Origin of the sequence: Pseudomonas orientalis (assembly GCF_001439815.1) — a bacterium.
In the GTDB taxonomy this organism is placed as follows: Bacteria; Pseudomonadota; Gammaproteobacteria; order Pseudomonadales; family Pseudomonadaceae; genus Aquipseudomonas; species Aquipseudomonas orientalis.
Window position 1 is genome coordinate 1 of record NZ_JYLM01000006.1, and the last position, 388,303, is coordinate 388,303.

Genomic DNA, 388,303 nt, shown 5'->3' on the forward strand with positions numbered 1-388,303 from the left:
CCGAGCCTGGGCGAGGTGCCGAGTGGTGGGGCAAGAGCGTTTTGCTTACTTTTGCGCTTTTCAAAAGTGAGCCGCTGTAAAAGCGGAACCCATAGCAGCCGTTACCGCAGAAACGGATATGTACTCGATCTGATCCAGAATCCTGGTCGGCCCTGAGGCCGCCATCGGGGGCAAGCCCCCTCCCACATTTGGACCGGGATCGACACAAAATCCTGGTCGGCTCTGAGGCCGCTATCGGGGGCAAGCCCCCTCCCACATTTGGACCGGGATCGACACAAAATCCTGGTCGGTTCTGAGGCCGCTATCGGGGGCAAGCCCCCTCCCACATTTGGACCGGGATCGACACAAAATCCTGGTCGGCCCTGAGGCCGCCATCGGGGGCAAGCCCCCTCCACATTGGATCTGCGGAGGGGTTAATGGACGGTTACAATGGCGCTCCACCAAGGAGCCTTCATGACCGCCCTGCTCACAGACTGGCGCCACCGCCCCACCCATCGCCGTGTCTGGGCCCTCGCCGCGCCGATGATCCTGTCGAATATCTCCGTGCCGCTGGTAGCCCTGGTCGACAGCATGGTCATCGGCCATCTGCCCCACGCCCACCAGTTGGGCGCCGTGGCCGTCGGCGCCAGCCTGTATACCTTCCTCGCCTGGGCCATGGGTTTTCTGCGCATGGGCTCCACCGGCTTTGCCGCCCAGGCTGCCGGGCGCAATGACGGCGCGGCGCTGCGCCAGATCCTGCTGCAAGGCCTGCTGCTGGCGCTGGGGCTGGCGATGCTGCTCGGCACCGTGGGCATTCCGCTCAGCCATCTGGCGCTTGGGTGGATGCAACCGTCCGCCGAACTGAACCAACTGACCCGCGAATTCTTCCACACCCGCCTGTTCGGCCTGCCCGCCGCCCTTGCCGGCTATGCGCTGGTCGGCTGGTTCCTCGGCACCCAGAACGCCCGTGCGCCGTTGGCGATCCTGCTGACCACCAACCTGATCAATATCGCGCTGAACCTGTGGTTCGTCCTCGGTCTGGACTGGGGCGTGGTCGGCTCGGCCCGCGCCTCGGTGATGGCCGAGTGGACCGGCGCCCTGCTCGGCCTGGCCCTCACGCAAAAAGCCCTGCGCGCCTACCCAGGGCAAATCGCCTGGGCCGCGCTGAAACGGTGGCAAAGCTGGCGCCCTTTGCTGGCGGTGAACCGCGATATCTTTATCCGCAGCCTGGCGTTGCAGTCGGTGTTTTTCATGATCACCGTACAGGGCGCGCGGCTGGGGGATGCAACCGTGGCGGCCAATGCGCTGTTGCTCAACGGCCTGCTGCTGACGGCACATGCCCTGGACGGCCTCGCTCACGCTGTCGAGGCCCTGTGCGGCCACGCCATCGGCGCACATGACCGCCAGGCGTTAAGGCGATCATTGGTGGTTGCCTGTGGTTGGTCGCTGATCGCCAGCGTCGGTTTCGCCCTGCTGTTCACGTTTGGCGGCCACCTGTTTATCGCCATGCAGACCGACATCCCAAGCGTGCGCGAAACCGCCGACCGCTACCTGCCCTACCTCGCGGTATTGCCGTTGATTGCGGTGTGGAGTTATTTGCTCGATGGGCTGTTTATCGGCGCCACGCGGGCGCGTGAGATGCGCAATGGGATGTTGCTGACGGTGCTGCTGGTACTGCCGGTCGCCTGGGCGTTGCAGGGGTTGGGGAACCACGGGTTGTGGATCACCTTCCTGTTGTTCATGGCCGTACGCAGCCTGACCCTGTGGGCCATTGCCTGGCGCCTGAATCGGCAAGGACTGTGGCTCGGAGCCAACTGAAAAAATGCAATCCAAATGTGGGAGGGGGCTTGCCCCCGATAGCGGAGTGTCAGGCAACTAATTTGTTGCTGATGTACCGCTATCGGGGGCAAGCCCCCTCCCACATTTTTAGATCTGTATCAGCCCCTATTACGAGGACAGGTAGGAAGATCGCGTCAAGCCCAGACGCAGTGCGTCGAGAAACTGGGTGCGTTCCGACGCACTGATCTTCGCGCTCGCACACTTGTCACGGTAATGCGTCATCAACTCCTCCGGCGACAAGTGCACATAGCGCAGCATGTCTTCGATGGTGTCGTGGGTCTCGATCCCCGCGCTGTACACCGAGCCGTCTTCGCGCTGGTAGATGTTCACCGAGTCAGTGTCGCCAAACAGGTTATGCATGTCGCCGAGGATTTCCTGATAGGCGCCGACCAGGAAGATGCCCAGCAGGTAGTCTTCACCCTCGTTCAGGGCATGCACCGGCAGGCTGGTCTCGATGCTCTGCTCGTCGACGTACTGCTTGATCTTGCCGTCGGAGTCGCAGGTCAGGTCCTGCAGCACGGCGCGGCGCAGCGGTTCTTCGTCGAGGCGATGCAGCGGCAGAATAGGCAGTACCTGGCCGATGGCCCAGGTGTCCGGCAGGCTCTGGAACACCGAGAAATTGCAGATGTACTTGTCGGCCAGCTTGTCGTTGAGCTCGTCCAGCACTTGACGGTGCGAGCGCTGGCGCGCCTTGAGCGAGTTGTGCAGGCGGCGGCACACCGCGAAGTAGCACTGCTCGGCCAGGGCTTTTTCGGCCAGGGTCAGTTTGCCGTCGGCATACTGAGTGGCCACGTCGCTCATGTAGTGAGTGGCGCGCCAGTAGGTTTCGGTGACCATCTCGATATCGGTCGGACCGAGCAGGTCTACCAGCCATTGCACGGTTTCCGGCAGGCTTTCCTTGTTTTCGATGGTCGGGATTTCGTCGTTGTGTTTCTCGACGTCGGTCACCTGCACCACCAGCATGGCGTGGTGAGCGGTCAGCGAACGGCCACTTTCGGAGAAAATGTGCGGGTGCGGCAGGCTCTGCGCGTCGCAGAACTCCTTGAGCATGCCCACCACTACACCGGCGTAGTCGTCCATGTCGTAGTTGATCGAGCTGGCGTTGCGCGAATGGGTACCGTCGTAGTCCACGCCGAGGCCGCCGCCCACGTCAATGTGGTCGACCGGCAGGCCGAGGTTGCGCAGTTCGCCGTAGTAACGAATGGCTTCCTTGAAGCCGTGCTGGTAGTCGGCCAGGTTGGCGATCTGCGAGCCCATGTGGAAGTGCAGCAGGCGGATGCCCTGGTCCAGGCCCGCCGCGCGGAAACGCTCGACCACCGACAGCAACTGCGCCGCCGACAAACCGAACTTGGACTTCTCGCCGCCAGTGTCCGCCCACTTGCTCGAAGCCAGCGACGACAGGCGCACACGCAAGCCCACCTGCGGCTTGACCTTGAGGCTGGCAGCCTCTTCGATCACCAGCCCGACTTCGGATTCTTTCTCGATCACGATAAACACGTTGTGGCCGAGCTTCTGGCCCATCAGCGCCAGGCGGATGAATTCACGGTCCTTGTAACCGTTGCAGACGATGGTGCCGCCCTTCGGCGCCAGGGCCAGCACGGCCAGCAGCTCAGGCTTGGAACCGGCTTCCAGGCCGATGGAAACGTTCTGGGTGGCAATGATGTTCTCGATCACCGCTTCCTGCTGGTTCACCTTGATCGGGTACAGCGCGGTGTATTTACTCTGGTATTCGAGGCGTTCGATATTCGAATCGAAGGCACCGGTGAGCTGGCGTACACGGTCTTGCAGGATATCGGGGAAGCGCACCAGCAGCGGCAACGACAGGCCGCTTTTGCGCAGCGCGTCGACTTGCTCGTACAGATCGACGGGTGTGCTGTTCGGACCGTTCGGACGGACTTCTACGCGACCGGCTTCATTGATCGCGAAATAACCGGCCCCCCAATGGCGAATCCCGTAAACACTGCGGCTGTCCGCAACTGTCCATTGGCTGCCATCGTCTTTGCGTGTGCGTCGTACGGACATCGAAGTCCCCTATAAATGAAGGCGAAGGCGCCACCTCAAGCGGAGGCTGGCGCAGTCTAAAGAATGAAAATGACGATTTGCCTGTAAGGGAGGTAGACCTCGCTCGCAGGACAGAGTTTAGCCACAGGTTGGGAAGAGGCTGTCAGCCGCCGGACTTCTTGGCCTTGTAACCGAGCTTGATCAGCTCGGCCAACAGCAGTTCGACATGCTCGCCCTGGATCTCGATGACCCCGTCTTTCAACGCGCCACCGGTGCCACAGCGCTTTTTCAGCGTGGTGGCCAGTTCCTTGAGCGCCTCTTCAGCCAGGGGCACGCCGGTGATGGTGGTCACCGTCTTGCCGCCACGGCCTTTGCTCTCGCGGCGCACGCGGGCAATGCCGTCGCCTTCGGGGATCAGGGTCTGTTTGCAGGTGCACGAATCCACGGGCTGACGGCAGTCCGGGCAGTGTCGACCTGCATCGGTGGAAAATACCAGGCCACCCAGGGCGGCGAAGGATGCGGCTTTCTTGGCCACCGGCAATCCTCTAGAGGATGAAAAGTGGCGCAGTGTAACGGCAAAAAGCCAAGTTGCTAAGGGCCAAATGGCGCCATTTCATGCAGCTTTAGCGACGCAACGCCAGATAGCGCCGCAGGCCCTCTTGAGCGTCCGGGCAGTAAGGCTTTTGTTGCGCCTCGCTCAGGACCGTTTCGATCGGCAGGAAGCGCGCTTCCATGACTTCTTCGGGCTGCAGGCACAATGGGCCGTCCCATACTGCCGAGTAGGACGTACACCAGAGCCTGCTGTCGCCATCTTCGAAATAGAAATGGTCATGTTCGGTCAACTCCACGCCGCTGACGCCAAGCTCTTCCGCCAGCTCACGGGCCGCCGACTCGGCATAGGTTTCCCCTGCCGCGACCATCCCGCCCGCTGCCGTGTCCCAGAAACCGGGATACAGCGCTTTGCTCAAGGTGCGCCGATGCACACACAGCTCACCTTTTGAATTGAACAGGAAGATAAAGGTGCAACGACCAATAAGCCCGCGGTTGCGCAGGTCGGCCCTTACGAGGGTGCCGAGCAGGTTGTCGTGTTCGTCAACCCACTGGATCAGTTCAGCATCGGAGGCTACCCGGTGGGCGGCCTCCTTTTGAGTAGCGTCCATCATCAACCCTGGTTGAGGAGCTGACGCAAGTCGATCACTGCAGCGTTGGCCCGGGAAATGTAGTTGGCCATCACCAGCGAATGGTTCGCCAGTACACCGAAGCCACTGCCGTTGAGAATCATGGGGCTCCACACCGGTTCCTGCGAGGCTTCCAGCTCACGGATGATCTGGCGCACGCTGACCGTGGCGTTTTTCTTGGCCAATACGTCGGCAAAGTCGACTTCGATGGCGCGCAGCAGATGGGACAAGGCCCACGCCTGGCCACGGGCTTCGTAGAACACGTTGTCGATCTGCATCCATGGGGTTTCCACCACTTCTTCATCGACCTGCGGCACTTCACCCGGCGCCAGCGCTTCGGTTTTCAACGCGGTGTTCAGCTTCACGCGGCCCACACTGGCCGACAGACGCTGCGACAGCGAACCCAGACGGGTGGCGACATCGCCCAGCCAGTTATTCAGGTTGTCGGCACGGGCGTAAAACAGCGCGCCCTTCTGATTCGGGTCGGACAGGCGCGCTTCGTAGCGGCTCAGGGAATTGATGCCTTCCTGGTATTCCGACTCGCTGGACGGCAGCACCCAGCTCTTGTTGTCAAAGTTGAAACGCGGCTCGGCCTTGGCCAGATCGGCGTCTTCAGCCGACTGCGACTGGGAACGGGCGAAATCCTTGCGCAGGGCGCGGGTCAGGTCACGCACCTGCACCAGCACGCCGTATTCCCAGCTCGGCATGTTGTCCATCCACAGGCCCGGCGGGAAACGGTCGTTGGAAATGTAGCCACCGGGCTTGTTCAGCAAAGTGCCGACCACGGTTTTCACGGTTTCGACGGTGGTGTAGCCGATCACCATCTGCTTGCCTTCCTTCTCGGCGGCAAGCTGGGCGTTTTGCTGGACCGGGAACAACGCCGGCTCCTGGCTCCAATACCAACCCAGGCCACCGGTGACCAGCAGGTACAAGCAGATCACGCTGAGCAAGGCGCGGCTCATCAGCAGGTTGCGAACGTAGCTGCGGTTGGATGACTTGGGCTCAGGGGCGGGGCCTTTGGCACTGCCTTCACGGTTTTTCCAGTCCAGCATGGCGATATCCTTTCAATCACTTGAGTTCATGCACATCAATTGTCCGGGTGCGGTCAAACACTCCGACCACAACCCTACCCCATCGTGCCCATCGGCGCGGCGCTTTTAAAGCAAACTGGCGCATACCCCAGGTTGGACTATAAAGGATGCACGCTTTTTACACAGCGCGACCATGAGGTCAAAAAATGAATACCAAAGACACCTACTTAATTGACGTATGACACTCATACAATAGAAAAGAGGTGCTAGCATAGGGCCACTAGTCGACCTCAGCATGCACCCTCACAGTAGTCAGGATATGACCGAGTCAGAAGACCCCAGCCGCGAGCGTCTCAAGCAGCATTTTGCCCAGCGGGTAATTCATCAGGCACGTCAAATTCTTGAGATCTGGCAGCGCCTGCAGCGAAGCGAATGGTCGAACGCCGATTTTTCCGAGCTCAGCGAAGCCAATGTGCGCCTGCTGCGCTTTGCCGAGCGTTTTGAACAGCCCGAACACCGCCAACTGGCCCAGCACATTGGCGAGTCCCTCAAAGCCGTGGACGAAAACCGCGGCCGCCTGAGCAGCCAACTGATCACCGAGCTCAACCGCTTGATGCAGCGCCTGTCGCGCACCGGGCTGCGCCAGGGTGATCAGTTTGAGCAAACCCAGCTGCCGCCGATGCGCAAGCCGATCTATGTGATGCTGGCCGACCACGACCGTGCCGAACGCCTGGCCAGGCAGTTGGAATTCTTTGGCATGAGCGCCCAATCCCTGGACAGCGTCGCGGCGTTTCGCGCCACGATGGCCGAGCGCCTGCCGTCGGCCATCGTGATGGACGTGGATTTCTGCGGCACAGGACTTGGGCTGAAACTGGCCGCCGAGGCCCAGCAAGGCCTGGAGCAAAAGCTGCCGCTGCTGTTTTTCAGCCTGAATGAAACCGACACGCCGACACGCCTGGCCGCCGTGCGCGCCGGCGGCGAAGAATTCCTCACCGGTACGCTGGAGGCCTCAAGCCTGCTGGAAAAGATCGAAGTGCTGACCTGCGTCGCCCAATATGAGCCGTATAAAGTGCTGATCATTGACGACTCCCGGGCCCAGGCGTTGCACACCGAGCGCCTGCTCAACAGCGCCGGCATCGTCACCCGCACCTTGATCGAGCCGATCCAGGCCATGGCTGAACTCGCGGACTTCCAGCCCGACCTGATCATCCTCGACATGTACATGCCCGCCTGCACCGGCACCGAGCTGGCCAAGGTGATCCGCCACAACGACCGCTATGTCAGCGTGCCGATCATCTACCTGTCAGCCGAGGACGACCTGGACAAACAGCTCGATGCGATGAGCGAAGGCGGCGACGACTTCCTGACCAAACCGATCAAGCCGCGCCACCTGATCACCACCGTGCGCAACCGCGCGGCGCGTGCGCGCAACTTGAAGGCGCGGATGGTGCGCGACAGCCTGACCGGGCTGTACAACCACACGCATATCCTGCAATTGCTCGAAGACTGCAGCTTCCGCGCACGCCGCGAAAACAAGCCGCTGAGCTTTGCCATGCTGGATATCGATCACTTCAAGCGGGTCAATGACAGCCACGGTCACCCCATGGGCGATCGCGTCATCAAGAGCCTGGCGTTGTTTCTCAAGCAGCGTCTGCGCAAGACCGACTACATCGGCCGCTATGGCGGCGAAGAATTCGCCATCGTGATGCCCGACACCGACCTTGAATCGGCCTGCAAAGTGCTGGACGACATTCGTGGGCGCTTTGCGGAAATCCACTACCCGGCCCAGCCTCAGGATTTATGGTGCACCTTCAGCGCCGGGCTGGTGGAACTGTGCGACGACTCCGACAGCCTGATGATGGCCGCCCAGGCCGACGAGGCGCTGTACCGTGCCAAGCATGCGGGACGCAACCGCGTACAGGCGGCCCGCCCGTCAAAGCAAAGTGCCATCTTTTCACCGGAATTCGCTAAGTCGGTCATAACTTTGTAATGGAAACGCAATAACTTCAGGCACTTATCTTTTGCTGTCGGTTGAAACCACGCATGCGCCTGAAGCTGCTGACCAATCTCAATACCCTTCTGCTGGTTGCCGTGTGCCTGGCGCTTGGGGCGACGCTGTGGTGGTCGCAACGGGCGCTGGAACGCCCGTATCTGTTGATGGAGCGCTATCTGGGGCTGTCCCAGGCCTTCGAGAACCAGGCCGCTCGCAATATCGACGACTACCTGGCCAGCGGCGATGCCCTGCGCTTGAGCAGCGCAGCTCAAAGCCTGGAAAGCCTGTTGCAGCAGCTCGACTCACTGCCGCCCGAGTTGGCGCAAAGCCTGCGCCCCAGCCTCGCGGACCTGGATGCCTTCAGCAAGACCGACCTGCTTGCCGCCGGTAAACTGGCCGGCGACCCGCAAGCGCTGCTGCTGCAAGCCGAACGCGAACTGGGGGCGAACCTGGAGCAACTGAGCCAGTACGCCGGCGCCGTCACTTCCGCGGACGCGGCGCGCTACCTGCCGCCGCTGCTGGCCGCCTCGCAACACCTGGGCAAGCTGTCCCTGGCCCGCGACAAACTGGTCAGCAGCGGGCGTGCCGAGCTGGCCGATGATGTCGAGCGTGAAATCGCCAGCATCCGTGGCCAGGCCGACCTGTTGGCACAGCTGCCGTTACTCGGCGTAAAGGCCAGCGCCGAATCCAGCACCGACGACTTTTCCGCCTTGATGGGCCTGGAAAACACTGAAAAAACCGAAGCCCAGGACACCGGCGTTGACCTCAAGCGTGAACTCAACGGTCTGCTGACCCGCTACCCCGCCGAACTCAAGCGCACCCGCGAACAGATCCAGCAACGCGCCGACCTCGCCGCCGCCACGCACACCAGGATCACCGGCGTGCGCCAGGCCATCGCCGGCCTGGAGCCGGTGGTGCGCGCGCAACATGCACAGATCCAGGGCGAAGTGCGCCTGATACAAGGGCTGATGATCGGCCTGATCCTGCTGATCGCCCTGTTGATTGACACCCTGCAGCGTCGCCTGGCGCGGGTCCTGACCGCCCTCGCCCCGGCGCTGTCCACCTGGGCCGAAGGCAACTTCAGCCAGCCGATCGCCTTGGGCAGGACCAACCGCGAACTGCGCGATATCGAAGCTTCGCTTAACCGCCTGCGCGCTTATCTGGTGGACCTCGTCGGCACGATTCGCGGCAATGCCGAAGAAGTTGCCGGCACCAGCCGCGCCCTTGCCGAACTGAGCAGCGGCCTGCACGACGGCGCTGAACGCCAGGCCGGGGATACCGCGCAGATCCGTGATTCCCTGGGCGAACTGGAAGCGACCATCCAGCAAGTGGCGGGCGATGCCAGCCAGGCCGCCGGCGCCAGTCGCAGCGCAGGCACAGCCGTGGAACAAGGCCAGCGGGTGATCGGCCTGAGCCTGACCGGCTTGCACGCTCTGGTGGGTGAAGTGCAGCAAAACGCGCAGATGATCGAGAAACTGGCCGAAGAATCCGCCACCATCGGCGGCGTGCTCACGGTGATCCGCTCGATCGCCGAGCAGACCAACCTGCTGGCGCTCAATGCGGCCATCGAGGCTGCCCGCGCCGGTGAAGCCGGGCGGGGGTTTGCCGTGGTCGCCGATGAGGTGCGTACCCTGGCCCAACGCACCGCAGGCGCCACCGCTGAAATCCAGGGCTTGATCAGCAGCCTGCAGACCGCCGCCCACCAATCGGTGCAAGGCATGCGTGCACAGGTCGAACACGCCGAAGCCACCGCCGAGCAAGCCCAGGCCGCCGATGGCGCGCTGGACGAAATCGTCGGGGCGATCCAGACCATTTCCGAGACCGCCGTGCGCATCGCTGATGTGACGGCGCAGCAAAGCGGGGCCGTGAGTGAGATTCGCGATAACAGCGAACGCATTCACCAGTTGGGCGAGGATAACCTGCTGCGTATCGGCCAGGGGCGCAGCCAGGGCGAACACCTGCTGGTGCTGGGTGGGCAGCTCAACACGGCGGTCCAGGCCTTCCGCGTCTGACCCGATCTCCCAGCCTGCGCAGATCAAAATGTGGGAGGGGGCTTGCCCCCGATTGCAGTGTGCCAGTCTCAGTATCTGTAACTGATAGATCGCTATCGGGGGCAAGCCCCCTCCCACATTTGATCTCCATGGTCTTCAAGGATGTATTACCCATGACCAGATCTCAGGCCACAGTCACAAATTTCGCGCTATCCTCGCTAATCGTGCTGGCTACTGCATAGAACTGGACAGTCACAAAGGCTTTGCGGCATAGTCGCCGGGTTCTGCGCTACCCCAATCAATAACAAGGAACAGCCGATGGCGACCTTACTGGTTCTTCACGGACCCAACCTGAACCTGCTCGGCACCCGTGAACCGGGCGTCTACGGGGCGGTGACGCTGGAGCAGATCAACCTTGATCTGGAACAGCGGGCCCGTGTTGCCGGCCACCATTTGCTCTACCTGCAAAGCAATGCCGAGTATGAATTGATTGATCGCATCCACGCCGCGCGCGGCGAAGGCGTGGACTTTATTCTGATCAATCCCGCCGCTTTCACGCATACAAGCGTTGCATTACGTGACGCGCTGCTGGCGGTGAGCATCCCATTCATCGAAGTGCATTTATCGAACGTGCACAAACGCGAAGCTTTCCGCCATCACTCTTACTTCTCCGACGTAGCGGTAGGAGTGATCTGCGGCCTTGGCGCCAGCGGTTACCGACTGGCCCTGGAGGCCGCCCTGGAACACGTTGAAGAACAGGCTAAACGCCCCTGACCGACCCTTGGGAGTTGATGATTCATGGATATCCGTAAAGTTAAGAAACTGATCGAACTGCTGGAAGAATCCGGTATCGACGAGCTGGAAATCAAGGAAGGCGAAGAGTCCGTACGGATCAGCCGTCACAGCAAGACCCCGGCTCAACAGTTCTACGCGCCACAGATGCAGGCACCGGCGCCAGCCGCTGCCGCACCAGCCGCCGCTCCAGCCGCAGCGCCCGCTGCCCCAGCCGCACCAGCGCTGAACGGTTTCGTGGTCAAGTCGCCAATGGTCGGTACCTTCTACCGCACCCCGGCACCGACCTCGCCGGCCTTCGTTGAAGTGGGCAAGACCGTGAAAGTGGGCGACACCATCTGCATCGTTGAAGCGATGAAGATGATGAACCACATCACCGCTGAAAAAGCCGGCGTCATTGAATCCATCCTGGTAGAAAACGGTCAGCCGGTTGAGTACGACCAGCCGCTGTTCACCATCGTTTGAACCGCGGAGCGCCTTCGATGTTGAAACCTGCGAAGAAACTGCAAAAAGTCCTGATCGCCAACCGCGGCGAGATCGCGCTGCGTATCCTGCGCGCCTGTAAGGAAGAGGGCATCAAGACCGTCGCTGTTTACTCGACGGCCGATACCGAACTGATGCACGTGAAACTGGCGGACGAAAGCATCTGCATCGGCCCGCCACTGGCCACGAACTCGTACCTGAAAGTCTCGAACATCATCGCCGCCGCTGAAGTGACCGGCGCTGATGGCATCCACCCGGGCTACGGCTTCCTCGCGGAAAACGCCGATTTCGCCGAACAGGTGGAAAAATCCGGGTTTGCCTTCATCGGCCCGAAAGCTGAAACCATTCGCCTGATGGGCGACAAGGTCTCGGCCAAGGACGCCATGATCGCAGCCGGCGTGCCAACCGTTCCAGGTTCCGACGGCCCGCTGCCTGAAGACGAGGAAACCGCGCTGCGCATTGGTCGCGAAGTCGGCTACCCGGTGATCATCAAGGCCGCCGGTGGCGGTGGTGGTCGCGGCATGCGCGTGGTGCACAAGGAAGAAGACCTGATCGAAGCCGCCAAGCAGACCCGTTCCGAAGCGGGCGCCTGGTTCGGCAACCCGATGGTCTACCTGGAGAAGTACCTGACCAACCCGCGTCACGTGGAAGTGCAGGTACTGTCCGACGGCCAGGGCCACGCCATCCACCTGGGCGACCGCGATTGCTCGCTGCAACGCCGTCACCAGAAAGTATTGGAAGAAGCCCCGGCACCGGGCCTGGACGAGAAGGCCCGCGAGGAAGTCCTCGCGCGCTGCGTCAAGGCGTGCATCGACATCAATTACCGTGGCGCCGGGACCTTCGAGTTCCTCTACGAGAACGGTCGTTTCTACTTCATCGAGATGAACACTCGCGTGCAGGTAGAGCACCCAGTATCGGAGATGGTCACCGGTATCGACATCGTCAAGGAGATGCTCAGCATTGCCGCCGGCAACAAGCTGTCCTTCACCCAGGACGACGTGAAGATCCACGGCCACTCGCTGGAATGCCGGATCAACGCCGAAGACCCGCAAACCTTTATGCCGAGCCCAGGCCTGGTCAAGCATTTCCACGCGCCCGGCGGCAACGGCGTACGTGTGGACTCGCACCTGTACAGCGGCTACAAGGTTCCGTCCAACTACGACTCGCTGATCGGCAAGCTGATCACCTGGGGCGCCACCCGCGACGAGGCCATGGCCCGCATGCGCAACGCCCTGGACGAAATCGTGGTCGACGGCATCAAGACCAACATCCCGCTGCATCGGGACCTGGTTCGCGATGAAGGCTTCTGCGAAGGCGGTGTGAACATTCACTACCTGGAACACAAGCTGGCCAACCAGTAAGTGCTCCACCAACAAAGCCGCCTTCGGGCGGCTTTGTTGTTTGTGGGCCCAACTTTCAGGCCATGCACAGTACAAATGTGGGAGGGGGCTTGCCCCCGATAGCGGTGGATCAGTTACAGATATTGAGACTGACACACTGCAATCGGGGGCAAGCCCCCTCCCACATTTGGTCCGCATTCATTCAGTAATGTCGTCTTCTGCCGTGCGCTCGCGTAAACTTGCGCCCTTTCGCAGCCCCTCCCCGCTGCACACTCATTCTTTCAAAGGTGCCCGCCATGCCTTGGCTGCAAGTCCGTCTCGCCATCAGCCCGGAACAAGCCGAAACCTACGAAGACGCTTTCCTCGAAGTCGGCGCCGTGTCGGTGACTTTCATGGACGCCGAAGACCAGCCGATCTTCGAACCGGAACTCAACACCACCCCACTGTGGTCCCACACCCATCTGCTGGCCCTGTTCGAAGACGGCACCGATGCCGCCAGCGTCCTGGCCCATATGGAATTGCTGACCGGCGCCCCGCTGCCCGAGCATCACAGCGAAGTGATCGAAGACCAGGACTGGGAACGCAGCTGGATGGATAACTTCCAGCCCATGCGCTTCGGTCAGCGCCTATGGATCGTACCGAGCTGGCACGCCGCACCCGAGCCGGAGGCCGTCAACCTGCTGCTGGACCCGGGGCTGGCGTTCGGCACCGGCACCCACCCCACCACCGCGCTGTGCCTGGAATGGCTGGACGGCCAGGACCTGACCGACTGCAACGTGCTCGACTTCGGCTGCGGTTCGGGGATCCTGGCCATCGCCGCCCTGCTGCTGGGCGCCAAAGAGGCCGTAGGCACGGATATCGACGTGCAAGCGCTGGAAGCGTCCCGCGATAACGCCGGGCGCAATCACATTCCTGAAGGCAAATTCCCACTCTATCTGCCTGAGGACCTGCCCCAGGTACAGGCCGATGTATTGGTCGCCAATATCCTCGCCGGGCCGCTGGTGTCGCTGGCACCGCAACTGTCGAGCCTGGTCAGGCCGGGCGGGCGCCTGGCGCTGTCGGGCATCCTCGCCGAGCAGGGAGAAGAGGTCGCTGCCGCCTACGCCAGGGATTTCGAACTGGACCCCATCGCCAACCGTGACGGTTGGGTACGCATCAGTGGGCGTCGGCGCTAGAATGAGCGCTTGTCTGAATCGGATGGCCGCATGACCGACAGTTTCGTCACCCAGTGCCCGCATTGCCAGTCGCGCTTTCGCGTCAACCACGCTCAGTTGAACGTGGCCCGCGGCGTGGTGCGCTGCGGCTCGTGCCTGCAAGTGTTCAACGCCGCTCGCCAGTTGCTGGAGCAACGGGCGCAAATGCAACCTGAACAGACACCTGCGCTTGAGCCTGCGCCCGAGGCCCCACGCGCCATGAGCCAGAAGCAGTGGACGGCCGAAGAACTGGACCTGGACAACCTGGACCTGGACGAAGAACTGGCCAAGCTCGAGCGTCGCGAGATTCAGCACACCCAGCCCGTCGGCGCCGAACGCCGCCAGCCGGGGGCCGACCGTCGGCACAAGGACGACGCCCTCAGCGCCAGCCGCGATACGGTCAAGGCCGAGGAAGAAAAATGGGCCGCCAGTCTGTTCAGCGAGCCGCCGCAGGAGCGCGACCTGCCCGCCGAAGCGGAACCTGCGTTGAGCGCACGCACTGAACCGTCCATGTCCTTTCACACCGACGATATCGACGACGAGCCGCCACTGCGCGAGGCCCCGCACGACGACGACGACGATGATCCGGACCCACCGTTCACGCCCTTGACCCCGGCGGCGAACGCAGTCGACGAGCGTGCGCAATCGCGGCGCAAGCGAGTGCGCGCCGACTCCAGCGCCCACGACGACCTTTTCCAGGAACTGGAAGACGATCCGCTGCACCTGTATGCGCACAAGCGCCCGGCAGGCTGGGGTCGCCGCCTGACCTGGATAGTGCTGGTACTGCTCGCCACCGCCGGCCTGGCAGGCCAGTACATCGCTTACCAATTCGACGAACTGGCCCGCCAGGACGCCTACCGCCCGTGGTTCCAGCAACTGTGCCCGACACTGGGCTGCACCGTGCCATCGCGGGTCGACATCGCTCATATCAAGAGCAGCAACCTGGTGGTGCGCAGCCACCCGGAGTTCGCCGGCGCCCTGGTGGTGGATGCGATCATCTACAACCGCGCCACCTTCTCCCAGCCCTTCCCGCTGCTGGAGCTGCGTTTTGCCGACCTGAACGGCGGCCTGATCGCCAGTCGACGCTTCAAGCCCGCCGAATACCTCAGTGGCGAATTGGCCGGGGTCAGCGAAATGCCGTCGCAGGTACCGATCCACATCTCCCTGGACATCCTTGACCCAGGCAACAAAGCCGTGAATTACAGCCTGAGCTTCCATTCGCCCGAATGAGGCCACGCCGCAACCCTGGTTTGACGGCGGATTATTGACTGCGCAGGCGTCAACCAAACCGATGGCGATAAAAAAATAACTGTTCAGATTTTATCCAATTCAGCCTTTAACCAGTCATCGAGAGCGGGTATCATGCCAACCCTTTTTCGAACTCTAATGATCCGGCCCCACAACAGGGAAGTCCTATGTCGGCGGTACGCATCGGTCCATATACAGTGCACAACGGCTTGATCCTCGCCCCGATGGCGGGCGTCACCGACCAGCCCTTTCGTCAGCTGTGCAAACGTTTGGGCGCGGGTCTAGTAGTCTCTGAAATGGTCACCAGCGACATGAGCTTGTGGAACACCCGCAAATCGCGGATGCGCATGATCCACCAGGGTGATCCCGAGCCGCGCTCGGTACAGATCGCCGGGGGTGATGCGCAGATGCTGGCGGATGCGGCCAGGGCCAATGTGGAGCTGGGCGCGCAGATCATTGATATCAACATGGGTTGTCCGGCCAAGAAGGTCTGCAACAAGGCCGCCGGTTCCGCCCTGTTGAAAGATGAACAGTTGGTTGCCGAGATCCTGCAGGCCGTTGTCGCCGCAGTCGATGTGCCGGTGACCCTGAAGATTCGTACCGGTTGGGACCGGGACAACAAGAATGGCCTGACGGTGGCGAAGATCGCCGAACAGGCGGGTATTGCAGCGCTGGCGGTGCATGGCCGCACCCGCGCCGATCTTTATACCGGGGAAGCCGAGTACGACACCATTGCCGCGATCAAGCAGGCGGTGTCGATGCCGGTGTTTGCCAATGGCGATATCGATTCAGCCGAGAAAGCCCGGCGCGTGCTGCACGCCACCGGTGCCGACGGTTTGTTGATCGGTCGGGCCGCCCAGGGGCGGCCATGGATTTTCCGTGAAATCGAGCATTTCCTGCGTACCGGCGAACTGTTGCCGGCACCGGAACTGACCGAGGTGGAACGTATTCTGCTGGAGCATCTGGCCGCCCTGCATGCCTTCTATGGGGATGTGATGGGCGTACGCATTGCTCGCAAGCATGTCGGCTGGTACCTCGCCACCTTGCCGGGCGCCAAGGAATTTCGCGCTCAGTTCAACCGTTTGGATGAAACGCAGGCACAGGTCGCCACCGTTCGTGAATTCTTCGCCGAACGTGACAAGAGCCTGGGAACAGGGGATGGAGAGGGGGTGGCCGCATGACGATGATGACCGAGACTTTAGTGAGTGGAACAGCACCCGTGAGCGACAACGTCAATTTGAAACAGCACCTCAACACGCCGAGCGAAGAAGGCCAGACCCTTCGCGGGAGTGTCGAGAAGGCGCTGCACAATTATTTCGCCCACCTCGAGGGTGCTTCCGTCACGGACGTGTACAACCTGGTGCTCTCCGAAGTCGAGGCGCCCTTGCTCGAAAGCGTGATGAACTACGTCAAGGGCAACCAGACCAAAGCCAGTGAGCTGCTGGGCCTCAATCGTGGCACCTTGCGCAAAAAGCTCAAGCAGTACGATTTGCTGTAAGCATTCAATCAAACCAGAAAGGCGCCCGCGTAAAACCGGTCGCCTTTTTTGCTGACTCCTTTGCTTTTGATGGAAATTGAGATGACCGACCAGACTACCCGCCTGCCGATCCGCCGCGCCTTGATCAGTGTTTCCGACAAGACCGGGATCCTCGAATTTGCCCGGGAGCTGGAAGCCCTGGGCGTGGAAATCCTCTCCACGGGCGGGACCTTCAAACTGCTGCAGGACAATGGCGTGGCCGCAGTGGAAGTCGCGGACTACACCGGTTTCGCGGAAATGATGGACGGTCGGGTCAAGACCCTGCACCCGAAAATTCACGGCGGCATCCTCGGCCGTCGCGGCATTGATGACGCCATCATGAACGAGCACGGCATCAAGCCGATCGACCTGGTGGCCGTCAACCTTTACCCGTTCGAAGCCACCATCAACAAGCCGGGCTGCGACCTGCCGACCGCCATCGAAAACATCGATATCGGCGGCCCGACCATGGTGCGCTCGGCGGCCAAGAACCACAAAGACGTGGCCATCGTGGTCAATGCCGGCGACTACGCCCAAGTGCTGGAAAGCCTGAAAGCCGGTGGCCTGACCTACGCCCAGCGTTTCGACCTGATGCTCAAGGCGTTCGAACATACCGCCGCCTACGACGGCATGATCGCCAACTACATGGGCACCGTTAACCAGGCGGCCGAGACCTTGAGCACAGAAGGCCGCAGCCAGTTCCCGCGCACCTTCAACAGCCAGTTCATCAAGGCCCAGGAAATGCGCTACGGCGAGAACCCGCACCAGAGCGCGGCGTTCTACGTGGAGGCAAACCCGGCCGAAGTCGGCATCGCTACCGCGACCCAACTGCAAGGCAAGGAGCTGTCCTACAACAACGTGGCCGACACCGACGCCGCGCTGGAATGCGTGAAGAGCTTCGTCAAGCCGGCCTGCGTGATCGTCAAGCACGCCAACCCGTGCGGCGTGGCCGTGAGCCCGGACGCTGAAGGCGGGATCCGCCAGGCCTACGAACTGGCCTACGCCACCGATACCGAGTCGGCGTTCGGCGGCATCATTGCCTTCAACCGTGAACTGGATGCCGAGACCGCCAAGGCCATCGTCGAGCGTCAGTTCGTCGAAGTGATCATCGCACCAGGCGTCAGCGAGGAGGCCCGCGCCATCGTCGCGGCCAAGGCCAATGTGCGTCTGCTGGCCTGCGGTGAATGGTCGGCTGACCGCGCCGCTGCCTGGGACTACAAGCGCGTCAATGGCGGCCTGCTGGTACAGAGCCGCGACATCGGCATGATCGGCAGCGACGACCTTACAGTTGTGACCAAACGCGCGCCGACCGAGCAAGAGATCAACGACCTGATCTTCGCCTGGAAAGTGGCCAAGTACGTCAAATCCAACGCCATCGTCTACGCCAAGAACCGCCAGACCATCGGTGTCGGCGCCGGCCAGATGAGCCGCGTGAACTCGGCGCGGATCGCCGCGATCAAGGCTGAACACGCCGGCTTGCAGGTGGTGGGTTCGGTGATGGCCTCCGATGCATTCTTCCCGTTCCGCGATGGCCTGGACAACGCCGCGAAAGCCGGCGTAACCGCCGTGATCCAGCCGGGTGGTTCGATGCGTGATGCTGAAGTCATCGCCGCCGCTGATGAAGCCGGCATTGCGATGGTCTTCACCGGCATGCGCCATTTCCGCCACTGATCCAAATGTGGGAGGGGGCTTGCCCCCGATGACAGTGTGTCAGTCAACTGATCCCTGTCTGACGCACCGCAATCGGGGGCAAGCCCCCTCCCACATAAAGCGTTCTTGCGACGCCTACAGAATTTGAGGTTTTTGAAATGAATGTTTTGATCATTGGCAGCGGTGGCCGTGAACACGCCCTGGCCTGGAAAGTTGCCCAGGATCCACGTGTCCAGAAAGTCTTCGTTGCGCCCGGCAACGCCGGTACCGCCACAGAAGCCAAGTGCGAAAACGTCGCCATCGACGTACTGGCGCTCGAGCAGTTGGCCGATTTCGCCGAAAAGAATGTCTCCCTGACCATCGTCGGCCCGGAAGTGCCGCTGGTGGCTGGCGTTGTCGACCTGTTCCGCAGCCGTGGCCTGGACTGCTTCGGCCCGACCGCTGGCGCCGCCCAGCTGGAAGGCTCCAAGGCGTTCACCAAGGACTTCCTGGCGCGCCACAAGATTCCGACCGCCGATTACCAGAACTTCACCGAGATCGAACCGGCCCTGGCCTACCTGCGGGAAAAAGGCGCGCCGATCGTGATCAAGGCCGACGGCCTGGCCGCCGGCAAAGGTGTGATCGTCGCCATGACCCTGCAGGAAGCCGAGGATGCCGTGCGCGACATGCTCGCCGGCAATGCCTTTGGTGACGCCGGTTCGCGCGTGGTGATCGAGGAGTTCCTCGACGGCGAAGAAGCCAGCTTCATCGTAATGGTCGACGGCAAGAACGTACTGCCGATGGCCACCAGCCAGGACCACAAGCGCGTCGGCAACGGCGACAGCGGCCCGAACACCGGCGGCATGGGCGCCTATTCCCCGGCGCCGGTGGTTACCGCCCAGGTGCACCAGCGCGTAATGGACCTGGTGATCTGGCCGACCGTGCGCGGCATGGCCGACGAAGGCAACGTCTACACCGGTTTCCTCTATGCCGGCCTGATGATCGACAAAGCCGGCAACCCGAAAGTCATCGAGTTCAACTGCCGCTTTGGCGACCCGGAAACCCAACCGGTGATGCTGCGCCTGCAGTCGAGCCTGGTGCTGCTGGTGGAAGCCGCGCTGGCCCAGGCCCTGGACAAGGTCGAAGCGCAGTGGGACCCACGCCCGAGCGTCGGTATCGTGCTCGCGGCCGGCGGTTACCCTGCCGATTACGCCAAGGGCGATGTGATTGAAGGCCTGGATGCGGCGGCTGCGCTGGAAGGCAAGGTGTTTCATGCCGGCACTGCGCTGAAGGACGGCAAGGTCGTCACCGCCGGTGGCCGCGTGCTGTGCGCCACCGCGATGGGCGCCAGTGTCGACGCCGCGCAGCAACAGGCGTACAAGCTGGCCGCGAAAATCGACTGGAAAGGCTGCTTTTACCGCACCGACATCGGTTACCGGGCCATTGCCCGTGAACGCGGCGAGAGCAACTGAGTAGCTATCCGTTCGGGTAGGTAAGGGCCTCTGGCCCTTGCCGTACTCATGCCGCCCCGCGCATAGTTAACCCGTGCATTCACCTACGAAGGGATTTCGCCGTGCGCTGGCTCAGGATCGCCTTAGGTTTTACCGTCAGTCTGCTGACCCTGCTCTGCCTGGTCCCGGCTCAAGCCGCGGCACAAGGCAGTGGTTGGGCAGTCTTGCTCGATGATCAGGCCGACCTGCAACTGAGCGACATTCGATCCTCGCGCTACACCAATCAATTCAGCCCCATCGAACTGGACCGGATTACCGCCGCGCCGCCGGACGGTGCGTTGTGGGTACGCTTCAAGCTGCAACCCGGCAAACATGAACAAGTGCTGCGCGTGTTCGCCCCGGACCTGTCGAACCTGAGCCTGTATGTGCTGGACGGCGATACGCTGGTGGAACAGCAAAGCACCGGCACGCGCCAGCCCCAGGCCGAACGCCCGCTGCCCAGCAGTGACTTCATGCTGCCGATGCCCCAGAGCCAGCGCCCGCTCGAGGTTTACCTGCGCCTGGTGTCGGAACACGAGCTACGCCCTTTTATCACCCTGGAGCCCGCCGTACTGGCCGCCGCCAACCAGAACCAGACACTGGTCTACGGCTTGCTGTTCGGCGTGCTGCTGATGCTGATCCTGCATAACCTCACGCGCTTCGCTTATCACCGCTCGCGCAGCAGCCTGTGGCTGGCCGCGTGTGAATGCCTGCTGATGCTCAGCCTGGCGCTGTTGCTCAACGTGGTGGGGCCGTGGCTGCCCAACTGGCACGCGATCCAGACCCCCGGCGCGTACCTCGCGCTGCTGCTGACCGCGCCGTGCGGGCTGATGTTTGCCTATCGCTTCTTCATGCCCCTGGGCCCGCACGCGCTGAACAAACTGTTGATGGCCGACATATTGTTGATCGTGCTGTGCGGTCTGCTGCTGTTATTCGTCAACACCCTGCCGCTGAACATCATCACCTATGCCCTGGTGGCGCTGGCCGGCCTGAGCATGCTGTTTGTCTCGGCCTATCACTGGCAGCAGGGCTATCGCCCGGCGCGCCTGTTCGTGGCGGGGATGGTGGTGTTCAACATCGGCACGCTGATCATTCTTCCCGCCCTGCTCGGCCTCACGCTGGTGGCGCCCCAAGGCCTGATCGTCACCCTGCTGAGTTTTATCTGCATCAGCGGCCTGTTGATGAGCCTGGCCCTGGGCGAGCGCCAGCGCGCCATTGTTGAAACGCGCTTCAGCCTCAGCCGCGACCTGGCCGCCAGCAACGCCGAAATCGCGGCCAAGGCCGAGTTCCTGGCAAAGATCAGCCACGAAATCCGCACCCCCATGAACGGCGTGCTGGGCATGACCGAATTGCTGCTGGGCACGCCGTTGTCGGTGAAGCAACGCGACTATGTGCAGACCATCCATAGCGCCGGTAACGAGTTGCTCACGCTGATCAATGAAATCCTCGACATCTCCAAGCTCGAATCGGGACAGATCGAACTCGATGATGTGCAGTTCGACCTCAACGCGCTGATCGATGACTGCCTGAGCATCTTCCGCGCCAAGGCCGAGCAGCAGAATGTCGAGCTGATCAGCTTCATCCAGCCCCAGGTGCCGCGCGTGATCAGCGGTGACCCGACACGCCTGCGCCAGGCGTTGCTGAGCCTGCTGGAAAACGCCCTGCAAAAAACCGACGAGGGCGAAGTGCTGATCGTCGTTGCCCTCGACGAGCGCAGCCCCAAGCCGCGCCTGCGCATTGCGGTGCAAGACAGCGGCGTGCCGATGGAAGCCGCCGAGCGCGACGCCCTGTTGCACAGCGAACTGCACAGCAAGAACTTCCTCTCCGCGACACGCTTGAGCGGCCACCTGGGCCTGGTGATCGCACGCCAGTTGATCCTGTTGATGAACGGCGAATTCGGCGTCAAGAGCGGCAGCCACCAAGGCAGCACCCTGTGGCTGACCCTGCCGCTGGACCCGGAACGCCTGGAGCACCCGACCTCCGATCTCGACGGCCCGCTCAAGGACGCACGCGTGCTGGTGGTGGACGACAACGACACCTGCCGCAAGGTGCTGCTGCAGCAATGCTCTGCCTGGGGCCTGAACGTCAGCGCCGTGGCTTCCGGCAAAGAAGCCCTGGCCCTGCTGCGCACCAAGGCGCACCTGCGCGATTACTTCGATGTGGTGCTGCTGGACCAGAACATGCCCGGCATGACCGGCATGCAACTGGCGGCCAAGATCAAGGAAGACCCGAGCCTGAACCACGATATCCTGCTGATCATGCTCACCGGCATCAGCAACGCGCCGAGCAAGATCATTGCGCGCAACTGCGGGATCAAACGCATCCTCGCCAAACCGGTGGCCGGCTACACGCTCAAGACCACCCTGGCCGACGAACTGACCCAGCGCAGCAAAGGCGCGGCCCTGCCTCGCCCCGCTCCCGCCACGCCGGCAGCCATTACCGTGCCCAGCGACTTCCGCATCCTCGTGGCCGAGGACAACAGCATTTCCACCAAAGTGATACGCGGCATGCTTGGCAAGCTCAACCTCAACCCGGACACCGCCAGCAACGGCGAAGAAGCGCTGGAAGCGATGAAAGCCCAGCGCTATGACCTGGTGTTGATGGACTGTGAAATGCCGGTCCTCGATGGTTTCTCCGCCACCCAGCAACTACGCGCGTGGGAAGTCAGCCACCAGCGTGTACGCACGCCGGTGGTGGCGCTCACGGCGCACATTCTCTCGGAACATAAAGAGCGCGCGCGCCAGGCCGGGATGGACGGGCATATGGCCAAGCCGGTGGAGCTGTCGCAGTTGCGCGAGCTGGTGGATTATTGGGTTGTGCAGCGCCAGCAACGCCCGGAGCACGCGCCCTCATAACTTAAATGCCATCAAGTGGTATGGGCAATCAAATGTGGGAGGGGGCTTGCCCCCGATTGCGGAGTGTCAGCAGATACATCTGTGGCTGACCCACCGCTATCGGGGGCAAGCCCCCTCCCACATTTGATCTCTTGCGCCTGATAGACTCCTCCACACTTCCACCGCCCGCGAGCCGCCCCCATGCTCCACGTGTTATTCAGCGTTTACCTGAAGATGCTGGTGCTCTACAGCCCGTTCTTCGTGCTGTCCTGCTTCATCAGCCTGACCCGCGGCTATTCCAGCAGGGAGCGGCGGCGCCTGGCCTGGAAAGTGGCGTTGGCGACGCTGGTGTCGAGCGTGCTGCTGTACCTGTTCGGCCGGGTGATTTTCAGTGTGTTCGGCATCACCGTGGACGCGTTCCGCATCGGCGCCGGCAGCGTGCTGTTTATCTCCGCGCTGGGCATGGCCCAGGGCAAATCGGCGGTGCAGACCGATAACGTGCAGCAGGACGTGACCATCGTACCGTTGACCATCCCGCTCACGGTCGGCCCCGGCACCATCGGTGCGTTGCTGGTAATGGGGGTGAGCCAGCCTCACTGGGATGACAAACTCACCGCCATCCTCAGCATCGCCCTGGCCAGTCTCACCGTGGGCGTGGTGCTGTACCTGTCCAATCGGATCGAACGCATTCTTGGCGACCAGGGCTTGCAGATTGTCAGCCGGTTGATGGGCCTGTTCGTGTGCGCCCTGGCCGCGCAGATTATCTTTACCGGGGTCCGTGGCTATCTGGTGACCTAGATCCGGTATTTGGCAATGGCCGACTGCACTTTGTCGCCCGCACTGTCGCGCATCAGTTGAACAGTCTTTTCGTTGACCACCGAGGTATTGAGCACCAGGCAGGTCTGCCCGCTGAAGGCCTCGAACGATGAGCTGTCCCATTCAAGGAACGGCAAACCCACCTGCTTGCTCACGCCGTGGCTGCTGTAGGTCACCAATACCATCATCACTTCGCCATTGGTTTCAGCGCAGGAGGCCACGCCGAAGTCACCGCCCTCGTGCACGCTGCTGTTGCGCTTGAACAAATCGAAAGATGCCGGCAGTTGCTTCAACGCCTCCAGCGCATCGGCGGCCAGTTTCGGCAGCAGGCTGAGCAGCGGCCCCGACAACGACATCGAGGCGAGCAGCGCGCCGATGATGTTCAGCGCCGCCAGTTGCACCGTCAGCCCCTTGCCGGCGCGTGAGACGCGCTCGAAGCTGCTGCGCACCGGCAGCCAGCCGAGACTGACCATCACCTTGATAAATTCGTCGTACCAGACCTCGGTGCCCCGATGCACCTTCAATACATCGCTCACGTAACTGCTGGCCAGCAGGTAGCTTTTACGGATGTACTCGCGGTTAAGCCCGGACAGCCCCTCGGCAAAAGAAATCACACCGTTGTTGACCACTGCCGCGTTGCAGTCATCTTCGGTGTCCAGCGCTAACGTCGCGGGCGCGCCAGGCGCACCCGGTAACTTGTAAGCGGCAATCAGCTTGCGCCGTTTTGTACTGTTGATCCTTCTATGATGTCGCTCCATTTTCAATTCTCCACGTACACCCCGACTCGGGGCTTGTAACCACACTAGTCCAGTCACCGACAGGCTTTCCAGGCGACAAACATCCCTTGGCGCGGCTCGGCAAAACGCGCCGGCCAGCAATAACGCGGCATGAAGGATGGGCCTCGTTGTTTCGTCGTGAAAAAAAGAAAAAGCCCCGAACGACAACAGGAAAATCCTTGCGTCATTCGGAGCTTTCGGACGGCCGCCGAGCTGTTTTCAGGAGGCGGGTTTATCGCCGTACCAACGCGGGGTGTACACCCACTCGCCACCACCGGCACGTGCAAAGGTGCAGGTGGTGGACGAGCCGATCAGCACCATGGTGCGCATGTCCACCTGGTCGGGAGTGAGTTGCCCCAGCGTGGTGACGCGCAGCGTCTGGCCGGGGCGACCGATATCACGGCCCAGCACCACCGGCGTTTCAGCGGTGCGGTGCTGCGCGACGATCTCCAGCGCACGCCCCAGTTGCCATGGCCGCGCACGGGATATCGGGTTGTAGAACGCCAGGGCCAGGTCGGCCTGGGACGCAAGGTCCAGACGCTTTTCGATGATCGACCACGGCTTGAGGTTATCCGACAGCGACATCACACAGAAGTCATGCCCCAGCGGCGCACCCGCCTGGGCAGCGGTGGCCAGGGAAGCCGAGACGCCGGGCAGGATTTGCAGGTCGACCTGATGCCAGGCCGCGTCCGTGGACTCATGCAGCGCCTCGATCACCGCAGCGGCCATGGCGAACACACCTGGATCGCCCGACGACACCACCACCACCGAGCGCCCCTGGGCGGCCAGCTCGAAGGCATGACGGGCGCGTTGCATTTCTTCGCGGTTGTCCGTGCAGTGCTGCACCTGATCATCCCGGAACGGTCCGGCCATGCGCACGTAGGTTTCGTAGCCGAGCACATCGGTACACCGCGCCAACTCGGCCTTGACCGCCGGCACCATCAATTCGGCGGCGCCAGGGCCCAGCCCGATCACGGCAAGGCGACCGCGTGGGCGACCGACCTGTGACACGTCCAAAGGCTGTTCGGCGACGCTGAGGGTGATGTCCGCCTGCGGCTCGACCTTGGCAAACCGCAGCGGTACGCCCAGTTCCAGCGCGGCCTCATGCAACGACGCGTCGGCCATCTGCAGGTCGCTGGCGAGCAGGCACGCCAGCGATTGCACGGCAACGCCCGCCTCATGCAAGGCGCTGCGCACACGTGCGGCCAAGTGCGCACCTGGCTTGCAGGTGACGCACACCGTTTTCGGATAAATCAGCAATTCATCGGCGGCGGGCTCACGCTCGGTACTGCCCACGTGAATCGCCAGGCGCGCGTGCGGATCCTCCGGCAGATTGGCCTGCGCAAGCCACGGTGCCGCGCCTTCAATGCGCACGCTTTCACCGGCCAGCAGGTCCGAGACAAAGCGTTTGCCCACCTCCAGGTCCGCCAACTCATAGCCCTTGGGCGGGTTGAGCAGGCAGGTTCCAAAGCGCAACTCGCCGCTGGTGGTGATCGCCGCCGCCACGCCCAACGCGGCGGCAATCTCACGCGCCATCACATTCACACCGCCCAGCCCCCCCAGCAGCGGCACCACGGCGCTGCCGTCTTCGGCTACGGCCAGCACCGCCGGCTCCTCACCTTTTTCGAGCAACAGCGGCGCGAGGGTGCGGATCACGATGCCGGCGGCGCACAGCGCAATCAGCGGCGTGCCCTGCTGGTAGAGCTGGCGCAGCGTGGCGCCGAATTCACTGTAGCCCTGGTCCGCGCCGTCGACCCGACCGGTCAGGCCGTGGATCAGCGCCATCGGGTAACGCTGCTGGATCTTGCGCGCCGTCGCCAGGCTGCCCTGGCCCAGAATGACAATCGCCGGGCTCATCAACCTTGCCACCGTTCACCGGGCACGATGATCAACGAGAAATACGGCGATGACATCGGCTCCACCTCGTCCAACGGCACGATTTTCTGATTGGCCATGGTGGCGCGCTCCACGTACAGCGCGCGCCCGGCCAGACCGAGTTCTTCCAGTACCTGGCGCACCTTGGGGAAGTTGCGCCCCAACTTCATGATCACCGCCGCGTCGGCGTCCGCCAGCCGGCGCTTGAGGTCATCGTGCGGCAACACGCCCGACAGCACCGACAGGCTCTGGTTGCGATACACCAGCGGCGCGCCCAATACCGAAGCACCGCCCAGCATCGAACACACGCCGGGAATGACCTGTGCTTCGTAGCGCTCGGCAAGGCGGTCATGCAGGTACATGTAGGAGCCGTAGAAGAACGGGTCGCCTTCACAGATCACCGCCACATCGCGGCCCGCATCCAGGTGCGCGGCCACGTCGACGCTGGCGGTGTCGTAGAAGTCGCTGATCACTTGCTCATAGGACAGCGGCGCCGGCAGCGCCTCGGTGGTCACCGGGTACACCAGTGGCATCAGGGTCTGTTGCGGCACCAGGTGATCCTCGATGATGCCGAACGCATTGCCCTTCTTGCCCTTGGCCACGAAGTACGCCACCACCGGCGACTCGCGCAGCAGGCGCAGGGCTTTGACGGTTATCAGCTCAGGGTCGCCGGGGCCCACGCCCAGGCCGATCAGACGTCCGCGTGCGTGCATCATTCGACCTCCGTGGCGAGCGCATTGACGGCGGCGGCGGCCATGGCGCTGCCGCCCAGACGGCCCTGCATGATCACGAACGGTACGCCACGGCTGTCGGCGGCGAGCATCGCCTTGGATTCGGCCGCGCCGACGAAACCGACCGGGAAACCCAGGATCAACGCAGGTTTCGGCGCGCCGGCGTCGAGCATTTCCAGCAGGTAGAACAAAGCCGTCGGCGCGTTGCCGATCACCACCACGCTGCCTGCCAGGTGCGGGCGCCACAATTCCAGGGCAGCGGCGGAACGGGTATTGCCCAACGCCCGCGCCAGCTCGGGCACGTTTTCATCACGCAGGGTGCAGATCACCTGGTTATTGGCCGGCAGGCGCGTACGGGTCACGCCTTCGGAGACCATCCGCGCATCACACAGAATCGGCGCGCCAGCAGCCAGCGCATCACGCCCGGCCTTGCCTGCGCCTTCGGAAAATTGCAGGCCATCGACCGCCTCGACCATGCCGCAGGCATGAATCACCCGCACCGCGAGTTTTTCCAGATCGGCCGGGATGCGCTCCAGGTTGGCTTCCGCGCGAATAATGGCGAAGGAGTTGCGATAGATCTCCTGACCGTCGCGGATGTAATCAATCATCGGTGTTGCTCCGTAGGCGAGCGCGTAACAGGGCGCCCGCCGCTTCAATGGAAAGAGTGCGCGCATGCAGCCGGCCAAAACCTGGATGGGCGGCGTCGCGAAAATAGAGGTCGTAGTGGCCGGGGCTCACCGCCAGCAGGGTGACCGGTGCGGTGTGCGCGGCGGCGCAGGAGCGCGGACAGCCGGACAGGTGCGCCTCGACGCCGGGCTGCAGGGCGGCCAGTTGCACCGCGTCGGCCTTGGTATCGGCCAGGCCCTTGCCGCAACCGCTGGAACCGGTACAGGCGATCATGCATGCCAAGGGTTGGTCGATTGAACACAGAAAGCCCAGTTGCCCCAAGCGTTCAGTCACGGCGCCAACGCGTTCAATGTGGGGCAGCAGCACGCCCTGCCAGGGCGTGAAGCGCAACGTGCCATCGCCATACTCGCTGGCCAGTTGCGCGGCGCCCTGGAGCATCAGCGGATCCAGGCGGCCCAGGGGTGCGACTGCCGCGACATAGAACTGATTCTTCTGGGGCTGGGGATAACTTCCGATGTGCAGCAACGCACCACTGGCCGGGCGTTTGAAGCCCTGCGCCGACAGCAGCGGCACGCTGAGGCGGCTCACCAAGTTATCCACAGGCAGATGGCGCATACGCGTCTGCTCGGGCGTCGCCAGGTCGAGAAAGGCTTCCAGCACCGCCACTACCAGCGCATGGCCCTGGTCCAGCGGCACTGCCGCCACGGGCTCATCCAGCCCCGGGCAGCCGGCCAGGCCGAACGCCAGCAGCGTCTGACCCTCATGCACAAACGCCGACAGCCACAGGTCATGGTGATGCTCGAGCATCGCCAGGGCTTCACCGCCATCCAGTTGCACGGCGAATTTGGCCGACAACTGATGAAAACGCGGATGACTTTCCAAGGTGGCAAGAATCTGCGCGGCCAGCGGGCGGGTGTCGAACAGCATCTGCGGATCGATGCCGGCGCTGGGGCTGAGCATCAGGTTGCGCACGTCATCACCGGCCGCATTGCTCGGGCCGAGCCCGGCCGCCAGCAGCATCGCGATCAAGGCGTCCTGTTCGGCGCCGATCCCGCGAATCTGCAGGTTGGCGCGGTTGGTCGCCTCGATCACCCCGCTCGCGTACGCCTGGGCCGCATCCGCCACGGCATTGGCCTGGGCTGCGGTAATCGAACCACCGGCCAGTTTGACCCGACAGATACCGCCGTCCAACGCCTGGACAATACGCAGCAACCCCGGACAGGCCGAGGGGCGCAAGGTATTTACAGCGGGCGTTGGGTTCACGGGGCTACCGGTTGACGGGTAAAGGCGCGGTATTATGCCTGCTTTGTCCGGCGGCATGAAAAGCCTGCCCGTCGGATGTCGTTCAAGGAATTGCTATGTCGCCCTGGCTGACGGTTGTAGGCATCGGTGAAGACGGTTTCAAGGGCCTGGGCAGGAATGCCCGGCACGCCCTGTTGCGCGCCACGCGGATTATAGGCGGCCAACGCCAGTTGGACCTGTTGCCTGTGTGTATTCGTGGCGAGCGCCAGCTATGGCCAAGCCCGTTTTCCCTGGAGCCGGTGCTGGCAAAGCGCGGCGAACCGGTGTGCGTGCTGGCCAGCGGAGATCCGATGTTTTTTGGCGTGGGCGCCAGTCTGGCGCGCCAGGTTGCCGCTGATGAGCTGCTGATTCTACCGGCGCCGTCGTCGGTGTCCCTGGCAGCGGCGCGGTTGGGCTGGCCGTTGCAGGACGTGGTGACGGTATCCGTGGTGGCCCGGCCTTTCGCGGGAATCAACGCGCACCTGGCCAGCGGCGTGCGCTTGATAGTGCTGAGCAATGATGGCGGCAGCCCTGCATTGATTGCCGCGCTATTGACGGAAGCGGGGTTTGGGCCCAGCCAGCTGACGGTGTTTGAACACTTGGGCGGCGCGAACGAGCGGCGCTTGGACGGCCTGGCCGCAGACTGGCAACACCTCGGCACTGCCGATCTGAACCTGGTCGCCATCGATTGCCTGGCCTCCAGCGACACGCCGCCCTTGTCGCGCCTGGCAGGCCTGCCGGACTCGGCGTTCCAGCACGACGGCCAACTGACCAAACGCGATGTGCGCGCCATGACCCTCGCCCGCCTCGCACCGATGCCCGGCGAACTGCTGTGGGACGTGGGTGCGGGCAGCGGTTCCATCGGCATCGAATGGATGCGCACGCATCCCAGCTGCCGTGCGCTGGCGATTGAGGCCGATGAAGGCCGCCAAGGCCTGATCGAACACAATCGCGACGCCCTCGGCGTGCCCGGCCTGCACCTGATTCGCGGCAAAGCCCCGGACGCGTTGCACGGCCTGCCGACACCCGACGCCATCTTCATCGGCGGCGGCGTCACCCGCGACGGCGTACTCGATACCTGCTGGCAACAATTGCGGCCCGGTGGACGGTTGGTGGCCAATGCAGTGACCCTGCAAAGCGAAATGACCTTGATGAACTGGCGCGCCCAACATGGCGGCGAACTGACCCGCATCCATGTGGCCCAGGCGCAGCCATTGGGCGAGTTCGATACCTGGCGCCAGGCGTTGCCGATCACGCTGCTGGAAGTGACCAAGCCGCTATGAAAAGGATTCTGCTGCTGGGCGGCGTGACGGAAGCGCTGGCCATTGCCCGCACCCTGGGGCCGGAGCATATCTACAGCCTGGCTGGCGTGGGCCGTGTGCCGACCGACCTGACCTGCCAGGTTCGCGTCGGGGGCTATGGAGGCGCTGAGGGGTTGGCGCAGTTTGTTCGTGATGAACGCATCAGCCTGGTCTTCGATGCCACCCATCCCTATGCGGCGCAAATCAGCCACAACGCGGCCCGGGCCGCACGCTTATGCGATGTGCCTTGCTGGGCATTGCGACGTCCGGCGTGGCGGCCGCAGGCGGGGGATGATTGGCGGGAAGTAGCCGGCTGGGCCGAGTTGGTCGAGGCGTTGAAGCCCTTCAAGCGCCCGCTGTTCACCTTGGGTCGCGAACCGTTGCAGCATCTCGATGAAATCCCCGTCGACCAGCTCTGGACGTTGCGGGCGCTGGATGTATATCCAGGCAATGAGCGCTATGAAGTAATCGGCGCGCGGGGGCCGTTTCTGATCGAAGACGAGCGGGCGTTATTCGAACGGCGCAGGATTGATGTGCTGATCAGCAAGAACAGCGGCAGTACCGCCACCGAGCCAAAGCTGGAAGTGGCGCGGGAGCGAGGGGTGCCGGTGCTGGTGTTGAAGCGGCCGGTGTTGGCTGCCGTAGATCGAGAATTCACCACCGTAGCTGCGGTGCTACAGGCAATACACCCCCGCTAGGCAACGCCGACCTAATGTGGGAGGGGGCTTGCCCCCGATAGCAGTGTATCAGCCGGCATTTCAGTAGCTGACACACTGCTATAGGGAGCAAGCCCCACACATTTGGGCTTCACCACCGAAAGCCGAATCCCCCTACAAATACCTCCGAACCAGCTGGCTGGCTCAGCCAAAAGCCCCCGCCCTAACCTCTCATCTCGCGGTTTTGCTCCGGCGCCCGCAATGGGGGTGCACTGCTTTTGCAGCGCCTCGCAACTTGCCAACATGTATCCCAAGGAATACGATCCGAGATGATTCATTTCAAGATATCTGATGAGTTTCAGGAATGGCTTTATTCGCTACGCAGTAAACCCGCCCATGGACGCGTGCTGACAAGATTGGATAACGCAAGAATGGGCAATTTTGGAGACTGCGAAAACGTCGGAAATGGCGTATCCGAAATGCGCATCCACTATGGCCCTGGATACCGTGTGTACTTCAAGCGTACAGGTGAAGTGGTTTACCTACTGTTGATAGGTGGCGATAAATCAACGCAAAAACGCGACATCGAACGCGCCAAAGAAATTGCCGATGAATTTGAGAAAAAGGAGTGACCCCATGACTCAATTTAAAGATTTCGATATAGCCGAGCATCTGACGACCCCTGAGGACATGGCAGAGTATCTCGAAGCTTCTTTCGAGGAGGACGCCGGTGACGGATTGCTGATTCGCTCAGCGCTCAACAATATAGCCCGCGCCCAAGGCATGACCCAAATAGCCCGCGACGCAGGCCTTGGACGTGAAAGCTTGTATAAAGCCCTCTCCAGCACTGGCAATCCCGAATTCGCGACTATCATGAAAGTCATGAAAGCTCTGGGCCTCAAGCTTCATGCCACAGCGATCTGATAGCACTGCGACACCAAACCACACCACGCATTTTTACTTATCCCCCCCGATCAGGCTAAATACCCGCCTGATCATTTAACCCTACGGATTATCCGCCATGGCCCGTCAACGCTTTGCAATTGCCTGGATCGCCTGCCTTGCAGTGCTGTTCAATGCGTTTGCCATGCCGTTGGCCAGTGCGATGCAGCAAGCCGATGACCCGGTCAAGCGCCTGATGTGGGGCGGGTTCTGTTCGTCCAATGGCGCCAGCCTGAAAGCCATTGCCCTGGGCCAGCTGGAAATTCCGGCAGCGCCGGACGATCATTCCGCTATGCAGCATTGCTGGTGTTGCTCGGGCTCGGCGCCGCTGGTGGCGTTGCCGGGGCATGTGCCGCAGTTGTATGTGATGCGCCTGGAAGCGGTACAGAGCCTGCCGCCGCCCTTATTGCGCAATCCCACCCCACGCCGGCAATGGCCGAGCCTTAACCCCCGCGCCTCTCCAACGGTCTGATGGTCTTCGCAAGTGAACTGCGTTCAGAACCGTTCCGGAGAACTGCCATGCTTAAATCTTCCCTGCTTCTGGCGGCGTTGCTGCTGCCGGTATTCAGTGCTGCCAATGCCGAGGACTACGAGGCCGGCGACTTGCGGGTGAGCGATCCCTGGTCCCAGGAGTTGCCGCCGAATGCGCCGACTGTCGCCGCCTACTTTGTGATTCATAACACCGGGGCTACCCCGGATCGCCTGCTGGGCGTTGAAACCAGCGTCGCCGAAAAAGCCGAGCTGCACGAGCATGTAATGCAAGGCGACCTGATGAAGATGCAACAGGTGCCCAGCGTTGCCGTACCGGCCAAGGGCGAGTTGACCTTCGCGCCCATGGCCTACCACGTGATGTTGCTGGGCATCAAAGACCGCAGCCTCTTGGCCGACGGCAAGCAATTCCCGCTGACCCTGACCTTTGAAAAGGCCGGCAAGGTCGAGGTGGAGGTGTCGGTGCAAAAAGTGCCGCCGATGGCCAGCCACGCGCATAAACACGCCCAGTAGGCAGACACTCGATGGGCGTCCCTCGCGCCAGGCTCTCTCCACACCACCGCGTGAAGCGCGGCGGTTGGATCAGCCTGTTCGCCATGCTGATGATCTTTATCGGTCCGCTGATTTCCCAAGCGATGCCGATGGATCATCACGCCGGTATGTCGATGCCGATGAGCATGTCCATGGACATGCCGAGCGACCATGGCGAAGGTCATCACCCTAAAAAGCCCGACGAACACCACGCACTCTGGGCCAAGTGCGGTTATTGCGACCTGCTGTTCAGTTGCCCCGCCCTGCCCGGCAGCGTGTCATTCGTGGCCCTTGGCACCCCGCCGCCGGCCAACGCTCTCACCCCCGCCCCGCGCCTGGGCCATGCCCGGCAGAGCATCTTCCCCGGCGCGCGCAGTCGTGCGCCGCCTATCGAGCCGTAAGCCTTCACTGCGCTACTTCACCCCGGCCGACTTCAACCAGACAGCCGCAGGCTGCTGGCCGTGTTGTTTACGATTGATTGATGGAATTTGTCATGTCCAGGATTTCTGCTGACCCCCGTTTGGGATGTACTCCCCTGCTCGCCGCCCTGTGCGGTGCATTGCTGGCTCCGCACGTCTACGCGGACGAACATGAACTGAGCCCCACGGTCATCACCGCGATCGCCCCCAGCTCGCCCCTCACCGTTGTCACCCACCCCAAGGATCCGCGCCAACCGGTGCCCGCCAGCGATGGCGGCGACTACCTCAAGACCATCCCCGGCTTTGCTCTGGTGCGCAACGGCGGCACCAACGGCGACCCGGTGCTGCGCGGCATGTTCGGCTCGCGCCTGAATATCCTCACCAACGGCGGCATGATGCTCGGCGCCTGCCCGGGCCGCATGGATGCGCCGACGTCGTATATTTCGCCGGAAACCTACGACAAGCTCACCGTGATCAAGGGCCCGCAAACTGTGCTCTGGGGCCCCGGCGCATCGGCCGGTACGATCCTGTTCGAGCGTGAACCCGAGCAGTTCGGCGAACTGGGCACGCGGGTCAATGCCAGTGTGCTGGCCGCCTCCAACGGGCGGTTCGACAAGGTCATCGATGCCGCTGCCGGAGGCCCGTTGGGCTACGTGCGGGTGATCGGCAACCAGGCCCACGCCGACGACTACAAGGACGGCAACAACGACACCGTCGCCTCGCGCTATGACAAGTGGAATGGCGATGTGGCAGTGGGTTTCACCCCCGACGCCGATACCCTGCTGGAACTCACCGCCGGCCGTGGCGACGGTGAAGCGCGCTATGCCGGACGCGGTATGGACGGTTCGCAATTCCTGCGCGAAAGCCTGGGGCTGCGCTTCGAAAAGTCCAACCTCGGCGAGGTGCTGGATAAGGTCGAGGCCCAGGTCTACTACAACTACGCCGACCACGTCATGGACAACTACAGCCTGCGCGTCCCCTCGGGCACCGGCATGATGGCCGGGCCCATGGCCTCCAACGTCAACCGTCGCACCCTGGGCGGGCGGATCAAGGCGACCTGGCGCTGGGCCGATGTGCAACTGATCGGCGGCCTGGATGCGCAGACCAACGAACACCGCGCACGCAGCAGCATGGGCATCGACACTTATAAGGACCTGCCGCGCGACAAGGACGCCAACTTCCACAATTACGGCGTATTTGGCGAGCTGACCTGGTACGCCGCCGACAATGACCGCCTGATCACCGGCGCCCGCCTGGACCGCGCCTCGGCCAAGGATTTTCGTCAACGCACCGGCTCGGGAATGGTGTCGGCTCCCAACCCGACCGCCGGTGACACCCGCGCCGACACCCTGCCATCGGGCTTTGTACGCTATGAACACGACCTGGCGGCTACGCCCACCACCGTCTATGCGGGCCTGGGCCACGCTGAACGCTTCCCGGATTACTGGGAACTGTTCTCTCCCAACACCGGCGCGGCCGGCTCGGTGAACGCGTTCGACGGCGTGAAGCCCGAGAAGACCACCCAGCTGGATTTCGGCGCGCAGTACAAAACCGCCGACCTCGAAGCCTGGGCCTCGGGTTATATCGGCAAGGTGAGCGACTTCATCCTGTTCGACTACCGGCCCGGCATGATGGGCACCACCTCCCAGGCACGCAATGTCGACGCGCGCATCATGGGCGGCGAACTGGGCGCGGCGTACAAGCTGAGCCGCAGCTGGAAAGCCGACGCCAGCCTCGCCTATGCCTGGGGCAAGAACAGCAGCGATGGCAAGGCCCTGCCGCAGATGCCGCCGCTGGACGCACGCCTGGGCCTGACCTACAGCCAAGATGACTGGAGTGCCGGCGCATTGTGGCGTGTGGTCGCGGCGCAAAACCGCATCGACCCGAACAAGGGCAACGTGGTGGGCAAGGACTATGACAAGAGCGCCGGTTTTGGCGTGTTCTCACTCAACGCCGCGTACCGCATCAATAAGAACTTCAAGGTCAGTACCGGGGTCGACAATCTGTTCGGCAAGGCTTATGCCGAGCATTTGAACCTGGCGGGGAATGCCGGCTTCGGCTACCCGGCGAACGACCCGCAGGCCATCAAGGAGCCGGGGCGTACGCTCTGGACCAAGGTGGACATGAGCTTCTAAGAGCATCGGGGGCAAGCCCCCTCCCACACTTGAAACGCATTCCAAATGTGGGAGGGGCGGTGCGACGATTCGGCTTGCCCCCGATGGCGGTGTAACTGACACAAGAAAATCAAAAGCCTTGCGGAGCCCCTGATGACCACACAAAAGATTTCCTTCTACAACCTGGCCTGGCGCTGGCACTTCTACGCCGGCCTCTTCGTCGCCCCCTTCATGGTGCTGCTGGCCCTGACCGGCATCATCTACCTGTTCAAACCCCAGCTCGACCCGCTGATGTACGGTCACCTGCTCAGCGTGCCCGCCGCCGAACGTGCGCTGAGCGCCGACGAGCTGCTGCAGCGCGCCAAAGCCGCCTACCCTGAGGGCGCGATCAGCAAATACCTGCCACCTGCCGACGCCACCAGCAGCGCACAGTTCGTGATGCACAACGAAGGCCGCGAAGTGACGGTATTCGTCGACCCGTATCGCGGTACCGTGCTCGGGGAACAGGACGCCAAGTACAACCTGCAAGCCATCGCCCGCGCCCTGCATGGCGAGTTGATGATCGGCACCACCGGCGACCGCCTGATAGAACTCGCCGCCGGCTGGGGCGTGATGCTGGTAGTGTCCGGCCTGTACCTGTGGTGGCCGCGAGGCAAGTCATCGGCCGGCGTGTTGTGGCCGCGGCTCAACAGCCGTAGCCGCGTGTTCTGGCGTGACCTGCACGCTGTCGCCGGCTTTTGGGGCGCAGCGTTTTTGCTGGTGATGCTGCTCAGCGGCATGACCTGGACCGGTTTCTGGGGCAAGCAATACGCCGACCTGTGGAACACCTTCCCGGCGGCGATGTGGAACAACGTCCCGCAGTCCGACCAGCAGGCACGCGTGCTCAACACAGCCACCCAACAGACCGTGCCCTGGGCCATGGAAAACACGCCGATGCCGATGTCCGGCGATCATGCCGAACACATGAACCACGGCGCCATGCACACAGGTCCCGCCGCGCCCGGCATCAGCCTGCAAAAGGTGGTCGAACTGGCCAACGCACGCGGTGTGGAGCCCGGCTACAGCATCACCTTCCCCACCACCGCCACGGGGGTATTCACGGTCGCAGTGTTTGCCAACGACCCACGCAATGACGCCACTCTGCATGTGGACCAGTACACCGGCAAGGTCCTGGCCGATGTGCGTTGGGAGCACTACAACCTGGTCGCCCGCGCCACCGAGACCGGCGTGATGCTGCATGAAGGCAAGATGTTCGGCTGGGTCAACCAACTGATCGTGCTGGTGATCTGCCTGATGATCCTGCTCAGCGCGGTGAGTGGCGTGGTGATCTGGTGGAAGCGTCGGCCACAGGGTGGGCTGGGCGTTCCACCGCTACGCCATGACCTGCCCACGTGGAAAACCGCAATGGTCATCATGCTCGGGCTGGCTATCCTGTTCCCGCTGGTGGGCGCTTCGTTGATCGTGGTGTGGGTGCTGGACCGGCTGCTACTGTCGCGGTTCATTGGTCCACGTGAACCCGCCACCCACAGCTGACGGGTGTGGGTGACGGTTTGTCAGTGAATGGATGCGCAAGCGTCGGGTTCAGAGTTCATCGTGGCCGTACCAGGATTCTTCCGGCTCGGCCCTGGCACCCATCCACCCTTCGCCCAGCACACCTCGACGCGCCCAGAACGCGTCGGGGTACAACACCGTGAGCGTACCGTGAGACCTCAACTGATCGACCAGCACGCTCGGATCCGGCGCAGCCCCCGGGCCGAGCAGCCTGGTTTGCGCCGGCGTAAAAGCCGGCACATACTTGAGCAATGCGCCGCCGCGGCAGGCCAGGTAACAACTTTGGGCGTGAGGCGCATTGTCTTTGATCACCTCCAGATAGCTGCGCAAATCATCCTTGGCGACGAAGTTGCTCAGCAGCTGCTTATCCAGCGGTGCGAAGCTGGACGTTGAATCGATAGCCTTGAAGAACGCCTGCACCGCCGCGATTCTGTAAGTGCTCAGCACATTGCCGGAAGGGACATCGAACCCGGCCCGGCCCTTCCAGAACAACAGCTCCAGGGTGTTGTTGCCTGGCGTGCCCGCGCGATCCTCGACCGGATCAAGCGCCACATAACCTTGCGAGTCCTGCGGCATCAGCACCGCGCCCAGGTACTGCTTATCCTCAAAGCGCGGCACCAGGCCCTGGGCATAGCGGGCGGCATCGTCGGGGTACAGATACAGTGGCCCGCAGAACGAATGGAAGTGCGGATTTTCGGAAAAGGAATGCGGTGTCTTTTTCGGCTGCCACTGTGTCCTGACCAGCTCGTTACGGCTCCACACCTCGCTGGTCACCCTGATATACAGCGAGCCTTCGACGGCCAGACGACGTACATAATCGAGCACCGTGAGCGAGCCTTCGAGCAGATGCGGGAGGTCCAGGTGCGCATGGCTCGTCCATGAGTAGAGCGAGGCGTCTCTGGACAGCGTATACGTCAGCAACGCCCCGTCAGCACACAGCAGATACAAGGGCAGGACACGCCTGTTGCGAGCATGGCTGACAAAGTTCAGCGCCTTGGCGAGGTACTGGGGCGGGAAAAAACTCAGCGCCATTTCATCGGTAGCCGGGGCGATGGCAACGTTGGAGCCGACCAGGTACAGGCCGTCGATGACATATCCCTGAGGCAACTGCCCCTCGACGAACACCTGCTCGAAGTCAGTGAAGTCTGCCCTGACCAACGCCAGGGTCGTCATGTACAACGGTTTGTTGACCGCCTTGAGCAAATAGCCGAACGCCACGTCCGCTTGCGGCCTGCTGTGGCGTTGGGCGTAACGCACCGCATCGAGCGCGCGGGTGAACACTGGGCCGCACGGTGAATCGAACAGCACCGCACGAATCTCCTGGTCCGGGACGCGGGGGACATTCGCGATAAACTTCACCGTGATTCGCCGGGCCGCCCCCCACAACGCGTCGCCCTGCACCACGCAGAACTCGCCGGCCCCGGCCACCTGGTTGACGAAGTCCTGGGGTGACAGTACGCCGTCGCGCAGTTGTTGCTCAACCGTGTTGTCGGCGTAGTCGCCCTGGGCACGGTTCAGCGGCGCCAGGCGTTGCTTGAGCAACTGTTCCTCGGTAGAGCCTGACGCCTGATAGCTCAGGATCGAGCCGGCCAACCCGAACACATACTCGCGCTTGATCTGAGTCTCGACGTGCAACAGCGTGGCAAGGGCCGCGCTGGGAATCATGCTTTTATAGATACTTTTCTGGGTGGCGGACAGCAGCAGTGGTACCTCATGGTCGACCACCGAGCGGTAACGGGCAACCATTGTGCTGCCTCCCGGATACAGGCCCGCCGCCATGACCGGATCGGGGTAGATCCACTGCGTTGTGAGCCCTTGAGGCGGCAGCGCCAACGGTTCGGTGGCGGCGAACAACCCATTGGGCAGACGCAGGATCACCCCGCCATACGCGCGACGCAGCCCGCTGCCTATTCGAGTCGCAACGTAGCGAGCCGCGTCATCGGCGCTGGCAAAGGCCGGCCCCATGCGTCGTGGCATCATCGTTGCGTAGCCGCGCCACATCGTGTCGACCAGCCCGGTTCTATCCCAGCACTGACTGGTCCTTATCACGCGCAGCGCACCGCGCAACGCCCAGTCCTGGACAAACGTGCGGGGGCGCATCAGACCACTGCTCAATTGCGCACTGGCACGGATCAACAGGTTGTCGGCCTCGCCGCCGCCCTTTACATCAATCGGGAAGGGCGCATAACTCAATAGCGCGCCATCCAGGGTCGAGAAATACAGCGGCAGGCTTTTGGCTCGTCCCCGCTGCGCCTCGAAAAGCGCGCTGTACAACACCTGCGGGGTAACGAAAAACGATGTGAGCCAGGCGTTGAAGCGATCCAGGCCGCGTCGCGCCCACTGTTGCGAGCGAAACAATCCATGCAGGACAAAACCCTCGGAAAACTCAAACCCGCCCGCCTCGCGGGACTTGAACAGGCTGTTGAGGTTGAACAGCACATTGTTTGCGCCAACCCCGACTACCTCGCTGGCAATGTACTGTTCCTCATCCTGATGCTTGAGGATGAAGGCAAAGCAGGCGGCCTGCGCCAGGTTGCGGCCATGCACACGTCCATGGAGATTGCGCGCCGCTTCATCAGCACTGTCGAACAGCGCCCCATAAGTAGCGAAATCCGGCGGGGCAAAGCGCGGTGCATAACCGAAGTTGAAGGTCCAATCATTGAACACTGAGCCGCGAGGACCCCAGAATGAGTTGCCCTGGATGATCTTGAGGTCGCCTGCCTCAGCCACTCGCCATACCCATTGGACCGGCTTGACCTCACCACGGTCCAGGCGGTTCTGCAGACTGTTGAACCCGGCCTGTGGCGCAATATTGTCCAGCAGCAACTGCTCGTGAGAGGAGTTGCCGGGTGTGTATTCCAACAGACAGCTCGCCGACGCAGAGAGCCAGGCCACGCGTTTGGCGCGAATGATCGAGTACATCTCATCGCAGGAAAACATCTGCTGATGGACCAGCGCATCGTTGCGCGTCCAGCCACGGCGCACTATCGGTGCCGGGTCGACCGTCGACAGTTCCGCGTGGGAACCGTAGCGCCCCTGTAACACGTAGGGCTCCGGCGGGATCAGCGGCCCCAGATTACCGACCGGAAAAAACAGCGAGAAAGCAAAAGGCTCGGCCAGGCTCTCCATTGGCTCGGTGACGACAAAACGACCGTCGATGCCCTTGAGCACATAACCACCGTAGGCGCGGTCACGCCGATTGCCGATCTGTTCGTGGGCATACGTGACGGCATCCCGTGCCGAGAGAAACGAGCGGCTCAACGACACTTGATAACGCGACGCCAACAGGTCGGCGCGGGCATCCACCGGCCCCTCCGTACGCCACAGGCCGCCGCCCTGAACCACCGAAAGGACGGATGCGTCAATGATCCTGCGCGCATAATCGCGGGGCGTCAGCGTACCGTCCAAGAGTGCTGCCTGCGCGCCATTGTCGTGCAGCTCGCCGGTAGCGGACTCCTGCACCAGCTCGCTGGTGCGTGTGGCCTCGGGAATCTTGAAGGTGAGCAATGCGGAATCGGTGGCAAGCATGTACAGGGACAAACCACGGGCAGGGTCCTGGAGGTTGCGGGTTCGCCGCGCCTGCCGAGTGGCGGCCACCACCTGTGCAGGCGTGAAAAACGTATTGGCCAGCCAGGTTTCCCGGGCGGCAACTTCATGGGTCTCGTACCAACTGGTGAAATAAATCGCTTCCAGCCGGTAGTTCGAAGGCAACCGCAGTTTGCCGCCGCGTGTTGGAAAAACCGCATCGGGTGAGAACAGCGAAACACCCTTGGAGGCTGCGAACGTGGCCACGTAGGCATCGTCACGGGTGTGCTTGAGCACAAACCCGTACGCGCCGGGCTGGCCCGCAGCACCGGAAAGCGCCAGTGCACGCTTGACCGCTAATTCGGGACGCGGCAGCACTTCGCTGCAAAAAGGCTGCTGCTCAATAGTGTCTGGCGTCGTCACTGGTGCGCCAAGCCGCCACGCCTGAGTGACACGCCCGCGAACACCGCCCCACACGCGGTTGGCAATCAGCACCCACAATTCGCCCGCCCGGGCCAGCCTGCGCACGGGGAACTCGAAGTCGCTGCTGACTTCACCCGGCCCACCTCGCAGCTGTTGTTCGACTTTTTTTTCTTCTGCCGACCCACTGCTGACATATTTGAGCAACACGTCGTCAGGCCCGGAAAAATAATGGGCCTTGGTAAACGCCCGGTTCGCGATGCTGAAGAGCTGGTCGGCCTCAGAGTAAAAGTTATTGAACAGCATTACCTGGTCCGCCGTGAATCCAGGGAAGTTCGCACGAATCTGTACCGCATCCGCAGGATGGGAGTGATAGAACCCCTCGGCGCTATAGTCATCAGGGGCAATGAACCGGCCGTCACCGTTCTTGGCCAGCAGCAGCTTGTGATCGAACGTATGGCGACGGTCCGGGATCGGGTGAGTCGCGTAGTAGCGGTTACCCCGCTTGAGAATCACCCCGCCATACTCGACATCCCGGCGCTGTCCGATCATCACATGGGCCCAGCGGGCCGCGTCGTCGGCGCTGACAAAAGGCGGGCTGTACATCGGCGGTGGGATCTCGGCAAAGGGGCGCCAGTCGGCACTGACCGATCCGGTCTTGCTCCACACCTTGTTGCCTTTGCCGACATTGCTGGTCTTGAGTACATCCAACTGGCCGGCCGCGACCAGGCGCAGCACGAACTCGCTCGGTTTGAGGCGGCCGGCAACCAACGCCGCATCGATGTCGTTATCCACGACCGTGCCATCGGGCTCCACCCGATAAAGCTGCGCCTCGGTTGCCGAGAATGAGCAGGTATAGCGCAGCAACGCCCCGTCTTCGGCACCCAGGAATATCGAATACACACCTTGCTTAAGCAGCTCAGGTACCAGGCGCCCTTGATAGAGATGCCGGGCCAGTTCCGGCGGCCAAAAGAAATTTCGGTACAGCCACGGCTGTTTGGTGGTGACCACTGCCCCATTGCCACCTCTGCCCAGGTACACGGCGTTGAGATGGAAATGCGCAGGCAGTTGGTGCTTGCCATCCGGGCCGGTGGGGAAAATTTCCTGAGCGGACTGCTGCCCGCCGGCTGAACCCGAGGGCTCGGTCACCGCATAGAGGTGCTTGTCATCATGCTTGAGCACATACACCTGCCGGATCGCCTCCGGCCTTGCGGCCAGCCGCGCCTGGGCATGGCTGATGGCGTCGCTGAGACTGGCCTGCACCGGCCCGCAAGGCGGCAGTTCACGGTGTTTGGGCACAAAGGGTGAGTAGGGTTTCCAGTTTTCAGGCACCTCGCCGGTAGACCCTCCCCACAGGGCGTTGGAAACCACAATCGAAAGTTGGCTGACGCTGGCAACCTTCCTGAAAAGATTTTCCACCACACCGTCATAGCCATCGGGCCTGCCGAACGGTTGCCTGGTCTCCAACCACACACCGAAACGTCGCTCGACATCCGAGCGGGTGCAGACATGTTTAAACAACGAGCCTTCGGGACCCGACAAATAAGAGGCCTCGAAGAACGCAGGTTCGAGGATGTTGGCGACCAGGTCTTCCTCTGAATAGAAGCTGTTCAAGGCCTTGATACGGCGGTCTGAAAAGTCCGGGTGATTGGCCTTGTACCGGTCGAATAAAACCGGGTGCGAATGGTAGTCCGCCACACAGCGATAACCTTCGGGATGGACATACTGCTTGCTGCTGTCGCGGTTCAATACCGTGGTCATGTCGAAATAGTTTTCGCCGCCCTCGACCGGGTCTGTCGCATAAAAAAGCTCATCGGCCAGGCGCTGCAAAATCACCCCGCCATATTCCACGTCACGCTGGCCGCCAATCTGTTCATGGGCATAGCGAGCCGCATCATCCATGCTGACGAAACCCGGGCCTACCGGTGGCAACTCCACGTCGGGCTTGGGGTCTGCCCCAAACCAGCCTCGTCTGATTCGCTCCATGTCATCGTCTCCCTGTTCAATTGCACGGCGCCGGAATTGGCGGCCGCAGCCTCATAGTCGGCAGCGAACGTGGGTCGATGGCGTTAAATACACACCCCGGATGATCAGCCTTCGCCGTACAACGCACCGTTTTGAGGCCGGTGGCGCACGCGGCGTCTTTTACGGCGCCAAGCTGGTGCGCGGGGCGAGCCCCTCCCACCGCAGAACATCGCTGCAACCGGTGCACCGCGTCGCAGGCACAGCCTTTGCAATGCCCTGCATATCTGCCCATAAAAACTATCGGTTTACGGAGATCGCACCATGCAGCGTCGCAGCTTGATCAAGGCTTTCACACTGTCGGCATCCATCGTCGCCATGGGCTTGACCTGGACCGTCCAGGCCGCCGAGACCATCAAGGTCGGCATCCTGCACTCGTTGTCCGGGACCATGGCCATCTCCGAAACCTCGCTCAAAGACATGGCGCTGATGACCATCGACGAGATCAACGCCAAGGGCGGTGTGAACGGCAAGATGCTCGAGCCGGTGGTGGTCGACCCTGCGTCCAACTGGCCGCTGTTCGCGGAAAAAGGCCGGCAGTTGCTGACCCAGGACAAGGTCGCCGTGGTGTTCGGCTGCTGGACCTCGGTGTCGCGTAAATCGGTACTGCCGGTGTTCGAAGAACTCAATGGCTTGCTGTTCTACCCGGTGCAGTACGAAGGCCAAGAGATGTCGCCGAACGTGTTCTATACCGGTGCGGCGCCGAACCAGCAGGCGATCCCGGCGGTGGAATACCTGATGAGCGAAGAAGGCGGCAGCGCCAAGCGCTTCTTCCTGCTCGGCACCGACTACGTGTACCCGCGCACCACCAACAAGATCCTGCGCTCGTTCCTGCACTCAAAAGGCGTGGCGGATAAAGATATCGAAGAGGTGTATACCCCGTTCGGCCACAGCGATTACCAGACCATCGTCGCCAACATCAAGAAGTTTTCCGCCGGCGGCAAGACCGCAGTGATTTCCACGGTCAATGGCGACTCCAACGTGCCGTTCTACAAGGAATTGGCCAACCAGGGCCTGAAGGCGACCGATGTACCGGTGGTGGCGTTTTCCGTGGGCGAAGAAGAACTGCGCGGCATCGACACCAAGCCACTGGTAGGCAACCTCGCGGCGTGGAACTACTTCCAGTCGGTAGAGAATCCGGTTAACCAGAAATTCGTCGCCGATTGGAAAGCCTACGCCAAGAAACACAACCTGCCGGGCGCGGACAAAGCCGTAACCAACGACCCGATGGAAGCCACCTACGTGGGCATTCATATGTGGGCCCAGGCGGCGGAGAAAGCCAAGTCCACCGACGTCGACAAAGTGCGTGAAGCGCTGGCCGGCCAGACCTTCGCCGCACCGTCGGGCTTTACCCTGACCATGGACAAGACCAACCACCACCTGCACAAGCCGGTGATGATCGGCGAGATCCAGGCGGATGGGCAGTTCTCGGTGGTGTGGCAGACCCAGGAGCCGATTCGGGCGCAGCCGTGGAGCCCGTACATTCCTGGCAATGACAAGAAGCCGGATTACGCGGTGAAGAGCAACTAAAGCCCCACCACAGGCTAAAAATGTGGGAGGGGGCTTGCCCCCGATAGCGGAGTGTCAGACCTATATTCATCAACTGACACACTGCCATCGGGGGCAAGCCCCCTCCCACACTGTCCCCGCATGATCAGGACATTGTGTTATGCCCACTGCCCTCTATCGTTTCATCCTCGCCGTGCTGCTGTTGCTGCCTTTGGCCGCACACGCCAGCGACGCCGAAGACTTCCTTGCCGCCAACCCGGTGCAGCAAGCCAAACTCCTCCAGGACTGGGCCGCCAACCCCGACCCTGCGCGTATCGAACTGGTGGACGCCCTCGAGCAAGGCCAGCTCACGCTCAACGGCGAAACCAGAACCCTGCGCCTGAACAACCGCCTGCGCGGCCTGATCGACAACGTTCAAGCCAGCCAGCAATTGCTCGCCGCCGATCCCAAGGTGCGCCTCGATGCCGCCCGCACCCTGCAAAAAAGCGCAGTGCCTGCGCAACTGAAATTCCTTGACCAGCAGGTCGCCGCCGAGACCGACGAGGATGTCCACAGCGCCCTCAGCCTGGCCCTGGCCAACCTGCAACTGGTCGACACCGACCCGGTGGTGCGCCTGGCCGCCGTGCGCTTGCTCGGCAGCACCGGCGACCCGCTGGCGCGCACGCGCCTGGAAGCCTTGCTTGCGCCCGGCGTGGAAAGCGATGCCACCGTGCATACCGCCGCCGAAACCAGCCTGGCCCAGGTCAAACGCAAGTTGATGTTCGGTGAGATTCTCGGCCAGGCTTTCAGCGGTATGTCGCTGGGCTCGATTCTGTTGCTCGCGGCCCTGGGCCTGGCGATCACCTTTGGCCTGCTCGGCGTGATCAATATGGCCCACGGCGAGATGCTGATGCTCGGCGCCTATTCCACCTACGTGGTGCAGTTGCTGATGCAGCGCTACGTGCCGCAGGCCATCGAGTTCTACCCGCTGATCGCGCTGCCGGTGGCGTTTTTCGTCACCGCCGCCATCGGCATGGCGCTGGAGCGCACGGTGATTCGTCACCTGTATGGCCGGCCCCTGGAAACCCTGCTCGCCACCTGGGGCATCAGCCTGATGCTGATCCAGTTGGTGCGCCTGGTGTTCGGTGCCCAGAACGTCGAGGTGTCCAACCCGCAATGGCTGTCCGGCGGCATTCAAGTGCTGCCCAACCTGGTGCTGCCGTACAACCGCCTGGTGATCATTGCGTTCGCGCTGTTCGTGGTGGTGTTGACCTGGCTGCTGCTGAACAAGACGCGCCTGGGTCTCAACGTGCGCGCCGTCACCCAGAACCGCAACATGGCCGCCTGCTGCGGCGTGCCCACCGGGCGCGTGGACATGCTTGCCTTCGGCCTCGGCTCCGGCATCGCGGGCCTGGGCGGCGTGGCGCTGAGTCAGGTCGGCAACGTCGGCCCGGACCTGGGCCAGAGTTATATCATCGACTCGTTCCTGGTGGTGGTGCTCGGCGGTGTCGGCCAGTTGGCCGGCAGCGTGACGGCGGCCTTCGGCCTGGGCATCGCCAACAAGATCCTGGAACCGCAGATCGGCGCCGTGCTCGGCAAGATCCTCATCCTCGCGCTGATCATTCTGTTTATCCAGAAACGCCCGCAAGGACTCTTCGCACTGAAAGGACGGGTGATCGACTGATGAATCAGCCATTGATGCTTACGGCCACGCAAAAGGCCGGCCCCAAGGTGACGATTGCAGTGGGCGCGGTGATCCTGTTCCTGCTGCTGGCACTGCCCTTGTGTTCGCTGCTGTCGGCGGACAACCCGCTGCATGTGTCGGCCTATACGCTGACCCTGGTCGGCAAGATCCTCTGCTATGCCATCGTCGCACTGGCGCTGGACCTGGTGTGGGGTTACGCCGGCATGTTGTCCCTCGGCCATGGCCTGTTCTTCGCCCTCGGTGGTTATGCCATGGGCATGTACCTGATGCGCCAGGCATCGGGCGATGAGTTGCCGGCGTTCATGACCTTTTTGTCGTGGACCGAATTGCCGTGGTACTGGGTGGGCACCCAACACTTCTGGTGGGCGCTGTGCCTGGTGGTGCTGGCTCCGGGATTGCTCGCGCTGGTGTTCGGTTTCTTTGCCTTCCGCTCGCGGATCAAGGGCGTGTATTTCTCGATCATGACCCAGGCCCTGACCTTTGCCGGCATGCTGTTGTTCTTTCGCAACGAGACGGGGTTTGGCGGCAATAACGGCTTTACCAATTTTCGCAGCATCCTCGGCTTCGGCATCACCGAGCCCGGCACGCGGGCGGTGTTGTTCGTCGCGACGGTACTGCTGCTGGTGGCCAGTCTGTACATCGGCTGGCGCCTGGCGCAAAGCAAGTTCGGCCGCGTGCTGACCGCCCTGCGCGATGCCGAGAATCGCCTGATGTTCTGTGGCTATGACCCGCGCGGCTTCAAGCTGTTCGTGTGGGTGTTGAGCGCGGTGCTGTGCGGTCTGGCGGGGGCGCTGTATGTGCCGCAGGTGGGCATCATCAACCCCAGCGAGATGTCGCCGACCAATTCCATCGAAGCCGCCGTATGGGTCGCCTTGGGCGGGCGCGGCACCCTGATCGGCCCACTGCTTGGCGCCGGGGTAGTGAACGGCATGAAGAGCTGGTTCACCGTGGCCTTTCCCGAGTACTGGCTGTTCTTCCTCGGGGCACTGTTCATCATCGTCACCCTGTACCTGCCCAAGGGCGTTATCGGGCTGCTGAAGAAATGAGGAACGTCATGCTTGAACCTATTTTCGATGCAGGCAGCGGCCGCGATGCGATCGGCATCGGGCAGGCGGCCGGCAAGGGCCTGAACACCCGCCACGGCACCATCCTGACCCTGGAAGATATCAGCGTCAGCTTCGACGGTTTCAAGGCGCTCAACGACCTCAACCTCTACATCGGCGTCGGCGAATTGCGCTGCATCATCGGCCCCAACGGCGCGGGCAAGACCACGCTGATGGACGTGATCACCGGCAAGACCCGGCCCAGCCACGGCAACGCCTGGTTCGGCGAAACCCTGGACTTGACCAGCCTGAGTGAAGTGCAGATCGCCCAGGCCGGCATCGGCCGCAAGTTCCAGAAACCCACGGTGTTCGAAGCCCTCAGCGTGTTCGAAAACCTCGAATTGGCGCAGAAGACTGACAAGTCCGTCTGGGCCAGCCTGCGCGCACGCCTGAGTGGTGAGCAGAAAGACCGTATCGATGAGGTGCTCGACACCATTCGCCTCACCGCCTCGGTGCATCGGCCCGCCGGCTTGCTGTCCCACGGCCAGAAGCAGTTCCTGGAAATCGGCATGCTGCTGATGCAGGACCCCCAACTGTTGCTGCTGGATGAACCGGTGGCGGGTATGACCGACGCCGAAACCGAATTCACCGCCGAACTGTTCAAGCGCCTGGCCGGCAAGCATTCGTTGATGGTGGTGGAGCACGACATGGGTTTTGTCGGCTCGATCGCCGACCATGTGACCGTGTTGCACCAGGGCAGCGTGCTGGCAGAAGGGTCGCTGGAACAGGTGCAGGAAAACGAGCGGGTGATCGAGGTTTACCTCGGCCGCTAAGGTAATTTTCCTGTAGGAGCGAGCTTGCTCGCGAAGATCGTCAACGATAACGCGGGCATTCTGAATGCACGCGGTGCCCTCAGGTTTTTCGCGAGCAAGCTCGCTCCTACAGGGGATTGAGGAGGTTTTTGGAATGCTGCAAGTCGACAAGCTGCACCAGTTCTACGGCGGTAGCCACATCCTGCGCGGACTGTCCTTCGATGTGAAGATTGGCGAAGTCACCTGCCTGCTCGGCCGCAACGGCGTGGGCAAGACCACCCTGCTCAAGTGCCTGATGGGCCTGCTGCCGGCCAAGGAAGGCGCCGTGAATTGGGAGGGCAAGACCATCACCGGCTTCAAGCCGCACCAGCGTGTGCATGCCGGGATTGCTTATGTGCCTCAGGGCCGGGAGATTTTTGGCCGGCTCACGGTGGAAGAAAACCTGCTGATGGGCCTGTCGCGCTTCCCCGGCTCCGAAGCCCGCGAGGTGCCTGCATTCATCTATGACCTGTTCCCGGTGTTGCTGCAAATGAAGCATCGACGCGGCGGCGATTTGTCCGGTGGCCAGCAACAGCAGCTGGCGATTGGCCGCGCCCTGGCCAGCCGTCCGCGCCTGCTGATCCTTGATGAACCCACCGAAGGCATCCAGCCGTCGGTGATCAAGGAAATCGGCGCTGTCATCAAGAAACTCGCCGCTCGTGGCGATATGGCGATCCTGCTGGTGGAGCAGTTCTATGATTTTGCCGCCGAACTAGCCGACCAATACCTGGTGATGTCCCGTGGCGAAATCGTCCAGCAGGGCCGTGGTGAAAATATGGAAAGCGAGGGTGTGCGCGGTCTCGTAACCATCTAATCTGTGGCGTCACGACACTAAGCCGAAAAACCATGAACCTGCCCGTTTCCCCCGCCCTGTTCACCCCCAGCTGGCACGCCGAGCTGGAACTGGGCTACGCGCGTTTCGGCGACGCCACACGCCCGGTAATGCGCCGTCACCTGGGCCCGCTGCGCGTGCAAAAGCACCTGTACGCCGAAGGCCCCGAAGTGTGCCAGCACATCATCGTGCACCCGCCCGGTGGAATTGCCGGTGGCGATCGCCTGGACATCAGCGCCCACGTCGGCACCGGTGCCTGGGCGCAGTTGACCAGCCCCGGCGCGGCCAAGTGGTACCGCGCCAGCGGCCCGGCCTCCCAGCACGTCGAGTTGAGCGTCGAAGCCGGCGCGACGCTGGAGTGGCTGCCCCAGGAAACCATCGTCTTCAGCGCCGCCCGGGCCGAGCTCACCACGCGCATCGACCTGCAAGGCGATGCCCGGCTGTTCTACTGGGATGTCGTTGCCCTCGGCCGCCCCGCCAGTGACGAGCGCTTCGACCTCGGGTACTTTCAATCGCACCTGGATATCCGCCGCGACGGCCAACTGCTCTGGCACGAACGCCAGCGCATTGTGGGCGGCGATGGCTTGCTGGATTCGCCCATCGGGCTGGATGGGCAACCGGTGTTTGCCACGTTGCTGGTGACGGGTGAAATCGAACCTGAACTGCTTGAACACTGCCGCTCACTGCCACATGCGGTGCGCGGCGACTTGACCCAATTGCCCGGGTTGCTGGTGGCGCGCTGTTTGTCCAGTGAAGCGCTGCTGGCGCGGGGTTGGTTGATTGATTTATGGCGGCTGTTGCGCCCGGCCGTATTGGGACGAGAAGCGATATCACCGAGAATCTGGAGCACATGAAGATCAAAATGTGGGAGGGGGCTTGCCCCCGATGGCGGAGTGTCAGACCTATATTCATCTACTGACCCACTGCTATCGGGGGCAAGCCCCCTCCCACATTTGACCTTCATTGTATTTAAGAATGTATTTAAAGGATCTTGACCATGGACCTGACCCCACGGGAAAAAGACAAACTGCTGATCTTCACCGCAGGCCTCGTCGCCGAGCGGCGCCTGGCACGCGGTGTGAGGCTCAACTACCCGGAAACCATCGCCTATATTTCCGCCGCCCTGATGGAAGGCGCCCGCGATGGCCGCACCGTGGCCGACCTGATGCACTACGGCACCACCCTGCTCAGCCGCGAACAAGTGATGGAAGGCATCCCGGAAATGATCCCGGATATCCAGGTGGAAGCCACCTTCCCCGACGGCACCAAGCTGGTCACCGTCCACCAACCCATTGCATGAGGCGTGGCGATGATTCGTGATGCAACCGAGCAGGACCTGCCGGCAATCCGCGCTATCTACAACGACGCCGTATTGAACACCACGGCAATCTGGAACGAACAGCCGGTGGACCTGGCGAACCGCCAGGCCTGGTTCAGCGCACGCCAGGCGCAGCAGTACCCGATCCTGGTGACGGTGGAAAACGATGAAGTCACCGGCTACGCCTCCTTCGGCGACTGGCGCCCCTTCGAAGGCTTTCGCTACAGCGTCGAGCACTCGGTGTACGTACGCAATGACCAACGCGGCCAAGGCCTCGGCCCGCGCCTGATGCTGGCCCTGATCGAACGCGCCCGCCGCTGCGGCAAGCACGTCATGGTCGCCGCCATCGAAAGCGGCAACCTGGCCTCGATCCGCCTGCATGAGCGCCTGGGCTTCACCACTACCGGGCAGATGCCCCAAGTGGGCATCAAGTTCGGCCGCTGGCTGGACCTGACCTTTATGCAACTGACGTTGAATCCGGGCTGTGAGCCGCCCAAGGAGTGAGATCGATGAGCGCTGCCCAACTGCGTCGCGTCAATGCGGAAAGTTTCGCCCATTACCGCCTGGGCTTGGTTGAGCTGTTGCTGGACGCGGTGCAGCATGGCGCGTCGGTGGGCTTTATGGCTGATTTCGATGAGGCCCAGGCTCGCGACTACCTTAAAGGCGTACAAGCCAGCGTTGAAGACGCCAGCCTGTTGCTGTGGGTGGTGGTGCGCGAAGAACAAGTGATCGCCAGCGTGCAATTGGCGCTGTGCCAAAAGGCCAATGGCCTGAACCGCGCCGAGGTGCAAAAGTTGCTGGTGCACAGCAGTGCCCGCCGCCACGGCCTGGGCCAGCAATTGATGAACACCCTGGAACTTGCGGCACGCCAGCACAAGCGCGGCCTGCTGTACCTGGACACCGAGGCCGGCTCCGGCGCCGAAGCCTTCTACCAGTCGCTGCACTACATCAAAATCGGTGAACTGCCCGACTACTGCCAAAGCCCGGACGGGCGCTACAGCCCGACCGCCATCTACTACAAGACCCTGGGGCAACCTGCATGATTCCTGGTGAATATCAGATCCAGCCTGGCGAGATCGAACTGAACGTCGATCGTCGCACCGTCACCCTGAGCGTGGCCAACAGTGGCGACCGGCCGATCCAGGTGGGTTCGCATTATCATTTTTTCGAAACCAATGACGCGCTGGAGTTTGACCGTGCCGCCAGTCGTGGCATGCGCCTGAATATTCCGGCGGGCACGGCGGTGCGGTTCGAGCCGGGGCAGCGTCGGGAGGTGGAGTTGGTGGATTTGAGTGGTGGCAGGCGGGTGTTCGGGTTTGCCGGGCGGATCATGGGTGACCTCTAGGGCCTCATCGGGGGCAAGCCCCCTCCCACATTTGGAAGTATTCGCAAATCAAAGGTGGGAGGGGGCTTGCCCCCGATAGCAATTTCACATTCAACACACATCTTCAGGGCACACACATGAAAATCACCCGCCAAGCCTACGCCGACATGTACGGCCCCACCGTCGGTGACAAAGTCCGCCTGGCCGACACCGAGCTGTTCGTCGAAGTGGAACAGGACTTCACCGTGTACGGCGAAGAAGTCAAATTCGGCGGCGGCAAAGTGATCCGTGACGGCCAGGGCCAGAGCCAGTTGCTCGCCCATGAAGTGGTCGACACCCTGATCACCAACGCGTTGATCATCGACCACTGGGGCATCGTCAAGGCTGACGTTGGCTTGAAGAACGGCCGCATCCACGCGATCGGCAAGGCCGGCAACCCGGATATCCAGCCCGGCGTGACCATGGCCATCGGCGCCAGCACCGAAGTGATCGCGGGCGAAGGCATGATTCTTACCGCCGGCGGCATCGACTCCCATGTGCATTTCATCTGCCCGCAGCAGATCGAGGAAGCGCTGACCAGCGGCGTCACCACCATGATCGGCGGCGGTACGGGGCCGGCTACCGGCACCAATGCCACCACCTGCACCTCCGGCCCGTGGCACCTGGCGCGGATGCTGCAGGCCAGTGATTCGTTCCCGATGAACATCGGCTTTACCGGCAAGGGCAACGCCAGCTTGCCCGAGCCGTTGATCGAACAGGTCAAGGCCGGCGCCATTGGCTTGAAGCTGCACGAAGACTGGGGCACCACACCCGCGAGCATCGACAACTGCCTGAACGTCGCCGACCAATACGATGTGCAGGTGGCGATCCACAGCGACACCCTCAACGAATCCGGCTTTGTCGAAACAACGCTGGCCGCACTCAAGGGCCGCACCATTCACACTTACCACACCGAAGGTGCCGGTGGCGGCCACGCGCCGGACATCATCAAGGCCTGCGGTTTCCCCAACGTGCTGCCCAGTTCCACCAACCCGACGCGGCCGTTCACGCGCAACACCATCGACGAACACCTGGATATGTTGATGGTGTGCCATCACCTCGATCCGAGCATCGCCGAAGACGTGGCCTTCGCCGAAAGCCGCATCCGCCGCGAGACCATCGCCGCCGAAGACATCCTGCATGACCTGGGCGCGTTCTCGATGATCAGCTCCGACAGCCAGGCCATGGGCCGCGTCGGCGAAGTAATCACGCGCACCTGGCAGACCGCCGACAAAATGAAAAAACAGCGCGGCCCGTTGCCCGGTGACGGCCCTGGCAACGACAACTTCCGCGCCAAGCGCTACATCGCCAAATACACCATCAACCCGGCGATTACCCATGGCGTGAGCCATATCGTCGGCTCCGTCGAAGTCGGCAAGTGGGCCGATCTGGTGTTGTGGCGCCCGGCGTTTTTCGGCATCAAGCCGACGCTGATCCTCAAGGGTGGCGCGATTGCATCGAGCTTGATGGGCGATGCCAATGCGTCGATCCCGACACCGCAACCGGTGCACTACCGTCCGATGTTTGCCAGCTTCGGCAGCTCACTGCACGCCACCAGCCTGACGTTTATCAGCCAGGCGGCGCAGGACGCCGGATTACCCGAGGCCCTGGGCTTGAAGAAGCAGATTGCGGTGGTCAAGGGATGCCGCGACGTGCAGAAAACCGACCTGATTCACAACGATTACCTGCCGGATATCGAGGTGGACCCGCAGACGTATCAGGTCAAGGCCGATGGGGTATTGCTGTGGTGTGAACCGGCTGACGTACTGCCGATGGCGCAGCGATATTTTCTGTTCTGAAAACCGCTGGCCTGTGTGGGAGCTGGTTTGCCCGCTCCCACACAGGTCGGCTTAGAAGTTTTCGCGCGGATTGAAGTTGGCTTTTTTCGCCAGTTGCTGCCACAGCGCAATGGTCTCGTCGTCAGCCTGCTTTGGCATCACCGCTTTAAGCTGAACGAACAGGTAACCGCGCTCACCGGCCTTGTTCAGCAAGCCATGGCCCTTGGCGCGCATGCGCTGGCCGTTCTGGCTGCCGGCGGGCACCTTGAGGTTGATTTTGCCGGTCAGGGTCGGCACCGCGACCTCCGTACCCAGTGCCAATTCCCACGGCGCCAGCGGCAGGTTGATGATCAGGTTCTCGCCATCCACCTCAAACCTTGGGTGCGGCGCGAACTTGATGATCAGGTACAGGTCACCGTTGGCGCCGCCGCCGATGCCGGGCGCGCCCTGAGCCTTGAGACGGATGCGCTCGCCGTCGGCCACACCGGCCGGGATCTTCACGTTCAGGCTCTTGACGCTATTGCTGACGTGTCGGCCGGAGGCGTCGTATTGCGGCACCTGGAAGCTGATCTGCTTGGACTCGGTGGACAGGGTTTCCTCAAGGGAGACCGACAATTGCATCTCCACATCCTGGCCTTTGCGCCCGGTTGGACGGCGCTGGCCGCCGCCGAACGCATCACCGCGCCCGCCAAAGATCGAGCTGAAAAAGTCCGAGAAGTCTTCTGTGCCCGCACCACCGCCAAAGCCGCCACGGCTCTGCCAACCCGGCGGTCCCTGGAACGGCTGGCCGTGCTGGCCGTATTTGCGCAACTCGTCGTACTCGGCGCGCTTGTCGGCGCTTTTCAGCGCTTCATAGGCTTCGGACGCGTCCTTGAACTTGGCTTCGGCATCCTTTTCCTTGCTGACGTCCGGGTGATATTTGCGGGCGAGCTTACGATAGGCGGCCTTGATTTCCTTGTCATCGGCGCTCGGCTCGACCCCCAGAATCTTGTAGTAATCTTTGAAATCCATCGGCGGTTCACCATCCTTAAATCGAGATCGCACAGCCCGGACACAAGGTGCGCTGGTTTGCACATGTTGAGTCTTGCGGCCTGGGGTGCGTCGCAGTGTTATCGGCACATGCCGTATGCACCAGATGTGGGGGCGAATGCCGCGCTTTCAAGCAGCATTTAACAGATGGTCGGCCTACGCATACGGCGTCGACTGGCATACACTGCGCGGCCGTTTTGCAACCGGAACCCGATCGACATGAAAAACCCATCCCCAGCCCGTGCCTGCGGCATCGACTTCGGCACATCCAACTCCACCGTCGGCTGGATCCGCCCCGGCGAGGAGACGCTGATCGCGCTGGAGGACGACAAGATCACCCTGCCGTCGGTGGTGTTCTTCAACTTCGAGGAGCGCCGCCCGGTGTACGGTCGCCTGGCGCTGCACGAATACCTGGAAAACTACGAAGGCCGCTTGATGCGCTCGCTCAAGAGCCTGCTGGGTTCCAAGCTGATCAAGCACGACACCAGCGTGCTCGGCACCGCGATGCCGTTCACCGACCTGCTGGCGCTGTTTATCGGCCAGCTCAAGAGCCGCGCCGAAGCCAATGCCGGCCGTGAGTTCGAAGAAGTGGTGCTGGGCCGCCCGGTGTTCTTCGTCGATGACGACCCGATGGCCGACCAGGAGGCGGAAAACACCCTGGTGGATGTGGCGCGCAAGATCGGCTTCAAGGACATCTCGTTCCAGTATGAACCGATTGCGGCGGCGTTCGACTACGAGTCGACCATCGAAAAAGAAGAGCTGGTGCTGATCGTCGACATCGGCGGCGGTACTTCCGACTTCTCGCTGGTGCGCCTGTCACCGGACCGCCGCCACAACGACAACCGCCAGAGCGACATCCTTGCCACCGGCGGCGTGCACATCGGCGGCACCGACTTCGACAAACAGCTTTCGCTGGCCGGCATGATGCCGCTGTTCGGCTACGGCAGCCGCATGAAGAGCGGCGCCTACATGCCCACCAGCCACCATATGAACCTGGCCACCTGGCACACCATCAACTCGGTGTACTCGCAAAAGTCCCAACTGGCCCTGGGCAGCATGCGCTACGACATCGAAGACACCGGCGGCATCGACCGCCTGTTCAAGTTGATCGAACAGCGCGCCGGGCACTGGCTGGCCATGGAAGTGGAAGAAACCAAGATCCAGCTGACCCAGGCAGACAGCCGCCATGTGCCGCTGGACCGTATCGAAGCGGGCCTGAGCGTGGACCTGAGCCGGGCGCTGTTCGAGTCATCCATCGACAACCTGCTCGAACGCGTGCGCGGCAGTGTCACGCAGTTGCTCAACGACGCCTCGGTGAGCGTGGCCCAAGTGGACACGGTGTTCTTCACCGGCGGCTCCAGCGGCATTCCGGCGCTGCGCCACAGCATCGCGGCGATGCTGCCGAATGCGCGGCATGTGGAAGGCAATATCTTTGGCAGCATTGGCAGCGGGTTGGCGATTGAGGCGAGCAAGCGCTACGGCAGCTGATTTCTGGCTTGACACCGCGCCGCGCCCATCGGGGGCAAGCCCCCTCCCACCTTTGAAAGTATTCACATATCAAACTGTGGGAGGGGGCTTGCCCCCGATAGCGTCAGCCCAGGCAACACAAGGCTTAAACCATCCCGCCGAGCTTCAACTCACTCTTGAGATACGCATAATAAATCGGCCCCGCCACCACCCCCGGCAAGCCGAATGCGGCTTCGAACACCAGCATCGCCAACAGCAATTCCCACGACTTGGCACTGATCTGCCCCCCCACGATGCGCGCGTTGAGAAAGTACTCGACCTTGTGGATCACGATCAGATACCCCAGCGCCGCCACCGCCACCCAGATCGACAACGATAGCGCGACAATCGTGATCAGGGTGTTGGACATCAGGTTGCCAATCACCGGCAGCAGGCCAAGCAGGAAGGTCAGCACGATCAGGGTCTTGGTCAGCGGCAGATGAATACCGCACAGTGGCAGCACCACGGCGAGGAAGATCGCAGTGAACGCGGTGTTGAGCGCGGCGATCTTTATCTGGGCGAAGACGATATTGCGAAACGCCTGCACCAGCAGGTGCAGACGGTCGAACAGCGCGGCGGCCAGGGGTTTGCGCTTGGTCAGGTCGGGCACGCGCTGCAGGGCGATGATCGCGCCGAGCACCATGCCGATCAGCAAGGTGACGAACATGTGCGCGGCATCCTTGCCGACCAGTTGCAGTTCGCTCAGGTGCTTGCTCAGCCATTGGCCGATGGCCACGCGAAACTCGGCGGCGCTGGCGGGCAGGTAGGCGTCGAGGAACGGCGGCAGCTGGCCGCGTGCGCGGTCGACCACGCCCATGAATTTGTCGAGCGAAGCGCCGGGGTTTTCCGCTTCGTGGAGCAGAAAGCTGATGGCACCGGCGAAGATCAGCGCGAGCACACTGACGATCAGAGTGCCGAGCAGGGCCACCGCCAGCCAGCGCGCACGCCGCCCTTCGATCAGCCGTTGCAGTTGGGGAGTGAGCATGTTGACCAGTTCATAGACCAACAGGCCGGCCAGCAGGCTGGGCAGCAATTTGAGCGGCAGCACCAGCAGCAACCCGCCGAAAATGATGATGTAGCTGGCCAGCAACAACACATGACGCTGAGAAAACGTTGGCATACAGCCTCAAAACGAACGGCGTTAAAGGATGTTGTAGGAGCGAGCTTGCTCGCGAAAAACGAAAGGGCACCGCGTTTAGTCAGGGTGCCCGTGTGATCGTTCACGTTTTTCGCGAGCAAGCTCGCGCCTACAAAGGGACTGTGTGCGAGTGTCGCAGCCTTCTATGGCCTGGGGCTATCACTTCTTCAGGCAGGTGCTCATGAATGTTTTACGCGCATCACCGGCCAGGGCCTGGGTTTTCGCCGACGCATTGCAGTCCTTCATTTTCTGCTGCTGCGGCGTCAGGGTCTTGGCATCGTTGGCGGCAGGCGCCGACAGGCAGGTCTTCATGTAGGCCTTGCGCTCATCGCCCTTGAGGGTCTTGGTGGTGGCCTCGGCGTTACAGGTGGTCATCTTGTTTTGCTGGGCGGTGGCGGCAAAACCCTGGGAACACAGCAGCAGGCCCATCATCAACAGCGGAATACGCAGCATCTTCATGGAGTTTTCTCCCTGTTACCGTACCGAAGGGCACGGCCTACAACGCAGTGTAGTCAAAACCTGTTACAACTTCACCGGCCACGAATAGTCGCCCGACGGTACTGCTCCGGCGTGCAGCCGGCATGGCGCTGGAACATCGCGATAAAGGCCGAGGCGCTGCTGTAGCCCAGGTCAAATGCCACATGCTGCACGCTGCGCTTGCTGTCGAGGGCTTCGATGGCCGCCAGGTAGCGCAGGCGCTGGCGCCACTCGCCAAAGCTCATGCCCAACTCACGCACAAACTGACGCGCCAGGGTGCGTTCGCTGACATGCACCTGCTCGGCCCACTGCGCCAGCGCACGGTTGTCGCCCGGTTGCGCCTGCATGCCTTCCAGTACGCCCAGCAGGCCGGGATGACGGGCGTAAGGCAGGAAGCAATCGTGGATCGGCGCCTGTTTGAGTTGGTCGACCAGCACCTGGGCGAGGCGGATATCGGCGTCGGTCTGCGGCCGATTGACGTCGCGCAGGGCGAAATCCTTGAGAATCGCCTTGAGGATGTCACTGATCGCCAGGGTGCAAGGCTGCCGGGGCAGTTGCTCGCACAGCCCCGGCGCCAGGCCCACCGAGTGGTAGACGATCGCCTCGGCATTGTAGGAACTGTGCTCGGTATGCGGCGGCACCCACACCGCGTACTGCGGCGGCGACATGAAACGGCTGCCGGCCACTTCCATGCGCATCACCCCGCTGGCCGAGTAGTCCAGCGAACCCCAGGCGTGCTGGTGCGGGGTGCATTCGGTGTCTGGGGCAAAGTCGCAATAGCGGAAGTACACCGGGCTCGGCAAGCTGACGAAATCGGGCAGGCGTACGGTGTGTCTGGACATATTGTCTGGATTCAAAGGCCGGTTGTCTGGATCGCAGTATAGGCTTCGATCCAGACAAGGGATAATCCGACCTCTTCAACACACTGGGTCTGCTTTCGATGCAATACGCGTATCCCCTGCTGGCCATTCTTATCTGGGCCGGCAACACCGTGATCAACAAACTGGCGGTGGGTTCGATTTTCCCAGCTGAAATCGGTTTTTATCGCTGGCTGTTCGCCGCGCTGCTGTTTACCCCGTTCATGCTCAAGCCGGTGATCGCCAACTGGGCGCTGATCCGCCCGAACCTGGGCAAAATTTTCATTCTCGGCGTGCTGGGCATGGCCGTGTATCAAAGCCTGGCCTATTACGCGGCCACGCTGACCACTGCCACCAACATGGGCATCATCCTCTCGCTGATGCCGCTGATGGCTTTGACTGCCGCCATCATCAGCCTCGGCCAACGCTTGACGTACGGCGCGCTGACCGGCGCGGTGCTGTCGTTCGCCGGCGTGGTGGTGGTGGTGTCATCCGGCAGCCTGGCAGCCCTACTGCAACACGGGGTCAACCTCGGTGACGGGATGATGCTGGTAGCCACCCTGGCCTACGCGATCTACAGCACCCTGCTGAAAAAATGGCAACTGCGCCTGCCGCCGTTGGTGCTGCTGTATCTGCAGGTGCTGGTGGCGGTGGTGGTGCTGTTGCCGCTGTTCCTGTTCTCGGCCAAGGCTGGCCTGGGCTGGGCGAATATCCCGCTGGTACTGTACGCATGCCTGCTGGCTTCGATGCTGGCGCCGCTGGCGTGGATGCACTCGGTAAAAACCCTGGGGCCGAGCCGTACCACGTTGTTTTTCAACTTGCTGCCGCTGATTACCGCGCTGATTGCAGCAGTGGTATTGAAGGAAGAATTGGCGCCGTATCATTTGGTGGGCGGGTTGCTGACTCTGGGCGGGGTGATCCTGTCGGAGCGTTGGATCACGCCGGTCAGACGTGCTTGAGACACATCTTGTTAAATCCGATAAAACTTTTCGCCCCTCCCGCAACTCACAACCCTGAGCGACCACACCGGCAGAGCGTGGCGCAAAACCGGATTAGCCCCAGGAGAATGAGATGACTGAAGCACACTTGACTGACGTTGCGACCCTGCGCATGCGCGCCCGCCAGAACGTCGAAAACGGTGCCGTGACCGAAGGCTATAACGCCGACCGCGAAGAAATTATCCGCCTGCTCAACGAAGCCCTGGCCACCGAACTGGTCTGCGTGTTGCGCTACAAGCGTCACTACTTCATGGCCAGCGGCCTGAAAGCCAGCGTCGCGGCCGACGAGTTCCTGGAGCACGCCACCCAGGAAGCCGAACACGCCGACAAACTGGCCGAACGCATCGTACAGTTGGGCGGCGAGCCGGAATTCAACCCCGACCTGTTGTCGAAGAACTCCCACGCACAATACGTGGCGGGCAACTCGCTGAAAGAAATGGTCTACGAAGACCTGGTGGCCGAGCGGATCGCGGTGGACAGCTATCGTGAAATCATTCAGTACATCGGCGATAAGGACCCGACGACCCGTCGCATCTTCGAAGACATCCTGGCTCAGGAAGAAGAACACGCCGATGACATGGCGGATATTCTCGAAGGCCTGTAATCAGCCGCACAGCAATACCCATGTGGGAGGGGGCTTGCCCCCGATAGCAGTGGTTCAGTCACAGATGTTTTGGCTGATACACCGCTATCGGGGGCAAGCCCCCTCCCACATTTGGTTTCATCTGTAGTCAGTTACTTCACAGTTTTTGGCGCCTTGCCTTCTTTCATTTGTTGCAGCAACGGTGCGCACTCATTCGGCTCACCGCCGCTTGGGGCGACCAGTGCGAGCAGCCCCGCAGCAGGGCCGGCAATCACACCCAGTGCGACCATGCCCGCGCCGCGCAATGCCAGGGGGATGGCTTTGACGCCGGCATTGGGCTTGATGAACGGCCCGTTCACATACAACGGTGAGCGCAGGGAGAACAGGCGGAACCCCTTGGACTCCGGCGTGATGGTCAGGTCCAACTGCTCGGTCGCCATGTTCGCCGTACCATCGACGTAGATGATCGCGTTCTCGGTATCGAACACAAACAACCGGGTGGTCGCCAGGCCGGTCTTGATGCCGAAGTCCGCCGCGGCGCAGTTGATCTTCACTTCCTTGTCGCCAAACAGGCGCCCCACCACGTAATTACCCACGTTGAGGCCGGCGATTTCCATCAGGCCACGGCTGATCGCGCCGTCGTTGATCAGCATCTTCAGGTCACCCGTGGAGGTGCCCAGCAGTGCTGCCACGGAGTTGCCGCGCCCGGAAATATCGGCGTCGCCGTTGAGTTCGCCAAAACTGGTTTTCATCGGCTCAAAGCTTGGGAACAACTGTTTGAGCTTGAAATTACGCGCTGTAAGTTTCGCGCGACCTTCCATTGGCGTGGTGCGGCCGTTCAAGCGGATCTGCGCATCGAGCTTGCCGCCGGCCACGCCGAAGCGCAGGGGCTCGAGGCTCAGCTCACCGTCGTTGAGCACCAGGTGCGTATAGAGGTCGGTGAACGGCAGCTCGGCGCTGTGCACGATGCGTTTGCCGGTGAATTCCACGTCGGCATCCATCTCGCGCCAGCGCTCGGTGCGAAACTCTTCGACCGGCAGCACCTTGGTCGCCGGTTGCTTGCTTTCACCGCCACGGGCTTTCTGCTTGGCGTTGGAATCGGCGCCGATCAGTGGGGCCAGGTCATCCATCAGCAATTGGTTGGACACCAGCGCGCCGCTGAGCTTGGGCCGTGGCTGGCTGGCGACGTAACCCAGGTCGCCGTGGATATCGCTGTTGCCGATCTTGCCGTTGAAGTTTTCATAGCGGAAGGACGCGCCGCTGGCTTCATGCAGTTTGGCGATCAGATGACCATCGGTTGAATACGCCGGCGAGTCGGGCAACGTCACGCCGGTCAGCGGGTAGAGGTTGCCCAGGCTGGCACCGGCGAGTTTGAGGCGCAGGTCCAGGGCGCCGAGGTTGAGCGGGTCGGTCAGGGTGCCGGCCAGGGCGATGCTGGTGTCGGCGATCTTGACCTGGGCCTGCAGCGGGAACGGTTTGGCCGCGTCCTGCAGGGCGAGCAGGCCGCCGATCTTGCCGGTGCCGGCGAGCGCCTGGCCGTGATACTGGCCTTTGACCTTGAGGCCGAACGCATAGTCCTGCGGTGCCGAGCCTTTTTCCAGGGCCTTTTTGGCATCCGCGTCACCGACGATTTCACCGAAGGGAATCGGTTGGCCCAGCGGGTCGATGATCACATCGAGCCGGGTCTTGAGGGTCTGGTCGTCGAGGGTGACGTGGCCCTTGTCGAAGCCGATGGCGCCGATATCCACCACCCAGCGCGAAGGCTCGGCGTCGGGGTCCTTGGGGTCGAATTTGAAAGTCCAGTTGGCGCGGCCGTCAGCCAGGCGCTGCAGGTCGGCGCTCGGCTCGGTGAGGTCGATACGCGGGATCACCACGCGCTGTGCCAGCAATGCCAAGGGCGAAATACGCAACTCGACCTTCTTGAGCGTGACCATCTGCGGTTGCTTGGACCAGTCGGGGTTACCCAGGCTCAGGTCTTCGGCAATCACATGGGGCCAGGGCACCCAGGCCCGCCAGCCGCCTTCGTCAGGCTCACGCTGCCACACCACCGCCAGGTTGCCATTGATGGCGAATGGGCGGTGCAACTCTTCGGAGACCTTGGCATTGAGGGGTGGCTTGATGCGGTTCCAGTCGAAAAACACCAGGACCAATACCGCGATGGCAATTAACAGAACGAAGCTGGCGCAGCTCCAGGCGACGATCTTTCGAGTGCGCGTCATTGCACAAAACTCCTGAATACGACTGGCTGGGCAACAGCCTTTGACACAGCTTATAGGACTACGACTGGCAAAGTGCCCGGGGGTTTAACGCAACGGCGGAATTAGCCGAAAAAAGCGATTTTCCTGATCGAACAGACAGATCCGATCATCAACGGCGCACCATTGTTACCCAGGTTCGTGTCGAAAATACCCACCTCGGTGCAAAACCGCGTGCTTGAGAGGCGCGATCTAGAGCCTCCCGTGGGAACAATCAATTCTGTTGATTATTACCATTGTGTTTATGAACTTTTATATCGACTTATCAAGAGTAGCATTAGCCCTGTACCCACTTTATCGCCCTCTCAAGGAGCAACCCTCATGAAACGCCAACTACTCGCTACCGTCCTGTTATCCGTCCTGGCTTCCAGTGCCTTCGCCCTGCCAGCCGCCGAACAGGCCACCCCACAGAACAAAGCCCAAGCCGTGCAATCCAGCCAGACCGTGGCTCGCAGCGGTTCGCAAGAAGACGAAAACCGTGACTACGCCAAAGGCGCTGTCGCTGAAAACGGTTCGGAGCAGGCCAACAAACGCGCCTACACCGAAGGACTGACTGAAGGTGGCAACGACCGCCTGCAGGAAAAAGGTCTGGTAGAAGGCGGTGCCGAACAAGCCAATGACCGTGCCTACACCCAAGGTATCGCTGAAGGTGGTGCTGATCGTCTGGAAGAACTGCATCAAGCACAGAGCTAAGCCCGTGGTGGCCCAGAAAAAAGCCCGATCTGTCGATCGGGCTTTCGCTTTTATATAGACCCCGTCACGCAATGCCCCCGCCAAGTTCGACGCCGGCAAAGCGGTTTTGCTAGAGTGCGTCGCTGTACTCGCCGACAAAGCCCATCCGCTCATGCTGCCCCGCGCCGAACAGAAGCAACAGACCCGCCTCGCCTTGATGGACGCTGCCCGCCATCTGATGGAGTGTGGCCGTGGGTTTGGCAGCCTGAGCCTGCGCGAAGTGGCCAAGACAGCGGGTATCGTGCCCACCGGCTTCTATCGCCATTTTGCCGACATGGACCAGCTTGGGCTGGTGTTGGTCAGTGAAGTCGGCCAGACGTTCCGCGCCACGATTCGCCTGGTGCGCCACAACGAATTCGTCATGGGCGGGATCATCGATGCGTCCGTGCGGATTTTTCTCGACGTGGTCTCGGCCAACCGTTCCCAATTCCTGTTCCTGGCCCGCGAACAATACGGTGGCTGCCTGGCCGTGCGCCAAGCCATCGGCGCCCTGCGCGAAGACATCACCCGCGACCTGGCGGCCGACCTCACGCTGATGCCCAAGCTGCAGCACCTGGATGCCGATGGTTTGCACGTGATGGCCGACCTGATCGTCAAAAGTGTGTTCGCCACCCTGCCCGATATCATCGACCCGCCCGCCGAGGCCTTGCCTGCCCACCTCACGCCCCAGGCGAAAATCACCCAGCAATTGCGCTTTATCTTTATCGGCCTCAAGCATTGGCAGGGCCTGGGCAGCACCGAGTAATACGATCAGCCAGCCTTGTGAAAGCGCTTGGCGGTGGTGTAGTTCCTGTTCCAGTAGCTATTGCTCAGCGAATCGATACGCACGTTCTTGCCGGTACGCGGGGAATGGATGAACTTGCCGTCGCCGATATACAGCCCGACGTGACTCACCCGCCCCTGCCCGTTGCCTTTGAAAAAGACCGCGTCGCCCGGCTTCAACGCCGCGCGCTTGATGGTCGCGGCCGTTGAACGGTGCATCGCAGCCGTGGTGCGCGGCAGCTGAATATTGGCTTGGGTCTTGAACAGATAGACCAGGAAGCTGCTGCAATCGAATCCTTGTTCGGTAGACGCACCGCCCCACTTGTAGGGTGTGCCGAGCAGTTGATGGGCGCGGTCGATCACATCGTCGACCGGAGACGATGCCTGCGTGGAAACAAAGGTCGCCGGCTGTTGAAGAGTGGCCGAGGCTGACGAGATGAGGCAAGACAGGCTGACGATAACGGAACAGACAAGTAACTTGAACATGATGAACATCGCGGCGGAATAAACACGGCGCGAATCTTAAAGAACCCCCACGTAAACTCACGAAGGCCGATTCTCGGGGTCTTGTAGGATAATTCCTTAAAATTCAATGAAGAATTGGATGAAAGAAATTTCATGCAATACGTAGGCGTACTCCACGCAAAATGCCCCTTCCCGGTGCTTGAACCCGCTCAAGCGCACCAAATTGCAACATGCTCGCCCTCGGCGAGTGCCCTGCCCTGTGGCGCTCGCGCCCTGCTGACAGGAAATTCCTACGCGCCGGGCGGGTTGGCAAGCCCCTTGCTCTAGCACCTTTATAGCCCCCTTTATCGTTCATAGCTGGAAACCCTCCGATGCTGGTGATCCACCGCCGAATCGCCCCGCAAGCCCTCTGGGCCGCCGAGCTGCTGCTGAACTTCGAAGCCCGCAGCAAAAGCCGTCTGCGCTGTTTCAGTGCCGACGGTGAAGACGTCGGCCTGTTTTTGGAGCGTGGGCAACCGCCGCTGCATGATGGCGAATTCCTGCAAGCCGAGGACGGACGCGTCGTACGCGTGTGCGCACGCCCTGAACAACTGCTGCACGTCACCTGCCGCAACGCCTTCGAACTGACCCGCGCGGCCTATCACCTGGGCAATCGCCATGTGGCCCTGCAGGTCGGCGATGGCTGGCTGCGCCTGCTTGATGACTATGTGCTCAAGGCGATGCTGGAACAGCTGGGCGCCGATGCGCAAAGTATCGAGGCGCCGTTCCAGCCCGAACACGGGGCCTATGGCGGCGGTCATCATCACTCGCGCCATGGCGACGAAGACTTCAATTACGCGCCCAAACTGCATCAATTCGGCGTGCGTCCATGAACCCGGCCTGGGCGCTGTTGCGCCTGGCCAGTCCGCAGTTGCCGATTGGCGGCTACAGCTACTCCCAGGGCCTGGAAATGGCCGTGGAGAACGGCCGCGTCAGCGATGCCGCCAGCGCGCGGCGCTGGATCAGCGACCAACTGCTGCTCAACATCGCGCGTTTCGAAGCGCCCCTGCTGCTCGCCCATTGCCGCGCCGCCGCCGAACAGGCCTGGCCACGCCTGGCGCAGTTGTGTGAAGAACACCGCGCCAGCCGCGAAACCCGCGAGCTGTATCAGGAGAGCCGGCAGATGGGCTACTCCCTGCAACAATTGCTCAGTGGCTTGCCGGAGTTGGACACTTGCGCTCGCAACTTCCTCGACCAACAGCCCGAACCCCATCTGGCCCTTGGCTGGGCGCTGGCCGCGCGCGCCTGGGCCATCCGTCCCGACGACGCACTCGCGGCCTGGCTCTGGAGCTGGCTGGAGAACCAATTGGCCGTGCTGATGAAAACCCTGCCCCTGGGCCAGCAAGCCGCGCAGCGCCTGACCAGCGAATTGCTGCCGCTGTTACAGCAGGCCCAGCAGGAGGCTGGCCGCGTCGAACCCGATCACCTTGGCAGCGCCGCCTTTGGCCTGTCTTTGGCGTGCATGGCCCATGAGCGCCAGTACAGCCGCCTGTTCCGTTCCTGAGGCTTTTTTGGAGAACTCACCATGAACACACAACCCCTGCGCGTCGGCATCGGCGGCCCGGTAGGCTCCGGCAAGACCGCCCTGACCCTGGCCCTGTGCCTGGCGCTGCGCGAGCGCTACAACCTGGCGGTGGTCACCAACGATATCTACACCCGCGAAGACGCCGATTTCCTGGTGCGCAACCAGGCCCTGGCGCCGGAGCGCATCATCGGCGTGGAAACCGGCGGCTGCCCGCACACGGCGATCCGCGAAGATGCCTCGATCAACCTGGAGGCCGTCGACCAGCTCAACCGTCGTTTTCCCGGCCTGGACCTGATCCTGGTGGAGTCCGGTGGCGACAACCTGTCGGCCACCTTCAGCCCGGAACTGTCCGACCTGACCATCTACGTGATCGATGTGTCCGCCGGCGACAAGCTGCCGCGCAAGGGCGGGCCCGGTATTTGCAAATCCGACCTGCTGGTGATCAACAAGATCGACCTCGCGCCGCTGGTGGGTGCCTCGCTGGAATTGATGAACAGCGATACCCAACGCATGCGCAATGGCAAACCCTTTGTGTTCAGCAACCAGAAAACCGGCGTCGGCCTGGATGAAATCGTCGCCTTTATAGAACGTCAAGGCCTGCTGACTGCTGCCTGATCCCCCTACGGAGCCTGTTTATGAATTTCAAGAACCTGTTCGCCGCTGCCGCGCTGCTGCTGGCGCCCGCCCTCGCCTTCGCTCACCCGGGCCACGGCGACAATGGCCTGGTCGCCGGTATCAGCCACCCACTGGGCGGCCTTGACCACCTGCTGGCCATGGTTGCGGTCGGCCTGTGGGCGGCGCAGCAAAAAGGCAACGCACGCTGGGCGCTGCCCTGTGCCTTCGTCGGCACTATGTTGATCGGCGGCCTGCTCGGTTTTGAAGGCCTGCAATTGCCGGCGCTGGAAAGCGGGATTGCCGCATCGGTACTGGCGCTGGGCCTGGCGGTGGCGCTGGCGGTGCGGCCGCCGTTGTTCGTGGCGGTGGGGGCAACGGCGTTGTTTGCGTTGTTTCATGGCGTGGCCCATGGCCTGGAGCTGCCGGACATGTCCAGCCCCTGGGCGTATGCGGCGGGGTTTGTCGGCGCGACGGCTGCGTTGCACGCGGCGGGTTATGCGCTGGTGCGTTTCCTGCCTGCGGCGGCAGCGCCGTTGGTGCGGGTGGCGGGGGCGGCTTCGGCGGCGACTGGGGTGTGGTTGTTGGCGGGCTGATCTTCAGCGCTGCTGAAGGCCTCATCGGGGGCAAGCCCCCTCCCACCTTTGATTTGTGAATACAGTCAAAATGTGGGAGGGGGCTTGCCCCCGATAGCGGCGCCACAGACACCACAGTTCCCAAGCCTGCTACCATGCGCGCCACACCCCTGCCGTGACGACGCCAGCCAATGCCCATCGCTTCTTTGCCCGCTTTGAATTCCGTGCTCACGCACTTCCATGACCTGATCGTGCCGCTCTGGCAGGGCCCGGGCTGGAATGCCGAGTTGGCGCTGCCCTTCGAGGCACTGGATGCCGATCACCAGCCCCTGCCCCCACAACGCTATCGCGCCATGGCCTGCGCCCGGCAGTTGTACCTGTTCGCCAGCCTGATCGGCGAGCCCGGCACGGCCTTCGCGCAAGAGCACGCGGCGCAGTTGTTCCGCTCCCTGCAACGGCACTTCCACGACGCCGAACACGGCGGCTGGTTCTACAGCATCGACCCGGCCGGGCAACCGCTGGACAAGCGTAAAGACCTCTATACCCACGCGTTCATCATCTTTGCCTGCGCCCATTACTGGGCCAAGGTGCGTGAACCCTTGGTGGAGTCGGTGCTCAATGCCGCGCTCGAAGTGGTCGCCCAACGTTTCGCCACCGGTGACGGCCTGTACGAAGCGGTGCTGGACCGCAACTGGGCCTCGCTCAAGTCCGGCCCGTTGCAAAACCCGTTGATGCACCTGGCCGAAGGCTTCCTCGCCACCCTCGCGGTGCGTGAGGACGCCGAGGTGCAAGCGGCCCTGCTGGCACTGGCGACGGCCATGCAGCAACGCTTCATCGACCGCGAGCATGGGGTGATGCTGGAGAAACCGCTGGGTGCTGTGGATAATTGGTTTGAGCCAGGGCATCAGTTCGAGTGGTTCTTTTTGCTGGAATCCTCAGAGGTATTGCGCGGCACACCGCTGCATGGGTCGCTGACGCGGGCATTTGCCTATGCCGAACAAACGGGTGTGGATAAGTTGAGCGGTGCGGTCAGTGGCATGCTGTCTGTGGATGGCACGGTGCGCGACGGCACCCAGCGTATCTGGGCCCAGGCGGAATACCTGCGGGCATTGACCTTGCGGCCTGGTAGCGAGGCAGTGCTGCAGCGTCAATTGCTGGCGCTGCAAGAGCATTTCCTGCATGCAAAAGGGTGGCATGAATGCCTGGATGCCAAGGGTCAGGTGAGCCGGCGGGATATGCCTTCCACCACGCCTTATCATTTGGCGACTTGCTATCAGGGTTTGATCCAGTATTTAGGCTGACCTTCAGGGCCTCATCGGGGGCAAGTCGAATCGTCGCACCGCCCCTCCCACATTTGACTGTATTCACAAATCAAAGGTGGGAGGGGGCTTGCCCCCGATGGCCTCACCTCGGTCTAACTGACCTCACGCAATCCACTTGCGATCCCCAGTAAAACTGATGGTCAACCAACGCGCCGCATCCGGCGTGCCCAGCCCTGTGGATATCTCTTCACGCAACCTGTCGAGGGTAGCGACCTTACCCACCGGGTAATCCGCCGGCAATACCACATGTATCTCGATAAACCGTGCGCGCCCGTGCTTCTGCACGTAGGACACGTAATCGTCGAAGCCATGCCTGGCCTGGGCCGCGTCCATCACTTCGCGCACGGTGTCGTCCAAATGATCCGGGGCAATCCCCAGCACCTCACGCAAGGCCGGGCGCAGGATCTTGAAGGCCGGAGCCAGCATGCTCAGGGCCAGCAGAATCAGGATCAGCGGGTCGACGTACACCGCCCATTCGCCATACCCCTGGGACTTGAGCAACAGTGCCGCCAGGAAGCTGATCAGCAAGCCCACCGACAGCATGGCGTCCACCAGCCAGCTGATGTTGTCGAACTGGATCAGCGAGGATTTCAACGTGCGATTGCGGTAGCGCACATAGAAGAAGTAGGCGAATTCCACAACGGTAAACACCGCCGCGTACACGATCACCAGCCCCAACTCGATCTCGCGCCCGCCATTGATCATGCCGAACAAACCGTTGAGAAATGCGTAGATGGCGATCAGCAGCAGGAAGCTGCCTTCGATCAGCAGCACCATCGGCTCCAGGTGCCAGTAGCCGAACTGGAAACGCTCGTTGCTTTTCTTGGCGATCAGCTTGGCCGTGATCAGCATCAGCACCTTGATGGCGGTGGCGATCAACGAGAAAAAGCCGTCGAACAGAATGGATTGGGCGCCGGATATCACACCCGTGGCAATCCCGGCGATCGCGACGGCGAACATCAGGATGGTCGATTGTTTGAGCAGTGCCTGCTCACCTCGGTTACTCACATTTCCTCCCGTCAAAACCTTTAAACCGCAGGGTGCGGTGGGGTTTTCAGGGGCGGAGTGTACCTTATGGCCTGTTGTTGGCCGATTTGACGCCATCTATTGTAGGAGCGAGCTTGCTCGCGAAAAACCCGAGCGCGCCGCGTGCATTCAGGATGCCCGCGTCATCGTTAACGTTTTTCGCGAGCAAGCTCGCTCCTACAGTGCATCGCGCAGGTGCTTAGCCCTTGGCCCCACGCTCAATCGCAAACCCAGCCCAGGTCTGGCTCACCGGCATCAGCTCCAACCGGTTGATATTCACGTGCGCCGGCGTGTTCAACACCCAAAAAATCGTATCGGCAATATCTTGCGGCTGGATCGGCTCGGCACCGGCATAGGTGGCGTCATAGCGCGCCTGGTCCCCGCCGAAACGCACCAGGGAAAACTCGCTCTCGCACAGGCCCGGCTCGATGTTGGTCACCCGCACGCCAGTGCCTTGCAGGTCGCAGCGCAGGTTCAGCGAGAATTGCTTCACGAACGCCTTGGAGCCGCCATAAACATGGCTGCCCGGATAGGGGTAGCTACCGGCGATGGAACCCAGGTTGATGATCCCGGCGCCACGGCCATGGGCGATCAGGCGCGGCAGCAGCAGGTGGGTGGTGGTCAGCAGGCCCTTGATATTGGTGTCGACCATGGTTTCCCAATCGTCGAGGTTGCACTTGGGCGCAGGGTCGGTGCCCACGGCCAGGCCGGCGTTGTTGATCAGCCCGCGCAGGGTGGCGAACGATGGCGGCAGGTTGGCGATGGCTTCTTCCATGGCGTTGCGATCACGCACGTCCACCACCAGGCCATGCACTTCGGTCTGACTGGAGAGTTCTTCGACCAGCGCATCCAAGCGCTCGGCACGCCGGCCGGTCAGCACCAGTTTCCAGCCGGCTTCGGCAAAACGGCGGGCACAGGCTTCACCGAAACCTGAAGTGGCGCCAGTAATAAACAGCGTGTCGGACATGGTGTTCTCCTTGCGGGCAACGGGAAAAAGTTGCCAGCAGAATGCCCTTACGCTGCCTTCGCGGCAACCGCTATGCGCGCGCCGCCCTGTTTAACTGATCATTTTTTAACCATGCCTGGCAGAGCTATATGAATCGTGGCCTGCAGCCATGTACGCGCAGGTTATCCACAGCTGGGCCCACAGTCTTTGGGGGCAAGTACAAATCGCCCTGAACCACGGTATACAAGGCCTGCAGGAGGTTTTAGAAAGTTTTTTGCTTGACCTGAACGGAGCGCGTATGCAGGCGATTTATCTCGACGGGATCGGGACGATGGCTACAGGCCAGTCATTCCGGCCTCTACGGCGGTCTTTCCAGAGTTTAGTCACAGACTTATCCACAGGCTGTACCGACACATTCCGGTCATATACCTGTGTCTTTAAACAGGTTGACAAAACCCTTGATTGATCAGAAAAAAACCATTGATCAAAAAACAGCCATCGCCTTACAGGCCACGTTTTTAAAGGCTTTCAGCGAGGTACTCCCACGTTACCCACAGCCGGTTCCACAGTGGATGGGGACAAGTCAAAACTGTGACAAAACAGGGATTTGCGGCGGCTATATGTCGCGCTTTGGAGGGTGGCTGGATTTGTTTTCCACAATTTCGAAAGCCACTCAAAATCAAATGTGGGAGGGGGCTTGCTCCCGATAGCGGCGTGTCAGTTTCAGATGGACTGACTGACAAATCGCTATCGGGGGCAAGCCCCCTCCCACAGGGTTTTTGTATCAGGCTTTAGGTCAGTGACCGCCCAGATAGGCGTTGCGCACTTCCTCGTTCACCAGCAATTCCTTGCCGGTCCCTGTCAGGCGAATCTCGCCGTTGACCATCACGTACGCCCGGTCCGACAAGCGCAGGGCGTGGTTGGCGTTCTGCTCCACCAGGAAGATAGTCATCCCGGTGGACGCCAGCTCGCGCAGGGTGGAAAAGATCTGCTTCACCACAATCGGTGCCAGGCCCAGGCTCGGTTCATCGAGCAGCAACAGCTTGGGCCGACTCATCAGCGCGCGGGCGATGGCGAGCATTTGCTGCTCGCCGCCGGACATGGTCATGGCCCGCTGGTTGCGCCGCTCCTTGAGCCGTGGAAACAGCTCGAACATGCGCTGCATGTCCTCACCGGCAAACTTGTCGCCAATGGGGATGGTGCCCATCAGCAGGTTTTCCTCGACGGTCATGTCGGGGAATACCCGCCGCCCTTCCGGCGACTGCGCGATGCCGTTGGAGGCGATGTAATGGGATGACTTGTGGGTAATGTCCACGCCGTTATAGAGAATCTGCCCCGACTCGGCCCGTGGCTGGCCGAAGATCGACATCAGCAGCGTGGATTTGCCCGCGCCGTTGGAGCCGATCAGGCTGACGGTTTCGCCTTCGTTGATGTGCAGCGAGACTTTCTTCAGCGCCTGGATCGGGCCATAGAACACATCCAGGTCCTTCATTTCGAGGATAGGTCCGCTCATACCAGCTCCTCTTCGTCCGCGCCCAGGTAGGCGGCGATTACTTTCGGGTCGTTGCGGATCGCGTCCGGCCCGCCTTCGGCGATCACGTTGCCGTGGTCGAGCACCACAATGTGGTCGGAAATACTCATTACCATGCCCATGTCGTGTTCGATCAGCACCACCGTGAGGTCGTGTTCGTCGCGCAGCAGGCGAATCATCGCGCTGAGGGCTTCGGTTTCCTGGGGGTTGAGGCCCGCTGCCGGTTCGTCCAGGCAGATGATCTGCGGCCGCGTGCACATGGCGCGGGCGATTTCCAGGCGGCGTTGCTGGCCGTAGGAGAGTTCGCCGGCCAGACGGTTGGCACAGTCCACCAGGTCGACCACTTCCAGCCAGTAGAACGCGTGGTCGAGCGCATCGCTTTCGGCCTTGCGGTAGCCCTTGGTGTTGAGGATGCCCGCGAGCATGTTGCGGTTGACCCACATGTGCTGGGCCACCAGCAGGTTTTCCAGCACCGACATTTCCTTGAACAGACGAATGTTCTGGAAGGTCCGCGCCAGGCCCGCGCGATTGACCAGGTGGGTGCCGCCGAACATCTTGTAGTACACGCGGCTGAGGAAGCTTTTCGGCGACACGAAGTCGCTGGCCTTGAAGCGCTCGCCCAGCAGTTGAATCACGTTGGTCTGCTTGCCGCGCACGTTGAGTTCGATCTTGCCGCCACTGGCCTTGTAGAAGCCGGTGAGGCAGTTGAACACGGTGGTCTTGCCGGCGCCGTTGGGGCCGATCAGGGCGAAGATCGAGTTGCGTTCAACCTTGAGGCTCACATCACTCAAGGCCTTGATGCCACCGAAGTGCATCATCAGGTGTTCCACGGACAGCACGACTTCCTTGCTCATGGCGCCACCCCCTTACGTGGCGTCACACCCGTACGGCTGATGCGAATCAAGCCACGCGGTCTCCAGATCATCATCACCACCATCAACACGCCAAACAGCAGCACGCGGTATTCGGAGAAGCTGCGCAGCAGCTCCGGCGCGACGGTCAGCACGAACGCCGCGATGACTACGCCGACCGTCGAGCCCATGCCGCCCAACACCACGATGGCGAGGATCAGCGCCGACTCGAAGAAGGTAAACGACGACGGGTTGACGAAGCCCTGGTAACTGGCAAAGAACACCCCCGCCAAACCTGCGGTAGATGCCCCAATGGTGAATGCCGAGAGTTTGACCAGCACGTGATTCAGGCCCATGGAACGGCAGGCGATTTCATCTTCGCGCAGGGCTTCCCAGGCGCGACCGACAGGCATGCGCGTCAGGCGGTGCTTGATGTACAGCACGGCCAGCACGACGAGAAACAGCACGATGTAGATGAACATGAACTTGATGTTGGGGTTGTAATCGATGCCGAAGAACTCGTGAAACGGAATGCCGCCATCCTTCGCGCGCTTGCCGAACTCGAGGCCCAGGAAGGTCGGCGAAGGTACCGGCATCCCGTTGGGGCCACCGGTGAAAGACAGCCAGTTATTGAGTACCAGGCGAATGATTTCACCAAAGCCCAGGGTCACGATAGCCAGGTAGTCCCCGTGCATTCGCAGCACCGGGAAGCCGAGTATGCACCCCGCCAAAGCCGCCGCGATCGCCGCCAGCGGCAGCACCGTCCAGAAGCCCAGGCCGAGGTACTGGTAACCCAGTGCCAGGCCGTAGGCGCCGATGGCGTAGAACGCCACGTAACCCAGGTCGAGCAGACCGGCCAGGCCCACCACGATGTTCAGGCCCAGGCCGAGCAGGACGTAGATCAAGCCGAGGATCACCACGGTCAGCAGGTACTTGTTGGCAAAGATCGGGAACACGATGGCGATCACGATCAGCGCCGGAATGATCCAGCGCAGCCGCGACTTGTATTCCGGTGGCAGCACATGCACGCCCGAGCCGCTGCTTTCAAAGCCCTGCAGGATCTTCACGCCCCTGGGGGTTTGCAGGAACAGGCTCAGGGCAAAGCGCCCGGCCATCACAATGGCGACCAGCGTGGCAACGCGCGCAGGTTCCAGGTTGAAGCTGTAGCCGTCGAGCACCACGCCGACAATCGGGCCGAACACGACCAGCGAAATCAGCCCGGCGAGAATCGTATCGACCACACTTTTCTTGATATCAATCGATTTGGCAGCAGACATGTTTACACCTTCGCCACAAGCGGGCGACCAAGCAGGCCCTGGGGACGGAAAATCAGAATCACCACCAGCAGGGAGAAACTGAACACGTCTTTGTAGTCAGAGTTGATCAACCCCGCGAACAACGACTCGGAGATACCGAGGATGATCCCGCCCAGCATCGCCCCAGGCAGGGAGCCGATGCCGCCGAGCACCGCTGCGGTAAACGCCTTGATGCCGATAATGAAGCCGGCATAGAAGTCGAAGGTGCCGTAATTGAGGGTGATCAGCACGCCGGCCAGGGCGGCCATGGCGGCGCCGATGACAAACACGTAGGAAATCACGCGATCGGTGTTGATGCCCAGGATCGAGGCCATCTTGCGGTCTTGCTGGGTGGCCCGGCACATGCGGCCAAGCTTGGTGTATTTGATGATGTAGGTGAGCAACGCCATGCCGGCGAAGGCCGCCACGAGGATGAACACTTTGGTATAGGTCAGTTGCACGAAGCCGGTGCCGATATCGACGCGCCAGGCGCCGGCCAGCAACGTCGGGATGCCTTGTTGCTTGGCGCCCTGGGCGATCTGCGCGTAGTTCTGCAGGATCAGGGAGATGCCGATGGCGCTGATCAGCGGTGCCAGTCGGGTGGAGTTGCGCAGCGGTTTGTAGGCGACACGCTCGATGACCCAGCCGTACACGCCGGTGACGACCACGGTGAAGATCAGGGTGCCGAGAATGAGCAGCGGGAAGGATTCGATGCCGAAGTAAGCCAGCAGTGCCAGACTGATCGCCGCGAGGTAAGCGGAAATCATATAAACCTCGCCGTGGGCGAAGTTGATCATGCCAATGATGCCATAGACCATTGTGTAGCCGATGGCGATCAGGCCATAGACCGACCCGAGGGTCAGGCCGTTGACCAGTTGCTGCAGGAAAATACCATCCATAACGCAATCTCACGCGGTGAGCACCTGCACACCACAGGGGTGTGCGGCGCTTCTGGAGGAAAAAACAGATCTCAATCACCACACTGTTCCAGTGTGGGAGGGGGCTTGCCCCCGATGCGGTGTATCAGTCAACAAATGTGCAGCTGACCCACCGCAATCGGGGGCAAGCCCCCTCCCACATGGATTACTTCTGTTTTTCCAGCTGGTGGTACTTGCCGTCTTTATCCCACTGGTAAACCACGTAGTCGGAGATTTTCAGGTCGCCCTTGCCGTCCCATTCCTTCTTGCCCATCACGGTCTGGACCGGGTGAGCCTTGAGCCACTTGGAGGCGTCTTCACCCTTGTTGGACTTGGCACCGTTGAAGGCGGCAGCCAGGGTCTGGACCGAAGCGTAGGCGTACAGGGTGTAGCCTTCCGGCTCGTAGCCCGCTTTGCGGAACTCGTCCACCACGGCTTTGCTGTCCGGCAGCAGACGCGGGTCGGCGCCGAAGGTCATGTACACGCCGTCGACGTATTGCTTGCCACCGGCAGTCGCCACGAGTTCGTCGGTCACGATGCCGTCATCGGACATGAATTTCACGTCCTTGAGACCGGCTTCACGGATCTGGCGAACCAGGGGACCGGCTTCCGGGTGCAGACCGCCGAAGTACACCACGTCAGCGCCGGTGGAGCGGATCTTGGTGACCAGGGCGCTGAAGTCTTTCTCGCCTCGGGTAAGGCCTTCTTCCAGCACTGGCTTGACGCCACGCTTGGTCAACTGAGCAGCGGTGGCGTCGGCCAGGCCTTTGCCGTAGGTGTCCTTGTCGTTGATGACCGCGACTTTTTTGCCCTTGAGCACGTCGACGATGTAGTCGCCGGCCACGATGCCTTGCTGGTCGTCACGGCCGCACATGCGGAACATGCCGCTCAGGCCACGCTCGGTCACTTGTGGGTTGGTGGAGCCCGGGGTGATCGCGATGATGCCCGCTTCGTCATACACCTCGGACGCCGGGATGGTGTTGGACGAGCAGAAGTGCCCGACCACGCCGATCACTTTGTCCTGGTCGGCGAGGCGGTTGGCCACGGCCACGGCCTGCTTGGGTTCGCAGGCGTCGTCGCCGGCCACCAGCACGATTTTCTCGCCATTGATGCCGCCGGCCTTGTTGATCGAGTCGGCCGCCGCTTGGGCACCCTTCATGTACTGCTCACCGAACGAGGCGTTGGCGCCGGTCATCGGCCCCGCTACGCCAATCTTCACATCAGCTTGAACAAACGTAGAAACACCCAGCGCCGCTGCCACAGCGAGGGCCAGAAAACCTTTCTTGTAAAACGTCTGGGACATGAGTGGTGCTCCGATATTTTTGATTTTTGGCACGACAACTTGCATTCAAACCTTTCACCGAAAGCTCAGAGCAAGCCGCGTGCCATTACTTTTTTATTCTTCAAAAAGACACGGTGTCATTGTTATTGCAGGCGTTCCGCCTCCTCCCGCCAAGACGTGCAACCGTCTAGCCTCGCAAGGTGCAACCAGCAAGCCAAAAGAGTACAACCTTGAACGGTGGCACCTGCAACCGAGGGGATAAACCACAGCTCCATCCGCTGTAACCCCGTGCGTAACGGAACTGCACATTTACAGTGCGCGATTGCTACAACTTGCACCAATACAGATGGGTAGCGGGCTAAGAAAAGCCGGCTACCGAGTGGGGTTTCGCGGCTCAGACCACGATCCGCAGGCACTGCCCCGCGTGGTACAGCGAGAAGCCCGCTTCATACAGGCAACTGCGCAGGCCCACCCCCGTCAGTGGTTGCATCGGCGCAAAGGGAATCGGCAACGCCTGGGGATTGTGGTGACACAAATAGTCGGCAAACGCCTTGCCGACCACGCTGCCGGTGGTCACGCCGCGCCCGTTGTATCCGGTGACCGCCACCAGCCCGGGCGCCGGCTCGAACAAACGCATCAGGTGATCGGGCGTAAACGCGATACAGCCGGTCCAGGTGTGTTCCCACTGCACCGATTTGAGATAGGGGAAGTAGTGCTGCTGCACCCGATCGGCCCACGCCTTGAGGAACCAGGCCGGCTTCTGGTTACCATTGCCCAGGCTACCGAGCAACAGACGACCATCGGCGTCGCGGCGAATGCTGCTCAGCACCTGGCGCGTGTCCCATGAACCCTGGCCGCCAGGCAGGATGCGCCCGGCAGCGTCATCGCTGAGCGGCGCCGATGCCACCTGGTAGTAATAACCTGGGAAGAAGTTACGCCGCAGCTCGGTCCATTCGCCTTCGGTATAGGCATTGGAGGCGATCACCACCTGGGCGGCCTGCACCGCGCCCTGAGCGGTCTGCACCGACCAGTCCGCGCCCTGGCGTTCAAGCCGGTTAACCGGGGAATGATCGAATAGCTGCCCGCCCAACCCGACGGCGGCATTCGCCAGACCGCAGGTGTAGGCCATGGGATTCAAGGTGCCGGCGCGTCGATCCAGCAACGCGGCGGCGATTTTCGTGGTGCCGGTGGCTTGCTCGCAGGCCTGCCCGGTCAGCAACTCGACCGGCGCGCCACGGCGCTTCCATTGTTCCTCACGACTGCGCAGATCCGCCTCGCCGCGGGCGTTATGCGCCATGTGCAGGGTGCCTTCGCGCCGCAACTGGCAGTCGATGTCATATTTGTCGATCAGACTGAACACCAGGGCCGGCGCTGCGCCCAGCATGCGGTTGAGCTGGCTGCCCACCGCGGTGCCGAAACCGGCTTCGATCTCGTCCGGCGGGATCCACATACCGGCATTGACCAGCCCGACGTTGCGCCCCGAACCGCCGTGGCCGGTGCGGTGGGCCTCCAGCACCGCAACGCTTTTACCCTGTTCCAGCAAATGAATGGCGGCTGACAAACCGGTGATGCCGGCGCCGATCACGCACACATCCACCTTGACCTCGCCTTTGAGCGCGGCACGATCCGGTCGGCCGGGGGTGAGGTGTTCCCATAAACATGTATCGCGTAAAGGCATTGCCAGACTCCGTAGAGGACCTAACAAACAGCTATTTTCAGTTGTGAACCCAATCAAATGTGGGAGGGGGCTTGCCCCCGATAGCAGTGTGTCAGTCAACATATATGCAGCTGATCCACCGCCATCGGGGGCAAGCCCCTCTCCCACATGGACTCAATCGAACGTGATGCCCTGCGCCAACGGCAACTCCAGCGAATAGTTCACGGTATTGGTTTGGCGACGCATATACCCGCGCCACGCATCCGAGCCCGACTCACGCCCGCCACCGGTCTCTTTCTCACCGCCAAACGCACCGCCGATCTCCGCACCGCTCGGGCCGATATTGACGTTGGCAATGCCGCAGTCGCTGCCCACCGCCGACATGAACTGCTCGGCTTCGCGCACATCGGTGGTGAAGATGCACGACGACAAGCCTTGTGGCACCGCGTTGTTCAGGCGCAGCGCCTCGGCGAAGTCGCTGTAGCCGATCACATATAGAATCGGCGCAAAGGTTTCGGTGCACACCACGTCGCTCTGCTCAGGCATTTCCACAATCGCCGGCGACACGTAGTACGCGTTGGGGAACTGGTCCTGCAGTTGGCGCTTGCCGCCGAACACCTTGCCGCCCTCGCTCAGGGCTTGCTCCAGGGCGTCCTGCATGGTGTCGAAGCCATGCTTGTCGATCAGCGGGCCGATCAGGTTGCCTTCCAGCGGGTGGCCAATGCGCACCTTGGCGTAGGCGGCCTTGAGGCGGGTGACGATTTCTGCCTTGACCGATTCATGGGCGATCAGGCGGCGCAGGGTGGTGCAACGCTGGCCGGCGGTGCCGACGGCGCTGAACAGAATGGCACGCACGGCCATGTCCAGATCGGCGCTCGGGCCGAGGATCATCGCATTGTTGCCGCCCAGCTCAAGGATGCTGCGGGCAAAGCGCGCGGCGACTTTGGGCGCCACTTCGCGGCCCATGCGCGTGCTGCCGGTGGCGCTGATCAGCGCCACACGCGGGTCATCCACCAACGCGGCGCCGGCATCGCGGCCGCCGATGATCACCTGGCTGAGGTAGGGCGGCGCGTCCTTGAAGTTCTTCAACACGCGCTCGAACAGGGCCTGGCAAGCCAGCGCGGTGAGCGGGGTCTTTTCCGACGGTTTCCAGATCACCGCATTGCCGCACACCAGCGCCAGGGTGGTATTCCACGCCCACACCGCGACCGGGAAGTTGAACGCGCTGATCACGCCGACCACGCCCAGCGGGTGCCAGGTTTCACGCATATGGTGACCGGGACGCTCGGAGGCGATGGTCAAGCCGTACAACTGGCGCGACAAACCGACGGCGAAGTCACAGATGTCGATCATTTCCTGGACTTCGCCCAAGCCTTCCTGGGTGATCTTGCCGGCTTCCCAGGAGACCAGCTCGCCCAGGTCGGCCTTGTACTCGCGCAACACGTCGCCGAACTGGCGCACCAGCTCGCCGCGACGCGGGGCCGGCACTTTGCGCCAGACGTCGAATGCATGCTCGGCGCGACTGACCTGCTGCTCCACCTCGGCGGCACCTTCCCAGTTCACGGCGCCGATGCGGCTGCCATCAATCGGCGAATGCACAGGCTGTGTACCCGCCTGGTACAGCGCCGGGTTTACGCCTAGACGGTCAAGCAATGCAGCAACCATGGGGTACTCCTTCAAATCTGCAAACACAAAATTGCGCCGCCGCAGACACGGCGATCCAGGGCTTATTTGTAGCGGGCCCAAGACTTGCCAACAAACGACCTTTAGGCGAGATATCATTCCGTTTATTCATGCAAAGAATAAAAAGAGGCATGCCGTGTTGAACAAAAGACATTTGCCCTCGATCACCGCCCTGCAGTGTTTCGAAGCCGCCACCCGCCACCTGAGCTTTACCCGCGCCGCCGAGGAGCTGAACCTCACGCAAAGCGCGGTGAGCAAACAGGTGGCGCAGTTGGAAGAGTTGCTGCAACACCTGCTGTTTCGACGCGTGCGGCGCCGCTTGCAGATGACCCCGGCGGGCGATTTGTACCTGGTGGAAGTGCGCAAGATCCTCTCCCAGGTGGAGATGTCCACCCACTACCTGCGCTCCTACGGCGGCGAAACCGAAGTGCTGCGCGTATCCACGCCCTACACCTTCGGCGCGCGCTGGCTGGTGCCGCGCTTGAAGGGCTGGCGCCTGCGCCATCCGCAGATCCATCTGGACCTGTGCAACGAACAGGAACCGGATGAGCTGCTGCAAGGCAAGGCCGACATGGCGTTCTATTTCGGCCAGGGTTCGCGCCCCGGCACCGAGAGTTTGAAGTTGTTCAGCGAAGAGCTGGTACCCGTGTGTTCGCCCGAGAGCCTGCCGGAGCAGCCGTTCACCGACCCCACCCAACTGAGCGAACTGGTGCTGCTGCAAAACGCCTCGCGGCCCCAGGGCTGGCATGATTGGTTCGCCAGTCAGGGTTTGCACACCGAGCACAGTTATCACGGGCCGCGCTTTGACACCTTTTATATGTGCATTCGCGCGGCGCAGGTCGGCTGCGGCGTGGCGCTGCTGCCGCGTTTTCTGGTGGAAGAGGAACTGGCCGAGGGCAAGCTGGTGATTGCCTGGCCGCATGGAATGCCGAGCCAGGATGCGTATTACCTGGCTTATCCGGAGCATTCGGCGGAGGTGCCCAAAGTAAGAGAGTTTGTAAAGTGGATGCTTGAGCAGGTTATTTAATGCCTGGACTACCGCCATCGGGGGCAAGCCCCTCCCACACTTGGAATGCATTCCAAAAGGTGGGAGGGGGCTTGCCCCCGATGAGGCCAGTGGCCTCACTGAAAAAAATCACTGGCAATACCCCACAGGTCTATGCGCCACTAGCCCCCTTCCTCAATTGTGCGTAAAGGCCGGCGCCCATCGCCGACCCGTCTGGAGATTCCCGTTATGAGCGAGAGTGTGTTTGCCGATCGCATCGTGCAGAACCTGCTCGACACCGACTTCTACAAGCTGACCATGATGCAGGCGGTGCTGCACAACTACCCGAACGTGGAAGTTGAATGGGAGTTCCGTTGCCGCAACAGCGAAGACCTGCGCCCGTACCTGGCGGAGATTCGCTACCAGATCGAGCGTCTCGCCGAGTTGAGCCTGAGCCCGGACCAATTGGGTTTCCTGGAACGCATCAGTTTTATGAAGCCGGACTTTTTGCGCTTCCTCGGGCTGTTCCGCTTCAACCTGCGCTACGTGCAGACCGGCATCGACAACGGCGAGCTGTTTATCCGCCTGCGCGGGCCGTGGCTGCATGTGATCCTGTTTGAAGTGCCGATGCTGGCCATCGTCAGCGAAGTGCGCAACCGCTACCGCTACCAGACCGTGATCCTGGAACAGGCCCGCGAGCAGCTGTACCGCAAGTTCGACTGGCTGACGGCGAATGCCGCCAGCGATGAGCTGTCGGAGCTGCAAGTGGCCGACTTCGGCACGCGTCGGCGCTTCTCGTACCGGGTGCAGGAAGAAGTGGTCAGCGTACTCAAGCACGACTTCCCCGGGCGGTTCGTCGGCACCAGCAATGTGCACCTGGCCCGCGAATTCGATATGAAGCCGTTGGGCACCATGGCCCATGAATGGATCATGGCGCACCAGCAACTCGGCCCACGCCTGATCGACAGCCAGATCGCCGCCCTCGATTGCTGGGTCCGCGAATACCGTGGCCTGCTGGGCATCGCCCTGACCGACTGCATCACCACCGATGCGTTCCTCGGCGACTTCGACCTGTACTTCGCCAAGCTGTTCGATGGCCTGCGCCACGACTCCGGCGACCCGGTGCAGTGGGCGGAAAAAGCCATCGCCCACTACCATAAGCTGGGTATCGAGCCGATGAGCAAGACCCTGGTGTTCTCCGACAGCCTGACGTTGCCCAAGGCCCTGGAGATTTTCCGTGCCCTGCGCGGTCGCATCAATGTGAGCTTTGGCATCGGCACCAACCTGACCTGTGACATTCCAGGGGTGGAGCCGATGAGCATCGTGCTTAAAATGACCGCCTGCAATGGCCAGCCCGTCGCCAAGATTTCCGATGAAGCGGGCAAGACCCACTGCACCGACCCCAATTTTGTCGCCTATTTGCGTCACGTGTTCAAAGTACCTGCCCTATCCAGCAAGGAGTGAAGCATGCAAGCCGTACAGCGTGAAATTGCGCAGCAGCTCAAGGTGCAAGCGCCGTTCAAAGACCAGGCCGCCCTTGAGGCAGAAATCGCCAGACGCGTGGCCTTTATCCAGGACTGCCTGCGCAATTCCGGGCTCAAGTCGCTGGTGCTGGGCATCAGTGGCGGTGTCGATTCCCTGACCGCAGGCCTGTTGGCCCAACGTGCGGTGCACGAACTGCGCGCCAGCAGCGGCGACGCGGCCTACCGTTTTATCGCCGTGCGCCTGCCCTACGAAACCCAGTTCGACGAACACGAAGCCCAGGCTTCGGTGGATTTCATCGAGCCGGACGAGCGCCATACCGTCAACATCGGCCCGGCGGTCAAGGCCCTGGCCAATGAAGTCGCGGCGTTCGACGACAAACCGGCAGCCTCCCGCGATTTCGTGCTGGGCAACACCAAGGCACGCATGCGCATGGTCGCGCAGTACACCATCGCCGGCGCAGCCGGTGGGCTGGTGATCGGTACCGACCATGCGGCGGAAGCGGTGATGGGCTTTTTCACCAAGTTCGGGGATGGCGCCTGCGACCTGGCGCCGCTGAGCGGGCTGGTGAAGAACCAGGTGCGTGCGATTGCGCGGCATTTCGGCGCGCCGGAGTCACTGGTGGAGAAAGTCCCGACCGCCGACCTGGAAGACCTGTCGCCGGGCAAACCGGACGAAGCGTCACATGGCGTGACCTATGCCGAAATTGATGCGTTCCTGCACGGTGAGCCGGTGCGCGAGGAAGCGTTCAGGATTATCTGTGAGACGTACCGCAAGACGGAGCACAAGCGGGTGATGCCGTTTGCGCCTTGAAACAGGTAGGAGCGAGCTTGCTCGCGAAGATCGTCAACGGTAACGCGCCCATTCTGAATGGACGTGGTGTCATTACGTTTTTCGCGAGCAAGCTCGCTCCTACAGGAAGAGCGAACGCTTGATTACTTGACGGTCACAGTGCCTTTCATCATCGAGATATGGCCTGGGAACGAGCAAAAGAACATGTAGTCCGTGCCCGCCGTCAGCTTCGCCACATCGAACGTCACCGAATCTTTCTCGCCGGCACCAATGAGCTTGGTGTGAGCGATGATGCGGTCGTCGCCTTCCTTGAGGTAGTTTTTGTCAACCCCGGCGGCCATGCCGTCGCTGGCAACTGGCTGCATGTTGGCCGCGCTGGTCAGCACCCAGTTATGGCCCATGACGTTTTTCGGCAAGTTGCCGGAGTGAGTCAGCTCGACGGTGAACTGCTTGCAGCTCTTGTCGATTTCAATCGCTTTGGTGTTGAACGACATCTGGTCGGTGGAGTCGACAGTGACCTTGCACTCTGCAGCAAGCAACTGGCCGCTGGCCAGAGTCAGCAGGGAAACAGCAACGAGTTTGGCAAACATGTGAATCTCCAAGGCAGGGTTGATAACGCATATTGAGACAAGGGTGCCTCAATCAGGCTTGAGTTCTTATGATCTGCATCAACAGATTGTATACAACTTTAGGCTATCAGGCTGATCAACACAATCTAACATCGGCCTGCGCGGCAACCGGATATGCTCGTCCCATCACCCATTGGAGCCTGCGCCATGCATCTCAATCAACTGTTCAACGGCCTGTTCGCCGCATACGCCAGCGGTAAGTGAAGGCCAAGGGCGCTGCGAAGCTGCTACCATAGCGACCCAAGGCAGCCGCGCGCCGCCCACCCTCACCTTCGACCCTAGAGGATCGCCCATGGCCAAACCTAATTACTCCTTCGCCAAACGTCAGAGAGACTTGGCCAAGGAACAGAAGAAAGAGGAAAAGCTGCAACGCAAGAAAGCCGCTGCAGATGAAGAAGCTGGAGCACTGAACCCGGATGCGGAAGGTGAAGTGGCAGCAGACGAGACTGAAACCCCGAAAGACCCGGCTGAATAATTATTTACTGTAGGAGCGAGCTTGCTCGCGAAGAACGTCAACGATAACGCGGGAAGCCAGGATCAACGCGGCGCCCTCAGGTTCTTCGCGAGCGAGCTCGCTCCTACATCAGCGGCATCACCGTCACCCGCACCTCCGGGTCATGGCTCCCACCTCCCAATATCACCCCCCGCAACGGCGACACATCGGAAAAGTCCCGGCCCCACGCCAGGGTTATGTGCTCCAGCGCCGGCTGCACGTTGTTCGTCGGATCGAAATCCACCCAACCCGACACAGGGCAATACACCGACACCCACGCATGCGACGCATCGGCACCGATCAGCCGTGGCTGGCCGGGCGGCGGCTGGGTGAGCAGATAGCCGCTGATATAACGCGCCGCCAGACCCCGCGAGCGCAGGCAGGCGAGCATCAGGTGGGCGAAGTCCTGGCACACGCCGCGACGGCGCTCCAGCACTTCCACCAGCGGCGTGGCGACCTGAGTGGCTTCGGCATCGAAGGTGAATTCGCTGAAGATCTTTTGCATCAGCGCCTGCACGCCTATCAACAGGGGCTCGCCAGGTGGGAAGCAGCTTTCCGAGAACTCGACGAAGGTCTGTTTCAAATGCACGTAAGGCGATTCGAAGCGATAGCGGCAGGCTTCGATGATCTGCGGTGACAGCGGTTGGCTGCTGTAGGTAAAGCTGTCACGGGTGCGGTCCCACGCCGGCGACTGGTGCAAGTCCAATGTGGGTCGCGCCAGCACTTCCACGGTCAACCCGGCATTGACCAGCAGTTCATCATGGGGACGCTCGAACGCCAGCCGCGTGATCGGGTTGCCGAACACGTCCAGCTCGTCGCGGCGCGAAGACGGCTGCGGGCTGATGTCCAGGGTCTGCCAGGTGCACCGTTGCCACGCACAGGGGCGCGGCCATAAATGCGCCAGTTGCTGGGCCAGGGACACCGGGCTGTCGTAGTGATAATGGGTGTCATGGAAAATCTGATAGCGCGCACTCATCACACCGACACCGTTTGCTGGCTGACATCATCCACATGGGCAAAGTGTCGCAACGCCAGGCGATCCGACACTTGCCCGCTCTCATCGGCGACCGCTTGCAGCAGGTCGGCCAGGCCATCCAGCGCGGCACGCACGCTGGATTGGCCGAACAGCGGGTTCTCCAGGCAACCGAGGTCGAAGCGCGCCAACTGCTCCACCAACGCTCCCAGGCCGGTTTCCCGCGGCACGCCGAAATCATCGTTCAAGCGACGCAAGGTGCGGCGTACCAGCTTGAGCTGGAACAGCACCGCGTGGGGGTTCTGCTCGTCGAGCAGCAACAGGTCGAGCACCGGGATCAGTTGCGGCACCGCCAGGTACCGCGCACGGTAGGTGATGCTGCTGTTGCCCAGTTCCAGCAACCATTCCAGCCCGGCCTGATCGAATACCGCCACACCGCGCAGGAACGCGGCAAGGCTGCTGCTCAGAAACTGCAGGCGCTCGATACGTCGGCCCATCATCAAGAAGCGCCAGCCCTCATCGCGGGTCATATCGTCCAGGGCAAACCCCGACAGCGCCGCCAGGGACATCACCAGGCGGTTGAGGAAATCCAGCAACTCGCCGAAGTCCGGGGCCTCGCATTCCAGGTCCATGGCTTCGCGTTGCAGCTCCACCAGGGCCTGCCAGTTTTCCCGGGACAGCTTGCCGCGCACCTGGGACGCCGCCCACTGCAAGCGCTGCAAATTGGCGCGCAGGCTTGAAGGCCAGTCATCACCGAGCAAGGCCGCGAGCAAGCGTTCGGGCAACTCGCCCTCTTCCGGCAACAGCCGCAGGCTTTCGCCCAGTTCGACCGCCGCCTGCAAGGCCAACGGATCGTCGCCGTCGACATAGCGCGCCAGCACGACACGCAGCCAGCGCGCACTGTCATCGCAGCGCTCGCAATAACGGCCAAACCAGAACAGGTTCTCCACCACCCGTGACGGCAGATACGGATCGCGGCGCACCAGGTCGTGCGCACCAATCACGCGCTGGGCGCGCCATTGCTCGCCACCGGGCGCACGTTCGCCGAGTACCCAGGTGTCCTTGCTCGCACCGCCGCGCTGCATCGACACCACTTCGGCATCGGCTTCAGCGGCTACGCGGGTCAGGCCGCCGGGCAGTACACGGTAGCCGTCGTCACTGGCCACGGCGTACACGCGCATGCCGATGGCGCGGTGCTGCAAATGGTCTTCCACGGTGTGCCACACCGGCGCCTGGGACAATTGCGCCAGCTCCTGGGCAACATAGGCGTAAGGCCGCGCACGCATGCGCCGGGCCAGAGCTTCGCGTTGCTCGGCATTCAAGTCGCGACCAAATACCGGGGCGAAACTCTGCGAGGGGAACGCCGGTTTGATCAATAACTGCGCCAGCTTCTCCAACGCCTCGGCCAGCACCGGCGCTTCACCGCACCACCAGGTGGCGATGGACGGCAGGATCAGTGCTTCGCCAAATAAAAACTCATTGATCTTCGGCAGGAAGCCAAGCAGGCCCGGCGACTCCAGCACGCCGCTGCCCAGGGCATTGGCCACCAGTACATTGCCCTGGCGCACGGCATCGAGCAGTCCGGGGACGCCGAGGGCCGAATCGGTGCGCAGCTCCAGGGGGTCGCAGAAGTCGTCGTCCAGGCGCCGCATGATTGCGTGAACGCGGCGCAGGCCGCTGAGGGTCTTGAGGAACACGGTGCTGTCGCGCACGGTGAGGTCGCCGCCTTCCACCAGTGGGTAGCCGAGCTGACGCGCGAGGTAGAGGTGTTCGAAATAGCTTTCGTTGAAGCGTCCCGGCGTCAGCAGCACGATCAGCGGTGGCTGGTCATCGCCGGGCGCCTGGCGGGCCAGGGTTTCCTGGAGTGTGCGAAAGAAACCGGTAAGGTGTTGCACCTGCAAGTCACGGTAAAGATCCGGGAAGGCGCGGGACACGATGGTGCGGTTTTCCAGGGCATAGCCGGCGCCCGACGGGGCCTGGGTACGGTCGGCGGTCACCCACCAGCGTCCATCCGGCGTGCGTGCCAGGTCCACGGCATACAGGTGCAGGAAAGCGCCGTCCGGCGGCTGGATACCCTGGCACGGCCACAGGAAGTTGTTGTGGCCAAATACCAGCTCGGCGGGCAGCAGGCCTTCCTTGATCAGGCGCTGCGGGCCATAGAGGTCGGCGAGCACGGCATTGAGCAGGCGCGCCCGCTGGGCAATGCCGGCCGACAGGTGCTGCCACTCATCAGCGGCCAGCACATGGGGCAACAGGTCCAGTTCCCACGGACGATCGGCGCCCTTGGGGTCGGCGTAGACGTTGTAGGTCACGCCGTTTTCCTGGATCTGCCGGGTCAGCAATGCCTGGCGCTGGGCCAGTTGGGCCGGCGTGCTGCGTTGCAGGTGATCGAGCAGGCGCTGCCAGTGGGCACGCACTGCGCCGCTGTCATCCAGCAGTTCATGATAGGTGCCCGGAGTCAGCGGGTAACGGTCGAGCAAATCGGACATGGAACGCTCGGCAGAGGCAAGGGGGCTCAGGTTAACTCAACAAACACTGCAAATCCCCTGTGGGAGGGGGCTTGCTCCCGATTGCGGTGCATCAGTTACAGATATCCTGACTGACAGACTGCTATCGGGGGCAAGTCGAATCGTCGCACCGCCCCTCCCACATTTGATCGCATTCAGTCATTTTTATTGGGGAAGCGGCGCAGATCCAGAGTCATTGGCAATTCATCGTTCACCACCACAGCCGGCACAGGGAGCTTGCCCGGACTATGCCCCAAACGGAAAAACCGCGCCATCCGCCGGCTCTCGGCTTCATTGGCATTCACCGGCAAGCTGTCGTAATTGCGCCCGCCCGGATGGGCCACATGGTACTGGCAGCCGCCCAGCGAGCGCGACATCCAGGTGTCCAGCAGGTCGAACACCAGCGGCGCGTGCACTGCGATGGTCGGCTGCAGGCAGTTGGCCGGTTGCCAGGCGCGGTAACGCACCCCGGCGACAAATTCGCCGACGCGGCCGGTCGGCTGCAGCGGCACCGGGATGCCGTTGCAGGTCAGCACGTAACGTTGCGGCGCCAGGCCCCTCAACTTCACTTGCAGGCGCTCCAGGGAAGAGTCCACATAGCGCACCGTACCGCCCACCGCGCCCTCCTCGCCCAGCACATGCCAGGGTTCCAGGGCTTGGCGCAGTTCCAACTCGATACCACTGACGGCATAGTCGCCGACCTTGGGGAAACGAAACTCCAGGTGCGCGGCAAACCATTCGGCGCGCAGCGGATAACCGGCGGCGTTGAGTTCGGCGATCACGTCGGCGAAGTCCTGCTCGATAAAGTGCGGCAACAGGAAGCGATCATGCAGTTCGGTGCCCCAGCGCGCCAACTTCGCCGGCGCGTAAGGTTCACGCCAGAACCGCGCGACCAGCGCCCGCAACAGCAACTGCTGGGTGAGGCTCATGCGCGCATGGGGCGGCATTTCAAAGGCACGCAGCTCCAGCAGGCCCAGACGGCCGGTGGCACCATCGGGGGAATAGAGCTTGTCGATGCAGAACTCGGCGCGATGCGTGTTGCCCGTCACATCGATCAGCAGGTTGCGCAGCAGACGGTCGACCAACCAGGGCGGGCATTCTTCGCCCGGCGCGGGCATTTGCGCAAAGGCGATTTCCAGCTCGTACAGCGCATCGTTGCGCGCTTCATCCACCCGTGGTGCTTGAGAAGTCGGGCCGATAAACAGGCCGGAAAACAGGTAAGACAGCGATGGATGGTTATGCCAGTAGCTGATCAGGCTGCGCAGCAGGTCGGGCCGGCGCAGGAACGGTGAGTCCTTGGGTGTGGCGCCGCCCAGCACGAAATGGTTGCCGCCACCGGTGCCGGTGTGGCGACCGTCGATCATGAACTTTTCGGTGGTCAGGCGGGTTTGCCGCGCCTCTTCGTAGAGGAACTCGGTGCGCTCCACCAACTCGTCCCAGGTGGCGGACGGCTGCACGTTGACCTCAATTACACCGGGGTCCGGCGTCACCCGGAAATTGCTCAGGCGCGTATCCGAAGGAGGCTCGTAGCCTTCCAGCAGCACCGGGCAATGCAGTTCTTCGGCGGTGGCCTCGATGGCCGTCACCAGCTCCAGATAGTCTTCGACGCGCTCCAGCGGCGGCATGAACAGGTACAGGCGCCCTTCCCGCGCTTCGGCGCACAGCGCGGTGCGGGTCAGCCAGTCGGCGGATTCATCGACCTGCGGCACGCGCTCATCGCTCGGAGCAGGCTCGTCATGACTGTGCAGTTGGGCGGGGGTCGGCAGCGCCGCTTGGTCCTGATTCGGGTCGGTGGGGTGCACAAACGGATATTGCGCGGCCGTCACCCACGGCTGTGAGGCCAGCGGCAGTCGATAACCCAACGGAGAGTCGCCCGGCACCAGGCGGCAATGGTTGTCGCGCAGGTACCAGCGCCCGCTCTGCCAGCGATCATTGGCGGCGGTGCGCGCCAGCGGCAGCACCTGGCCGATGACTTTATCCAGGCCCTGGTTGAAGACTTTGCGCAGGCGCTCGCGCTCCAGGTCATCACTCAGGCGCGGGTCCTGAGCGGTGACGTTCTGGGGCAGTGCACCTTCGCGCCACAGGTAGTAGAAGTTGTCTTCAAACGCCGGAAACACGAAACGTGCCGGCAGCTTGAGACTCTCGGCGACACTGGCCAGGAAGCGCCCGGCCATTACGCCATCCGCGCCATAGTCGGTTTGCTCATCGGCGATCAACGCGCTGTTGTGCCAGATCGGCACTCCGTCGCGACGCCAGTAGCAGTTCAGGGACCAACGCGGCAACTGCTCGCCGGGATACCACTTGCCCTGGCCGAAATGCACCAGGCCCTGCGGCGCGTAGTGCCTGCGCAGGCGCTGGAACAGTTCAGCGGACAGGCGGCGCTTGTCCGGGCCCAGGGCGGCGGTATTCCATTCGGCGCCGTCGGGGTCGTCGATCGATACGAACGTCGGTTCGCCGCCCATGGTCAGGCGTACATCGTCCCTGAGCAGGTCGGCATCGATCTGCCGGCCCAGGGCCTGGATCGCCAGCCATTGCTCTTCGGTGTAGGGCCTGGTCACCCGTGGTGCTTCCCAAATGCGCTGCACCGACATCTCGTGGGTGAACTCGCATTCGCACGGCTCAACCAAGCCACTGATCGGCGCAGCTGAAGACGGATCCGGACTGCAGGCCAACGGGATATGGCCTTCACCGGCGAACAAGCCTGAGGTTGCGTCCAGGCCGATCCAGCCGGCGCCGGGCAGATACACTTCGCACCAGGCGTGCAGGTCGGTGAAGTCCACGTCGGTGCCGGAGGGACCATCGAGTGCCTTGACATCGGCGGTGAGCTGGATCAGATAGCCGGAGACAAACCGCGCCGCCAGCCCGAGGTTGCGCAGCAACTGCACCAACAACCAGGCCGAGTCGCGGCAGGAGCCGGAAACGTTTTCCAAAGTGAGTTCCGGGGTTTGCACGCCCGGCTCCATGCGGATCAGGTAACCGATATCGGCGGCCAGGCGCTGATTGAGCCCGACCAGAAAATCCACGGCCGGCAACGGCGTACGGTCGATACCGGCCAGGTAGGCGGCAAACTTCGGCGTCAGCGGCAAGGTTTCAAGGTAAGGCGCCAGCTCGCGCTGCTCATCGGCGGCATAGCTGAACGGGATGTTCTCGGCGTAGGGCTCGAGGAAAAAATCGAACGGGTTGAATACCGCCATCTCGGCGACCAGATCGACCTCAACGCGCAGCTCGTCAGTCTTTTGCGGGAAGACCAGACGCGCCAGGTAATTGCCCTGGGGGTCCTGCTGCCAGTTGATGAAATGCTGCTCGGGCAGCACCTTCAGCGCGTAGGACAATATCCGCGTGCGGCTATGGGGCGTCGGGCGCAAACGCACAATTTGCGGGCCCAGTTCGACAGCACGGTCGTAGCGGTAATGCGTAACGTGGTGCAACGCGACATGAATCGACACGGCGGCCTCCTGCGAGCCAGGGCATGGGCACAACGCGCGCAAGACTTATGCCAGAGCAACAGTCATTGCGCTTTATCGTGGGAACCGCCGCAGTACAGCACTAAAACAGCGCCAACGGTGGCGTCATGGTGCGAGGGCTGCACACATTTGTGGCGAACGCCTGGAGGGAGGTGGTGAATCTACCCAATCAACGGGCTCTACGCTGGGCAACGACGGCCTGTCGCAGGCGCCGTATTTCAAGTAGCCGCTGACGCATTTCGCGGTGGCGCTTGCTGTTGAGCAACAGCAAGCCCAGCAGTGGGAACAACACCGCCGAGCCGTACACCAGGCGATTGAGGTCGTATTGAATCATCGGCAAAACGAACAACAGGCATGCGCCGAGGTATACCGCCACCAGCCTGGCCGCCCAGGGATAGCCACGCGCGATCATCACGTTGCCAAACACCAGCACCACCACCAACAGCAGGATCGCAGCCCCCGAATAGCTGGACTTGAGCGCTGGCTCTACCCCACGCAAATAGGTCACGCCCGCCGTGGAAACTGCGACTGAGCCGGAGAAGATCGCCATGAAAATAGTGCCCATGAACACCGGAAAATAACGGGCGAGAAAACTGCGCATATCGGGGAAGCCGCTCATTCGGTCAAATCCTCGTACAAGCCGATCGCAATGGTGCTGGCCGTACCGACATGCCCGGTTCGATAGCTACCGGCGATGCCCAATAGGCCGCCCAGCGCATCTTTCAACTGGGTCAGCGTGGCGTGGCGGATTTCGGTGGAGCTGTAGCTCTTGGTCAGCTTGCCGGCGCGCTGCTGCAGCTTGAGCAACTTGGGCGTCAGGCTCGGATCGCGCAGGCTGAGCAACTCCTTGGTCAACTTCTTGCGCTCCTGACGGCTCAGGCCCTTGAGCAGCTCATACCAACTCTTACCCAACGCGGCGGCCTTGTTGGCCTTGAGCAGCTTGACCGTGGTCAAGGCCCCCGTGCCGATCCCCACCAGCGAGGCCGCATCGAGGATGGGGGAAACCGCGCCATACCATTCGGCGTCGTCCATGCGGTCGTTCGCATCGGGATCAAGTATTTCGTTATAGGTACGCGCCACGCCAAATCCGCATTGGGCGCTGCTCGCCAGTGCTGCAGTGATGCCGATACCCACCACAAAAGCACTGGCACCGGCTGTGAACGGAACGGCAACGCTGCCGCTGAACACCACGATCCAACCGATCACCGCTGCGCCGCAGGAAAGCCCCATATCAAATGCCTCCTTCTGGAGACGTCCTTCACGGGGATCTGTCTTCACCTGTTCCACAAACTGGGCAGGCGAGATGTACTTCTGCGCCTCGCGCAAAATGATGCGCTTGGGCTTGATACTGCAAATCGGCTTGAATTCGCGCAGGGTGACCACGTTAAGGTCGGCGTCGATATAGACGACGCCAGCGCCGACGATCCCGGGGTCGCCATCGATGGCCGCGAACAGCCGTGGCAGGTTGATCTGACTTTCAATGCGCTGGCGCGCCATGAACTGGGAGCGATTGAAGTCCATGCCGATGCCGGCCAGGGGGTTGCCCATGGGGTGTTCTTCCTTGAAAGGGTGGAGACTGGACTGACGCTATCGGGGGCAAGCCCCCTCCCACATTCGACCGCATTCTCATGCTGGAACTCAGTCAAGTGTGGGAGGGGGCTTGCCCCCGATAGCAATCCGATAGGCGCCACCTTACCAAACAGGCCCGCTACCGACCAGAAAGCAAAACGCCAGCACTGAGGCTGGCGTTTTACATGTCAGGCTGCGATCAACGCGGCACCACCGGCTTGCGCGCAGGCTTGCCGCCCTTGCCCTTGGCCGCATCGGTACGTTCCTTCGCCGCCTGCTTGTTACGCGCCTGAGCCGCCGCCTTGGCTTGCTCACGCTTGTCCCACGGATTGCTGCCGTCACTGCCACGCGGCGGAAGGCCGGTGTGCTGGGTGAGGATTTTGGTGGTGGTTTCCTTGGCGACCTTGTGGCTGCCCACCGGCGTCGAGTTCTTGCGACGCGCGCTCTGGTAGCTGTCGGTGCTCGGCTGGTGCAGCGGGATCAGTTGGTCCTTGCCCGGCCCGATCAGGTCGGCGCGGCCCATGCGGGTCAGCGCTTCACGCAGCATCGGCCAGCCTTTCGGATCGTGGTAGCGCAGGAACGCCTTGTGCAGACGGCGCTGCTCTTCGCTCTTGACGATGGTCACCGCGTCGCTCTTGTAGGTGACTTTGCGCAGCGGGTTCTTGCCCGAGTGGTACATCGCGGTGGCGGTGGCCATCGGCGAGGGATAGAACGCCTGCACCTGGTCGGCACGGAAACCGTTGCCCTTGAGCCACAGGGCCAGGTTCATCATGTCTTCATCGGTGGTGCCGGGGTGGGCGGCGATGAAGTACGGGATCAGGTACTGCTCCTTGCCCGCTTCCTTGGTGTACTTCTCGAACATGCGCTTGAACTTGTCATAGCTGCCGATGCCCGGTTTCATCATCTGGTTGAGCGGACCTTCCTCGGTGTGTTCCGGGGCGATCTTGAGGTAGCCACCGACGTGGTGGGTGACCAGTTCCTTGACGTATTCCGGCGACTCGACGGCGAGGTCGTAGCGCAGGCCGGAGGCGATCAGGATCTTCTTCACGCCCGGCAACGCACGGGCGCTGCGGTACAGCTGGATCAGCGACGAGTGGTCGGTGTTCAGGTTCGGGCAGATGCCAGGGAACACGCACGACGGCTTGCGGCACGCGGATTCGATTTCCGGGCTCTTGCAGGCAATGCGGTACATGTTCGCGGTCGGCCCGCCGAGGTCGGAGATCACCCCGGTAAAGCCCGGCACCTTGTCGCGGATCTCTTCGATCTCGCGAATGATCGATTCTTCGGAACGGTTCTGAATGATGCGGCCTTCGTGCTCGGTGATCGAGCAGAAGGTACAGCCGCCGAAGCAGCCACGCATGATGTTCACCGAGAAACGGATCATGTCGTAGGCCGGGATTTTCTCCTTGCCGTACGCCGGGTGCGGCACGCGGGCGTAAGGCATGCCGAACACATAGTCCATTTCTTCGGTGGTCATCGGAATGGGCGGCGGGTTGAACCACACGTCCACTTCACCGTGCTTCTGCACCAGGGCGCGGGCGTTGCCCGGGTTGGTTTCCAGGTGCAGCACGCGGTTGGCGTGGGCATACAGCACCGCGTCACCGCGAACTTTTTCCACCGAAGGCAGGCGGATCACGGTCTTGTCGCGGGTCATGCGCGGGCTGGCCAAAATCTGTACGACCTTGGCTTCATCCGGGTCATCCACCGGACCTTTCTCTTGCTCGATGGCGCAGGCCTGGGTGTCCTGGGTGTTGACGTACGGGTTGATGATCTTGTCGACCTTGCCCGGACGGTCGATGCGCGTGGAGTCCACTTCGTACCAGCCAGCAGGCGTATCGCGACGAATGAACGCGGTACCGCGCACATCGGTGATGTCTTCGATCTTGTGGCCCCACGACAGGCGCTGGGCGACTTCGACGATGGCCCGCTCGGCGTTGCCGTACAGCAGGATATCGGCGGTGGCGTCGATCAGGATCGAGTTGCGCACGCGGTCCTGCCAGTAGTCGTAGTGAGCAATACGGCGCAGGGAAGCTTCGATACCGCCGAGTACGATCGGCACGTTCTTGTAGGCTTCCTTGCAACGCTGGCTGTACACCAGGCTCGCGCGGTCCGGGCGTTTGCCGGCCATGCCGCCTGGGGTATAGGCGTCATCGGAGCGGATTTTCTTGTCGGCGGTGTAGCGGTTGATCATCGAGTCCATGTTGCCGGCCGCGACGCCGAAGAACAGGTTCGGCTCGCCGAGCTTCATGAAGTCGTCTTTGGACTGCCAGTTTGGCTGCGCAATGATCCCGACGCGAAAGCCCTGGGACTCCAGCAGCCGGCCGATGATCGCCATGCCGAACGACGGATGGTCCACGTAGGCATCACCGGTAACGATGATGATGTCGCACGAATCCCAGCCAAGCTGATCCATCTCCTCCCTGCTCATCGGCAGGAATGGCGCAGGACCGAAACATTCGGCCCAGTACTTGGGATAGTCAAATAACGGCTTGGCTGTTTGCATGACGGTGACCGGTGTTGAGATGAAAAATCGCGGGCGCGGAATATAGCACAAAAAATAACCAATTCCGACGACTGTGGTCGGAAATATGCGTGACGATGCCACTGCCCGTGCTTTTCACCCCGCAGACATATGTACCCCTCCTGGTGAAGCCCCCCGCCCTACCGTTGCCCGATCTTTGACCAGCGCCCGACAGGCCTCAATGCCAGGCGCTCACACCGCGAGCACGGACCATGACCACCTCCTCCATCACGGCCGCCGAGGCTGAACCCTCCCTGTTGCTGACCAGCGAACACTGGTCCGAACAGCAGATCCTCAAGGCCATGCAAGCAAACGTGACCACATTCATGGGCAAACTTCCCCCTGACGAGCAACGGGAATACCTGCGCTTATGCAACGAGCATATCGAGCGCGAGCAGTTCTTGAGCACCGCCCTGAATGATTTCTACAACGAATTGAACCAGCAACTGGTCGATGCGCTGCAAAGCACACTGAAAAGCAAGACAGGCAAACTGATCGACCCGCGCACCACCTACCTCAAAACTCGCGTGCGCCAATTGCCGATTGCCCACGACGACTTGCCGGCCAATGATCGCTTGAGCAACCAGGTGCGCATCTTCAAGGAAGACCTCAGCGTGCGCGAGTACGAACGCTCGATGACTTTGCTGGAGGCCGCGCACCGCAACTTCGGGTTCACCGCGTATTTTTCCACCGAAGAGCAGCGCGCCAGCTTTATCAGCGGCAACGCCCTGAGCGTAAAAGAATTCGTCGCGGTCGTGCGCAGTGTCGATTTCGGCAAGCGGATCGGCGATTACATTGAGAAAGCGTTCAAGAAGCGCCTGTCCAACGCGCTGTTCGGCCTGCAAGGCACCAAGCTGGTGATTGCCTTGCGTGATGCCTATCGCACCCGCGAGCCGTGGAGCATCAATGAGTGGGAGTTCAACAACCTCAAGAACGCGCTGTTCGATGCAAACATCCATTGGGACATGTACCAGCTGGACGCCGGTGGCGACAAAATAGCCATGCCGTTTTTCACCCGGCATTTTGACACCCCGGACGGCGCCTGCGTCTACAGCTACTTCCCGGACCGTCCGGACGGTGCGCTGCGTCGCCACGCCTCCCGTCAAGAGGCGGTGGACGACTTGCAGAAGCAGATTCGCAACGACGTGGGCCTTCAGCGTTTCGGCTGGTTCATGAAGGCGATTTCCTTGAACAACCAGGAAAAGCTCAGGACCTTCATCAAGCCGCTCAAGGTCAACCGCGATGAACTGTACTGGCATGCGCGCATTTTATACGACCTGTTCGCCAGCAAGACGCCCAATCGAGAAAAACTCTCCGTTGAAAAAATCGGCCCGGATACCCGTGCTCTGGCCCACACCCTGCCTGTCCGCCAGTCATGGCCCATTCAAGAAGACCTGATTCGACTGGCGCGCACCAATCAACTTGCAGACCGCGAGGCGGCAGTGGCCTTGCTCACCTACCTGGTCAGCGAAACCTTGTCGATGCTGCTGATCCCCGTGCCTGGTGGGGTAACTGGCATGAGCAAGGTCATGCTGATAGCGATGATGGGCACTCTCGCGTATCAGACCGGCTCGGCCATCTCGGCGTTGCGGCGCGGGCAGCAGGCCGAGCTGGTGCAAGCAGTCGGGGACATTCTGGATCTGCTGGTGGGCCTGCGCTTGCAGGGCGTAGCCAGCAAATTATCGGCCCGACGCACGCGCAAACTGATGGATGCACTGGGTAACCCTCGGTACGGAGTCGCGGCCAACGGCAAGCCCGGTTTGTGGTTCGTCGATGCCGAGCGCCCCATCGACCCGAACTTCCTTGACGGGGTGAAGCAGAATAGCCAGGGCGTGTTTGAGAAAAACACTTACAGCTACGCCAAGCTGGAGATAGACGGTAAAAGCAGGATCGTCGAAGTCAAACTGGACACCGGTTCCGGGCGCTATCGACTGACGGGTGACGCTTCAAGCGTGCTGCCCTATATCACTTTTTTGCCAGCCCGCAACCACTGGGTGCTGGACCCTGTCGATACCCGCACCCTGAGCGACGCCCAGCTGCTGCAGCAGATGGTTTCGCCCAGCCAGTTGTCGCTGACCCCCGCAGCCTGCCAACGTGCACTGGACGTTGCAGGTGTGAATCGTCAAGGCTTGCAGGATATATGGTTCGGGCATCAGCCCGCTCCCGTGTCACTGATCCAGGCCATCGAGCACCAAGGCCGGTATGAATTGCAAACGACACTCAAATCGACTGACGACCCGACCATCAGCCTCCTGCGCCGGCGCTTCCCGGACCTTTCACACGCCAGGGCCGCCGACCTGCTGCAACAGCATCCATCACTGCGCGAGGCCAGCGAATACTCTGCATTGGCCGCGCCCGTTCGCGAAGCCATCCACAAGGGCCTTGAACAAAGCCTGATCACCGAAGCCTTGAGCGCGCTGTCAGCGCCCAACGATCGCGAGCTCACCTCCCAAAGCGAGGCGCTGTTCAGCAACCTGTTGACGCTGCTGCCGGGCTGGCCCGACGACGTTGGCGTGCAGGTCTACCAAGGCGTGACCGATCAGGCAGGCCATATCGTGCGTCGTGGTGAACTGCTGGACACCTATGGCAATGACGACGCCGACAGCTTTGTGATGCTGGTCAAGTCCGGCAACCGCTACGCCGGCTACCGGCCGGACAGTGGGGATCTGCAAATGGCCCCCTCCGCAGAAAACAGCCTGCTCGGCGCCACCTTGCGCACCCTCACTGACGCTCAACGCGCTGATCTGGGCCGCGAAATCCACGACACTCAAGGCTTGGCCAAGGATGTGCTCAAACAGGCTCACGTGCACCGGGAGTACCTGCATGAATTCCTGATTCCCTCGCGGGAATTGCCGCTGTCGAGCCAAAGTCTCAGTGCATTTCGGATAGCGCACAAGCAGTTGCCGAATAATGCCGATGCAGACGGCATCCATGAGATGAGCCAGCGTAAATACGTGAACATTGATGACGGCACCTACCAAGTCATGCTGGATCGTGACGCCTCTTGCGCCACCCGCAAAGTCTGGCGCATCGTCAAGCCGGACGATGCGGTCGCCATGGATGAAGGCAACGTCTATAACGGCAGTCGCGCCGGAGAAAGCCACGCCATCACGCGCAACGCTGCAAATGTGTGGGTAACCGCAGTGGTTGGCGCGCCTGGTGGAATGCGCCAGTCCGGGCATGCCTGGTCGTTCCACCGGCAATTGGCCAACCAGTTATCCGCCGCCGCCCATCGGGTGCTCAGCCCGACCCGCCGTGTGCGCAAGCTATTTCCTTCCTTTACTGCGGAGCAGGTCAGTGCGTTTATTCAGGCGCTGGGGGACGATGTCACGGGCCAGTTGGCGCAGCGGGAAAGCGAATATAGAACCCTCAAAAAAACATTGAAGGCCTGGGCACAGGCGGACGTATCCCAGCCGGCCGGCTGGGCGGATGTGCTTATCGATGAGATCAAGCGTTGCTGGCGGCGCGAGACGGGGACAACCTTTAAAATGCCCCCGGGAAGCTTTGCGCTCCCAGCACTGAAAGCAGATTTCAGCCATGTTCAGGAGCTCGATCTTGTATCGGTCAACTGGTCGGAAGCGGCCGACGCTTTCATCAGCAACTTCCCTAACCTGGAACGGCTGCGCATCACCCGTTCCACGCTCGACAGACTGCCCGCGGCTGTCGGTGAGTTGCACAACCTGACCTCACTGAACTTAAGTTCGAACAAAATCAGGCTGGATGCAAAAAGCGCGGAAACCTTTGCGACCCTCACCCGTCTCGAGCATGTCGACCTGTCGGAAAACCCGCTGGCAATCACCCCTGACTTCAGCGCCATGACCAGGCTGAAAACCCTGGACCTCAGTAACACACAGATCGATCAATGGCCTGCCGGCCTCCAGAGCCAGCCCGCCTTGAGCCATCTCAACCTGCGCAGCAACGAGATACGGGAGATACCCCAGACGCATCTCAAACCGTCGGCCGAGCAGCTTGAAACCATCGCGCGGATCAACAACGTCACACAACTGCAGGGCAACCCGTTCCCCACCCACTACTGGCGCGAATTCGACAGTTACTGGCGGCGCCTGGACAAGGATCGCCCCGACCTGATGGACGAAGCGATTGAAGGCGCGTTCGACAGTGGCAACCCTGGGGTGGACAGGTATCGCCAGCTGTATCCCAGCAAGAACACCAAGCAGGCCCGACAGTTTCTCTGGGGCTTGCCCGAAGGCGCCGTACCGGCGCAATTGGACCGGCTGGAACTGGAGTACAACCAACTGCAATCTCAACTCGACGCCTGGACATTCTCGGGCGGTGGTCGACGCCAGGGCTACATCCGCGCAGGCCAGTTGGCAACCAATGCGCAAACCCGAAACGATCGAGACATAGCCCGGGAACGTATCTTGAGTTGCTGGCGACGGGAAACACCGCAGAAGCTGGCCAATGACGGCACTCCAATCGGCCTGGAGCTTGACCTCAGTGGGCTGAGGCTGCCGAGCCTGCCGGATCTGGACGCAGATTTCAGCCATGTCGGCTCGCTCAAACTGAACAACATGAACCTGAGCGCGTCGCCGGAGGGCTTCCTCACTCGCTACCGGCACCTACGCTGGCTGAACCTGGCAAACAACCAACTGCGCGAGTTGCCCCCGGCGCTGGGTGAAATGCACGGGCTTACTCGTCTTTTTCTACAAAATAACCAAATTCGCTTGAACGCCGACACTGCTCGCATCCTGTCCGAACGAACCACGCTCAGGGCACTATGGATGCAAGGCAATCCACAACTGGGCCTGTCACCCGACTTCAGCCAGATGACCGGTATCCGTTCGATTGATCTGTCCAGTACAGGCATCGATACTTGGCCTGCGGGCTTGCTGGAGCAACCGTTGCTGGACACGGTGAACCTTGACGCCAATCGGATCACCGAAATTCCCGACGCCGTCATTGCCCCCAGCGACGCGCGCCTGGCGCAGTCGGCACAACTGAACGATGTGACCTCCGTCACCGGCAACCCCTTGTCCGACGATACGCTGGAACAGGTCATGAGTTACGCAGAGCGATTGGTTGACGCCGGCGTAACCGTAATCGGACGGCCTAACCGCCTGGTGGTCACGGCTACCAGCAACCGGCGCCCGGCAGCATTCAGAAATCGGGGTGACGAATCCTTCCGGCGGCTGACCCATGACCTGGCCTCAGACCAGGTACGCGCCAGACGAACCCAATGGAATACGTTACGCGAACAGGAAGGCGCCGAACCGTTTTTCGACCTGCTCCGGCGCCTGGACCAACTGGGCACCGGCCAGGCGGATCATCAGCGAAGGGTGTGGGAGGTAATTGACGCCATCACCGAAAACAACGCGGAATCCGAAGCGCTGCGCAAAGAAGTTTTTGAGCGAGCGGGAGAACCTGCGTGCTGTGATCGCGCAGCGTTTTCCTTCGGCAACCTGGAAACCATCGTGCTGGTATACCGGGCGCGCACTCAGGCGCTGGATCAGTCTCAGGGCGCACACTTATCGGCACTGTCGCGTGGCTTGTTCCGACTGCACGAAGTGGACAAGATCGCCGCCGCCGACATCCAGCGCAGCGAAGCGATAGTCAATGACCCTGCCATTGAGCAGGCGCAAAAGCTTCCCCACCGCAGACGCCTTGCCGAAGAGGTCGAAATCAGGCTGGCTTATCGCTACGGCCTCAAAGACCGCCTCCAATTGCCGGGGCAACCTCAACGCACCGCCTTCACCCACATGGCCGAGGTCACACCGGCAATGCTGGATGCCGCCTATGAAAGCGTCGTGGCGCTGGACAATTCGCCCGAAGAATTCCAAGCCCTGGTGTCCCGCGAATTCTGGCAGGTGTACGTGACCAACAAGTACCAGACGCAGTTCGAAGCGCAACGCCAGCCTTTTCAGGAGCGCATTGACGCCCTGCGTGACAGCTTCAACGCTCACCTGCTGTCTGAAGCGGCTTATAAGGAGCAAACCGACAACCAGCAGGCGCTGCTTGCGATTGAGGAGGCCGAGCTTGTTCAAACACTGACAAGGCAAGAGCTGGCCGAATGATCTTGGCCAGCCATTATTCGTCGTCGTCGAAGTTATAACTGCCCGGCGCAAGGTTTTCAAAGCGTGTGTACTTGCCGATGAACGCCAGGCGGATAAACCCGATAGGGCCGTTCCGCTGCTTGCCGATAATGATCTCGGCGATGCCTTTGTGTTCCGTTTCGGGGTGATACACCTCGTCGCGGTACACGAACATGATCACGTCGGCATCCTGCTCGATCGCTCCGGATTCACGCAAGTCGGAGTTCACCGGGCGCTTGTTGGGGCGTTGTTCCAGGGAACGGTTGAGCTGGGACAGCGCCACCACCGGGCAGTTGAATTCCTTGGCCAGGGCCTTGAGGGAGCGGGAGATTTCGGAAATTTCGTTGGTGCGGTTGTCGCCGCTCGAACCCGGGATCTGCATCAACTGCAGGTAGTCGATCATGATCAGCGCAATGTCGCCGTGCTCACGCACCAGACGGCGCGTACGCGCACGCATTTCGGACGGGCTGATACCGGCGGTGTCATCGATGAACAGCTTGCGGTCGTTGAGCAGGTTGACCGCCGAGGTCAGGCGTGGCCAGTCGTCGTCTTCCAATTGGCCGGAACGCACCTTGGTCTGGTCGATACGTCCCAGGGACGAGAGCATACGCATGATCAGCGATTCGCCAGGCATCTCGAGGGAGTACACCAGTACCGCCTTGTCGCTGCGCAGTACGGCGTTTTCCACCAGGTTCATCGCGAAAGTAGTCTTGCCCATCGACGGACGGCCGGCGACGATGATCAGGTCGGACGGCTGCAGGCCGCTGGTCTTCTCGTCAAGGTCGGTATAGCCGGTAGAGATACCGGTAATCGCCGCATCGGTGTTGAACAAGGTGTCGATGCGGTCGATGGCCTTGGTCAGCAGGTCGTTGACGCTGACCGGGCCGCCGGTCTTGGGCCGTGCTTCGGCGATCTGGAAGATCTGGCGCTCGGCTTCGTCGAGGATCTCGGCGGCGGTACGGCCTTCCGGGTTGAAGGCGCTGTCGGCGATTTCAGTGCTGATGCCGATCAACTGGCGCAGGGTGGCGCGCTCGCGGACGATCTGCGCATACGCCTTGATGTTGGCGACGGACGGCGTGTTCTTCGCCAGTTCACCGAGGTAGCCCAGACCGCCGACCTGGGAGGTCTGGCCTTCCTTGTCCAGTTGTTCGGCCAGGGTCACCACGTCGATTGGTGAGTTCTGGTCGGCCAGCTTGGCGATGGCGCGGAAGATCAGGCGGTGGTCATGGCGATAGAAGTCACCGTCCGAGACTTGATCCAGCACGCGTTCCCAGGCGTTGTTGTCCAGCATCAAACCACCGAGCACAGCCTGTTCGGCCTCGATGGAATGCGGCGGCACCTTCAGGGCAGCGGTTTGCAGATCGTATTGCTCAGGAGCGGAGATTTCGTTCATGGCCACTTGAAATTCGGGGTGTGTAAAAAAACAAAAGGCACGACCTGTAAACAGGATCGTGCCCGATGTTAACCGGCTGGCACACGAGGTGCCAGTCAGTTAGGTGCGACTTAAGCTGCTACCACGACAACGCGTACGGTGGCTTCAACTTCGGCGTGCAGGTGCACGGCTACGTCGAATTCGCCTACGTTGCGGATGGTGCCGTTCGGCAGACGAACTTCGCTCTTCTGCACTTCAACGCCGGAGGCGGTCAGTGCATCAGCGATGTCGTGGGTGCCGATCGAACCGAACAGCTTGCCTTCGTCACCGGCGGTGGCAGTGATAGTCACTTCCAGCTCAGCCAGTTGGGCAGCGCGAGTTTCGGCCGACGCTTTTTTGTCTGCTGCGGCTTTTTCCAGCTCAGCGCGACGCTCTTCAAACGCAGCCAGGTTGGCAGCGGTTGCAGCGGTGGCTTTGCCGTATGGCAGCAGGTAGTTACGACCGTAGCCGGCCTTAACGTTCACTTTGTCGCCCAGGTTGCCCAGGTTGGCGACTTTTTCCAGAAGGATCAGTTGCATGTGAAAATCCTCTAACTTTTAACCTTCACCGTTCGCGCTATCGGCATCTTTCGACGCCAGACGTCCGCGAAAATCAATCAGGCCGTCGACAATGGCCAAGACCACGAGTAACGGATAGATCAGCTGCATGAACAGCAACAGCGTGACGTACAACCCCACCAGCCAGAACCTGGCCAGGCGCTTTCGCGCCACCAGCCCATGAATCAGGGCCAGCCCGGCAAACACCAGCGGTACGCTGCAAATCGGCGCCAGCAAGGCCATCTGTGGACCGAAGTTCGGTCCGACAACCATGCACGCCAGCAGCAACATCGCCGGCCCCGCTGGGATTCTGATACTGCGAAACTCGCGACCAAAACCACCCGGGTTGTACAACAACGCCTGCCAATAACGCCCAAGAATCAGGCTCAGCACGCTGACAACCTGCAGCAAAGCCGCAATCAGGCCGGTCAGGACCGGAGCAATCAGTGACGCAAACCGCGCTCGCTCATCTACCGACAACTGCTGGTAGAGATCCCCGAGGGCCAGCGGCAGGATCTTGACGATCTCCTGCGCCAGCGCCTCGATCTGCGGGCGGAAAGCCGCGCCAAGCATCACTGAGTACACCAACCCCACTGCCACGCTGACCAGCAGCGTACGGACCCAGGACTCGCTTGCGCGCAAAACCAACGCAAGGCTCGATGACCCCAGCAGTACCAGAAGTACCCGTGGATCACCCATTTGCAGCCACCAGATCAAGGCCGGCAACAAACCCAGGGCAAGAACGCCAAGGGCGTCCTTCAAACCGCGCCGCAGGAGCACAAGGCAACCTGCGGCAGCACCCAACCAATAAAGCAACGGCAATGCCGCACAGCCAGCCACTACCAGAGTGGCCTGCATACGACCGCGCATGATGAACTCAGCTAAGGCGCGCATGCATTCAATCCCTTACTACTTGTCGACTGCCCGGTCTCAGCGGCCGTGGCTGTCGGTGTAGGCCAGCAGGGCCAGGAAGCGGGCGCGCTTGATAGCGGTGGCCAGCTGACGCTGATAACGTGCTTTGGTACCGGTGATACGGCTTGGAACGATTTTGCCGGTCTCGGATACGTAGGCTTTCAGAGTGTTGAGATCTTTGTAATCGATCTCTTTCACGTCTTCAGCGGTGAAGCGGCAGAATTTACGACGACGGAAGAAACGTGCCATTTGATAGGCTCCTTAAAAGGTCCGTGGATTACTCGTCAGCGTTATCGCTGTTGTCGCTGTCATCACTATCAGCGCTATCAGCGCCTTCGTGCTCAGGACGGTCGCGACGCTCACGGCGCTCACTGCGGTTTTCTTCAGCCTTGAGCATCTCGGATTGGCCGGTAACGGCTTCTTCGCGACGGATGACCAGGTTACGGATCACTGCATCGTTGTAGCGGAAGTTGTCTTCCAGCTCGGCCAGGGCCTTGCCGGTGCATTCAACGTTCAGCATCACGTAGTGAGCCTTGTGAACATTGTTGATTGCGTAGGCCAGTTGACGACGGCCCCAATCTTCCAGACGGTGGATTTTGCCGCCGTCTTCTTCGATCAGCTTGGTGTAACGCTCAACCATGCCGCCGACTTGCTCGCTTTGATCCGGGTGGACCAAAAAGATGATTTCGTAATGACGCATGAATGCTCCTTACGGGTTGTAGCCTGCCGCTCAAAAACGGTCAGACAAGGAGTGAATGACACTTATGGATCTTGCCGCAGGGGAGGCACATGCGTGCCTGCCAGGTGGGCAAGGGGCGCAATTGTAGAGAAGGGGGAGAACGGGCGCAAGGTGATTGGTGATTATTTGAACAATCTCCCAAACACCACAAAAGCAAATGTGTGGCTTGCCTACTGTAGGAGCGAGCTTGCTCGCGAAAAACGCCAATATAATACGCGCATCCTGAATGAACGCGGCGCCTGTGAGTTTTTCGCGAGCAAGCTCGCTCCTACTAGGATTGGGGCAAAACCCACATTTTAATCACTTCTTGGCCTTGGCCTTGGCACCACGCTGACGCCGGGCTTCGAACAGGCATACGCCCGTCGCCACCGATACGTTCAGGCTGCTGACACTGCCGGCCATCGGCAGGTGCACCAGGTAATCGCAATGCTCGCGGGTCAAGCGACGCATGCCCTTGCCTTCGGCGCCCATGATCAGAATGGTCGGGCCGGTGAGGTCCTGGTCGTAGATGCTGACTTCGGCCTCGCCTGCCGTGCCGACAATCCACAGGCCACGCTGCTGAAGCTTCTCCAGGGTGCGCGCCAGGTTGGTCACGGCCACCAGCGGAATCACTTCCGCCGCGCCGCAGGCCACTTTACGCACGACCGGCGTGAGCGTGGCCGACTTGTCTTTGGGCACGATCACCGCCAGCGCGCCGGCCGCATCCGCCGAACGCAGGCAGGCGCCGAGGTTGTGTGGATCGGTCACGCCGTCCAGCACCAGCAGCAACGGCGCGCCTTCGGTGCGGTCGAGCAGCTCGTCGAGCATGGCTTCGCCCCACACCTGGCTCGGGCTGACGTCGGCAACCACGCCCTGGTGAACGCCTTCTACCCACACGTCCATTTCACGGCGCTCGGCCTGGCCGATGGCAACCTTGTTCTGGGTGGCGAGTTCGACCAGCGCCTGCACGCGTGGCTCGCTGCGACCTTCCGCCAGCCACACCTGCTTGACGCGCTTGGGGTGGTGACGCAGCAGTGCTTCTACGGCATGCACGCCGTAGATTTTTTCCAGACTCATGACTTGGCCTTAGGTTTGCGCGACCCGCCGCTTTTCGCAGGGGCCGAACCCGCTTTAGGCGGGCCTTTACGGTGTTTACTCGGTTTGCTCGACGGTTTTTCCGCCCCTTGGGACTTTCCCCCAGACGCCGCTTTACCACCGCTTTTGGCTTCGCTGAGCAACTGCTGCTTCAACTCGCGACTCTTGCGCAGCTCGGCGTTTTTTGCCGCGGCATCGCTTGGGCGGTAGGCCTCAGGGGCCTTGTCCTTGGCCGAAGAACGACGACCGGCCTTGGCAGGTGCTGGCTCGGCAGCCGTCTTCGTGCCGGAAGCCTTGCCTTTGGAAGCCGGCGCTGCGGTTTCGCTGCCACGCTTTTTGCGGCCGGCCGGCTCTGCGGGTTTGTCAGGCATGCCGAAGTCGATCTTGCGCTCGTCCAGGTCGACACGCATGACCTGCACTTCCACGGTATCGCCCAGGCGGAAGCTGCGACCGCTGCGCTCGCCCGCCAGGCGGTGGTGCACAGGATCGAAGTGGTAGTAGTCACCCGGCAAGGCGGTGACGTGCACCAGACCCTCGACGTAAATATCGGTCAGTTCCACGAACAGCCCGAAACCGGTCACGGCGGTGATCACACCCGGGAACGACTCGCCCACGCGATCCTTCATGAACTCGCACTTGAGCCAGTTCACCACGTCGCGGGTGGCTTCGTCGGCGCGGCGCTCGCTCATGGAGCACTGCTCGCCCAATTGCTCAAGGGCCGCTTCGTCGTACGGATAGATCCGCGCCTTCGGAATGGTCATGGCACCGGCGCGCTTGACGTGCGGGGTGTCCTGCCTGGAGTGGATCACGCTGCGGATCGCGCGGTGCGTGAGCAAATCCGGGTAACGACGGATCGGCGAGGTGAAGTGGGTGTACGCCTCGTAATTCAGGCCGAAGTGGCCCTGATTATCGGCGCTGTACACCGCCTGGCTCAACGAGCGCAGCATCACGGTCTGGATCACGTGGTAATCCGGACGGTCCTTGATGCTGGCCAGCAGGGCCTGGTAATCCTTCGGCGACGGGCCATCCTTGCCTTTGTGCAGGGACAGGCCGAGTTCGCCGAGGAACGCACGCAATTTTTCCAGACGCTCCGGCGGCGGACCGTCGTGGACGCGGTACAGCGCAGGAATCTCATGCTTCTTCAGGAATTCAGCAGTGGCCACGTTGGCCGCCAGCATGCATTCCTCGATCAGCTTGTGCGCGTCGTTACGGGTGGTCGGGGTGATGGCGGCAATCTTGCGCTCGGAACCGAAGACAATCCGGGTTTCCTGAGTTTCAAAATCGATCGCTCCACGGGTATGACGGGCACCCAGCAGCACCTTGTACAGCGAGTACAGCTGCTTGAGGTGCGGCACCACGTCGGCGTATTCGCTGCGCAGGGCCTTGGCTTCGCTGGTCTTCGGCGTTTCCAGAATGGTGCTGACCTTGTTGTAGGTCAGGCGCGCCTGGGAGTGGATCACCGCTTCATAGAACTGGTAATCGGTCATTTCGCCGGTTTTCGAGATAGTCATCTCGCACACCATGGCCAAACGGTCGACTTTCGGGTTCAGCGAGCACAGTCCGTTGGACAGTTGCTCGGGCAGCATCGGAATCACGCGCTCAGGGAAGTACACGGAGTTGCCGCGCACCTGGGCTTCGTTATCCAGGGCCGAACCGATCTTCACGTAGCTGGACACGTCGGCAATCGCGACATACAGCTTCCAACCGCCGGAGAACAGGCGCAGCTTGCCCGGCTTGGCTTCACAGTAGACCGCATCGTCGAAGTCGCGGGCATCTTCGCCGTCGATGGTGACGAACGGCAGATGGCGCAGGTCGATGCGTTTTTCTTTGTCTTTGTCTTCGACTTCCGGCTTGAGCTTGGCGGCTTCCTTGAGCACGGCATCCGGCCAGACGTGAGGAATATCGTAGGTGCGTAGCGCCACGTCGATTTCCATGCCCGGCGCCATGTAGTTGCCGACCACTTCAACGATATCGCCCTGGGGCTGGAAGCGCGCAGTCGGCCAGTGGGTGATTTTCACCTCGACGAACTGGCCGACCTTGGCGGCGCCATTGCGGCCCGGGGTGATCAGCACTTCCTGCTGGACCTTCGGGTTATCCGGCACGACAAAGCCGATGCCGCCCTCTTCGAAGTAACGACCGACGATGGACTCGTGGGCACGGGACACCACTTCGACGATCACGCCTTCGCGACGACCACGACGGTCCAGGCCGCAAACACGCGCCAGGGCACGGTCGCCATCGAACACCAGGCGCATCTGCGCGGGGCTCATGAACAGGTCGTCACTGCCGTCATCCGGGATCAGGAAGCCGAAGCCGTCCCGATGGCCGGCGATGCGGCCCAGGATCAGGTCGAGCTTGTCGACCGGCGCGTAAGTGCCGCGGCGGGTATAGATCAACTGAGCATCGCGCTCCATCGCACGCAAACGGCGGCGCAGGGCTTCGAGCTGGTCTTCGGTGGTCAGACCGAACTCTTCAACCAGCTGCTCGCGGCTAGCAGGCGAACCACGATCGGCGAGGTGCGCCAGGATCAGTTCACGGCTAGGAATAGGGTTTTCATATTTTTCCGCTTCACGAGCGGCCTCGGGATCGAGGGACTGCCAATCGGCCATTAGAGAGTTTTCACCTTGTCTATATGCGGGTTAGTTTGGCATACGCGTATTGAAACGGGAAATTTCAGACGTCATCAAGCCTTTTAAAGCCCTTTGCAGCCCCCGGCGCGCACCTTGCCCGACCATTGGCGAAATTTTCCAGGCTTTTTTCATGGCAGGGGTTTACAGCACAAATATCGCTCCGTATAGTGCGCGCCATCGACGACGGCAACGTTGTCAGATAATGCCTAGGTGGTGAAATTGGTAGACACGCCAGCTTCAGGTGCTGGTGATCGCAAGGTCGTGGAAGTTCGAGTCTTCTCCTGGGCACCAAATTCAGATCAAACCCGCGAAAGCGGGTTTTTTCGTTTCAGACCTTTGATTTTTAACGGAAAATTTGATTTATATTTTTCGAATCAGGGGTTTACAGATCAAAACGCCCGCCGTATAGTTCGCCCCATCAACAGCGGCAACGTTGCTTGATAATGCCCAGGTGGTGAAATTGGTAGACACGCCAGCTTCAGGTGCTGGTGATCGCAAGGTCGTGGAAGTTCGAGTCTTCTCCTGGGCACCAAATTCAGATCAAACCCGCGAAAGCGGGTTTTTTCGTTTCCGGGGTTTGAACATTCAGTTCGAAAACTTCACCCGCGATCACCCCTCTGGTCCGCACTTGAGAAGCTTTATCGTTTATCCTTGTAGTGATTTGTTGCACATAAGCGAGGAACACTTCGGATGATGATCCGCGATAACCGACTCAAGACATCCCTTCTGCGTGGCCTGACCCTTACCCTGCTCGGCCTGACTCTGCTCTCCCCCAACGCCTATTGCGCCGACAAGATCTCCCTGACCCTCTACAACGGCCAGCACAAAGAAGTCGGCGATGAACTCGCCAAAGCCTTTGAAGCCAAGACCGGCATTCACGTCAATGTACGCAAAGGCAGCAGCAACCAACTGGCCAGCCAGGTCGTCGAGGAAGGTGACCGCTCCCCCGCCGACGTGATCTATACCGAAGAATCGCCGCCGCTGAACAAACTCGGCGAGCAAGGCTTGCTGGCGAAGATCGATGCCAGCACCCTCGACGTGCTGCCCAAGGATTACGTCGGCAGCAATGGCGACTGGATGGGCGTGACCGCACGCACCCGCGTCGTCGCCTTCAATCCCAAGCTGATCGCCGAAAAGGACCTGCCCAAATCGGTGCTGGATTTCGCCGGCCCCGAATGGCAAGGCAAGGTTGGCTTCGTGCCCACCAGCGGCGCATTCCAGGAACAGGCGGTAGCGATCATCAAGCTGCACGGGCGTGAAGCCGCTGAAGAATGGCTGACCGGCCTGCGCGCCTTCGGCAAGGTGTACAGCAATAATATGGTTGCGCTCAAAGCCGTGGAAAACGGTGAAGTGGCCACCGTGCTGGTGAACAACTATTACTGGTTTGCCTTGAAGAAAGAAAAAACCAACCTCGACTCCCAATTGCACTATTTCACCGACGGCGATGCCGGCGGCCTGATTACAGTGTCTTCGGCGGCCGCGCTGAAAACCAGCAAACACCCCAAGGAAGCCCAGCAACTGCTGGCATTCATGGCCAGTGAAGAAGGCCAGCGCGTGATCACCAACACCTCGGCCGAATACCCGTTGCGCAAGGGCATGGAGTCCAACCGCGGCCTCAAGCCTTTCAGCGAACTGCAACCGCCGAAAGTCACCCCGGCCGACCTGGGCAATGCCGAAGAAGCCCTGGAACTGGAACGTGACGTTGGCCTGAACTGATGAACCCAACGCCCAGCGCCGCAGGTTTTCGCCCCCGGCGCAAACGCCCCTCAATCTGGCTGCTGTTGCCGGTGCTGCTCCTGGTTGGCCTGAGCCTGTTGCCACTGGTGTATGTGGGGCTCAAGGCCTGGCAGGCCGGCTGGGCACAGGCGGTGCATCTGCTGTGGCGGCCTTATGTCTTCGGGCTGCTGCGCAATACCCTGTCGCTGATGGTCGGGGTGACGGTCGTGTGCGGCGTGGTCGGCCTGTCCCTGGCCTGGTTGCTGGAACGCAGCAACCTGCCGGGGCGACGCATCTGGGGCGTGATCCTGTGCCTGCCGTTTGCGGTGCCGGCGTTTGTCAGCAGTTTCACCTGGGTGTCGCTGAGCGCACAGTTCGAAGGCCTCGGCGGCGCGATCCTGGTAATGAGCCTGTCCAAGTATCCGCTGGTATTTCTGCCGGTGGCTGCCACGTTGCGCAACCTTGATCCCGCCCTGGAAGAATCGGCGCGTACCCTGGGGCTGAATCGCTGGGGCGTGTTCCGGCGCGTCACCCTGCCGCTGCTGTGGCCGTCACTGGTGGCGGGAGCACTGCTGATTGCATTGCACATGCTGGTGGAGTTCGGCGCCTTGTCGATCATCGGCCTGCAGACCTTCACCACGGCGATCTACCAGCAATTCGAACTGGAGTTCAGCAACGCCAACGCCGCGATGCTCTCGGCGGTGCTGCTGGCGATGTGCCTGAGCTTGTTGTGGCTGGAGCTGCGCGTGCGCGGCAAGGGCCGCCATGTGCGGATCGGCCAGGGCGCGGCGCGACATGCCGAACAGGTGAAGCTGGGCAAATGGGCGCCGCTGGGGCAACTGTATTGCCTGGCGCTGGCGATCATTGGCAGCGGCATTCCCCTGGGGATGCTTGGCTATTGGCTGGCCGTGGGTTCATCGGCGGCGTTTCCGGTCGCCGCGATCAGTGAAGCGTTGTTATCGTCCCTGGCGCTTTCCCTGGGTGGCGCAGCGTTGTGCCTGGCCCTGGCGGTGCCGGTCGGCTTGCTGGTGGTGCGCTACAAAGGTCAACTGGCGATCTGGGCTGAACGCCTGCCGTACCTGCTGCACGCCCTGCCGGGCCTGGTGATTGCACTGACCCTGGTGTATTTCGCACTGCATTACGTGCCGGCGCTGTATCAGACGTTGGCCCTGTTGCTGATCGCCTATGCGCTGTTGTTCTTGCCCCTGGCCCAGGCACCGATTCGCACCGCCCTGAACAAGGCCGCGCCGCAGCTGGAAGAGGCGGCGCGCACACTCGGCGCATCGTCGTTCAGTGCGTTTTGCCGGGTGACGCTGCCGATTATTTTCCCGGCATTGGGGGCGGCGTTTGCACTGGTGTTTCTGGATGCGATGAAGGAGCTGACGGCCACCTTGCTGTTGAGCCCTACGGGGTTGAATACCTTGGCGACGGCTGTGTGGGCACATACCTCGAATGTGGAGTTTGCGGCGGCGGCGCCGTATGCGGCGTTGTTGATTCTGGTGTCGGGGTTGCCGGTGTATTTGCTTACGACGCGGATGTATCTGAGTCGCTGAGATCGCTATCGGGGGCAAGCCCCCTCCCACATTTGAAGTGTTCACAATTCAAGTGTGGGAGGGGGCTTGCCCCCGATGAGGCCGGACCAGACAACCCTAAGCCCGAAACTGCCCCAGACTCGCCTTCAACTGCGCCGCCAACCCATCCAGCACCTTGCCACTGGCCGTCGTCTCCACCACCGCCTGCGCCGCACGCTCAGCCTGGGCATGAATCACCTCGACCCGGCCACGCACCGCATGCGCACCCTGAGCCTGATGCTCGGCCGCGCGCGTCGCCAGGCCGATCGCCGCATGCACCTGCTCCACCGAAGCCTGCACCGTCTGCTGCAAGCGCACGCTGTCGCGCAGCACCCGTAACCCTTCGTCAGCCTGGCGCCCGGCCTTGCCGATGGTTTCAACCGCCTCACGGGCGCCTTGCTGCAACGCCACGATATGCGCCTGAATGTCTCCGGTGGAGCTTTGGGTCTTGCTCGCCAGCGCACGCACCTCGTCCGCGACCACTGCAAAGCCACGCCCGGTTTCGCCGGCACGGGCCGCCTCGATGGCCGCATTGAGCGCCAGCAGGTTGGTTTGCTCGGCGATGCCGTGAATCACCGTCAGTACCACTTCAATCTGCTCGCTTTGCTGCGCCAACCGCTCGATAACCTGGGAGCCGGCCTGCACTTGGCCCGCCAACGCCTCGATCAGGCCGCCCACTTCGGTGGAAGTGCGCGAGTTCTCATCCGTGGCCTGGCGAATATCCACCACCTGCTGCAAAGCCGCCTGCATCGCGTGGCTTTCGGCCTGGGCCTCGTCGGCCATTTGCTCAAGCGCACGCAAGCTCTCGGCCACTTCATCGCGCTGCAAGCCTGCCGCGGCATCGGCTCCGGCATTGCGCAGGGTCATCGCGCCGATCTCTACGCCGGTACGCTGGGCCACGTCACCTGCTTCACGCACGATGGGCTGCAACTTATCCACAAAGCGATTGACCGCCGAAGCCATGTCGCCAATTTCGTCCTTGCTGCTGATCTGCACGCGCTTGGTGAGGTCGCCCTCGCCCGCCGCCAGGTCATCCATGGCGGCAATCAACAGCTTCAAGCGGTTGACTACGCGGCGGCCGAGCACGATGGCGATCAGCAGCAATACGCCAAGACCGACCAGCGCCAGACCCATGCCGATGCGCCAACGCAAGGTGCCGGCAGCCTCCTGAACCGCACTGGTGGTGTTGGCGGTCATCTGGGTGGCCGTGGCTTGCGCCGATTGCAGGCGCGCGCCCATGGCGGCAGCGCTGTCGGCCGCTGCGCCTTTGAGGCTGTCGCCGACCAGTTGATCACCGCTGGCGATCAGTGCGGCGAAGCGGGTGTCCAGTGCTTGCAGATCGGCCTCGACCGACGCGGTCGATACGCCCATGCGGACTTTGCCGATCTCAACGCCGTTGGGGCTGATCGAGGCTTCGACGTAATACACCGAAGGATCAGTCTTGGCCGCGTCCAGTACTTTATCCAGGGCACGCTCCCCTGCGCCCTTGGCCAGCAAGGCCTGGTTGATCGGGTTTTCACGGTTCAGGTAACGGGTCAAATGCTCACCTGCCGCGTCGTCATACACCACGAACAACACGTTGGGATTGCGCTGCGCGCGCCGGGCAAACTCCGATAACGTCGGCACATCACTGTCCCACATGGCACGCGGCGCCACCGAAGCCAGCAACTGCGCCATGTCATTGGCGGAGTCCTGCAGGTCTTTTTCCAGGGTCGCGCGCAATTGCTTCTGCTCTTGCTGAAGACGCGTGGAAAGCCCTGCGGTCAGACGCTGGCGAGTGCTGGTGGATAGACTGTCCAGACTGGAGGTGACTTCCTTGCCGGCCTGGGCCAATTCGCCGGACAGCTTCTGACTATCGATGCCCAGGCGTCTACCCAAATCGGCCTCCAGGGCGGTGACCGTGCTCCGCGTCAGCGCGACGGCCACCAACACTTGCACCAAAAGAGCGATACCTAGGGTAACGAACACCGGCCGCAGGAGTCGGCTTTGTAACAACGAGAGAACGGCAGACACTGGGAATCCCTCCACCACGGGTGCCATTAATTTGATAGCACCTCGAAAGAGGGAAATACAGCAAGGGTCGTGCCGCTTGCCAGGCGGAAACGACAAAGGGCTCCCGAAGGAGCCCTTTGCTTTTTACATCAACAGCTTATTAAGCGAACGGGTGACGCAGAACGATGGTTTCGTTGCGGTCCGGGCCCGTCGAAATAATGTCGATCGGTGCGCCGATCAGCTCTTCCACGCGCTTGATGTAGGCGCGGGCGTTGGCTGGCAGCTCTTCGAGGGTCTTGGCGCCCACGGTCGATTCGGTCCAACCCGGCACTTCTTCGTACACAGGCTGCAGGCCTACGTAGCTGTCAGCGTCAGTCGGTGCAACGTCCTTACCCTCGGCATCTTTGTAACCGATGCAGATGTTGATGGCTTCCAGGCCGTCGAGCACGTCCAGCTTGGTCAGGCAGATGCCCGAAATGCTGTTCACGTCGATAGCGCGACGCAGGATAACAGCGTCGAACCAGCCACAACGACGAGCACGGCCGGTGGTCGCGCCGAACTCGTGACCTTGCTTGGCCAGGTGCGCGCCGACTGCGTCGAACAGCTCAGTCGGGAACGGGCCCGAACCTACGCGCGTGGTGTAGGCCTTGGTGATGCCCAGGATGTAATCCAGGAACATCGGGCCAACGCCCGAACCGGTGGCAACGCCGCCGGCGGTGGTGTTGGAGCTGGTCACATACGGGTAGGTACCGTGGTCGATGTCCAGCAACGAACCCTGGGCGCCTTCGAACATGATGTCCTTGCCGGCGCGACGCAGGTCGTGCAGCTCGGCCGTCACGTCCAGCATCAGCGGCTTGAGCAGCTCGGCGTATTCCTTGCACTCGGCCAGGGTCTTTTCAAACTCGATGGCCGGCTCTTTGTAGTAACCGACCAGCATGAAGTTGTGGTAATCCACCAGTTCACGCAGCTTGTCTTCAAAGCGCGGCATGTTGAGCAGATCGCCCACACGCAGGCCACGGCGCGCCACCTTGTCTTCGTAGGCCGGGCCGATGCCGCGACCGGTGGTGCCGATCTTCAGCTCGCCACGCGCCTTTTCACGGGCCTGGTCCAGCGCCACGTGGAAGGACAGGATCAGCGGGCAGGACGGGCTGATACGCAGACGCTCGCGCACCGGTACGCCTTTCTCTTCCAGCTTGACGATCTCGCGCAACAGGGCGTCCGGTGCAACCACCACGCCGTTGCCGATCAGGCACTGCACGCCTTCGCGCAGCACGCCCGACGGGATCAGGTGCAAGACGGTTTTTTCGCCATCGATGACCAGGGTGTGGCCAGCGTTGTGGCCACCTTGGTAGCGCACTACGGCGGCAGCATGTTCGGTCAGCAGATCAACGATCTTGCCTTTGCCCTCATCACCCCATTGGGTGCCCAGGACTACGACATTCTTACCCATAACACTTGTCCTCATTCGCGCAAACTTGGTGCCGGCGATGGCCGGCAGGAAAACTCAAGAAGCCAGTGGCGATACTTGCCAAAGCCCGTTCTGCAGAATCAATTGCCGGTCGCAGTCCGCTTCACGGGCGGCGGCCAATGGTTGCCCAGGCAAGGCCTGGACGACACGCTGACCCTCACTGCGCAACTGGCAAACCTGCTGCCAGAGTGCTGCGTCCGTACTGTCGGGCATCCAGATGCCACCAGACGGCAGCTCGACCTCAGCACGCCCCAGGGTCACCAGGGTTTTCAAATCGGTGGAAAAGCCGGTGGCCGGACGGGCGCGACCGAAGTCGGCGCCGATGTCGTCGTAGCGACCACCCTGGGCGATGGCCTGGCCAACACCCGGTACAAATACCGCGAACACCACACCGGTGTGGTAGTGGTAGCCGCGCAACTCGCCCAGATCAAAGTACAGCGGCAACTGCGGGAAGCGCGCCGACAACTGCTCGGCAATCGCCAGCACATCGTTCAGAGCCGCCAACACCGGCGCTGGCGCATTGGCCAGGCGCTCACGTGCAGCCGCCAGCACTTCACGGCCACCGCACAGGTTGACCAGCGCACGCAGCATGTCGGCCAGTTCAGCCGGCACGCCGGCGGTCAGGGCGATGACTTCATCGATGGCCTTGCGTTGCAGGGCATCGAACAACTGTTGCTCAACCTCACCGGACAAGCCGGCCGCACGGGCCAGGCCGCGGTAGATGCCGACATGGCCCAGGTCCATGTGCACATCCGGTACATCTGCCAGTTGCAGCATGGCCAGCATCAGGCTGATCACTTCAACGTCGCTGCTCGGGCTCGCATCGCCATACAACTCGGCGCCCAACTGGATCGGGCTGCGTGAAGACGACAACGCACGCGGCTGGGCATGCAGCACGCTGCCGGCATAGCACAGGCGGCTGGGGCCTTCGCGGCGCAGGGTATGCGCATCGATACGCGCCACTTGCGGCGTGATGTCGGCACGAAAGCCCATTTGCCGGCCCGATTGCGGGTCGATGACCTTGAAGGTGCGCAGATCCAGGTCCTGGCCCGCGCCGGTCAGCAGGGATTCCAGGTACTCGATATGGGGGGTCACGACAAACTCGTAGCCCCAGCTCTGGAACAGATCCAACACCTGGCGACGCGCTACTTCAATGCGCGCAGCTTCTGGTGGCAGTACTTCTTCGATGCCATCTGGCAGCAGCCAGCGGTCTACCGTTGCCATTACGCCATTCCCCTTTGATCCGGGCGGCCAGCCCTCGGCCGAGCCTTGAGTAGAGCAGAAAATACCCGCCGCCTGCATAAACCACGCGCAAGAGCGACGTGACGAACGACCTGTAACCGGCCTCGTCGGGCACTTTCCTCGAAAAACCTGTCACGCCTGCCGAATCGAACACGCAGACGCAAAAAAGCCGGGAATTTCCCGGCTGCCGCATCATACACCCGTTTTCTCAAAGGATCACCCCGCCAGGCATTTTAGCCGCCCGACGGAGTCGTCCCTACAGAATCACAGGCCTGTTACTTGGACTTTTCCAGGTAGCGGAAGAAGTCGCTGCTTGGGTCCAGCACCAGCACGTCGGTCTTGTTCGCAAAGCTTTCACGGTAGGCACGCAGGCTACGGTAGAACGCGTAGAACTCCTGGTCCTGGCCGTAGGCCTTGGCGTAGATCGCCGCGGCTTGAGCATCACCATCACCCCGAGCCTCTTCAGACTCGCGATAGGCCTCTGCCAGCAGTACACGGCGCTGACGGTCGGCATCCGCACGGATCCCTTCGGCCAGCTCGTTACCCTTGGCACGGTGCTCACGGGCTTCACGCTCACGCTCGGTGCTCATGCGCTCGAACACGCTGCGGTTCACTTCCTTGGGCAGGTCGATGGCCTTGACGCGAACGTCGACCACTTCGATACCCAGCTCTTTCTCCGCCATGGTGTTCAGCGAGCGGGTGATGTCAGCCATCAGCGCGTCACGTTCACCGGATACCACCTCGTGCAGGGTGCGCTTACCAAACTGGTCGCGCAGGCCCGATTCCAGACGGCGCGACAAACGCTCATCGGCAATCTGCTTGAGGCCGGAGGTCGCCGTGTAGAAGCGCTCGGCATCCTTGACGCGCCACTTGGCGTAGGCGTCAACCATCACGGCTTTCTTCTCCAGGGTCAGGAAGCGCTGCGTCGGTGCATCCAGGGTCATCAGGCGCGCGTCGAACTTGCGCACCTGGTTGACGTAGGGGACTTTCACATGCAGGCCCGGCTGGACATCCGCCTGGACCACGCGACCGAATTGCAGCAGCACCGCACGCTCGGTCTGAGCGACGATGTAGAAGCAGTTCCAGGCAGCGATGACCACGACGACGCCCACAATCAGGGCGGTCAGCGATTTATTGCTCATCAACGGCTCTCCCTGGTACGTGTTTGCTGTTGCAGCAAGTCAGCGGCCGCACGGGCGCTCGCTTCGTTGGCAGCGGCATTCGAACCGGTGGACGGTGCGCCGGTGCCGCTACGACCACTTTCGATCATCTTGTCCAGCGGCAGGTACAGCAGGTTGTTCTGCCCACCCTTGCTGCCGGTCACGAGAACCTTGCTGGTGTTGCTGAAGACTTCCTGCATGGTGTCCAGGTACAGACGCTCCCGGGTAACCTCAGGCGCCTTGCGGTACTCGGCGACCAGCTTGGTGAAGCGATCCGCCTCACCCTTGGCGCGGGAGACCACTTCGTCGCGGTAACCGTTGGCATCCTCGAGGATACGCTGAGCCTGACCACGGGCTTCCGGCACCACGCCGTTGGCGTAGGTTTCAGCCTGGTTGCGCGAACGCTGCTCGTCTTCACGGGCACGGATCACGTCGTCGAAGGCTTCCTGCACTTCACGCGGTGCGGCTGCGCTCTGTACGTTGACCTGGGTGACGGTGATACCGGTGCGATAGGTATCGAGGAACCGCTGCAGGCGCTCCTTGATCTCGCTGGCCATCAATTCACGCCCTTCGGTCAGCACCTGGTCCATCGCGGTAGAACCGACGACGTGGCGCAGGGCACTTTCGGTGGCATGTTGCAGGCTGATTTCCGGCTGGTCGACGTTCAGCACGAAGTCCTGCAGGTTGCTGATCTTGTACTGCACGGTCAGCGGGACTTCGACGATGTTCTCGTCTTCGGTCAGCATCTGGCCCTGCTTGGTGTAGGCACGCTCACGCGTGACGTTCTCCATGTACTTCTTGTCGATCGGCGGGAAGTAGATGTTCAGGCCTGGCCCGACAGTCTCGTAATACTTGCCGAAGCGCAGCACAACGGCTTGCTCCTGCTCGTCCACCACGTAGACCGCGCTGTACAGCCAGACGGCCGCGAGCACGACAAGACCCAGGCCCAGCAGGCCATAGCCGCCGCCCTTGCTTGTACGACCGCCCTCGTCACCACCGCGTTTTTTTCCACCACCGAACAACCCATTCAGGCTTTCCTGCAGCTTTCGGAAGGCCTCGTCGAGATCCGGTGGCCCCTTGCGGTCGCCATTATTGCGGCGCTTACCACCCCAAGGATCCTGATTATTCGAGTTGCCACCCGGCTCATTCCAAGCCATAGCGCTCTCCATCTGATAAAGCAAAGACGCACCCACGGCGCGCCGACCAATGCTACAGAATGCCTGCTACTGCGGCACAACCGCTTTCTCAGGCTTTTATTGCAAAGTGTGTTGTTCGAGGAACTCCGCCGGTACAACACCCTCGCGACTGACCAGTCGATTGAGCTCCGCGCGTGGCAATCGAACGGCCAGCAAGCTGACACCTTCTTCGTCGTGTTCTTCTTTCTGTACCGCGCCCAGCTCGAAAAACTGTGCACGCAGTCGAGCAAAACGCTGCGGCAAGCGCAAGGTGCCCACGAACAAATCGCCGCCGAGCAACTCGGCGATGGCTTGTTCAAGCAACTCAAGACCACTGCCATCACGCGCCGACAGCCAGACCCGCTGGGGCCTGCCATTCTCATCGCGCTGGATTTGCGGCTCGACGCCTTCAAGCAAATCGAGTTTGTTATAGACCTCGAGGATCGGCAAGTCCTGGGCACCAATCTCACCCAGCACCAGCATCACCTGCTCGATCTGCAGCATGCGATCCGGCTCGGCCGCATCGATCACGTGCAGCAGCAGGTCGGAATTGCTCGACTCTTCGAGCGTAGACCGAAATGCCTCGACCAGCTTGTGCGGCAAGTGCCGGATGAAGCCCACGGTATCGGCCAGCACAATGGGCCCCAGGTCGTCCAAATCCAGGCGGCGCAGGGTCGGGTCGAGCGTCGCGAACAGTTGGTCCGCCGCGTACACATCCGACTTGGTAACGTTATTGAACAGCGTGGACTTGCCGGCGTTGGTATAGCCCACCAGGGACACGGTGGGGATATCCGCACGGGAACGGCCACGGCGCGATTGCTCGCGCTGGCTGCGCACCTTCTCGAGGCGGCCCTTGATCTGGCGCAGGCGAACCCGCAACAGACGCCGGTCGGTTTCCAACTGGGTTTCACCCGGACCCCGCATGCCGATGCCGCCACCCTGGCGCTCAAGGTGCGTCCAGCCGCGGACCAGCCGCGTGCTCATGTGGTCAAGCTGGGCCAGTTCGACCTGGAGCTTGCCTTCATGGGTACGCGCGCGTTGGGCGAAAATATCGAGAATCAGACCGGTGCGGTCGATCACGCGACACTCGAAGACACGTTCGAGGTTGCGTTCCTGACTGGGCGTGAGAACGTGATTGAAGATGACCAGATCGGCTTCTTCGGCATGGACCAGGTCGCGCAATTCTTCGACCTTGCCGCTGCCAATCAGGTATTTGGCGGTTGGCCGATGACGCGGCACGTTAAAAAACGCAACGGTCTCGGCGCCGGCCGAATTTGCCAACTCCTGAAACTCCTGCGGATCTTCGCGCGCCTCAGGGTCCTGTCCATCCAAGTGAACGAGGATCACTCGCTCACCACCACCGTGGCGCTCAAAGAACAAAGGAGACTCCTATCAGGCGTTACCTGGCTCAGCGTCAGCTGCTTCGTCACCTGCTGCGCTAGGCAGACGGATTGGACGAACAGGGACGACGGTCGAGATAGCGTGTTTGTAAACCATCTGGCTGACGGTGTTTTTCAGCAGGATCACGAACTGGTCGAACGACTCGATCGTACCTTGCAACTTGATACCGTTGACCAGATAAATGGAAACCCCCACTTTCTCTTTACGTAAGGTATTCAAGTAAGGGTCTTGTAGCGAATGCCCTTTTGACATGTGCCGCACTCCTTTAAGGATCAATAATAAAAAATCGGAAAAATAAATAGCTCATGGCCGTCACACCCCCAAGGATAGACGGCAATTGCAAGGACTCAGCTCAATATGGAGACCGTTCCCAGGTATTTCAAGGCGCGTGACAGATTGTCGCTGTCCAGGCTGTCCAGCCAGTGCAAATCGCTCCAGCTGCGCAGCCAGGTGAACTGGCGCTTCGCCAATTGGCGCGTGGCAATGATGCCGCGCTCCTGCATTTCGGCTGACGTCAGCTTGCCGTCCAGATGATCCCAGACTTGGCGGTAGCCTACAGCACGTATCGAAGGCAATCCTGGATGCAGATTACCTCTGGAACGCAGTGCTACGACCTCCTCCACAAACCCCTGTTCCAACATATTTGTGAATCTTTGTGCAATTCGTTCATGCAGCACCTGGCGGTTTGCCGGAGCAATGGCCAGGTTCGCCACAGTATAGGGCAATTGTGACCGGCCAGATGCGCCTGCATCAGCACTTTGCGCAGTTTGTTTCAGCCGATGTTCAGTCATGGTCTGGCCACTGACGCGCCAGACTTCCAGGGCGCGGGTGAGACGCTGGGGATCATTGGGGTGGATGCGTGCCGCGGACACCGGATCTATCGCCGCCAGCTGGTCGTGCAGGGCTTGCCAGCCGAGGCGTGCAGCCTCGTCTTCAAGCTCGGCGCGCACCTGGGCGTCAGCGGGCGGCATATCCGCCAGGCCTTCCTGCAAAGCCTTGTAGTAGAGCATCGTGCCGCCGACCAGCAACGGGATGTTGCCCCGCGCGGTGATCTCGGCCATGGCGGCCAGCGCGTCGGTACGAAAATCCGCAGCCGAATAACTCTCGGCCGGGTCGATAATGTCGATCAAACGATGCGGATGCCGGGCCAGCACCTCTTTCGAAGGTTTGGCCGTGCCGATGTCCATGTCCCGGTAAACCAGGGCAGAGTCCACGCTGATCAGCTCGCACGGCAAGACCTTGCTCAGTTCGATGGCCAGGTCGGTCTTGCCGGCGGCCGTCGGGCCCATCAGGAAAATTGCGGGGGGCAAGGCACTCATCAGCGACCGCGCAGGAACAGTTTGTCCAGATCATCCAGGCCCATCTGGGTCCAGGTCGGTCGGCCATGGTTGCATTGGCCACTGCGCTCGGTGTTTTCCATGTCGCGCAGCAGGCCGTTCATTTCCGGCAGGGCCAGGCGACGGTTGGCGCGGATGGCACCGTGGCAGGCCATGGTGCCGAGCAGTTCATTGATATGCGCCTGGATACGGTCGCTGGTGCCGTACTCCATCAGGTCCGCCAGTACGTCGGCTACCAGACGGTTGGCCTCGGCTTGCTTGAGCAGCGCCGGAATCTGACGGATCGCCAGGGTTTCCGGACCCAGGCGTTGCAGTTCGAAGCCCAGCTTCTGGAACACACCATGGTGCTCTTCGGCGCAATCGGCTTCACGCTGGCTGACCGCCAGGGATTCGGGCACCAGCAGTGGCTGGCCACTGAGCCCTTCACTGGCCATGGCGATCTTCAGGCGCTCGTACATGATCCGCTCGTGAGCCGCATGCATGTCCACCAGCACCAGGCCATGGGCATTTTCCGCAAGGATGTAGATGCCCTTCAGCTGTGCCAGCGCGTAGCCCAACGGCGGAATATCCCCGCCGCCCTCGGGCAGCGCAACTGTGCCCGGCTCGGCCCCGGGCAGCGGCGCGAAGAACTCACGGTAGGCCGCCTGGGCCTCGGCCACGGGCACGGTCGATTGCGGGCGCGGTGTGTATTGATACTGATAACCGGCGCCGGCTCCCGCATTGGGTGCCGTGTAATTGGGCTGCGGCTGCGGTGATTGCAGCAGGTTGGCGGCCAGGCTCATTTCACCCTGGGGGCCGAACTCACCGGCCTCTGGACCGCTTGGGCGGACCACCGCCGTGACGATGGGCGCCGACAACTGATCATCCGGACGCACGTCGCCCAAGGCACGGTGCAAGGTGCCATACAGGAAGTCATGCACCATGCGCCCATCACGAAAGCGCACTTCGTGCTTGGTCGGGTGCACATTGACGTCGACCACCGAGGGGTCGACCTCAAAAAACAGTACAAAGGTCGGATGCCGCCCGTTGAACAGCACGTCGCGATAGGCCTGGCGTACCGCGTGAGCCACCAGCTTGTCGCGCACCGCCCGGCCATTCACGAAGAAATACTGCAAATCCGCCTGGCTGCGGGAGAAGGTGGGCAAACCGACCCAACCCCACAGGCGCAAGCCATTGCGTTCAATCTCTATCGGCAGCGCCTGCTCCAGAAAGCCACTTCCGCAGACTGCAGCCACGCGCCGTGCGCGAGCAGCGTCGTCATTGGCTTCGTGCAGGCTGAGGATGGTCTTGCCGTTGTGGCGCAGATGAAAGGCCACATCGAAACGCGCCAGGGCCAGGCGCTTGATCACTTCTTGCAGGTGATCGAATTCGGTCTTCTCGGCCTTGAGGAATTTGCGCCGCGCCGGGGTGTTGAAGAACAGGTCGCGCACTTCCACCGAGGTGCCCACCGGGTGGGCCGCCGGTTGAACCCGGGGCGCCATGTCGCGGCCTTCGGTTTCCACTTGCCAGGCCTGCTCGGCGCCGCGTGTACGCGAGGTCAGGGTCAGGCGGGCCACGGAGCTGATGGAGGCCAGGGCCTCACCGCGAAAGCCCAGGCTCATGACCCGCTCAAGGTCTTCCAGATCGCGGATCTTGCTGGTGGCGTGACGGGCCAGGGCCAGCGGCAGGTCATCCGATGAGATGCCGCTGCCATCGTCCCGCACCCGCAGCAGCTTGACACCGCCCTGCTCCACATCCACATCGATGCGCCTGGCGCCGGAGTCGATGCTGTTTTCCAGCAGCTCCTTGATCACCGAGGCCGGGCGTTCGACCACCTCGCCCGCGGCGATCTGGTTAGCCAGGCGCGGGCTGAGCAGTTCAATGCGCGAGCCACTGTTCAAGATCGATTCGCTCATTACTGTGCCGCCAAATCGGTGCCTGGGATAGTCAACACCTGGCCGATCTTCAGCTCGTCGGTTTTCAGGTCGTTGGCGCTGCGCAAGGCTGCAGGCGTGACCTGGAAACGCACGGCCAGCATGGCCACGGTATCGCCAGGCTGCACGCGGTGATCGCGCGGGCCCTGGGCAATTTTTCCGGAATCACGTAACCAGGCGATATAAGTGCCCGGTGGCGGGTTCTGTTGGAAGAACTGGCGCACACCGGCGCTGATCGAGCGCGCCAAGGCTTGCTGATGGCTGGCACTGGCCAGCTTGGATGCCTCGTTGGCGTTGGAAATGAAACCGGTCTCGACCAGGATCGACGGGATATCCGGCGACTTCAACACCATGAACCCGGCTTGCTCCACCCGCTGTTTATGCAGCGACGTCACGCGGCCGATGTTGCTCAGGACTTTCTGGCCGACGTTCAGGCTGGAGGTCAGCGAGGCGGTCATCGACAGGTCGAGCAGTACGCCGGCAAGCATTTTGTCCTTGTCATCGAGAGACACGTTGCCGGCCCCACCAATCAGGTCGGAACGGTTTTCGCTGTCGGCCAGCCAACGGGCAGTCTCGGAGGTGGCGCCACGATCCGACAGGGCAAACACCGACGCACCGAAAGCGGCACTGGAAGGTGCGGCGTCGGCATGGATCGAGACGAACAGGTCCGCGCCCTTCTTGCGGGCAATTTCAGTACGCCCGCGCAACGGAATGAAGTAGTCGCCGGTGCGGGTCAGTTCGGCGCGATAGCCTTTCATGCCGTTGACCTGGCGTTGCAGTTCGCGGGCGATGGCCAGCACCACGTCTTTTTCATGCTGGCCGCGCGAACCGGACGCGCCCGGGTCTTCGCCACCGTGGCCGGCGTCGATCACTACGATAATGTCGCGCTTGCCTGCCGGAGCGGGCGGCGGAGGCGGCAGCTTGACCTGCGGTTGCGAAGGGTTGACCGGCACCGCAGGCACTGTCGCCACGCTCGGCGTCGGCACAGGCGGCGGCGCGGCATCGGCGGGGTTGTCGAACAGGTCGACCACCAGCCGGTTGCCATATTGGGCGTTGGGCGCCAGGGAAAAGCTTTTGGGAGTCACGGCCTTTTTCAGGTCAATGACCACGCGCAGGTCGGTCGGCGTGCGCTGGGCCGAACGCATGGCGGTAATGGGGGTATTGGCAGTGGAGACCTTCAGCGGCGCAGCCAGGCTTGCACCGTTGATGTCGATCACCAGGCGATCAGGCGCTGTGAGGGTAAAGACGCTGTGCTGGACCGGGCCAGACAGGTCGAACACCAGTCGCGTGTTATCCGGCGCGCGCCACAGGCGAACACTTTTCACCTGTGAAGCAGCCAGAGCATTGACAGTCATTGCCGCAAGCAACACCCCCACGACAGCAACCAACGCGCGAAAGCGCATACCTAACCCCACCAATTATTTGAATTCCAATGCCAAAGCGGCGCACCACGACTGGCCGCGCGCGCTCTGGGGCAACAACTTCAGCTGACGTCCATGCTCATGCGGCGTAATGGTAATGGTCATGTCCGGCTTTGGCAAAAAGCCTGTGCCTTTATTTGGCCACTCGATCAGGCATAACGCGTCTTCGTCGAAGTAATCACGGATGCCCATGAATTCCAGCTCTTCAGGGTCCACCAGCCGATAGAGGTCGAAGTGGAAGGCGCGCACCTGACCAATCTCGTAGGGTTCGACCAGTGTGAACGTCGGACTTTTTACCGCACCGGCATGACCCAAACCACGAATGATGCCCCGGGACAGCGTGGTCTTGCCCGCCCCGAGGTCGCCCTCAAGGAAGATCAGTCCAGCCCCGGCCGTGACCTGGGCAATGCGCTGGCCGAGACTGACCATGGCCTCTTCATCCGCCAGGAAAAAAATCACTTCAGACACGGCGACTGTTCCTCCAACAATTGACGAATGGCCGGTATCAGGTCACTGGCGACCAGGCCGCGACCAAAGGTGCCCTGGCGATCCCCCGCCGTGGCGTGCAACCACACGGCCAGACAGCTTGCTTCATAAGCGGGCATGCCCTGGGCCAGCAGTGCGCCTACCAGCCCGGCCAACACATCGCCCAGCCCTGCCGTCGCCATCGCCGGGTGGCCCTGGTCACAGCGTGAAACACGTCCGTCCGGGCTGGCGATCAAACTGCCAGCACCCTTGAGGACAGTCACCGCGTTGAATGTCTGGCTCAACGCGCGCGCCACCTTGAGGCGATCGGCCTGCACCTCGGCTGTCGAAATGCCCAACAGGCGTGCGGCTTCGCCTGGATGCGGAGTGATCACGCAGTTGGCCGGCAGACTGACGCTGCCAGTTGCCAGTTGATTCAAGGCGTCGGCATCCCAGACTTGCGGCTGGGTCGCGTTGGCGGCGACGGACAGCAGGCTTTTACCCCAGGATGCGTCACCCAGACCCGGCCCGATCACAATCACTGAGATCTTTTCCAGCAGGCCCATCAGTTGATTGGCCGAACTCACGCCCATCGTCATTACTTCCGGCAGACGCGCCAGCGCGGCGGGAACATGTTCAACCCGTGTCGCCAGCGACACCATTCCGGCACCGCTACGCAATGCACTTTCGGTACTGAGCAACGCTGCGCCGCCAAAGCCGCGGTCGCCGCCAATCACCAGCAGATGGCCGAACTGGCCTTTATGAGCGTCCAGCGAACGCGCAGCCAGTTGCGGCAAGTGGCCCGGCAACAACAGCTGAACGTCGGTTATTTCGTGTTTTGTCTGAGGCATGCGTCTTCAAGCTCCGATGTCTGGCAGAATTATACGCATCTAACCTGTGGTTTCCCGTGTCTCATGCCCGCTATTACCTCCGATCTGCCCGCTCTCGCCCAATCGATCAAAGACTGGGGCCGCGAGCTGGGCTTCCAGCAAGTCGGCATCAGCGGCCTGGACCTGGCCGAGCATGAACAGCACCTGCAACGCTGGCTCGACGCGGGCTATCACGGCGAGATGGACTACATGGGCGCCCACGGCAGCAAACGTTCCCACCCCGATGAACTGGTGCCGGGCACCCTGCGCGTGGTGTCGCTGCGCATGGACTACCTGCCCGGCGACACCCAGATGGCGCAGCTGCTGGCCCAGCCGGAAAAAGCCTACATCTCGCGCTACGCCCTGGGCCGGGACTATCACAAGCTGATCCGCAAGCGCGTGCAGCAACTGGCCGACCGCATCCAGGCGCAGATCGGGCCGTTCGGCTTTCGCGCCTTCGTCGACAGCGCGCCGGTCCTGGAAAAAGCCATCGCCAAACAAGCCGGACTGGGTTGGATCGGTAAAAACACCCTTGTGCTCAACCGCAAGGCCGGCAGTTATTTCTTCTTGAGCGAACTGTTTGTCGATTTACCGTTGCCGGTGGACCCACCCCACACTACCGAGCACTGCGGCCGTTGCACGGCGTGCCTGGACATCTGCCCCACCAACGCCTTCGTCGGCCCTTACATGCTGGATGCCCGGCGCTGCATTTCCTATCTGACCATCGAGCTAAAGAGCGCCATTCCCGAGGACCTGCGCCCACTGATCGGCAACCGCGTATTCGGCTGCGATGACTGTCAGATCGTTTGTCCATGGAATCGTTTCGCTCGACCCACCACCGAAAGCGATTTCAAGCCCAGGCACAACCTGGATAACGCCGAGTTAGCCGAACTATTTATGTGGGACGAGGACAAATTCCTCAGCAGCACCGAAGGCTCACCCTTGCGCCGTGCCGGCTACGAGCGTTGGTTGCGCAACCTGGCGGTGGGTCTGGGCAATGCACCCTCCAGCATTCCGGTAGTGGAAGCCTTGAAGGCGCGGCGCGATTACCCATCGGAACTGGTGCGTGAACATGTGGAATGGGCGCTCAAGCAACACGCGGCACGCTAGTGCACGTCGTCGTTGTAGACGAACTTGGGCATTTCCCAGTGAAAACGGATCGCCAGCAGGCGCAATAGAAAGCCGCTGAACAGGGTCAGCAGAATCGCCTGTTCGCTAGGCAATTGTAGATACAGGCACAGCAAGTAGAACCAGGCGGCCAGGAACGACACGCTGGCGTACAGCTCACGGCGAAAGATCAGCGGGATGTCGTTGCAGAAAATGTCTCGCAGGATGCCGCCAAATACGCCGGTGATCACACCGCTGACCGACGCCACCAACATGCCGTGCCCCATTTCCAGGGCGGTCATGCAGCCGATCAGGGTGAATGCCACCAACCCCAAGGCGTCCAGCGCCAGAAACAGCGAGCGCAGGCGGCGCATCAGCGGTGCGATAAAGATGGTCACCAGTGCGGCCACCGAGGTCAGCACCAGGTATTCAGGGTGCTTGACCCAGGTCAGCGGGTAATGCCCCAGCAACATATCGCGCACCGACCCGCCACCCAACGCCGTCACGCAGGCGATCAGCACCACGCCGAACCAGTCCATGCCGCGCCGACCGGCGGACAAGGCGCCGGTCATGGCTTCGGCGGTGATGGCGATGAGGTAGAGCATCAGCAGCATGATGGCGATCCTTGCAGGGAGGCCGGCAGTCTAATCATTTGCTGATGGCACCAAAAGGGGGCGCTCCGAGATAAACCCGGTCGCCCTTCCACACTTGGATTTGCAAATCCATTTCAATGTGGGAGGGGGCTTGCCCCCGATAAGCATAGGTATCTACTCAACTCTGCAGCGCCCAACCGTAACCATGATGCGCAGCGAGTCGCTCTTGATCTTGCTTTTGATCTTAGGCGCCCCGTTAAACCACGCTGGCCGAACGCAGGCTTGAATCCGTGGGCAACCCGGCAGGACGCCGGGTTAGCCGCACTGGGCCATGGATGGCCCATTGCGGCGGTCCACGGATTCAAGCCTGCGTTCGGGCACACCGAGCCTAAGCGAGGTGCCGAGTGGTGGGGCAAGAGCGTTTTGCTTACTTTTGCGCTTTTCAAAAGTGAGCCGCTGTAAGAGCGGAACCCTAAGCAGCCGTTACCGCAGAAACGGATATGTACTCGGGCTGATCCAGCATTCAGGTCGGCCCAGAGGCCGCCATCGGGGGCAAGCCCCCTCCCACATTTGGACCGAGGTGTATCAGATGGGTAACTGTCGTTGACGGGCCGCCACGGGAGCTAGACCCCTCGCCACATGTCCAGCGCTCGCGCCGATTTCAAGCCTTGATGAAATGCTTGCGGTAATGCTGCAGTTCGGCAATCGACTCACGGATATCGTCCAGCGCCAGGTGCGTGCTGCCTTTATGGAAGCTGTCTTTGACCTCCGGCGCCCAGCGTGCAGCCAGCTCCTTCAAGGTCGATACGTCCAGGTTGCGATAATGGAAGTAGCTTTCCAGCCCTTTCATATGCGTATAAAGGAAGCGACGGTCCTGGCAGATGCTGTTGCCGCAGATCGGCGACTTGCCCCTGGGCACCCAGTTTTCCAGGAAGGCAATGGTTTCGGCTTCGGCTTCGGCCATGCTGATGCGGCTGTCGCGTACCCGCTGGGTCAGGCCCGAGTTGCCATGGGTGCGGGTATTCCACTCGTCCATGGTGGCGAGCACGGCATCGCTGTGGTGAATGGCGATCACCGGACCTTCGGCCAAGGTGTTGAGGTTGCTGTCAGTGACAATCGTCGCCATCTCGATGATGACGTCGGTGTCAGGGTTCAGACCGGTCATTTCCAGATCGATCCAAATCAGGTTCTGTGGGTTTTGCATGGCTTGATTCTCTTGGCACCTTGGCGTAGCTGCGCAGTTTAGCAGGCGGCGCCGTGCTAGACTCGCGACCGTTTTACCCAACTTTTGCATTATCGACACGGAACACCAATGGCCAAACGCCAGCTCAATCGTCGCCAAAACTGGCGCATCGAAAAGATTCAAGGTGAACGCGCAGCGCGCGCCGCCAAACGTGAATCCTCCGCCGTGGAAGCGCTCGAGGGCGGCGACCTGGGGCCCGAACAAACCGGCCTGGTGATCGCGCACTTCGGCGTACAGGTCGAAGTCGAGGCGCTGGAAGGCGACCTCGCAGGCTCTGTGTCCCGCTGCCACCTGCGCGCCAACCTGCCCGCGCTGGTCACCGGCGACAAAGTCGTATGGCGTGCCGGCAACCAGGGCATCGGCGTGATCGTCGCCCAGTTGCCACGCAGTACCGAACTGCGCCGCCCCGACAGCCGTGGCCAGCTCAAGCCGGTAGCAGCCAACGTCGACATGATCGTGATCGTATTCGCGCCGCTGCCCGAGCCCCACGCCAACCTGATCGACCGCTACCTGGTCGCGGCCGAACATGCCGGTATCCGCCCGCTGTTGCTGCTGAACAAATTCGACCTGATCGACGAGCAGAACGCCCCGGCGCTCAATGCGTTGCTGGCGGTCTACCGCACCCTGGGCTATCCGGTGCTGGAAGTGTCGGCCCATCACGGCAACGGCATGGAACAACTGCAACAGCAGTTGGACGGGCGCATCAGCGTGTTCGTCGGCCAGTCGGGTGTGGGCAAGTCGTCGCTGGTCAACAGCCTGCTGCCGGAAGTCGACACCCGCGTCGGCCCGCTGTCGGAACTGTCCGGCCAGGGCACGCACACCACCACCACCGCACGGCTGTTCCACTTCCCCGGTGGCGGTGAGCTGATCGACTCCCCCGGTATTCGTGAATTCGGCCTCGGCCATGTCAGCCGCAGCGATGTGGAAGCCGGCTTCATCGAGTTCAACGACCTGATCGGCACCTGCCGCTTCCGCGACTGCAAACACGACCGCGAGCCGGGCTGTGCATTGCTCAAGGCACTGGAGGATGGGCGTGTGCAGCAGCAGCGGATGAACAGCTATCGGTCGATTATTGCGAGCTTGCCTGAGAGCAGTTACTGACGATCAATTTCTTGATACACATAAACCAGGGTGCTGAACGCCCCGGCCCATTGATTTAACAGGAGCAGGCATCAAGAATCCGGATCAACTGGGTGGCTGATAAACACAAGCCAGCTTGTATTCGGATTTCCTGATGCCCATAATTGCTCCGTCACCAGCGAAAGCTGGCAGGAGTCTGGATCCTTTTCGGAGTTGATCCAGCGGCGCAGAAGGGGCGAAGCAAGCTCCGCTGCGTGTCGAATAAAGCCGCCTTCGGGCGGCTTTGCTTTTTGTGGGGAATTACCACTTGGCTCTCTACTATCACCCCAAACAAGGCGATGTACTGCTGTGCGACTTCACGCGAGGCTTTGTAGCGCCGGAGATGCTGAAGATCCGTAAGGTCGTCGTGATATCCCCAACCTCTACGCATAATCGCAAGCTGTGCACCGTGGTGCCGATTTCCTCCACGGCGCCAGAGATCCAACACGACTGGCACCATCTGCTACGCGCCAACCCACTTCAATCCGACGGTTATAAAGAGCTGTGGGTGAAATGCGACATGATTTACACCGTCAGCTTCGAACGCCTCGACAAACTGCACAGAAAGACCCGCGCCAAAGGTCGAGAGTACTTCGTACCGCGTCTGTGCGCTGATGATATGCGGGGCGTAATCGGTGGCGTCAAAGCGTACCTGCCACTCTGACCTACAAATAAAAACGCCCCGAATGATCGGGGCGTTTTCATGTATGACTTATAAACCGCTTAGGCCCCAGGCACAGGCACCGTCGGGTCCTTCACGCCGCCGTCATCAAACAGGTTCAGCTTCTGGCGCAGCTCATGGGGCGGCAGCGGCTCCTGACCTGGCGGGAGCGCATTCGGGTCCGCAGGTACTTCACCGGGGGCGCCATCGCCCTGAGCAGGCGGCGGTGGCGGCTGATCACCTTCAATCGCACGCTGGGCTTTTTTGGTCAGCACGACGATATCGATCCGTCGGTTGATCGGATTGAACGGGTCTTTTGGATCAAACAGCTGCGATGAAGCAAAGCCCACCACCCGTGCCACTTGCGGGTCCGGATAGCTGCCGGCCACCAGCGCGCGGCGGGCGGCGTTGGCGCGGTTGGCCGAGAGTTCCCAGTTGCCGAAGTCGCCCTGCCCCGCATAGGGCTTGGCATCGGTGTGCCCGCTGATACTGATCTTGTTCGGCACAGCCTTGATGGTGTCGGCCATGGCCAACAGAATATCTTCGAAATACGGCTTCAAGCGCGCGCTGCCGGAATCGAACATCGGCCGGTTGGCGGCGTCGGTGATCTGGATGCGCAAGCCTTCCGGGGTGATCTCGAAGGAAATCTGATCCTTGAATTTCAGCAGTTGCGGGTTTTCCTCAACCTTGTTCTGCAGCTCTTGCAGCAACAGCTCCAGGCGTTCCTTCTCGACCTGTTCGGCCATGCTTTCGACCTTATCGCGCTCGATCGGGATTTTTTCCTGGGGCGATTCGGTTTGCACTTCCGGATTGATGGTGCGCTCCGGCGCCAGCTGCGGCGAGCCGCCCAGGTCGATCACGAAGGGTGTGCCACTTTCCGAAAAACCAATCGGGTCCTTGAAGTAACCCGCAATGGCGATCTTCTGTTCAGGGGTGGCGGTGGACATCAGCCACAGCACCAGGAAGAACGCCATCATCGCCGTCGCGAAGTCGGCGAAAGCGATTTTCCAGGCGCCGCCATGGTGCCCCGCGGCGAAGCGCTTGACGCGCTTGATGATGATCGGCTGGTTGTTTTCCATGGCTTAGCGACCGCGAACCGCTTGTTCCAGCTCGGCGAAACTCGGGCGATGTTTCGGGTACAGCACCTTGCGCCCGAACTCCACTGCCAGCGACGGCGGCATGCCCGAGGCCGAGGCGACCAGGGACGCCTTGATCGCTTCGTAGAGGTTGATTTCTTCCTTGGCGTCATGCGCCAGGGAGGTGGCGAGCGGGCCGAAGAAGCCGTAGGCCGCCAGGATACCGAAGAAGGTACCCACCAGTGCCGCACCGACGTGCATGCCGATGGCCGCCTGATCGCCCTCACCCAGCGAAGCCATGGTCACCACGATCCCCAGTACCGCCGCGACAATACCGAAACCGGGCATGCCGTCAGCGATACCGGTCACGGCGTGGGAAGGGTGTTCCAGCTCTTCCTTGAGGCTGAACAACTCCATGTCGAACAGGCCTTCGAGTTCATGGGGCGCCATGTTGCCGGAGGACATGATGCGCAGGTAATCGCAGATATACGCAGTCATGCGCTCGTCCTTGAGCACGGCCGGGTATTTGGCGAAGATCGGGCTGGCGGCGGCGTCTTCGATATCCCCTTCAATGGCCATCATGCCTTCGCGGCGGCTCTTGTTGAGGATCTCGTAGACCAGCCCCAGCACTTCCAGATAGAAGGTGTGGGAGAAGCGCGAGCTGAACATGCCCAGCGACTTCTTGATCACGTGCATGGTCATGTAGCCGGGGTTGGCCTGCAAGAAAGCGCCAAAGGCGGCGCCGCCAATAATCAACACTTCGAAAGGCTGAATCAGCGCGGCAATTTTACCGTGGGACAGGACGTACCCACCGAGCACACTTGCGATGACGACAATGATGCCGATAATTTTAGCCATAGGGGATCTGTACTTGCGCCGTCGGGTTCATGGACATAGTGGGTGCAGCTGAAAAACTCTTGTTCTACTTATCGGCAAAACTGCGCCAGACTATAGCCCGTTAAGGCGAAAAGCCAATTCAGCCCGTTACGGGTGTGTTGAACACATATGATGATCGCGCCCCAACCATGGCTAATGAAACGACAGTCCCCACTGCAAAACCCGCCACCCTCGCCGCCTGGATCAAATGCCTGGACGACGTGCTGCTGCCCGTTCCCCAGGCCAGCCACGAACGCGTGTGCAAAGCCATCCGCGACAGTCGCAGCTCATTAAGGGACATTGCCGAGCTGATGCAAGACAGCCCGGCCCTGGTGCTCAGCGTGATGCGCGAGGCCAACAGCCACACCCATGGCAGCCTGGCGGAACCGGCGGAAAACCTCGAAGTGGCGCTCAATCGCCTCGGCCTTAAACGCGCCGAAGAACTGCTGGCGCGCCTGCCGTCGGTGCCTGCCCGCGAGATTCCCGTGGCGCTGCGCCAACTGCTGCTGGTCAGCCAGCACGCTTCCCAGCAAGCCAACGGTCTGTTCGGCAGCCGCCTGGCGCGCCTGTGGCAGGACATCCATTGGGGCAGCCTGCTGTTTTTGTCACCGTTGTGGCCGATGGCTGTTGCCTACCCCAAGCTGCTTGAGGAGTGGGAGCTGCGGGTGATCCACAAGGGCGAGTCGGCGCGCAAGGTCGAACAGCAATTATTCGGCGTGCGCCTGCTGGACCTGTGCCTTGGTTTGACCGCGGCCTGGCACTTGCCGATCTGGGTGTCCCAGGGCTATAACCTGCTGTCGGGCGAGCAGCGCCTGCTGGTCAAGGCATTGCGCATCGCCCGCGAAGACGACCCGCTGCGCCACCAGCAGTTACTCGACGCCGAGCCCAACCTGCGCCGCTGGCTGAATCAGCCGGCCAATACCGTACTGTTGGCCAACGGCCTGGCGATGTCGGCGCAGGAATCCTGGACCTGCCCGCACACCGAGCGCTGGCAATACCTCACTGCGCTGTACCTGCAGGAGCCACTGAGCGAGGTGCAGCAGCAGGTTCACCAGCAAGCGGTCACCAGCGCCCGCAGCACCTTGATGCCTGACCTCTGGCACCCGGCCCTGTCGCTGATCTGGCCGTGGGACGTGCAAAAAGTCCATCGTGGCTTGCTGCCCGCACCGCCGCCGACGGCCGAAGCACTGGCGCTGTGGCGCAACCGTTGCACGGAGCTGCTGGTCGAACCGAGCCGCTTTGCCAATGCGATGCACCTGACCACGTGCGCCAAGGAAGCCCTGGTCGCCAGCGGCATGCAGCGCGTATTACTGTTCATGGCGGATCGCGCCTTGAGCACCTTGCGTGTGCATCAGGCCGATGGCTTGCCAAAGGACGCTGCCAACCTGAGTCTGGATGTGGTCAACAGTACGTTGCTGCAACGCCTGCTGGAAAAGTCCGCCCAGGTGCGTCTCGGTCCTGACAACCACGCGCAGTTCTCCGCCCTGCTGCCACCGATCCTGCGCCGCCTGTTTACCGGCGAGCACCTGCTGTTGCGCTCGCTGAGCTGCAATGGCCGCGTGGTCATGCTGATGGTGGCTGATCAGGGCGGCGGGCCGTTCTCGGAAACCACCGTGCAAGCCTTCGGCAAAACCGCGCAATGCGTCGAAAAAGCCCTGCACAGCTTTACCAACCGCAGTGCCTGATGCTTGCGCTACAATCGCCCTCCTTTATCGCCAACATTTGTGCCCAGGAGACCTCAAATGCCTGACTTCTCTGGCTTGCCGCTGGTGATCGAATCCAGCGACCTGCAAGGTCGCCTTGATGCCGAACACCTGATTCTGGTGGACCTCACCAGTGCCGCCCGCTACGCCCAAGGGCATATCCCCGGCGCGCATTTCGTTGACCCCAAGCGCACCCAGTTGGGCCAAGCGCCCGCGCCGGGCCTGCTGCCGCACAAGGCCGACCTGGAAACGCTGTTCGGCGAGCTGGGCCACACACCCGACGCCACGTATGTGGTATATGACGACGAAGGCGGCGGCTGGGCCGGACGCTTTATCTGGATGCTCGACGTGATCGGTCACCAGAAATACCACTACCTCGACGGCGGCCTGTTGGCGTGGCTGGACGAGAAGCACCCCGTATCTACCGAAGCACCCGCCCCCGCCGACGGCCCGGTCAGCCTCACCTTGCACGACGGCCCCACCGCCACCCGCGAATACCTGCAAAGCCGGCTCGGCGCGGCCGACCTGGGTATCTGGGACGCCCGCGGCCCGCTGGAGTACTCCGGCGAAAAAGTCCTCGCGGCCAAGGCCGGGCACATCCCCGGCGCCGTGAACTTCGAATGGACCGCCGGCATGGACAAGGCGCGCAGCCTGCGTATCCGCCGCGACATGCCGCAGATCCTCGAGGACCTCGGGCTGACCCGCGATAAAGAAATCATCACCCACTGCCAGACCCACCACCGCTCTGGCTTCACCTACCTGGTGGCCAAGGCGCTCGGTTATCCGCGAGTCAAAGGTTATGCCGGTTCCTGGGGCGAATGGGGCAACCACCCCGATACCCCTGTCGAGATTTAAAGGTTAAGGACACTTAATGAAAAAGCAGTTGTTTATCCTCAGTCAGTACCTGCTGCCGCACCACTTGCTGTCGCGCCTGGCCGGCTGCATTGCCGAGTGCCGCGTGCGCTGGTTCAAGAATGCCTTCACCCGTTGGTTCGCCAAGCGTTACCAGGTGGACATGTCCCAGGCACTCGTTGAAGACGTGACCGCCTACGAGCACTTCAATGCCTTCTTCACCCGCGCGCTGAAAGACGGTGCGCGCCCACTCGATCAAACCCCGGGCGCCGTACTGAGCCCGGCCGACGGTGCCGTCAGCCAGCTCGGCCCGATCGAGCATGGCCGTGTGTTCCAGGCCAAGGGCCACAGCTTCAGCGTGCTGGAATTGCTGGGCGGCGACGCTGCGCTGGCTGCGCCGTTCATGGGCGGCGACTTCGCCACCATCTACTTGTCGCCGAAGGACTACCACCGCGTGCATATGCCGCTGGCCGGCACCTTGCGCGAAATGGTCTATGTGCCGGGGCGGATTTTCTCGGTGAACCAGACCACCGCCGAAAACGTACCGGAACTGTTTGCGCGTAACGAGCGGGTTGTCTGCCTGTTCGACACCGAACGCGGCCCGATGGCCGTGGTGTTGGTGGGCGCGATGATCGTGGCTTCGATTGAGACGGCGTGGGCCGGACTGGTAACGCCGCCCAAGCGCGAACTGAAAACTTTCCGCTACGACGAAGCGGCCCGTGCGCCGATTCATCTGGAGAAAGGTGCGGAGCTGGGTCGTTTCAAGCTGGGCTCGACCGCCATCGTGCTGTTTGGACCGGATCAGGTGAAGTGGACCGAAGCGTTGTTGGCGGGCTCGCCCGTGCAGATGGGCCAGGGTATCGCAACACCCAAGGCCTGACGCAGAACTAAGTGTGGGAGGGGGCTTGCCCCCGATGGCGGGGTGTCAGTCAGTAAATGAGTGGCTGACCCACCGCTATCGGGGGCAAGCCCCCTCCCACATTTCTGACCGTATTCTTTCGTCAGTTACAGCTGCCCGTCACGGTCACGCAAGCCCAGCAGATACAGCACCCCATCCAGCCCCAGGGTCGAAATCGCCTGCTTGGCCGACTGCTTGACCAACGGCTTGGCACGGAACGCCACGCCCAGCCCGGCAATCGCCAGCATCGGCAAGTCGTTCGCGCCATCGCCGACCGCAATGGTCTGCTCCAGACGCAAGCCTTCCTTGTGCGCCAGTTCCCTGAGCAGGTCCGCCTTGCGTTGCGCATCGACGATTGGCTCCACCGCCACGCCGGTCACTTTGCCATCCACCACTTCCAGCTCGTTGGCGAACACATAGTCAATGCCCAGCCTGGCCTGCAGCTGCTTGGCAAAATAGGTGAAGCCGCCGGACAGGATCGCCGTCTTGTAGCCCAGGCGCTTGAGTTCGGCGAACAGGGTTTCGGCGCCTTCGGTCAGGCGCAGGGAAGCGCCGATTGAATCGAGCACACTCACATCCAGGCCCTTGAGCAGCGCCAGGCGTTCCTTGAAGCTGGCACGGAAATCCAGCTCGCCGGCCATCGCCCGCTCGGTAATCTCGCTGACCTGCTCGCCCACACCCGCCGCCTTGGCCAACTCGTCGATGACTTCGGCTTCGATCAGGGTCGAGTCCATGTCGAACACCGCCAGACGACGATTGCGTCGGAACAGCGAATCCTCCTGGAAGGCGATGTCGACATTCAGCTCCTGGGCCACGCTCAGGAATTCGGCGCGCAGCGCTTGCGCATCGGCCGGCTCGCCGCGCACCGAGAACTCGATGCAGCCCTTGCCTTTGTCAGCCGGCGTGTCCAGCGGCATACGCCCCGACAGACGGTCGATATGGTCGATGTTCAAACCGTAATGCGCCGTGATCGAGCTGACCCGCTGCAGTTGTTCGGCCGTTACCTTGCGGGTGAGCAGCGTCACGATATGGCGTTTTTTGCCCTGGCCTTCGACCCAATGCTGGTAATCGGCTTCGGACACCGGGGTGAAGCGCACCTGCTGATCCAGCTTGTAGGCGGTAAACAGGATGTCCTTGAGGACCGAGGATGCCTGCTCAGTGCTGGGGATTTCCACCAGGATGCCGAACGACAGGGTGTCGTGGATCACCGCCTGACCGATGTCGAGAATGTTCACACCACCCTGGGCCAGGACGCCGGTAATGGCCGCGGTGAGACCCGGTCGGTCAAGACCTGTGATGTTGATCAGGACAATTTCGCGCAAAGCGCACCCCCAGGCTGGAAAAAAACCGCATTCTACCCACTTTCAGTGACCATCGGGCACAGCCAGCGCTTTGCCGGTCATGGGCCTGTCGCTATACTGCGCGTCAACTTCACGGACCAAGAGCCGAGCGCAAGTGAACCGGCCCACGCCAGTAAAAACCGATAACTTCTTCCTGCTGATCTTCCGGGCACTGCGCCACCGCCGTGTACCGATTGCATTACGCATCGCCAGCCATAACGTGATCCTGGTCGCCCTGGCCCTGGTGATCTACGCCTGTGTGATGGGTTTGCAGTTCAAACAGGCCATGCACGAGCAAGCCGACGCCCTGGGCGAGAGCCTGACCACCCAGACCGCCACCTCGGCGACTGAGTTGCTGGTGTCCAACGACATCCTCAGCCTCAACGTACTGCTCAACAACCTGACCAAGAACCCCCTGGTGGCCCACGCTGCTATTTATAGCGTGGACAACCGGATCATGGCCGAAGCCGGGCAACGCCCGAAAAACGGCCTGTTGGGCGAAGCCGAGGGCCTGTACCAGAGCAATATCACGTTTCAGGATGTGAAAGCTGGCCAATTGCGCATCAGCCTGGACATGCAACAGTTCCAGCAGCCGATGACCATCAGCCTGCAAAGCATGGGCATCCTCAGCGCGATCCTGCTGGCCCTCGCCCTGGCCTTGAGCCTGCGCCTGGGGCGGCATATCTCCACGCCCTTGATGCAATTGCGCATCTGGCTGCGCGATATCGACGAACATACCCCGGCCACCGACCGCCAGGACGAAATCGGCGACCTGGCGCGCCAGCTGCATGCCAGCTTCGCCCCGGAGCCGACTGTGCCTGAGGTTGAGCCCGAGCCTGAGTACGACGACGCCGACTACAGCGACGACGAGCCTGAGTTTGAAGCGCGCGACCTGCGTGACCCAGGCTTCGACGAAAGCGCTCCGGTGGCGGGTTTGAAGCCTGCGCCACGGCATGTGGTCAAGGCCGAGGAAGACGAACTGGACGACGAAGACCCGTTCGCTGACCTGCGCGACACCGCAGATACCGCTCCCGCCGCAGCACCGAAAGCACTCGCGGCCAGGAGCAGCGAGCCCCAGTACAGCGCCGTACTCGCCGTGCAACTGGGTGCCCAGGACCAACTGCGCCGCCTGCCCCGCGCCCGTCTGACGGAACTGCTGGAACGCTACCGCGACTGTCTCGACCAGGCCGCCTCGCTCTACCAGAGCGAACTGCACACCCTGAACGACGGCAGCACATTGATGTTGTTCCACAGCGAAGACAGCGGCGAAGACTACCTGACCAATGCCATCTGCTGCGGCGAGTTGCTGCGCGCCCTGGGCCATGCCTTGCAGATCGAAGTGGCCGACAGCGGCATTACGTTGCAATTGCAGTTGGGCCTGACGGTGGGTGATGACCTGTTCGGCATCAGCCAGATCGACCTGCTGCTGACCGAGATCGCTCAGGATGCCCTGGCCTTGTCGCAGCACAGCCGTAATTTGCTGCTGGTGGAGCGCAAGATCAGTGAAGACCCGCTGATCCGCCAACGCGCCCGCATCCGCCCGATTGCCAGCCCTGAGGGCGCCAGCTGTGTGGAGCGCCTGATGGAGCCTTATCCATCGATGCTGGAGCGCCAGCTTGCGCGGATGCATGAGACCCGTAACAAGAATTGAAGAACACCGCTAAACCCAATGTGGGAGGGGGCTTGCCCCCGATAGCGCCAGTCCAGTCAGAGATGCATTAACTGACCCACCGCCATCGGGGGCAAGCCCCCTCCCACAGTTAATTGTGGTGCAGCTTAAATTGCAGCCCAAACAAAAGGCCCGCTTACTCAGCGGGCCTCTTTGTTTGTCTGCCATTCAGATCAGAACCGGAACACTTCCAGATCCGTACGAATCGGTGCTGCCATCGGCATCTTCGGCTTTCCCGGTGTGGCGGGCTTGGCCTGCGCCGGCGCCTGCTTGCGCGGTGCCTCGGCAATCGGCGGCTGGTTGGCCAGCGGCTTGAGCGCCACCGACAACTGCTGCGCCAGGTGCTGCAACAATACGCCCTGGGCCTGGACCTGGGACGCCGTGGTGCCGGCATGTTCTTCCTGCAGGTGCACGATACGGTTGTCCCGTACCTGCCCGCGACGGTCGATCAAGCGCCACTGTGCATCCAGGATCGCCGGTTGCGACTTGCCGGAGTCAAGCCGCGTGATGGTCAGCAGCACCTGCACATCCGGCGTGAACCCGGAAGGGCCTGGGGCCAAAACTACGCGCTGGCTGTCCAGCTGGCCGGCCACCTGACGCAACATCAATTGATTGATATCGGAGGACAGGCTGCCCGCCCAACGACCATCCGTGGAACCTTGCAGGCTTCCGTCGTTCTGACGTTGGAGCAGGGTTTCGCGCTGCAGGTAATCGGCAACGATGACCGGACCCAACAGGACCGCCATACCCGCGGTTTGTGCGGGCTGAGCCGGACTTCCGCTGTCCAGCTGGTACAGCGACACCGGCTGGTGCGTGCTGCAACCCGCCAGCCCCAACAGGCCGGCGAGCATCAAAAATAGAGGAAGGCGTGGAGCAGTCATCATCCCATCCAGGTGGCTGCCGCACGGCGAACCACAATGTAATACTAAAAATAACCTAAATACGCTCGGCCACGCCGGCGCTGGAAAGGCCATATCATCCGTGAATATGCGCCATGACTCCAGCGCCAAAGCGTCGATCTACGCGTTAAATCGTAGATCGAGGCCTCTAGTACGCCTTAAGCAGGCGTTTCTACCAACAAAGCATCCACTCGCTGGAAGCCTCGAGGCAGTTTGTTGCCGCGTCGGCCACGCTCGCCCTTGTAGTGCTCAAGGTCGTCAGGGCGCAGCGACAGCGTGCGCTTGCCGGCCTGAAGCACCAGCGTAGCGCCTTCGGGGATGACGGCGATGTCAGTCACGTACTCCTCGCGACTGGCCACCCGCTCTCCCGGGATACCAATGATCTTGTTGCCCTTGCCCTTGCCCAGCTGCGGCAGGTCGCTGATCTTGAACACCAGCAAGCGCCCTTCGGTGGTCACGGAGGCCAGCCAGTTGTGTTCACGATCCTCCACCGGTCGCGGCAGGATCACCTTGGCATTGTTCGGCAGGCTCAGCAGTGCCTTGCCCGCCTTGTTCTTGGCCTGCAGGTCTTCACCCTTGACCACGAATCCGTAACCGGCGTCGGAAGCGATGACATACAACGAATCATCGTCCGGCAGCAGCACGCACTCGAAATTCGCCCCCGGTGGCGGTGTAAGGCGCCCGGTCAGCGGCTCGCCCTGCCCTCGTGCGGAAGGCAGTGTATGGGCCGGCACCGAATAACTGCGCCCGGTCGAGTCGATAAACACCGCAAACTGATTGGAACGCCCGGCGGCGGCGGTCTTGAAGCCATCACCGGCCTTGTACGAAAGACCGGTGGCGTCAATATCATGCCCTTTGGCGGAGCGAACCCAACCCTTTTCCGACAGAACGACGGTAATTTTCTCGTTTGGCAACAGCTCGGTTTCTGTCAGAGCTTTCGCTTCGGCACGCTCGACAATCGGCGAGCGACGGTCATCGCCGTAGGTTTCGGCGTCCTTGATCAGTTCGCTGCGCACCAGCTTCTTGAGTTTGGCTTCGCTGCCCAGCAGCGCTTGCAGCTTGGCTTGTTCCTTGAGCAATGCGTCCTGCTCGTCGCGCAGCTTCATTTCTTCCAGTCGCGCCAACTGGCGCAGGCGGGTGTCGAGGATATAGTCGGCCTGGATTTCGCTCAGCTCGAAACGCGCGATCAGCTCGGCCTTCGGGTGCTCGGCGGTGCGGATGATATGGATCACTTCATCCAGGTTGAGGTAGGCAATCAACAAGCCGTCCAACAGGTGCAGGCGGCGCTCGACCTTATCCAGGCGGAATTGCAGGCGGCGGCGCACGGTATTGACCCGGAACTCCAGCCACTCCACCAGCAGGTTACGCAGGTTTTTCAGCTGCGGCTTGCCGTCCAGGCCGATGATGTTGACGTTGACCCGGTAGCTGGACTCAAGGTCGGTGCTGGCAAACAGATGCTGCATCAGCACTTCATGATCCACCCGGCTGTTGGTCGGGATGATCACGATGCGGCAGGGGTTCTCGTGGTCGGACTCATCACGCAGGTCGGCGACTTGCGGCAGTTTCGACGGTTTGGCCTGCATCAACGCGGCGATCTGCTCCAGCACCTTGGCGCCGGACACCTGATGCGGCAGCGCGGTCACAATAATGTCGCCGTCTTCAATGTGATACACCGCGCGCATGCGCACCGAGCCCTTGCCGGTTTCGTACATCTTCAGCAGGTCGGCGCGCGGCGTGATGATTTCCGCTTCGGTCGGGTAGTCCGGGCCCTGGATATGCTCGCAAAGCTGCTCGACCGTGGCTTTTGGCTCGTCAAGCAGACGCACGCAGGCGCTGGCGACTTCGCGCAGGTTGTGCGGCGGCACATCGGTGGCCATGCCGACCGCGATGCCGGTGGTGCCATTGAGCAAGATATTCGGCAAACGTGCCGGTAATACCAGGGGTTCGTCGAGGGTGCCGTCGAAGTTTGGCCCCCAATTCGCGGTGCCCTGGCCCAGCTCACTGAGCAGTACTTCCGAGTAGCGCGACAGGCGCGCCTCGGTGTAACGCATGGCGGCGAAGGATTTGGGATCATCCGGCGCACCCCAGTTACCCTGGCCGTCGACCAGGGTGTAGCGGTAGCTGAACGGCTGGGCCATCAGCACCATGGCTTCGTAGCACGCCGAATCGCCGTGGGGGTGGAACTTGCCGAGCACGTCACCGACGGTACGCGCCGATTTCTTGTGCTTGGAGTCGGCGTCCAGGCCCAGCTCACTCATGGCGTAGATAATGCGCCGCTGTACGGGCTTCAGGCCGTCGCCGATATGCGGCAGGGCACGGTCCATGATCACGTACATGGAGTAGTTGAGGTAGGCATTTTCGGTGAAGTCAGCCAGCGATCGGCGTTCTACGCCATCTAAGCTGTCTGCGAGGATGTCACTCATGCGGGCCTCATCGTTGGGTAAGGCGCAGCGGAACTGCCGCTGCGCTGATTCAATTCAAAAACGTTTCGGCTCATGGCTGGGCACTCCAGCCGCCGGCCGGGGCGGCAAAACGATAGACCACCGGGCGCTTTTCACCATCGGCACGCGCGCCGAAATTATTGTCGATGCCAATCCAGGCGCCGTCGGCATCCACCACCAGGGCTTCGGCCAGGCCATAGGGTTGGGGATAACGTCGTTCGGGCGTCAGGGTTTCGTCGGCAAACGACCAGCACAGCTCGACCTTGGCCGTGAGCGGGTCGCGCCGGCAGATCTGGAACGCATTGCGCTCCAGGGTAAACAGCTTGCCGTTGAACAGTGCAAGGTCGGCAAAATCCTTGGACACGGCCTTGGCGTTGGTGAACTGCGCCGGTTGCACTTCCAGCCCGGCCTCGCTCAGCAATACGCAAGCACCCTCGCAATCCCACACGCTCTGCCCGCGCTTGATCGAAATCAGGCCACGGCGCTCACGTTCGGCGGCCAGCCAGATCTGATTACCTTCCGGGCTCACCGCCAGGCCCTCGAACAACGCGTTGAAGTGCAGCAACATGCCGCTGGCCCGCGCTTCGCGGACCATGCCTGGGGCGATCTTCAGCCACTCGGGCGCACCGGCCACCGGCACCTGCAACACCGCCGCATGGGCTTCGCTGACAATGTAGCGGTTGCCTGCGGCATCACAACTGATGCCTTCGAAATCCAGATCTCCACCGCGAATGAACGAAGCCGCCTTGGTGCGCGAACGTAGCCCCCACGGCAGGCCGGATTCGGGCACGGGGGGCATGTCGATCTTCAACGCCTCGGCGTTCCAGGTCGGCTCGCGGGTGTCCAGTCGATAAATCCGGTCATCATCACGGTCCGAAACGGTCCACAATTCCTTGCCACACAGCGCCAGGCCCGACAGGTTCCCGCCGCGCATGCCGTCTACCGGATGCTCCGACACCCGCTTGAGCTCAGCCACGGGCGCGGCAACCCCATCGGTGGCCGCCAACCCGCACAGCATCAGGATCGCCAGGGCGACGCCTGTGCGCATCAGCCCAGAACCTCGGCCAGGTTGCCTTTGGATTCGAGCCAGGCCTTGCGATCCGGCGCACGCTTTTTCGCCAGCAGCATGTCCATCATTTCCGAGGTGCCGGCGAAGTCTTCCAGGGTCAACTGCACCAGGCGCCGGGTGTTCGGGTCCATGGTGGTTTCACGCAATTGCGGCGGGTTCATCTCACCCAGGCCCTTGAATCGGGTGACCTGTGGCTTGCCGCGTTTCTTCTCGGCCACCAGGCGGTCGAGGATGCCATCGCGCTCGGCTTCGTCCAGGGCGTAGAAAATCTCCTTGCCCAGGTCGATACGGTACAGCGGCGGCATCGCAACGTAGACGTGACCGGCATCCACCAACGGGCGGAAATGCTGCACGAACAACGCGCACAGCAAGGTAGCAATGTGCAGGCCGTCGGAGTCGGCGTCGGCGAGGATGCAGATCTTGCCGTAGCGCAACTGGCTCATGTCCGCCGCGCCAGGGTCGACGCCGATGGCCACGGCGATGTTGTGCACTTCCTGGCTGGCCAGGACTTCGCTGCCGTCGACTTCCCAGGTGTTGAGGATCTTGCCGCGCAACGGCAGGATTGCCTGGAATTCCTTGTCCCGCGCCTGCTTGGCGGAACCGCCGGCGGAATCACCTTCCACCAGGAACAACTCTGAGCGCATCGGGTCCTGCCCGGCGCAATCGGCCAGCTTGCCGGGCAATGCCGGGCCCTGGGTGATGCGCTTGCGCTCGACCTTCTTGCTGGCCTTGAGGCGACGGCCGGCGTTGTTGATCGCAAGCTCGGCCAGGGCCAGGCCCAGTTCAGGATGCTCGTTGAGCCACAGACTGAAGGCGTCCTTGACCACACCGGAGACAAACGCCGCCGCCTCGCGGGACGACAGGCGTTCCTTGGTCTGGCCGGAGAACTGCGGCTCCTGCATTTTCATCGACAGCACGAACGCGATGCGCTCCCACACGTCTTCCGGTGCCAGCTTCACGCCACGCGGCAGCAGGCTGCGGTATTCGCAGAATTCGCGCATGGCATCCAGCAAGCCCTGGCGCAAACCATTGACGTGGGTGCCGCCCTGGGCGGTGGGGATCAGGTTGACGTAGCTTTCCTGCACGCTGTCGCCGCCTTCGGGCAACCACAGCAGCGCCCAGTCGACGGCTTCCTTGTTACCGGCCAGGCTGCCGCAGAACGGCGCGTTGGGCAGGCGCTCAAAGTCGCTGACCGAATCTTCCAGGTAGGAGCGCAGGCCGTCTTCGTAATGCCACTCGACCTTTTCGCCGGTGCCTTTGTCTTCAAAGCTCACCAACAGGCCCGGGCACAGCACGGCCTTGGCCTTGAGCACGTGCTTGAGACGGCTGATGGAGAATTTCGGCGAATCGAAGTATTTCGGGTCCGGCGCGAAGTACACGCTGGTACCGGTGTTGCGCTTGCCAACAGTGCCGATCACTTCGAGGTCGGTGGCCTTGTAGCCGTCGGCGAAGGTCATCTGGTATTCGTTGCCGTCGCGCTTGACCTTGACCCTGACCTGCGTGGACAAGGCGTTGACCACGGAAATACCCACGCCGTGCAAGCCGCCGGAGAACTGGTAGTTCTTGTTGGAGAACTTGCCGCCCGCGTGCAGCTTGGTCAGGATCAGCTCGACCCCCGACACACCCTCTTCAGGGTGGATATCCACCGGCATGCCGCGGCCGTCGTCGGACACTTCCAGGGAGTGGTCGGCGTGGAGAATGACCTGCACCGACTTGGCGTGCCCGGCCAAGGCTTCGTCGACGCTGTTGTCGATGACTTCCTGGGCAAGGTGGTTCGGCCGACTGGTGTCGGTGTACATGCCGGGGCGTTTGCGCACCGGGTCGAGGCCCGAGAGGACTTCGATGGCGTCGGCGTTATAAGAGCTAGCGCTGGGAGTGGCCATGGGGTCTCGTCGTGAGTCGTTCGATTAAAAAGTGACCTGCGATTTTACAGTGACGAAAAATCAAAGGATTGATACTGATCTGCGCCAATGCCGGCAAAGCACAGCAATGCCGGCAATTGCCGGGCGAACCCTTGGTAACCATGGTCGCCACCGGCCTGGATGCGCAAGGCACAGGCCCGGTAATACTGCTGGGCCAGGCGATAATCCAGGGTTTCGTCCCCGGTCTGCAACCACACCTGATAACGCGCGGCGTCCTGAGGGGCCGCTACTTCCAGCTCGGCCAATGCCGTGACGTGGTCGTGGGTCAATTCCCAGGTTTCGTCGGTGTAGAGGTTCTTCTGGGTGCCCAGGTAACCGTCGAACATCCGATGCGGGCTCACCGCCGGGTTGACCAGCAGCGCCTTGAGGCCATGGCGTTCGGCAAGATGGGTTGCATAGTAGCCGCCCAATGAACTGCCGACCAGCAGCGGCCTGCCCAGTTCTGCGATGGCCTCCTCCAATTGAGGAATCGCCTGACGCGGGTGGTGATGCAACGCCGGAACACGCAGCCGCTCGGACAGGCCAAGCTTGCCCATTACGGTGATCAACTGGCTGGCCTTGTTGGAGGCCGGCGCACTGTTGAAACCGTGGATATAGAGGATCGAAGCGGACATGCCGGGCTCTCCGTGACTCAGCCAAAGAGGCGCAGTTTACAGGGATCGAGGGCCTGTGTGAGAACCCATGTGGGAGGGGGCTTGCCCCCGATGGCGGAGTGTCAGTCAGCACATATGGCAGCTGACACACCGCTATCGGGGGCAAGCCCCCTCCCACACTTTTGATCAGTGTTTACAGCTATTAATAGCCGTTGCTGCCGTAGTCGACGGTAAAAGCGAAATCCTTGACCCGCTCCACCCCGGTCTCCAACCGCCCGTCGGCATGCAACCGCAGCCAGCGATAGCCTGGGGCATGGTCGCTGACCTGAAAGTCGTCACTTCCCGGCGTGAACTGGATGCAGGTGGAGGGCGACGCCAGCAGGCGCACGCCGTTGCGTTCGCGGTCGATCTCTTGGTGCACATGCCCCCAGAGCACCGCCCGCACCTGTGGGAAACGGTCGAGCACGGCAAACAACGCATCGGGGTTGCGCAGGCCGATGGGCTCCATCCAGGCACAACCGATGGGTACCGGATGGTGGTGAAAACACACCAGGTGGTGACGGTTCGGCGCCTCACTCAAGGCCTGGGCGAGCAACTGCAGTTGCTGGTCTTGCAGGTAACCCGGCACGGAACCGGGAACGGCGGAGTCCAGCAGGGTGACGCGCCAGTGGCCGATATCGACCACCGGCTCCAGCAGATCACTGTGTGCGGCGGCCCGGGCCATGATCGGCGGCTCGTCATGATTACCCGGAATCCAGCGCGTCGGAGCCCCCAGGGGCGTAGTCATGTCGCGAAATTGCCGGTACGACTCAAGCGTGCCGTCCTGCGATAGATCACCCGTGGCCAGTACCAGGTCGATCCATGGCTGCTGCGCGCGCACCAACTCGATCACCCGCTGCAGGCTTTCACGGGTATTCATGCCCAGCAGCGCGCCATCGGCCTCGGCAAACAAATGGCTGTCGGACAGTTGCACCAGCAATACCGGTGCATCGGGGCTCACGGTGGATACGCTCGGCAAGGCGCTCTCCCAAGGCAATCACAGGAATGGACGTTTGGCGTGATTATGCTGGGGCAGGACACAAAGAGGAAACCCAGGAACCCGACGCAGTTCACATCTACCGAACAGCTTCGAACTCGTGACCCAGGGCCAGGCAGTGGCTCAACCATTCGCCGAGGAACACATTGAGCTGGGCTTTCTCATCGGGCTGGTGCATGAACACATTCGGGTAAGGATAGATGCTGCGAAAGCGTCGCGCATGTTCGGCGCTGATCACTTCGGCCATTCGCGCGTCGTGGTACACCTGCACTTCCAGCTGCGGCACCGGCAGCCACGGCAGGCTGTGCTCCTGACGCACACGCAAGGTGGTGGTGTACGGGCAGTTGACGATGACTTCCAGTGCCAGCACGCCGAGCATCTGGTCGCCATGGGTCACACCGATGCGCCGCGCCTCGGGGGCGTGACGCATGTCGGGCAGCAGGCGCATCAGCCGCGCATAGTTGGCCTCGCAGGCCGCTTGCAGCCCGATCAAGTCGACTCGATAACGTTCCCGTGCCTTTACTGCCATAGCCCCCTCACTTCCGCGCGATTAAGCGCAAGCCATTGCAGGGCAATGATGCTGGCTGCATTGGAAATCCTGCCGTCGCGCACCGCTTGAAAGGCATCTTCGAATGCCCAGACGGTGACGCGGATATCTTCAGCCTCTACTTCCAATCCATGGATACCACCGGCCTGTGAGCTGTCGCAACGCCCCAGGTACAGGTGGACGAATTCGGTACTGCCGCCGGGCGACGGGAAATACTTGGTGATCGGCCACAGCGCGCAGAACGTCAGCCCAGCTTCCTCCTCGGCTTCGCGGTGTGCAACCTCCTCGGGTTGCTCGTCCTTGTCGATCAGGCCGGCGACCATTTCCACCAGCCACGGGTTGTCGGTACGGCCCATGGCGCCCACGCGGAACTGCTCGATCAGCACCACTTCATCGCGCTGCGGATCGTAGGGCAATACGCACACCGCATCATGGCGCACAAAGACTTCACGATTGATCACGCGGCTCATGCCGCCGTCGAACTTCTCGTGGCGCAGTTGCACGCGATCGAGCTGATAAAAGCCCTTGTAGGCAGCGTCGCGCTGGACAATTTCGATGTTCTTCGGCGTCGACTTCGTTAAGTCCGTCATCTTCTTCCTCGTCATGGGCCGTGCAATGGGCGCCATCCTAACGCGCCCAAGCGGGTCGGCGCAGCCCCTTTCCGGTTGCCGGGATAGACGGCGGGCGTCAAACTCACGCTAATCAGTCTAGTGGCGAACTGGCGGCCCTGTTGGCAGTCCAAGCGCTACTCTTTTCGCTTTCCATCGATTTACGAAGGACACACATGTCGCTTTTAAAAATCGCCTCCATGGCTTGTATTGCCTTGACCCTGGGTGCCTGCCAGAGCCTGTTCCAGCCCGGCCAGCTCAAACCGCTGGACGTCACCACCGACAAATCGGAGCAGATCAAGCCCGGCTGCGGCAGCCCGGATTGCCCGCTGGTGAACATCGATACCGTGCATTTCCCCGCCGACCCGCAACTGGACAAACTGGTCGAGCAGCGCCTGTTGCAGATGACCCGCACTACGCCCGGCGCCAGCGTCCCTGCGACCCTGAATGCCTACCGGGACACATTCCTGCGCGAATCTCCCGACCGCCACAGCATGTATTTGCAGGCCAAGGTACGTGAGCAGCATGACGGACTGGTGATCGTTGAAGTGTCCAGCTACCTGGACACCGGCGTGGCTCACGGTGAGCCTGGCCGCGGTTTCATCAACTATTCGCGGGTGCTGCACAAGGAATTGGGCTTGGCCGACATGCTGGTGCCCGGCCAGGAGCAGGCCTTCTGGAATACGGCAAAAGTTGCCCATAACAGCTGGCTGATCAACACCAAGATGGACCGCGACCCGGAGTTCGTGAAGAACTGGCCGTTCCAGAAAACCCCGAACGTGGCCTTGACCAGCGGCGGCGTAGTGCTCAAGTACAACGTCACCACCATCGCTCCCTACGCCCAGGGGCTGATCGAAATCACCATCCCCTATGCGCGCCTGACCGGTGTGATCAAGCCTGAGCTGATGCCCGCGCGCCGCTGACCGCCCGTCCCAGGATCAATTGCAACAACCCTGCCAGCAGCAATGCCGGCAGGGTCGCGCCGATGTCCGGATAGAGGTGCGCCAACAGGTGGTAAGTGCCGATGCCGCCCAGCCACGCCGCCAGCGCGGGCCAATGCAGCAGGGTCACCGCGCCCTGGCGCCGACGGCGCAGGAGAAAGTGATCCACCAGTACCACGCCGAACAGCGGCGCAAACACCGAACCGATCAGCAACAGGAAGTTCTGGTATTGCGCCAGGGGCGCCAGGCAGGCAATCACGGTGCAGATCACACCGATGGCCAATGCCAGGTGCTCGACTTTCAAACCCAGCAGCATCCCGCTCGACACCGCCGCCGAGTGAATATCGGCAAAGGCGTTTTCCGACTCGTCCAACAGGATCAGCAGCAGCGGAATACCCAGGCCGGCGCCGGCCAGGGCCAGCAGCAGCGCGTTCACCTCCCCGCTGGGCGCAAACGCCAAGGTGTAGGCCACGCCCAGGCTCATCAGCCAGACATTACCGATAAAGAACCCCAGCGCAGTGCCGCCGAACACGCTTTTCGCGCGCTTGCCAAAGCGTGAGTAGTCGGCGATCAGCGGCAGCCACGACAGCGGCATCGCGATGGCAATGTCGAAGCCCACCGCAAACGGCATCGAGCCGTCACCGGGCTGGGCCCACAATGCGGCAAGGTCGGCCTTGGCGAACAGGTTCCAGGTCAGCCACAGACAGGCCGCGAGCAGCAACCAGATACCCCATCTGCGCAGGATTTGCCGCACGAAGGTCAACGGGCCGCTCACCGCCAGCAAGGTGGCAAGGCCACCGAAAAATACGGTCCATAACAAGGGACTGGCCAACAGGCTGCCCTCACTGAACGCGCGCGTGCCCAACAAGCTGGCGGCATCGCGCATTACGATGATTTCGAACGAACCCCAGCCAATCAACTGCAGCAGGTTCAACAGCGCCGGCAGGCTCGCGCCCCGCGTACCGAGGCTGAGCTTGAGCGCGGCCATGGCCGACAGCCCGGTGTCGCTGCCGAACACGCCGACGGCGGCCAGCAACAGCACGCCCACCAGGGTGCCGAGGAAGATGGCCAGCAATGAGCCGGACAAGCCCAGGCCCGGCGCCAGTAAGGCGCCGGTTTGCAGGACCATCAGGCCGATGCCGAGGGAGAACCACAGGGAGAACAGGTCGCGGGTGCCGAAGACGCGTTTGTCAGGAGGCACCGCGATGTCGGGTGAGTAAGTGCTGGGTTGAATGCTCAAGGGTGAAGTCTCTGAGGGGCTTTGTTGTCAGGGAAATTGCCATCGGGGGCAAGCCCCCTCCCACACTGGATCCGCGGTGAACACAAACGCTGTGTCAACCTCAGTCAAAATGTGGGAGGGGGCTTGCCCCCGATGGCGGCGGTACAGTCACCGCCACCTTCGGATCAGACCTTCTTGTAGAGCTGACTGCCTTCCTGCCTGAACCGCTCCGCCTGCTCGGCCAGGCCCTTTGCCACGTCCACATCCACCGCCTCAATACGCTGGTTGGCCGCGTATTCACGCACTTCATGGGTGACTTTCATCGAACAGAATTTCGGCCCGCACATCGAGCAGAAATGCGCCACCTTGGCGGACTCTTTCGGCAGGGTCTCGTCGTGAAACGCCCGCGCGGTGTCCGGGTCCAGGCCCAGGTTGAACTGGTCTTCCCAGCGGAATTCGAAGCGCGCCTTGCTCAACGCGTTGTCGCGAATCTGCGCGCCCGGATGGCCCTTGGCAAGGTCGGCGGCGTGCGCGGCGATCTTGTAGGTGATGATGCCGGTCTTCACGTCATCCTTGTTCGGCAAGCCCAGGTGTTCCTTGGGTGTGACGTAGCAGAGCATGGCGCAGCCGAACCAGCCGATCATTGCCGCGCCGATGCCGGAGGTGATGTGGTCGTAGCCCGGCGCGATGTCGGTGGTCAGCGGACCGAGGGTGTAGAACGGCGCCTCGTCGCAGCATTCGAGCTGCTTGTCCATGTTCTCCTTGATCAACTGCATTGGCACGTGGCCAGGGCCTTCGATCATGGTTTGCACGTCGTGCTTCCAGGCGATCTTGGTCAGCTCGCCCAGGGTTTCCAGCTCACCGAATTGCGCGGCGTCGTTGGCGTCGGCGATCGAGCCCGGACGCAGGCCATCGCCCAGCGAAAAGCTGACGTCATAGGCTTTCATGATTTCGCAGATTTCTTCGAAATGCGTGTAGGCGAAGTTTTCCTTGTGGTGCGCCAGGCACCATTTGGCCATGATCGCCCCGCCACGACTGACGATACCGGTGACGCGGCTGGCGGTCAGCGGCACATAGCGCAGCAATACGCCGGCATGGATCGTGAAGTAGTCGACGCCCTGTTCGGCTTGCTCGATCAGGGTGTCGCGGAACAGTTCCCAAGTCAGGTCTTCTGCCACACCGTCGACTTTCTCCAGTGCCTGGTAGATGGGTACGGTGCCGATCGGCACCGGCGAGTTGCGGATAATCCACTCGCGGGTTTCGTGGATGTGCTTGCCGGTGGACAGATCCATGATGTTGTCGGAGCCCCAGCGAATACCCCAGGTCATCTTCGCCACTTCTTCTTCGATGGACGAGCCCAGCGCACTGTTACCGATATTGCCGTTGATCTTCACCAGGAAGTTACGGCCGATAATCATCGGTTCCAGTTCAGTGTGATTGATGTTGGCCGGGATGATGGCGCGGCCACGGGCGATTTCTTCACGGACAAATTCGGGCGTGATGATCTTTGGAATGCTGGCGCCAAAGCTGTGTCCCGCATGCTGTTGCTTGAGCAGGCCGGCGGCGCGGGCTTCCTCAAGCTTCATGTTTTCGCGGATGGCCACATATTCCATTTCGGGCGTAATGATGCCTTTGCGCGCGTAGTGCATCTGGCTGACGTTGGCGCCGGCCTTGGCCCGTCGTGGATTTTGCAGATGGGCAAAGCGCAGGTAAGCCAGGTCCGGGTTATCCAGGCGTTCCTGGCCGTAGCGTGAGCTCAGGCAGGCCAGTCGCTCGGTATCGCCGCGCTCTTCGATCCAGGGCGAGCGCACGTCGGCCAGGCCTTTGCGCACGTCGATGATCACGTTGGGATCGGTATACGGACCCGATGTGTCATAGACCACCACCGGTGCATTGATTTCACCGCCGAATTCGGTGGGCGTCATATCCAGGCTGACTTCGCGCATGGGCACGCGAATATCGGGACGCGAGCCCTGTACGTAGATCTTCTGCGAGCGGGTAAACGGCTGCACGGAGCCGGAGTCGACCTTTGCCGATTCACTCAGGTGCACGGTGTTCTTTGATTTTTGGCTTTTTAGTTCGGTGCTCATCACGGGCTCTCCAACTTATCCAGGCGGTGGATTTTTGTCGGAGCGAACCTGTGACGGACGGATGCACTGGAATCAGTGCTGTGCTTGGCGCACGAGGGTTGTTCGATTGTCGAACAACATCCCGGACGAAGCACAAGAGGACTCGCCGGGTGACGAGAAATCTTGTTCCCTACGCAGGCGCTAACCTGATCAGGTTCAACGGGATCCGGTATTTACCGATCTCAGCCTTCCAACAAGGCACCCCGACAAGAACCTGGCCAGTCTAGACCATGGCGTGGGCAAATTGCCAATGGCGCTGTAGTCAGGATGATAAATGGCGTAATTACAGGATTGTTGTGCCGAAGCCCGGCCACTACACTCCTGAGCTGCCTCAAGGCTTGACGCTCCCGTTTCGTCACCGTAGCCTTGGACGATAAATTATCATCGTAATATTTATTCAGGGATCGCCTCATGCTGCGCAAACTTTCACTGGCAATTGCCGTGTCTTGTGCGACCAATGGAATGGTCTGGGCAGCTGAAGCGCCCTTGTCCGCCAACACCGACCTGGTCAGCGTCTATCAGGAAGCGGCGAGCAACAACGCCGACCTGGCCGCTGCCCGCGCGCAATATGGCGCGCAGAAAGAAGTGGTGCCCCAGGCGCGCGCAGGCTTGCTGCCGAACCTCTCGGCCGGTGCCGACAGTAACAACGTGCGCACCCAGATCGACCAGCCCGCCGCCACGGCCAACCGCGACGCCCACTCCTGGCGCGCCACCCTGAGCCAGCCGCTGTTCCGCGCTGATCGCTGGTTCCAGCTGCAAGCCGCCGAAGCCGTCAACGAGCAAGCCTCGCTGCAACTGTCGGCCAGTGAACAGAACCTGATTTTGCAAAGTGCCGAGAGCTACTTCGCCGTGCTGCGCGCCCAGGACAACCTGGCTTCGACCAAAGCCGAAGAAAATGCCTTCAAACGCCAGCTCGACCAGTCCAATGAGCGCTTCGATGTGGGCCTGTCGGACAAGACCGATGTGCTGCAATCCCAGGCCAGCTACGACACCGCGCGGGCCAACCGCATCGTGGCCCAGCGCCAGGTGGACGACGCCTTCGAGGCGCTGATCACCCTGACCAACCGCCAATACAACTCGATCCAGGGCATCGTCCATACGCTGCCGGTGCTGCCGCCGGCGCCGAACGACGCCAAGGCCTGGGTCGAAACCGCCGGGCGCCAGAACCTCAACCTGCTGGCCAGCAATTACGCAGTGACCGCCGCCGAGGAAACCCTCAGGCAGCGCAAGGCCGGCCACTTGCCGACACTCGATGCGGTGGCGCAATACGAAAAAGGCGACAACGACGCCCTGGGGTTCAGCAACCCGAATCAGTTGCCTATCCCGTACGGTGGCGATGTGTCGCAACGCACCATCGGCTTGCGGTTGAACATCCCTATCTACAGCGGCGGCCTCACCAGTTCGCAAGTGCGCGAATCCTATTCGCGCCTCGACCAGTCCGAGCAGCAACGCGAGGGCCTGCGCCGCCAGGTGGTGGAAAATACCCGCAACCTGCACCGCGCCGTGAACACCGATGTGGAACAGGTGCAAGCGCGCCGCCAGTCGATCATCTCCAACCAGAGCGCGGTGGAAGCCACGGAAATCGGCTATCAGGTGGGCACGCGCAATATTGTCGACGTGCTGGACGCACAGCGTCAGCTCTACTCGTCGGTGCGCAACTACAACAACAGCCGCTACGACTACATTCTCGACAACCTGCGCTTGAAGCAGGCTGCGGGCACCTTGAACCCGGGGGACCTACAGGACTTGACGCGCTATTTGAAAGCCGACTACAACCCGGATAAAGACTTCCTGCCACCGGACCTGGCCAAGGCCGCCGCCGAGCAGCTCAAGGCCCGCCCGGGTTCTTGAAAACACCACAAACCCATGTGGGAGGGGGCTTGCCCCCGATAGCGGTGTATCAGTCACCCAACAGGTTGGCTGACACACCGCCATCGGGGGCAAGCCCCCTCCCACATTCGGATAGGTGTTGGGTCAGAGAGCGATCAATCGTTCCAAACCCGCCAACAAACGCTTAAGCGCGCCCTGATTGGCCTGCATCACTTTCAGTCCCGCCTCTGCCATCCTGCGCGCGTCCCGTGGCAGTTCGAACAACTGCCGCACCGCTTCAGCCAAACCTTCTGCGTCATCCACTTCGCGCAACGCCCCGGCCTCGCGCATCATCGCGCTGATGTCCAGGAAGTTGAACAGGTGCGGCCCCATGATCACCGGCTTGCCCAGCGCCGCCGGTTCCAGCGGGTTATGCCCACCGGTCGGTACCAGACTGCCGCCGACAAAGGCGCTGTCGGCCAAGGCGTAGAGAAACAGCAACTCGCCCATGGTGTCGCCAAGCAGCACTGAGGTATCGGCATTGACCGCTTCGCCAGTGGAGCGCCGCACCGTGGCAAAGCCTTGCTGCACGCACCGCTCGAAGGTCGGGCCGAAGCGTTCCTGATGACGCGGCACCAGAATCAGCAGCGCATTGGGATAGCTGTCCAGCAATTGACGATGAGCCGCGAGCACGACTGCGTCTTCACCTTCGTGAGTGCTGGCGGCGATCCATACCGGGCGTTCGCTGGCGCCCCATTGTTCGCGCAAGGCGGCGGCGCGTTCCGGCAGTAGGGGGTCGATGGTCAGGTCAAACTTGATCGAGCCGGTGACTTCAACGGTTTCAGGTCGCGCGCCCAGGCTGCGGAAACGCTCGGCCTCGGTTTCGGTCTGCACGGCGAACCAGCTCATTTCGGCCAGCATCGGCGCGGTCAGTCTGGCGAAACGCGCATAGCCCTTGGCCGAGCGCGCCGACAATCGCGCGTTGGCCAGGGTCACCGGAATCCCGCGTTGGGCGCAGGCGTGGATATGGTTAGGCCACAGCTCGGTTTCCATGATCACCGCCAGCTTGGGTTGGACGCGATCAAGGAAACGCCTGGCGGCGCAGGGCAAGTCGTACGGCAGATAACAATGCTGGACGCGCGGCTCATCGGCAAACAGCGCCTGGATTCGCTCGGAACCGGTGGGCGTCATGCAGGTGACGGTCATCGGCAACTGCGGGTAGCGCGCAAGGAGGGCCCGGATCATCGGCGCGGCGGCAATGCTTTCGCCCACCGACACCGCATGCACCCAGATGCCGCCGGGCCGCATCACGGGCAAGCCACAGGAAAACCGCTCGCCCACGCGCCTGGCATAGGCCGGCGCCTTGCGCGCGCGCAACCACAGACGTAAGGCCACCAACGGCAGCGCCAGGTAAAACAGACAGGTGTAAAGAGTTCTATTCATGGCGGCGGAGTTTATCGGCTTTTTCAGTCGATCGCCTGCAAGCACTCGGTAAAACGTTCAGCCAGAAAGCGCGCGACAGGCGCATGACTGAACCTATCTTCAATTCGGATAGGTAATGACTTTACCGCCTCTGTTGAACCTCTAGAATGCCGACCTTATCAAACCCGCTTCACCTTGAGGATTGCACCATGAACGCCGCCTACTGTTACCTGGCCATCGCCATCTGCTCGGAAGTGATCGCGACCGTTTCCATGAAAGCCATCAAGGGTTGGAGCACACCTATCCCGCTGCTGCTGGTGATCGTCGGTTATGGCATCGCGTTCTGGATGCTGACCCTGGTCGTGCGCACCGTGCCGGTTGGCGTGGCTTATGCCGTATGGGCCGGGATGGGCATCGTGATGGTCAGCATTGCCGCGCTGTTCATCTACGGGCAGAAGCTGGATATCCCGGCCATGCTGGGGATGGGCCTGATTGTGCTGGGCGTGGTGGTGATTCAGCTGTTCTCGAAAACCGCGGGTCACTGACCGCCCCTCAACAGCCTGTATACTGCGGCCCTTGTCTTGAACATTGAGGTCGCCGATGCCATCCGTTATTTCCACCGACGTTCTGATTGTCGGCGCCGGGGTTGCCGGCCTCTGGCTCAATGCGCGCCTGCGCCGCCAGGGGTTTTCCACGGTGCTGGTGGAAAGCGCGACCCTGGGGGGCGGGCAAAGCGTGAAGTCCCAGGGGATCATCCACGGCGGTGCGAAATACGCCCTGCACGGCGCCCTCACCGGCGCCTCCGAAGCGATTGCCGACATGCCGCGCCGCTGGCGTGAAGCCCTGGCCGGCAATGGCGAACTGGACCTGTCCGGCGTGCGCCTGCTCTCTGAAGCCCACTACCTGTGGTCCCCCGGCACCCTCGCCGGCAATCTCACCAGCTTTTTCGCCAGCAAGGCCGTGCGCGGCCGTGTCGATCAGGTCAAGGGCGACGAACTGCCTGCTGCGCTGCAGGATCGTCGCTTCAAGGGCAAGGTCTACCGCCTGGCGGAATTGGTCGTGGATGTGCCCAGCCTGATCGAACGCCTGGCGGCGCTGGCCGGTGACGGTTTGCTCGCAGGCGAACATATCGAACCGCTGCGCGACGGCGATACCTTGGTGGGCTTGAAGGTCGACGGTCGCGACATCCGCGCCCAGCGCATCGTATTGAGTGCCGGCGCAGGCACCGCCGATCTGCTTGCGGCCCTGGGTTTGAGCCAGCCGGCGATGCAAACCCGCCCGCTGCACATGATCCTCGCCAAAGGCCCGGGCCTGAAGCCGCTGTATGCCCACTGCCTGGGCGGCGGCACCAAGCCGCGCCTGACCATCACCACCCACCCGGCCGCAGACGGCGACTGGGTGTGGTACATCGGCGGCGATATCGCCGAGGCCGACGGCGTGGCCCGCACGCCTCAGGAACAAATCGCTACCGCGCAGAAAGAACTGGCCCAGTTGCTGCCATGGATCGACATGAGCCAGACCCAGTGGGCCACCCTGCGCGTCAACCGCGCCGAGCCACTGCAATCGGGCCTGAGCCGCCCCGACAACGCCTTCCTGGCCGAACAGGGTCGCCTGCTCGTGGGCTGGCCGACCAAGCTGGCCCTGGCGCCGGATTTCGCCGACCGGGTGATCGACAGCCTGCAACGCGATGGCATCCGCCCAGCCGCCAGCGCCCCCCTGCCCGACCTGCCCAAGCCTGCGATCGGCCAACCCGCTTGGGAGCACCTGTTGCCATGAGCCTGCCCACCCTGCACGACCTGCATCGCCCCCTGGGCAGCACCGGCCTGCTGGTGTCGCCCCTGGGCCTGGGCACCGTCAAGCTGGGCCGCGACCAAGGGGTCAAATACCCCAGTGGCTTCCAGATTCCAGATGACGACGAGGCGCGGATGCTGCTGCGCCAGGCGCGTCAGCTGGGCATCAACCTGATCGATACCGCACCCGCCTACGGGCGCAGCGAAGAGCGTCTGGGGCCACTGCTGCGTGATCAGCGCAAGGACTGGGTGATCGTCAGCAAGGTCGGCGAAGAATTCGAGGACGGTGTGTCCTGCCACGATTTCAGCGCCGCCCATACGCGCATGTCGATCGAGCGCAGCCTGAAACGACTTGAAACGGATTTTATCGACCTGGTGCTGGTGCACTCCGATGGCAACGACCTGCATATCCTCAACGAGTGCGAGGTTTACCAGACCCTGGCAGCGCTGAAAAAAGAGGGCAAGATCCGCGGTTTCGGCTTCTCCGGCAAAACCGTCGACGGCGGTATAAAGGCGCTGGAACAGGGTGATTGCGCCATGGTGACTTACAATCTGAACGAACAGGCCGAAAAAGCCGTCATTGATTACGCGGCGGCCCATGGCAAGGGCATCCTGGTAAAAAAAGCCCTGGCCAGCGGCCACGTGTGCCTGACGCCTGGAATGGATCCAATTCAGGCCAGTTTCACGTTGTTGTTTGCGCAAACGGGCGTCGCCAGTGCTATTGTCGGGACCATCAATCCGCTGCACCTGGCCCATAACGTGGCAACCGCTGCCCGGGTCATTCGTCAACTCTGATGCCGCCCACGCGGCCGACCCCGTCGCACAAAGGAGCCGACATGCCGCGTACGCTCATAAGAAAGAATCCCAGCAACTTCAAGACACTGCCGCTGCACGTGGAAGCCACTCCCGAAGGCCTGAGCTACCAGAGCGTCGGCATGCCGCTCAACTTCGCCCAGACCCTGCAACGACGCAAGCCGGTGGAGGTGCCGGACGCCGAGCGCTTCGCACTGGAACTGGCCAACCTCGGCGTCTCGGTGCGCCTGACACTGCACTGGCAAAACAAGGATTACTGGGTGCTGGTGCGCCAGCGTCGCCAGGATCGCGGCGATGTGGTGCTCAAGCTGATCTCCGGCTACGTCCCGGCCCATGAACTGAACCTGCCGCTGCATACCGCCATTCAGGAAATTGCCGAAGAATGCCTGCTGGAAACCCCTGAGGGCTGGCTCGGCGGGCGCTTCAACGATACCTGGCTGCCGGCGCCCTACTCCGCCGCGCTGCACTACCGTGAAGCCCTGCCGTTTCGCCTGAGCCCGCTGTCCGGCGCCGCGCGTCCGGTACGCTGTGCGACTACCCAGTTGATCGAGCGCCCACGGGCCTATGTGCACCTGCCCACGGCGTCACTGCAGCTGATTTACGACTTGCGCCTGGAAGTGCCAAAGGAAGCCAAGTCCCTCAGCCTGTTCCATGTGGATGAACGCCTGGAAGGCGACCAACTGGTGGCGCGCCTGGATCGCAAGCGTCCGGATCTGTACCTGATGCCACTCAAGGACGGCGAGCCGCTCGCCGAGCTGTACACCGTCAGGAAGGACCAGTTGTATCCGGCGAGCACACGGGGTTTGTACCTGGCCGAAAGCTTCGCCCGGCAGGACGGCTGGCTGGTGCGTGATGAGCGCATTCGCTGGAAGGACTGGCTCAGGCAGCAAGGCCTGGCAGAACCGGAAAAAGAGTCGAAGCTCAAGCGCTTGACCGGCAAGGCGCAGCAGATGCTGCGCAAGATCGTACCGAAGAAAAAAGTCAGGGGCTGACGCAAACCTGATATCACTATAGGGGTGCAACTCAGCCCTTGAGCAAGCGCTCCAGACCGACCTTCAACGGAGTCGGTTCAGGCAGGGTGAAGCTTGCCAGCAGGCGCCGATTGTCGGCCCGCGAATGGCGGATGTCGCCCAGCCGAGCCGGCCCGTAACTGATGACCGGCAACGTGCCTACCACTTGCTCGAGTGCCTGCAGCACCTGCTTGAGCGTGGTGGCGTGGTTCCAACCGACGTTGATTGCCCCGACCGCAACGGTCGGCAGTTCGATGGCCTGCACCAGGACATCCACCAGATCCTCCACATACATGAAGTCACGGGTTTGCTCGCCATCGCCAAACACGGCAATGGGCAGGCCCTGCTGTACACGCTCGCTGAAAATGCTGATCACACCGGAATACGGCGATGACGGATCCTGGCGCGGACCGAAGATATTGAAGAAGCGGAAAATGACCGGCTCCAGGCCATGCTGGCGACGGTAGAAGTCAAAGTAGTGCTCACTGGCCAATTTGTCCGAGGCATAGGGTGTCAGCGGCGCCTTGGTCGTCTCTTCATCAATGGAAGCACCCTCGCCATTGTTGCCGTAGACCGCTGCGCTGGAAGCGTAGACCACACGCTTCACGCCGGCCTTGCGCATGGCTTCGCAGAGATTCAAGGTGCCGATGAAATTGCTCTGGTGCGTGCCGACCGGATCGTCCACGGACGCCTGCACCGATGCCATCGCTGCCAGGTGAACCACCGCCGACGCGCCGCCGACGACTTGCGCCAAAAGCGCTGCGTCGGCTACATCGCCCTGCACCAGTTGCAAGCGCGGGTTATCCAACGGCAGGTTGCTGCGCTTGCCGGTAGACAGGTTATCCAGCACCCGCACCGAATAGCCCTTGGCGAGCAACGCGTCAACCAAATGCGAACCGATGAAGCCTGCGCCTCCGGTGATCAACACCTCTTTATCAGCGTTATTCATTGTTACGAATTTTCTCGACGATGGCCGTGGTCGAACTGTTTTCCACCAACCCCAGCACTTTGACGGTGCCGCCGTAGGCGCTGACGATGTCCGCACCGACCACCTGATCGACGGAATAGTCACCGCCCTTGACCAGCACGTCCGGCTTGACCTGGGCCAACAGGTTTTCCGGGGTGCCTTCAGAGAAGCTGATCACCCAGTCCACCGCGCCCAACCCGGCGAGTACCGCCATGCGCCGGTCGACGCTGTTGATCGGTCGGCCCGGGCCTTTCAGGCGGCTGACGGAGGCGTCATCGTTGACCGCGACGATCAGGCGATCGCCCTGGGCGCTCGCTTGCTCAAGGTAGGTCACGTGGCCGGCGTGCAGGATGTCGAAGCAGCCGTTGGTGAACACAATGCTTTCGTTGTGGGCGCGAGCGTCGTCAATTGCCAGCAGCAATTGCTCGAGCCCCAGCACGCCGCGCTCCGAACCTTCGGAGCGCTGGATGGCGCGGCGCAGCTCGGGGGCACTGATGGCCGCGGTACCCAACTTGCCGACCACAATGCCCGCCGCCAGGTTGGCCAGGGCCACGGCATGGGGCAGTTCCTCGCCGGCGGCGATGGACGCGGCCAGGGTGGAAATCACCGTATCACCGGCGCCGGTAACGTCGAACACTTCACGCGCACGCGCCGGCAGGTGCATTGCCGGGTGGCCGGGACGCAGCAGGGTCATGCCATGTTCGCCACGGGTCACCAGCAGGGCGCCGAGTTCAAGGTCGGCCATCAGTGCCGCGCCCTTGCTCACCAGTTCGTGCTCATCGGCGCAACCACCGACGACCGCTTCGAACTCGCTGAGGTTTGGCGTGATCAGGCTGGCGCCCCGATAAATCGAGAAGTCCTTGCCCTTGGGATCGGCCAGTACCGGAATGTTGCGGGCCTTGGCGGCCTGGATCAGCACCTGATGATTCTTCAGGGCGCCTTTGCCGTAGTCGGACAACACCAGCACCTTGATGCCTTCGAGCAATTCGTTGACCTGGTCACCGAGGGCCAGGGCGTCGGTGGCGAAGGGTTCTTCAAAATCGATACGCAGCAATTGCTGGTGACGGCTCATGACCCGCAGCTTGACGATGGTCGGCTGATGCGCGATGCGCTGGAACAACGCGCGCACGCCTGCACCGCGCAGGCTGTTGGCCAGGCTGTCGGCCGCTTCGTCGTCACCGGTCACACCCACCAGGGAAGCCGGGGCGCCGAGCGCGGCAATATTGAGGGCAACGTTGGCAGCGCCACCCGGGCGGTCTTCGATTTGCTCGACTTTGACCACCGGTACCGGCGCCTCAGGGGAAATCCGTGAGGTACCACCATGCCAGTAACGGTCGAGCATGACATCGCCGACCACCAAGACAGGGGCTTGATTGAATCGCGGCATGGACAACTTCATGGAGCAACCCACATACAAAATGAACAGGGGCGCGATATTAGCACAGGGTTTGCGATGGCTTGCGCCCACCGCAGGGCAAATGTGGGAGGGCGCTTGCCCCGATCGCCACAGGCATCTCACGACGCTGTAACGCCCAACGCTAACCACGATGCGCAGCGAGCCGCTCTTTATCTGCTTTTGATCTTAGGCGCCCCGTTAAACCACGCTGGCCGAACGCAGGCTTGAATTCGTGGGTAACCTGGCAGGACGCCGGGTTAGCCGCACGGGGAAAGCCCTAATGCCAGTCTGTAGGAGCGAGCTTGCTCGCGAAAAACTCACAGGCACCGCGCTCACGCGTTATCGTTGACGTTTTTCGCGAGCAAGCTCGCTCCTACAGAGGGCACTAGGGCAAGCCCCCTCCCGCATTTGAGGTTGGATCAGGTGATGTCGGCCGCCACCGGTGCATCCAGGCCCATGGCATGCAGACGGGCGTAATAGCCGTTCTGCGCCAGCAGTTCGCCGTGGGTACCGCGCTCGACGATACGCCCGTCGTCCATCACCAGGATCAGGTCGGCCTTCTCGATGGTAGACAGGCGGTGTGCGATCACCAGGGTGGTGCGGCCCTGCATGACCTTGTCCAGCGCGGCCTGGATATGCCGTTCGGACTCGGTGTCGAGGGCCGAGGTGGCCTCGTCGAGAATCAACACCGGCGCATTCTTGAGCAGGGCGCGGGCAATCGCCAGGCGCTGGCGTTGTCCACCGGACAACAGCACGCCGTTCTCGCCGACCTGGGTATCGAAGCCCTTGGGCAACTGATCAATGAAGTCCCTGGCGTTGGCATCCGCCGCCGCCGCTTCAACGTCCTCGCGTGGCGCGCCGGCCAGGTCGCCATAGGCGATATTGTTGGTCACCGTGTCGCTGAACAGGGTCACATGCTGGGTGACCTGGGCAATGTGCTTGCGCAGGTTGAGCAGCTTGTAGTCTTCGATCTCGATGCCATCAAGCAGGATTTCACCGCTTTCATGGTGATAGAACCGCGGGATCAGGCTGGCCAGGGTCGACTTGCCACTGCCCGAACGCCCCACCAGGGCGATCATCTGCCCAGGCTCGGCGATAAAACTGATGTCCTTGAGCACATGGCGCTCGGTGCCGGGGTAGGTGAAGTTCAGGTTGCGCACTTCCAGGCGACCGCTGACTTTGTCGCGTTCGAGGGTGCCGTGGTCGACCTCCACCTCTTCGTCCAACTGTTCGAAAATGCTTTCGGCACCGGCCACGCCTTTCTGGATGGTCGAACTGACTTCCGACAGCTGGCGGATCGGCTTGGGCAACAGACCGGCCAGGGTGATGTAGGCCACCATGTCACCGGCCGACGCATCGCCGCGCAGGTACAAGACCAGGAACATCAGCACCGCCATCGCGGAGTAGATCACCAGCTGCAGCGCCGGGGTGTAGATCGCCCCGGTACGGGTCATGCGCAGTTGCTTGTCGGTGTTGCTCTGGCTGGCCTTGAGGAAACGCTTCTCTTCATAGACTTCGCCACCGAAACTGCGCACCACGCGGTAGCCCTGGATGGTTTCCGAGGCAACGTGGGTCACGTCACCCATGGCCACCTGGATCTTCTTGCTCTGCTTGCGGAATTTCTTGCTGGCCGTGCTGACCATGATGGCAATCAGCGGCAGGATGGCGATCATGACCAGCGTCAGGCGCCAGTTCATGAACAGCAGCGAGGCGAACAGGAAGATCACCGTCATGCCTTCGCGGATCACCACCTTGATCGCATCGGTCGCCGCCCCCGTGACCATGGTCACGTTGAAGGTGATGCGGGAAATCAGGTGCCCGGAATTGTGGTTGTCGAAGTAGCGGTTAGGCAGCGTCAGCAGGTTGTTGAACAACTGCACCCGCAGATCGTGGACCAACCCCAGGGAGACCTTGGCCAGCAGGTAGTTGCCCAGGAATGAGCCCAGGCCCTGCCAGGCCGCGATCAGGATGATCAGCAGCGGCACCGCCTGCAGCAATTGCAGGTCGCGCAGGAACGGCACGGTCGGAAACAGCACGGCTTCCGGGTTGGAGAGGCCATCGACGAAGTATTTGAGGATGTAACCCAGCATCGGTTGAGTCGACGCGAAAATCAGAAATCCAAGGATACTCAGCGCGAACAAGCCCATGTAAGGCTTAACGTAACTGAGCAGGCGGAAGTATATTTTCAAGCTCGAAGGGCTTGCGCTCGGACTGGAGTCGGTCATATCACGCGGCGTTTTGAAAAAGGAGGCTGACTTTAGCACAGCTTCTCTGTTGTACTTGCACCCGGCGTACGCTGCGGCCCGGTAGGATCAGGCGGGCGACATTACATGGCCACCTCCTTGGGAGGGTCGGCTTTCTCTTTCTGGAATGGCTCTATCGTATGCACTCCAAGCGCCTTATCTATGGCTCGAATCGCGTTTTTGACTTCCTGGTCCTGTGGATTTTGCCCGTTGGCTTGCTGTTGCTCTTGAGTGCACTGTTCTTCGTCGGCAACCGCAATGTACTGCACCGAATTGTCTACCTCCTGTTCAGCGTGCCCACCCTGTTCCTGTTATGCATGCGTCCCAGGGAACTCAGGGACCTGTTGCGCGAACCTATCGCGCTGGCGTTCCTGGCCTTCTGCGCCTGGGCGTTGACCAGTCTGCTCTGGAGCCCCGCGCCCAGCGCCGACACCGATCTGTTCAAGCGTCCGCTGAACACCTTCATGCTGTTTGGCGGTTGTGGGCTGCTGTTGCACTACCGCAATGAGTTGTTCAAGCCGATCTTCTTCGGTGCCGCAGTGATTGCGCTGGTGGTGTGCCTGGGCAACCTGGTGGCGTTCGCGAAGGCTTACGAACCTGGCATGCGCATGATCGGCGGCCTGGGCGCCCTCGACAATCCGTTGCTCAGCTCCCACTTGTTCGGATTTTTCACCGTGTACTGGCTGTTTATATGCCTGACCACCCAACGCCTGAAAGTGTTGTGGTTCAGCATACCGGCACTGGCGATCATGGGCATCACGGTGCTGGCGACCGGCTCTCGCACGCCGTTGGTGGCGCTGATGATGGTCGTGGTGTGGATGGCCCTGGTCAGCCGCAACCGCCGCTCGGCGCTGCTGCTCGGTGCGATGGTATTGGCCGGTGCCGGACTGCTGCTTTTTTATCCGGAATTGATCACGGACCGTGGCAACTCGTTGCGTGTCGAGCTGTGGAAAATGTCGTTGAAACTCATCGCCGACCACCCCTGGATCGGCCATAGCTACGACTCCGAACTGTACCTGACATTCGACAATGGCTACGAGCTGCGCGAAACCCACAGCTTTGCCCTTGGCGTGCTTTATTACGTCGGCATCATCGGCTTCATCCCGTGGATCTTCATGCTCGGCTATGCCCTGTACAAGAGCATGCGGCAACGCGCACAACCCCTGTTCATCCTGGCATCGTCCCTGCTGGTCTACGGCATCGGTGCGGGCCTGACCGAAGGCGGCGGCATCCTGTCGCGCCCCAAGGAGCATTGGTTCCTGCTGTGGATCCCATTGGCGATCATTACGGGCCTGAGCATCGCCCAGCGCCACCGCAGCCTGCTGCGCATGCCGGTGCAATCGATCAAGCGCCCAGTGCTCGACCGGCTGAGCAGCAATGCCCAGGTGATTGAAGCCGATGGCCTGGGGCCAAAAGTCCTGCGCCTGGAGGACGGCAGCTTCCTCAAGCTGTTCCGCCCGCGCCGTTGGTACACCTCCGGCAGCTTCAACCCGTATTCCGAGCGCTTTGCCAGCAACAGCGAACAGTTGCGCAGCCTGGGTGTTCCCACCCCGCACATCCTTGGCCTCTACCACCTGCCAGACGCCAGCGGTGCCGTGGCCTATACCCCGCTGCCCGGCCTGACCCTGCGCCAGGCCCTGCAAAGCCTGGACAGCAGCCTGCGCGAATCGCTGGTCGAGCGCTTTGGCCGGTTCATGGCGCAATTGCATGAGCGTGGCGTGTACTTCCGCTCGCTGCACCTGGGCAACGTGTTGCTGATGGACGACGGTGAGTTCGGTCTGATTGACGTCGCCGACCTGCGTATCTATCCGTCATCCCTGCGCTACGCCTTGCGCCAGCGTAATTTGCGTCATATGCAACGCTATCCGCAGGACCGCAACTGGCTGTTCGAAACGCACTTCGAACACTTGGTAAAAGGCTACGCGACGGTTGCCAGCCCAACGGCCACCGCGAAAATCCGCGAGCAGGTACACAGCCTGGCCCGTCCGGCCAGCTGATAAAAAAGGCGACTGTCACTGCCGTGATAGTCGCCTTTTTTACATCCGTCGCCTTCAGTTCCTCAGTGGCGTCAGGTACAGCCGCACCAACCCACGCAAGGTCTTGCGCCCCCAGAACCTCAACGGGATCTGCTTGAGAATCTCCCGCGCCAGCGGCCGGTCACGGTCGGCGGTCTTGAGGAACATTGAGTTCAGGAAGTTGTAGCGCACCGCGTCATAGGCCGGGTGGTCGCTGAACTTGGCGTAAGTCTTGAGGATGTTCTGGATCATGTAGCGGTGGTTTTTATAGGTATTGCTCGCGTGCTGCCGGTACTGCGCCATTACGACGTCAAGCGCATCGATGGTGTAGCCTGCGGCCGTTATCTTCAATTGAATCAGCAGGTCTTCCAGGGGAATCAGCGGATCGAAACCACCGACTGCCTCCAGCGCCTCGCGGCGGATCAACATGGTGGGCGCAGGTGGAAACGGCTTGCGGTCCATGAACATGTCGTCGAAGTCGAGACTGCGAAACGGCACATCGCGGCGTTGTTTTTTCTCCGGATGCAGGTTGCCATCGCCGTCGATCAGTTCGATGTTGCCGGCACAGATACCCACCTTGGGCTTGCCTTCCATATAAGCCACTTGGGTGGCGATGCGATCGGGCAGCATGATGTCGTCTGACCCGAATGGAGCGATCAAACTGCCTTTGGCGCGGGCAAGCGCGTTGTTCAGTGTGGCGGTCAGCCCCTGGTTCTGTTGCACCTGGAAATCAAACCCGTGCTCAGCCTGCAGCCGCCGGATGCATTCGACGCTGTCATCCTTGGAGCCATCGTCGATCACCAGCAATTCGATATTCGGATACGTCTGGCCGAGCACACTGAGGATGCTCTGCTCGATGTACCGAGCGTGGTTGTAGGACGCGATAATCACCGAGACCAACGGTTGTTGCGCTGTCATGCTCTACCTGCTTCTTTCAAACCGGTTTCGATCAAATCCAGGTACTTGCCCTGGAACTCAGCCAAGGCATGGTTTGCCTCCAGGTAACGGAAGACCTGCTCACCCTTGGCACGTAACTGTTCATCACTCATCGCAAGGTAAGTGTCGAGCGCCGCAGCCAACTGGTCCACATTGCCGGGCTCATGGGACAAGCCGCCCGCCCCTTCAACCAGCGGCAACATGGCCGGCCCGTTGGAGGCGATCACCGGCAGGCGCCCGCTCATGCCTTCCAGCAGCGCCAGGCCCAGGCCTTCAAGCAGGGACGGCATGGTCCAGATATCGAAAGCGCGTACGTACTGCAGACCGTCTTCACGAAAGCCCAGCAAGTGCGCACGGCCAGTGAGGCCAAGACGCTCGATGTCCGCGCGCAAGTCAGCTTCGGCACGGCCGGAGCCGATGATGCCCACCTGAGCCTCCGGGTATTTGTCCTTGAGCCGTGCAAACGCCTGCAACAGATGCGTGTGCCCCTTGATCGGGACCAGACGCCCCAGGGCACCAATCATCCGTGCCTCCAGAGGCAGGCCAAGGGCCTGCCGCGCCTGCTCGCGCGGCAACTGCAAGGCCTCGGCCTGGGGGATGTCGATAGCGTTGGTGACAAACGTGGTGTTCTCGTGGGTAAAGCCACAGTTCAAGCCCACCAGGTAATCCCTCACCGCCGCCGAAACCCCGACAAACCGCCAGGCCGGACTGACCATGCGGCGCATCTGGCGCCGACGATAGGCCCGCTCATACTCGCCGAAACCGTGGGAGATGCCGATGCACAGAGGGATCTTCAACCAGCGGTTGAGCGCCAGCATCATGTTCACCGACTTGAAGCGGTTACAGATGACCACGTCGAACTTCTGCTCGCGGCAGTATTTGTAGATTTCCCACATTGCCCGCAGACGAACGCCCTTCAAGGCCTTCTCGGGAAATTCGAAGTATTTGGAATGGTCGGCCACACTCAGCGGTTGGCCCGGTTGCGGGCGTCCACTGAGGAAGGCCGATGTGACCTCGAACCGTTCAACCGGCAACGACTTGACGATCTGCTCACCGAGGTCAGCGAAATCATGGAGTTTGACGTTGTAATCGGGCTGTAACTGCAAAACCTTGAAACGAGGCTTCATACTGCTCCATGAGGCAATCAGGCTGCCGCGCAGCCCGACGTAATAGTCAACTTCAGTCCTGCTTGAGCACCCAAAGCAGTTCGTGACGGCGCACGGCCTTGCGAAAAAACTCATTCTCGCCGTAAGGCGATGGACCGCGGCCGGCCAGCAATTGTTGCAACAGCCGGCGCATTCGACGCTTGAAGGGCGGCCTGGGCTGCAGATCATGCATCATGCCCAGCGCCATGGCCTTGTCCTGCTGCTGGCTCACGCTCAGCACGCGGCAATACGGTTCAAACAGCTGGCCTGCATCGAAATGCGGTGGCAACGCAACGCCAGCGCCCGAATTGCCCATGGGCCAGCGGTCGTTATCATGCAGATGGTTGGCGTACCCGAGCAATGTGCCGGGTTGCCACTCCAGCCCTTGCAACGCTTCAACAACGGCGTTGTAGGCGCAGATATGATCCGGGTGAGGGTCAAGGAGCGGTGTCGGCAACACGATCGCCTCGGGCCGCGCCTTGAGCAGCACCGCACGTAGATCGGCAATCAGATTGACCCACGTCGGTGCGCCGTCCCGATCACCGGGCAGCGTCAGGCTGTTGAACCGGCGAAACAGCCGCGTATCGTCCAACTGCGCTTCGCGGGACGCCTGGGGCTGGTCCGGCGCGGCCTGCATAGCCGGCAGTTGCAGGCAGAAGTAGCCCAGTTGCAGGCACTGCGCCTCGGGAACACCGGCCCAGCGCGGGACGCACAGGCTGTCCCAGGCACGCAGGCGCCCTTTGAGTCGAGCGGCATCGGCTTTCGCCAGGCCCATCTGCTGATAGTGCTCGGCCTCGATTTCACCGGCGGTCAGGGTCACGATCCAGCTCTCATCCGCCTGGGCGTACAGCCCAAAGGCGGCCAGTTCGGCGTCGTCGGCGTGAGGGGCGATCACCATCACCCTCTGGCGGGCGTGATCCGGCTGACGGAATATCCACAGGTTCGGCCGGCCGACCACGCGGCAGAATCGTCCGCGCATCGTCAACTCGCCGGCAGCCAGCGTTGCGGCAGAACCGGTCAGATTGAGGTATCGCTTACCCGCCACGCCGCGCTCGAACGCCTGACAATCCTCCGCCAGTTCGACCGCCGGATCCAGGAAACGCCCGAGCCAACCGCTCTTGAGCTGCACTTCAAGAATAAGCGTCTCGTCACCCGCCAGTTCCAGCGGCGTATCCGGCACCCATCGCCCGTTATCCAGGCGCAGGCCAACGCACTGACTGCCCGGAGCGAAGCGGTACTGGTAGTCGTCCTTGGGCGAATAAAACAGATGATCGGCAAACCAGGCTTCGTGCGCCATCCACAGCAGCACCGCCAGGATCAGCGGCAGCCACCAGGCCACCAGCGCGCCCGTCACGATCAGTGCCAGCAAGCCGATCAACAACGCCACGCGTTTGTTGCGCCGATGACGCTTGAGCAATTGCTGTTTGCGGCTCATACGCTGAACACCGGCACCGGATTGCACCAGCGCTCTTTATATTCACGGTCGGCGCGCCCGAAAGAGAAGCGCAGCGGCAAATCCAGCGCGCGCGCATGCTCCCAGGCACTTTGTGTATTGAGGAAACTCAGCACGCTACCCGGGCTGAACGCCCGGGTCTCGGGGTCGACGCCACCGTTGACGTACTCAACGCTGATCCATTCGGGCGCTTGAACGCGGTACACCACCTGCACGGCAATCGGCGCGTCATTGAGAAACAGCACCGAACCGATCAGGAACGCCTTGAGCAATTCCAGCACCTCGGCCAGGCGCTCGGCACCGGTGGCGGGAAAGCCCCAGCGACGCTGGAACAGATCGCAATAAATCACCGCCAGCTCTGCGCCGGAAAACTCGCTGACCGGCCGCACCACGCCACCCGCCTCTTCCAGCAAGCGCAATTCACGCCGCTGGTTGTAGCGAAACTTCTTCGACAGGTCTTCGGGAGTACGTGCCATGGCCAACTGCTCGGCCTGGGGCTTGAGGGTGCTCACGCGCCCTTCGTTCAGCGCCGACAAGTAACGCGCACGGTGACGCAGCGGCACCTGCGCATCGGCGGCGATCGGCAGGATGATCTCGGCGTTGCCCAGGTCAAACAGGCCCTTCTTGCCGGTGCGTTTGAGCACGTCCTTGGACAAGGCCAGGTCGCGTCCCCAGGTGGCGATCGCCCCCTTGAGTTCACCCCCTTGCTCCCAGCCCAGGTAACGCACCGGGATCTGCGCCAACCCCGCCAAGCGTTCGATCACCTGCGGGTGCGTCGCCACGCTGCCGCCGTAACGCTGCCAGGCCTGGGCGTAAACCTCGGCCTCGACAGGCGTCCAGCCACGTTCACGCCAGCCCTGGAAGCGGTTCAGCATTTAAACCACAGCGTCATAAGGGTCCACGCCGTCCTTGACTACCAGGATGTCTTCCATGATCAGGTACTGCAGGTCGGAGCCGAAGAACATGTTCAGCGCATCGGTCGGCGAGCAGATCATCGCTTCGCCACGACGGTTGAGCGAGGTGTTCAGGGACACGCCGTTGCCGGTCAGTACTTCCAGCTCTTTCATCATGTCGTAGTAGCGCGGGTTGTATTCGCGCTTGAGCACCTGGGCACGGGAGGTACCGTCTTCATGCACCACTTCCGGCACGCGGGTCTTCCATTCTTCCGACACTTCAAAGGTGAAGGTCATGAACGGCGCCGGATGGTCGACCTTGATCATCTGCGGGGCAACGGTGTCGAGCATCGACGGGCAGAAAGGCCTCCAGCGCTCGCGGAACTTGATCTGGTGGTTGATACGGTCGGCCACGCCGGTGGCGCTCGGGCAACCGATGATCGAACGACCGCCCAAGGCACGCGGGCCAAACTCCATGCGGCCCTGGAACCAGGCCACCGGGTTGCCGTCGACCATGATTTTGGCGATGCGCTGGGGCATGTTTTCGATCTTGCGCCAGTTCGGCTTGCTTTCATGTTTGGCGCAGGCGGCGATCACGTCTTCGTTGCTGTAGGACGGGCCGAGGTAGACATGCTCCATCTTCTCCACCGGTACACCACGGGCATGGGACACATACGCGGCCGCGCCCACGGCGGTGCCGGCGTCACCGGACGCCGGCTGGACGAACAGCTCCTTGACGTCATCGCGGGCAATGATTTTCTGGTTCAGCTTGACGTTCAGCGCACAGCCGCCGGCAAAGGCCAGCTTGCCGGTGTCCTTGAGGATGTCGCCCAGGTAATGGTCGATCATCTGCAAGGCCAGTTTCTCGAACAGCGCCTGCATGCTGGCCGCGTAGTGGATGTATGGCTCGTCGGCGATATCGCCTTCGCGCTTGGGCCCCAGCCACTCGATCAGTTTTGGCGAGAAGTAGAACCCCTTGCCCTTCTCCTTGTAGCGGCGCAGGCCGATGACGTTGGCGTAGTCGGTGTTGATCACCAGTTCGCCGTTTTCAAAAGAGGCCAGGCGCGAAAAATCGTATTTGCTGGCATCGCCGTAAGGCGCCATGCCCATGACCTTGAACTCACCGTCGAGCATCTCGAAACCGAGGAACTCGGTGATCGCACCGTACAGGCCGCCCAGGGAGTCCGGGTCGTAGAATTCCTTGATCTTGTGGATCTTGCCGTTCTCGCCGTAGCCGAAGAACGTGGTGGCGTACTCACCCTTGCCGTCGATGCCCAGGATCGCGGTTTTTTCCTGAAAGCCCGAGCAGTGGTAGGCGCTGGAAGCATGGGCCAAATGGTGTTCCACCGGTTCGATCTTGATTTTCTTCGGATCGAAGCCCAGTTGCTCCAGGCACCAGACAATCTTGTTGCGATAGCGCTTGTAGCGACGATTGCCCATCAGGATCGCGTCGAGCGCGCGGTCCGGGGCGTACCAGTAGCGTTTGGCATAGTGCCAGCGTGCCTCGCCGAACAGGCTGATCGGCGCGAACGGAATCGCCACCACGTCAACGTCCGAAGGCTTGATGCCGGCCTGCTCCAGGCAGAACTTCGCCGACTCATAGGGCATGCGGTTCTTTGCATGTTTGTCGCGTACGAAGCGCTCTTCTTCGGCGGCCGCAATCAGCTTGCCGTCGATATACAGGGCCGCGGAAGGATCATGGCTAAGGGCGCCGGACAGGCCAAGAATCGTCAATGCCACTGGGGTCTAGCCTCTTTTAGTCTGCATGCAGGCGCATCGCGCCTGAAAAAAGTGTGCCTCCCGCCCGGGCGGGAAACAGCTAAAGGGCGGGATTATAACTTAAAAGCAGCAGGAAGCTGTTAGCAGCAAGGCGCTAGCGCAGATCGATGCTGCCGTCGGCGCTTTGCCGGTAGACCGTGTAGGGCAGCAAGAGCGTGTCCATGACACCGGAGAGCGGCACATCGATGAAGGTCCAGGGGACGCTGTTCACCGCCAGCCCGCCCCCGGTATTCGGCGGCGCGTGCAGGACACACAGGTTATACGTCACACCACTGTAGATACGCGGCACGGACTGGCAATAGGTTTTATCCGCCTTGAGTGCTCTCACAGTGACGGCATCTTCTCGCATCACCGTAGTGACGGTCCCGCAGCCAAGCATGAATGACGCCATCCACACCACCGCCAGCAACTTCATGTTCTTTATGCGCATGTCTGGTTCTTCTTTTATGAATAAGGCCGGAAATCTAGCACCGGCTATCCGACGGCTCAGGCGTCCGATGCCGTCTCGTCGCGTGGGAAACGTCCTGTTCCGCCCAACGGCCATGGAGTTCGGCAAAACCAAGGAGAATCGTTAAACTTGCGACATTTGCGCCTACGCCACTCACCTGCGTTGCGCCACGGACTCGGCTTCTTCATGACTTTACCCGCCCCCACCCGCCTTACCCTGCTCCTGCTGGGGCTGTGCAGCAGCGTCCAGGCCGAAGAAACGCCTTTGATGCTTGACCCCAGCGTGGTCACCGGCTCGCGCAGCGCCAGCCCGACCTTTGACTTGCCGTACTCGGTGGACGCTATCAACCGCGAACAGATCAGCGACGGCCAACTCGGCATCAACGCTTCCGAAGCGCTGTCCCGGGTGCCCGGCCTGGTGGTGCAGAACCGCCAGAACTACGCTCAGGACCTGCAGATTTCCTCCCGTGGCTTCGGCGCCCGCTCGGCGTTCGGCGTGCGCGGCATCAAGCTGATTGCCGACGGCATCCCCGCCAGCACCCCGGATGGACAAGGCCAGGCCGCGACCTTCAACCTCGACACCGCCGAGCGCATCGAAGTCCTGCGAGGCCCGGCGGCCACCCTGTATGGCAGCAACGCCGGCGGAGTGATCCAGATGTTCTCCCGCGACGGCGAAGGCCCGCCGCGTATCGGCGCCGAAACCCTGGTGGGCAGCGACGGCTTGAACAAAAACCATCTCACCGCCGAAGGTGCGGCCGGGGGCGCAGGCTTCGTGCTCGACGCCTCGCGCATGGACACCAATGGTTACCGCGACCACAGCAGCGCGCGCCGTGACCAGACGTTCGCCAAGCTCAACTTCCAGCCCGATGACGACAGCAAGCTGGCGTTGATCTACAGCAGCCTGGAACAGAACGGTACGCAGGACCCGCTGGGGCAGAACTGGGCGGCGTACAAGGCTGACCCGCGCTCGGTGAGCACCAATGCGCTGACCTACAACACGCGTAAAAGCATCGACCATCAGCAACTGGGCATGAACTACGAGCGCTACATCGGCGATGCGACGCTGCAGGTGAATGCGTATACGGGGCGGCGCAGTGTGATTCAGTACCTGTCGATCCCCAGGGGCACACCCGCCAACGAGCGCGGCGGTGGCGTCGTGCAATTCGAGCGCAAATTCTATGGCGGCAGCCTGCGCTGGATGCAGCCCATCGAGAGCGCTCCCGGGGAATTGATGATCATCACGGGCCTGGACTTCGACCAGAGCGAAGACAGCCGCCATGGCTACCAGAACTACAGCGGCGCCGCCCTGGGCGTGAAAGGCCAGCTACGCCGCGATGAAATAGACACCGCGCGCAGCCTCGATCCTTACCTCCAGGCCAACTGGGCCCTGGACCGCTGGACCCTGCAAGCCGGCGTTCGCCACAGCACCATGGAGCTGGATGTGCACGATCAGTTCCTCAGCAATGGCGATGCCAGCGGCAACAAGACCTACCAGAAGAACACGCCATCGATGAGCGTGATGTACGCCTTCACGCCCGATCTGCACGGCTACGTCAGCGCAGGCAAAGGCTTCGAAACGCCCACCCAGGCCGAGCTGGCCTATGCGCCGGGCAACGTCGAGGGTTTCAACTTTGGCTTGAAGCCGTCTGAAAGCACGCAATATGAACTGGGTTTGAAGGCACAACTGAACAACACCCGCATCAACGCTGCGCTTTTTCAGATCACCACCGAAGACGAACTGGTCGTGCAGCAATCCATCGGCGGGCGCACCAGCTATCAAAATGCCGGTCGTACGTTGCGCCGCGGATTCGAACTTGGGGTCGAGAGCCAACTCAGCGAGCAGTGGAGCGCCAACCTCGCCTACACCCGCCTGCAAGCGACCTACGACAGCGACTTTGCCAGCGGTGCCAATACCATCGACAAAGGCAATTACCTGCCCGGCGTGCCGCAAACCACGCTGTTCACCGAGCTGAACTGGAAACCGCGAGACTGGGTCAGCACTGCCATCGAAGGCATGTACCGCAGCAAAGTCTACGTCGAAGACACCAACCGCCAGCACGCCGCACCGGGCTACAGCGTATTCAACTGGCGCGCGCGGTTTGAGCAGAAAGTGGAGCACTGGACGTTTCACCAGACCTTGCGCCTGGATAACCTGCTGGACCGTCAGTATGTCGGGTCAGTGATAGTGGGGGACGGCAATGGCCGCTATTACGAAGCGGCGCCGGGGCGGTCGTGGTATGCAGGCGCTGGGGCTGAATACCAATTCTAATGTGGGAGGGGGCTTGCTCCCGACAGCGGTGGGTCAGTTACACAGGCATTCGCTGACACACCGCATCGGGGGCAAGCCCCCTCCCACATTTGACTGTATTTACACATCTGAAGGTGTGAACGCAGTCAGTGTGGCAGGGGCTGGCTCCCGACAGCGGTGGGTCAGTTACACAGGCATTCGCTGACACACCGCATCGGGCAAGCCCCCTCCCACATTTGACTGTATTTACACATCTGAAGGTGTGAACGCAGTCAGTGTGGGAGGGGGCTTGCCCCCGATAGGGCCGAAGGCCCGCTTCAACCGGCGACGCCGACCTCTTTGGGCAACCGCTGATCGATCACCCGATACAACGCACTGTCCTGCGGCCAGTTGCGCATGAACCGCGCGCGATCCCTGGCATACGCCGCAGCAAAGCTGGCAACCGAGCCGTGTTGGCACATGGCGTCCAGGTCGATCATCGCCCAGCGCCCTTCGCTCCAGAACAGGTTGTGGCCCTTGAAATCACCATGACTGATGCGCGCCTCAATCAGCTCGGCGAACAACTGGTCCAGCGCCAGCAGTTCATCTTCCGGCGCATCGCCGCGTTCAACATAGGGCGCAAAGCGCTCGATAATGTCCGGCCCCGGCAGGTATTCAGTGACCAGATAGGCACGGCTGCGCAACCAGAAAAAGCGCTTCTCCATCACCGCCAGCGGCTCGGGCGTGGCAAAGCCGAGGAACGCCAGGCGGTTGCCTTCGCGCCAGGAATGCCAGGCGCGGCTCGGGCGCCAGAAGCGTTTGAGCCAGTGGGCAAAACCCTTGATGTTGTAGCGTTTGATCACCAGAGGCCGGCCGGCCACTTCGACCCTGGCCACACTTGCGGCGCCGCCGGTCTTGTACAGATGGCCCTGTTCAAGCAGCGCATCGGCCTGCTCCAGCACAGGCAGCATGGCCGCCTCTTCTTCACGCCGAATCGCGCGCAGGCCAAAGGCGCCACGCACCACGCTGAACAGCGTGCACTCGCGGCCGACCTTGTTCAGATAATCGCGCAAACGCCAGGCACTGACTTTGCGCACCTGCTTTTCGAGGGCTTCCAGCGGCAAGGCATGTTCACCGTTGGCCAGCAGGTAATACACCAGCAACTCTTCGGTAAACGGCGCGAGGTTTTTGGGCAACTGGGCAAAGAACACCCCGAGGTTTTCCAGCACGCGAGTGCGCGACAGCGGCTTGCCCGCCTCTTCGACACGAATCCCCGCGCCATCAATCAGATACAGCTTGCCGCCCTGGCGCAGCAGGTTGTCCAGGTGCAGATCTTCCTGCCATAACCCCTTGCCGTGCATCTGTGCAATCGCACCCAGCGCTTCGGCAAGCACGGCGGTTTGCTCGTCGGCCAAGGGCGGCAAGCCTTCGACAGCGAGCCAGGCGTCGGCCAGGCTTTGGGCGCCTTCGAGAAATTCGAACAGCAGCCAGCCCCCCTCGCCTTCCTGCAAGCCGTCGGCCAGCAACAATGGCGTGGTCAGGCCTTGTTCGGCCAACAAGCGCACACCGCTGCGCTCACGCTGGAAATGCCGCGCGGCCTTGCTGCCGACCAGCAGCTTGGCCAGCACCGGGCGACCGCGCCATATTGCGGCGCCGACGTAGCGCTGCCCCGGCAATACCCGCAGCAGGCTGAGCAGTTGCAATTGCCCCGGGCCTGCCGCATCGGCCAGGTCGAGGGTCAGCGGCAGACTGGGGCTACGGCCGGCATTTTTCAGCTCGGATAAACGCATCAGCGGTTCTCCTTGTGGCTGCGGCGCGCGGTAAGCCGTTGGTACCAGGTGGCGACCAGCGCACTGTCTTCAGGCTGTTCAAGATACGCCGCCAGGAGTTGTCGCACCTGCCCATCCGACCATTGCGGCGCGCGGCGCAACAGGGGTTCGAGGTCCTTGACCCGGTCACGCCAGCCGAACAACAGCGGGCGGGTTTTCTCGAGGTCGATCAACTGCGCGGCGTAACCGTCAGCAGTGGCCTGCAGGAAAATATGCTTTGGATAAAAACAGCCATGCACCTGCCCCACGCTGTGCAAATGTCGCGCAAGCTTGCCGCAGGCCAGAAGGATGGCGCGTTGCTGGGCATCGCTCGACTGCGGCCAGTGCTCCAGCAACGAGTCCAGGTCATTCCAACCGTCGAGGGCGCGGGTGAGCAACATCGCGCGGCGCTCGCCCTTGACCTTGCGCTCGCCGAAGAACGCCGCCTGCAAGGCAGGAATGCCAAGCTTGCGGTACAGGCTGATATTACGAAACTCGCGGGCAAAACTAGGCTCGCCGAACGGCCGGTGCAAGGTACGTGTCAGGTAGTTGCTCTGGCGCTTGAGGTAGTAACCCTGACCTTCAAGTTCCAGGCGATACACGCTGCTCCATCCGTCGCCACTGGTGTTCGGCTCATCCACCGCATCCAGTTGCTTGGCCCACAACGTGTCGAAGGTCGCCAGGCCGTTGCGCTCAAGCAAAGCGCGGTCTTCGGCCGCCAGGAAGTCACTCATTCACGCCCCTCGAAAAACTTCACCACATGGCGAATCCGTTGTTTGTCTGACGTCGTCAGGTGCGTGCGTTGGCGGTATTGCAGGTAGAAACGCAGGCGCTGGGTGGCCGACAGATGATACTTGGCGACCTTGTCCAGGCAGGCCAGGTCTTTGGTAATGCGGTATTTGAGCCAGAAGCCGCGCCAGAAATCGCCGTTGGGACAGTCGATCATGTACAGGGTGCGCTGGTCATCCACCAGCAGGTTGCGCCACTTCAAGTCGTTATGGGTGAAGCGATGGTCGTGCATGGTCCGCGTGTACTCGGCGAGCTGACGGCTGATACCGTCAACCCAGCGAGGGTCTTTCAGGCGCGGGTCATTACGCTCGGCCAACAGCGACAAGTCCTCGGTCCTGGGCAATTCCCGGGTGATCATTGCACCCCGGTCATAGGCCAGGCCCTTGCGATCCAGGCCCCACGCCACCACATCGGCGGTGGGAATGCCCCATTTGGCGAAGCGCTTGAGGTTCTGCCATTCGGATTTCACCCGAGGCCTGCCCAGGTAGCGGCGCAGGCCTTTGCCGGCGCCGACGTAGCGCTTGACGTAATAATTGATCCCGCCCCGCTCCACCCGGATGACTTCCGACAACGGGTCGCGGGTCAGGCGCTCGCCTTGCAGGGCGAACACCGCTTCCAGGCTGCCAAAGTCGTCCGCGAGCGCAGCGTAGGCAGGTTCCAGATTCCAACCCGCCATCAGAGCGCATCCCCGTAACGCTGCTTGCGCGCATAGAGCTTGTCGGCCTTGGCTTGCAGCCACAGCAACAGGGCGCTTTCCTCGGCGAGGATCTGGCGCAACGGCTGCTGGAAATAGCCCTTGAGAAAGCGCAGCTTGTCGCGACGGGTCAGACCGATGTCCAGCGCCGAGAAGTACAGCGCCGCCAAGTCCTTGTCGCGCCAGCGCCGGCTGATCCTGTCGCGCGTCTGGGCGCGGTGCAGGTCGATGATAGAGAGCTTGAAATTATCGGCCGTCACCGCTGCATCGGTGTGCAGCAGGAAGTGGCAGATGTAGCAGTCACGGTGGTTGACGCCGCCGCGATGCATCATGCCGGTCATGCGCGCCACTTCGGCGATCAGCGCGCGCTTGAGACGCGGCTGCGGCGGCTGCTTGAGCCAGTCGATGCTGAAATCTTCCAGGCTGACCGTCGGCGCCAATTCTTCGGTAATGATGAAAGAGTGCTGATCGGCCGGGTTGCTGCCGCGCTCGCCATAGGCCACGGCGGTCATGGTCGGCACGCCCAGTGCCTGCAGGCGCTGGATCGCCAGCCATTCCTGACCGGCGCCCAGCACCGGCAGCTTGGCGGTCACCAGGTTCTTGACGATCTCGCCCCAGCCAATCCCACGGTGGATCTTCACGAAATAGCCGCGGCCATCCACCTCGGTACGCAATGTGCGACGCGCCTCCAGTTCACGGTACACCTCGCCTTCCAGGCGCTCGACAGCGGCGAACGCATCGTGCCCGGCCCAGAGGGTTTTGAACGGTTCGGCAAGCATCAATTTCATGGTTTTGGCTCCGCCAGAATCACATCCGCAGCGTGCTGCGGCATGCTGTAGAGGTCAGCCGTCTCAGCGAAGGCCAACCCATTGCGGCCCCAGGCCGCGCGCTGTGCAGAATCGGACAACATCCGCGCCAGGTACCCGTTGAGCTGTGTCTGTTCGAACGGCTCATCCAGCACCAGGCCACTGTCGGCTTCGCCGATGTAATGGGCATAACCACAGACCGCCGAGACCAGCACCGGTAACCCGGCCACCAGGGCTTCGAGCAAGACAGTACCGGTGTTTTCGTTGTACGCCGGGTGGATCAACAGGTCGGCGCCCAGCAGGAAACGCGGGATATCGCTGCGCCCCTTGAGGAACTGCACGTTATCGCCCAGGCCCAAGGTGGCGCTCTGCAATTGGAATACTTTGGGGTCGTCCTGGCCAATTACAAACAGGCGGGTGCGTTTCTTCAATTCGGACGGCAACGCCGCCAGCGCCTTGAGGCTGCGGTCGACGCCCTTGGTCTTGAAGCCGGAACCGATCTGCACCAGCAGCAAGTCGTCGTCGCCCAGGCCGAATTCCTTGCGGAACCCTTCGCGAATCTGCGCCGCATCCGGCGGCGCGCGGCGATCCTGGGCAATGCCCGGCGGCAGCAGGTGGAAGCGCTCCAGCGGCGTGTCGTAATGCTTGATGAACAGCGGCTGCTGCACCTCGGAAATCATCAGGATTTCAGTCTTGGCGTCCCTGGCAAACACGGCCCGCTCGTAGTCGGCAAAGTGCTTGTAACGACCAAAATAACGGTACAGCGAATGACGCAGGTTTTGCGCCTTGTCTTCAAAGCAGCCGTCGGCGGCGTAGTACACGTCCAGGTCGGGCATCTTGTTGAAGCCGATCAGGCGATCCACCGGGCGTTTGGCAAGGTCGGCCTTCATCCAGGCGCTGAGTTTCTCGTTGCGCCGATGGTTGAAGAATGCCTTGACCGGCGCCACCAGCACTTCGAAGCCCGGCGGGATATCGCCCTCCCAGATCAAGGTGTACACCCGGATTTTATGTCCGCGTTGCTGGCACTCCAGGGCGATGCGCATGAAGTCGCGCTGCAGGCCACCGAAGGGAAAGTATTTGTACAGTACGAAAGCCAGTTGCATCAGTGCAGCTCCTCAGCCAGTAACAACGTGCTCAGCCGGCTCGCTACACGCTCAGGATTCAGACGCGTGAAGCACAGGGGCGACTCGCGCTTGATGTCGAACCGCCGCAGGTCATCGGCGGTGGGTTGATAGGTGCATTGTTTTTGCAGGCACGGCGCGCACGGCCAGTCGCTGGCCAGGTGAATCTGGCCCTTGCCGTAGGCGCCGGTGAGCCCGGGATTGGTGGGCCCGAACAGCGAAATAGTCGGCACGTCCAGCGCAGCCGCCAGATGGCCCAGACCGGTATCCACCGCCACACAGGCGCGCGCACCGGCCAATACACGGGCCACGCCCGCCAGGTTGAGTTTTGGCAGCACTTCGGCATTGGCCAGGCCTTGGGCCAGGCGCTCGGCGCGGGCCTTTTCGTCGGCGTTGCCCCACGGCAATTTCACGTCCACGCCCAGGCGCCCCATGCGTTCGGCCAGTTCACGCCAGTAGGCCTCGGGCCAATGCTTGGTGTCCCAGGTCGTACCATGCAGCAGCAGCACGAAAGGTTTTTTCGGCGGCAGGCCCAGCAGTTTCTCGACGCTCAGGCCATAGTCGCCCAGGCCCTTGGGCAGGTCGTACCCCAGTGCCACGGCAAACAGTTGGCGCAAACGCTCCACCGCATGTTGCCCACGGGCCACGGCCAGGCGCCGGGAATAAAAACGCGCCGCCAAGGGTTCGCGTGCCGAGGCTTTATCGAAGCCGGCCACCGGTGCCCGAACGTAGCGGGTCAGCCAGGCACTTTTGAGCAGGCCCTGGGCATCGATGACCAAGTCATATCTGGTCGACTGCACGGCCTGTTTGAACCGCCGCCATTCGCCGCTCTTGAGGGTTTGCCAGAGGTTCTTGCGCCAGCGACGAATCGCCACCGGGATCACCTTGTCCACCGCCGGGTGCCAGGTGGGGATTTCGGCAAAGCCTTCTTCCACCACCCAGTCGAAACGGATACCGGGGATCGCCCGCGCCGCGTCGGTCAGTGCCGGCAAGGCGTGGATCACGTCGCCCAGGGATGAGGTCTTGATTACCAGTACCCGCAACTCAATGAACCTCGACCACGTCGCCGTGCAACCGCTGCAAGGCGTCGGTTACCGGCTGCGGCAGCAATTGGCGCAGGCAGTTGTAGTGGCCGAAACGGCAGGTCCGCTCAAAACAGGGGCTGCAATCCAGACCCAGGCGCACCACTTCAACCTTGTCCGCCAACGGCGGGGTGAAGCCGGGTGACGTCGAGCCGTACACCGCCACCAACGGACGATTCAGCGCGGCGGCGACGTGCATCAGGCCGGAGTCATTGGACACCACGGCGTCGGCGCAGGACAGCAAGTCGATGGCCTCGGCCAGGGACGTTTCGCCGCTGAGGTTGACCGCCTCTTCACGCAGGCCCGGAATCAGGCGCTGGCGAATATCCTCACCCACCGAATGATCGTTCTTCGAGCCAAACAGCCACACCTGCCAGCCTTCGCGAATCCTGCTCTCGGCGACTTTGGCGTAATGCTCCGACGGCCAGCGCTTGGACTCGCCGAACTCGGCGCCCGGGCACAATGCCAATACCGGGCGATCCAGCGTCAGGCCAAACTTGGCCTGCGCCGCAGCGCGGGTCACCGGATCAATCTGCAAGCTGGGGCGCGGGTACGGCGTGGGCAATGGCGCGCCCGGCTCGTAGGCCAGGGCCATGAAACGTTCGATCATCAGCGGGTAGCGGGCTTTATCCAGGGTGCGTACGTCATTGAGCAGCACGTAGCGAAACTCGCCGCGCCAGCCGGTACGCTTGGGGATGCCGGCAAAAAACGGCACCAGCGCCGACTTCAACGAGTTGGGCAACAGGATGGCCTGGTCGTACTGGCCGGCCATGGCTTTGCCGATGCGACGACGGGTCGCCAATTCCAGCGCGCCATGGCCGAGCGGAAAGCTCAAGGCCTTGCGTACCTCGGGCATGCGCTCGAGGATCGGTCGGCTCCACTCAGGGGCGAGCACGTCGATCTGGCAGTCCGGATAGCGCAGCCGCAGGCACTGGAACAGTGTCTGCGCCATCACCATGTCTCCGACCCAGCTGGGCCCAACGATCAGAATATTCATGTCATTTCCACAAACAATGCGGGGAGGCTTATGCCTCCCCGCCCTAATAGTGTTTCAGCTCAAGCCCAGCGTCTGCCAGATTCGCATCACCTGTCGCCGTTCGTCGGCGAACTGGTCCCCGGCCACCGTGCCGGCCTCGTTCTGCAAGGCCTGGCGGTGCGCGGCGGAGCGGTAGGCCTTATACACCTCACGCAGCAAATGAGCATCGGCGGCGGGCATCAACCCGACCTGCTCCAGGCCTTCCAGAATGCGGATATTGTCGGTGTAGCGCAGCAACGAGGGATGTTGCGCAGACCACGCCAAAGCCGCGTATTGCACCATAAATTCAATATCGACGATACCTCCGGCGTCCTGCTTGAGATCGAACAGCGCCGTGGCTTCGAAGGCATTGGCGCCCCTGCCGGCCGCCGTGGCCTTGGTACCCAGGTTATCGCGCATCTTGGCGCGCATCTCGCTGACCTCCTGGCGCAGCTTGGCCAGATCCCGTTCACGTCCCAATACTTTAGCGCGCACCTGCTCGAATGCATGGCCCACATCCTGGCTGCCCACCAACACGCGTGCGCGAATCAGCGCCTGATGCTCCCAGGTCCAGGCTTCATTTTGTTGATAGCGGTCGAATGCGCCCAGTGAACTGACCAACAAGCCGGACGCCCCGGAAGGGCGCAGACGCATATCCACTTCGTACAACTGGCCGGAGTTGGTCTGGGTGGTCAGCAGGTGAATGATGCGCTGGCCCAGGCGCGTGAAGAACTGCGCGCCGTCGATCGGCTTGGCGCCGTCGGTCTCGGCCTGCGGGTCGCCGTCATGGATAAACACCAGGTCCAGGTCCGAACCATGCCCCAGCTCGATACCGCCGACTTTCCCATAACCGACAATGATGAACCCGGGATTGCACAGGCTGCCGTCCAGTCGTTGCGGTGAACCATGGCGGGCCACGGTCTGGCGCCAGGCCAGGGCCAGCACTTGTTCGAGAATGGCTTCGGCCAGCCAGGTGAGGTAGTCGCTGACTTTCATCAACGGCAGGCTACCGGCAATTTCCGACGCCGCCACGCGCAGACGGTGCGCCAGCTTGAAATGGCGCAGGGCCTCCATCTGCTGCTCAAGGTCGTCCTCGGGAATACGCGTAAGGCGTTCGCGCAACTCGGCGGCCAACTCCGGCGCCAGCGGTGGCTTGAACAGGCGCCCTTCGTTGAGCAATTCATCCAGCAACAGCGGAAAGCGCGTGATCTGCTCGGCGATCCACGGGCTCGCGGCGCACAGGGTCAGCAGGCGGCGCAGGGCGTCGGGATTTTCGGTAAGCAGCACCAGGTAAGCGGAACGCCGGGCGACGGCCTCCACCAGCGGCAATACGCGCTCCAACACCAGGTCCGGGTTGGCGTGTTCGACCGCCTGGGCCAGCAGGCGCGGGATAAACGCATCCAGCCGCTCGCGACCGAGGCGCTGCATGGCGCGCAGTTGCGGGCTACCGCGCAGGCCTGCCAGGGCTTTGAGGGCCTTGGGCGCATCGGTAAAGCCGCCTTCGCTCAATTGGCGGCAGGCAGCATCGTCATCCTGGGACTCTTCCCACAACGGCAACCACTCCCCGCCGACCACAAGCTCGCTTTCTTCACCCTCTTCTTCATCAGGGTCGGCAATCACCTGGCGGAAATGCCAATCCACGCGTCCGCGCCAATACATCAGGCGCTCGTGGAACGCGGCCCAATCGGCAAAGCCCAGCATGAAAGCAATGCGCGCCTGGTCTTCGGGGCTGTCGGGGAGCATCTGGGTCTGACGATCGGCAATCGCCTGGATCGCGTGTTCGGTGTAACGCAGGAATTCATAGCCATTGCGCAGCTCACTGATCACCGCAGACGGCAGGTAGCCCTGGCCTTCCAGCGTCCCGAGCACATTCAACAGCGGCCGTTGCTGCAGGCTGAGATCGCGGCCGCCGTGGATCAGTTGAAACGCCTGGGCGATGAATTCCACCTCGCGAATACCGCCCGAACCCAGCTTGATATTGTCGGCCATGCCCTTGCGCCGCACTTCCTGCTGGATCAGCTGCTTCATGGTGCGCAGCGCTTCGATGGCCGAGAAGTCCAGGTAACGGCGATAGACGAACGGGCGCAGCATGTCGAGCAGCTGCGCACCGGCGACCTGGTCACCGGCGACCACGCGGGCCTTGATCATGGCGTAGCGTTCCCAGTCGCGGCCCTGGTCCTGGTAGTACTGCTCCAGCGCGTTGAAGCTGAGCACCAGCGCGCCCGCCGAACCGTAGGGGCGCAGGCGCATGTCGACGCGAAACACGAAACCGTCGACCGTCATCGGGTCGAGCGCCTTGATCAGTTTTTGACCAAGGCGAATGAAAAATTCCTGGTTATCCAGGGCGCGCTTGACCCCCACGGTCTCGCCGCCTTCGGGGTAGGCGAAGATCAGGTCGATATCCGACGACAGGTTCAGCTCCACCGCCCCAAGCTTGCCCATGCCGAGGATGACCATGTGCTGCGCCTCACCGCTGCGCCGCCCGGTGGGCGTGCCGAACTGCACGCAGTGGCGCTGGTACAGCCATTGATAGGCCTGGTCGATGCACGCGTCGGCCATGTCGGACAGGTCGCGACAGGTCTGCACCAGATCAGCCTGGCGGGTCAGGTCGCGCCAGATGATGCGCACCTGCTGGCGCGTACGCTGGCGGCGCAGCACACGGCCCAGCTCATCTTCCGTTTCAGCCTGTTGCACGGCACCGGCAATCTGCCCGCACAGTTCACCCGGCGCAAAACCTCGGTCCAGCTCGCCCCAGGCCACCAGTTCGAGCAACATCAAAGGGTCACGAACACTCTGTTCAATGACGAAATCGCTGGCGGCGCAGACCCGCGCGAAGTCGGCCCAGCGTTGCGGCGTCCACGCAGAAAGTCCATGATCGTCTTCCAGCGCGGCCACGGCGTCACGAAATGACTGCTCGGCCCGCTGGGCTTTTGGCAAGAGAATGGCTGGCAATTCGGCCAATGTTGGCAGGCTCATGGTCTATCCTTGATCGGCGCGTGAATGGCGTGTTGCCGTGGACGTGATACTGGCGCTACATGCAGGACTGTCGAACAAAGGTTATAAATAGCTGAAAAATCACAGTTGTTGGCAGGGAACATTAAACATCTACCTTTTCTTGTTCGCAAAAGATCAACAATAACGATTATGCTCACCAGCCAGACCGAGCCATACGCTCAGTCTTGTGTAGTTTTACTACTCGTATATACATTCGAAAGGCTGAAATGGCCGACGATTTGTAGTAAAACTACAGGACGCCGAAGCAACCTTCGGCCATCCAAGAATTTATGTCGTCTGCCCACAAGGCCAGTCGCAAACTTCAGGCAACCGATTCTGGTAGCCTTTCCGCCCTGGAGCAAGCCATGCAAGACCTCGATCCCGTCGAAACCCAGGAATGGCTGGACGCCCTGGAATCGGTTCTCGACAAAGAAGGCGAAGACCGTGCTCATTACCTGATGACCCGTATGGGCGAACTCGCGACCCGCAGCGGCTCGCAGTTGCCTTACGCCATCACCACGCCATACCGCAACACCATCCCCGTTACCCACGAAGCACGCATGCCTGGCGACCTGTTCATGGAACGCCGCATTCGCTCGCTGGTACGCTGGAACGCCATGGCGATGGTAATGCGCACGAACTTGAAAGATTCGGACCTGGGCGGTCACATCTCCAGCTTCGCTTCCAGCGCAACCCTGTATGACATCGGCTTCAACTACTTCTTCCAGGCCCCGACCGACGAACACGGCGGCGACCTGATCTACTTCCAGGGCCACACCTCGCCAGGCGTCTACGCCCGTGCGTTCATGGAAGGCCGCATCACCGAAGAACAAATGAACAACTTCCGCCAGGAAGTCGACGGTCAGGGCCTGTCGTCCTACCCGCACCCTTGGCTGATGCCTGATTTCTGGCAGTTCCCGACCGTTTCCATGGGCCTGGGCCCGATCCAGGCGATCTACCAGGCACGCTTCATGAAGTACCTGGAAGCCCGCGGCTTCATCCCTGAAGGCAAGCAGAAAGTCTGGTGTTTCCTGGGCGACGGCGAGTGTGACGAGCCGGAATCCCTGGGCGCCATCTCCCTGGCCGGCCGCGAAAAGCTGGACAACCTGATCTTCGTCATCAACTGCAACCTGCAGCGCCTCGACGGCCCGGTTCGCGGCAACGGCAAGATCATCCAGGAACTCGAAGGCGTGTTCCGTGGCGCTCACTGGAACGTGACCAAAGTCATCTGGGGCCGTTTCTGGGACCCACTGCTGGCCAAGGACGTCGACGGTATCCTGCAACGTCGCATGGACGAAGTCATCGACGGCGAGTACCAGAACTACAAAGCCAAAGACGGTGCGTTCGTGCGCGAGCACTTCTTCAACACGCCTGAACTCAAGGCGATGGTTGCCGACCTGTCCGACGACGAAATCTGGAAGCTCAACCGTGGCGGCCACGACCCATACAAGGTCTACGCGGCGTACCACGAAGCGGTCAACCACAAGGAACAGCCGACCGTCATCCTGGCCAAGACCATCAAGGGTTATGGCACCGGTGCCGGCGAAGCGAAGAACACCGCGCACAACACCAAGAAAGTCGACGTCGACAGCCTGAAGCTGTTCCGCGACCGCTTCGACATCCCGGTCAAGGACGAAGAGCTGGAGAACCTGCCGTTCTTCAAGCCGGAGCCGAACAGCGCCGAAGCCCGCTACCTCAGTGAGCGCCGCAGCGCCCTGGGCGGTTTCGTGCCGCAACGCCGCGCCAAGAGCATGAGCATCCCGACGCCGCCACTCGATACCCTCAAGGCTATCCTGGACGGCTCGGGCGACCGTGAAATCTCCACCACCATGGCTTTCGTGCGCATCCTTGCGCAGCTGGTCAAGGACAAGGAAATCGGTTCACGCATCGTCCCGATCATCCCGGACGAAGCCCGTACCTTCGGTATGGAAGGCATGTTCCGTCAGTTGGGCATCTACTCCTCCGTCGGCCAGCTCTACGAGCCAGTCGATAAAGACCAGGTGATGTTCTACAAGGAAGACAAGAAGGGCCAGATCCTCGAAGAAGGCATCAACGAAGCGGGCGCCATGAGCTCCTTCATCGCTGCCGGTACCTCGTACTCCAGCCACAACCAGCCGATGCTGCCGTTCTACATCTTCTACTCGATGTTCGGCTTCCAGCGCATTGGCGACCTGGCCTGGGCAGCCGGCGACAGCCGTACCCGTGGCTTCCTGATCGGCGGCACCGCCGGGCGCACCACGCTCAACGGCGAAGGCCTGCAACACGAAGACGGTCACAGCCACATCCTGGCTGCCACCATCCCGAACTGCCGCACCTTTGATCCAACCTACGGCTACGAGCTGGCGGTGATCATCCAGGACGGCATGAAGAAGATGACCGAGGAGCAGCAGGACGTTTTCTACTACATCACCGTGATGAACGAGTCCTACCAGCAGCCAGCCATGCCGGCCGGCGTGGAAGAAGGCATCATCAAGGGCATGTACCTGCTCGAAGAAGACACCAAGGAAGCGGCGCACCACGTACAGCTGATGGGCTCCGGCACCATCCTGCGCGAAGTGCGTGAAGCGGCTAAGATCCTGCGTGACGAATTCAACGTCGGCGCCGATGTGTGGAGCGTCACCAGCTTCAACGAACTGCGTCGCGACGGCCTGGCCGTGGAGCGCAGCAACCGTCTGCACCCTGGCCAGAAGCCACAACTGAGCTATGTCGAAGAGTGCCTGAACGGCCGTAAAGGTCCGGTCATTGCCTCCACCGACTACATGAAACTGTTTGCTGAACAAATTCGCCAGTGGGTCCCGTCCAAGGAATTCAAAGTCCTGGGCACCGACGGTTTCGGTCGCAGTGACAGCCGCAAGAAGCTGCGTCACTTCTTCGAAGTCGACCGTCACTTCGTGGTGTTGGCAGCCCTGGAAGCCTTGGCTGACCGTGGTGAGATCGAACCCAAGGTGGTGGCTGACGCCATCGTCAAGTTCGGGATCAACCCGGAAAAACGCAACCCACTGGACTGCTGAGGAGATTTTTTGTGAGCGAACTCATTCGCGTACCTGACATCGGCAGCGGTGAAGGTGAAGTAATCGAGCTGTTTGTGAAGGTCGGCGACACCGTCGAAGCCGACCAGAGCATCCTGACCCTGGAGTCGGACAAGGCGAGCATGGAAATCCCTGCTCCCAAGGCCGGCGTGGTCAAAAGCCTGAAAGTGAAGCTGGGCGACCGCCTGAAAGAGGGCGACGAACTGCTGGAGCTGGAAATCGAAGGGGCTGCCGATGCAGCGCCTGCGGCTGCCGCTCCGGCCGCCGCTGCACCTGCACCTGCTGCTGAACAGCCTGCCGCTGCCGCCGAGGCTCCGGCTGCCGCACCTGCCGCCGCCAGCGTCCAGGACATTCACGTCCCGGACATCGGCTCGTCGGGCAAGGCCAAGATCATCGAGTTGCTGGTCAAGGTTGGCGACACCGTTGAAGCCGACCAGTCGCTGATCACCCTGGAGTCCGACAAGGCCTCCATGGAGATTCCATCGCCGGCTGCCGGCGTGGTGGAAAGCATTGCGGTCAAGCTGGAAGACGAAGTCGGCACCGGTGACTTCATCCTCAAGCTGAAAGTACAAGGCGCTGCGCCTGCGGCCGCTCCAGCACCGGCCGCCGCTCCGGCTGCCAAGGCTGAAGCTGCTCCGGCTGCTGCCGCCCCTGCACCTGCTGCAAAAGCTGAGGCCGCTCCGGCCCCTGCTGCTGCCGCACCTGCGCCAAGCGGTGCCAAGGTTCACGCCGGCCCGGCTGTACGCCAACTGGCCCGTGAATTCGGCGTCGAGCTGAGCGCCGTCTCGGCCAGTGGTCCTCACGGTCGCGTGCTGAAGGAAGACGTGCAGGCTTACGTCAAGGCCATGATGCAAAAGGCCAAGGAAGCGCCGGCTGCCGGCGGCGCTACCGGTGGCTCGGGCATTCCACCGATCCGTACCGTGGACTTCAGCCGCTTCGGCGAAATCGAAGAAGTGCCGATGACCCGCCTGATGCAAATCGGCGCGGCAGGCCTGCACGCGAGCTGGCTGAACATCCCGCACGTGACTCAGTTCGACCAGGCCGATATCACCGACCTGGAAGCCTTCCGCGTTGCGCAGAAAGCCGTGGCCGAGAAGGCCGGCGTGAAGCTGACCGTGCTGCCCCTGCTGCTCAAGGCCTGTGCGCACCTGCTCAAGGAACTGCCGGACTTCAACAGCTCGCTGGCGCCAAGCGGCAAAGCGATCATTCGCAAGAAGTACGTGCACATCGGCTTTGCGGTCGACACCCCTGACGGCCTGCTGGTACCGGTCATCAAGAACGTCGACCAGAAGAGCCTGCTGCAACTGGCTGGCGAAGCGGCTGCGTTGGCCGCCAAGGCCCGCGACAAGAAGCTCACCCCGGACGACATGCAGGGCGCGTGCTTCACCATCTCCAGCCTCGGGCACATTGGCGGTACGGGCTTCACGCCAATCGTCAACGCGCCGGAAGTGGCGATCCTGGGCGTGTCCAAGGCAACTATCCAGCCGGTCTGGGACGGTAAAGCGTTCCAGCCCAAGCTGATGCTGCCACTGTCGCTGTCCTACGATCACCGCGTGATCAACGGCGCCGCAGCGGCACGCTTCACCCAGCGCCTGAGCCAGCTGCTGAACGACATCCGCACCATCCTGCTGTAAGCCGCAGCGGCCTCCCCTTGCGGGAGGCCATTGCCGCACCGATTTCCGAGCGCCACGCTCGTACCTCAACCCCGCCACTTGGCGGGGCTTTTTTTGGGTTTTTTATACACACAGGACAGGCTTGTACACCTTCCGTCACCCCGATTGCAGAAATCCTCCCCATGGCCGATAACAGGCTTATAGCACTTAGCCTTCATCCTCTCTTGTCAGTGCGTGCCGCATGATGCAACCTTGCGGCAAGCAACAGCAAAGAGGGGCGTGAGCCCGGCGCCGTGCGCATTTTCCCAAGCGAGTTTCCTCCATGAAAAGCCAACCCGATGTTGCCCGAATGGCGACCGAGGTAGTGACGCAATTACCGGTGCCTTCGCGCCTCGGTATGCTGCGTTTCGAGCGGCTTAATGAGGCAAGCTGGGCGCTGCTCTACCTCGACCCGAACTGCGAACGCCAATTCGGCCTGCCGGCGGTCGAACTCTGCGCCCTGCTCGGCACGCCGTACGCCAGCCTGATGGAGCCCCAGGCGCGCTATCAACTGCACGACGCGATCCAGCAGCAACTGACCCACAGCGCCCACTACCTGGTGCGCTACACCCTGCACACCCACGATGGCCCGCTGAGCCTGCTGGAAATGGGTGAGGCCTATAAACAACACAACCGTCATCTGCTGCGCGGCTACCTGATGGTGGTGGATGGCCTGTTCAGCGAACTTCCCGTCACGGTGCCGACCGCCGACCTGGAAAACCAGAACAGCCGCCTGCAAATCGCCCTGGAACTCAACCAGCGCGCGCAGCAGGAACAGCTGCAGCATCTGGAGCGGGTACGCGCTCAGCAAGAGTTGATCCTGCTGCTGGCCCGCCAGCGCTACACCACACCCAATTCGCTGCAGGAAGCCGCCGAGCTGATCACCCGCAGCGCCTGCGACATCTATCAGATCGATTGCGCCAGCATCTGGAACCTGGAAGGCCAGCGCCTGGTGCCGATTTCGGCCTATCACCGCGCCGATCAACGCCACCATCTGCCTGAAGCGATCGACGCCAGTTGCTTCCCCGATTACCTCGAGGCCCTGCACAGCAGCCGCGCCATCGATGCCACCCATGCCATGCGTGACCCGCGCACCCGGGAAATGGCCGAAAGCCTGATCGCCAAGGATGTCCATGCGATGCTCGACGCAAGCATCCGCGTGGATGGCCAGGTGGTCGGCGTACTGTGTCTGGAGCAAAGCGGCAGTTCGCGGGCGTGGCAGTCCGATGAGATCGCCTTTGCCGGCGAGCTGGCGGACCAGTTCGCCCAAGTCATCAACAACCACAACCGACGCACCGCCACCAGCGCCCTGCATCTGTTCCAGCGTGCGGTGGAACAGAGCGCCAACGCGTTTCTGCTGGTCAATTGCGATGGGGTGGTGGAGTACGTCAACCCAAGCTTCACCGCCATTACTCAATACAGCGCCGAAGAGGTGCACGGCCACCGCCTGGCGCAGTTGCCGGCCCTGGAGAACCTCAGCGAGTTGCTGTTCGACGCGCCGTCGGCCCTGGCCAAGAGCAACAGCTGGCAAGGTGAATTCAAAAGCCGGCGCAAAAACCTGGAACCCTACTGGGGCCAGCTGTCGATTTCCAAGGTATATGGCGACAACCGCGAGTTGACCCATTACATCGGCATCTACGAAGACATCACCCAGACCAAGCTGGCGCAACAGCGCATCGAACGCCTGGCCTACACCGACAACCTGACCAACCTGGGCAACCGCCCGGCGTTCATCCGCAACCTCGACGAGCGCTTTGCCCGCGACAGCGACAGCCCGATCAGCCTGCTGCTGGTGGACATCGACAACTTCAAGCGGATCAACGACAGCCTCGGACACCAGACCGGTGACAAACTGCTGATCAGCCTGGCCCGTCGACTGCGCAATAGCTTGAGCAGTAGCGGCAGCCTGGCGCGCTTTGCCAGTAACGAGTTTGCGGTGCTGCTCGACGATGCCGACATGGAGACCGGCCAGCAGGTCGCCAGCCAACTGCTGGCCACCCTCGACAAGCCGATGTTCGTCGACAACCAATTGATCAGCGTGACCGGCTCCGTGGGCCTGGCCTGCGCGCCGCTGCACGGGCGCGACCCGCAGACCCTGATGCGCAACGCCGGCCTGGCCCTGCACAAGGCCAAGGCCAACGGCAAACACCAGGTGCAGGTGTTTACCGAAGCGCTGAATGCCGAGGCCAGTTACAAGTTGTTTGTGGAAAACAACCTGCGCCGCGCCCTGACCCAGAACGAGCTGGACGTGTTCTACCAGCCCAAGCTGTGCCTGCGCAGTGGTCGCCTGCTGGGCATGGAAGCGCTGTTGCGCTGGAACCACCCGGAAAAGGGCATGATCCGCCCCGACCAATTCATCAGCGTGGCCGAAGAGACCGGCTTGATCATCCCCATCGGCAAATGGGTCGCCCGTCAGGCATGCCGCATGAGCCGTCAGTTGACGGCTGCGGGGCTGGGTAACTTGCAGGTGGCGATCAACCTGTCACCCAAGCAGTTTTCCGACCCGGACCTGGTGGCCTCGATTGCCACGATCCTCAAGGAAGAACAGTTGCCGGCCGACCTGCTGGAGCTGGAGCTGACCGAAGGCCTGCTGCTGGAAGCCACCGAAGACACGCGCCTGCAACTGGACCAACTGAAGAGTTTTGGCCTGACCCTGGCCATGGACGACTTCGGCACCGGTTACTCGTCGCTGAGCTACTTGAAAAAATTCCCCATCGACATCATTAAGATCGATCGAAGCTTCATCCACGAAATCCCGGATAACCAGGACGACATGGAGATCACCTCGGCGGTCATCGCCATGGCCCACAACCTCAAGCTCAAGGTGGTGGCCGAAGGCATCGAGACCGCCGAGCAACTGACGTTCCTGCGCCGGCATCGTTGCGATGTGGGCCAGGGCTATCTGTTCGACCGGCCAATCCCCGGCGCAGAACTGCTGGAGAAGCTTAAACGCTATCCACGCGGGCCAATCGCCTGACAGCGCGGTAACTCTCGGGCACACTGGCTGTCTGAAAATTTACTGTTACTCAACCTGACGAGAGGACTGATCATGGTCTTGCGCTCGGAAATTCTGGTGAACAAAAACGTGCTGCCTACTCAAGAACAAGCCTTGCCCGGCCGTGAAACTCCGATGGCGTTGCCGGAAACTCACTTCGTCAACGGCAACCCGTTGCTGGGCCCTTTCACCGACGACGTGGGTTTCGCGATCTTCGGCCTCGGTTGCTTCTGGGGCGCCGAGCGCAAATTCTGGCAGCGCGACGGGGTGGTCAGCACCGTGGTCGGCTACGCCGGCGGCTTCACGCCGAACCCGACCTACGAAGAAGTCTGCTCTGGCCTGACCGGCCACAGCGAAGTGGTGCTGGTGGTGTATGACCAGGCCAGAGTGAAATACGAAGACCTGCTGAAGATGTTCTGGGAACTGCACAACCCGACCCAGGGCATGCGCCAGGGCAACGACATCGGCAGCCAATACCGCTCGGTGATCTACGCCACCACGCCGGAGCAACTGGCGGCAGCCAAGGCCAGTGCCGAGGCGTACCAGCAAGAGCTGACCAAGGCCGGCCTGGGTGAGATCACCACCGAAATCGACGAAGCACCGACCGTGTACTTCGCCGAGGCGTACCACCAGCAGTACCTGGCGAAGAACCCGCAGGGCTATTGCGGGATCGGCGGCACCGGCGTGACCTGCCCGATCTAAAGAACAACATAAATCAAAACTGTGGGAGGGGACTTGCCCCCGATAGCGGAGTGTCAGTTACAGATGTAATGACTGATACCAGCAATCGGGGGCAAGCCCCCTCCCACATTGGGTCCGTGCCTGGCTTCAGAACCGGTTACTCAGCAAGAAGCCAATCCATGGATCGGCGGCGCCGGCGTGACCTCCCCGGTCTAAAGCACACAGACTAAAAAATGTGGGAGGGGGCTTGCCCTCGATAGCGGAGTGTCAGTTACAGATGTAATGACTGATACCCAGCAATCGGGGGCAAGCCCCCTCCCACATTGGGTCCGTGCCTGGCTTCAGAACCGGTTACTCAGCAAGAAGCCAATCCATGGATCGGCGGCGCCGGCGTGACCTGCCCGGTCTAAAGCACACAGACTAAAAAATGTGGGAGGGGGCTTGCCCCCGATAGCGGAGTGTCAGTTACAGACGTAATGACTGACACCCAGCAATCGGGGGCAAGCCCCCTCCCACATTGGGTCCGTGCCTGGCTTCAGAACCGGTTACTCAGCAAGAAGCCAATCCATGGATCGGCGGCGCCGGCGTGACCTCCCCGGCCTAAAGCACACAGACTAAAAAATCTGGGAGGAGGCTTGCCCCCGATAGCGGAGTGTCAGTTACAGGTGTAATGACTGATACCCAGCAATCGGGGGCAAGCCCCCTCCCACATTGGGTCCGTGCCTGGCTTCAGAACCGGTTACTCAGCAAGAAGCCAATCCATGGATCGGCGGCGCCGGCGTGACCTGCCCGGTCTAAAGCACACAGACTAAAAAATGTGGGAGGGGGCTTGCCCCCGATAGCGGAGTGTCAGTTGCAGGTGTAATGACTGATACCCAGCAATCGGGGGCAAGCCCCCTCCCACATTTGGTTCTGCGTCTGTATCGAGATCAGTTACTCGGCGATAAGCCAATCCATCTGCCATCCACCCTGGGTCTGGCCAAGTTGCTTGGACAGCCACGGCAGCAATTCACGCAACTCCTCCTCCAAGCCCCACGGCGGGTTGGCAATCGCGAGGCCCGAGCCGGTCAGGGTGTTGGGCGTGTCCAGCGGATGCACCAGCAATTCCACGCGCAGCAACTTCGGTGCGCCGGTGCCGGCCAAGTCCTGGTAAAAGCGGCGCAGCATGCGCGGGTCTTTCACCGGGTACCAGATCGCCGCGACGGTCTGGCGCATGCGGCTGACGGCTTCCTTGAGGGACGCAGCGCAGCGCTGCATTTCATCGAGTTTTTCGAACGGCGGGTCGATCAGCATCAATGCGCGCTTTTCCGGCACCGGCAACAAGGCGCGCGGCACATGCCAGCCTTCGCCCAGGTGCACCTTGACCCGGCGATCACCCTTCATGTTGTCCTTGAGCAGTACGCCGTCTTCCGGGTGTTTTTCGTTGAGCAGCACCCGGTCCTGGGGGCGCGTCAGGCGCCGTGCCAGCTCCGGCGAGCCCGGGTAGTAGCGCAATTGGCCGTCCGGGTTCATCTCGTGCAGCACGCGCATGTAATCGGCGGTGAGCGGCGGCAGGTCGCTTGCGCCCCACAGGCGGGCGATGCCTTCCAGGTATTCACCGGTGCGGTTGGCCTGGTCACCCTGCAGGTCATACAGGCCAATGCCGGCGTGGGTATCCAGGTAGGCGAACGGCTGCTCCTTGCGCGACATCAGGGCGATGAGGCGGGTCAAGGTCAGGTGTTTGAAGACATCGGCGTGGTTGCCGGCGTGAAAGGCGTGACGATAATTCATGGTTGCTCCTGCGCAGGGGGCGAAGTTTACCTTCTACCGGCGCAAAGGTGCAGGGCCGCATGGCGGCTGACATCCCTGTCTAACTCAACTGCGACGCGAGGTAATCGACCAGCGCGGCAGGGCTGGCCCCCGGCCTGCGCGTGAACCAGCCGAGCTTGTGCTGCAGGGTGGCTGGCGTGTAGGCGGCATACAGATCAGGACGCTGCTCTTGCAGCCATTGCAGCAGGTTGTCGATCAGCACACGCGGCGACTGCTCCTCCATATGCCTGAGCAACGATGCAGGTACTCGCCACCACGGGCACACTTGAGCTGGCGTGACCGGGCCAGTCGCCACGGTAAGCGGCTGACCATTGATCAGGTAACGCCCAAACACTGGCAAGACCTTGCCCGCCTCGTCACCCAATTGCTGCCACATCGGCTGAAACCAGGCGCCGTCCCAGAAGCGGAAAAATACCGCCTGGTCATCGGGCATCACTACCTTGCTCAAGCTTTGCAGGTGAGCGACCACGCTTTCCAATGCGCTGGAGGATACCGCCAGCCACCCCCAATCCGTGGCTTGCGCGGCGGCGACCCAATCGAAAAACGCACTGTCCGGCTCGACGATGCCCACGTAAGGCATCACCTCCTGCCATTGAGCGTAGGCCGTGCCTGCCCAGATCGCTTGCGGCAGCGGTCCCGCCGCCGCGGCTTGCCAGGCGGCGAGCGGCTTGGCGTCGCTGACATTGCCCAGTACGGCATAGATTCGCTCATCGGCACGCAGGGGGAACTGTGCCAGCCAGGTGCGCGGGTCCATGGGTCTATGCATCAGGAAACACTCCACGCATGCCCGACGATATCGCACTGCCCGGCCCGGCAACGCTCGCACTCTTCGCAAAAAGGCGCGCTGCGTTTCAGGCTGGCCACTTGCACAGGGCTCAGGGGGAACGGGATAACCGCCTGCACCGCCTCCTTCAAACCCGGCGTCAACGGCGCTGTGGTAGCCGCCGGCGCCCCGCCGGGCTGGATCGGCACGCTGCTGAAAATGCCGCCCGCCGACAGCGTGATCGACTGCCCTCCCGCCTGAATCGTAACGCTGGCCCCCGCATCGATGACAATGCTTTGCCCAGCCCCCAGTTGAAGGGTGCAACCGGCACGCAGGTGCTGCGAACCGCCGATCACCAGGTGGTCATCCTGTTTGAGTTCAGTCAGGCGATTGCCATGGGTGATGCGCTGCTCTTCGCCCTGCAATTCATGGTGGGACTCGCCGCCCACCGTGACCCGGCGCTGGTTATCCACCTGCACCTGCTGGTCATGCAACACGTGCTGGGTCCAGTCGCGCTGAGCGCGCAGGTAGATTTCCTCGGCGCCCTTGCGGTCCTCGATGCGCAGTTCGTTGTAGCCACCGCCACCGGGGCTGCTCTGGCTGCGAAAGATACTGCGGGTGTTATCCGCCGGCAGATCCAGGGGCAAACGATTCGCCGCGTTGGGCAAGCAGCCCATTACCAGCGGCATGTCCACGTCGCCATCAACGAAACCCACCAGCACTTCCATGCCGACTCGTGGGGTCAGCACCGCCCCATAACGGTCATGGGCCCAGCCGCTCGCTACGCGCAGCCAACAACTGGAATGTTCGTTGTGTTCCCCGTCGCGATCCCAGGCCATCTGCACTTTGACCCGACCGTATTCGTCGCAATGCACCTCGCTGCCGACAGGCCCGGTGACCACCGCGTTCTGATAGCCCGACAGGTGTGGGCGGGGCACGATCAAAGGTGTTCGAAACGGCACATCCCAAGGCGTCACGACAAATTCGTTGCTGTAGCCTGCGGGTATGTCATCCCCATAGGTCTCAGGCGCAGACTCCTCCAGGACCTGCGGCTGCTGTCCGGTATGGTGCAGCTGGGTGACCAGCCACAGATCATTCCACTCCTGACGCGGGTGGCCGGCCATCTTCAGAAACTGCCCGGTGACCAGGGCCGGCTGGTCGCTGGTACCGCTGGCCTGGCGAAAGTCGCTGCGGTGACGCTCCAACACACGCTGCGCCAGGTACTTGCCGTGCGCTCGGTCCGTGAAGTAACCCGGGTAGCGGTGCTCGTCGAGGGACGGGCGTTGCCCGCTGGACGCCGTGCTTTCCAATACCAGGCTGGGCTTCCTGAAATCGTAGGCCCGCAGGTTCACACCGGCGCAGCGGGTTTCGAGGCGCAGGATAAAGCGCTTGATCGCAGGAGCCTCGGCCACCATCCCGGAGCCGGCCAGGTAGGGCGTGTCCTGGTCCGGCCGGCTGAACACACTCTGGTCATCGCCAAACACCAGCAGATGACGCTCGGGACTGTGCTGGAAGTGATAGTGAATGCCCGACTCGACGCACAAGCGCTGGATGAACTGCAAATCGGTTTCGTCGAACTGAACACAGTACTCACGCTCGGGATACTGACCGCTCAGGCGAAACACGAAGGTATTGCCTGGAATACCCTGAGCCTGCAGCACCAGCGCAATGATCTGCGGCACGGTTTTGTGCTGAAAGATCCGCTGGTGGCTGCTGTGTTCCAGATACGCCAACTGCGGCACCAGGGTGATCTGATAACGGGTCAGGCGCTTGCCCGAATCGCCTTGCGCGACGCGATAAACCTGGCCATGAATACCGTGACCCTGGGCGTCGAACCCCAGAAATGCCTGACGGTGCAGAAGGCTGTCGAGGTCAAGGTCGGGTTGTTGGCTGACCAACTCAAGGTCAAAGCGAAAGGGCAGGCTGATAAATTCATCGCCCATGAATCCATGAACCTTGAGATCACAAGGCTCCCCTTCCAGGGTCAGGTTAAAGGCACTTTGATTGGCAGGAGCGAACATCCGGTGTTTCTCTGCGAAGGGTGAGTGAGCGATTCTGCAACAGCCATTTACCGAGTCGGGCACTGCTGCGGAAAATAAGTAAGGTCCTACATCGACGGCGCCGGATTCCTCAGAACTGACTTCTCCTGATCGTTCCCACGCTCTGCGTGGGAATGCCGCCCGGGACGCTCCGCGTCCTGCTTTCAGCGAAACACTGGCATTTGCGCAATGGTGACGCGGAGCGTCACCGGATGCATTCCCACGCGGAGCGTGGGAACGATCAGGCAAAAAAAAGGCCCTCATCCATAGGATGCGGGCCTTCTTTCGATCACCAGGCGATCAACGCCCGGCAGTGTTACTTGTTGAGGTTGTAGTCTTTTTCCGCTGCATCAAAGCGCTCGACCATACCCACCGTCGGTGCGCCCATCTTGCTGACGAAGTAGATCGCCAGACTGGCGAAGATGAAGCCTGGGATGATTTCGTACAGGCCCAGCAACTCGAAGTGCTTCCACACGATCACGGTCAACGCGCCAACCAGGATGCCGGCCAGTGCGCCGTTGCGGGTCATGTTTTTCCAGATCACCGAGATCAGCACCACAGGGCCGAAGGCGGCGCCGAAACCGGCCCAGGCGTAGCTGACCAGGCCCAGTACGCGGTTTTCCGGGTTGGCGGCCATGGCGATGGCAATCAAGGCCACCACCAGCACCATGATCCGACCGACCCACACCAGCTCAAGCTGGGAAGCGCCCTTGCGTAGGAACGCCTTGTAGAAGTCTTCGGTCAGGGCGCTGGAGCACACCAGCAACTGGCAGCTCAGGGTGCTCATCACGGCCGCGAGGATGGCCGACAGCAGGACACCGGCAACCCATGGGTTGAACAGGATCTTGGCCAGTTCGATAAACACGCGCTCAGGGTTTTCGGTCACGGGACCGGCCACCTCAGGATGCGCCGAGAAGTAAGCGATGCCGAAGAAGCCCACCGCCACGGTGCCGCCCAGGCACAGGATCATCCAGGTCATGGAGATGCGACGCGCCTTGGCGATCGACTTCACCGAATCAGCCGCCATGAACCGCGCAAGGATGTGCGGCTGGCCGAAGTAACCCAGGCCCCAGCCCATCAGCGAGATGATGCCGATGAAAGTGGTGTTTTTCAGCATGTCGAAGTTGGTCGGATCCTGGGCTTCGATGGCCAGGAAGGTGGTATCCACGCCGCCGGTGGCCAGCAGCACGATGATCGGCGTCAGGATCAACGCGAAAATCATCAGCGTGGCTTGTACGGTGTCGGTCCAGCTGACCGCCAGGAAACCGCCGATAAAGGTGTAGGCGATGGTCGCCGCGGCACCGGCCCACAGCGCCGTCTCGTAGGACATGCCGAAGGTGCTTTCGAACAGGCGGGCACCGGCCACAATGCCGGAGGCGCAGTAAATGGTGAAGAACACCAGGATCACTACGGCGGAGATGATCCGCAGCAGCCCGCTTTTATCTTCGAAACGGCTGGAGAAGTAATCCGGCAGCGTCAGGGCGTCGCCATTGTGTTCGGTCTGCACCCGCAGGCGACCGGCCACGAACAGCCAGTTGAGGTAGGCACCGACGATCAGGCCGATGGCAATCCAGCTTTCCGACAAGCCAGACATGTAGATCGCACCCGGCAAGCCCATCAACAACCAGCCGCTCATGTCCGAAGCACCGGCCGACAATGCGGTCACCACGCTGCCGAGGCTGCGACCGCCAAGGATGTAATCGGAAAGGTTGTTGGTGGAGCGATAGGCCATCAAGCCGATCAGCACCATTACTGCGATATAGATCACGAACGTGATCAGGGTTGGATTACTAACGCTCATATGAGTGACGCCCTGGCTTTGTTTTTATGTAGCGACGGTCTGTCGGCCCGCTACCGGTAGTAACCGATAAACGAGGCTGAATGCCGCGCATTTATGACTGGCGTTTCCCCAGGAAAGCCGCCAGCCGATGAACCAAACCGTAGAGGTGGTTGCACCTTGGTGCGCGAATGCTATTCAACAATGTAAATAAGGTGCAACCAGTTTCTTGCGAATAAGTTGCACCTGGGCGCATTTCAGCACAAACGCTGTGTTTTTGCTCCTTTTCGGAGCAAGGACACCCAATCTCAGAAGCAAATGCACCGACAAGAGGCCGATTCATTAGAAGGCCGGATTTTTCCGATCAAGCGTCGAAAATTTCATCAACAAAAAGGGTTGCACCCGGTTGCACCTCGCCATGGGCAAAGCTAATCTTGCCGCCAGCAGATGCCACTCGGTAGTGGCACCCATGAGGATAAGAAAATGGCTACGACCACCCTTGGGGTCAAACTCGACGACCCGACCCGCGAACGCCTCAAGGCTGCCGCGTCCTCCATTGATCGCACGCCGCACTGGCTGATCAAACAGGCAATTTTCAATTACCTGGAGAAACTCGAGGGTGGTGCAACCCTGAACGAGCTCAATGGCTTGAGTGCCAAGGAAGCCGACGAGGCGGGCGAGGTCCAGGCCGACCACGCGCACCAGTGCTTCCTTGAGTTCGCCGAGAGCATCCTGCCGCAGTCCGTATTGCGCGCCTCGATCACCGCTGCTTACCGTCGCCCTGAGCCGGAAGTGGTGCCGATGCTGATCGAGCAGGCCCGCCTGCCGGCAGACATGGCCGAAGCCACCAACAAGCTGGCCGCCACGATTGCCGAGAAACTGCGTAACCAGAAAAGCGCCGGCGGCCGTGCCGGTATTGTTCAGGGTCTGCTGCAGGAATTCTCCCTGTCGTCCCAGGAAGGCGTGGCGCTGATGTGCCTGGCCGAAGCGCTGCTGCGCATCCCGGACAAAGGCACTCGCGATGCGCTGATCCGCGACAAGATCAGCACCGGCAACTGGCACCCGCACCTGGGCAACAGCCCGTCGCTGTTCGTCAACGCCGCCACCTGGGGCCTGCTGTTGACCGGCAAACTGGTCGCCACCCATAACGAAGCCGGTTTGACCTCGTCCCTGAGCCGCATCATCGGCAAAAGCGGCGAGCCGATGATCCGCAAGGGCGTCGACATGGCCATGCGCCTGATGGGCGAGCAGTTCGTCACCGGCGAAACCATCGCCGAAGCCCTGGCCAATGCGAGCAAGTTCGAAGCCAAGGGCTTCCGCTACTCCTACGACATGCTCGGTGAAGCCGCCCTCACCGAACACGATGCCCAGAAGTACCTGGCTTCGTATGAACAAGCCATTCATTCCATCGGCAAGGCATCCCACGGCCGTGGGATCTATGAAGGCCCGGGCATCTCCATCAAGCTCTCCGCCCTGCACCCGCGCTACAGCCGTGCGCAGTACGAGCGGGTAATGGACGAGCTGTACCCGCGCCTGTTGTCGCTGACCCTGCTGGCCAAGCAATACGACATCGGCCTGAACATCGACGCCGAAGAAGCCGACCGCCTCGAGTTGTCCCTGGACCTGCTCGAGCGTCTGTGCTTCGAACCGCAACTGACCGGCTGGAATGGTATCGGTTTCGTGATCCAGGCCTACCAGAAGCGTTGCCCGTACGTGATCGATTACGTGATCGACCTGGCGCGCCGCAGCCGCCATCGCCTGATGATCCGCCTGGTAAAAGGCGCGTACTGGGACAGCGAAATCAAGCGCGCCCAGGTCGAAGGCCTGGAAGGCTACCCCGTGTACACCCGCAAGGTGTACACCGACGTTTCCTACATTGCCTGTGCACGCAAACTGCTGTCGGTGCCGGAAGCCATCTACCCGCAGTTCGCCACGCACAACGCCCACACGCTGGCAGCCATCTATCATATTGCCGGTCAGAACTATTACCCCGGCCAGTACGAATTCCAATGCCTGCACGGCATGGGTGAACCGCTGTATGAACAGGTTGTCGGCAAGGTTTCCGAAGGCAAGCTGAACCGTCCGTGCCGCGTGTACGCACCGGTCGGTACTCACGAAACACTGCTGGCGTACCTGGTGCGTCGATTGCTGGAAAACGGTGCGAACACCTCGTTCGTCAACCGCATCGCCGACCACACCATCTCGATTCAGGAGCTGGTGGCCGATCCAGTGGCGAACATCGAGCAGATGGCGACCGTGGAAGGCGGCTTCGGTCTGCCGCACCCGCGTATCCCGCTGCCGCGTGACCTGTATGGCCGCGACCGCGCCAACTCGTCCGGTATCGACCTGGCCAACGAGCATCGCCTGGCATCGCTGTCCTGCGCCCTGCTGGCCACCGCTCACAACAACTGGAAAGCCGCGCCGATGCTCGGTTGCGCCTCCAGCGAACAACCGGCTGCGCCGGTGCTGAACCCGTCCGACCTGCGCGATGTGGTCGGTCATGTTCAGGAAGCCACGGTCGAAGACGTCGACAATGCGATCCAGTGCGCCATCAGTGCCGCGCCGATCTGGCAGGCCACCCCGCCTGCCGAACGCGCCGCGATCCTGGAACGCGCCGCCGACCTGATGGAAGGCGAGATCCAGCCACTGATGGGCCTGCTGGCCCGTGAAGCCGGCAAGACCTTCGCCAATGCCATCGCCGAAGTGCGCGAAGCCGTGGATTTTCTGCGCTACTACGCGGTGCAGGCACGCAATGATTTCACCAACGACGCCCACCGCCCACTGGGCCCGGTGGTGTGTATCAGCCCGTGGAACTTCCCGCTGGCGATCTTCAGCGGTCAAGTGGCCGCTGCGCTGGCCGCCGGTAACCCGGTACTGGCCAAGCCTGCCGAACAAACCCCGCTGGTCGCCGCCCAGGCCGTGCGCATCCTGCTCGAAGCCGGTATTCCGCAAGGCGTGCTGCAATTGCTGCCGGGCCAGGGCGAAAGCGTCGGTGCGCGACTGGTCGGCGATGAGCGCGTCAAAGGCGTGATGTTTACCGGTTCCACCGAGGTTGCACGCTTGCTGCAACGCAGCGTGGCCGGTCGCCTGGATGCCCAGGGGCGTCCGATTCCGCTGATCGCCGAAACCGGTGGCCAGAACGCGATGATCGTCGACTCGTCGGCGCTCACCGAACAAGTGGTCATCGACGTGGTGTCGTCGGCCTTCGACAGCGCCGGCCAACGCTGCTCGGCCCTGCGCGTCCTGTGTTTGCAGGAAGATTCGGCAGACCGCGTCATCGAAATGCTCAAGGGCGCCATGGCCGAATGCCGCCTGGGCAACCCGGAGCGCCTGTCGGTGGATATCGGCCCGGTGATTGACGCCGAAGCCAAGGCCGGCATCGAGAAACACATCCAGGCCATGCGCGACAAAGGCCGCAATGTGTATCAGGTGGCGATTGCCGATGGCGACGAGATCAAGCGTGGCACCTTCGTGATGCCCACCCTGATCGAGCTGGAAAGCTTCGACGAGCTGCAACGGGAAATCTTCGGCCCGGTGCTGCACGTGGTGCGCTACAAGCGTAAAGAGATCGACCAGCTCATCGGCCAGATCAACGCATCCGGCTACGGCCTGACCCTGGGCGTGCACACCCGCATCGACGAGACCATCGCCAAGGTGATCGACAACGTCAATGCCGGTAACGTCTACGTCAACCGCAACATTGTGGGTGCCGTGGTCGGTGTGCAGCCGTTCGGCGGCGAAGGCCTGTCGGGTACCGGCCCGAAAGCCGGTGGCCCGCTGTATCTGTACCGCCTGCTGTCGACCCGTCCTACCGATGCGATCGAGCAATCCTTCGTACGTGGCGACGCATTGACGGCACCGGACCTGCGCCTGCGCGACGCCATGAGCCAACCGCTGACCGCCCTGAAAACCTGGGCCGACAGCCACACGTTCAGCGAACTGAGCGCCCTGTGCACGCAATTTGCCGCACAGTCGCAAAGCGGTATCACCCGCCAACTGGCCGGCCCGACCGGCGAACGCAACAGCTATGCGATCCTGCCGCGCGAACACGTACTGTGCCTGGCGGAAGTGGAAGGTGACCTGCTGACCCAACTGGCTGCGGTATTGGCGGTAGGCGGTTCGGCGGTATGGCCGGAAACCGAGCTGACCAAAGCCTTGTTCATACGCCTGCCGAAAGATATTCAGGCGAAGATCAAGCGCGTGGCCGACTGGACCAAGGACGATGTGGTGTTCGACGCGGTCCTGCATCACGGTGATTCCGACCAACTGCGCGCGGTGTGCCAGCAAGTGGCGCAGCGTGGCGGGGCGATTGTTGGGGTGCATGGTTTGTCCCAGGGCGAGACGGCGATTGCGCTGGAGCGCCTGGTCATCGAGCGCGCATTGAGCGTCAACACCGCTGCGGCAGGCGGCAACGCCAGCCTGATGACCATCGGTTAAACGCGGTAAAAATGTGGGAGGGGGCTTGCCCCCGATTGCGGTGGATCAGCCAGCTTATGTTTGGCTGACACACTGCTATCGGGGGCAAGCCCCCTCCCACATTTGGCCTCATTGCAAATCGCGGCCTGCGTTTTGCCCCTCCATCACCCAGATCAATCTTGCTATCCAGCCTCTATTCGCGCACTTAGACTCAGGGCAATTCCTTAAAGGTAAGCCGCCATGTCCGAGACGCTGCTCAGTTCCCGCAATCTGGCTTTCGAGCTGTACGAAGTCCTCGATGCCGAGGGCCTGACCCAGCGCGAGCGGTTTGCCGAGCACACTCGCGAAACCTTCGATGCCGCCATCGGCACGGCGCGCAGCATCGCCGAAAAGTACTTCGCGCCCCACAACCGCAAGAACGACGAAAACGAACCGCGCTACGAAGACGGCAAGGCGATCCTGATTCCGGAAGTAAAGCCGGCCGTGGACGCGTTTCTCGAGGCGGGTTTCCTCAATGCCGCGCGCAGTTTCGAAGCCGGTGGCATGCAGTTGCCTACGTTGCTGTCCCAGGCCTGCTTTGCGCACTTCCAGTCGGCCAACGCCGCGTCCACGTCCTACCCGTTCCTGACCATGGGCGCCGCCAACCTGATTGAAAGTTTCGGCACCGAGGAGCAGAAACAGCGCTTCCTGCAGCCAATGATCGACGGACGTTTCTTCGGCACCATGGCGCTCACCGAACCGCATGCCGGGTCGTCTTTGTCGGATATTCGTACACGCGCAGAGCCTGCGGCTGACGGTACCTATCGCCTGAAGGGCAACAAGATCTTCATTTCCGGCGGCGACCACCCGCTGTCGGAAAACATCGTGCATATGGTGCTGGCCAAACTGCCCGACGCACCGGCTGGCGTGAAGGGCATTTCGCTGTTTATCGTGCCCAAATTCTTGGTCAACGATGACGGCAGCCTGGGTGAGCGCAACGACGTGCTGCTGGCCGGACTGTTTCACAAGATGGGCTGGCGCGGCACCACGTCCACCGCACTTAACTTCGGCGATAACGGCAACTGTGTCGGCTACCTGGTGGGCAAACCGCACCAGGGCCTGAGCTGCATGTTCCAGATGATGAACGAAGCCCGCATCGGTGTGGGCATGGGCGCGGTGATGCTCGGTTACGCGGGCTACCTCTACTCGCTGGAGTACGCGCGCGAACGTCCGCAAGGCCGCCTGCCGGACAGTAAAGACCCGAGCACCGCGCCGGTATCGATCATCCAGCACGCCGACATCAAGCGCATGCTGCTGACACAAAAAGCCTATGTGGAAGGCGCCTTCGACCTGGGCCTGTACGCCGCTCGCCTGTTCGACGACACCACCACCCTGCCGACCGACGACGAACGCAAGCAGGCCCACGAGCTGCTGGACCTGCTGACCCCCATCGTCAAATCCTGGCCGTCGGAGTTCTGCCTCAAGGCCAACGAACTGGCGATCCAGATCCTGGGCGGCCACGGCTATACCCGTGAATACCCAGTGGAACAGTACTACCGCGACAACCGCCTGAACCCGATCCACGAAGGCACCCATGGCATCCAGTCCCTGGATTTGCTCGGGCGCAAACTGGCGCAGAACGGTGGTGCCGGTCTCAAGCAATTGATTCGCCTGATCGCCGAGACAGGCGCCCGGGCACAGCAATACCCGTCGCTCACCGCCCTAAGGGAACCGCTGGAGCAACTGGTCAATCGCCTGCAAAGCGTCACCCTCGGCCTGCTGACCGATCTTGCCCAAGGCAAGGTCAACAGCAGCCTGGCGAACTCGGCGCTGTACCTGAAGGTGTTCGGGCACACGGTGATTGGCTGGCGCTGGCTGGAACAGGCGATTCGCGCCGAAGCAGGGCTGGCCGGGGGCAATGCCGCCGACGTGGCCTTCTATAAAGGCAAGCTCCAGGCCGCCCGGTACTTCCTGACCTGGGAAGTACCAGGCTGCCATCATGAACTGGCGATTCTGGAGGCACGTGACGATACGTGCCTGGGGATGCAGGATGCGTGGTTTTAAGGCTGGATCGCCTTGGAAATCACTTCGACCGTGGCGCTGACTTGCTCTTGGTAACGGTCGAGTTCCTGTTGGTGAGCCTGCTGCATTTCGATCTGCTCGGCGCACAGGTTCAGCGCGGCCAGTACCAATAATTTGTCGCCGATCAGGGTCGGGTACTTTTTCTTGGTGGTGGCCAGGGAGGCCTTGAGCATGGTCACGGCGTGCATCAGGGTCTGGTCTTCCCCGGCCGGCGCCTTGATCGAGTAATCCTCTCCGAGAATCGAAACGACCTTTATCCCTTCGTTCATGCGCTGACAGGCCCTGCGCTCACACGCTCAACCAGTGCCTGGATGCGCGCGGCGGTGGCGCCGTGTTTTTCTTCCTGCTCCATCAGGTTCAGTTGCAGGCTGTCGTTTTCGTCCCGTGCGCGGGCAAGTTCGGCCTTGAGGGATTCGTTGCTGCCCAGCAGGTCCTGATTCTGCTGTACGAGGTCGCTGACCAGTTGTTCCAGTTGGCTGAGGGATGCTTCTAACATTTTGATTTCTCGAGCTTTTAAAAGGGCGGTGACGATAAAGAAAATTCACCTCGGATGCCAGGGTTATCCCCCGGCGCGCAGCCCGATTTCTAAGGCCCGGGCCGCACTTTCGAGCCTTAGTGACTGCAATTACCCGATCTGGTTCCTGAATCGCTGCAACCCCCGGTCAGATGCGACAAAAACGCACAGCCCCTTAAGACTTTAGTCGTAGGGCCGATACGCAGTGCACACCCCGTCTCATGGCCGCACGGATCGCGCTTCCTCCAGGACTCCAGCATGTCTCTTCGTAATATGAATATCGCACCGAGGGCCTTCCTCGGCTTCGCGTTTATCGGCGCCTTGATGTTGTTGCTCGGCGTGTTCGCGCTGAACCAGATGAGCAAGATCCGAGCGGCCACCGAAGACATCACCCTGTCCAGCGTGCCCAGCATCCGCGCCCTCGACGAATTCACCCAGCTGACGTTGCGCCTGCGTGTGTTGTCGTACCGCTTGCTCACCAACCGCGAGCCGGATGTGCAGCAAAAGACCCTGGAAGCGTTCGATGTGCGCAACCAGCAGATCCGCACCGCCCAGGGCGTGTATGAAAAGCTGATCGAGAGCAGCGAAGAGCGTTCCACCTACAATGAATACGTGCGACTGCTGGCTCAGTATCATCAGATCGAAGAGCGCATGAAGAGCCTGTCCCGGGCCAATCAGGTAGAGGAGTTGCGCACCCTGCTCAACACCGAACTGCTGACCAACTCCGAGCAGGTCAACGCGGTACTCAACCGCCTGCTGGAAATCAATAACGCCATGGCCCTGGACACCAACCAGCAGGCCGAAGACCAGTACAACCTGGCCTTCAACATGGTGGTAGGTCTGCTGGTGATCGCCACCGCGCTGACGCTGTTGTTCGCGTGGCTGCTGACCCGCAGCATCACCGTGCCGATCTCCCAGGCCCTGGAAGCGGCGGAAGAAGTGGCCGAAGGCAACCTCACGCGTCCAATCAAGGTCGACGGCAACGACGAAGCCGGCCGCCTGCTCGCCGCCATGGCCAAGATGCAGGACAAATTGCGCGACACCTTGCAACGCATCGCCGGCTCGGCCACGCAACTGGCGTCGGCCGCCGAAGAGCTCAACGCCGTCACCGACGAAAGCGCGCGCGGCCTGACCCAGCAAAACAACGAAATCGAACAAGCCGCCACCGCCGTCAATGAGATGACCAGCGCGGTCGAGGAAGTCGCACGCAACGCCGTGAGCACCTCAGAAGCCTCGCGCAACGCCACCACCTCTGCCGGCGACGGGCGTGACCTGGTGCAGGAAACCGTCAGCGCCATCGAACGCATGAGCGGCGATGTGCAAGCCACCGCAACCTTGATCGGTGAGCTGGCCAATGAATCGCGCGATATCGGCAAGGTACTGGACGTGATCCGTGGCCTGGCCGACCAGACCAACCTGCTGGCCCTCAACGCAGCGATCGAAGCGGCGCGGGCCGGTGAGGCCGGGCGTGGTTTTGCCGTGGTGGCGGATGAAGTGCGCGCATTGGCCCATCGCACCCAGCAGTCCACCAGCGAGATCGAACGCATGATCGGCAGCATCCAGGCCGGCACCGAGCATGCGGTGGATTCGATGCGCAACAGCACCGAGCGCGCCGAATCGACGCTGAATATCGCCAAGGGCGCGGGGCTGTCGCTGGACACCATCAATACCGCGATTGTCGAGATCAACGAGCGCAACCTGGTGATCGCCAGCGCGGCGGAAGAACAGGCGCAGGTCGCACGGGAAGTCGACCGTAACCTGGTGAACATCCGTGACCTGTCGGTGCAATCGGCGACCGGCGCCAGCCAGACCAGCGCGGCGAGCAGCGAGCTGTCGCGCCTGGCGGTGGACTTGAATGGCATGGTCGGCCGCTTCCGCCTCTGACTGACCACACTGGCTTAAAAAATGTGGGAGGGGGCCTGCCCTGATGCCAGTCTGTAGGAGCGAGCTTGCTCGTGAAAAACGTCAACGATAACGCGTGCTTCCTGACTGAACGCGGCGCCTGTGAGTTTTTCGCGAGCAAGCTCGCTCCTACAAAAAGCCTTGCCCCCTCTCACATTTGGTTTTGCAAGAATCAGAAAAAGCTTTTTGACAGCACGGCAATTCAACAGGTTAGAATCCCTGGCACGCAGACTGCATGGTCAGTTTGCGCCCTGTCTTTCATGCTCTGGAGTACTGCCTTTGAATGCGACGACCATCAACAGCCTGTTCTTGATCGGCGCGTTGCTGGTGAGTGCGAGCATTCTGGTGAGTTCTCTTTCGTCGCGCTTAGGGATTCCGATCCTGGTGATCATCCTGGCCGTGGGCATGCTCGCCGGCGTCGATGGCGGCGGCATCATCTTCGATAACTACCCGACCGCCTACCTGGTGGGCAACCTGGCGCTGGCCGTGATCCTGCTCGACGGCGGCTTGCGCACACGGGTGGCGAGTTTCCGCGTGGCGCTCTGGCCGGCCTTGTCCCTGGCCACGGTGGGGGTGCTGATCACCACCGGCCTCACCGGCATGGCGGCGGCCTGGCTGTTCGATCTCAATATCATCCAGGGCTTGCTGATCGGCGCCATTGTCGGCTCCACGGACGCCGCGGCGGTGTTCTCGCTGCTGGGCGGCAAGGGCCTGAACGAACGGGTCAGCGCCAGCCTGGAAATCGAATCGGGCAGCAACGACCCGATGGCGGTGTTCCTTACCGTGACCCTGATCGACATGCTCGCCAGCGGCCAGACCGGCCTGCATTGGAGCCTGCTGACCCACCTGATCCGCGAATTCGGCATCGGCGGCCTGGTCGGCCTGGGCGGCGGCTGGCTGATGCTGCAAATGGTCAACCGCATCAACCTGGCCAACGGCCTGTACCCGATCCTGGTGATCGCCGGCGGCCTGTTTGTGTTCGCCCTGACCAACGCCCTGCACGGCAGCGGCTTTCTCGCCGTGTACCTGTGCGGCCTGGTAATCGGCAACCGCCCGGTGCGCAGCCGCCACGGCATCCTGCATATGCTCGACGGCATGGCCTGGCTGGCGCAGATCGGCATGTTCCTGGTGCTGGGCCTGCTGGTCACGCCCCATGACCTGCTGCCCATCGCCCTGCCCGCCCTGGGCCTGGCGCTGTGGATGATCCTGTTTGCGCGGCCTCTTTCGGTGATGGTTGGCCTGCTGCCGTTCAAGGCCTTCCACGGCCGCGAAAAAGCCTTTATCGCGTGGGTCGGCCTGCGCGGCGCGGTGCCGATCATTCTTGCGGTGTTCCCACTGATGGCCGGCCTGCCCCATGCGCAGCTGTACTTCAACCTGGCGTTCTTTATCGTACTGGTCTCGCTATTGGTGCAGGGCACCAGCCTGCCGTGGGTGGCCAAGTTGCTCAAGGTCACCGTACCGCCGGACCCGGCGCCGATTTCCCGCGCCGCCCTGGAAGTGCACGTCACCAGTGAATGGGAGCTGTTCGTCTACCGCCTGGGCGCGGAAAAATGGTGCATCGGCGCCGCCCTGCGCGAGCTGAAAATGCCCGAGGGCACGCGGATCGCCGCACTGTTCCGTGGTCAGCAACTGCTCCATCCGTCGGGTAGTACGGTGCTGGAAGTCGATGATCTGCTCTGCGTCATCGGCCATGAACACAACCTGCCGGCCCTCGGCAAACTGTTCAGCCAGGCACCGCAACGCGGCCTCGACCTGCGCTTCTTCGGCGACTTCGTACTGGAAGGCGACGCCCAGCTGGGCGCGGTGTCGGCGTTGTACGGGCTCAAGCTCGAGGGTATCGACCCGGACATGCCGTTGAGCCGCTTCATCACCCAGAAAGTCGGCGGCGCGCCGGTGGTGGGCGACCAGGTGGAGTGGAACAACACCATCTGGACCGTCGCGGTCATGGACGGGAACAAGATCGGCAAAGTCGGCGTCAGATTCCCCGAAGGAAGTCGCCCGGGCCCCGGGCTCTTCCTCTAAACTGCGGGGCGACAACGCCCCGATTCTTCACCTTGCTCGACCGGTCTCTATGCCAACCCTGCGCACTTTTCTCGTTACTGCCCTGCTGGGCCTGACCCTTTGTGTCGGCACCGTCCACGCCGCCGACCCGCCCAGCGCCGACGCTGTCCAGCAAAGCCTGGACAAACTGCCCGACCGCAAGCTGCCCGACGCCGACATGAAGGCGTTGCAGGGCATCCTGCAACAGACCCTGACGTACCTGGCCAACAAGCAGGATTACGAGCAGCGCCTGGCCGATCTCAAACGCCAGCTTGAGGACGCGCCGCGCCAGACTGTCGAAAACCAGCGCGAGCTGACCCGGCTCAAGGCCACCAAAATCGTCCCGGTGGCCCAACGCTACGCCAGTCTGCCCGTGCCGCAGCTTGAGCAATTGCTGGTGCAGCGCAGCACCCAGCAAGGCGACCTGCAAAAAGAGCTGGCCGATGCCAACAGCCTGACCATCGCCGCCCAGACCCGGCCCGAGCGCGCCCAGACCGAAATCAGCAGCAGCCAGACGCGCATCCAGCAAATCAATGCGACCCTCAAGACCGGCAAAGACAACGGCAAAGCCCTCAACGCCGACCAGCGCAACCAGCTCAACGCCGAACTCGCCGCCCTGAATGCGCTGATCCCCCTGCGCCGCCAGGAACTGGCCGGCAACAGCCAACTGCAAGACCTGGGCAACAGCCAGCACGACCTGATCCAGGAAAAAACCGCGCGCCTGGAGCAGGAAATCCAGGATCTGCAAACCCTGATCAACCAGAAACGCCTGGCCCAGTCCCAACAGACGGTGACCCAACAGTCCATCGAAGCGCAGAAAGCCGGCGGCAGCAGCCTGCTGGCCACGGAAAGCGCGGCCAACCTGAAGCTCTCCGACTACCTGCTCAAAAGCACAGACCGCCTCAACGACCTGACCCAGAAAAACCTGCAGACCAAGCAGCAACTGGACACCGTCACCCAGAGTGATTCGGCGCTGGACGAGCAGATCAACGTGCTCAAGGGCAGCCTGCTGCTGTCCAAGATCCTCTACAAACAGAAACAGGCGCTGCCGCGTCTGACCGTCGACCGAGATCTTGCCGACGACATCGCCAACATTCGCCTGTACCAGTTCGAGGTCAACCAGCAGCGCGAGCTGATCAGCTCCCCCAGCGCTTATGTGGATAACCTGCTGGCCAACCAGCCGCCGGACGACGTCACCCCGCAGTTGCGCCGCACCCTGCTGGAGCTGGCGATTACCCGCAGCGACCTGCTGGAGCGCCTGAGCCGTGAATTGAGCGCGCTGCTCAACGAATCCATCACCCTGCAACTGAACCAGAAACAACTGCTCAGCACCGCGACCACCCTGCGCGCCACGCTCGATGAGCAGATGTTCTGGATTCCGAGCAACAAACCGCTGGACACCGAGTGGCTGGAAACCGTACCGGCGCACCTGAGCAAGCAAATCACCACCCTGCCCTGGGCCTCCAGCGTCAGCGAACTGTATGACGGCCTGACCCAGCGCCCGCTGCTGTTCCTGCCGCTGCTGCTGTTGATCGGCGCGCTGCTGTGGCGGCGCAAGGCGCTGTATCAGCGCCTCAATAAAGTCCATCTGGACATCGGCCACTTCAAGCGCGACAGCCAGTGGCACACGCCGCAGGCGATCCTGATCAATATCCTGCTGGCGATGCCGGTGTCCCTGGGCCTGGCGCTGTGCGGCTATGCACTGCAGATCGACGCCCGTGGGCAAAACGCCAACCTGGGTTCGGCCCTGCTGCAGATCGCCCAGGCCTGGCTGGTGTTCTACACCGCCTACCGCATCCTGGCGCCCGGCGGCGTGGCCGAGCTGCACTTTCGCTGGGAAAAACCCCAGGTCGAGTTCCTGCAGGGCTGGGTGCGCAAGCTCGGGCTGGTGGTACTGGCCTTGGTGGCCGTGGTTGCCATTGCCGAGCACCAACCGGCGGCACTCGCCGAAGACGTGCTGGGCATCGCCGTGGTCCTTACCTGCTACGCCCTGATGGCGTGGTTGCTCAGTCGCCTGCTGCTCAACAGCCCCACCCATGAAAAAGCCTCGCTGTTTCGCAAGACGATCGGGCTGGTCTTCACCGCCCTGCCCGTCGCACTGTTTATTGCCGTGTGCTTTGGCTACTACTACACCGCCCTGAAACTCAGCGACCGCTTGATCAACACCCTGTACCTGCTGATGTTCTGGCTGGTGATCGAAGCCACCTTCGTGCGCTGGCTGAGCGTCGCCGCACGGCGCCTGGCCTATGCTCGCGCCCTGGCCAAACGCCAGGCCGCCAAGGACGCTGGTGAAGGCGAAGCCGTGGTGGAAGAGCCGACACTGGACATCGAAAAGGTCAACGAACAATCCTTGCGCCTGATCCGCCTGGCCCTGCTCGGCGGGTTTATTGCGGCCCTGTACTGGGTATGGTCGGACCTGATCTCGGTATTTTCCTACCTGGATAACGTCACGCTGTACGAATACACCAGCGGCACGGGTGCGAATATCAGCATGGTGCCCATCAGCATCGGCGACCTGCTCGGCGCATCGATCATCATCGGCATCACCTTCGCCCTGGCGCGCAACCTGCCCGGCCTGCTGGAAGTCCTGGTGCTGTCCAAGCTGGACCTGGCCCAGGGCAGCGCCTACGCCACCACCACCTTGCTGTCCTATATCATCGCCGGCGTAGGGTTCGTCACCACGCTGTCCACCCTGGGCGTGAGCTGGGACAAGCTGCAATGGCTGGTCGCGGCGCTGTCGGTGGGCCTGGGCTTCGGCATGCAGGAGATCTTTGCCAACTTCATCTCCGGCATCATGATCCTGTTCGAGCGCCCGGTGCGTATCGGCGACACCATCACCATCGGCAACCTGTCCGGCACGGTGAGCAAGATCCGCATTCGCGCCACCACCATCACCGACTTTGACAACAAAGACATCATCGTCCCGAACAAGACCTTCATCACCGGACAGCTGATCAACTGGTCGCTGACCGACACCATCACTCGCGTCACCCTGAAGCTGGGCGTGGACTACGGCTCCGACCTGGACCTGGTGAAGGAATTGTTACTGAAGGCTGCGCGGGAAAACCCACGGGTACTGAAAGAACCGGAACCTCATGTGTACTTCCTCAACTTCGGTGAAAGCACCCTGGACCACGAACTGCGCATGCATGTGCGCGACCTGGGCGACCGCAACCCGGTGCTGGACGAGGTCAACCGTTTTATCAACCGTGAGTTCAAGAAGCAGCACATCAACATCTCGTTCAGGCAGATGGAGATCTACCTGAAAAACCTCCACGGCCAGGAATACAAATTGGTGCCGGCCGAGGATGAGCGCAAGACCATCGTCGCGCCCGAGCAGGATGCCCCCGAGCCGCCCGCCGGAAAGGTCGAGGATGCGCCTGAACCACCGCCGAGCAAACTCGACTAACGAACTGAGCCCCAGCCAAATGCTGGGGCATCCTGCTGGAGATGCCCGGTGAAAGCCCTCGACGAACTGACCTTCGACAACCGCTTCGCACGCCTGGGCGATGCGTTCTCAACCCACGTGCTGCCCGAGCCCCTCGACGAGCCGCGTCTGGTGGTGGCGAGCGCCGCCGCCATGGCCCTGCTCGACCTCGACCCGGCCATAGCCGAAACACCCGTGTTTGCCGAACTGTTCGGCGGCCATAAGCTGTGGGCCGAAGCCGAACCGCGGGCGATGGTCTATTCCGGGCACCAGTTCGGCGGCTACACCCCACAACTGGGCGATGGCCGTGGGTTGTTGCTGGGCGAGGTGTATAACCAGGCCGGCGAGCATTGGGACCTGCACCTCAAGGGCGCCGGCATGACGCCCTACTCACGCATGGGCGACGGGCGCGCGGTATTGCGCTCCTCGATCCGTGAATTCCTCGCCTCCGAAGCCCTCCATGCACTGGGCATCCCCACCAGCCGCGCCTTGTGCGTGATCGGCTCCAGCACGCCGGTGTGGCGTGAGAAGCAGGAGCGCGGGGCCATGGTGTTACGCCTGGCGCCCAGCCATATCCGCTTCGGGCATTTCGAATACTTCTACTACACCCAAAAGTCCGAGCAGTTGGCCGAACTGGCCGAACACGTATTGAACCTGCATTACCCCGCGTGCCGCGAACAGCCTGAGCCGTATCTCGCGATGTTCCGCGAAATCGTCGAGCGCAACGCCGAGATGATCGCCAAATGGCAGGCGTATGGTTTCTGCCACGGCGTGATGAACACCGACAACATGTCGATCCTGGGCATCACGTTCGACTTCGGGCCGTTTGCGTTCCTTGACGACTTTGATGCGCACTTCATCTGCAACCATTCCGATCACGAAGGGCGTTACTCCTTCAGCAATCAGGTACCGATCGGGCAGTGGAACCTCAGCGCGCTGGCCCAGGCGCTCACACCGTTTATCAGCGTTGACGCACTCAAGGAAGCGCTCGGCCTGTACCTGCCGCTGTACCAGGCGCACTACCTGGACCTGATGCGCCGTCGATTGGGCCTGACCACCGCCGAAGAGGATGATCAGAAGCTGGTGGAGCACTTACTCAAACTGATGCAGAACAGCGGCGTGGATTACACGCTGTTCTTCCGGCGCCTGGGCGATGAATCGGCGGCGCTGGCCGTGGCGCGTTTGCGCGACGACTTTGTCGACCTCGCCGGTTTCGATGCCTGGGCCGAACTGTACAAGGCCCGTGTTGCAAGGGACGGGAACGACAACGAGGCGCAGCGCCGTGAGCGGATGCATGCCGTGAACCCGCTGTACCTCCTGCGCAACTACCTCGCCCAAAACGCCATCGCCGCCGCCGAGTCTGGCGACTACAGCGAAGTGCGGCGATTGCATGAAGTGCTGACCAGGCCGTTCGAGGAGCAAGCGGGGATGGAGCAGTACGCACAGCGCCCGCCGGATTGGGGCAAGCATCTGGAGATCAGTTGTTCGTCTTGACCGCTTAGATAAAGGTCTCCACAGACACCCCGAAACGCTCGGCCAGCCAACGAATCTGACGCACGTTGAGCTGGCGCTTTCCGCTCAATATTTCAGAGACGACTGATTGTGCCCCAACCCCCGGAAGGTCGCTCTGGGTGAGATTGTGCTCGCGCATCATGTAGCGCAGCACATCGACCCCGCTGGCGACGGGCATTGGGCGGTGTTCACGGTCATAAGCTTCGATCCAGTCACTGAGAATGTCGACCAGGCTCATCAGCGGGCTGTCCTCGTCTTCACCCACCAGGCTCAACAACTCATCCAGACCGCATACCAGTGCGTCGTAGTCTGCCTCGTTTTCCGGCTTGCGCAGCACAGGAGAAACGAATTGCCAGTGTTCTGCCGCTACTTGCATAAGCGCGCTCATCTGTTTTTTTCCTTCCATTTGTCCTTCTCATAGTCGCGGTGGTCCAGCAGGTGCTTGATGTAAACGCGCTGCATTCGATACTGCACCGACGCAATCAACCTCAGCTTGTTACCGCCAATATCAAACACATGAAATTTACCTACCTTGTCCGTGGCGGGAAACATGGTTTTCATTGCGGCGAAGTCTTTGGGGGCGTTGCGCTTGATCACGCGATACCACTGATCCAGAGCCGTTGCCGAGCGCGGCCATGTTTCCTTTGCTTCCCAGATCCTCTTTTCACTGATGACTCGCATGCAACGTCCTTATCGCATCTTGCTATGGAGGTTAAACCTGATTTCCGACTATCGCAATTTGCTATAGCCGTAAACAGACCAATGGTGCACAACAGCAAGCCTAGACAGACGACTCATTCGGCGCGGGAGAAACTGTGAGCGAATGAGTCTCTGCACCCAGCCTTGATAAATCTCAGCCCCGGCACCAGATACAACCTATTGGCCAGTCCCCAGGAGCCTCCGATGTCTGAACCTCTCGTAATCCCCTGCCCTCATTGCAACGGTCTCAACCGCATCCCCGGCGCACGCCTGGGTGATGCGCCCAAATGCGGGCGTTGCAAGCAGCCAGTGCTGTTGAACAAGCCGTTTGAATTGAAACAAGGCGACTATGCCAGCCAGATCAAGGGCGACCTGCCGTTGCTGGTGGATGTGTGGGCCGACTGGTGCGGGCCGTGCAAGTCGTTTGCGCCGGTATTCGAGCAGGCCGCCGGGCAGCTTGAAGGCAAATGCCGGTTGGCCAAGCTGGACAGCGAGGCTAACCAGCAGCTGTCGGCGCAGTTGGGGATTCGCTCGATTCCGAGTTTGATTCTGTTCAAGAATGGCCGGGAAGTGGCGCGCCAGAGTGGGGCCTTTCCGTTGCCGCAGTTGATGAGTTGGTTGCGTAGTCAGGGGGTGTAACCCGATCAGGAAAGCACCACAGGACAGTGTGGGAGGGGGCTTGCCCCCGATAGCAGTGGGTCAGTTGCCAAGTGCATGACTGACACACCGCCATCGGGGGCAAGCCCCCTCCCACATTTTGTCCGCGTTTCAGCCTTGGGGCAGCGGGGCTTGGCGGTCCATCATCTGGCTGACCAGCATGACGCCTAGCTCGCTCAGTTGATGGATAGCCAGAGCCACATCGCGGTGTTCACCGGTAAGGTCGTTGGATAGATTGAGCAATAAGGTGCGGACCGAAGAGAAGGTTTCGTAGCTGTTGATGACCAGCGCTTCGGTGGGGAGGTTGGGTGTAACGGTGAATAAATTCATATTTCGTTCTCTGCCAGGGCCATCGCCTGCTTGCTACTAAACAAGGGGCGGCAGCTGTACGCAGGTTAGTAGACCGGTAGAACGAAAGCAAAACCCGGCGCACCCGAAGGTGCCCTGCGCACAGCTACCATCGACAGGCAAAAAAGCCATGCTTTTGGAACGGTGCACATGCTTTCGTCTGAGCGGGCTACTAAACCCGATCACTGAACATTCAGCGACCGGCAAACCTTAGAGACGCCCATCCAGACGCACAAGCCGGCGGATTCTGGCGTAGCTGTAGGCAAGGTTACAAGGCCAATCCCCTGCTGCCAGACGCTTCCTACAGACCCTGTGGGAAAAATCCAAATCCCTCTGCCGGAACGCTAGCCAAATGTGGGAGGGGGCTTGCCCCCGATAGCGGTGGGTCAGCTACAAATAAGCTGGCTGACATACCGCCATCGGGGGCAAGCCCCCTCCCACATTGAAACTGTGTACCGCTTGAGGTCAGGCATTTTCCAGCAGGTTATGCAGTTCCACAAACTGCTGGGTCAGCTTGTGCCGTGGGTCCAGATGAATCAGCGGCTTGTTCTCCTGATGCGACTCACGCATGCGCACGGAACTGGCCAGGTACACCGGCAGCACCGGCAGCCCTTCGGCAATCATTTCATCGAGTATCTGCTGCGGCAGGCTCGCCCGGGCCTGGAACTGATTGACCACGATGCCTTCGACTTCCAGGCCTTCGTTATGGTCCTCCTTCAATTCTTCGATTTCAGCCAACAGGCCATACAGGGCCTGGCGCGAGAAGCTATCGCAATCGAACGGAATCAGCACGCGATCAGCGGCTATCAGCGCCGAAACCGCATAGAAATTTAACGCCGGCGGAGTGTCCAGGTAGATACGGTCGTAATCCTCGCTCAACTCATCCAGCAGCTTTCGCAGCTTGTTGATCTTGTGCTTGGCCTCGAGCTTGGGTTGCAGGTCCGCCAGTTCCGGCGTGGCGGTGATGACATGCAGGTTGTCGAAGGGCGTCTCGTAGATATCCACCTTGTTCTTCTTGGAAAACGGCCCGGAAGACAGGGTCTGCTTGAAAAAGTCGGCGATCCCCATGGGAATGTCGTCACCGGTCAGCCCGGTGAGGTACTGGGTGGAGTTGCCCTGTGCATCGAGGTCCACCAACAGGGTTCGATAACCTTCGCTGGCGCTGACCGCCGCCAGGTTGCAGGCGATGCTGGACTTGCCCACGCCGCCTTTCTGATTGAACACCACGCGCCGCATGGAAAAGCCTCCGTGTCTCAATGAATAACCCGAGTGTAGAGCGCAAAAGCGCCGGTTAGCTACCTCGTTCATCCCTGCGCTGTGCCTGGCTCACAAATGAATGGGAGCGCTCTCACAATCCGGTTCGACCCTCTGTGGCACACAGCGGGTAAATTTCAACGACTTATTTGTAATCAATAGCGAACAAATTTTAACCAATATTTGCTAGAACCCCACGGCACCGGGATAATGCGCGCCATTCGGCCATTGCCCTCTGTCCCGGAATCCGGGGCCATTGGCCGCACATGGAAGCCCGCAGGGGCGGGATAACTTCTCAGTGATCAACTTCAACATCGCCCAATGGCGCGCCTGGGCCCCAAGCCTTGAGAGTGCGGACGACTGGCACGCCTGGTGCCGGAACCCGGTGTTGCTGCCTGTCAGCGACGCGTCCCCCGATGTGTCATTTTTGCCAGCCATGCAGCGCCGGCGCCTGAGCCGCCTGGCACGCATGGCGTTCAGCGTCGGCTGGCCGCTGGCCGAAGGCCTTGAAGACCTGCCGCTGGTGTTCATTTCCCGCCACGGCGAAACCCCGCGCACCCTCGACATTCTCACCGATCTGGCCAATGAGCAGCCGCTGTCGCCCACCCAGTTCAGCCTGTCGGTGCATAACGCAGTGATTGGCCTGTGGTCGATCCTGCGCAATGAAACCAGCGAGATGACCGCCCTCGCCGCCGCCGGTGATGGCCTCGAACACGGCCTGCTCGAAGCCGCCGCGTTGCTCAACGAAGGCGCCCCGGCCGTATTGCTGGTGATTACCGAAGAACAACCGCCCGATGCGTATGCCAGCTGGATCACCGACGTGCCCTTCCCCTATGCCCTGGGCCTGTTGCTGACGCCGGGCGACGAGTGGCAACTGGAACTAAACAGCAGCGCTGTCCAACTCACTCAAACCCAGTGGCCCCACGCCCTGAACCTGCTGCGCACCCTGCTGACCGAACAGGGCGCCTGCCAACATGCCTGGAAGAACCGAGTATGGAACTGGCGACGCAAGTCCTGAACGACAAACCACGGCAGGCCTATTACTGGCGCCTGTTCGCCACGGCCGCCAGCTTCTTTGTGTTCGGCATCGGCGGGCTGTGCCTGCGCTTGCTGGTGTTCCCGCTGCTCAGTTGCCTGCCGGGCGACGCCAGGCAGCATCAACGACGCGCGCGCCACACCATCAGTTGCCTGTTCTGGTTCTTCATTCGCCTGATGAAAGGTTTGGGCATCCTCACCTACAGCGTCGAGGGCGCGGAAAAACTCGGTCGCCCGGGCCAGATGATCGTCGCCAACCACCCGTCGCTGATCGATGTCGTGTTCCTGATCGGCCTGATGCGCCAGACCAATTGCGTGGTCAAGCAGAGCCTGTTCCAGAACCCGTTCACCCGCGGTCCGGTGCGCGACGCCGGTTACATCAGCAACGATGGCAGCGCCGACATGCTCGATGCCGCCGCCGATGCTCTGCGCGCGGGGCAGACCCTGATTATCTTTCCCGAAGGCACCCGCACCACGCCAGGCAGCGCACCGGCCTTTCATCGCGGCGGCGCGGCCATTGCGCTGCGCGGTGCGACCCTCATTACCCCGGTGGTGATCAAGGTCAGCCCCACCACTTTGACCAAGGCCGAGCCCTGGTATCGCATTCCCAAATGCCGATTCCACTTCAGTTTGCGCGTGGGGGCCGATATAGAACCACACGCGTTTGCCGCACTGGGCCCCGCGCCCCAGGCGTCACGCAAGCTCAACGATTACCTGCATCACTATTTCATTAAGGAGCTCGCCGAAGATGAGCGACCAACACCGCCTTGAGCACGATATAAAGCTGCTGATCATCGAGGCTTTGGGCCTGGAAGACATAAGCGTCGACGACATCGGCAGCGACCTGACCCTGTTCGGCGAAGGCCTGGGCCTGGACTCGGTCGACGCCCTCGAACTGGGTCTGGCCATCCAGAAAACGTACGGCATCAAGATCGACGCCGACGCCAAGGACACGCGCAATCATTTCACCAACGTGGCCAGCCTTGCGGCATTCGTCACGGCCAGACAGGCAGCTTGAGACCGGACCATGCAAACTCGTGACGATATTTTCAACACCCTGCGCGACGCCCTGGTGGAACTGTTTGAACTGGAACCCGAGCGCGTCACCCTGGACGCCAACCTGTACCAGGACCTGGAAATCGACAGCATCGACGCCGTGGACCTGATCGACCACATCAAGCGCCAGACCGGCAAGAAGATCGCCGCCGAGGAATTCAAGGCGGTGCGTACCGTCAATGACGTGGTTGAGGCGGTGTACCGTCTGGTCCAGCCCGCCGCATGAGCCGGCTGATCGGCCTTGGCCTGTTGCTGGCGGGGCTGCTGTACCCCTTTGCGGTGTATTACGGCACCGAGCATTTTGCGCCCTGGCAATTCGGCCTGCTGCTGGGCAGCCTGTGGCTGCTGCGCGCGTTCACCGCCGCACGACGCCCCGGCAGTCGCTGGATGGCGCTGGTGGTGATTGTGTTTTGCCTGGCGCTGGCCTGGTTCGATAACCCGCAGTGGCTGCGCTGGTACCCCAGCCTGGTCAGCGGGTTCATGCTGGCACTGTTCGGCCTGAGCCTGAAATACGGACCGCCAATGGTCGAGCGCCTGGCGCGTATGACTGAGCCGGACCTGCCCTCGAACGCGGTACTGTATACGCGCCAGGTCACCGTGGTGTGGAGTGTGTTTTTTCTGTGTAATGGCTTGCTCGCCGCCGCGCTCACCTTATGGGCACCGCTGAGCTGGTGGACGTTGTACAACGGCTTGATCGCCTATGGGCTGATGGGGCTGTTGTTTGCCGTGGAATGGCTGGTACGACAAAGGGTTCGAGGCCGCGTATGAAAGGTTTGAAACTTGAGCATCTGCTGCTCGAGCCGCAGGAACAGCGCCGGGTCACCACTGAGCCGGCGCTCAATCATGCGCAACTGATGGAGCTGGCCCTGCGCCTGGCGGCCGGCCTGCAAGCGCGCGGCATCCAGCGCCTGGCGGTGCACCTGGAAGACGCCGGCGTGCTGGCGATTGCCCTGCTTGGTGCCTGGCGTGCCGGGGTCAGCGTGCTGCTCCCCGCCGACCTGCAGCCGCAGACCCGTCAGCGCTGGGACGCCGTCGTCGATGCCTGGCTGACGCAAACTGCGGACCTGGAAGCGCTGTACCAGGCACCACTGAGCCCGGCCGCCCTCGACCTCGATAGCTGCCAACTGAGCCTGTGCACCTCCGGCTCCAGCGGTGAACCCAAGCGTATCGACAAGTCCCTGCGCCAGCTGGCCAATGAGGTCCAGGCGCTGGAGGCATTGTGGGGCGCGGATCTGAACGATGCCTGCATCATCGGCAGTGTCGCCACCCAACATATCTACGGGTTGCTGTTCCGCGTACTGTGGCCGCTGTGCGCCGGTCGCACTTTCTTGCGCAGGCAACTGGCATTCCCCGAGGACATGCAGCGCGCCAGCCGCGAACACGCGCAATTCGCCTGGGTCGCCAGCCCGGCGCTGCTCAAGCGCATGGGCGATAACCTCGACTGGCCGGCGCTGAGCCAGGTCTCACGGGTATTTTCCTCAGGGGGAGCCTTGCCCGTCGAAGCCGCCGGCAGCCTCTATGACCGCTTGCACCAATGGCCGACGGAAATCCTCGGCAGCTCGGAAACCGGCGGCATCGCCTGGCGCCAGGGCGCACAACCCTGGCAGCCGTTTGCCGACGTGCACCTGAGCCAGGATGCCGACGGTGCCCTGCGCATTGCCTCGCCCTACCTGCCCGCCGGGCATATCGAACAGACCGCCGACGCCGCACGCATCCATGCCGATGGCCGTTTTGAGTTGCTGGGCCGCCTGGACCGTATCGTCAAGCTGGAAGAAAAACGCATCGCCTTGCCGATGCTCGAACAAGCGTTGATGACCCATCCGTGGGTCGCTGAAACCCGCCTGGGTGTGGTGCAGGAAAACCGCGCGTCACTCGGTGCCCTGGTGGTGCTGAGCGCCGAGGGCCTGCAGGCTCTGCGCAACCAGGGCCGGCGCACGCTGACCCAAGCCCTGCGCCAGCACCTGAGCCAGCATTGCGAAGCCCTGGCCCTGCCCCGCCGCTGGCGTTTGCTGCGTCAACTGCCGCTCAACAGCCAGGGCAAGCTGCCCCAGGCCGATATCGAGGCCCTGTTGCTGGCGCCCCGCCCCAAGTCGCCGGACGTGCTGGAACAGGTCGAAACCGATGGCGAATGGACCTTGCAGCTCAGCGTCCCGCCGGACCTGGCCTATTTCAGCGGGCACTTCCCGGTCACACCGGTATTGCCCGGCGTGGTGCAAGTGGAATGGGCCTTCAACTTCGGCCAGCGACTGCTCGACTTGCCGAGTACCTTTGCCGGTATGGAAGTGCTCAAGTTCCAGCAACTGGTGCGCCCCGGCGATCACATTCAACTGCACCTGCGCTTTGACCGGGAGCGCGGCAAGTTGTACTTCGCTTATCGCAATGGGGATGCGGCCTGCTCAAGCGGCCGGATAGTCCTGGAGGCGGCGCATGCATAAACCCTGCGCCCTGATTCCGGTCTACAACCACGAAGCCGCCGTGCCCGCCGTGGTGCGCAGTCTGCTGGACAGTGGCCTGCCCTGCCTGTTGGTGGACGACGGCAGCAGCCTGGCCTGCGCGGCGGTATTGGCGCAACTGGCCACCCTGGATAACGTCACCCTGCTGACGCTGCCCCGCAACCAGGGCAAGGGCGCGGCCGTCATGGCGGGCTTTCGCGAAGCCGCACGCCTGGGCTACAGCCACGCCCTGCAAGTGGACGCCGACGGCCAGCATGACCTGCGCGAAGTCGAGACCTTTATCGACACGTCCCGCAGGCACCCCGACGCGGTCATCTGCGGCTATCCCGAATACGACGAAAGCGTGCCCAAGGGCCGCCTCTACGCACGCTACCTGACCCACGTGTGGGTATGGATCAATACCCTGTCGCTGCAGATCCGCGACTCGATGTGCGGCTTTCGCGTGTACCCGCTGGCCCCCACCCTGGCGCTGATGAACTCGGCCTACATCGGCACGCGCATGGATTTCGACTCGGACATCCTCGTGCGCCTGGCCTGGCGCAACCAGCCGATGCGCTGGCTGCCGACCCAGGTGCATTACCCCGCCGACGGCCTGTCGCACTTTCGCCTGTTGCGCGACAACGTGCGCATCAGCGCCATGCATACGCGGCTGTTCTTTGGCATGCTGGTGCGCGCGCCCGCCATCCTGTGGCGCCGGTGGCAGGCATGAGCGACCGCAGCAAACACTGGGCCGACCGCGAGGAACGCGGCAGCTTCTGGCTGATGAAACTCACGGCGTTCGCGGCAAAAGTCCTAGGCCGGCGCCTGTTAAGCCCGCTGCTCTACAGCATCGTGTTTTACTTCTTCGTGTTCGGCCGCACTGCGCGCCGGAGCGCCTGGCAATACCAGCAACGCCTGGCGCAGTGGAGCGGACGTGACGAGCTGCTGCCGACCCACGCCAAGGTGTTCGGCCAGTTCATGGCCTTCGCTGACTCCCTGCTCGACAAGCTCGACGTGTGGAACGGCAAGCTGCGCCTGGAGCAGATCGACATCAACGACCCCGCGCAATTGCGCGGCCAGTTGCGTGGCGAGCGCGGGCAGATGCTGGTGGGCGCGCACCTGGGCAACCTGGAAGTGTGTCGCGCGTTGGCGGAGATCGGCGAACAGGTCACCATGAACGTGCTGGTGCACACCAAGCATGCCGAGCGTTTCAATCGCTTGCTGGGCGAAGCCGGCGCGACCCATTTGCGCCTGATCCAGGTCAGCGAACTGGACCCGGCCACCATGCTGCTGCTCAGCCAGCGCCTGGACGACGGCGAATGGCTGGCGATTGCCGGCGACCGCATTCCGCTGCACGGCGGGCGCACAGTGCGCGTGGATTTCCTCGGGCATCAGGCCGCGTTCCCCCAGGGCCCGTGGCTGCTGGCCGGCCTGCTCAAATGCCCGGTCAACCTGCTGATGTGCCTCAAGCACCAGGGCCGCTATCGCCTGACCATCGAGCCCTTCGCGCCGTTGGTCGAATGGAAGCGCAGCACCCGCGAGCAGGTCATCGCCCTGTGGGCCGCCCGCTACGCCGCCCGCCTGGGCCAGTTCTGCCTGCAAGCGCCGCAACAATGGTTCAACTTTTACCCTTTCTGGAAGACCGATGACCACGTCTCTTGAGCCGATCACCTTTGGCGAACGCCCCCTGCGCATCGAAGACGTCCTGGCCCTGGCCAATCGTCAGGCGCCCACTCGCTTGCAGGACGATGCCGCGTATCGCCGGCGCATCGCCAAGGGCGCGCAGTTTCTTGACTCGCTGCTGGACAAGGAAGGCGTGATCTACGGCGTGACCACCGGTTACGGCGACTCCTGCGTGGTGGCGGTGCCGCTCGAACACGTCGAGGCGTTGCCGCGTCATCTGTACACCTTCCATGGTTGCGGCCTGGGCAAGTTGCTCGACGCCCAAGCCACCCGCGCCGTGCTGGCGGCGCGCTTGCAGTCGCTGTGCCATGGCGTGTCCGGGGTGCGCGTGGAACTGCTGGAGCGCCTGCACGAATTCCTCGAACAGGATGTGCTGCCGCTGATCCCGGAAGAAGGCTCGGTGGGCGCCAGCGGCGACCTGACGCCGCTGTCGTATGTGGCGGCAACCTTGTCCGGCGAACGAGAAGTGCTGTTCCGTGGCGAACGCCGCCAGGCCGCCGACGTGCACCGCGAACTGGGCTGGGAACCGCTGGTGCTGCGCCCCAAGGAAGCCCTGGCATTGATGAACGGCACGGCGGTAATGACCGGCATTGCCTGCCTGGCCTTCGCCCGCGCCGACTACCTGCTGCAACTGGCCACGCGTATCACCGCGCTGAATGTGGTGGCGTTGCAAGGCAACCCTGAACACTTCGACGAACGCCTGTTCGCCGCCAAGCCCCATCCCGGGCAGATGCAAGTCGCCGCCTGGCTGCGCCAGGACCTGGCCATCGACGCACCGACGGCCCCGCTGCACCGCCTGCAGGATCGCTATTCGCTGCGTTGCGCGCCCCACGTGCTCGGCGTGCTGGCCGACAGCCTGAACTGGCTGCGCGCGTTTATCGAAATCGAACTGAACAGCGCCAACGACAACCCGATCATCGACGCCGAGGAAGAGCGCGTGCTGCACGGCGGGCACTTCTACGGCGGGCACATTGCCTTTGCCATGGACAGCCTCAAGACCCTGGTGGCCAACGTCGCCGACCTGCTCGACCGCCAGCTGGCGCTGCTGGTGGACGTGCGTTACAACCACGGCCTGCCGAGCAACCTGTCGGGGGCCCCCGCCGACCGCGCAATGATCAACCATGGCTTCAAGGCCGTGCAGATCGGCACCAGCGCCTGGACCGCCGAAGCGCTGAAAAACACCATGCCGGCCAGCGTGTTCTCGCGCTCGACCGAGTGCCATAACCAGGACAAGGTCAGCATGGGCACCATCGCCGCCCGCGATGCGATCCGCGTGCTCGAGCTGACCGAACAGGTCGCCGCCGCCACCCTGCTCGCCGCCAACCAGGGCGTGTGGCTGCGTGCCCAGGCTGACGATGCACGCCCGTTGCCACCGACACTGGCAGCGATGCACGAAGAACTGGCCCGGGACTTCCCGCCGGTCATCGAAGACCGCGCCCTGGAAGGCGAACTGCGCCTGTGCCTGCAACGCATCGCCGAGCAACACTGGAGGCTGCATGCGTAACCCCGGCGTGTTGCACAGCGACACTCACATCCTCGTGCCGTTTTTCGACATCGACACCATGCACGTGGTATGGCACGGGCATTACGTGAAGTACCTGGAAGTGGCGCGCTGCGCGCTGCTGGACAAGATCGGCCATAACTACACCGCGATGCTCGACGCCGGCTACGCCTGGCCGGTGATCGACATGCAGCTGCGCTATGTGCGCGGCGCCACCTTCGGCCAAACCCTCAACGTGCGCGCCAGCCTGGTGGAGTGGGAGAACCGTTTGAAGATCAACTACCTGATTACCGATCTGGCCAGCGGCGAACGCTTGACCCGCGCCAGCACCGTGCAAGTGGCAGTGGAAATCGCCAGTCGCGAAATGCAGCTGGCCTCCCCGACAATATTCACCAACGCCGTCGAAAGGGCCCTGAAATGAGATCCCCTGTGGGAGGGGGCTTGCCCCCGATGGACGTCAACGATAACGCGGGTCGCCTGACACTGCGCTGTGCCCTCAGGTTTTTCGCGAGCAAGCTCGCGCCTACAGTGGCCGCCGCATTGCTGAGCTTCAACGCCCACGCTTTCGACCTGCAACAGCTCAGCGATCAACTGGCCAAACCCAGCGTGATCCACGGCAACTTCACCCAGGAAAAACACCTGCGCGCCCTGCCCCAGCCGCTGGTCAGCCAAGGCACCTTCGTGCTCGCCAAGGACCACGGCCTGTTGTGGCTGCTCAAAACCCCGCTGCAGCAGGATTACCGCATCAGCGCCCAGGGCATCGCCCGCCGCGACGCCAATGGCTGGCACCTGCTGCCGAACAAGAGCGCCGGCGCCGAGCAGAACCGTCTGTTCCTTGCCGTGCTTCAGGGCGACAGCAGCGGCTTGCAACGTGACTTCGATCTGCAACTGCAAGGCCAGGCCCAGCAGTGGAAGCTCACCCTGATCCCGCGCTCACTGCTGCTCAAGCAAGTATTCACCCAAATCAATATCGACGGCGGCGCGCTAGTGAAGACCATCGAGCTGCTGGAAACCCAGGGCGACAGCACCGTCCTGCGCATGCAGGACAGCAGCGCGGACCAACCGTTGAGCGATGCGGAGCAACACGACTTTGCCCAGTGAGCGCCTGCTGCCGCGCCTGTTCCTGATCCTGCTGGTGGCCGTGCTGGCACTGGCCGGCTGGCAGTGGCGCCAGGGTGCGCCGCTGTCGGCCAATCTGATGGAGCTGGTGCCCGGCAGCACGCCGGACGCCCTGGAGCTGCAAGCCGAGCAGCGCATGCAGGAACCGCTGAACCGCGAGATGCTGGTACTGGTGGGGCACGCCGACCGCCAGCTGGCACTGACCGTGGCGCAGCAACTGGCCGAGCGCTGGCAGGCCAGCGGTCTGTTTGAAAAGGTGCAATGGAATCTGCAGGCCGACTTGCCGGCGCTGCGCGAACAACTGCTGCGCGGCCGGCTGGCGATGCTGTCGGCCAAGGACCGCGAGCAACTGATCGAACAGCCTGACGCCTTCATCCAGCAGCGGGTGCAGTCGCTGTTCGACCCCTTCACCGGCTTCAGCCTGGTGCCGAGCCAGGACGACTGGCTGGGCCTGACCGGGCGCATCCAGAACAGCCAGCCGCAGCACGGCGCGGTACAGCTGGATATCGGCAGCGGCGCGTTGATCGCCGATGCCGACGGCAAAAGCTGGGTGCTCCTGCGGGCGCGCACCACCGGCAATGCATTCGATATGAAACTGCCGCTGCAAGTGGCGGATCTGCTCCAGGCCAGCCGCGCCCAGGCCGGCGAGCAAGGCGTGCAGCTGCTCGCCGCCAGCGGCTTGCTCTATGCGGCCAACGGGCAGCAGCAAGCCACGCGGGAGATCACCTGGGTCGGCGGCGGCGCAACCCTGGGCATCCTGCTGTTGCTGTTGCTGGCGTTCCGGCGCTGGCGGGTGCTGCTGGCGTTCGTGCCGGTGGTGGTCGGCATGCTGTTTGGCGCAGTGGCCTGTGTGGCGCTGTTCGGCCATATGCATGTGATGACCCTGGTGCTGGGCTCGAGCCTGATCGGTGTAGCGGTGGATTACCCGCTGCACTACCTGTCCAAAAGCTGGAGCCTGCAGCCATGGCGCAGTTGGCCGGCATTGCGCCTGACCCTGCCGGGACTGAGCCTGAGCCTGGCCACCAGTTGCATCGGCTACCTGGCCCTGGCCTGGACGCCGTTCCCGGCGCTGACGCAAATCGCGGTGTTCTCGGCGGCCGGTCTGGTCGGCGCGTATCTGTGCGCCGTGTGCCTGCTGCCTGCGCTGCTCAGCGGTGTCGAACTGCGCCCGGCGCAATGGCCGCTGCGTATTGCCGAACGCTTGTGGCAGTGGCGCGCGGCATTGATCAAGCGCGTGCCCGGCGCGGTGTTGCTGGTGTGGGTGCTGTTGTTCTGCACAGGTGGCCTGTGGCAATTGAACAGTAAAAACGATATCCGCCAGTGGATCGGCGCGCCGCCGCAATTGCTCCAGGAAGCCCAGGCGGTGGCGCGCATTACCGGGTTCCAGCCCACCAGTCAGTTCTTCCTGGTGCGCGCCGACAGTCAGCAGCAGTTGCTGGAGCGCCAGGCCGCGCTGGGCCAGCGCCTGGATCAACTGGTGAACATGGACAAGCTGCAGGGTTACCTGGCGCTTAATCAACTGGTCAACCTGCCCGCCGAGCAGCAGCAACTGCGCGATGCGCTCAATAAGCTTGCGCAGCATTGGCAACCGTTGCTGGACCTCGGCGTTCCCACCGACGCGCTGCAAGCCGAAGTCGCGCAGTTGCAGGCGCTGCCCACCGAAGACATCGACGCCGCGCTCAAGGGTCCCCTGGCCGAGCCCTGGCGCACGCTGTGGCTCGGCCCGGTAGACGGCGGCGTGGCGGCGATGGTCAGTCTGCAGGGCCTGAACAACCCGGCGTTGCTGCGAGTGCAGGCGGTGGATTTGCCCGGCGTTCAGCTGGTGGATCGCCTGGGTGATTTGAACCGCGTGTTTGCCGACACTCAAATCAGCGCGGCCGAATTGAAATTGCTGTCCTGTGGGCTGATCGTGCTGCTGTTGATGCTGCCCTTCGGCATCACCGGCGCCTTGCGCGTCGTCGCGCTGCCGTTGCTGGCGGCGCTGTGCAGCCTGGCCAGCCTCGGTTGGCTGGGCCAGCCGCTGACCCTGTTCAGCCTGTTCGGCCTGCTGCTGGTCACGGCCATCAGCGTCGACTATGCGATCCTGATGCGCGAGCAGATCGGCGGGGCCGCCGTCAGCCTGCTGGGAACCTTGCTGGCCGCGCTGACCACGTGGTTATCGTTCGGCCTGCTGGCGGTCTCCAGTACCCCGGCGGTGAGCAATTTCGGCCTGTCGGTCAGCCTCGGCCTGGCCTTCAGCTTTATGCTGGCGCCCTGGGCCGGGCAACAGAAACACGCCTTATGAATGTGAATATCGCCAAAGTGGCAAGGAGCCTTCGTGCCCACAGTTGAAATGGAACGTCGCCAGGTGGTGGTGATCGGTGCCGGGCCATCCGGGGCCATCGCGGCCGCGCTGCTCAAGCGCAAAGGGCATGACGTATTGATTATCGAGCGCCAGTATTTTCCGCGCTTCTCGATTGGCGAAAGCCTGCTGTCGCACTGCATCGACTTTATCGAAGAAGCCGGCATGCTCGACGCCGTGCAGGCTGCCGGCTTTCAACTGAAGACCGGCGCCGCGTTCGCCTGGGGCGAGCGCTACAGTGCGTTCGATTTCGGTGACACCTTCAGCGACGGCAAACCGACCACCTTCCAGGTGCAGCGTGCCGAGTTCGACAAGCTGCTGGCTGATCAGGCGGCATTGCAGGGTGTGGAAATCCGCTACGGCGAAAGCATCGTCGGCGTGGACTTTTCCGGCGAGAATCGCTACCTGCACGTACGCCGCGAGAATGGCAGCGAGTATCACCTCAAGAGCGCATTCGTGCTCGATGCCAGTGGCTACGGCCGCGTGCTGCCGCGCCTGCTGGACCTCGACGCGCCGTCAGGTTTCCCGCTGCGCCAGGCCGTGTTCACCCACGTGGAAGACCGCATCGAACACCCAGGCTTCGACCGCACCAAGATTCTGGTCACCACCCATCCCGAGAAGCGCGATATCTGGTTCTGGACCATCCCGTTCAGCAATGGCCGCTGCTCGGTCGGCGTGGTTGCGGCCAAGGAACATTTCGACGGCCGTGACCACGATCTGGATGCCTGCCTGCGCAGCTTTATCGAGCAAACCCCAAGCCTGTCCGGCGTACTGCAGAACGCCGTGTGGGACACCCCGGCGCGCAGCATCGGCGGCTATTCGGCCAACGTCAAAACCCTGCATGGCCCGGGCTTTGCGCTGCTGGGCAACGCGGCGGAATTTCTCGATCCGGTGTTCTCCTCCGGCGTCACCATCGCCATGCGCTCGGCAAGCATGGCCGCCGGCGTGCTGCACCGCCAACTGCAAGGCGAAGCGGTGGACTGGCAAACCGAGTTTGCCGAACCCTTGAAGCGCGGCGTCGACACCTTCCGCTGCTACGTCGAGGGCTGGTACGCCGGCACGTTCCAGGATGTGATTTTCCATGCCGGCAGTTCGCCGCAGATTCGTCGCATGATCAGTTCGATCCTCGCCGGCTACGCCTGGGATGAACGCAACCCATTTGTCAGCGAGCCCAAGCGGCGCCTGCGGATGTTGTCGCAAATCTGTGCGAGTGAGCCGGTATGAGCAGCCCTGCGGTTGAAAAGAACTACCTGAGTAAAAACTATGTCGAAGAAACCCGCTTCGGCTTCTGGTTCCTGCGCAGTCACACCTGGCAGCATCATGTGTTGCGCGTGGCAATCAATGACCTGCGCAGCCTGTTCAGCGAACCGCTGCCGGTGGCGCCGGTCTTGCTCGACGCCGGCTGCGGCCAGGGTAAATCGTTCAAGTTGCTGCAGCAGGCATTTGCGCCCGCGCGCCTGATCGGCCTGGATGCCGACCCTCACAGCCTGGCGCTGAGCCGCGAAGAAGCCGCGCGCCAGGACCTGGCCGTGGAGTTGATCGGCAGCGACTGCGCCACCCTCCAAGTGCCCGACGCCAGCGTCGATATTGTGTTTTGCCACCAGACCTTCCACCACTTGGTCGAGCAGCATCGCGCCCTTGAGGAGTTCTATCGGGTTCTCAAGCCGGGCGGCTATTTGCTGTTTGCCGAGTCCACCCAAGCCTATATCGACACCTGGGTGATTCGCTGGTTGTTCCGCCACCCGATGCATGTGCAGAAAAGCGCCGAGCAATACCTGGACATGCTGCGCGAGCAGGGCTTTGACTTCGGCGCGCAGAACGTCTCGTACCCCTATCTGTGGTGGAGCCGCTCCAGCGATTTCGGCCTGCTGGAACGCTGGGGCCTGCGCAAGGCGCCGCCGGTGGGCCAGCGTGAGGAAACCCTGGTCAACTGCGTGGCGCGCAAGCCTATGGAGACCCTGAGTTCATGATCCGCCTGCTGTTGATGGGTTGCCTGCTGCTGCTCGGCGCGTGTGCCAGCCAGGCGCCGTTGCCGCAAACACTCCCGGCCCTGAACTTGCCGATGCAACTGCATGTGCAACGCGTGGAGGGCGAACTCAGCCAGGATTGGCTGCTGGTGATCCAGCGTGAAGGCACGGCGATTCGCTGGTCGATGATGGACCCGCTGGGCATTCCCCAGGCCCGGCAGAAGTTGATCGACGGCCAGTGGCAGGCCGATGGCTTGCTGCCGCCCAATCCCCAGGCCCGAACGTTGTTCGCCGCGCTATTGTTTGCCCTGGCCTCGGCGGATGACCTGCGTGCGCTGTATCCTGCGGCCCAGGCCATGGACCTTACGCGAACGCTGCCGGGCCATTGGCAAATCGTCTATCAGTCTTCAGAGGTGTTCAGCGTGAACATGGCGGGCCAACCGTTGCGCTATCGCATTACCCCGCTGGGCGCGGGCAAATGAGCGCCTACCTCAATGCCCTGGGCGTGATCTGTGCCCTGGGTCGCGGCCAGGCCGAGGTCAGCCGCAGCCTGTTTGCCGGCGACTGTGGCGGCATGCGCCCCGAGAGCGGCTGGGTGCCGGAGCGCGTGGTGCCGGTCGCGGCCGTGCGCGGCGCGCTGGCGCCCCTTCCGGCACAGTTGGGCCAGCAGAGCAGCCGCAATAACCAGCTGCTGCTGGAAGCGGCGTTGCAGATCGAAGACCCGATTCGCCAGGCGATCCACACCTACGGCGCCTCACGGGTTGGCGTTGTGCTGGGCACCAGCACGTCGGGCATCGACGAGGCCAGTCGCGGCATTGCCCACTACCTGCGCGATAACGCCTTTCCTGGCGACTACGACTACCTGCAGCAGGAACTCAGCGCCCCGGCGAACTTCCTCGCCGACTGGCTGCAATTGAGCGGCCCGGCCTATGTGATTTCCACCGCCTGCACCTCCAGCGCCCGCGCGTTGATGAGTGCCCGGCGCCTGCTCGACCTGGGTCTGTGCGATGCGGTGATCTGCGGTGGCGTCGACAGCCTGTGCAGGCTGACGCTGAACGGCTTTAGCGCACTGGAAGCGGTGTCTGCCGAACGCTGCAATCCGTTCTCGGTGAACCGCAACGGTATCAATATCGGCGAAGCGGCGGTGGTGTTCGTGATGAGCCGCGAGGCGGCACCGGTCGCCTTGCTGGGCAGCGGCGCCAGCAGCGACGCGCACCATATCTCCGCGCCCGAGCCCACCGGCAAAGGCGCGTTGCAGGCGATGCGCAAGGCCCTGGCCCAGGCGAAACTTGCGCCCGGACAGATCGGCTACCTGAACCTGCACGGCACCGCCACCCAGCACAACGACGCCATGGAAAGCCTGGCGGTCGCCAGCCTGTTTCCGGGCGGTGTGGCCTGTTCGTCGACCAAACCCATGAGCGGCCACACCCTCGGCGCGGCGGGTGCCCTGGAAGCGGCGTTCTGCTGGTTGAGCCTGATGCACGGCCGCATCCCGCCCCACGTGTGGGACGGCCACGTCGACCCGGCGCTGCCCGCCTTGCAGTGGGCGCATGCGGGCGACACCCTGGAAAAACCCTACCTGATGAGCAACTCGTTTGCCTTTGGCGGCAACAACGTCAGCCTGATTATTGGAGAGGCCCCATGATCGCTTGGCCACTCGCCGAACTGCTGCCCCATGCGGGCGACATGATTCTGATCGACCAGGTGCTGTCGTTCGATGAAGAGCAGGTGCATACCCGTCTCACCGTCAAGCCCGGCGGCCTGTTCAGCCAGGCTGACGGCAGCCTGCCGGCCTGGGTCGGTATCGAGCTGATGGCGCAAAGCGTCGCCGCCTATGCAGGGTGCCGCGCGCGCCAGCAAGGCCAGGCGGTGGAGCTGGGCTTCCTGTTGGGTACGCGTAAATTCGAATGCAACGTGGCGCACTTTCCCGCCGGCGCCGAGCTGACTATCCACGGCCTGCGCTCCCTGGAGGATGACAATGGCATGGGCGTGTTCGAATGCCACCTCACCGGCGACGGTATCCAGGCCAGCGCACGCTTGAACGTATTTCGACCGCCCCAGGCGGCCCACTATTTAGATGAATCGAAGGACCCAACGCCATGACTGAATCCGTACTGGTCACCGGCTCCAGCCGTGGCATCGGCCGCGCCATTGCCCTGCGCCTGGCCCAGGCCGGGCATGACCTCGTGCTGCATTGCCGCAGCGGCCGTGCCGAAGCCGACGCGGTACAGGTCGAGATCCAGGCCCTGGGCCGCCAGGCGCGGGTGCTGCAATTCGATGTAGCGGATCGCGCGGTGTGCAAGCAGATCCTGGAGGCCGACGTCGAGCAACATGGCGCCTATTACGGGGTGGTGCTCAATGCCGGCCTGACCCGCGACGGCGCATTCCCGGCGCTCTCGGAAGACGATTGGGACGTGGTGATGCGCACCAACCTCGACGGGTTCTACAACGTGCTGCACCCGGTGATGATGCCGATGATTCGTCGTCGCGCCGCCGGGCGCATCGTGTGCATCACTTCGGTATCCGGGCTGATCGGCAACCGTGGCCAGGTCAACTACAGCGCCTCCAAGGCGGGCCTGATCGGCGCGGCCAAGGCGCTGGCCATCGAGCTGGGCAAGCGCAAGATCACCGTCAACTGTGTGGCACCCGGCTTGATCGACACCGCCATGCTGGACGAAAACGTGCCGGTCGAAGAGCTGATGAAAATGATCCCGGCGCAACGCATGGGCACGCCCGAAGAAGTGGCCGGCGCGGTGAATTTCCTGATGTCGGCCGAAGCCGGCTATATCACACGCCAGGTGTTGGCCGTGAATGGGGGCCTGTGCTGATGAAACGCGTTGTCGTCACCGGCATGGCCGGCATGACCTCCCTGGGCAGCGACTGGGACACCATCGCCGCCAACTTTCGCGCCAACCGCAGCGGCATCCGGCGCATGGATGAGTGGGACCGTTTCACCGAATTGAACACGCGCCTGGCCGGGCCGATTGATGATTTCGTGGTACCCGCGCACTGGACGCGCAAGCAACTGCGCAGCATGGGCCGCGTTTCGCGCCTGGCGGTGTGGGCGGCGGAGCAGGCGCTGCAGGACGCCGGCTTGCTTGGCGACGCGTCGATCAAGGACGGGCGCATGGGCGTGGCCTGTGGCTCGTCCACCGGCAGCACCGATGAGATCAAGGCGTTCGGCAATATGCTGCTGAACTCGGTGGCCGAGGGGCTGAATGCCAACTCCTATGTGCGCATGATGCCGCACACCACGGCGGCGAATATCAGCATCTTCTTCGGCCTGACCGGGCGCCTGATCCCCACCTCCAGCGCCTGCACCAGCGGCAGCCAGGGCATCGGTTATGCCTATGAGGCCATCAAGTTCGGCCGCCTGCCGTTGATGCTCGCCGGCGGCGCTGAAGAGCTGTGCCCCACCGAGGCCATGGTGTTCGACGCGCTTTACGCCACCAGCCTGAAAAACGACGCACCGCAAACCAGCCCACGCCCCTACGACAGCGGCCGCGATGGGCTGGTGATCGGCGAAGGCGGCGGCATGCTGGTGCTCGAAGAGCTGGAACACGCGCTGGCGCGGGGTGCGCGTATCCATGCCGAGATCGTCGGTTTCGGCAGCAATGCCGACGGCCAGCACACCACCCGCCCGGAACAGAAAACCATGCGCCGCGCCATGGAGCTGGCGCTGGAAGACGCCGGGTTGGAGCCGTCCGCCATCGGCTACGTGAATGGCCACGGCACCGCCACCGACCAGGGCGACATCGCCGAGACCCTGGCCACCAGCAGCCTGTTCGGCAGCCGCATGCCCATCAGTTCGCAGAAGAGTTTCCTGGGCCACACCCTGGGCGCGTGCGGGGCGCTGGAGTCGTGGTTCAGCATCGAGATGATGAACCGCGACCAGTACGTGCACACCTTCAACCTGGACGCGGTCGACCCGCACTGCGGTGAACTGGACTACCTGCAAAGTGGCTTTCGCCAGATGCACAACGACTACGTGATGAACAACAACTTTGCCTTCGGCGGCGTCAACACCTCGCTGATCTTCCGCCGCTGGTCCTGACTTTTTAATCGATTGGAGAAAACGGAATGTCTTCCCTGCTACGCGCCACCCTGATCACCCTGGCCCTGTTGACCACCGCCGGTTGCACCAGTAAACCGGTGCTCAACACCCAGCACGAGCTGCCGGCCACAACCCAGCGCAGCGAAGAAACCATGAAACAGGTAATCGTCGCCGCCCTGCAAAAACGCGAGTGGACGGTGCAACGCCTGAGCCCGCAACTGGTGCAGGCCGACATCACCGTGCGCGGCCAGTTCTATGCGGCCATCGACATCCGCTACACCCGCAACAGCTACGCCATCACCTACCGCGACAGCCGCGAACTGGGCTACAAGGACGGCAAGATCCATCGCAACTACAACCGTTGGGTGAGCATGCTGGATCGGGATATTCTGGCGGGGTTGCGCTCGGCGGGGATGCAGTAAAGCCCCCTCCCACATGGATCGTTCCCACGCTCCGCGTGGTAACGCCGCCTGGGACGCTCTGCGTCCCGCTGCGAGTGCACGGTCCCAGTCTTCACCTGGGTGACGCGGAGCGTCACGGGATGCATTACCACGCGGAGCGTGGGAACGATCGGGCCACGATTTACTGCGCCACCGACCTACGCGTCAACAACTCCACAAACGCCCCCGCCATCGGCGTCTGCGCGCCCTTGCGCTGCACCAGCCATACCGCCGTCACCGCTTCCGGGTCCAGCAACGTGCGATACACCACGCCATCGATCCGTATCCGTTGATACGACGCCGGCAGCACCGAGACGCCCAATCCAGCCGCCACCAGACCGATGATGGTCATCGCCTCCCCCGCCTCCTGGGCGACATGCGGGCTGAAGCCGGCGTCACGGCACAGGCTGAGCAGTTGCGCATAGAGACCGCTGCCGTAGGTACGCGGGAAAAACACGAAGGGTTCTTGCGCCAATTGCGCCAGGTGCAAGCCGCGCTCGCTGCCCTGCGCCAAAGGATGCCCGGCGTTCAGTACCGCCACCAGGGGCTCGCGCATCAGCTCGACCACACACAGTGATTCGGGCAACGGCAAAGGCCGCATCAGCCCCACCTGGATCGATTCATCCACCAGTGACTCGGCCACCTCGGTGCTGCTCATTTCCTGCAGGCTCAAGTGCACGGCTGGAAAGGCTTGGCGAAACGCAAAGATCGCCTGGGGAATGCTGGCGTTGAAGGGCGCCGACGAGGTGAAGCCGATTTTCAGCTCTCCCAGCTCTCCCATCTGCGCCCGCCGTGCGACGTCCGCCGCTTTATCCACTTGCGCCAGCACCAGGCGCGCCTCGTGCAGAAACAGGCGCCCCGCTTCGCTCAATTCGACCCGACGATTGGTACGCTCAAACAGGCGCGCCCCCACGTGGTGTTCCAGCGCTTGAATCTGCTGGCTCAACGGCGGTTGCGAAATGCCCAGCGCTTGCGCGGCGCGGCCAAAATGCAGCTCCTCGGCGACGGCGATGAAGTACCGCAGATGACGTAATTCCATGCCAGCCTCATTAGGTCGCTAAAGCTATCAAACAGGTCGAACAATATATTGGAAAGAATCATTAGCCAGCTATATTCTTTTTCGTATTGTCAGTCTTGGCAGCCTTTCCTCCCCGAGGTCCCCGTGAATCCTGCTGTTGCTCCACTTGCCCAACACACCCCGCCCTCAGCCCTTGATGACGTGGTGGCGCAGCTTAATGACGCCTACATCGAAAAAGGCACGCCGATGTTCATGCGTACGGTGCTGGCGCTGTTCTCCGGCGGGTTTGCCACCTTCGCCCTGTTGTATTGCGTACAGCCGATGATGCCGGCGCTGTCCCACGAATTTTCCATCAATGCCGCACAGAGCAGCCTGATCCTGTCGGTCGCCACGGCGATGCTTGCCTTTGGCCTGCTGATCACCGGACCGATTTCCGACCGGCTGGGGCGCAAGCCGGTGATGGTCGCCGCGCTGTTCTGTGCAGCGCTGGCCACCATCGCCAGTGGCTTGATGCCAAGCTGGGAGGGCATCCTGTTGATGCGCGCGCTGGTGGGTCTGTCCTTGAGTGGCCTGGCCGCCGTGGCCATGACCTACCTGAGCGAAGAGATCCACCCGCAGCACATCGGCCTGGCCATGGGCCTGTACATCGGCGGCAACGCGATTGGCGGCATGAGCGGACGGTTGATCATCGGTGTATTGATCGACTTCGTCAGTTGGCACACCGCGATGCTGATCATCGGCGCCCTGGCGCTGATCGCTGCGACGGTGTTCTGGAAAATCCTTCCCGAATCGCGCAACTTCCGCGCCAGCAGCCTCAAGCCGCGCAACCTGCTCGATGGCTTCGTGATGCACTTCAAGGACGCGGGCCTGCCGTGGTTATTCCTTGAAGCCTTCCTGCTGATGGGCGCGTTTGTGACCCTGTTCAACTACATCGGCTATCGCCTGCTGGCCGATCCGTATGACCTCAGCCAGGCCGTGGTTGGCCTGCTGTCGCTGGTGTATCTGTCAGGCATCTACAGCTCGGCGAAAATCGGCTCGCTCGCCGACCGCCTGGGCCGCCGTCGCGTGCTGTGGGGCACCATTGTGCTGATGCTCGCCGGCATGAGCCTGACCCTGTTCACCCCACTCTGGCTGGTGGTGCCAGGCATGCTGATCTTTACCTTCGGCTTCTTCGGCGCCCATTCGGTAGCCAGCAGCTGGATCGGGCGGCGTGCGGTAAGGGCCAAGGGACAGGCATCGTCGCTGTATCTGTTTTGCTATTACGCGGGGTCGAGCATTGCCGGGACGGCGGGCGGGTTCTTCTGGCACTTCGGTGGGTGGAGCGGGATTGGCGGGTTTATCGTCGCGTTGCTGATTGGCGCGTTGCTGGTGGCGTTGAAGCTGGCGAAGTTGCCGCCGCTGGGGCAGGTCTGAAGCTTTCTGGCATTTAATGTGGGAGGGGGGCTTGCCCCCGATTGCGGTGTATCAGTCTGAGTATCTTTAACTGAAACACCGCGATCGGGGGCAAGCCCCCTCCCACATTTTTGCTACGTGTTTTATTCGTGATACTGGGCGGACAGTTCATGCACCGCACGCAGGAAAGCACCCGCGTGCTCCGGGTTCACTTCCGGGGTGATGCCATGGCCGAGGTTGAACACGTGCCCGCTGCCCTTGCCATAGCTGGCGAGGATACGCCCGACTTCGGTGCGGATCGCTTCCGGCTTGGCGTACAGCACGGTCGGGTCCATGTTGCCTTGCAGCGCGACCTGGCTACCGACGCGACGGCGTGCTTCGCCGATATCGCAGGTCCAGTCCAGGCCTAGCGCATCCGCGCCCGCATCGGCGATGCTTTCCAGCCACAGGCCGCCGCCCTTGGTGAACAGGATCACCGGGACCTTGCGGCCTTCGTGCTCACGGATCAGGCCGCTGACGATCTTGCGCATGTAGGCCAGGGAAAATTCCTGGTAGGCCGCCGCCGAGAGGTTGCCGCCCCAGGTGTCGAAGATCTGCACCGCTTGCGCGCCGGCCATGATCTGACCGTTGAGGTACGAAGTGACCGACTGCGCCAGCTTGTCGAGCAGCAGGTGCATGGCTTGCGGATTGTCGTAGAGCATGGCCTTGGTCTTGCGGAAGTCTTTGGACGAACCGCCTTCAACCATGTAGGTGGCCAGGGTCCAGGGGCTGCCGGAGAAGCCGATCAGCGGCACGCGGCCATTGAGTTCGCGGCGGATGGTGCTCACGGCGTCCATCACATAACCGAGGTCTTTGTGCGGATCAGGGATCGGCAAGGCTTCGATATCGGCCAGGGTGCTGACGACCTTCCTGAAACGCGGGCCTTCGCCGGTCTCGAAGTACAGGCCTTGGCCCATGGCGTCGGGGATGGTGAGGATGTCGGAAAAGAGAATGGCCGCGTCCAACTGAGGGTAGCGGTCAAGCGGCTGCATCGTGACTTCGCAGGCGAACGCAGGATTCATGCACAGGCTCATGAAGTCGCCGGCGTGGGCGCGACTGGCGCGGTATTCCGGCAGGTAGCGACCGGCCTGGCGCATCATCCACACAGGGGTGACGTCCACGGGTTGCTTGAGCAGGGCACGCAGGAAACGGTCGTTCTTGAGGGCAGTCATGTCGGCATCCGCAAAAAAAGTGCGGGCATTTTCTCAGAGCGCGACGCAAAAGGCACGGAATGCGCCGTGCCTTTTGTCTATCGGGTCAATTTGTCGCGGGCATGAAAGCGCTGCAAAACAACTGTGGGAGGGGGCTTGCCCCCGATTGCGGTGCGTCAGTCAATGAATCTGGTGACTGATACACCGCTATCGGGGGCAAGCCCCCTCCCACAGTTTGATCCCGTTTCAGGCTGGGATCGGGGTCAGACCTGCAGGTAATCCAGGATGCCTTCGGCGGCGTTGCGGCCTTCGAAGATCGCCGTTACCACCAGGTCAGAGCCGCGCACCATGTCGCCACCAGCGAAGATCTTCGGGTTGCTGGTCTGGTGCTTGTACTGGCCTTGTTCCGGGGCGACGACGCGGCCCTGGCTGTCGGTCTGGATCTGGAACTGCTCGAACCACGGCGCCGGGCTTGGGCGGAAACCAAAAGCGATGACCACGGCGTCGGCCGGGATGATCTCTTCGGAACCCGGGATCGGCTCGGGGCTGCGACGGCCACGGGCGTCCGGCTCGCCGAGACGGGTCTCGACCACCTTCACGCCTTCGACACGGTCTTCACCGACAATGGCGATCGGCTGGCGGTTGTAGAGGAATTTCACGCCTTCTTCCTTGGCGTTCTTCACCTCTTTGCGCGAGCCGGGCATGTTGGCTTCGTCACGACGGTACGCACAGGTCACCGACTTGGCGCCTTGGCGGATCGACGTGCGGTTGCAGTCCATCGCGGTGTCGCCACCGCCGAGCACCACGACCTTCTTGCCTTTCATGTCGACGAAATCTTCCGGCGACTTTTCAAAGCCCAGGTTGCGGTTGACATTGGCGATCAGGAAATCCAGAGCGTCGTATACGCCCGGCAGGTCCTCACCGGCAAAGCCGCCCTTCATATACGTGTAGGTACCCATGCCCATGAACACAGCGTCGTATTCGGCGAGCAGTTGTTCCATGGTGATGTCTTTGCCGATTTCGGTATTGAGGCGGAACTCGATACCCATGCCGGTAAACACTTCGCGACGGTTGCTCAGTACGGTTTTTTCCAGCTTGAACTCAGGAATGCCGAAGGTCAGCAGGCCACCGATTTCCGGGTTCTTGTCGAACACCACCGGGGTCACGCCGCCGCGCACCAGTACATCGGCACAGCCCAGGCCGGCAGGGCCCGCACCGATGATGGCGACGCGCTTGCCGGTCGGCTTGACCTTGGACATGTCCGGACGCCAGCCCATGGCGAACGCGGTGTCGGTGATGTACTTCTCCACCGAACCGATGGTCACCGCGCCGAAGCCGTCGTTGAGGGTGCACGCACCCTCGCACAGACGGTCCTGCGGGCACACCCGGCCGCAGACTTCCGGCAGGGTGTTGGTCTGGTGCGACAGCTCGGCGGCGGCGAGGATGTTGCCCTCGGCCACCAATTTCAGCCAGTTGGGAATGAAGTTGTGCACCGGGCACTTCCATTCGCAATACGGGTTACCGCACCCCAGGCAGCGGTGGGCCTGGTCGGCCGAGTGCTGGGGTTTGAAGGGTTCGTAGATTTCCACGAACTCTTTCTTGCGTTGACGCAACAGTTTCTTCTTCGGATCTTTGCGCCCGACATCGATGAACTGGAAGTCGTTATTCAGACGTTCAGCCATGTTAAAACCTCATCAAACTCTTCAGGCGCATATCACTGCGGGTTGGCACGGATGCTGGAAAGCAACGATTTCAGGTTGGCCGCCTTGGGCTTGACCAGCCAGAAACGACGCAGGTAATCATCCAGGTTCTCGGCGAGGTTACGCCCCCATTCGCTGCCGGTTTCCTCGACGTACTCGTCCAGCACATGCTGCAAGTGGTTGCGGTAGGATTCCATGGCTTCGCCGCTGATCCGCTGGATCTCGACCAACTCGTGGTTGACCTTGTCGACGAAGGTGTTGTCCTGATCGAGCACGTAGGCGAAACCGCCGGTCATGCCCGAACCGAAGTTGTAACCGGTCTTGCCCAGTACCGCGACAAAACCACCGGTCATGTACTCGCAGCAGTGATCGCCAGTGCCTTCAACCACGGTGTGGGCACCGGAGTTACGCACGGCGAAACGCTCACCGGCGGTACCGGCGGCGAACAGCTTGCCGCCAGTGGCGCCGTACAGGCAGGTGTTGCCGATGATGGCGCTGTCCTGGCTCTTGTAGACGCTTCCGGCAGGCGGAACGATGACCAGCTTGCCACCGGTCATGCCTTTGCCCACGTAGTCGTTGGCGTCGCCTTCCAGATACATGTGCAGGCCACCAGCGTTCCACACGCCGAAGCTCTGGCCCGCAGTACCCTTGAAGCGGAAGGTGATCGGTGCTTTCGCCATGCCCTGGTTGCCGTGCTTGCGCGCGATTTCGCCGGAGACGCGCGCGCCGATGGAACGGTCGCAGTTGCAGATATCCAGGGCGAATTCGCCACCGCTGGCATCGTTGATCGAGGAACCGGCCATCTCGACCATCTTCTCGGCCAACAGGCCTTTGTCGAACGGTGGGTTGCGGTCCACCTGGCAGAATTGTGGCTTGTCTGCCGGGATGTGGTCGCTGCCCAACAGAGGCGTCAGGTCCAGATGTTGCTGCTTGGCGGTTTGGCCTTCGAGGATTTCCAGCAGATCGGTGCGCCCGATCAGCTCTTCCAACGAACGCACACCCAACTTGGCCAACCACTCACGGGTCTCTTCGGCGACGTAGGTGAAGAAATTCACCACCATGTCGACGGTGCCGATGTAGTGATCCTTGCGCAGCTTCTCGTTCTGAGTCGCCACGCCGGTGGCGCAGTTGTTCAGGTGACAGATGCGCAGGTATTTGCAGCCCAGGGCAATCATCGGCGCAGTGCCGAAGCCGAAGCTCTCGGCGCCGAGGATCGCAGCCTTGATCACATCGAGGCCGGTTTTCAGGCCGCCGTCGGTCTGTACCCGCACTTTGCCGCGCAGGTCGTTGCCGCGCAGGGTCTGGTGGGTTTCGGCCAGGCCGAGTTCCCACGGCGCACCCGCGTACTTGATCGAAGTCAGCGGCGAAGCGCCGGTGCCGCCGTCGTAGCCGGAGATGGTGATCAGGTCAGCATAGGCCTTGGCCACACCGGCGGCGATGGTGCCCACGCCGGCTTCCGCCACTAGTTTCACCGAGACCAGCGCCTGCGGGTTGACTTGCTTGAGGTCGAAAATCAGCTGCGACAAGTCTTCGATCGAATAAATGTCGTGGTGCGGCGGTGGCGAAATCAGGGTCACGCCCGGCACTGCATAACGCAGCTTGGCGATCAGGCCGTTGACCTTGCCGCCTGGCAATTGTCCACCCTCACCCGGCTTGGCGCCCTGGGCCACCTTGATCTGCAGCACTTCGGCATTGACCAGATATTCCGGGGTCACACCGAAACGGCCGGTGGCCACCTGCTTGATTTTCGAGCTCTTGAGCGTGCCGTAGCGCGCCGGGTCTTCACCGCCTTCGCCGGAGTTGGAACGCGCGCCCAGGCGGTTCATGGCTTCGGCCAGAGCTTCGTGAGCCTCGGGCGACAAGGCGCCCAGGGAAATACCGGCGGAGTCGAAGCGCTTGAGGATGGATTCCAGCGGCTCGATTTCGCTGATGGCCAATGGCGTGTCCAGGGTTTTCACCTTGAACAGGTCACGGATCATCGACACCGGGCGGTTATCTACCAGCGCGGTATAGAGCTTGAACTTGGCGTAGTCGCCCTGCTGCACGGCGGCTTGCAGAGTGCTGACCACGTCCGGGTTGTACGCATGGTATTCGCCACCGTGCACGAACTTGAGCAGGCCGCCTTGCTGGATCGGCTTGCGCGCGCTCCAGGCTTCGGCCGCCAGGGCTTTCTGTTCGGCTTCGATATCGACGAAACGCGCGCCCTTGATGCGGCTCGGCACGCCACGAAAGCTCAGCTCGCAGACTTCTTCGGACAGGCCGATGGCTTCGAACAATTGCGCGCCGCGATACGAGGTGACGGTGGAGATGCCCATCTTCGACAGGATCTTCAGCAAGCCCTTGGTGATGCCCTTGCGGTAGTTCTTGAACACCTCGTAGAGGTCGCCCAGCACTTCACCGGTGCGGATCAGGTCACCCAGCACTTCGTACGCGAGGAACGGATAGACCGCCGACGCGCCGAAACCGATCAACACCGCGAAGTGGTGCGGGTCGCGGGCCGTGGCGGTTTCCACGAGGATGTTGGAGTCGCAGCGCAGGCCTTTCTCGGTCAGGCGATGGTGCACCGCGCCGGTGGCCAGCGAGGCGTGGATCGGCAACTTGCCTGGCGCAATGTGGCGGTCGGTCAGCACGATCTGGGTACGACCGGCGCGCACGGCTTCTTCGGCCTGGTCGGCGACATTGCGCACAGCGGCTTCAAGGCCCAGGCTCTCGTCGTAGTTCAGGTCGATGATCTGGCGTTCGAAGCCCGGCCGCTCCAGGGTCATCAGCGAGCGCCACTTGGCCGGGGAAACGACCGGCGAGCTGAGGATCACGCGGGAGGCATGCTCAGGCGATTCCTGGAAGATATTGCGCTCGGCACCGAGGCACACTTCCAGCGACATCACGATGGCTTCGCGCAGCGGGTCGATCGGTGGGTTGGTCACCTGGGCGAATTGCTGGCGGAAATAGTCGTACGGCGTACGCACGCGCTGGGACAGCACGGCCATCGGCGTGTCGTCGCCCATGGAGCCGACGGCCTCGTAGCCTTGCTCGCCAAGCGGGCGCAGCACCTGGTCGCGCTCTTCGAACGTGACCTGGTACATCTTCATGTACTGCTTGAGCTGGTCGACGTCGTAGAAAGCCGAACCGTGGTCATTGTCTTCCATGGTCGCCTGGATGCGCAGGGCGTTCTTGCGCAGCCATTGCTTGTACGGGTGACGGGACTTCAAACGGTTGTCGATGGCGTCAGTGTCGAGGATCTGCCCGGTTTCGGTGTCCACGGCGAGAATCTGGCCAGGGCCCACGCGGCCTTTGGCAATGACGTCTTCCGGCTTGTAGTCCCACACACCGATTTCCGACGCCAGGGTGATGAAACCGTTGGTGGTGGTAACCCAGCGCGCCGGGCGCAGCCCGTTACGGTCGAGCAGGCAGACGGCGTAGCGACCGTCGGTCATGACCACGCCGGCCGGGCCGTCCCACGGTTCCATGTGCATCGAGTTGTATTCGTAGAACGCCCGCAGGTCCGGGTCCATGGTCTCGACGTTCTGCCACGCAGGCGGAATGATCATGCGCACGCCACGGAACAGGTCGATGCCGCCAGTGACCATCAGTTCGAGCATGTTGTCCATGCTCGAGGAGTCGGAGCCGACGCGGTTGACCAGCGGGCCGAGCTCTTCGAGGTCCATCAGGTCGTTGGCGAACTTGGTGCGACGGGCCACGGCCCAGTTGCGGTTGCCGGTGATGGTGTTGATCTCGCCGTTATGGGCGAGGAAGCGGAACGGCTGGGCCAGCGGCCATTTCGGCAGGGTGTTGGTGGAGAAGCGCTGGTGGAACACGCAGATGGCGGTTTGCAGGCGCTCATCGCTCAGGTCCGGATAGAAGGCGGTGAGGTCCGCCGGCATCATCAGGCCTTTGTAAATGATGGTCTTGTGGGAAAAGCTGCAGATGTAGTGGTCGGTGTCGGCGGCGTTGAGCACCGACGAACGACGACGCGAGGTGAACAGCTTGATCGCCATGTCCTGGTCGCTCAGGCCGTCGCCGGCGATGAACACTTGTTCGATCTGCGGCAAGCGCTCGTTGGCCAGGCGGCCGAGCACGCTGGTGTCGATCGGCACTTTGCGCCAGCCGATCAGTTGCAGGCCGGCAGCGGTGATTTCGCGGTTCATGTTCTCGCGAGCGGCTTGGGCTTTGACCGGGTCCTGGTTGAAGAACACCATGCCCACCGCGTACTGCTTGGGCAGGTCAACCGCAAAATGCTCTTTGGCGACGGCGCGCAGGAACTGGTCGGGCTTTTGAATCAGCAAGCCGCAACCGTCACCGGTCTTGCCGTCGGCGTTGATCCCACCGCGGTGGGTCATGCAGGTCAGGGCCTCGATGGCCGTTTGCAAAAGGGTATGACTGGGCTCGCCCTGCATGTGGGCTATCAGGCCGAAACCACAGTTATCCTTGAATTCATCGGGTTGGTACAGACCTGCTTTCATAGACACTTTCTCACCAGGCTGCCTCTTTTCTCGAGGCAAATTTCTTTTCAATTCAACCGGTTACCTTCCACGCCGAACGTACGCCGGCTTAGCGGGGGCAAAAGGGAGGTCATTGTACACACCGACACAGACGCTCACAAATTTAGCGACGAAATGTCGCAAATCTATGTCGCATTTATGAAAGGTTTAAAGCGATATGCTGTGCTAGTCAAAACTTTTTTAATTCTGACCGCTACGACTCAAAAGCTACCGTGACGCAGACACCACAAAGCGCGCGGCCTTCAGGGCTGCACGCTGTTGTAGTTTTTTGAGGTGCTGGGAGGGCGGCCTGGGTAAGGCCGCCGGATCTTCAGCGAGTTGTCGCGAGTTCTTGTTGAACGCTGGCGACAGTGCGAGGCCAAGGTTTACCAGCCTGAACCTTCGCTGGCAAGGCTTTGATGGCAGAATCGGCTGCGGCGCGGCTTGGGAAGCTGCCGTAGGTGATCACGTAGAGAGGCTTGCCGTTGAGCACTTTCTTGAAGTAACGGTACTGGCCGCCCTGCTCTTTGACGAATGCTTGAGCGTTGGCCTCGGAGCTGGTGCCGAGGATCTGCACCACAAAGTTGCCGGTAGGCTGGCTGCTGTACCAACTGCTGCCGGCCGCGCCGGCCTTGGCGACGGTGGCGGCAGGTTTTTCAGCAGGCTTGGCCGCTGGTACTGGCGCTGGAGCGGGCTTGGCAACCGGCGCAGGCTTGGCGGTGGCAACCGTCGGCGCGGGGGTCGGCTTGGCAACTGGAGCAACCGGTGCAGCCGGGGCGGCTGGCGTGCCGGCAGGGACGCCAGCAGGTGGCGCGGTGGTGGTCACGGTTGGCGGTGTGGCGCTGGAGCCTTCCACCGGCACGCCGTCGTCGCCTTCGGAGATGCCACCGGCTTCTTCGGCCAGCGGGCCGCGCATGACAGGTTGGCCGACCATCGGCAGGTTGGTCGGCTGGCCGGAATTGGCGAATTCGACATTTGGCGTGGGCTTGCCCAGTGGCAACTGCGCCTGTTCGGTTGGCGCGCCGGCGGTGGTCGGCGCCTTGCTGCGGCCTGGAATCAACCAGGCGGCGGCTACAGCGACCACGACAACGGCGGAAATAGCCAATACGTGCTTCTTAGGCATAGTAAACCCCATCTTTGGACGCTTGACCGCGGAGCGGCTGGCAATCATGGCTTCGATCATTGCATCGCGGGCAACCTGATTGATGTTGCCAGGCCAGCCATCGGAGCTTTCGTGAATATCAGAGATCTGCGCAGCGGAGAAAAGTTCGATACCGGCCCCCGCACCTTCAAGGCGCTGAGCCAGGTATTCGCGGGTTTCTTCTTCTTCGTACGGCTGCAACTCGATGACGTGGAACAGCTCCTGATCGCCGCTGATCTGTTCCAGATCGGCGATCAGCGACGACTCGCCGAACAGAAACACATGGGGACGCCCTTCCGGCGTACCCGCCGCCAGTGCCAGCAACGCTTCCAGGGCGGACTCGTCGAGTTGCTCGGCGTCATCCACCAGCAGATAGACTTCCTGGCCGGTCAGGCCCAGTTGCACCACCTGCTTGAGGATCGCGTTCGGCTCAGCGTTGGCGACGTCCAGCGCCTGCGCCACCTGGCGCAGCACGCCGGCCGCATCACCGGCGCCACGGGCCGAGACCACGACACTCTGCACCGATTGCTTGTTGGTGCTGGCGACCAGCGCCTGGCGCAGCAAGGTCTTGCCGCTGCCGAGCGGCCCGGTGACCACCAGCAGCAACTGGCTGTAGCGCGCGAGATGGTGCAATTGCCCCAGTACCGGCTTGCGCTGGGCAGGGAAGAATTTGAAACCAGGCACCCGTGGAGCGAAAGGGTCATGGCTCAGGTGATAATGGCCGAGGAACGCCTCGTCGGCATGCAAACTAGTCATCGGGATCTTATTAACCTTTAAGCTGGGCCAGGGCGCGGTAATCCGCTCCCAGCGTGGCCTGTAAAATCTCTTTCGGATAATCGTCGGTCACCACCGCTTCGCCCATGTGGCGCAACAGCACCAGCCGCAGCCGACCGTCGATCACTTTCTTGTCTATTGCCATGTGCTCCAGGAAATCCGCCTCGGTCATTTCAGACGGCGGAATCACCGGCAAACCGGCGCGCTGGAACAGACGGATACCGCGATCACGCTCCTGGGCGCTGATCCAGCCCAGGCGCTGCGACATGTCCAATGCCATCACGGTGCCAGCCGCCACGGCTTCCCCATGCAGCCACACACCATAGCCCATGTGGGTTTCGATCGCATGGCCGAAGGTATGGCCCAGGTTCAGGGTAGCCCGTACCCCGGACTCCCGTTCGTCGGCATTCACCACCAGTGCCTTGGCCGCGCAGGAGCGGGAAATGGCTTCGGTGAGCGCCACCTGGTCGAGGGCGCGCAGGGCGTCCATGTGTTCTTCCAGCCAGGTCAGGAAGGGCTCGTCGCAGATCAGCCCGTACTTGATGACTTCCGCCAGACCCGCCGACAGCTCGCGCGGTGGCAGGGTGTTGAGGGTCGCGGTGTCGATCAGCACGGCCTGGGGCTGATAGAACGCGCCGACCATGTTCTTGCCCAGCGGATGGTTGATGCCGGTCTTGCCGCCCACCGACGAATCGACCTGGGACAGCAGTGTGGTCGGCACCTGGATGAAATCCACCCCACGCTGGTAGCAGGCGGCCGCAAAGCCGGCCATGTCGCCGATCACTCCGCCGCCCAGGGCGACCACGGTGGTGCGGCGGTCATGCCGTGCGCGCAGCAGGCCATCGAAGATCAGCTGCAGGGTTTCCCAGTTCTTGTGGGCTTCGCCGTCGGGCAGGATCACGGAGATCACCGAGTACGCCGACAGGCTGCGGCTCAGACGCTCAAGATACAGCGGCGCCACCGTTTCGTTGGAAATGATCGCCACTTGCCGACCGGCAATATGCGGCGCGAGCAGCTCGGGCAGGTCCAGCAGACCTTCGCCAATATGGATCGGGTAGCTGCGCTCGCCTAGATCGACCTTAAGTGTCTGCATGTGTCCCCGCGTTGAAGATATTTTGACGACCGATAACGCCTTGATCAGACGCTACCTGATGGCTCTACGCCACACCCCGCAAGGTCATGGCGCGCCGCCGAGAATAGCGCATTTGCGGCCAGGCTTTAACGGGGTGCCAGCCGTTGCAGGCGCTCAAGAATATCGAGTACCACCATTCGGGGCGGCCGTTCATCGGTTTCCACCACCAGATCGGCGATCTCCCGATACAGCGGATCGCGCAGCGAAAGCAGGTCCCGCAGGGTTTTCTCCGGGTTGGCCGTGCGCAGCAATGGGCGATTGCGATCACGGGCGGTGCGACCCACTTGCTGTTCGACCGAGGCATGCAGATACACCACCCGACCGCCGGCATGCAGGGCGCGGCGATTCTCATCACGCATCACCGCGCCTCCGCCGGTGGCCAATACCACGCCATCGCAGCCGCACAGCTCGGCGATCATTGCCTGCTCGCGGTCGCGAAAGCCCAGTTCGCCTTCCTTATCGAAGATCCATGGGATATTGGCGCCCGTGCGCAATTCAATTTCCTTATCGGAATCTTTGAACGGCAGGCGCAGCTCTTTGGCCAGCAAACGGCCGATGGTGCTTTTTCCAGCCCCCATCGGCCCTACAAGAATCAAATTTCGCACAGAATCAACGACTCGCAGCAATCGCCTGGTTATTCATGATACGCGGAGTCAGGAATACCAGCAGCTCGGATTTTTTCTCCGCCCGCACATCGCGCCGGAAAAGGCGGCCAAGATACGGCACATCGCCCAAAAATGGCACTTTATCTACCACTTTGCTCTGGGTATTGGAAAAAACCCCGCCGATGACAATGGTCTCGCCATCCTTGACCAGGACCTTGGCATTGACCTCGTTTTTCTTGATCGGCGGCACGTCGTTGAGCTTGTTCAGGTAGTCGGGCTCATCCTTGGTGACTTTCACCACCATGATCACATGATCGTCGGGGGTGATCTGCGGCGTGACCTCCAGCGACAGCGAAGCTTCCTTGAACGACACCGAAGTGGCGCCCTGGGACGTGGATTCCTGATAGGGAATCTCGGTGCCCTTGAGAATGCGCGCGGTTTCCTTGTCCGAGGTGACCACCTTGGGCTGCGAGACGATTTCGCCGTTGCCGGACTTCTCCATGGCGGTCAGCTCAAGGTCCAGCAGCAGGTTGTCGGTGATAAAGGCCAGCCCCAGGCCGGAGGTGCCGGTCAGCGAACCCAGGTCGACAAAGGGTGCACTGGGTGGGTTCAGGGGTGGCTGCGCGCCATCCGCCACGGACCTGGAAATACCGCCGGCGCCCCAATTGCCGCGATTGAGCCGCCCGCCCCAGCGCACCCCCAGGCTTTTGTCGTAATCGACATTGGCCTCGACAATGCGCGCCTCGATCATCACCTGGCGCACCGGGATGTCCAACTGCGCCACGATCCGCCGCAGTTCGTCCAGCCGCTCCGTGGTCTGGTAGGCGATGATATTGTTGGTGCGATCGTCCACCGCCACCGAGCCGCGCTCGTCGGTCGCGCCTTCCAGGCCGGTCACGGACTGGAACAGCTTGGCCAGGTCCGCCGCCTTGGCATAATTGACCTGCAGCAACTCCCGGCGTAACGGCGCCAGCTCAGCCATCTGCTTGCGCGCCTCCAGCGTCAGCAGTTCGCGTGCGGCCAACTCATCGGCGGGGGCCACCAGCAAAACGCCGGCCTTCACCCGCTTATCCAACCCCTTGGCCTGCAATACCAGGTCCAGCGCCTGGTCCCAAGGCACATCCTTGAGCCGCAGGGTGATCGACCCCTGTACGTCGTCACCGGCCACCATGTTCAGGCCGGCGACATCGGCAATTTGCTGCAATGCCGCGCGCAAATCGATGTTCTGGAAATTGAGGTTCATTCTGTCGCCCGTGTAGCCGGCCGACGATGCGCTTTCGGGCGGCGGCAGATGGATTAGGTCGACGCGATTGGGTACAGCAGCAGCCATCGGCGCCGTGAACGCTATCCATAGCGCCACACCGAAGGACGAGAAAATCCTTTTCATTTGTTTGATTCCGTTATGAGTTGACGTTCAACACCAGGATTCGCGGGCGTTCCAGCCACAGGCCCTGTTCATCGGGAAAACGCTCGACCAGTTCCACATACCTGTCTTGAATGGACGTGACCTGACCATGATCCGGCCCGAGGTAGTCGCCGACCGCCAGCCGATGCACCGTTGATCCGGCGCGCAACAGCGCGAAGCTGCGCCCACCGCCCGACAGCGTACCGACCATGTCGAACTGGTCGATTGCGATACCCTCCAGCAGCCCGCGTGGTCGCGTGAGGTCCGGAGCAAGGGCGGGCCGCCCAGGCCTGTGCTGCGGTTGCAAGGCAGTGAGTTGAAACGGGTCGCGCAAAGAGGCCGAGTTATAGACAAAGCGCGGGGCCGGGATGACCGCCTGCGACACCCCGGCCTCCTGGGACGCACGTCGATAGGTCTTGGCAAGCAGGTCAAGACGCAACAACGTCCCCTCGGGCCGCAACGCCAGGTCATGCACCGTGACGATGCGCTGCAACCCACCCAGGGCACTGACGAACGCCGCCAGGTCGTGATAGGGCCCTGTCACGTCAATCTTCAAGGGCTGTTCGACATGGAACGGCTGCGGGGCCTCATCCAACACTGCAATGCCTTCGACCCATACGCCCTTGGCGACCGCCAGCCGCGCGATGTCTTCAAGCAAGGCCGGCACTGCGGCGTCACCGGGCAACTGCCCTTGAAGATCCGCGACGGCGTCTTCCATCACCCTGACGCGCTCGGTGTACGCCTCAAGGTCTGCGGCCACGCCGGCTTTCTCTTCAATCTGCTCGCGCAGCGCCTGCTCCCGCGCCTCTAAACCGTGCAATCGCTCCCGTGAAGCCCCCAGGTACGACACCTCCCCTACCAACAGCACCAGGCCGCCCAGCGCGCAGCCAAGCAGGACCCTTGCAGGCCAGGGCCATTTTGCAGCGTTGTAGGAGAGTGCGGAAAAGTCGAGCCCGGACAGGCTCATGGTTGCGCCTCGATGGTTTCCCCCTGGCGCACCATCAACTGAAACTGATGAGTGCCATGCTCACCCTCTGCCTGAACACGCTCGAGTCGCGCGGAATGGCCGCCTTGCGACGCCTCCAGCCGACGCATCAACTGGGCGATATCCTGGTTGCTGTCCGCACTGCCGCGGATGCTGAGCGTATCGCCGTTCGCGACCACCTCATGCAAATGAACGCCATCGGGCATCGTGCGCGCCAACTGATCGAACAGCCGAGCACCGGAAGAGCGAGCCTCGTGCAGGTCCTGCATCACCTTCATGCGCTGCGCCAATTGCTGGCTGCGCTCCTGCAGGTCGTCGATGGTCTTGATCCGCGAGTCATGCACGGCGACATCCCCGTCCAGGCGGACATTGCGGGTTACCTGGCGGTCTATCGCCTGGTCGATCACCTGGTCGGCCAACCATACCGCCGCGAGCGCGAGGCACGCAAAGGCCAGCAAAAGTACCAGGAAATACTTGCGGCGCCGTTCCGCCAGCATCTGGCGCCAGGGCAAAAGATTGATTCGTGTCATCCAGCGAAACTCCTCAGGGCCAACCCGCAAGCCACTCCCATCCCGTGGGCATCGACGGCCCATTGTGCGCCATCGACTCGATGACCCGGCGTGAAGCTGGCAAAATCCTGACGGCAAGCGCGCTCCAATGCAAATGCTTCGACATCCACCACCTGTGTGACCAGCCCGGCCAGGCCCAAGACGGCTTCGCGCGCCTCGACCTGCTCGCGCGGGCAAGCGGCCAGCAACACCTCGACCCGCCGCGCTCCCTGGGATGATGGACCGCGTACCTGAAAATCGAGGGCGACTTCATCCATAGGATAAGGAATGTACTGGTCGGCCTCCATGTGTATCAGCCAGGTCATTTCTTCGTCGCTGAGGCCCGCGTCCATTTCAATCAATCGGGTAATGACCGAAGGGCCCGACACCGCCACTGCGGCATGCGTGGCGCAACTGCGCAGTTGCGACACCGCCTGATGCAGCGCCCGCCCTATCCCTTCAAGGTCAAGCAGCGTGCCGTCGACCACCGCATTCGCCGGCAATCCCTGCATGCCATACCCCTGAATACTGAAACCCTGCGCCGAACGGCCCAGCTCGATCAGCTTGATACCCTGGTCGTTGATGTCAACGCCGAGGACGACGTCGCGTTTTCGCCTGAAAAATCCCTTTCCCATAAAACTCCCTGAAACTTTGCCTGTCTTACCGCCTGATTGCCGCCGGGGAGCGCGCATTCGGTCGGCTTGTTTGAGCCGTGCGAATGACGCCCGAAGGCGAAAAATGCTTTAATGCCCAGCGTTTTTTCCCGCTTTTATCTGCTGCCCGGGTCGATCCATCGTTTGCCATGCATGCCCCGACGCGTAACTCTTTCTTTTCTCTGGAAATCCAAAAGCCTTGATTCGTCTGCTGAAGTTTTTCGGGTACTCCATTGTCGCGATCGTCTGCGGGCTGCTGCTCGTACTCAGCGGGGCCTATCTCTACCTTAGTCCGGGTTTGCCGTCGGTAGAGGCCCTCAGAAGTATCCAGTTGCAGATTCCTTTGCGGGTCTACAGCAGCGATGAAAAACTGATCGCGGAGTTCGGCGAAATGCGCCGCACACCGATCCGTTTCGCCGACATTCCGCCCAATTTCATCAACGCATTGCTGTCGGCTGAAGACGATAATTTCGCCAATCACTACGGCGTCGACCCCGGCAGCCTGGTGCGCGCAGCCTCGCAGCTGGTAAAAAGCGGACACATTCAATCCGGCGGCAGCACCATCACCATGCAGGTGGCGAAGAACTTCTTCCTCACCAGCGAGCGCAGTTTTTCGCGCAAAGCCACCGAGATCCTGCTGGCGCTGCAGATCGAACGCCAGCTGACCAAGGACGAAATCCTCGAGCTGTACGTCAACAAGATTTATCTGGGCAACCGCGCCTATGGCATCGAGGCGGCGTCCCAGGTGTACTACGGCAAGTCGATTCGCGATGCCAGCCTGGCGCAGATGGCGATGATTGCCGGCTTGCCCAAGGCGCCGTCGCGCTTCAACCCGCTGGCCAACCCGGCGCGCAGCAAGGAACGTCGCGACTGGATTCTGGGGCGCATGTACAAGCTCGGCAAGATCGACCAGACCGCCTACGAGAGCGCCGTGGCCGAACCGTTGAACGCCAGCTATCACGTGCCGACGCCGGAAGTGAATGCGCCCTATATCGCCGAAATGGCCCGCGCTGAAATGGTTGGCCGGTATGGCAGCGAGGCCTACACCGAAGGTTTCCGCGTGACCACTACCGTTCCAAGCAACTTGCAGGAAATTGCCAATCATTCGCTGCACGACGGCCTGATCACCTATGACCAGCGCCACGGTTATCGCGGCCCTGAGTCGCGCCTGCCGGGCAAGACCCTGAGCGCCTGGACCACCGAGCTGGGCAAACAACGCTCGATCAGTGGCCTGGAGCCGGCCATCGTCACCCAGGTCAAGAAAGATGGCGTGCAAGTACTGACCCGCACCGGCGAAGCGCACGTGGCGTGGGACAGCATGAAATGGGCACGTCCGTTCCTGAATACCAACAGCATGGGCCCGATGCCCAAGCAACCGTCCGATGTGGCACAGGTGGGCGATCTGATCCGTGTGCAACGCCAGGCGGATGACAGTCTGAAATTCAGCCAGGTACCGGTCGCCCAGGGCGCCCTGGTGTCCCTCGACCCGCAAAATGGTGCGATCCGCGCCCTGGTCGGCGGCTTCGCCTTCGAGCAGAGCAACTACAACCGCGCCACCCAGGCCAAGCGTCAGCCGGGCTCGAGCTTCAAGCCGTTCGTCTACAGCGCCGCACTGGATAACGGCTATACCGCCGCCAGCCTGGTCAACGATGCACCGATCGTGTTCGTCGATGAGTACCTGGACAAGGTCTGGCGTCCGAAGAACGACACCAACACCTTCCTTGGCCCGATCCGCATTCGCGAGGCGCTGTACAAGTCGCGCAACCTGGTATCGATCCGCCTGCTGCAGGCGATGGGCGTGGGCAAGACCATCGACTACATGACCCGCTTCGGCTTCGCCAAGTCTGACCTGCCGCCGAATCTGTCCCTGGCCCTGGGTACCGCGACCCTCACGCCGATGGAAATTGCCACCGGCTGGAGCACCTTTGCCAACGGCGGCTACAAGATCTCCCCATACCTGATCGACAAGATTGAAAGCCGCAACGGCGACACACTGTTCACCGCCAACCCGCCACGGGTACCTGGCGATGTGGTCAATGGCGTGGCGGCAACCGATGGTCTCGCCGCGCCGAGTAACGGCGGCATCACCATCGAGCCGACGCCAGGCGCAACGCCTGCCGCAAACGCTCCAGCTCCGGGCGAGCCACAGGCACCGGCGGTGGCCGAGCGCATCGTGGATGGGCGCACCACCTATATCCTCAACAGCATCCTGCAGGACGTGATCAAGAAGGGCACCGGCCGGCGTGCATTGGCCCTGGGCCGTGCGGACATCGCGGGCAAGACCGGTACCACCAACGAATCCAAGGATGCCTGGTTCTCCGGTTACAACGGCGACTACGTGACCACCGTATGGACCGGCTACGACCAGCCGGAAAGCCTGGGTCGTCGAGAGTTCGGCGGTACCGTGGCGCTGCCGATATGGATGAGCTACATGGGCGCAGCCTTGAAGGACAAGCCGCTGCACACCCAGCCGGAACCGGAAGGCATCCTGAGTCTGCGCATCGACCCGGTCAGTGGCCGCGCGGCCTCGCCAAGCACGCCGAACGCGTACTTCGAGCTGTTCAAGAGCGAAGACACGCCGCCATCGGTCAACGAGCTGGGCAACGGAGCTATACCGGGCAGCCCGCTGCCGGCGGACGAAGGCGCGCCGATCGATCTCTTCTAACCCAATCGATGCGCTGACATAGAACCCATGTGGGAGGGGGCTTGCCCCCGATTGCAGGCTGTCAGCCAATGAATCCGGTGACTGATACACCGCTATCGGGGGCAAGCCCCCTCCCACATTTAGATGCCCACAAGGCTCAATTAAACCGCCAGGCACCACGCTTTTGAGCGGGTAGCTCTTCGGAAGATGAAGACGCGCCGATCAATCTCTTCTGACCCAATCAGTGGACTGACATAGAACCCATGTGGGAGGGGCTTGCTCCCGATTGCGAACTGTCAGCCAATGAATCCGGTGACTGACACACCGCTATCGGGGGCAAGCCCCCTCCCACATTTGGGCCTGCGCCAACCTCGAGATAATTGCCATCCAACAAAAAGCCCCGACTCGCAAGAGCCGGGGCTTTTTTGTGGGTGCGCTACGCAGGCTTAGCCGTTGAACACATCATCCACGCTTTGCAGCGGGTAGTTCTTCGGATATGGCAGGGTCGCCACGCCCGTCTCGATGGCGGCTTTGGCCACGGCATCGGAGATCAGGGTGATCAGGCGCTTGTCCATTGGCTTGGGAATGATGTACTCACGACCGAACTCCAGCTTGGCGCCACCGTAGGCGTCGCACACGTCCTGAGGCACCGGCAGCTTGGCCAGTTCACGCAGGGCGTTGGCGGCCGCGACTTTCATCTCTTCGTTGATGCGCTTGGCGCGAACGTCCAGGGCGCCACGGAAGATGAACGGGAAACCCAGCACGTTGTTGACCTGGTTCGGGTAGTCCGAACGGCCGGTGGCCATGATCACGTCGTTGCGGGTGGCGTGCGCCAGCTCAGGCGAGATTTCCGGGTCCGGGTTGGAGCAGGCGAACACGATCGGGTTCGGCGCCATCGACTTCAGGCCTTCGGCGCTCAGCAGGTTCGGACCGGAAAGACCGACGAACACGTCGGCGCCGTCGAGGGCGTCAGCCAGGGTGCGCTTGGAGGACGGGTGGGCGAACATCGCCTTGTACTGGTTCAGGTCGGTACGCTCGGACTGGATCACGCCCTTGCTGTCGACCATGTAGATGTTTTCCAGCTTGGCGCCCATGCTGATGATCAGCTTCATGCAAGAAATAGCTGCGGCACCGGCGCCCAGGCAGACGATCTTCGCCTCGCCCAGGGTTTTGCCGGCGATTTCCAGGGCGTTGATCATGCCGGCCGCGGTAACGATTGCGGTGCCGTGCTGGTCATCGTGGAATACCGGGATGTCGCACTGTTCGATCAGGGCCTTTTCGATCTCGAAGCACTCAGGTGCCTTGATGTCTTCCAGGTTGATGCCACCGAAGGTGATGGAAATGCGTTTGACGGTGTCGATGAAAGCCTGCGGGCTCTCGGAGTCGACTTCGATGTCGAAAACGTCGATGCCAGCAAAGCGCTTGAACAGCACGCCCTTGCCTTCCATGACCGGCTTGGACGCCAATGGACCGAGGTTACCCAGGCCCAGGATCGCGGTGCCATCAGAAATCACTGCAACCAGGTTGCCCTTGCCGGTGTACTTGTACGCCAGCTCGGGGTCGCGGGCGATTTCACGTACGGGCTCGGCAACGCCAGGGCTGTAGGCCAGCGACAGGTCACGGGCGGTGGCAGTGGCTTTGGTGAGCTCTACACTCAGCTTTCCTGGACGAGGATTGGCATGATATTCGAGAGCGGCAGTTTTCAAATCAGACATATCGGCATTCCGCTTTTACTGTTGGTCGACGGACCGCCGAGGATACGCGTGTCGTAAAGCCCCTACAAGACTGGTCAGTCACAGGTGTCAAGGCCCTGCGGCGGCGTACTTTAGTCTAAAGCCACGGGATACAAGGGCTGGACTGTTCACAATCGCATTAAAAAATGTCTACAATTTTTTATTATTGCATTGATCGAAGCATGCTTGGATCGGTGAGCGGCAACAGCCAGCGTGCCTGAGGTTTCTTCAGCCCGCCGCGCCTGGCGCGGTCCTGCACCCAGCCACGCGCCTCGATTGTCTTGCCCAGCAGACCATTGAGCATGGCGGCATCGAATAGACGCACCCGATCGGGCGCAATGCGTAATACCAGTGAGCCCTGCAACTCGATCCAGACCCCACCGCGATTGCGTTCGATCTTGCTGACTCGTCCGCTGACCAGGGCGAACCCGGACCGCTTGAGTTGCGCCACGCCGTGTACCGGCGATTGCCGCCAAAGCCCCAACCGCGCGTTACGCGCACTGTTTTCGGCAGCCTGCTGACAGGTGACCAGCTCGACATTGGGCGCGACGCCCACCTGAAACCCCAGGCCATCAGCCAGCAATTGCGCCTCAAGGTTGTTGCCGTCGGCGCCATACAGGTGGGCCAGGGTTCTGCCGTAGAGATCTTTACCTTCCCGTCCCGGCACCAGCCCGAGGCGCCCGTCACTGGCAGTGACCAAGGCCTGCAAACGCTGGCGCGCGGCAACCGCGAACGGCTCGTCGGGGCGACCCTTCCTACCGGCCTCCGGCGCGTTGATACCGATCATCCGCACGCTGCGGCCGTCCTTGAGGCGCACGGTGTCGCCATCCACCACGCGCTGCACGTGCACAGGCGTCACCGACGCTGGCGCGGGGCAGAACAGCTGGGCCTGGGCGCTGGAAAGCCAAATCGCAGGCACAAAAAAGGCGCCCGCAAGGGACGCCTTTTTCAACAGCTGGCAAAAGCCCATAAGGCTTTTGAGCCTTACTCTGCTGGAGTAGCAGCAGGCTTCTTGCCGAAAGCACCAAAGCGATCTGCGAAGCGCTGTACACGGCCGCCGGTGTCCAGAGTTTTCTGCTTACCGGTGTAGAACGGGTGGCACTCGTTGCATACGTCAGTACCCAGTGGCTTGCACAGGTTCGAACGGGTTTCGAACTTGTTACCGCAGCTGCAGGTGACTTCGATGGTTTCGTACGCTGGATGGATATCGGCTTTCATGGCACTTCCTCGGGCTAGCGTGCCGCCACTCGACACTATTGTCGAATACCGCACGTAATTAGGCCGCGAATTCTAACAGACCTTTTCAATCACGCAAGCCGCACGTCCGACTGGAAACCGCCTTTCATCAGAAAACCATGGCATACCCAAGCCCTCCCCTGTCTGCTAGGCTCGCGCCCCTGCGCCACCACCTGCCTAAATGAGACCCCCGCGTGCCCGACGCCATTTTGCGCCTAGCCCTGCCCTCGCCCCTGCGCCGTCTGTTCGATTACCGGGCGCCGGCCGGTGTGCCGCGTGCGCAGCTGGAGCCAGGCATGCGCGTGCGCGTGCCGTTCGGGCGCAGGGAAATGATCGGCATCCTGGTGGAAGTCACCGACCACAGTGAAGTGCCCGCCGAAAAGCTCAAGCCGGCCATCGCCATCCTCGATGCCACCGCGCCGCTGCCGCCTGCGCTGTTCAAGCTGTGCCTGTGGACCGCGCAGTATTACCAGCACAGCCTGGGCGACACCTTGAGCTGGGCACTGCCGGTGCTGCTGCGTCAGGGCGAGCTGGCCGAAGCGCGCCAGGAGCGCTTCTGGTCGATGGCGCCCGGCGCGCGCCTGGACGACCCGCGCATCGCCCGCGCCCCGCGCCAGCGTGAAGCCCTGGCCACCCTGGCGCAGCATCCCCATGGCGTGGCCCATCAGCTGTTGAGCAAGCTGATGCTGAGCAAGGACAGCCTCGACCTGCTGCTCGCCAAAGGCCTGGTGCAGGTGGAAATCCGCAAGCACGCCCCCGATCCGCGCCATGAACACTGGCTGGCCCAGCCGGAGCTGCCGCTGAACCCCGAACAACGCGCCGCCTATGAAGCGATCCGCGCCGGGTTCGACAGCTTTCACGCGTTCCTGCTGGCCGGCGTCACCGGCAGCGGCAAGACCGAAGTCTATTTGCAGTTGATCCGCGAAACCTTGCAGGCCGGCAAACAGGCGCTGGTGCTGATCCCCGAGATCAACCTAGGCCCGCAGACCCTGGCGCGTTTCGAACAGCGTTTCAATGCCCGCATCGCCCTGGTGCACTCGGCGGTCAACGACCGTGAGCGCCTGGAGTCGTGGCTGGCGGCGCGGGACGGCGAAGCCGACATTATTATCGGCACGCGCTCGGCGCTATTCACCCCGATGAAAAATCCGGGGCTGATCATCATCGACGAAGAGCACGACGGCTCGTACAAACAGCAGGAAGGCTTGCGTTACCATGCCCGCGACCTGGCCCTGGTGCGCGCGCGCCAGGAAGACATCCCGATTGTGCTGGGTTCGGCCACGCCGTCCCTGGAAAGCCTGCATAACGCCTACACCGGCCGTTATGGCCTGCTACGCCTGAATGAGCGCGCAGGTGGCGCCAAGCAACCACGCTTCCTGCGCCTGGATGTAAAAAGCCGACCGCTGGACAGCGGTATTTCCGGCCCGATGCAGCAAGCCATCGGCCAGACCCTCGCCGCCGGCCAGCAAGTCCTGGTGTTCCTCAACCGTCGCGGTTTTGCGCCGACGCTGTTGTGTCATGACTGTGGCTGGATGTCCGAATGCGAGCGCTGCGATGCGCGCATGACCGTGCATCAGCGCTATGGCGAACTGCGCTGCCATCACTGCGGCCATGTAGAGCCTGTACCGCGCCACTGCCCGCAGTGCGGCAAGGTCGACCTGCGCCCGGTCGGCGCGGGGACCGAGCGCGCCGAAGAGCGCCTGGGCATTCTGTTTCCTGATTATCCGGTGCTGCGGGTGGACCGCGACAGCACGTCGCGCAAAGACGCGATGAACCAATTGTTCGCCACCATCCAGAAAGGCCAGCCGTGCATTCTGGTCGGCACGCAGATGCTTGCCAAAGGGCATCACTTCCCACGGGTGACGCTGGTGTCGATCCTGGACGCCGACGGCGGCTTATTCTCCGGCGACTTCCGCGCCAGCGAGCGCATGGCGCAGCTGATCGTGCAAGTCGCCGGCCGCGCAGGGCGCGCTGAAGAGCCGGGCCGAGTGATTATCCAGACGCACCTGGCCGACCACCCGCTGCTGATTCAACTGACCGAACAAGGTTACTTTGCCTTCGCCGAACAGGCGTTGAGCGAGCGCCGCGCCGCCGGGCTGCCGCCGTTTGCGCACCTGGCGCTGCTGCGCGCCGAGGCGCATAAACCGGGCCAGGCCGAAGGCTTTCTGGACGAAGCGTGCAGCGCCGCTGAACGTTTGCTGGTAGAGCTGGGTCTGAGCGGCATCGAACTGCTCGGCCCGGTGCCCGCGCCCATGGAACGCCGCGCCGGGCGGTATCGGGCCCAACTACTGTTGCAGGCAACGTCCCGCGCACCGCTGCATCGGCTATTAAGCAGCTGGTTGCTTGCCCTGGAGCAAATGCCTGGCGGCCGGCAGGTGCGATGGTCACTGGATGTGGACCCGGTCGATTTGTATTAAGCCGTCCCCTGTAGGAGCGAGCTTGCTCGCGAAGAACTCAAGAACACCGCGTTAAATCAGGAAGCCCGAGTTATCGTTGACGATTTTCGCGAGCAAGCTCGCTCCTACAAAATGCTCCACAGGTCCGGAACGGTTGGCAAGCCCGCCCTCGCCACGGATAATGCCCAGTTTTTCCACCTGCGCATCGCGCGCCGCCGCTTGCGGTCGAAAGAGAACACCATGAAAGACACCATTCGCCAGCTGATCCAACAAGCCCTCACCCAACTCGTCAACGAAGGTGTGTTGCCTGAAGGCCTGTCGCCGGCGATCCAGGTGGAGAACACCCGCGACAAGACCCACGGCGACTTCGCCAGCAACATCGCGATGATGCTGTCCAAGCCGGCCGGCATGAAGCCCCGCGACCTGGCGGAAAAAATCATCGCCGCGCTGCCGGCCGCCGCCAGTGTCACCAAGGCCGAAATCGCCGGCCCGGGCTTTATCAACTTCTTCCAGAACACCCAGGCCCTGGCCGCGCGCCTGGATGCCGCCCTGGCCGATGCCCACATCGGCGCACGCAAGGCCGGCGACAGCCAGCGCGTGGTCATCGACCTGTCGGCACCCAACCTGGCCAAGGAGATGCACGTCGGCCACCTGCGCTCGACCATCATCGGCGACGGCGTGGCGCGGGTCCTGGAATTTCTCGGCGACACCGTCATTCGTCAGAACCACGTGGGCGACTGGGGCACCCAGTTCGGCATGCTGATGGCCTACCTGCAGGAAAACCCGATCACCAGCAACGAGCTGGCCGACCTGGAAAACTTCTACCGCGCCGCCAAGAAGCGCTTCGACGAATCCGAAGAATTCGCTGACCGTGCTCGCAGCCTGGTGGTCAAACTGCAGGCGGGCGATAAGGAATGCCTGGAGCTGTGGGGTCGTTTCCGCGATATCTCCCTGTCCCACTGCCAGGAAATCTACGAGCTGCTCAACGTCAAGCTGACCATGGCCGACGTGATGGGCGAAAGCGCCTATAACGACGACCTGATCAATGTGGTCAACGACCTCAAGGCTGCGGGCCTGCTGGTCGAGAGCAACGGTGCGCAATGCGTGTTCCTTGAAGAATTCAAGACCGCCGATGGCGAGCCGCTGCCGGTGATCATCGTCAAGGCCGATGGCGGCTATCTCTACGCCACCACCGACCTGGCCGCCGTGCGCTACCGCAGCGGCGTGCTCAAGGCCGATCGCGCGCTGTATTTCGTCGATCAGCGCCAGGCCCTGCACTTCCAGCAAGTGTTCGAAGTGGCGCGCCGCGCCGGCTTCGTCACCCATCCGATGCACATGGAGCACATGGGTTTTGGCACCATGAACGGCGCCGATGGCCGCCCGTTCAAGACCCGCGATGGCGGCACCGTGAAGCTGGTCGACCTGCTGACCGAAGCCCAGGAGCGCGCCTACAGCCTGGTCAAGGAAAAGAACCCGGAACTGGCCGAGGCCGACCTGCGCACTATCGCCCGCGTGGTCGGCATTGGCGCGGTGAAATACGCCGACCTGTCCAAGCACCGCACCAGCGACTACAGCTTCAACTTCGACCTGATGCTCAACTTCGAAGGCAACACCGCCCCGTACCTGCTGTACGCCTACACCCGTGTGGCCGGTGTATTCCGCAAACTGGGCAAGGACTTCAGCGAGGTCGAAGGCCAAATCGTGCTGGACGCCCCCCACGAACAGGAACTGGCCGCCAAGCTCGCGCAGTTCGGCGAAGTACTCAACAGCGTCGGCGAGAAAGGCACACCGCATATCCTCTGCACCTACCTGTACGAAGTGGCCGGCCTGTTTTCCAGCTTCTACGAGAACTGCCCGATCCTCAGCGCCGACGATGAAGCCCAGAAGCAGAGTCGCCTGCGCCTTGCCGCATTGGCTGGACGGACCCTAAAGCAAGGCCTGGAGCTGTTGGGCCTGGAAACTCTGGAGCGCATGTAAGTTGGCCGCCAAGAAAAAACCTGCACCCAAGCGCGGCGCCAGCCGCTACCAGGCCCCGGCCAAGCAGCCGATCCCGGGTTGGTTGTGGATGGCGATCGGCCTCACGGTCGGCGCATTCGTTGTCTTTTTGATGAAGCTGGAGCCCGGCCAGGGCGATGACGTCAAGCGCGTCAAACAGGAGCAGCAGAAAGCCACGAAAATCGCCGAGGCCAACAAGACCGCGCCGAGCCCGACGGCGCCGGTGAAACCGAAGTACGACTTCTACACGCTGCTGCCGGAATCGGAAGTGATCGTGCCGCCCGACGCCGTGCCGGAGAAAACCCTGCCGACGCCGCAAGTGCCGACCACCCCGGTCACGCCAGCGGAAGCGGCGAAGATCGACACCGCGCGCGCCCAGGCGGCATTGGCGGGCATTACCCCGCCGCCGGCACCTCCAGTGGCAGAGACCAAGGCGGCGCCGGTGACCAAGTTCTTCCTGCAGGCGGGCTCGTTCCCCAAACAGGCGGACGCGGACCGGGTACGCGCGCAGATCATTCTGCTGGGCCAGTCGGTGACGGTAGAGTCCGGTACCGTGAAGGAAGCAACTTGGTATCGCGTGCTGGTGGGTCCGTTCAGCAACCGTGAACAGCTGACGGTGGCGCAGAAACAATTGGCTGGCGCAGGGTTTAGCAACCTGCTGTTACAACAACGCCAGAGCCGCTGACCTCGAAGAGATAGCAGGACTAATGTGGGAGGGGGCTTGCCCCCGATGGCGGTGTATCAGTCAACATATTCATTGGCTGACAGCCCGCAATCGGGGGCAAGCCCCCTCCCACATTTGATTTTCATCGGTCTGAAGATCATGCCTGGCCTATAACTGCCACTCGTCCGCCCTGCCGTCCTACGGTTGAAATCCCCCCCGCCACCCCCATATGAGTTCCATCAGGGCATTTTCGCCCCGCTGCGTGGAGACTCTCCCCTTGACCACCATCGTTTCAGTACGTCGCCACGGCAAAGTCGTCATGGGCGGCGACGGCCAGGTTTCCCTGGGTAATACCGTGATGAAAGGCAACGCCAAGAAAGTGCGTCGCCTGTACCACGGCCAGGTGCTCGCCGGTTTCGCCGGCGCTACCGCCGATGCCTTCACCCTGTTCGAGCGTTTCGAAGGCCAGCTCGAAAAGCACCAGGGCCATCTGGTGCGTGCCGCCGTCGAACTCGCCAAGGAATGGCGCACAGACCGCTCGCTCAGCCGCCTCGAAGCCATGCTGGCGGTCGCCAACAAAGACGCGTCCCTGATCATCACCGGCAACGGCGATGTGGTTGAACCTGAACATGGCCTGATCGCCATGGGTTCCGGTGGCGGCTATGCGCAAGCCGCGGCCAGCGCGCTGCTGAAGAAAACCGACCTGTCGGCGCGTGAAATCGTCGAGACCGCCCTGGGTATCGCCGGCGATATCTGCGTGTTCACCAACCACAACCAGACCATTGAGGAGCAGGACCTCGCCGAGTAAGCCGCTGGCTTATTTGCGCTTGAGGCCGCCAAACACTATGTCCATGACTCCCCGCGAAATCGTCCATGAACTCAATCGCCATATCATCGGCCAGGACGATGCCAAGCGCGCCGTTGCCATTGCGCTGCGTAACCGCTGGCGCCGGATGCAACTGCCCGAAGAACTGCGCGTTGAAGTAACGCCCAAGAACATACTGATGATCGGCCCGACCGGCGTCGGTAAAACCGAAATCGCCCGTCGCCTGGCCAAGCTGGCCAATGCCCCGTTCATCAAGGTTGAAGCCACCAAGTTCACCGAAGTCGGCTATGTGGGTCGCGACGTGGAGTCGATCATCCGTGACCTGGCCGACGCTGCGCTGAAAATGCTGCGCGAGCAGGAAGTGACCAAGGTCAGCCACCGTGCCGAAGATGCCGCCGAAGAACGCATCCTCGACGCACTGCTGCCACCGGCCCGCATGGGCTTCAACGAAGACGCCGCACCGTCGTCGGATTCCAACACCCGTCAGCTGTTCCGCAAGCGCCTGCGTGAAGGCCAGCTTGACGACAAGGAAATCGAGATCGAAGTGGCCGAAGTGTCGGGCGTCGATATTTCCGCGCCGCCGGGCATGGAAGAAATGACCAGCCAACTGCAGAACCTGTTCGCCAACATGGGCAAGGGCAAGAAGAAAAGCCGCAAGCTCAAGGTGAAGGAAGCACTGAAACTGGTGCGCGACGAAGAAGCCGGACGCCTGGTCAATGAGGAAGAGCTCAAGGCCAAGGCCCTGGAAGCGGTCGAGCAGCACGGCATCGTGTTTATCGATGAGATCGACAAGGTGGCCAAGCGCGGCAACTCCGGCGGCGTCGATGTGTCCCGTGAGGGTGTGCAGCGCGACCTGCTGCCGCTGATCGAAGGCTGCACCGTGAACACCAAGCTGGGTATGGTCAAGACCGACCATATCCTGTTTATTGCCTCCGGTGCTTTCCACCTGAGCAAGCCAAGCGACCTGGTACCGGAGCTGCAAGGCCGCCTGCCGATCCGCGTGGAACTCAAGGCGCTGACCCCGGGCGACTTCGAGCGCATTCTCAGCGAGCCGCATGCCTCGCTTACCGAGCAGTACCGTGAACTGCTGAAAACCGAAGGCCTGGGCATCGAGTTCCAGCCGGACGGGATCAAGCGCCTGGCGGAGATTGCCTGGCAGGTCAACGAGAAGACCGAGAACATCGGTGCGCGTCGTCTGCATACCTTGCTGGAGCGCTTGCTGGAAGAAGTGTCCTTCAGTGCCGGCGACATGGCCGGTGCGCAGAATGGCGAAGCGATCAAGATCGACGCGGATTACGTCAACAGCCACCTGGGCGAATTGGCGCAGAACGAAGACTTGTCGCGCTATATTCTGTAGACCTCATACAGCGCTGCTTCGCTTCAATGTGGGAGGGGGCTTGCCCCCGATGGCGGTCTGTCAGACAGATATAGGCTGACTGACACACTGCTATCGGGGGCAAGCCCCCTCACACATTTTGAGCCGGTTCCTTCAGGGTTATCTCCAATGTCGAAATTTCCTACTGCCGTAAACCTGCATAAAACCTCCAATACCCTCGGCCTCACCTACGGGCCGGACGAAACCTACCAACTGCCCGCCGAATTCCTGCGCGTGCATTCGCCTTCCGCCGAGGTCCAGGGCCACGGCAAACCCATCCTGCAATTCGGCAAGCTCAACGTTAAATTGATCAAGCTGGAACCGGCGGGCCAGTACGCACTGAAATTGACCTTCGACGACGGCCATGACAGCGGACTGTTCACCTGGGACTACCTTTATCAGCTGGCCGTGCGTCAGGACGCGCTGTGGGTCGATTACCTGGCCGAACTCAAAGCGGCCGGAAAAACCCGCGACCCGAGCCAGTCGGTCGTGCGGCTGATGCTCTAGTCCAGGCGTCTTGCTCTTTAGAGCGCATTTTCTAATTTCATCTGTTTGAATGCCCTGTCTCGTGGTCAACGATTGGCCTGCTTGCGAAAAAAATTAAACTCGGGTAACCAATGGAGCTGGCAAGTTCCCTGCATTTGACGATGCGGTATCAACGGTCACCCGAGCGCAGTACCAGGCTGGTGTCGTGTATCGAAATGGGTGCGCAGCAATCGCCGGTACTCGTCTTTCGGACAATGGAGCGTCGTAGATGAGTAACAAGAATAACGATGACTTGAAACGCCAGGCCTCGGAAAACACCCTGGGGCTGAACCCGATCATCGCGTTACGCAAAAAGGATTTATTGGCCTCCGCGAAGATGGTGCTGACCCAAGCCATCAAGCAACCGTTGCACAGCGTCAAACACGTCGCCCATTTCGGGGTGGAGCTCAAGAACGTCATGTTCGGCAAGTCGGTGCTGGTGCCGGAGAGCGATGACCGGCGCTTCCATGACCCGGCCTGGAGCCAGAACCCGCTCTACAAGCGCTACCTGCAAACCTACCTGGCGTGGCGCAAGGAACTGCACGACTGGATCGGCGACAGCAATCTGTCGGAACAGGACATCAGTCGCGGCCACTTCGTGATCAACCTGATGACTGAAGCCATGGCGCCCACCAACAGCGCCGCCAACCCGGCGGCGGTCAAACGCTTCTTTGAAACCGGCGGCAAAAGCCTGCTCGATGGCCTGTCCCACCTGGCCAAGGACATGGTGCACAACGGCGGTATGCCAAGCCAGGTCAACATGGGTGCCTTTGAAGTGGGCAAGAGCCTGGGTATCACCGAAGGCGCGGTGGTATTTCGCAACGATGTGCTGGAGCTGATCCAGTACAGGCCCATCACCGAGCAGGTGCACGAACGCCCGCTGCTGGTGGTGCCGCCGCAGATCAACAAATTCTATGTCTTCGACCTGAGCCCGGATAAGAGCCTGGCGCGCTTCTGCCTGCGCAATGGGCAGCAGACCTTTATCGTCAGCTGGCGCAACCCGACCAAGGCCCAGCGCGAGTGGGGCCTGTCGACCTATATCGAGGCGCTCAAGGAAGCGGTCGATGTGATCACGGCGATTACCGGCAGCAAGGACGTGAACATGCTGGGCGCCTGCTCCGGCGGCATCACCTGCACCGCCCTGCTGGGCCATTACGCCGCGCTGGGGGAGAAAAAGGTCAACGCCCTGACGCTGCTGGTGAGTGTGCTGGACACCACGCTGGACACCCAGGTGGCATTGTTCGTCGATGAACAGACCCTCGAAGCGGCGAAGCGCCATTCCTATCAGGCCGGCGTACTGGAAGGCCGTGACATGGCCAAGGTGTTTGCGTGGATGCGGCCCAACGACCTGATCTGGAATTACTGGGTCAACAACTACCTGCTGGGCAATGAGCCGCCGGTGTTCGACATCCTGTTCTGGAACAACGACACCACGCGCCTGCCGGCCGCCTTCCATGGCGACCTGATCGAACTGTTCAAGAACAACCCGCTGGTGCGCGCCAACGCCCTGGAAGTGTGCGGCACGCCCATCGACCTCAAACAGGTCACCGCCGATATCTATGCACTGGCCGGCACCAACGACCACATCACACCCTGGCAGTCCTGCTACAAGTCGGCGCAATTATTTGGCGGCAAGGTGGAGTTCGTGCTGTCCAGCAGCGGGCATATCCAGAGCATCCTCAACCCGCCGGGCAACCCCAAGTCGCGTTACCAGACCAGTGACGGCCTGGCGGGCACCGCGCTGCAATGGCAGGAAAACGCGACCAAGCACACCGACTCGTGGTGGCTGCACTGGCAGGCATGGCAGGCGGAGCGGGCGGGTAAGTTGAAAAAAGCCCCTACAAGCCTGGGTAACAAGACGTACGCAGCGGCGGAAGCTGCACCAGGCACCTATGTACACGAACGCTAAATTGAAATGCAGTCAATGTGGGAGGGGGCTTGCCCCCGATAGCGGTGTGTCAGTTAAAGATGTAATGACTGAAACACCGCCATCGGGGGCAAGCCCCCTCCCACATTTTGACCGCATTTCTCCTGTAACACTTCACAGGGCTTGAGCATGCCGCAACCGTTCATCTTCCGCACCATCGACCTGGATGGCCAGGCCATCCGCACGGCGGTACGACCGGGCAAGCCGCACTTGACCCCGCTGCTGATCTTCAACGGCATCGGCGCCAACCTGGAGCTGGTGTTTCCGTTCGTCCACGCCCTGGACCCGGACCTGGAAGTGATCGCCTTCGATGTGCCAGGCGTGGGCGGTTCCTCCACGCCCAACCGGCCCTATCGCTTCCCCGGCCTGGCCAAGCTGACGGCGCGCATGCTCGACTACCTGGACTATGGCCAGGTGAACGCGGTGGGGGTGTCCTGGGGTGGCGCGCTGGCGCAGCAGTTCGCCTATGACTACCCGGAACGCTGCAAGAAGCTGATTCTGGCGGCCACGGCTGCCGGAGCCTTTATGGTGCCGGGCAAGCCCAAGGTGTTGTGGCTGATGGCCAGCCCCCGGCGCTATATCCAGCCCTCCCATGTGGTGCGCATTGCGCCGATGATTTACGGCGGTTCGTTCCGCCGCGACCCCAAGCTGGCCGCCGAACATGCCAGCAAAGTGCGCTCGGCCGGCAAGCTGGGTTATTACTGGCAACTGTTCGCGGGGCTGGGCTGGACCAGCATCCACTGGCTGCACAAGATCCGCCAGCCGACCCTGGTATTGGCCGGGGACGACGACCCGCTGATTCCGCTGATCAACATGCGCATGCTCGCCTGGCGCATCCCCAATGCGCAGTTGCATATCATCGACGATGGCCATTTATTCCTGATCACCCGGGCCGAAGCCGTGGCGCCCATCATCATGAAGTTTCTTGAAGAGGAGCGTCTGCGCGCCGTGATACATCCGCGACCGGCGGTGTGAAGGACCACACCGCCGCGCAACTTGCCAGGAACCGACTATGGTTCTGAATTGGCGTGCCTCTTGATGGCTTGACGAAGGAGTGTTGGCTCATGCGAGACAGACCCGTGAAGAACCCGGCGCCCACCCCCGCTGCGTTCATCAACGCGCAAAACGCGATCACCGGCCTGCGCGGCCGAGACCTGCTGTCGACCCTGCGTACCGTCGCGGCCCATGGCCTGCGCAACCCGATGCACACCGCCCGCCACGCCCTGGCCCTGGGCGGCCAACTGGGCCGCGTGTTGCTGGGGGACACGGTGCATGAGCCCAACCCCAACGACAGCCGCTTCAAAGACCCCACCTGGACGCTCAACCCGCTGTACCGGCGCAGTCTGCAAGCCTATTTGAGCTGGCAAAGACACACGCGCAACTGGATCGATGACAGCACCCTCAGCGCAGATGACCGTGCTCGCGCACAGTTCGCGTTCGCCCTGCTCAACGACGCCGTCTCGCCGTCCAACACCCTGCTCAATCCGCTGGCGATCAAGGAGCTGCTCAATTCCGGCGGCAACAGTGTGGTGCGTGGCGTGAGCCATTTGTTCGAAGACCTGCTGCACAACAATGGCCTGCCGCGCCAGGTCAGCAAGCATGCCTTCGAAGTGGGCAAGACCGTTGCCACCACGCCGGGCTCGGTGGTGTTTCGCAACGAGCTGCTGGAGCTGATCCAGTACAGGCCCATGAGCGAAAAACAATACGCCAAGCCCTTGCTGGTGGTGCCGCCGCAAATCAACAAGTACTACATCTTCGATCTCAGCCCGGCCAACAGCTTTGTGCAGTACGCCCTGAAAAACGGCCTGCAGACCTTCATGGTCAGTTGGCGCAACCCGGATGTGCGGCATCGCGAATGGGGACTGTCCACCTACGTGGCGGCGCTGGAGGAAGCCCTCAACGCCTGCCGGGCGATCACCGGCGCGCGCGAGGTCAATCTGATGGGCGCCTGCGCCGGCGGCCTGACCATCGCCGCGCTGCAAGGCCATCTGCAAGCCAAGCGCCAGTTGCGGCGCATCGCCAGTGCCAGTTATCTGGTGAGCTTGCTCGACAGCCAGATCGACGGCCCGGCCATGTTGTTCGCCGATGAACAAACCCTTGAAGCCGCCAAGCGCCGTTCTTACCAGCAAGGTGTGCTGGACGGTCGCGACATGGCCAAGGTGTTCGCCTGGATGCGCCCCAATGACCTGATCTGGAACTACTGGGTCAACAACTACCTGCTGGGCAAGGAACCACCCGCCTTCGACATCCTGTACTGGAACAACGACAACACGCGCCTGCCCGCCGCGCTGCACGGCGACCTGCTGGATTTTTTCAAGCACAACCCGCTGAGCCATCCGGGGGGCCTGGAGGTGTGCGGTACGCCCATCGACTTGCAGAAGGTCACGATAGACAGCTTCAGCGTGGCCGGCATCAACGACCACATCACGCCGTGGGACGCGGTGTACCGTTCCACCCAACTGCTGGGCGGCGAGCGGCGCTTCGTGCTATCCAACAGCGGGCATATCCAGAGCATCCTCAACCCGCCGGGCAACCCCAAGGCCAATTACGTCGAGAATCCCAGGCTGAGCAGCGACCCGCGCGCCTGGTATTACGACGCCAGTCACGTCGAAGGCAGCTGGTGGCCGCAGTGGCTGGAGTGGGTCCAGCAACGTTCGGGCGCGCAGCGCGAAACCCTCACCGCCCTGGGCAACCAGAACTACCCACCGATGGAAGCGGCGCCAGGCACCTACGTGCGCGTGCGCTGAGCTCAACGATCAGACTAAGAAGGCTGGATGAAGACCCGCGACCGTATCCTTGAATGTGCCCTGCAGTTGTTCAACCACAAGGGCGAACCGAATGTGTCGACCATGGAGGTGGCCAATGAAATGGGGATCAGCCCCGGCAACCTCTACTACCACTTCCATGGCAAGGAGCCGTTGGTGCTGGGGCTGTTCGAACGTTTTCAAGGCGAGTTGGCGCCGCTGCTCGACCCTCCTGCCGATGCGCAGCTGGAGGCCGAGGACTACTGGCTGTTCCTGCATTTGATTGTCGAGCGCATGGCCCACTACCGGTTCCTGTTCCAGGATCTGTCGAACCTGGCCGGGCGTCTGCCGAAGCTGGCCAAGGGGATTCGTAACCTGCTCACGGCGCTCAAGCGAACACTGGCTTCTTTGCTCGCGCGATTGAAGGCGGCGGGGCAACTGGTCAGTGATACCCAGGCGTTGGGGCAACTGGTGGAGCAGATCACCATGACCCTGCTGTTTTCCCTGGATTACCAGCGAATCCTGGATCGCAAGGGTGAGGTGCGGGTGGTGGTGTACCAGGTCATGATGTTGGTGGCGCCGCATCTGCTGCTGCCGGCACGGCACGCGACCGAGAAGTTCGCACTCAAATACCTGGATGACCTGGATTGAAGCCCACTGATCGTTCCCACGCGGGAGCGTGGGAACGATCTGTGATAAAAAACGCCCGACCTTCACAGGCCGGGCGTTTTTGTGCCCTGTAAAAATCAGGACTGACTGGATGGCGTCGGCGTTACCGGCGTTGCAGTCGGGGTAGCAGCCGTGTGCGACGGTGCGGACACCGAATTGGCTGTCGAAGCGGCCGGTGCTGCCGCTGTTGCCGGCTTGGCCGACGCAGCAGTCTTTGGCGCTGCCGGCTTTTTCGCTACCGCGGGCTTTTTAGCCGCTGCAGGTTTTGCCGCAGGCTTGGCTGCTGACTTCGCAGCGGCGGGTTTGGCAGCCGATTTAGCCGCAGGTTTTGCGGCGGCTTTAGCGGCCACTGGCTTAGCGGCAGGCTTGGTGGCCGGTTTGGCCGCAGCGGTTTTGGCTGCGGGCTTGGCGGCGGGTTTTGCAGCAGCTTTGGCGGGCGCCTTGGCCGCAGATTTTGCAGCCGGTTTGGCAGCCGCTTTAACCAGAGGCTTGGCGGCAGCTTTCGCGGCCGGTTTTGCCGCTGCGGTTTTAGCCGCAGGTTTGGCGGCCGGTTTTGCTGCAGGCTTGGCCGCAGCAGTCTTGGCTGGCGCCACTTTGGCGCCTGTGAGCTTTTCGATTTGCTTGGTCAGCGTATCGACCTTGCTGTGCAGCGTTTTCAGCTCAGCCTTGCTCGGCACGCCCAGTCGCGAAATAGCACTGTTGAGGCGCTTGTCGAAAGTTTCTTCCAACTTGTTCCAGGTGTCGGAAATGCTCGACTTGGCCGAACCTGCGCTCGCCTTGGCCGCGTCCACTTTTTTACCCACAGTGCTCTTGGTCAACTTCTCGGCCTTCTCACCGTCCTTGACCAGCGTCTCGAAGTATTTGCCGCCGTCACTGCTCACTTTCGAGTAAACGCCTAAACCAGCAAGCCAGATCTTTCGGGAATATTTTTCAACTTCCCCGACCCACGAGCTGCTTTCTTTCTGAGTAGTTTTTTTAACAGCCATCCCGATGTCTCCTTAGTGTTTACGCGCGACACGTTCGAGCAATGCCGTCAGCTCTTCGAGCTTAGCAGAGAGTGTCTCCACGTCATGTTTAGACGCAATGCCGATTCGATTCAAGGCACTTGCAACACGTGAGTCAAAAGCTTTTTCAACTTTATCCAGTTGAACTTCAACTCGGTGGCCGATGCTGGAGACGTTACTCCTTACTTGGTCAATCTGACTGTTGGCGGCATCAAGTTGTTCAATGGCAACTTTTTTGCTTTTACTTTCAATATGTTGACCGCTCTTAACCAGCTCTTTGAAGTATTCGCCACCCTCGCTGCCGACCTTGGCATAGGCACCAAGACCCGCCAGCCAGATCTTGCGGGCATAGCGTTTAACCTCATGCAGAGCGGTGGCCTGACTGTCGATTTTTTTCTGCAAAATAACGTTGGCCATGGTGCACCTCACATAGAAACGGGTGGAGGAACCGCCCGCCGGAGTTGGGGGCTTGGGCACAACGTAGGGTGAAAAATTAGAATCGGCACCCTAAGAACGTCGAATCAGGCCAGCGCCTTATCCAGGGCTTTTTCGATTTCGGACTTGAGGGTGCCGCTCATGGCCGACATCAACAGGCCCAGCTTCACATCAATACGCAATGAATCATCAAAGACCTGAACCGTGCCTTCAACACCCGACCGCTTGAGATTCAAGGTATCGCCGGACCACGACGACTCCACGCCATACTTATCCTTGAGTTTCTGCGCCAGCGTGTCGGCTTTCGCCCGTGCGCCTGCTTTACCCAGGGAATGCTCACGCTCAACGGTGATGCGGGCCATTGCAATGACTCCTTTCTATAGAGGCTTGGAAACCTTCCATGGGGCAAAAGGTCTCGATAAGCACCTATCTTACCTTCAGCCTTGCCAAGACAAAGCAGGCCCCGGGGATTATCATGTCCCGCATTCTCTTTTGGTGACAGCGATATGACTGATCAGCGCAAAGGCAGCGATGCCGAACCCACCACTCACTTCGGCTTCAAGAACGTCCCGGAAAGCCAGAAAGCGGAAAAAGTCGCTGAGGTGTTCCACTCCGTAGCCGCCAAGTACGACTTGATGAACGACGTGTTGTCCGGTGGCATGCACCGCCTGTGGAAGCGTTTTACCATCGAACTGTCGGGCGTACGCACCGGCAACCGCGTGCTGGACATCGCCGGTGGCACGGGCGACCTGGCGGCCAAGTTTTCCAAGCTGGTGGGGCCGACCGGCCAGGTGGTACTGGCCGATATCAACGGCTCGATGCTCAAGGTTGGTCGCGACCGCCTGCTCGACAAGGGCGTGGCCGGCAATATCGAATTCGTTCAGGCCGATGCGGAAAAACTGCCGTTCCCGGACAACCACTTCGATTGCGTGACCATCGCCTTCGGCCTGCGCAACGTCACCCACAAGGAGGACGCGATCCGCTCGATGCTGCGCGTGCTCAAGCCGGGTGGCCGCCTGCTGGTGCTGGAATTCTCCAAGCCGACCAACGCGCTGATGTCCAAGGTGTACGACACCTATTCGTTTGCCTTCATGCCGTTGATGGGCAAGCTGATCACCAATGATGCCGAGAGCTATCGCTACCTGGCCGAATCGATCCGCATGCACCCCGACCAGGAAACCCTGAAGTCCATGATGGTGGAGGCCGGTTTCGACCGCGTGACCTACCACAACATGACCTCGGGCATCGTTGCCCTGCACCGCGGCATCAAGCCCTGATGCTGCTCGCAGGCCTTGTCGCCAGCGTCGAACACGGACTCAACCGTGTTTTGCGCCTGGACAGCACCGCCCTGGCGCGGCTTGCGCACCTGACCGGCAAAGTCATCGCCGTCGATTGCCGCAGCCCCGCCTTGCAGCTGTTTATCCTGCCCAGCGATGAAGGCCTGTTGCTCGCCACGCAATGGGCCGCCGAGGCCGACTGCACCTTGCGTGCGCCGGCCTACAACCTGTTGCACCTGGCGTTGAGCCGCAACAAGACCGCTATCCTGCACAGCCCCGAAGTGGCGCTGGAAGGCGACAGCGCGGTGCTGATGGACCTGGCCGCCGTGTTGCAGGACCTGGACCTGGACTGGGAATTCGAACTCTCGCGCTGGATCGGCCCCGTCGCCACCCAGCTGCTCAGTGGGCACCTGCGCAGCCGTTCGCGCTGGTACCAGCAAGGGTTCGCCAGCCTCAACCAGAACCTCGCCGAATACCTGAGCGAAGAATCGCGCACCCTGGTCGGGCAACGAGAAGCGCAAGCGCGCTTTCGTGAGCTCGACGAGGCCAAAATCGACCTGGAACGCCTCGAGGCCCGCTTCGAGCGCCTGAGCCGTTCCCTTGATCCAAGCGATAACGCATGAAGCTGCTCGCCGTCCGCCGTTTGTTTCGTATCCAGCGCGTCGTAATCCGCTACCGCCTCGATGACCTGCTGTTTGCCCTGCCCCTGCCCTGGTTCCTGCTGGCAGTGCGTTATGTGCTGCCGTGGCGCTGGTTGCCGCGCAGAAAACTGGAGCTGAGCCGAGGGGCCTGCCTGCGCCTGGCGTTACAGGACCTGGGGCCGATCTTTATCAAGTTCGGGCAGATCTTGTCGACGCGCCGCGACTTGTTGCCCGAAGACATCGCCGATGAGCTGATGCTGCTGCAGGACCGCGTGCCGCCGTTCGATTCGCAGTTGTCGATGAAACTCATCGAAGAGCAGTTGGGCAGGAAAATCAGCGAGGTGTTCAGCCGCTTCGATGTCGAGCCGCTGGCTTCGGCCTCGGTCGCGCAAGTGCATGCCGCGCAGCTCAAGAGCGGCGAAGAAGTGGTGGTGAAAGTCATCCGCCCGGGCCTCAAGCCGATCATCGGCCAGGACCTGGCGTGGCTGTTCATCCTGGCCCGCGCCGCCGAGCGTTTCTCTGCCGACGCGCGCCTGCTGCATCCGGTGGATGTAGTGGCCGACTACGAAAAAACCATCTACGACGAACTCGACCTGCTGCGCGAAGCGGCCAACGCCAGCCAGCTGCGCCGCAACTTCGAAGGCTCGCAACTGCTGTACGTGCCACAAGTGTACTGGGACTGGTGCCGCCCCAAAGTGCTGGTAATGGAGCGCATCTACGGCGTGCAGGTCACCGACCTCGCCACACTGGCCGACCAGCGTACCGACATGAAGATGCTCGCCGAACGCGGCGTGGAGATTTTCTTCACCCAGGTGTTCCGCGACAGTTTCTTCCACGCCGACATGCACCCGGGCAATATCTTCGTCAGCACCGTCAACCCGTGGAGCCCGCAGTACATTGCGATCGACTGCGGCATCGTCGGCAGCCTCACGCCGGAAGACCAGGATTACCTGGCGCGTAACCTGTTCGCCTTTTTCAAGCGTGACTATCGCCGCGTGGCGCAGTTGCACATTGACTCGGGTTGGGTACCGGCGGAAACCAAGCTGAATGAATTCGAAGCGGCGATCCGCACCGTGTGCGAGCCGATCTTTGAAAAACCGTTAAAAGATATTTCCTTCGGTCAGGTGCTGATGCGCCTGTTCCAGACGGCACGGCGCTTCAATATGGAAGTGCAGCCGCAGTTGGTGCTGCTGCAAAAAACCCTGCTCAACATCGAAGGCCTGGGTCGCCAGCTGTACCCGGACCTCGATCTGTGGAACACCGCGCAGCCGTTCCTGGAACGCTGGATGCGTGAGCGGATGAGCCCGAAGACCATGCTCGGCAACCTGCACAGTCAGATGGAGCAGCTGCCGCACCTGGCCAATATGACCCGCGACCTGCTCGAGCGCATGTCCCAGCCCCACGCCAAGGACCCTGAGCCGCCATGGCGCAAGCGCAAGGACGACTGGTTCCTGCGCCTGCTCGGCGCCGCACACCTGGTGGGCGGGGTCATGCTGGCGATTGGCGGACCGTTGAATCAACTGAGCTACTGGCCGGCCGCGATCATGGTCGCCGTGGGCGTTTATCTGATCGTGCGTCGATAACCCATCCGGTTATACACTGTCGCAAATTGCCGGAGCCGAACATGAAAGACTGGCTGGACGAGATCAAGTGGGACAGTGACGGCCTGGTGCCGGCCATTGCCCAGGACTACAAGACCGGGCGCGTGCTGATGATGGCCTGGATGAACCGCGAGGCTCTGAGCCTGACCGCCGCCGAGCGGCGCGCCATCTACTGGTCACGTTCGCGTGGCAAACTGTGGCGCAAGGGCGAGGAGTCCGGGCATGTGCAGACGCTGCATGAGCTGCGCCTGGACTGCGATGGCGACGTGGTGATCCTCAAGGTCGAGCAGATCGGCGGCATCGCCTGCCACACCGGCCGTCACAGTTGCTTCTATCGCGTGTTCGAGAACGGCGAATGGAAGGTGGTGGAACCGGTGCTCAAAGACCCGCACGCCATTTATTCGGCAGGACACTGACCATGAGCGATACCCTCAACCGCGTGGCCCAGGTGCTGGAAGAGCGCAAGGGCGCGGACGCCGACAGCTCCTATGTCGCCAGCCTGTATCACAAGGGTCTGAACAAGATCCTGGAAAAACTCGGCGAAGAATCCGTCGAGACGATCATTGCCGCCAAGGATGCGCAGATCAGCGGCGATTGCAGCGATGTCATCTATGAGACCGCCGACCTGTGGTTCCATAGCCTGGTCATGCTCGCCCAGCTGGGGCAGCATCCACAGGCCGTGCTGGATGAACTGGACCGCCGCTTCGGCCTGTCCGGGCACGCCGAGAAGGCCGCACGCCCATCCACCTGAACAACTTTTATCGAGGATTTGCAGCATGGGTATTTTTGACTGGAAACACTGGATCGTCATTCTGGTGGTGGTGGTACTGGTGTTCGGCACCAAGAAACTCAAGAACCTGGGTACCGATGTCGGCGAATCGATCAAGGGTTTTCGTAAAGCCATGAACGACGATGAAAAGCCGGCCGAACCCAGTGCAAACCCGGTTCCACCGGCCCAGCCGGTGCATCCGCAGGCCGCCCAGCCGATCACCGAGCGTCGCACCTTCGACGTGCAGGCTGAAAAAGTCGAAGAGCCGACCCGCAAAGACTCGTGAGCACTGACTAATGTTTGGTATCAGCTTCTCTGAACTGCTGCTCGTCGGCCTCGTGGCCCTGCTGGTATTGGGGCCCGAACGCCTGCCCGGTGCAGCACGCACGGCCGGCCTGTGGATCGGGCGCCTGAAGCGCAGTTTCAACGCGATCAAACAGGAAGTTGAACGGGAAATCGGTGCCGACGAGATCCGCCGGCAATTGCACAACGAGCACATCCTGTCGTTGGAGCAGGAGACGCGCAAGATTCTGTCGCCCGTGCAGGAGCCCGCCAAACCGGTGGAACCTGTGGCCCAGAACAGTATCGCGCCTGCGACTGAAGCCGCGCCCCCGGCACCGACCACGCCGACCGAGCCTGCGCCGACGCCCGTCGCGTCGCCCGCGTCCCATGACCCTACATTGCCGCCGCGAGCCCCATGAGCGCTGATAAACCGGAAAACGACCAGCACATGCCGCTGGTCTCGCACCTCACCGAGCTGCGTACCCGCCTGCTGCGTTGCGTAGCGGCCATCTTCATCATCTTTGCCGGGCTGTTTGCCTTCACCCAGCAGATCTATACCTTCGTCTCCACGCCGCTGCGCCAGTACTTGCCGGCCGGCGCGACGATGATCGCCACCGACGTGTCGTCGCCGTTCCTGACGCCGTTGAAGCTGACCATGATGGTCTCGCTGTTCCTGGCGATCCCGGTGATCCTGCATCAGATCTGGGGCTTCATCGCGCCGGGGTTGTACAAGCATGAGAAGCGCATCGCCGTGCCGTTGCTGGTGTCGAGCATCCTGCTGTTCTATACCGGCATGGCCTTCGCCTACTTCCTTGTGTTTCCGCTGATCTTCAAGTTCTTCGCCGCCGCCACCCCGGCCGGCGTGGAAATGATGACCGACATCACCAGCTACCTCGACTTTGTGATGACGCTGTTCTTCGCCTTTGGCGTGGCCTTCGAAATTCCGGTGGCGGTGGTGTTGCTGGTGTGGATCGGCGTGGTCAATGTGGCTTACCTGAAGAAGATCCGCCCGTACGTGATCATCGGCTGCTTCGTGGTCGGCATGATCCTTACCCCGCCGGACATCTTCTCCCAGACCTTGCTGGCCGTGCCGATGTGGATGCTGTTCGAGATCGGCATCCTGTTCAGCGGCCTTATCAGCAAGCGTGGCGAACACCCGGACGACCAGCCAGCCGACGACGACCAGCCGCCAGCGACCCAGCCGTGAACCTGCTGCTGCTGGAAGACGCCGACTTTATTGCGGCCGACCGGGTGGTGCTGCGTGATCGGCGCCTGGTGCATATGCAGGAGGTGCACCGCGCCGTGGTGGGGGACAACCTGCGTGTCGGCTGCATTGGCGGGCTGATGGGTAATGCCCAACTGCTGCGCCTGGAAGCTGGGGAAGCCGAGCTGCACGTCAGCTTCGACCAGCCGCCGCCAGGCAAACTGCCGCTGACCCTGCTGCTGGCCCTGCCACGCCCGAAGATGCTGCGCCGGGTGCTGCAAACGGTGGCGGCCATGGGCGTGCCGAAGGTGGTGCTGGTCAACAGCTACCGCGTGGAAAAAAGCTTCTGGCAGACCCCGTTCCTGGAGCCGGAAGCGATTCGCGAGCAACTGATCCTCGGCCTGGAACAGGCGCGGGACACGGTATTGCCCGAGATCGTTATCGAGAAACGCTTCAAGCCATTCGTTGAAGATCGCTTGCCGGCCATGGCCGCAGGCACCCTTGGCCTGATCGGCCACCCCGGCGATTACCCGCCCTGCCCCCGTGGCCTGGATGAACCGGTGACCCTGGCGATCGGGCCGGAAGGTGGCTGGATACCCTATGAAGTCGAACTGCTGAGCAAGGCCGGACTGCAGCCGGTGCAACTGGGCGCGCGCATCCTGCGGGTTGAAACCGCCGTCACCGCCCTGCTCGCCCGCTTGTTCTGACAATGATCCAGTGTGGGAGGGCGCTTGCCCCAATGCTTTTGTAGGAGCGAGCTTGCTCGCGAAAAACTCACATGCACCGCGTTCACTCAGAAAGCACTCGTTATCGTTGACGTTTTTCGCGAGCAAGCTCGCTCCTACAGACGGTGGTGTACGCTTAATGACTGTTATTAGGGCAAGCCCCCTCCCACATTGGATCTGCGTCGCTACAGAATCCTGTGCACATGCCGATAACCCCGGAATAAGTCCAAGCCTTGTTCCACGGGAGTTCGCAGCATGTATCGTTGGTTAGCCGAAAAGCTGGGAAATGTCAGCGTCAAAACCAAGCTGGGCGTGGGCTTCGGCCTGGTGTTGCTGCTTACATTGATCATCACACTCACCGGCTGGGCCGGGCTTTCGGGCGTGATCAGCCGTGGCGACAAACTGGGCTACATCGCCAGTCTCAACGATTTGAGCAAGGACCTGCGCATCGCGCGCCTGGACTTTGAAATGCGCCGTGGCGAACAGGGCCCGGGGGCAGTCAATGGTTTTCTGGGCCAGCTGGAAAGCGGCCTGAAAACGGCGCGAGCGCTGATTGAACAGCCCGCCGATATCGCGCTGGTCGATGACCAGCTCGCCGCCGTTGACCAGTACAAGCGCGCCTTCGACGCCATGGTCCAGGCGGGTGCCAATCGCGAGAATGCGCGCAGCAAGCTCGGCGATACTGCCGACAATGCGGTGCTCAAAGTCGGCGAGGTGGAAAAGACCTTGTTACAGGGCGACAGCGTCAGCCAGTTCAACAGCATCGTCGACCTGAGCAAGCTGATCCAGCAGGCGCGCTTCCAAGTGCGCGGCTACACCTACAGCGGCAAAGTCGAGGCCGAGCAGCCCGCGCTGGATGCCATCGATAACGCCCTGAAGAAAATCGCTGCGCTCAATGGTCAGCTACCTGATCAATTTTCGACCAACCTGCAACAGGCCGGCGTTTCACTGCAAGCCTACCGCGCCGCTGTCAGCCAGTACCGCGACTCGCAGGTGGCCAGCGCCGCCGCGCTGAAAATCATGAGCGCCCAGGGCGACATCTTGCTGGACCGCAGTAACAAACTCACCGCCTCGCAAACCGTGGTTCGCGACAGCGACGCCGCCCAAGCCAAACAGCTGTTGCTGCTGTCTACCCTGCTGGCGCTGCTGTTTGGCCTAGTCGCCGCCTGGGCCATCACCCGCCAGATCATCATCCCGCTCACTCAGACCCTCAAGGTCGCCGAGCGCGTGGCCTCGGGCGACCTGAGCCACAACCTGGAATCCGCTCGCCAGGATGAACTGGGCCAACTGCAACGCGCCATGCAGAGCATGACCCTGGGCCTGCGCGAATTGATTGGGGGCATCAGCGATGGCGTGACCCAGATCGCCAGCGCCGCCGAGCAGCTGTCGGCGGTCACCGAACAGACCAGCGCCGGGGTCAACAGCCAGAAGATCGAAACCGACCAAGTAGCCACGGCCATGAATGAAATGGCCGCCACTGTGCAAGAAGTTGCGCGCAATGCCGAAGAAGCGTCGGAAGCCGCCGTGGCCGCCGACCTGCAGGCCCGTGAAGGCGACAAGGTGGTCGGCGAAGCCATCGCCCAGATCGAGCGCCTGGCCACCGAAGTCGGCAATTCGACGCTCGCCATGGGCGATCTGAAGCGCGAAAGCGACAAGATCGGCAGCGTGCTCGACGTGATCAAGTCCGTGGCCCAGCAAACCAACCTGCTGGCGCTTAACGCGGCCATTGAAGCGGCGCGTGCCGGTGAAGCCGGGCGTGGCTTTGCCGTGGTGGCCGACGAGGTGCGCAGCCTGGCCCAGCGCACACAGAAGTCCACCGAAGAGATCGAGGAGCTGATCCTCGGCTTGCAAAACGGCACCCAGCAGGTGGCGACCATCATGGACAACAGCCGCGGCCTGACCGACAGCAGTGTCGAACTGACCCGCCGCGCCGGCAGCGCGTTGGCGAGCATCACGCGCACCGTGTCGACCATCCAGGCGATGAACTCGCAGATCGCCACGGCCGCCGAGCAGCAGAGTGCAGTCGCCGAGGAGATCAACCGCAGCGTGCTGAATGTGCGCGATGTTTCCGAGCAGACCTCTTCGGCCAGCGAAGAAACGGCGGCGTCCAGTGCCGAGCTGGCCCGCCTGGGCATCTACTTGCAAACCCTGGTCGGGCGCTTCCGCATCTGACCTAACCTGTGCGGCGGCCGATTGCGGCTGCCGCATCTTGTGAAATTTCCTACACAGTTATCGGCCCGCCCTCACCCCGAATCGGATTAGCGTTTGCTCTGTTGCGAAACGCTTTTTTCTGATTGGGAGGTGCGCCATGTTCTCTCGTCTGACCCGCCTGCTGGCGAACGCCAGCGTACGCCTCAAGCTCGCACTGGGTTTCGGCCTGGTGCTGATGCTCAGTTTCATCATCGCTGCAACGGGCTGGCAGGCCCTGAACGCCGTGCTTTATCGCTCCGACAGCTTGACGAGCCTGGGCCAGCTGGCCGTATATGCCGAGGCCATGCGCGCCGATCGCATCGTGTACCGCACCCTGGCGGACAAAGCCAGCCTTGGCCAGATGGCGCAGAAGATCGAAAAAATCGACCAGCATCTGGCAGAGCTTTCACATCGTCTGATAGACCCGGTGGACGTGCAACGTAATGAAGAGGCGGTACGCCTAGTCGCCGATTTCAAGACCGCGCTGGCGCAGCTACCCGCCTTGATCGAACAGCGCGAGAATATACGCCCGGCGCTGAGGACATCCGCCCTGCAAGCCAGTGACACCCTGGCCCAATTCGCCAGCGACCTGCCCGACCAGAATGACGAAAAGGCGCTCGACACCATCGAGCAACTGCGCCAAGCCATGGAGCAGGCTGAGGATCGCGTCCAGAACCCGGCCTGGGCGGCCGAATCGTTACAGGCCTATGCCGAGGCCGCCAGCCAGACGCTGGACGCCTTGGATATCGCACAGGCCGCCGTGACCACACTGCCGGTGGATTCGGCGCTGCTCAAAGCCGACCTGGCCAATTATCGGGCACAACTGGTCAAGCTCAAGGAAGCCCAGCTCAGCGTCGAGACCGTGCAAAACCGCTTCGAGCAGCAGCTCAACGCGTTGCGTGAGAAAAGTAACCTGTTGAGCCAGAGCCAGAACACCAAGCGCAATGAAGAGGCCAACCAGACGCGCACGTTGATGATCGGCGTCACGCTGGCTGCGCTCGTGCTGGGCGCCCTGGCCGCGTGGTGGATTGCCCGGCAGATCGCTTCGCCGCTGCGTGAAATCCTTATCGCCGCCAACCGTGTTGCCCAGGGCGACTTGAGCCACGATACCCAGGTGGAGCGCCGCGACGAACTGGGCCAGTTGCAACAGAGCATCGGTCAAATGACCCGCAATTTGCGCAGCCTGATCAGCAGCATCGGTGACAGCGCCCGCCAGATCGCCGGTGCGGCGACGCAGTTGTCCACCGTGACTGAACAGACGCGCAACGGGCTCAACGACCAGAAAGATGAAACCGACCAGGTGGCCACGGCGATGAATGAAATGCTCGCTACCGCCCAGGAAGTCGCGCGCCATGCCGAACGCGCGTCCGTTGCCGCCAACGAAGCCGACCAGCAGGCCGGCGCCGGTGAGCAGGTGGTCACCCAGGCGGTTGAGCAGATCGGCAACCTGGCCAGTGAAATGGCCTTGTCCGGTCGCGCCATGCTGACCCTGCAACAGGAAAGCCAGAAGATCGCCAGCGTGCTGGACGTGATCAAGTCGGTGTCCCAGCAGACCAATCTGCTGGCCCTGAATGCCGCCATCGAAGCGGCGCGCGCGGGCAGTGCCGGCCAAGGGTTCGCCGTGGTCGCCGATGAGGTGCGCAGCCTGGCCCAGCGCACGCAGGAATCGGCTGAAGAGATTGAAGGACTGATCCTCGGCCTGCATAACGGTACCCAGCAGGTAGCCGACATCATGGACAGCAGCCGCAACCTGACCGACAACAGCGTTGCCCTGACCCGCGACGCCGGCGAGGCCCTGGCGGCGATTGCCCGCACGGTGTCGGTGATCCAGGAAATGAACCCGCAGATTGCCGCCGCCGCCGAGCAGCAGAGCGCTGTGGCCGAGGAAATCAATCGCAGTGTGTTGAAGGTACGCGACGTGTCCGAACAGACTGCCGCCGCCAGCGAGGAAACGGCGGCGGCGAGTGTTCAATTGACGAGGCTGAGCGTGGATCTGCAGACACTGGTCGGCAAATTCAAGCTCTGAAGAACCACCACTGTAGGAGCGAGCTTGCTCGCGAAAAGCCCAAGGCCGCCGCGTTCATTTAAGGTGCGCTGCGTTATCGTTGACGATCTTCGCGAGCAAGCTCGCTCCTACAGTCATAGCACCTGACGCAGGAAAGCCTGGGCCCGCGGGTCCTTGGGCGCATCGAAGAACTCGGCCGGCGCCGCGTCCTCGAGCAATTTGCCGTGATCGAAGAACAGCACCCGGTCCGCCACCTCGCGGGCAAAGCCCATCTCATGGGTGACACAGACCATGGTCATGCCTTCCAGGGCCAGGGTCTTCATGACGTCGAGCACTTCGCCGACCATTTCCGGGTCCAGCGCCGAGGTCGGTTCGTCAAACAGCATCACTTTGGGCTCCATCGCCAGGGCGCGGGCAATTGCTACCCGCTGCTGCTGGCCTCCGGAGAGGCGTGACGGAAACTCGTTGGCTTTCTGGGCAATACCCACCTTCTCCAGCAACGCCAGGGCTTTGGCTTCACGTTCTTGCTTGCCGCGTTTGCGCACAACCTTTTGCGCCAGGCACAGGTTTTCCAGCACGGTCATGTGGGGGAACAGGTTGAAATGCTGGAACACCATGCCGACTTCACGGCGGTAGGCGTTCACATCGGTCTTCGGATCGGCCAGTTGCAAACCGTCGATGCTGACCGAGCCTGAATCGAATTCCTCCAGCCCGTTAAGACAGCGCAGAAAGGTGGACTTGCCGGAACCGGACGGGCCGATCACCACCAGCACTTCGCCCTTGGCCACCTGGGTGGTGACATGATCCACGGCGCGCACTACGTGGCCACGGGTGTCGAAGACTTTTACCAGATCGCGGACTTCAATCACTTTGCGCGAGCCTCCGCTCAAGCCGGCTGGCCATTTTCGACAGCGGCAGGTTGATCAGCAGGTACAGGCCTGCCACACAGAACAGAATCTCAAAGGGTGAAAACGAGGTGGTGATCACTTCGCGCCCGCTCTTGAGCAGCTCGGTGATCGCGATCACCGAGACCAGCGAGGTGTCTTTCACCAGGCTGATGAATTGGCCGGCCAGTGGCGGCAGGACGCGCTTGAAGGCCTGCGGCAGCACCACATGCCGCATCGACTGGCTGGCGCTCAAGCCCAGGGAGCGCGCGGCCTCGTTCTGGCCACGGGTGATCGACTGCACACCGGCACGCACGATTTCCGCCACGTACGCGCCGGTGAACAGTGACAGCGCCGCGACCCCGGCAAACTCCCGGGACAGGTTGAGCACCGTGCCGATAAAGAAATAGAAAATGAAGATCTGCACCAGCAGCGGCGTACCGCGCACCAATTCGACGTAGATCGTCGACAGATCGCGCAAGGTCGGGTTGCTGGACAGCCGGCACAAGCCGGTGGCCAGGCCAATCGCCAGGCCCAGGATGCCGGACACCACCGACAACCACAGCGTGGTCCACAAACCCCACATCAGCGGGCCCAGTGCCCAATGACGGTTGACGCCGATGACATCGCCTTCGGCCACGTCATCGCCGCGCACCACTTGCAGGCTGTTGTCCGCGACCGTCACCTTCTGCTCGGCGCCCGCATCATTGCGCAGGGTCACCTCGGCCACATCGCCCTTGCGTACCAGCTCGATGACGGTGGAAATATCGGCTGCACGTTGCGCTTCCTCGGCCTGATAGGCGAAGTACTGCGGCACGCGATTCCAGCGCCATTCGTAGGACATCAGAGAGGTGGCGTAGTACAAGGCGCCGGCCAGGCCGACCAGCACGACCAGGGTCAGCAGGTGCCAGGGCCATTGGGCTTTTTTCTGTTTCATTTCACTGTCCGCATAGGTGTTGCCTGGTAGGCCGCCATCGGGGGCAAGCCCCCTCCCACATTTGGAATGCGTTTCCCTGTGGGAGGGGGCTTGCCCCCGATACAGGCAACTCGGTCTTAAGCCTTATTCCATGTCCTTGAGCCACTCGGAGCTCTTGAACCACTTGTCATGGATGCGATCGTAGGTGCCGTCGTTCTTGATCTGGTGCAGGAAGTTGTTGATGAAGTTGACGCTGTCGTAATCGCCTTTCTTCAAGCCGAAGGCCAGGGGCTCAAAGGTGAAGGGTTCCTCGAGGAACACCAGCTTGCCATTACCGACTTTCTTCTCGGCCACCACGTTGTACGGCGCGTCGTAGACAAAGGCGTCCGCCTTGCCGTTGACCACGTCCAGCACGCCTTCCTGTTCATTGTCATAGCCGTGGTACTTGGCTTTGGCGATCAGCTTTTTGGCAACCATCTCACCGGTGGTGCCGAGCTTGGAGGTCAGGCGGTATTTTTCGTCGTTCAGGTCTTTGTAGGACTTGATGGTGCCTTCCAGCTCCTTGCGAATCAGCAGGGTCTGGCCGACCACGATGAAGGGTTCGCTGAAGTTCAGGCGCAGGTTGCGCTCCTGGGTCAGTGTCATGCCGCTGCCGATCATGTCGAACTTGCCGGTCAGGAAGGCCGGGATGATACCGTCGTAGCCGGTGGACACCAGCTCCAGCTTGACGCCCATGGACTTGGCCATGGCCTTGAGGATGTCGACTTCGAAGCCGATGATTTCACCGCGCTTGTCGGTCATTTCGAACGGCATGTAGGTCGGGTCCATGCCGACTTTCAGCGTGCCGCGCTTGACCGCATCATCGATGGCGCCGGCCTGGGCCGCAGTGGCCGCCACCAGCGCGGTGACGCCGAGCATCAGCATCGAAAGATACTTTTTCATCATCAAGTCCCCTGAACGGTTTTTATAAGGTTGGCGCGCTATGGGCTGCGCTATTTCGGGGTGCGATCCTAACCCACTCGTTGCTCGTCACAAAGGTTTCACGACTAAATGTTATCGAGGCCGGCAAGAGAGACCCTACGGCGCGGCGCCTGACTAAAGATCTAGACAGGTCGCTGCACGGACTCGCTAATGAGTTGATGTGTAAGTAGTTATGACGATCATTCAATCTCCGCGAGCCAGGCAGTGCCCCTGAACCACTTGTCGTGCAATTGATCGTAGGTGCCGTCCTGGGCCACTTGATTGAGGAAGTGATTGATCCAGTTGACGCTGTCGTAATCACCCTTTTTCAGGCCGAACGCCAGGGGTTCGAAGGTAAAAGGTTGCTCAAGCGTCAGTAATGCGCTGTTCTCGGGCCGGGTCATGGCGATCAGGTTGTAGGGCGCATCGTAAATGAAGGCATCGGCCTTGCCCTCCACCACGTGGCGCACGCCTTCCTCCGGCGTGGTGAAACGCTTGATCCGGGCCGCGCCCAGAAAGCGCTGCGCCGCTGCCTCACCGGTGGTGCCTTCGGTGACCGCAATCCGATAGCCCGCCTCGTCCAGGTCTTCGATGCTCGCTACCTTGCCGGCCAGGCGCGGGTGCAGCAGGACCGTCTGACCCACCACGATAAAGGAATCACTGAAGTTGAGGTACAGGTTGCGCTCCTGGGTGACCGTCATGCCGCTGCCGATCAGGTCGAACTGCTTCGCCATCAACCCAGGCAGCAACTCCGTGTAGGGCACCGCGACCAGTTCGAGTTCAACCCCCAGCGCGCGACTCATCGCCTGGAGCAGGTCGATCTCGAAGCCGACGATGCGCCCCTGCCGGTCCGTCATTTCGAACGGCACGTAAGTCGGCGTGGTGCCCACTTTCAGCACGCCGCGGCGCACAGCGTCGTCAATCGCCCCGGCGTACAGCACACCTGTGTGAGCCAGTGCGACAACGCCCATCACCAGTGCCGAACAATACCTTTTGAACATGTGTGCCCCCATGGCGCGTCAAATTTGGGGGGCGATGCTACCCCAGCCACAGCCACGGCAATACGCTTCTAACGAAGGACTTTTGTTTCGAAATAACAAGGAGTTAGGGAGGAAAGGAAGTGACGCTAAACGCTGTAGGACCAGCGCTTGAAACGCCCCCGAGGTGGGCCCTCGGGGGCGTCTGAATCAGGCCGGTTGAGCCTGGGACGACAGCGGTTGCAGCGGCAGCAATGGCGCGTGCGGATCAGCCTTGATCGATGCACGCCACGCGTCCAGCCACTCGGCGTGGCCTTCGGTCCAGACCTGTTCATGCAAGCGAGCCAGGGCTACCGGGTCGCTGAGCAAGGCCAGGCGTTCGCTGTTGTTGAGGCCGGCCGGGCCGACTTTCAACGCGTGGCGAACACGCTCCACACGCAGGTACTCAATCGGCTCCGCCTCGCGGTGACGCGAGGTCGCCAGGGCGCAGGCCAGGGCGTTCTGCTGCGGGTCGACCACCGAACGCACAAACCCGTCGTTGAGCGCGTGCCAACGGTTTTCGTGGGTGTACTTCTCGGTCGACAGCAGTGCCTGCGGCGGATTGTATTCCTCAGGGATCAGGAACAGGCTCTCATCGCGGGACTTGAGGCCCAGCTTGACCCGGCTGGATATCACCGACACCGGGATCGACAGCATCAGCGAACCGACGATCGGGATCAGCCACCACAAAAAGCTCGGGTTGAGCCACACCACCAGCAGCGCCCACAAAAAGCCCAGCAAGGTCTGCGGACCGTGACGCTTGACCGCTTCGCTCCAGGGTGTGGAGTCGTCGTCGCGCTGCGGCGAGTTCCAGGTCGCGGCCCAGCCGAGGAACGCGGCCAGTACGAAGCGGGTGTGGAAGATCATGCGCACCGGCGCCAGCAGCATGGAGAACAGCATCTCCAGCAGCATCGACAGGGTCACCTTGAACTTGCCGCCGAACTCTTTTGCGCCCTTGGCCCAGATCAGGATGATGCTGAGCAGCTTAGGCAGGAACAGCAGCACGATGGTGGTGGAGAACAGTGCCACCGCCTTGTCCGGATGCCATTGCGGCCACAGCGGGTACAACTGGCGCGGCGCCATGAAGTACTGCGGCTCCATCAGGGTGTTCACCGCCAGCAAGGCCGTGGACAGCACCAGGAAGAAAAACCACAACGGCGCCGACAGGTAGGACATCACGCCGGTCAGGAACACCGCACGGTGCACCGGGTGCATGCCCTTGACCAGGAACAGGCGGAAGTTCATCAGGTTACCGTGGCACCAGCGACGGTCACGCTTGAGTTCGTCGAGCAGGTTGGGCGGCAGCTCTTCGTAGCTGCCCGGCAGGTCGTAGGCAATCCACACGCCCCAGCCGGCACGGCGCATCAGCGCTGCTTCAACGAAGTCGTGGGAAAGGATCGCACCGGCAAACGCGCCTTTACCCGGCAACGGCGCCAGGGCGCAGTGCTCGATAAACGGCTTCATGCGGATGATCGCGTTGTGGCCCCAGTAGTGGGATTCACCCAACTGCCAGAAGTGCAGGCCGGCGGTAAACAGCGGGCCGTAGACGCGGGTGGCGAACTGCTGCATGCGCGCATACAGGGTGTCCATGCCCGACGCACGCGGCGCGGTCTGGATAATCCCGGCATCCGGCGTGGCTTCCATCAGGCGTACCAGGCTGGTCAGGCATTCGCCGCTCATCACGCTGTCAGCGTCGAGCACCACCATGTACTTGTAGTCACCGCCCCAGCGACGGCAGAAGTCGTCGAGGTTGCCACTCTTGCGCTTGACGCGACGGCGACGGCGGCGATAGAAAATCTTGCCGAAACCACCGGCTTCGCGGCACACGTCGAGCCAGGCTTGTTGTTCGGCAATGCAGATATCCGCTTCGTTACTGTCGCTGAGCACGAAGAAGTCGAAACGGTCCAGGTCACCGGTCGCGGCGACCGATTCGAACGTGGCGCGCAAACCGGCGAATACTCGCGGCACGTCTTCGTTACAGATCGGCATCACCAGCGCGGTGCGCGCATCCTTGGGAATCGGCTCATTGCCGGCACTTTTACCGGAGATACGGTATTTATCGTGCCCCGTCAGCAGCTCAAGGAAGCCCATCAGCGCGGTCCAGAAACCGGCCGAGACCCAGCAGAACAGAATCCCGAACATGATCAGGATGCTGGTCTGCAGCGCGTAAGGCAGTACCTGGGTAGCGGTTTGCAGCAGGGTCTGGTTGCGGATCTCGTCGAAGTCGACCAGCGACCAGCCCTGGTACGGCATGATGCCTTTCATGTACCAGCCGGCCACGATGGTCTGGCCCAGCATCAGCACCAACAGGATGTAGCGGCGGATCGAACCCACGGTACGCCAGCGCGCGGCGGGCAATACCCGTTCGTCTTTCGGCGGCTTCGGCGGGTTGGTGCGCCCGGTCATACGGCGCCAGCCGCGTACCAGGATGTTGGTGCGCCAAGGCTCGGGCACCACTTTGGTGCGACGGATCGGCGGGGTGGCCTTCAGGCAGACGCGGCCACTGGCGTCGAGCGCGAGCATCTCGGCGTCCTGCAGCTCTTCAGCGGTGCTCAGGGTCAGCCGGCGACCCACCGACGCCTGGGCGGCATCGGTGGGTGCGTCGAAGGTGGCGGACGACAGGCGTTCGTGCAGCTCGCTGAAGGAGCTGCAGCCCGCCAGCTCGGCGCGCTGCTCAGCCGTCATGGGGAGATGCGCCAGGTACTCGGTCAGAGTTTCTGGCTTGACGTGTGAATTACTCATCGGCAGGCAACTGGTAGCTCCAGGTTTCGGTCAGGACTTGTTCGGTCTTGGCCGGCTCCGGCGTGACAGGGGCCGGGGCAGCTTCGGGCTGCTTGGCGTCCTTGTCCTTCGCCTCTTTGGCGTCTTTCTTGGCCTGTTTCTCGTGTTGCTTGGCCAGGACCTTGTCAGCCTTGAGCACGTGAGTCGACACCTGCTCGGGCTCAGCCTGTGCGATCTCTTGCACCAGCGCCGCACGCATTTCAGTCGGCTTGCTCGCGTCCTTGATCTTCATGCGCAGGGTCAGGCGCCAGCCTTTGGTGTGTTCGTTGTAGCGCACGCTGTTTTCAACCAGCTCGGCGTTGTCGCCAACACTTACCTGGCTGCGCACAGGAGCGTCCGGCAGCAGCTTCTTCAGGGCCGGGCCTTCGAAGTCCACCAGATAAGCGACGGTGCCGTCCGGCTGACGGATCAGGTTGGATTGCTTCACGTCACCGGTGGAACGCAGGGTCTGCTTGACCCAGGCGCTGTCCGGCGAATGGAAGGCGGCATCGTCCAGTGTCCAGTGCAGGCGGTAGGACACATCCAGCGGCTTGCCGACTTCCGGCAGCTCGGCCGGGCTCCAGAAGGCAACGATGTTGTCGTTGGTTTCGTCAGCGGTCGGAATTTCTACCAGGTCGACGGTGCCTTTGCCCCAGTCGCCCTCAGGTTCGATCCAGGCGCTTGGGCGCTTGTCGTAGTTGTCGTCCAGGTCTTCGTAGTGGCTGAAGTTGCGGCCGCGTTGCAGCAGGCCGAACCCACGCGGGTTTTCCACGCTGAAGTTGCTGACCGACAGGTGTTTGGGGTTGTTCAGCGGGCGCCAGATCCACTCGCCATTGCCGGCATGGATCGACAGGCCGCTGGAATCGTGCAGCTCACGACGGTAGTTGAGGACCTTGGACGGCTGGTTGGCGCCGAACAGGAACATCGAGGTCAGCGGGGCCACGCCCAGCTTGCTCACCTTGTCGCGCAGGTACATCTGGGATTTGACGTCGACCACGGTGTCGGTGCCCGGACGCAGAATCAGACGGTAGGCGCCGGTCGCACGCGGCGAATCCAGCAGGGCGAAGATCACCAGGTGCTTGTCGCCCGGCTTCGGACGCTCGATCCAGAACTCGGTGAAACGCGGGAATTCTTCGCCGGACGGCAGCGCCGTGTCGATCGCCAGGCCACGGGCGGACAGGCCATACACCTGGTCCTTGCCGACGACGCGGAAATAGCTGGCGCCAAGCATGGTCATGATTTCGTCTTGCTTGTCGGCCTTGTTGATCGGGAACAGCACCCGGAAGCCGGCATAACCCAACTGTTCGGTGGCTTTCGGATCAAATTTCACGTCGCCGAAATCGAAGCGATTGGGGTCGTACTTGATTTCCTGGACGCTGTCAGCGGTGACTTCATTGATTTTCACCGGTGTATCGAAGTGCATACCCTGGTGATAGAAGGACAGCTTGAACGGGGTGTTCTGATCGGCCCACTCGGCTTTTTCATTGCGGAAACGAATCTTCTGGTAATCAGCGAATTTCATTTCGCGGAATTCGTTCGGCAGATTGCTGCGCGGAGCTTCGTATTTCTGCCCAGCCAGCTCTTTTGCCTTGGCCGACACATCGTCCAGGCTGAATGCCCACAGTTGACCCGCGCCGAACAGGCAAAACAGGGCAGAGCCCGTCACCAGTGCGTTTCGTAACCGTTTGGCAGACAATTTTGGTGCATTACAGGGACTAACAATCACGAGCAACCCTCGCCGAAAACAGATCAAAAAACCAACGGCCAGCTATCTATATGCCAGGTTGGCGAGCATTGTTCCGACTCCTCAGGGGCAAAATGATTCCCCACTGGTTTGTCGGACAAGTCTCTACCTAAGTCAAAAATGGACCAAACAACGCTGATCCCCGTAGCGCGCGATTATCTAGCAGCCCGCGAGACAACGCATCAGGGACAACGAAGTATTTGTAGCGAAACCCTGCGTTTTTAGGCATTAAAGTCGTTTTTCATACATTCAGGTCTGTAAGAGAAAGGTCACAGGGCCATCATTGACCAAATGCACCTGCATATCCGCGCCAAAACGCCCTGATGCCACCTTGCCATGCAATTGTTGCGCTTGTAACAACAAGTGATCAAAAAGCGCCGCTCCCAGGGCCGGCGGAGCCGCTGTGGAGAAGCTCGGCCGCAGCCCGCTTTTGGTGTCCGCCGCCAGGGTGAACTGCGACACCAGCAGCAAACCGCCGCCGATGTCCTTCAACGACAGGTTCATCTTGCCCTCGTCATCACTGAACACCCGATAGTTAAGCAGCTTGTGCAGCAGTTTATCGGCGCTCTCGGGCGTATCTGAAGGTTCGACGGCCACCAGCACCAGCAAACCCTGGTCAATCGCCCCGACTATTTCGCCAGCCACCTCGACCCGGGCGCCTCGCACCCGTTGCAACAAGCCCTTCATGCTTCTTCTGGCGGTAAATCAAGCAGGCGCCGTGCCATTTCGCCGGTTGCGCGTACCAGCGCATCGGTAATGCCAGGCTCGGACGCGGCATGCCCCGCCTCGCGGATCACCTGCAACTCACTGTTCGGCCAGGCCTGATGCAGCTCCCAGGCGTTATCCAAGGTGCAAATCATATCGTAGCGACCGTGGATGATGACCCCGGGCAGGTGGGCGATCTTGTGCATGTCGCGAATCAGCTGGTTCGGTTCCAGGAACGAGTTATTGGTGAAGTAATGGCATTCGATGCGGGCAATGGACAAGGCACGCTGCGGCTCGGAGAAGCGCTCGACATGCTGCGGGCTCGGGCACAGCCCCAGCATGCGCCCTTCCCAGCCGGACCAGGCCTTGGCCGCGTGCATCTGGGCGATCTGGTCGTTGCCGGTCAGACGCTTGTGATACGCCGCGATCATGTCGTGACGCTCTTCCACCGGGATCGGTGCCAGGTAATCCTGCCAATAATCCGGGAACAGCCGGCTCGCGCCCTCCTGGTAGAACCATTCAATGTCCTGAGGACGGGCCAGGAAAATGCCGCGCACGATCAAGCCATGCACGCGCTCGGGGTGGGTTTGTGCGTAGGCCAGGGACAGCGTCGAACCCCAGGAGCCGCCGAACAGCACCCATTTGTCGATGCCCAGGTGCTCGCGGATGCGCTCAAGGTCGGCGACCAGATCCCAGGTGGTGTTGTTCTCAAGGCTGGCGCGGGGTGTGGAGCGTCCGCAACCGCGCTGGTCGAAGGTGACGATGCGGTACAGGTTCGGATCGAAGTAGCAACGGCTCTGCGCGTCGCAACCGGAGCCGGGGCCGCCATGGATGAACACCACAGGCAGGCCCTCGGGGGAGCCGCTTTCATCGACGTACAGCGTGTGAACATCATCGACTGCCAGATCGTGCCGGGCATAGGGTTTGATCTGCGGGTACCAAGTCTGCATTGCGCGCTCCGTGGGGTGTCGGGTTCATCCCTGGGGGGACGTCTATTATTCTGCCGTCAGGCATCATAAACCCGAATTGTGCAATGAGCATGCCCTTGAGCGCCCGGACCCGCGTCAGCCTTTATCGATAGTGCGCTTTCCCCCACGCCAGCAAGGCTTGCAGCAATTGCTTCAACACCACTTGGGTCGGCTCGGCCAGGTCGGGGCGATAGCGGAACGGCTCGACCTCTTCCATATACGTGCTCTGGCACAGTTCCAACTGCACCGCATGAATATCCTGCGCCGGATTACCGTAGTGGCGGGTAATGTGACCGCCCTTGAAACGCCCGTTCAGCACGTGGGTGTACTGAGGATGCTGAGCACAGATGGCTTCCAGCTGGCCGGCCAGTTCGGGATCGCAGGCGGCGCCGTTGAAAGTGCCGAGGTTGAAGTCCGGCAATTTGCCTTCGAACAGGTGCGGGATCACCGAGCGGATCGAATGCGCGTCGAACAGCAACGCGTAGCCGAATTCGGCCTTGAGGCGCGCCAGTTCTTCCTGCAGCGTGCGGTGATACGGGCCCCAGATTTTCTGCAGATAGGACGCGCGCTCGGCCTCGGACGGCGTTTGCCCTTCACGAAATAACGGCACACCATCGAACAGCGTCTCCGGGTACAGGCCGGTGGTGGCGCCCGCGTAGAGCGGCGTGTTATCGGACGGCCGGTTCAAGTCGATGACAAACCGCGAGTACTCCGCCGCCAGGGTGCTGGCGCCCAGCTCTTCGGCAAAGTCGTACAACAAGGGGATATGCCAGTCGGTGTCCGGCAGGCTTTGCGCCTCGGCGATCAGCCCGGCCTCGACCGCAAGTGTCAGACGCAGGCCGGCGTGGGGCATGCTGATCAGCAGCGGTACGCGGCCTTGTTTGAATGTCAGAACCTTATCCACAACGATGCTCCTTATTCAAAAAAGCAGTTAAACAGTGACATCGACGCCATGGCGCACCACGCGTTTATCCAGGTCGCCGCCCAGCCAATAGGCCAGGTCGGCGGGGCGATCGATCTGCCAGGCGACAAAATCCGCGACCTTGCCCACTTCCAGGGAACCATGGGTGTCGCCCATGCCCAAGGCGGTAGCCGCATGTTGCGTGGCGCCGGCGAGGGCTTCTTCCGGGGTCATGCGCAACAGCGTGCAGGCCATATTCAGCATCAGGCGCACCGACAGGGCCGGCGAGGTGCCGGGGTTGAGGTCGCTGGCGATGGCCATCTTCACGCCGTGTTTGCGCAGGGCGTCCATCGGCGGCAATTGGGTTTCGCGCAGGAAATAGAAAGCGCCTGGCAGCAACACGGCAACGGTGCCGGCAGCGGCCATGGCGATGGCGTCTTCTTCGGTCATGAATTCCAGGTGATCCGCCGACAACGCCTGATAACGCGCGGCCAGGCTGGAGCCGTGCAGCGATGAGAGTTGCTCGGCGTGCAACTTCACCGGCAAGCCCAGTTGCCGGGCAACCTTGAACACGCGCTCGACCTGCTCGGTGGAGAACGCCAGGTATTCACAGAAGGCATCCACCGCGTCCACCAGGCCTTCTGCCGCCAGGGCCGGCAGCATCTCGCTGCAGATGTGCTCGATGTAGTCATCGGCACGGTCTTTGTACTCAGGCGGCAGCGCGTGGGCCGCCAAACAGGTAGCGCGCACGCTCACCGGAAGCGATTCGCCAAGGCGCCTCGCCACGCGCAGCATCTTGCGTTCGTTGGCCAGATCCAGGCCGTAGCCGGACTTGATTTCTACCGTGGTCACACCATCGCGCAAAAGACTGCGCAGGCGCTTTTCAGCACTGGCAAACAATTCATCTTCCGTCGCTGCACGGGTGGCCCGCACGGTGCTGGCAATGCCACCGCCCTGGGCCGCGATTTCAGCGTAGCTGACGCCTTCTAGGCGCTGCTCGAACTCGCCGCTGCGGTTGCCGCCGAACACGGTGTGGGTGTGGCAGTCGACCAGGCCGGGGGTGACCCACGCGCCTTGCAGGTCATGCACCTGGGCGTAATCCGCCGTTGGCGCCTGGCTGCGCGGGCCGATCCACTCGATCAGCGAACCCGCAGTCACCATGGCAGCATCCTCGATGATCGAGTATTTGCCCTGGGCCATCGTTGCTACGTGGCAGTGTTGCCAAAGGGTTTTCATCAACGCCTCCCTAAGTTATCGATGAGACAAAGCCTGTTCGTAATGAACCTTGGCCGCTTGCCCGGCAGCGGGCCTGACCCACAGCAGATAGGCAACGATCAGCAACACGATCCATACCGCTCCGACCATCAAGGCCGCCTGAGTGTCGGGGAAGTAACCGAGCACGCCAAACACAAACAGCATGAACACAATGGCTGCTGCCGGCGCATACGGCCAGAATGGCACCGGGAATTTCAGCTCTGCCACCTGCTCCTTGCTCATCGAGCGGCGCATGGCGACCTGGGTAAACAGGATCATCAGCCACACCCACACGGTGGCAAAGGTGGCAATCGAGGCGATCAGCAGGAACACGTTTTCCGGGATCAGGTAGTTGAGCACCACGCCGCCCAGCAGCGCCGCCCCCATCACCACCACGGTCATCCACGGTACGCCCTGTTTGGACAATTGCGCGAAGCCCTTGGGCGCCTGCCCTTGCTGGGCCAGGCCGTACATCATGCGGCCGGCGCCGAAGATGTCACTGTTGATGGCCGATACCGCTGCCGAGATCACTACGATATTGAGGATGGTCGCCGCCGAGCCGATTCCCAGGTTGCTGAAAATCTGCACGAACGGGCTGCCCTGGCTGCCGATCTGCGGCCACGGGTAGATCGCCATCAGCACAAACAGGGTCAGCACGTAGAACAGCAGGATGCGCAGCGGTACGGCGTTGATCGCCTTGGGGATCACGCGCTGCGGGTCCTTGGCTTCCCCGGCGGTGATGCCGATGATTTCGATACCGCCGAAGGCAAACATCACCACGGCGAAGGAAGCGATCAGGCCGCCGATGCCGTTGGGCATGAAGCCGCCGTGGGCCCACAGGTTGCTCAGGCCGGCAGCCTGGGTTTGACCGGCCGAATGAATACCGAACAGCATGATGCCGAAGCCGCCGAGGATCATCGCGACAATGGCGCCGACCTTGAGCAGCGACAGCCAGAACTCCATTTCGCCAAACACTTTGACGTTGCACAGGTTCAGGCCGCCGATCAGAAACACAATGCCCAGCACCCAGACCCAACGGGCCACCTCGGGAAACCAGAAGCCCATGTAGATGCCGAAGGCGGTGACGTCGGCCAGGCAGACGATGATCATTTCAAAAGCATAGGTCCAGCCGAGGATAAACCCGGCCATGGGTCCCAGGTAGGTGCTGGCGTAGTGGCCGAACGAGCCGGACACCGGGTTGTGCACGGCCATTTCGCCGAGGGCGCGCATCACCATGAACACGGCGGCGCCGCCGATCAGGTAGGCCAGCAGCACGGCGGGGCCGGCCATCTGGATGGCGGAGGCCGAACCGTAGAACAGCCCGGTACCGATCGCGGAACCGAGTGCCATGAAGCGAATGTGTCGGGCGTTGAGCCCGCGTTTCAAAGTTTTTTCTGGCGGGTGCATTTCTCGTCCCTATTATTCTTATCCTGAGAAAAACGCGACCTCACCTGTAGGAGCGAGCTTGCTCGCGAAAAACCTGAGAGCGCTGAGGGGTGTCAGGTTTACCGCGTAATCGTTGGCGATTTTCGCGAGCAAGCTCGCTCCTACAGTGGGTCGGTGGTGGGTTACAGGCTTGGCAGCAACTTGGCCGGCACCAGCTCGTTCAGGCAACGGCTGGCAAGCAGTTCGCTGGCGGCGATGATGTCCGGGGCGAAGAAGCGGTCCTTGTCGTAGAACGCCACTTTGTCGCGCAGCAGGCCACGGGCCTTTTCAAGGGCAGGCGAGGTTTTCAAGCCGTCGCGCAGGTCCAGGCCCTGGCAGGCGGCGAGCCATTCCACCGCAAGAATGCCACGGGTGTTCTCGGCCATTTCCCACAGGCGCTTGCCCGCAGCCGGGGCCATGGACACGTGGTCTTCCTGGTTGGCCGAGGTCGGCAGGCTGTCGACGCTATGGGGATGGGCCAGCGCCTTGTTCTCGCTGGCGAGCGCAGCAGCGGTGACCTGAGCGATCATGAAGCCGGAGTTGACCCCGCCATTGCCCACCAGGAACGGCGGCAGCTGCGACATGTGCTTGTCCATCATCAACGAGATACGCCGCTCACTGAGCGAGCCAATCTCGGCAATCGCCAACGCCATGTTGTCGGCGGCCATGGCCACAGGTTCCGCGTGAAAGTTACCGCCGGAAATCACATCGCCTTCAGCGGCGAACACCAGCGGGTTGTCCGACACCGCGTTGGCCTCGACCACCAGCACCTCGGCGGCCTGGCGGAACTGGGTCAGGCAGGCGCCCATGACCTGCGGCTGGCAGCGCAGGGAATAAGGGTCTTGCACCTTGTCGCAGTTCTGGTGCGACTGGGACACCTGGCTGCTTTCACCGAGCAGGTCGCGATAGGCCGCAGCGGCGTCGATCTGTCCACGTTGGCCGCGTGCGGCATGGATACGCGCGTCGAACGGCGAGCGCGAGCCAAGCACCGCTTCCACGGTAAGGCCACCGCAAGCCAGGGCGCCGGCGAACAGGTCTTCGCCTTCAAACAGGCCGCGCAAGGCATAGGCGGTGGACACCTGGGTGCCATTGAGCAGGGCCAGGCCTTCTTTGGCGGCGAGGGTCAGCGGCGTCAGGCCGGCGACTTTCAGCGCGTCGGTCGCCTCCAGCCATTCGCCCTTATAGCGCGCCTTGCCTTCGCCGAGCAGCACCAGGGACATATGGGCCAGGGGCGCCAAGTCACCGGATGCACCGACCGAACCTTTAAGCGGAATGTGCGGGTAAACCTCGGCGTTGATCAGCGCGATCAGCGCGTCGATCACCTGCCGACGAATCCCGGAGAACCCACGGCTCAGGCTGTTGACCTTGAGCACCATGACCAGCCGGACCAGCGCATCGCTGATCGGCTCACCCACACCGGCGGCATGGGACAACACCAGCGAACGCTGGAGGTTTTCCAGGTCTTCGCTGGCGATGCGGGTCGAGGCCAGCAGGCCGAAACCGGTGTTGATGCCATAGGCGGTGCGGTTCTCGGCGAGAATCTGCTCCACACAGGCCACACTGGCTTCGATCTGCGCCGTGGCGCTGTCATCCAGGCTGAGGGTTACCGGCTGCTGGTAGATGGCCCGCAGTTGGGCGAGGCTCAGTTGGCCTGGGATCAGGTTTAGCGCAGTCACATTCGTTCTCCTTGTGAATTGTTCTTTTCGAATAAGTCTTCAGTGCACATTCGGTAATGCGGCGTCTTTGATCAGGTTGGCGGCCGCTGCAATGTCCGGCGCCAGCCAGCGGTCCTGCTCGTAAGCGGGGACCACTTCGCGCAGCAGGCGCCAGGCGCGGTCGGTACCTGCGCCAAAGCGCTGCTCCTTGAGGAACTCGAACGCCTGGGCCGCCAGCAGGTATTCGATGGCGAGGATCTGAGTCACGTTGGCCAGCACCTGATGCAGCTTGAGCGCGGCATTGGTGCCCATGCTCAAGTGGTCTTCCTGCAGGCCCGAGGTGACGAAGTTGTCGAGTACCGCCGGTTGCGCCAACTGGCGGTTTTGCCCGCACAGGGACGCGGCGACGTACTGCACGATCATCATTCCGGAGTTGACCCCGGGGTTGCTCACCAGGAACGCCGGCAGGCCGCTGACATGCGGGTTGATCAAGCGATCCAGGCGGCGTTCGGCCACCGAGCCGATTTCGGCCATGGCGATGGCGAGCATGTCGGCCGCCAGCGCCACGGACTGGCCGTGGGGGTTGGCCTGGGACACCACGCGGTAGTTGTCCGGCGTGCCGAGCACCAGCGGGTTGTCCGTGACGCTGTTGAGTTCGGTCTCGATCTGGCGGGTCGCGTGCTCCACCTGATCGCGGGCCGCACCGTGGATCTGCGGGATCGAGCGGATGCTCAGGGCGTCCTGGGTGCGGATGCCTTTGCTGCTGGCGATCACTTCACTGCCGTCGAGCAGGGCGCGCAGGTTACGACCGACTTGCTGCATGCCAGGGTGCGGCTTGAGGGCGATGATTTCTTCGTCAAAGGCGTCGATCTGGCCGCGCTGGGCCTCGAAACTCATCGCGCCGATCACGTCGGCCCATTGCAGCAGGTGGTTTGCATCGGCCAGGGCCAGGCAGCTCAGGCCGGTCATGCACGGCGTACCGTTGACCAGGCACAGGCCGTCCTTGGCGCCCAGAACGACGGGCTGCAAACCTTCAGCGGCCAAGGCTCGCTGCGCGGTCACCACCTGGCCGCGATAGCTGACGTTGCCGACGCCGAGCAGCGCCACGCCGACATGGGCCATATGGGTCAAATACCCCACCGAGCCCTGGGACGGCACCTGCGGCGTGATGCCGTGATTGAGCAACGCCAGCAGCGCCTGCACCACTTGCGGGTGCAGGCCGGATTTGCCGTGACTGTAATTGATGATGGCGGCGCAGATGATCGCGCGGGTATGCTCATCGCTCAAGACAGGGCCGACGCCGCAGGCGTGGCTGAGCAAGGTGTTGCGCGACAACTGGCTCAGTTGCTCGCCCTCCAGCGACACGTTGCACAGCGCGCCCAGGCCGGTGTTGACGCCATACGCGCGTTCGCCGCTGGCGACGATACGCCGCACGATGGCCTGGGCATTGTCGATGCGCGCCCAGGCCTGGCTTGAGAGTTCGAGCGCTGCGCCGTGGCGGGCGACGGCGGTGACGTCCTGCCAGCGCATAGGGGCGTCGGCGATGGTGATGAGTGTTGCCTGGGGCATCTTTGTACCTTCTCTAATTTTTGTGCAGCCTTACCGGCCCTATCGGGGGCAAGCCCCCTCCCACATTTTGATCTGTGAATACTTTCAAGTGTGGGAGGGGGCTTGCCCCCGATGAGGCCAGTAGCCTCACCACCAAACCAGGATCAGACCACCGCCGCCCGCCGCTGAACAAACCGGTCCACATACTCATCCGCCGGGGAATGCAGGATCTCCCTGGGCGTGCCGACCTGGATCAGCTTGCCGTCCTTGAGAATCGCAATGCGGTTACCAATACGCACGGCCTCGTCGAGGTCATGGGTGATAAACACGATGGTCTTGTGCAGGGTCTTTTGCAGCTCGAGCAACTGGTCCTGCATTTCGGCGCGGATCAGCGGGTCGAGGGCGCTGAAGGCTTCGTCCATCAGGATGATGTCGGTGTCTGCAGCCAAGGCGCGGGCCAGGCCGACACGTTGACGCATGCCGCCGGAGAGCTGGTGCGGGTATTTGTTTTCGTAGCCCTTCAGGCCCACGGTTTCGATCCAGTGCAAGGCGCGTTCGGCGCAGACCTGCTTGGTTTCACCACGCACTTTCAGGCCATAGGCGACATTGTCGAGCACGCTCTTGTGGGGCAGCAGGCCGAAGCTCTGGAACACCATGCTGATCTTGTGGCGACGGAATTGACGCAGGGCCTCCATGTCCAGTTGCAGGATGTCTTCGCCATCCACCAGGATCGCACCGCTGGTGGGATCGATCAGGCGGTTGAAGTGACGCACCAGGGTGGATTTGCCGGAGCCCGACAAGCCCATGATCACAAAGATTTCACCGGTGGCGATGCTCAGGGACAGATCGTTCACGCCGACCACGCAACCGGTCTCGGCCAGCACCTGATCCTTGGTCTTGCCCTGGCCAATCAGCGCCAGCGCTTCCCTGGAGCGGTTGCCGAAGATCTTGAAGACGTTTTTGACTTCGATTTTGCTGACACTGGTCATTTGCTCGCCTCATGCCGTGGACGACCATAGGCCTGGGTAATGCGGTCGATGACCACTGCAAGAATCACAATCGCCAGCCCGGCTTCCAGGCCTCGCCCAACGTTGAGGGTCTGGATGCCGACGAGCACGTCTTCACCCAGGCCACGGGCACCGATCATCGAGGCGATCACCACCATCGACAAGGCCATCATGGTGGTCTGGTTGATACCCGCCATGATGCTTGGCAGCGCCAGCGGCAGTTGCACGCCGAACAATTGTTGCCAGCGGTTGGCGCCAAAGGCGTTGATGGCCTCCATGACCTCGCCATCGACCTGGCGGATACCCAGGTCGGTCAGGCGGATCAGCGGCGGCGCGGCGTAAATGACCGTGGCGAAAATCGCCGGCACCTTGCCCAGGCCAAACAGCATCAGCACCGGGATCAGGTACACGAAGCTGGGCATGGTTTGCATGATGTCCAGCAGCGGCATCAGTACCGAGCGCAGGCGATTGCTGCGCGCGGAAAGGATACCCAGGGGAATGCCGATCAGCACCGAGATCACCGTGGCGACCATCATCAGCGCCAGGGTCTGCATCAGTTTGTCCCACAGGCCAACCGCGCCGACGAGGAACAACAAGCCGACGATCACCACCGTGGTCACCACCTTGCGCGTGGCATGCCAGGCGATGACGCCAACGATGGCCAGCATCAGCCACCAGGGCGCCGCGCGCAGCAGCCCTTCCAGATTGACGATGGCCCACAGCAGGGTGTCGGAGATGTGCCGGAACACATCGCCGTAGTTGGTGACCAGCGAGTCCACCCAACCGTTGACCCAGTCGGCGATGGAAAACGTAAAACTCTCAGGAAACATAGCGTGCTCTCGATCCAGTGGGTTGAGGCCAGGCGCCCGGCTGCCCCTCAGGGTAGCCGGACACGCTTTACCTACAAGGCCGCGTCGATTTTCCTGGCGGCGTCTTCGCTCACCCAGGCGTGCCAGACTTCAGGATGTTCCTTGAGGAAAATTTTCGCCAGCTTCGGCGACTCGATCCGTTCCTTGGCCATGCGGCCAAGGTTCTGATTCAGCAGGTCGATGGGCAGGTTGACCTTCTCCAGCACGGCCACCAGCTCAGGCGCTTGCTCGTGGAAGGTCTTGGAAAGGCCGACCTTGATACTCACGCGCTTATCCACGCCCGGTTTTTCTTCCAGCTTGACCAGGTCCACCTGGCCCATCAGCGGCGTCGGCGACCAGTAGTAGAACAGGATCGGCTCGCCACGCTTGTAGCTCGACAGTACCGCCGCGTCCAGCGCCGGGCCGGTGCCGGGGCGGAAGTTGGTGTAGGTGCTTTCCAGGCCGTAGCTCTTGAGCATTTCGCTGTTGTCCAGTTCACAGGTCCAGCCGGCCGGGCAGTTGTAGAAACGCCCCTTGGACGGTTCTTCCTGGTCCTTGAACACCGAGGCGTATTTGGCCAGGTCAGCGATGTTCTTGAGGTCCGGGGCCTTCGCTTCCAGCTTGCGCTTGGCGTCGCCTTCGATCACATAGCGCGGCACGTACCAGCCTTCAACAGCGCCAACCACCGGCGCGCCGACGCCGACGACCTTGCCGGCCTTCTCGGCCTTGTTCCAGACTTCGCTGCGGCCCACCCACTCTTCGGCAAACACCTGGATGTCGTTACTGCTAAGGGCGTTCTCCATGGTGATCGAGTTGCCCGGCAGGCTGTCGGTTTTGCAGTCGTAGCCTTTCTCCAGCACGGTTTGCAGGATGTCGGTGAGCAACATGCCGCTTTCCCAGTTCAGCCCGGCGAATTTCACCGGCTTGCCGGATTCACACCAGCCGGCCGCCTGGGCGCCGGCGCTTGCCAGCAAGCCCGCAGACAGCAACGTGGTCAGCAGGGTCTTATGCATTTTCATTGTTGTGACGCTCCCAATCATGAAATGGATTACGGCAGTCAAAAGGCGTCCTGCCTTGTCCACGTCCCATCAAGCTTGTGCAGCCAGCCCGTCTGTTGTGGGTAAAGCGCCCTGCTCTTTTGGCAGGATCAGATGATCGGGTACCGTGCCGTGCCATTTTTTCGCACACACGTAATACAGGGCCGCAGGCAGTACCAGGCCGATGATCCAGGAAATATCCACGTCACCCAGCGCGGCCACCAGGGGACCGGTGTAGAACTTGGTCGAGATGAACGGCAACTGCACCAGCACGCCGAACACATAGACGCTGATCCCCAAGAGGTTCCAGCGACCGTAGCGACCGTTCGGGTCGGCAAGCGCCGGCACGTCATAGCGCTCGCGGGTGATGCAGTAGTAATCCACCAGGTTGATCGCGCTCCAGGGCGTGAAGAACGCCAGCAGGAACAGGATGAACGACTTGAACGCGCCGAGGAACGAGTGCTGGCCGAGCAGCGCGATCAGGGTTGCCGTACCGACAATGACCAGCACGAACACCAGGCGCTGCAGACGCGTGACCTCCAGGCGGCCACGGAAACCGCTGATGATGGTCGCGATGCACATGAAGCTGCCGTAGGAATTGAGCGTGGAGATGGTGACCTTGCCGAATGCGATGCTGAAATACAGCAACGCAGCGGTGGCCCCCGTACCGCTCAAGCCAACGATATAGGCCACTTCGTGCCCGGCGAACTGGCCGTTGGACATGGCTGCGGCAAACACGCCGAGCACCATTGCCACCTGCGCGCCAATGACCGAGCCTGCGCCCGCAGCGAAGAAGGTTTTCATCGAAGACGTCTGGCTCGGCAGGTAACGCGAATAGTCCGCCACGTAGGGCCCGAAAGCGATCTGCCAGGAGGCCGCGAGCGACACGGCCAGCAGAAAGCTGCTCCAGCTGAAGTGACGGATCTGCAGGAGCGCGCCAACATCGGTCTGGCTCATCAGGCGGCTGAACAGGTAGACAAAGGCAATCACGCCGATGACGCTGGCCACACGCCCGATGAAATGGATCACCCGGTAACCCAGCACCGTGGCCAGCACGATGACACTGGCAAAAATCAGGATGCCGACGCTGTCGCTGACCCCGAACAACTGGCCCAGCGCCTGCCCCGACAGCACCGTGCCGGTGGCGGTGAAACCCAGGTACATCAGGCACACCAGCACGATCGGAATAGCCGCGCCATACACACCGAACTGCACCCGGCTGGAGATCATCTGCGGCAGGCCAAGCTTGGGCCCTTGCGCGGCATGCAACGCCATGACGCCGCCGCCGATCAGTTGACCGATCAACAGACCGATCAACGACCAGAACACATCACCGCCCAGCACCACGGCCAGGGCCCCGGTAACGATCGCGGTGATTTGCAGGTTGGCACCCATCCACAGGGTGAACTGGCTCAATAGACGACCATGTCTTTCCGCTTCCGGGATGTAGTCGATCGAACGCCTTTCGATCAACGGGGTGGTGTCGTTCGCAGCCATGTTGTTCAACCTCTGATGGATTGTTCGATGCTTTTCTGTAGGAGCGAGCTTGCTCGCGAAAAACGTACATTCAACGCAGCGATGCGCCTGGAATACCTTCGCGAGCAAGCTCGCTCCTACAGTGGTTGCGTCAGCCGTTGATCATCGGCAGATTCAGGCCCTGTTCCTTGGCGCAATCGATGGCAATCTGGTAACCCGCATCCGCATGGCGCATCACCCCGGTCGCCGGGTCGTTATGCAGCACCCGCGCAATCCGCTCGGCCGCTTCATCGGTACCGTCACACACGATCACCATGCCCGAATGCTGGGAGAAGCCCATGCCGACGCCGCCGCCGTGGTGCAACGACACCCAGGTCGCGCCGCTGGCGGTGTTGAGCAAGGCGTTGAGCAGCGGCCAGTCGGACACGGCGTCGGAACCGTCCTGCATGGATTCGGTTTCGCGGTTCGGGCTCGCAACCGAGCCGGAGTCGAGATGGTCACGACCGATCACGACCGGTGCCGACAACTCACCGCTGCGCACCATCTCGTTGAACGCCAGGCCGAGCTTGGCGCGCTGCCCCAGGCCGACCCAGCAGATACGCGCCGGCAAACCCTGGAAGCTGATGCGCTCGCGGGCCATGTCCAACCAGTTGTGCAGATGGGCGTCGTCGGGGATCAGTTCTTTGACTTTGGCGTCGGTCTTGTAGATGTCCTGCGGGTCACCGGACAGCGCCGCCCAGCGGAACGGGCCAATGCCACGGCAGAACAGCGGACGGATGTAGGCCGGTACGAAACCCGGGAAATCGAAGGCGTTTTCCACGCCTTCTTCCTGGGCCATCTGGCGGATGTTGTTGCCGTAGTCGAACGTCGGGATGCCCTGTTTCTGGAACTCGAGCATGGCTTTGACGTGCACGGCCATCGACTGCTTGGCGGCCTTGATCACGGCGGCGGGCTCGGTCTTGGCGCGGGCGCGGTATTCGTCCCAGGTCCAGCCGGCCGGCAGGTAGCCGTTGAGCGGGTCGTGGGCGCTGGTCTGGTCGGTGACCATGTCCGGACGCACGCCACGCTTGACCAGTTCCGGCAGGATTTCGGCGGCGTTGCCCAGCAGGGCGATGGAGATGGCTTTGCCTTCCCCGGTGTACTTGGCAATGCGCGCCAGGGCATCGTCCAGGTCCGTGGCTTGCTCGTCGACATAGCGGCTGGCCAGGCGGAAGTCGATGCTGACCTGCTGGCATTCGATATTCAGCGAACAGGCGCCGGCCAGGGTCGCGGCCAACGGTTGTGCGCCGCCCATGCCGCCGAGGCCGGCGGTGAGGACCCAACGGCCGGTGAGGTCACTGTTGTAATGCTGGCGACCGGCTTCAACGAAGGTTTCGTAGGTGCCCTGGACGATGCCCTGGCTGCCGATATAGATCCAGCTGCCGGCGGTCATCTGGCCGTACATGGCCAGGCCCTTGGCATCCAGCTCGTTGAAGTGTTCCCAACTGGCCCAGTGCGGCACCAGGTTGGAGTTGGCGATCAACACGCGCGGGGCGTTGCTGTGGGTCTTGAACACGCCGACCGGCTTGCCGGATTGCACCAGCAGGGTTTCGTCGTCATTCAGGTGGGTGAGGCTCTCGACGATCTGGTCGTAGCATTCCCAGTTACGCGCCGCACGGCCAATACCGCCGTACACCACCAGTTCCTTGGGATTCTCGGCCACTTGCGGGTCGAGGTTGTTCATCAACATGCGCAGAGGCGCTTCGGTCAGCCAGCTTTTGGCGGTGAGCGTGTTACCGCGGGCGGCACGGATTTCGACGTCACGGTATTTTGTAGGCTTGTTCACAACTCAGACTCCTCGGCGATCAATGCGCGGGCTGGGACGGTGCGAAGCAGAGTCTTACGCACACATCTTTACTTGTATGTACAAGCATATGCAATCGAGCGGCCAACTTTGCGTGGCAGTGGTTTGGATTTTTTTGCACAGCGCGTGAGAGCCTTGGAAATTGAGGCTTCCAGGCTTGATGAAATTTTTTACGAAGGAATTTACGACGGAGAAATATAGTCACGGCAGCACGACTTTGCGTCACGCTGGGGCATTCGGTAACAAATTGGTGCGCGATCTGGAAACAGATCTTTTAAACAACACCGAACCAAATGTGGGAGGGGGCTTGCCCCCGATTGCAGAGTGTCAGCCACCCAATCTTTGGCTGATACACCGCTATCGGGGGCAAGCCCCCTCCCACATTTTTTAACCGCGTGCGGTCAGTTCGATCAGGCAGCAGCGGCCAGTGACTGAGATATCCAGCAAGCCATTGTTACCGTCCACTTGCAGACAGTCGTGATGGCCGAGTTTCTGGTCCAACACCTTCACCTCATCGGCCACGCTGAACACCAGCACCGTCTGCGCCGTACTGAAAAACCGCTGCACACCATCCACCCACTGCAACCGCGCGTGGTAACGCTCAGGCGAATAGATCAGGTTGAAATCGCGGATCGGCCCGGTGATCAAGCGGCACGACACCTGGCTGTCACCGGCGAAGGCGAACGGTTGCAGCGGTAACAGACCGCGCTGCTCTTCACCATCCACGGTCAACACCATGCCCGCGCCCTTGATCACGGTGATCACGCGCTGATAACCGGCAAAGGTGGAAAACCCGCCCGACTCGGCGATATCGGCAATCGACAGGCGCCAGCCGAAGCCATCCAGGCCGGTGCCCGCGTCGCGAGTGATTTCTTCGGTACTGCCGCCGCCGTTTTTCCACGGCATGCGCACGTAGTCGGCGGCGCGCCAGACGTTGACTGAACTCATTTACTGAAGCGTCCTTCGAGGCTGTGGCGGGAACCGGGGTGAATCAGGCGCGCGGCCGTGACCGGCTGGCGGCCGGACCAGGTGCGTCGGCGAATCAACAGGCAGGGCTCGCCCGGCTCGATCTGCAGCAGCTTGCATTCGGCGGCATCGGCGAGGATCGCTTCAACCACGTGCTCGCCTTCGGTCAGCGGTGCGACCTGATTGAGATAGGCGTAGGGCGTTTGCTGGGTGAAATCCTGTTGCAGGTATTCCGGCGCCACCAGTGCGTTGACGAAACGGTCTTCGATCTGCACCGGAATGTCGTTTTCGAAATGCACGATCAGCGAGTGAAACACCCGCCCGCCTTCACGCATTTCCAGGGCGACGGCACGTTCGGAACCTGCCGCTTCCTCGCCCAGGGTAATGACCTGGCACGTATGGCGATGGCCGCGTGAGGCGATCTCATCGGCAATGTTGTGCACTTCAAACAGCGCCGACTGGCTCTTGGGCTCGGCGACGAATGTCCCCACACCTTGCATGCGCACCAGCAACCCTTCGGCCGTCAGCTCGCGCAACGCGCGGTTGATGGTCATGCGGCTGAAGCCCAACTGGCTGACCAGCTCGCTCTCCGACGGCACGCGGTAATGGGGCGGCCAGTTGCCGTTGAGGATCTGCTGGCTGATCATCTGTTTGACGCGGGCATACAAGGGCGCCGGACTTTCGTCCATGTGGGCAGCCAGCGAAGACTTGGCGGGCGGAGTCGGCACAGGGAATCCTTGCAGGGGAAAAAGATGCATAGATTGCCGGAGTTTACCGAGCAGGCAAACGTCTGTATATGTATATACAAATAAACACACGACCGGGGTGCCTTGATCATGTCCGCTTTCTTTGCCGAACGCGCGCTGCTGCCTGATGGATGGGCCAATGATGTACGTCTTGAAGTCAGCGCCGATGGTCGGCTGACGAAGGTAGAGGCCAATGCCACGGCAGACGGCGCCGAGCGGCTCAGGGGGCCGGTACTGGCCGGCATGCCGAACCTGCATTCCCACGCCTTCCAGCGCGCCATGGCGGGCCTGGCCGAAGTGGCAGGCAATCCGAACGACAGTTTCTGGACCTGGCGCGACCTGATGTACCGCATGGTCGGCAAGATCAACCCGGACCAACTGCAGGTCATCGCCCGTCAGCTGTACATTGAAATGCTCAAGGCCGGCTACACCTCGGTCGCCGAGTTTCACTATGTGCACCACGACGTCAGCGGCCAGCCCTATGCCGACCGTACCGAGCTGTCGCGCCAGATCAGCCAGGCAGCCGCCAGCAGCGGGATCGGCCTGACGCTGCTGCCGGTGCTTTATACGCATTCGGGCTTCGGTGGCCAGGCACCCAACGACGGGCAGCGCCGGTTTATCAACAGTACCGAACATTATCTCGACCTGCAGGCGCGCCTGCAGCCGATACTCGCCGCGCAACCTGCGCAGTACCTGGGCCTGTGTTTCCACTCCCTGCGGGCAGTCACGCCCGAACAGATCGAGCAAGTGCTGGCCGCCAGCGACAAGGCTTGCCCGGTGCACATCCACATTGCCGAACAGCAAAAGGAAGTCGACGACTGCCTGGCCTGGAGCGGCAAGCGCCCATTGCAGTGGCTGTATGACAATGTCGACGTGAATGAACGCTGGTGCCTGGTGCATGCCACCCATGCCGATCCCGAGGAAGTGACGCGCATGGCCAGGAGCCGGGCAATTGCCGGTTTGTGCCTGACCACGGAAGCCAACCTGGGCGATGGCATTTTTCCGGCAGTGGATTTTCTGGCCCAGGGTGGCCGCCTGGGTATCGGCTCCGACAGCCATGTGTCACTGAGCGTGGTGGAAGAACTGCGTTGGCTGGAATATGGCCAGCGCCTGCGCGATCAGCGGCGCAATCGCCTGTATCGCAACGACCAGCCGATGGTGGGCCGCACGCTGTTCGATGCGGCGCTGGACGGTGGCGCACAAGCGCTGGGCCAGCCGATTGGCCGCCTGGAAATGGGCAAGCGTGCGGACTGGATCGTGCTGGACGGTAACGATCCGTACCTGGCCACGGCCAGTGAGGATGGGATTCTCAATCGCTGGCTGTTTGCCGGTGGTGATCGGCAGGTGCGCGATGTACTGGTGAACGGCAAGTGGGTGGTGCGCGGTGGGCGGCATGCCGGCGAGGAAGAAAGCAACCGGGCGTTCACGCAGGTATTGAAGGATTTACTCGGTTAAAAAATGTGGGAGGGGGCTTGCCCCCGATTGCTGTGTGTCAGTCAGCTCATCTGATACTGACACACCGCTATCGGGGGCGAGCCCCCTCCCACATTTTGATTTGTGTGATCCTGGGTTACTGCGACGTCTTCGCCATCTGCTTATCTGAAGTACGCCAGATCAACCGCGTCGTGTCATACCCCTGCTGCCGCGCCCTGCTCAGCAGGTCTTCACGGGTTTCGGCGCTCACCGTCGGCGTACGCGACAGGATCCACATGTAACGCCGGCTAGGGCTGCCGACGATGGCCGTCTTGTAATCATCGCTGACATACAGCACCCAGTAATCGCCTTTGGCGACGCCAGGCAGTAACGACGTAAACCAGTTGTCGAATTCCACCCAGAGCTTGTCGGTCTTGCCCGGCACTTGCGGCGTAGCCGTCCCTTTGGCTTCCTGCCATTTCCATTCAGGTGTCAGGCAGCGGTTGAACACCGACATGTCGCCATCGGGCAGCAGGGTGTAGCGCGCTTCGGACTGCGCGCAGTTGCGCTGGAAGTACATCGGCAAGCGAGCCAACTCGTACCAGGTACCCTGGTAACGCTTGAGGTTGACGTGATTCGCGGTCTTGGGTTGCAGATCATCGCCAGAATGGCTGGCGCAGCCCGCCAAAAACAGGCTGGCGCAAAGGAACACAACAAAACGCATCATTCTTCTTCTCCCGCAGGCTCGCGCCCCGGTTTACTTCAGGCCTTGCCCGGAAAACATCAGAACCTTGTCACCGGCATACTGCACGCTGATAAAGCTGTTTTTATCGCCCCAGGTGCAGCTGGACATGCCCAGTGCGCCGGAACAATCAGTCGGCTTGCCCAGCAACGACTCCACCTCGGCCTTGGCCATGCCGGCCGACAACTTCTGGTAATTTTCTTGGTTGACCTTGCTGCAAGCGGCTAACAGCACGCAAAAAGCCAGCAGGGCGAGACGGCGTAAAGACATGGAAAAGCTCCTGGAGAGACAAAGCAGCTGGGGTATCTGCCAGAAGCTTAGAAGGGAAAAGAGGTGTCTGGTTCCCGACGAGGGGTGGTATTTATTTTTTCTGCGCAAGGACTGCGCTGTCCTGCAAAAATAGCAATGTTCGCACTTGGATGAGGACCCAAGCTTATGAGTGAAAAAAACAAATCCGAGCTTTACGCTCCGGAAACCAAAGCGATGTTGGAACTACTTGCTTCAGGGGGTCGGGAAATCGAGTTGGGGCGTTATCAGGACCTTGACGAGGTATTCAAAGAACTTGACCAGAGCCAAACCGCCTATACCCGCAAAAATAAAGAAGCCCCGAAACGCTGAAACGTTTCGGGGCTTCTTGTGGTTCAAACCTTCAGGTCTGAACGCTTATGTGGCGAGGGAGCTTGCTCCCGCCGGGCTGCGAAGCAGCCCCAAAAGCTTGCGGGCGCTGCGCACCCGAGCGGGAGCAAGCTCCCTCGCCACAAAGTTTTACTTCTTGTGGTAAGCCGTCACACGCTCAACTTCTTCCTTGGACCCCAGGAACACCGCCACACGCTGGTGCAGGCCTTCGGGCTGGATGTCGAGGATGCGCTGGTGGCCGTCGGTGGACGCGCCGCCGGCCTGCTCAACCAGGAACGACATCGGGTTGGCTTCGTACATCAGGCGCAGCTTGCCCGGCTTGGACGGTTCGCGGCTGTCGCGTGGGTACATGAACAAGCCACCACGGGTCAGGATACGGTGCACGTCGGCCACCATCGCGGCGACCCAGCGCATGTTGAAGTTTTTCTTCAACGGGCCTTCTTCGCCGGCCATCAGCTCGCCCACGTAGCGGGTGACGGGTTCTTCCCAGTGGCGCTGGTTGGACATGTTGATCGCGAATTCCTGGGTGGACGCAGGAATGGTGATGTCTTCGTGGGTCAATACGAAGCTGCCCATTTCACGGTCCAGGGTGAAGCCCTTGACGCCGTCGCCCAGGGTCAGCACCAGCATGGTCTGCGGGCCGTAGATCGCGTAGCCGGCAGCGACCTGCTCGGTACCTGGCTGCAAAAAGGCCTTTTCGTTGAGGGCCTCGTTCTGGCTCAGGTATTCGTTCGGGCAACGCAGTACCGAGAAAATGGTGCCGACCGGGGCGTTGATGTCAATGTTGGACGAGCCGTCCAGTGGGTCGAACACCAGCAGGTAGGCGCCTTTGGGGTATTTGCCCGGGATCTGGTAGGCATTGTCCATTTCTTCGGACGCCATGCCGGCCAGGTGACCGCCCCATTCGTTGGCTTCGAGCAGGATCTCGTTGGAGATCACGTCGAGCTTCTTCTGCACTTCGCCCTGCACGTTTTCAGTGCCCATGCTGCCCAGGACACCACCCAGTGCGCCTTTGGATACGGCGTGGCTGATTTCCTTGCAGGCACGCGCCACCACTTCGATAAGGAAGCGCAGATCGGCAGGCGTGTTGTTGCTGCGGGTCTGCTCGATCAAATAGCGACTCAAGGTAACGCGGGACATGTAAGGCTCCGGACAATGGGGGGCTTGAAAACCCGCGCAGTTTAGCGCGAGTCTGGGCGTATTTCCTCCTATCAGAGGATTTAAACCCAATAGAGTTCATGGACTTTATTTAACCTGCCGCCGGCGGCTTGCGCAGCAAACTGTAGGCCATGGCGCCCAGCGCGGCCACGCCCAGCAATAATACGGCCCACAGGCCGAGTTTTTTCCAGTTCGGCCCGCTCTCGACAGCCGCCACAACCGCAGGCGATGTGACGGCGACCGCCCCCGCAATGCTGGCCTGCCCCAGCGCCTTGAGGCGCTCGGCGCTGTAGTCCGGGATCAGCGTCGACAGCGGCAGGTTGGCGGCCTTCACCGAGGCATTTCCCAATGCCAGGCTGAACGGCGGCTCTCCCCGCGCCAGGAACACCAACTGGGTTGTGCGTACCGCGAAACGCAAGGCCGGCGCTTGCGCGCCCAGGCCACCGCCGCGCTCGTCCACCTGCACCCTGAGTTGGCTGACGGCCTGGCCCGGCAACTGCAACTCATCCTGCACCCGGTCCTGGCCGTTCTGGGACAGGCGGAACAACAACCCATTGCTCAAGGGCTGCCACGCTTGCTTGACATCACTGCGTCCCGACAGCGTCACCGGCGCCAGCGTGTTGGGTTGCTTCAGTTCGATACGCACGCGCTCCATATCCAGCCCCATGGGCAACTGCCAGCTGTATTCGCCGGCCTTGAGTCGCGTGCCAGCCAATGGCTGCGACCACACCAGCGGCGCCGGCAGGCTGCTGCTGGTGGCGCTTGCCAGTTTGGCGGAGGTCAGCAGCGGCGCGGCCTGGCCTTGCCACACCAGACGCAGGTACCGCGCCGATTGCCCCGGCAGGCTGACGTCATGCTGCTCGACCCGCTCGTCGGCAAACGACAAGCGCGCCACTTGCCCATCGCCCCAGGACTGCCAGTGCTGCAAGTCGTCGCTGGCTTCAATGCTGAAACGCTGAAAGCCATCTTGCTCGCCGCTCCAGTCCAGGCTCAGTTGCTGCAAGGGCGCCTTGATCGCGCTGGCGTCCAGCACCCAACCGCGCAGGACCTGCTTGCCGGTTTTCGCCGCCGTGCCCGGCTTGATTTCCACCAGGGTGCCTTCGCGGGTGGTTTTCATCACCACGCCGGGCAAGGCCTGCCGGGTGTCGGCGGCGTACAGCGGGAACCACTTCACGTCCGTGACATTGCGGCTTTCGGTGCGCTGGGACGACTGGCGCGACAACGCATACGCCTGGGGTTCCCCGGCCGCGTTGAAAACACGCACATCGCTCAGGTCGGCCTGACGCGCATTCAATTGCACGTCCAACGGCAATTCCAGGCGATACCACGGGCCGTTGCCGCTGATGCTCAGTGGCACCTGGCTGGCGAAATCCGCCGGGCGTTCCTGGGCCCACGCCGACCACGCCGCACAAAAGCCCAACAGGGCCACGCTCAACTTACCGATCAAGAGGCTGCTCCTTCAGTTTCCAGCACAGGTTCGGCACGCTTGGGCGGCAGCGGCGCGAAATAACCCACCACCAACAACAAGCCGCCGACGCCAATAAACGACACGATCCGCGCCAGGCCGCCACGATTGCTCAGTTCGACAAAGAACAACTTGGCCACCACCACCGCAATCAGCGCCGCGCCGATCAACCACACCTCGCGACGATGGCGCAGGTGGCCGCCGATCATCAGGCCCAGGGCGATCAAGGTCCATATGATCGATAGGCCGGCCTGCACCAGCATCGATTCGAGCAACGCGTCCAGCGCAAACGGCACGCCGCCCCAATGGTGCGCGGTGCGCATTACCAGTGCGGTGAAGAACGCAAACAGTGAAAGCCCCGCCACGCCTTGAGCAAGCAACTCGGCCCGCGGCCCGCGTTGCGGCGCCACGCTGCGCGACCACACGTACACTCCCAGCAACGCGAACAACAGGCCCAGGTCCAGCGGGTTTAACAACGGCACATAGGGCAACGGGTCGGCCGTGCCGTCGCTGAAGCTGTTCGCCAGCCAGAACCAACCGAGCATCAGCACGGCCAATGGCAGTGCCGCGACCACTCGATACTCGCGCGGATAGGCCGACACCGGCCACGGCCAGTTGCGCGGCGCGGCGGCCAGTACCAGGTAGAGACTTGGCAGGATTGCCCAGCCCAACCAGCGCCAGGCGTTGTATTCGGCCGAAAAACGCAGCAGCCCGTAGCGCAATTCCAGCGCCAGCAAGCCGATCAGCAGCCAACAGCCCAGCACATGGGCGATGCCAAGCACCCTGCCCGGCACCACCGTTGCCAAGCGCCGCAGCGAAACAAAATGCACCACGAACACGGCCGGCCACGCCAGCCAGCCGTACTGCGCCGCCGGGTGGTAATAGGTGTGCGCCGAGACCAGCAGTACCAAGCCCGCCGCCGGCATCAGCATGGTGCAAAGCATGCCCAGCGACGCCCAACGCAGGCGTGCCGCCAACAGCGTCCAGATCGCCACACTGGCGGCGGCGATGCCGAGCAGGAATGCGCCGTGCAGTTCGCCGGGAACGAAGCGCAGCACTTCGCCGGCCAACGCCATCGTCCACCAGGCCGCGCCCCACACCAGCAGCAGGTCGGACAGGCGTTGCAGCTTCGACACGGCAAACACGGGCGCATGGGGTTCACGCTGCAAGCGCCAGGCACCGACCAATGCGGCCAGGCCCAGCACCATCGGCGTCCAGAAACCACTGTGGGCCAACGGGCGCAATCCTTCACCGGTCAACGGCCCGAACAACTCCGGCATCGCCAGCAGGAACGAGCAGCCGCCAATCAGTTGCAGCAGCAAGCCGAACACAAAGCTGACGCGCTGCTGCAGGTACAGGCTCAGCCAGATGATCAACAAACCGCTGGCCGCCCACACACCGCTGGCGCTTTGCCAAGGCAGCACGAACAGCACGGCGAGATTGATCAGGACGAGGCCCGCAAGCAGCACCACCGACAAGCCGCGCAACAGGCGCACATCGCCGCGCACCTGGTCATCGCGCGCCGCCATCAGCATGCCGCCGATCAAGGCCAGCCCGATCATCGAGGCCGTGAGCAAGCCACTCCAGCCCGCATTGAACACCGCCGTCCCGTCGCCGCCTTGCAGGCGCAGCAGGAACAACGCACCGCCGAGCAACTGCACGCCAAACGCCGTGAACAGGAACGTACGCGAACCGATGCGCAGGCCAACGAACAGCGTCGCCAGGCCCGCGAGCGCCCAACTGACCGCCGTGCCCTGGGTATCGAGCAGCATGGGGGCAAGCAGGTATAAAAAGCTCAAGCCAAGGCTCGCCAATACCGGCAGGCCTTTGCGTTCCGACGCCGTCGCCTGTTCAGGGGACGCTTTGCGCAACTGATCAAAGCTGAACAGCAACGCCGCGCCCAGCATCAGCGCACCCAATGGGGCGCCATCGAGCAAGGTGTGCTCGCCGAGGCGTAGCTCGCTGAGGAACGCCAGCGCCGAGCCCACTTGCAGCAACAAGCCGAAGGCCCGCGCCAGTGGCCGCTGTTGACGCAGGCCCAGCCAGAAGATCCCGGCGCCTTCCACCGCCCACGCCGCAGCGGTCCAGCGCGCATCGAGGCCCAGGGGAATCGCCAGGCTGGCAAAGATCACGCCCAGGGCCAGGCAGGTTTCCGCCAGCAGCAAGGCACGCCCGCCGCTCAGCAACCGCGCCAGGCCCATGTAGATAATGCCCAGGCCCAGCGCACTGAACGCGGCGGCGAACTCCAGGTGCTGCACCAGCGCAAACTGCAAGCCAAAGCCCACCAGCGGCGGGCCAAACAACATACTGCCGTCGACGTAATCACCTTTGGCTGCCGACCAACGCAGCAACGCATCACGCCCTTCGGGGGCATCGCCCATTTCCAGCAGCTTGCGCCGGGCGAACAACAGGCCGATCGCCAGGTACATCAGGAAGAACAGGATCAGGAACGGCTCGGTACTCCACAGCAGTTCCGGCGTGTAGGAACGCATGCCCCACGCGAAGCCGATGCCGAACGTGCCGACAAAACCGATCAGGTTGAGCAAACGCCAGGCCTTGAACCAGGCGATGGCGAGGATACCGGTGTTGAGCAGGGCGAAATAACTGAACAGCGCCACATGGTTGCCGGCGCCGGTGGACGTAAGTATCGGCGCGGCAAAACCGCCCAACGCCGCCGCGCAAGCCAACCCCAGCGCGTCCTGGGTAACCGCCAGGATTGCCGAAAACACCGTGACCGCCACCAGCAGGCCCAGGGCCGCGCTCGGATCGATCAGCGGATGCAAGCGCATCGCGGCGAACACCGTCAGGTACAACACCGCAATGCCGGTGCCTTGCAGCATCAAACCGTAGTTGCTGTTGCGCAGCCGCAGCCACCAGCCCAGGCCCAGCAGGCCGAGGGCGGCTGCGGCTACGCCGGCGTAACGCACCTCGATCGGCACCACCATGCCTTCGGTGGCGTAGCGCAGCAGGAAGGCCAGGCCGAGGAACAACAGCACCACACCGACGCGCAGCACCGTGTTGCCGCCGAACAGCCAATTGCGCGCGCCGCTGATGGCACGTTCGATCAGGTTGGGGCCGCGAGGGATGGCAGGTTCTTGCGGTGGGCGGGGGGTTGGAGCAGGCGTCCAGACGTCGTCCGGTAACGGCTGGCTCGGTTCGGCGACCATCACGACGGGCGCCAATGCGGCGGGCAGCTCCCAGACGAGTTCAGGCGTCTCGGTGAAAGGTGCGGGTTCAGGGGTAAGTTCAGGGGTGGGTGTTTCGACAACGACACTGCTCGATGGCGCAGGTACTTCCAGCTGTCGCAGACGCTCGCCCAGCGCGATCAGGGCCTTCTGGGTGGTTTCCAACGCAAGCGCTTGCTGATCCGCCTGGGCCGACAGCTTGGCCAGGCGGATTGCCTGGCCGATGCCGAGCCCCAACAGCGCACCGATACCCGCATCGCTGAACGACTCGTCGAGCGTCCAACCGAGCACCAGGCCCAGCAGCATGAAAATCCATTGCATGGTCGATATTCCCTGAGCAGCCCGGGCTGTAGGAGCGAGCTTGCTCGCGAAGAACGCAAAGATACCGCGTTAAACCAGAAAGCACGCGTTATCGTTGGCGCTTTTCGCGAGCAAGCTCGCTCCTACAGTAGGTCTAGTCGAGGGCTTTCCAGATCTCGGTGGCGTATTCGCGGATGGTACGGTCCGAGCTGAACCAGCCCATCCGTGCCGTATTCAACACCGCCGAGCGCCACCAGGCCTTGGAATCATGCCAATGCGCTTCGACCTTGGCCTGGGCGTCCCAGTACGAATCGAAGTCGGCACACACCAGGAAGCGGTCGTAGTCGATCAGCCCGTCGACCAAGCCTACATAGCGACCCGGATCATCCGGCGAGAACACCCCGCCACGGATCGCTTGCAGCACATCGTTCAACCGATGGGACGCCGCAATATCCGGCCCGGCATTGAACTCGCCGGCATGCTTGCGGGCTTCCACCTGCTGGGCACTGAGGCCGAAGATGAACATGTGCTCGGCACCCACGCGCTCGTGCATTTCCACGTTGGCGCCGTCCATGGTGCCGATGGTCAGCGCGCCGTTGAGGCCGAACTTCATGTTGCTGGTACCCGACGCTTCGAAACCGGCAGTGGAAATCTGCTCCGACAAGTCCGCCGCCGGAATGATGCTTTCGGCCAGGCTGACGTTGTAGTTGGGCAGGAACACCACCTTGAGCAAACCGCGCACGGTCGGGTCGTTGTTGACGGTACGGGCGATGTCGTTGGTCAGCTTGATGATCAGCTTGGCCTGGTGATAACTCGCCGCCGCCTTGCCGGCGAAAATCTTCACCCGCGGCACCCAATCGACTTCCGGCTCGGCGCGGATCGCCTGATACAGCGCCACGGTGTGCAGCAGGTTGAGCAACTGGCGCTTGTACTCGTGGATACGCTTGACCTGCACGTCGAACATGGCCGCCGGGTTCACCGAAATGCCCAGGCGCTCATGGATGATCTCGGCCAGCGCGCGCTTGCTGTGCAGGCGCTGATCGGCGAAGGCTTTGCGGAAGGTCTGTTTCTCGGCGAAGGTTTCCAGCTCGCCCAGGCGGGTTTCCATGGTGTCGAGAATGTCCGGGCCCAGCGCGTCCACCAACATATTGGTGAGCTGGGGGTTGGCCTGGTACAGCCAGCGGCGGAAGGTGATGCCGTTGGTTTTGTTGTTGATGCGTTCCGGGTAGAGCTTGTGCAGTTCGGAAAACACCGTGCTGCGCATCAGTTGGGTATGCAGGCCGGACACGCCGTTGACACTGTGGGAACCGAGGAACGCCAGGTTGCCCATGCGCACGCGGCGGCCGTTGTCTTCTTCGATCAATGACACCGCGCGCAGCACGTCGAAGTCATGCACGCCCTTGGCGCGCAGCGAGTCGATGTGCTGGGCGTTGATCAGGTAGATGATCTGCATGTGCCGGGGCAGCATGCGTTCCATCAGGCCGACAGGCCAGGTTTCCAACGCCTCAGGCAGCAAGGTGTGGTTGGTGTAGGAAAGCGTTTCGACGGTAACGTCCCACGCGGCTTCCCAGGGGATGTCGTGCAGGTCGACCAACTGGCGCATCAATTCGGCCACGGCGATGGACGGGTGGGTGTCGTTGAGCTGGATCGCCGCGTGTTCGCCCAGGCTCAGCACCGAGCCGTGCATGTTCTTGTGGCGGCGCAGCAAGTCCTGCAACGAGGCGGAGACGAAGAAGTATTCCTGGCGCAGGCGCAGCTCCTGCCCCGCTTCGGTGCTGTCTGCGGGGTAAAGCACGCGGGAGATACTTTCGGCGCGGGCCACCTCGGCCACGGCGCCCAAGTGGTCACCGGCGTTGAAGCGCTCCAGGTGCAGGTCTTCCACCGCGCGGGCACGCCACAGGCGCAACGTGTTGACGCTGGCGCCGCGCCAGCCGACCACCGGGGTGTCGTAGGCCACCGCGCGTACGGTTTCGCTGGGCGACCACACTTGAATCATCTTGCCGGACGCGTCCGCCAGGGTTTCCACGCTGCCGCCGAAACCGATCGGGTAGATCACTTCGGCGCGCTCGAACTCCCAGGGGTTGCCGAAATCCAGCCAGCGCTCGGTCTGTTCCTGCTGCCAGCCATCGACAATCGCCTGGCGGAACAAGCCGTGCTCGTAACGAATGCCATACCCGTGACCGGCAATGCCCAGGGTCGACATACTCTCCATGAAGCACGCCGCCAGGCGGCCCAGGCCACCGTTGCCAAGCGCCGCGTCGGGTTCGAGCAGGCGGATGCGCTCAAGGTCCACGCCCAACTCGGACAGGGCTTCGCGAGCGATCTCCAGCACGCCGAGGTTGCTCAGGCTGTCGTAGAGCAAGCGGCCGATCAGAAATTCCAGCGAGAGGTAATAGACCCGCTTCTGGCCTTTGCGGTAGATGCGCCGCGTATGGTCCATCCAGTGGTCGACCATCTGGTCGCGGGCGGCCAGGGCAATGGCTTCGAACCAGTCATGGTCGAAGGCGTGATCCGGGTCCTTGCCCACCGCATAGGTGAGTTTGGTCAAGACGGCATCGCGGAACGCGGCTACCTCTGCTTCTCGTGCAAGTGGTTCCTGAGACATCAAATGCGACCTCGGGCGAGATAGAAGGAGTTGCTAGAGCCTAGACGCTCTGACACACGGCGTAGGCGCTGGTTCGTCAGTTTTTTAACTCATTCACTGTTGGAAGGATTAGATGCAGGGGTCGTGCCCGATCTCCAGCAAAGATGAAATCTTGAAAATATTGTTCAAAAAATCACCAATCCCGGTATGATCGCGCGCCCGGATACAGCCCCACCTTTTGGAACCCTGATGAAGCCTCAATTGATCGCCGCCGCGGAACTCGACCGTCTCGAGACCTGGCAGAAATATTCCGCCCACATGTGCGGCGGCTGCGTGTCCAGCTGCTGCACGCTGCCGGTCGAAGTGAAGATCAAGGACCTGATCCGCATTGGCATCGTTGACGAGTTCGAGCGCGGCGACCCGCCGAAGAACATCGCCAAGCGCTTGCAGAAGGAAGGCATCGTCGAGCGCTACAACAACAAATCCGAGATTTTTACCCTGCAGCGCATGAGCAACAATGATTGCCTGTACCTGGATCGTAAGACGCGCTTTTGCACTATTTATGACAAGCGCCCGGACACCTGCCGCAATCACCCCAAGATCGGGCCACGGCCGGGGTATTGCGCGTACAAGCCCAAGGAAGTGGTGCGCGAGACCAGCTTCAAGACCCTGGATAAATTCTGACCTGGGCTTTGTGGCGCTCTTGAGGGCCTCATCGGGGGCAAGCCCCCTCCCACATTTTGATCTGTGAACACATTCAAGTGTGGGAGGGGGCTTGCCCCCGATAGGGCCGGCACAGCCACCACACAAACAGCAGGCATAAAAAAACGCCCCCGGCCTTTCGACCGGGGGCGTTTTTCATTCAGCCTGAGTTAACTCAGTTCTTGGCTTTCTTGGCAGCGCGGGTACGCTCGCCTTCGTCCAGGATCTTCTTACGCAGGCGGATCGACTTAGGCGTGACTTCGCACAGTTCGTCGTCCTGGATGAATTCCAGGGCCTGTTCCAGGGTGAAGCGAACAGGTGGAACCAGAGCGATGGTTTCGTCTTTGCCCGAAGCACGCATGTTGTCGAGCTTCTTGCCTTTGGTTGGGTTGACGCCCATGTCGTTGTCACGGCTGTTCAGACCAACGATCTGACCGTTGTAGATCTCTTGACCGTGTTCAACGAACAGCTTGCCACGCGCCTGGAGGGTTTCCAGGGAGTAGGTCAGCGCCTTGCCGGTTTCTACCGATACCAGAACACCGTTCTGACGACCGGACATGTCGCCGGACTTCATGGTGTCGTAGCGATCGAAGATCGAGGTCAGGATGCCAGCACCGTTGGTCAGGGTCAGGAACTGGTTACGGAAACCGATCAGACCACGCGCAGGGATGTTGTATTCCAGACGTACACGGCCTTTGCCATCCGGCACCATGTTGGTCAGGTCGCCCTTACGCAGGCCCATCTCTTCCATGACCTTGCCCTGGGATTCTTCAGGGGTGTCGATAGTGACGTTTTCGAACGGTTCCTGCTTCACGCCGTCAACCTGACGGATGATCACTTCCGGACGACCAACACCCATTTCGAAGCCTTCGCGACGCATGGTTTCGATCAGTACCGAGAGGTGCAGCTCACCACGGCCGGAGACCTTGAACTTGTCGGCCGAGTCGCCTTCTTCAACGCGCAGAGCAACGTTGTACAGCAGCTCTTTGTCCAGACGCTCCTTGATGTTACGGGAGGTCACGAACTTGCCTTCCTTACCGCAGAACGGCGAGTCGTTCACCTGGAAGGTCATGGAAACGGTTGGCTCGTCAACGGTCAGAGGCTTCATCGCCTCGACGGTGTCCGGCTGGCACAGGGTGTCGGAGATGAACAGCGAGTCCATACCGCTCACGCACACGATGTCGCCGGCGAAGGCTTCTTCAACGTCGATGCGGTGCAGGCCGTGGTGACCCATCAGCTTCAGGATACGACCGTTGCGCTTCTTGCCGTCGGCGCCGATGGCGACAACCGGGGTGTTCGGCTTGACGCTGCCACGGGCAATACGGCCAACACCGATCACACCCAGGAAGCTGTTGTAGTCCAGTGCCGAGATTTGCATCTGGAACGGGCCTTCACGGTCAACCTTCGGAGGTGGAACGTGGTCAACGATCGCCTGGTACAGCGGGGTCATGTCTTCGGCCATGGCGGTGTGTTCCAGACCGGCAATGCCGTTCAGGGCCGAGGCGTAGATCACCTGGAAATCAAGCTGCTCTTCGGTAGCGCCGAGGTTGTCGAACAGGTCGAAGATCTGGTCCAGAACCCAGTCCGGACGCGCGCCTGGACGGTCAACCTTGTTGATGCACACGATCGGACGCAGGCCGGCTTCGAAAGCCTTCTTGGTCACGAAACGGGTTTGCGGCATAGGGCCGTCTTGAGCGTCAACCAGCAGCAGAACGGAGTCAACCATCGACATTACGCGTTCTACTTCGCCGCCGAAGTCGGCGTGGCCCGGGGTGTCCACGATGTTGATGTGGTAGCCGTTCCAGTTGATAGCGGTGTTTTTTGCCAGGATGGTAATACCGCGCTCTTTTTCCTGGTCGTTGGAGTCCATCACGCGCTCATCGTTGAGCTCGTTGCGCTCCAGGGTGCCGGATTGACGCAGGAGTTTGTCTACCAGGGTGGTTTTACCATGGTCAACGTGAGCAATGATGGCGATGTTACGTAGATTTTCGATCACTTGTGTATCTCGATCAGAGGATTCGGTGTGCTGACAGGTCGTGGCAGCGATTTACAGTAGAGTCAGGCCTTGCCGTTACAGCTTGACGGCAGAGTCGGGGGGCCGGTGACGCAGGCCACAGGCAAACAGCCCCGGGCTCTTAGCTCGGTCGATAAACGCGCACATTGGCATGTCCCTCACTGAGCAAATGGTGGGCATGCAGGCGACTCATCACGCCTTTGTCGCAATACAGCAGGTACTGACGGCTGTCATCCAGTTCCTTGAAACGCGCGTTCAATGCATAGAACGGCAGCGTTTGTACGTCGATGCCAGCAATCTCCAGCGGCTCGTCTTCAGCGGCATCCGGATGACGGATGTCGATGATGATCTGGCCGGCCAGGGCTTCACTGACTTCTTCGATCTGCACATCCTGGCCCAGCTCGTCGATGACGCGATCGATCGGGACCAGTTTGGCGTTCTCGAGCGCACGCTCCAGAATCGCCATGTCGAACTGTTGTTCTTCGTACTCCACGCGGTTGCGCTTGGCGTGGGTCTTGGGGTTCACCGAGATGACCCCGCAATATTCAGGCATGTGCTTGGCAAAGTCGGCGGTGCCGATTTCTTCTGCCAGGTCGATGATGTCCTGTTTGTGGCTGGCGATCAGTGGGCGCAGCACCAGTTTTTCGGTCACGCAGTCGATCAGCGACAGGTTCGGCAGCGTCTGGCTGGACACCTGGGAGATCGCTTCACCGGTTACCAGCGCATCGATCTGCAACTGATCGGCGATCCGGGACGCGGCGCGCAACATCATACGCTTCAAAACCACACCCATATGACTGTTATCGACTTTGCCGAGAATTTCGCCCAATACTTCTTCGAACGGCACGCTTACAAATAGCACGCGTTGGGAGCTGCCGTACTTCTTCCAGATAAAGTGCGCCACTTCCATCACGCCCAGTTCGTGTGCACGCCCGCCCAGGTTAAAGAAGCAGAAGTGGCTCATCAGGCCGCGCCGCATGATCTGGTAGGCCGCGACCGTGGAATCGAAACCGCCGGACATCAACACCAGGGTCTGTTCCAGGGCGCCCAGCGGGTAGCCGCCGATGCTGTCGTGCTGGCTGTGGATCACAAACAACCGTTGGTCGCGAATTTCCATGCGCACTTCAATTTGCGGTGCTTTCAGGGAAATTCCGGCGGCGCCGCATTCGCGACGCAGCTTGCTGCCGACGTATTTCTCCACATCCATGGAGCTGAACGGATGCTTGCCGGCGCGCTTGCAACGCACCGAAAAAATCTTGCCTTCCAGGCTGTCGCCGAAGTGCAATTTGCATTTTTCGGTGATGTCGTCGAAGTCGCCCAGCGCGTACTCATCTACCTGCAGGAAATGCGCGATGCCCGGCATGCAGCTCAGGCGCTCGGTCATGTCCTTCAAGGCTTTGGCGTCGGTCAGGCGGGTTTCCAGCTCGAGATTGTCCCACACGCCATTCACCACCACAGCCGGGTCCAGATCGCGGAGCACGGCACGGATGTTCTTGGCCAACTGACGGATGAAACGCATCCGTACCGGTCGGCTCTTGATGGTGATTTCGGGGAAGACTTTAACGATTAATTTCATGGAAACAGCGCGCGCCGGGCCTGCTGAAAAAGGGGGGCGCGGATTATAGCGGAAATCGCTCAAGGTTTAACCAGTTAATATGCATCACATGTGCTGCGCACCAAAACGGGTCATTTTCACCAAATAGCGCTACATTGCGGTGCGCTATTTGTCGCCCATCGGCCGTTTGCACCGTTATAGGGGCCATTTTGAAGCAGAAAGGCCATGTTGGCGCACTGGCATGCAATTTGCTCTCTTGTGAGGCAGGTTGCCTTGGCGGAGTATCCGCGCCGGCATCACCCAAATTCTAAGGGCTAACTCCACTACCAAGCCCGAAGCCACCCGGAGGACACCATGTCGAAGTCGGTTCAACTCATCAAAGATCATGACGTTAAATGGATTGATCTGCGCTTCACGGACACCAAAGGTACTCAGCACCACGTGACCATGCCGGCTCGCGACGCGCTGGATGATGCTTTCTTCGAAGAAGGCAAGATGTTCGACGGTTCCTCCATCGCCGGCTGGAAAGGCATCGAAGCCTCCGACATGATCCTGATGCCGGACGACAGCACTGCCGTCCTCGACCCGTTCACCGAAGACCCAACCCTGATCATCGTCTGCGACGTGATCGAGCCTTCGACCATGCAAGGCTACGACCGCGACCCACGTGCGATCGCCAAGCGTGCCGAGGAATACCTGAAGTCGACCGGTATCGGCGACACCGTATTCGTAGGCCCGGAGCCGGAATTCTTCATCTTTGACTCGGTCAAGTTCAAATCCGACATCTCCGGCTCCATGTTCAAGATCTTCTCCGAACAGGGTTCGTGGATGTCCGACCAGGACATCGAAGGCGGCAACAAAGGCCACCGCCCAGGCATCAAGGGTGGCTACTTCCCGGTTCCGCCGTTCGACCACGACCACGAAATCCGTACCTCCATGTGCAACGCCATGGAAGAGATGGGCCTGGTCATCGAAGTTCACCACCACGAAGTGGCCACTGCCGGCCAGAACGAAATCGGTGTGAAGTTCAACACCCTGGTTGCCAAGGCTGACGAAGTCCAGACCCTGAAGTACTGCGTACACAACGTGGCGGATGCCTACGGCCGTACCGCTACCTTCATGCCCAAGCCGCTGTACGGCGATAACGGTTCGGGGATGCACGTTCACCTGTCCATCGCCAAAGAAGGCAAGAACACCTTCGCCGGCGAAGGTTATGCCGGCCTGTCCGACACCGCCCTGTACTTCATCGGAGGTATCATCAAACACGGCAAGGCCCTGAACGGCTTTACCAACCCGTCGACCAACTCCTACAAGCGTCTGGTCCCAGGCTTCGAAGCGCCGGTGATGCTGGCCTACTCGGCCCGCAACCGTTCCGCCTCGATCCGTATTCCGTACGTGTCCAGCCCACGCGCCCGCCGTATCGAAGCGCGCTTCCCGGACCCGGCAGCCAACCCGTACCTGGCCTTCGCTGCCCTGGTCATGGCTGGCCTGGACGGTATCCAGAACAAGATCCACCCTGGCGACGCCGCCGACAAAAACTTGTACGACCTGCCGCCTGAAGAGGCCAAAGAGATCCCACAAGTGTGCGGCAGCCTGAAAGAAGCCCTGGAAGAACTGGACAAGGGCCGTGCGTTCCTGACCAAGGGCGGCGTATTCAGCGACGACTTCATCGATGCCTACATCGAGCTCAAAAGCGAAGAAGAAATCAAGGTCCGCACCTTCGTACACCCACTGGAATACGAGCTGTACTACAGCTGCTGATCCGGTAGCGCTGCTTAAGGTGGCGTGATGCGAAAAGACCTCCACAAGGTACATACAGCGAATCGCTATACTAATTCACTGTGAGTATCTGAGTACGTAGCCTCTGGCTGCGTCTTGGTTATGGTACATCTACTATTAGCAATACTGCTCCCAGCCGGCACCAGCCGCTGGGAGTTTTCATTTTTCGATATCAGTAGTTCTTAAATCCTCAATGTGCTCAGAAGGGATCCGGCCCTTCTTCCACGCCCTTGAAGGTTATCTCCCTGGGCACCTTCGTTCTGCCATCCGAACAGATACAGCGGCCATTGCTGCTCGCCTTCATGTCTATCAACCACAAGCAGCAAGGTCCACCCAGCAGTCAGCAACAGATTGGCGCTCACTTCGCTGCTGTGTAATTGCATGGACTTGACCATTCGTTTGCATCGAATTTGACCAGCAAACTGGGTGGCCTTGATCGGTAAAAACGGCCAAATGCAGTCACTCAGCGATATGTTGATTAGTGGATTCGAGATTGCGCGAAACCGCCTAGCTCCCTAAGGTGCCAGCGCAGATATGCGGCTACGCGCTAGGTTCATAGGCAATCATGAGCTGGTATAACTGTTTGTTATACAGGCGACGAAAGTAGGGAAGCTATGGCTCTCATTGATGACGTTGAAGGCTTGCAATCGATCTACATCAATCGTGCCACCGGAAAAGGAAACGACGATGATGAGCGGGATTACCCTCTTTACCGGCAGAGCGTTCTTGATGACCCTCATGTGGCCTCGCTGGTCCCCGCGTGGGTGCGTCGTTACAGGAACTTGGATCAGTTTTGGGGGTTCATCCAACCGAAATTCCCAAGCTACGCCGAGCGTAGGAAATTCATCTGGGATGATTTTAGGGCGCTCGTTGACTTCGCTGAATCGGGTGGGGAGCCCCTTCAGATATCGTTGTCTCTGAGGCACTGGACCGCATTGACGCTGAGCACGTTCGGATCGCTTGGGCAAAGGCGCTTGAAAGGCGCTCCACTGATCCCGAGGGAGCTATCACCATGGCTCGTACGCTCCTGGAATCGGTATGCAAACACATTCTTGACGAAGCCGGAACGAGCGACCATGAGACGACTCCTGACCTGAACAAGCTCTACAAGCAAACAGCTACGCTTTTAAATCTGACGAAGGCACAACATGAAGAAGTTGTATTCAAGCAAATCCTTGGAGGATGTACAGCAGTTATAGAGGGTTTAGGCGCGCTTCGGAATCGTCTTAGCGACGCTCACGGAAAAGGAAAAGGCGGGGTGAAGGCCGCCCCACGGCACGCAGAGCTGGCTGTGAATCTGGCGGGCTCAACTGCGCTTTTCCTGCTTGCCACATGGGAGGCAAAGAGCGGGAACGAGTGTGGTATCACTCAATAAGGGGCGGATAAAATTCGGTAAAACCTAGCACCGATAATTCAAAAACGTCAGCTCTTGGCCGAGGCTGTGTAAAAACGTTTTCGAGCGCGACCGGGATTCAAAACCGGATTGGAAATCGCGCATTTGCGTGAAGTCTACATCTACTGATGTGCCGATAAATTTCAGATTTAACGTAGACGCGCGAACCTCATTTTTGACGAAGCGTTTTTACACACTCTGGGCCATAAGTGGGCGGTGTGAAACATCTGAGTCGGCGTATTAGTTTATGCCGCTGAGTTAGTTTTTGACAAAAGTAAGGAGTACATAATGGCTCAACTGCCATTGGCCGAGCTTGAATAAATACCATTTATCGATGTTGGTTCACTTGAGGTGCGAGTCATTACAAGCTTAACTTTTCATGATGATGGCAAGTGGCGTTTTTGGCTAGGTGTAGGCCCAAGTGTCCGCTTAAAAGTACGCAGACCCCATCGTCCTTAATGCCGGGGTTCGGTAGGTGACTTGGCCAGACGCTTACGATCCAAGCTAATCCTGAATCGGTAGATTGACCCATGATACTGCTTTCTCAATAGATATTCGCGCTTTAATAAAAAATAGTCATGGGTAGTTATATAAATTGAACTTTCAGATCGTATAGCTTGGGCGTAATAGGGCAGGAAGCGCTTCGCTGGCCTTACCAATCAACATCAGCTCTTTATCTGCGCCCAGTGAAACATCAGCGATGTTTACGTGTACTACTATTGCACCGGAAGACAGTGCTATTTCTGGAATGTCGGCTGCTGGCGTGATAACGCCAGATGTTCCTACGGAAATGAGCACGTCGCAGTTACGAACCTTTGCCATTGCAGTCTTCCATATCCCGACGGGAAGATCCTCCCCGAACCACACAACACCCGGTCGAAGTCTACCGTTGCAGCGCACACATCGAGGAGGTTCTTTCTCCATGGAGTGTTCAGCAAGCTCAAATAGCCTCGGGTCTAGTTCAGCTGGCCGAGCGCACGCAAAACATTTCGGTGTTCTTAGGCTTCCATGTAAATGTATGACATCTGTCGACCCGGCACGCTCATGAAGGTCGTCGATGTTTTGCGTGACTATCGTGACATTACGCGCCGAGGTCGCCAGGCTAGCTATAGCGACATGGGCAGCATTAGGTTTGGCCAGACTTGCTTGGTTACGGCGCCAGAGGTAGAACCCCCACACTATCGCAGGACTTGCGCGAAACGCACTCGCAGTCTCTAACCGCTGCGAATCTTGTTTGGGCCAGAGCCCCGTGAGCTCATCTCGATAGGTCGGGATGCCGCTCTCAGCGGAAATTCCAGCTCCGGTAAAAAAAACTATATTGCGCGCAGCCTTTATGCAAGCTGCTGCCCGTTCCATGTCCGACATATAGTCTGCCCCGGTTGGGTTTAAAGGAGACTTGGGTTCAGGTGAGCCACTCAAGCGTAAATTCCATGGCGAATCTGAGCTAAGTAACGTTCTACGACCGCAAAGCCAATGGAGTTCTCGATGAGTTGAAGGGGGGCGTTGCCTGAAAAGTACCTTGAAGGCCGGCACAGCCAGTCTTCTGCAAGCGCCTGTGCACCGAAGACTTCAGTAGCAAATTCCAACGCCTTAGCAAATTGGAAGGCGAGGGCGCTTTGGTGAGCATCGAGCCGAACACTGGCCTGTTGCCGTCTAATCATGCCCTTGGTCTTACCTACAATCTGCTCGATTACACTTAAGGACGTGTAGAGCTTGGAGCTCGACAGCATTGACTGTACTTCCCGCAACAAAAAACCGTTTAGGACCAGCATGGCAACGTCCACGTCGCACAGATTTTCGAGCTTGTGCTTAGTCAAATACTCTGTCGGCTTCCGGTCCGATGGAGGGGCGGCCGAGGCCGTAGCCTTTAGATCGCACATTGAACACCTCACTAGAGACTTACTGATTTCGAGTTATAGCAAATAAAGAAAAGTGTAGAGTTTCTCTTCTCTGCCCGTGGCTGATCTCACTCCATCGCGTTCAGTCCTGGTGGTGCGAGCTGTTTTTCAAGTCGATCTCTGCATCGAATATCACTTGGAGTAAGGAAGCGTTTTTCAGCACCGCTGAACCGGCAACTGTGTAGCAGTTGCCGCTACTGACATGAAAGCACTCGCACAAAGCTCCGAGTTTGGGCGACTCATGAATGGTAATTTTATCGAGAGGCTCCATCAACCATCGGCCAGTTCCATTCATGTGTGCCGGGGTGACGATCTGTACTTGCTCAAGCCGCCAACTTGGTGCTTTGCATTTTACCATTTCGGCTAGGTCTTTTGAGTGCTGGAGCATGAGCATAGAGATTTCCATCCCGGTTGCACCCTGCTGCGCCAGTTGGACGTAGAACCAGGGGTAAATAAGCTCTTGCTCAACGTATCGCCAAATCTGCGTGCCCGCATGTCGCTGATCGCCGAGGTGGGAAAACTGGACCTCAGCGCTTCGATAGGTAGTAAACATAGCCCCCTCCAAAATGAACACTATAGATTGTAGCTCTATAGGGATCAAAAAGGCTTTATGGTTCCTTTTGGGAACACATAAATTGGAACTCAATGCGTCATTTGGCCTTGCTCTGAAGCGCCTACGCTCTCATAAGAAGCTGACTCAGGAGGATTTTTCTTCAATCAGTAGCCGTACGTACCTAAGCACGTTGGAACGAGGCCTCAAAAGCCCCACGCTTGAGAAGATTGATCAGCTAGCCGAAATCCTCGGCGTCCATCCTATAACGATGCTCGCAGAGGCGTATCTCATCAAGGACATGGCGGCGGATTGCGAGAGCCTTTTAGAACGATTGAGATCCGAGCTTGATAGCCTGCCGACACGATGAAGGCTAAAACCGAAGAGGCTGCTCTCGGTATTGTCCGTAGAGCTGGGGGGGTATTCAATTATGCGTATTCCACGGGTATGCCCTCTCTCATTCTCCGTGAACACCAGGTGGGGCCTGCTGATACCCTTGTCAGGAGGCCTCGGCCCACTCTCTCCAGATCCTGCGCGTTTCCCGTGCGATCCTAACAGAGAGCTCCTTTGACCATCCGCCGTGCCACTTCGCTTTGCCCTGATCGGTCCCTTGCAAAGGTTAGATTCCCACTATATTAGAAACAGACCCTTACGAACTCATAGCCTGAGATTGCGTTTGAGGGTCGATCTAATGGCCCTAAATCTGCCAGAGCAGACAAAGGGACTGGGTATCTGTGAATCGCCCCGGGTTTTCTAGACACCTTGCAAGCTCATTGCGTAACGCTTTTCAAACTCCACCGGCGGCAGCTGATTGTAAAACCATGCCGGCGTTTTGCGTTGTAGAACATTTCGATGTAATCGAACACATCACTACGAGCATCTTCCCGCGTGTTGTAGATTTTCCGCTTGGTCCGTTCCCGTTTCAAAAGTTGGAAAAAGCTTTCGGCCACGGCGTTGTCATGACAGTTGCCTCGGCGACTCATGCCGGCAACGAAATTGTTTGCCTTCAAAAAACTGCGCCAATCGGAGCTGCTGTACTGGCTGCCTTGGTCGGAGTGAAACATCCCCTCCTGTTTTGGTTTTCGTCTCCAAACCGCCATCAATAATGCGTCAATGGCCAAATCACTGGTCATCTGCGACTTCATTGACCAGCCAACGAGCTGACGAGAAAACAGATCCAGCACCACAGCCAAATACAGCCAGCCTTCATACGTACGAATGTAGGTGATGTCGGTGACCGTAATGTGGTTGACCTGGCTTCAAGGAAGCCACATGGTTAGGTCGATTTGCCTGTAGAAAAACTGGGTGACCACTACAATCGTCTGCTATCAACTCAAGGATGAATTATGTCCACGATCAAGCTTCCCCCAGAATCCGAAGTAGTGTCCTGGCTGCAACAGCTTATTGAGAAGGAGGAACTGCTTGAGTCGATCCAGGGGCAAGAGGCGATCACCTCCTTAACGGACGCGGTAGACCAGGAGTATTTCCTTCCATCCTTTGGTATCGATTACATCTCTCGACGTGCTTCAGCGGAGGCGGCAGACCATGTACTGAATCGTTTGGGCTTGCTGGAGATCATCTCGATCAACACCAGCATCTCACTGACCACAGGGGAGGTGCTGCGCCCAGACATCCTTTGTTTCAACCCTGAGACGAAGACGCTCGTGGTGTTTGAGGTAAAAAGGGCCAGCGAAACCGAGCGACAGACTGTCACAGAGCTTGCCGGCTACGAGCAGGAGCTTCGGAATATGCTCCCTTTTTTGGGCAACTTCGACGTTTGCTTCGTGGTAGTCGCGGCTGATTGGTCGACGCTTCTCGTGCATGCCGTTGGCAGCATGAACGCATGGTCGGGTAAGCAGTATTTGGCACTCAAGTTGACCAACGACGTGTCTGGGTTTGGTCTGCTAGCACACCTCCCAGAGGCTTGGCATCTGACCGGCAGTACCAATCTACCCGTCGAAGCGCTTCCGTCAATCGATCTTTACCTTGCCTACAAAGGGATTGACGATCTCGAAAGCGAGCGAGGAGATATCGATTCCGTTGAGGGAAATGAAGACGATGAGCGCTTGCCTCCGAGGATAGTGCTTACCGCAATGGACGTAATTGCTCGAGAAGGGGATAGGGCAGGCTCGCATGGCTTTATGATGCTCTGGCGTGATGTCAATGGTTTTGGCCGTGGTCGATGGTGCATTACCCTTACTGCCATTGATCCGTATGCAATGCATTCATGGTGCCGTGATCATGGACTGCCGCAGAGGGAGTCAGAGGCGGCGACCTTCCTGCACAATCGAAGGGATGACCTTCTAGGCCAGACACCGCAGACGGTGTACGACATTGCTAAGGCTGCATTTCCTCTGCTTAAAGAGCATTTCGATCCTGAATTTGGCGGAGACTTCCATTGGCAGTTGAAGACTCGTCAATACCGAAATCGAGTCGTGCCGACTAGGTTCGATTTCTGGGGGGCTCTCGGGCAACATGCTCGGGAATTTGTTTCTAACCCGGCCGTTCGAAATAATTACATGCCATTCGTTGGTCTCAATCAGCTAGATTGGACTGATCCTGCAGTTGCGATGACGTTAGTAGCGAACCTCTCGCTAGGAGCACCATTCCCTAGAGGTGTGATCAAGTGCAGCGATGCGTTTTTAACTGGCCGTGTGCTTGGGGATCTGGCCGTCGCCGCCTTCAACGCCGTTCCGGACAAAGTGCATGCTGCGAGGATTGAGCCCATGGTCGAGTGGGCTCAGTTGGAGGCGCTGCGCTTTGCGATTGAAATGAAGCAAATGTACGTCATCGCTGAAGAAGTCGTTACGCCAATGCCGATGCTGTCCAACGATCCGGCTAAGCGATTGGAGTCCACAGAAATGCTTGCCCAATGGGTCAGAGCGGATCTAATCAGTAAACAGCATCCATTTCATCAGGCGTGCTTCGACCTTGGCTACCGTCATGCATTGCTCTTCAACTTACTGAGTGAGCAAGCCATTGATCGCCTCAGTCCAGATGAGCCTAGGGCAGCTGTTTGTATCGTGCGTAGCATTCTCAAAGGGGTGCTATTACGGGCGGTGGGTAGCCAGGGGCAGGTGTTTAAATCCTCAGGCTTCCTCCAGTTAATAGCATTCCTAGAGCCGCATTTAGGCCTTAACATTGACCTAAAAGATGAAAGTGCAGTCAGTGCAGCAATTGATGCCATCGGTGATGAAGAACTCTTGGCAGACTTCTCTGGCACCATAGTGAAAGGTGTGGATTCAATCATCCCGGTTGTTCTTCACACAACCCGTCCTCCGTTCCCGGCGAGGGTAGATTGGGAGTGGCTCAAAGGCGGGGTAAAGGCACTGTTTGAAAGTGGAGACCATTGCCCAGCTGTGATTTTCAGTCAGGATGGAATGGTGGGCAGTGGCCGTTTAGAAGAGCCCTTCCGGTGCGTGTCTTCTATAAGTGATCCTGAGGTGGAGGTCTACGTCCTCGATGAGTCCTCTGCGCGAAACATCGCCCTCAAGTTGACATGGAATGAGCTGAAAGAATTTCACGCCAAGCGGAGTCAAGGATATTAATCTGGCTCCAGTGTGGTTAACCGACGCTATCCGGCATCACGGAAACAGAACGTGATCAACCAGTAACCTATCGCAAATTTGCTTGAGCTTCTGTCCGTGCTCAGCCCCCCACCGCGGTTCGATGCTGATGCCGTAGGCGATCTTGCCGCTGACATGGTTGATCAGCCCCTGAAGCGAGTTGAACCCTTTGCGCGCTGCATGGGCCTCGGCGCTGATCTTCGGATGTGACAGGTAATAGAGGTGGTCACTGACATACTTCTTGTAGGCTTTCGTGAGTCTCGGTACAGGGCCATCCACCAGCAAACCCAGCACTACCTTTCTTGTCCCAGGGGTGACGACTTTGGTTTTGGCACGGTTTAGCCAGTACCCAGCGGCAAGCAGCACCTGATTGACGGTCTGAATATGGGTGGAGGCTAAGGCTCGATCGAAAGGCTGCCTTGAAGAGAAAATCAGGTCGTCCGCGTACCGAGTGTAGATGAGCTCATTTCTTGAGGCGAAGTCGTAGAGCTGTTCGTCGAGCGATCGCATGACTAGGTTGGCAATCTTGGGCGAGGTTGCAGCACCTTGAGGTAGATGGCCGATCCTGGAATCTTTATATGGTAAGTTCGCCGAGAGCTCCCCGCGCCAGAACTTGGTGTCTGGATTACCGCTGACGCGGGTGCGAGTGCAGAGTCTCGACAACTCAAAAGCCACAAGCGGCTGGTACCCAATTGACCTGAAAAGCTTAAAAACCTGTGGTTCCAGGATGGACTCGAAGAAATTGGTGAGGTCGAGTTTAATCATCCAGGTTGCCTGGCAGTGCACGCTAGCCGCTTCCAAAACGCCGTTGCGCTCATCATAGGCATAGCTCGCATGGTGAGGCGTGAGGTTCGACAGGATGTGCTTGTTGATCCATCGCTGAGCTCGGAGCAGCTCAGGACTTGGGGCGCAGATGTATCGGAAGCGATCAGGGCTGTGGCCCGCGTTGGCCTTTTGTAGCCTGAACACGGTGTATGCTTCTGTCTGGTACGTTCTGCCAATGGTTCTGTGCAGAAAGGGGTAAGGAACGCCTGTCAGGTTGGCCAGGTGCTTGAGCGAGAAGACAGGGGGACAATCATCATGCATTTCAGCGGCGATCTTCACCGCGTTCTGTAGAACGTCCTCAGGAATGCCTGCGGCACGTCCTGCTTTTAAATAGGGCTGAGGGCTCCAGCGTTTCATCTACCTTTAGATTCCGCCTGGCGGATGAGAGCCTTAAAATAGCCAGACATCGATAGCGTCATTTTAAGGCTCTTAACCTCCTGTCAGCGTGAGATCGTTCCAACGGAAAGCAGAGTTTGCTCCCTAAACGTCCCGCACAGCGTGCGGGATACTAGATTCCGCTACTGCGGAGCCCTCAGTTGCTCCGGATGATACGGAGCGAAGGGGTCGGGGGCTACAAAAAATTTGGCTCCTTGCCGTCGCAACATTCTTATCTGTTTTCGGCCCGCTAGCGTGAGGGCTCCCTCTACCGTAATCCAGTCCCGTTTGACGGCTCGATCTTTCGCAAGCAGCAACGTGTCCAGTGATAGCGGGAGCAGCCTCCGTAGATCCGCTGCTCGTCTTTTCTTCTGCGAGAACGCGAGGAGAGTTATCACGGCTAATTTGAGCGTGTTGCTTGCACGCCGAAAACTCGGTGCGCCTTGGATTTCGGGCAGTCTCAGTGCTTCGAGTGCATTGGTAATGACGGGAGCCACGTCGACGTCGGTGGATCGCCAGTAGTACTCGGTTACTCGCTTGGGGAACAGAGGTGCCCAGCGTTTGGCACCACGGTTCTTCTCAGACACGAAGATTGCCGGCATGTTGTTCGGCGCACCATGCTCGAAAGCCAGGAGTGCTGCTGCGCCTTGATATCCCAGCGGATTATCGCTATGAGCGCCGTACACCTTACACAGGGTGATTATGTCGTCCTTGTCTTCATCAAAGCTGTTGAAGATGGTGGGGCAGTCAGTGACCACATGCACTTGAGGCGCAAATCTGTGGCTGCGGACATTGATTATGCCTTGCTCCGTCCCGCTGTAACCCAATACCCAGAACTTGACGAAGTTACCCGAATACCAGCTCCTGATGGAGGCCACGCCCCACATCGCATCCAAGATTTTCCGGGCCCGATCACCGCTGCCGATGAAGTCTGTGAGCACGACGAAGTTTCTGACTTTCGAGTTTCTAATGTTGTCAGCGGTGGGCTGCAAGAGAAAGCGCACATCGTTCTGACGGCACAGGGTATTTGCTATCCAGGCAGTCAGCGCTTCACTGCCAATATCCTGAGTTTTGTACTTGATTGACTTGACCGCTTGGATGGCAGCTCCGTAAGCCCTGATGTGCTTTTTCTTCGATCGCTTACTGTAGGTTTTCTTTTGCTTGTACAGCGGGGGCGGGAGCTTGGCTTTGGTGGGTTGGAGCTCACGCTCGATGAACAGCGCGGAAGGTTGTTTGAGTGGCAATACCTTGCGCGTGAGTTTGACCATGCTGTCCTTGAACTCATTCAACGGGCAGTAGTTCACTGAGTTGAGCAGCTTCTCGGCGAGCGCGCGGTCATTCGGGCCCTGGTCGAACTGTGAGAGCCAGAGCTTGGCTTTTTCCTTCTGACTAACCTGCTGCATAGCCTGTTTCCCTAAACGTTCAGACCACCTCATTTTTTTTCCGATGTGGTGCCTTTGGTCAGCATTTCCAAGTTCGTACTTATCTTGGGGGATGAAGGATAGGAGTTTGAGAGCAAATGAGAAGCTTCTTTGCCCCACGGGTCATCGCCACGTAGAGGTTCGTAGCGTTCATCTCATCTGGTTGCAGGATAACTGCAATTTCAGCTTCTAAGCCTTTGAGCAACAATGTGCTGCCTACCGCACGACGTGACAGTGGTCGGCCGAGCATACGATTTCTTTCGCGAATTTGAGCTGCAGCGGCGTACAGGGACTGCCCTCCTATCGTCGCAACTCTCAACGCTGCGAGGCAACAGCGCAGTAACTCGGGTCGGTATACATGCGCCCCCTGTTGTCTAGATAGGCATTGCAGAAGCTCGGCCGCGCTACCGTGTGTCAGCGTGTCGAGGAATGTAATCGCGCAGTGCTCAGCCGGAGTCGGAGCAGTGCGATTTCGGCCATTGCGAATGATCTCAATCCTAGGTAAAAACGCGGCCGCGCCAACGCCCGTCATCACACTCGCTGCAAAATTAACAAGCTGATTCAGCGACTGCTCTACGGTGGGAACGAAAGTTCTGGCGAAAGATATGAGGTCTGGAAGATCGACGCTCTCGACGGTAGTGGCTCCAGCAGTTTGGCTCGTGAGTCGCTGGCGGCCAGCAGCGTTTCTGGAATCCCCAATTATCAAGGCCGATTCGCCATCCTGAAGTCGCACCAGGGCAGCTGTGCGTCGTTGAGCATCAGCTGTAGCTGCCTGTATTCGCACCCACTCAACTTCATCGGGCGCCGTACCCAAGTCAATAGGCTGTCCCGCTTCCAACAGCCCTCTTGCCTGAAGTAGCCACCTGCCTAACTCTTCTGCTCCCGCTCGGCGCCATCTCCAAGGGGTGCTTAATGCCCCAATAGGTGGGAAATGAACGACCACCTCGGCAGCCCAATCGACAAGCCTGTTTCCTCCAAAATTGAAGATCGCTTGCATCGGGTCGCCCAAGACGTAAGTGCAGAGTGCTTGCGCCAACCAGGTAACGATCACATGCTGGGCCTCGTTGCAATCCTGATATTCATCGACCAGCAAATACGCATAGCTGGCCTTCAGTACGCTATCAAGATGGCGTCCACTCAAAAGCGCTATCGCGGAGGCTCTAATAGCGGGATAGTCACTTCTGGGACTTTCCAAAAGCATAATCGCCGGGTCATGCCCGCTTCTCGCCGGAAACCGACTGATGAGCTTCATGGTGAAGCCATCTAAGGTTGCAATTACATATGATGCATTCGGAATGTTCGCTCGTGACATTCTGGCGCGTAATGCTGCCACGCCTGCGTTCGTGTGGGTCAAAATCAACGCAGGTTTGGAGCCTGTATGCAGCGCTAAGGTATCGGAAATGAGCTGCGTTTTTCCACATCCCGCAGGCGCAGTGACTGAGCCCCGTTGGAACGCCCGAATATTGATTTCAGGCGGCATGAACCCAGTCCCTAACCCTGTTGATGATCGCTTGGAAGCCTGGATTCGCGTTAGGTAAGTCGGGACCGATGATGTTCTTGGCAATGTATTCGTAAGTGGTGACAGATTTGTACCAGCCGTTCTTTCGGATACGTGAGGCAATTCCGAGAACGCTTCGGGCCAATGGCGAATAGGGCAATCCCGGTCGTGAAGCTTGAATCATGTCTAGCAAGAGTGCATTTTCCGACTTCTCACGGATATGCGCTGCCACGATATCATGCCCCCTGACTTCGAGCGCTTTGGCCAACAAGGCGTCGATCGCCAAATCGGACAGACTAAGGAATAGCTCGTCCTCCAAGGCACGACCTTGCCCCCATGTTGCTGATTGCCCACCTGCAAAGTGGAAGGCATCTCGCACAGCTGGAGTTGGCGGTTTGTCAGCGTCAACGATCACGAAAACTTGGTAACCCAGGCTCAACAATGCACTGCCTCGCAGATAACAGTTGTCGGTGCTTCCTCCGCTCACGTTTACGTATGCGCCTCCAGTGGCCAGGAACGAAGGCAGCCTCTGTGAGCCCCAGAACTGATCGAGACCTCGCATAAGACCGACTTCGCTTGCCCCCTCACATACGATGATCCGCTTGGCCAAAAACGCCTCAGGGTCAGCTCGAAGGGTGCTCTGGACATCATCGGTAATGCCTGCCTGACGAACCTCGTGGAATCCAAATTGAGCTCGGACAACGAAAAGTTGGTTACCCGAAAGTTCTCGCAGCGCCACGGGCGAATGGGTAGTAAGGAACACCTGAAGTGGTGGTTGCGGCTCCTTACCTCCTAGAGAATCCATAAAGCGAACCAGGCGGTGCGGTTCAAGACCGAATTCCACCTCATCAACTAAGGCAATCGAGGCAGCTTCAGCGGCTCGGCGTTGAAGTCCGGCCACAAGCAAACGAGATGAGCCTGTGCCTAAGGAGCGTAACGGTATCCCTTGCTCGTTGTGCAGTGCAATTGCACCATCCCCGATGGACACGGAGTGGGCATCCAGGAGCGCTTGTGCGAATAAACCCACCGGGACACCAAGGTTTCTGGCTGTTTCCGTGACGATCTGAAGCGGCTGTTGAAGCTGCTCAGCCGCTTGAGCACCGAAGTTGTTTCGCGCCTCCCTGGCAGCATTTGCGAGCGCCGCCCCTAATGCCGGGCGCTCATCAGTGAGCCGATTGAGGATCGAGTTGCGACTCCACGACAAATTTGTGTTCGCGAAGCTACCAATACGCGCAGGTGCAACGCGGGAGCGATCTTTCCAAGAAAGGTTGCGCTCCAGCCCTTGCTGCTCGGCCCGACTGGAGAAGAGTCCCCATAATGGCTCAAGGTCGCTATGCACGATCAAACGTTGAGTCAGAACGGTTTCGATGCCAAACCGTGGCTCGTCTTCGATGGCTCCAGATACAGCATCGAAACCACGCAAAAAGTCGCCGTAGCTATCAAGATTGATCAGGTCGTCGGGCAGATCGCCCAATGTGATCGAGATAGTGATCGGCGCATTGACGTTGAGGTTGTAGAAGTCGTTGTCCCCAAAGGGGGCACTGCGCCTGGTGCCGAGGCAAAGCTCAATTGCATCCAGAATGGTAGACTTTCCGCTGTCACCCGGCCCAATCAAGCAATTGAATCCAGAGGAAGGTGACCAGCTCAGTTGTTGGATCGAACGGAAGTTCTGTATTTCTAGCTTGCGAATCCGTGCCATTGACGCGCCTCCATGCCTTGAGAACGATACTCGGTCGATACCTCACAGGAGCATATCCTTCTGCTACCTAGCAAGCCACTGCGGATGCTGGAGTCGAGCTACTCATGCGAAATTGCATTTCACAGCCACCCGCCTACGTTCGACCTAATCAGCAATTGCATCGGATTTGACCTGTTCGCTTTGTCACCCTAATCGGCAAAAATCTGCCCATTTCTGACGGTGGCGACAGGTAACAATAGGTCAATAGCAGATACGCACGGTGGGATACCCCAGTGAGGTTAGGTTAACCGGCGGAACTAAGTTTCTTGGGTTGGCTCTTTGCGCTATCTCTGGTTTGAGCTTTAACAAACCACTGTGGTACCCAAGTCACCGTATCGTCGTTAATCTGGTGTGGTATGGATTTCCAGAACTCGACGATCGTATCTGAAAGCTCATCTAGCTGTTGGTCCGTTGCAGTGAGGTCGGTGTGATCCATCCACGTGAATTCTGGAAGAATTCCGTCGATGGGGGACTTCCTCAAAAACTCTGGATGGTTGGTTTTCAGCGTTTCGAAAGAGCTGCCATCACCATGCTTATAGACATTGATCACATAGCGATACGTACTGAGTTTTCGCATGTAGTCTGCGTTCTGTTTGGCTAGGCCCGTTGCATCCAGAAGCTCGGCAATTTCGTCGAAGTTGGCTGACCATGCCTTCTTGAGGGCTTCCTCCCCATCGTGCCAACGCCTAATCTCCTTCACCAGCCAGCTACGTAGCTTCTTATCCCACTCATGGAACATTCCGGCGATTATGCTCAGCCGAGTTTGATCGCGCATCTCACTCAACAGCCGATAAAACTCGATGCTATGGTCGTAGGCGTTCTCATAGACGCTTCCCGGATCGTCTCTGTCTGGATCGAAATGAGGGGCTTGATCTTCAAGCCACCGCTCTCCCGCTGCGTCAGCCTCTTTGTCTATGTCGTTGAACTGGGAGAGCAACTTGCCCTTCGCTTGCTCAAGATAGAAGCGGTTCTCTTCTATAACTGACTGTCTAAAGGGCTCCCACACCTGAAAAAGAACTGTGGCTCTTTTCTTGCTTTGTGAGACTTGCTCAGTCATAGCTAACTCCTTTTAGGGGATATGAAGTGGCTGAGGCGAGAAAGGCTTGCACAGCATAGACCGTCTGGAGTGTTTCTTCAGCGGCCGCGCTTATCATGGGATGATCCGGCTGCCAGTGCCAGTGCCAGTGCCAGTGCCAGTGCCATTGGCTTGGAGGCATACCCCCAAACCGAAGCGGGTCATTATGGCCAACGCTGGTTCTGTCGAGCGCTCGAAATAGGGGACTATCATGGAATGGAAATGGTGCTGATCGCCCTTATCCTATTCACCCAGCCCATAAAAAAACCAAAAAAGTTAGATTAGGTAAGTATCTGATTTATGGATAATAAAGCCAATATAACAACTAGTAAGGCCCCGGAGCTCCTGGACAACTCAAACACCTGATCCGCGTTGCATCCGTCACTGGCCGTCTGCCAGAACGCGATGTGGCGTTGTTGTGGCTCACGCATACCACAGGTATTCGCGTCACCGAGCTGGCCTTGCTGGAGGTCGCAGGCGTGCTGTGCCCAAGCGCTGCCATCAAGCCGCCAAGGGTTGCAGATCAAGAAATATCTATGTGACAGCTCGTTATCCGCAGAGCATTTGAGCTTGCCCTATAGACGACTGTCGCACAGCAGATATGATGGCACATTGGTTATTGGGTCGAGTATTAGATTGGTGCGTGTTCCTACGCCAAGGAGAAGGCTTGTGACGATTATTCAGGCGGTACATGGGTGGTCTAGGGGATTTGAGTCTTGGCAGCAAGCTGCGTTTTTTCGACTTTACCAAGCCAATAGACTTAGTGCCGATGAGATGGACGAGCTTTATGCATTGGTTATACGAGCTCCGCGTTGTACCGAATTTTTCCCGTGTGTCGCAGCAGATCGAGGAGATGTAAGTTGACTGAAAACACTCCGACGATCGAAAGCTATGAGGATTTGTTAGCCCGCAAAGACTTTCGCCCCAGGCTAGAGTTTCACCCGCAAGGGGAGCGAAACATGAAAGATGTGCTTTGGCCCTACAGGTTTTCGGAAAAGGTCAACTGCGGCATCTCAGCGTGTAGACAGCTCCATTTCCAAGGCTACCTTATTACCACGAGCGATGGTTTTGAGACCGGTATCGGTGCCGATTGCGGTCGCAAGTATTTCGGCCTTAAATTTACCCGCCAGCGTCAGCTTGTCGACAAAGAAGTAGCGCGGCGTCAGCGGGTTAAATCGATCAAGGACATGATTGACCAGCTTCCAGTAATGGTCACTACGCTGGCCCAGATAAAAGCTGATTACCTCGACCTGCAAGAGATGAAGCAGCGCCTAATGGGGGCAATCGGTCCTAGCATCTACGCCGCGTTGAAACAGCGTGCCGAAAAGGACGGTGCCAGAATTATGCGCAGTGTGCGCTTGACCGGCAGGGACTTGGAGGCGCACTACGCCACGACGAACAAACGATCAAGTAGACAGGACGATGCCCCCTACCGCGAAGAGGTGATTGCCACCCTGGAAGGTCTACCCTTCATTAGAGCGCGCTTCAAGGACATGCTTGTCACTAACCTACTGGAGCCCCTGCAGCTACTCAGCGCCTGCAAAACCGCCGAGGTGGAGGACTGGAAGGTGCGTGAGCTGCAAAAGACGGCCAAGTGGGTAGGGGAGGTGCCGCAAAGCCTGATCAAGGCCCAAGAGTTGATTGCTGCTGGACGGCTTTTTTTCAAGAGCGAGAACATCGCTAACCTTGTCCACATCGGCGCACCTGAGGGTCCTTTGACTCAAATCATCGCCGATTTGAAGGCGTCTGAGCAGACCAAATAGGAAAGAGTCGCTCAGGTTCACCACAAGCCCGGCAAAGCGTGGGGCTAGGTGCGAAGAAGGACGCGTCAAAAAACTGAGTGCGTAAAAGCAACTGAGCGCTTACGTGTCGGCTGGCGATCACTCAATGGCCGAGTACAAGGCTACGAAAATGATTGAACTGCAGCGCAACATACGTGACTGCACCACCAAGATGGCCTAATCAGGGGGGCACGGAACCGGTGCACCCCAAGCTCTGGCACAACCGGGGCCGAGTACGTAGAAATACGCCAATTTCGGCACTCAGATCCAACAGGAAAGCGTATGAGACATACTGCAAACGTTCCTCGAACACCCCGTGACGATGATTGGGAAGCCGAGTTCGATCCTACATATCCCGATAAAACATCGGAAGGTGGCGTCTGGTACGGCAAGACAGATGACGAAATTGCTGCCATACAACTCGAAGAGCACAAGTGGGCTGAGCATGAGGAATACCATCGAAGATTAGATGACCTCGAAGGCGACGACGACTGATCGACTTGGCTTGCTGGGCGGTGAACCAGCAACCAGACATGAAGCTGACCGGCCTCGGCAAACACAACTGAATCCACGGAAAATCCATATGCCTCAACCTCAACACGCAGCACACCTCGGAGATTGCACATTTCTTGGCACTCTGGCGCGATTCGACCTTTATTTTGACCCTCAAGCGCTCCCAGCCCCAATAGTGATCGCACGCTGGGGAAGTGGTGCCAATTTTTACCAGTGGCCGCTAGATCGTCAGCCGCGGTCGACGGTGCAGCTTGAGGCTTTCAAGCATGCCGTCAGTCTTGCGCGCAAGAAGGGCTATTTGGACTGAAATAGGACAAGCGGCTACCGCGCTCATGGGCTTGCTGGCTGCTGCCATCCAGTGCGACAAGTCACCCTGTCCATCACCAGCTCCACGAACAACGGAAAGTAACGTGGACTTTCGGTGCTGTCCGGCATGACCGAGTAGATAATCAGCCCGTCTAAATTTCGCCATACAGGAGTTATACCGATGACACACGAAACGCCACCTGCGAAAGTTGGCTCATTGACTGTTCACCTTGATGGGGACCTGCTGGATGCTCTAAACAGCTACCGTAAGGCGGATTTTGAATTGAGAACCACTGAACACAAGCTTGGCAGCAAGGGCCGCAATGCCTTGATCGAAAGATCTGAAACTGAAGCTGATCGGCTGGCTACCAAGCTCAATATTGAAGTTCGGAATCAGCTCGGCGAGGTGTAAGACGAATAAATGAACGAAGGGATCGAGCGTTTATGTATATGTCCAGGAGTTAGAAGCGTTGCACAACGTTACTGGCTACCTCTACGCGACTACCGCGCCCATGGGCTTGCTGGCTGATGCCATCCGGGGTGACAAGTCACCCCGGCCACCACCAGCTTCACTAACAGCAGAAAAGATAGCCATGCAAGGAAATTGGTTGAAGTACGAAGTTAACGGGAGCGTCCCGAACGCGGCTGTGGCAGCGACTTCACCTGACAACTGATTTGGCTAAGGAACACCTATGAATGATTTGGGCTTCGCCGATGACAAGCCGATCTATTCACATGATCAAGACCTGCTTGGGCGATCTGCATTTGCGAATAATCTGGCAGCGGCTATTGCCAGCTGGAAGAACAAAGAAAGTCTGGTGATCGCCTTGATGGGGCCGTGGGGCAGTGGCAAGAGCTCGATCAAGAATCTGGCACTCCAGCATTTCAGCGCAACGCCTGAGCATCAAGTCATTGAGTTCAACCCTTGGGAATGGGGTGGTCAGGAGAAGCTGAGCGCGTCCTTTTTTGATGAGGTTTCTCTCGCCATCAAGCGCAAGGACAAGAGCAAAGAAGGTAAAAAGCTGGCCAAGGTGCTGCGCCAATATGGACAGAAGCTCAACGCAGGCGCGGCCCTTATGGAAGGATTCGCCAAGTACCTGCCCCTTTTTCTTGGTTCAGCGTTTGTGACGTCGACTCTCAGTGCATGGCTTGAGGAGCCAACGGTTAAGACGGCAATGGCTGTACTGACTACGTTGTCCGTACTCGCAGCCGGTGCGCCTACGCTGAAGAAGGTCGGTGAGTTCTTGTTGGATCGTGCCGAAGGTATGGACAAGTCGGCGAAGGAAGCTGAGCTACCTTTAAGCGAAATCCGCCATGAGGTACGCACCTTGCTGGCGAGGCGCGACCATCCGTTGCTGATCGTGATGGACGACATCGACCGGTTGTCTGCGGAGCAGATGAAGGCTTTGTTTCAACTGGTGAAAGGCAATATGGACTTCCCAAACGTGGTGTTCCTGCTGCTGTTTCAGCGAGACATCGTCGAACAAGGTCTTGAGCGTGCCGGCTTCAAGGGGGCTGAATACCTCGAAAAGATCATCCAAGTACCCTTTAGCGTACCGGTATTGTCCTCTGAGCGACTGGAGTCGGTGCTGTTCGAGCGACTCAACGCGATCCTGGCCAGCGAGCCACAACTGGCGGCCCAATTCGATGCTGGTTACTGGGGAAGCGTATACCGGAAGGGACTTAATCAGTTTTTCCATAACCTTCGCGATGTCTACCGTTACACCTCCACCCTCGCCTTCCACTGTCGGTTGTTGCGCGGTGTCGACGTAGCCGAGATCAACGGAGTGGACCTGTTCGCCCTGGAGTGCCTGAGAACCTTCGCCCCGTCCAGCTACGAAGCATTGTCTCGGCACAAGCTGATTTTGACCGGCAGGGGGCGAGGAACAGTACACGGTGAAAAAGACCGCATCAGAACGAAGGTCGAAGGTATCTGGGCGCTCGCACCTCAGGGCTATCTCGAGGGAGTAGAACAGGTCATTCAAAAGCTGTTCCCGACCCTAGATTGGGTCTTCAGGAACACGACCTACGATGGAGCCACGCATGCTCAATGGCTGCGTGAATCCAGAGTGTGCAGCACTGAGGCCTTTGATCGCTACTTCGAGCTGGCACTTCCGCTTGGTGGTGTGTCTAATTCGCAGCTCCAGTCGCTGAAGTCGCTGCTCACGGACAGTGAGAAATTTTGCGACATATTGCGCCATAAGGACGAGGCTCAGCAGCGAGCGATATTGGGCAGATTGGAAGCTCACATAGACGACTTTCCTATCGAGCATTCGGACTCGGTGATAGAGACTCTTTTAAACGCCGGAGAGTTCGCAGTCAGTAGCGAATCGACCTTCACCTCACTGTCCCCGGATACGCATTTGTGGCGCTTATTGAAGTTATTTTTAGACCGCCACCAAGAACCGGCAATACGCAGCGAACTACTCTTGCGCGCGTTCGAACGAGCCAAGGGGTTCACCATTCTCATGCATCTATTGAGCAGGGAATCCTCGCTTCGACTCAAGTCGGAGCCCTGCGAGCTGGATGATGCGGGCTTCGAGCAGCTCAGGCAGCTGTTTGTTTCAGAGCTGCTGAAGAAGGCCGACATAAATCCTGAAGCCTTCCTTCAGCATGGGAACTTCATGTTGTTCGCCTATCGGCTGAACGCCATGGCGGAAGGGGCGGGAAGCCAATGGACTAAGCGCCAGGTCACTACCCTTGAGCGTTTTATTCTCTTTGCCCGGTCCGTTGTGGTTAAAACCACGCAGTATGCGGGGGATGTCGTTTCTGAGCATTACTCCATTCGGAGCTCTACGCTAGACGAACTGCTCGGGATCGAGGCTTGTCGAGGCTGGATAAGCCAGGTACAGCAAGACACCCTGCATGGGCCGGCCAAACAGGCTGTAGAGCTGGTAGGCCATGCACTGGAAAAGCATCAACGAGGGGATACGTCCGATTGGGACTGACTCGACAGGTTGAAATGATTTGCAGGGGCCCCCGCGCCGTCAAGCGTACTGAAGCAGATTGATCGAGGAAAAGGGAGCAAAGGATATGGATCTGTACACAAAGAATGGCAAGCCGCTCCAGGTTTCGGGGACGACTGTGTATAGCCGGTCAGGGAAGGTAGTGGGTCGAATCAAGGGGGACATAGTATTCGGTACTGATGGGCGATACGTCGGCTCGATCGTTGGTGATCGCGTGGTGTACCGCTCTACACAAAGTGCAGCCATTAGCTCACCATTTGCAGCCGCCAATCGGGCCGGATCTGCGAGGGCACAGCGAGCGGCTTCCGCAATGTGGGGCAATGAACCGGACATACCGGAATAGACTATGAATGCAATCAGGACAGAGCTTGAGAAGGTGACCGCCTTTGACCGACCTCTGCCAGTCAGGGCCACCTAGCAGGCTGGTCAAATCCGATGCAAGCGACTGATTAAGTCGAATGCAAATGAGTGGTCAGTTGGAGTGCAATTACCCAGATGCGGGTACTGGTCAACCTCGTTGTCTTTTCGATGCCCACTCGCTTCATCCTCGGGCTGTGAAATTCCATCAGGCGTCATGAAGGATCTTCTTGATGGCATTTACGTACCCATGTTTGTAGATCTCGCGCCTATTTACATCCTTGACTTGGCCCACAGCGCTCACGGCCCATTCTTGGTGTTGGAAGAATTCATCCGATATGGCGGCCTTCAGTGCGTCGATCTCCATGTCATTGAGATCCAATCCCTGCACTAGCTGCGCCCCACCGTTCTCAGAGGCCTGTTCGAATCGCCGAATAGGTCGCCGATCAATAACCAGCTCGCTGTGTGCTTTGAGGGTATTAAGTTCATTGCGATAGCGGTTGCGCTCGGCAATGATCTGACCAAACAGGGCGCGGAGGGCCGGGTCTGGGAGCCGTTCCAGCAACTCGTAATCCTTTGGAACCCGGTTGGCTTTCGCCAGAGGGTTAATAGGAGCTTTCATTGACGCGCCGGCCAGCGCAGCCCAAGCCTCTATGAGTTGCCGGAATACCAAGCCCGTTTTATTGCGAATGGTTTGGGCGCTTGGGCCTCCTCGATCGGCTGATAGACGGGCAATCTCTGCAATCGAAAAATTTCGATTGCCAGCTGCGTGTTGTGATTTCAGCACGTCATTGAGAACCGTCAGCGACTTCGCCTGTCGTGTTGACGCTAGCGACTTGAGGTCTTCATAAATCGTCTGAGGGTCAATCATGACTTGAACCCCTGAATTCTCTTCGCTGGAATGGTGATCAACTCGGACAGCTTAACAACGGGTCCTTGGTAGATATCTTCCAAGGCCTCGATGCCATCAGGAAGTAGGTTCAGATGCTGCCCGGTCTCCAACACTCCAGTGATGTAGCTAAAGCCTTCCAGTTGGTCGGTGGGTGATGCCTGGACTGCCATGGCCCGCATCATGGCGTTGCCGGCGATAAGTTGCATACGCTCATCCATCTGCATAAAAAGCGGGGCATAGCCATTGCTCATAAGCAGATTGTTGAGTGCCCGCGACCGCTTTTCGATGGCAGGGGTTTTGCGCAGCTCATCGGCCAGATCAGGGTAGAGTTCGGCGTCTTCACAGATTTGGGCCAGTTGCAGCAACTCCGAACGGGCTTCGATGAGGCTGATGGGCTGAAGAATGTCCTGCATGCTGCCTACAGCCACCAGCTTTGTTGCGTTGTCATCTTGCGCACGGCCTTCCTCAATGGCGACTACGCGAGCAATTAACTGAAAGGTGGCGATCATGTCTTTGGCATACTGATCGGCGAGGACAATCTGTTTCTCGTAGCGACGCTCTGCCTCCTGCAACTCGTGCTGCTGAAGGAAGGGGCGCGCTTGCTCCGTAGCCAAGTAGCGATCATCGAGTAAGAGATCTCGTACCTGCTCATGTTCTACAGCTAGGTTGGCAGCCAAGGATGCTTTGTAGCTCTGGTTATTGAACTGCGCCCGCAAAGCATCTAGGTAGCGCGCGTCGGTGGCGAGCCAACGACAGCGAGTGCAATTTTCTGGGCCATTAGGGACGGGACCATATGCATCTCCAGCATTTCCCCTCGCATACATTAATTCGCCACCATTCCAGCACCCGCCAACGCTTCCCAATTCGTCGGACTTCGCGCTGTTGCCTCCTACCAAACAAATGCCAACATGGCGGTGTTCCCATCCGACTGGATTGCGGTTTGCCAATGCTGCTTGCAGGGATGCCTCGTCCCGGTAGGCTATCCTGCCCTTGATATGACGCATGTCCGCATCGCGAAGAAAAACTTTCAAGCTATCGGTCTGTGCGGCTTCTACTTTCATAGTTGCCGCGTGCAGTGCCTGGGTCATCATGGCCGGCGTCGGTTTAGTATAGTAGAGCGTCATCAGCAGTCGTGAATGCCCAGCGATGAGCTTGGACAGCGCTGGCATTGGCACTTGGCCTTCCATTGCGAAACAAGTTAGAAGGGATACTCGTAGGCTATGCAGGGAGAATTCGGTGGCTGTCTTTTTATAAACATAGTCCCCTCCATAATCCTTCACGAACCGCAACCGGGAGCCGTCGCTGAGTTTCTGTCCGCGTGCCGCCACCCGATTTTCCAAAGTATTAAGCAACTGATACCAAACAAAGTCTAGATTAACTGCCGGAATAGGTCTGAGGCGATCTTGACCTTTGGCTTTAGCATCACGGAATAGAAAGCAAACGGCGCCCATGTCACGCTTTTGCTGTTCTGATTTGATACTTCCGAAATGCTTGGGCTCCAGCGCCGTGCAAGGCATTGGCTGGCTAATCGAATTGTATTTTTCCTGCCAATTCCGAAGTTTTTCCAGCCAGTGAAGTACTTCTGAATGCTGCCAGGGAATGGTATAGCCCCGTTCGCGCTCGGCCTTATTTTGGTCAGCCGTTTTGTTAGTGTTGATATACAACCCTGTCATGATCTCACCAATATCGGGGCTGTAGATGCGGCAGAATGCTCCACGATTCCACGGGTTCTTCTCATTACCATTCTTGAATGAGTGCCGCTGATTAATCACCCAATTGCCTTTTTCGTAGCGCCAAGTATCTGCTTCGCCTGAATCGAGAAAGCGAACTTGATAGGTTCGTAACGGAAGATGCAGTTTCACTAACAGCGCCATTGCACGGACAGGTGACCAGAGCTCGTATCTCTTTGCCTCTTTGTGGTCTTTAGTAATGGCTGTTCTGATTCGCCAAACGCAGTCGGGATCGTCAGAATCGATCATGGAGGGATCGACTTCAAACCAATCTCCCGATCTTCCAGTTGTTCGCCTATTAGGAAACTGCTGAGCCTTAACCTGTCTCGCCCACGTCCAGTCGCTGAAATTGCCAAAGGGGCGAGGACAGAGTATTTCGCGCAACTCCTTTATATAAGCGTAAGGCAGCGGGTTATGCACCGACTCTGTGGTGATTGAGCCTTTCTTGCTAACTTTTTCGAAGGGGTTGTCCACCAAAGGCATCATTCGTCCTTGGTCATTCGGTTCAGAGAATTGATGAGCTATTACCCAATCAATGAAGTGAGCAATGTAATTCTGCATACGGACGACTTCGGTAGGGCGATTAGAAAGCAAGCCTGCAAGATCGGGTAGCGCCCCATGCTTTGCGGCATGAAATAAAAAAGTAGGCTGGTGGCCATTAGGCAATTTGGGTAGGTAATGCATTGCGAGGAAAGTCATCGAGCCCAATTTGAGTGCCGTGCCTTGATTCTGAATAGCTATCCAACCGGCCATCAGTACGCGCCATTCTTCCCATTGCTGGCCATGATCCCGCGTTAGCCAGGCAAGGGTCAGATCACGGCTGCGACCATTGGATTTGGGTCTTTTTTCACCCATTTTCAATTCTTCCTGAGTTTGGCGTATGGCCCTGAAAGCAGGCCGCCTGAGTCGATGTCTTCAAACCCGGTCATCGTTAGCTCGTCCCAGTGACTGAAACGCGAATCACGGCGACCATTTTCTGTATGCTCCTCCAAGCGCTTGCTCGCCCGTGCCAGTGCTTGGCTGACATCCGCTATACCAAGGGCCGTATAAACGGCTTGGGACTCAAGCGAGGAATGATGCAGCGCTTTCTTTCGCAACACCGGATCAATACCTGCTCGGGTAAGTCGGCGGCCATAGGCGTGGCGGTGGCCGTGAGGAGAACGGCCGTCGGTCTTGGCAGTGCTCAGCCCAATCCGGGCCATCGCAGCGGCGTAGTTTTTATTGAAAGCATTTAAGGTATACGGCTGGCCCAGAGAGTTTTTCTCATAGGAAACGAATGCGTAGGGGTGATGACGCTCGATGCTGGCGAGGTAATGCAGATGTTCTCCCCACAGCTTCAGGAACAGGTGGCCAAAGTCAGTTGGAAACCAGTGCAACTGGATGTAGCCGTCACGGTGATCATGCAGTCGCACTTTCCAGCCCACATTTTTGGTGCCTCTGAGCTTATTGCGCGGTGCAAGAGCATAGGTTTCTCGAAGGTAGGCAGAGCGATTGGTTTTTCCCGTCCTACTTTTCCAGGCATCTGGTGCTTTGCCCTCTTCGGGGTGGTAGAGACGGACGAGGGCTCTGTCCGGTTCATGCGGGTCGATCAGCACGTCATGTATCCACAAATGCAAAGGCTCGCTTTCGCGTAAGCCTGCGCCGTGCATCATGAGAGTAATAAGCTGATCACGAACGGCACAACGCCTATCCTTTGCGCTGCCCACTCCCTCTAGAAAGAATCGTTCAAGTAATCTCTCGGGAAAGGCAATCGCGTCATCTTCGGTCCTGCTCAACGCCCGCCGTCCCTTAATATTGCGCGCCTGTCGGACGGTTTCGTTGACCGTCTTGTCCTTGATGTGACCAAGAAAATCGTTCTGATTACGTCGAAACCAAGCGGCATAGTTCAGGCACTGGTCATAGCTGCTGGCTGATACTAAGGGGTTCATATGCTGAACGCCCTGGTGATCGGCAAGGTAGTCGGTCAGTACCTTGAGTGCATTGAGATGCCTATTGGCCATCTTGATGCTGGCAGGTAGCCAGTAAAGGTTGGATGGATCTTGGCCGTCATCACCAACGGTGCCAGTAAATAGACGGGCTGCGAATGACTGAAACAGCGTGGCGGGATCTGAAAAGGCAAGCTGGTTGGCTTCAATGTACTGAAGCAAAAGCTTCGCCGCACTGACCACATTACGCTGCCACGACACGCTGTGATCGGTCTGCTTGTTCAGCAAACAATCGAGCAGGGGAAGGACCACCCCTTTATCGGTTAGAAGGACAGGAATTTCGCTATGAAGTCCTGAGTCATCGACCACGACCTTTGCATACGCATCCACTACCGGCATGTGACGATCCTCAACGCATCGTTCATTTGGTATAAATAGTAGATTTAAAGCTGTCAAGAATCCTGCTTTAAGAGCAAAAAAATAGCCCTCTGAGCGAGGGCTATAGTAGATCTAGTACGACATTACGAGCTGCAAAGAACTTCGGGAGGTCTTTTTTTGCCTGGGTATTGTCAGGTGGCTGCTTGGCGATCGAGCATGCGGCTGACCATCAGCGTGCCCATGGCGCTCAATTGGTGAATGGCCAGCGCGACATCGCGGTGCTTGCCGTCCAGGTCTTCGGACAGGTCCAGCAACAAGGTGCTGACCGAAGAGAAGGTTTCGAAGCTGTTGATCATCAGGGCTTCGTCGTCGATATCGGCGGCGATGGTGAAGACGCAGGGCGGTGGATTTGGGGTTGGCTTGAACATGTCTTAACTTCCTCGAATGAGGCTGCCATCGACTCGCTACTAAACGATTAGGTGGCAGCTGTGCGCAGGTTAGTAGACCGGGGAAGTTAAGCAAAAACCGGCGCATCCGAAGATGCCCTGCACACAGCCGCCATAAAGAACGGCACGGTACGCGCTTAACTTGACCCTCAGGCTACTAAACCTGATCGCTGATGAGCAGCGACCGAGCAACCTTAGAGACGACAAGCCAGCCGTACAAGCCGGCGGATTCTGGCGCAACTGTAGGCAACCGCGCAAGGTAAGGTAGCCTGCGCCTGACGCCCTACGCAGCCACTGTAGGAGCGAGCTTGCTCGCGAAAAACGCCAGGACACCACATTTCTTCAACATTTACGCGTTATCGTTAGCGACCTTCGCGAGCAAGCTCGCTCCTACAAGGATATCTCCATTGAAACGTCGATTTGTGTTCGCTCTGTTATTTGTCAGCGCCAGTGCCAGCGCCGCGCCGCCCACGCTTGAGCCGTTGCTTAACAGCATCGCCGAACGCCTGGAGATTGCCGACCAGGTCGCCCTGAGCAAATGGGACAGCAAAAAGCCCGTAGAAGACAAAAAACGCGAGCAGGAAGTGATCGCCAGCGTTGTCGCCCAAGCCCAGAGCTACAAGCTGGACCCCTCCGCCGCCGAGCAGTTTTTTTCGGCGCAGATCGAGGCGAACAAACTGGTGCAATACACCCACTTGTCCGACTGGCAGTTCCAGGGCAAGGCACCGGACGACCCACGCCCGGATCTGGTCAAGCAGATTCGCCCGCAGCTGGATGAACTGCAAAAGCGCCTGTTGCAGCAGCTGGCCGACTTCACCCCACAGCGCACCGACCCGCAGTGTCCGCAGTGGCTCGCCGAGGCGGTGCATGAGCCACTCAATGACCCGCTGCGCCAACTGGCGATGATCCGCGCCACTGCCGAGCTGTGCATTCGGCCTACATGATTTAAGGCCCCGTCCGGCATCCTCTCCCACAGGGGTAGCCATAGCCTGATCGCTCACTGACCGAACAGGATTGAACTATGGATACCCTCAGGTGCTTGCTTGCAACAGCCGTGGGCTTGTCGTTGCTCGGCTGCGGCACTCAGCCGATGAACGCAACACACATCGAAAAAGAAGTTTTGCTTGAAAGCAGCGAGTCGTGGGATGGCACCCCCTACAAAGCCTACCCCTCCGGCCCGCCGCAACTGACGCTGATACGGCTCAAGATTCCTGCGCATACGCAGTTGCCGTGGCACACCCACCCAATGCCGAACGCTGCCTACATCGTTTCGGGAGAGCTGACCGTTGAAACACGCAAGGGCGGCATGACGCGCACCCTGCGGCAAGGGCAGACCCTGGCGGAGATGGTTGGCATCCCACATCGCGGTACCACCGGGGACAAGCCAGTCGAACTCCTGGTTTTTTATGCGGGGCGTCCGGACATGCCGCTTTCCGAACAACACTGATACATCTCCTGCACCGGATCGTCTTCCCCTCGCACTGGAAACGATCCGCCACACTTCCTGAACAACCTTCATAAAACTGCACTATATTGGTGCGCAAGACTGCACCCTCGCCAGCTGCCCAGCCCATTTTGGTTCGATTTTTGCCAAACAAGCTGGCAGAACGCCACAGTTTCGCGCCTAAACCCCTTATTTCAGGGCTTTAACGCTTCTTTTCGGAGCCTTGGTTTGGTTTTTGCATTTTCCTTGTATCAGCGTGTGCCTCAAGCCTGCGCCTTGCTCCAAAAGAGGTCCCGATGACCATCAGCGATGCACTGCACCGTTTGTTACTCGACAACCTGACCACCGCGACCATCCTGCTCAATGCCGACCTGCGCCTTGAGTACATGAACCCGGCGGCGGAGATGCTCCTGGCCATCAGCGGCCAGCGCAGCCATGGGCAGTTCATCAGCGAGCTGTTCACCGAGTCGGCCGAAGCCTTGAGCTCATTGCGCCAGGCCGTGGAGCAGGCGCACCCGTTCACCAAGCGCGAAGCGATGCTCACCGCCCTGACCGGCCAGACGCTGACCGTCGACTACGCGGTGACGCCGATCCTGAGCAATGGCGCCACCCTGCTGCTGCTCGAAGTGCACCCGCGCGACCGCCTGCTGCGCATCACCAAGGAAGAAGCGCAGCTGTCCAAGCAGGAAACCAGCAAGATGCTGGTGCGCGGGCTGGCCCATGAGATCAAGAACCCCCTGGGCGGCATACGTGGCGCAGCGCAGTTGCTCGCCCGCGAGCTGCCAGAGGAGCATCTCAAGGACTACACCAACGTCATCATCGAAGAAGCCGACCGCCTGCGTAACCTGGTGGACCGCATGCTCGGCTCCAACAAGCTGCCGTCCCTGGCCATGACCAACGTTCACGAAGTGCTGGAGCGCGTCTGCCAACTGGTCGACGCCGAAAGCCAGGGCTGCATCACCCTGGTGCGCGACTACGACCCGAGCATTCCCGACGTGTTGATCGACCGCGAGCAGATGATCCAGGCGGTGCTCAATATCGTGCGCAACGCCATGCAGGCCATCAGCAGCCAGAACGAGTTGCGCCTGGGCCGCATCAGCCTGCGTACCCGCGCCCTGCGCCAGTTCACCATCGGCCATGTACGCCATCGCCTGGTGACCAAGGTCGAGATCATCGACAACGGCCCGGGCATCCCGGCCGAACTGCAGGAAACCATCTTCTTCCCCATGGTCAGCGGTCGCCCGGACGGTACCGGGCTGGGCCTGGCCATTACCCAGAACATCATCAGCCAGCACCAGGGCCTGATCGAATGTGAGAGCCATCCCGGCCACACCACGTTCTCGATCTTCCTGCCATTGGAACAAGGAGCCCCCACGACATGAGCCGTAGTGAAACTGTCTGGATCGTCGATGACGACCGTTCTATCCGCTGGGTCCTGGAGAAAGCCTTGCAACAGGAAGGCATGACCACCCAGAGCTTCGACAGCGCCGACGGCGTGATGAGCCGCCTGGCGCGCCAGCAGCCGGACGTGATCATCTCCGATATCCGCATGCCCGGCGCCAGCGGCCTGGACCTGCTGGCGCGCATTCGCGAACAGCACCCGCGCCTGCCAGTGATCATCATGACGGCGCACTCGGACCTGGACAGCGCTGTCGCGTCCTACCAGGGCGGCGCCTTTGAGTACCTGCCCAAGCCGTTCGACGTGGATGAGGCCGTGGCGCTGGTCAAGCGCGCCAACCAGCACGCCCAGGAGCAACAGAACCAGGAAGCGCCGCCGGCCCTGACCCGCACCCCGGAAATCATCGGTGAAGCGCCGGCGATGCAGGAAGTGTTTCGCGCCATCGGACGCTTGAGCCACTCCAACATTACCGTGCTGATCAACGGCGAGTCAGGGACCGGTAAAGAGCTGGTGGCCCACGCCCTGCACCGTCACAGCCCTCGGGCGGCCTCGCCGTTCATTGCGCTGAACATGGCGGCTATTCCCAAGGACTTGATGGAGTCCGAGCTGTTCGGTCATGAAAAAGGCGCGTTCACCGGCGCGGCCAACCTGCGTCGCGGGCGCTTTGAACAGGCCGACGGCGGCACCCTGTTCCTCGATGAAATCGGCGACATGCCGGCCGATACCCAGACCCGCTTACTGCGGGTGCTGGCTGACGGCGAGTTCTATCGGGTGGGCGGGCACACGCCGGTCAAGGTTGACGTACGCATCATCGCGGCCACGCACCAGAACCTGGAAACCCTGGTGCACGCCGGTAAATTCCGTGAGGACTTGTTCCACCGCCTCAACGTGATCCGCATCCACATCCCGCGCATGTCGGACCGCCGCGAAGACATCCCCACCCTCGCCCGCCACTTCCTCAGCCGCGCCGCTTTGGAACTGGCCGTGGAGCCCAAGCTGCTCAAGAGCGAGACCGAGGAATACCTGAAGAACCTGCCATGGCCGGGCAACGTGCGTCAGCTGGAGAACACCTGCCGCTGGATCACGGTGATGGCGTCCGGGCGCGAAGTGCATATCAGCGACCTGCCGCCGGAGCTGCTGAGCCTGCCGCAGGACTCGGCGCCGGTGACCAACTGGGAACAGGCGCTGCGCCAATGGGCTGACCAGGCCCTGGCACGTGGCCAGTCGAACCTGCTCGACAGCGCCGTGCCGGCGTTCGAGCGAATCATGATCGAGACCGCGCTCAAGCACACCGCCGGCCGCCGTCGCGATGCCGCCGTGCTGCTGGGTTGGGGCCGCAATACCCTGACGCGCAAGATCAAGGAGCTGGGGATGAAGGTGGATGGCGGGGATGACGACGACAATGACGACGCCTGATCACCGCTTTCTGATTCACTGAAGAACCAATGTGGGAGGGGGCTTGCCCCCGATTGCGGTGGGTCAGCTACAGATAGGCTGGCTGATACACCGCTATCGGGGGCAAGCCCCCTCCCACATTTGGATCTTCACAAGGTTTGGGGGTTGTGCACTGCTTCAATGCACCATGAACCGGCATTGGGCACGGGGTCGGTACTTGAAAGATCGTTTTCGCTGAAGAATTTTCAAAAGTTGAAACCACCGAAGCCCCAAATTCCGGGGCTTTGCGCTTTCTTGCAAGTTTTTACGAAGCAATTTGCAAACTCTGGCACGCGCCCTGCAACAACCCTGGTACTACCCAGTTTCGGGGACCTTGGTACAGGCAGGCCGAGAATCCCCTCTTTAACACCGAAGCCCTTGGCTTCACCCCGTTTTGGGAGCCCTGGTACAGGCAGGCCGGGAACTCCCTCTTTTATTGCTCATGGAGATGGATCTCCAGCCGCCAGCGGTCATCGACCTCCTGGCCCTTCCACTCCCCACGCAATGGCCGAGCCGCCACCAGGTTGAGCAGCAAACCAACGTCGGTCTTGCGCACGCGCCAGTTCACATCCTTGTCATTGACCTTGATCTGCCCACCGGCGGCCTTGCCCTGCGCGTCGAACAGCAGCGCCACGGTGCCGTCGACATGCTCGCCGTGCAGCTTGGGCTCGCGGTTGAACCACACCACCACACCGTCCACTGCAGGCTCTACCTGTTGCAGCTCGACCGGCTCCGCAGTGGTCAGGCGACCGATCATCAAGCCCACCATCAAGCCGACGATCGCCAACGAGCCCAATACCCTCGGCAATAGCTTCGGCCTCGGGTCGTCTTCGGGGGTAGAATGCAGCGCATCTTTGCCTTCGGAGCCGTGCATGTTTCACGTCATCCTTTTTCAACCAGAAATTCCGCCGAATACCGGCAACGTTATCAGGCTGTGCGCCAACAGTGGCTGCCACCTGCATTTGATCGAGCCGCTGGGCTTTGACATGGACGATAAACGCCTGCGCCGCGCCGGGCTGGATTACCACGAGTACGCCACCCTCCAGCGCCATGCCGACCTGGCCAGCTGCCTGGAAAGCCTGGGCCAGCCACGCCTGTTCGCGTTCACCACCAAGGGCTCGCGACCGTTTCATGATGCCAGCTTTGCCGAGGGCGACGCGTTTCTGTTCGGCCCGGAGAGCCGTGGCCTGCCGGCCGACGTGCTCGACGCCCTGCCTGATGGCCATCGCCTGCGTTTGCCGATGCGCGAGGGCTGCCGCAGCCTGAACCTGTCCAACACCGTAGCCGTCGCCGTCTACGAAGGCTGGCGCCAACTCGGTTTCAAATAACACCGCACAGCAAATGTGGGAGGGGGCTTGCCCCCGATAGCGGTGTATCAGCCAGCATATCTGTAGCTGACCCACCGCCATCGGGGGCAAGCCCCCTCCCACATTTTTTTACCGCGCCGACTTATTGAACCGTCGACGAACCTTCCTGTTGCATGCGCTGCAGCTCTTGAGCGTACAGGGCATCGAAGTTCACCGGTGCCAGCATCAGTGCCGGGAACGAGCCACGGGTGACCAGACTGTCCAGGGTCTCACGAGCGTACGGGAACAGGATGTTCGGGCAGAACGCGCCCAGGGTGTGGCTCATGGACGCTTCGTCCAGGCCCTGGATCAGGAAGATACCGGCCTGCTGCACTTCAGCGATGAAGGCCACTTCTTCGCCATTCTTGACGGTGACCGACAGGGTCAGCACCACTTCGTGGAAGTCGCCTTCCAAGGCTTTCTGGCGGGTGTTCAGGTCGAGCGCGACGCTTGGGGTCCATTCCTGGCGAAAGATCGCCGGGCTTTTCGGCGCTTCGAACGACAGGTCACGCACGTAGATGCGCTGCAGCGAAAACTGTGGGCCTTGGTCTTGCGCTGCTTCGGTGTTCGGTTGATCAGTCATCGCAGATCCTTCTTTATCTTGGGGTCTTAAGGGGTTAGGCGGACAGCAGCCCATCGAGTTTACCGGCGCGCTCCAGCGCGAACAGGTCGTCGCAGCCACCGATATGCCTGGCGCCGATCCAGATCTGCGGGACCGATGTGCGGCCGGCTTTCTGGGCCATTTCGGCGCGCACTTGAGGCTTGCCGTCGACCTTGATCTCTTCGAAGGCGACCTTCTTGCTCTGGAGCAACTGCTTGGCTCGAATGCAATAAGGGCAATAATCGCTGGAATAAACGACAACCTGGCTCATATCACTTCACCAACGGCAGGTTATCGCCACGCCAGCTGCTGATACCACCGGACAGCTTGGCGGCGGTGAAGCCGGACTTGAGCATCTCGCGGGCGTGAGTGCCGGAGTGCTGGCCTTGGGCGTCGACCAGGATGATGGTCTTGGCCTTGTATTTCTCCAGTTCGGCCAAGCGTGCGATCAGCTTGTCCTGGGGAATGTTCAGGGCGCCGACGATATGGCCGGCGGCGAAATCCTTGGCCGGGCGAATATCCACGACAACGGCCTCATCCTTGTTGACCAGCGCGGTCAGCTCCGATGTGCTCAGGCTGCGGCCACCACGGCTCAATTCGTGAGCGATCAGCAGCGCCAGCAGGATGACGAAGGCACCCACGAGCAGATAGTGGGCAGTGGCAAATGCAATCAGGTGATCAACCATCAAGGAGGTTCCAGGGCGTTAAAATGGCGGTAAGTATACACAGCCGCCGGGGGCGGCCAACCCCCGTAAAGCGGTGACGCGGTTGGAACTTCGCTTTAAACTGCCACTCACTTTTCCATTGCCTTCCTTTATTACCGCCGCGAGAGGATCTATGACTACCACGCCTAAACCTTTGGTCCTGATAATTCTCGATGGCTTCGGACACAGTGAAAGCCACCACGACAACGCGGTGTACGCTGCTCGCAAGCCTGTGCTGGACCGCCTGACCGCCACCGTGCCCAACGGTTTGATTTCCGGTTCCGGTATGGACGTGGGCCTGCCGGACGGCCAGATGGGTAACTCGGAAGTCGGCCACATGAATCTCGGCGCCGGACGAGTGGTCTATCAGGACTTCACCCGCGTGACCAAAGCGATCCGCGATGGCGAGTTTTTCGAAAACCCGACCATCTGCGCAGCGGTAGATAAAGCCGTCGCCGCCGGCAAGGCCGTGCACTTCATGGGCCTGCTGTCCGATGGCGGCGTACACAGCCATCAGGACCACCTGATCGCCATGGCCGAACTGGCCTTCAAGCGCGGCGCCGACAAGATTTACCTGCACGCCTTCCTCGACGGTCGCGACACCCCGCCCAAAAGCGCGCAGTCGTCCATCGAACTGCTCGACGCGACCTTCGCCGCCCTGGGCAAAGGCCGCATCGCCAGCCTGGTAGGCCGTTACTTCGCGATGGACCGCGACAACCGCTGGGACCGCGTGGCCCAGGCCTACAACCTGATCGTCGACGGCCAGGCCGAATTCAACGCCCCGACCGCCCAGCAAGGCCTGGAAGCCGCCTATGCCCGTGGCGAGAGCGATGAATTCGTCAAGGCCACCACCATCGGTGAACCGGTGAAAGTCGAAGACGGCGACGCCATGGTGTTCATGAACTTTCGCGCCGACCGTGCCCGTGAGCTGAGCCATGTATTTGTCGACGCCGGCTTCAAGGACTTCGAGCGCGCGCGCCAGCCGAAAGTCGAGTTCGTCATGCTCACCCAATATGCCGCCAACATCCCGGCCCCGTCGGCCTTCGCACCGGGCAGCCTGGAAAACGTGCTGGGCGATTACCTGGCGAAAAACGGCAAGACGCAACTGCGCATCGCCGAAACCGAAAAATATGCCCACGTGACCTTCTTTTTCTCCGGCGGACGTGAAGAACCGTTCCCCGGCGAAGAGCGCATCCTGATCCCGTCGCCAAAAGTCGCCACCTACGACCTGCAACCGGAAATGAGCGCACCGGAAGTCACCGACAAGATCGTCGACGCCATCGAGCACCAGCGTTATGACGTGATCGTGGTCAACTACGCCAACGGCGACATGGTCGGCCACAGCGGCAACCTGGAAGCGGCCACCCAGGCCGTGGAATGCCTGGACCTGTGCGTGGGCCGCATTGTCGAGGCCCTGGACAAAGTCGGTGGCGAAGCGCTGATCACCGCCGACCACGGCAACTGCGAGCAGATGTCCGACGAATCCACCGGCCAGGCCCACACGGCCCACACCACCGAACCGGTGCCGTTCATCTACGTCGGCAAGCGCGATTTCAAAGTGCGCAACGGCGGCGTATTGGCGGATGTGGCGCCGACCATGCTGATGTTGATGGGGCTGGAAAAGCCGAAGGAAATGACCGGGACCTCAATCCTGGTCTAACTCCAAGCCACACCACGAAACAGTGTGGGAGGGGGCAAGCCCCCTCCCACACTGGCCCTTCAGTGTTTCGAAGATATCTTTTTGCCATACCACCGCCACTCGGCACCTATCTTGCCCACCAGCGCCAATTGGACGTTTTTTTTGCAGCGCTTGGCGGGCATACTAGGCCGTCCCTTTCCCCTGGTGTCGCCCGCCTCTATGCTTCGCGCCTTGATTACCCTCGCTCTTGTCTGCCTGCTCCAACCGGCATTTGCCGATGAGCGCGCACAAACCCAACAACAGTTGGACGCTACGCGTCAGGACATTACCGAGCTGAAAAAACTGCTCGGCAAGCTCCAGGAAGAAAAATCCGGCGTGCAGAAAGACCTGCGCGGCACGGAAACCGAAATGGGCAAGCTGGAGAAGCAGGTCCAGGAGCTGCAAAAAGAATTAAAGAAGAGCGAGTCGGAACTGGAGCGACTCGACGCTGAGAAAAAAAAACTCCAGAGCGCACGCGTTGAGCAGCAACGCCTGATCGCGATCCAGGCCCGCGCCGCCTACCAGAGCGGCCGCCAGGAATATCTCAAGCTGCTGCTCAACCAGCAGAACCCGGAAAAATTCGCCCGCACCCTCACCTATTACGATTACCTGAGCCAGGCGCGCCTGGCGCAGTTGAAGGGCTTTAACGAAACGCTGCGCCAGTTGGCCAATGTCGAGCAGGAAATCAATGATCAGCAGGCACAGCTGCTCGACCAGAAAACCGCGCTCGACACGCAGCGCAACGAACTCGACAAGGTCCGCAAGGAGCGCCAGCAAGCCCTGGCCAAGCTCAACGACGACGTAAAAGCCCGCGACGCCAAGCTGCAAGCCCGCGAGCAGGACCAGGCCGACCTGGCCAAAGTGCTCAAGACCATCGAAGAAACCCTGGCGCGCCAGGCCCGCGAGGCCGAAGAAGCGCGGCAAAAAGCGCTGATCGCCCAGCAGGAAGCCGAAAAAAAGCGCCAGCGTGAGGCCGAAATGGCTGCCACCAGCGATGCGCCGGCCCCGCGCAAACCGGCGCATGCAGCGCCTGGCCCGCTGGTTTCCAGCAGCGGCGAGTCGTTCGGCGGGCCTTTTGCTGCAGCTCGCGGCAAACTTCCATGGCCGGTTGATGGTCGATTACTTGCACGCTTTGGAGAAGCCCGTGGCGATGACACCCGCGCCAAGTGGGACGGTGTGATGATCAGCGCCTCTGCGGGCAGCCAGGTCCACGCCGTCCACGGCGGACGCGTGGTGTTTGCCGATTGGCTGCGCGGGGCCGGTCTGCTGGTGATTCTTGACCACGGCAATGGCTATTTGAGCCTTTACGGCCACAATCAGACGTTACTCAAGTCGGCAGGTGATGTGGTAAAAGCCGGTGAATCCATCTCCACTGTCGGTAACAGTGGTGGCCAGGACACGCCGGCGCTGTACTTCGCTATTCGTCAGCAGGGTCGCCCGAGCGATCCTGCACAATGGTGCCGATCCCAAGGATAGGATTGCATCTACATTAGGAGTTCGTTCGACATGCTGCATTTGTCCCGCCTCACTTCGCTGGCCCTGACGATCGCCCTGGTGATCGGCGCGCCTCTGGCTTTTGCCGACCAGGCTGCTCCCGCCGCGACCGCTGCGACCGCTGCGACCACCAAGGCACCGTTGCCGCTGGACGAGCTGCGCACCTTTGCCGAGGTCATGGACCGGATCAAGGCAGCCTATGTCGAACCCGTGGACGACAAGACCCTGCTGGAAAATGCCATCAAGGGCATGCTCAGCAACCTCGACCCGCACTCTGCCTACCTGGGCCCGGAAGACTTCGCCGAACTGCAGGAAAGCACCAGCGGTGAATTCGGTGGCCTGGGCATCGAAGTGGGCTCCGAAGACGGCCAGATCAAGGTGGTCTCGCCCATTGACGATACCCCGGCGTCCAAGGCCGGCATCCAGGCCGGTGACCTGATCGTCAAGATCAACGGCCAGCCGACCCGCGGCCAGTCCATGACCGAAGCCGTCGACAAGATGCGCGGCAAGCTCGGCCAGAAAATCACCCTGACCCTGGTACGCGACGGCGGCAACCCGTTTGACGTGACCCTGGCCCGCGCGACCATCGTGGTCAAGAGCGTGAAGAGCCAGTTGCTGGAGTCGGGCTACGGCTACATCCGCATCACCCAGTTCCAGGTCAAGACCGGCGACGAAGTGGCCAAGGCCCTGGCCAAGCTGCGCAAGGACAACGGCAAGAAGCTCAACGGCATCGTGCTCGACCTGCGTAACAACCCGGGCGGCGTGTTGCAGTCGGCGGTGGAGGTGGTCGACCACTTCATCACCAAGGGTCTGATCGTCTACACCAAGGGCCGCATCGCCAATTCCGAGCTGCGCTTCTCGGCCACCGGCAACGATCTGAGCGAGAATGTGCCGCTGGCCGTGCTGATCAACGGCGGCAGCGCCTCGGCCTCGGAGATCGTCGCCGGCGCCCTGCAGGACCAGAAGCGCGGCGTGCTGATGGGCACCACCAGCTTCGGTAAAGGCTCGGTGCAGACCGTATTGCCGCTCAATAACGAGCGTGCATTGAAGATCACCACGGCGCTGTACTACACGCCTAACGGTCGCTCGATCCAGGCCCAGGGCATCGTGCCGGACATCGAAGTGCGCAAGGCCAAGATCACCAACGAGATCGACAGCGAGTACTACAAGGAAGCCGACCTGCAAGGCCACCTGGGCAATGGCAACGGCGGCGCCGACCAGCCGACCGGCAGCGGCGCCAAAGCCAAACCGATGCCGCAGGACGACGATTACCAGCTGGCCCAGGCGCTGAGCCTGCTCAAGGGCCTGAGCATCACGCGCAGTCGTTGATATGCGTGTTGCGCTGATTATCGCTGTGCTGTGCAGCCTGGCCGGATTCGCGCACGCGACACCGGCCGGCGAGCCGCACAAGGCCTATCTCACCCTGATCATCGACGACCTGGGGCAAAACCTGCCCAGGGATCGTCGCGTGCTGGCCCTGCCCGGGCCGGTTACCACCGCGATCATGCCTGACACCCCTCACGCCGCCGAATTCGCCCGCGAGGCCCACAAGGCCGGCAAGATCGTGATCCTGCACATGCCCATGGACCCGGCCACCGGTCCGTTCGCCTGGCACCCCGAGCTGTCCATCGAAGAACTGGGCAAGCGCCTGGATGCCGCATTCGCGGCCGTGCCCTACACCGCCGGTATCAACAACCATATGGGCAGCCGCATGACGGCGCAGCCGCAGGCGATGGCGTGGTTGATGGGCGAGTTGCAGCGGCGCCACAAGTTCTTTGTGGACAGCCGTACCAGCGCGCAGACCGTTGCCGCGGCCGAGGCGCAGAAGATTGGCCTGGCGCATGTTTCGCGGGATGTGTTCCTCGATGACGAACGCACCGAGGCAGCGATTACCACGCAGCTGGAAACCGCCATCAAGCTGGCGCATAAGCAGGGTTCAGCAGTGATGATCGGGCACCCTTACCCCCAGACCCTGGCGGTGCTGGAGCGCGAATTGCCCAAGCTCAAGGCGCAGGGTGTGGAGTGGATCGATATCAAGTTGATGATCAGTGTGCGCAGCAATCAGGCCATGAGTGCCCACGGCAAAAACGGCATCTATCGCTGACGATATCCCCATCCTGTAGGAGCGAGCTCGCTCGCGAAAAACCTGAGAACGCCGCGCGTACCCAGGATGCTCGCGTTATCGTTGACGTCTTTCGCGAGCAAGCTCGCTCCTACAAATAGTTGGCCATGATCTGGTCGATACGGCCTTCTTTGCGCAACTCATCAAGCGCGGCCTGGAGCTTGGCAACTACGTCATCCGGCACTTCTTTGTTCAACGCCAGGTAAAGCTGCGCACTGTTGAACCGCAATACCGTCTTGAGCCCGTCCACCCCCACCTGCCGCGCCAGATAACGGCCAGCAGGATCGCCGGTGGCCCACAGGTCGATCTGGCCCTCCATGAGCTTTTGCGCATTGTCCTGGTCACGCAAGGCCACAACCGGATTGAGCCCCTGCTTGTCCAGGCTCTCGGCAATCGCATCGCCTTTGTAGGCGCCAATCCTGTAGCGGCGTGCCTGCTCCAGGCCCTCCAGTTGGATCTTGCTGTCGGCCTTGGCCAACAGCACCCAATCGTCCGGACCGATGGGGCCGACCCATTTGAACAGCGCTTCACGGTCAGGCAAACGCGCCATGACGAACACGCCATAGCCAGGCTTTTCCAGGGCGAGCTTGTAGATTCGTTCCCAAGGGAAACGCAAGGTGAGGTTGTAGGAAATGCCGGCGCGCTTGAAGGTTTCACGCACGATATCCACGGCGATGCCTTCGATGTTCTCGTCCTTGGCGAAGTTTTTGCCGTTTTTCGCCATGTTGTAGGGCGGGAAATTTTCCGTCAGCAGCACCAGAGAGGTGTCAGACGAATCTTCGGCGTGTGCCGTAGCCACCATGAGCATGGAGGAACTGGCGAGGGCGAGCAGCAGGTGTTTGAACATGAAGGCTACCGGAATCCATGGCAAGCGCAGAGAGTGCCGCGCGCCTGCCATGCTGTCCAGCGGCGTTTAGCGCACGACGATACCGCGCGCCGCCATGTAGGCCTTTGCCTCAGGCACGGTGTATTCGCCGAAGTGGAAAATACTCGCCGCCAGTACCGCGCTGGCATGGCCTTCGATGACGCCATCGGCCAAGTGCTGCAGGTTGCCGACACCGCCGGAGGCGATGACCGGGATGCCCAGGGCATCGCTGATGGCGCGGGTCACGCCCAGGTCGAAGCCGTTTTTCATGCCGTCCTGGTCCATGCTGGTCAGCAGGATTTCACCGGCGCCCAGGCCTTCCATCTTCATCGCCCACTCCACCGCGTCCAGCCCGGTCGGCTTGCGCCCGCCGTGGGTGAAAATCTCCCAGCGCGGGGTTTCGCCCGGGCCGGAGACTTTCTTGGCATCGATAGCGACCACGATGCATTGCGAGCCGAAGTGCTGCGCGGCTTCGCCGACGAACTCGGGGTTGAACACCGCAGCGGTGTTGATCGAGACCTTGTCCGCGCCGGCATTGAGCAGGTTGCGGATGTCCTGCACGGTGCGCACGCCGCCGCCCACGGTCAGCGGGATAAACACCTGGCTGGCCATGCGCTCGACGGTGTGCAAGGTGGTGTCGCGGCCGTCGACGCTGGCAGTGATGTCGAGAAAGGTAATTTCGTCGGCACCCTGTTCATCGTAGCGACGGGCGATTTCCACCGGGTCGCCGGCATCACGGATGTTCTCGAACTTGACGCCCTTGACCACGCGACCGTTGTCGACGTCCAGGCAAGGGATGATGCGTTTGGCCAGCGCCATGGTCAGTCCTCAGCCGTTATAGGCATCGCAGTAAGCCTGGGCTTCGGCGACGTCCAGGGTACCTTCATAGATTGCGCGGCCGGTGATCGCGCCGATGATACCGGGGGCCTTGGCGTCCAACAGTGACTTGATGTCACCCAGGTTATGAATGCCGCCGGAAGCGATCACCGGAATCTTCGTGGCCGCAGCCAGCGCGGCGGTGAACGGCACGTTGCAGCCCTGCATCATGCCGTCTTTGGCGATGTCGGTATAAACGATGGCGGACACGCCGTCGGCTTCGAATTGCCTGGCCAGGTCGATCACCTGCACGGTGCTGATCTCGGCCCAGCCGTCGGTGGCGACGAAGCCGTCCTTGGCGTCCAGGCCGACGATCACTTTGCCAGGGAAGGCGCGGCAGGCTTCGGCGACAAAGGCCGGGTCTTTCACGGCCTTGGTGCCGATGATCACGTAGCTCACACCCGCCTTGACGTAGTGCTCGATGGTTTCCAGGGAGCGGATACCGCCACCGATCTGGATCGGCAGGTTCGGGTAGCGCCTGGCAATCGCGGTGACCACCTCGCCGTTGACCGGCTGGCCTTCGAACGCGCCGTTCAAGTCCACCAGATGCAGACGACGGCAGCCCCCTTCCACCCATTTGGCGGCCATGCTCACCGGGTCATCGGAGAACACCGTGGAGTCTTCCATGCGGCCCTGGCGCAGACGGACGCAGGCGCCGTCCTTGAGATCGATAGCGGGGATAATCAGCATCTGGCAAACCTTATTCGATATTCAGCAATGCTTGGGAAATCAGGGTTTCTCAAGCGACCACAAGTCGCTTTCGATGCTTTCGAACCTTTCTTTAAGGAGCGTCTGCGTGTCGAAAATCGCCCTGTTGTAATAATGCGGCGCCACTTCGGTGGTGAACAGTTCAAGAATCTCGGCGACCTCGAACGAGCCCAGCTTGAGCTCGAAGCGGTCCTCCATGAAACGCTTGATCTTGTCGGTGGCCTCACGCTCCTGCTCGGGCGCAAGGTTCAAGATCGGCGGCTTCGGCTTCCTGGCCATTTACCAGCGACCATCCCACGCGGCGAAGTTCTGCAGCAACTGCAGGCCATGGGTATGGCTCTTCTCCGGGTGAAACTGCACGGCAAAACGCGAGCCGTCGGCCAGCGCGGCGGCGAAGTCGACGCCGTAATGCCCGCCACCCACCACCTGGCGCGGGTTACCGGCGGCGATGTAATAGCTGTGCACGAAGTAGAAACGCGCCATGTCCGGAATCTCGTGCCACAGCGGGTGATCCACCGCGCGGCGCACTTCGTTCCAGCCCATGTGCGGCACCTTGAGGTGCTCGCCATCTTCATGCAGGTCTTTGCCGAAGAACTTCACTTGACCGGGAAACAGGCCGATGCAGTCGACACCGCCGTTCTCTTCACTGCTGTCGAGCAAGGCTTGCATGCCCACGCAGATGCCGAGGAACGGACGGTCCTGGCTGACTTCGCGCACCAGGCTGTCAAAACCCAGGCGGCGGATCTCGGCCATGCAATCGCGAATCGCGCCAACCCCTGGAAACACCACGCGGTCGGCTTCGCGAATCACATTGGCATCGCTGGTGATCAGCACCTTGCCGGCACCTACGTGTTCGAGCGCCTTGGCCACCGAGTGCAGGTTGCCCATGCCGTAATCGATAACCGCGACCGTCTGCATTACAGGACGCCCTTGGTCGAAGGCATTTGCCCGGCCATGCGGTCATCCAGCTCGACGGCCATGCGCAGCGCGCGGCCGAATGCCTTGAACACGGTTTCGATCTGGTGGTGGGTGTTGGTGCCGCGCAGGTTGTCGATGTGCAGGCTGACCAGGGCGTGGTTGACGAAACCCTGGAAGAATTCCTGGAACAGGTCGACGTCAAAGCCACCCACGGTGGCGCGGGTATAGGGCACGTGCATCTGCAGGCCTGGGCGGCCGGAGAAGTCGATGACGACGCGCGACAGCGCTTCGTCCAGCGGGACATAGGCGTGGCCGTAGCGACGGATGCCTTTTTTGTCGCCAATGGCCTTGGCAAAGGCCTGGCCGAGGGTGATGCCCACGTCTTCCACCGTGTGGTGGTCGTCGATATGCAGGTCGCCCTTGCTGACGATATCCAGGTCGATCAGCCCATGACGGGCGATCTGGTCCAGCATGTGCTCAAGAAAAGGTACACCGATATCGAATCGGGCCTTTCCGGTGCCATCCAGGTTGATCGAGGCTTTGATCTGGGTTTCCAGAGTGTCGCGCTCGACGGACGCCATACGTTCGACCATCACCAGCTCCGCAAATCATTGGGCGAAAAAGGCAGCCATTATAGGGGCGCGGGCGCTAAACAGAAACATCGGAGGGGATAAGACTGACGAGTTGAAGCGGGGAATGTCGGGGATAGACATGTGCGTACATGTGGGAGGGGGCTTGCCCCCGATAGCAGTGGGTCAGTCAATAATGCATTAACTGATGCGCCGCCATCGGGGGCAAGCCCCCTCCCACAAGGGTTTTGCAGTGTTAGTGGAACAGTACTGCGGTCTTCTGCAGAGTCACCCACACACCCCACGCCAACGGAATGCCCACCACCAGCCAGGCGGCGACCGCCAACGGCTTGCTGCCGGCGGAGGCCTTCCACTCAAGTACGGTGCTCGCATCAGCACCTTTGTCATGCCCCAGCGCCTGCTCGGCGGCCAGTTCGGCGTCGGTCATGAAGTATTTGTCGGCTACCGGACGCACCAGCAGGTTGCAGATAAAGCCCAGCACCAGCAGGCCAGCGAGGATGTACAAGGTGATGTCGTAGGCCGCAGCGCGTTCAACGCCGATGCTCAACTGGTATTCACGCAGGTAGTTCACCAGCACGGGGCCCAGCACGCCGGCCGCAGCCCAGGCGGTCAACAGACGACCATGGATCGCGCCAACCATTTGCGTACCGAACAGGTCGGCCAGGTAGGCCGGGACCGTGGCAAAACCACCGCCGTACATCGACAGGATGATGCAGAACGCCGCCACGAACAGCGCCACGTTGCCCAGGTGCCCCAGGTTCGGGATCAGCGCGTACAGGGCAAAGCCCAGGGCGAAGAACACGAAGTAGGTATTTTTACGCCCCAGGTAGTCGGAGAACGACGCCCAGAAGAACCGCCCACCGATGTTGAACAGGCTCAACAGGCCGGTGAAGCCTGCCGCAATGGCGGCGATCGATGCGAGTTGCCCGGCATCCAGCTGACCAAACGGTATGTCCAACCCCAGCAGTTTGCCGCCGAACACTTCCTGCAGCAGCGGCGAAGCCATGCCGAGGATGCCGATACCGGCCGACACGTTCAGGCACAGCACCAGCCATACCAGACGGAATTGCGGGGTTTTCCACGCCACGTTCACATGCACATGACGGTGAGTGATCATCGCGTTGCTGGCTTTTTTCGCCGGCGCGGTCCAGCCCTCAGGCTTCCAGCCGGTCGGCGGAACGCGATAGGACAAGGCGCCGCCGATCATGAACACGAAGTAGATCGCAGCCATCACCAGGAAGCTCTGCCATACGCCCACGCTGGTCGGCGAGGCGAAGTGGCCCATCAGTGCTGCCGCCAGCGGTGCACCGACCATCGCGCCGCCGCCGAAGCCCATGATCGCCATGCCGGTCGCCATGCCGCGCTTGTCCGGGAACCACTTGATCAGGGTCGATACGGGCGAGATATAGCCCAGGCCCAAGCCGATACCGCCGATCACACCGGAGCCTATCCACATCAGCCAGATCTGGTGGGTATAGATGCCCAATGCCGAGATCAGCAGGCCACCACACCAGCACAACGCCGAGACAACACCGGCCTTGCGCGGCCCGGCATGTTCCAGCCAGCCGCCCCAGATCGCTGCCGAGCAGCCCAGGAAGATGAAGAACAGGGTGTAGATCCAGCCCAGCATGGAGATGGGCCAGTCGCATTGGGACGAGAAGACCTGGGCGATGAAGCTCATGTCCGGCGCACAGGCCACCGGCGCGGTGATGCCCAGCGCCTTGGACAGCGGCAGCCAGAACACCGAGAAGCCGTAGGCCATGCCGATGCACAGGTGGATGGCCAGGGCGGCCGGCGGAACCAGCCAGCGGTTGAAGCCGGGCTTGGCGATAATGCGCTCCTTGGACAGGAACGCAGGCGGTGCGGCATTAATACCGGCCGCGGTGCTAGTGCTCATTGGTGTTTCCCCCAGTTATTGGTATGCGTCCGTCAGGCGCGCTTCCCCCTCGACCTTGCACGCAATGCGTGGCCGTTTTTTTGAGTGAAACTCCATTTTGGCGCGACGATACGTCGCAGAAGGCGGACGAACGCGCAGAGATTAGCACTTGCGGATGCGAGAAAAACCAAAGTGACATCACTTTTTTCAGCAAATCGGTTTTTTTTGACGCCAGAATCTTGTTTCGGCGGTCGTAGATACAATGTAACGATCCGCGAACTGATGCAGGCCGTCGGGCGTTATACTCTGCGGCTAAATTTTGAAATCGACATACAAGGACTCGCCCATGAAAGCGTTCGGCAAAATCCTGGGTCTGGTATTTCTCGGGCTGTTGCTGATCATTGTGGCTCTCGGCTTTGCCCTGACCCATCTCTTCGATCCCAACGACTACAAAGAAGAAATTCGCCAGATTGCCCGCGACAAGGCCCACATCGAGCTGACGCTCAATGGCGACATCGGCTGGAGCCTGTTCCCCTGGCTGGGCCTGGAGCTGCACGAAGCCGGTGTGGCGACGTTGACCAACCCGACCCAACCGTTCGCCGACCTGCAGATGCTCGGCCTCTCGGTACGCGTGCTGCCGCTGTTGCGCCGCGAAGTACAGATGAGCGATGTGCGGGTCGAAGGCCTGAACCTGCGCCTGACCCGCGACAAGAACGGCCACGGCAACTGGGAAGACATTGGCAAGAACCTGCCCGACGAAACCCCGGATGCCGCCGCCCCCGCGCCGGCCGAACCGGTGGCGCAAGCCAAGCCGGAGAAACCGCCGCAGCCGATCCGCCTGGACATCGACAGCCTGACCATCAACAACGCCCGCGTTGAATACAACGATGAACAGACCGGCAAGCAATTGAGCGCCGAAAGCATCCAGCTCAGTGCCGGCGCCATCCACGAAGGCGCCAACATTCCGCTGAAACTCACCGCTTTCCTGGGCAGCAACCAGCCGGTGATGCGCCTCAAGACCGAGCTGAACGGCAACTTGCGCATCCAGCGCGCCCTCAAGCGCTACCAGTTCGAAGACATGCGCCTGAGCGGCGAAGCCACTGGCGAACCCTTGCAAGGCAAGACCCTGACCTTCTCCACACAAGGCCAATTGCTGGTCGATCTTGCCGCCAACATCGCCGAATGGACCAACTTGAAACTCTCGGCGAACCAGCTGCGCGCACTGGGCGAACTCAGAGTCACCGACCTGACCAACACCCCGCAGCTCAGCGGCGCGCTGTCGGTCGCCCAGTTTGATCTGGCCAAGTTTCTCGAGAGCGTCGGCCACCCTCTCCCGCCCATGGCACCGGGCAGCCTGAGCAAAGTCGAACTGGTCAGCCGCCTTAAAGGCACGCCGACCAATGTCGCGCTGGAGGACCTGAACCTGAAACTCGATGGCAGCACCTTCACCGGTCGTGTTGCCGTGGATGATTTCGCCAAACAGTCACTGCGCGTGCAGCTCAAGGGCGATACCTTCAATGCCGACAATTACCTGCCGGGCAAATCCGACGCAGCCAAAGGCACGGCGGCCGCACGCCAGGCCGAAGTGCAGAGCAGCGAGGCCGGTGCGATGGCCGCCGGCGGTAACAGCCCGCTGCCGGAAGCACCGACCAAAGCCGCCTGGAGCAGCGACAAACTGCTGCCGCTGACCCGCCTGCGCAGCCTGGATATCAACGCGGACCTTGCGTTCGGCCAACTTACCTTGAGCCAGCTGCCGATCCAGAATGCGGTACTGAAAGCCTCGGGCATCGATGGCCAGCTCAAGCTCGACGCGCTGAGCGGTGGCCTCTACAACGGCACCTTCCAGGCCAATGGCAGCCTCGATGTGCGCCAGGACATCCCGCTCCTGGCGCTGCAAACCCATATCAGGCAGGTACCGGTAGAAAAAATCCTGCAGGCCCAGGGTAAAACCCCACCAGTCAAAGGCCTGGTCACCCTGGACAGCAACCTGACCGGGCGTGGCAACAGCCAGAAGGCGTTGATCGACAGCCTCAACGGCAGCGCCAGCATCGTCATCAACAACGGTGTGCTGCTCAACGCCAACATCGAGCAACAACTGTGCACCGGTATCGCCCTGCTCAACCGCAAAACCCTGAGCACCACGCCACAAGGCAAGGACACGCCCTTCCAGGAACTGCGCGGCAACCTGACGTTGCGCAACGGCGTGGCCAGCAACCCTGACCTGAAAGTGCGCATTCCGGGGCTGACCCTCAACGGCGATGGCGATGTCGACCTGCGCGTGCTGGGCATGGACTACCGGGTGGGCATCATTGTCGAAGGCGACCAGCGCGATGTGCCGGACCCGGCCTGCCAGGTCGGCGCCAACTTCCAGGGTATCGAAGTGCCGCTGCGTTGCCGTGGCCCGCTGGAGCTGGGCGCCAAGGCCTGCCGCCTGGACAAGGACGGCCTTGGCCAGGTCGCCATCAAAGCGGCGGGCAATCGCCTCAACGAGAAGCTCGAAGAGAAGCTCGACAAGGTCAACCCCAAGCTCAAAGACGCATTGAAAGGCCTGTTCAACCGATGAGAAACGAGCAGTTTTCACAGGCGGTGCTGGACTGGTACGACCGCCACGGCCGCCACGACCTGCCCTGGCAACAGGGCATCACGCCGTATCGGGTGTGGGTCTCGGAGATCATGCTGCAACAGACTCAGGTCAGCACCGTGCTCAATTACTTCGACCGGTTCATGGCGTCCTTGCCGACGGTCCAGGCACTGGCCGCCGCGCCGGAAGACGAAGTGCTGCACCTGTGGACCGGCCTGGGTTACTACACCCGGGCGCGTAACCTGCAAAAGACTGCAAAGATCGTGGTCGCCGAATACGGCGGCGAGTTTCCCCGGGATGTCGAAAAGCTCACCGAGCTGCCCGGCATCGGCCTGTCCACCGCCGGCGCAATTGCCAGCCTGAGCATGGGCCTGCGCGCGCCGATCCTCGACGGCAACGTCAAGCGCGTGCTGGCACGCTTTACCGCGCAAGAGGGCTACCCGGGCGAACCCAAGGTCGCCAAGCAGCTGTGGGCGACCGCAGAGCGCTTTACGCCACACGACCGCGTCAACGCCTACACCCAGGCGATGATGGACATGGGCGCCACGCTGTGTACCCGCAGCAAACCCAGCTGCCTGCTGTGCCCGCTGGAAAAAGGCTGCGAAGCCCACATGCTCGGCATGGAAACGCGCTACCCGATCCCCAAGCCACGCAAGACCATCCCCCAGAAGCGCACGCTGATGCCAATGCTCGCCAATGCCGAGGGCGCGATCCTGCTTTACCGTCGCCCCTCCACCGGCCTGTGGGGCGGCTTATGGAGCCTGCCCGAGCTGGACGACCTGGAAGACCTGGATCATCTGGCCAACCAGCACGCACTGGCCTTGGGCAAGCATCAGGAATTGCCTGGGCTGATCCACACCTTCAGCCACTTCCAGCTGGCCATCGAACCCTGGCTGGTCCAGGTCGAGGAAAGCGCCCATCACGTGGCCGAGGCCGACTGGCTCTGGTATAACCTCGCCACCCCACCGCGCCTGGGCCTTGCCGCCCCGGTAAAGAAACTGCTGAAGCGCGCGGCTGAAGTATTGAACGCAGGAGAGTCGTCATGACCCGCACCATCATGTGCCGCAAGTACCACGAAGAACTGCCCGCCCTAGAACGCGCCCCTTTTCCGGGCGCCAAAGGCCAGGACATCTACGATAACGTCTCCGCCCAGGCCTGGGCCGACTGGCAAAAACACCAGACCCTGCTCATCAACGAAAAACGCTTGAACATGATGAACGCCGAAGACCGCAAATACCTGCAGGGCGAAATGGACAAGTTCTTTTCCGGCGAGGATTACGCCAAGGCCGACGGCTACGTACCACCTGCTCAATAATTGATCAAAAACCGGGGTCGGCACGTAAGCGACGGTAATAATTAAATATTTTTTGAAAACTTGCTTGACGACCCCCTGAAAAACCCGTTTAATGCGCCCCGTTGCCCAGATAGCTCAGTCGGTAGAGCAGGGGATTGAAAATCCCCGTGTCGGCGGTTCGATTCCGTCTCTGGGCACCAAAATACCGAGAAACCCCAAGGAACAATGTGTTCCTTGGGGTTTTTTATTGCCTGCGATTTTATGGGTTCTGGACCATTTCTGGACCAAGGCGCTTTGGCAGTGGGGTTGAAAGGTGTCCAAGGGATTTATGGAACCGAAAGCAAAACTGAATAGTTTTAACCTGATTTAAATTGTCAGGTTGAGAGCCTCCCTCAGGCAAGCTGAGGCGCCGACAATACAGTCCGCCCCAGCGCAGCGCTTTCGTTACCCCCGGCACACCACAGAGCCTCTGAGCACCCTGTATCATTTCGCACTCTGGTCACTTACAAGTCACGCGGTATGCGCGGTGCGTAACCGGCTTGTAAAGTAAGCGAGCATTCGACCTCGGAAAATCACTCCTGAATTCGGGGTCAATTATTAACAACACGGATGTTATGTCTTTGATTAACAAGATACCCAATAGCTTTTTTCTATTCTTTTTGATGACCTCTGCTGTTGCTAGTGCTGACGATTTCGATAAGCGAGCAGACCTTATGGGAGTTTATCAGCAAGCAGTTATCAACGATGCCAAGCTTTCAGCTGCTCGTCATGAGTATCAGGCTCTTCGCGAAGCTGTTCCGCAGGCCCGGGCCGGTTTATTGCCGACTCTCAGTGCCGGTGGATCCGTTGAGTCTGTTCGTTTACAGCGTGATGAGCCGAGCTTGACACGAACGCGAAGCCAGTCTGTTTTTCAAGCGAATTTGAACCAGCCGTTGTTTCGCCTTGATCGTTGGTTTCAGCTGGAAGCGGCACAAGCCAGTACGGAACAAGCTGCGCTGGAGCTATCCGCGAAGGAACAATCGCTGATTCTCAGTGCTGCACAAGCCTATTTCGAAACACTGCGTGCATTGGACTTGTTGGCGGCCTCTAAGGCAGAGGAAGCAGCATTAAAGCGCCAACAGCAGCAAGCTCAGGGACGCCTTGAAAATGGTGCATCCAGTATAACGGATGTGCTGGATGCTCAGGCGGCTTACGATAATGCTAATGCCAACCGCAAGCTGGCTGAGCGCAAAGTTGACGATGCTTATGAAACCCTTGCTCGCCTCACCAAACAGGACTATTCATCGATCGAGGGCATTCAACATCAACTACCAGTCGAAGCACCAGTACCCAATGATGCAAAAGCTTGGGTAAGCCAGGCGGTACAACAAAACCTCTCGTTGCTCGCCAGCAATTTCGCGGTGACAGCCGCCGAGAAAACTAATCATCAACGCAAGGCTGGTTTTGCTCCAACCTTGGATGCAGTTGCATCCTATCGTAAGGGGGACAACGACAACTTTGGATATAGCAACCCCACCGATTTTGGCCGCTCTGGATATCAGGGAGATGTTGAGCAGCGAAGCATTGGACTGGAACTCAATATTCCACTGTATTCGGGAGGTATGACGCGCTCGCAAGTGCGTGAGACCACAGAGCGCCTCGCTCAGAGTGAAGATGAGCGAGATGATCGGCGTCGAGAAGTCGTACAAAACACTCGAAACTTTCATCGGGCTGTTAATTCTGATGTTGAGCAAGTGAGTGCTCGACGGCAAACGATCCTATCGAGCCAAGCATCGGTCAAAGCAAACACGGTGGGTCGAGAGCTGGGGTCTCGAAACACCGCCGATGTACTCAACGCTCAGCGACAACTCTACAACGCTGTTCGGGAGTACAACAATGCTCGTTACGATTACATCATCGACACGCTCAAGCTAAAAGAAGCAGCAGGCTCATTGAGTCCTGCTGATTTGATAGATCTGGCCATGTACCTAATCAAAAATTACGACCCAGATCGCGATTTTCTTCCCCCAGATGCTCGTAGGCCAATCTGAGTTCCACTCAAGCTTTGATTGCGCCGCTTTGCTGATGGAGTTGCACCTCTTTTTGACGTAGTATGCGCACGATTTTTCCTACAGTCGGTGCGTTTTTGTGCGTTCAAACCTTGAAGGGGATAAAGTAATGCACATTACAAGCATTTTATAAAGTATCAATACTGACGTATTAATTTCCCCTTAACAAAGGGGAGCAAGGACGCAATGGCAATATGAGTACACAAGCTCCGGGCGTCGAGACGCCTGCACCACCCTTTACTGCTCCAATCATGGATACTGGCTTAGCCTGTTTGATCATGCTGGCTCGGTTTCATAATCTCGCTGCGTCTGCTGAACAGCTTTCCCATGAGTTTTCAGCAGACAAACAAGTCTTTTCTCAGGCTGAGTTGCTGCTCGGCGCTAGAAAACTTGGCCTGAAAGCAAAAGCGGTGAAGACCTCGATTGCCCGTCTTGGAAGCACCCCTCTACCTGCAATAGCGATTGATCGCGAAGGACGTTTTTTCATTATCGCCAGGCTGGATCAGGGCAAGGCTCTTATCCAAGATCCGCGTGCTGAACGAGCGGAAATTATTAGCAACGAAGTACTGCAAGAGCGATGGAATGGCCAATTGATTTTGGTTCGTTCTGAAACCGGAAGTCCTGGTGAAACCTCTCGATTCGACTTCACCTGGTTTATTCCTGCCATCGTGAAGTACAGAAAGCTGCTGGGTGAAGTGCTGCTGGTTTCCTTTGTACTGCAAATATTTGCACTGCTGACACCACTATTCTTTCAAGTGGTGATGGATAAAGTGCTCGTACACCACGGTCTGACCACTCTGGATGTTGTAGCCATAGGCCTTTTGGGGATCATGCTGTTCGAGTCGGCACTGAGCGGCTTGCGCACCTATGTTTTCGCCCACACTGCCAGTCGTATTGATGTGGAGTTGGGTTCGCGGCTCTTTCGGCACCTGGTCAATTTACCCTTGGCTTACTTCCAGGCTCGTAGGGTTGGCGATTCGGTCGCCCGCGTCCGAGAGCTGGAAAACATACGAAGCTTCTTGACCGGCAATGCAATCACTCTCGTGCTGGACGTCATGTTCTCCGTCGTCTTTATCGCTGTGATGTTTTACTACAGCGCTTGGTTGACCCTGATTGTGTTGCTGTCATTACCGCTCTATGTATTGGTCTCCGCGCTTATCACGCCCCTGCTGCGAGCCCGGCTACAAGACAGTTTTTCCCGTGGCGCTGAGAACCAGGCATTCCTTGTCGAAACGGTGAACGGCATTGATACGGTCAAGTCCATGGCCGTTGAGCCGCAAGCCATTCGTAAGTGGGACAACCAAATAGCCGCTTACGTCGCTGCTGGCTTCAAAACACAAAACCTCTCGACGATCGCTAACGAAAGTGTCGGCCTTATCGGTAAGTTGGTGACGGTCGCGACACTGTGGATGGGCGCCCGACTGGTGATCGACGGCAGTCTTACGGTAGGTCAGTTGATTGCCTTTAACATGCTGGCCGGAAGAGTCTCACAGCCCATCATGCGTCTGGCTCAACTCTGGACCAGCTTTCAGCAAACGGGTGTGTCTGTTCAACGCTTAGGCGACATCCTCAATACTCGTACTGAGCTGTCCCAAGCCAACAGAAGCGCCTTGCCGCCACTGAAAGGGCATATCGAATTTGACCAGGTACACTTTCGCTATCGAACTGACGGTTCTGAAGTGCTCCGTGGTATCAGCGTGCAAATGGCGGCAGGCGAAGTCATCGGCGTGGTAGGCCGCTCCGGTTCCGGAAAAAGCACACTCACTAGGCTGCTTCAGCGCCTGTATATCCCGGAGCGAGGACGTGTTTTGGTGGATGGCATGGATTTGGCGCTGGCTGACGTTTCATCACTGCGCCGCCAGATTGGTGTAGTGCTCCAGGACAACATGTTGTTCAACCGCAGTATCCGCGAAAACATTGCGCTGGCCGATCCCGGTACTCCCCTTGATGCAGTTATGCACGCGGCGCAAATGGCTGGAGCCCATGAGTTCATTCTGGAATTGCCGGAGGGTTACGACACCATGGTCGGCGAGCATGGTGCTTCACTTTCAGGCGGCCAGCGTCAACGTGTAGCGATCGCTCGTGCCTTGATTGGGAACCCACGGATTCTTATTTTTGATGAAGCGACCAGTGCCTTGGACTATGAGTCTGAACGGATCATTCAGCAGAACATGCAAAGCATTTGCAAAGGTCGCACGGTGATTATTATTGCTCACCGGTTGTCGGCAGTAAGGGATGCCAACCGTATTCTGGTCATTGATCGCGGACAAATAGTCGAGCAAGGCACACATTCAGAGTTATTAGCCCACCAAGCGGGGCACTACTCGCGATTACATCGAATGCAGCAAGGTTGAACCGTTTAGTTGCGTGATGTGTGTTCCGACTTCGCTTCATTTTTTAGATGCGACACGGATGTGTATTGTTTTTTTCATAGGACGATAATCGTATGAGCGCCCGCTCCGATTTGTTTCAACGCTACCGTCATGCCTGGCGTGAGTCATGGCGTCGCCGAAAAACCATGGATGCCCCCAAGCGCCTTCCCCATGAGGTTCAATTCTTACCTGCCGCATTAGAGTTGCAGGATAAACCTGTACACCCGGCACCCCGTATTTTCATGTGGAGCATTATCGCCTTCGCAACGTTAGCTTTGCTCTGGGCTTTCCTCGGAAAAATCGAAGTGGTCGCCGTAGCTCCGGGGAAAATTGTTCCCAGCGGTAAAACCAAGTTGATTCAACCCAGCGAAACAGCCGTTGTTACGGCGATTCATGTCACTGATGGTCAGGTGGTCAAAGCAGGGGAAGTCCTGGTCGAATTAGACCCAACCTCGGCAGATGCCGAGGTTCGGCGTATTCAGAGCGACCTTTTAGCGGCTCGGATTGACAGTGTTCGTGGTGGCGCAATGCTGGATGCGATCAATCATCAGAAAGAACCTCAACCTCTAATTGGGTTGATTCAGGGAGCTACTCCCGACCAGGTGCTGACTGCGCAGCGCTGGTTACAGGGGCAATATCAGGAGTATCGGAGCAGTCTTGATCTTGTCGAGGCCGAAATTCTCCAACGGGACGCGGATATACAAGCCGCCAAAGCCCAAGTTTCCAGTTTGCTGAAAACGTTACCGATCGCCAGCCAGTTAGCCGAAGACTATCAGCGGTTACTGGCTCAACAGTACGTTGCCCGGCACGAATACCTGGAAAAAGAGCAGGCTCGTCTAGACCTTAAACGCCAACTCAGCATCCAGCAAGCGAGCGTGTTGCAAGCAACTGCTGCTCAAAGTGAAGCCAAACGCCGGCGCGAGGGTGTGGTGGCCCAAACCCGCCGGACAATGCTTGATTTGCAGCAAGAAGCTAATCAGAAAGAAGCCAGCTTGGTTCAAGAACTGTCTAAAGCCCAGTACCAAGAGACCTTGACCCTTCTTCGCGCCTCCGTTGATGGCACGGTTCAACAGCTAGCTATCCATACCGTCGGCGGGGTTGTGACGCCAGCGCAACAGCTCATGGTCATAGTGCCTAGAGATCAGCCCGTAGAGGTTGAGGCGATGTTTGAAAACAAGGACGTGGGATTTGTTCGAACCGGCCAATCGGTCACGGTCAAAGTGGAAACCTTCACGTTTACCAAATACGGCACGGTTGAAGGTGAGGTTGTCAGCATTTCAAATGATGCCATTGAGGATGAGAAGCGAGGGCCTATTTACAGCGGCCGTATCCGTCTTAAATCCGACAGCCTAATGATCAAAGGGCAACGTGTTGCGCTAACACCGGGAATGTCTGTCACGGCTGAAGTTAAAACAGATCAGCGCCGAGTTATTGATTACTTCCTAAGCCCGCTGCAGCAGCATATTGATGAGAGTTTGCGAGAGCGATGAGGCTAGGTTTTAGATTTGCGGGCTGTTAAATTTTGGCTCTTGGGTACCCCTGTACGATTCGGCATCTTCCAGATCGATATAAATAGAGTTGGACGCTATATGAACGAGAAGCGCAAGGGGTGGAGAATCGTGGCTAGACTCTATGTAGCTGTATGGCAACTATTGAGAGGTGGGGCGGCAATTCTTTTGTTAGTGCTTTTTGCTCCTCTATTGATAGCTGGTTATTATGGGATTTTTAACACGAAAAACACACCAGATACCGATAAGGTGCGACAAACAGTGGATCCTAGGGTGGTGTGCGGGACATTATCAAATACCACAATAGAAATCCCAAGAGAATACGTTGTTTTCTGGCCTGAGTACGAGGGAAAAAGCTCTTGGGAGAAAGGGTTCACCTCCAACATAAAAGGGTGTGACGCCAAGCTGCTATCATTATATATGTCGGTTTCTTGGCCTGACTTTCAACCATTGTCGATCAATAAGCATCTTGTAAATAATTCTAAATTTTCAGGCCTAGAGATTACGATATCTCCAGTGATTCGAAAGACTGATAATATGCAGTTTTTTCTTGATAATCTCCTGAAACCTGGAAAGACGACTTCAGATAGTTATCATTATAAAGATTACGATGAATCGCTTGGGCTGTTTTACATAGACAGCAACGACGCTATCGTGCCAGAAGTAATGAATCGATACTATTGGGCTGAGAACAACGGTTCGGTATCGGTTGTGTTCGAATGTTACCGCACTCGCCAAAGCACTGATATATATAGTTGCGCAGGATATTTCCTTATGAGGGACTTTGATTATCTTGTAAAGCTGAGATTTCCATCTGACGAGCTTAGACATTGGCGAGAAATAGTTGAAAAAACTCGCGCTTTTATTTCATCTAAAGTTAACAAATAGGGAGTTTCTATATGCCTCAACAATTAACCGCCGTTGACTTGGAACAGGCCAAACGGATTTTAGACTCGTCCGGCCCATCGGCTGCTTATGATTTTTTATCAGGGAAAGGTTATAAGTACGCTACTCTTGCGAATGGAGTGGCAAAGGGTAATTCTTTGTCAGGCGAAGCTGCAATTAACTTCATGAAAGTAACTGCGGACGCGTCGGGGCATCCGCTTTCGGATGTTGATGTGAATCGTATACGCAAGGATATGGCTAACGGATACATAGAAGCATTAAGGGCAAAATTGAATAATGCCTCTGGAGTTTTGAATTCCGATATAAACTATGACGAGGCGTGGAATTTTCACAGAAACGTCTTTAATACAAACGGTCTCAGTGTGGATGCCTGGACGCTAAATTCAGTATTTTCGGTTATTACCGAAAGTACGAGAGAAGCCTATTGGCAAACTGTTTTAGAATCGGCAGGCGACGTTTCTAAGGAACTCATTTTAGCGGCCAATACGGATAAAATGATGTCGCTGGCCACGACTATAAGTACTGATGATAATAAAAAACTCGCCAAGGGCTGGATTGATAGGGTTGACTCTCCCTCAGGAGCATATACGGTTACGAAAAGCTTATTCAGTCAAATGTATAATATGATTACAGGAGGCTTTGCTGAAGAGTCAAATATACCTCCTTCTGCATCGACCTCTGGTCTTATTGATATTAATATCACGCCAGATCCACAACCTCAGCAGAATATTCAAGGCGAAAACAAAGCTCGGCAAGATGTAAGCAATGGATATGTTGTCAACTCGCCCACCCACAGCATTGTATTTAAAGATGACACCCTAAATAAAACAGATTTTACTTCAACGCAAATTGGTAGTTTGACAACAGGCGGAATACGCCCAGGGGAAATTCAACTCGACCCTAACGCTCGCCCCAATACTTATCTTTCACAATTCTACCAGACCCCAGACAGCACTAGGCCGGATTTCAGTTTACGCAATGCCGTAACCCTGAATGGCCTTTCGGCGATGACAACGGTCAATACCTATGTCGACCCCTTGCTGCTGGACTTGGGCGGCAATGGCGTTCGCATGACCGATATCCGGGATGGCGTATTGTTTGACACCGATCATAGTGGCACGCTCAAGCGCACGGGGTGGGCTGACCGCAATACCGGTATGTTGGTGATCGACGACGGCAGTGGCCAGATCAAAGACGTCAGTCAGATGTTCTCAGAATACTATGCTGGCAAGGCTGGGGTTGGCGGTGCCGCTGGTGAGGTACGATTCAAAGACGGCTTCGCTGCGCTCGCCAGTGAAGATGCCAATGCTGATGGTGTGATTGACCAGAACGACCCGATCTGGAGCAAGCTACGTGTATGGGTTGATGCCTCTCATGATGCTCAATCCGATGCCGGAGAGCTCAAGTCCCTGGCCGAACTGGGTATCACCCAAATCAATGTACGATCCACGACGGCCAGTAGTGAAGTCCGTGATGGGAATAGAGTGCTTGCCCAAGGCACTTTTACAATTAACGGTAAAACCCAAGAAGCTCTCGCGGTTGATTTTTTGGGGGATCCTGTAAGTAGCACACTGCTTGATCAGGGCGCTGGAACTAAGGTGACTTCCACCTCTGAAGGAGTGACAACGACCGCTTATGCAAGTAAGAGCACTACCGGTGAAACATTGGATGCTGCTCAGTTAGGCGTTAGCAATCTATATGGTGGTATCGGTAACGATACCCTCATTGCCGCGCCAACAGGTAGTTGGCTCGTGGGTGGAGGGGGAAGCAATACCTACACAGGCTCTGCCGGTAACGATGTCTTTGTGATCAGTGCATCAGACCGCATGGAAAATATCCACGGTAACGGCGGACGCGATACGGCCATTATCGTCGGCGATGAGGGTGTCGCTTTAAACATGGCGCGAGCTGGACTGACAATTGCTCAGGGCGGCCGTGGTAACGATGTTATTGCCAGTGGTGGTACCTCTAGCGCATTCATCAAAGGAGGTTCCGGAGATTCGACGCTGATCGGTGGTGCGGGCAATGACGTCTTGGTCGGAGGAACAGGCCGCAACACCATATTGGGAGGCAGTGGTAAGGCTGTTATTTATGCGGGTCCGAAAGGCGACACAATCTACGCGTCAGAAGCCGGCAGCATCATTCACGCGGGTGGTGGTGCAGACATTATCTACGGAAGTGTGGGTAATGATGTCGTTGAGGTCGGAGGTGGCAATGCCATTATTGACGGTGACGGCGGAATCAACATCGTTACCCTGCATGGCAACCATGGGGACTATAAGATCACACGCACTGCCACGGGCTACGAAGTGGCCGATACGGTTGCCGGGCGAGATGGTACCGTCACACTGAAAAACATCCAGAAGCTGAGTTTTTCTGATATTTCAGCTGTGGATCTGGACTTGCCCAACGCAATGCCGGTGGGAGATGTTTTAACTGTCGATCAGGCTGGCAAGGCGTTTGACCGGACACAAGCCCATTTGATCTCAGCAGCCAGCCTGCTCGCCAATGATCAGCACCTCAATAGTACAGGCACTCTGCGCATCTCAAGTGTGGACGAAGCCGTTGGTGGCACTGTCAGCCTCACCCAACAGGGGGACGTACTGTTTACCCCAGATCCACGCTTCACTGGATTGCTCAGCTTTAAATATGGTGTGGTTAATGAAGCGGGCAACCCTTCTGCTACGGTAGTCAACCTGGGGACGGGGCAAACGGCTCCGATGCGAGCCAACGTTACACTGCTGACTCCAGAGGTACCGCTGGACCCGCTGACGGCACAAGAGTGGTATCTCAGCGACATCAACGTCCTTCCTGTATGGAAGGATTACACCGGTAAAGGTGTACGGATAGGTCAGTTTGAGCCCGGCGGCGAGTTTGCCACCCACCCTGAAATTTTCGACATCAAGCATCCAGATCTTGCACCCAATGTTGATAAAGCTTGGCTGCAGACTCAGCAGACCAATGGAACATTGCCAGACGTGGTGTCTAATCACGCGACAATGGTTGCCGGTGTAATGGTCGGTGCGAAGAATGGTATCGGAGGTGTCGGGGTTGCATATGATGCAACGCTTGGAGGCTATTACCTAGCTAACAAAGGTGATGATCTGACTGGGCTTGGCCACATGGTCAGTTATGACATTGCCAACAATAGCTGGGGGTTTCAGAATGACTTTGCCATCAGCAATATGCAGCAAGGTCAAATCAATACCGCCAGTTCGTTAACCTCGAATGCCCAATATGCTGCAAATAATGGCCGAGGCGGGTTAGGGACAATTATTGTTGCTGCCGGAGGCAACAGTCGTGCTACTGGCGGCAATGCCCAAGGATCGCTGACCAATAACAATCGATACTCGATTGAGGTTGGAGCCATCAATGCGCAGGGTGATCTGTCGACTTTACAAATAGGCTCAGCACCGTTCTCTAATCCAGGCGCAAGCCTATTGGTCTCGGCGCCAGGCAGCAATGTCGTGTCCACCAGTCATATGCTGGAAACTGATCGAGGCTCGACTTTCGGCAATAGCTACAGCGCCATGCAAGGCACCAGTTTTGCCGCGCCTATTGTTTCAGGTGTTGTTGCGCTGATGCTTCAAGCCAACCCTAATTTGGGTTACCGAGATGTCCAGCAAATCCTGGCGCTATCGGCACGCAAGATTAACGATCCGTCTACAGTATGGAGCGACAACGGCGCCCGCAACTGGAACGGGGGCGGTATGCACACCAGTAATGACTACGGTTTCGGTGAAGTCGATGCCCGTGCTGCTGTGCGGCTGTCTGAAGCCTGGATGACTCAGAGCACTGGCGCCAACGAGTCAGTGTTCAGTGCTTCCAGTGGTGTTGTTGGTAAAACGTTGACTGCGGGTGAAACCTTCTCATCAAGTTTGGCAATGAATGCTGTCTCGTACGTGGAGCATGCCGAAATCGACTTTGATGCTCAGGTCGGCCGTTTGGGAGATGTGACCCTCAAGCTTATTTCTCCAGATGGTACACAAAGCGTATTGCTTAACCGACAGGGAAAGGTGCCAGTTGGTACGGCAGGGGCAAGCGATGCTGACGTGGGCAGCACACAGTCAGGTGCTTTCAAGTATACCTTCATGAGTACTCATCACTGGGGCGAACTCACGGCAGGTGAATGGAAGCTTGAGGTGACCGACTCCGCCACTGGGCTTCCTGTAACGCTGAACAGTTGGTCGTTGCGTCTGTACGGTAGCAAGATGAGTGCTGACGACACGTTCTTTTATACAGATGAGTACATCAAAGCGGTGGCTGCGCAGGCTAACCGTGGTGTATTGGACGATGCCGCAAGTGGAACTGCTGGTGGGCGTAATACGCTCAATGCCGCGGCAGTTTCTGGTGATACTTCTATCAATTTGGTAACGGGCGTTGCAAACATCGGAGGGGCGGCCCTCACGATCAACAGTCGCTCACCTATCCAAAACATTGTGACTGGCGATGGTAATGACACTCTGGTCGCAGGTCCGGCAAATGCATTGCTTGATGGCGGCCGAGGTAACAACACTCTGGAGGGTGGCACGGGTAAGGACTTCTTTGTGGTTCATCGTCGGGGTGGTGGTAACGATACCGTGGTGAATTACGATGTCGCCCGTGGTGAGATCATTGACCTGGTTGGTTTCACCGGCAAGACCTTCGCAAATCTGGTCATCACACAGCTCGGCGCTGATGTTAGTGTCGATCTGGGAGATGCTCAGTCAATTTTGCTGAAGAATCAAACGGCGTCGGCAATTACAGCCGCTCAGTTCAAGTTTCAGGATACATTTGTTGCGCCAGTGGAATACGTCAACAGCGACGTTTCTGCGGTTCCCCCACAAGAGGGGCTGGGGACTGTCGTGTTAAACGGTGGCTCCAAGGGTGTGAGTATCACAACGGGGGCTGACGGTCAGTTTGTTGCGTCTCTAGCCGGAACGGTGTACAGCCATGATAGTGCCACTTCAGATACCTTCGTTGTATCTCGACAGCCAGGGATTGCGGACTATCAAAATGCACTAAGAGGGTTTAGGCAGGGCATCGACAAAATTGATTTAAGCCAGACAGGTATCATCAGCTTTGATCAGCTCACAATCAGTAAAAACAATCGCGGTACGATAAACGGGCTGTCGCAAATTCATGGTATAAATATTGCGACTATGGCACTTGATCCTGCCGGAGGTAAGGTCGAATTGCTTTACTTGGATGCACTTGATGTCTCTCAATTGAATCAGTCAGACTTCATATTCGCTACCCATGCGCTGGATCTAGTCCCTATTACTCCTTCGGTAGTCCCTCCGGTTGTGACTACCCCTGATCCATTGCATCCGACGATTACCGTGCCGGGCACACTGGAGCCCTCTATCGAACGTCCAATAATTGATATACCGGCTGTTGTTCTACCTCCTATTCCACCAATCGATATTCCTAAAAGACCAACTGTCGAAGAGCTTTTGGCGGGTCGAGATCGTCTTCCAACGGATACAAAAGTAAAAACTGCCGAAGAAATTTTAGCAGAACGAGGTATTGATCCTACCAAACCGGTTGATATGACTACCCCCACGCCAGTAGTCGGCGGTAGAGACGTTGGCGGTGGTATTGATACCAGACCAACAGAAGTAAAAATAAAATCGGTTGACGAAATTTTGGCAGAGCGAGGTATTGATCGAACTAAACCGGTTGAAATGACTACTCCTAAGCCAACAGATCTTACTGACCTGGTGGTGCCAACTCCCCCGGTCACAGGTGGAACTGTAACCCCTTCGCCCGTTGTTGTAGATAAACCAACACAGATTGCACCAGTCAAGACTACTACCGTACCCGTGAACACTCCGTTTGCGATCGTTAATTTGCCTGATCTAGCTGATAACGATCTTGCCGTCACTGGATTTAGCGCGAAAGTTACATTGGGTAATGGGGATAATACAGTTAGGCTCAATGGTATGATGGGAACATTAGTCGCTGGCGATGGTAAGAACACTATTGACTCGACTGATAATACCTCTAGCGCTACTGTTGGTAACGGGAAAAACATTATAACGGGTATTTATCAAAAACTGTCAGTCGGCAATGGTGACAATATAATAACTGTCGCAAGTCGGACGAGAGCGGTTACCGTTGGAGATGGAAAGAACACCATCCAAGGTGCAATTCAAAAGCTGACTGTCGGCAATGGCGACAATACCATTGTCAATACGGAGTCAATGGCAAAAGTGAAACTAGGAGATGGTACAAATACAGCGACTGTCAGTGGTGTTATGGCTACGGTGGAGGTTGGGCACGGTAGTTACGATCTAGGATTCCGTGGGTCTATGAGTACCTTGGTATTTGGCAAGGATATTACGCCTGATAAGCTATGGTTTGAGCATGCTGGACAGGATTTGCAAATTTCCGTGCTTGGTTCTAAGGAAGAAGTAACGGTACTCAATTGGTATGCTAGTGCGCCACAGCGCCCCAGCACTATCAGCACGGGTGATGGTAAAAGCCTATCTGATCGGAATGTTGAGCTTTTAGTGCAGGCTATGGCTGCGTTCTCACCTCCCGCCGCTGGTTTAACAAGTCTTGCAACATCAGAGCAGCAGGCCCTTCAGCCAGTCCTTGCGGCCAATTGGCATTAAGGTCGTAGCATCTGATCAACACCTAGCTCCCTGCAGAGAGTAGTTTGCAGGGAGCTATCTTTAAATAGATAACAGATCTACACGACATAATCCGGTCGACTCGTGTCATTTTTTGACTATCCTGCTCAGACAATACTAGAAATTCGGTCTCTGCCGGCATGCCTGCGGCCCTGATGTCGCAGCAGCCGATTAAGGGTTGTTTTTCGCTGGGCCCGATCGTTCAGCCTTTACCCAATTCCCAGCTGTAAGGTTTTTTCCATGACCCGCTTCTTGCTCTGCACACTCTTGCTACTGACCGCAATGCTCAGTGGGTGCGCCACGCAAATGGACGTAGCGATCAACGCAACGCCTGATCCCGACTACCACTTCGACCGCCAGGCACCCGTACTGGTGACGTCCACCGGCGGCAGCGACGAAAACGCGCTCAACGCCCGCTACTACCTGCGCGATATGGTCAGCGCCATGAAGGACCAGGGCTTTCGCAACGTCTTCACCGACACCACGCGGCCCAAAGACCATGCACCGATCAAAATGACCGTCACCCTGGACGTCGACAGCAAACAGGTCACCTACCGCTATACCGCCACCGAATACGGCCAGGTGGCAAACAGCACCACCACGCAGTGCAAGAAGAACAAAAAGAAAACCGACCAGCTGACCTGCACCAGCACCCCAAACACCGCCTACGGCCCCGTAGGCACCTCTGAGCGCACCGGCTACACCACCCTCACCACGTTCAGGGCCACCGCCCGGGATGAGACGAGCAAGCGCGCGGTGTACGTGCTTCGGGCGTCGTCCTACAACGACGACTGCCAGGCCGCGAAGGTGGAAGCTTTTTTGGTGGAACAGGGGCTGCGCAATTTGAATTTCCAGGATCGGGTGCGGCGTAACTACACGGTTACGATGCCGGAGGGGTTTCGTTGTAAGTAAGTGCTTTCCAAAGAGCCATCTCAATTGAGCAAAAACACCATCAACGCATTGTCATTCAAACGCTCCTGAAAGCTAGGCGCCAGCGGCTCGAGGGGCGAGTCCCTCAACAACGCCGCGTCCTTGCGCGGCACAATCACCCAGGATGGCCGGGGAAAAACAGGGGTCAGACCACGTTTAGTGCTCCGCCAGAAGAATAGTGGTCTGACCCTGAGGGATCCCCGATTTTTCTTACGAAAAATCAAGAAGTTGGAGTTATTGAAGAAGCCTGCATGAGTCGGCAACTTGGTTTGCACCACACAAAAACAAGATCCCCAACCCATGCAGGCCATC

The 388,303-nt window shown here is 60.8% G+C and carries 309 protein-coding genes, 3 tRNA genes, 10 pseudogenes and 1 riboswitch; of the genes and pseudogenes, 155 read left to right on the forward strand and 167 right to left on the reverse strand.

What is annotated here, in order from left to right:
* Nucleotides 1–453: 453 nt before the first annotated feature.
* Complete coding sequence (locus TU82_RS15790) at nucleotides 454–1,797, forward strand: MATE family efflux transporter (protein ID WP_057724108.1); 1,344 nt, start codon at nucleotides 454–456, stop codon at nucleotides 1,795–1,797.
* Nucleotides 1,798–1,926: 129 nt separating this feature from the next.
* Here TU82_RS15790 and speA read toward each other — a convergent pair whose 3' ends face one another.
* The 4 genes from speA to TU82_RS15810 all read right to left on the reverse strand — a co-directional run bounded on the left by speA (nucleotide 1,927) and on the right by TU82_RS15810 (nucleotide 6,049).
* Nucleotides 1,927–3,840 (reverse strand): arginine decarboxylase, encoded by a 1,914-nt coding sequence (speA, locus tag TU82_RS15795; RefSeq protein WP_057724110.1) that lies wholly within the window; start codon nucleotides 3,838–3,840, stop codon nucleotides 1,927–1,929.
* Between the two features lie 142 nt (nucleotides 3,841–3,982).
* Complete coding sequence (locus TU82_RS15800) at nucleotides 3,983–4,354, reverse strand: translation initiation factor Sui1 (protein WP_057724111.1); 372 nt, start codon at nucleotides 4,352–4,354, stop codon at nucleotides 3,983–3,985.
* Nucleotides 4,355–4,442: 88 nt separating this feature from the next.
* Nucleotides 4,443–4,979, reverse strand: coding sequence for an NUDIX hydrolase (locus tag TU82_RS15805; RefSeq protein ID WP_057724113.1), 537 nt, complete (start codon nucleotides 4,977–4,979; stop codon nucleotides 4,443–4,445).
* A 2-nt stretch (nucleotides 4,980–4,981) separates the two neighbouring features.
* The gene (locus tag TU82_RS15810) at nucleotides 4,982–6,049 is read right to left on the reverse strand and encodes a DUF2333 family protein (protein ID WP_057724115.1); all 1,068 of its coding nucleotides are present in this window, start codon (nucleotides 6,047–6,049) and stop codon (nucleotides 4,982–4,984) included.
* A 298-nt stretch (nucleotides 6,050–6,347) separates the two neighbouring features.
* Between TU82_RS15810 and TU82_RS15815 the strand changes: the two genes are divergently transcribed.
* From TU82_RS15815 to TU82_RS15875, 13 genes are all read left to right on the forward strand, one after another.
* Nucleotides 6,348–8,018, forward strand: a complete 1,671-nt coding sequence (locus tag TU82_RS15815) for a response regulator (RefSeq protein WP_057724116.1) — start codon at nucleotides 6,348–6,350, stop codon at nucleotides 8,016–8,018.
* 53 nt (nucleotides 8,019–8,071) lie between these two features.
* Entirely contained in the window at nucleotides 8,072–10,033 is a 1,962-nt protein-coding gene (locus TU82_RS15820) for a methyl-accepting chemotaxis protein (RefSeq protein ID WP_057724118.1), read from the forward strand.
* Nucleotides 10,034–10,330: 297 nt separating this feature from the next.
* A complete protein-coding gene (gene aroQ / locus TU82_RS15825; protein WP_057724120.1) occupies nucleotides 10,331–10,786 on the forward strand; it encodes a type II 3-dehydroquinate dehydratase in 456 nt (151 codons plus the stop codon).
* 24 nt (nucleotides 10,787–10,810) lie between these two features.
* Nucleotides 10,811–11,269, forward strand: coding sequence for an acetyl-CoA carboxylase biotin carboxyl carrier protein (accB, locus tag TU82_RS15830; protein ID WP_057724122.1), 459 nt, complete (start codon nucleotides 10,811–10,813; stop codon nucleotides 11,267–11,269).
* A gap of 17 nt (nucleotides 11,270–11,286) precedes the next feature.
* A complete protein-coding gene (gene accC / locus TU82_RS15835; protein WP_057724124.1) occupies nucleotides 11,287–12,648 on the forward strand; it encodes an acetyl-CoA carboxylase biotin carboxylase subunit in 1,362 nt (453 codons plus the stop codon).
* A 275-nt stretch (nucleotides 12,649–12,923) separates the two neighbouring features.
* Nucleotides 12,924–13,802: a 50S ribosomal protein L11 methyltransferase gene (gene prmA / locus TU82_RS15840; RefSeq protein WP_057724126.1), complete on the forward strand. Its 879-nt coding sequence runs from the start codon at nucleotides 12,924–12,926 to the stop codon at nucleotides 13,800–13,802.
* A gap of 30 nt (nucleotides 13,803–13,832) precedes the next feature.
* Nucleotides 13,833–15,050: a DUF3426 domain-containing protein gene (locus TU82_RS15845; protein ID WP_057724128.1), complete on the forward strand. Its 1,218-nt coding sequence runs from the start codon at nucleotides 13,833–13,835 to the stop codon at nucleotides 15,048–15,050.
* A 185-nt stretch (nucleotides 15,051–15,235) separates the two neighbouring features.
* Complete coding sequence (dusB, locus tag TU82_RS15850; RefSeq protein ID WP_057724130.1) at nucleotides 15,236–16,249, forward strand: tRNA dihydrouridine synthase DusB; 1,014 nt, start codon at nucleotides 15,236–15,238, stop codon at nucleotides 16,247–16,249.
* A complete protein-coding gene (fis, locus tag TU82_RS15855; RefSeq protein ID WP_003221275.1) occupies nucleotides 16,246–16,566 on the forward strand; it encodes a DNA-binding transcriptional regulator Fis in 321 nt (106 codons plus the stop codon). Before dusB ends, fis begins: the two co-directional genes overlap by 4 nt.
* Nucleotides 16,567–16,647: 81 nt before the next feature.
* Nucleotides 16,648–18,255 carry a bifunctional phosphoribosylaminoimidazolecarboxamide formyltransferase/IMP cyclohydrolase gene (gene purH / locus TU82_RS15860; protein ID WP_057724132.1) on the forward strand — a complete coding sequence of 536 codons (1,608 nt, stop codon included), beginning with the start codon at nucleotides 16,648–16,650 and terminating at the stop codon, nucleotides 18,253–18,255.
* A gap of 137 nt (nucleotides 18,256–18,392) precedes the next feature.
* A complete protein-coding gene (gene purD / locus TU82_RS15865; protein WP_057724134.1) occupies nucleotides 18,393–19,685 on the forward strand; it encodes a phosphoribosylamine--glycine ligase in 1,293 nt (430 codons plus the stop codon).
* Nucleotides 19,686–19,786: 101 nt separating this feature from the next.
* A complete protein-coding gene (locus TU82_RS15870; protein WP_057724135.1) occupies nucleotides 19,787–22,558 on the forward strand; it encodes a hybrid sensor histidine kinase/response regulator in 2,772 nt (923 codons plus the stop codon).
* Between the two features lie 180 nt (nucleotides 22,559–22,738).
* Nucleotides 22,739–23,335, forward strand: a complete 597-nt coding sequence (locus TU82_RS15875; RefSeq protein ID WP_057724137.1) for a MarC family protein — start codon at nucleotides 22,739–22,741, stop codon at nucleotides 23,333–23,335.
* Here TU82_RS15875 and TU82_RS15880 read toward each other — a convergent pair.
* The 5 genes from TU82_RS15880 to cobG form a co-directional block, all read right to left on the reverse strand.
* Nucleotides 23,332–24,111 (reverse strand): hypothetical protein, encoded by a 780-nt coding sequence (locus TU82_RS15880; RefSeq protein ID WP_057724139.1) that lies wholly within the window; start codon nucleotides 24,109–24,111, stop codon nucleotides 23,332–23,334. The genes TU82_RS15875 and TU82_RS15880 overlap by 4 nt on opposite strands.
* A gap of 237 nt (nucleotides 24,112–24,348) precedes the next feature.
* Nucleotides 24,349–25,986 carry a precorrin-3B C(17)-methyltransferase gene (gene cobJ / locus TU82_RS15885; RefSeq protein ID WP_057724141.1) on the reverse strand — a complete coding sequence of 546 codons (1,638 nt, stop codon included), beginning with the start codon at nucleotides 25,984–25,986 and terminating at the stop codon, nucleotides 24,349–24,351.
* Nucleotides 25,986–26,720 carry a precorrin-2 C(20)-methyltransferase gene (locus TU82_RS15890; protein ID WP_420892983.1) on the reverse strand — a complete coding sequence of 245 codons (735 nt, stop codon included), beginning with the start codon at nucleotides 26,718–26,720 and terminating at the stop codon, nucleotides 25,986–25,988. The genes cobJ and TU82_RS15890 overlap by 1 nt, the downstream gene beginning before the upstream one ends.
* The gene (locus tag TU82_RS15895) at nucleotides 26,717–27,343 is read right to left on the reverse strand and encodes a precorrin-8X methylmutase (protein ID WP_057724145.1); all 627 of its coding nucleotides are present in this window, start codon (nucleotides 27,341–27,343) and stop codon (nucleotides 26,717–26,719) included. Before TU82_RS15895 ends, TU82_RS15890 begins: the two co-directional genes overlap by 4 nt.
* Nucleotides 27,336–28,682, reverse strand: coding sequence for a precorrin-3B synthase (gene cobG / locus TU82_RS15900; RefSeq protein ID WP_057724147.1), 1,347 nt, complete (start codon nucleotides 28,680–28,682; stop codon nucleotides 27,336–27,338). Before cobG ends, TU82_RS15895 begins: the two co-directional genes overlap by 8 nt.
* A 38-nt stretch (nucleotides 28,683–28,720) precedes the next feature.
* Here cobG and TU82_RS15905 point away from each other — a divergent pair, with 38 nt between their 5' ends.
* The 9 genes from TU82_RS15905 to TU82_RS15945 all read left to right on the forward strand — a co-directional run bounded on the left by TU82_RS15905 (nucleotide 28,721) and on the right by TU82_RS15945 (nucleotide 36,628).
* Nucleotides 28,721–29,926: a bifunctional cobalt-precorrin-7 (C(5))-methyltransferase/cobalt-precorrin-6B (C(15))-methyltransferase gene (locus tag TU82_RS15905; protein ID WP_057724149.1), complete on the forward strand. Its 1,206-nt coding sequence runs from the start codon at nucleotides 28,721–28,723 to the stop codon at nucleotides 29,924–29,926.
* The gene (locus TU82_RS15910) at nucleotides 29,923–30,642 is read left to right on the forward strand and encodes a cobalt-precorrin-6A reductase (protein ID WP_057724150.1); all 720 of its coding nucleotides are present in this window, start codon (nucleotides 29,923–29,925) and stop codon (nucleotides 30,640–30,642) included. Before TU82_RS15905 ends, TU82_RS15910 begins: the two co-directional genes overlap by 4 nt.
* 287 nt (nucleotides 30,643–30,929) lie before the next feature.
* Nucleotides 30,930–31,232, forward strand: a complete 303-nt coding sequence (locus tag TU82_RS15915) for a type II toxin-antitoxin system RelE/ParE family toxin (protein ID WP_057724152.1) — start codon at nucleotides 30,930–30,932, stop codon at nucleotides 31,230–31,232.
* Nucleotides 31,233–31,236: 4 nt separating this feature from the next.
* A complete protein-coding gene (locus TU82_RS15920; protein ID WP_057724154.1) occupies nucleotides 31,237–31,524 on the forward strand; it encodes an addiction module antidote protein in 288 nt (95 codons plus the stop codon).
* A gap of 97 nt (nucleotides 31,525–31,621) precedes the next feature.
* A complete protein-coding gene (locus TU82_RS15925; RefSeq protein ID WP_057724156.1) occupies nucleotides 31,622–32,014 on the forward strand; it encodes a DUF2946 domain-containing protein in 393 nt (130 codons plus the stop codon).
* 47 nt (nucleotides 32,015–32,061) lie between these two features.
* The gene (locus TU82_RS15930; protein WP_057724157.1) at nucleotides 32,062–32,544 is read left to right on the forward strand and encodes a copper chaperone PCu(A)C; all 483 of its coding nucleotides are present in this window, start codon (nucleotides 32,062–32,064) and stop codon (nucleotides 32,542–32,544) included.
* 11 nt (nucleotides 32,545–32,555) lie between these two features.
* A complete protein-coding gene (locus tag TU82_RS15935; RefSeq protein ID WP_057724159.1) occupies nucleotides 32,556–32,963 on the forward strand; it encodes a DUF2946 domain-containing protein in 408 nt (135 codons plus the stop codon).
* Nucleotides 32,964–33,055: 92 nt separating this feature from the next.
* Entirely contained in the window at nucleotides 33,056–35,116 is a 2,061-nt protein-coding gene (locus TU82_RS15940; protein WP_057724161.1) for a TonB-dependent copper receptor, read from the forward strand.
* A 132-nt stretch (nucleotides 35,117–35,248) separates the two neighbouring features.
* Entirely contained in the window at nucleotides 35,249–36,628 is a 1,380-nt protein-coding gene (locus tag TU82_RS15945) for a PepSY-associated TM helix domain-containing protein (RefSeq protein ID WP_057724163.1), read from the forward strand.
* A 48-nt stretch (nucleotides 36,629–36,676) separates the two neighbouring features.
* Here TU82_RS15945 and TU82_RS15950 read toward each other — a convergent pair whose 3' ends face one another.
* Nucleotides 36,677–42,577, reverse strand: coding sequence for a DUF4329 domain-containing protein (locus TU82_RS15950; protein ID WP_082632025.1), 5,901 nt, complete (start codon nucleotides 42,575–42,577; stop codon nucleotides 36,677–36,679).
* A gap of 300 nt (nucleotides 42,578–42,877) precedes the next feature.
* Here TU82_RS15950 and urtA point away from each other — a divergent pair, with 300 nt between their 5' ends.
* The 12 genes and pseudogenes from urtA to ureC all read left to right on the forward strand — a co-directional run bounded on the left by urtA (nucleotide 42,878) and on the right by ureC (nucleotide 53,012).
* Nucleotides 42,878–44,143, forward strand: a complete 1,266-nt coding sequence (urtA, locus tag TU82_RS15955) for an urea ABC transporter substrate-binding protein (protein ID WP_057724165.1) — start codon at nucleotides 42,878–42,880, stop codon at nucleotides 44,141–44,143.
* Nucleotides 44,144–44,282: 139 nt separating this feature from the next.
* Entirely contained in the window at nucleotides 44,283–45,785 is a 1,503-nt protein-coding gene (urtB, locus tag TU82_RS15960) for an urea ABC transporter permease subunit UrtB (protein ID WP_057724166.1), read from the forward strand.
* Complete coding sequence (gene urtC / locus TU82_RS15965) at nucleotides 45,785–46,852, forward strand: urea ABC transporter permease subunit UrtC (protein WP_057724168.1); 1,068 nt, start codon at nucleotides 45,785–45,787, stop codon at nucleotides 46,850–46,852. Before urtB ends, urtC begins: the two co-directional genes overlap by 1 nt.
* Nucleotides 46,849–47,682 carry an urea ABC transporter ATP-binding protein UrtD gene (gene urtD / locus TU82_RS15970; RefSeq protein WP_156421666.1) on the forward strand — a complete coding sequence of 278 codons (834 nt, stop codon included), beginning with the start codon at nucleotides 46,849–46,851 and terminating at the stop codon, nucleotides 47,680–47,682. The genes urtC and urtD overlap by 4 nt, the downstream gene beginning before the upstream one ends.
* A 24-nt stretch (nucleotides 47,683–47,706) precedes the next feature.
* Nucleotides 47,707–47,793 (forward strand): annotated as a pseudogene (locus TU82_RS29205) (outer membrane lipoprotein carrier protein LolA); the annotation flags it as partial.
* A 22-nt stretch (nucleotides 47,794–47,815) separates the two neighbouring features.
* Nucleotides 47,816–48,514, forward strand: a complete 699-nt coding sequence (gene urtE / locus TU82_RS15975) for an urea ABC transporter ATP-binding subunit UrtE (RefSeq protein ID WP_057724172.1) — start codon at nucleotides 47,816–47,818, stop codon at nucleotides 48,512–48,514.
* A gap of 32 nt (nucleotides 48,515–48,546) precedes the next feature.
* The gene (locus tag TU82_RS15980) at nucleotides 48,547–49,386 is read left to right on the forward strand and encodes an urease accessory protein UreD (RefSeq protein ID WP_057724174.1); all 840 of its coding nucleotides are present in this window, start codon (nucleotides 48,547–48,549) and stop codon (nucleotides 49,384–49,386) included.
* Between the two features lie 143 nt (nucleotides 49,387–49,529).
* Nucleotides 49,530–49,832: an urease subunit gamma gene (gene ureA / locus TU82_RS15985; protein WP_057724176.1), complete on the forward strand. Its 303-nt coding sequence runs from the start codon at nucleotides 49,530–49,532 to the stop codon at nucleotides 49,830–49,832.
* A gap of 9 nt (nucleotides 49,833–49,841) precedes the next feature.
* Nucleotides 49,842–50,354 carry a GNAT family N-acetyltransferase gene (locus tag TU82_RS15990; RefSeq protein ID WP_057724178.1) on the forward strand — a complete coding sequence of 171 codons (513 nt, stop codon included), beginning with the start codon at nucleotides 49,842–49,844 and terminating at the stop codon, nucleotides 50,352–50,354.
* Between the two features lie 5 nt (nucleotides 50,355–50,359).
* Nucleotides 50,360–50,893 carry a GNAT family N-acetyltransferase gene (locus TU82_RS15995; RefSeq protein ID WP_057724179.1) on the forward strand — a complete coding sequence of 178 codons (534 nt, stop codon included), beginning with the start codon at nucleotides 50,360–50,362 and terminating at the stop codon, nucleotides 50,891–50,893.
* The gene (locus tag TU82_RS16000) at nucleotides 50,890–51,195 is read left to right on the forward strand and encodes an urease subunit beta (protein WP_057724181.1); all 306 of its coding nucleotides are present in this window, start codon (nucleotides 50,890–50,892) and stop codon (nucleotides 51,193–51,195) included. The genes TU82_RS15995 and TU82_RS16000 overlap by 4 nt, the downstream gene beginning before the upstream one ends.
* Nucleotides 51,196–51,311: 116 nt before the next feature.
* On the forward strand, nucleotides 51,312–53,012 hold the full coding sequence (gene ureC / locus TU82_RS16005) for an urease subunit alpha (protein ID WP_057724183.1): 1,701 nt from the start codon (nucleotides 51,312–51,314) through the stop codon (nucleotides 53,010–53,012).
* A 51-nt stretch (nucleotides 53,013–53,063) separates the two neighbouring features.
* On the opposite strand, the gene TU82_RS16010 is transcribed toward ureC, so the two are convergent.
* Nucleotides 53,064–54,002 (reverse strand): DnaJ C-terminal domain-containing protein, encoded by a 939-nt coding sequence (locus tag TU82_RS16010; protein ID WP_057724185.1) that lies wholly within the window; start codon nucleotides 54,000–54,002, stop codon nucleotides 53,064–53,066.
* A 237-nt stretch (nucleotides 54,003–54,239) separates the two neighbouring features.
* On the opposite strand from TU82_RS16010, the gene TU82_RS16015 reads away from it, so the two are divergent.
* On the forward strand, nucleotides 54,240–55,508 hold the full coding sequence (locus tag TU82_RS16015) for an Hsp70 family protein (RefSeq protein ID WP_057724187.1): 1,269 nt from the start codon (nucleotides 54,240–54,242) through the stop codon (nucleotides 55,506–55,508).
* A 124-nt stretch (nucleotides 55,509–55,632) separates the two neighbouring features.
* Here TU82_RS16015 and TU82_RS16020 read toward each other — a convergent pair whose 3' ends face one another.
* The 3 genes from TU82_RS16020 to TU82_RS16030 all read right to left on the reverse strand — a co-directional run bounded on the left by TU82_RS16020 (nucleotide 55,633) and on the right by TU82_RS16030 (nucleotide 57,983).
* The gene (locus tag TU82_RS16020; protein ID WP_057724189.1) at nucleotides 55,633–56,646 is read right to left on the reverse strand and encodes an AI-2E family transporter; all 1,014 of its coding nucleotides are present in this window, start codon (nucleotides 56,644–56,646) and stop codon (nucleotides 55,633–55,635) included.
* A 177-nt stretch (nucleotides 56,647–56,823) separates the two neighbouring features.
* Nucleotides 56,824–57,123, reverse strand: coding sequence for a PsiF family protein (locus TU82_RS16025; protein ID WP_057724191.1), 300 nt, complete (start codon nucleotides 57,121–57,123; stop codon nucleotides 56,824–56,826).
* A gap of 71 nt (nucleotides 57,124–57,194) precedes the next feature.
* Complete coding sequence (locus TU82_RS16030) at nucleotides 57,195–57,983, reverse strand: AraC family transcriptional regulator (protein ID WP_057724192.1); 789 nt, start codon at nucleotides 57,981–57,983, stop codon at nucleotides 57,195–57,197.
* A gap of 98 nt (nucleotides 57,984–58,081) precedes the next feature.
* On the opposite strand from TU82_RS16030, the gene TU82_RS16035 reads away from it, so the two are divergent.
* Nucleotides 58,082–58,957 carry a DMT family transporter gene (locus tag TU82_RS16035; RefSeq protein WP_057724195.1) on the forward strand — a complete coding sequence of 292 codons (876 nt, stop codon included), beginning with the start codon at nucleotides 58,082–58,084 and terminating at the stop codon, nucleotides 58,955–58,957.
* A 112-nt stretch (nucleotides 58,958–59,069) separates the two neighbouring features.
* Entirely contained in the window at nucleotides 59,070–59,600 is a 531-nt protein-coding gene (locus TU82_RS16040; protein ID WP_057724197.1) for a ferritin-like domain-containing protein, read from the forward strand.
* A gap of 131 nt (nucleotides 59,601–59,731) precedes the next feature.
* On the opposite strand, the gene TU82_RS16045 is transcribed toward TU82_RS16040, so the two are convergent.
* A complete protein-coding gene (locus TU82_RS16045; RefSeq protein WP_057724199.1) occupies nucleotides 59,732–61,798 on the reverse strand; it encodes an AsmA family protein in 2,067 nt (688 codons plus the stop codon).
* Nucleotides 61,799–62,155: 357 nt separating this feature from the next.
* Here TU82_RS16045 and TU82_RS16050 point away from each other — a divergent pair, with 357 nt between their 5' ends.
* A complete protein-coding gene (locus TU82_RS16050; RefSeq protein WP_057724201.1) occupies nucleotides 62,156–62,527 on the forward strand; it encodes a hypothetical protein in 372 nt (123 codons plus the stop codon).
* A gap of 151 nt (nucleotides 62,528–62,678) precedes the next feature.
* A complete protein-coding gene (locus TU82_RS16055) occupies nucleotides 62,679–63,311 on the forward strand; it encodes a TetR family transcriptional regulator (protein WP_057724203.1) in 633 nt (210 codons plus the stop codon).
* A 5-nt stretch (nucleotides 63,312–63,316) separates the two neighbouring features.
* On the opposite strand, the gene TU82_RS16060 is transcribed toward TU82_RS16055, so the two are convergent.
* The gene (locus TU82_RS16060; protein ID WP_057724513.1) at nucleotides 63,317–63,814 is read right to left on the reverse strand and encodes a C40 family peptidase; all 498 of its coding nucleotides are present in this window, start codon (nucleotides 63,812–63,814) and stop codon (nucleotides 63,317–63,319) included.
* Nucleotides 63,815–64,164: 350 nt separating this feature from the next.
* Here TU82_RS16060 and ureE point away from each other — a divergent pair, with 350 nt between their 5' ends.
* The 5 genes from ureE (at nucleotide 64,165) to TU82_RS16085 (ending at nucleotide 67,845) form a co-directional block, all read left to right on the forward strand.
* Nucleotides 64,165–64,665: an urease accessory protein UreE gene (gene ureE / locus TU82_RS16065; protein ID WP_057724204.1), complete on the forward strand. Its 501-nt coding sequence runs from the start codon at nucleotides 64,165–64,167 to the stop codon at nucleotides 64,663–64,665.
* On the forward strand, nucleotides 64,662–65,336 hold the full coding sequence (locus TU82_RS16070; RefSeq protein WP_057724207.1) for an urease accessory protein UreF: 675 nt from the start codon (nucleotides 64,662–64,664) through the stop codon (nucleotides 65,334–65,336). The genes ureE and TU82_RS16070 overlap by 4 nt, the downstream gene beginning before the upstream one ends.
* Nucleotides 65,337–65,357: 21 nt before the next feature.
* Nucleotides 65,358–65,972 carry an urease accessory protein UreG gene (ureG, locus tag TU82_RS16075; protein ID WP_057724209.1) on the forward strand — a complete coding sequence of 205 codons (615 nt, stop codon included), beginning with the start codon at nucleotides 65,358–65,360 and terminating at the stop codon, nucleotides 65,970–65,972.
* A gap of 20 nt (nucleotides 65,973–65,992) precedes the next feature.
* On the forward strand, nucleotides 65,993–66,565 hold the full coding sequence (locus TU82_RS16080; protein ID WP_057724210.1) for a HupE/UreJ family protein: 573 nt from the start codon (nucleotides 65,993–65,995) through the stop codon (nucleotides 66,563–66,565).
* Nucleotides 66,566–66,735: 170 nt separating this feature from the next.
* The gene (locus TU82_RS16085; RefSeq protein WP_057724211.1) at nucleotides 66,736–67,845 is read left to right on the forward strand and encodes an AGE family epimerase/isomerase; all 1,110 of its coding nucleotides are present in this window, start codon (nucleotides 66,736–66,738) and stop codon (nucleotides 67,843–67,845) included.
* 123 nt (nucleotides 67,846–67,968) lie between these two features.
* Here the strand turns inward: TU82_RS16085 and TU82_RS16090 are convergent, their stop codons facing one another.
* The 9 genes from TU82_RS16090 to amaB all read right to left on the reverse strand — a co-directional run bounded on the left by TU82_RS16090 (nucleotide 67,969) and on the right by amaB (nucleotide 79,036).
* Entirely contained in the window at nucleotides 67,969–68,874 is a 906-nt protein-coding gene (locus TU82_RS16090; protein ID WP_057724212.1) for a cation diffusion facilitator family transporter, read from the reverse strand.
* Between the two features lie 217 nt (nucleotides 68,875–69,091).
* Nucleotides 69,092–69,859, reverse strand: coding sequence for an SDR family oxidoreductase (locus TU82_RS16095; protein ID WP_057724213.1), 768 nt, complete (start codon nucleotides 69,857–69,859; stop codon nucleotides 69,092–69,094).
* A gap of 775 nt (nucleotides 69,860–70,634) precedes the next feature.
* Nucleotides 70,635–71,351 carry an ABC transporter ATP-binding protein gene (locus TU82_RS16105; RefSeq protein WP_057724218.1) on the reverse strand — a complete coding sequence of 239 codons (717 nt, stop codon included), beginning with the start codon at nucleotides 71,349–71,351 and terminating at the stop codon, nucleotides 70,635–70,637.
* Nucleotides 71,348–72,223 (reverse strand): ABC transporter ATP-binding protein, encoded by an 876-nt coding sequence (locus TU82_RS16110; protein ID WP_057724219.1) that lies wholly within the window; start codon nucleotides 72,221–72,223, stop codon nucleotides 71,348–71,350. Before TU82_RS16110 ends, TU82_RS16105 begins: the two co-directional genes overlap by 4 nt.
* Nucleotides 72,220–73,497, reverse strand: a complete 1,278-nt coding sequence (livM, locus tag TU82_RS16115; protein ID WP_057724221.1) for a high-affinity branched-chain amino acid ABC transporter permease LivM — start codon at nucleotides 73,495–73,497, stop codon at nucleotides 72,220–72,222. The genes TU82_RS16110 and livM overlap by 4 nt, the downstream gene beginning before the upstream one ends.
* Nucleotides 73,498–73,499: 2 nt before the next feature.
* Nucleotides 73,500–74,414 (reverse strand): ABC transporter permease subunit, encoded by a 915-nt coding sequence (locus TU82_RS16120; protein ID WP_034125666.1) that lies wholly within the window; start codon nucleotides 74,412–74,414, stop codon nucleotides 73,500–73,502.
* A gap of 184 nt (nucleotides 74,415–74,598) precedes the next feature.
* Complete coding sequence (locus TU82_RS16125; RefSeq protein ID WP_057724224.1) at nucleotides 74,599–75,735, reverse strand: branched-chain amino acid ABC transporter substrate-binding protein; 1,137 nt, start codon at nucleotides 75,733–75,735, stop codon at nucleotides 74,599–74,601.
* Between the two features lie 373 nt (nucleotides 75,736–76,108).
* The gene (gene amaA / locus TU82_RS16130; RefSeq protein WP_057724226.1) at nucleotides 76,109–77,392 is read right to left on the reverse strand and encodes an L-pipecolate oxidase; all 1,284 of its coding nucleotides are present in this window, start codon (nucleotides 77,390–77,392) and stop codon (nucleotides 76,109–76,111) included.
* Nucleotides 77,393–77,545: 153 nt separating this feature from the next.
* On the reverse strand, nucleotides 77,546–79,036 hold the full coding sequence (amaB, locus tag TU82_RS16135) for an L-piperidine-6-carboxylate dehydrogenase (protein WP_057724229.1): 1,491 nt from the start codon (nucleotides 79,034–79,036) through the stop codon (nucleotides 77,546–77,548).
* Between the two features lie 154 nt (nucleotides 79,037–79,190).
* Between amaB and TU82_RS16140 the strand changes: the two genes are divergently transcribed.
* The 3 genes from TU82_RS16140 (at nucleotide 79,191) to nadE (ending at nucleotide 82,334) form a co-directional block, all read left to right on the forward strand.
* Nucleotides 79,191–80,081: a LysR family transcriptional regulator gene (locus tag TU82_RS16140; RefSeq protein ID WP_057724231.1), complete on the forward strand. Its 891-nt coding sequence runs from the start codon at nucleotides 79,191–79,193 to the stop codon at nucleotides 80,079–80,081.
* Nucleotides 80,082–80,288: 207 nt separating this feature from the next.
* Complete coding sequence (pncB, locus tag TU82_RS16145; protein ID WP_057724233.1) at nucleotides 80,289–81,503, forward strand: nicotinate phosphoribosyltransferase; 1,215 nt, start codon at nucleotides 80,289–80,291, stop codon at nucleotides 81,501–81,503.
* Between the two features lie 3 nt (nucleotides 81,504–81,506).
* Entirely contained in the window at nucleotides 81,507–82,334 is an 828-nt protein-coding gene (gene nadE / locus TU82_RS16150; RefSeq protein WP_057724235.1) for an NAD(+) synthase, read from the forward strand.
* A 122-nt stretch (nucleotides 82,335–82,456) separates the two neighbouring features.
* Here the strand turns inward: nadE and azu are convergent, their stop codons facing one another.
* Entirely contained in the window at nucleotides 82,457–82,903 is a 447-nt protein-coding gene (azu, locus tag TU82_RS16155; RefSeq protein WP_057724237.1) for an azurin, read from the reverse strand.
* 331 nt (nucleotides 82,904–83,234) lie between these two features.
* Between azu and TU82_RS16160 the strand changes: the two genes are divergently transcribed.
* On the forward strand, nucleotides 83,235–83,417 hold the full coding sequence (locus TU82_RS16160) for a hypothetical protein (RefSeq protein ID WP_057724239.1): 183 nt from the start codon (nucleotides 83,235–83,237) through the stop codon (nucleotides 83,415–83,417).
* A gap of 103 nt (nucleotides 83,418–83,520) precedes the next feature.
* Here the strand turns inward: TU82_RS16160 and TU82_RS16165 are convergent, their stop codons facing one another.
* The 6 genes from TU82_RS16165 to TU82_RS16190 all read right to left on the reverse strand — a co-directional run bounded on the left by TU82_RS16165 (nucleotide 83,521) and on the right by TU82_RS16190 (nucleotide 94,451).
* The gene (locus TU82_RS16165) at nucleotides 83,521–84,411 is read right to left on the reverse strand and encodes a transglutaminase family protein (RefSeq protein WP_057724241.1); all 891 of its coding nucleotides are present in this window, start codon (nucleotides 84,409–84,411) and stop codon (nucleotides 83,521–83,523) included.
* Nucleotides 84,411–86,897, reverse strand: a complete 2,487-nt coding sequence (locus TU82_RS16170; protein WP_057724243.1) for a circularly permuted type 2 ATP-grasp protein — start codon at nucleotides 86,895–86,897, stop codon at nucleotides 84,411–84,413. Before TU82_RS16170 ends, TU82_RS16165 begins: the two co-directional genes overlap by 1 nt.
* 173 nt (nucleotides 86,898–87,070) lie before the next feature.
* Nucleotides 87,071–90,361 (reverse strand): transglutaminase family protein, encoded by a 3,291-nt coding sequence (locus tag TU82_RS16175; protein ID WP_057724244.1) that lies wholly within the window; start codon nucleotides 90,359–90,361, stop codon nucleotides 87,071–87,073.
* A 187-nt stretch (nucleotides 90,362–90,548) separates the two neighbouring features.
* Nucleotides 90,549–90,998 (reverse strand): hypothetical protein, encoded by a 450-nt coding sequence (locus tag TU82_RS16180; protein ID WP_057724246.1) that lies wholly within the window; start codon nucleotides 90,996–90,998, stop codon nucleotides 90,549–90,551.
* A complete protein-coding gene (gene ssp4 / locus TU82_RS16185; RefSeq protein WP_057724248.1) occupies nucleotides 90,995–91,927 on the reverse strand; it encodes an Ssp4 family T6SS effector in 933 nt (310 codons plus the stop codon). The genes TU82_RS16180 and ssp4 overlap by 4 nt, the downstream gene beginning before the upstream one ends.
* Before the next feature lie 220 nt (nucleotides 91,928–92,147).
* Nucleotides 92,148–94,451 (reverse strand): YgiQ family radical SAM protein, encoded by a 2,304-nt coding sequence (locus tag TU82_RS16190; RefSeq protein ID WP_057724250.1) that lies wholly within the window; start codon nucleotides 94,449–94,451, stop codon nucleotides 92,148–92,150.
* 230 nt (nucleotides 94,452–94,681) lie between these two features.
* Here TU82_RS16190 and TU82_RS16195 point away from each other — a divergent pair, with 230 nt between their 5' ends.
* The gene (locus TU82_RS16195) at nucleotides 94,682–100,501 is read left to right on the forward strand and encodes an NEL-type E3 ubiquitin ligase domain-containing protein (RefSeq protein ID WP_057724252.1); all 5,820 of its coding nucleotides are present in this window, start codon (nucleotides 94,682–94,684) and stop codon (nucleotides 100,499–100,501) included.
* Between the two features lie 13 nt (nucleotides 100,502–100,514).
* On the opposite strand, the gene dnaB is transcribed toward TU82_RS16195, so the two are convergent.
* From dnaB to rnr, 7 genes are all read right to left on the reverse strand, one after another.
* A complete protein-coding gene (dnaB, locus tag TU82_RS16200; RefSeq protein ID WP_003188079.1) occupies nucleotides 100,515–101,912 on the reverse strand; it encodes a replicative DNA helicase in 1,398 nt (465 codons plus the stop codon).
* Nucleotides 101,913–102,022: 110 nt separating this feature from the next.
* Nucleotides 102,023–102,469 carry a 50S ribosomal protein L9 gene (gene rplI / locus TU82_RS16205; RefSeq protein ID WP_003171376.1) on the reverse strand — a complete coding sequence of 149 codons (447 nt, stop codon included), beginning with the start codon at nucleotides 102,467–102,469 and terminating at the stop codon, nucleotides 102,023–102,025.
* Nucleotides 102,470–102,487: 18 nt separating this feature from the next.
* On the reverse strand, nucleotides 102,488–103,381 hold the full coding sequence (locus TU82_RS16210) for a YybS family protein (protein ID WP_057724254.1): 894 nt from the start codon (nucleotides 103,379–103,381) through the stop codon (nucleotides 102,488–102,490).
* Nucleotides 103,382–103,417: 36 nt separating this feature from the next.
* Entirely contained in the window at nucleotides 103,418–103,648 is a 231-nt protein-coding gene (gene rpsR, locus TU82_RS16215; RefSeq protein ID WP_002551829.1) for a 30S ribosomal protein S18, read from the reverse strand.
* A gap of 28 nt (nucleotides 103,649–103,676) precedes the next feature.
* A complete protein-coding gene (rpsF, locus tag TU82_RS16220) occupies nucleotides 103,677–104,099 on the reverse strand; it encodes a 30S ribosomal protein S6 (protein ID WP_003236224.1) in 423 nt (140 codons plus the stop codon).
* A gap of 339 nt (nucleotides 104,100–104,438) precedes the next feature.
* The gene (rlmB, locus tag TU82_RS16225; protein ID WP_057724256.1) at nucleotides 104,439–105,194 is read right to left on the reverse strand and encodes a 23S rRNA (guanosine(2251)-2'-O)-methyltransferase RlmB; all 756 of its coding nucleotides are present in this window, start codon (nucleotides 105,192–105,194) and stop codon (nucleotides 104,439–104,441) included.
* Nucleotides 105,191–107,821 (reverse strand): ribonuclease R, encoded by a 2,631-nt coding sequence (gene rnr, locus TU82_RS16230; RefSeq protein WP_057724258.1) that lies wholly within the window; start codon nucleotides 107,819–107,821, stop codon nucleotides 105,191–105,193. The genes rlmB and rnr overlap by 4 nt, the downstream gene beginning before the upstream one ends.
* 225 nt (nucleotides 107,822–108,046) lie before the next feature.
* Here rnr and TU82_RS16235 point away from each other — a divergent pair.
* The 4 genes from TU82_RS16235 (at nucleotide 108,047) to TU82_RS16250 (ending at nucleotide 111,111) form a co-directional block, all read left to right on the forward strand.
* A tRNA-Leu gene (locus TU82_RS16235) sits at nucleotides 108,047–108,133 on the forward strand.
* 154 nt (nucleotides 108,134–108,287) lie between these two features.
* Nucleotides 108,288–108,374 (forward strand) — tRNA-Leu (locus tag TU82_RS16240).
* Nucleotides 108,375–108,532: 158 nt separating this feature from the next.
* A complete protein-coding gene (locus TU82_RS16245) occupies nucleotides 108,533–109,558 on the forward strand; it encodes an iron ABC transporter substrate-binding protein (protein WP_057724260.1) in 1,026 nt (341 codons plus the stop codon).
* Nucleotides 109,558–111,111, forward strand: a complete 1,554-nt coding sequence (locus TU82_RS16250; RefSeq protein WP_057724262.1) for an ABC transporter permease — start codon at nucleotides 109,558–109,560, stop codon at nucleotides 111,109–111,111. The genes TU82_RS16245 and TU82_RS16250 overlap by 1 nt, the downstream gene beginning before the upstream one ends.
* A gap of 96 nt (nucleotides 111,112–111,207) precedes the next feature.
* Here TU82_RS16250 and TU82_RS29595 read toward each other — a convergent pair.
* The 13 genes and pseudogenes from TU82_RS29595 to TU82_RS16310 all read right to left on the reverse strand — a co-directional run.
* A pseudogene (locus TU82_RS29595) lies at nucleotides 111,208–111,723 on the reverse strand (methyl-accepting chemotaxis protein); the annotation flags it as partial.
* Nucleotides 111,724–112,113: 390 nt separating this feature from the next.
* Nucleotides 112,114–113,169: pseudogene (locus TU82_RS29600) on the reverse strand (methyl-accepting chemotaxis protein); the annotation flags it as partial.
* A 112-nt stretch (nucleotides 113,170–113,281) separates the two neighbouring features.
* A complete protein-coding gene (locus TU82_RS16260) occupies nucleotides 113,282–114,571 on the reverse strand; it encodes an adenylosuccinate synthase (RefSeq protein WP_057724265.1) in 1,290 nt (429 codons plus the stop codon).
* A 54-nt stretch (nucleotides 114,572–114,625) separates the two neighbouring features.
* A complete protein-coding gene (locus TU82_RS16265; RefSeq protein WP_057724267.1) occupies nucleotides 114,626–115,813 on the reverse strand; it encodes an ATP phosphoribosyltransferase regulatory subunit in 1,188 nt (395 codons plus the stop codon).
* 293 nt (nucleotides 115,814–116,106) lie between these two features.
* A complete protein-coding gene (gene hflC, locus TU82_RS16270) occupies nucleotides 116,107–116,973 on the reverse strand; it encodes a protease modulator HflC (RefSeq protein ID WP_003188064.1) in 867 nt (288 codons plus the stop codon).
* On the reverse strand, nucleotides 116,973–118,148 hold the full coding sequence (gene hflK, locus TU82_RS16275) for an FtsH protease activity modulator HflK (RefSeq protein ID WP_057724269.1): 1,176 nt from the start codon (nucleotides 118,146–118,148) through the stop codon (nucleotides 116,973–116,975). Before hflK ends, hflC begins: the two co-directional genes overlap by 1 nt.
* 96 nt (nucleotides 118,149–118,244) lie before the next feature.
* Entirely contained in the window at nucleotides 118,245–119,546 is a 1,302-nt protein-coding gene (hflX, locus tag TU82_RS16280) for a ribosome rescue GTPase HflX (protein ID WP_057724271.1), read from the reverse strand.
* A gap of 12 nt (nucleotides 119,547–119,558) precedes the next feature.
* The gene (gene hfq / locus TU82_RS16285; protein ID WP_016976904.1) at nucleotides 119,559–119,819 is read right to left on the reverse strand and encodes an RNA chaperone Hfq; all 261 of its coding nucleotides are present in this window, start codon (nucleotides 119,817–119,819) and stop codon (nucleotides 119,559–119,561) included.
* 95 nt (nucleotides 119,820–119,914) lie between these two features.
* Nucleotides 119,915–120,886 carry a tRNA (adenosine(37)-N6)-dimethylallyltransferase MiaA gene (miaA, locus tag TU82_RS16290; RefSeq protein WP_057724273.1) on the reverse strand — a complete coding sequence of 324 codons (972 nt, stop codon included), beginning with the start codon at nucleotides 120,884–120,886 and terminating at the stop codon, nucleotides 119,915–119,917.
* A complete protein-coding gene (gene mutL, locus TU82_RS16295; RefSeq protein WP_057724275.1) occupies nucleotides 120,886–122,799 on the reverse strand; it encodes a DNA mismatch repair endonuclease MutL in 1,914 nt (637 codons plus the stop codon). Before mutL ends, miaA begins: the two co-directional genes overlap by 1 nt.
* Nucleotides 122,799–124,220 carry an N-acetylmuramoyl-L-alanine amidase gene (locus tag TU82_RS16300; protein WP_057724277.1) on the reverse strand — a complete coding sequence of 474 codons (1,422 nt, stop codon included), beginning with the start codon at nucleotides 124,218–124,220 and terminating at the stop codon, nucleotides 122,799–122,801. Before TU82_RS16300 ends, mutL begins: the two co-directional genes overlap by 1 nt.
* 15 nt (nucleotides 124,221–124,235) lie before the next feature.
* Entirely contained in the window at nucleotides 124,236–124,706 is a 471-nt protein-coding gene (gene tsaE, locus TU82_RS16305) for a tRNA (adenosine(37)-N6)-threonylcarbamoyltransferase complex ATPase subunit type 1 TsaE (RefSeq protein ID WP_057724279.1), read from the reverse strand.
* Nucleotides 124,694–125,554, reverse strand: a complete 861-nt coding sequence (locus TU82_RS16310; protein ID WP_057724281.1) for an NAD(P)H-hydrate dehydratase — start codon at nucleotides 125,552–125,554, stop codon at nucleotides 124,694–124,696. The genes tsaE and TU82_RS16310 overlap by 13 nt, the downstream gene beginning before the upstream one ends.
* A 63-nt stretch (nucleotides 125,555–125,617) precedes the next feature.
* Here TU82_RS16310 and queG point away from each other — a divergent pair, with 63 nt between their 5' ends.
* Entirely contained in the window at nucleotides 125,618–126,682 is a 1,065-nt protein-coding gene (gene queG, locus TU82_RS16315) for a tRNA epoxyqueuosine(34) reductase QueG (protein WP_057724283.1), read from the forward strand.
* Here the strand turns inward: queG and TU82_RS16320 are convergent.
* Together TU82_RS16320 and orn are read right to left on the reverse strand one after the other, a co-directional pair.
* Nucleotides 126,679–127,296 carry a trimeric intracellular cation channel family protein gene (locus TU82_RS16320; protein ID WP_173667506.1) on the reverse strand — a complete coding sequence of 206 codons (618 nt, stop codon included), beginning with the start codon at nucleotides 127,294–127,296 and terminating at the stop codon, nucleotides 126,679–126,681. The two genes, queG and TU82_RS16320, sit on opposite strands and share 4 nt — an antisense overlap.
* 637 nt (nucleotides 127,297–127,933) lie before the next feature.
* Nucleotides 127,934–128,476 (reverse strand): oligoribonuclease, encoded by a 543-nt coding sequence (orn, locus tag TU82_RS16325; protein ID WP_057724286.1) that lies wholly within the window; start codon nucleotides 128,474–128,476, stop codon nucleotides 127,934–127,936.
* A gap of 108 nt (nucleotides 128,477–128,584) precedes the next feature.
* On the opposite strand from orn, the gene rsgA reads away from it, so the two are divergent.
* Entirely contained in the window at nucleotides 128,585–129,616 is a 1,032-nt protein-coding gene (gene rsgA, locus TU82_RS16330) for a small ribosomal subunit biogenesis GTPase RsgA (RefSeq protein WP_057724288.1), read from the forward strand.
* 286 nt (nucleotides 129,617–129,902) lie between these two features.
* On the forward strand, nucleotides 129,903–130,298 hold the full coding sequence (locus TU82_RS16335) for a type II toxin-antitoxin system PemK/MazF family toxin (protein ID WP_057724289.1): 396 nt from the start codon (nucleotides 129,903–129,905) through the stop codon (nucleotides 130,296–130,298).
* A 59-nt stretch (nucleotides 130,299–130,357) separates the two neighbouring features.
* Here the strand turns inward: TU82_RS16335 and motB are convergent, their stop codons facing one another.
* Together motB and motA are read right to left on the reverse strand one after the other, a co-directional pair.
* Nucleotides 130,358–131,374, reverse strand: coding sequence for a flagellar motor protein MotB (gene motB, locus TU82_RS16340; protein WP_057724291.1), 1,017 nt, complete (start codon nucleotides 131,372–131,374; stop codon nucleotides 130,358–130,360).
* 3 nt (nucleotides 131,375–131,377) lie between these two features.
* On the reverse strand, nucleotides 131,378–132,229 hold the full coding sequence (gene motA, locus TU82_RS16345; protein WP_057724293.1) for a flagellar motor stator protein MotA: 852 nt from the start codon (nucleotides 132,227–132,229) through the stop codon (nucleotides 131,378–131,380).
* Nucleotides 132,230–132,396: 167 nt separating this feature from the next.
* Between motA and TU82_RS16350 the strand changes: the two genes are divergently transcribed.
* Genes TU82_RS16350 through asd form a run of 3 tightly spaced genes read left to right on the forward strand, consistent with a single transcriptional unit; the run spans nucleotide 132,397 to nucleotide 135,682 of the window.
* Nucleotides 132,397–133,932 carry an HDOD domain-containing protein gene (locus TU82_RS16350; RefSeq protein WP_057724295.1) on the forward strand — a complete coding sequence of 512 codons (1,536 nt, stop codon included), beginning with the start codon at nucleotides 132,397–132,399 and terminating at the stop codon, nucleotides 133,930–133,932.
* Nucleotides 133,933–133,989: 57 nt separating this feature from the next.
* Nucleotides 133,990–134,805, forward strand: coding sequence for a rhodanese-like domain-containing protein (locus TU82_RS16355; RefSeq protein ID WP_057724297.1), 816 nt, complete (start codon nucleotides 133,990–133,992; stop codon nucleotides 134,803–134,805).
* 16 nt (nucleotides 134,806–134,821) lie between these two features.
* Complete coding sequence (gene asd, locus TU82_RS16360; protein ID WP_057724299.1) at nucleotides 134,822–135,682, forward strand: archaetidylserine decarboxylase; 861 nt, start codon at nucleotides 134,822–134,824, stop codon at nucleotides 135,680–135,682.
* 125 nt (nucleotides 135,683–135,807) lie between these two features.
* Here the strand turns inward: asd and serB are convergent, their stop codons facing one another.
* Nucleotides 135,808–137,022: a phosphoserine phosphatase SerB gene (serB, locus tag TU82_RS16365; RefSeq protein ID WP_057724301.1), complete on the reverse strand. Its 1,215-nt coding sequence runs from the start codon at nucleotides 137,020–137,022 to the stop codon at nucleotides 135,808–135,810.
* Between the two features lie 133 nt (nucleotides 137,023–137,155).
* On the opposite strand from serB, the gene TU82_RS16370 reads away from it, so the two are divergent.
* Entirely contained in the window at nucleotides 137,156–138,691 is a 1,536-nt protein-coding gene (locus TU82_RS16370) for an AhpA/YtjB family protein (RefSeq protein WP_057724303.1), read from the forward strand.
* 191 nt (nucleotides 138,692–138,882) lie between these two features.
* On the opposite strand, the gene TU82_RS16375 is transcribed toward TU82_RS16370, so the two are convergent.
* The 8 genes from TU82_RS16375 to TU82_RS16410 form a co-directional block, all read right to left on the reverse strand.
* On the reverse strand, nucleotides 138,883–139,593 hold the full coding sequence (locus TU82_RS16375) for a PqiC family protein (RefSeq protein WP_057724305.1): 711 nt from the start codon (nucleotides 139,591–139,593) through the stop codon (nucleotides 138,883–138,885).
* A 173-nt stretch (nucleotides 139,594–139,766) separates the two neighbouring features.
* Nucleotides 139,767–142,031 carry a DNA topoisomerase IV subunit A gene (gene parC, locus TU82_RS16380; protein ID WP_057724307.1) on the reverse strand — a complete coding sequence of 755 codons (2,265 nt, stop codon included), beginning with the start codon at nucleotides 142,029–142,031 and terminating at the stop codon, nucleotides 139,767–139,769.
* A gap of 70 nt (nucleotides 142,032–142,101) precedes the next feature.
* Complete coding sequence (locus tag TU82_RS16385; RefSeq protein ID WP_057724310.1) at nucleotides 142,102–143,097, reverse strand: esterase-like activity of phytase family protein; 996 nt, start codon at nucleotides 143,095–143,097, stop codon at nucleotides 142,102–142,104.
* Nucleotides 143,097–145,001 (reverse strand): DNA topoisomerase IV subunit B, encoded by a 1,905-nt coding sequence (parE, locus tag TU82_RS16390; RefSeq protein ID WP_057724311.1) that lies wholly within the window; start codon nucleotides 144,999–145,001, stop codon nucleotides 143,097–143,099. The genes TU82_RS16385 and parE overlap by 1 nt, the downstream gene beginning before the upstream one ends.
* Nucleotides 145,002–145,045: 44 nt before the next feature.
* Nucleotides 145,046–145,654, reverse strand: coding sequence for a YqiA/YcfP family alpha/beta fold hydrolase (locus TU82_RS16395; protein ID WP_057724313.1), 609 nt, complete (start codon nucleotides 145,652–145,654; stop codon nucleotides 145,046–145,048).
* Nucleotides 145,655–145,835: 181 nt separating this feature from the next.
* On the reverse strand, nucleotides 145,836–146,651 hold the full coding sequence (cpdA, locus tag TU82_RS16400; protein WP_057724316.1) for a 3',5'-cyclic-AMP phosphodiesterase: 816 nt from the start codon (nucleotides 146,649–146,651) through the stop codon (nucleotides 145,836–145,838).
* A 97-nt stretch (nucleotides 146,652–146,748) separates the two neighbouring features.
* Nucleotides 146,749–147,198, reverse strand: coding sequence for a DUF1249 domain-containing protein (locus tag TU82_RS16405; RefSeq protein WP_012721893.1), 450 nt, complete (start codon nucleotides 147,196–147,198; stop codon nucleotides 146,749–146,751).
* Nucleotides 147,189–147,806: an NUDIX domain-containing protein gene (locus TU82_RS16410; RefSeq protein WP_057724318.1), complete on the reverse strand. Its 618-nt coding sequence runs from the start codon at nucleotides 147,804–147,806 to the stop codon at nucleotides 147,189–147,191. Before TU82_RS16410 ends, TU82_RS16405 begins: the two co-directional genes overlap by 10 nt.
* Before the next feature lie 194 nt (nucleotides 147,807–148,000).
* On the opposite strand from TU82_RS16410, the gene TU82_RS16415 reads away from it, so the two are divergent.
* On the forward strand, nucleotides 148,001–148,747 hold the full coding sequence (locus TU82_RS16415; protein ID WP_057724320.1) for an RsiV family protein: 747 nt from the start codon (nucleotides 148,001–148,003) through the stop codon (nucleotides 148,745–148,747).
* Here the strand turns inward: TU82_RS16415 and cytX are convergent.
* Both cytX and thiC read right to left on the reverse strand, forming a co-directional pair.
* The gene (gene cytX / locus TU82_RS16420; protein ID WP_057724322.1) at nucleotides 148,716–150,005 is read right to left on the reverse strand and encodes a putative hydroxymethylpyrimidine transporter CytX; all 1,290 of its coding nucleotides are present in this window, start codon (nucleotides 150,003–150,005) and stop codon (nucleotides 148,716–148,718) included. The genes TU82_RS16415 and cytX overlap by 32 nt on opposite strands.
* 164 nt (nucleotides 150,006–150,169) lie before the next feature.
* A complete protein-coding gene (thiC, locus tag TU82_RS16425) occupies nucleotides 150,170–152,074 on the reverse strand; it encodes a phosphomethylpyrimidine synthase ThiC (protein WP_057724324.1) in 1,905 nt (634 codons plus the stop codon).
* 149 nt (nucleotides 152,075–152,223) lie between these two features.
* Nucleotides 152,224–152,329, reverse strand: a riboswitch (TPP riboswitch).
* A gap of 195 nt (nucleotides 152,330–152,524) precedes the next feature.
* On the opposite strand from thiC, the gene TU82_RS16430 reads away from it, so the two are divergent.
* Nucleotides 152,525–153,964 carry a TolC family outer membrane protein gene (locus TU82_RS16430; RefSeq protein ID WP_057724326.1) on the forward strand — a complete coding sequence of 480 codons (1,440 nt, stop codon included), beginning with the start codon at nucleotides 152,525–152,527 and terminating at the stop codon, nucleotides 153,962–153,964.
* Nucleotides 153,965–154,087: 123 nt separating this feature from the next.
* Here the strand turns inward: TU82_RS16430 and waaA are convergent, their stop codons facing one another.
* Nucleotides 154,088–155,365: a lipid IV(A) 3-deoxy-D-manno-octulosonic acid transferase gene (gene waaA, locus TU82_RS16435; protein WP_057724329.1), complete on the reverse strand. Its 1,278-nt coding sequence runs from the start codon at nucleotides 155,363–155,365 to the stop codon at nucleotides 154,088–154,090.
* A gap of 188 nt (nucleotides 155,366–155,553) precedes the next feature.
* Here waaA and TU82_RS16440 point away from each other — a divergent pair, with 188 nt between their 5' ends.
* The 4 genes from TU82_RS16440 to TU82_RS16455 are packed head-to-tail and all read left to right on the forward strand — an operon-like array spanning nucleotide 155,554 to nucleotide 158,939.
* Nucleotides 155,554–155,889, forward strand: coding sequence for a DMT family transporter (locus TU82_RS16440; RefSeq protein ID WP_057724331.1), 336 nt, complete (start codon nucleotides 155,554–155,556; stop codon nucleotides 155,887–155,889).
* A gap of 55 nt (nucleotides 155,890–155,944) precedes the next feature.
* The gene (locus tag TU82_RS16445; RefSeq protein WP_057724333.1) at nucleotides 155,945–157,120 is read left to right on the forward strand and encodes an NAD(P)/FAD-dependent oxidoreductase; all 1,176 of its coding nucleotides are present in this window, start codon (nucleotides 155,945–155,947) and stop codon (nucleotides 157,118–157,120) included.
* The gene (locus TU82_RS16450; protein ID WP_057724335.1) at nucleotides 157,117–157,929 is read left to right on the forward strand and encodes an aldo/keto reductase; all 813 of its coding nucleotides are present in this window, start codon (nucleotides 157,117–157,119) and stop codon (nucleotides 157,927–157,929) included. The genes TU82_RS16445 and TU82_RS16450 overlap by 4 nt, the downstream gene beginning before the upstream one ends.
* Nucleotides 157,930–157,970: 41 nt before the next feature.
* The gene (locus tag TU82_RS16455; protein ID WP_057724337.1) at nucleotides 157,971–158,939 is read left to right on the forward strand and encodes a hypothetical protein; all 969 of its coding nucleotides are present in this window, start codon (nucleotides 157,971–157,973) and stop codon (nucleotides 158,937–158,939) included.
* A 31-nt stretch (nucleotides 158,940–158,970) separates the two neighbouring features.
* Here TU82_RS16455 and TU82_RS16460 read toward each other — a convergent pair whose 3' ends face one another.
* The 3 genes from TU82_RS16460 to msbA form a co-directional block, all read right to left on the reverse strand.
* Entirely contained in the window at nucleotides 158,971–159,906 is a 936-nt protein-coding gene (locus TU82_RS16460; protein ID WP_057724339.1) for an NAD-dependent epimerase/dehydratase family protein, read from the reverse strand.
* Nucleotides 159,899–161,323, reverse strand: coding sequence for a bifunctional D-glycero-beta-D-manno-heptose-7-phosphate kinase/D-glycero-beta-D-manno-heptose 1-phosphate adenylyltransferase HldE (hldE, locus tag TU82_RS16465; RefSeq protein ID WP_057724341.1), 1,425 nt, complete (start codon nucleotides 161,321–161,323; stop codon nucleotides 159,899–159,901). The genes TU82_RS16460 and hldE overlap by 8 nt, the downstream gene beginning before the upstream one ends.
* A 416-nt stretch (nucleotides 161,324–161,739) precedes the next feature.
* Entirely contained in the window at nucleotides 161,740–163,545 is a 1,806-nt protein-coding gene (msbA, locus tag TU82_RS16470; RefSeq protein ID WP_057724343.1) for a lipid A export permease/ATP-binding protein MsbA, read from the reverse strand.
* Nucleotides 163,546–163,703: 158 nt separating this feature from the next.
* Between msbA and TU82_RS16475 the strand changes: the two genes are divergently transcribed.
* Complete coding sequence (locus tag TU82_RS16475) at nucleotides 163,704–165,560, forward strand: bifunctional O-antigen ligase/aminoglycoside phosphotransferase family protein (protein ID WP_057724345.1); 1,857 nt, start codon at nucleotides 163,704–163,706, stop codon at nucleotides 165,558–165,560.
* Nucleotides 165,561–165,614: 54 nt separating this feature from the next.
* On the opposite strand, the gene TU82_RS16480 is transcribed toward TU82_RS16475, so the two are convergent.
* From TU82_RS16480 to TU82_RS16505, 6 genes are all read right to left on the reverse strand, one after another.
* Nucleotides 165,615–166,496: a glycosyltransferase gene (locus TU82_RS16480; RefSeq protein ID WP_057724347.1), complete on the reverse strand. Its 882-nt coding sequence runs from the start codon at nucleotides 166,494–166,496 to the stop codon at nucleotides 165,615–165,617.
* Nucleotides 166,493–167,641, reverse strand: a complete 1,149-nt coding sequence (locus TU82_RS16485; protein ID WP_057724349.1) for a glycosyltransferase family 4 protein — start codon at nucleotides 167,639–167,641, stop codon at nucleotides 166,493–166,495. The genes TU82_RS16480 and TU82_RS16485 overlap by 4 nt, the downstream gene beginning before the upstream one ends.
* 52 nt (nucleotides 167,642–167,693) lie before the next feature.
* Nucleotides 167,694–169,094: a PIG-L deacetylase family protein gene (locus TU82_RS16490; RefSeq protein ID WP_057724351.1), complete on the reverse strand. Its 1,401-nt coding sequence runs from the start codon at nucleotides 169,092–169,094 to the stop codon at nucleotides 167,694–167,696.
* Nucleotides 169,091–169,987, reverse strand: a complete 897-nt coding sequence (locus TU82_RS16495) for an antimicrobial resistance protein Mig-14 (RefSeq protein ID WP_057724353.1) — start codon at nucleotides 169,985–169,987, stop codon at nucleotides 169,091–169,093. The genes TU82_RS16490 and TU82_RS16495 overlap by 4 nt, the downstream gene beginning before the upstream one ends.
* Entirely contained in the window at nucleotides 169,988–171,745 is a 1,758-nt protein-coding gene (locus TU82_RS16500) for a carbamoyltransferase family protein (RefSeq protein ID WP_057724355.1), read from the reverse strand.
* A 133-nt stretch (nucleotides 171,746–171,878) separates the two neighbouring features.
* Nucleotides 171,879–172,214, reverse strand: a complete 336-nt coding sequence (locus TU82_RS16505) for a YceK/YidQ family lipoprotein (protein WP_057724357.1) — start codon at nucleotides 172,212–172,214, stop codon at nucleotides 171,879–171,881.
* Between the two features lie 204 nt (nucleotides 172,215–172,418).
* Here TU82_RS16505 and TU82_RS16510 point away from each other — a divergent pair, with 204 nt between their 5' ends.
* Nucleotides 172,419–174,500: a TonB-dependent receptor family protein gene (locus TU82_RS16510; protein ID WP_057724359.1), complete on the forward strand. Its 2,082-nt coding sequence runs from the start codon at nucleotides 172,419–172,421 to the stop codon at nucleotides 174,498–174,500.
* A gap of 296 nt (nucleotides 174,501–174,796) precedes the next feature.
* Here TU82_RS16510 and TU82_RS16515 read toward each other — a convergent pair whose 3' ends face one another.
* The 8 genes from TU82_RS16515 to glnE are packed head-to-tail and all read right to left on the reverse strand — an operon-like array spanning nucleotide 174,797 to nucleotide 184,749.
* Nucleotides 174,797–176,248, reverse strand: a complete 1,452-nt coding sequence (locus tag TU82_RS16515) for a lipopolysaccharide kinase InaA family protein (RefSeq protein ID WP_057724361.1) — start codon at nucleotides 176,246–176,248, stop codon at nucleotides 174,797–174,799.
* On the reverse strand, nucleotides 176,248–177,000 hold the full coding sequence (locus TU82_RS16520; RefSeq protein ID WP_057724363.1) for a lipopolysaccharide kinase InaA family protein: 753 nt from the start codon (nucleotides 176,998–177,000) through the stop codon (nucleotides 176,248–176,250). The genes TU82_RS16515 and TU82_RS16520 overlap by 1 nt, the downstream gene beginning before the upstream one ends.
* Nucleotides 176,997–177,731, reverse strand: coding sequence for a lipopolysaccharide kinase InaA family protein (locus TU82_RS16525; RefSeq protein ID WP_057724366.1), 735 nt, complete (start codon nucleotides 177,729–177,731; stop codon nucleotides 176,997–176,999). The genes TU82_RS16520 and TU82_RS16525 overlap by 4 nt, the downstream gene beginning before the upstream one ends.
* On the reverse strand, nucleotides 177,731–178,537 hold the full coding sequence (gene rfaP, locus TU82_RS16530) for a lipopolysaccharide core heptose(I) kinase RfaP (protein ID WP_057724368.1): 807 nt from the start codon (nucleotides 178,535–178,537) through the stop codon (nucleotides 177,731–177,733). The genes TU82_RS16525 and rfaP overlap by 1 nt, the downstream gene beginning before the upstream one ends.
* Nucleotides 178,534–179,658 carry a glycosyltransferase family 4 protein gene (locus TU82_RS16535; RefSeq protein ID WP_057724369.1) on the reverse strand — a complete coding sequence of 375 codons (1,125 nt, stop codon included), beginning with the start codon at nucleotides 179,656–179,658 and terminating at the stop codon, nucleotides 178,534–178,536. Before TU82_RS16535 ends, rfaP begins: the two co-directional genes overlap by 4 nt.
* Nucleotides 179,658–180,719 carry a lipopolysaccharide heptosyltransferase I gene (gene waaC / locus TU82_RS16540; RefSeq protein WP_057724370.1) on the reverse strand — a complete coding sequence of 354 codons (1,062 nt, stop codon included), beginning with the start codon at nucleotides 180,717–180,719 and terminating at the stop codon, nucleotides 179,658–179,660. Before waaC ends, TU82_RS16535 begins: the two co-directional genes overlap by 1 nt.
* Before the next feature lies 1 nt (nucleotide 180,720).
* Nucleotides 180,721–181,755, reverse strand: coding sequence for a lipopolysaccharide heptosyltransferase II (waaF, locus tag TU82_RS16545; RefSeq protein ID WP_057724371.1), 1,035 nt, complete (start codon nucleotides 181,753–181,755; stop codon nucleotides 180,721–180,723).
* Nucleotides 181,756–181,809: 54 nt separating this feature from the next.
* Nucleotides 181,810–184,749, reverse strand: a complete 2,940-nt coding sequence (glnE, locus tag TU82_RS16550) for a bifunctional [glutamate--ammonia ligase]-adenylyl-L-tyrosine phosphorylase/[glutamate--ammonia-ligase] adenylyltransferase (protein WP_057724372.1) — start codon at nucleotides 184,747–184,749, stop codon at nucleotides 181,810–181,812.
* A 383-nt stretch (nucleotides 184,750–185,132) separates the two neighbouring features.
* Between glnE and aceE the strand changes: the two genes are divergently transcribed.
* The 4 genes from aceE to msrA all read left to right on the forward strand — a co-directional run bounded on the left by aceE (nucleotide 185,133) and on the right by msrA (nucleotide 193,145).
* Nucleotides 185,133–187,778 carry a pyruvate dehydrogenase (acetyl-transferring), homodimeric type gene (aceE, locus tag TU82_RS16555; protein WP_057724373.1) on the forward strand — a complete coding sequence of 882 codons (2,646 nt, stop codon included), beginning with the start codon at nucleotides 185,133–185,135 and terminating at the stop codon, nucleotides 187,776–187,778.
* An 11-nt stretch (nucleotides 187,779–187,789) separates the two neighbouring features.
* The gene (gene aceF, locus TU82_RS16560; protein ID WP_057724374.1) at nucleotides 187,790–189,430 is read left to right on the forward strand and encodes a dihydrolipoyllysine-residue acetyltransferase; all 1,641 of its coding nucleotides are present in this window, start codon (nucleotides 187,790–187,792) and stop codon (nucleotides 189,428–189,430) included.
* Between the two features lie 301 nt (nucleotides 189,431–189,731).
* Nucleotides 189,732–192,425 carry a putative bifunctional diguanylate cyclase/phosphodiesterase gene (locus tag TU82_RS16565; protein WP_057724375.1) on the forward strand — a complete coding sequence of 898 codons (2,694 nt, stop codon included), beginning with the start codon at nucleotides 189,732–189,734 and terminating at the stop codon, nucleotides 192,423–192,425.
* Nucleotides 192,426–192,497: 72 nt separating this feature from the next.
* Complete coding sequence (gene msrA, locus TU82_RS16570) at nucleotides 192,498–193,145, forward strand: peptide-methionine (S)-S-oxide reductase MsrA (RefSeq protein WP_057724376.1); 648 nt, start codon at nucleotides 192,498–192,500, stop codon at nucleotides 193,143–193,145.
* Between the two features lie 912 nt (nucleotides 193,146–194,057).
* Here the strand turns inward: msrA and TU82_RS16575 are convergent.
* The 4 genes from TU82_RS16575 to putP all read right to left on the reverse strand — a co-directional run bounded on the left by TU82_RS16575 (nucleotide 194,058) and on the right by putP (nucleotide 199,536).
* Nucleotides 194,058–194,894, reverse strand: coding sequence for a 23S rRNA (adenine(2030)-N(6))-methyltransferase RlmJ (locus TU82_RS16575; RefSeq protein WP_057724377.1), 837 nt, complete (start codon nucleotides 194,892–194,894; stop codon nucleotides 194,058–194,060).
* 79 nt (nucleotides 194,895–194,973) lie between these two features.
* Nucleotides 194,974–195,699 carry a DUF4123 domain-containing protein gene (locus TU82_RS16580; protein WP_057724378.1) on the reverse strand — a complete coding sequence of 242 codons (726 nt, stop codon included), beginning with the start codon at nucleotides 195,697–195,699 and terminating at the stop codon, nucleotides 194,974–194,976.
* Nucleotides 195,699–197,717 carry a type VI secretion system Vgr family protein gene (locus TU82_RS16585; protein ID WP_057724379.1) on the reverse strand — a complete coding sequence of 673 codons (2,019 nt, stop codon included), beginning with the start codon at nucleotides 197,715–197,717 and terminating at the stop codon, nucleotides 195,699–195,701. The genes TU82_RS16580 and TU82_RS16585 overlap by 1 nt, the downstream gene beginning before the upstream one ends.
* 334 nt (nucleotides 197,718–198,051) lie before the next feature.
* Entirely contained in the window at nucleotides 198,052–199,536 is a 1,485-nt protein-coding gene (gene putP / locus TU82_RS16590; RefSeq protein ID WP_057724380.1) for a sodium/proline symporter PutP, read from the reverse strand.
* 459 nt (nucleotides 199,537–199,995) lie between these two features.
* Here putP and putA point away from each other — a divergent pair, with 459 nt between their 5' ends.
* Nucleotides 199,996–203,949, forward strand: coding sequence for a trifunctional transcriptional regulator/proline dehydrogenase/L-glutamate gamma-semialdehyde dehydrogenase (putA, locus tag TU82_RS16595; protein ID WP_057724381.1), 3,954 nt, complete (start codon nucleotides 199,996–199,998; stop codon nucleotides 203,947–203,949).
* Between the two features lie 219 nt (nucleotides 203,950–204,168).
* Nucleotides 204,169–205,971, forward strand: a complete 1,803-nt coding sequence (locus TU82_RS16600) for an acyl-CoA dehydrogenase (protein WP_057724382.1) — start codon at nucleotides 204,169–204,171, stop codon at nucleotides 205,969–205,971.
* Here TU82_RS16600 and TU82_RS16605 read toward each other — a convergent pair.
* Complete coding sequence (locus TU82_RS16605) at nucleotides 205,968–206,258, reverse strand: cell division protein ZapA (protein ID WP_057724383.1); 291 nt, start codon at nucleotides 206,256–206,258, stop codon at nucleotides 205,968–205,970. The genes TU82_RS16600 and TU82_RS16605 overlap by 4 nt on opposite strands.
* Nucleotides 206,255–206,485 carry a hypothetical protein gene (locus TU82_RS16610; protein ID WP_057724384.1) on the reverse strand — a complete coding sequence of 77 codons (231 nt, stop codon included), beginning with the start codon at nucleotides 206,483–206,485 and terminating at the stop codon, nucleotides 206,255–206,257. The genes TU82_RS16605 and TU82_RS16610 overlap by 4 nt, the downstream gene beginning before the upstream one ends.
* Before the next feature lie 291 nt (nucleotides 206,486–206,776).
* Here TU82_RS16610 and TU82_RS29605 point away from each other — a divergent pair.
* The 5 genes and pseudogenes from TU82_RS29605 to selO form a co-directional block, all read left to right on the forward strand.
* Nucleotides 206,777–207,532: pseudogene (locus TU82_RS29605) on the forward strand (MCP four helix bundle domain-containing protein); the annotation flags it as partial.
* Nucleotides 207,524–208,387, forward strand: a complete 864-nt coding sequence (locus tag TU82_RS29610; RefSeq protein WP_371914206.1) for a methyl-accepting chemotaxis protein — start codon at nucleotides 207,524–207,526, stop codon at nucleotides 208,385–208,387. The pseudogene TU82_RS29605 and the gene TU82_RS29610, both read left to right, overlap by 9 nt.
* A gap of 297 nt (nucleotides 208,388–208,684) precedes the next feature.
* The gene (locus TU82_RS16620) at nucleotides 208,685–210,427 is read left to right on the forward strand and encodes a potassium/proton antiporter (RefSeq protein WP_057724386.1); all 1,743 of its coding nucleotides are present in this window, start codon (nucleotides 208,685–208,687) and stop codon (nucleotides 210,425–210,427) included.
* A 49-nt stretch (nucleotides 210,428–210,476) separates the two neighbouring features.
* Entirely contained in the window at nucleotides 210,477–213,854 is a 3,378-nt protein-coding gene (gene mscK, locus TU82_RS16625) for a mechanosensitive channel MscK (RefSeq protein ID WP_057724387.1), read from the forward strand.
* Nucleotides 213,855–213,902: 48 nt separating this feature from the next.
* A complete protein-coding gene (gene selO, locus TU82_RS16630) occupies nucleotides 213,903–215,366 on the forward strand; it encodes a protein adenylyltransferase SelO (protein WP_057724388.1) in 1,464 nt (487 codons plus the stop codon).
* 4 nt (nucleotides 215,367–215,370) lie between these two features.
* On the opposite strand, the gene TU82_RS16635 is transcribed toward selO, so the two are convergent.
* Complete coding sequence (locus TU82_RS16635) at nucleotides 215,371–215,772, reverse strand: helix-turn-helix domain-containing protein (protein ID WP_057724389.1); 402 nt, start codon at nucleotides 215,770–215,772, stop codon at nucleotides 215,371–215,373.
* Nucleotides 215,769–216,065, reverse strand: a complete 297-nt coding sequence (locus TU82_RS16640; RefSeq protein WP_057724390.1) for a type II toxin-antitoxin system HigB family toxin — start codon at nucleotides 216,063–216,065, stop codon at nucleotides 215,769–215,771. The genes TU82_RS16635 and TU82_RS16640 overlap by 4 nt, the downstream gene beginning before the upstream one ends.
* Nucleotides 216,066–216,287: 222 nt before the next feature.
* On the opposite strand from TU82_RS16640, the gene trxC reads away from it, so the two are divergent.
* The gene (gene trxC, locus TU82_RS16645; protein ID WP_057724391.1) at nucleotides 216,288–216,722 is read left to right on the forward strand and encodes a thioredoxin TrxC; all 435 of its coding nucleotides are present in this window, start codon (nucleotides 216,288–216,290) and stop codon (nucleotides 216,720–216,722) included.
* Between the two features lie 129 nt (nucleotides 216,723–216,851).
* Here trxC and TU82_RS16650 read toward each other — a convergent pair whose 3' ends face one another.
* Complete coding sequence (locus TU82_RS16650) at nucleotides 216,852–217,070, reverse strand: DUF6124 family protein (protein ID WP_057724392.1); 219 nt, start codon at nucleotides 217,068–217,070, stop codon at nucleotides 216,852–216,854.
* A gap of 483 nt (nucleotides 217,071–217,553) precedes the next feature.
* Nucleotides 217,554–218,324, reverse strand: a complete 771-nt coding sequence (locus tag TU82_RS16655) for a ParA family protein (protein WP_057724393.1) — start codon at nucleotides 218,322–218,324, stop codon at nucleotides 217,554–217,556.
* A gap of 316 nt (nucleotides 218,325–218,640) precedes the next feature.
* Here TU82_RS16655 and TU82_RS16660 point away from each other — a divergent pair, with 316 nt between their 5' ends.
* Genes TU82_RS16660 through TU82_RS16755 form a run of 20 tightly spaced genes read left to right on the forward strand, consistent with a single transcriptional unit; the run spans nucleotide 218,641 to nucleotide 235,952 of the window.
* Complete coding sequence (locus TU82_RS16660) at nucleotides 218,641–219,360, forward strand: beta-ketoacyl synthase chain length factor (RefSeq protein ID WP_057724394.1); 720 nt, start codon at nucleotides 218,641–218,643, stop codon at nucleotides 219,358–219,360.
* Nucleotides 219,336–220,148, forward strand: a complete 813-nt coding sequence (locus tag TU82_RS16665) for a lysophospholipid acyltransferase family protein (protein ID WP_057724395.1) — start codon at nucleotides 219,336–219,338, stop codon at nucleotides 220,146–220,148. The genes TU82_RS16660 and TU82_RS16665 overlap by 25 nt, the downstream gene beginning before the upstream one ends.
* A complete protein-coding gene (locus tag TU82_RS16670) occupies nucleotides 220,126–220,395 on the forward strand; it encodes a phosphopantetheine-binding protein (protein WP_057724396.1) in 270 nt (89 codons plus the stop codon). The genes TU82_RS16665 and TU82_RS16670 overlap by 23 nt, the downstream gene beginning before the upstream one ends.
* A gap of 9 nt (nucleotides 220,396–220,404) precedes the next feature.
* Nucleotides 220,405–220,659, forward strand: a complete 255-nt coding sequence (locus TU82_RS16675; RefSeq protein WP_003209389.1) for an acyl carrier protein — start codon at nucleotides 220,405–220,407, stop codon at nucleotides 220,657–220,659.
* A complete protein-coding gene (locus TU82_RS16680) occupies nucleotides 220,656–221,201 on the forward strand; it encodes a COG4648 family protein (RefSeq protein ID WP_057724397.1) in 546 nt (181 codons plus the stop codon). The genes TU82_RS16675 and TU82_RS16680 overlap by 4 nt, the downstream gene beginning before the upstream one ends.
* On the forward strand, nucleotides 221,198–222,868 hold the full coding sequence (locus tag TU82_RS16685) for an acyl-CoA synthetase family protein (protein WP_057724398.1): 1,671 nt from the start codon (nucleotides 221,198–221,200) through the stop codon (nucleotides 222,866–222,868). The genes TU82_RS16680 and TU82_RS16685 overlap by 4 nt, the downstream gene beginning before the upstream one ends.
* Complete coding sequence (locus TU82_RS16690; protein ID WP_057724399.1) at nucleotides 222,861–223,595, forward strand: glycosyltransferase family 2 protein; 735 nt, start codon at nucleotides 222,861–222,863, stop codon at nucleotides 223,593–223,595. The genes TU82_RS16685 and TU82_RS16690 overlap by 8 nt, the downstream gene beginning before the upstream one ends.
* Nucleotides 223,592–224,527, forward strand: a complete 936-nt coding sequence (locus TU82_RS16695) for a lysophospholipid acyltransferase family protein (protein ID WP_057724400.1) — start codon at nucleotides 223,592–223,594, stop codon at nucleotides 224,525–224,527. The genes TU82_RS16690 and TU82_RS16695 overlap by 4 nt, the downstream gene beginning before the upstream one ends.
* Nucleotides 224,511–226,052, forward strand: coding sequence for an HAL/PAL/TAL family ammonia-lyase (locus tag TU82_RS16700; RefSeq protein WP_057724401.1), 1,542 nt, complete (start codon nucleotides 224,511–224,513; stop codon nucleotides 226,050–226,052). Before TU82_RS16695 ends, TU82_RS16700 begins: the two co-directional genes overlap by 17 nt.
* Complete coding sequence (locus tag TU82_RS16705) at nucleotides 226,045–226,470, forward strand: acyl-CoA thioesterase (protein WP_057724402.1); 426 nt, start codon at nucleotides 226,045–226,047, stop codon at nucleotides 226,468–226,470. Before TU82_RS16700 ends, TU82_RS16705 begins: the two co-directional genes overlap by 8 nt.
* Before the next feature lie 29 nt (nucleotides 226,471–226,499).
* Nucleotides 226,500–227,150, forward strand: a complete 651-nt coding sequence (locus tag TU82_RS16710; protein WP_057724403.1) for an outer membrane lipoprotein carrier protein LolA — start codon at nucleotides 226,500–226,502, stop codon at nucleotides 227,148–227,150.
* Nucleotides 227,122–229,452 carry an MMPL family transporter gene (locus TU82_RS16715; protein WP_057724404.1) on the forward strand — a complete coding sequence of 777 codons (2,331 nt, stop codon included), beginning with the start codon at nucleotides 227,122–227,124 and terminating at the stop codon, nucleotides 229,450–229,452. The genes TU82_RS16710 and TU82_RS16715 overlap by 29 nt, the downstream gene beginning before the upstream one ends.
* Nucleotides 229,453–229,485: 33 nt before the next feature.
* Nucleotides 229,486–230,733, forward strand: coding sequence for an NAD(P)/FAD-dependent oxidoreductase (locus TU82_RS16720; RefSeq protein WP_057724405.1), 1,248 nt, complete (start codon nucleotides 229,486–229,488; stop codon nucleotides 230,731–230,733).
* Entirely contained in the window at nucleotides 230,730–231,479 is a 750-nt protein-coding gene (locus TU82_RS16725) for a class I SAM-dependent methyltransferase (RefSeq protein ID WP_057724406.1), read from the forward strand. The genes TU82_RS16720 and TU82_RS16725 overlap by 4 nt, the downstream gene beginning before the upstream one ends.
* A complete protein-coding gene (locus TU82_RS16730) occupies nucleotides 231,476–231,958 on the forward strand; it encodes a hypothetical protein (protein ID WP_057724407.1) in 483 nt (160 codons plus the stop codon). Before TU82_RS16725 ends, TU82_RS16730 begins: the two co-directional genes overlap by 4 nt.
* Nucleotides 231,955–233,121 carry a beta-ketoacyl-[acyl-carrier-protein] synthase family protein gene (locus tag TU82_RS16735; RefSeq protein ID WP_057724408.1) on the forward strand — a complete coding sequence of 389 codons (1,167 nt, stop codon included), beginning with the start codon at nucleotides 231,955–231,957 and terminating at the stop codon, nucleotides 233,119–233,121. Before TU82_RS16730 ends, TU82_RS16735 begins: the two co-directional genes overlap by 4 nt.
* Complete coding sequence (locus TU82_RS16740) at nucleotides 233,118–233,579, forward strand: hotdog family protein (protein WP_057724409.1); 462 nt, start codon at nucleotides 233,118–233,120, stop codon at nucleotides 233,577–233,579. Before TU82_RS16735 ends, TU82_RS16740 begins: the two co-directional genes overlap by 4 nt.
* Nucleotides 233,576–234,304: a 3-oxoacyl-ACP reductase FabG gene (gene fabG, locus TU82_RS16745; protein ID WP_057724410.1), complete on the forward strand. Its 729-nt coding sequence runs from the start codon at nucleotides 233,576–233,578 to the stop codon at nucleotides 234,302–234,304. The genes TU82_RS16740 and fabG overlap by 4 nt, the downstream gene beginning before the upstream one ends.
* Nucleotides 234,304–235,530 carry a beta-ketoacyl-ACP synthase gene (locus tag TU82_RS16750; RefSeq protein WP_057724411.1) on the forward strand — a complete coding sequence of 409 codons (1,227 nt, stop codon included), beginning with the start codon at nucleotides 234,304–234,306 and terminating at the stop codon, nucleotides 235,528–235,530. Before fabG ends, TU82_RS16750 begins: the two co-directional genes overlap by 1 nt.
* Nucleotides 235,531–235,556: 26 nt before the next feature.
* Complete coding sequence (locus TU82_RS16755) at nucleotides 235,557–235,952, forward strand: hypothetical protein (RefSeq protein WP_057724412.1); 396 nt, start codon at nucleotides 235,557–235,559, stop codon at nucleotides 235,950–235,952.
* Nucleotides 235,953–236,112: 160 nt separating this feature from the next.
* Here the strand turns inward: TU82_RS16755 and TU82_RS16760 are convergent, their stop codons facing one another.
* Nucleotides 236,113–237,009 carry a LysR family transcriptional regulator gene (locus tag TU82_RS16760; protein ID WP_057724413.1) on the reverse strand — a complete coding sequence of 299 codons (897 nt, stop codon included), beginning with the start codon at nucleotides 237,007–237,009 and terminating at the stop codon, nucleotides 236,113–236,115.
* A 180-nt stretch (nucleotides 237,010–237,189) separates the two neighbouring features.
* Here TU82_RS16760 and TU82_RS16765 point away from each other — a divergent pair, with 180 nt between their 5' ends.
* Nucleotides 237,190–238,401 carry an MFS transporter gene (locus tag TU82_RS16765; RefSeq protein ID WP_420893031.1) on the forward strand — a complete coding sequence of 404 codons (1,212 nt, stop codon included), beginning with the start codon at nucleotides 237,190–237,192 and terminating at the stop codon, nucleotides 238,399–238,401.
* Between the two features lie 122 nt (nucleotides 238,402–238,523).
* Here TU82_RS16765 and hemE read toward each other — a convergent pair whose 3' ends face one another.
* The 10 genes and pseudogenes from hemE to pilM all read right to left on the reverse strand — a co-directional run bounded on the left by hemE (nucleotide 238,524) and on the right by pilM (nucleotide 252,973).
* Nucleotides 238,524–239,591 (reverse strand): uroporphyrinogen decarboxylase, encoded by a 1,068-nt coding sequence (hemE, locus tag TU82_RS16770; protein WP_057724415.1) that lies wholly within the window; start codon nucleotides 239,589–239,591, stop codon nucleotides 238,524–238,526.
* Nucleotides 239,592–239,833: 242 nt separating this feature from the next.
* Nucleotides 239,834–241,252, reverse strand: coding sequence for an FAD-dependent oxidoreductase (locus TU82_RS16775; protein ID WP_057724416.1), 1,419 nt, complete (start codon nucleotides 241,250–241,252; stop codon nucleotides 239,834–239,836).
* Nucleotides 241,253–241,284: 32 nt separating this feature from the next.
* Nucleotides 241,285–245,730 carry a glutamate synthase large subunit gene (gltB, locus tag TU82_RS16780; RefSeq protein ID WP_057724417.1) on the reverse strand — a complete coding sequence of 1,482 codons (4,446 nt, stop codon included), beginning with the start codon at nucleotides 245,728–245,730 and terminating at the stop codon, nucleotides 241,285–241,287.
* A gap of 349 nt (nucleotides 245,731–246,079) precedes the next feature.
* Nucleotides 246,080–247,645: an SPOR domain-containing protein gene (locus TU82_RS16785; RefSeq protein ID WP_057724418.1), complete on the reverse strand. Its 1,566-nt coding sequence runs from the start codon at nucleotides 247,643–247,645 to the stop codon at nucleotides 246,080–246,082.
* Between the two features lie 10 nt (nucleotides 247,646–247,655).
* Complete coding sequence (gene aroB / locus TU82_RS16790) at nucleotides 247,656–248,756, reverse strand: 3-dehydroquinate synthase (RefSeq protein ID WP_057724419.1); 1,101 nt, start codon at nucleotides 248,754–248,756, stop codon at nucleotides 247,656–247,658.
* A 125-nt stretch (nucleotides 248,757–248,881) separates the two neighbouring features.
* Nucleotides 248,882–249,400, reverse strand: a complete 519-nt coding sequence (gene aroK / locus TU82_RS16795; RefSeq protein WP_057724420.1) for a shikimate kinase AroK — start codon at nucleotides 249,398–249,400, stop codon at nucleotides 248,882–248,884.
* 4 nt (nucleotides 249,401–249,404) lie between these two features.
* A pseudogene (locus TU82_RS16800) lies at nucleotides 249,405–250,643 on the reverse strand (type IV pilus secretin PilQ); the annotation flags it as partial.
* 157 nt (nucleotides 250,644–250,800) lie between these two features.
* Complete coding sequence (locus TU82_RS16805; protein ID WP_057724422.1) at nucleotides 250,801–251,772, reverse strand: pilus assembly protein PilP; 972 nt, start codon at nucleotides 251,770–251,772, stop codon at nucleotides 250,801–250,803.
* Nucleotides 251,769–252,320: a PilN domain-containing protein gene (locus TU82_RS16810; RefSeq protein WP_057724423.1), complete on the reverse strand. Its 552-nt coding sequence runs from the start codon at nucleotides 252,318–252,320 to the stop codon at nucleotides 251,769–251,771. Before TU82_RS16810 ends, TU82_RS16805 begins: the two co-directional genes overlap by 4 nt.
* Nucleotides 252,317–252,973, reverse strand: a complete 657-nt coding sequence (gene pilM / locus TU82_RS16815; protein ID WP_057724424.1) for a type IV pilus biogenesis protein PilM — start codon at nucleotides 252,971–252,973, stop codon at nucleotides 252,317–252,319. Before pilM ends, TU82_RS16810 begins: the two co-directional genes overlap by 4 nt.
* Nucleotides 252,974–253,193: 220 nt before the next feature.
* On the opposite strand from pilM, the gene TU82_RS16820 reads away from it, so the two are divergent.
* On the forward strand, nucleotides 253,194–255,656 hold the full coding sequence (locus tag TU82_RS16820) for a penicillin-binding protein 1A (protein WP_420893030.1): 2,463 nt from the start codon (nucleotides 253,194–253,196) through the stop codon (nucleotides 255,654–255,656).
* A gap of 425 nt (nucleotides 255,657–256,081) precedes the next feature.
* On the opposite strand, the gene TU82_RS16825 is transcribed toward TU82_RS16820, so the two are convergent.
* The 3 genes from TU82_RS16825 to rpmE all read right to left on the reverse strand — a co-directional run bounded on the left by TU82_RS16825 (nucleotide 256,082) and on the right by rpmE (nucleotide 258,586).
* Nucleotides 256,082–257,350: a malic enzyme-like NAD(P)-binding protein gene (locus tag TU82_RS16825; RefSeq protein WP_057724426.1), complete on the reverse strand. Its 1,269-nt coding sequence runs from the start codon at nucleotides 257,348–257,350 to the stop codon at nucleotides 256,082–256,084.
* Nucleotides 257,351–257,531: 181 nt separating this feature from the next.
* On the reverse strand, nucleotides 257,532–258,338 hold the full coding sequence (locus tag TU82_RS16830; protein ID WP_057724427.1) for a thermonuclease family protein: 807 nt from the start codon (nucleotides 258,336–258,338) through the stop codon (nucleotides 257,532–257,534).
* Nucleotides 258,339–258,352: 14 nt separating this feature from the next.
* Nucleotides 258,353–258,586 carry a 50S ribosomal protein L31 gene (gene rpmE / locus TU82_RS16835; RefSeq protein WP_005784030.1) on the reverse strand — a complete coding sequence of 78 codons (234 nt, stop codon included), beginning with the start codon at nucleotides 258,584–258,586 and terminating at the stop codon, nucleotides 258,353–258,355.
* 212 nt (nucleotides 258,587–258,798) lie between these two features.
* Between rpmE and TU82_RS16840 the strand changes: the two genes are divergently transcribed.
* Entirely contained in the window at nucleotides 258,799–261,018 is a 2,220-nt protein-coding gene (locus tag TU82_RS16840; RefSeq protein ID WP_057724428.1) for a primosomal protein N', read from the forward strand.
* A gap of 51 nt (nucleotides 261,019–261,069) precedes the next feature.
* Here TU82_RS16840 and TU82_RS28705 read toward each other — a convergent pair whose 3' ends face one another.
* The gene (locus TU82_RS28705; RefSeq protein ID WP_124356682.1) at nucleotides 261,070–261,270 is read right to left on the reverse strand and encodes a hypothetical protein; all 201 of its coding nucleotides are present in this window, start codon (nucleotides 261,268–261,270) and stop codon (nucleotides 261,070–261,072) included.
* On the opposite strand from TU82_RS28705, the gene argS reads away from it, so the two are divergent.
* The 9 genes from argS (at nucleotide 261,238) to TU82_RS16885 (ending at nucleotide 271,704) form a co-directional block, all read left to right on the forward strand.
* Complete coding sequence (gene argS, locus TU82_RS16845; RefSeq protein WP_057724429.1) at nucleotides 261,238–262,974, forward strand: arginine--tRNA ligase; 1,737 nt, start codon at nucleotides 261,238–261,240, stop codon at nucleotides 262,972–262,974. The genes TU82_RS28705 and argS overlap by 33 nt on opposite strands.
* Before the next feature lies 1 nt (nucleotide 262,975).
* Complete coding sequence (locus TU82_RS16850; RefSeq protein WP_057724430.1) at nucleotides 262,976–263,677, forward strand: SPOR domain-containing protein; 702 nt, start codon at nucleotides 262,976–262,978, stop codon at nucleotides 263,675–263,677.
* Between the two features lie 256 nt (nucleotides 263,678–263,933).
* Entirely contained in the window at nucleotides 263,934–264,464 is a 531-nt protein-coding gene (hslV, locus tag TU82_RS16855; protein ID WP_003171209.1) for an ATP-dependent protease subunit HslV, read from the forward strand.
* Nucleotides 264,465–264,501: 37 nt separating this feature from the next.
* The gene (hslU, locus tag TU82_RS16860; RefSeq protein WP_057724431.1) at nucleotides 264,502–265,839 is read left to right on the forward strand and encodes an ATP-dependent protease ATPase subunit HslU; all 1,338 of its coding nucleotides are present in this window, start codon (nucleotides 264,502–264,504) and stop codon (nucleotides 265,837–265,839) included.
* A gap of 147 nt (nucleotides 265,840–265,986) precedes the next feature.
* Nucleotides 265,987–266,364, forward strand: coding sequence for a gamma-butyrobetaine hydroxylase family protein (locus tag TU82_RS16865; RefSeq protein ID WP_057724432.1), 378 nt, complete (start codon nucleotides 265,987–265,989; stop codon nucleotides 266,362–266,364).
* Between the two features lie 247 nt (nucleotides 266,365–266,611).
* Nucleotides 266,612–268,291: a class II poly(R)-hydroxyalkanoic acid synthase gene (gene phaC, locus TU82_RS16870; RefSeq protein WP_057724433.1), complete on the forward strand. Its 1,680-nt coding sequence runs from the start codon at nucleotides 266,612–266,614 to the stop codon at nucleotides 268,289–268,291.
* A gap of 147 nt (nucleotides 268,292–268,438) precedes the next feature.
* Complete coding sequence (gene phaZ / locus TU82_RS16875) at nucleotides 268,439–269,284, forward strand: poly(3-hydroxyalkanoate) depolymerase (RefSeq protein WP_057724434.1); 846 nt, start codon at nucleotides 268,439–268,441, stop codon at nucleotides 269,282–269,284.
* An 89-nt stretch (nucleotides 269,285–269,373) separates the two neighbouring features.
* The gene (phaC, locus tag TU82_RS16880) at nucleotides 269,374–271,056 is read left to right on the forward strand and encodes a class II poly(R)-hydroxyalkanoic acid synthase (RefSeq protein WP_057724435.1); all 1,683 of its coding nucleotides are present in this window, start codon (nucleotides 269,374–269,376) and stop codon (nucleotides 271,054–271,056) included.
* Nucleotides 271,057–271,083: 27 nt separating this feature from the next.
* The gene (locus tag TU82_RS16885; RefSeq protein WP_057724436.1) at nucleotides 271,084–271,704 is read left to right on the forward strand and encodes a TetR/AcrR family transcriptional regulator; all 621 of its coding nucleotides are present in this window, start codon (nucleotides 271,084–271,086) and stop codon (nucleotides 271,702–271,704) included.
* 95 nt (nucleotides 271,705–271,799) lie between these two features.
* On the opposite strand, the gene TU82_RS16890 is transcribed toward TU82_RS16885, so the two are convergent.
* From TU82_RS16890 to TU82_RS16900, 3 genes are all read right to left on the reverse strand, one after another.
* On the reverse strand, nucleotides 271,800–272,708 hold the full coding sequence (locus TU82_RS16890) for a phasin family protein (RefSeq protein WP_057724437.1): 909 nt from the start codon (nucleotides 272,706–272,708) through the stop codon (nucleotides 271,800–271,802).
* 12 nt (nucleotides 272,709–272,720) lie between these two features.
* A complete protein-coding gene (locus TU82_RS16895; RefSeq protein ID WP_057724438.1) occupies nucleotides 272,721–273,143 on the reverse strand; it encodes a phasin family protein in 423 nt (140 codons plus the stop codon).
* A 104-nt stretch (nucleotides 273,144–273,247) separates the two neighbouring features.
* Nucleotides 273,248–273,523, reverse strand: a complete 276-nt coding sequence (locus tag TU82_RS16900) for a polyhydroxyalkanoic acid system family protein (protein WP_057724439.1) — start codon at nucleotides 273,521–273,523, stop codon at nucleotides 273,248–273,250.
* Between the two features lie 144 nt (nucleotides 273,524–273,667).
* On the opposite strand from TU82_RS16900, the gene ubiE reads away from it, so the two are divergent.
* From ubiE to TU82_RS16955, 12 genes and pseudogenes are all read left to right on the forward strand, one after another.
* On the forward strand, nucleotides 273,668–274,438 hold the full coding sequence (gene ubiE, locus TU82_RS16905; RefSeq protein ID WP_003171186.1) for a bifunctional demethylmenaquinone methyltransferase/2-methoxy-6-polyprenyl-1,4-benzoquinol methylase UbiE: 771 nt from the start codon (nucleotides 273,668–273,670) through the stop codon (nucleotides 274,436–274,438).
* A complete protein-coding gene (locus tag TU82_RS16910) occupies nucleotides 274,438–275,061 on the forward strand; it encodes a ubiquinone biosynthesis accessory factor UbiJ (RefSeq protein ID WP_057724440.1) in 624 nt (207 codons plus the stop codon). The genes ubiE and TU82_RS16910 overlap by 1 nt, the downstream gene beginning before the upstream one ends.
* Nucleotides 275,058–276,662 (forward strand): ubiquinone biosynthesis regulatory protein kinase UbiB, encoded by a 1,605-nt coding sequence (gene ubiB / locus TU82_RS16915; protein WP_057724441.1) that lies wholly within the window; start codon nucleotides 275,058–275,060, stop codon nucleotides 276,660–276,662. The genes TU82_RS16910 and ubiB overlap by 4 nt, the downstream gene beginning before the upstream one ends.
* A 41-nt stretch (nucleotides 276,663–276,703) precedes the next feature.
* Complete coding sequence (gene hisI / locus TU82_RS16920; protein ID WP_057724442.1) at nucleotides 276,704–277,096, forward strand: phosphoribosyl-AMP cyclohydrolase; 393 nt, start codon at nucleotides 276,704–276,706, stop codon at nucleotides 277,094–277,096.
* A 2-nt stretch (nucleotides 277,097–277,098) separates the two neighbouring features.
* On the forward strand, nucleotides 277,099–277,431 hold the full coding sequence (locus TU82_RS16925; RefSeq protein WP_057724443.1) for a phosphoribosyl-ATP diphosphatase: 333 nt from the start codon (nucleotides 277,099–277,101) through the stop codon (nucleotides 277,429–277,431).
* Between the two features lie 25 nt (nucleotides 277,432–277,456).
* Nucleotides 277,457–277,735: a twin-arginine translocase TatA/TatE family subunit gene (locus tag TU82_RS16930; RefSeq protein ID WP_057724444.1), complete on the forward strand. Its 279-nt coding sequence runs from the start codon at nucleotides 277,457–277,459 to the stop codon at nucleotides 277,733–277,735.
* Nucleotides 277,736–277,745: 10 nt separating this feature from the next.
* A complete protein-coding gene (tatB, locus tag TU82_RS16935) occupies nucleotides 277,746–278,150 on the forward strand; it encodes a Sec-independent protein translocase protein TatB (RefSeq protein ID WP_057724445.1) in 405 nt (134 codons plus the stop codon).
* Nucleotides 278,147–278,938: a twin-arginine translocase subunit TatC gene (gene tatC, locus TU82_RS16940; RefSeq protein WP_049710428.1), complete on the forward strand. Its 792-nt coding sequence runs from the start codon at nucleotides 278,147–278,149 to the stop codon at nucleotides 278,936–278,938. Before tatB ends, tatC begins: the two co-directional genes overlap by 4 nt.
* A complete protein-coding gene (locus TU82_RS16945; protein WP_057724446.1) occupies nucleotides 278,935–279,642 on the forward strand; it encodes a 16S rRNA (uracil(1498)-N(3))-methyltransferase in 708 nt (235 codons plus the stop codon). The genes tatC and TU82_RS16945 overlap by 4 nt, the downstream gene beginning before the upstream one ends.
* A 273-nt stretch (nucleotides 279,643–279,915) precedes the next feature.
* Nucleotides 279,916–280,926, forward strand: a pseudogene (locus TU82_RS29615) (methyl-accepting chemotaxis protein); the annotation flags it as partial.
* Between the two features lie 201 nt (nucleotides 280,927–281,127).
* The gene (locus tag TU82_RS29620; protein ID WP_428838885.1) at nucleotides 281,128–281,832 is read left to right on the forward strand and encodes a methyl-accepting chemotaxis protein; all 705 of its coding nucleotides are present in this window, start codon (nucleotides 281,128–281,130) and stop codon (nucleotides 281,830–281,832) included.
* Between the two features lie 136 nt (nucleotides 281,833–281,968).
* Nucleotides 281,969–283,876, forward strand: coding sequence for a methyl-accepting chemotaxis protein (locus tag TU82_RS16955; RefSeq protein WP_057724448.1), 1,908 nt, complete (start codon nucleotides 281,969–281,971; stop codon nucleotides 283,874–283,876).
* 113 nt (nucleotides 283,877–283,989) lie between these two features.
* Here TU82_RS16955 and TU82_RS16960 read toward each other — a convergent pair whose 3' ends face one another.
* The 21 genes and pseudogenes from TU82_RS16960 to hutC all read right to left on the reverse strand — a co-directional run bounded on the left by TU82_RS16960 (nucleotide 283,990) and on the right by hutC (nucleotide 308,457).
* Nucleotides 283,990–284,724: an amino acid ABC transporter ATP-binding protein gene (locus tag TU82_RS16960; RefSeq protein WP_057724449.1), complete on the reverse strand. Its 735-nt coding sequence runs from the start codon at nucleotides 284,722–284,724 to the stop codon at nucleotides 283,990–283,992.
* Complete coding sequence (locus tag TU82_RS16965) at nucleotides 284,717–285,676, reverse strand: amino acid ABC transporter permease (protein ID WP_057724450.1); 960 nt, start codon at nucleotides 285,674–285,676, stop codon at nucleotides 284,717–284,719. Before TU82_RS16965 ends, TU82_RS16960 begins: the two co-directional genes overlap by 8 nt.
* Nucleotides 285,677–285,799: 123 nt before the next feature.
* Nucleotides 285,800–286,597 carry a transporter substrate-binding domain-containing protein gene (locus tag TU82_RS16970; protein ID WP_057724451.1) on the reverse strand — a complete coding sequence of 266 codons (798 nt, stop codon included), beginning with the start codon at nucleotides 286,595–286,597 and terminating at the stop codon, nucleotides 285,800–285,802.
* 218 nt (nucleotides 286,598–286,815) lie between these two features.
* The gene (locus TU82_RS16975) at nucleotides 286,816–287,616 is read right to left on the reverse strand and encodes a transporter substrate-binding domain-containing protein (RefSeq protein ID WP_057724452.1); all 801 of its coding nucleotides are present in this window, start codon (nucleotides 287,614–287,616) and stop codon (nucleotides 286,816–286,818) included.
* 184 nt (nucleotides 287,617–287,800) lie between these two features.
* Nucleotides 287,801–290,373: pseudogene (gene mdoH, locus TU82_RS16980) on the reverse strand (glucans biosynthesis glucosyltransferase MdoH); the annotation flags it as partial.
* Nucleotides 290,366–292,117 carry a glucan biosynthesis protein G gene (locus tag TU82_RS16985; protein WP_057724514.1) on the reverse strand — a complete coding sequence of 584 codons (1,752 nt, stop codon included), beginning with the start codon at nucleotides 292,115–292,117 and terminating at the stop codon, nucleotides 290,366–290,368. The gene TU82_RS16985 and the pseudogene mdoH, both read right to left, overlap by 8 nt.
* A 267-nt stretch (nucleotides 292,118–292,384) precedes the next feature.
* Nucleotides 292,385–292,822 (reverse strand): D-aminoacyl-tRNA deacylase, encoded by a 438-nt coding sequence (gene dtd, locus TU82_RS16990; protein ID WP_057724454.1) that lies wholly within the window; start codon nucleotides 292,820–292,822, stop codon nucleotides 292,385–292,387.
* Nucleotides 292,819–293,790 (reverse strand): prolyl aminopeptidase, encoded by a 972-nt coding sequence (gene pip, locus TU82_RS16995; RefSeq protein WP_057724455.1) that lies wholly within the window; start codon nucleotides 293,788–293,790, stop codon nucleotides 292,819–292,821. Before pip ends, dtd begins: the two co-directional genes overlap by 4 nt.
* A 121-nt stretch (nucleotides 293,791–293,911) precedes the next feature.
* Entirely contained in the window at nucleotides 293,912–294,712 is an 801-nt protein-coding gene (hutG, locus tag TU82_RS17000; protein ID WP_057724456.1) for an N-formylglutamate deformylase, read from the reverse strand.
* Between the two features lie 27 nt (nucleotides 294,713–294,739).
* Nucleotides 294,740–295,945: an imidazolonepropionase gene (gene hutI / locus TU82_RS17005; RefSeq protein ID WP_057724457.1), complete on the reverse strand. Its 1,206-nt coding sequence runs from the start codon at nucleotides 295,943–295,945 to the stop codon at nucleotides 294,740–294,742.
* A 15-nt stretch (nucleotides 295,946–295,960) separates the two neighbouring features.
* Nucleotides 295,961–297,370 carry an amino acid permease gene (locus tag TU82_RS17010; RefSeq protein WP_057724458.1) on the reverse strand — a complete coding sequence of 470 codons (1,410 nt, stop codon included), beginning with the start codon at nucleotides 297,368–297,370 and terminating at the stop codon, nucleotides 295,961–295,963.
* Nucleotides 297,371–297,415: 45 nt separating this feature from the next.
* Nucleotides 297,416–297,502, reverse strand: a pseudogene (locus TU82_RS29215) (outer membrane lipoprotein carrier protein LolA); the annotation flags it as partial.
* Between the two features lie 29 nt (nucleotides 297,503–297,531).
* On the reverse strand, nucleotides 297,532–299,064 hold the full coding sequence (hutH, locus tag TU82_RS17015; RefSeq protein ID WP_057724459.1) for a histidine ammonia-lyase: 1,533 nt from the start codon (nucleotides 299,062–299,064) through the stop codon (nucleotides 297,532–297,534).
* A 39-nt stretch (nucleotides 299,065–299,103) separates the two neighbouring features.
* Nucleotides 299,104–300,612 carry a histidine ammonia-lyase gene (hutH, locus tag TU82_RS17020; protein WP_057724460.1) on the reverse strand — a complete coding sequence of 503 codons (1,509 nt, stop codon included), beginning with the start codon at nucleotides 300,610–300,612 and terminating at the stop codon, nucleotides 299,104–299,106.
* A 143-nt stretch (nucleotides 300,613–300,755) separates the two neighbouring features.
* The gene (locus TU82_RS17025) at nucleotides 300,756–301,580 is read right to left on the reverse strand and encodes a quaternary amine ABC transporter ATP-binding protein (RefSeq protein WP_057724461.1); all 825 of its coding nucleotides are present in this window, start codon (nucleotides 301,578–301,580) and stop codon (nucleotides 300,756–300,758) included.
* Nucleotides 301,577–302,428: an ABC transporter permease gene (locus tag TU82_RS17030; RefSeq protein WP_057724462.1), complete on the reverse strand. Its 852-nt coding sequence runs from the start codon at nucleotides 302,426–302,428 to the stop codon at nucleotides 301,577–301,579. Before TU82_RS17030 ends, TU82_RS17025 begins: the two co-directional genes overlap by 4 nt.
* Before the next feature lie 71 nt (nucleotides 302,429–302,499).
* Nucleotides 302,500–303,465, reverse strand: a complete 966-nt coding sequence (locus TU82_RS17035; RefSeq protein ID WP_057724463.1) for an ABC transporter substrate-binding protein — start codon at nucleotides 303,463–303,465, stop codon at nucleotides 302,500–302,502.
* A gap of 69 nt (nucleotides 303,466–303,534) precedes the next feature.
* Nucleotides 303,535–304,980, reverse strand: coding sequence for a purine-cytosine permease family protein (locus TU82_RS17040; protein ID WP_057724464.1), 1,446 nt, complete (start codon nucleotides 304,978–304,980; stop codon nucleotides 303,535–303,537).
* A gap of 130 nt (nucleotides 304,981–305,110) precedes the next feature.
* Nucleotides 305,111–306,784, reverse strand: a complete 1,674-nt coding sequence (gene hutU / locus TU82_RS17045) for a urocanate hydratase (protein ID WP_057724465.1) — start codon at nucleotides 306,782–306,784, stop codon at nucleotides 305,111–305,113.
* Nucleotides 306,785–307,189: 405 nt separating this feature from the next.
* Nucleotides 307,190–307,750 (reverse strand): HutD/Ves family protein, encoded by a 561-nt coding sequence (locus tag TU82_RS17050; RefSeq protein ID WP_057724466.1) that lies wholly within the window; start codon nucleotides 307,748–307,750, stop codon nucleotides 307,190–307,192.
* Entirely contained in the window at nucleotides 307,747–308,457 is a 711-nt protein-coding gene (hutC, locus tag TU82_RS17055) for a histidine utilization transcriptional repressor HutC (RefSeq protein ID WP_248842640.1), read from the reverse strand. The genes TU82_RS17050 and hutC overlap by 4 nt, the downstream gene beginning before the upstream one ends.
* Nucleotides 308,458–308,604: 147 nt before the next feature.
* Here hutC and TU82_RS17060 point away from each other — a divergent pair, with 147 nt between their 5' ends.
* A complete protein-coding gene (locus TU82_RS17060; RefSeq protein ID WP_057724468.1) occupies nucleotides 308,605–309,969 on the forward strand; it encodes a formimidoylglutamate deiminase in 1,365 nt (454 codons plus the stop codon).
* Nucleotides 309,970–310,084: 115 nt separating this feature from the next.
* Here TU82_RS17060 and TU82_RS17065 read toward each other — a convergent pair whose 3' ends face one another.
* Together TU82_RS17065 and TU82_RS17070 are read right to left on the reverse strand one after the other, a co-directional pair.
* A complete protein-coding gene (locus TU82_RS17065) occupies nucleotides 310,085–310,654 on the reverse strand; it encodes a lipocalin family protein (RefSeq protein WP_057724469.1) in 570 nt (189 codons plus the stop codon).
* A gap of 30 nt (nucleotides 310,655–310,684) precedes the next feature.
* Complete coding sequence (locus tag TU82_RS17070) at nucleotides 310,685–310,939, reverse strand: lipoprotein (RefSeq protein WP_033897714.1); 255 nt, start codon at nucleotides 310,937–310,939, stop codon at nucleotides 310,685–310,687.
* Nucleotides 310,940–311,104: 165 nt separating this feature from the next.
* Between TU82_RS17070 and TU82_RS17075 the strand changes: the two genes are divergently transcribed.
* Nucleotides 311,105–311,287 (forward strand): hypothetical protein, encoded by a 183-nt coding sequence (locus TU82_RS17075; protein WP_057724470.1) that lies wholly within the window; start codon nucleotides 311,105–311,107, stop codon nucleotides 311,285–311,287.
* A gap of 147 nt (nucleotides 311,288–311,434) precedes the next feature.
* Here TU82_RS17075 and TU82_RS17080 read toward each other — a convergent pair whose 3' ends face one another.
* The 4 genes from TU82_RS17080 to TU82_RS17095 all read right to left on the reverse strand — a co-directional run bounded on the left by TU82_RS17080 (nucleotide 311,435) and on the right by TU82_RS17095 (nucleotide 320,018).
* Nucleotides 311,435–312,445 (reverse strand): class 1 fructose-bisphosphatase, encoded by a 1,011-nt coding sequence (locus TU82_RS17080; RefSeq protein ID WP_003237460.1) that lies wholly within the window; start codon nucleotides 312,443–312,445, stop codon nucleotides 311,435–311,437.
* Between the two features lie 109 nt (nucleotides 312,446–312,554).
* Nucleotides 312,555–313,907, reverse strand: a complete 1,353-nt coding sequence (locus TU82_RS17085; RefSeq protein ID WP_057724515.1) for a DUF3999 domain-containing protein — start codon at nucleotides 313,905–313,907, stop codon at nucleotides 312,555–312,557.
* A complete protein-coding gene (locus TU82_RS17090; protein WP_057724471.1) occupies nucleotides 313,907–317,434 on the reverse strand; it encodes a DUF2339 domain-containing protein in 3,528 nt (1,175 codons plus the stop codon). Before TU82_RS17090 ends, TU82_RS17085 begins: the two co-directional genes overlap by 1 nt.
* Nucleotides 317,435–317,567: 133 nt before the next feature.
* Complete coding sequence (locus TU82_RS17095; protein WP_057724472.1) at nucleotides 317,568–320,018, reverse strand: glycogen/starch/alpha-glucan phosphorylase; 2,451 nt, start codon at nucleotides 320,016–320,018, stop codon at nucleotides 317,568–317,570.
* 228 nt (nucleotides 320,019–320,246) lie between these two features.
* On the opposite strand from TU82_RS17095, the gene TU82_RS17100 reads away from it, so the two are divergent.
* Complete coding sequence (locus tag TU82_RS17100; protein ID WP_057724473.1) at nucleotides 320,247–320,681, forward strand: YkgJ family cysteine cluster protein; 435 nt, start codon at nucleotides 320,247–320,249, stop codon at nucleotides 320,679–320,681.
* 193 nt (nucleotides 320,682–320,874) lie between these two features.
* On the opposite strand, the gene typA is transcribed toward TU82_RS17100, so the two are convergent.
* Together typA and thiI are read right to left on the reverse strand one after the other, a co-directional pair.
* Nucleotides 320,875–322,695, reverse strand: a complete 1,821-nt coding sequence (typA, locus tag TU82_RS17105; protein WP_017478180.1) for a translational GTPase TypA — start codon at nucleotides 322,693–322,695, stop codon at nucleotides 320,875–320,877.
* Nucleotides 322,696–322,834: 139 nt separating this feature from the next.
* Nucleotides 322,835–324,289: a tRNA uracil 4-sulfurtransferase ThiI gene (gene thiI, locus TU82_RS17110; protein ID WP_057724474.1), complete on the reverse strand. Its 1,455-nt coding sequence runs from the start codon at nucleotides 324,287–324,289 to the stop codon at nucleotides 322,835–322,837.
* Between the two features lie 333 nt (nucleotides 324,290–324,622).
* On the opposite strand from thiI, the gene glnA reads away from it, so the two are divergent.
* Both glnA and TU82_RS29220 read left to right on the forward strand, forming a co-directional pair.
* Nucleotides 324,623–326,029 carry a glutamate--ammonia ligase gene (gene glnA, locus TU82_RS17115; protein ID WP_034117297.1) on the forward strand — a complete coding sequence of 469 codons (1,407 nt, stop codon included), beginning with the start codon at nucleotides 324,623–324,625 and terminating at the stop codon, nucleotides 326,027–326,029.
* Nucleotides 326,030–327,059: 1,030 nt separating this feature from the next.
* Entirely contained in the window at nucleotides 327,060–327,422 is a 363-nt protein-coding gene (locus TU82_RS29220; protein WP_231982726.1) for an abortive infection family protein, read from the forward strand.
* A 621-nt stretch (nucleotides 327,423–328,043) separates the two neighbouring features.
* Here TU82_RS29220 and TU82_RS27985 read toward each other — a convergent pair.
* The 3 genes from TU82_RS27985 to TU82_RS17130 form a co-directional block, all read right to left on the reverse strand.
* Nucleotides 328,044–328,805, reverse strand: a complete 762-nt coding sequence (locus TU82_RS27985; protein WP_082632030.1) for an SIR2 family NAD-dependent protein deacylase — start codon at nucleotides 328,803–328,805, stop codon at nucleotides 328,044–328,046.
* Between the two features lie 50 nt (nucleotides 328,806–328,855).
* Nucleotides 328,856–329,212 (reverse strand): antitoxin Xre/MbcA/ParS toxin-binding domain-containing protein, encoded by a 357-nt coding sequence (locus TU82_RS17125; protein WP_162276153.1) that lies wholly within the window; start codon nucleotides 329,210–329,212, stop codon nucleotides 328,856–328,858.
* Between the two features lie 208 nt (nucleotides 329,213–329,420).
* Complete coding sequence (locus TU82_RS17130; RefSeq protein WP_057724516.1) at nucleotides 329,421–329,891, reverse strand: hypothetical protein; 471 nt, start codon at nucleotides 329,889–329,891, stop codon at nucleotides 329,421–329,423.
* Between the two features lie 13 nt (nucleotides 329,892–329,904).
* Between TU82_RS17130 and TU82_RS17135 the strand changes: the two genes are divergently transcribed.
* Complete coding sequence (locus TU82_RS17135) at nucleotides 329,905–330,258, forward strand: helix-turn-helix domain-containing protein (protein WP_338110588.1); 354 nt, start codon at nucleotides 329,905–329,907, stop codon at nucleotides 330,256–330,258.
* A 383-nt stretch (nucleotides 330,259–330,641) separates the two neighbouring features.
* Here TU82_RS17135 and TU82_RS17140 read toward each other — a convergent pair.
* Nucleotides 330,642–331,138 (reverse strand): annotated as a pseudogene (locus tag TU82_RS17140) (IS3 family transposase); the annotation flags it as partial.
* A 96-nt stretch (nucleotides 331,139–331,234) separates the two neighbouring features.
* Here TU82_RS17140 and TU82_RS17145 point away from each other — a divergent pair.
* Complete coding sequence (locus TU82_RS17145; protein ID WP_057724477.1) at nucleotides 331,235–333,436, forward strand: hypothetical protein; 2,202 nt, start codon at nucleotides 331,235–331,237, stop codon at nucleotides 333,434–333,436.
* A gap of 36 nt (nucleotides 333,437–333,472) precedes the next feature.
* On the opposite strand, the gene TU82_RS17150 is transcribed toward TU82_RS17145, so the two are convergent.
* The 5 genes from TU82_RS17150 to TU82_RS17170 all read right to left on the reverse strand — a co-directional run bounded on the left by TU82_RS17150 (nucleotide 333,473) and on the right by TU82_RS17170 (nucleotide 340,368).
* Nucleotides 333,473–334,636 carry a reverse transcriptase family protein gene (locus TU82_RS17150; RefSeq protein ID WP_057724478.1) on the reverse strand — a complete coding sequence of 388 codons (1,164 nt, stop codon included), beginning with the start codon at nucleotides 334,634–334,636 and terminating at the stop codon, nucleotides 333,473–333,475.
* Between the two features lie 161 nt (nucleotides 334,637–334,797).
* Nucleotides 334,798–336,057 (reverse strand): phosphoribosyltransferase-like protein, encoded by a 1,260-nt coding sequence (locus tag TU82_RS17155; RefSeq protein WP_057724479.1) that lies wholly within the window; start codon nucleotides 336,055–336,057, stop codon nucleotides 334,798–334,800.
* 79 nt (nucleotides 336,058–336,136) lie between these two features.
* Nucleotides 336,137–337,555 carry a UvrD-helicase domain-containing protein gene (locus tag TU82_RS17160; protein WP_057724480.1) on the reverse strand — a complete coding sequence of 473 codons (1,419 nt, stop codon included), beginning with the start codon at nucleotides 337,553–337,555 and terminating at the stop codon, nucleotides 336,137–336,139.
* Nucleotides 337,545–339,272: an ATP-dependent nuclease gene (locus tag TU82_RS17165; protein WP_057724481.1), complete on the reverse strand. Its 1,728-nt coding sequence runs from the start codon at nucleotides 339,270–339,272 to the stop codon at nucleotides 337,545–337,547. Before TU82_RS17165 ends, TU82_RS17160 begins: the two co-directional genes overlap by 11 nt.
* Before the next feature lie 283 nt (nucleotides 339,273–339,555).
* Complete coding sequence (locus TU82_RS17170) at nucleotides 339,556–340,368, reverse strand: hypothetical protein (RefSeq protein ID WP_057724482.1); 813 nt, start codon at nucleotides 340,366–340,368, stop codon at nucleotides 339,556–339,558.
* An 878-nt stretch (nucleotides 340,369–341,246) separates the two neighbouring features.
* Here TU82_RS17170 and TU82_RS17175 point away from each other — a divergent pair.
* From TU82_RS17175 to TU82_RS17190, 4 genes are all read left to right on the forward strand, one after another.
* The gene (locus tag TU82_RS17175; protein WP_057724483.1) at nucleotides 341,247–342,149 is read left to right on the forward strand and encodes a hypothetical protein; all 903 of its coding nucleotides are present in this window, start codon (nucleotides 341,247–341,249) and stop codon (nucleotides 342,147–342,149) included.
* A 300-nt stretch (nucleotides 342,150–342,449) separates the two neighbouring features.
* A complete protein-coding gene (locus TU82_RS17180) occupies nucleotides 342,450–342,662 on the forward strand; it encodes a hypothetical protein (protein ID WP_057724484.1) in 213 nt (70 codons plus the stop codon).
* Between the two features lie 505 nt (nucleotides 342,663–343,167).
* On the forward strand, nucleotides 343,168–343,398 hold the full coding sequence (locus tag TU82_RS17185; RefSeq protein ID WP_057724485.1) for a hypothetical protein: 231 nt from the start codon (nucleotides 343,168–343,170) through the stop codon (nucleotides 343,396–343,398).
* A 280-nt stretch (nucleotides 343,399–343,678) separates the two neighbouring features.
* Entirely contained in the window at nucleotides 343,679–345,934 is a 2,256-nt protein-coding gene (locus tag TU82_RS17190) for a KAP family P-loop NTPase fold protein (RefSeq protein ID WP_057724486.1), read from the forward strand.
* Between the two features lie 583 nt (nucleotides 345,935–346,517).
* Here TU82_RS17190 and gmtX read toward each other — a convergent pair.
* From gmtX to TU82_RS17210, 4 genes are all read right to left on the reverse strand, one after another.
* Nucleotides 346,518–347,180 carry a gamma-mobile-trio protein GmtX gene (gene gmtX / locus TU82_RS17195; RefSeq protein WP_057724487.1) on the reverse strand — a complete coding sequence of 221 codons (663 nt, stop codon included), beginning with the start codon at nucleotides 347,178–347,180 and terminating at the stop codon, nucleotides 346,518–346,520.
* Complete coding sequence (gene gmtZ, locus TU82_RS17200) at nucleotides 347,177–349,786, reverse strand: gamma-mobile-trio integrase GmtZ (RefSeq protein ID WP_072024065.1); 2,610 nt, start codon at nucleotides 349,784–349,786, stop codon at nucleotides 347,177–347,179. The genes gmtX and gmtZ overlap by 4 nt, the downstream gene beginning before the upstream one ends.
* A gap of 2 nt (nucleotides 349,787–349,788) precedes the next feature.
* Nucleotides 349,789–351,255 carry a gamma-mobile-trio recombinase GmtY gene (gmtY, locus tag TU82_RS17205; protein WP_057724488.1) on the reverse strand — a complete coding sequence of 489 codons (1,467 nt, stop codon included), beginning with the start codon at nucleotides 351,253–351,255 and terminating at the stop codon, nucleotides 349,789–349,791.
* A 170-nt stretch (nucleotides 351,256–351,425) separates the two neighbouring features.
* Nucleotides 351,426–351,662: a DUF6124 family protein gene (locus TU82_RS17210; RefSeq protein ID WP_057724489.1), complete on the reverse strand. Its 237-nt coding sequence runs from the start codon at nucleotides 351,660–351,662 to the stop codon at nucleotides 351,426–351,428.
* A gap of 425 nt (nucleotides 351,663–352,087) precedes the next feature.
* Between TU82_RS17210 and TU82_RS17215 the strand changes: the two genes are divergently transcribed.
* From TU82_RS17215 to ntrC, 4 genes are all read left to right on the forward strand, one after another.
* Nucleotides 352,088–352,624: a chorismate mutase gene (locus tag TU82_RS17215; RefSeq protein WP_057724490.1), complete on the forward strand. Its 537-nt coding sequence runs from the start codon at nucleotides 352,088–352,090 to the stop codon at nucleotides 352,622–352,624.
* A 77-nt stretch (nucleotides 352,625–352,701) separates the two neighbouring features.
* Nucleotides 352,702–353,127, forward strand: a complete 426-nt coding sequence (locus TU82_RS17220; RefSeq protein ID WP_057724491.1) for a cupin domain-containing protein — start codon at nucleotides 352,702–352,704, stop codon at nucleotides 353,125–353,127.
* 293 nt (nucleotides 353,128–353,420) lie between these two features.
* Nucleotides 353,421–354,506, forward strand: coding sequence for a nitrogen regulation protein NR(II) (glnL, locus tag TU82_RS17225; RefSeq protein WP_057724492.1), 1,086 nt, complete (start codon nucleotides 353,421–353,423; stop codon nucleotides 354,504–354,506).
* Nucleotides 354,503–355,939 (forward strand): nitrogen regulation protein NR(I), encoded by a 1,437-nt coding sequence (gene ntrC, locus TU82_RS17230; protein WP_057724493.1) that lies wholly within the window; start codon nucleotides 354,503–354,505, stop codon nucleotides 355,937–355,939. The genes glnL and ntrC overlap by 4 nt, the downstream gene beginning before the upstream one ends.
* A gap of 451 nt (nucleotides 355,940–356,390) precedes the next feature.
* On the opposite strand, the gene TU82_RS17235 is transcribed toward ntrC, so the two are convergent.
* Nucleotides 356,391–356,831: a hypothetical protein gene (locus tag TU82_RS17235; RefSeq protein WP_057724494.1), complete on the reverse strand. Its 441-nt coding sequence runs from the start codon at nucleotides 356,829–356,831 to the stop codon at nucleotides 356,391–356,393.
* Here TU82_RS17235 and TU82_RS17240 point away from each other — a divergent pair.
* On the forward strand, nucleotides 356,830–357,285 hold the full coding sequence (locus TU82_RS17240; protein ID WP_057724495.1) for a tRNA (cytidine(34)-2'-O)-methyltransferase: 456 nt from the start codon (nucleotides 356,830–356,832) through the stop codon (nucleotides 357,283–357,285). The genes TU82_RS17235 and TU82_RS17240 overlap by 2 nt on opposite strands.
* Before the next feature lie 121 nt (nucleotides 357,286–357,406).
* On the opposite strand, the gene secB is transcribed toward TU82_RS17240, so the two are convergent.
* The 3 genes from secB to TU82_RS17255 are packed head-to-tail and all read right to left on the reverse strand — an operon-like array spanning nucleotide 357,407 to nucleotide 358,590.
* Nucleotides 357,407–357,886: a protein-export chaperone SecB gene (gene secB / locus TU82_RS17245; RefSeq protein WP_057724496.1), complete on the reverse strand. Its 480-nt coding sequence runs from the start codon at nucleotides 357,884–357,886 to the stop codon at nucleotides 357,407–357,409.
* Nucleotides 357,887–357,920: 34 nt separating this feature from the next.
* Nucleotides 357,921–358,175, reverse strand: coding sequence for a glutaredoxin 3 (grxC, locus tag TU82_RS17250; RefSeq protein WP_057724497.1), 255 nt, complete (start codon nucleotides 358,173–358,175; stop codon nucleotides 357,921–357,923).
* 1 nt (nucleotide 358,176) lies between these two features.
* A complete protein-coding gene (locus TU82_RS17255; RefSeq protein ID WP_057025458.1) occupies nucleotides 358,177–358,590 on the reverse strand; it encodes a rhodanese-like domain-containing protein in 414 nt (137 codons plus the stop codon).
* 151 nt (nucleotides 358,591–358,741) lie between these two features.
* Between TU82_RS17255 and gpmI the strand changes: the two genes are divergently transcribed.
* The 4 genes from gpmI to TU82_RS17275 all read left to right on the forward strand — a co-directional run bounded on the left by gpmI (nucleotide 358,742) and on the right by TU82_RS17275 (nucleotide 363,884).
* A complete protein-coding gene (gpmI, locus tag TU82_RS17260; protein WP_057724498.1) occupies nucleotides 358,742–360,268 on the forward strand; it encodes a 2,3-bisphosphoglycerate-independent phosphoglycerate mutase in 1,527 nt (508 codons plus the stop codon).
* Nucleotides 360,269–360,466: 198 nt separating this feature from the next.
* Nucleotides 360,467–361,762 (forward strand): murein hydrolase activator EnvC family protein, encoded by a 1,296-nt coding sequence (locus TU82_RS17265; protein ID WP_057724499.1) that lies wholly within the window; start codon nucleotides 360,467–360,469, stop codon nucleotides 361,760–361,762.
* 30 nt (nucleotides 361,763–361,792) lie between these two features.
* Entirely contained in the window at nucleotides 361,793–363,109 is a 1,317-nt protein-coding gene (locus TU82_RS17270) for a S41 family peptidase (RefSeq protein ID WP_057724500.1), read from the forward strand.
* 1 nt (nucleotide 363,110) lies between these two features.
* Nucleotides 363,111–363,884, forward strand: coding sequence for a divergent polysaccharide deacetylase family protein (locus tag TU82_RS17275; protein ID WP_057724501.1), 774 nt, complete (start codon nucleotides 363,111–363,113; stop codon nucleotides 363,882–363,884).
* 109 nt (nucleotides 363,885–363,993) lie between these two features.
* On the opposite strand, the gene TU82_RS17280 is transcribed toward TU82_RS17275, so the two are convergent.
* From TU82_RS17280 to TU82_RS17310, 7 genes are all read right to left on the reverse strand, one after another.
* A complete protein-coding gene (locus tag TU82_RS17280; RefSeq protein WP_057724502.1) occupies nucleotides 363,994–364,749 on the reverse strand; it encodes a substrate-binding periplasmic protein in 756 nt (251 codons plus the stop codon).
* 66 nt (nucleotides 364,750–364,815) lie between these two features.
* On the reverse strand, nucleotides 364,816–365,586 hold the full coding sequence (hisF, locus tag TU82_RS17285) for an imidazole glycerol phosphate synthase subunit HisF (protein WP_003171107.1): 771 nt from the start codon (nucleotides 365,584–365,586) through the stop codon (nucleotides 364,816–364,818).
* 9 nt (nucleotides 365,587–365,595) lie between these two features.
* Nucleotides 365,596–366,333, reverse strand: a complete 738-nt coding sequence (gene hisA / locus TU82_RS17290; RefSeq protein WP_027605077.1) for a 1-(5-phosphoribosyl)-5-[(5-phosphoribosylamino)methylideneamino]imidazole-4-carboxamide isomerase — start codon at nucleotides 366,331–366,333, stop codon at nucleotides 365,596–365,598.
* A 39-nt stretch (nucleotides 366,334–366,372) separates the two neighbouring features.
* Nucleotides 366,373–366,630, reverse strand: a complete 258-nt coding sequence (locus TU82_RS17295) for a DUF2164 domain-containing protein (RefSeq protein ID WP_032894032.1) — start codon at nucleotides 366,628–366,630, stop codon at nucleotides 366,373–366,375.
* Complete coding sequence (gene hisH, locus TU82_RS17300) at nucleotides 366,631–367,269, reverse strand: imidazole glycerol phosphate synthase subunit HisH (protein ID WP_057724503.1); 639 nt, start codon at nucleotides 367,267–367,269, stop codon at nucleotides 366,631–366,633.
* Nucleotides 367,269–367,862 (reverse strand): imidazoleglycerol-phosphate dehydratase HisB, encoded by a 594-nt coding sequence (gene hisB, locus TU82_RS17305; protein WP_003237513.1) that lies wholly within the window; start codon nucleotides 367,860–367,862, stop codon nucleotides 367,269–367,271. The genes hisH and hisB overlap by 1 nt, the downstream gene beginning before the upstream one ends.
* Before the next feature lie 232 nt (nucleotides 367,863–368,094).
* Entirely contained in the window at nucleotides 368,095–369,756 is a 1,662-nt protein-coding gene (locus TU82_RS17310) for an OFA family MFS transporter (protein ID WP_057724504.1), read from the reverse strand.
* A gap of 325 nt (nucleotides 369,757–370,081) precedes the next feature.
* Between TU82_RS17310 and TU82_RS17315 the strand changes: the two genes are divergently transcribed.
* From TU82_RS17315 to TU82_RS17355, 10 genes are all read left to right on the forward strand, one after another.
* The gene (locus TU82_RS17315) at nucleotides 370,082–372,298 is read left to right on the forward strand and encodes an AsmA family protein (RefSeq protein WP_057724505.1); all 2,217 of its coding nucleotides are present in this window, start codon (nucleotides 370,082–370,084) and stop codon (nucleotides 372,296–372,298) included.
* A complete protein-coding gene (gene mutY, locus TU82_RS17320; RefSeq protein ID WP_057724506.1) occupies nucleotides 372,295–373,362 on the forward strand; it encodes an A/G-specific adenine glycosylase in 1,068 nt (355 codons plus the stop codon). Before TU82_RS17315 ends, mutY begins: the two co-directional genes overlap by 4 nt.
* The gene (locus TU82_RS17325) at nucleotides 373,359–373,631 is read left to right on the forward strand and encodes an oxidative damage protection protein (RefSeq protein ID WP_057724507.1); all 273 of its coding nucleotides are present in this window, start codon (nucleotides 373,359–373,361) and stop codon (nucleotides 373,629–373,631) included. The genes mutY and TU82_RS17325 overlap by 4 nt, the downstream gene beginning before the upstream one ends.
* 103 nt (nucleotides 373,632–373,734) lie before the next feature.
* A tRNA-Phe gene (locus tag TU82_RS17330) sits at nucleotides 373,735–373,810 on the forward strand.
* A gap of 462 nt (nucleotides 373,811–374,272) precedes the next feature.
* Nucleotides 374,273–375,640 carry a TolC family outer membrane protein gene (locus TU82_RS17335; protein WP_057724518.1) on the forward strand — a complete coding sequence of 456 codons (1,368 nt, stop codon included), beginning with the start codon at nucleotides 374,273–374,275 and terminating at the stop codon, nucleotides 375,638–375,640.
* Between the two features lie 212 nt (nucleotides 375,641–375,852).
* Nucleotides 375,853–378,012, forward strand: coding sequence for a type I secretion system permease/ATPase (locus tag TU82_RS17340; RefSeq protein WP_057724508.1), 2,160 nt, complete (start codon nucleotides 375,853–375,855; stop codon nucleotides 378,010–378,012).
* Between the two features lie 92 nt (nucleotides 378,013–378,104).
* Nucleotides 378,105–379,520, forward strand: coding sequence for an HlyD family type I secretion periplasmic adaptor subunit (locus TU82_RS17345; protein ID WP_057724509.1), 1,416 nt, complete (start codon nucleotides 378,105–378,107; stop codon nucleotides 379,518–379,520).
* A 99-nt stretch (nucleotides 379,521–379,619) separates the two neighbouring features.
* Complete coding sequence (locus TU82_RS28710; protein WP_156421669.1) at nucleotides 379,620–380,426, forward strand: hypothetical protein; 807 nt, start codon at nucleotides 379,620–379,622, stop codon at nucleotides 380,424–380,426.
* Nucleotides 380,427–380,437: 11 nt separating this feature from the next.
* Nucleotides 380,438–387,043, forward strand: coding sequence for a S8 family serine peptidase (locus tag TU82_RS17350; RefSeq protein WP_082632033.1), 6,606 nt, complete (start codon nucleotides 380,438–380,440; stop codon nucleotides 387,041–387,043).
* Between the two features lie 258 nt (nucleotides 387,044–387,301).
* Nucleotides 387,302–387,973, forward strand: a complete 672-nt coding sequence (locus TU82_RS17355) for a hypothetical protein (RefSeq protein WP_057724510.1) — start codon at nucleotides 387,302–387,304, stop codon at nucleotides 387,971–387,973.
* Nucleotides 387,974–387,993: 20 nt separating this feature from the next.
* On the opposite strand, the pseudogene TU82_RS29010 reads toward TU82_RS17355, so the two are convergent.
* A pseudogene (locus tag TU82_RS29010) lies at nucleotides 387,994–388,303 on the reverse strand (hypothetical protein); the annotation flags it as partial.

Excerpts from the sequence above, each read along its gene's own strand:
- TU82_RS15790 (WP_057724108.1), top strand. The coding sequence starts at position 454 with ATGACCGCCCTGCTCACAGACTGGCGCCACCGCCCCACCCATCGCCGT.
- speA (WP_057724110.1), bottom strand. The coding sequence starts at position 3,840 with ATGTCCGTACGACGCACACGCAAAGACGATGGCAGCCAATGGACAGTT.
- TU82_RS15805 (WP_057724113.1), bottom strand. The coding sequence starts at position 4,979 with ATGGACGCTACTCAAAAGGAGGCCGCCCACCGGGTAGCCTCCGATGCT.
- TU82_RS15810 (WP_057724115.1), bottom strand. The coding sequence starts at position 6,049 with ATGCTGGACTGGAAAAACCGTGAAGGCAGTGCCAAAGGCCCCGCCCCT.
- TU82_RS15815 (WP_057724116.1), top strand. The coding sequence starts at position 6,348 with ATGACCGAGTCAGAAGACCCCAGCCGCGAGCGTCTCAAGCAGCATTTT.
- TU82_RS15820 (WP_057724118.1), top strand. The coding sequence starts at position 8,072 with ATGCGCCTGAAGCTGCTGACCAATCTCAATACCCTTCTGCTGGTTGCC.
- aroQ (WP_057724120.1), top strand. The coding sequence starts at position 10,331 with ATGGCGACCTTACTGGTTCTTCACGGACCCAACCTGAACCTGCTCGGC.
- accB (WP_057724122.1), top strand. The coding sequence starts at position 10,811 with ATGGATATCCGTAAAGTTAAGAAACTGATCGAACTGCTGGAAGAATCC.
- accC (WP_057724124.1), top strand. The coding sequence starts at position 11,287 with ATGTTGAAACCTGCGAAGAAACTGCAAAAAGTCCTGATCGCCAACCGC.
- prmA (WP_057724126.1), top strand. The coding sequence starts at position 12,924 with ATGCCTTGGCTGCAAGTCCGTCTCGCCATCAGCCCGGAACAAGCCGAA.
- TU82_RS15845 (WP_057724128.1), top strand. The coding sequence starts at position 13,833 with ATGACCGACAGTTTCGTCACCCAGTGCCCGCATTGCCAGTCGCGCTTT.
- dusB (WP_057724130.1), top strand. The coding sequence starts at position 15,236 with ATGTCGGCGGTACGCATCGGTCCATATACAGTGCACAACGGCTTGATC.
- fis (WP_003221275.1), top strand. The coding sequence starts at position 16,246 with ATGACGATGATGACCGAGACTTTAGTGAGTGGAACAGCACCCGTGAGC.
- purH (WP_057724132.1), top strand. The coding sequence starts at position 16,648 with ATGACCGACCAGACTACCCGCCTGCCGATCCGCCGCGCCTTGATCAGT.
- purD (WP_057724134.1), top strand. The coding sequence starts at position 18,393 with ATGAATGTTTTGATCATTGGCAGCGGTGGCCGTGAACACGCCCTGGCC.
- TU82_RS15875 (WP_057724137.1), top strand. The coding sequence starts at position 22,739 with ATGCTCCACGTGTTATTCAGCGTTTACCTGAAGATGCTGGTGCTCTAC.
- TU82_RS15880 (WP_057724139.1), bottom strand. The coding sequence starts at position 24,111 with ATGGAGCGACATCATAGAAGGATCAACAGTACAAAACGGCGCAAGCTG.
- cobJ (WP_057724141.1), bottom strand. The coding sequence starts at position 25,986 with ATGAGCCCGGCGATTGTCATTCTGGGCCAGGGCAGCCTGGCGACGGCG.
- TU82_RS15890 (WP_420892983.1), bottom strand. The coding sequence starts at position 26,720 with ATGATGCACGCACGCGGACGTCTGATCGGCCTGGGCGTGGGCCCCGGC.
- TU82_RS15895 (WP_057724145.1), bottom strand. The coding sequence starts at position 27,343 with ATGATTGATTACATCCGCGACGGTCAGGAGATCTATCGCAACTCCTTC.
- cobG (WP_057724147.1), bottom strand. The coding sequence starts at position 28,682 with ATGCCGCCGGACAAAGCAGGCATAATACCGCGCCTTTACCCGTCAACC.
- TU82_RS15905 (WP_057724149.1), top strand. The coding sequence starts at position 28,721 with ATGTCGCCCTGGCTGACGGTTGTAGGCATCGGTGAAGACGGTTTCAAG.
- TU82_RS15910 (WP_057724150.1), top strand. The coding sequence starts at position 29,923 with ATGAAAAGGATTCTGCTGCTGGGCGGCGTGACGGAAGCGCTGGCCATT.
- TU82_RS15915 (WP_057724152.1), top strand. The coding sequence starts at position 30,930 with ATGATTCATTTCAAGATATCTGATGAGTTTCAGGAATGGCTTTATTCG.
- TU82_RS15920 (WP_057724154.1), top strand. The coding sequence starts at position 31,237 with ATGACTCAATTTAAAGATTTCGATATAGCCGAGCATCTGACGACCCCT.
- TU82_RS15925 (WP_057724156.1), top strand. The coding sequence starts at position 31,622 with ATGGCCCGTCAACGCTTTGCAATTGCCTGGATCGCCTGCCTTGCAGTG.
- TU82_RS15930 (WP_057724157.1), top strand. The coding sequence starts at position 32,062 with ATGCTTAAATCTTCCCTGCTTCTGGCGGCGTTGCTGCTGCCGGTATTC.
- TU82_RS15935 (WP_057724159.1), top strand. The coding sequence starts at position 32,556 with ATGGGCGTCCCTCGCGCCAGGCTCTCTCCACACCACCGCGTGAAGCGC.
- TU82_RS15940 (WP_057724161.1), top strand. The coding sequence starts at position 33,056 with ATGTCCAGGATTTCTGCTGACCCCCGTTTGGGATGTACTCCCCTGCTC.
- TU82_RS15945 (WP_057724163.1), top strand. The coding sequence starts at position 35,249 with ATGACCACACAAAAGATTTCCTTCTACAACCTGGCCTGGCGCTGGCAC.
- TU82_RS15950 (WP_082632025.1), bottom strand. The coding sequence starts at position 42,577 with ATGGAGCGAATCAGACGAGGCTGGTTTGGGGCAGACCCCAAGCCCGAC.
- urtA (WP_057724165.1), top strand. The coding sequence starts at position 42,878 with ATGCAGCGTCGCAGCTTGATCAAGGCTTTCACACTGTCGGCATCCATC.
- urtB (WP_057724166.1), top strand. The coding sequence starts at position 44,283 with ATGCCCACTGCCCTCTATCGTTTCATCCTCGCCGTGCTGCTGTTGCTG.
- urtC (WP_057724168.1), top strand. The coding sequence starts at position 45,785 with ATGAATCAGCCATTGATGCTTACGGCCACGCAAAAGGCCGGCCCCAAG.
- urtD (WP_156421666.1), top strand. The coding sequence starts at position 46,849 with ATGAGGAACGTCATGCTTGAACCTATTTTCGATGCAGGCAGCGGCCGC.
- urtE (WP_057724172.1), top strand. The coding sequence starts at position 47,816 with ATGCTGCAAGTCGACAAGCTGCACCAGTTCTACGGCGGTAGCCACATC.
- TU82_RS15980 (WP_057724174.1), top strand. The coding sequence starts at position 48,547 with ATGAACCTGCCCGTTTCCCCCGCCCTGTTCACCCCCAGCTGGCACGCC.
- ureA (WP_057724176.1), top strand. The coding sequence starts at position 49,530 with ATGGACCTGACCCCACGGGAAAAAGACAAACTGCTGATCTTCACCGCA.
- TU82_RS15990 (WP_057724178.1), top strand. The coding sequence starts at position 49,842 with ATGATTCGTGATGCAACCGAGCAGGACCTGCCGGCAATCCGCGCTATC.
- TU82_RS15995 (WP_057724179.1), top strand. The coding sequence starts at position 50,360 with ATGAGCGCTGCCCAACTGCGTCGCGTCAATGCGGAAAGTTTCGCCCAT.
- TU82_RS16000 (WP_057724181.1), top strand. The coding sequence starts at position 50,890 with ATGATTCCTGGTGAATATCAGATCCAGCCTGGCGAGATCGAACTGAAC.
- ureC (WP_057724183.1), top strand. The coding sequence starts at position 51,312 with ATGAAAATCACCCGCCAAGCCTACGCCGACATGTACGGCCCCACCGTC.
- TU82_RS16010 (WP_057724185.1), bottom strand. The coding sequence starts at position 54,002 with ATGGATTTCAAAGATTACTACAAGATTCTGGGGGTCGAGCCGAGCGCC.
- TU82_RS16015 (WP_057724187.1), top strand. The coding sequence starts at position 54,240 with ATGAAAAACCCATCCCCAGCCCGTGCCTGCGGCATCGACTTCGGCACA.
- TU82_RS16020 (WP_057724189.1), bottom strand. The coding sequence starts at position 56,646 with ATGCCAACGTTTTCTCAGCGTCATGTGTTGTTGCTGGCCAGCTACATC.
- TU82_RS16025 (WP_057724191.1), bottom strand. The coding sequence starts at position 57,123 with ATGAAGATGCTGCGTATTCCGCTGTTGATGATGGGCCTGCTGCTGTGT.
- TU82_RS16030 (WP_057724192.1), bottom strand. The coding sequence starts at position 57,983 with ATGTCCAGACACACCGTACGCCTGCCCGATTTCGTCAGCTTGCCGAGC.
- TU82_RS16035 (WP_057724195.1), top strand. The coding sequence starts at position 58,082 with ATGCAATACGCGTATCCCCTGCTGGCCATTCTTATCTGGGCCGGCAAC.
- TU82_RS16040 (WP_057724197.1), top strand. The coding sequence starts at position 59,070 with ATGACTGAAGCACACTTGACTGACGTTGCGACCCTGCGCATGCGCGCC.
- TU82_RS16045 (WP_057724199.1), bottom strand. The coding sequence starts at position 61,798 with ATGACGCGCACTCGAAAGATCGTCGCCTGGAGCTGCGCCAGCTTCGTT.
- TU82_RS16050 (WP_057724201.1), top strand. The coding sequence starts at position 62,156 with ATGAAACGCCAACTACTCGCTACCGTCCTGTTATCCGTCCTGGCTTCC.
- TU82_RS16055 (WP_057724203.1), top strand. The coding sequence starts at position 62,679 with ATGCTGCCCCGCGCCGAACAGAAGCAACAGACCCGCCTCGCCTTGATG.
- TU82_RS16060 (WP_057724513.1), bottom strand. The coding sequence starts at position 63,814 with ATGTTCAAGTTACTTGTCTGTTCCGTTATCGTCAGCCTGTCTTGCCTC.
- ureE (WP_057724204.1), top strand. The coding sequence starts at position 64,165 with ATGCTGGTGATCCACCGCCGAATCGCCCCGCAAGCCCTCTGGGCCGCC.
- TU82_RS16070 (WP_057724207.1), top strand. The coding sequence starts at position 64,662 with ATGAACCCGGCCTGGGCGCTGTTGCGCCTGGCCAGTCCGCAGTTGCCG.
- ureG (WP_057724209.1), top strand. The coding sequence starts at position 65,358 with ATGAACACACAACCCCTGCGCGTCGGCATCGGCGGCCCGGTAGGCTCC.
- TU82_RS16080 (WP_057724210.1), top strand. The coding sequence starts at position 65,993 with ATGAATTTCAAGAACCTGTTCGCCGCTGCCGCGCTGCTGCTGGCGCCC.
- TU82_RS16085 (WP_057724211.1), top strand. The coding sequence starts at position 66,736 with ATGCCCATCGCTTCTTTGCCCGCTTTGAATTCCGTGCTCACGCACTTC.
- TU82_RS16095 (WP_057724213.1), bottom strand. The coding sequence starts at position 69,859 with ATGTCCGACACGCTGTTTATTACTGGCGCCACTTCAGGTTTCGGTGAA.
- TU82_RS16105 (WP_057724218.1), bottom strand. The coding sequence starts at position 71,351 with ATGAGCGGACCTATCCTCGAAATGAAGGACCTGGATGTGTTCTATGGC.
- TU82_RS16110 (WP_057724219.1), bottom strand. The coding sequence starts at position 72,223 with ATGAGCAAGGAAGTCGTGCTGTCCGTGGAACACCTGATGATGCACTTC.
- livM (WP_057724221.1), bottom strand. The coding sequence starts at position 73,497 with ATGTCTGCTGCCAAATCGATTGATATCAAGAAAAGTGTGGTCGATACG.
- TU82_RS16120 (WP_034125666.1), bottom strand. The coding sequence starts at position 74,414 with ATGGATGGTATTTTCCTGCAGCAACTGGTCAACGGCCTGACCCTCGGG.
- TU82_RS16125 (WP_057724224.1), bottom strand. The coding sequence starts at position 75,735 with ATGTCCCAGACGTTTTACAAGAAAGGTTTTCTGGCCCTCGCTGTGGCA.
- amaA (WP_057724226.1), bottom strand. The coding sequence starts at position 77,392 with ATGCCTTTACGCGATACATGTTTATGGGAACACCTCACCCCCGGCCGA.
- amaB (WP_057724229.1), bottom strand. The coding sequence starts at position 79,036 with ATGGTTGCTGCATTGCTTGACCGTCTAGGCGTAAACCCGGCGCTGTAC.
- pncB (WP_057724233.1), top strand. The coding sequence starts at position 80,289 with ATGAGCGAGAGTGTGTTTGCCGATCGCATCGTGCAGAACCTGCTCGAC.
- nadE (WP_057724235.1), top strand. The coding sequence starts at position 81,507 with ATGCAAGCCGTACAGCGTGAAATTGCGCAGCAGCTCAAGGTGCAAGCG.
- azu (WP_057724237.1), bottom strand. The coding sequence starts at position 82,903 with ATGTTTGCCAAACTCGTTGCTGTTTCCCTGCTGACTCTGGCCAGCGGC.
- TU82_RS16160 (WP_057724239.1), top strand. The coding sequence starts at position 83,235 with ATGGCCAAACCTAATTACTCCTTCGCCAAACGTCAGAGAGACTTGGCC.
- TU82_RS16165 (WP_057724241.1), bottom strand. The coding sequence starts at position 84,411 with ATGAGTGCGCGCTATCAGATTTTCCATGACACCCATTATCACTACGAC.
- TU82_RS16170 (WP_057724243.1), bottom strand. The coding sequence starts at position 86,897 with ATGTCCGATTTGCTCGACCGTTACCCGCTGACTCCGGGCACCTATCAT.
- TU82_RS16180 (WP_057724246.1), bottom strand. The coding sequence starts at position 90,998 with ATGAGCGGCTTCCCCGATATGCGCAGTTTTCTCGCCCGTTATTTTCCG.
- ssp4 (WP_057724248.1), bottom strand. The coding sequence starts at position 91,927 with ATGGGCAACCCCCTGGCCGGCATCGGCATGGACTTCAATCGCTCCCAG.
- TU82_RS16190 (WP_057724250.1), bottom strand. The coding sequence starts at position 94,451 with ATGCAAACAGCCAAGCCGTTATTTGACTATCCCAAGTACTGGGCCGAA.
- TU82_RS16195 (WP_057724252.1), top strand. The coding sequence starts at position 94,682 with ATGACCACCTCCTCCATCACGGCCGCCGAGGCTGAACCCTCCCTGTTG.
- dnaB (WP_003188079.1), bottom strand. The coding sequence starts at position 101,912 with ATGAACGAAATCTCCGCTCCTGAGCAATACGATCTGCAAACCGCTGCC.
- rplI (WP_003171376.1), bottom strand. The coding sequence starts at position 102,469 with ATGCAACTGATCCTTCTGGAAAAAGTCGCCAACCTGGGCAACCTGGGC.
- TU82_RS16210 (WP_057724254.1), bottom strand. The coding sequence starts at position 103,381 with ATGCGCGCCTTAGCTGAGTTCATCATGCGCGGTCGTATGCAGGCCACT.
- rpsR (WP_002551829.1), bottom strand. The coding sequence starts at position 103,648 with ATGGCACGTTTCTTCCGTCGTCGTAAATTCTGCCGCTTCACCGCTGAA.
- rpsF (WP_003236224.1), bottom strand. The coding sequence starts at position 104,099 with ATGCGTCATTACGAAATCATCTTTTTGGTCCACCCGGATCAAAGCGAG.
- rlmB (WP_057724256.1), bottom strand. The coding sequence starts at position 105,194 with ATGAGTCTGGAAAAAATCTACGGCGTGCATGCCGTAGAAGCACTGCTG.
- rnr (WP_057724258.1), bottom strand. The coding sequence starts at position 107,821 with ATGGCCGATTGGCAGTCCCTCGATCCCGAGGCCGCTCGTGAAGCGGAA.
- TU82_RS16245 (WP_057724260.1), top strand. The coding sequence starts at position 108,533 with ATGATGATCCGCGATAACCGACTCAAGACATCCCTTCTGCGTGGCCTG.
- TU82_RS16250 (WP_057724262.1), top strand. The coding sequence starts at position 109,558 with ATGAACCCAACGCCCAGCGCCGCAGGTTTTCGCCCCCGGCGCAAACGC.
- TU82_RS16260 (WP_057724265.1), bottom strand. The coding sequence starts at position 114,571 with ATGGGTAAGAATGTCGTAGTCCTGGGCACCCAATGGGGTGATGAGGGC.
- TU82_RS16265 (WP_057724267.1), bottom strand. The coding sequence starts at position 115,813 with ATGGCAACGGTAGACCGCTGGCTGCTGCCAGATGGCATCGAAGAAGTA.
- hflC (WP_003188064.1), bottom strand. The coding sequence starts at position 116,973 with ATGAGCAATAAATCGCTGACCGCCCTGATTGTGGGCGTCGTCGTGGTC.
- hflK (WP_057724269.1), bottom strand. The coding sequence starts at position 118,148 with ATGGCTTGGAATGAGCCGGGTGGCAACTCGAATAATCAGGATCCTTGG.
- hfq (WP_016976904.1), bottom strand. The coding sequence starts at position 119,819 with ATGTCAAAAGGGCATTCGCTACAAGACCCTTACTTGAATACCTTACGT.
- miaA (WP_057724273.1), bottom strand. The coding sequence starts at position 120,886 with ATGAGTGCCTTGCCCCCCGCAATTTTCCTGATGGGCCCGACGGCCGCC.
- mutL (WP_057724275.1), bottom strand. The coding sequence starts at position 122,799 with ATGAGCGAATCGATCTTGAACAGTGGCTCGCGCATTGAACTGCTCAGC.
- TU82_RS16300 (WP_057724277.1), bottom strand. The coding sequence starts at position 124,220 with ATGCGCTTTCGCGCGTTGGTTGCTGTCGTGGGGGTGTTGCTTGCGGCA.
- TU82_RS16310 (WP_057724281.1), bottom strand. The coding sequence starts at position 125,554 with ATGCCTCAGACAAAACACGAAATAACCGACGTTCAGCTGTTGTTGCCG.
- queG (WP_057724283.1), top strand. The coding sequence starts at position 125,618 with ATGCCCGCTATTACCTCCGATCTGCCCGCTCTCGCCCAATCGATCAAA.
- orn (WP_057724286.1), bottom strand. The coding sequence starts at position 128,476 with ATGCAAAACCCACAGAACCTGATTTGGATCGATCTGGAAATGACCGGT.
- rsgA (WP_057724288.1), top strand. The coding sequence starts at position 128,585 with ATGGCCAAACGCCAGCTCAATCGTCGCCAAAACTGGCGCATCGAAAAG.
- motB (WP_057724291.1), bottom strand. The coding sequence starts at position 131,374 with ATGGAAAACAACCAGCCGATCATCATCAAGCGCGTCAAGCGCTTCGCC.
- motA (WP_057724293.1), bottom strand. The coding sequence starts at position 132,229 with ATGGCTAAAATTATCGGCATCATTGTCGTCATCGCAAGTGTGCTCGGT.
- TU82_RS16350 (WP_057724295.1), top strand. The coding sequence starts at position 132,397 with ATGGCTAATGAAACGACAGTCCCCACTGCAAAACCCGCCACCCTCGCC.
- TU82_RS16355 (WP_057724297.1), top strand. The coding sequence starts at position 133,990 with ATGCCTGACTTCTCTGGCTTGCCGCTGGTGATCGAATCCAGCGACCTG.
- asd (WP_057724299.1), top strand. The coding sequence starts at position 134,822 with ATGAAAAAGCAGTTGTTTATCCTCAGTCAGTACCTGCTGCCGCACCAC.
- TU82_RS16375 (WP_057724305.1), bottom strand. The coding sequence starts at position 139,593 with ATGATGACTGCTCCACGCCTTCCTCTATTTTTGATGCTCGCCGGCCTG.
- parC (WP_057724307.1), bottom strand. The coding sequence starts at position 142,031 with ATGAGTGACATCCTCGCAGACAGCTTAGATGGCGTAGAACGCCGATCG.
- TU82_RS16385 (WP_057724310.1), bottom strand. The coding sequence starts at position 143,097 with ATGCGCACAGGCGTCGCCCTGGCGATCCTGATGCTGTGCGGGTTGGCG.
- parE (WP_057724311.1), bottom strand. The coding sequence starts at position 145,001 with ATGGCCACTCCCAGCGCTAGCTCTTATAACGCCGACGCCATCGAAGTC.
- TU82_RS16395 (WP_057724313.1), bottom strand. The coding sequence starts at position 145,654 with ATGTCCGCTTCGATCCTCTATATCCACGGTTTCAACAGTGCGCCGGCC.
- TU82_RS16405 (WP_012721893.1), bottom strand. The coding sequence starts at position 147,198 with ATGGCAGTAAAGGCACGGGAACGTTATCGAGTCGACTTGATCGGGCTG.
- TU82_RS16410 (WP_057724318.1), bottom strand. The coding sequence starts at position 147,806 with ATGACGGACTTAACGAAGTCGACGCCGAAGAACATCGAAATTGTCCAG.
- TU82_RS16415 (WP_057724320.1), top strand. The coding sequence starts at position 148,001 with ATGTCGCTTTTAAAAATCGCCTCCATGGCTTGTATTGCCTTGACCCTG.
- thiC (WP_057724324.1), bottom strand. The coding sequence starts at position 152,074 with ATGAGCACCGAACTAAAAAGCCAAAAATCAAAGAACACCGTGCACCTG.
- TU82_RS16430 (WP_057724326.1), top strand. The coding sequence starts at position 152,525 with ATGCTGCGCAAACTTTCACTGGCAATTGCCGTGTCTTGTGCGACCAAT.
- waaA (WP_057724329.1), bottom strand. The coding sequence starts at position 155,365 with ATGAATAGAACTCTTTACACCTGTCTGTTTTACCTGGCGCTGCCGTTG.
- TU82_RS16440 (WP_057724331.1), top strand. The coding sequence starts at position 155,554 with ATGAACGCCGCCTACTGTTACCTGGCCATCGCCATCTGCTCGGAAGTG.
- TU82_RS16445 (WP_057724333.1), top strand. The coding sequence starts at position 155,945 with ATGCCATCCGTTATTTCCACCGACGTTCTGATTGTCGGCGCCGGGGTT.
- TU82_RS16450 (WP_057724335.1), top strand. The coding sequence starts at position 157,117 with ATGAGCCTGCCCACCCTGCACGACCTGCATCGCCCCCTGGGCAGCACC.
- TU82_RS16455 (WP_057724337.1), top strand. The coding sequence starts at position 157,971 with ATGCCGCGTACGCTCATAAGAAAGAATCCCAGCAACTTCAAGACACTG.
- TU82_RS16460 (WP_057724339.1), bottom strand. The coding sequence starts at position 159,906 with ATGAATAACGCTGATAAAGAGGTGTTGATCACCGGAGGCGCAGGCTTC.
- hldE (WP_057724341.1), bottom strand. The coding sequence starts at position 161,323 with ATGAAGTTGTCCATGCCGCGATTCAATCAAGCCCCTGTCTTGGTGGTC.
- msbA (WP_057724343.1), bottom strand. The coding sequence starts at position 163,545 with ATGACCGACTCCAGTCCGAGCGCAAGCCCTTCGAGCTTGAAAATATAC.
- TU82_RS16475 (WP_057724345.1), top strand. The coding sequence starts at position 163,704 with ATGCACTCCAAGCGCCTTATCTATGGCTCGAATCGCGTTTTTGACTTC.
- TU82_RS16480 (WP_057724347.1), bottom strand. The coding sequence starts at position 166,496 with ATGACAGCGCAACAACCGTTGGTCTCGGTGATTATCGCGTCCTACAAC.
- TU82_RS16485 (WP_057724349.1), bottom strand. The coding sequence starts at position 167,641 with ATGAAGCCTCGTTTCAAGGTTTTGCAGTTACAGCCCGATTACAACGTC.
- TU82_RS16490 (WP_057724351.1), bottom strand. The coding sequence starts at position 169,094 with ATGAGCCGCAAACAGCAATTGCTCAAGCGTCATCGGCGCAACAAACGC.
- TU82_RS16495 (WP_057724353.1), bottom strand. The coding sequence starts at position 169,987 with ATGCTGAACCGCTTCCAGGGCTGGCGTGAACGTGGCTGGACGCCTGTC.
- TU82_RS16505 (WP_057724357.1), bottom strand. The coding sequence starts at position 172,214 with ATGCGCATAAAGAACATGAAGTTGCTGGCGGTGGTGTGGATGGCGTCA.
- TU82_RS16510 (WP_057724359.1), top strand. The coding sequence starts at position 172,419 with ATGACTTTACCCGCCCCCACCCGCCTTACCCTGCTCCTGCTGGGGCTG.
- TU82_RS16515 (WP_057724361.1), bottom strand. The coding sequence starts at position 176,248 with ATGCGTTTATCCGAGCTGAAAAATGCCGGCCGTAGCCCCAGTCTGCCG.
- TU82_RS16520 (WP_057724363.1), bottom strand. The coding sequence starts at position 177,000 with ATGAGTGACTTCCTGGCGGCCGAAGACCGCGCTTTGCTTGAGCGCAAC.
- TU82_RS16525 (WP_057724366.1), bottom strand. The coding sequence starts at position 177,731 with ATGGCGGGTTGGAATCTGGAACCTGCCTACGCTGCGCTCGCGGACGAC.
- rfaP (WP_057724368.1), bottom strand. The coding sequence starts at position 178,537 with ATGAAATTGATGCTTGCCGAACCGTTCAAAACCCTCTGGGCCGGGCAC.
- TU82_RS16535 (WP_057724369.1), bottom strand. The coding sequence starts at position 179,658 with ATGCAACTGGCTTTCGTACTGTACAAATACTTTCCCTTCGGTGGCCTG.
- waaF (WP_057724371.1), bottom strand. The coding sequence starts at position 181,755 with ATGAATATTCTGATCGTTGGGCCCAGCTGGGTCGGAGACATGGTGATG.
- glnE (WP_057724372.1), bottom strand. The coding sequence starts at position 184,749 with ATGAGCCTGCCAACATTGGCCGAATTGCCAGCCATTCTCTTGCCAAAA.
- aceE (WP_057724373.1), top strand. The coding sequence starts at position 185,133 with ATGCAAGACCTCGATCCCGTCGAAACCCAGGAATGGCTGGACGCCCTG.
- TU82_RS16565 (WP_057724375.1), top strand. The coding sequence starts at position 189,732 with ATGAAAAGCCAACCCGATGTTGCCCGAATGGCGACCGAGGTAGTGACG.
- msrA (WP_057724376.1), top strand. The coding sequence starts at position 192,498 with ATGGTCTTGCGCTCGGAAATTCTGGTGAACAAAAACGTGCTGCCTACT.
- TU82_RS16575 (WP_057724377.1), bottom strand. The coding sequence starts at position 194,894 with ATGAATTATCGTCACGCCTTTCACGCCGGCAACCACGCCGATGTCTTC.
- TU82_RS16580 (WP_057724378.1), bottom strand. The coding sequence starts at position 195,699 with ATGCATAGACCCATGGACCCGCGCACCTGGCTGGCACAGTTCCCCCTG.
- TU82_RS16585 (WP_057724379.1), bottom strand. The coding sequence starts at position 197,717 with ATGTTCGCTCCTGCCAATCAAAGTGCCTTTAACCTGACCCTGGAAGGG.
- putP (WP_057724380.1), bottom strand. The coding sequence starts at position 199,536 with ATGAGCGTTAGTAATCCAACCCTGATCACGTTCGTGATCTATATCGCA.
- putA (WP_057724381.1), top strand. The coding sequence starts at position 199,996 with ATGGCTACGACCACCCTTGGGGTCAAACTCGACGACCCGACCCGCGAA.
- TU82_RS16600 (WP_057724382.1), top strand. The coding sequence starts at position 204,169 with ATGTCCGAGACGCTGCTCAGTTCCCGCAATCTGGCTTTCGAGCTGTAC.
- TU82_RS16605 (WP_057724383.1), bottom strand. The coding sequence starts at position 206,258 with ATGAACGAAGGGATAAAGGTCGTTTCGATTCTCGGAGAGGATTACTCG.
- TU82_RS16610 (WP_057724384.1), bottom strand. The coding sequence starts at position 206,485 with ATGTTAGAAGCATCCCTCAGCCAACTGGAACAACTGGTCAGCGACCTC.
- TU82_RS29610 (WP_371914206.1), top strand. The coding sequence starts at position 207,524 with ATGCAGGACAAATTGCGCGACACCTTGCAACGCATCGCCGGCTCGGCC.
- mscK (WP_057724387.1), top strand. The coding sequence starts at position 210,477 with ATGCCAACCCTGCGCACTTTTCTCGTTACTGCCCTGCTGGGCCTGACC.
- TU82_RS16635 (WP_057724389.1), bottom strand. The coding sequence starts at position 215,772 with ATGAGCGCGCTTATGCAAGTAGCGGCAGAACACTGGCAATTCGTTTCT.
- TU82_RS16640 (WP_057724390.1), bottom strand. The coding sequence starts at position 216,065 with ATGCGAGTCATCAGTGAAAAGAGGATCTGGGAAGCAAAGGAAACATGG.
- trxC (WP_057724391.1), top strand. The coding sequence starts at position 216,288 with ATGTCTGAACCTCTCGTAATCCCCTGCCCTCATTGCAACGGTCTCAAC.
- TU82_RS16650 (WP_057724392.1), bottom strand. The coding sequence starts at position 217,070 with ATGAATTTATTCACCGTTACACCCAACCTCCCCACCGAAGCGCTGGTC.
- TU82_RS16655 (WP_057724393.1), bottom strand. The coding sequence starts at position 218,324 with ATGCGGCGCGTGGTGTTCAATCAGAAAGGCGGCGTGGGCAAGTCCAGC.
- TU82_RS16665 (WP_057724395.1), top strand. The coding sequence starts at position 219,336 with ATGGAACTGGCGACGCAAGTCCTGAACGACAAACCACGGCAGGCCTAT.
- TU82_RS16670 (WP_057724396.1), top strand. The coding sequence starts at position 220,126 with ATGAGCGACCAACACCGCCTTGAGCACGATATAAAGCTGCTGATCATC.
- TU82_RS16675 (WP_003209389.1), top strand. The coding sequence starts at position 220,405 with ATGCAAACTCGTGACGATATTTTCAACACCCTGCGCGACGCCCTGGTG.
- TU82_RS16680 (WP_057724397.1), top strand. The coding sequence starts at position 220,656 with ATGAGCCGGCTGATCGGCCTTGGCCTGTTGCTGGCGGGGCTGCTGTAC.
- TU82_RS16685 (WP_057724398.1), top strand. The coding sequence starts at position 221,198 with ATGAAAGGTTTGAAACTTGAGCATCTGCTGCTCGAGCCGCAGGAACAG.
- TU82_RS16690 (WP_057724399.1), top strand. The coding sequence starts at position 222,861 with ATGCATAAACCCTGCGCCCTGATTCCGGTCTACAACCACGAAGCCGCC.
- TU82_RS16695 (WP_057724400.1), top strand. The coding sequence starts at position 223,592 with ATGAGCGACCGCAGCAAACACTGGGCCGACCGCGAGGAACGCGGCAGC.
- TU82_RS16700 (WP_057724401.1), top strand. The coding sequence starts at position 224,511 with ATGACCACGTCTCTTGAGCCGATCACCTTTGGCGAACGCCCCCTGCGC.
- TU82_RS16705 (WP_057724402.1), top strand. The coding sequence starts at position 226,045 with ATGCGTAACCCCGGCGTGTTGCACAGCGACACTCACATCCTCGTGCCG.
- TU82_RS16710 (WP_057724403.1), top strand. The coding sequence starts at position 226,500 with ATGGACGTCAACGATAACGCGGGTCGCCTGACACTGCGCTGTGCCCTC.
- TU82_RS16715 (WP_057724404.1), top strand. The coding sequence starts at position 227,122 with ATGCGGAGCAACACGACTTTGCCCAGTGAGCGCCTGCTGCCGCGCCTG.
- TU82_RS16725 (WP_057724406.1), top strand. The coding sequence starts at position 230,730 with ATGAGCAGCCCTGCGGTTGAAAAGAACTACCTGAGTAAAAACTATGTC.
- TU82_RS16730 (WP_057724407.1), top strand. The coding sequence starts at position 231,476 with ATGATCCGCCTGCTGTTGATGGGTTGCCTGCTGCTGCTCGGCGCGTGT.
- TU82_RS16735 (WP_057724408.1), top strand. The coding sequence starts at position 231,955 with ATGAGCGCCTACCTCAATGCCCTGGGCGTGATCTGTGCCCTGGGTCGC.
- TU82_RS16740 (WP_057724409.1), top strand. The coding sequence starts at position 233,118 with ATGATCGCTTGGCCACTCGCCGAACTGCTGCCCCATGCGGGCGACATG.
- fabG (WP_057724410.1), top strand. The coding sequence starts at position 233,576 with ATGACTGAATCCGTACTGGTCACCGGCTCCAGCCGTGGCATCGGCCGC.
- TU82_RS16750 (WP_057724411.1), top strand. The coding sequence starts at position 234,304 with ATGAAACGCGTTGTCGTCACCGGCATGGCCGGCATGACCTCCCTGGGC.
- TU82_RS16755 (WP_057724412.1), top strand. The coding sequence starts at position 235,557 with ATGTCTTCCCTGCTACGCGCCACCCTGATCACCCTGGCCCTGTTGACC.
- TU82_RS16760 (WP_057724413.1), bottom strand. The coding sequence starts at position 237,009 with ATGGAATTACGTCATCTGCGGTACTTCATCGCCGTCGCCGAGGAGCTG.
- hemE (WP_057724415.1), bottom strand. The coding sequence starts at position 239,591 with ATGACTGCCCTCAAGAACGACCGTTTCCTGCGTGCCCTGCTCAAGCAA.
- TU82_RS16775 (WP_057724416.1), bottom strand. The coding sequence starts at position 241,252 with ATGGCTGAACGTCTGAATAACGACTTCCAGTTCATCGATGTCGGGCGC.
- gltB (WP_057724417.1), bottom strand. The coding sequence starts at position 245,730 with ATGAAAGCAGGTCTGTACCAACCCGATGAATTCAAGGATAACTGTGGT.
- TU82_RS16785 (WP_057724418.1), bottom strand. The coding sequence starts at position 247,645 with ATGACTAGTTTGCATGCCGACGAGGCGTTCCTCGGCCATTATCACCTG.
- aroB (WP_057724419.1), bottom strand. The coding sequence starts at position 248,756 with ATGCAGACACTTAAGGTCGATCTAGGCGAGCGCAGCTACCCGATCCAT.
- TU82_RS16805 (WP_057724422.1), bottom strand. The coding sequence starts at position 251,772 with ATGAGCCTGTCCGGGCTCGACTTTTCCGCACTCTCCTACAACGCTGCA.
- TU82_RS16810 (WP_057724423.1), bottom strand. The coding sequence starts at position 252,320 with ATGACACGAATCAATCTTTTGCCCTGGCGCCAGATGCTGGCGGAACGG.
- pilM (WP_057724424.1), bottom strand. The coding sequence starts at position 252,973 with ATGGGAAAGGGATTTTTCAGGCGAAAACGCGACGTCGTCCTCGGCGTT.
- TU82_RS16825 (WP_057724426.1), bottom strand. The coding sequence starts at position 257,350 with ATGTCTGATTTGAAAACTGCCGCTCTCGAATATCATGCCAATCCTCGT.
- TU82_RS16830 (WP_057724427.1), bottom strand. The coding sequence starts at position 258,338 with ATGGGCTTTTGCCAGCTGTTGAAAAAGGCGTCCCTTGCGGGCGCCTTT.
- rpmE (WP_005784030.1), bottom strand. The coding sequence starts at position 258,586 with ATGAAAGCCGATATCCATCCAGCGTACGAAACCATCGAAGTCACCTGC.
- argS (WP_057724429.1), top strand. The coding sequence starts at position 261,238 with ATGAAAGACACCATTCGCCAGCTGATCCAACAAGCCCTCACCCAACTC.
- hslU (WP_057724431.1), top strand. The coding sequence starts at position 264,502 with ATGTCCATGACTCCCCGCGAAATCGTCCATGAACTCAATCGCCATATC.
- TU82_RS16865 (WP_057724432.1), top strand. The coding sequence starts at position 265,987 with ATGTCGAAATTTCCTACTGCCGTAAACCTGCATAAAACCTCCAATACC.
- phaC (WP_057724433.1), top strand. The coding sequence starts at position 266,612 with ATGAGTAACAAGAATAACGATGACTTGAAACGCCAGGCCTCGGAAAAC.
- phaZ (WP_057724434.1), top strand. The coding sequence starts at position 268,439 with ATGCCGCAACCGTTCATCTTCCGCACCATCGACCTGGATGGCCAGGCC.
- phaC (WP_057724435.1), top strand. The coding sequence starts at position 269,374 with ATGCGAGACAGACCCGTGAAGAACCCGGCGCCCACCCCCGCTGCGTTC.
- TU82_RS16885 (WP_057724436.1), top strand. The coding sequence starts at position 271,084 with ATGAAGACCCGCGACCGTATCCTTGAATGTGCCCTGCAGTTGTTCAAC.
- TU82_RS16890 (WP_057724437.1), bottom strand. The coding sequence starts at position 272,708 with ATGGCTGTTAAAAAAACTACTCAGAAAGAAAGCAGCTCGTGGGTCGGG.
- TU82_RS16895 (WP_057724438.1), bottom strand. The coding sequence starts at position 273,143 with ATGGCCAACGTTATTTTGCAGAAAAAAATCGACAGTCAGGCCACCGCT.
- TU82_RS16900 (WP_057724439.1), bottom strand. The coding sequence starts at position 273,523 with ATGGCCCGCATCACCGTTGAGCGTGAGCATTCCCTGGGTAAAGCAGGC.
- ubiE (WP_003171186.1), top strand. The coding sequence starts at position 273,668 with ATGACTGATCAGCGCAAAGGCAGCGATGCCGAACCCACCACTCACTTC.
- TU82_RS16910 (WP_057724440.1), top strand. The coding sequence starts at position 274,438 with ATGCTGCTCGCAGGCCTTGTCGCCAGCGTCGAACACGGACTCAACCGT.
- ubiB (WP_057724441.1), top strand. The coding sequence starts at position 275,058 with ATGAAGCTGCTCGCCGTCCGCCGTTTGTTTCGTATCCAGCGCGTCGTA.
- hisI (WP_057724442.1), top strand. The coding sequence starts at position 276,704 with ATGAAAGACTGGCTGGACGAGATCAAGTGGGACAGTGACGGCCTGGTG.
- TU82_RS16925 (WP_057724443.1), top strand. The coding sequence starts at position 277,099 with ATGAGCGATACCCTCAACCGCGTGGCCCAGGTGCTGGAAGAGCGCAAG.
- TU82_RS16930 (WP_057724444.1), top strand. The coding sequence starts at position 277,457 with ATGGGTATTTTTGACTGGAAACACTGGATCGTCATTCTGGTGGTGGTG.
- tatB (WP_057724445.1), top strand. The coding sequence starts at position 277,746 with ATGTTTGGTATCAGCTTCTCTGAACTGCTGCTCGTCGGCCTCGTGGCC.
- tatC (WP_049710428.1), top strand. The coding sequence starts at position 278,147 with ATGAGCGCTGATAAACCGGAAAACGACCAGCACATGCCGCTGGTCTCG.
- TU82_RS29620 (WP_428838885.1), top strand. The coding sequence starts at position 281,128 with ATGGCCGCCACTGTGCAAGAAGTTGCGCGCAATGCCGAAGAAGCGTCG.
- TU82_RS16955 (WP_057724448.1), top strand. The coding sequence starts at position 281,969 with ATGTTCTCTCGTCTGACCCGCCTGCTGGCGAACGCCAGCGTACGCCTC.
- TU82_RS16965 (WP_057724450.1), bottom strand. The coding sequence starts at position 285,676 with ATGAAACAGAAAAAAGCCCAATGGCCCTGGCACCTGCTGACCCTGGTC.
- TU82_RS16970 (WP_057724451.1), bottom strand. The coding sequence starts at position 286,597 with ATGAAAAAGTATCTTTCGATGCTGATGCTCGGCGTCACCGCGCTGGTG.
- TU82_RS16975 (WP_057724452.1), bottom strand. The coding sequence starts at position 287,616 with ATGTTCAAAAGGTATTGTTCGGCACTGGTGATGGGCGTTGTCGCACTG.
- dtd (WP_057724454.1), bottom strand. The coding sequence starts at position 292,822 with ATGAAGGGCTTGTTGCAACGGGTGCGAGGCGCCCGGGTCGAGGTGGCT.
- pip (WP_057724455.1), bottom strand. The coding sequence starts at position 293,790 with ATGCAGACTTGGTACCCGCAGATCAAACCCTATGCCCGGCACGATCTG.
- hutI (WP_057724457.1), bottom strand. The coding sequence starts at position 295,945 with ATGAAAACCCTTTGGCAACACTGCCACGTAGCAACGATGGCCCAGGGC.
- TU82_RS17010 (WP_057724458.1), bottom strand. The coding sequence starts at position 297,370 with ATGCACCCGCCAGAAAAAACTTTGAAACGCGGGCTCAACGCCCGACAC.
- hutH (WP_057724460.1), bottom strand. The coding sequence starts at position 300,612 with ATGCCCCAGGCAACACTCATCACCATCGCCGACGCCCCTATGCGCTGG.
- TU82_RS17025 (WP_057724461.1), bottom strand. The coding sequence starts at position 301,580 with ATGACCAGTGTCAGCAAAATCGAAGTCAAAAACGTCTTCAAGATCTTC.
- TU82_RS17030 (WP_057724462.1), bottom strand. The coding sequence starts at position 302,428 with ATGTTTCCTGAGAGTTTTACGTTTTCCATCGCCGACTGGGTCAACGGT.
- TU82_RS17035 (WP_057724463.1), bottom strand. The coding sequence starts at position 303,465 with ATGAAAATGCATAAGACCCTGCTGACCACGTTGCTGTCTGCGGGCTTG.
- TU82_RS17040 (WP_057724464.1), bottom strand. The coding sequence starts at position 304,980 with ATGGCTGCGAACGACACCACCCCGTTGATCGAAAGGCGTTCGATCGAC.
- TU82_RS17050 (WP_057724466.1), bottom strand. The coding sequence starts at position 307,750 with ATGAGTTCAGTCAACGTCTGGCGCGCCGCCGACTACGTGCGCATGCCG.
- hutC (WP_248842640.1), bottom strand. The coding sequence starts at position 308,457 with ATGGACGAAAGTCCGGCGCCCTTGTATGCCCGCGTCAAACAGATGATC.
- TU82_RS17060 (WP_057724468.1), top strand. The coding sequence starts at position 308,605 with ATGTCCGCTTTCTTTGCCGAACGCGCGCTGCTGCCTGATGGATGGGCC.
- TU82_RS17065 (WP_057724469.1), bottom strand. The coding sequence starts at position 310,654 with ATGATGCGTTTTGTTGTGTTCCTTTGCGCCAGCCTGTTTTTGGCGGGC.
- TU82_RS17070 (WP_033897714.1), bottom strand. The coding sequence starts at position 310,939 with ATGTCTTTACGCCGTCTCGCCCTGCTGGCTTTTTGCGTGCTGTTAGCC.
- TU82_RS17075 (WP_057724470.1), top strand. The coding sequence starts at position 311,105 with ATGAGTGAAAAAAACAAATCCGAGCTTTACGCTCCGGAAACCAAAGCG.
- TU82_RS17080 (WP_003237460.1), bottom strand. The coding sequence starts at position 312,445 with ATGTCCCGCGTTACCTTGAGTCGCTATTTGATCGAGCAGACCCGCAGC.
- TU82_RS17090 (WP_057724471.1), bottom strand. The coding sequence starts at position 317,434 with ATGCAATGGATTTTCATGCTGCTGGGCCTGGTGCTCGGTTGGACGCTC.
- TU82_RS17095 (WP_057724472.1), bottom strand. The coding sequence starts at position 320,018 with ATGTCTCAGGAACCACTTGCACGAGAAGCAGAGGTAGCCGCGTTCCGC.
- TU82_RS17100 (WP_057724473.1), top strand. The coding sequence starts at position 320,247 with ATGAAGCCTCAATTGATCGCCGCCGCGGAACTCGACCGTCTCGAGACC.
- thiI (WP_057724474.1), bottom strand. The coding sequence starts at position 324,289 with ATGAAATTAATCGTTAAAGTCTTCCCCGAAATCACCATCAAGAGCCGA.
- glnA (WP_034117297.1), top strand. The coding sequence starts at position 324,623 with ATGTCGAAGTCGGTTCAACTCATCAAAGATCATGACGTTAAATGGATT.
- TU82_RS29220 (WP_231982726.1), top strand. The coding sequence starts at position 327,060 with ATGGCTCGTACGCTCCTGGAATCGGTATGCAAACACATTCTTGACGAA.
- TU82_RS27985 (WP_082632030.1), bottom strand. The coding sequence starts at position 328,805 with ATGTCGGACATGGAACGGGCAGCAGCTTGCATAAAGGCTGCGCGCAAT.
- TU82_RS17125 (WP_162276153.1), bottom strand. The coding sequence starts at position 329,212 with ATGCTGGTCCTAAACGGTTTTTTGTTGCGGGAAGTACAGTCAATGCTG.
- TU82_RS17130 (WP_057724516.1), bottom strand. The coding sequence starts at position 329,891 with ATGTTTACTACCTATCGAAGCGCTGAGGTCCAGTTTTCCCACCTCGGC.
- TU82_RS17135 (WP_338110588.1), top strand. The coding sequence starts at position 329,905 with ATGAACACTATAGATTGTAGCTCTATAGGGATCAAAAAGGCTTTATGG.
- TU82_RS17145 (WP_057724477.1), top strand. The coding sequence starts at position 331,235 with ATGTCCACGATCAAGCTTCCCCCAGAATCCGAAGTAGTGTCCTGGCTG.
- TU82_RS17150 (WP_057724478.1), bottom strand. The coding sequence starts at position 334,636 with ATGAAACGCTGGAGCCCTCAGCCCTATTTAAAAGCAGGACGTGCCGCA.
- TU82_RS17155 (WP_057724479.1), bottom strand. The coding sequence starts at position 336,057 with ATGCAGCAGGTTAGTCAGAAGGAAAAAGCCAAGCTCTGGCTCTCACAG.
- TU82_RS17160 (WP_057724480.1), bottom strand. The coding sequence starts at position 337,555 with ATGCCGCCTGAAATCAATATTCGGGCGTTCCAACGGGGCTCAGTCACT.
- TU82_RS17165 (WP_057724481.1), bottom strand. The coding sequence starts at position 339,272 with ATGGCACGGATTCGCAAGCTAGAAATACAGAACTTCCGTTCGATCCAA.
- TU82_RS17170 (WP_057724482.1), bottom strand. The coding sequence starts at position 340,368 with ATGACTGAGCAAGTCTCACAAAGCAAGAAAAGAGCCACAGTTCTTTTT.
- TU82_RS17180 (WP_057724484.1), top strand. The coding sequence starts at position 342,450 with ATGAGACATACTGCAAACGTTCCTCGAACACCCCGTGACGATGATTGG.
- TU82_RS17185 (WP_057724485.1), top strand. The coding sequence starts at position 343,168 with ATGACACACGAAACGCCACCTGCGAAAGTTGGCTCATTGACTGTTCAC.
- TU82_RS17190 (WP_057724486.1), top strand. The coding sequence starts at position 343,679 with ATGAATGATTTGGGCTTCGCCGATGACAAGCCGATCTATTCACATGAT.
- gmtX (WP_057724487.1), bottom strand. The coding sequence starts at position 347,180 with ATGATTGACCCTCAGACGATTTATGAAGACCTCAAGTCGCTAGCGTCA.
- gmtZ (WP_072024065.1), bottom strand. The coding sequence starts at position 349,786 with ATGGGTGAAAAAAGACCCAAATCCAATGGTCGCAGCCGTGATCTGACC.
- gmtY (WP_057724488.1), bottom strand. The coding sequence starts at position 351,255 with ATGCCGGTAGTGGATGCGTATGCAAAGGTCGTGGTCGATGACTCAGGA.
- TU82_RS17210 (WP_057724489.1), bottom strand. The coding sequence starts at position 351,662 with ATGTTCAAGCCAACCCCAAATCCACCGCCCTGCGTCTTCACCATCGCC.
- TU82_RS17220 (WP_057724491.1), top strand. The coding sequence starts at position 352,702 with ATGGATACCCTCAGGTGCTTGCTTGCAACAGCCGTGGGCTTGTCGTTG.
- glnL (WP_057724492.1), top strand. The coding sequence starts at position 353,421 with ATGACCATCAGCGATGCACTGCACCGTTTGTTACTCGACAACCTGACC.
- ntrC (WP_057724493.1), top strand. The coding sequence starts at position 354,503 with ATGAGCCGTAGTGAAACTGTCTGGATCGTCGATGACGACCGTTCTATC.
- TU82_RS17240 (WP_057724495.1), top strand. The coding sequence starts at position 356,830 with ATGTTTCACGTCATCCTTTTTCAACCAGAAATTCCGCCGAATACCGGC.
- TU82_RS17235 (WP_057724494.1), bottom strand. The coding sequence starts at position 356,831 with ATGCACGGCTCCGAAGGCAAAGATGCGCTGCATTCTACCCCCGAAGAC.
- secB (WP_057724496.1), bottom strand. The coding sequence starts at position 357,886 with ATGACTGATCAACCGAACACCGAAGCAGCGCAAGACCAAGGCCCACAG.
- grxC (WP_057724497.1), bottom strand. The coding sequence starts at position 358,175 with ATGAGCCAGGTTGTCGTTTATTCCAGCGATTATTGCCCTTATTGCATT.
- TU82_RS17255 (WP_057025458.1), bottom strand. The coding sequence starts at position 358,590 with ATGGTTGATCACCTGATTGCATTTGCCACTGCCCACTATCTGCTCGTG.
- gpmI (WP_057724498.1), top strand. The coding sequence starts at position 358,742 with ATGACTACCACGCCTAAACCTTTGGTCCTGATAATTCTCGATGGCTTC.
- TU82_RS17265 (WP_057724499.1), top strand. The coding sequence starts at position 360,467 with ATGCTTCGCGCCTTGATTACCCTCGCTCTTGTCTGCCTGCTCCAACCG.
- TU82_RS17270 (WP_057724500.1), top strand. The coding sequence starts at position 361,793 with ATGCTGCATTTGTCCCGCCTCACTTCGCTGGCCCTGACGATCGCCCTG.
- TU82_RS17275 (WP_057724501.1), top strand. The coding sequence starts at position 363,111 with ATGCGTGTTGCGCTGATTATCGCTGTGCTGTGCAGCCTGGCCGGATTC.
- TU82_RS17280 (WP_057724502.1), bottom strand. The coding sequence starts at position 364,749 with ATGTTCAAACACCTGCTGCTCGCCCTCGCCAGTTCCTCCATGCTCATG.
- hisF (WP_003171107.1), bottom strand. The coding sequence starts at position 365,586 with ATGGCGCTGGCCAAACGCATCATCCCTTGCCTGGACGTCGACAACGGT.
- hisA (WP_027605077.1), bottom strand. The coding sequence starts at position 366,333 with ATGCTGATTATCCCCGCTATCGATCTCAAGGACGGCGCCTGCGTCCGT.
- TU82_RS17295 (WP_032894032.1), bottom strand. The coding sequence starts at position 366,630 with ATGGCCAGGAAGCCGAAGCCGCCGATCTTGAACCTTGCGCCCGAGCAG.
- hisH (WP_057724503.1), bottom strand. The coding sequence starts at position 367,269 with ATGCAGACGGTCGCGGTTATCGATTACGGCATGGGCAACCTGCACTCG.
- hisB (WP_003237513.1), bottom strand. The coding sequence starts at position 367,862 with ATGGTCGAACGTATGGCGTCCGTCGAGCGCGACACTCTGGAAACCCAG.
- TU82_RS17310 (WP_057724504.1), bottom strand. The coding sequence starts at position 369,756 with ATGAGCACTAGCACCGCGGCCGGTATTAATGCCGCACCGCCTGCGTTC.
- TU82_RS17315 (WP_057724505.1), top strand. The coding sequence starts at position 370,082 with ATGAAAGCGTTCGGCAAAATCCTGGGTCTGGTATTTCTCGGGCTGTTG.
- mutY (WP_057724506.1), top strand. The coding sequence starts at position 372,295 with ATGAGAAACGAGCAGTTTTCACAGGCGGTGCTGGACTGGTACGACCGC.
- TU82_RS17325 (WP_057724507.1), top strand. The coding sequence starts at position 373,359 with ATGACCCGCACCATCATGTGCCGCAAGTACCACGAAGAACTGCCCGCC.
- TU82_RS17335 (WP_057724518.1), top strand. The coding sequence starts at position 374,273 with ATGACCTCTGCTGTTGCTAGTGCTGACGATTTCGATAAGCGAGCAGAC.
- TU82_RS17340 (WP_057724508.1), top strand. The coding sequence starts at position 375,853 with ATGAGTACACAAGCTCCGGGCGTCGAGACGCCTGCACCACCCTTTACT.
- TU82_RS17345 (WP_057724509.1), top strand. The coding sequence starts at position 378,105 with ATGAGCGCCCGCTCCGATTTGTTTCAACGCTACCGTCATGCCTGGCGT.
- TU82_RS28710 (WP_156421669.1), top strand. The coding sequence starts at position 379,620 with ATGAACGAGAAGCGCAAGGGGTGGAGAATCGTGGCTAGACTCTATGTA.
- TU82_RS17350 (WP_082632033.1), top strand. The coding sequence starts at position 380,438 with ATGCCTCAACAATTAACCGCCGTTGACTTGGAACAGGCCAAACGGATT.
- TU82_RS17355 (WP_057724510.1), top strand. The coding sequence starts at position 387,302 with ATGACCCGCTTCTTGCTCTGCACACTCTTGCTACTGACCGCAATGCTC.